This is a genomic window from Streptomyces sp. NPDC017979 (assembly GCF_044328175.1).
In the GTDB taxonomy this organism is placed as follows: Bacteria; Actinomycetota; Actinomycetes; order Streptomycetales; family Streptomycetaceae; genus Streptomyces.
Genome location: NZ_JBIRGU010000001.1, coordinates 401235 through 858241 on the forward strand (window position 1 = coordinate 401235; position 457007 = coordinate 858241).

375 protein-coding genes, 3 tRNA genes, 5 pseudogenes and 1 riboswitch (2 of these 384 cut by a window edge) are annotated in these 457007 nt (G+C 72.1%); of the genes and pseudogenes, 150 read left to right on the forward strand and 233 right to left on the reverse strand.

Annotated features, from left to right (window positions below):
* From atpA to ACH4E8_RS01810, 21 genes are all read right to left on the reverse strand, one after another.
* On the reverse strand, positions 1-30 hold the 5' end (the start) of the coding sequence (atpA, locus tag ACH4E8_RS01710; RefSeq protein ID WP_398443319.1) for a F0F1 ATP synthase subunit alpha. It extends 1569 nt beyond the left edge of the window; only the first 30 of its 1599 coding nucleotides appear in the window; it begins with the start codon at positions 28-30; its stop codon lies off the left edge, out of view.
* A 156-nt stretch (positions 31-186) separates the two neighbouring features.
* The gene (locus ACH4E8_RS01715; RefSeq protein ID WP_398443321.1) at positions 187-1002 is read right to left on the reverse strand and encodes a F0F1 ATP synthase subunit delta; all 816 of its coding nucleotides are present in this window, start codon (positions 1000-1002) and stop codon (positions 187-189) included.
* On the reverse strand, positions 999-1559 hold the full coding sequence (locus ACH4E8_RS01720; protein WP_398443323.1) for a F0F1 ATP synthase subunit B: 561 nt from the start codon (positions 1557-1559) through the stop codon (positions 999-1001). The genes ACH4E8_RS01715 and ACH4E8_RS01720 overlap by 4 nt, the downstream gene beginning before the upstream one ends.
* Positions 1560-1600: 41 nt before the next feature.
* Positions 1601-1831 (reverse strand): ATP synthase F0 subunit C, encoded by a 231-nt coding sequence (gene atpE / locus ACH4E8_RS01725; protein WP_358827635.1) that lies wholly within the window; start codon positions 1829-1831, stop codon positions 1601-1603.
* A gap of 89 nt (positions 1832-1920) precedes the next feature.
* Positions 1921-2733 carry a F0F1 ATP synthase subunit A gene (gene atpB, locus ACH4E8_RS01730; protein ID WP_361537212.1) on the reverse strand — a complete coding sequence of 271 codons (813 nt, stop codon included), beginning with the start codon at positions 2731-2733 and terminating at the stop codon, positions 1921-1923.
* Positions 2734-2958: 225 nt separating this feature from the next.
* On the reverse strand, positions 2959-3405 hold the full coding sequence (locus tag ACH4E8_RS01735) for a hypothetical protein (RefSeq protein WP_398443325.1): 447 nt from the start codon (positions 3403-3405) through the stop codon (positions 2959-2961).
* A 275-nt stretch (positions 3406-3680) separates the two neighbouring features.
* Positions 3681-5072, reverse strand: a complete 1392-nt coding sequence (locus ACH4E8_RS01740; protein WP_398443327.1) for an MraY family glycosyltransferase — start codon at positions 5070-5072, stop codon at positions 3681-3683.
* Between the two features lie 91 nt (positions 5073-5163).
* Positions 5164-6432 carry a serine hydroxymethyltransferase gene (gene glyA, locus ACH4E8_RS01745; RefSeq protein WP_398443329.1) on the reverse strand — a complete coding sequence of 423 codons (1269 nt, stop codon included), beginning with the start codon at positions 6430-6432 and terminating at the stop codon, positions 5164-5166.
* A gap of 276 nt (positions 6433-6708) precedes the next feature.
* Positions 6709-7350: a protein-tyrosine-phosphatase gene (locus ACH4E8_RS01750; RefSeq protein ID WP_398443331.1), complete on the reverse strand. Its 642-nt coding sequence runs from the start codon at positions 7348-7350 to the stop codon at positions 6709-6711.
* The gene (locus ACH4E8_RS01755) at positions 7347-7994 is read right to left on the reverse strand and encodes an L-threonylcarbamoyladenylate synthase (RefSeq protein ID WP_398443333.1); all 648 of its coding nucleotides are present in this window, start codon (positions 7992-7994) and stop codon (positions 7347-7349) included. The genes ACH4E8_RS01750 and ACH4E8_RS01755 overlap by 4 nt, the downstream gene beginning before the upstream one ends.
* Before the next feature lie 64 nt (positions 7995-8058).
* Positions 8059-8904 carry a peptide chain release factor N(5)-glutamine methyltransferase gene (gene prmC / locus ACH4E8_RS01760; RefSeq protein WP_398443335.1) on the reverse strand — a complete coding sequence of 282 codons (846 nt, stop codon included), beginning with the start codon at positions 8902-8904 and terminating at the stop codon, positions 8059-8061.
* A gap of 57 nt (positions 8905-8961) precedes the next feature.
* Complete coding sequence (gene prfA, locus ACH4E8_RS01765; protein ID WP_398443337.1) at positions 8962-10041, reverse strand: peptide chain release factor 1; 1080 nt, start codon at positions 10039-10041, stop codon at positions 8962-8964.
* Positions 10042-10183: 142 nt separating this feature from the next.
* Positions 10184-10408, reverse strand: coding sequence for a 50S ribosomal protein L31 (gene rpmE, locus ACH4E8_RS01770; protein ID WP_398443339.1), 225 nt, complete (start codon positions 10406-10408; stop codon positions 10184-10186).
* A gap of 162 nt (positions 10409-10570) precedes the next feature.
* A complete protein-coding gene (locus ACH4E8_RS01775; RefSeq protein WP_398443341.1) occupies positions 10571-11731 on the reverse strand; it encodes an LCP family protein in 1161 nt (386 codons plus the stop codon).
* A 265-nt stretch (positions 11732-11996) separates the two neighbouring features.
* Positions 11997-14012 (reverse strand): transcription termination factor Rho, encoded by a 2016-nt coding sequence (rho, locus tag ACH4E8_RS01780; RefSeq protein WP_398443343.1) that lies wholly within the window; start codon positions 14010-14012, stop codon positions 11997-11999.
* Positions 14013-14480: 468 nt separating this feature from the next.
* Entirely contained in the window at positions 14481-15491 is a 1011-nt protein-coding gene (gene thrB, locus ACH4E8_RS01785; RefSeq protein ID WP_398443345.1) for a homoserine kinase, read from the reverse strand.
* Between the two features lie 383 nt (positions 15492-15874).
* A complete protein-coding gene (gene thrC / locus ACH4E8_RS01790; RefSeq protein ID WP_361537224.1) occupies positions 15875-16933 on the reverse strand; it encodes a threonine synthase in 1059 nt (352 codons plus the stop codon).
* A gap of 6 nt (positions 16934-16939) precedes the next feature.
* Complete coding sequence (locus ACH4E8_RS01795) at positions 16940-18238, reverse strand: homoserine dehydrogenase (protein WP_398444678.1); 1299 nt, start codon at positions 18236-18238, stop codon at positions 16940-16942.
* Positions 18239-18337: 99 nt separating this feature from the next.
* Entirely contained in the window at positions 18338-19729 is a 1392-nt protein-coding gene (gene lysA / locus ACH4E8_RS01800; RefSeq protein WP_398443347.1) for a diaminopimelate decarboxylase, read from the reverse strand.
* Positions 19730-19742: 13 nt separating this feature from the next.
* A complete protein-coding gene (gene nrtL / locus ACH4E8_RS01805) occupies positions 19743-20684 on the reverse strand; it encodes an ArgS-related anticodon-binding protein NrtL (RefSeq protein ID WP_398443349.1) in 942 nt (313 codons plus the stop codon).
* Between the two features lie 55 nt (positions 20685-20739).
* On the reverse strand, positions 20740-21222 hold the full coding sequence (locus tag ACH4E8_RS01810) for a response regulator (protein ID WP_398443351.1): 483 nt from the start codon (positions 21220-21222) through the stop codon (positions 20740-20742).
* Positions 21223-21357: 135 nt separating this feature from the next.
* Between ACH4E8_RS01810 and ACH4E8_RS01815 the strand changes: the two genes are divergently transcribed.
* Positions 21358-21429: transfer RNA gene (locus ACH4E8_RS01815), tRNA-Arg, on the forward strand.
* A 126-nt stretch (positions 21430-21555) separates the two neighbouring features.
* On the opposite strand, the pseudogene ACH4E8_RS01820 reads toward ACH4E8_RS01815, so the two are convergent.
* The 7 genes and pseudogenes from ACH4E8_RS01820 to ACH4E8_RS01850 form a co-directional block, all read right to left on the reverse strand.
* A pseudogene (locus ACH4E8_RS01820) lies at positions 21556-21882 on the reverse strand (site-specific integrase); the annotation flags it as partial.
* A 57-nt stretch (positions 21883-21939) separates the two neighbouring features.
* The gene (locus tag ACH4E8_RS01825) at positions 21940-24210 is read right to left on the reverse strand and encodes a UvrD-helicase domain-containing protein (protein ID WP_398443352.1); all 2271 of its coding nucleotides are present in this window, start codon (positions 24208-24210) and stop codon (positions 21940-21942) included.
* Entirely contained in the window at positions 24207-31010 is a 6804-nt protein-coding gene (locus ACH4E8_RS01830; RefSeq protein WP_398443354.1) for a DEAD/DEAH box helicase, read from the reverse strand. The genes ACH4E8_RS01825 and ACH4E8_RS01830 overlap by 4 nt, the downstream gene beginning before the upstream one ends.
* A gap of 87 nt (positions 31011-31097) precedes the next feature.
* Positions 31098-32039, reverse strand: a complete 942-nt coding sequence (locus tag ACH4E8_RS01835; protein WP_398443356.1) for a hypothetical protein — start codon at positions 32037-32039, stop codon at positions 31098-31100.
* A gap of 55 nt (positions 32040-32094) precedes the next feature.
* Positions 32095-33282 carry a DUF3696 domain-containing protein gene (locus ACH4E8_RS01840; protein ID WP_398443358.1) on the reverse strand — a complete coding sequence of 396 codons (1188 nt, stop codon included), beginning with the start codon at positions 33280-33282 and terminating at the stop codon, positions 32095-32097.
* Positions 33279-34571, reverse strand: coding sequence for a DUF262 domain-containing protein (locus ACH4E8_RS01845; RefSeq protein WP_398443360.1), 1293 nt, complete (start codon positions 34569-34571; stop codon positions 33279-33281). Before ACH4E8_RS01845 ends, ACH4E8_RS01840 begins: the two co-directional genes overlap by 4 nt.
* 85 nt (positions 34572-34656) lie before the next feature.
* Entirely contained in the window at positions 34657-35115 is a 459-nt protein-coding gene (locus ACH4E8_RS01850) for an ATP-binding protein (RefSeq protein ID WP_398443362.1), read from the reverse strand.
* Between the two features lie 161 nt (positions 35116-35276).
* On the opposite strand from ACH4E8_RS01850, the gene ACH4E8_RS01855 reads away from it, so the two are divergent.
* The gene (locus ACH4E8_RS01855; protein ID WP_398443364.1) at positions 35277-36137 is read left to right on the forward strand and encodes a Scr1 family TA system antitoxin-like transcriptional regulator; all 861 of its coding nucleotides are present in this window, start codon (positions 35277-35279) and stop codon (positions 36135-36137) included.
* Positions 36134-36319, forward strand: a complete 186-nt coding sequence (locus ACH4E8_RS01860; protein WP_398443366.1) for a DUF397 domain-containing protein — start codon at positions 36134-36136, stop codon at positions 36317-36319. The genes ACH4E8_RS01855 and ACH4E8_RS01860 overlap by 4 nt, the downstream gene beginning before the upstream one ends.
* A gap of 52 nt (positions 36320-36371) precedes the next feature.
* Here the strand turns inward: ACH4E8_RS01860 and ACH4E8_RS01865 are convergent, their stop codons facing one another.
* The 4 genes from ACH4E8_RS01865 to ACH4E8_RS01880 all read right to left on the reverse strand — a co-directional run bounded on the left by ACH4E8_RS01865 (position 36372) and on the right by ACH4E8_RS01880 (position 46955).
* Positions 36372-41912 carry a hypothetical protein gene (locus tag ACH4E8_RS01865; RefSeq protein WP_398443368.1) on the reverse strand — a complete coding sequence of 1847 codons (5541 nt, stop codon included), beginning with the start codon at positions 41910-41912 and terminating at the stop codon, positions 36372-36374.
* Position 41913: 1 nt separating this feature from the next.
* Entirely contained in the window at positions 41914-44946 is a 3033-nt protein-coding gene (locus ACH4E8_RS01870; RefSeq protein WP_398443370.1) for an SNF2-related protein, read from the reverse strand.
* Between the two features lie 106 nt (positions 44947-45052).
* Positions 45053-46240, reverse strand: a complete 1188-nt coding sequence (locus ACH4E8_RS01875) for a serine/threonine-protein kinase (RefSeq protein WP_398443372.1) — start codon at positions 46238-46240, stop codon at positions 45053-45055.
* 241 nt (positions 46241-46481) lie between these two features.
* Positions 46482-46955: a hypothetical protein gene (locus ACH4E8_RS01880; RefSeq protein WP_398443373.1), complete on the reverse strand. Its 474-nt coding sequence runs from the start codon at positions 46953-46955 to the stop codon at positions 46482-46484.
* A 151-nt stretch (positions 46956-47106) separates the two neighbouring features.
* On the opposite strand from ACH4E8_RS01880, the gene ACH4E8_RS01885 reads away from it, so the two are divergent.
* Entirely contained in the window at positions 47107-47787 is a 681-nt protein-coding gene (locus ACH4E8_RS01885; protein WP_398443375.1) for an RNA polymerase sigma factor, read from the forward strand.
* On the opposite strand, the gene ACH4E8_RS01890 is transcribed toward ACH4E8_RS01885, so the two are convergent.
* The 4 genes from ACH4E8_RS01890 to ACH4E8_RS01905 form a co-directional block, all read right to left on the reverse strand.
* Positions 47753-48307, reverse strand: coding sequence for a hypothetical protein (locus ACH4E8_RS01890; RefSeq protein ID WP_398443378.1), 555 nt, complete (start codon positions 48305-48307; stop codon positions 47753-47755). The two genes, ACH4E8_RS01885 and ACH4E8_RS01890, sit on opposite strands and share 35 nt — an antisense overlap.
* Positions 48308-48429: 122 nt before the next feature.
* On the reverse strand, positions 48430-48654 hold the full coding sequence (locus ACH4E8_RS01895) for a hypothetical protein (protein ID WP_398443380.1): 225 nt from the start codon (positions 48652-48654) through the stop codon (positions 48430-48432).
* An 88-nt stretch (positions 48655-48742) separates the two neighbouring features.
* Positions 48743-49279: a hypothetical protein gene (locus ACH4E8_RS01900; protein WP_398443382.1), complete on the reverse strand. Its 537-nt coding sequence runs from the start codon at positions 49277-49279 to the stop codon at positions 48743-48745.
* Between the two features lie 122 nt (positions 49280-49401).
* Positions 49402-57081, reverse strand: coding sequence for a DNRLRE domain-containing protein (locus tag ACH4E8_RS01905; protein WP_398444680.1), 7680 nt, complete (start codon positions 57079-57081; stop codon positions 49402-49404).
* A gap of 1318 nt (positions 57082-58399) precedes the next feature.
* On the opposite strand from ACH4E8_RS01905, the gene ACH4E8_RS01910 reads away from it, so the two are divergent.
* The 3 genes from ACH4E8_RS01910 to ACH4E8_RS01920 all read left to right on the forward strand — a co-directional run bounded on the left by ACH4E8_RS01910 (position 58400) and on the right by ACH4E8_RS01920 (position 60930).
* A complete protein-coding gene (locus ACH4E8_RS01910; protein ID WP_398443384.1) occupies positions 58400-58984 on the forward strand; it encodes a hypothetical protein in 585 nt (194 codons plus the stop codon).
* A 36-nt stretch (positions 58985-59020) separates the two neighbouring features.
* Complete coding sequence (locus tag ACH4E8_RS01915) at positions 59021-59629, forward strand: TetR/AcrR family transcriptional regulator (RefSeq protein WP_398443386.1); 609 nt, start codon at positions 59021-59023, stop codon at positions 59627-59629.
* Between the two features lie 74 nt (positions 59630-59703).
* A complete protein-coding gene (locus ACH4E8_RS01920) occupies positions 59704-60930 on the forward strand; it encodes an MFS transporter (protein WP_398443388.1) in 1227 nt (408 codons plus the stop codon).
* A 184-nt stretch (positions 60931-61114) separates the two neighbouring features.
* Here ACH4E8_RS01920 and ACH4E8_RS01925 read toward each other — a convergent pair whose 3' ends face one another.
* The 3 genes from ACH4E8_RS01925 to ACH4E8_RS01935 form a co-directional block, all read right to left on the reverse strand.
* A complete protein-coding gene (locus ACH4E8_RS01925; RefSeq protein ID WP_398443390.1) occupies positions 61115-62782 on the reverse strand; it encodes an SWIM zinc finger domain-containing protein in 1668 nt (555 codons plus the stop codon).
* A gap of 282 nt (positions 62783-63064) precedes the next feature.
* Complete coding sequence (locus ACH4E8_RS01930) at positions 63065-64147, reverse strand: flavin-containing monooxygenase (protein WP_398443393.1); 1083 nt, start codon at positions 64145-64147, stop codon at positions 63065-63067.
* Positions 64148-64196: 49 nt separating this feature from the next.
* Positions 64197-64418, reverse strand: coding sequence for a hypothetical protein (locus ACH4E8_RS01935; protein ID WP_398443394.1), 222 nt, complete (start codon positions 64416-64418; stop codon positions 64197-64199).
* A gap of 145 nt (positions 64419-64563) precedes the next feature.
* Here ACH4E8_RS01935 and ACH4E8_RS01940 point away from each other — a divergent pair, with 145 nt between their 5' ends.
* Positions 64564-65607: a Ku protein gene (locus ACH4E8_RS01940; RefSeq protein WP_398443396.1), complete on the forward strand. Its 1044-nt coding sequence runs from the start codon at positions 64564-64566 to the stop codon at positions 65605-65607.
* A gap of 48 nt (positions 65608-65655) precedes the next feature.
* Positions 65656-66537 carry a non-homologous end-joining DNA ligase gene (ligD, locus tag ACH4E8_RS01945; RefSeq protein ID WP_398443398.1) on the forward strand — a complete coding sequence of 294 codons (882 nt, stop codon included), beginning with the start codon at positions 65656-65658 and terminating at the stop codon, positions 66535-66537.
* A 43-nt stretch (positions 66538-66580) separates the two neighbouring features.
* Here the strand turns inward: ligD and ACH4E8_RS01950 are convergent, their stop codons facing one another.
* Positions 66581-67429, reverse strand: a complete 849-nt coding sequence (locus tag ACH4E8_RS01950; RefSeq protein WP_398443400.1) for an NERD domain-containing protein — start codon at positions 67427-67429, stop codon at positions 66581-66583.
* Positions 67430-67666: 237 nt separating this feature from the next.
* Between ACH4E8_RS01950 and ACH4E8_RS01955 the strand changes: the two genes are divergently transcribed.
* The 7 genes from ACH4E8_RS01955 (at position 67667) to ACH4E8_RS01985 (ending at position 76246) form a co-directional block, all read left to right on the forward strand.
* Entirely contained in the window at positions 67667-70084 is a 2418-nt protein-coding gene (locus ACH4E8_RS01955; protein ID WP_398443401.1) for a PBS lyase, read from the forward strand.
* Entirely contained in the window at positions 70081-70446 is a 366-nt protein-coding gene (locus ACH4E8_RS01960; RefSeq protein ID WP_398443403.1) for a zinc-ribbon domain-containing protein, read from the forward strand. The genes ACH4E8_RS01955 and ACH4E8_RS01960 overlap by 4 nt, the downstream gene beginning before the upstream one ends.
* Positions 70447-70593: 147 nt before the next feature.
* Positions 70594-71304 (forward strand): hypothetical protein, encoded by a 711-nt coding sequence (locus ACH4E8_RS01965; RefSeq protein WP_398443405.1) that lies wholly within the window; start codon positions 70594-70596, stop codon positions 71302-71304.
* Positions 71305-71393: 89 nt separating this feature from the next.
* On the forward strand, positions 71394-72569 hold the full coding sequence (locus ACH4E8_RS01970; RefSeq protein WP_398444682.1) for an ATP-binding protein: 1176 nt from the start codon (positions 71394-71396) through the stop codon (positions 72567-72569).
* Between the two features lie 359 nt (positions 72570-72928).
* A complete protein-coding gene (locus tag ACH4E8_RS01975) occupies positions 72929-74254 on the forward strand; it encodes an FtsW/RodA/SpoVE family cell cycle protein (protein ID WP_398443407.1) in 1326 nt (441 codons plus the stop codon).
* Positions 74251-75726: a penicillin-binding transpeptidase domain-containing protein gene (locus ACH4E8_RS01980; RefSeq protein ID WP_398443409.1), complete on the forward strand. Its 1476-nt coding sequence runs from the start codon at positions 74251-74253 to the stop codon at positions 75724-75726. The genes ACH4E8_RS01975 and ACH4E8_RS01980 overlap by 4 nt, the downstream gene beginning before the upstream one ends.
* Positions 75727-75757: 31 nt before the next feature.
* On the forward strand, positions 75758-76246 hold the full coding sequence (locus ACH4E8_RS01985; RefSeq protein WP_398443411.1) for a DUF3291 domain-containing protein: 489 nt from the start codon (positions 75758-75760) through the stop codon (positions 76244-76246).
* A gap of 4 nt (positions 76247-76250) precedes the next feature.
* Here ACH4E8_RS01985 and ACH4E8_RS01990 read toward each other — a convergent pair whose 3' ends face one another.
* Complete coding sequence (locus tag ACH4E8_RS01990) at positions 76251-76862, reverse strand: Uma2 family endonuclease (RefSeq protein WP_398443413.1); 612 nt, start codon at positions 76860-76862, stop codon at positions 76251-76253.
* Positions 76863-77105: 243 nt separating this feature from the next.
* Between ACH4E8_RS01990 and ACH4E8_RS01995 the strand changes: the two genes are divergently transcribed.
* The 3 genes from ACH4E8_RS01995 to ACH4E8_RS02005 all read left to right on the forward strand — a co-directional run bounded on the left by ACH4E8_RS01995 (position 77106) and on the right by ACH4E8_RS02005 (position 80127).
* Entirely contained in the window at positions 77106-78089 is a 984-nt protein-coding gene (locus ACH4E8_RS01995) for a diiron oxygenase (protein WP_398443415.1), read from the forward strand.
* 46 nt (positions 78090-78135) lie between these two features.
* The gene (locus ACH4E8_RS02000) at positions 78136-78864 is read left to right on the forward strand and encodes a TetR/AcrR family transcriptional regulator (protein WP_398443416.1); all 729 of its coding nucleotides are present in this window, start codon (positions 78136-78138) and stop codon (positions 78862-78864) included.
* A 189-nt stretch (positions 78865-79053) separates the two neighbouring features.
* Positions 79054-80127 (forward strand): TolB family protein, encoded by a 1074-nt coding sequence (locus ACH4E8_RS02005; protein ID WP_398443418.1) that lies wholly within the window; start codon positions 79054-79056, stop codon positions 80125-80127.
* Between the two features lie 50 nt (positions 80128-80177).
* On the opposite strand, the gene ACH4E8_RS02010 is transcribed toward ACH4E8_RS02005, so the two are convergent.
* Genes ACH4E8_RS02010 through ACH4E8_RS02020 form a run of 3 tightly spaced genes read right to left on the reverse strand, consistent with a single transcriptional unit; the run spans position 80178 to position 81915 of the window.
* The gene (locus ACH4E8_RS02010) at positions 80178-80984 is read right to left on the reverse strand and encodes an amidohydrolase family protein (protein ID WP_398443420.1); all 807 of its coding nucleotides are present in this window, start codon (positions 80982-80984) and stop codon (positions 80178-80180) included.
* Complete coding sequence (locus tag ACH4E8_RS02015) at positions 80981-81718, reverse strand: amidohydrolase family protein (protein ID WP_398443422.1); 738 nt, start codon at positions 81716-81718, stop codon at positions 80981-80983. Before ACH4E8_RS02015 ends, ACH4E8_RS02010 begins: the two co-directional genes overlap by 4 nt.
* A complete protein-coding gene (locus tag ACH4E8_RS02020; RefSeq protein ID WP_398443424.1) occupies positions 81715-81915 on the reverse strand; it encodes a hypothetical protein in 201 nt (66 codons plus the stop codon). The genes ACH4E8_RS02015 and ACH4E8_RS02020 overlap by 4 nt, the downstream gene beginning before the upstream one ends.
* Before the next feature lie 121 nt (positions 81916-82036).
* On the opposite strand from ACH4E8_RS02020, the pseudogene ACH4E8_RS02025 reads away from it, so the two are divergent.
* A pseudogene (locus tag ACH4E8_RS02025) lies at positions 82037-82303 on the forward strand (hypothetical protein); the annotation flags it as partial.
* 238 nt (positions 82304-82541) lie between these two features.
* Positions 82542-83825: a C40 family peptidase gene (locus ACH4E8_RS02030; protein WP_398443425.1), complete on the forward strand. Its 1284-nt coding sequence runs from the start codon at positions 82542-82544 to the stop codon at positions 83823-83825.
* 15 nt (positions 83826-83840) lie between these two features.
* Here ACH4E8_RS02030 and ACH4E8_RS02035 read toward each other — a convergent pair whose 3' ends face one another.
* The 5 genes from ACH4E8_RS02035 to ACH4E8_RS02055 are packed head-to-tail and all read right to left on the reverse strand — an operon-like array spanning position 83841 to position 89762.
* Positions 83841-85103 carry a styrene monooxygenase/indole monooxygenase family protein gene (locus ACH4E8_RS02035; RefSeq protein ID WP_398443427.1) on the reverse strand — a complete coding sequence of 421 codons (1263 nt, stop codon included), beginning with the start codon at positions 85101-85103 and terminating at the stop codon, positions 83841-83843.
* Positions 85104-85125: 22 nt separating this feature from the next.
* Positions 85126-85827, reverse strand: a complete 702-nt coding sequence (locus ACH4E8_RS02040) for a GTP-binding protein (protein ID WP_398443429.1) — start codon at positions 85825-85827, stop codon at positions 85126-85128.
* Positions 85808-86242: a DUF742 domain-containing protein gene (locus tag ACH4E8_RS02045; RefSeq protein WP_361529253.1), complete on the reverse strand. Its 435-nt coding sequence runs from the start codon at positions 86240-86242 to the stop codon at positions 85808-85810. Before ACH4E8_RS02045 ends, ACH4E8_RS02040 begins: the two co-directional genes overlap by 20 nt.
* Complete coding sequence (locus ACH4E8_RS02050; RefSeq protein ID WP_398443431.1) at positions 86239-86721, reverse strand: roadblock/LC7 domain-containing protein; 483 nt, start codon at positions 86719-86721, stop codon at positions 86239-86241. Before ACH4E8_RS02050 ends, ACH4E8_RS02045 begins: the two co-directional genes overlap by 4 nt.
* Complete coding sequence (locus tag ACH4E8_RS02055; RefSeq protein WP_398443433.1) at positions 86718-89762, reverse strand: nitrate- and nitrite sensing domain-containing protein; 3045 nt, start codon at positions 89760-89762, stop codon at positions 86718-86720. Before ACH4E8_RS02055 ends, ACH4E8_RS02050 begins: the two co-directional genes overlap by 4 nt.
* A gap of 372 nt (positions 89763-90134) precedes the next feature.
* On the opposite strand from ACH4E8_RS02055, the gene ACH4E8_RS02060 reads away from it, so the two are divergent.
* The gene (locus ACH4E8_RS02060) at positions 90135-90923 is read left to right on the forward strand and encodes a hypothetical protein (RefSeq protein ID WP_398443435.1); all 789 of its coding nucleotides are present in this window, start codon (positions 90135-90137) and stop codon (positions 90921-90923) included.
* Between the two features lie 117 nt (positions 90924-91040).
* Here ACH4E8_RS02060 and ACH4E8_RS02065 read toward each other — a convergent pair whose 3' ends face one another.
* The gene (locus tag ACH4E8_RS02065; RefSeq protein WP_398443436.1) at positions 91041-91538 is read right to left on the reverse strand and encodes a MarR family winged helix-turn-helix transcriptional regulator; all 498 of its coding nucleotides are present in this window, start codon (positions 91536-91538) and stop codon (positions 91041-91043) included.
* A gap of 218 nt (positions 91539-91756) precedes the next feature.
* On the opposite strand from ACH4E8_RS02065, the gene ACH4E8_RS02070 reads away from it, so the two are divergent.
* A complete protein-coding gene (locus ACH4E8_RS02070) occupies positions 91757-92617 on the forward strand; it encodes a lysozyme (RefSeq protein WP_398443438.1) in 861 nt (286 codons plus the stop codon).
* A gap of 33 nt (positions 92618-92650) precedes the next feature.
* On the opposite strand, the gene ACH4E8_RS02075 is transcribed toward ACH4E8_RS02070, so the two are convergent.
* Positions 92651-93439 carry a pentapeptide repeat-containing protein gene (locus tag ACH4E8_RS02075; RefSeq protein ID WP_398443440.1) on the reverse strand — a complete coding sequence of 263 codons (789 nt, stop codon included), beginning with the start codon at positions 93437-93439 and terminating at the stop codon, positions 92651-92653.
* Positions 93440-93776: 337 nt separating this feature from the next.
* Positions 93777-96191, reverse strand: a complete 2415-nt coding sequence (gene lon / locus ACH4E8_RS02080; RefSeq protein ID WP_398443442.1) for an endopeptidase La — start codon at positions 96189-96191, stop codon at positions 93777-93779.
* Between the two features lie 182 nt (positions 96192-96373).
* Between lon and ACH4E8_RS02085 the strand changes: the two genes are divergently transcribed.
* The 4 genes from ACH4E8_RS02085 (at position 96374) to ACH4E8_RS02100 (ending at position 103317) form a co-directional block, all read left to right on the forward strand.
* Positions 96374-97108 carry a spermidine synthase gene (locus ACH4E8_RS02085; RefSeq protein WP_398443444.1) on the forward strand — a complete coding sequence of 245 codons (735 nt, stop codon included), beginning with the start codon at positions 96374-96376 and terminating at the stop codon, positions 97106-97108.
* A gap of 91 nt (positions 97109-97199) precedes the next feature.
* A complete protein-coding gene (locus tag ACH4E8_RS02090; RefSeq protein ID WP_361529274.1) occupies positions 97200-97940 on the forward strand; it encodes a response regulator transcription factor in 741 nt (246 codons plus the stop codon).
* The gene (locus ACH4E8_RS02095) at positions 97937-99178 is read left to right on the forward strand and encodes an ATP-binding protein (protein WP_398443446.1); all 1242 of its coding nucleotides are present in this window, start codon (positions 97937-97939) and stop codon (positions 99176-99178) included. The genes ACH4E8_RS02090 and ACH4E8_RS02095 overlap by 4 nt, the downstream gene beginning before the upstream one ends.
* A gap of 302 nt (positions 99179-99480) precedes the next feature.
* Positions 99481-103317, forward strand: coding sequence for a multifunctional oxoglutarate decarboxylase/oxoglutarate dehydrogenase thiamine pyrophosphate-binding subunit/dihydrolipoyllysine-residue succinyltransferase subunit (locus ACH4E8_RS02100; RefSeq protein WP_398443448.1), 3837 nt, complete (start codon positions 99481-99483; stop codon positions 103315-103317).
* Positions 103318-103985: 668 nt separating this feature from the next.
* Here the strand turns inward: ACH4E8_RS02100 and ACH4E8_RS02105 are convergent.
* The 4 genes from ACH4E8_RS02105 to ACH4E8_RS02120 all read right to left on the reverse strand — a co-directional run bounded on the left by ACH4E8_RS02105 (position 103986) and on the right by ACH4E8_RS02120 (position 111218).
* Complete coding sequence (locus ACH4E8_RS02105; RefSeq protein ID WP_398443450.1) at positions 103986-107495, reverse strand: SAV_2336 N-terminal domain-related protein; 3510 nt, start codon at positions 107493-107495, stop codon at positions 103986-103988.
* Positions 107496-107499: 4 nt separating this feature from the next.
* Complete coding sequence (locus ACH4E8_RS02110; RefSeq protein ID WP_398443452.1) at positions 107500-108510, reverse strand: AAA family ATPase; 1011 nt, start codon at positions 108508-108510, stop codon at positions 107500-107502.
* Between the two features lie 240 nt (positions 108511-108750).
* Complete coding sequence (locus tag ACH4E8_RS02115; RefSeq protein WP_398443454.1) at positions 108751-110757, reverse strand: trypsin-like peptidase domain-containing protein; 2007 nt, start codon at positions 110755-110757, stop codon at positions 108751-108753.
* A complete protein-coding gene (locus ACH4E8_RS02120) occupies positions 110754-111218 on the reverse strand; it encodes a CU044_2847 family protein (RefSeq protein ID WP_398443456.1) in 465 nt (154 codons plus the stop codon). The genes ACH4E8_RS02115 and ACH4E8_RS02120 overlap by 4 nt, the downstream gene beginning before the upstream one ends.
* Positions 111219-111387: 169 nt before the next feature.
* Here ACH4E8_RS02120 and ACH4E8_RS02125 point away from each other — a divergent pair, with 169 nt between their 5' ends.
* Entirely contained in the window at positions 111388-111570 is a 183-nt protein-coding gene (locus ACH4E8_RS02125; RefSeq protein WP_019075209.1) for a DUF6104 family protein, read from the forward strand.
* Between the two features lie 788 nt (positions 111571-112358).
* Here the strand turns inward: ACH4E8_RS02125 and ACH4E8_RS02130 are convergent.
* Positions 112359-113219 (reverse strand): hypothetical protein, encoded by an 861-nt coding sequence (locus ACH4E8_RS02130; RefSeq protein WP_398443458.1) that lies wholly within the window; start codon positions 113217-113219, stop codon positions 112359-112361.
* A gap of 160 nt (positions 113220-113379) precedes the next feature.
* Here ACH4E8_RS02130 and ACH4E8_RS02135 point away from each other — a divergent pair, with 160 nt between their 5' ends.
* Together ACH4E8_RS02135 and ACH4E8_RS02140 are read left to right on the forward strand one after the other, a co-directional pair.
* Positions 113380-114267 (forward strand): DUF4097 family beta strand repeat-containing protein, encoded by an 888-nt coding sequence (locus tag ACH4E8_RS02135; RefSeq protein ID WP_398443459.1) that lies wholly within the window; start codon positions 113380-113382, stop codon positions 114265-114267.
* Between the two features lies 1 nt (position 114268).
* The gene (locus ACH4E8_RS02140) at positions 114269-115210 is read left to right on the forward strand and encodes a helix-turn-helix transcriptional regulator (RefSeq protein ID WP_398443461.1); all 942 of its coding nucleotides are present in this window, start codon (positions 114269-114271) and stop codon (positions 115208-115210) included.
* 24 nt (positions 115211-115234) lie between these two features.
* On the opposite strand, the gene ACH4E8_RS02145 is transcribed toward ACH4E8_RS02140, so the two are convergent.
* On the reverse strand, positions 115235-116203 hold the full coding sequence (locus ACH4E8_RS02145) for a zinc-binding dehydrogenase (RefSeq protein ID WP_398443463.1): 969 nt from the start codon (positions 116201-116203) through the stop codon (positions 115235-115237).
* 331 nt (positions 116204-116534) lie between these two features.
* The gene (locus tag ACH4E8_RS02150; RefSeq protein WP_398443464.1) at positions 116535-117785 is read right to left on the reverse strand and encodes an NADP-dependent malic enzyme; all 1251 of its coding nucleotides are present in this window, start codon (positions 117783-117785) and stop codon (positions 116535-116537) included.
* A 643-nt stretch (positions 117786-118428) separates the two neighbouring features.
* Between ACH4E8_RS02150 and ACH4E8_RS02155 the strand changes: the two genes are divergently transcribed.
* The 3 genes from ACH4E8_RS02155 to ACH4E8_RS02165 all read left to right on the forward strand — a co-directional run bounded on the left by ACH4E8_RS02155 (position 118429) and on the right by ACH4E8_RS02165 (position 121229).
* The gene (locus tag ACH4E8_RS02155) at positions 118429-119406 is read left to right on the forward strand and encodes an ABC transporter substrate-binding protein (protein ID WP_398443466.1); all 978 of its coding nucleotides are present in this window, start codon (positions 118429-118431) and stop codon (positions 119404-119406) included.
* An 84-nt stretch (positions 119407-119490) separates the two neighbouring features.
* Entirely contained in the window at positions 119491-120471 is a 981-nt protein-coding gene (locus ACH4E8_RS02160) for an amino acid ABC transporter permease (protein ID WP_398444683.1), read from the forward strand.
* Positions 120468-121229, forward strand: coding sequence for an amino acid ABC transporter ATP-binding protein (locus ACH4E8_RS02165; protein ID WP_398443468.1), 762 nt, complete (start codon positions 120468-120470; stop codon positions 121227-121229). Before ACH4E8_RS02160 ends, ACH4E8_RS02165 begins: the two co-directional genes overlap by 4 nt.
* Positions 121230-121316: 87 nt before the next feature.
* Here the strand turns inward: ACH4E8_RS02165 and ACH4E8_RS02170 are convergent, their stop codons facing one another.
* From ACH4E8_RS02170 to ACH4E8_RS02180, 3 genes are all read right to left on the reverse strand, one after another.
* Entirely contained in the window at positions 121317-122114 is a 798-nt protein-coding gene (locus tag ACH4E8_RS02170; protein WP_398443470.1) for a hypothetical protein, read from the reverse strand.
* The gene (locus tag ACH4E8_RS02175) at positions 122115-122681 is read right to left on the reverse strand and encodes a SigE family RNA polymerase sigma factor (protein ID WP_398443472.1); all 567 of its coding nucleotides are present in this window, start codon (positions 122679-122681) and stop codon (positions 122115-122117) included.
* Positions 122682-122769: 88 nt separating this feature from the next.
* Positions 122770-123459, reverse strand: a complete 690-nt coding sequence (locus ACH4E8_RS02180) for a class I SAM-dependent methyltransferase (protein WP_398444685.1) — start codon at positions 123457-123459, stop codon at positions 122770-122772.
* A 180-nt stretch (positions 123460-123639) separates the two neighbouring features.
* On the opposite strand from ACH4E8_RS02180, the gene ACH4E8_RS02185 reads away from it, so the two are divergent.
* Entirely contained in the window at positions 123640-124269 is a 630-nt protein-coding gene (locus ACH4E8_RS02185) for a CGNR zinc finger domain-containing protein (protein ID WP_398443474.1), read from the forward strand.
* Here ACH4E8_RS02185 and sodX read toward each other — a convergent pair.
* Positions 124173-124592 carry a nickel-type superoxide dismutase maturation protease gene (gene sodX / locus ACH4E8_RS02190; RefSeq protein ID WP_398443476.1) on the reverse strand — a complete coding sequence of 140 codons (420 nt, stop codon included), beginning with the start codon at positions 124590-124592 and terminating at the stop codon, positions 124173-124175. The two genes, ACH4E8_RS02185 and sodX, sit on opposite strands and share 97 nt — an antisense overlap.
* Positions 124593-124763: 171 nt before the next feature.
* Here sodX and sodN point away from each other — a divergent pair, with 171 nt between their 5' ends.
* Complete coding sequence (sodN, locus tag ACH4E8_RS02195; RefSeq protein WP_361964149.1) at positions 124764-125159, forward strand: superoxide dismutase, Ni; 396 nt, start codon at positions 124764-124766, stop codon at positions 125157-125159.
* A gap of 121 nt (positions 125160-125280) precedes the next feature.
* On the opposite strand, the gene ACH4E8_RS02200 is transcribed toward sodN, so the two are convergent.
* On the reverse strand, positions 125281-125826 hold the full coding sequence (locus tag ACH4E8_RS02200) for a flavoprotein (RefSeq protein ID WP_398443478.1): 546 nt from the start codon (positions 125824-125826) through the stop codon (positions 125281-125283).
* Positions 125823-127043, reverse strand: coding sequence for a helix-turn-helix domain-containing protein (locus ACH4E8_RS02205; protein ID WP_398443480.1), 1221 nt, complete (start codon positions 127041-127043; stop codon positions 125823-125825). Before ACH4E8_RS02205 ends, ACH4E8_RS02200 begins: the two co-directional genes overlap by 4 nt.
* A 346-nt stretch (positions 127044-127389) precedes the next feature.
* On the opposite strand from ACH4E8_RS02205, the gene ACH4E8_RS02210 reads away from it, so the two are divergent.
* Both ACH4E8_RS02210 and ACH4E8_RS02215 read left to right on the forward strand, forming a co-directional pair.
* Positions 127390-127701, forward strand: a complete 312-nt coding sequence (locus ACH4E8_RS02210) for a hypothetical protein (RefSeq protein ID WP_398443482.1) — start codon at positions 127390-127392, stop codon at positions 127699-127701.
* A 210-nt stretch (positions 127702-127911) separates the two neighbouring features.
* A complete protein-coding gene (locus ACH4E8_RS02215; RefSeq protein WP_398443484.1) occupies positions 127912-128457 on the forward strand; it encodes an NUDIX hydrolase in 546 nt (181 codons plus the stop codon).
* Positions 128458-128656: 199 nt separating this feature from the next.
* Here the strand turns inward: ACH4E8_RS02215 and ACH4E8_RS02220 are convergent, their stop codons facing one another.
* The gene (locus ACH4E8_RS02220) at positions 128657-129616 is read right to left on the reverse strand and encodes a LysR family transcriptional regulator (protein WP_398443486.1); all 960 of its coding nucleotides are present in this window, start codon (positions 129614-129616) and stop codon (positions 128657-128659) included.
* Between the two features lie 254 nt (positions 129617-129870).
* Here ACH4E8_RS02220 and snpA point away from each other — a divergent pair, with 254 nt between their 5' ends.
* Entirely contained in the window at positions 129871-130515 is a 645-nt protein-coding gene (snpA, locus tag ACH4E8_RS02225) for a snapalysin (protein WP_398443488.1), read from the forward strand.
* A 111-nt stretch (positions 130516-130626) separates the two neighbouring features.
* On the opposite strand, the gene ACH4E8_RS02230 is transcribed toward snpA, so the two are convergent.
* The 4 genes from ACH4E8_RS02230 to ACH4E8_RS02245 form a co-directional block, all read right to left on the reverse strand.
* The gene (locus tag ACH4E8_RS02230) at positions 130627-131067 is read right to left on the reverse strand and encodes a DUF6304 family protein (RefSeq protein WP_398443490.1); all 441 of its coding nucleotides are present in this window, start codon (positions 131065-131067) and stop codon (positions 130627-130629) included.
* Positions 131068-131216: 149 nt separating this feature from the next.
* Positions 131217-131531 carry a hypothetical protein gene (locus ACH4E8_RS02235; protein ID WP_398443492.1) on the reverse strand — a complete coding sequence of 105 codons (315 nt, stop codon included), beginning with the start codon at positions 131529-131531 and terminating at the stop codon, positions 131217-131219.
* A 100-nt stretch (positions 131532-131631) separates the two neighbouring features.
* A complete protein-coding gene (locus ACH4E8_RS02240; RefSeq protein WP_398444687.1) occupies positions 131632-132702 on the reverse strand; it encodes a family 2 encapsulin nanocompartment cargo protein polyprenyl transferase in 1071 nt (356 codons plus the stop codon).
* Between the two features lie 58 nt (positions 132703-132760).
* A complete protein-coding gene (locus ACH4E8_RS02245; RefSeq protein WP_398443494.1) occupies positions 132761-134212 on the reverse strand; it encodes a family 2B encapsulin nanocompartment shell protein in 1452 nt (483 codons plus the stop codon).
* Positions 134213-134573: 361 nt separating this feature from the next.
* Here ACH4E8_RS02245 and ACH4E8_RS02250 point away from each other — a divergent pair, with 361 nt between their 5' ends.
* Positions 134574-135164, forward strand: a complete 591-nt coding sequence (locus ACH4E8_RS02250) for an N-acetylmuramoyl-L-alanine amidase (protein WP_398443496.1) — start codon at positions 134574-134576, stop codon at positions 135162-135164.
* A 74-nt stretch (positions 135165-135238) separates the two neighbouring features.
* Positions 135239-136204 carry a 1-aminocyclopropane-1-carboxylate deaminase/D-cysteine desulfhydrase gene (locus ACH4E8_RS02255; RefSeq protein WP_398443498.1) on the forward strand — a complete coding sequence of 322 codons (966 nt, stop codon included), beginning with the start codon at positions 135239-135241 and terminating at the stop codon, positions 136202-136204.
* Here the strand turns inward: ACH4E8_RS02255 and ACH4E8_RS02260 are convergent.
* Positions 136183-137781 (reverse strand): Na+/H+ antiporter, encoded by a 1599-nt coding sequence (locus tag ACH4E8_RS02260; RefSeq protein ID WP_398443500.1) that lies wholly within the window; start codon positions 137779-137781, stop codon positions 136183-136185. The two genes, ACH4E8_RS02255 and ACH4E8_RS02260, sit on opposite strands and share 22 nt — an antisense overlap.
* A 143-nt stretch (positions 137782-137924) precedes the next feature.
* On the opposite strand from ACH4E8_RS02260, the gene ACH4E8_RS02265 reads away from it, so the two are divergent.
* From ACH4E8_RS02265 to ACH4E8_RS02275, 3 genes are all read left to right on the forward strand, one after another.
* On the forward strand, positions 137925-138185 hold the full coding sequence (locus tag ACH4E8_RS02265; protein ID WP_398443502.1) for a UBP-type zinc finger domain-containing protein: 261 nt from the start codon (positions 137925-137927) through the stop codon (positions 138183-138185).
* Between the two features lie 820 nt (positions 138186-139005).
* Positions 139006-139419, forward strand: a complete 414-nt coding sequence (locus ACH4E8_RS02270; protein WP_361529373.1) for an anti-sigma regulatory factor — start codon at positions 139006-139008, stop codon at positions 139417-139419.
* The gene (locus ACH4E8_RS02275) at positions 139416-140651 is read left to right on the forward strand and encodes a SigB/SigF/SigG family RNA polymerase sigma factor (RefSeq protein ID WP_398443504.1); all 1236 of its coding nucleotides are present in this window, start codon (positions 139416-139418) and stop codon (positions 140649-140651) included. The genes ACH4E8_RS02270 and ACH4E8_RS02275 overlap by 4 nt, the downstream gene beginning before the upstream one ends.
* 27 nt (positions 140652-140678) lie before the next feature.
* On the opposite strand, the gene ACH4E8_RS02280 is transcribed toward ACH4E8_RS02275, so the two are convergent.
* Entirely contained in the window at positions 140679-141086 is a 408-nt protein-coding gene (locus ACH4E8_RS02280; RefSeq protein WP_398443506.1) for a hypothetical protein, read from the reverse strand.
* 152 nt (positions 141087-141238) lie between these two features.
* On the opposite strand from ACH4E8_RS02280, the gene ACH4E8_RS02285 reads away from it, so the two are divergent.
* Both ACH4E8_RS02285 and ACH4E8_RS02290 read left to right on the forward strand, forming a co-directional pair.
* On the forward strand, positions 141239-142207 hold the full coding sequence (locus tag ACH4E8_RS02285; protein ID WP_398443508.1) for a diacylglycerol/lipid kinase family protein: 969 nt from the start codon (positions 141239-141241) through the stop codon (positions 142205-142207).
* A gap of 319 nt (positions 142208-142526) precedes the next feature.
* Positions 142527-142784, forward strand: a complete 258-nt coding sequence (locus ACH4E8_RS02290; protein ID WP_003953983.1) for a WhiB family transcriptional regulator — start codon at positions 142527-142529, stop codon at positions 142782-142784.
* Positions 142785-142961: 177 nt separating this feature from the next.
* Here the strand turns inward: ACH4E8_RS02290 and ACH4E8_RS02295 are convergent, their stop codons facing one another.
* From ACH4E8_RS02295 to ACH4E8_RS02325, 7 genes are all read right to left on the reverse strand, one after another.
* On the reverse strand, positions 142962-144437 hold the full coding sequence (locus ACH4E8_RS02295) for a histidine kinase N-terminal domain-containing protein (protein ID WP_361964331.1): 1476 nt from the start codon (positions 144435-144437) through the stop codon (positions 142962-142964).
* Between the two features lie 333 nt (positions 144438-144770).
* The gene (locus ACH4E8_RS02300) at positions 144771-145025 is read right to left on the reverse strand and encodes a hypothetical protein (protein WP_398443510.1); all 255 of its coding nucleotides are present in this window, start codon (positions 145023-145025) and stop codon (positions 144771-144773) included.
* Positions 145026-145146: 121 nt separating this feature from the next.
* Entirely contained in the window at positions 145147-146217 is a 1071-nt protein-coding gene (locus ACH4E8_RS02305; protein ID WP_398443512.1) for an SIS domain-containing protein, read from the reverse strand.
* A 112-nt stretch (positions 146218-146329) separates the two neighbouring features.
* Positions 146330-147901, reverse strand: a complete 1572-nt coding sequence (locus tag ACH4E8_RS02310) for a glycoside hydrolase family 3 protein (RefSeq protein ID WP_398443514.1) — start codon at positions 147899-147901, stop codon at positions 146330-146332.
* Positions 147902-147907: 6 nt separating this feature from the next.
* On the reverse strand, positions 147908-148738 hold the full coding sequence (locus tag ACH4E8_RS02315) for a carbohydrate ABC transporter permease (RefSeq protein WP_398443516.1): 831 nt from the start codon (positions 148736-148738) through the stop codon (positions 147908-147910).
* A complete protein-coding gene (locus tag ACH4E8_RS02320; protein WP_398443517.1) occupies positions 148735-149712 on the reverse strand; it encodes a carbohydrate ABC transporter permease in 978 nt (325 codons plus the stop codon). Before ACH4E8_RS02320 ends, ACH4E8_RS02315 begins: the two co-directional genes overlap by 4 nt.
* Positions 149713-149799: 87 nt before the next feature.
* Positions 149800-151074 (reverse strand): extracellular solute-binding protein, encoded by a 1275-nt coding sequence (locus ACH4E8_RS02325; RefSeq protein WP_398443519.1) that lies wholly within the window; start codon positions 151072-151074, stop codon positions 149800-149802.
* 445 nt (positions 151075-151519) lie between these two features.
* Here ACH4E8_RS02325 and ACH4E8_RS02330 point away from each other — a divergent pair, with 445 nt between their 5' ends.
* The 3 genes from ACH4E8_RS02330 to ACH4E8_RS02340 all read left to right on the forward strand — a co-directional run bounded on the left by ACH4E8_RS02330 (position 151520) and on the right by ACH4E8_RS02340 (position 156396).
* A complete protein-coding gene (locus ACH4E8_RS02330; protein WP_361963973.1) occupies positions 151520-152284 on the forward strand; it encodes a GntR family transcriptional regulator in 765 nt (254 codons plus the stop codon).
* Positions 152285-152683: 399 nt separating this feature from the next.
* Positions 152684-152758: riboswitch (cobalamin riboswitch) on the forward strand.
* A 171-nt stretch (positions 152759-152929) separates the two neighbouring features.
* Complete coding sequence (locus tag ACH4E8_RS02335; protein WP_398443521.1) at positions 152930-155368, forward strand: ribonucleoside-diphosphate reductase subunit alpha; 2439 nt, start codon at positions 152930-152932, stop codon at positions 155366-155368.
* On the forward strand, positions 155359-156396 hold the full coding sequence (locus ACH4E8_RS02340; RefSeq protein WP_398443523.1) for a ribonucleotide-diphosphate reductase subunit beta: 1038 nt from the start codon (positions 155359-155361) through the stop codon (positions 156394-156396). The genes ACH4E8_RS02335 and ACH4E8_RS02340 overlap by 10 nt, the downstream gene beginning before the upstream one ends.
* 85 nt (positions 156397-156481) lie before the next feature.
* Here ACH4E8_RS02340 and def read toward each other — a convergent pair whose 3' ends face one another.
* From def to ACH4E8_RS02380, 8 genes are all read right to left on the reverse strand, one after another.
* Positions 156482-157114 (reverse strand): peptide deformylase, encoded by a 633-nt coding sequence (gene def / locus ACH4E8_RS02345; RefSeq protein ID WP_398443525.1) that lies wholly within the window; start codon positions 157112-157114, stop codon positions 156482-156484.
* Between the two features lie 120 nt (positions 157115-157234).
* Positions 157235-158254 (reverse strand): tetratricopeptide repeat protein, encoded by a 1020-nt coding sequence (locus ACH4E8_RS02350; RefSeq protein WP_398443527.1) that lies wholly within the window; start codon positions 158252-158254, stop codon positions 157235-157237.
* A 179-nt stretch (positions 158255-158433) separates the two neighbouring features.
* A complete protein-coding gene (locus tag ACH4E8_RS02355) occupies positions 158434-159747 on the reverse strand; it encodes an HD domain-containing protein (RefSeq protein WP_398443529.1) in 1314 nt (437 codons plus the stop codon).
* Positions 159744-161153, reverse strand: coding sequence for an HD-GYP domain-containing protein (locus ACH4E8_RS02360; RefSeq protein ID WP_398443531.1), 1410 nt, complete (start codon positions 161151-161153; stop codon positions 159744-159746). The genes ACH4E8_RS02355 and ACH4E8_RS02360 overlap by 4 nt, the downstream gene beginning before the upstream one ends.
* A gap of 187 nt (positions 161154-161340) precedes the next feature.
* Positions 161341-161652: a mycothiol system anti-sigma-R factor gene (gene rsrA / locus ACH4E8_RS02365; RefSeq protein WP_398443533.1), complete on the reverse strand. Its 312-nt coding sequence runs from the start codon at positions 161650-161652 to the stop codon at positions 161341-161343.
* Positions 161649-162371: a sigma-70 family RNA polymerase sigma factor gene (locus ACH4E8_RS02370; RefSeq protein ID WP_398444690.1), complete on the reverse strand. Its 723-nt coding sequence runs from the start codon at positions 162369-162371 to the stop codon at positions 161649-161651. The genes rsrA and ACH4E8_RS02370 overlap by 4 nt, the downstream gene beginning before the upstream one ends.
* Positions 162372-162684: 313 nt before the next feature.
* Positions 162685-163338, reverse strand: coding sequence for an alpha/beta family hydrolase (locus ACH4E8_RS02375; RefSeq protein ID WP_398443535.1), 654 nt, complete (start codon positions 163336-163338; stop codon positions 162685-162687).
* 125 nt (positions 163339-163463) lie between these two features.
* Positions 163464-164279, reverse strand: a complete 816-nt coding sequence (locus ACH4E8_RS02380; RefSeq protein WP_398443537.1) for an SOS response-associated peptidase — start codon at positions 164277-164279, stop codon at positions 163464-163466.
* Positions 164280-164328: 49 nt separating this feature from the next.
* Here ACH4E8_RS02380 and ACH4E8_RS02385 point away from each other — a divergent pair, with 49 nt between their 5' ends.
* The 4 genes from ACH4E8_RS02385 to ACH4E8_RS02400 all read left to right on the forward strand — a co-directional run bounded on the left by ACH4E8_RS02385 (position 164329) and on the right by ACH4E8_RS02400 (position 168217).
* The gene (locus tag ACH4E8_RS02385) at positions 164329-165105 is read left to right on the forward strand and encodes a M50 family metallopeptidase (protein ID WP_398443538.1); all 777 of its coding nucleotides are present in this window, start codon (positions 164329-164331) and stop codon (positions 165103-165105) included.
* A 257-nt stretch (positions 165106-165362) separates the two neighbouring features.
* Positions 165363-166709: a 3-phosphoshikimate 1-carboxyvinyltransferase gene (gene aroA / locus ACH4E8_RS02390; RefSeq protein ID WP_398443540.1), complete on the forward strand. Its 1347-nt coding sequence runs from the start codon at positions 165363-165365 to the stop codon at positions 166707-166709.
* A gap of 15 nt (positions 166710-166724) precedes the next feature.
* Positions 166725-167738: a ribosome small subunit-dependent GTPase A gene (gene rsgA / locus ACH4E8_RS02395; RefSeq protein WP_398443542.1), complete on the forward strand. Its 1014-nt coding sequence runs from the start codon at positions 166725-166727 to the stop codon at positions 167736-167738.
* Positions 167739-167893: 155 nt separating this feature from the next.
* Complete coding sequence (locus ACH4E8_RS02400; protein WP_398443544.1) at positions 167894-168217, forward strand: DMT family transporter; 324 nt, start codon at positions 167894-167896, stop codon at positions 168215-168217.
* A 25-nt stretch (positions 168218-168242) separates the two neighbouring features.
* Here ACH4E8_RS02400 and ACH4E8_RS02405 read toward each other — a convergent pair whose 3' ends face one another.
* Positions 168243-168956 (reverse strand): TetR/AcrR family transcriptional regulator, encoded by a 714-nt coding sequence (locus ACH4E8_RS02405; RefSeq protein WP_398443546.1) that lies wholly within the window; start codon positions 168954-168956, stop codon positions 168243-168245.
* A gap of 214 nt (positions 168957-169170) precedes the next feature.
* On the opposite strand from ACH4E8_RS02405, the gene hisN reads away from it, so the two are divergent.
* Positions 169171-169974, forward strand: coding sequence for a histidinol-phosphatase (hisN, locus tag ACH4E8_RS02410; RefSeq protein WP_398443548.1), 804 nt, complete (start codon positions 169171-169173; stop codon positions 169972-169974).
* Between the two features lie 173 nt (positions 169975-170147).
* Entirely contained in the window at positions 170148-170549 is a 402-nt protein-coding gene (locus ACH4E8_RS02415) for a cyclic nucleotide-binding/CBS domain-containing protein (RefSeq protein WP_398443550.1), read from the forward strand.
* Positions 170550-170634: 85 nt separating this feature from the next.
* On the opposite strand, the gene ACH4E8_RS02420 is transcribed toward ACH4E8_RS02415, so the two are convergent.
* Positions 170635-172107 (reverse strand): catalase, encoded by a 1473-nt coding sequence (locus tag ACH4E8_RS02420; protein WP_398443551.1) that lies wholly within the window; start codon positions 172105-172107, stop codon positions 170635-170637.
* A 127-nt stretch (positions 172108-172234) separates the two neighbouring features.
* Here ACH4E8_RS02420 and ACH4E8_RS02425 point away from each other — a divergent pair, with 127 nt between their 5' ends.
* Positions 172235-172645, forward strand: coding sequence for a Fur family transcriptional regulator (locus ACH4E8_RS02425; protein ID WP_398443553.1), 411 nt, complete (start codon positions 172235-172237; stop codon positions 172643-172645).
* Positions 172646-172772: 127 nt separating this feature from the next.
* Here ACH4E8_RS02425 and ACH4E8_RS02430 read toward each other — a convergent pair.
* The 4 genes from ACH4E8_RS02430 to ACH4E8_RS02445 form a co-directional block, all read right to left on the reverse strand.
* Positions 172773-172846 (reverse strand) — tRNA-Met (locus tag ACH4E8_RS02430).
* 159 nt (positions 172847-173005) lie between these two features.
* Entirely contained in the window at positions 173006-175078 is a 2073-nt protein-coding gene (locus ACH4E8_RS02435) for a sel1 repeat family protein (RefSeq protein ID WP_398443555.1), read from the reverse strand.
* 242 nt (positions 175079-175320) lie between these two features.
* Positions 175321-175394 (reverse strand) — tRNA-Met (locus ACH4E8_RS02440).
* Positions 175395-175454: 60 nt separating this feature from the next.
* A complete protein-coding gene (locus ACH4E8_RS02445; RefSeq protein WP_398444692.1) occupies positions 175455-178424 on the reverse strand; it encodes a UPF0182 family protein in 2970 nt (989 codons plus the stop codon).
* Between the two features lie 198 nt (positions 178425-178622).
* Here ACH4E8_RS02445 and ACH4E8_RS02450 point away from each other — a divergent pair, with 198 nt between their 5' ends.
* Positions 178623-179231, forward strand: a complete 609-nt coding sequence (locus ACH4E8_RS02450; protein WP_398443556.1) for a PPA1309 family protein — start codon at positions 178623-178625, stop codon at positions 179229-179231.
* A gap of 60 nt (positions 179232-179291) precedes the next feature.
* Here ACH4E8_RS02450 and ACH4E8_RS02455 read toward each other — a convergent pair whose 3' ends face one another.
* From ACH4E8_RS02455 to ACH4E8_RS02470, 4 genes are all read right to left on the reverse strand, one after another.
* Positions 179292-180380, reverse strand: coding sequence for a PDZ domain-containing protein (locus tag ACH4E8_RS02455; protein WP_398443559.1), 1089 nt, complete (start codon positions 180378-180380; stop codon positions 179292-179294).
* Positions 180381-180616: 236 nt separating this feature from the next.
* Complete coding sequence (locus ACH4E8_RS02460) at positions 180617-180790, reverse strand: hypothetical protein (protein WP_398443561.1); 174 nt, start codon at positions 180788-180790, stop codon at positions 180617-180619.
* A gap of 262 nt (positions 180791-181052) precedes the next feature.
* Complete coding sequence (locus tag ACH4E8_RS02465; protein ID WP_398443563.1) at positions 181053-181511, reverse strand: molybdenum cofactor biosynthesis protein MoaE; 459 nt, start codon at positions 181509-181511, stop codon at positions 181053-181055.
* Positions 181512-181643: 132 nt separating this feature from the next.
* Complete coding sequence (locus ACH4E8_RS02470) at positions 181644-182771, reverse strand: SDR family oxidoreductase (protein WP_398443565.1); 1128 nt, start codon at positions 182769-182771, stop codon at positions 181644-181646.
* 195 nt (positions 182772-182966) lie between these two features.
* On the opposite strand from ACH4E8_RS02470, the gene ACH4E8_RS02475 reads away from it, so the two are divergent.
* Both ACH4E8_RS02475 and ACH4E8_RS02480 read left to right on the forward strand, forming a co-directional pair.
* Entirely contained in the window at positions 182967-184481 is a 1515-nt protein-coding gene (locus ACH4E8_RS02475) for a zinc-dependent metalloprotease (protein ID WP_398443567.1), read from the forward strand.
* Positions 184478-185041: an NUDIX hydrolase gene (locus ACH4E8_RS02480; protein WP_398443569.1), complete on the forward strand. Its 564-nt coding sequence runs from the start codon at positions 184478-184480 to the stop codon at positions 185039-185041. The genes ACH4E8_RS02475 and ACH4E8_RS02480 overlap by 4 nt, the downstream gene beginning before the upstream one ends.
* Before the next feature lie 70 nt (positions 185042-185111).
* On the opposite strand, the gene ACH4E8_RS02485 is transcribed toward ACH4E8_RS02480, so the two are convergent.
* The 4 genes from ACH4E8_RS02485 to ACH4E8_RS02500 form a co-directional block, all read right to left on the reverse strand.
* On the reverse strand, positions 185112-185852 hold the full coding sequence (locus tag ACH4E8_RS02485) for an AIM24 family protein (protein ID WP_398443571.1): 741 nt from the start codon (positions 185850-185852) through the stop codon (positions 185112-185114).
* A gap of 19 nt (positions 185853-185871) precedes the next feature.
* Positions 185872-186552, reverse strand: coding sequence for an AIM24 family protein (locus ACH4E8_RS02490; protein WP_361963920.1), 681 nt, complete (start codon positions 186550-186552; stop codon positions 185872-185874).
* 14 nt (positions 186553-186566) lie between these two features.
* On the reverse strand, positions 186567-188201 hold the full coding sequence (locus tag ACH4E8_RS02495) for a TerD family protein (RefSeq protein WP_398443573.1): 1635 nt from the start codon (positions 188199-188201) through the stop codon (positions 186567-186569).
* Positions 188202-188358: 157 nt separating this feature from the next.
* Positions 188359-189030: a M48 family metallopeptidase gene (locus ACH4E8_RS02500; RefSeq protein WP_398444694.1), complete on the reverse strand. Its 672-nt coding sequence runs from the start codon at positions 189028-189030 to the stop codon at positions 188359-188361.
* Between the two features lie 378 nt (positions 189031-189408).
* Between ACH4E8_RS02500 and ACH4E8_RS02505 the strand changes: the two genes are divergently transcribed.
* Positions 189409-190563, forward strand: a complete 1155-nt coding sequence (locus tag ACH4E8_RS02505; protein WP_398444696.1) for a ThiF family adenylyltransferase — start codon at positions 189409-189411, stop codon at positions 190561-190563.
* 62 nt (positions 190564-190625) lie between these two features.
* Positions 190626-192110, forward strand: a complete 1485-nt coding sequence (locus ACH4E8_RS02510) for an ABC1 kinase family protein (protein WP_398443575.1) — start codon at positions 190626-190628, stop codon at positions 192108-192110.
* 136 nt (positions 192111-192246) lie between these two features.
* Here the strand turns inward: ACH4E8_RS02510 and ACH4E8_RS02515 are convergent, their stop codons facing one another.
* The 5 genes from ACH4E8_RS02515 to ACH4E8_RS02535 all read right to left on the reverse strand — a co-directional run bounded on the left by ACH4E8_RS02515 (position 192247) and on the right by ACH4E8_RS02535 (position 196133).
* Positions 192247-192444 carry a hypothetical protein gene (locus ACH4E8_RS02515; protein WP_398443577.1) on the reverse strand — a complete coding sequence of 66 codons (198 nt, stop codon included), beginning with the start codon at positions 192442-192444 and terminating at the stop codon, positions 192247-192249.
* 109 nt (positions 192445-192553) lie between these two features.
* Positions 192554-192880: a hypothetical protein gene (locus tag ACH4E8_RS02520; RefSeq protein WP_398443579.1), complete on the reverse strand. Its 327-nt coding sequence runs from the start codon at positions 192878-192880 to the stop codon at positions 192554-192556.
* Positions 192877-193254 carry a WhiB family transcriptional regulator gene (locus tag ACH4E8_RS02525; protein WP_361529502.1) on the reverse strand — a complete coding sequence of 126 codons (378 nt, stop codon included), beginning with the start codon at positions 193252-193254 and terminating at the stop codon, positions 192877-192879. The genes ACH4E8_RS02520 and ACH4E8_RS02525 overlap by 4 nt, the downstream gene beginning before the upstream one ends.
* A 188-nt stretch (positions 193255-193442) precedes the next feature.
* Positions 193443-193799 (reverse strand): hypothetical protein, encoded by a 357-nt coding sequence (locus tag ACH4E8_RS02530; protein ID WP_398443581.1) that lies wholly within the window; start codon positions 193797-193799, stop codon positions 193443-193445.
* A gap of 165 nt (positions 193800-193964) precedes the next feature.
* Positions 193965-196133, reverse strand: coding sequence for an ATP-dependent DNA helicase UvrD2 (locus ACH4E8_RS02535; RefSeq protein ID WP_398443583.1), 2169 nt, complete (start codon positions 196131-196133; stop codon positions 193965-193967).
* Between the two features lie 337 nt (positions 196134-196470).
* Here ACH4E8_RS02535 and ACH4E8_RS02540 point away from each other — a divergent pair, with 337 nt between their 5' ends.
* A complete protein-coding gene (locus tag ACH4E8_RS02540) occupies positions 196471-196728 on the forward strand; it encodes a mycoredoxin (protein WP_361963903.1) in 258 nt (85 codons plus the stop codon).
* A 63-nt stretch (positions 196729-196791) separates the two neighbouring features.
* On the opposite strand, the gene nudC is transcribed toward ACH4E8_RS02540, so the two are convergent.
* The 5 genes from nudC to ACH4E8_RS02565 all read right to left on the reverse strand — a co-directional run bounded on the left by nudC (position 196792) and on the right by ACH4E8_RS02565 (position 207289).
* The gene (gene nudC / locus ACH4E8_RS02545) at positions 196792-197742 is read right to left on the reverse strand and encodes an NAD(+) diphosphatase (RefSeq protein ID WP_398443585.1); all 951 of its coding nucleotides are present in this window, start codon (positions 197740-197742) and stop codon (positions 196792-196794) included.
* A gap of 138 nt (positions 197743-197880) precedes the next feature.
* Positions 197881-199278: a dipeptidase gene (locus ACH4E8_RS02550; RefSeq protein ID WP_398443587.1), complete on the reverse strand. Its 1398-nt coding sequence runs from the start codon at positions 199276-199278 to the stop codon at positions 197881-197883.
* A 54-nt stretch (positions 199279-199332) separates the two neighbouring features.
* On the reverse strand, positions 199333-202872 hold the full coding sequence (locus ACH4E8_RS02555; RefSeq protein ID WP_398443589.1) for an ATP-dependent DNA helicase: 3540 nt from the start codon (positions 202870-202872) through the stop codon (positions 199333-199335).
* 308 nt (positions 202873-203180) lie between these two features.
* Complete coding sequence (locus ACH4E8_RS02560) at positions 203181-206603, reverse strand: ATP-dependent helicase (protein ID WP_398443591.1); 3423 nt, start codon at positions 206601-206603, stop codon at positions 203181-203183.
* Between the two features lie 329 nt (positions 206604-206932).
* A complete protein-coding gene (locus tag ACH4E8_RS02565; protein ID WP_398443592.1) occupies positions 206933-207289 on the reverse strand; it encodes an MGMT family protein in 357 nt (118 codons plus the stop codon).
* Between the two features lie 287 nt (positions 207290-207576).
* Here ACH4E8_RS02565 and ACH4E8_RS02570 point away from each other — a divergent pair, with 287 nt between their 5' ends.
* From ACH4E8_RS02570 to ACH4E8_RS02580, 3 genes are all read left to right on the forward strand, one after another.
* Positions 207577-210546 carry a lysylphosphatidylglycerol synthase domain-containing protein gene (locus ACH4E8_RS02570; protein ID WP_398443594.1) on the forward strand — a complete coding sequence of 990 codons (2970 nt, stop codon included), beginning with the start codon at positions 207577-207579 and terminating at the stop codon, positions 210544-210546.
* Between the two features lie 86 nt (positions 210547-210632).
* On the forward strand, positions 210633-212246 hold the full coding sequence (locus ACH4E8_RS02575) for an alpha/beta hydrolase (RefSeq protein WP_398443596.1): 1614 nt from the start codon (positions 210633-210635) through the stop codon (positions 212244-212246).
* A gap of 87 nt (positions 212247-212333) precedes the next feature.
* The gene (locus tag ACH4E8_RS02580; protein ID WP_398443598.1) at positions 212334-213929 is read left to right on the forward strand and encodes an alpha/beta hydrolase; all 1596 of its coding nucleotides are present in this window, start codon (positions 212334-212336) and stop codon (positions 213927-213929) included.
* A gap of 149 nt (positions 213930-214078) precedes the next feature.
* Here the strand turns inward: ACH4E8_RS02580 and moeZ are convergent, their stop codons facing one another.
* The 7 genes from moeZ to ACH4E8_RS02615 form a co-directional block, all read right to left on the reverse strand.
* On the reverse strand, positions 214079-215257 hold the full coding sequence (moeZ, locus tag ACH4E8_RS02585) for an adenylyltransferase/sulfurtransferase MoeZ (RefSeq protein WP_398443601.1): 1179 nt from the start codon (positions 215255-215257) through the stop codon (positions 214079-214081).
* A gap of 63 nt (positions 215258-215320) precedes the next feature.
* Positions 215321-216148: a spherulation-specific family 4 protein gene (locus ACH4E8_RS02590; protein ID WP_398444698.1), complete on the reverse strand. Its 828-nt coding sequence runs from the start codon at positions 216146-216148 to the stop codon at positions 215321-215323.
* A 41-nt stretch (positions 216149-216189) separates the two neighbouring features.
* On the reverse strand, positions 216190-217263 hold the full coding sequence (locus ACH4E8_RS02595; protein WP_398443602.1) for an NAD-dependent epimerase/dehydratase family protein: 1074 nt from the start codon (positions 217261-217263) through the stop codon (positions 216190-216192).
* Between the two features lie 316 nt (positions 217264-217579).
* On the reverse strand, positions 217580-218938 hold the full coding sequence (locus ACH4E8_RS02600; protein ID WP_398443604.1) for a hypothetical protein: 1359 nt from the start codon (positions 218936-218938) through the stop codon (positions 217580-217582).
* A complete protein-coding gene (locus ACH4E8_RS02605; protein WP_398443606.1) occupies positions 218935-220725 on the reverse strand; it encodes a DUF3492 domain-containing protein in 1791 nt (596 codons plus the stop codon). Before ACH4E8_RS02605 ends, ACH4E8_RS02600 begins: the two co-directional genes overlap by 4 nt.
* A gap of 514 nt (positions 220726-221239) precedes the next feature.
* Positions 221240-222784: a DUF3152 domain-containing protein gene (locus ACH4E8_RS02610; RefSeq protein WP_398443608.1), complete on the reverse strand. Its 1545-nt coding sequence runs from the start codon at positions 222782-222784 to the stop codon at positions 221240-221242.
* A 9-nt stretch (positions 222785-222793) separates the two neighbouring features.
* On the reverse strand, positions 222794-223759 hold the full coding sequence (locus ACH4E8_RS02615) for an alpha/beta fold hydrolase (protein ID WP_398443610.1): 966 nt from the start codon (positions 223757-223759) through the stop codon (positions 222794-222796).
* A gap of 355 nt (positions 223760-224114) precedes the next feature.
* Between ACH4E8_RS02615 and ACH4E8_RS02620 the strand changes: the two genes are divergently transcribed.
* The 4 genes from ACH4E8_RS02620 (at position 224115) to ACH4E8_RS02635 (ending at position 226091) form a co-directional block, all read left to right on the forward strand.
* A complete protein-coding gene (locus ACH4E8_RS02620; RefSeq protein ID WP_398443612.1) occupies positions 224115-224315 on the forward strand; it encodes a hypothetical protein in 201 nt (66 codons plus the stop codon).
* Between the two features lie 201 nt (positions 224316-224516).
* On the forward strand, positions 224517-225170 hold the full coding sequence (locus ACH4E8_RS02625) for a TetR/AcrR family transcriptional regulator (RefSeq protein WP_398443614.1): 654 nt from the start codon (positions 224517-224519) through the stop codon (positions 225168-225170).
* A gap of 143 nt (positions 225171-225313) precedes the next feature.
* The gene (locus ACH4E8_RS02630) at positions 225314-225541 is read left to right on the forward strand and encodes a DUF3107 domain-containing protein (protein WP_398443615.1); all 228 of its coding nucleotides are present in this window, start codon (positions 225314-225316) and stop codon (positions 225539-225541) included.
* A 274-nt stretch (positions 225542-225815) separates the two neighbouring features.
* On the forward strand, positions 225816-226091 hold the full coding sequence (locus ACH4E8_RS02635) for a hypothetical protein (protein WP_398443617.1): 276 nt from the start codon (positions 225816-225818) through the stop codon (positions 226089-226091).
* A gap of 111 nt (positions 226092-226202) precedes the next feature.
* Here ACH4E8_RS02635 and ACH4E8_RS02640 read toward each other — a convergent pair whose 3' ends face one another.
* Positions 226203-226979, reverse strand: coding sequence for a ferritin-like fold-containing protein (locus ACH4E8_RS02640; RefSeq protein ID WP_398443619.1), 777 nt, complete (start codon positions 226977-226979; stop codon positions 226203-226205).
* A gap of 641 nt (positions 226980-227620) precedes the next feature.
* Between ACH4E8_RS02640 and ACH4E8_RS02645 the strand changes: the two genes are divergently transcribed.
* Together ACH4E8_RS02645 and ACH4E8_RS02650 are read left to right on the forward strand one after the other, a co-directional pair.
* On the forward strand, positions 227621-229726 hold the full coding sequence (locus ACH4E8_RS02645; RefSeq protein ID WP_398443621.1) for a DEAD/DEAH box helicase: 2106 nt from the start codon (positions 227621-227623) through the stop codon (positions 229724-229726).
* 120 nt (positions 229727-229846) lie between these two features.
* On the forward strand, positions 229847-230734 hold the full coding sequence (locus ACH4E8_RS02650) for an alpha/beta fold hydrolase (protein ID WP_398443623.1): 888 nt from the start codon (positions 229847-229849) through the stop codon (positions 230732-230734).
* Positions 230735-230873: 139 nt separating this feature from the next.
* Here the strand turns inward: ACH4E8_RS02650 and ACH4E8_RS02655 are convergent, their stop codons facing one another.
* A complete protein-coding gene (locus ACH4E8_RS02655; protein WP_398443625.1) occupies positions 230874-231767 on the reverse strand; it encodes an NYN domain-containing protein in 894 nt (297 codons plus the stop codon).
* A gap of 156 nt (positions 231768-231923) precedes the next feature.
* Here ACH4E8_RS02655 and ACH4E8_RS02660 point away from each other — a divergent pair, with 156 nt between their 5' ends.
* Entirely contained in the window at positions 231924-232076 is a 153-nt protein-coding gene (locus ACH4E8_RS02660) for a hypothetical protein (RefSeq protein ID WP_398443627.1), read from the forward strand.
* 92 nt (positions 232077-232168) lie between these two features.
* Here ACH4E8_RS02660 and ACH4E8_RS02665 read toward each other — a convergent pair whose 3' ends face one another.
* From ACH4E8_RS02665 to ACH4E8_RS02680, 4 genes are all read right to left on the reverse strand, one after another.
* Entirely contained in the window at positions 232169-232774 is a 606-nt protein-coding gene (locus ACH4E8_RS02665; RefSeq protein WP_361959179.1) for a MarC family protein, read from the reverse strand.
* A gap of 157 nt (positions 232775-232931) precedes the next feature.
* A complete protein-coding gene (locus ACH4E8_RS02670) occupies positions 232932-233804 on the reverse strand; it encodes a PHP domain-containing protein (RefSeq protein ID WP_398443629.1) in 873 nt (290 codons plus the stop codon).
* Positions 233805-234235: 431 nt separating this feature from the next.
* Complete coding sequence (locus ACH4E8_RS02675) at positions 234236-234874, reverse strand: DUF6758 family protein (RefSeq protein WP_398443631.1); 639 nt, start codon at positions 234872-234874, stop codon at positions 234236-234238.
* A 118-nt stretch (positions 234875-234992) separates the two neighbouring features.
* Positions 234993-235637: a suppressor of fused domain protein gene (locus ACH4E8_RS02680; RefSeq protein WP_398443633.1), complete on the reverse strand. Its 645-nt coding sequence runs from the start codon at positions 235635-235637 to the stop codon at positions 234993-234995.
* Between the two features lie 534 nt (positions 235638-236171).
* Between ACH4E8_RS02680 and ACH4E8_RS02685 the strand changes: the two genes are divergently transcribed.
* Positions 236172-237287 (forward strand): magnesium and cobalt transport protein CorA, encoded by a 1116-nt coding sequence (locus tag ACH4E8_RS02685; protein ID WP_398443635.1) that lies wholly within the window; start codon positions 236172-236174, stop codon positions 237285-237287.
* Between the two features lie 61 nt (positions 237288-237348).
* A complete protein-coding gene (locus tag ACH4E8_RS02690) occupies positions 237349-237906 on the forward strand; it encodes a hypothetical protein (RefSeq protein ID WP_398443636.1) in 558 nt (185 codons plus the stop codon).
* Positions 237907-238273: 367 nt separating this feature from the next.
* On the opposite strand, the gene ACH4E8_RS02695 is transcribed toward ACH4E8_RS02690, so the two are convergent.
* Positions 238274-239044 (reverse strand): hypothetical protein, encoded by a 771-nt coding sequence (locus ACH4E8_RS02695; protein ID WP_398443638.1) that lies wholly within the window; start codon positions 239042-239044, stop codon positions 238274-238276.
* Positions 239045-239231: 187 nt separating this feature from the next.
* Here ACH4E8_RS02695 and ACH4E8_RS02700 point away from each other — a divergent pair, with 187 nt between their 5' ends.
* The 3 genes from ACH4E8_RS02700 to ACH4E8_RS02710 are packed head-to-tail and all read left to right on the forward strand — an operon-like array spanning position 239232 to position 242353.
* Positions 239232-240521 (forward strand): magnesium transporter MgtE N-terminal domain-containing protein, encoded by a 1290-nt coding sequence (locus ACH4E8_RS02700; RefSeq protein ID WP_398443640.1) that lies wholly within the window; start codon positions 239232-239234, stop codon positions 240519-240521.
* A gap of 56 nt (positions 240522-240577) precedes the next feature.
* Complete coding sequence (locus ACH4E8_RS02705; protein WP_398443642.1) at positions 240578-241177, forward strand: DUF1003 domain-containing protein; 600 nt, start codon at positions 240578-240580, stop codon at positions 241175-241177.
* A gap of 42 nt (positions 241178-241219) precedes the next feature.
* Entirely contained in the window at positions 241220-242353 is a 1134-nt protein-coding gene (locus ACH4E8_RS02710) for an Mrp/NBP35 family ATP-binding protein (protein WP_361529607.1), read from the forward strand.
* Positions 242354-242439: 86 nt separating this feature from the next.
* On the opposite strand, the gene ACH4E8_RS02715 is transcribed toward ACH4E8_RS02710, so the two are convergent.
* The 5 genes from ACH4E8_RS02715 to sigE all read right to left on the reverse strand — a co-directional run bounded on the left by ACH4E8_RS02715 (position 242440) and on the right by sigE (position 247785).
* Positions 242440-243138 (reverse strand): hypothetical protein, encoded by a 699-nt coding sequence (locus ACH4E8_RS02715; protein ID WP_398443644.1) that lies wholly within the window; start codon positions 243136-243138, stop codon positions 242440-242442.
* A gap of 245 nt (positions 243139-243383) precedes the next feature.
* On the reverse strand, positions 243384-243911 hold the full coding sequence (locus ACH4E8_RS02720) for a sec-independent translocase (protein ID WP_398443646.1): 528 nt from the start codon (positions 243909-243911) through the stop codon (positions 243384-243386).
* A 207-nt stretch (positions 243912-244118) separates the two neighbouring features.
* Positions 244119-245876 (reverse strand): S1C family serine protease, encoded by a 1758-nt coding sequence (locus ACH4E8_RS02725; protein WP_398443648.1) that lies wholly within the window; start codon positions 245874-245876, stop codon positions 244119-244121.
* 101 nt (positions 245877-245977) lie between these two features.
* Positions 245978-247018, reverse strand: coding sequence for an anti-sigma factor family protein (locus ACH4E8_RS02730; protein WP_398443650.1), 1041 nt, complete (start codon positions 247016-247018; stop codon positions 245978-245980).
* On the reverse strand, positions 247015-247785 hold the full coding sequence (gene sigE / locus ACH4E8_RS02735; RefSeq protein WP_398443652.1) for an RNA polymerase sigma factor SigE: 771 nt from the start codon (positions 247783-247785) through the stop codon (positions 247015-247017). Before sigE ends, ACH4E8_RS02730 begins: the two co-directional genes overlap by 4 nt.
* 185 nt (positions 247786-247970) lie before the next feature.
* Here sigE and ACH4E8_RS02740 point away from each other — a divergent pair, with 185 nt between their 5' ends.
* A complete protein-coding gene (locus ACH4E8_RS02740) occupies positions 247971-248672 on the forward strand; it encodes an O-methyltransferase (RefSeq protein WP_361961544.1) in 702 nt (233 codons plus the stop codon).
* Positions 248673-248759: 87 nt separating this feature from the next.
* Here the strand turns inward: ACH4E8_RS02740 and ACH4E8_RS02745 are convergent, their stop codons facing one another.
* Positions 248760-248927 (reverse strand): DUF3117 domain-containing protein, encoded by a 168-nt coding sequence (locus tag ACH4E8_RS02745; RefSeq protein ID WP_003966491.1) that lies wholly within the window; start codon positions 248925-248927, stop codon positions 248760-248762.
* A 394-nt stretch (positions 248928-249321) separates the two neighbouring features.
* Here ACH4E8_RS02745 and ACH4E8_RS02750 point away from each other — a divergent pair, with 394 nt between their 5' ends.
* The gene (locus ACH4E8_RS02750) at positions 249322-250122 is read left to right on the forward strand and encodes an enoyl-CoA hydratase/isomerase family protein (protein ID WP_398443654.1); all 801 of its coding nucleotides are present in this window, start codon (positions 249322-249324) and stop codon (positions 250120-250122) included.
* A gap of 355 nt (positions 250123-250477) precedes the next feature.
* On the opposite strand, the gene ACH4E8_RS02755 is transcribed toward ACH4E8_RS02750, so the two are convergent.
* Positions 250478-251065 carry a DNA-3-methyladenine glycosylase I gene (locus ACH4E8_RS02755; RefSeq protein ID WP_398443656.1) on the reverse strand — a complete coding sequence of 196 codons (588 nt, stop codon included), beginning with the start codon at positions 251063-251065 and terminating at the stop codon, positions 250478-250480.
* Entirely contained in the window at positions 251062-251466 is a 405-nt protein-coding gene (locus tag ACH4E8_RS02760) for a hypothetical protein (protein WP_398443658.1), read from the reverse strand. Before ACH4E8_RS02760 ends, ACH4E8_RS02755 begins: the two co-directional genes overlap by 4 nt.
* Positions 251467-251605: 139 nt before the next feature.
* Here ACH4E8_RS02760 and folP point away from each other — a divergent pair, with 139 nt between their 5' ends.
* Complete coding sequence (gene folP / locus ACH4E8_RS02765) at positions 251606-252466, forward strand: dihydropteroate synthase (protein WP_398443660.1); 861 nt, start codon at positions 251606-251608, stop codon at positions 252464-252466.
* Positions 252467-252520: 54 nt separating this feature from the next.
* On the opposite strand, the gene ACH4E8_RS02770 is transcribed toward folP, so the two are convergent.
* Positions 252521-253270: a TIGR00730 family Rossman fold protein gene (locus ACH4E8_RS02770; protein ID WP_398443662.1), complete on the reverse strand. Its 750-nt coding sequence runs from the start codon at positions 253268-253270 to the stop codon at positions 252521-252523.
* 61 nt (positions 253271-253331) lie between these two features.
* Positions 253332-254411 carry a succinyl-diaminopimelate desuccinylase gene (gene dapE / locus ACH4E8_RS02775; protein WP_398443664.1) on the reverse strand — a complete coding sequence of 360 codons (1080 nt, stop codon included), beginning with the start codon at positions 254409-254411 and terminating at the stop codon, positions 253332-253334.
* A gap of 127 nt (positions 254412-254538) precedes the next feature.
* On the opposite strand from dapE, the gene ACH4E8_RS02780 reads away from it, so the two are divergent.
* Both ACH4E8_RS02780 and ACH4E8_RS02785 read left to right on the forward strand, forming a co-directional pair.
* The gene (locus ACH4E8_RS02780; protein WP_398443666.1) at positions 254539-255498 is read left to right on the forward strand and encodes a hypothetical protein; all 960 of its coding nucleotides are present in this window, start codon (positions 254539-254541) and stop codon (positions 255496-255498) included.
* Between the two features lie 291 nt (positions 255499-255789).
* A complete protein-coding gene (locus tag ACH4E8_RS02785; protein ID WP_398443668.1) occupies positions 255790-256227 on the forward strand; it encodes an ATP-binding protein in 438 nt (145 codons plus the stop codon).
* 165 nt (positions 256228-256392) lie between these two features.
* Here ACH4E8_RS02785 and dapC read toward each other — a convergent pair whose 3' ends face one another.
* The gene (gene dapC / locus ACH4E8_RS02790) at positions 256393-257529 is read right to left on the reverse strand and encodes a succinyldiaminopimelate transaminase (protein ID WP_398443670.1); all 1137 of its coding nucleotides are present in this window, start codon (positions 257527-257529) and stop codon (positions 256393-256395) included.
* Between the two features lie 141 nt (positions 257530-257670).
* Complete coding sequence (fdxA, locus tag ACH4E8_RS02795; protein ID WP_003985062.1) at positions 257671-257991, reverse strand: ferredoxin; 321 nt, start codon at positions 257989-257991, stop codon at positions 257671-257673.
* A gap of 116 nt (positions 257992-258107) precedes the next feature.
* On the opposite strand from fdxA, the gene ACH4E8_RS02800 reads away from it, so the two are divergent.
* Entirely contained in the window at positions 258108-259178 is a 1071-nt protein-coding gene (locus tag ACH4E8_RS02800) for a GNAT family N-acetyltransferase (RefSeq protein WP_398443672.1), read from the forward strand.
* The gene (locus ACH4E8_RS02805; protein WP_398443674.1) at positions 259171-260016 is read left to right on the forward strand and encodes a tetratricopeptide repeat protein; all 846 of its coding nucleotides are present in this window, start codon (positions 259171-259173) and stop codon (positions 260014-260016) included. Before ACH4E8_RS02800 ends, ACH4E8_RS02805 begins: the two co-directional genes overlap by 8 nt.
* 921 nt (positions 260017-260937) lie before the next feature.
* Here ACH4E8_RS02805 and ACH4E8_RS02810 read toward each other — a convergent pair.
* The 4 genes from ACH4E8_RS02810 to ACH4E8_RS02825 form a co-directional block, all read right to left on the reverse strand.
* Positions 260938-262893 (reverse strand): peptidoglycan binding domain-containing protein, encoded by a 1956-nt coding sequence (locus ACH4E8_RS02810; protein ID WP_398443676.1) that lies wholly within the window; start codon positions 262891-262893, stop codon positions 260938-260940.
* 236 nt (positions 262894-263129) lie between these two features.
* Positions 263130-263549, reverse strand: coding sequence for a DUF6113 family protein (locus ACH4E8_RS02815; protein WP_398443678.1), 420 nt, complete (start codon positions 263547-263549; stop codon positions 263130-263132).
* The gene (mshB, locus tag ACH4E8_RS02820) at positions 263546-264469 is read right to left on the reverse strand and encodes an N-acetyl-1-D-myo-inositol-2-amino-2-deoxy-alpha-D-glucopyranoside deacetylase (protein WP_398443680.1); all 924 of its coding nucleotides are present in this window, start codon (positions 264467-264469) and stop codon (positions 263546-263548) included. The genes ACH4E8_RS02815 and mshB overlap by 4 nt, the downstream gene beginning before the upstream one ends.
* A 155-nt stretch (positions 264470-264624) precedes the next feature.
* Entirely contained in the window at positions 264625-264819 is a 195-nt protein-coding gene (locus ACH4E8_RS02825; protein WP_361529667.1) for a hypothetical protein, read from the reverse strand.
* Positions 264820-264974: 155 nt separating this feature from the next.
* Here ACH4E8_RS02825 and ACH4E8_RS02830 point away from each other — a divergent pair, with 155 nt between their 5' ends.
* A complete protein-coding gene (locus ACH4E8_RS02830; RefSeq protein WP_398443682.1) occupies positions 264975-267137 on the forward strand; it encodes a prolyl oligopeptidase family serine peptidase in 2163 nt (720 codons plus the stop codon).
* Between the two features lie 173 nt (positions 267138-267310).
* On the opposite strand, the gene ACH4E8_RS02835 is transcribed toward ACH4E8_RS02830, so the two are convergent.
* The 13 genes from ACH4E8_RS02835 to ACH4E8_RS02895 all read right to left on the reverse strand — a co-directional run bounded on the left by ACH4E8_RS02835 (position 267311) and on the right by ACH4E8_RS02895 (position 286428).
* Positions 267311-268399: an ABC transporter ATP-binding protein gene (locus ACH4E8_RS02835; protein WP_398443684.1), complete on the reverse strand. Its 1089-nt coding sequence runs from the start codon at positions 268397-268399 to the stop codon at positions 267311-267313.
* Positions 268392-269402 (reverse strand): ABC transporter ATP-binding protein, encoded by a 1011-nt coding sequence (locus tag ACH4E8_RS02840; RefSeq protein WP_398443686.1) that lies wholly within the window; start codon positions 269400-269402, stop codon positions 268392-268394. The genes ACH4E8_RS02835 and ACH4E8_RS02840 overlap by 8 nt, the downstream gene beginning before the upstream one ends.
* An 11-nt stretch (positions 269403-269413) precedes the next feature.
* Entirely contained in the window at positions 269414-270403 is a 990-nt protein-coding gene (locus ACH4E8_RS02845) for an ABC transporter permease (RefSeq protein WP_398443688.1), read from the reverse strand.
* Positions 270396-271319: an ABC transporter permease gene (locus ACH4E8_RS02850; protein WP_398443690.1), complete on the reverse strand. Its 924-nt coding sequence runs from the start codon at positions 271317-271319 to the stop codon at positions 270396-270398. Before ACH4E8_RS02850 ends, ACH4E8_RS02845 begins: the two co-directional genes overlap by 8 nt.
* A gap of 22 nt (positions 271320-271341) precedes the next feature.
* Complete coding sequence (locus ACH4E8_RS02855; protein ID WP_398443692.1) at positions 271342-272979, reverse strand: ABC transporter substrate-binding protein; 1638 nt, start codon at positions 272977-272979, stop codon at positions 271342-271344.
* A gap of 98 nt (positions 272980-273077) precedes the next feature.
* Complete coding sequence (locus ACH4E8_RS02860; RefSeq protein ID WP_398443694.1) at positions 273078-274013, reverse strand: GNAT family N-acetyltransferase; 936 nt, start codon at positions 274011-274013, stop codon at positions 273078-273080.
* A gap of 766 nt (positions 274014-274779) precedes the next feature.
* Positions 274780-275901, reverse strand: a complete 1122-nt coding sequence (locus ACH4E8_RS02865; protein WP_398443696.1) for an ABC transporter ATP-binding protein — start codon at positions 275899-275901, stop codon at positions 274780-274782.
* A gap of 25 nt (positions 275902-275926) precedes the next feature.
* Positions 275927-276988: an ABC transporter ATP-binding protein gene (locus ACH4E8_RS02870; RefSeq protein WP_398443698.1), complete on the reverse strand. Its 1062-nt coding sequence runs from the start codon at positions 276986-276988 to the stop codon at positions 275927-275929.
* A gap of 10 nt (positions 276989-276998) precedes the next feature.
* Entirely contained in the window at positions 276999-277976 is a 978-nt protein-coding gene (locus ACH4E8_RS02875) for an ABC transporter permease (protein WP_361961455.1), read from the reverse strand.
* A 122-nt stretch (positions 277977-278098) separates the two neighbouring features.
* Complete coding sequence (locus tag ACH4E8_RS02880) at positions 278099-279904, reverse strand: ABC transporter substrate-binding protein (protein WP_398443700.1); 1806 nt, start codon at positions 279902-279904, stop codon at positions 278099-278101.
* A 97-nt stretch (positions 279905-280001) separates the two neighbouring features.
* Positions 280002-281036 carry an ABC transporter permease gene (locus ACH4E8_RS02885; RefSeq protein WP_398443702.1) on the reverse strand — a complete coding sequence of 345 codons (1035 nt, stop codon included), beginning with the start codon at positions 281034-281036 and terminating at the stop codon, positions 280002-280004.
* A 606-nt stretch (positions 281037-281642) separates the two neighbouring features.
* The gene (gene typA / locus ACH4E8_RS02890) at positions 281643-283544 is read right to left on the reverse strand and encodes a translational GTPase TypA (RefSeq protein WP_398443704.1); all 1902 of its coding nucleotides are present in this window, start codon (positions 283542-283544) and stop codon (positions 281643-281645) included.
* Between the two features lie 508 nt (positions 283545-284052).
* Positions 284053-286428 carry an ABC transporter family substrate-binding protein gene (locus ACH4E8_RS02895; protein ID WP_398443706.1) on the reverse strand — a complete coding sequence of 792 codons (2376 nt, stop codon included), beginning with the start codon at positions 286426-286428 and terminating at the stop codon, positions 284053-284055.
* Positions 286429-286735: 307 nt separating this feature from the next.
* On the opposite strand from ACH4E8_RS02895, the gene ACH4E8_RS02900 reads away from it, so the two are divergent.
* The 6 genes from ACH4E8_RS02900 to ACH4E8_RS02925 all read left to right on the forward strand — a co-directional run bounded on the left by ACH4E8_RS02900 (position 286736) and on the right by ACH4E8_RS02925 (position 294135).
* A complete protein-coding gene (locus ACH4E8_RS02900; RefSeq protein ID WP_398443707.1) occupies positions 286736-286987 on the forward strand; it encodes a hypothetical protein in 252 nt (83 codons plus the stop codon).
* Between the two features lie 10 nt (positions 286988-286997).
* A complete protein-coding gene (locus tag ACH4E8_RS02905; protein WP_398443709.1) occupies positions 286998-287855 on the forward strand; it encodes a hypothetical protein in 858 nt (285 codons plus the stop codon).
* A 1-nt stretch (position 287856) separates the two neighbouring features.
* Complete coding sequence (locus tag ACH4E8_RS02910; protein ID WP_398443712.1) at positions 287857-289806, forward strand: fumarate reductase/succinate dehydrogenase flavoprotein subunit; 1950 nt, start codon at positions 287857-287859, stop codon at positions 289804-289806.
* The gene (locus ACH4E8_RS02915) at positions 289803-290573 is read left to right on the forward strand and encodes a succinate dehydrogenase/fumarate reductase iron-sulfur subunit (protein WP_398443714.1); all 771 of its coding nucleotides are present in this window, start codon (positions 289803-289805) and stop codon (positions 290571-290573) included. The genes ACH4E8_RS02910 and ACH4E8_RS02915 overlap by 4 nt, the downstream gene beginning before the upstream one ends.
* 680 nt (positions 290574-291253) lie before the next feature.
* On the forward strand, positions 291254-293362 hold the full coding sequence (locus tag ACH4E8_RS02920) for a TPM domain-containing protein (protein ID WP_398443716.1): 2109 nt from the start codon (positions 291254-291256) through the stop codon (positions 293360-293362).
* 59 nt (positions 293363-293421) lie between these two features.
* Positions 293422-294135 carry a PspA/IM30 family protein gene (locus ACH4E8_RS02925; RefSeq protein WP_398443719.1) on the forward strand — a complete coding sequence of 238 codons (714 nt, stop codon included), beginning with the start codon at positions 293422-293424 and terminating at the stop codon, positions 294133-294135.
* A gap of 126 nt (positions 294136-294261) precedes the next feature.
* On the opposite strand, the gene ACH4E8_RS02930 is transcribed toward ACH4E8_RS02925, so the two are convergent.
* The 5 genes from ACH4E8_RS02930 to ACH4E8_RS02950 all read right to left on the reverse strand — a co-directional run bounded on the left by ACH4E8_RS02930 (position 294262) and on the right by ACH4E8_RS02950 (position 299589).
* Positions 294262-296856: a SpoIIE family protein phosphatase gene (locus tag ACH4E8_RS02930; protein ID WP_398443722.1), complete on the reverse strand. Its 2595-nt coding sequence runs from the start codon at positions 296854-296856 to the stop codon at positions 294262-294264.
* Positions 296857-297003: 147 nt separating this feature from the next.
* Positions 297004-297420, reverse strand: coding sequence for an ATP-binding protein (locus tag ACH4E8_RS02935; protein ID WP_398443725.1), 417 nt, complete (start codon positions 297418-297420; stop codon positions 297004-297006).
* Positions 297421-297679: 259 nt separating this feature from the next.
* A complete protein-coding gene (locus ACH4E8_RS02940; protein ID WP_398443727.1) occupies positions 297680-298087 on the reverse strand; it encodes a (deoxy)nucleoside triphosphate pyrophosphohydrolase in 408 nt (135 codons plus the stop codon).
* Between the two features lie 72 nt (positions 298088-298159).
* Positions 298160-298336 carry an SPOR domain-containing protein gene (locus ACH4E8_RS02945; RefSeq protein WP_398443729.1) on the reverse strand — a complete coding sequence of 59 codons (177 nt, stop codon included), beginning with the start codon at positions 298334-298336 and terminating at the stop codon, positions 298160-298162.
* A gap of 500 nt (positions 298337-298836) precedes the next feature.
* The gene (locus ACH4E8_RS02950; RefSeq protein ID WP_398443731.1) at positions 298837-299589 is read right to left on the reverse strand and encodes a GntR family transcriptional regulator; all 753 of its coding nucleotides are present in this window, start codon (positions 299587-299589) and stop codon (positions 298837-298839) included.
* Between the two features lie 287 nt (positions 299590-299876).
* Between ACH4E8_RS02950 and ACH4E8_RS02955 the strand changes: the two genes are divergently transcribed.
* The gene (locus ACH4E8_RS02955; RefSeq protein WP_398443733.1) at positions 299877-301229 is read left to right on the forward strand and encodes a glycoside hydrolase family 18 protein; all 1353 of its coding nucleotides are present in this window, start codon (positions 299877-299879) and stop codon (positions 301227-301229) included.
* Positions 301230-301644: 415 nt separating this feature from the next.
* On the opposite strand, the gene ACH4E8_RS02960 is transcribed toward ACH4E8_RS02955, so the two are convergent.
* Positions 301645-302847 carry a DUF4190 domain-containing protein gene (locus ACH4E8_RS02960; protein ID WP_398443735.1) on the reverse strand — a complete coding sequence of 401 codons (1203 nt, stop codon included), beginning with the start codon at positions 302845-302847 and terminating at the stop codon, positions 301645-301647.
* A gap of 279 nt (positions 302848-303126) precedes the next feature.
* Between ACH4E8_RS02960 and ACH4E8_RS02965 the strand changes: the two genes are divergently transcribed.
* The 3 genes from ACH4E8_RS02965 to ACH4E8_RS02975 all read left to right on the forward strand — a co-directional run bounded on the left by ACH4E8_RS02965 (position 303127) and on the right by ACH4E8_RS02975 (position 305886).
* Positions 303127-303474 carry a DUF4326 domain-containing protein gene (locus ACH4E8_RS02965; protein ID WP_398443737.1) on the forward strand — a complete coding sequence of 116 codons (348 nt, stop codon included), beginning with the start codon at positions 303127-303129 and terminating at the stop codon, positions 303472-303474.
* A gap of 96 nt (positions 303475-303570) precedes the next feature.
* Entirely contained in the window at positions 303571-304434 is an 864-nt protein-coding gene (locus ACH4E8_RS02970) for a putative RNA methyltransferase (protein WP_398443739.1), read from the forward strand.
* A gap of 285 nt (positions 304435-304719) precedes the next feature.
* A complete protein-coding gene (locus ACH4E8_RS02975) occupies positions 304720-305886 on the forward strand; it encodes a hypothetical protein (RefSeq protein ID WP_398443741.1) in 1167 nt (388 codons plus the stop codon).
* 110 nt (positions 305887-305996) lie between these two features.
* Here the strand turns inward: ACH4E8_RS02975 and ychF are convergent, their stop codons facing one another.
* Positions 305997-307085 carry a redox-regulated ATPase YchF gene (gene ychF / locus ACH4E8_RS02980; RefSeq protein ID WP_398443743.1) on the reverse strand — a complete coding sequence of 363 codons (1089 nt, stop codon included), beginning with the start codon at positions 307083-307085 and terminating at the stop codon, positions 305997-305999.
* A 256-nt stretch (positions 307086-307341) separates the two neighbouring features.
* On the opposite strand from ychF, the gene ACH4E8_RS02985 reads away from it, so the two are divergent.
* Positions 307342-307926, forward strand: coding sequence for a DUF6542 domain-containing protein (locus tag ACH4E8_RS02985; protein WP_398443745.1), 585 nt, complete (start codon positions 307342-307344; stop codon positions 307924-307926).
* A 13-nt stretch (positions 307927-307939) separates the two neighbouring features.
* Here ACH4E8_RS02985 and ppgK read toward each other — a convergent pair whose 3' ends face one another.
* Entirely contained in the window at positions 307940-308686 is a 747-nt protein-coding gene (gene ppgK / locus ACH4E8_RS02990; RefSeq protein WP_398443746.1) for a polyphosphate--glucose phosphotransferase, read from the reverse strand.
* A 54-nt stretch (positions 308687-308740) separates the two neighbouring features.
* Positions 308741-309745 carry a 4-hydroxy-3-methylbut-2-enyl diphosphate reductase gene (locus tag ACH4E8_RS02995; RefSeq protein WP_398443748.1) on the reverse strand — a complete coding sequence of 335 codons (1005 nt, stop codon included), beginning with the start codon at positions 309743-309745 and terminating at the stop codon, positions 308741-308743.
* Positions 309746-309888: 143 nt separating this feature from the next.
* Between ACH4E8_RS02995 and ACH4E8_RS03000 the strand changes: the two genes are divergently transcribed.
* The 4 genes and pseudogenes from ACH4E8_RS03000 to ACH4E8_RS03015 all read left to right on the forward strand — a co-directional run bounded on the left by ACH4E8_RS03000 (position 309889) and on the right by ACH4E8_RS03015 (position 313789).
* Positions 309889-311289 carry an APC family permease gene (locus ACH4E8_RS03000; protein ID WP_398443750.1) on the forward strand — a complete coding sequence of 467 codons (1401 nt, stop codon included), beginning with the start codon at positions 309889-309891 and terminating at the stop codon, positions 311287-311289.
* An 85-nt stretch (positions 311290-311374) separates the two neighbouring features.
* Positions 311375-312631, forward strand: a complete 1257-nt coding sequence (gene xseA / locus ACH4E8_RS03005) for an exodeoxyribonuclease VII large subunit (protein WP_398443752.1) — start codon at positions 311375-311377, stop codon at positions 312629-312631.
* 81 nt (positions 312632-312712) lie between these two features.
* On the forward strand, positions 312713-313003 hold the full coding sequence (locus tag ACH4E8_RS03010; RefSeq protein ID WP_398443754.1) for an exodeoxyribonuclease VII small subunit: 291 nt from the start codon (positions 312713-312715) through the stop codon (positions 313001-313003).
* Between the two features lie 197 nt (positions 313004-313200).
* Positions 313201-313789 (forward strand): annotated as a pseudogene (locus tag ACH4E8_RS03015) (malonic semialdehyde reductase).
* 81 nt (positions 313790-313870) lie between these two features.
* On the opposite strand, the gene ACH4E8_RS03020 reads toward ACH4E8_RS03015, so the two are convergent.
* Positions 313871-314476, reverse strand: a complete 606-nt coding sequence (locus ACH4E8_RS03020; RefSeq protein WP_398444700.1) for a DUF4245 domain-containing protein — start codon at positions 314474-314476, stop codon at positions 313871-313873.
* A gap of 133 nt (positions 314477-314609) precedes the next feature.
* Between ACH4E8_RS03020 and glpX the strand changes: the two genes are divergently transcribed.
* Positions 314610-315641: a class II fructose-bisphosphatase gene (gene glpX, locus ACH4E8_RS03025; RefSeq protein ID WP_398443756.1), complete on the forward strand. Its 1032-nt coding sequence runs from the start codon at positions 314610-314612 to the stop codon at positions 315639-315641.
* Between the two features lie 290 nt (positions 315642-315931).
* Here glpX and ACH4E8_RS03030 read toward each other — a convergent pair whose 3' ends face one another.
* The gene (locus ACH4E8_RS03030; RefSeq protein ID WP_398443758.1) at positions 315932-316276 is read right to left on the reverse strand and encodes a WhiB family transcriptional regulator; all 345 of its coding nucleotides are present in this window, start codon (positions 316274-316276) and stop codon (positions 315932-315934) included.
* A 165-nt stretch (positions 316277-316441) separates the two neighbouring features.
* Positions 316442-317128, reverse strand: coding sequence for a DUF1707 domain-containing protein (locus tag ACH4E8_RS03035; RefSeq protein WP_398443760.1), 687 nt, complete (start codon positions 317126-317128; stop codon positions 316442-316444).
* A gap of 302 nt (positions 317129-317430) precedes the next feature.
* On the opposite strand from ACH4E8_RS03035, the gene ACH4E8_RS03040 reads away from it, so the two are divergent.
* A complete protein-coding gene (locus ACH4E8_RS03040; RefSeq protein WP_398443762.1) occupies positions 317431-319095 on the forward strand; it encodes a fumarate hydratase in 1665 nt (554 codons plus the stop codon).
* A gap of 315 nt (positions 319096-319410) precedes the next feature.
* Here ACH4E8_RS03040 and ACH4E8_RS03045 read toward each other — a convergent pair whose 3' ends face one another.
* Entirely contained in the window at positions 319411-320967 is a 1557-nt protein-coding gene (locus ACH4E8_RS03045; RefSeq protein WP_398443764.1) for a ricin-type beta-trefoil lectin domain protein, read from the reverse strand.
* A 129-nt stretch (positions 320968-321096) separates the two neighbouring features.
* Between ACH4E8_RS03045 and ACH4E8_RS03050 the strand changes: the two genes are divergently transcribed.
* The 4 genes from ACH4E8_RS03050 (at position 321097) to ACH4E8_RS03065 (ending at position 327394) form a co-directional block, all read left to right on the forward strand.
* Positions 321097-322512 (forward strand): class II fumarate hydratase, encoded by a 1416-nt coding sequence (locus ACH4E8_RS03050; RefSeq protein ID WP_398443766.1) that lies wholly within the window; start codon positions 321097-321099, stop codon positions 322510-322512.
* 17 nt (positions 322513-322529) lie between these two features.
* The gene (locus ACH4E8_RS03055) at positions 322530-323327 is read left to right on the forward strand and encodes a DUF402 domain-containing protein (protein ID WP_398443768.1); all 798 of its coding nucleotides are present in this window, start codon (positions 322530-322532) and stop codon (positions 323325-323327) included.
* A gap of 501 nt (positions 323328-323828) precedes the next feature.
* Entirely contained in the window at positions 323829-325778 is a 1950-nt protein-coding gene (locus ACH4E8_RS03060) for a SpoIIE family protein phosphatase (protein ID WP_398443770.1), read from the forward strand.
* Between the two features lie 164 nt (positions 325779-325942).
* Positions 325943-327394 carry a catalase gene (locus ACH4E8_RS03065; RefSeq protein WP_398443772.1) on the forward strand — a complete coding sequence of 484 codons (1452 nt, stop codon included), beginning with the start codon at positions 325943-325945 and terminating at the stop codon, positions 327392-327394.
* 303 nt (positions 327395-327697) lie between these two features.
* Here the strand turns inward: ACH4E8_RS03065 and ACH4E8_RS03070 are convergent, their stop codons facing one another.
* Entirely contained in the window at positions 327698-329908 is a 2211-nt protein-coding gene (locus ACH4E8_RS03070) for a transglycosylase domain-containing protein (RefSeq protein WP_398443774.1), read from the reverse strand.
* Between the two features lie 292 nt (positions 329909-330200).
* On the opposite strand from ACH4E8_RS03070, the gene ACH4E8_RS03075 reads away from it, so the two are divergent.
* On the forward strand, positions 330201-330941 hold the full coding sequence (locus tag ACH4E8_RS03075) for an SDR family NAD(P)-dependent oxidoreductase (protein ID WP_398443776.1): 741 nt from the start codon (positions 330201-330203) through the stop codon (positions 330939-330941).
* 10 nt (positions 330942-330951) lie between these two features.
* Here the strand turns inward: ACH4E8_RS03075 and ACH4E8_RS03080 are convergent, their stop codons facing one another.
* Entirely contained in the window at positions 330952-332298 is a 1347-nt protein-coding gene (locus ACH4E8_RS03080; protein ID WP_398443778.1) for an alpha/beta hydrolase, read from the reverse strand.
* A gap of 139 nt (positions 332299-332437) precedes the next feature.
* Between ACH4E8_RS03080 and ACH4E8_RS03085 the strand changes: the two genes are divergently transcribed.
* Entirely contained in the window at positions 332438-333328 is an 891-nt protein-coding gene (locus ACH4E8_RS03085) for an ArsR/SmtB family transcription factor (protein ID WP_398443781.1), read from the forward strand.
* Between the two features lie 64 nt (positions 333329-333392).
* Here the strand turns inward: ACH4E8_RS03085 and ACH4E8_RS03090 are convergent, their stop codons facing one another.
* Both ACH4E8_RS03090 and ACH4E8_RS03095 read right to left on the reverse strand, forming a co-directional pair.
* Entirely contained in the window at positions 333393-333902 is a 510-nt protein-coding gene (locus ACH4E8_RS03090) for a hypothetical protein (protein ID WP_398443783.1), read from the reverse strand.
* A 115-nt stretch (positions 333903-334017) separates the two neighbouring features.
* Positions 334018-335055, reverse strand: coding sequence for an RNA polymerase subunit sigma-70 (locus ACH4E8_RS03095; protein ID WP_398443784.1), 1038 nt, complete (start codon positions 335053-335055; stop codon positions 334018-334020).
* A gap of 310 nt (positions 335056-335365) precedes the next feature.
* Here ACH4E8_RS03095 and ACH4E8_RS03100 point away from each other — a divergent pair, with 310 nt between their 5' ends.
* A complete protein-coding gene (locus ACH4E8_RS03100) occupies positions 335366-336451 on the forward strand; it encodes a LysR substrate-binding domain-containing protein (protein ID WP_398443786.1) in 1086 nt (361 codons plus the stop codon).
* On the opposite strand, the gene ACH4E8_RS03105 is transcribed toward ACH4E8_RS03100, so the two are convergent.
* Genes ACH4E8_RS03105 through ACH4E8_RS03115 form a run of 3 tightly spaced genes read right to left on the reverse strand, consistent with a single transcriptional unit; the run spans position 336396 to position 339987 of the window.
* Positions 336396-338783 (reverse strand): FtsX-like permease family protein, encoded by a 2388-nt coding sequence (locus ACH4E8_RS03105; protein WP_398443788.1) that lies wholly within the window; start codon positions 338781-338783, stop codon positions 336396-336398. The two genes, ACH4E8_RS03100 and ACH4E8_RS03105, sit on opposite strands and share 56 nt — an antisense overlap.
* The gene (locus tag ACH4E8_RS03110) at positions 338780-339466 is read right to left on the reverse strand and encodes an ABC transporter ATP-binding protein (protein ID WP_398443790.1); all 687 of its coding nucleotides are present in this window, start codon (positions 339464-339466) and stop codon (positions 338780-338782) included. The genes ACH4E8_RS03105 and ACH4E8_RS03110 overlap by 4 nt, the downstream gene beginning before the upstream one ends.
* Positions 339463-339987, reverse strand: a complete 525-nt coding sequence (locus tag ACH4E8_RS03115; protein ID WP_398443792.1) for a PadR family transcriptional regulator — start codon at positions 339985-339987, stop codon at positions 339463-339465. The genes ACH4E8_RS03110 and ACH4E8_RS03115 overlap by 4 nt, the downstream gene beginning before the upstream one ends.
* 296 nt (positions 339988-340283) lie before the next feature.
* Here ACH4E8_RS03115 and ACH4E8_RS03120 point away from each other — a divergent pair, with 296 nt between their 5' ends.
* Together ACH4E8_RS03120 and ACH4E8_RS03125 are read left to right on the forward strand one after the other, a co-directional pair.
* Complete coding sequence (locus ACH4E8_RS03120) at positions 340284-340838, forward strand: peroxiredoxin (protein ID WP_398443794.1); 555 nt, start codon at positions 340284-340286, stop codon at positions 340836-340838.
* A gap of 3 nt (positions 340839-340841) precedes the next feature.
* The gene (locus ACH4E8_RS03125) at positions 340842-341378 is read left to right on the forward strand and encodes an alkyl hydroperoxide reductase (protein WP_361529841.1); all 537 of its coding nucleotides are present in this window, start codon (positions 340842-340844) and stop codon (positions 341376-341378) included.
* Positions 341379-341453: 75 nt separating this feature from the next.
* Here the strand turns inward: ACH4E8_RS03125 and ACH4E8_RS03130 are convergent, their stop codons facing one another.
* The 5 genes from ACH4E8_RS03130 to ACH4E8_RS03150 all read right to left on the reverse strand — a co-directional run bounded on the left by ACH4E8_RS03130 (position 341454) and on the right by ACH4E8_RS03150 (position 347324).
* Positions 341454-342176, reverse strand: a complete 723-nt coding sequence (locus ACH4E8_RS03130) for a hypothetical protein (RefSeq protein WP_398443796.1) — start codon at positions 342174-342176, stop codon at positions 341454-341456.
* Positions 342173-343642 carry an AI-2E family transporter gene (locus tag ACH4E8_RS03135; RefSeq protein WP_398443798.1) on the reverse strand — a complete coding sequence of 490 codons (1470 nt, stop codon included), beginning with the start codon at positions 343640-343642 and terminating at the stop codon, positions 342173-342175. The genes ACH4E8_RS03130 and ACH4E8_RS03135 overlap by 4 nt, the downstream gene beginning before the upstream one ends.
* A gap of 111 nt (positions 343643-343753) precedes the next feature.
* Positions 343754-344488, reverse strand: a complete 735-nt coding sequence (locus ACH4E8_RS03140) for a transglycosylase SLT domain-containing protein (RefSeq protein ID WP_398443800.1) — start codon at positions 344486-344488, stop codon at positions 343754-343756.
* A 408-nt stretch (positions 344489-344896) separates the two neighbouring features.
* Complete coding sequence (locus ACH4E8_RS03145) at positions 344897-346219, reverse strand: PhoH family protein (protein WP_398444703.1); 1323 nt, start codon at positions 346217-346219, stop codon at positions 344897-344899.
* Positions 346220-346562: 343 nt separating this feature from the next.
* Positions 346563-347324, reverse strand: a complete 762-nt coding sequence (locus ACH4E8_RS03150; RefSeq protein ID WP_398443801.1) for an isoprenyl transferase — start codon at positions 347322-347324, stop codon at positions 346563-346565.
* A gap of 254 nt (positions 347325-347578) precedes the next feature.
* Between ACH4E8_RS03150 and mgrA the strand changes: the two genes are divergently transcribed.
* Positions 347579-348625, forward strand: a complete 1047-nt coding sequence (gene mgrA / locus ACH4E8_RS03155) for an L-glyceraldehyde 3-phosphate reductase (protein WP_398443803.1) — start codon at positions 347579-347581, stop codon at positions 348623-348625.
* A 388-nt stretch (positions 348626-349013) separates the two neighbouring features.
* On the opposite strand, the gene ACH4E8_RS03160 is transcribed toward mgrA, so the two are convergent.
* From ACH4E8_RS03160 to ACH4E8_RS03170, 3 genes are all read right to left on the reverse strand, one after another.
* Positions 349014-349370, reverse strand: coding sequence for a winged helix-turn-helix transcriptional regulator (locus ACH4E8_RS03160; RefSeq protein ID WP_398443805.1), 357 nt, complete (start codon positions 349368-349370; stop codon positions 349014-349016).
* A 494-nt stretch (positions 349371-349864) separates the two neighbouring features.
* The gene (locus ACH4E8_RS03165; RefSeq protein WP_398443806.1) at positions 349865-351463 is read right to left on the reverse strand and encodes a DUF2079 domain-containing protein; all 1599 of its coding nucleotides are present in this window, start codon (positions 351461-351463) and stop codon (positions 349865-349867) included.
* 82 nt (positions 351464-351545) lie between these two features.
* The gene (locus ACH4E8_RS03170; protein WP_398444705.1) at positions 351546-352289 is read right to left on the reverse strand and encodes a prepilin peptidase; all 744 of its coding nucleotides are present in this window, start codon (positions 352287-352289) and stop codon (positions 351546-351548) included.
* An 88-nt stretch (positions 352290-352377) separates the two neighbouring features.
* On the opposite strand from ACH4E8_RS03170, the gene ACH4E8_RS03175 reads away from it, so the two are divergent.
* Entirely contained in the window at positions 352378-352758 is a 381-nt protein-coding gene (locus tag ACH4E8_RS03175; protein ID WP_398443808.1) for a DUF192 domain-containing protein, read from the forward strand.
* Between the two features lie 349 nt (positions 352759-353107).
* Here ACH4E8_RS03175 and ACH4E8_RS03180 read toward each other — a convergent pair whose 3' ends face one another.
* The 13 genes and pseudogenes from ACH4E8_RS03180 to ACH4E8_RS03240 all read right to left on the reverse strand — a co-directional run bounded on the left by ACH4E8_RS03180 (position 353108) and on the right by ACH4E8_RS03240 (position 364518).
* The gene (locus tag ACH4E8_RS03180; RefSeq protein ID WP_398443810.1) at positions 353108-354466 is read right to left on the reverse strand and encodes a hypothetical protein; all 1359 of its coding nucleotides are present in this window, start codon (positions 354464-354466) and stop codon (positions 353108-353110) included.
* A gap of 142 nt (positions 354467-354608) precedes the next feature.
* Positions 354609-355250 carry an OmpA family protein gene (locus ACH4E8_RS03185; protein WP_398443812.1) on the reverse strand — a complete coding sequence of 214 codons (642 nt, stop codon included), beginning with the start codon at positions 355248-355250 and terminating at the stop codon, positions 354609-354611.
* Positions 355247-355849: a hypothetical protein gene (locus ACH4E8_RS03190; protein ID WP_398443814.1), complete on the reverse strand. Its 603-nt coding sequence runs from the start codon at positions 355847-355849 to the stop codon at positions 355247-355249. Before ACH4E8_RS03190 ends, ACH4E8_RS03185 begins: the two co-directional genes overlap by 4 nt.
* A 38-nt stretch (positions 355850-355887) precedes the next feature.
* Positions 355888-356547: pseudogene (locus ACH4E8_RS03195) on the reverse strand (pilus assembly protein TadG-related protein); the annotation flags it as partial.
* A gap of 71 nt (positions 356548-356618) precedes the next feature.
* Positions 356619-356864, reverse strand: coding sequence for a hypothetical protein (locus ACH4E8_RS03200; RefSeq protein ID WP_361530002.1), 246 nt, complete (start codon positions 356862-356864; stop codon positions 356619-356621).
* Positions 356865-357446: 582 nt separating this feature from the next.
* Entirely contained in the window at positions 357447-358334 is an 888-nt protein-coding gene (locus ACH4E8_RS03205) for a DUF5936 domain-containing protein (protein ID WP_398444707.1), read from the reverse strand.
* A gap of 16 nt (positions 358335-358350) precedes the next feature.
* Positions 358351-359292 (reverse strand): type II secretion system F family protein, encoded by a 942-nt coding sequence (locus ACH4E8_RS03210; protein WP_398443816.1) that lies wholly within the window; start codon positions 359290-359292, stop codon positions 358351-358353.
* Between the two features lie 111 nt (positions 359293-359403).
* Entirely contained in the window at positions 359404-360747 is a 1344-nt protein-coding gene (locus ACH4E8_RS03215; protein ID WP_398443818.1) for a CpaF family protein, read from the reverse strand.
* 61 nt (positions 360748-360808) lie between these two features.
* Complete coding sequence (locus ACH4E8_RS03220; RefSeq protein WP_398443820.1) at positions 360809-361174, reverse strand: TadE/TadG family type IV pilus assembly protein; 366 nt, start codon at positions 361172-361174, stop codon at positions 360809-360811.
* On the reverse strand, positions 361171-361536 hold the full coding sequence (locus ACH4E8_RS03225; protein WP_398443822.1) for a TadE/TadG family type IV pilus assembly protein: 366 nt from the start codon (positions 361534-361536) through the stop codon (positions 361171-361173). Before ACH4E8_RS03225 ends, ACH4E8_RS03220 begins: the two co-directional genes overlap by 4 nt.
* Positions 361533-362786, reverse strand: a complete 1254-nt coding sequence (locus ACH4E8_RS03230; protein ID WP_398443824.1) for a CpaE family protein — start codon at positions 362784-362786, stop codon at positions 361533-361535. The genes ACH4E8_RS03225 and ACH4E8_RS03230 overlap by 4 nt, the downstream gene beginning before the upstream one ends.
* Before the next feature lie 7 nt (positions 362787-362793).
* Positions 362794-363507, reverse strand: a complete 714-nt coding sequence (cpaB, locus tag ACH4E8_RS03235; RefSeq protein WP_398443826.1) for a Flp pilus assembly protein CpaB — start codon at positions 363505-363507, stop codon at positions 362794-362796.
* Between the two features lie 153 nt (positions 363508-363660).
* On the reverse strand, positions 363661-364518 hold the full coding sequence (locus ACH4E8_RS03240) for a hypothetical protein (RefSeq protein ID WP_398444709.1): 858 nt from the start codon (positions 364516-364518) through the stop codon (positions 363661-363663).
* A 605-nt stretch (positions 364519-365123) separates the two neighbouring features.
* On the opposite strand from ACH4E8_RS03240, the gene ACH4E8_RS03245 reads away from it, so the two are divergent.
* The 8 genes from ACH4E8_RS03245 to ACH4E8_RS03280 all read left to right on the forward strand — a co-directional run bounded on the left by ACH4E8_RS03245 (position 365124) and on the right by ACH4E8_RS03280 (position 374356).
* Complete coding sequence (locus ACH4E8_RS03245; protein WP_398443827.1) at positions 365124-366821, forward strand: chitinase; 1698 nt, start codon at positions 365124-365126, stop codon at positions 366819-366821.
* A gap of 497 nt (positions 366822-367318) precedes the next feature.
* The gene (locus tag ACH4E8_RS03250) at positions 367319-368695 is read left to right on the forward strand and encodes a M14 family metallopeptidase (protein ID WP_398443829.1); all 1377 of its coding nucleotides are present in this window, start codon (positions 367319-367321) and stop codon (positions 368693-368695) included.
* A 318-nt stretch (positions 368696-369013) separates the two neighbouring features.
* Positions 369014-370450, forward strand: a complete 1437-nt coding sequence (locus ACH4E8_RS03255) for an ATP-binding protein (RefSeq protein WP_398443831.1) — start codon at positions 369014-369016, stop codon at positions 370448-370450.
* Entirely contained in the window at positions 370447-370875 is a 429-nt protein-coding gene (locus tag ACH4E8_RS03260; RefSeq protein ID WP_398443833.1) for a roadblock/LC7 domain-containing protein, read from the forward strand. The genes ACH4E8_RS03255 and ACH4E8_RS03260 overlap by 4 nt, the downstream gene beginning before the upstream one ends.
* Positions 370876-370880: 5 nt before the next feature.
* Positions 370881-371237 carry a DUF742 domain-containing protein gene (locus ACH4E8_RS03265; RefSeq protein ID WP_398443834.1) on the forward strand — a complete coding sequence of 119 codons (357 nt, stop codon included), beginning with the start codon at positions 370881-370883 and terminating at the stop codon, positions 371235-371237.
* Positions 371218-371841: a GTP-binding protein gene (locus tag ACH4E8_RS03270; protein WP_398443836.1), complete on the forward strand. Its 624-nt coding sequence runs from the start codon at positions 371218-371220 to the stop codon at positions 371839-371841. Before ACH4E8_RS03265 ends, ACH4E8_RS03270 begins: the two co-directional genes overlap by 20 nt.
* A complete protein-coding gene (locus tag ACH4E8_RS03275; RefSeq protein ID WP_398443838.1) occupies positions 371838-373103 on the forward strand; it encodes a cytochrome P450 in 1266 nt (421 codons plus the stop codon). Before ACH4E8_RS03270 ends, ACH4E8_RS03275 begins: the two co-directional genes overlap by 4 nt.
* Entirely contained in the window at positions 373100-374356 is a 1257-nt protein-coding gene (locus ACH4E8_RS03280) for a cytochrome P450 (RefSeq protein WP_398443840.1), read from the forward strand. Before ACH4E8_RS03275 ends, ACH4E8_RS03280 begins: the two co-directional genes overlap by 4 nt.
* Positions 374357-374779: 423 nt before the next feature.
* Here ACH4E8_RS03280 and ACH4E8_RS03285 read toward each other — a convergent pair whose 3' ends face one another.
* The 4 genes from ACH4E8_RS03285 to ACH4E8_RS03300 all read right to left on the reverse strand — a co-directional run bounded on the left by ACH4E8_RS03285 (position 374780) and on the right by ACH4E8_RS03300 (position 378802).
* Positions 374780-376261, reverse strand: coding sequence for a gluconate:H+ symporter (locus ACH4E8_RS03285; RefSeq protein ID WP_361961283.1), 1482 nt, complete (start codon positions 376259-376261; stop codon positions 374780-374782).
* Positions 376262-376494: 233 nt separating this feature from the next.
* Positions 376495-376905: a RidA family protein gene (locus ACH4E8_RS03290; RefSeq protein WP_398443842.1), complete on the reverse strand. Its 411-nt coding sequence runs from the start codon at positions 376903-376905 to the stop codon at positions 376495-376497.
* A gap of 77 nt (positions 376906-376982) precedes the next feature.
* Complete coding sequence (locus ACH4E8_RS03295; protein WP_398443844.1) at positions 376983-377735, reverse strand: IclR family transcriptional regulator; 753 nt, start codon at positions 377733-377735, stop codon at positions 376983-376985.
* Positions 377732-378802, reverse strand: a complete 1071-nt coding sequence (locus ACH4E8_RS03300; protein ID WP_398444711.1) for a sugar kinase — start codon at positions 378800-378802, stop codon at positions 377732-377734. The genes ACH4E8_RS03295 and ACH4E8_RS03300 overlap by 4 nt, the downstream gene beginning before the upstream one ends.
* A gap of 140 nt (positions 378803-378942) precedes the next feature.
* Between ACH4E8_RS03300 and ACH4E8_RS03305 the strand changes: the two genes are divergently transcribed.
* Entirely contained in the window at positions 378943-380220 is a 1278-nt protein-coding gene (locus tag ACH4E8_RS03305; RefSeq protein ID WP_398443847.1) for an amino acid deaminase, read from the forward strand.
* Between the two features lie 16 nt (positions 380221-380236).
* Positions 380237-381853: an amidohydrolase family protein gene (locus ACH4E8_RS03310; RefSeq protein ID WP_398443849.1), complete on the forward strand. Its 1617-nt coding sequence runs from the start codon at positions 380237-380239 to the stop codon at positions 381851-381853.
* Positions 381854-381864: 11 nt separating this feature from the next.
* Here the strand turns inward: ACH4E8_RS03310 and ACH4E8_RS03315 are convergent, their stop codons facing one another.
* A complete protein-coding gene (locus ACH4E8_RS03315; protein ID WP_398443851.1) occupies positions 381865-382092 on the reverse strand; it encodes a hypothetical protein in 228 nt (75 codons plus the stop codon).
* A gap of 160 nt (positions 382093-382252) precedes the next feature.
* On the opposite strand from ACH4E8_RS03315, the gene ACH4E8_RS03320 reads away from it, so the two are divergent.
* The gene (locus ACH4E8_RS03320; RefSeq protein ID WP_398443853.1) at positions 382253-382510 is read left to right on the forward strand and encodes a chaplin; all 258 of its coding nucleotides are present in this window, start codon (positions 382253-382255) and stop codon (positions 382508-382510) included.
* A 78-nt stretch (positions 382511-382588) separates the two neighbouring features.
* Here ACH4E8_RS03320 and ACH4E8_RS03325 read toward each other — a convergent pair whose 3' ends face one another.
* Together ACH4E8_RS03325 and ACH4E8_RS03330 are read right to left on the reverse strand one after the other, a co-directional pair.
* The gene (locus ACH4E8_RS03325) at positions 382589-383449 is read right to left on the reverse strand and encodes a tyrosinase family protein (protein ID WP_398444713.1); all 861 of its coding nucleotides are present in this window, start codon (positions 383447-383449) and stop codon (positions 382589-382591) included.
* Between the two features lie 55 nt (positions 383450-383504).
* A complete protein-coding gene (locus ACH4E8_RS03330; RefSeq protein ID WP_398443855.1) occupies positions 383505-383942 on the reverse strand; it encodes a tyrosinase family oxidase copper chaperone in 438 nt (145 codons plus the stop codon).
* Between the two features lie 451 nt (positions 383943-384393).
* Between ACH4E8_RS03330 and ACH4E8_RS03335 the strand changes: the two genes are divergently transcribed.
* The gene (locus ACH4E8_RS03335) at positions 384394-385713 is read left to right on the forward strand and encodes a cytochrome P450 (protein ID WP_398443857.1); all 1320 of its coding nucleotides are present in this window, start codon (positions 384394-384396) and stop codon (positions 385711-385713) included.
* Between the two features lie 29 nt (positions 385714-385742).
* Here ACH4E8_RS03335 and ACH4E8_RS03340 read toward each other — a convergent pair whose 3' ends face one another.
* The 4 genes from ACH4E8_RS03340 to ACH4E8_RS03355 form a co-directional block, all read right to left on the reverse strand.
* On the reverse strand, positions 385743-386243 hold the full coding sequence (locus ACH4E8_RS03340) for a DUF5949 family protein (RefSeq protein WP_398443859.1): 501 nt from the start codon (positions 386241-386243) through the stop codon (positions 385743-385745).
* 45 nt (positions 386244-386288) lie between these two features.
* Entirely contained in the window at positions 386289-386897 is a 609-nt protein-coding gene (locus ACH4E8_RS03345; protein WP_398443861.1) for a DUF4352 domain-containing protein, read from the reverse strand.
* 614 nt (positions 386898-387511) lie between these two features.
* Complete coding sequence (locus ACH4E8_RS03350) at positions 387512-388762, reverse strand: NAD(P)-binding domain-containing protein (RefSeq protein WP_398443862.1); 1251 nt, start codon at positions 388760-388762, stop codon at positions 387512-387514.
* Positions 388763-388778: 16 nt separating this feature from the next.
* Positions 388779-390053 carry an ATP-grasp domain-containing protein gene (locus ACH4E8_RS03355; RefSeq protein ID WP_398444715.1) on the reverse strand — a complete coding sequence of 425 codons (1275 nt, stop codon included), beginning with the start codon at positions 390051-390053 and terminating at the stop codon, positions 388779-388781.
* Between the two features lie 151 nt (positions 390054-390204).
* Here ACH4E8_RS03355 and ACH4E8_RS03360 point away from each other — a divergent pair, with 151 nt between their 5' ends.
* Positions 390205-391479 (forward strand): glycoside hydrolase family 26 protein, encoded by a 1275-nt coding sequence (locus ACH4E8_RS03360; protein ID WP_398443864.1) that lies wholly within the window; start codon positions 390205-390207, stop codon positions 391477-391479.
* Positions 391480-391776: 297 nt separating this feature from the next.
* On the opposite strand, the gene ACH4E8_RS03365 is transcribed toward ACH4E8_RS03360, so the two are convergent.
* The 9 genes from ACH4E8_RS03365 to ACH4E8_RS03405 all read right to left on the reverse strand — a co-directional run bounded on the left by ACH4E8_RS03365 (position 391777) and on the right by ACH4E8_RS03405 (position 402992).
* Positions 391777-392931, reverse strand: coding sequence for a GNAT family N-acetyltransferase (locus tag ACH4E8_RS03365; protein ID WP_398443866.1), 1155 nt, complete (start codon positions 392929-392931; stop codon positions 391777-391779).
* Positions 392928-393743: a lipopolysaccharide biosynthesis protein gene (locus tag ACH4E8_RS03370; protein ID WP_398443868.1), complete on the reverse strand. Its 816-nt coding sequence runs from the start codon at positions 393741-393743 to the stop codon at positions 392928-392930. The genes ACH4E8_RS03365 and ACH4E8_RS03370 overlap by 4 nt, the downstream gene beginning before the upstream one ends.
* Positions 393740-394951 (reverse strand): glycosyltransferase, encoded by a 1212-nt coding sequence (locus ACH4E8_RS03375; RefSeq protein ID WP_398443870.1) that lies wholly within the window; start codon positions 394949-394951, stop codon positions 393740-393742. The genes ACH4E8_RS03370 and ACH4E8_RS03375 overlap by 4 nt, the downstream gene beginning before the upstream one ends.
* Positions 394948-395718, reverse strand: a complete 771-nt coding sequence (locus tag ACH4E8_RS03380) for a polysaccharide deacetylase family protein (RefSeq protein ID WP_398443871.1) — start codon at positions 395716-395718, stop codon at positions 394948-394950. The genes ACH4E8_RS03375 and ACH4E8_RS03380 overlap by 4 nt, the downstream gene beginning before the upstream one ends.
* On the reverse strand, positions 395708-397780 hold the full coding sequence (locus ACH4E8_RS03385) for a lipid II flippase MurJ (RefSeq protein WP_398443873.1): 2073 nt from the start codon (positions 397778-397780) through the stop codon (positions 395708-395710). The genes ACH4E8_RS03380 and ACH4E8_RS03385 overlap by 11 nt, the downstream gene beginning before the upstream one ends.
* Complete coding sequence (locus ACH4E8_RS03390) at positions 397777-399132, reverse strand: O-antigen ligase family protein (RefSeq protein ID WP_398443875.1); 1356 nt, start codon at positions 399130-399132, stop codon at positions 397777-397779. Before ACH4E8_RS03390 ends, ACH4E8_RS03385 begins: the two co-directional genes overlap by 4 nt.
* 2 nt (positions 399133-399134) lie before the next feature.
* Positions 399135-400595 carry an exopolysaccharide biosynthesis polyprenyl glycosylphosphotransferase gene (locus ACH4E8_RS03395; protein ID WP_398443877.1) on the reverse strand — a complete coding sequence of 487 codons (1461 nt, stop codon included), beginning with the start codon at positions 400593-400595 and terminating at the stop codon, positions 399135-399137.
* Positions 400592-401767: a glycosyltransferase gene (locus ACH4E8_RS03400; RefSeq protein WP_398443879.1), complete on the reverse strand. Its 1176-nt coding sequence runs from the start codon at positions 401765-401767 to the stop codon at positions 400592-400594. The genes ACH4E8_RS03395 and ACH4E8_RS03400 overlap by 4 nt, the downstream gene beginning before the upstream one ends.
* 61 nt (positions 401768-401828) lie before the next feature.
* On the reverse strand, positions 401829-402992 hold the full coding sequence (locus ACH4E8_RS03405) for a DUF3344 domain-containing protein (protein WP_398443881.1): 1164 nt from the start codon (positions 402990-402992) through the stop codon (positions 401829-401831).
* Between the two features lie 276 nt (positions 402993-403268).
* Here ACH4E8_RS03405 and ACH4E8_RS03410 point away from each other — a divergent pair, with 276 nt between their 5' ends.
* Positions 403269-403562 (forward strand): hypothetical protein, encoded by a 294-nt coding sequence (locus ACH4E8_RS03410; RefSeq protein ID WP_398443883.1) that lies wholly within the window; start codon positions 403269-403271, stop codon positions 403560-403562.
* A 186-nt stretch (positions 403563-403748) separates the two neighbouring features.
* Here the strand turns inward: ACH4E8_RS03410 and ACH4E8_RS03415 are convergent, their stop codons facing one another.
* On the reverse strand, positions 403749-403988 hold the full coding sequence (locus ACH4E8_RS03415; RefSeq protein WP_361546191.1) for a chaplin: 240 nt from the start codon (positions 403986-403988) through the stop codon (positions 403749-403751).
* A 258-nt stretch (positions 403989-404246) separates the two neighbouring features.
* Between ACH4E8_RS03415 and ACH4E8_RS03420 the strand changes: the two genes are divergently transcribed.
* The 5 genes from ACH4E8_RS03420 to ACH4E8_RS03440 all read left to right on the forward strand — a co-directional run bounded on the left by ACH4E8_RS03420 (position 404247) and on the right by ACH4E8_RS03440 (position 408001).
* Positions 404247-404648: a rodlin gene (locus ACH4E8_RS03420; protein WP_398443885.1), complete on the forward strand. Its 402-nt coding sequence runs from the start codon at positions 404247-404249 to the stop codon at positions 404646-404648.
* Between the two features lie 539 nt (positions 404649-405187).
* Positions 405188-405598, forward strand: coding sequence for a rodlin (locus ACH4E8_RS03425; protein WP_361546197.1), 411 nt, complete (start codon positions 405188-405190; stop codon positions 405596-405598).
* Between the two features lie 199 nt (positions 405599-405797).
* A complete protein-coding gene (locus tag ACH4E8_RS03430) occupies positions 405798-406031 on the forward strand; it encodes a chaplin (protein WP_398443887.1) in 234 nt (77 codons plus the stop codon).
* A gap of 307 nt (positions 406032-406338) precedes the next feature.
* Positions 406339-407550 (forward strand): pyridoxal phosphate-dependent aminotransferase, encoded by a 1212-nt coding sequence (locus ACH4E8_RS03435; protein WP_398443889.1) that lies wholly within the window; start codon positions 406339-406341, stop codon positions 407548-407550.
* 97 nt (positions 407551-407647) lie between these two features.
* A complete protein-coding gene (locus ACH4E8_RS03440; protein ID WP_398443891.1) occupies positions 407648-408001 on the forward strand; it encodes a hypothetical protein in 354 nt (117 codons plus the stop codon).
* Between the two features lie 136 nt (positions 408002-408137).
* On the opposite strand, the gene ACH4E8_RS03445 is transcribed toward ACH4E8_RS03440, so the two are convergent.
* Complete coding sequence (locus ACH4E8_RS03445) at positions 408138-410003, reverse strand: phosphoenolpyruvate carboxykinase (GTP) (protein ID WP_398443893.1); 1866 nt, start codon at positions 410001-410003, stop codon at positions 408138-408140.
* 247 nt (positions 410004-410250) lie between these two features.
* Between ACH4E8_RS03445 and ACH4E8_RS03450 the strand changes: the two genes are divergently transcribed.
* The 3 genes from ACH4E8_RS03450 to ACH4E8_RS03460 all read left to right on the forward strand — a co-directional run bounded on the left by ACH4E8_RS03450 (position 410251) and on the right by ACH4E8_RS03460 (position 413375).
* On the forward strand, positions 410251-410946 hold the full coding sequence (locus tag ACH4E8_RS03450) for a hemolysin III family protein (protein ID WP_398443895.1): 696 nt from the start codon (positions 410251-410253) through the stop codon (positions 410944-410946).
* A gap of 142 nt (positions 410947-411088) precedes the next feature.
* Positions 411089-412699 carry an MFS transporter gene (locus tag ACH4E8_RS03455; protein ID WP_398443897.1) on the forward strand — a complete coding sequence of 537 codons (1611 nt, stop codon included), beginning with the start codon at positions 411089-411091 and terminating at the stop codon, positions 412697-412699.
* Positions 412700-412763: 64 nt separating this feature from the next.
* Entirely contained in the window at positions 412764-413375 is a 612-nt protein-coding gene (locus tag ACH4E8_RS03460; protein WP_398444716.1) for a TetR family transcriptional regulator, read from the forward strand.
* Between the two features lie 465 nt (positions 413376-413840).
* Here ACH4E8_RS03460 and ACH4E8_RS03465 read toward each other — a convergent pair whose 3' ends face one another.
* The 4 genes from ACH4E8_RS03465 to ACH4E8_RS03480 form a co-directional block, all read right to left on the reverse strand.
* Complete coding sequence (locus tag ACH4E8_RS03465) at positions 413841-416306, reverse strand: galactose oxidase-like domain-containing protein (protein ID WP_398443899.1); 2466 nt, start codon at positions 416304-416306, stop codon at positions 413841-413843.
* Between the two features lie 63 nt (positions 416307-416369).
* Positions 416370-418181, reverse strand: coding sequence for an ArnT family glycosyltransferase (locus tag ACH4E8_RS03470; RefSeq protein ID WP_398443901.1), 1812 nt, complete (start codon positions 418179-418181; stop codon positions 416370-416372).
* Positions 418178-419515, reverse strand: coding sequence for a glycosyltransferase (locus ACH4E8_RS03475; RefSeq protein ID WP_398443903.1), 1338 nt, complete (start codon positions 419513-419515; stop codon positions 418178-418180). Before ACH4E8_RS03475 ends, ACH4E8_RS03470 begins: the two co-directional genes overlap by 4 nt.
* A gap of 263 nt (positions 419516-419778) precedes the next feature.
* Positions 419779-421836, reverse strand: a complete 2058-nt coding sequence (locus ACH4E8_RS03480; protein WP_398443905.1) for a thioredoxin domain-containing protein — start codon at positions 421834-421836, stop codon at positions 419779-419781.
* A gap of 648 nt (positions 421837-422484) precedes the next feature.
* Between ACH4E8_RS03480 and ACH4E8_RS03485 the strand changes: the two genes are divergently transcribed.
* Positions 422485-423051, forward strand: coding sequence for a Uma2 family endonuclease (locus ACH4E8_RS03485; RefSeq protein ID WP_398444718.1), 567 nt, complete (start codon positions 422485-422487; stop codon positions 423049-423051).
* Between the two features lie 26 nt (positions 423052-423077).
* Here ACH4E8_RS03485 and ACH4E8_RS03490 read toward each other — a convergent pair whose 3' ends face one another.
* Entirely contained in the window at positions 423078-423818 is a 741-nt protein-coding gene (locus tag ACH4E8_RS03490) for an SAVMC3_10250 family protein (protein WP_398443907.1), read from the reverse strand.
* Positions 423819-424224: 406 nt separating this feature from the next.
* On the opposite strand from ACH4E8_RS03490, the gene ACH4E8_RS03495 reads away from it, so the two are divergent.
* Both ACH4E8_RS03495 and ACH4E8_RS03500 read left to right on the forward strand, forming a co-directional pair.
* Positions 424225-425064 carry an alpha/beta fold hydrolase gene (locus tag ACH4E8_RS03495; RefSeq protein ID WP_398443908.1) on the forward strand — a complete coding sequence of 280 codons (840 nt, stop codon included), beginning with the start codon at positions 424225-424227 and terminating at the stop codon, positions 425062-425064.
* Positions 425065-425336: 272 nt separating this feature from the next.
* Positions 425337-428543, forward strand: coding sequence for a tetratricopeptide repeat protein (locus ACH4E8_RS03500; RefSeq protein ID WP_398443910.1), 3207 nt, complete (start codon positions 425337-425339; stop codon positions 428541-428543).
* Positions 428544-428601: 58 nt separating this feature from the next.
* On the opposite strand, the gene ACH4E8_RS03505 is transcribed toward ACH4E8_RS03500, so the two are convergent.
* Both ACH4E8_RS03505 and mca read right to left on the reverse strand, forming a co-directional pair.
* Positions 428602-428886, reverse strand: a complete 285-nt coding sequence (locus tag ACH4E8_RS03505; protein WP_398443912.1) for a hypothetical protein — start codon at positions 428884-428886, stop codon at positions 428602-428604.
* Complete coding sequence (gene mca, locus ACH4E8_RS03510; protein WP_398443915.1) at positions 428879-429760, reverse strand: mycothiol conjugate amidase Mca; 882 nt, start codon at positions 429758-429760, stop codon at positions 428879-428881. The genes ACH4E8_RS03505 and mca overlap by 8 nt, the downstream gene beginning before the upstream one ends.
* A 105-nt stretch (positions 429761-429865) precedes the next feature.
* Here mca and ACH4E8_RS03515 point away from each other — a divergent pair, with 105 nt between their 5' ends.
* Both ACH4E8_RS03515 and greA read left to right on the forward strand, forming a co-directional pair.
* Positions 429866-430270: a DUF4307 domain-containing protein gene (locus tag ACH4E8_RS03515; RefSeq protein WP_398443917.1), complete on the forward strand. Its 405-nt coding sequence runs from the start codon at positions 429866-429868 to the stop codon at positions 430268-430270.
* A 274-nt stretch (positions 430271-430544) separates the two neighbouring features.
* Complete coding sequence (gene greA, locus ACH4E8_RS03520; RefSeq protein WP_361538563.1) at positions 430545-431042, forward strand: transcription elongation factor GreA; 498 nt, start codon at positions 430545-430547, stop codon at positions 431040-431042.
* A 64-nt stretch (positions 431043-431106) separates the two neighbouring features.
* Here the strand turns inward: greA and ACH4E8_RS03525 are convergent, their stop codons facing one another.
* From ACH4E8_RS03525 to ilvA, 3 genes are all read right to left on the reverse strand, one after another.
* Positions 431107-431970, reverse strand: a complete 864-nt coding sequence (locus ACH4E8_RS03525) for an ABC transporter permease (protein ID WP_398443919.1) — start codon at positions 431968-431970, stop codon at positions 431107-431109.
* The gene (locus tag ACH4E8_RS03530; RefSeq protein WP_398443921.1) at positions 431967-432980 is read right to left on the reverse strand and encodes an ATP-binding cassette domain-containing protein; all 1014 of its coding nucleotides are present in this window, start codon (positions 432978-432980) and stop codon (positions 431967-431969) included. The genes ACH4E8_RS03525 and ACH4E8_RS03530 overlap by 4 nt, the downstream gene beginning before the upstream one ends.
* A gap of 401 nt (positions 432981-433381) precedes the next feature.
* A complete protein-coding gene (ilvA, locus tag ACH4E8_RS03535) occupies positions 433382-434617 on the reverse strand; it encodes a threonine ammonia-lyase (RefSeq protein ID WP_398443923.1) in 1236 nt (411 codons plus the stop codon).
* Between the two features lie 193 nt (positions 434618-434810).
* Here ilvA and ACH4E8_RS03540 point away from each other — a divergent pair, with 193 nt between their 5' ends.
* From ACH4E8_RS03540 to ACH4E8_RS03555, 4 genes and pseudogenes are all read left to right on the forward strand, one after another.
* Positions 434811-435311, forward strand: coding sequence for a MarR family winged helix-turn-helix transcriptional regulator (locus ACH4E8_RS03540; RefSeq protein ID WP_398443925.1), 501 nt, complete (start codon positions 434811-434813; stop codon positions 435309-435311).
* A gap of 295 nt (positions 435312-435606) precedes the next feature.
* Positions 435607-435993: pseudogene (locus tag ACH4E8_RS03545) on the forward strand (sigma factor-like helix-turn-helix DNA-binding protein); the annotation flags it as partial.
* Between the two features lie 200 nt (positions 435994-436193).
* Positions 436194-436445: a hypothetical protein gene (locus tag ACH4E8_RS03550; RefSeq protein ID WP_398443927.1), complete on the forward strand. Its 252-nt coding sequence runs from the start codon at positions 436194-436196 to the stop codon at positions 436443-436445.
* A 79-nt stretch (positions 436446-436524) separates the two neighbouring features.
* Positions 436525-436716: a DUF1059 domain-containing protein gene (locus tag ACH4E8_RS03555; protein ID WP_398443928.1), complete on the forward strand. Its 192-nt coding sequence runs from the start codon at positions 436525-436527 to the stop codon at positions 436714-436716.
* 348 nt (positions 436717-437064) lie between these two features.
* Here ACH4E8_RS03555 and ACH4E8_RS03560 read toward each other — a convergent pair whose 3' ends face one another.
* The gene (locus ACH4E8_RS03560) at positions 437065-438219 is read right to left on the reverse strand and encodes a cystathionine gamma-synthase (protein WP_398443930.1); all 1155 of its coding nucleotides are present in this window, start codon (positions 438217-438219) and stop codon (positions 437065-437067) included.
* A gap of 140 nt (positions 438220-438359) precedes the next feature.
* Here ACH4E8_RS03560 and ACH4E8_RS03565 point away from each other — a divergent pair, with 140 nt between their 5' ends.
* From ACH4E8_RS03565 to ACH4E8_RS03595, 7 genes are all read left to right on the forward strand, one after another.
* Positions 438360-439466: a hypothetical protein gene (locus ACH4E8_RS03565; protein ID WP_398443932.1), complete on the forward strand. Its 1107-nt coding sequence runs from the start codon at positions 438360-438362 to the stop codon at positions 439464-439466.
* A gap of 96 nt (positions 439467-439562) precedes the next feature.
* A complete protein-coding gene (gene msrA / locus ACH4E8_RS03570) occupies positions 439563-440276 on the forward strand; it encodes a peptide-methionine (S)-S-oxide reductase MsrA (protein WP_398443934.1) in 714 nt (237 codons plus the stop codon).
* A 260-nt stretch (positions 440277-440536) separates the two neighbouring features.
* Complete coding sequence (locus ACH4E8_RS03575) at positions 440537-441277, forward strand: hypothetical protein (RefSeq protein ID WP_398443936.1); 741 nt, start codon at positions 440537-440539, stop codon at positions 441275-441277.
* 213 nt (positions 441278-441490) lie between these two features.
* Positions 441491-444871, forward strand: a complete 3381-nt coding sequence (locus ACH4E8_RS03580) for a S8 family peptidase (RefSeq protein WP_398443938.1) — start codon at positions 441491-441493, stop codon at positions 444869-444871.
* Positions 444872-445128: 257 nt separating this feature from the next.
* On the forward strand, positions 445129-446784 hold the full coding sequence (gene abc-f / locus ACH4E8_RS03585) for a ribosomal protection-like ABC-F family protein (protein ID WP_398443939.1): 1656 nt from the start codon (positions 445129-445131) through the stop codon (positions 446782-446784).
* A gap of 335 nt (positions 446785-447119) precedes the next feature.
* A complete protein-coding gene (locus tag ACH4E8_RS03590; RefSeq protein ID WP_398443941.1) occupies positions 447120-449012 on the forward strand; it encodes a hypothetical protein in 1893 nt (630 codons plus the stop codon).
* Between the two features lie 266 nt (positions 449013-449278).
* Positions 449279-450169 carry a siderophore-interacting protein gene (locus tag ACH4E8_RS03595; protein ID WP_398443943.1) on the forward strand — a complete coding sequence of 297 codons (891 nt, stop codon included), beginning with the start codon at positions 449279-449281 and terminating at the stop codon, positions 450167-450169.
* A gap of 119 nt (positions 450170-450288) precedes the next feature.
* Here the strand turns inward: ACH4E8_RS03595 and ACH4E8_RS03600 are convergent, their stop codons facing one another.
* From ACH4E8_RS03600 to ACH4E8_RS03620, 5 genes are all read right to left on the reverse strand, one after another.
* On the reverse strand, positions 450289-451551 hold the full coding sequence (locus ACH4E8_RS03600) for an Ig-like domain-containing protein (RefSeq protein WP_398443945.1): 1263 nt from the start codon (positions 451549-451551) through the stop codon (positions 450289-450291).
* An 837-nt stretch (positions 451552-452388) separates the two neighbouring features.
* The gene (gene hutH, locus ACH4E8_RS03605) at positions 452389-453933 is read right to left on the reverse strand and encodes a histidine ammonia-lyase (protein ID WP_398444720.1); all 1545 of its coding nucleotides are present in this window, start codon (positions 453931-453933) and stop codon (positions 452389-452391) included.
* A 664-nt stretch (positions 453934-454597) separates the two neighbouring features.
* Positions 454598-455830 (reverse strand): diguanylate cyclase domain-containing protein, encoded by a 1233-nt coding sequence (locus ACH4E8_RS03610; RefSeq protein WP_398443947.1) that lies wholly within the window; start codon positions 455828-455830, stop codon positions 454598-454600.
* Between the two features lie 81 nt (positions 455831-455911).
* Positions 455912-456724, reverse strand: coding sequence for an enoyl-CoA hydratase/isomerase family protein (locus ACH4E8_RS03615; RefSeq protein WP_398443949.1), 813 nt, complete (start codon positions 456722-456724; stop codon positions 455912-455914).
* A 198-nt stretch (positions 456725-456922) separates the two neighbouring features.
* A protein-coding gene (locus tag ACH4E8_RS03620) for an adenylate/guanylate cyclase domain-containing protein (protein ID WP_398444723.1) crosses the window boundary here: on the reverse strand, positions 456923-457007 show its 3' portion. Its footprint extends 1007 nt past the window's final position; 85 of the gene's 1092 nt are visible here — the last part of the coding sequence; its start codon lies off the right edge, out of view; its stop codon occupies positions 456923-456925.

Here is a 457007-nt window from a genome sequence, read left to right on the forward strand (position 1 = left end):
CTCCTCCGGCCGGATCGTGAGCTCCGCCATCAGGTTCCCTGCTCTCCTTGTTGGGCCCGAAGTTTCTTTGGGGTCTGGGGGCGACCCCCAGGAATCTTCTGCAATCTCTGCACGACCCAACCGGGCCGCTGGTCTTGCCAATTCAGTTGTCGCACCGCGTTCGCGGCGGCCGGCGCGCTGGGCGCGTCAGCCGGCGAGGCGGCGCTTCGCCTCGTCGAGGCGGTCGGCGATGGTCCCGTCGATGACCTCGTCACCGACGCGCACCGAGAGTCCGCCGATCACGGTGGGGTCCACCTCAAGGTTGAGGTGCATCTCCCGACCGTAGAGCCGAGCCAGACCGGCACCGAGACGCTGCTTCTGCTGCTCGGTGAGCGGCACCGCAGAGGTGACGACCGCCACCACTCGGTCCCGCCGGGCCGCGGCCAGCTTGGACAGGGCGTCGATGCCCTGTTCCAGGCTACGTCCACGCGGCGCGGTCACAAGACGTGCGACCAAGCGCTCGGTGGCCGGTGCGGCCTTTCCGGTCAGGAGGCTGCGCAGCAGCTCCGCCCGGGCACCGGGGGCCGCCGACTTGTCGGTCAGCGCGGCCCGCAGCTGCGGGTTGGACTCCACGATCCGGCCGAAGCGGAACAGCTCGTCCTCGACGTCGTCGAGGACGCCGGCCCGCTGGGCCGCGGTGAGCTCGGCGACGGACGCCAGCTCTTCGAGGGCGTCGACCAGGTCGCGCGAGCGCGACCAGCGGGCCCGGACCGTGCCCGAGACCAGGTCGGCGGTCTCGCCGCCCACCTGGCCGCGCAGCAGGCGGCCGGCCAGCTCCGACTTGGCGTCGCCGGCCTGCGCCGGGTCGGTGAGGACCCGACGCAGCGAGACCTCGCGGTCGAACAGCGCGGTGACGGCAGCCAGCTCACCGGCGAGCTTCGCCGCGTCGACCGACGTGTTGTCGGTCAGCGCGTCGAGGGACTCGCGTGCGGTGGCCAGTGCCTCGCGGCTCGCTCCGTTCATCGGACGACCTCCGCCGGTGCCACGGTGCCCGTCTCCAGTTCGTCGAGGAAGCGGTCGATGGTGCGGCTCTGGCGGTCCTGGTCCTCCAGGGCCTCACCGACGAGCTTGCTGGCGAGGTCGCTGGCGAGCTTGCCGACGTCCTGACGGAGCGCCGCGGCAGCGGCCTTGCGGTCGGCGTCGACCTGGGCGTGACCGGCGGCGATGATCTCCTCACGCTGCCGCTGGCCTTCGGCCCGCATCTCCTGCACGATCACAGCGCCCTGCTCGGTCGCCTCCTGGCGGAGCCGGGCGGCCTCGTGACGGGCTTCGGCGAGCTGGGCCTTGTACTGCTCCAGAACGCTCTCGGCCTCGGTCCTGGCCGCATCGGCCTTCTCGATGCCGCCTTCGATGGCCTCGCGGCGCTCTTCCAGAACCTTCTTGATGTTCGGGAGGAGCTTCTTGGCCAGGAAGAAGAAGACGATCGCGAAGGCGATGGTGCCGATGATGAGCTCGTCGGCGTGCGGGAGCAGCGGCGGCATCGGCTCCCCCGCTGCCGCGATGGTATTCAGGGCGCTCACATCAGTGCCTTCCGTGAAATGAGATGGGCTGACGCTCTGCCTTACGACGGGTAGACGAAGCCCATGACGATGCCGATGAGGGCGAGCGCCTCACAGAAGGCGAAACCCATGATCTGGTTGGTGCGGATCAGGCCGGCAGCCTCGGGCTGACGGGCCAGGGCCTGGGTGCCGTTACCGAAGATGATGCCGACGCCGACGCCGGGGCCGATCGCGGCGAGACCGTAACCGATGGCGGCAACGTTTCCGGTGAGAGCGGCGAGGGTCTGGGACATGCCGGTTCTTCCTTCTCTTTCAAGGACCCGGTGGGGGTTGGCCACCGGACAGCTGGGTTGGGGTGGTGCGCTTCGCAGCAGGGCAGGGCTCAGTGGTGCTCGGAGAGCGCGCCCTGGATGTAGTTGGCGGCCAGGAGGACGAAGACGTACGCCTGGACGGCCTGGATGAACAGCTCGAACACGATCATCGTCATGGTGAGGATGAACGAGGTGCCGGCGTAGACGATGCCGATGCCGTTCATCAGGTACCAGGTGGCGACGGTGAACATCACGATCAGCAGGTGACCGGCGAACATGTTCGCGAAGAGCCGGACGGCGTGGGTGAACGGCCGGATGATCAGGTTCGAGAGGAACTCCAGAACCACGATCAGCGGAAGGATCGGGCCGAGTTCCTTGTTGTAGCCGGTGATGTTCTTCCAGCCACCGACGAAGCCGTGCTTCTTGAAGGTCAGTCCGACCCACAGGAAGTAGACGATGAGGGCGAGCACCACCGGGTAGGCGATGAGCGAGGTGACCGGGAACTGGGCGACCGGAATGATCGACCACAGGTTCATGATCCAGATGAAGAAGAACAGCGACACCATCAGCGGGACGTACTTCTCGCCGTCCTTCTTGCCGATGATCTCGTAGACGACGCCCCGGCGAACGAAGTCGTACCCCGCCTCGCCGATCATCTGGATCTTGCCGGGCACGAGCTTCGGCTTGTTGAAGGCCGCCCAGAAGAAGCCGACGACGATCAGCGTGCTCACGAACGCGAGCAGCATGGGCTTGTTGAACTCGAACCCGCCGACCGTGAAGAGAGGCTCGTACATGAAGGTGTGGAGCCCAGGGGCGTTGAATCCACACCCGGTGAAGAGTTGACAGTCCGCCTCGAAGGCGAGCATCTGGGGGTCAGCACTCACCGCGGACTCCTTCAGCGTGGCGCATAGGTACGGCAACCTCGTTGTGTCGGCGCGGCGCGCAGCCGCGGTTCGGCACGGGACTGGTGTAACGAATGGTGGGGCGGCGGGCGGGCCATGAGCCTCGCGGATGAGCGGGCCTCAGCTCAGATGCCCGCGCCCGCAGTGCCGCAGTTGGCACCGGACGATAGCAGGAACGCGAAAGGCCATTTATCCCGCCCCTACTCTTCACGCCGCGGGCTCCGACTTCTGGGGCCCGCGGGCACCCGAACCGGCGGTTTCCTCGGGCTCGACGTAGAGGATCTTGGCCTTCATGTACGCGCGGGCCTGCGCCGCGACCCAGACGAGGGTCACCACGACCAGGGTCACGGCGAAGACCTGGGGATCGAAGAGGGTGGTGTTCTTGAACACCATCAGGAAGACGAAGAGCAGCAGCAACTGCGTGGTGTACAGCAGCAGGCCCATCGCCTGGAAGAGGTGCGGATACTGCTTGGCAGTGCGCTGGAGCACCACCAGGCCGGCGCCCATGAAGAGCAGGACGACCAAGGTGGCGACCGCTGAGCCGAGGGCTCCCTTGCCGCCCGCGACACCGGCGCTGATCGCGGTGGCGATCGCGCCGACCGCGGCCGTGGGTACGGCGGTGTGCAAAAGCGTGCGTGCGTCGGTGGACGGCATGGCGGCATCTCCGCTTGCTGGTGGTGGCAGTGGTGTCGTCATGGACGAGCGTAAGCCGGGTCCGAGTTGGGTCCTCGGGGGCCAACAGACCGTCGCACTACGGTCTTTCGGCACTGTCGCCGGTTCTCGTGAATCGTATCACAAGCTATTTGGGAAGGTCTTTACCCGGCTGTGTGCCGACTCTCACACATGAGGGCGAACTTGCCCGTGTGTGCAGCACCCAAGCCCGTTCACGGGGCGACATGTCTGCTATTGGGCGGTGCGGGTGGGAAAAGTCACCCGTGCGTGCCGGCCTTCCTCCGCTCGGCCGCCCGCGAACGGGCGCCGAGCGCGGTCGCCCCGTTGACACCGGCCGTCACCGGCACCCGCTCCTCGTGCGCCCCGGCAACGCCGTCGGCCTCCTCTTCGCCGCCGTCGGCTCCCGCGCCGGCGTACGCGTGGGCGGGCTCCGGCTCGGCCTCCTGCTGCGCCAGCCGCGCCTTGCGGCGCCGGTAGCGCGGCGGCACGAACCGCTCCGCCCACCGCGGCGCCCGCGGGGTGAACCGCGGCAGCAGCAGGAGCACCAGCCCCACCGTGCTCAGCCCGACGATCACCATCACGATCCACAGCGACGTCGAGTGGACCGAGTAGCCGACGACGCCGAAGGCGAACAGCGCCGACCAGAAGTACATGATCAGCACCGCGCGGCTGTGCGAGTGCCCGATCTCCAGCAGCCGGTGGTGCAGGTGGCCGCGGTCGGCCGCGAACGGCGACTGCCCCTTCCAGGTGCGCCGCACGATCGCCAGCACCAGGTCGGCGAGCGGGATCGCGATGATCGTCAGCGGCAGCAGCAGCGGGATGAAGACCGGCAGCATCGCGTGGGTGGTGGAGCGGGTGCTGCCGTCGTAGACGAAGATCCGCAGGGTGTCGGGGTCCACCTGACCGGTGACCGAGATCGCGGACGCGGCCAGCACCAGGCCGATCAGCATCGACCCGGAGTCGCCCATGAAGATCCGCGCCGGGTGCATGTTGTGCGGCAGGAAGCCCAGGCACATGCCCATCAAGATGGCCGTGAACAGCGTCGCCGGGGCTGCGGCCTCGATCATGTTCCCGAACCAGAGCCGGTACGAGTACAGGAAGAACGCGGCGGCGGCGATGCAGACCATGCCGGCGGCGAGCCCGTCGAGCCCGTCGACGAAGTTCACCGCGTTGATGGTGATCACCACCAGCGCGACCGTCAGCAGCGTGCCCTGCCAGGACGTCAGCGAGACCGTGCCGACGCCGGGCACCGGGATCCACAGGATCGTCAGGCCCTGCATGACCATGACGCCCGCGGCGATCATCTGCCCGCCGAGCTTGATCAGCGCGTCGATCTCGAACTTGTCGTCGAGGACGCCGATCAGCCAGATCAGGGCGGCGCCGGAGAGCAGCGCGCGCGGCTCGTTCGACAGCTCGAAGACGCTGCCGAGGTTCTGCAGGTGGTCGGCGACCAGCAGCCCCGCGCACAGCCCGAAGAACATGGCGATGCCACCGAGCCGCGGTGTCGGTTCTCGGTGGACGTCGCGCGCACGGATCTCCGGCATCGCGCCGGTCGCAATGGCGAACTTCCGCACCGGACCGGTCAGCAGATAGGTCACCGCGGCCGTGACACAGAGCGTCAGCAGATAATCACGCACGGGCTGCCCCACAGAAATCGCTGGCCATCTCAGCCCCACACCTTAGCCGGGGTGGTCACGTGGTTGAGGACTGCCGGACGCCGTCGATGGTTGCACTCGGCCGCTACTGGCCCGGATACGGGGGAAATCTCCCCACCAACTCCGCGGCCTCTGCACGCAAGGTCCCCACCTCCTCGCCCTCCGCGTACAGCGCCGCCGCGAAGATCACCGCGATCCGCGCCATCTCCGCCTCCCCCATGCCCTGGGTGGTCACCGCGGCCGTCCCCAGCCGGACGCCGCGCGCCGTTCCGTACGGCAGGGCGCAGGTGTCCAGCACCAGCCCGGCAGCCGCCAGACGGCCGCGTGCCGTCCTCCCGTCGACGCCGAGGGCCGTGGGGTCGGCACCGATGAGATGGGTGTCCGTGCCGCCCGTGAGCACCGTGCAGCCCTCGGTTTCGAGGCCGGCGGCCAGGATCCGCGCGTTCGCCACGACCTGGTGGGCGTAGGCCGCGAACTCGGGCGTCGACGCCTCGCGGAACGCCACCGCCTTCGCCGCGATGGTGTGCATCTGGGCGCCGCCCTGGGTGAACGGGAACACCGCCCGGTCGATCCGGTCCGCGAGCTCCTCGCCGCACAGCAGCAACCCGCCGCGCGGCCCCCGCAGCACCTTGTGCGTCGTCGCGCAGACCACGTCGGCGTACGGCACCGGGCTCGGCGCCGCGCCCCCGGCGATCAGCCCCATCGGATGGGCCGCGTCCGCGATCAGGTACGCGCCCACCTCGTCCGCGATCTCCCGGAACCGCGCGTAGTCGAGGTGGCGCGGATAGCAGATCGACCCGCAGACGATCGCCTTCGGGCGCACCTCGTGGGCGAGGTGCCGCACGTCGTCGTAGTCGATCAGCCCGCTCTCCCGGTCCACGCCGTACCCGACGAAGTCGAACCAGCGGCCGGAGAAGTTCGCGGGCGAGCCGTGCGTGAGGTGCCCGCCGTACGGCAGGCCCATCGCGAGGACGGTGTCCCCCGGCCGCAGCAGCGCCGCGTAGGCCGCGAGGACCGCGGCGGAGCCGGAGTGGGGCTGCACGTTGGCGTGCTCGGCGCCGAACAGGGCCCTGGCCCGGTCGATCGCGATCCGCTCGGCCACGTCGACCAGCTCGCAGCCGGCGTGGTGGCGGGCGCCCGGATAGCCCTCGGCGTACTTGTTCGCCAGCGGCGAGCCGAGGGCGGCGAGGACCGCGGGCGAGGTGAAGTTCTCCGCGGCGATGAGCTGGAGGCTGTCGGCCTGGCGGGCCGCCTCCGCGGCGATCACGTCGGCGATTTCGGGGTCCTGGCGCGCGAGCGCGTCGAGTGGGGCTGCGGCTTCAGTGCGGTGCGCACTTGTGGTGCGGACGGCCATGGTGTGCTCCGGGCCTCGCGGGTCTGTCCGCCACCAATCTAGGCCGCGCCTGCGCTCCGCGCCCGCCGGGCGAAACCCGCCCGCCCTCGGCTGCCGCCACCTGGCTGCGCCCTCGGCCACGAGCAACCAGAGCCCGCCCCCCTGCTGCCACCTCGACCAGGGGCAACCCAGGGGCGCTGGGGGTACCACCACGCCTCTAGGTTGCCTGCGCTACAGGCGGTGCACAGCGCGCCCCTGGGTTGCCTGCGCTACAGGCGGTACGCAGCGCAGGGGGGGTCAGTGGTGGGTCGGGATGCCCGTGAGCGCGGTGACGACGGGGTCGAGCGCCTGGTTGATCTCGTCGCCGATCGAGCGGAAGAACGTGATCGGCGCCCCGTACGGATCGAAGACTTCGTCCGCGTCGGGGCTCGGCGCCAGGAGCCACCCCCGCAACGCCGCCGCCGCCCGCACCAGCGCCCGCGCCCGCTCCACCACGCCCTCGTCCCGAGGGTCAGGCAGCGTCGCCGGGTCGATCGCGCGCACCAGTCGGGTGAACTCCTTCAGCGTGAAGGTCCGCAACCCCGCCGAGTGGCCCATCGAGATGACCTGGGCGCGGTGGTCCCGCGTCGCGGTGAGCACCAGGTCAGCCCGGATGACGTGCTCGTCGAGCAGTTCCCGGCCCACGAACCCGCTCGCGTCCGCGCCGAAGTCCGCGAGGACGGTCTCCGCGTTGGCCTCCATGGGGGCGCCCTCGTGCCCCCAGGTCCCGGCGCTCTCCACGATCAGGCCGCTCGCCATCAGATCGCCCAGCCGGTCGCTGAGGGCGTGCCGGGTCAGCCGCTCGGTGATCGGCGAGCGGCAGACGTTGCCGGTGCTGACGTGGAGTATCCGGAAGCAGTCGTCCGTACCTATGCCACGCCCCACGTCAGGGGCGATCAATGCGCCACCTCGAGGTCGGGTACGACCTTGCGCAGCTCCTCCGCGTCCAACGCGCCGACGCGCAGCAGTACGGGCACCTCGCCCGTGACGTCGACGATGGAGGACGGCACGATGCCGGGGGTGGGCCCGCCGTCGAGGTAGACGGAGACGGCGTCGCCGAGCATGTTCTGTGCGGCGTCGCAGTCCTCCGGCGCGGGATACCCCGTCAGGTTCGCGGAGGAGACCGCCATCGGGCCCACCTCGGTGAGCAGTTCGATGGCGACGGGGTGCAGCGGCATGCGGACGGCGACCGTGCCGCGGGTGTCGCCGAGGTCCCACTGGAGGGACGGCTGGTGGCGGGCGACCAGCGTCAGGGCGCCCGGCCAGAAGGCGTCGACCAGTTCCCACGCCGCTTCGGAGAAGTCGGTGACCAGGCCGTGGAGGGTGTTCGGGGAGCCGATGAGGACGGGGGTGGGCATGTTGCGGCCCCGGCCCTTGGCGGTCAGCAGGTCGGCGACCGCCTCGGAGCTGAAGGCGTCCGCGCCCAGCCCGTAGACGGTGTCCGTGGGCAGGACGACCAACTCGCCGCGGCGGACGGCGGACGACGCCTCACGCAGCCCGGTCGTGCGGTCGGTCGCGTCGTTGCAGTCGTATCGCCGAGCCATCAGGGAGCCTCCTCATGGGGGTGCCCCCACGCCCGCGGGGCGTGGGAGCCGTACGGGGTCGTCGTCACGGCGTCGCCTTGCGGGCGGTGGCGAACCGCGGGCGCTTGTTCAGGTCCGGATGGTCCGCGGCGTCGGTCCACCCGGACTCCTCGGCGAAGATCCAGGGCACCTGTCCGCCCTGGGTGTCCGCGTGCTCGATGACGACGAGGCCGCCGGGGCGCAGCAGCCGGTGGGCGGTGCGCTCGATGCCGCGGATGGTGTCGAGGCCGTCCTCGCCGGAGAAGAGGGCCATCTCCGGGTCGTGGTCGCGGGCCTCGGGGGCCACGTACTCCCACTCGGTGAGCGGGATGTACGGCGGGTTGGAGATGACCAGGTCGACCTGGCCGTCCAGCTCGGGCAGGGCGCTGAGCGCGTTGCCCTGGTGGAGGTTGACGCGGGAGCCCTCGGCGTTCTTGCGGGCCCAGGTCAGCGCCGAGTCGGAGAGTTCGACGGCGTGCACGCGCGAGCGCGGCACTTCCTGGGCCATGGCCAGGGCGATCGCCCCGGAACCGGTGCACAGGTCGACGATGAGCGGTTCGACGACGTCCATGGCGCGGACGGCGTCTATGGCCCAGCCGACGACCGATTCGGTCTCGGGGCGGGGCACGAAGACGCCCGGGCCGACCTGGAGTTCCAGATAGCGGAAGAAGGCGCGGCCGGTGATGTGTTGGAGCGGTTCGCGGGCCTCGCGGCGGGCCACGGCCTCCCAGTAGCGGGCGTCGAAGTCCGCGTCCTTGACCGTGTGCAGCTCACCCCGCTTCACTCCGTGCACGAAGGCGGCCAGCTCCTCCGCGTCGAAGCGCGGCGAGGGCACGCCGGCGTCGGCCAGCCGCTGGGTGGCCTGGGCCACCTCGGCAAGCAGCAGGTTCACTGGTCGTCCTCCACCCGTTTCGTACGGACGTGTCTTACTGCCGTGACCGCAGCGCGGTCACTGCGCGGCGGCGAGCTTGGCGGCGGAGTCGGCGTCCACGCACGCCTGGATCACGGCGTCCAGGTCCCCGTCGAGGACCTGGTCGAGGTTGTACGCCTTGAATCCGACGCGGTGGTCCGAGATGCGGTTCTCCGGGAAGTTGTACGTACGGATCTTCTCGGAGCGGTCCACGGTGCGGACCTGGCTGCGGCGCTGGTCCGCGGCCTTGCTCTCGGCCTCCTCCTGGGCGGCGGCGAGCAGCCTGGACCGCAGGATGCGCAACGCCTGCTCCTTGTTCTGGAGCTGGCTCTTCTCGTTCTGGCAGGAGGCGACCACCCCGGTCGGGAGGTGGGTGATGCGCACGGCGGAGTCGGTGGTGTTGACCGACTGGCCGCCGGGGCCGGACGAGCGGTAGACGTCGATCCGAAGGTCGTTCGGGTTGATCTCGACGTCGATCTCCTCGGCCTCCGGGGTCACGAGGACACCGGCGGCGGAGGTGTGGATGCGGCCTTGGGACTCGGTCGCGGGCACGCGCTGGACGCGGTGCACCCCGCCTTCGTACTTCAGTCGGGCCCACACGCCCTGACCGGGCTCGGTGGCTCCCTGGCCGCCCTTGGTCTTCACGGCGACCTGGACGTCCTTGTAGCCGCCCAGCTCGGACTCGGTGGCGTCGATGATCTCGGTCTTCCAGCCGGCGCGCTCCGCGTAGCGCAGGTACATCCGCAGCAGGTCACCGGCGAAGAGGGCGGACTCGTCGCCGCCGGCGCCGGCCTTGACCTCCAGGATGACGTCCTTGTCGTCGCTGGGGTCGCGGGGCACCAGCAGCAGCCGCAGCTTCTCCGTGAGCTCCTCGCGCTGCTGCTCCAGTTCCTTCACCTCGGCGGCGAAGTCCGGGTCGGCGGCGGCGAATTCGCGGGCGGTCTCGATGTCCTCGCCGGTCTGCTTCCAGGAGCGGTAGGCGGCGACGATCGGGGTCAGCTCGGCGTACCGCTTGTTCAGCTTGCGTGCGTTCGCCTGGTCGGCGTGCACGGCGGGGTCGGCGAGCTGCTTTTCGAGATCGGCGTGCTCGGCGACGATTTCTTCGACCGCCTCGAACATCGTGGCTCCTGGGTTCTCTGTGGGGTGCTGCTGCGCTGCTGCGCCGCCGGCGAAGGGGGGGTGGCGTCCTCGTGCGGGACGTCAAAGCGCCGGTCCCGGCCGCCCGGCGAAGGGGCGGCCGATGACCGGCGCAATCGGCTCGCTACTTCTTGGCGGAGCCGGCGGCCTTGCCGAAGCGGGCCTCGAAGCGGGCCACGCGGCCACCGGTGTCGAGGATCTTCTGCTTGCCCGTGTAGAACGGGTGGCACGCGGAGCAGACCTCGGCGCGGATGGTGCCGGCCTGGATCGTGCTGCGGGTGGTGAACGACGCGCCACAGGTGCAGCTGACCTGCGTCTCGACGTACTCGGGGTGGATGTCGCGCTTCAAGGTGTCTCCTAGTTTCGGGAGGGCGCCGGGTCGCACGGGCGGATTGCTCGAACGTGAACCGGGGCCGACGTACCAGTCTGCCAGGACCGGCCGTATCTCCCAAAACCGGGGGCGGAACGGAACTATTCCCCCGCGCGCGCCGCGGCCTTGCGTGCGCGGGCGCTAACGCTGTGTGCCGGCGCCCGCACCGGTGTCGGCGGAGGGGGTGCTGCGGATGACGGAGCCGGCGTCGGTCTTGTCGGCCGCGGAGTCCTTGAGCGCCTCGGCCGGGATCGGCCGGTCCGTCCTGAGGGCGCTCCAGACCTGCCGGGCGGCGCTGTCGATGGGGACGACGCGGTTCGGGTTCGCCGGGTCGTAGGCGACGGGCAGGGTGACCATGTGGACGTCGTCGGGGCCGATGCCGCTGAGGGAGCGGGCGAAGCCGACGAGCTTCGGCACGGAGGCGAGCTGGGAGTCGGGGGTGATGGCCTTGGTGGCGGTGTCGGCGACGTCGAGGAGCTTCGTCGGGTTCGTCAGCAGGCCGACGTCCTTCACCTGGGCGATGAACGCCTTCATGAACGCCTGCTGGAGCTGGATGCGCCCCAGGTCGCTGCCGTCGCCGACGCTCTTGCGGGTGCGGACCAGGCCGAGCGCCTGCTCGCCGTCCAGGTTGTGGGTGCCCGGCGGGAGGTCGAGGTGGCTGTCGGCGTCCTTGATGGGCTTGGTGGTGGTGAGTTCGACGCCGCCGAGGGCGTCGACGAGCTTCTTGAAGCCGGTGAAGTCGACCTCGATGTAGTGGTCCATGCGGATGCCGGACATCCGCTCCACGGTCTTGACCGCGCAGGCCGGGCCGCCGACTTCGTAGGCCGTGTTGAACATGACGTCGCGTTCGGCGGATATGCGTTGGCCTTCGGGGCCGGTGCAACTGGGCCGGGAGACGAGGGTGTCGCGGGGTATGGAGACCACGCTGGCCTCCTTGTGGCCCGGGTAGACGTGGACGACCATCGCGGTGTCCGACCGTCCCGCGCCCTCGTCCCGGCCGTACTCGGCGTTCGCGCCGGAGCGGGTGTCGGAGCCGAGGACGAGGATGTCCATCGAGCCGGTGTCGACGTCGGCGGGGCGGTCCTTGTTGTCGAGTTGGGCGTTGATGTCGACGCCCTTGAGGTTGCCGTCGAGCTTGGCGTAGGCGATGCCGAGGCCGCCGCCGCCGATGAGCACCAGGGCGGCCGCGGACCAGGCGGCGACGGCGACGGCCGTACGACGGCGGGAGCGCTGCTTGTGACGGCCGCCGCGGCCCGCGTCCCCGCTGCCTATTCGGCCCCCGCCGGTGCTGTGCTCGGCCATGGTGTCTCCCGGCTCTTCCGTCGCGACCACGGTCCGTGTGGGCCCCGCGACTCATGCGGCTTCTGTGGCGTTCTGTCGCGCCTGTGGATTTTTGTTCCGCCTTGGCTAGGACGTCGACGTCCTCGGAAGGGTTGCACGCGGGTGTGAGAGCAGGGTGAGAAAACGGTCGCCGCCCCTTGTGGGGAGGGTCACCGGATCTTCGCCGTACGCATGCGACAGGCCCCGCCACCACGGGGGTGACGGGGCCTGGCCGAAGCTCGACGCGTCAGTCGCCGTTGCCGACGGACGGGGTCGTCTTCTGGATCTGGAGCAGGAACTCCGCGTTCGACTTCGTCTGCTTCATCTTGTCGAGCAGCAGCTCGATCGCCTGCTGCTGGTCGAGGGCGTGCAGCACCCGACGCAGCTTCCAGACGATGCCCAGCTCCTCGCTGCCGAGCAGGATCTCCTCCTTGCGGGTGCTGGACGCGTCGACGTCCACCGCGGGGAAGATGCGCTTGTCGGAGAGCTTCCGATCGAGCTTGAGCTCCATGTTGCCGGTGCCCTTGAACTCCTCGAAGATCACCTCGTCCATCCGCGAGCCGGTGTCGACCAGCGCGGTGGCCAGGATGGTCAGCGAGCCGCCGTCCTCGATGTTGCGCGCCGCACCGAAGAACCGCTTCGGCGGGTAGAGCGCGGTCGAGTCGACACCACCGGACAGGATGCGTCCGGAGGCGGGGGCCGCGAGGTTGTACGCACGGCCCAGGCGGGTGATGGAGTCCAGCAGGACGACCACGTCGTGACCCAGCTCGACGAGGCGCTTGGCGCGCTCGATGGCCAGCTCGGCGACGGTGGTGTGGTCCTCGGCCGGGCGGTCGAAGGTCGAGGAGATGACCTCGCCCTTGACCGACCGCTGCATGTCGGTGACCTCTTCCGGACGCTCGTCGACGAGGACGACCATCAGGTGGCACTCGGGGCTGTTGACCGTGATCGCGTTGGCGATCGCCTGGAGGATCATGGTCTTGCCGGTCTTCGGCGGGGCCACGATCAGACCGCGCTGGCCCTTGCCGATCGGCGACACGAGGTCGATGATCCGGGTGGTCAGCACGCCCGGGTCGGTCTCCAACCGGAGCCGGTCCTGCGGGTACAGCGGGGTGAGCTTGTTGAACTCCGGCCGCCCGCGGCCCGATTCGGGCGCCATGCCGTTGACGGAGTCCAGTCGGACCAGCGCGTTGAACTTCTCGCGGCGCTCGCCCTCCTTCGGCTGGCGGACCGCACCGGTGACGTGGTCGCCCTTGCGCAGGCCGTTCTTGCGGACCTGGGCGAGGGAGACGTACACGTCGTTCGGGCCCGGCAGGTAGCCGGAGGTGCGGATGAACGCGTAGTTGTCGAGGATGTCGAGGATGCCCGCGACGGGGATCAGGACGTCGTCGTCGGAGACCTGCGGCTCGCCGGCGAAGTCCTCGCGGCCGCGGCGTCCGCGCCGGTCGCGGTAGCGCCCGCGCCGACCACGGCGACCGCCGCCGTCCTCGTCGAAGTCGTCCTGCTGGCTGCCTTGCTGCTGACGCTGACCGCCCTGCTGCTGGCGCTGGCCGCCGCCCTGCTGGTCGTCGCCCTTGCCACGACCGCGGTCACGGTCACGGTCGCGCTGGCGCTCGCGGCGGTCACCGCGCTGACCGCGCTCGCCGCGCTCCTTGCGGCCCTCGGCCTCCTGCGGCGCGGAGGCGCCCACGGCGGCCTCGGCCTTGGCGTCCGCCTGCGGCTCCGCCTTGGCCTCCTTGGCCGCGGCGCTCTCCTTGGCGGCACCGGACTCGGCGGCCTCGCCCTCGGGGCTGCCCGCCGGAGCGGTCGCGCGGCGCCGACGGCGCTCGCCGGCCGGCTGGTCGTCGCTGGCCGGCTGGCCGGGGATGTCGATCTGCTGCTGGCCCGCGGACTTCTCGGCGGTGGACGCGCCGTCGGCGGCGGCAGCCGCCTCGCCCGTGCGCGCCTTGGAGGTGGTGCGGCGCTTCGGCTTGGCCTCGGCGCCCTTCGCCTCCGGCTCGGCGGTCTTCTTGGCCGCAGTGGCTCCGCCGCCGGCCTGCGCCTCCTTGATGACCTCGATCAGCTGGCTCTTGCGCATGCGCGCGGTGCCCCTGATTCCGAGGCCGGACGCGACCTGCTGCAGCTCCGCCAGGACCATGCCCTCAAGGCCGGTGCCGGTACGGCGGCGCCGGGAGGTGGTGCCGGAGGCAGCACCTGCGGCGGGCGTGGTGGTGTCGACGTTCGCGTCGGCAGTCACGCCCATCAGATCGGTGGTGTCGCTCACGAAGGGTCCTTCCCTGGAGCGGACGTCGGCCATCTGGCTCGGCGACCGGTTGTGCTGTCCGACTGCGGTCCACTTCCGGGACCGTGTCGGGGCGGTGGTCCCCGCCGGGTCTGAGTACGGCGGAGAGGCAGAAACATGCAATCCGGCCCGAGGTCCCCCTGCTCGGCCCACTCCTCGGCGGAGCGGGAGGTGTCGTGCCGGTTCCGGAGCGTGCTCGCTACTGCTCAGGCAGGCTGCTCAGGCAGTAGGGGAGGCTCCCGGAAGAATTGGTGGTCCCGATTCGGGACGCGAAGCTCCGAGCCACAATGGCTTCGGTTGCAGACTTGAGGTTAACACTACCGGCTCCAACAAACATTCCCCCTCTCCCTCACCGGCAATCTCGTGTTCTTGCGATTCACCGTGCGATTCGCCGTGTGCTGCGGCGGGACGTGGCGGTCCGTCCCACCCGGTGTTCCACTTCCCGCGGGCTCACCCGGGAAGGGAGTCACCCGTCCCCTCACCGGCCCCTCCCACCTGCGAAGATCCCCCGTCCCCCGACTCCGTGGCCGACGGCGCGGCGCCCGGCGACACCATCGGCAGCACGCTCGCCCCCGCGGTGTCGAAGGCGAGCCGGTTCGCGGCCCAGCCCTCGCCCGCGAGCCGTGCGACCTTGTCGGCGACGCCGTGCTCGGCCAGCGCGAGCACCGTGGGGCCCGCACCGGAGATGACTGCAGGGACGCCGTCCGCACGCAGTCGGTTGACAAGGTCCACGCTCTGCGGCATCGCCGGGGCGCGGTACTCCTGGTGGAGCCGGTCCTCCGTGGCGGGCAGCAACAGCTCGGGACGCCTGGTCAGCGCCTCGACCAGGAGGGCCGCCCGACCGGCGTTCGCAGCGGCGTCCACATGGGGGACGGTGCGCGGCAGCAGTCCCCGGGCCGTCTCCGTGAGCACCGGTTTAGCGGGCACGAAAACCACCGGAACGACGGAATCGGCCGGGTCCATCCTGATGGCCCGCGCGGCCCCGCCCTCGCTCCAGGCGAGCGTGAAGCCGCCGTACAGACAGGCCGCGACGTTGTCCGGGTGACCCTCGATCTCGGTCGCGAGCTCCAGCAGCGCGGTCTCGTCGAGGCGGGCGTCGCCCCCTATCGTCACGGCCCGGGCGGCGACGATCCCGGCGCAGATCGCCGCGGACGACGAGCCGAGGCCCCGCCCGTGCGGAATGCGGTTGGCGCAGACCACCTCAAGGCCGCGCGGCTGCCCGCCGAGCAGGTCGAAGGCCGTGCGCAGGGAGCGTACGAGCAGATGGCTCTCGTCGCGGGGCAGCGTCGACGCGCCCTCACCCGCGATGTCGATGTGCAGACCGGAGTCCGCGACCCGTACGACGACGTCGTCGTACAGCCCCAGGGACAGCCCGAAGGCGTCGAAGCCGGGGCCGAGGTTGGCGCTGGTGGCGGGCACGCGCACCCGGACGGCGGCGGCGCGGAACGCTGGACCGGCCATCGCTCGATGACACTCCTTGGTTCTCAACTGACGTGTGCTGACTGCTGCCTGCTGCTGGTGCGTGGCGGTGTGCGGCATCGGGGACCAAGCGCCCGGGGGCCGAAGACGGCGACGACACCGCAACTGCACCGCTGCACAGACATATGCGGTGGGTGGGTTCGGTACAGCCTATCGAAGGAAGGTTCAGCCGCGACATAGGGCGCACAGGAGGCGCACGATGCGTGTCGCGAGCCTCCTGTGCCCCGATGTCCGCTGATCCCCGGCTTGGGACGCATCCCGCCGGGGTATTGCCCCGGTTCGACCGCCCGCGCGGCCGTGGCCAGCGGGTACGCCGCGCCGGGGCGCGCTGGCCGGCGCCGGCGCGCGGGCGCTCCCGCAGTGCCTCAGGCCAGCCCGAGGTGCTCCGCGGCCGTCGGTGCGTCGACGGGGACGGTGACCGGCTGCGGCGCTCCCGCGACGGCCCAGTCCGGGTCCTTCAGGCCGTTGCCGGTGACGGTGCAGACGATCCGCTGCCCGGGGTCGACCTTGCCGGCTTCGGCGGCCTTGAGGAGGCCGGCGACCGACGCGGCGGACGCGGGCTCCACGAAGACGCCCTCCTGCGAGGCCAAGAGGCGGTAGGCGCGCAGGATCTCACGGTCCGTCACCTCGTCGATGAAGCCGCCGGACTCGTCGCGGGCGGCGAGCGCCTGCTGCCAGGAGGCCGGGTTGCCGATCCGGATCGCGGTGGCGATGGTCGAGGGGTCCTTGACGACCTCGCCGCGGACGATCGGCGCGGAGCCGGACGCCTGGAAGCCCCACATGCGGGGGGTGCGGGTGGCCGGCCCGTCGGCGGCGTACTCCCGGTACCCCTTCCAGTACGCGGTGATGTTGCCGGCGTTGCCGACCGGCAGCACGTGGATGTCGGGGGCGTCGCCGAGCGCGTCGACGATCTCGAAGGACGCCGTCTTCTGGCCCTCGATCCGGTACGGGTTGACGGAGTTGACCAGCGCCACCGGGTAGTTCTCGGACAGGTTCCTGGCCAGGTCCAGGCAGTCGTCGAAGTTGCCGTCGACCTGGAGGATCTTCGAGCCGTAGACGAGGGCCTGCCCCATCTTGCCCAGGGCGATCTTGCCGCGGGGCACCAGGACGGCGCAGACCATTCCGGCGCGCACGGCGTAGGCCGCGGCCGAGGCCGAGGTGTTGCCGGTGGAGGCGCAGATGACGGCCTTGGCGCCCTCCTCCTTGGCGCGGGTGATCGCCATCGTCATCCCGCGGTCCTTGAAGGAGCCGGTGGGGTTGGCGCCCTCGACCTTGAGGTGCACCTCGCAGCCCGTGCGCTCGGAGAGCACCTGCGCGGGTACGAGCGGCGTACCACCCTCCCGGAGCGTGACGACCGGGGTCGTGTCGGTCACCGGAAGCCGGTCCCGGTACTCCTCGATGATGCCGCGCCACTGGTGGGTCATTGCTGGTTACTCCCCTTCAACACGCATGATGCTGGCGACACCGCGCACGGTGTCGAGCTTGCGCAGCGCTTCGACGGTGCCCGAGAGGGCCGCGTCGGGCGCGCGGTGGGTGACGACGACGAGGGACGCCTCGCCGTCGCCGTCTGGACGGCCCTGCTGGCGGACGGTGTCGATGGACACCCCGTGCTCGGCGAAGACCGTCGCGACCTGGGCGAGGACGCCCGGCTTGTCGGCCACGTCGAGGCTGATGTGGTACCGCGTCACCACCTCGCCCATCGGGCTCACGGGCAGTTGGGTGTACGCGGACTCCCCCGGGCCGGTGGCCCCGGCGAGCTTGTTGCGGCAGACCGCGACCAGGTCGCCGAGGACGGCGGACGCGGTGGGCGCGCCGCCGGCGCCGGGGCCGTAGAACATCAACTGACCGGCGGCCTCCGACTCCACGAAGACCGCGTTGTACGCCTCGCGGACGGAGGCGAGGGGGTGGCTGAGCGGGATCATCGCGGGGTGGACGCGCGCGGTGACGGACTGCCCGTCGGCGGCGCGCTCGCAGATGGCGAGCAGCTTGACCGTGCAGCCCATGCGCTTGGCGGAGGCCATGTCGGCGGCGGTGACCTCGGTCAGCCCCTCGCGGTGCACGTCGTCGAGGCGGACCCGGGTGTGGAAGGCGATGCCGGTGAGGATGGCGGCCTTGGCGGCGGCGTCGAAGCCCTCGACGTCGGCGGTCGGGTCGGCCTCCGCGTATCCGAGGGCGGTGGCCTCGTCCAGCGCCTCCGAGTAGCCGGCGCCGGAGCGCTCCATCTTGTCGAGGATGAAGTTCGTCGTGCCGTTGACGATGCCGAGGACGCGATTGACCTTGTCACCGGCGAGCGACTCGCGCAGCGGCCTGATCAGCGGGATCGCACCGGCGACGGCGGCTTCGAAGTAGAGGTCGCGGCCGTGCTGCTCGGCGGCGGCGTACAGGGTCGCGCCGTCCTCGGCGAGCAGGGCCTTGTTCGCGGAGACGACGGACGCGCCGTGCTCGAACGCGGTGGTGATCAGGGTGCGGGCGGGCTCGATGCCGCCGATGACCTCGATGACGACGTCGATGTCGCCCCGTTTGACCAGGGCGGTGGCGTCGGTGGTGACGAGGGCCGGGTCGATGCCCTCGCGGACCTTGGAGGGCCGTCGCACGGCGACCCCCGCGAGCTCCACGGGGGCGCCGATCCTGGCCGCGAGGTCGTCGGCGTGCGTCGTCATGATGCGCGCCACCTCTGAGCCGACGACTCCACAGCCCAGCAGCGCCACCTTCAGCGGACGCGTACGCATCATCCGACCTCGTTTCTCATCACTTCTACGGTTGGACCAGTCTCACTCACCGGACAGCATTTTCTATCCTCGGTCCGGCATCCGAGACGTCTATCTCACCTAGCCGACGTCCAGACGCAGGAGATCTTCCTCCGTCTCGCGCCGGACGACCACCCGCGCCGCACCGTCGCGCACCGCCACGACCGGGGGCCGCAGGGCGTGGTTGTAGTTGCTGGCCATCGAGCGACAGTACGCGCCCGTCGCCGGCACCGCGATCAGGTCGCCGGGCGCCAGGTCGGCCGGCAGGAACGCGTCCTTCACCACGATGTCACCGCTCTCGCAGTGCTTGCCGACGACCCGGCTGAGCACCGGCGCCGCGGTGGAGGTGCGGGAGACGAGCGCGACGCTGTACTCGGCGTCGTACAGCGCGGTGCGGATGTTGTCCGACATGCCGCCGTCGACGCTGACGTACGTCCGCAGGCCCTCCAGCGGCTTGATGGTGCCCACCTCGTACAGGGTGAAGGCGGTGGGCCCGACGATGGCGCGGCCCGGCTCGACGGAGATCCGCGGGGTGCGCAGCCCGGCGGCGTCACACTCACGGGTGACGATCTCGTGGAGCGCCTTGGCGATGTGGCGCGGCTCGCGGGGGTCGTCGTCGGCGGTGTACGCGATGCCGAGCCCGCCCCCGAGGTCGATCTCGGGCAGTTCGACGCCGTGCTCGTCGCGGACCCGCTTGAGCAGTCCGACGACGCGGTGGGCGGCGACCTCGAAGCCGGAGGTGTCGAAGATCTGCGAGCCGATGTGGGAGTGGATGCCGAGCAGCTCGATGTCGTCGAGGGCGAGCGCCCGGCGCACGGCCTCCGCGGCCTGTCCGCCGGCGAGCGGGATGCCGAACTTCTGGTCCTCGTGGGCGGTGGCGATGAACTCGTGGGTGTGCGCCTCCACGCCGACGGTGACCCGGATCAGCACCCGCTGGCGCACGCCCCGGCGCTGTGCGGCATGCGCGACCTGCGCGATCTCCTGGAAGGAGTCGAGCACGATGCGTCCGACGCCGGCGTCCATCGCCTGCTCGATCTCCCGGGCGGACTTGTTGTTGCCGTGGAAGGCGATCCGCTCGCCGGGCATTCCGGCGTCGAGCGCGGTGCGCAGTTCGCCGCCGGAGCAGACGTCGAGGTTCAGCCCCTCCTCGTGCAGCCAGCGCACGACGGCCTTGCTGAGGAACGCCTTGCCCGCGTAGAAGACGTCCGCGTCCTTGCCGAACGCCTCGGCCCAGGCGCGGCAGCGGGTGCGGAAGTCCTCCTCGTCGAGGACGTACGCGGGGGTGCCGAACTCCTCGGCGAGCCGCGTCACCTCGATCCCGCCGACGGTGGCGACGCCGTCGGCGGAGCGGGTGACCGTGCGGGACCAGACCTTGGGGTCGAGGTGGTTCAGGTCGGCGGGCGGCGCGCTGTAGTGGCCTTCGGGCAGGACGTCGGCGTGACGGGGCCCGGCGGGGTGGGCGGAGCGGCTCATCGTCGTGTCTCTCTCACAGGTGGTCGGGTGCGCTGATGCCGAGCAGGGTCAGGCCACCGGCGAGCACCGTCCCGGCGGCTTCGGCGAGCGCGAGCCGGGAGCGGTGGGCGGCCGTGGGTTTCTCCCCGCCCCGGGGCAGCACGGAGTGCTGGCTGACGAGCAGCGCGTCGGCGGTGGACACGAGGTGCCGGGCGAGCCGGTCGGGCGCGCGCAGCCGGGCGGCGGACGCGACGACGCCCGGCTGGTCGACGACGAGCCGTTCCAGTTCGTCGTCGTACCCGGCTGCGTCTTCCGTACCGGGGTCGAACCCCAGGTCGGCGGCGTTGCGGAGCAGGGCCCGGGCGCGGGCGTGTGCGTACCGCACGGTGAAGAGGGGGTTGCTCTCATGCTGGCGCAGCAGGTGCTCCCCGGGGCGCGGCAGGTCGTGCGCGGCCGTGGAGAGGAAGGCCCATCGGGTGGCGTCGGTCCCGAGGGCGTCGGTGGTGTCGGGGTGGTTGCGCACCTCGACGGGCGCGGCGGGGCCGAGCCCTTGGGTACGGCGCAACAGCGCGACCGCGTCGTGCCAGACGGCCGCCCGGTCGCCGCGGTCGATCCCGGCGGCGTGCGCGTGCGCGGCGTGCGCCCGCACCTGCTCGACGGCGTCGTCGACGTCCGCGCGCCGGCGGTCCGCTCCCCCGTCGAGCGTGATGTTCAGGAATCCGGGCCCGGTGATCTCGACCCCGGCGACGCCCGGCTCCCGTGCGATGCGCTCCCGCAGCGTCCGCGCGACGGCGGCGGGCGGCTGCCCGGCCGCTCCCGCGAGCCGCAGCGCGACGTTGGTGGCGTAGTCCCCGCACCCGCCGGGCCGGGGCCGCTCCACCTGCACCGCCTGCGGCACGGGCACCCGTAGCACACCGTCCTCGACGGCGCGGCGCACGGCGTGCAGCACGGTGCGGGAGAGCTCTGCGGGGGTCACGGGACAAGCGTAGGCGAGGAGGTGGGGCCGATAGCGAACCCGTTTCGCGATGCGGTCAGCCCCGCGCGCTCCCGGCCCGCCCGGCCCCGCGCCTACCGTCCACGGCGGGCGGCCCCTCCCGCAGCATCAACTGCCGCACGAGCCGCACCAGGTCGGCCGGCTCGAAGGGCTTCGCCAGGAACGCGTCCACCCCGGCGGCGAGCCCGCTCTCCACCTCGTACTGCGTGCACGCGCTGATGATCGCCACGGGCAGATGACTGGTCCCGGGGTCCTCCCGCAGCCGCGCGGCGGTCCGGAGCCCGTCGAGCCGCGGCATCACCACGTCGAGCGTGACGACGTCCGGCCGCACCTCCCGCACGACCTCCAGGCACTCGGCACCATCGGCCGCGGTCACCACCTCGAAGCCCTCAAGCTCAAGGTTGACCCTGATCAACTGCCGAATGACTCGATTGTCATCGACAACGAGCACCCGCCCGGACGCACCTGACACAACTTGAGAGTAGGTCGGCCGGCGCGGCTGCGTCCGGGTTTTCCCCACTTCCACCCCCTCCGGGGGACCCGAAACCACTCTCCCGCCCCACGCCCGACCACGAAATACCTGTTCACGGCCACCCTTCCGGAGCTGGTAGTGTTCTACCCGTCACGCCGACGGGGACACCGCGGCGGACGGTGCGCCCCCGTAGCTCAGGGGATAGAGCAACGGCCTCCGGAGCCGTGTGCGCAGGTTCGAATCCTGCCGGGGGCACTCGCCAGTCAGCCAGCAAGAATCACGCTCTGACCAGTGCGGATGCCGACATGAGAGAGCGGGAGTCAGTCTCACTGACTCCCGCTTTTTCTCGTTGCCTCCCAGCGTTCGCGACACACCTCCCTCCTCCTCCAGCGCCTTGGCGATCTTCACGTTGGCCGCCTCCTCGTGGCCGTCGATGCACCCGTGGTACCGACGGTGGATCACCTCCGGGGAGTTGCCCACCCGCGGGGTCAACCACCGGGTGATGCACGCGTGTCGCAGGTCGTACGGGCGCCCGGCCAGTGGGGAGTCGACGCGCTCCGGCGGCAGCGCGTACGCCCGCGCTTCCTCCCACACCCGCCAGTACGTGGACGAGCCGACCACTCCCCCGCGCTCGTTGCCGAACACGCGCCCCTCCTTGGCGGTCTCGAACTCCTTCAGGTGCGCCCGGAGGATGGCGCTCCAGGACGGGCGGAAAGCGAAATCACCACGCGCCGGCAGGTGCCCCACTGGGAGGAGTGCACGCCTTCAGCGCGGTGGGAGAAGCGGCGTGAGGAAGCGACTCGGTTCGCCGTGCCAGGTGATGGCGAGCGCGTCACGGGCACGGGTCGCCGCGACGAAGAGGAGGGAACGTGCCCGTTGCAGCTCTCGCTGGTGGCGGCTCGGGTCCGTGTGCTCCCAGGCGTCCACGGAGGAGCGGGGGACGAGTCCGTCGGCCGCTCCGGCGATGACCAGGCAGCGGTACTCCAGTCCCTTGAAGCGGTACATGGTGCCGATGTGCACTCCCTGGTCGCTGCGCGGACCGTCGTTCGTGATCTCCGTCGGGGTGATGCCGCGTCGGGCGAGACGGTCGGCGAGCTGGGTCACCATGTCGTTGGTCGGGACGCAGATCGCCGTGGACTCACGGGGCACGTCGTGCCAGGTCTTCAACTGCTCCACCACCAGGTCCATCTCCTCGTCCCAGCTCCGCGCGCCGCGCAACGACGGTGTCAGGCCGTGGAGGACGGAGCGGTATCCGGCGAGGGTGTCGGCGTCGCCGTCAAGGTCGTCGTAGTCGGCGCCGCCCAGTACCTGGATGGCGCTGCGAAGGATTTCCCGGGTCGTGCGGTAGCTGAGTGTCAGCCGGGAGGACCGCCCACGGATGTGGACGCCGAGGCTGCCGAGGGTGACCTGATTGTCGTAGATCCGTTGGTGCGTGTCGCCGACGAGGAAGATGTCGTCCGGCCCGGACGGCACCATGGCGCGCAGCAGCTTCCAATGGGCCGCGCTGAGGTCCTGTGCCTCGTCAACCACGACGTGCCGGTACCGGTAGCGCAGCCAGGCGCCCGAGCCGGCCTCGACGTGGAGGTTGTCCAGGCCGCCTCGCTCCTCGCGTTCTTTGGACCGCTTGTCGATCTTGTCCTTGCGCGCCATCTCCAGCCGCGCGGCCCGTTCCGCGACCTGGCGGTGCGTCTCCAACCCCTTGGTCTCCAACCGCTGGGTGAAGCGTTCGGCGAGCTGCCAGATCCCGGCGCGGTCCGCGCGGGTGACACTCCGTCCCCTGCCCGCGCGCCGGGCGGCGAAGTAGGCGCTCCGGGAGGTGGCGGCCTGGCCGAGGATGACCTGGTTCCACTCGTCGCTGAGGAACTCGGCGCTCCAGCGGGTCTTCCCCACCTCCACCAGCATCTCCCGCCACTCGCGGAGCGCCGCCGTGTCGTCGATCCGCCGATTCGCGTTGCCCGGGTCCGCCTCGCTGACAATGCGGGTGGCGAGTTGGTCGACGTGGGCGATGTCGACGCGGGCCAGGACACCGGGGCCACCCAGCGAGAGGAGTCGCGCGCGCAAGTCGGCGGCGAGGTTCCGGTTGAACGTGGTGAGCAGGACGGGCTTGTCACGGCCGGGAGGGAGTTTTCGCACCAGGTGGCACACGCGGTGGAGCGCGACGATCGTCTTGCCCGTCCCCGGACCGCCGCTGACGCGGGCCGAACCGGAATAGTGGCGGTGGACCAGCTTTTCCTGGGTGGGGTGGAGGAAGATCTTCCACCGTCCGAAGTCGCCCTCCTCCAGAATGCTCTGGAGGGACTCGTCGTCGGTGATCACCACGGCCTGGGAGCGGTCGACGGCCGTCTGCCAGTCGTCGGAGTCGAGGTTGCGCTCCGGCTCCGGCACCGCGACGGGCGCCGTGACCTCTTCCATGACCGCTCCGTAGGAAGCACCGTCGCGCAGGCGGAGGAGTACTTCCCCGGTGTGGCGGGGTGCGTATTCGGCGAGGCCGAGCAGTTCGTCGTCCGTGGTGAGTTTCCGGACGATCGGGATGAGCGGTTCGGCGACGCCGAGGTCGGCGAGTTGTTCGTCGGTGTAGGCGGCGAAAAGAGGCACCTCCGACGGCTCCGGCCGTCCCGGCTGCTGAGCCGGGACAGGAGCAGCGGGCGCTGTGGCGCCGCGGCGCAGCACGCTCTCCTCGACGACCTGGAGGTCGACGTATTCGATGGCGCCGGTGATGTGGTTGATGCCGTAGTTGAACCGGTCCAGGTTCTTGTGGACGTGGCTGCGGTGCTTGACCGAGACGAGCAGCCAGTCGTCGCCGCCCAGGCGGATCATCAGGGCCCGCCACTCGCGGTTGACACGGGCCGACCACAGCCGGTCGTGGCCTTCCAACTGCTTGAGGTGGAGGCCACCGGCGTCGGGGTTGCGACGGAAGTCGTGCTGGAACTTGTAGAACGCCCCGAGGACCGTACGGTCCAGTTTCACGATCTCCTTGTCCGCCTTGTCCAACAGACGCAGCGTCACGCCCGCCCTCGGCGCGCCGGTGACCGTCATCGCTCGTTCCCCTCCTGGTCGTTCCTCGCCCTGGCCGCGTCATCGCGCACCAGCCCGGCGAGTTCGTCGGCGTCCCATTCCGCCGCGGTGCGGACGTGCCAGCCCGCGTCCTGGTAAGCCTGGTCCCGCTGCTCGGCGTCGACGTCCCGTTTGCTCACCGGGTCCGGGCGGTGCGCCAGGACGACGCCCACGCGCCGGGCGGGCCAGGCGAGCTCGGCCGGCCAGGCGGCCGTTCCCAGCTCGTGGCCGGCCACCGGAGCGGGTAGACCCAGGTCGGCGAGGGCCCGGGCGAGCGCGGGCAGGCCGGGATCATCGATGAGGAACTCGATGACCTCGTCCCAGGCGGGGTCCCGCACAGCCGCGGGACCCTGCGCGGCGCTCTGCCGCTCCGCCGCCGGCTGCTCCACGCCCGCGGCCTTGTCGTGCGCCTTCCGTTGGGAGGTGAGCCAGCCGGCTCCGCCGGTGACCGTCAGCTCGGTCGGGTCGAATCCGGGCAGCATCCCGGTCGTGAGCTGGACCCCGTCCCCTTCCCCCGCATCGAGGAACTGGAGATGGTTGCTCCAGTAGAGCCATGCCTGCCAGCGCCTGCGGTGGGCGGCTTCGTCGTTCGTGACTGCGTCCGTGCTGTCGTCGAGGACGGTCAGCGCCGTCCAGGACGCCCCGCTCTGCCCCCTGCGCAGGTCGAGCGCGATGGTGAGCGGGCACCCCGACGCGTCCCGGGTCGCCATGACCTGGACGGCGCCCTGGCCCTTGGCCAACCGGCGCCCGCACAGCGCCTCGCTGATCCTGCGCTCGATCTCCGCACCGTCCGCCAGGGCCCGGCTGGTCGCCGACACGGCGGCGAAGCCCGCGAGCGCGCTCTGCGTGCGCCGGCGCCAGGCGTCGGGGTCCGGGTCGGTGAGGTAGCCGATCAGCGTTTCGACCGGATTGGCCCACACCAGCCGCGGCAGGTCGCGGGTGTCTCCTGCATGCATCCGACGGTGGATGTCCATGGCCGTCTTCTGCGCGGTGTTCGGGTACGGCTTCCACACGGGGTCGGTCTGAGGACCGGTCCGTCCGGTCCATGTCTGAACGTCGTCCCAGGTGAGCTGGAAGACCTGCCATCCCTCCGCGCGCAGCCGGGTGCGCTTCACCGCGTCGGCCTCGGCCGTGAGGTGCTCGGGACTCGCGTGGTACCGGTAGCCGTCGAGGTAGACGGCCACCCGGCGGTCGTCGTCGGTGCTGCGGAAGACCACGTCCGGCCGTGTGTAGTCGAGCGGTGTCTGGGTCTCCATCTGCCAACCGCGGACAGTTCCGTCGGGCGCGGTGAAGCGCAGGGTCGTGTCCCTGGTGCCGTCGGCGGTGAGCGCGCTGCGAACGCTGACGTCGTCCACCCGGTCTGCCCACTCCAGCAGCCCGCGCCGGAACAACGCCTCCAGCTCGCTCTCCACCTGGTGCACCAGGGTGATGTCCCGCGTGGTGGCCACCGGTTCGACGTTCCAGCCGTCGGCGGTGCGGCCGAACAGGTCGCCGAGCATGTCGAGAGCGTGCTCACGGGAGACGAGTTCGTACTCGCCGTTGGTGACGTGCCGCAGCAGGCAGCGGTGGCACGCGGACCTGCCCTGGCCCACGCACACACACGTCTCGATCACCTGTCGGGCGTCGTCCAGGACGCCCTTGAGTCCGTCCTGGCCGGCGAGGCGGTGCAGGTATCCGGTGCCACCGGGAAGCGTGTCGTACAGGACGAGGAAGTGGCGGCGCAGTGGGGTCTCGCCGCGCTCCTCGGGCATGGAGTCGGTGACGACCGCGAGGTGGTCGGGGTCACCGCCGTAACTGCGGGCGATGCCGGCCAGCAACAGCGCCTTGAAGGAAGCGAGCCGTTCCCGGGTGTGTGCAGTGACGGCGGGAATGAGGATGCGCAGCGCGTCGGTGCGCAGCTCGTGTGCGAGGAGCACCCTCTCGCCCTGTCGTACGGCGTCGGCTCCGGCGCGCCGTCTGGGGCACCACGGGCGGTGGTACTTGGCGTGGGCCGACGTGTCGGCGGCGCCGTGGGCAGCGGGGCCGCCGTCCGGGTCGGCGAAGCCGCACGCGTCACAGACCCAGAAGGGGTTGAGGCGGACTTCCTGTCCGGCGAAGGCCGTGTCCGTGCCGCCGTCCACGCGGGAGGCTCCGACGTTGAGGTGGCGGATGTGCGCCTGGCGGGTGAACTCCCAACCGAAGGTGACGTGTCGGTGTTTCCACGCCTGTTCGATGTCGTGTGCGTCGATGTCCACGGCGGGGACGACGGTGTAGTGGCGCCGTTCCCGCTCGTCGCTGTCGTCGCGTACGCGGACGTCGTCGCGTTCGTCCCGGGATGTGACGCGACGCGGCACGAGGACCCTGTGCAGGCAGCCGACGTCTCCGATGGCCGCGGACCGGCAGCGGGGGCAGGGTGAGGAGTCCTGCTCCGCACGGTGGGTGCGGATGTGGCCGCAGTCGGGGCAGACGCGCCACCAAAGCCAGGCCGGGCGACCGGGACTGCCGACGTCCAATCCGGTGACGCGGTGCTTGTAGCCCTGGGCGTAGTAGTGATTGCCGGGGGCGAAGTCGGAGAGCGCGAGGCGTGCGGGACGGCTGTGGCGGAGGGTCTTGCTGTGGTTCGTGCGAGTTCCGTCGGCGGTCTTCTCGGTCCAGGTGAGGGTGGCCTCCAGCTCGGTGGCCGAGTCGATCAGGCTGTAGTTCGGCAGCAGGCCGAGGTCGACCAGGGCGCCGTGCGCGGTGGTGCGGCTGATTTCACGGGAGACGCGTGCCACGTCCCGGCGTTCGGCGCGCAGTTCGCGCCCCTGCCGCTCGTGGTCGGGGTCGCCGGCGATGAGCAGTCCGTGTGCCCGATCGATGGCCTCGATCCGGCGCTGGAGGTCGGCGCGGCGGTCCTCCCAGCGTCGGCACGCAGTTTCCAACGCGCCTTTCAGTCCCTCGTCGCCGGGGTCGGTGGCGTAGGTGACGACGGCGGCGCGGGCCTGAGGGCTGACGCCGGTGCCACGGCTCTCGTCGTACGGGGGGAACAGGTCCAGGAAGACCTGCACGAGCCGTGGTCCGGCAGCGAGCGCGGCTTCGGCGAACTCGGCCTGCCAGGCCGAGGCGCCGAACAGCTCGGTGGCGCGCCCCGGCAGTGGCCGCAGGGGCGTTCCGTCGGGGGCGGTCAGGCGTCCGGCGCCCGCGAGGTCGAGGAGGTGGGCCAGGTACTGGCGACGCAGGATCTCGGCCGCCGACAGGTAGCAGCCGGGCGGCAGGACGTCCCCGGCGATCATGAGCCGGGGTTCTTCGAGGTAGTAGCGGTCCCGCGGGCCCCGGTCGACCATGGTGAGCAGGTAGGCGTTGCCGGTGGAGCGGCCGGCACGACCGACGCGCTGGATGTAGTTGGCCGGCCCCTTCGGAAGCGAGGCGAGGACGACGGCCGACAGGTCGCCGATGTCGATGCCGAGTTCCAGTGTGGGCGTACAGGACAGCACCTGGGGGTTGGCGTAGTGGACGCGGGTGCCCTCGCGGAAGGCCTTCTCCACGGCTTCGCGCTGGGCGCGGCTGAGCGTGCCGGTGTGCTCGGCGGTGTTGATGGTGAAGACGCCGGCCTCGCGGTACATGCGCCGGTAGAAGTCGTCGGTGAAGTCCCGTTGCCGCAGCCCGCTGTCCAGGTCGCGGCCGGTGCCGAGGGTGCCCCCGCAGCGGTAGCGGGGACACGGCTGTCCGTGCCACTGATCGGCCAGGTCGGGGTGGACGGTCTGTTCCCAGAAGCAGCGCGGGCAGTGCGCGGTGGCGTCGGGCAGGGCGTCGTCGGCGAGTCTGCGGACCTGGATGTGGCCGGGCTGGAGTCCGTACACCCGAGTGGTGCCGTCGAGCGCGGTGCGCGCGGAGACGACACCGACGTCGGCGAGTGCGGGCAACAGCCGGGAAAGGAAGGCGGAGGCTGCCTCCGGGCGCAGCCCCAGGGCGCGTACGGTCCAGTCCTGGTACCAGCCGAGCCGGCCGGTGAGGACGTCGAAGTCCTCACTGCCCTGCTTGGGAGCGCCGAGCAGGAATGCGGGCGCGGATACGCCTCGGGGGAAGGCCGGCATCCCGGTTTCGCGTCCGCCCCAGATCGCCCACCGGCGCACCCCCGCCTGGTCCAGCCAGGGGTCCAGCCAGGCGTGCCGGACTGCGCCTCGGATCCGCATCCGCTCCAGCAGGCCCCTGACGAAGCCGGTGTACCGGTCGGGACCGGGCACCGATCCGTCGGGCAGGGCGATCTCTCCCGGTGTGGTGAGGAGGATCTCCCGTACGAGGTTCGCTACGGCGTCCGGGTCCGGGAGGGGCACGTCGGCGGCGACGGTGCGGGTCAGTTCGAGGGTGCGGCCCTGTCGGGACTTCAGGCCGAACTCCATGACGGTGGCGAACGCCAGGCGCTGCGCGATCAGTTCCCAGGTGGCCCGGGAGCCGCGGCTACGGCCGGAGAGCAGCGTGTCCACGCCGCGGACCAGGTGAAGGTCGGGCGGGATCACGGCGGCCTGGACCGCCTTGCTGTCGACGACGTCCGCGATGAGGTCGGCGGCGAGGTCGTTCAGGTTGATCGGCGCGTCCTCGCTGATGCTGCTGGCGAGCAGTGCGCGCAGGGAGAACGTGTACGAGCGGCTGGCGACGTATCCGGCGCGATGGGCGGCGTCCTGCACGGAGTCGTTGAAGAGGAGGGTCTTGTCCTCACCGAGCTCCTTGTCGAGCTCGCCGCCGGTGAAGAGCTGGGTGACGGCGGCGGCGGCGAGCGCGGCGAGTCCGGTGCCGAGGTAGCGGATGGAGTTGAAGGTGCGGCAGGCGGGGCACTGGTCGCGTTCCGCGGCCCGGTCACCGTCGAGGTCCGCGTGGACGAAAGAGGCGTTGTGGAGGGGGCGGGGCCGGCGCGGGCCCTCGCCGTCCACCGGGGCGGTGAAGTCCGCCTCGGGCGACAGCGGGCGCAGCCGTCCACCGCGGCCTTCGAGGACCATGACGGCGGGTCCGCCGCGACGGCGCTCCGCCCCGGCTCCGAACGCGGCCTCGTGCACTTCCTGCGGGGTCGCCGCGATCATGTTGCGCACCCGCCTCTTGTCACGGCCGACCGAGGCCCGGCGGATCTTCGTGGCGTTCAGTTCGAGGTCGGAGGGGTCGACCTCGGGTGAGTACGCGGCCCATCCGGAGCGTCCGCACTCACGACAGAAGACGGCCGGCAGGAAGACCTCGGCGGGCGGCGGTGCGCTGTCGTGGGCAGGTACAGCGGCCGGCTCGACGGCGTCGAGCGGTACGGCGGGTTCCTCCCCGTCGTACGGCGAAGTCCGGACGGCCGGGCGCCGGTCCTTGCTGGCCAGCGCCCCGCCGGAGGTGACCCGTTCGTCGTCCCAGCGGAACTCGGCCCGTGCCGCGCTGATGCCCCGCAGCACGCGGGAGACCGAACGCACCCAGTGGTGGATCTCGACGGACAGCAGCGGTCGGCCGGGGTGCTTCTGGTCGCGGGCGTACGACAGGAGGGCGATGTAGCGGGCGAGGGCCTGGGCGGCGACCCGCGGTCGCTGCTGCACGGCCATGCCCCAGTGGTAGGCGTAGCGGGGCAACACCTCGGTGATCTCGGCGAGGGTCTTCGGGGTGCCGTCGAGGATCTCCAGGACGGCGGCGGTCAGCCGGTGGCGGCGCAGGACGGCCCCGAGTTCCTCGGGGTTCGGTCCGCTCAGCCCGGTGAACGCCGCGATGAGGTCGTCCATGGCGCCCGCATCGCGGGTGGGGTCGCCGAGTCCGGCGACCTCCTCGGGTGAGGGGAACGGCAGGGTGAAGTCGCTCTCGCCGGTGAAGTCCTTGGTGGAGCGGCGGTCCTCGCCGACGACCGCTTCGGGCGGGAACGGCACGCCGAAGACCTGCTCGGCGACTTCCAGCATGCCGGGCCCGCCGCCCGGTCGTTCGGCGGCGCCCCGCCCGGTTCGGCCGGTGCCGCTGGCTCCGGTTCCGTTCTCGCCGAGGGTGGCCGACGTGGCGACGGGGCAGACCGGCCCCAGGGGGCGTCCGGGTTCGGCGAGCCGGGTGACCGAGCCGAGGCGGCGCAGCAGCATGGCGACGTCCGTGCCCTGGGCGCCGTCGTAGGTGTGGAACTCGTCGAGGACGACGTACGCGAGCGGGGCGTCCTCCCACAGCCGCTGGTCCTCGGGCCGTTGCAGGAGCAGGTCGAGCATCTTGTAGTTGGTGATCAGGATGTCCGGCCTGGTGCGCCGGATCTCGTCCCGGTCGACGGCGATCGCGGGGTTGGTCTGCTTGAACTCCTGGGACGGCTTGTCGCCGATGTAGAGCGCGGCCCGCACGCCCGCGTCGCGCAGCCGGGTGTCCCTCGGATCGTCGAGCCGCTTGCCGATGCGATGGGCCTGGTCCGTGGCGAGGGCGTTCATGGGGTAGAGCAGGATCGCCTTGACGCCCTCGCGGCCGGCCTGCCGCTGCCGATAGCAGTGGTCGAGCAACGGGATCAGGAACGACTCCGTCTTGCCCGATCCCGTACCGGTGGTGACGAGGGTGGGCCGCGCTGGACCGTGCAGGGTGGACAGCCGTTCCCAGGCGATTTCCTGGTGCCGGTACGGGGTCAGGTCGGGGTGCCAGGTCAGGTGCCGCTTCCAGCTCTCGTCCTCGGCGGTCCTGAACGGCGTGCGGATGCGGAGGTAGGGGCCGCGGAAGATGCCGTCGTCGGCGTCGCCGAGGAACCCTTCGAGGGCACGGCGGGTGCTCTCGTCGGCGAGCGCGTACGTCGTCGCGAGGTACTGGCTCAGGCTGGCCCGTACCTGATCGGCGGCGAGGGTGGGACGCACGCGTGGTCCTCCGTCTTGGTGCTGGGGCGCTGGTGGGAGCGGGGCAGGCTGAAGGTGCCCCTTCAGCGCTACGGTAACGGGCCCGGCTCACACGCCGCGTTTCCGCCCGACGTACGCGATGCGCAGGGTGCGCGCCTCGTGGAGGAGCCGGAAGTGCATTCGGCCGGGCTTCGGCAGGAAGTCGCAGTGCCAGTCGAACAGCCGGTTCTCTCCGTCGTCGTCGGGGAACCAGCAGAAGCGCCGGCGCACCTCGAACTCGGTGCGGACGTAGGAACGCCACTGGGGCGAAATGGGCTGCCGGTCCGGGTCCCAGTCGCTGACCGCGTCCTGAAGCTCTCCCAGCCGTTCGCCCACCGCCCGCACCCACACCTCGGGCAGTTCGACGAAATGCTGCTCCGACAGCCGTGTGAACTGCAGGAGCGGGAAGAGTTCGGAGCGCAGCCTCCACAGGTCGGCACCAGACCGCAGGCCCTCGACGGCCTTCTGCAGGACGGTGTCCGCGCCCCGCCGGATCCACGGCAGATGGCTGGCTACGTGCTCGGGCCTCGCGGCGTGCCCCACCTCGACCTCGGTGAGCGCGGAGCCACCGTCCTCGTCGTCGAGGAGTTCCTCCCGGACGAGGGTGAGCCGCTCGGCGTCCCAGCGCGGCTCCACCGGCAGCGAGACGCCGAGGCCACCGGTCAGGTGTGCTGCGCCGAGCCCTTCGACGGCGTCCCCGTCGTGCCGGTACTCCACGTCGGAGTGAGACTCCCCGTCGGGGAAGGCGGCTCGAAGCGGCCACTTGGACTGGAGGATCACCAACCGCTGCCACAAGTCCTTGGTGCCTGGCGTACCGATCCACTTGCCGATGGCATGGCCCTGAGCGAGCTGTAGGGCCTTGACCGGCTCCCTGGAGACGAGCAGAGTTCCCGCCCGGTCCTCTTTGGCCACCGCGAGCACGGCCTTGACCAGCTCGGTCATGGCACGGTTGACCCGATCCGGGTCGGCCGTCGTCTCGCAGGACTTCTCGTTCAGGAACAGCTGTGGCACGTCTCCCCCTCCGTGACGATGTGTGCGCTGTTTCCCGCCCTCCCCTGGGCAGGTGTCAGCCGATGAGCTGGTCCAGCGTGTTCTCCAGCTCGTCGAAGAAGCCGGTGGGCCACTGGTCGAGCATGCCGTCGGTGTCGACCCGCGGGCTGACGACCTCCACACCGGTGCCGTCGCCGCGGAAGAAGTGGAACACCGCTTGTCCTGGGGCGAGCCGCCCCCGCTTCACGGCGAGCCGCACACCGTTGATGACGTGGTCGCTGTGCGTCTCCATGATCACTTGGGCGCCCTGTGCGGCGGCTGCGGCGGCGAGCGCGGCCATCCGGGTCTGCCCTTGGGGGTGCAGGTGCGCCTCCGGGTTCTCCAGGAGGACCAGGGAGCCGGGGCGGGCGGTGAGGCAGGCCACCACGATGGGCAGGACGTAGGTGAGGCCGAAGCCGACGTTGGTGGGGCGGCGGCGCCTGGTGGGCCCGAGGGTTCCTTGGAAGCCGTACGAGAGGCGTACGGCGTCGGCGCCCTCGATGGCGTCGGCCTGGATGTCCACTCCGGGGCACAGGTCGCCCATCCAGGCGGCGGTCTGGTCGAGCAGGAGGTCCGACTCCGCCTTCGGATGGTGCAGCGGGCCTTCGGGGACCTCGTCGCGGGCGTGGTGACGCAGGAAGTTGACGGTGTGTTCGCCCCGTACGCCGAGGAAGCCGCGGCCGACGGCCGCGTGGTGGTCGCGGGGGTAGAACTCGGCCGGTGAGATCCGGTCGGCGTGCAGGTACTGGAAGGGAGCGGTGAGGAAGGACGGGGCCACGGCCTCCGGTCCGGTGGGCCGGTCCCGGCCCTCCGAGGTGTACGGCAGGTCCACGTCGAGCAGCGGCAGCAGGTTCTGCTCACCTTCGTACTCGACGGTCCAGCGGTAGTGGTACGCCCCTTCGTCGACGCCGAGGCCGATCCTGGCCTCGTCCTCCGCGAAGTCCTCGTGCAGGACGTCGTCCCCGGTGCCGAGACCCACGAGTTCGCCGTTGAGTAGGAGGCCCTGGTTGGCCACGCTGACCGCCATGCCTGCCCGACGCGCCTCGGGCAGGTACTGGGAGACCGCGAGGTCGCCGGCCTCGTACGACTGGCGGAGCAGGCCGAGGGCCTGGAGGACGCTGCTCTTGCCGGACGAGTTGAGCCCGGTCAGAAGGGTCAGCGGGCCGAGGGTGAGCTCCGTGTGTTGGAACGCCTTGAAGTTGTGCAGCGTCAGACGATCGATCAATGTTCAGCTACCCCCCGGAACAAACGTGCCACGTGCTGGAACCTTGTGCGGACCTTCGCCGGGGCTCCGGTGCCGACGGAGATCGACCGGTCGAAGTCCCAGTCCTTCAGCAGCTCCTCGTACCTGTCGAGCAGCCGTGCCCGGGACGCTACCAGCCTGTCGCGTTCCTGATCGTCGAGAAGAGCGAGATGGACCGAGACCGTCTCGAACAGGGCCTTGTTGATGGGTGCACGACCCGATCCGCCGTGCCACTTGCGGAAGGCGTGCTGCCCGAACAGGTCCTTCGCGGACCGCATGGCCATCCGGAACTCCCGCGCCAACTGCTGCTGCCGGTCCTCGGCGAGGTTGCTGACCTGGTACATCGCGTCGGTGAGGAAGCGGTCGAAGTCGTTCTCGGCGTACTGGGCCGGATTGGTCAGGCGGAAGGCGAGGAAGCGCAGCACCATCTCCCGGTCGGCCATCCGCTCGTCGGACACGCTCCACCGGGTGGCCTCGCCGAACGTCGGGTCCTCGGCCAGATCAGCGAGGAACGTCCGGGCCGACCCGCGCACCAGCGCGTGTCGCAGCTCTTGTGCCGTCAGCGGGACACCGCCCGTGTTGATCCGGGAGAAGACGTTGTGCTTGACGGAATCCGGGGTGCCCTGTTGCAGGACGTGGACGGTGAGCTGGGTTTCGCGCAGCCGGATCTTCAGCCGGCCGGTCAGGTCCTGGTAGGCGCTTCCGTGGAAGTTCTGGAGGTAGTCCAGGCCTCGGAGGGTCAGCGGACCGAGGCCGGTGATCTCGGGTGCCATGAACCGGGCGATGGCAGTGAGCCGCTGGACGCCGTCCACCACGGCCCACTTGTCCTCGTCGTCCTCGGCCATGTGGAAGTTGGAGATCGGGATGCGCAGCAGCAGCGACTCGACCAGACGGCTCTGTTTGACGTCGTCCCAGATCCCGGCGCGACGCTGGAAGTCCGGTGCGAGGTCGATCATGCCCTCTCTCAGCCGGGACAGCAGCACGTCCACGTTGGTGGTCGCCGTGTGGATTCTGATGGTGTCGGGCCGGAACGGGGCGGAGATGCCGTCGGCGTCGCTGTACGGGCCCTCCTCGCCCTCCTCGTCGGCGGGCAGCTCCAGCTCGACGCCGGTCGGCCGACCGTCGGAGCCGATTTCGAGGCGCGGCCCCAGCGGCAGGAGGAGTGCGTCCTGCCCTCCGTCGACGTCCTCCGGCGCGGCGTACCCTCGGGGTCCCGCGGGCCGGCTCCGTCCAGTGCCCCGGCTACCGTCGCCGTCGTCCGCTTCCGTCATGCTCCCCGTTGCCTTCCGCTGCCGATGCCGTGCCCGGCCAGCCTATAGACGGGGTGGTGGCCTGTCAGTGCGACGTCCGGGCCCGTCAGCGCGGTAGGTCCACCTCGGCGACGACGGTCTTGCCGACGGGGACGCGGTCGAGGATGTCCCATCGGTCGGCCAGTGCCGCGACGAGGAACATGCCCCGGCCGGTCTCCGCGAGCGGCCCGGCCTCCGGGTGGGGCTCGCCGGGAGCTGGAGGCCGGCGTTCGCCCCGGGTGTCGGAGACCTCGACGCGCAGGGTCCGCCCGAGGAGCCTGACGGTGACCTCGAAGTCCCGGTCGGGGACGCGACCGTGCGTGACGGCGTTGGCGGCCAGCTCGGCGACGAGCACGGCGGCGGTGTCGTACGCCTCGCTGCCCTGCGACACGCCCCAGGCATCAAGCCGATGCTGCGCGAGCCGACGGGCGAGGCGGGCTCCGCGCGGGGTGGAGCTGAACCGCTGGGTGAACACACGTGCGGTGACGGGTTCCTGTGGTGCAGCGGGGGTGAACGGTGATGTCATGTGCCCAAGGTGATGCCAGATCAGCCGAATTCACCAGGATCGTCCCGCGTACGCTGAGTCAGCGTACGCGCACGTTCGGTGGACAGTACGCATGACGGCGCGTGACGATGCCCGCAGTCGGAAGCGGTACGGCGAGCTGGTGGCACAGGAGGTGTCCAGTGGTGTCCTACGAGAGCGCGGACAGCGCCGCGGAGGCAGGCGGGGCGGAACCGGAAGCGTCGGACAGCCTGCGCACCTTCGGCGCGGTCGTCCAGGCGCTGCGGGAGCACGCGGGCCTGAGCCGAGAGGAGTTCGGCGCCCTGGTCCGCTTCTCCAAGCACACGGTCGCCTCGGTCGAGCAGGGCCGGCGGATACCGGATCGCGACTTCGTGGAGCGCGCGGAGGAAGCGCTCGGCAACACGGGGGCGCTACGGAATGCCGCGCCGCATCTGTCCCGCCAGGTGGGGCTGGCGAGCTGGTTCCGACAGTGGGCCCGCCTGGAGGCGAGGGCGATCAGCCTGTACACGTACGAATGCCGGGTGATGCCGGGCCTGTTGCAGACGGAGGCGTACGCGCGGGCGGTGTCGCTGAGCGTGCCGCCGATGCCGGAGCCGGAGAAGTTGGAGCAGCGGATCGCGGCGCGATTGGCACGCCAGGAGCTGCTGGCGGTCACCCGGAAGCCACCGACTGCGTTCAACTTCATCGTGGAGCAGGCGGTGCTGGAGCGGTGGACGGGCGGGCAGGAGGTGACGCGGGAACTCCTGGACCACGTGGTCGGGTTGGTCGAGCGGAACTGGAACGTGGAGTTCCAGGTGATGCCGACGAGGATGCCGACGCATGCGGGGTTGGACGGGCCCATGCGACTGGCCGAGTCGCCTGACAACCAGTGGTTCGCCTACTCGGAGGGCCAGCAGAACGGACGGCTGATCGTCCATCCGAAGGAGATCAGCCTCCTCCAGCAGCGGTATGCGAAACTGCGTTCGCAGGCACTGAACCCCGAGGATTCGCTGAGCCTGCTGAAGCGGATGCGAGGAGCGCTATGAGCACGTCCGATCTGGTCTGGTTCAAGAGCAGTTACAGCGGCTCGCAGGGTGACGACTGTGTCGAGGTCGCTCAGGGCACGCAAGTGATCCACGTCCGGGACTCCAAGGACCAGCGGAGCCCCGAACTCGCCCTCTCCCCCGCCGCCTGGAGCGACTTCATCACGTACGCCGCCCAGCACTGACCCACACGCAAGCGCCCCGCGCCGGACCTGCTCCGGCGCGGGGCACTCCCGTTCACGGAGCGGGAGGCGTCCACTCGCCCTTGTCGACGGCATCCTGAAGCCGCGCGGAGAAGTGGGCGTGCGCCGCGCGCATCTCCTCTTCGCGGTTGGCCTTGTAGAAGGGGGCGGTGTAGCCCTCGGGGGGTTCGTGCCGCTCCTTCGCCTGGTAGGCGAGGAGGTGCGCGTAGTGGTCTTTTGTCTGGCCGAAGCCGTAGGTGTAACGATCACCAGCGATCTTGCGTTCGTTGGCGTCGAACCAGGTGACCGCGTCGAAGTCCTGCATGATCGGGAACCGGGACTTGTACATGGCTGCGAGGGCGTCCGCGCTCACTCCGAGCCAGACTGCGACCAGGGCATCGATCTCCACCAGCGCGGCCCTACGCGCCCGTTCACTTCGAAGCGGGGTCGCCCGTTCCCACGCCGGACCAACCTCATGGAGGGGCTGCATAGCCGGCCATTCCACGGCCCAGGGTTCGTAGCCGGGCCACATAGGCTCGTACAGTTCGGCCCACAATTCCGTATAGGCAGACGTCAGGCAGTTGAGTCTCAGCGTGCGGAGAAGCAACGGAGATGCCAGCGGGTGATCCGCCATTGGAACGGGCAGCCGTCGCGCCTGTGCAACATCGAGGTGCCTCACACGTGTCGTACGCAACAGGTAGTCGACTGGAATGCTGGACCAGAAACCCGCGGTAAGAGCACTGGCTCGGGAGTCGCCCAACGTGGCACTTCGGATCGCGTGGATGTGGGCGGGACCGGGCGGAGCAATAACCGTGTACAAACTCCGCTCGGTGTCCGGCGCGATGAACTCGCGCCACGCCACCCGAAAGAACTCCGTATACGGCCTCCGCAGCCGTCGCAGCAGCTCCGCCTCCACCTGCTCCTCGGTAACTTCCGAAGACGCCACCTTGAAGCGCCCTGCCGCAACGTTCCGCGCCCGCGACATCTCGCGCTCGGACGCCTTGAGCTGCGCTAGTGTCCGGCCATCGCTCCACACATCCTGCGCCGCCCGGTACACCTCAGGTTTCGCGACGTACACGTACTCGGACTCCGGTACAGCGTCGTCCGCCAGCGTCATCGGGTTGAGGCCCAGGACCTCGCCGCCACCCTGGCTCGGCTGCTTGAACATGGGGTTGGCCAGGCCGATCTGCGGGCCCTTGAGGATCACCTCGGACCAGTCGAGCGGCCGTCGGACCACGCCGCCGTCGCCTGGTGTGTTGTAGTCGATGAGGTCGGCGGCCTTGGCCCCACTCTCGTGGTAGCCGCTGCTGATCTGCGGCTCGTAATCCGCGAGCCGCAGCGAGTACTCCGCCAGTGCATCGATCGCCTGCGCCTCCGCCGTACTCACCGGCGACAGCAGTCGGGCCTGGCGTACAGGCTGTGTCTCGTCACCGGTCAGCTTCTGCCAACGAGCCAGCATCGCCTCGTCCACCCGGACGATTCGCTTCTGGTGCGGGCGCTCGTCCCAACTGTCGCCGTACCGGACCCCTGGGTCAGGAGCGGTGCCGTCGTCGTCCGCCGACAGGCGCAGGGCATCCACTGAGAAGAGCCATGACAGGTGGTCGAAACCGATCTCGCCCGCCTGCCCGTAGATGTGCACGCCGAAGTGGCTGGACCTGCCCACAGGTGGAGGGAAGAAGCGGTTACCTGCGTTCACGAAGTCGCCGTGCACTCGCAGCCTCGTGTACGCGGCCTCGCGCAAGCGTCCTTCCTTGTCGCCGCTGAAGTGCGAGTCCGGGTGGACCATGCCCACTGAGCCCACGTGCGCCGTGTGCAGCCACGTCTGGCACATGAACGCCCGGTACAGGTCCGGCTGGGTCCCCGCAAGCAGGGGGTACATCGGTCCGGACCCGAGCATCTCGCTCATGCCACTGGTCGACGCCAGCTCGGCAAGGAGGTAGGCGCGGGCACCCGGCAACTTCAGTAGTTCGTCTCGCCGTCGCGTCCGTTCCGCCTTGGTCGGCTTCTCTGTGAGCATGAACCACGGTTCGTACTCGGCGAGAACCGGGTTCTCCTGCCACCTCGGCCGCACCCACGGCGGATTCCCCACCTGAAGGTCGAACCCGCCCCTCGGCCCCCGGAACACATGCGCGAAGTGCAGCTCCCAGTGGAAGAAGCCGTGGCCGTCCTCCGCCTTGATGTCCTTCTCCGTCGTGCCGGCGATGTCTTCGACCGTGTTGAGCCATGGATAGCGGAACGGCAGCCGCAGGGCCGGTTCCATGCCGAGGAAGCCCTCCAGGCGGTCTTCCACGTCGGCCAGCAGCTCCAGCGCTTCATCAGGGCTGAGGTTGTCGATGCCCGAGAGCAGCGAGTTCTCGGGCATGTCCACCTTGCCGAGGACGCTCTCCAGGAAGTCCAGCCAGTCGCCCAGGCTCTGGAGCGGGACGGTCTTCCGTTCCTGCGGTCGGGGCGCCACGGTCTTGCGGGCCGGAGCACTCCGCCTCGCGCTCGTCGTCATGTCCGCGCCCAGTTCCTGCTGTTCGCCGTCCGGGTTGTCGAACAGGCCGGCGGCGCTCCACAGTTGGGCTCCAGAAACGGAGCCAGACGGCGGCTCCACAGGCTCAGCGAGCGCATCCGCCCCGCCCAGCAGCCCCGCCACCGACGACTCGTCGACGAGCGCGCCGCCCGTCGCGTACACCGGGTCCGTGCCGTCGAGTTCGCCGACCTTGTCCAGCGGCCAGAACCAGAGGGCGCACCACGCGTCCATCACGGTCTTCAGGCGCCAGTACGGCGTGCCGTGCCGTGTCAGGTCGTCGAGGACCTTCTGTTTGTCCTCCGCCTCCGAGGACTGCTCCAGCCAGTCCGCGCCCCACACGTCGATGCGGCGGGCCACTGCCCGTTCCGAGAGTTCCAGCCGCGTCGCGACCAGCGACCACAGGAACTCGGCACGCCGGGCGACGCCCTGGAGCCGGTTCAGCTCGGTCTTCTCGGCCGCCTTGTGCCAGCGGTCGTGGCGCTTGCGTCGTGCCTCGGCGCTCTCGTCGCCGCGTTCCTGGAACGGCTTCGGCCCCTTCGGGGCCTTCTGCACGCCCTTGCGCCACCGCCCCAGCGCCTTCGCGGCGTCCTCGGCGAGCTTCTTCGCCTCCGACTCGCCGGCGACGGCACCCCAGCCGATCGCGGGCAGCAGGAACTGGTGCACCGCGCCGCTGGGCAGGGGGCCCTCGCGGAACGGCAGGTCGGTCGGTGGCAGGGTGTTCTTCTTCGCCAGCCACTGGCCGTCGGTGAGCACGTCGGCCCGGTAGACCTTCCGGCTCGCGCCGATGAGGGAGTTGCCGCGCCGCAGGTGCAGACCGAACCACGGGGCCCGCATGCCGGGGTGCATGGAGTTGAGCCACAGCGACACTTCCGCCAGTTCGACGGCGGTGGCGTTGAGGTCGACACCGTAGGCGTTGTGCAGGGCGACGTACGCCTTGGCCTTCTGGAGCTCGATCTGCCGCAGCTCGGGGTCCACCCGGCGGCCCAGTTCGTGTTCGCGGCGGCGCAGGTACTCGGCGGCGACCTGGTCGATGGCCTCGTTGAGGAAGGCGCCCGAGCCGAGGGCCGGCTCGCAGATCTTCCACTCCAGCAGTTCCCTGGCCCGGGTGACGGTGTCGTGCTGGTCGAGCCGGTGCTTGAGGGCCAGCTCGACCGTGACCTCGGTGAGGGACTTCGGCGTGTAGTACGAGGCGGAGGTCTGGCGGTCGCGGCCGGCCAGGCGATAGACAAACGAACCCCTGGGATGGATCACCCGCTCGGAGCGGCCGGTCTCGGGGTTCGCCCGCTGGACGAAGACGTCGTCCGCGTAGTCCTGGGCGCGGGAGGCGGGGACCATCCAACTGCCGCCCGAGGGGTCGCCGCCCTTGGCGACCTCGTACAGCTCCTCCTCGGCGATGAAGCCGGTGTACGACATCAGGCCCTCGTACACCGCGCCGAGTTGGTTGATGCCGAGCTGGGCGTAGGAGATGAACCCGCCGCGCTCCTTGCCCCTGCCCTTGGTGAGCATCAGGCGGCGCAACACCTTGTGCAGGGTCTCGTTGCGCAGCCGGGTGTCCAGGAGCGGACGGCGCTGCTGCCCCTCTCCGCCCTGATGGGCCGGGTTCTCGATCTGGTCGTCCGAGATGAGCCGGGTGGCTTCCTTGGTGAACAGCTCGGAGCGCAGGGCCTCGAAGCGCAGGCCCGCACCCATGCTCCGGGCGGCGGTGCGGCGGGCGCGGTCGGCCTCGCGGACGCGCTCGGTGTACTCGGCCTGGGTGATCGTGCCGGCGGCGAGGAGTCCGGTCGCCTCGCTCTCGGCCTCCGCCGCCTCGCGGGCCGCCGTCTGCGCCACCAGGTCCTCGGGCTCGGTGCCGTAGCGGCGGTGGCCCTTCTCGACCTTCTCGAAGAGCAGGTCGAGCGACTCGTACAGGTGGAAGCCGTTCCGGGAGCGCTCGCCGACGAGGTCGCGCAGCGCGAGGTCACCGAGGCGTTGGAGGCCGTAGCCCTGTTGGTACTCGGGGTAGTCGGCGGGCAGGATGCCGAGCGCCGGGCTGGCCTCGGCGTACAGGAGGAACAGGATGCGGTAGAGGTAGCGCAGCGACTCGCGGCTGAGCTCCTTGGCGAGGCGGGCCGGGTCGTCCAGGTCGGCCGGGGCGACGCCGTTCCCCGGTTCGCGCAGACGGTCCAGGACCTCGTTGGCGATCCACTCGACGCTCAGCCGAAGACCCTCGCGGAGTTCCGTGGAGACGCCGACCGCGTGCTTGCCGGACCTGTCGAGGAAGGAGGCCAGCGGTGCGGTGCCGCCCTCGGTGGGGACGCGCAGCGAGTCGGCGCCGAACAGCGCGGCCACCGTGTCGAGTTCGCCGCCGTGGCGGTCGTCGCGCCGGTTGAGGGCCGCGTCGAGGGCGACGGCCAGGTAACGGCCCTCGGGCCAGGCGAGCCGGTCGGCGAGGACCACGACGCCGCCGACGAGGAGGAGGACGTAGCGCGGGGGCGCGTCGCAGGCGAAGAGGAAGTCGGTGAGGGCCTTGGCGTCCTTGAGCGGAGTCGCCGACGCCTCCAGCGCCACGGGGTGGAGCAGTCGGCCGGCGCCGTCCGGGTCGAGTGCGGCGTCGGGCTTGGTGGTCCAGCCGCAGGAGATCGCGTACAGGCCGGGTTCGGCGTGGGCGACCTGGACCGCGTACTCGTGGTCGGCGCGGTGGACAGAGACGGTCTGCTCGTGGGCGGCGGTGTATCCCAGGGCGTGCAGGGTGTCCAGATGTAGCTCGGTGACCCGCTTCTGCCAGTCGGCGGGGACGGGTGCGCCGGGTTCGGCGAGGGCTTCCGCGTCCTGGGCGAGCGGTGCGCGGCCGGCGAAGTAGGAACCGTGCAGGGCCCGCAGCCCCTCGCGGGGGGTGCGTGCGCGCGCGGGCACCGAGTCGGCGCCGAGTCCCTGGCGCTTCGCCTCGGCGACGGCGTCGGCGTGACGGCGGCGTTCCTCCTCCTCGAAGGCCGCCCAGCGGGCGAGGAGACCGTCCTTGGCCTTGAGGTCCTTGGGCAGGACCTCGGCGAGGTAGTGGGGCGAGAGGTAGTCGCCCTGGTTGACCAGCGAGTCGTGCGTCACGTCAGTTCTCCGCCTGGGCGTCGGACGGGTGGGCGTCAGAGGCGAGGGACCTGCCCGGAAGGTCGGCGCCGTCCGGGGCCCCGGAGGCGCCCTGGGCGCCGGGCCGGTCGAGGACGGCCAGGACGCGCAGCAGTGGGCGGCCGGTGGTGTGCAACTGGTCGAGGAGCCGGGCCAGTTCGTCGGCGGTCTCCGTCACGAGACGCTCGCGGCGGCCCGTGACGCCTGGCAGCAGGGAGTCGGTACGCCACTGGGCGACGTGGGCCCGGTAGGAGGCGAGGGGTTCGCTGATCCGCTCCTCCCACTGGGCCCTTCCCTCGTCCAGGTGGTGGCGGGCGGCGGCGACGGCGGCCGGGACGAGGTCCTGGAGCCGGTCCAGGTCGCGCGGCCCGCCGGTGCGGGCGAGCCGCGGGCCGACCTTGGCGTCGCGCAGTGCGTCGGCCATGGGACGCACCTCGGGCGTCCCGGTGCCGTCCGCGCGGACGCCGGTCACGGCCATCCAGCGCACCACGGTAGGGCGGCCGAGGGCGTTGGAGTGGATGCCCTGAACGAGGAAGACCGGGCCGTCGACGTGGGGTGTGGTGATGACCGGGGCTTCCTGCCGACCGAACTCGACGAGGACCTTGTCCGTCAGCCACTCCACCACCGGGTGGATGTCGGTGAGGAAGGAGACCTCCGGCCACATGGTGGTGCTGCTGTCCCTGGCATCGGTGAGCTTCCGCTGCGCGAGGCCGCGGTCGAAGGTGACCACCATGCGCTCGGCGACGCGCTGCTCCTTGAGGTAGGAGGGCGGTAGGGCCTTGAGGCGGTGGAGCAGGTCGGGGGCCATGGTCGGGGAGAGCGAGAAGTAGGCGCGGCCCTTGGCGTCGGTGCCGGACGACAAGCCGATCAGCTGCTCGGCGCGCTCCTCGTACACCTCGTCGAGGGCGGTGGAGACGAAGTCGGCCGTGTCGCCTTCGAAGAGCGAGATCAGCTCGGCGCGTGCGGGTAGTTCCTGCTCGGTGATCGTGTCCACCTGGCCGAACAGGTCAGCGAGGGCGGTGTCGTCGGTGGGGGCGGGCTCCAGGAAGTCCTCGACCGAACCACCCCGGACGAGTTCCCTGATGAGCCGGCGCTCCTCCTCCTCGGCCCGGTAGAAACCGGACACGGCCTCGGCCGTGCCGTCCAGTTTGTGGGCCTCCTCCTCCCGGCGGAGCAGCTTCTCGGCCACCGTGCGGTCGTCCTTGGCTCCGGGGACGGCCGAGGTGAGGATCAGCGCGCGGAACTGGGGTTCGTGCTTCTGCCCGTACCGGTCGATGCGGCCGTTGCGCTGCTCGATGCGGATCAGGGACCACGGGATGTCGTAGTGGATCAGGTGATGGCACTGACGGTGCAGGTTGACGCCCTCGGAGGCGACGTCGCCGGTGAACAGCAGCCGGACCGGGGTGTCGGCGAGGCCGAACGCCTCCAGGACCTTTCCCTGCTCGTCGTCGCTCAGTCCGCCGTGCATCACGGCGGCGGCCTTCGCGGTGCCGTCGGCTCCGACCGGGAAGCCCAGTCGGGCGGGGACGACCGAGGCCAGCCAGGTGAGGGTGCGGACGCGTTCGGAGAAGACCACGGCCCGCGTGGTGGACCGGGGGCCGACGCCGATGGTCTCCAACTGTTCGACGAGCGCGTCGAGTTTGGCGGAGTCACCGGGTGCGGTGCCGTCCCCCATGCCCGCGACGATCTCCCGCAGCCGGGCGAGGGCGACCTGCTCGGGGCCGATGGCCGGGTCCGGCCGCAGCCCCTTCTCCGCGGCCTTGCGGACCCGGGCGTCGAGCGAGGAGATGCGGTTGGTGACCGTCTCGCTCAGGGCGACGTGGGAGGAGAGGAAGGTCTTGAGCAGGTTGTAGGCGAACACGGCCTCAGTGGCGACGGACGTGGGGTCCTCGTCGGCCGTGCCGAACTCCGCGCTTTTGGGTGCGGTGGGGATCCAGTGCTCTGCCAGTTCGGCGAAGACCCGTTCCTCCGCCTCGGTGGCGGTGCAGTGGAGGGAGACGGTGGGGCCGCGGTCGGGCCACTCGGTGCCCATCTCGTCCCGGACCTCGGGGCTGATCTTGGTGCGTCGGATGTAGAGGTGGCCGAGGTCGTCCGCCGGGTCGTAGTGGTCGCGGTCGGCGATCGCGGCCGGGTCGAGCAGGGAGATCAGGTCGGCGAAGGACCGTTTGTCACCGTTGTGCGGGGTGGCGCTGGCGAGCAGCAGGGCGTCCGTGCGCGGTGCGAGGACTTCGGCGAGTGCACGGCGCTGGCTGCCCGGGTTGATCAGGTTGTGGGACTCGTCGATGACGACGGCGTCCCAGCGGATGCGCTCCAGGTGGTGCCGGTACTGGCCGATGTTCTTGAGCGTGTCCACGGAGATGATCACGCGCTTGTAGTGGGTGAACGGGTTGCGGCCGGCTGGGAGCTCCCGTTGGACGCGCTGGATGCCGAGGGAGTCGAGCCGTACGAGCGGGATGGAGAAACGGGTCCACAGCTCGTGCTGGAACTGCTCCAGGATGCTCTGCGGGGTGACGACGAGGATGCGCTCGCCGCGACCGCGGCGGATGAGCTCGGCGAGGGTCAGGCCGATCTCCAGCGTCTTGCCGAGGCCCACGACGTCGGCGATCAGGACCCTCGGTCGGAGGTTGCGCATGGACAGGGCGAGTTCCGCGGGGCGCTGCTGGTAGCCGAGCGGATCCAGGAGGAAGCGGTCCGCGAGGGCGAGGCCCCGCTCCGACTGGGGCAGTGGGGTCTTGCGCAGGACGGCTTCGATGAAGAGGCGGCTGCGGCGGAAGTAGGAGGAGCCGTCGGGCACCAGGCGGGTCTTCTCCGGGTCGAGCAGTTCCACGGCGTCGATCCCGCTGAAGAAGACGGCCTCCTCGTCGCGGACGAATTCGGAGACGCCGACCGCTTCGATCCGCTCCCCGTCGTGGTCGGTCGTGGTGGTGTTGCGGACCAGCCACTCCTCGTCGCGTACGAGGATCTGTGCCCCCGGCGGGAACCGGGTCCCGTCCTGTGTCGCCCCCTGGTCGGTCACCCCGCGGTCCCTTCGTCTTCGCGTTCGCCGTGCGGCCCTGGCGACCGCAAGTCTGTCACGGCGCCGGAGTGGCCCGCCCGGGCTCCGGGGAGCGAACCCCAGCAGCTCAGAAGCGGGCCTCACGGGCGTACGCGGCCCGGATGCGCTCGGCGATCCGCAGCGGGGCCGAAGGGCGGACGCTGGTGACCCCGCCGCTTCGGGGCAGGGTTGCAGCGGGCTCGGGAACGACGTCCCGCGGAGCGGGGGGACCGGCGCTCCGGGCTTCGCCCCCGGGGACGTGCTGCCCGTCCCCGTCGGACGCCGAAGCGCCCGTCCGTCCTTCGCCCTCGCCCTCCGTCGGATCGACGACGTTGGGCGTGTAGGCCGGCGCGTCGGCTTGGGGCGCGGGCTCCGGGCTCGGTGCGGGCAACTGGGGCACGACGATCTCGGGTGTCAGGTCGGTGAGGCGGCGCTTGGCCTGGAGGGCGGTCAGGCCCTGGTCGCGAATGGTGCGCACCAGCCGCTCGATGACCTCGGGCAGAGCCGGCCGGGCAGCTGGGTCCAGCGCCAGCATGTCCTTGATCAGTGGGCTGAGCTCCGGTGGGACGTCCGTCAGATCAGGAGAGGTCTCCGGGTCCTCGATCTGCAGAGCGACGGCCTGCCAGGTCGGCCCTTCGTACGGATAGTGCCCGGTTGCGGCGAACAGCAGTACCGCACCCAGTGCGTAGACATCGGCCGACCGGTCCAGTTGCTGCTCGCCCCTGGCTTGCTCCGGCGGCATGCAGAGCACGCTGCCGACGACGAATCCCGTGGCCGTCAGGGTGGTGCGGCGCTCCGCGAGCACGGCGAGACCGAAATCGATCACTTTGGGGCCGTACAGGGAGAGCAGGATGTTCTGCGGTTTCAGATCGCGGTGGAGCAGCCCCGCGTCGTGCACCGTGCCGAGGCCCTCCGCCAGCAGCGCTCCGAGGCTGGCGGTCTCGACGAGCGGCAGAGGACCGTGCCCGGCGACGAGAGTGCGCAGATCCGGCCCCGGGACGTATTCCACCGCGAGCCAGGGCTGGTCGGCCTTCGCGTCGGCCCCCACGAAGGCCGCGACGAACGGCCCGTACACCGTGCGTAGGCTGTCCACCTCGGACAGGAAGCGCGCGCGGGTGTCCTCGTCGAGGACGGACGGCTTGATCACCTTCACGGCAGCCTGGTGGCCGGCAGCGGACTCGCCCAGGAAGACCTGTCCCATGCCGCCCGCCCCGATCCGGCACACGAGCGTGAATCCCCCGATCTCCTTCGGGTCGTCCTCTCTCAGTGGCTCCACGGCGCCACGCCTCCCCGTCCCCTGTGTGGCCTGCGGCCACAGCTCCGGAAAGCGGGCCGGCCCGAACCGGAGCCAGTGTATGCAGGCCCGCGCTACCCCGTATCCGCGTCTTCGTCGCGGGAGCCCGTACGTCGGGGAGCGGCGGGCGCCGGCTCTCTCGGCCACAGGCCGAACGAATCCGGTGAAGCCTGGCGTTCACTCACTCGCGGAGTATCCGCAACATCAGCAAGCTGACACATCGTCAATCATGTCTCCGGCCCATGGAAACATCGCGAACCGACCCGCTCCGGAGCCGGCCGCCCCGGCGCCGCCCGTGGAGCTGGAGATAGAAGAGGACCAGCGACTCCTCCGTTCCGCGTTCGAAGCGCTTCAGGACCTTCCCGATGGGATTCCAGCTCCGCCCGTCGAGCATCCGGACGCCCACCGGCTGGCCGAACAGTTCCCGTTGCTCGGCGTCGAGGTCGACCCAGAGGCCACCGGCCCGACGAACCAGCACTTCCCCGGCGTACGCGCCGAACCCGAACAGCGTCTCCATCGGCCGGGCCCCTTCGGCCCCGCCCCGTCTGAGGCCGTCCACCACCCGGTCGACGACGCGCAGGCTTCTCACCGAGTAGTCGAGGGGGAGCCCCGCCCTTTCATTGACGCGCCGTACGAACTCCGTGACGTGGTCGCGCATCTGCGCTGCCATAGGTACAGGGTCGACGATCGGCTGCATCCGTACTCACCTTCCCCATCGTGGCCGGGGCCGTCGGATGGCCCCCAGGGTTAAGCGCAAGGCGGGGTTTCACTATCACGCGGGGATAGCGTGACGCCCCGCACGGAGGGGCACCGTCCGACGGGGCCGACCGCGGCGAGAGGGGAACGGCGTGGCTTTACGGAACGGCGAGCGAGCGGACGTCGCACGCGAGGTGGAGCTGGGGAGGGCGGTCCGCCGGGCGCAGGCCGGCGACGAGACGGCGTTCAGCGTCGTGTACGCGACCGTCCAGCCGGTCCTGCTGCGGCGCCTCTCCGGGCTGGTCGGGCCGGACGCGGAGGACGTGGCCTCCGACAGTTGGCTGGACATCGTGCGGGGCCTGGGCCGGTTCCACGGTTCGGGCTCCGGCTTCACCTCCTGGGCGATGACGATCGCCCGCCATCGGGCCGTCGACCATCTGCGCCGCCGCCGGAGCAGACCGCAGACCACCCTGTTGGACCGCGACGTCCACGACCTCCCCGGCCTCCAGGACACGGCCCGGGATGCGCTGGAGACCCTCTCGACCGAGCGGACCCTTTCCCTGATCGCGATCCTCCCGGACCGCCAGGCGCGCGCGGTCCTGCTCCGTACCGTCATGGGCCTCGACACGGCAGCGACGGCCCGACTGCTGAGGGCCCGTCCGTCATCGGTACGCTCCGCCACGTACCGGGGGCTGAACGGTCTGGCACGGTATCTGACCCTGACGGGTCAGGCCCCGACGGAGGGTATTCAGTCTTCCGCGACGAAGATCGAGCCTGGGACGGTCGGCCCGCTACCGCTCACTCAGCCAGCTTCCCAGCCGGCCACGTCATAAAGAATGGCTGCGGAACCAGGTCCGCGAGGCCGAAGGACCCGAATTCGGGGTCCAGGACAGCTCGCCCCATAAATTCGGAGGCCGACATGTCAAATCGATTCCATTCCGCATCCCAATCGTCCGACCACCGGGCCAGCGTAGGCCAGCCGTCCGGGGATTCGGAATCTGCCAGCCAGAAAAACTTTTGCCCAGTCTCGCCGTAACCCCAGGGAATCAGGCCCGTACCCCCGGGCCGGTAGATCGCATATGGCGCATAATCCGAATCCCTTTCTTCCGCGCTACCCGGTTCGGGTGCATAACGGAGTTCAACCCGCCAACTCATGAGCACATCGGCGGACTTCCCGTCGCCGACGGAGTATAGCGAGTAGGCCCCGCAGAACCTACCTTTGCCAAAGGCTTCACACAAATGCTTGTAGTCTCCGGGTAGTTGGGTCTCCAGCACGCTCTCCACAGCATCCCAGGACAGTGTGAGCCGCTGGTCCGTCCAACCGGTTGCTTCCAGAAGGCGTTCCGTCCACATCTGAACCTCCTCGTGAGCATTCCACAACAAAGACGGGCGGGCAGCCTAGAAGGCCGCCCGCCCACCGTTCCGCCTTCGTTCCGGGTCACTGACCTATCGATGAACCGCGGTACCTTCCGCGGCTACCTCGGCTTTCGGGCGTTGCGCGTGTTCCAGATGGTGATGGAGCCATGCGACCCGTTGGTGACGCTCTGCCAACGCAGGTACAGCGAGTCAGGCGCCACGCGGCCCGAAGCGTACGACGCGGTCACTTCGTAGTAGAGGGAATCCCCGGCAGCGATCTGCTTTGCCAGACGATTCTCGACCTGGCTCATGGCCGGCGAAGTCGCCTGCTCATGGAGCGCCACCAGGTTCCTTCGGTCGAGACCTGTCCCAACAGTCTGGCTCGGTATCTGCTCCTGACGGGGTAGGGCGCGGTGGGAGGAGAGAGGTGGCTCAGCCCTCCGGGACGAAGAACGGCTGCGGGATGGCATGCGCGATTCCGAACGGGCCGAAGTCGGGCTCCAGCAGCAGCCGGCCCATGAATTCTGAGACCGGCATATCGAACCGCGACCACTCCCCCGGGCCGAAATCGGAGTTGCGGACGAGGATCGCCCACGCTTCCGGGGGGTTGGAACCGGCCAGCCAGAACATTTCGTCACCGGCCTCTCCCGCACCCCAGGGAATCAGTCCCGCACGTCCAGGGCGGTAGATCGCATACGGCGCATACTGTGATGTCGCCGCGCCTTCAGATCCAGGCTCGGGAACGGATTCAAGGTACACCTGCCAGCCGCTTAGGATGTCGCCGCTTTCCTCGTGGCCGACAGAGATCAGCTCGTACGCATGGCAGAACGTGCCGTGTCCGAACGCCTCGCACAACCGCTTGTAGTCATCGGGCAACGGCGTCTCCAACGCGAGCTCCACCCGTTCCCAGGGCAGGGTCAACTGCTGGTCCTCCCGCCCGGTCGCTGCCAGTAGTCTTTCCGTCCACATGTCGAAACCCTCCCGGTTCGTGCGTCAACACTGCAGTGGGGGGTGTCGCTGAGACCACCCCCCACTCCCCTCTGCCTCTCACCGACTCGCTGAACTCAGCACTCTACGGAAGGCAAGCCCACTCAGCGTCGAGGCGGCTTACCATCCTTGGTGTTGTAGATCGTAGCGGAGCCGTATGTCCCGTTCGTTTGACTGAACCACTGGAGATACAAGCTGTCCGGCGCCATCCGGCCTGACGCATAGGAAGCCGTGACCTCGTAGTACATGGTCTCGTTTCCTTCATTTATTCGCCTGGCCAGGTAGTTTTCGATGTTGCTCATCTTGGGACTGTTCGCGAATCTGTGTAGAGGTACCAGATTCCGCCGGTCGTGACCTGTTCCACCCAACTGATTCGCCAGGAGATGCCCACGGACCCAGCCCTTACCACCCAGCCCCGGAGGGGTGGTCAGAGGATCGTCGTAGTCGGGAGGCCGCGGAACCTGGGTTCCCCGAATGGATGAGTTGGGATTCCCGGCAATGCGCTTGTCCTTGCCCTGTTCCCAGCTGAAGCCTCCGCTCGTAAGGCAGGCCCTCACCCCCCGCGCCCGCTCTTTCTCGTCGAGCGGGCTGTAGTAGACGGCGCTCTGCCCCTTCTTGCAATTCGAGCGATTAACCGGGAAGTCGTGACCCCAGTAGTACTCGCTTATCCCTGATTCCTCCGCTAGGAGCCCGACCTTGTAGTTCGGGTTCTTCTGGTCATACGGAGCCTTCCTCGGCTTCTGTACGTCGTTCCAGCCGATGCCGGTGAGCACGGTGTCGACGACGGTGGATATCGGATTCCGCTTGACCACGGCCTTGGCCGCTGGCTTGGCGAAGCTCTTGGCCTCGTCGACCACCTTCTTGAAGGTGTCGCGAATCGAGAAGTGGCCGTCGAACTCAATGCTGCTGACCGGGTTTCCGCCCCCGTACGCGTACCGGTTCCCGGTATATGGATCAGCGCCCAGATCCATGTCCGCCAGCGCCCCGTTGTACATGTCGCGGCTGGTGAACCGGTTGAGGCCGGGCGTGTAGTCCCGGAACCCCATGTCGTACGTGCCCGAGTTCGCGTCCCAGCGGGTCGCGTTGTACCGGTACGGGTTGTACGCCTCCTTGCCCGGGTTCGCAGCATCGGGCTTGTCGATGCCGGTGAAGTCGGACTGTTCGTCGGTGCCGTAGGCCGAGTAGCCGTAGGTGTTGGTGGTCTGGCCGCCGGAGCCCGTGACCGTTTCGACGTCGTTGTGGCTGTTGTAGCCGTAGAAGCCGCTCTCGGTCGTGCCGTCGGCCTTGTGCTTGACCTGGGAGAGCCGTTCACCCCACGGGCCGTACTGGTACGAGGCCGTGACCGCGCCTGCGATCGATTCGCCGAGCACGTCCTGGGAGAGCCCGAGGTAGGTGTACTCGGTGGTCTTCCCGTTGGCCCGGGCTTCCGCGGTGCGGTCCAGCGGGTCGAACGTGTAGGTCGTCGACTTCAGGACGCCGTTGCTGTCGGCCTGCTGCGACTCGACCACGTGGTCGAAGCCGTCGTAGACCTTGCGTTCGACGATGTTGGCACCCGTGGTGACGGTGTCCTGACGGCCGAACGGGTCGTAGTTGTACCGGGAGGTGACGCCGCCTGAGGCACTGGTCAGCAGGCGGTTGCGGTCGTAGTTGTAGGTCGTGGTGGCGCCCCGAACCGTCTGCCGGATGACGTTGGCGTTGTTGTCGTGGACGTAGGTCTCGGTGCCCGCGCCGTGGCCGGTGCGCACGGACTCGTTGAGGCGGTCGTTGGGGTCGTAGGAGTAGTCGGTGGTGGATTCGAGGTACGCCGTGGTGTTGTCGGCGTTCATCTTCTTCGCGACGTCCCGCGTCTTGTTGCCGTTGGCGTCGTAGCCGTAGACGTGCGAGGCGACCAGGGTGCCGTTGGCCTGCTTCTCCGTGGTCGACCTGATCGTGCCGTTCAGGTGGTAGGCGTAGTCGACCGTGTTGGCGTTGGCCTTGGTCTCACGGAGCCGCTGCCCCTTGTCGGTGTAGGTGTACGCGGTCACCTTCGGCGAGGTGTCGGCCGCCGAGCTGCCCACGGAGACCGTTTTGACCAGGTCCCGCAGGTCGTAGCTGTACCGGGCGAACTGGTCAGGATGGCTGACGGTCTCGGGCTGACCGTTGACGTCGTAGGTGTAGGAGGTGGACTTGCGCTCCTGGCCGGCGAGCGCCTCCGTGACCTTCTGCAGCTGGTTGAGGCCGGTGTAGGTCATGGTGTACGCGTCGATCCTGGCCCCGTTCGACGTGTCGTCGATGGAGGTCAGGTTTCCGTTGACGTCGTACGCGTAGGCGAAGTTGCGCCGTTCGGTGTCGGCCGGGTCGCCGGTGGTGTCGCGAACCAGTCGGACCGCGTCGGCGGCGACGGTGCCGGCGGCGCTCTGGCCCACCGTGATCCGTCCGGTGTTGCCCTGGTTGAAGGTGTACGTACCGAGGGCGACCCAGGTGTCGGCGGCCGTGGTCTGGTCCTTGCTGACGGTCGTGGTTCCCGAGGCGTGGGTGACGGTGTACTGAGCCGCCGTGGTGGCCCCGCTGACCTGCGGGTACTTCACGTAGGCGGTGTAGGTGCCGTTCTTCGGGACGTTCAGGGTCCAGGTGAAGGCGTCCGTACCGGCGCCCGGGGCGTGGGTGCGGTGGTCGTGGCCCTGCTGGCCCGCCGCGTCCCCCTTGGTCCAGGTGCCGGTCGACGAGGTGTTCTGGATGTCGGAGTTGTCGACCACGACGACGGACCGGCCGGCCGGATGGCCCTCGTCCGCCTTGGTCTTGAGGCTGCCGTCCGGGAAGTAGGACCAGTTCATGGTCCGGTCGGCGGCGTCACCGGCAGAGGAGATGGTGCGCCGGGTCTGCTGTCCGGTGTTGTCGTACTCATGGCTGGTGACGATGGACCACGGATCGGTGGAGGTCTTCGCCCAGCCGTTGTCGTAGTAGGTGTGGGCGGTGTCGTTGCGGATCGTCTCGCCCTCGGACGGGGGCAGCGACACCTTGGAGACCCGGCCGACGGCGTCGTAGTCGGTGCGGGTGTGGACGTTGGGGTCGTTGTAACGGGTGTCGGCGGGGTCGTACGGCTGGTACTGCCGCACCGGTCGGTTGAGCGCGTCGTACTCGGTGCGCGCGGTGAAGTCGTCCGGGGCGGCCGTCGCGACGCCCCGCGGCGTGATGACCTTGGTGGTGTTGCCGACCTGGTCGTATTCGAACCGGGTGGTCCGGTCGGTGCCCGCGACGTAGGGGACCCGGACCTCCTTCTGGTCGCCCCGCTCGTCGTAGTCGATGTGCGTGGTGTTGTTGTCGGCGTCCGTGGACCGGACGACGAGGTCGTCCTTGTCGTAGACGGAGGAGGACACCTTGCCCGTCGGGTCGGTGACCGAGGTGACCCGGTGGTTGAGGTCGTAGGCGGTCTTCGTGGTGAAGTCGTCGGGGTCCGCCGTGGCGTTCTTCTTGGGGTCGACGACGGTGGTGAGGTTGCCGACGGAGTCGTACGCGTAGGAGATGGTTTCGCCCGCCGCGTTCGCGACGGTGGAGAGCTGGTGCAGTTCGTCGTAGGTGTAAGTGGTGGTGTACGAGCCGGGGGTCGCGCCGGGCAGGTTGCCCTTGGGCTCGGTGACCGTCCGCAGACCGCCCTCGGCGTCGTAGGTGTACGTCGTCCGCCGGTCGGCAGATGCGTGGTTGTTGCCGGGCGCGGTGGCGGTGACGACCTGGTCCGCATTGTCGTAGCCGGCGGTGGAGACGGCGCCGTTGGGCGCGGTGGACACGGTGACGTTGTCGTTCGCGTCGTACTCCGGTGCCGGGACGGTGATGAGCTGTCCGGCGTTCTGGTCCTTGGGCACGGTGGCGACCAGCGGCCGTCCGAAGACGTCGTAGGTCCGGGTGGTCTTCTTGCCGAGGGCGTCGGTGACCTCTCGGACGAGGCCGCGGGCGTCGTAGCCGGTGGTGGTGGTCCGACCGAGGGCGTCGGTGCTGGTCGCCGGATACCCGTGCGGGCCGAAGCCTCCGTTGGTGCTCGGGTTCCCGTTGGCGTCGGTCGCCTTGGTCAGCAGTCCGTGCGCGTCGTACTCGTACCTGGTGACGTAGTCGTCCGGTACGGAGGGGGTTGCCACGCCCTTGGGGTCGGTGACCGCGGTGAGATTTCCGAAGGTGTCGTAGCCGAACAACCAGGCGCGGCCCTCCGGCGACGTCTTGCGGAAGAGGTCGGCCGAGAATCCGTCGGCCCGGGTCTGGTACTCGTACCGCATGGCGTTGGCCGGGGCGGTGCCGGGGGCGCAGTCCGTGGCGGGCGGGACGCCGTTGCGGTTCTGCTCCGCGTCCCGGACCCAGAGCGGGAAGCCGGTCTTCTGGTCGTAGCAGTACGCCGTCTTGGCGCCGTTGTGCTCCTCCAACTGCACCACGTTGTTGTCGGCGTCCCAGATGGACCTGGTGGTCTGGGCCTTGGCGTTGGTGTGCCGGACGCCCCGGCCGATGGCGTCCGTGACGTAGACGGAGGCGCGGTTGGCGGCGTCGGTGACGGTGGTGGCGGTGTGGGTGGAGTCGGTGGTGTCGACCGCGTAGGAGAACCGGGTCTGCCCGGCGGTCCGGTCGGTGATCGCTCTGGCGCGCCAGTTGTCCTTGGTGTCCGTCCCGGCACCGGGCACGTGATGGGTGAGGGCGGTGCTCTTGCCGCGCGGGTCGGTGGCCCGGGTCAGTTTGACGTTGCGGTCGCCCTGGGCCGTGTCGTAGCCGAAGGTGAAGACCTTGGGCTGGGTGCTGCCGTCACCGTCGGTGAGCCGACCGAGGATGCCCTTGGTGGTGTAGTGGAAGGACACCTTCCGACCGGAGACGTCCGTGATGGACTTGACGTGGTCGTAGATCCGCGGGTTGGTGAGATTGCTGCCCGTGACCTTGGCGCCCGCGTCGTCGATGTATTCGTAGCTCGCGTCGCCCTTCTCCCAGTAGTCGACGGTGAGCGACTGCCGGTTGGCGGGGTCGGTGACGTAGGTGAGGAACTTGATGGTCCGGTTGTTGGAGACCCGTTCTTCGTAGGTGAACTCCTGGCTGTTGCCGTTCTTGTCGACGGTCTCGGTGAGATAGCCGTCGCAGCCGAACCGGAAGCGGGTGCCGTCCGGCCGGGTGAGGGTCCAGGCGTCGGAGACGGAGTCCTGGGACGGGGTGCAGTTCAGACCGGTCTTCATGGTGAGCCGGTAGTTGAGTCCGGCGGGCGCCTGCCAGCTGCCGTCGGCCTGTTTCCGGAAGAGGTGGGTGGTGCCGTCGCCGTCGGTGAGCCGGATCTCGGTGGGGTTGGTGCGCGGATGGAAGTCGAGCGGCGTCCCGAGTCGGACGGGACCGGCGAGCTGGGCGGTCCAGCCGTGGCCGAGCACGGTGTCCGAGGTGTCCTGCGAGTTGTAGGCGAACCGGGCGAAGGTGCTCAAGCCGCGGCCGGGGTTGCTGAAGGCGTTGTACGACCAGACGGCGTTGCCCGCACCGAGGTTGGCCATCAGCGTCGATCCGGCGCCGGTGTTCTTCCCGGCGTACGAGTGGTACTTCTCCATGCCCAGGTGGTGGGCCTTGAGGTCCTCGACCGCGACGTCCTGCCGCAGCGGCGGGATGCCGCCGGCGCCCGCCGAGAGCCAGGTTCCGTCGGAGACCTTGCGGATGTCCCAGCCGATGTAGTGCTCGGCGCGTTCGTTGCCGGTGGTGGTGATGTCCGGGGACCGGATGGCCGCCGTGACAGTGGCCGACTTGCCGGGTAGCAGGGCCGGGATCGGGGTCCTCTTCTGGTTGGCCGCCGTGGTGACGTCGGTGCCGTCGGGCAGCTTCCAGGTGTAGGACAGCTCCCGCTCGCCGGCCGCCCACGCGGTGGAGGTGGTGTTCGTGACCGTGACGGCGCCCGTGTAGTCGGTGTTGGTCGTCATCCGGTGCGGGGTGTGGGGCGCGTAGTAGGTGTTCTCCGCGGTGGCGTCCACGTAGATCACCCGTAGCAGGGGGCGGAGTTGGGGATCGCTCGCTCCGGCGGAGAGGAAGAGGGACCGTTCCTGCGGTCCGGTGGCCGACTCGTCGTTCAGCTTGACCAGGACGCCCTTGTTGTTGGCGGGGGTGCGCACCCAGCTCTGGGTGAGGCCGGTGGCGTCCCACCAGTGACGGCCCAGATCGGTGTTGAAGGAGGGGACGTAGTCGGCGACGGCAGCCGAGTGGTCACCGCCGGGCGAAGTCCACGCGGTGGTGGCGTTGGCGTTGTTCCAGGTGGCGGCGGTTTCGGTGAATTCCCTGGTCAAACCGTGCAGGTTGTAGCGCGCCTTGGCGGTGCCGGTGCGTTCGGTCTGGTTGCGCCAGAGGAACATCCGGCTTTCGAGGATGGTGGCCGAGTTCGGGATGGCGGTGGTCGGGAAGTCGATCACCGCGCGGGTCTTGCCGTAGGTGGCGGAGTTGTTGCCGACGGTCAGCCAGTGCTGTCCGACCGCGCCTTGTTCGATGGTGTTGAGATTGGTGGTCGGCTTGGCCGACGACAGGGTGGTGTCGCTCTGCCCGGCCTGGATCAGCCGCATGGTGCGGCCCGCCTTGGGGATGGCGACCAGCCGGGTCGGTGAGCCGAGGAGTTGTCCGTCCTTGGTTCTGACGGCGATCTGGTAGTAGTACACCTTCCCGATCTCCTCGGGATGGCTGTCCGGAGTGGGGACCGCGGTGGTGTCGGTGTAGCGGGTGACCGTCCTGGCGACGGGTGCGATCCGCGTGGCGGACGAGGGGGTGAAGACCTGCTGGGTGGAGCGGTGCAGCTGGTACTCGACCAGATCGAGGCCCGGGTCGTCCGTGCCGTTGGTGTAGGCCGGCCAGGAGAGCTCGGGTCCGGTGGAGTGGATGACGGTCGGCGAGCGCAGCGATGTTCCGACCTTGTCGAAGGTGACCGTCAGCCGGGGGATCGTGGAGGTCTCGCCGCCGTAGTCGAAGTCCCCTGCCTCGTAGGCGGGCCCACCGAGCGGCGCGGTCGACGACTCGTTCACGGCCTTGATCACGAAGCCGTGGTTGGGGGCGCTGCCGTTGACCCACTTCTGCACGGTGTCGGCGACGGCGAAGTTGTGCCAGGAGTTGTACTCGCCGACGTCCTTGCGGATCTGGGCCGCGTTCACCAGCCGTACGGCGTCGGCCATGGTCCGCCGGGAGGCGTCGCCGGTGTCCCCGAGCACAATGGTGCCGGTGTTGCCCTTGGTGAAGTCAATCTGAGTGGTGCCGAGTTGCCGCCAGCCCGCGGTACCGGTGGACTGGTTGACCGTGTGGTTCTGAACGGGCTCGGCGGAGTTGATCCGGTAGGGGGCGGCGGTGGCACCGTCGGACAGCGGGGTGGTGTGCACCTCGACGCGGTAGTCGGCCGTCTCGGGCACCCTCGGCTGGTAGGTGTACGACTCGCCGGTCGCCGCGTTCTTGTTGTACGTGTAGTCGCCGCCGACACCGGTGCCGGTGGCTCTGGGCCATTCGCCGACCGCGGCCGTCCCCGGCTCGCCGTCGTCCAGTTGGACGGTGGTGGAGGACTGCTCCCCCGCCAGGCCGCTGGTGTTGTTCCAGGTGGCCGTGGCCTCGTCCCAGGCGCCGGTGGCCCGGCGGATCTCGACGTCCACATTGGTCATGGCGGTCGTGTGGGTCTGGTCGTAGTAGAGACCGAGCCGCGCCGCGTCGATCTTGGCGCCCACCGGGATCTCGTTCAGCGGAAACTTGATCAGGGAGCGGGCGATCCCGGTGGCGCTGGTCTTGCCCGCCGCCATCTCCCAGGTGCCGTTGAAGTTGGTGGTCGGCTGGTCCGAGCGGACCATCACGTCCTGGGAGACCGACGCGGACGGGGCGATGGTGATCGTCGGGTCGATGACCACGGGATATGCCCGCTCGGGCGCGGCGAGCCAGGCCGCGTCCGGGGTGAGGGTGATCCGCCAGCCCTTGCCGTGCCGGGTGAGCTTCTGAGCCACCTTGGGGCTGAATGACTTCCCGTACGGGGAGGTGTGGTCCTTCCGACTGTCCGTCATGAAAGCAGGTGGGATCACCAGGACCGGAGTTCCGGGGTCCTCCCCGAAGAGGGCGATCGAGCCGTCCCGCCGCTCGGTGGGCCGGAGAGTCCCGGCGTCGAGGGTGAAGACGTACGACACCGGTTTCGCGGGCCGCCGAGGGAGGGAGATGTTCTCCTTAACCCGACCCGCGCCGACTTGGTACGAGACGTCCGCGCCCGCGGCCAGGCCCTTGTAGGTGACGGTGTCGCCTTTGACACCGGGCCGTACGCCGCGGGCCGCGTCCAGCAGTCCGAGAGTGACGGCCTCGCCCGTGGGCGCTTCGAAGCGCAGCAGCCGCCCCGGGTCGGTGCCGAACCAACTACGACTCACGTTCGCCTTGTTGGCGAAGGCGAACCCCTTGTCCTTTGTCACCTTGACCGTGGTGTCGACGGACTTCCAGGAGGCGCCCGATCTATAGGAGGAAGGAGCGGCCGATAACTCAGCCTCGACCCGACCATCGGAAAGCTGCCAGAATCTGGCCTGCGGGGTTCTCCTTTCCGCCAACTCCGCGATCCGCTTGGCTGGAGGCGCCTTCTTGCCTCGGGTTAGCTTTTCCCGGCTGGGTATCTCGATCTTCCCGCCGGCCGGAGGTTCGGCACGTTTAGGCTTCTTTTCCCCATCGTCCGAAAACCAGCCCTTGACGGTACTGAGCACACCCTTTCCGTCCCCCTTGCCTGAGGGTGACGTCGCAGCGGCGTGGGCCGCCTGGGGTAACAGAGTGCTTGCGATCGCTGCCGCGACCAGGCAGGACACATATCTCCCGTAGGGATTTCTCACTTCGCGCGTCCTTCCGTTCCGACGCCCCGTCTCGTCACCGGAAGGCGAAAACGGGCACGCCGAATGTGCTGGAGCGGCGATATCCGCCCAGCCGGAACCCTTTCTTCACTACGCTCGGGGAGCAGATCTCGTTCTGCTTCCGAGAGCGGCGGCAAAAGTATCTGCCGCACGCCGGACGCCCTGTCAACCCTCTGGACATCTCGGACAGGAGGGGGCGGTGGTGTCAAATTTCCCGTTTATCCCCTGACTTTCGCCACGGTCTCGCCATGGTGTATATCCACGGGGTCGACTTTCCGGAGACCTAGGAAGGCGGGTGGCAGTCATTTCAGCCAGCAAAGTCGAAGACGGGGAAGCGATGGAGCCGAAGGGCGAGGGCGACCCGGCAGCGGACGGCGACCGAAGGAGGCAGACATGGCCCCGGCGGCGCACCGGGGTGGCCGCCGGGGCGCTGGCCCTGGTCTGCATCGCCGCCGCCTACGGCGCCTTCGGCCCGCCCGGAGACGGGGGCTCCGAGGACGACACGCCCGTGCGGGCCGCACCGACGGCCGAGGTGACGTACGAGGTCACCGGGGACGGCGCGGCGGAGATCACCTTCCGCCCGACTGACGGAACGGGCGCAGCAACGGTGGTCCGGGACGCCGCCCTGCCGTGGCGGAAGTCGGTCCGCCTGCCGGTGGGCACTCCCCCGACGGTGGTCGTCGTCCTCGGCGCCGGCGGCGGTACGGCGGCCTGTACGGTCACGATCCGCGGCGAGCACGTCCAACGCGCCCTTGCGACGGGCAGGTACGGCCGGGCGACCTGCGGCGGGGAGCGCGGCACGGCACGAAATCGTCTTGAGCCAGGCGACCTCGGGAGCACCACCCACCCGGCCGCGCCGGGCGGTCAGACTTCGCCGTAATGGACTGGTCGATCCAAAAGCTGGTACGGTCACGGGATGGCGCGACCGAGGACTTTCGATGAGGGGCGGGCCCTGGACGCGGCGATGCGCACGTTTTGGGAGAAGGGGTACGAGGCCGCTTCCACCCAGGACTTGTGTGACGCCACCGGGCTGGGCCGGAGCAGCATCTACAACACGTTCAAGAGCAAGCACGACCTCTTCGAGCGGGCGCTGACGCGCTACGTCGACATGACAACCAGGGCGCAGCAGGCGGTGCTGGAGGAGCCGGGGCAGTCGGGGGCCGAGCGGGTGCGGGCGTTGTTCGCGGTGATCGTGGAGAGCGAGACGGAGCACCGGCTCGGGGGGCGCAGCCTGGGGTGTTTGACCGTGAACACGCTCGTGGGGATGGCCGGGCGGGATCCGCGGACGGCGGCGATCCTGGAGCGGGACACGGCGCGGCGGCTGGCCGTGATGCGGGCGGTGCTGGAGGACGGGCGGCGGGACGGGAGCATCACCGCGCCGCAGGACGCGGGGGCGCTCGCGCGGTTCGTGAACGCGGCGATCGCGGGGATCCGGGTGTCCAGTCAGGGCGGCGCGGACCGGGCCGCATTGGAGGCCATCGCCGAGGTCGCGGTCGCGGCGCTCACTTCCGTACGACCTGCGTAGGCGCACCTGCGGGGGGCACCCTTTCGTCTGCGCTTGTTTTGGACTGGGCAATACATAACTGAGGGAGTCTCTTCGTGGCCCGTTCCGTGTACGTGTTGGCCCTCGGCATCTTCGCGATGGTGACCAGTGAGTTCGTGGTGGCCGGGTTGATGACGCAGATGGCGGAGGGGTTGGGCGCCACGGTTTCGCAGATCGGGTATCTGATCACCGTGTTCGCGGTGGCGATGACCGTCGGCGGGCCGTTCCTGGCCGTGGCGCTCGCCCGACTGCCGCCCCGTACGGCCCTGTTGTGGCTGTTCGCGGTCTTCCTCGTCGGCAACGTGCTGGCCGCGCTCGCCACCGGTTACCTCGTCATGGTCGTCGCGAGGGTGATCACCGGGGTGGCGGCGCAGGCGTTCTTCGGCGTCGCCGTCTCGCTCGGCGTCCAGTTGGCGCGGCCCGAGATGCGCGGGCGGGCGATCGCGGTCGTCATGAACGGGCTGATGCTCGGCACCCTGTTGGGGCTGCCGCTGTCGACGCTGGTGGGCGAGCGGTTCGGCTGGCGGGCCGCGTTCTGGGCGATCTCGGGGCTGGCGCTGGTCGCGGCGCTCGCCACCGTGCTCGGTGTGCCGCGGCTGGAACGGGTCGCGCCCGCGGGCGGACTGCGGCGGGAGATGGGGGTGTTCCGGCGTCCCCGGCTGTGGCTGGCGATGACCACCAGCACCTTCGTCATCGGCGCCACCTTCTCCGCCTTCAGCTACCTCCATCCGATCCTGACCGAGGTCACCGGCTTCGCCACCGGCACCGTGCCGCTGCTGCTGATCGCGTACGGCGCGGCGACCGTGGTCGGCAACACGGTCGTCGGGCGGCTGGCGGACCGGTACGCGCTGCCCGTGCTCGCGCTGGGGCTCGCCCTCAACCTGCTCTTCCTCAGCGGGTTCGCGCTCCTCGCCGACGTGCCCGCGCCGGCCGTGGCCTTCCTGCTCGGCATCGGGCTGGTCGGCGTGACGATGAACCCGGCGATGGTCACCCGCGTCCAGCGCGCCGGCAACACCAGCCCCTTGGTCAACACCGTGCACTCGTCCTTCATCACCTCCGGCGTGATCATCGGGTCCGCCCTGGGCGGCGTCGCCATCGAACGATTCGGTCTGCGCGCACCGCTCTGGCTGGGCGCGGGGTTGGCGGTCGCCGGGCTGGCCACGGTGCTGCCGGAGCTTGTACGACGCCGGACCCGCGCCGCTACGGAACCCGCGCCACCGCCTTCGCCGCGAGCGACAGGACCCCAGCACGGGGCGGTGCCTGCGGGCTGCCCGGGCGGCTGACGACCGCCAGCGTGGAAGGCGCCCCACCGACGGTCGACCTGTCTGCTGTGTGAGCCACGGCGGGCCGGGAACTGACGCGCGGGGGCACTGACCTGCCTCCGGGCGGATCGCCGGGGCGCCCCCGCCGGCGGCCCGGCCCAGCCCGTCGGCAGGCCCCGCCTCGGAGCTCGCCCCGGCCTGGGGGCTACAACCCGTGTTCGTCCATCAGGCGCATCAGATTGCGCTTGCGCTTTAGGGCGGACCGCAGCTCGGTGACGTACGCGGCGAACTCGTCGGGCGATTCGAGGTGGCGATGGCAGTCGCGGATGCTCAGCAGCAGGCTGACGAGCTGCTCGTAGACGTCGTTGCCGACCTGCCGGGTGAGCGGGGCCGCCAGACGTTGGTAGACGGCGAGTGCGTCGGAGGGGCGGGTGGCGCGCGACTGATCGGCCAGGGCGAGCCATTGGTGGTCGTACGCGCCGAAATCCCCGGCGGCCCGCCACGCGGCGGCCCCGTCCCCGTCGTCCAGCAGCACGTCCACCAGGACGGGGGCGCCGTGCGCCGTGCGCTGCTCGGCGTCCGCGCGCAAGAGGTCCAGTGCCGCCGCACGCTCGGTCTGCCAGCGGTCGACGGCCCGGGCGGCAGCGCGGAGCCTGCGGTAGGCAAGCAGGGTGCGGCGGGCGGCGAAGTGGTCGCGGCGCAGGGCGGCGGCTGCGGGCAGCCGGTCCTCCCGGGCGTGCCGGTCCGCGAGGTAGTCCACGAGGGCCGTGTCGACGGTGGTGAGGTCGTCGACGTCCCTGATACCGCGCTCGGCCCACTCCAGTGCCTCGTCGGAGCGGCTGGCGGCGTCCAGTTCCCTCGCGATGAGCAGGTGGGTGTGGCCGCTCGGCGCGAGGTCGGCAGCGTGCACGGCGATCACCGTGTCGACGTCCCGGCCCGACTTCGCCAGGCGTTGCACCAGGTCCTTCTCGGCCCAACCGGTGCGGTGGGCCTGCCACGCGTCGACCGCGTACCGGCGCAGGGCGGCCATTCCGCCCTCCCCCAGCAGGTCCTCGTAGTCGAGCGGGTCGATGTCGGTCAGGTCGGCCGCGTCATCGAGGGCGTGAGTGACCAGCCAGTGGGCGAGTTCCTCCGGGTCCGGGCGGGCGGCGCGGCAGGCGTCGTGGTGGGCGTCGGCCAGGTCGGCGCCGACCTGGCCGAGCCATCCGTCGGAGTCGTCGACGCTGTCGAACTGCCCGGCCAGCAACCCGATCGCCTCCCGCGCCAGCGTCATCGCGTCGGCCGCCCGGCCCGAGGCCGACAGCGACCGGACCGCCGACACCACCTGCCCGGCCTGGTCCGCGTAGGCGCGGGCGTCGGCGTATTCGACGTGGCCGTACTGCGCGTACGGGCCGATGTCGAGCAGTTCGCGGATGCGGGACCGGATCCCGGCCAGATCACCCTGTGCGCTCGCAGCCCGCAACTCCAAGCGGCGCCGCAGCTGACGGTCCTCGGCAATCTCCTCCCGTACGGCGCTGAGCAGTTCGTCCCTCGACAGGCCGGACAGCCAGGCGTCGAGGCCCCGCGCCCGGTTCCGGGCCGACTCCCGCTGGCGGGGGAGGTCGGCCTCCTGAGCGAGCACGGTCAGGCCCAACGCCACCAGGTGCTTGCAGAAGTTGCCTTCCTGGCCGTACGGGCAGTCGCACCGCCCCGTCGGCCCCCTGCGCCCGCCCAGGGTCAGCTCCGCCTCGTACCGTTCCGTGCCGTGGACCGACGCCCTGATCCAGTCGTCCCCGATCTCGATCCCGGACACCGCGTCGACATAACCGAGCCCGCGCTCGAAGGAACGGGCCCCGGCCAGCGACCGGAGTTCCGCCTCAGTCAGATCCTCCACGACTCCCCGCCACTCCAATCCCGCCTCTCGGCACCCCTGGCCCAGGGGCCTCCGGCCGAACGATCCCGAGGGCCAGCATGGCATCTCCTAGCACCACACCCGGGCCGGATGCGCAACCCGCGCCGCCGCCCGTGCCGCGAGCGACAGGGGCTGGGAGCGGGGCGGTGGCCGCGGGCTGCCCGGGCGGCTGAGGACGATGAGGGAGTCACGTAGGACGACCAGCAGGACCCCGGCGTCCCGCCGCTCGGGCTCGTCCGGGCGGCGGGGGGCGGCGGGGGGCGGCTATGCCGCGGGGCGGCGGCGCCAGGCCGGTTCCGTCGTGGCGATCCAGCGTCGCAGCCGCCGTGCGATGTGCGTGGCGTCCGGGCCGACGCCGTGCAGTCCGGCCGACAGGGGGGTGCGCAGCCCCCGCAACCCCATGAAGGCGAGGCCGGGGTGGACGGTCGACAGGCCGCGCCGCTGGCGCGGGACCCCGCGCCGGTCCAGCGCGCCGAGCGGCCGCAGGTAGTCCAGGGCGGGGCGGTAGCCGGTGGCGAGGAGGACCGCGTCGACGTGTTCCCGCCTGCCGTCGGGCCAGCGCAGTTCGGTGCCGTCCGCCGCGGTGAACATCTCCCGGCGGTCCGGCTTCCCGCCGTCGAAGGCCGCTCGGTAGGCGCCGTCTTCGTCGATCACCGCCGTGTAGGCGGAGTCGGGCAGCAGCAGTTCCCCGACCGGGAGCCGGAAGGCGGCTTCGACCAGCTTCAGATAGGGCTCCCCGCCTTTGAAGGGGGTGCGGCTGAACTTGATCGGCTTGCGGCTGGCGAGGGTGACGTCGGCGTGGCCGGAGAGTTCGTGCGCGATCTGGACGGCGGAGCTGGCCGCGCCGACGACGACCACGCGTCGGCCCGCGAAGGGCTCCGGCGAGCGGTACTCCGCGGAGTGCACGACCCGGCCCGAGTATCCGGCGAGGCCGGGGATCTCGGGCCGGTGGGGGTTGTCGAAGTTTCCGGTGGCGGCCACCACGACGGGTGCGTGCAACCGTTCGCCGGACCCGGTGGTGACGACGTACCCCTCACGGTCGGCGACGACCGAGGTCACGCGGGTGCCGGTGCGGATCTCGCAGTCGAGCCGGGACGCGTAGTCCCGTAAGTAGGCCACGACTTCGTCGCGGGTCGGCAGGCGGGACGGCTCGCCCGGGAAGGGCATGCCGGGGAGTGCGGACAGCCGGGCGGGGGTGAAGAGGACCAGGCTGTCGTAGTAGCGGGGCCAGGAGCCGACGGTTTCGGCGCCGGCCTCCAGGACGACCGGTCTGAAGCCGTGGTTGCGCAGGGTGAAGGCGGTGCCGAGCCCGCACTGTCCGCCGCCGATCACTATTGCGGTGTCCATGTCTGGCGTTTCCTTCCCTGGGTACGTGCGAATGCCCCCGAGGGGCGGTTCAGGGCGCCGCGGGCCGCCCGGTGGCGAGCAGGCCCAGGCGTACGAACAGGGCGGGGTGCTCCGCCATCACCGTGAGCCGGGCGAGCCACTCGCCCCGGTCGGCGGCCACGAGGGCCGTCTCCTCGCCCCGGGCGTGGACGACCGCGCGCAGCGGGGAGAGTTCGGCGGGGGCGCGTCGATGCGGGCGGTGGTGGGGTGGTGGGGCGGGGGCGGCCGTCACGGGCCCGACGCTAGGTCGATGCGTGCAGCCCCGGCAATTTCTTATTGCGTGCGTGCACTCTTTGCGCCGGAGGCGGCCGTGAGTGCGTCCAGGGGCGCGCGGAACGTGCGCGGCATAGCCTGGGAAGCCCGGCGAAGGAGGCGGTATGCGGGCGACCTGGAAGGGAGCCATCTCGTTCGGGCTCGTCACGATCCCCGTGCAGCTCTTCACCGCCACCGAGGAGCACGACCTGCCCCTGCGGCAGGTGCACGTGCAGGACGGCTCGCGGGTGCGGATGCGGCGGTTCTGCGAGGCCGAGGACAAGGAGATCCCGTACGCCGAGGTCGCCCGCGGGTACGAGGCCCCGGACGGCAGCATGATCACGCTGACGGACGAGGACCTGGCGGACCTGCCGCTGCCGAGCAAGAAGGTGATCGACGTGCTGGCCTTCGTCGACGCGGAGGCCATCGATCCGCTGATGCTGTCGAAGGCGTACTACGTCGGGTCGTCCGACCGGTCCGCCGCGAAGCCGTACGCCCTGCTGCGGGACGCCCTCGCGGAGGCCGGCCAGATCGCGGTCACCAAGATCGCGCTGCGCTCCCGGGAGGCGCTGGCGGTGTTGCGCGTGCGGGACGACACGCTGGTGCTCCAGACCTGTCTGTGGCCCGACGAGGTGCGGCCGGCGGCCGGGATCGCGCCCGAGGGGGAGGCCACCATCCGCCCGCAGGAGCTGAAGATGGCCCGCTCCCTGATGGACACCCTCTCCGAGGACTTCGACCTCGACTCGCTGCACGACGAGTACCAGGAGGCGCTGCGGCAGGTCGTCGAGGCCAAGCTCCAGGGGGTGGAGCCGCCGCACGAGGCGGAGGCGGCGCCCGGCGGCGGGAAGGTGCTCGACCTGATGGCCGCGCTGGAGAGCAGCGTGCGGGCGGCCAAGGAATCCCGTGGCGAGGAAGGCGGCGAGGAAGGCGGCGCGGAGCGCGGCGCGGACGCCGAGGTCAGGAAGCTGCCCACCCGCAAGCCCGCGAAGAAGGCCGCGGCCAAGAAGACGGCTGCGAAGTCGGCCACGAAGAAGGCGGCGGCGAAGACCGCATCGAAGTCCGCGGAGAAGAAGGCGGCGCCCCGCAAGAGCACCCGAAAGGCCGCACAGCCCGCACAGAAGGCGCAGAAGACGGCGTCCGGGAAGCCCGGGAAGCGGGCTTCCGCCTGATCCCCCGCCGCATCGCGAGCGCCCCGCCGCCCGTGTGATCCTCGACCCATGACGCCGATCACCGAGGTGGCCGGGCGACGGCTGGCGCTCAGCAACCTGGAGAAGGTCATCCACCCCGCCACGGGGACCACCAAGGGCGAGCTCCTGCACTACTACGCGGTCACCGCCGACGCGCTGCTGCCGCACCTGCGCGACCGGCCCGTCTCCTTCCTGCGCTACCCCGACGGGCCGGACGGCCAGCTCTTCTTCACCAAGAACCCGCCGCCCGGGACGCCGTCCTGGGTGCGCACCGTCCCCGTGCCGCACTCCGACGACCCCGGCGCCCGCCAGGTCGTCGTGGACGACCTGGCCACGCTGGTGTGGGCGGCGAACCTGGTCGTGGAGTTCCACACGCCGCAGTGGACCGCGGCCGCGCCCGGCGTCGCCGACCGCATGGTCTTCGACCTCGACCCGGGCGCGCCCGCGACCGTCGCGGAGTGCTGCGCCGTCGCGCTGTGGCTGCGCGAACGACTGGCCGCGGACGGCCTGGAGGCGTACGCGAAGACGTCCGGCGCGAAGGGGCTGCACGTGCTCGTACCGCTGACGCCGACCCCTTCGCGCACGGTGTCCGCGTACGCGCGGAAACTGGCGCAGGAGGGGGAGGCGGCGCTTCCGGATCTGGTGCTGCACCGGATGGCGCGCGCCCTGCGGCCCGGGAAGGTCTTCGTCGACCACAGCCAGAACGCCGCGGCGAAGACCACCGCGGCGCCCTACACGCTGCGCGCCCGTGCCGAGCCGACCGCGTCGACCCCGGTGACGTGGGACGAGGTGGCGGCGGGCCGGGAGCTGTCGTTCCGCTTCGAGGACGTGGGCCCGCGGCTGGAGCGGTACGGGGACCTGATGGCGCCGCTCCTCGCCCCGGACCGGGCCCGTCCGCTCCCGTCGTCCTGACCTCGCGCCCCGTCCCGACCCCGCCGCCCGGCGGCAGCGGGCCTCAGGCCCGTAGCCACGTCCGGCGGTCGCGGGCGGCGGCGTACAGCGCTTCGACGTCGACGGGCTTGAGGACCCCGCCCAGCGAGGCCAGCGCGGGGACCTCCCCGTCCCGCACGACCCGCACGTCCACCGGTGTCGGCGGCAGCACCTCCAGCCGGGCGGCGCCGACGATCACCAGCACCGGGCGCACCGCCGTCGCCAGGGCCAAGGCGGCGCGTTCCGCGCGGTGCCGGGCGACGTCCAGCAGCGGTGCGGGGTGCGCGCGGCCGGCGCGCACGCCCTCCCCCTCGACGAGGATCCGCAGGCCGCGGGCCGGCAGGGCGTGCAGGGCCAGCACCCCGCCGGGGCCGACGGCCACGTGGTGCAGGTGGTCGGCCCCGGGCAGCGGTACGGAGTGCACCACGCGCCAACCCGCGCTTTCCAGCCCGTCCAAGGCGTCGCCCACCGACTGCTGGGCGGCCAGCCGGGCCCGGGCGCCGCGGTGCGGATCGCGGGTGAGGCGGCGGGGCGGCGGCAGCGGGGCGAGCCGGGCGTGCAGCGCCTCGCCGGGGCGGTTGGGGGCCAGGTCGTCGTCCGGATGCAGGGCGAGCCTGGCCAGGTCGGCCGAGGTGGGCACGGGCGGCGGGCCGACGGTGACGTCCCCGGTGACGTACGGCGCGAGCACGGCGAGCACTTCGTCGCGAAGCCGCTCGTGAACCAGAAAGATCCGGCCACCCTCACCGCCCCCCGTACGGCCCTCGCCGCCCTGGTCGCCGGTGCCGTCCGGGTCGTACCAGGCGACCGCACGGCCGTTCGGCAGCAGTACGCACAGCCGACCGCCTGCCGGTGTTACGCGTAGTAACGCACTCATTGCAGTACCTCAAGCCCCCCTGACACCGTCCCTGGCGCTCGCGCCCCATGGGACCAGTCCCCGCCCCTCCTGAGCAATAACCGCGCCATGTACCGGTCGATGCCGACTCGATGTCGGCCGTGTGGTGCAGACTCTCACCGAGCGCCGATTCGAACGGGGGTTGTGGAAACGCCCCGGTCGGGCGTATGCCTGTGACGCCTGTGACGTCAGAGTTCTGGGTTTGGGGAGGAGGCAGGCGTGTTCGGGGGGATCGACGAGGTCGACTGGGCCTCATTGGAGCATGCCTACGGGCCGGCGGGGGACGTCCCGGAGCTGCTGCGCGGCCTGGCGTCGCCCGACCCCGCCGTGCGCGAGGCCGCGCTCGACTGCATGTACGCGACCGTGCACCACCAGGGCGAGGTCTTCGACTCGACGCTCGCCTGCATCCCCTTCCTCCTCGAACTGGCCGGGGACCCCGCGGTCCAGGACCGCGGCGGCGTCATCGAGTTGCTGACCAGCATCGGCGGCATCGACCTCGACGGGGACGACGCCCTGGAGCTGGTGGAGGGCGAGGAGTTCGAGTCCGCGGCGAACTACGCGATGGCGGCGTCGGCGGTGACCGCCGGCGCGGACGTCTTCCTCGCCCAGGTCGGCGCGGAGGACCGCGGGGTGCGCCTGGCCGTGCCGCTCGCGCTCGCCACGCTGCACGCCGAGCCCGCCCTGGTGCTGGCGCTGCTGCGGGAGCGGCTGAAGGTGGAGCAGGACCCCGAGGTGCGGCTGGCGTGCGTGGAGGCCGGGGGCCGAATAGCCCTGCGGCACGACGGGTTGAACCCCGAGGTGGTCGAGTGGCTGACCGGGCTGACCCGGGTGCCGCACGACGCCGACCCTTCGGTGTACGACCCCGACGCGTACGCCGCCTCGCCGCCGTACGAGCACGGGGCGTGCGACCGGGGCGCGGGTGACCGGGGGGCGTACGGGAACGGCGCCCGCGAGACGGGCGGGGTGCGTGGGACGGGCGGGGCCAGCGGGTACGACCCCGGGCTGCGGCTCTCCGCGATCGCCCAACTCGCCCGGTGCGCACCGCACCGGCTGCCGGACGACGTGGTGCCGGGGGTGACGGGCCTGCTGCGGGAGTTGCGCGGCGGCTCCCCCGAGGCGCCGGTCCCGCAAGCGCACCAGCACGCACCGGCGCCGTCCGCCGCGACGGTCCTCGGCCAGAACCGTCAGAGCGGAAACGGTCAGGGCGGACCCGGCGGCCAGAACGGGCCGGGCGATCAGGGCGGCCAGGGCGGCGGACAGCTCGGTCCGCTCGGGGCGCGCCCGGGGGCGACCACGACGGAGCGGGCCGCGCCCTGGACCGGCGCCCTGCTGCGCACCCTGCACTCCGGCCTCGGCGACCGCGTCGACGACCGCGTCGCGCTCCTCGCTGACCAACTGTGCAGCCCGGACCAGGGCCAGCGGATCGACGCCGTGCGGATGAGCAGCGGCCTGTTGCGCACCTGCCGAGGCGAGTACGGCGAGTTGGTGGCGCTCCTCGGCGAGCAGCTTCCGGAGGACCGCGGAGGGCCGCGCCTCGCCGACGCCGCCATCGCGGTGCTGGGCGAGTTGTTCGCGCTGGCCGAGCCCGCCACCGACGCACTCGCGGAGTACGTGGCCGCCAATCCGGACCGTTGGGTGCAGGAGTGGGTCGGCGGGCCGCTGATGCTGGGCGGCGCGGTCACGGCGCTGGCGCGCACGGGCGACGCCCGGGCCGTGCCGGTGCTGATGCGGATGTTGGAGCTGCCCGAGGCTCCGCAGGACCTCGGCTACGTACTGGACCACCTGGGCGGGGCCGCGGCGCCGCTGGCGCCGGTGCTGCGCGGGCGGCTGGGCGCGGTGGCGCTCGACGACCGGCTGTACGACCTGGCCGGCCCGCTGCTGTACGGGCTCACCGCGCTGCGCGCTTCGGAGGCGATGCCCGAGGTGCTGCGGGTGCTGCGGGGCGTGCCGGAGTACCGCCGGGAGTGGGTGGTGGACCTGGTGCTGCGGGCCCTCACCGCGTTCGGGCCCGCGGCCGCCGAGGCCGTACCGGACCTGCGGGAGCTGCTGCGGCCGGCGCGGCACCGTCGGGGGGACGCCTGGTCGCGCTCGGCGCCGGAGGCCGGTGCGCTCTCCCCCGCCTTCCAGGCGAAGGCGGCGGCGGCCCTGTGGGCGGTGGAGGGCGCCGGCAGCGCGGACGTGGTGCTGCCGGTGCTGCTCGGCGCGCTGACGGCCGCGGACACCGGCGGCCGGCGCTCGGCGGCGACCGCGCTCGGCACGATGGGCCCGGCCGCGGCGGTGGCGGAACCCGCGCTGACGGAGCTGTTGGCGGCGGTCGACCCGTGGACGCGGGTGGACGCGGCCGTCGCCCTGTGGCGCGTCACGGGCCGTCCGCAGCGGGCGTGGCCGGTGCTGCGGGCGGCGTGGCACACCCTGCCGTTCACCCGCGTCCCGACCGCGGAGCGGTTGGCCGCGGGCGGCGGAATCCCGGCGGTCATGGCCGTCGAGGGCGCGGACGCCCTGCTGCGCAGCGAGCTGGCCGGGGTCCGGCGGCACAACGCGACCGACGGCGGCTACGGCAGTCATGACATCGTGAGGGACGAGAAGCTGCTGGCCCTCTGCCGGCGGGCACTGATCAGGGAGAGGCGCTCACTGTGATCATCTTCGGCACCAAGGGGTATCTCCACCAGCTCGCGATACTGACGCTGGTGTGCGGGCAGTGCGGCAACCCCGCCGCGCACACGCTGCGCAAGCGGGTCACCAAGTTCACGCTGTTCTTCGTGCCGCTGTTCGCGATCTCGTCGAAGTACGGGACGCAGTGCACCTTCTGCGGCGCGGAGTCGCAGATCACCCACGAGCAGGCCGAGCAGTTGCAGGCGCAGGCCGCGGCGGGCGGCCAGGGCGCGCCCGGCGGTCAGGCCGGCCAGGGCGGTCAGGGGTACGGGCAGCCGCAGTCCGCTCCGTACCAGCAGGGCAATCCCTTCCAGCAGGGCACCCAGGGGAACCCCTACCAGCGCTAGGCAGTGTCGTCGGGTCTCGGCCGGCGGACGCCCGCACCGGCTGGTTTTCGCCATCTCATAAGGTTTATGGGACGAAGAACGCCCCGCTCGGCTAGGAGATCCTTGCGCCGCCGCCCCTGCTCCCGTCCCCGACGCCCGTTGTCCGCGGTGCTGCTCAGCGCGGCCACGGGCTCCGTGCTGCTGTCGGGGTGCGGTGACGCGGGCGGGTTGCGCAGCGCGGGACCGACGCCCACGGCGACCGGGCCGGTACGGCTCTGGCCGGATCTGCCGCCCGTGACGGCTCCGCCGTACGACTACGGCGAGACGGACACGGTCCCCGTCCCCGGTGTGAAGGTGCCCGCCGGCGGGGTGCGGGCGCTCGACCCGGTGAGCGTGGTCCGTGCGGAGGCAGGTGCGTACCCGGAGGCGTACGCGCTGCCGGACGACGCGTCCGACGCGTTCGACAAGAAGCTCGCGGGGTGCCTCAAGCGCGGCTCGAAGGAAGCGCGGCCGCCGAAGCCGGGCGCCTGTCCGGTGCTCAAGCCGTACTACCGCGATCTGACGGGTGACGGCCGGGAGGAGCTGATCGTCGCGGTGCGGGTGGGGCGACAGCTCACCGAGGTGCGCTGCTACATGCCCGCGCGGGACTCGGACCCGGCCGAGCTGACGCGCATCATGTCCACCGCGGACCAGTTGGTCGGGGTGGACCTGGCCGGCCGGGACGTCATCGTGCGGTCGGTGTCGGCCGGCATGCCCGGCAGCGAGTACCGGACCACCTGGTCCTGGGACGAGCACCACCGGGCGATGCTGCCGAGGCGCGACGAGATCGTCCCGGTGCAGCAGGCCGGAGCGTCCCCCGACGCGGCGGGCGCACGGTGACCGGGCGCGTCTTCCGGCCCGCCCGACGCCCCCGGCTGCCCCGGTGGACCGCGACCCTCACCTGGAAGGCCGCGGTCTTCATCACCGTCATGTGCTGCACGCTGGCCGCGCTGCTGGGGGTGCTGGTGCACGTGGGGGTGACCCGGCAGACGGTGGACGCCTCCCGGGAGAAGGCGCTGAACCGGCTGGCGGACGCCACCGCGGCGTACGAGGCCGGTCAGCCGCTGCCGAAGTTCGGCGCGGTGGACCCGCCGGGCCTGCCGTCGTCCCTGCGCGACCTGGCGTTGCGCGGCGAGCGCGGCACGATGGTGAGCCTCTTCGACGGGCGCCCGACCATGTGGGCGGCGGGCCCGGCGGACGGCCGGGCGATCGCCGCGCGCTCCGACCACTCGCAGAGCGCGAAGACGATCAGCGCGCTGGACCGGGCGATCCTCGGCTCCGCGGGGTTGGCGATCGGCGCGACGCTGCTCGCGGGGGCGTTCGCGGTCACCCGGGTGACCCGGCGGCTCCACCTCACCGCGCAGGTGGCGCGGCGCATCAGCGCCGGCGACCTGGACGCGCGGGTCGACGACCCGCGCACCAAGGACCCCTCGCGTCGGCAGGACGAGGTGGCGACGGTGTCCGGGGCGCTGGACACGATGGCGTCCTCGCTCCAGAGCAAGCTGCTGAGCGAGCAGCGCTTCACGGCGGACGTCGCCCACGAACTGCGCACTCCGCTCACCGGGCTGACCGCGGCGGCGGAGCTCCTGCCGGAGGGGCGGCCGACGGAGCTGGTGCGCGACCGGGTCCGCGCGATGCGTTCGCTCACCGAGGACCTGCTGGAGATATCCCGCCTCGACGCGGGCAGCGAGACGGTCGACCTGGCGCTGCTGGAGCTCTCCCACCTGGCGGAGCGGGTGGCCCGGTCGTCCGGCACGGACACGCAGGTGCGGGTGGTGCGGGACGCGACGGTGGAGACGGACCGGCGCCGGCTGGAGCGGGTGCTCGGCAACCTGGTGGCGAACGCGCACCGCCACGGGGCGGCGCCGGTGGTCCTGACCGTGGACGGCCCGGTCGTCACGGTCCACGACCACGGCCCCGGCTACCCCGACTTCCTGCTGGCGCAGGGCCCGACGAGGTTCCGCACGGAGGGCGAGACGAAGGGCCACGGCCTGGGGCTGACGATCGCGGCGGGCCAGGCGGACGTCCTGGGCGCGACCCTGACGTTCCACAACCCCCGCGAGGGCGGCGCGCTGGCCCGCGTCACCCTCCCGGCGGCGCCCTGACGACCGCGCTGCGGCCGTTCGCCCGCGCAGTCTGACCTCCCCGCCGTCTTCCCTGCGGGTGCGTTGATCGGTGCGGCCCGCTGCTACCTCGCGTCCCTGGACACCTTCGCCGTTTCCCCGCGGGTGCGCTGGTCGGCGCGGCCCGGTGCTCCCTCGCGCTCCTGGACACCTCCGCCATTTCCCTACGGGAGCGCTGGTCCCTACCGGCCGGTGGTGGGCTGGCCGCAGGGACCAACGCACCCGCGGGGAAGCGGCGAACGGGTCCAGGGACGCGGCGGGCCGGGCAACGGGGGGCCGGGCAACGGGCAAGGATGGAGCATTGCGGGCATATGGGGCGCACGCTTGCTACGTTGCGTCGCATGACCGCAAGCACGTGCACCCCCGCCCCCGCATCCGCGGAATCCGCGCGGGGGGTGGAGTTGGGGCTGCTCGTGGGGGCCGTGCTGGTGCCCACGTACGGGTACGCCGCCGTCGGGCTCGCGCGCGACGGCGCCGTGCCCCCGGACGTCCTCGGCTACGGCGCCGGCCTCGGCGCCCTCGCCCTCTTCGCGCACCTCGCGGTCCGGCTCCGCGCCCCCCGCGCCGACCCGCTGTTCCTCCCCATCGCCGTGCTCCTCAACGGCCTCGGGCTGGTGCTGATCTACCGGCTGGACCTGGAGACCCCGGACAGCGTCGCCGCCCCCGCGCAGCTCGTGTGGTCGACCCTCGGCGTCGGGCTGTTCGTCGTCGCGGTGACGCTGCTGCCGCACCACCGGGTCCTCCAGCGGTACGCGTACCTCTCCGTCACCGCCGCGCTCGCGCTCATGGTGGTGCCGGTCTTCTTCCCGGCCGTGAACGGCGCCCGCATCTGGATCCGGCTGGGCGAGCTGTCGTTCCAGCCGGGCGAGTTCGCGAAGATCCTGCTCGCGGTCTTCTTCGCCGCCTACCTCGCCGCCAACCGCCACGCCCTCGCGCGCACCGACCGCCGCCGGCTGCCCCCGGGCCGGGTGCTCGCTCCGGTCGTCACCGTGTGGCTGGTCAGCGTCGGGGTGCTGGTGCTGGAACGGGACCTGGGCACCTCGTTGCTGTTCTTCGGGCTCTTTGTCGTGATGCTGTACGTCGCGACCGGCCGCACCGGCTGGATCGCGGTCGGGCTGGCGCTCGCCGCCGCCGGCGCGTTCGCGGTCGGGGCGCTGGAGCCACACGTGCACGGCCGGGTGGACGACTGGCTGCACCCCTTCGCGTCCATCGAGGCCGGGCAGGGCCCGAACCAGGTGGCGCAGTCGCTGTTCGCGTTCGGCGCGGGCGGAATGCTCGGCACCGGGCTGGGCCTCGGGCACTCCGCGCTCATCGGGTTCGCCGTCAAGTCGGACTTCATCCTGGCCACCGCCGGCGAGGAGTTGGGGCTCGTCGGGCTGACCGGGATCCTGCTGCTGTACGCGCTGCTGGTGGCGCGCGGCCTGCGCGCCGGGCTCAGCCTGCCCGACCCCTTCGGGCAGTTGCTCGCCGTCGGGCTGGCCGCGATCGTCGCGCTCCAGGTCTTCGTCATCACGGGCGGGGTGACCGGGCTGATCCCGCTGACCGGCATGGCGATGCCGTTCCTCGCCCAGGGCGGCTCGTCCGTGGTGACCAACTGGATCATCGTGGCGCTGCTGATCCGGCTCAGCGACCTCGCCCGCACCCCCGGACCGGAGGCCCTTCGGTGATCCGCACCATCCGCCGGGCGTCCGGGCTCTGCCTGGTGCTCCTCGGCGCGCTGCTCGTCAACGCGGCCCGGGTGCAGGTCGTCGAGTCCGGCCGGTTGGACGACGACCCGGCGAACCGGCGCGGTGCGATCGCCCGCTACGCGGAGCCCCGCGGGAACATCCTGGTGGAGGGCGCGCCGGTGACGGGCGCCCGGGACACCCGCCAGCAGTTGCGCTTCGAGCGCACCTACGTCGACGGCCCCGTGTACGCGCCGGTGACCGGGTTCGCCTCGCAGACGTACGGCACCTCGCTCGTCGAGCACGCCGAAGACGCCGCGCTGTCCGGCGCCGATCCGCTGCTGGCCACCTTCCCGCTGTGGAACGACCTCAGCCGCGACCGCCTCGCGGGCGGCGACGTGGTGACCACCGTCAAGCGGTCGGTGCAGGAGGCGGCGTTCCGGGGGCTGGCCGGGCGGCGCGGCGCGGTCGCCGCGGTCGAGCCCGCGTCGGGCCGGATCCTGGCGCTGGTCAGCAGCCCGTCGTACGACCCGGGCGTGCTGTCAGGGACGGGCGGGCAGGTGAAGCGGGCGTGGGCGGAGCTGAACGCGGCGCCGACGCAGCCGATGTTGAACCGGGCGATCCGGCAGACGTACCCGCCGGGCTCCGCGTTCAAGATCGTGACCGCGGCGGCGGCGCTGGACGCGGGCGTGGTGCGGGACGTGGACGCGCCGACGGACACCCCGGAGCCGTACGTCCTGCAGGGCACGCGCACCCGGCTCCCGGACGCGGCCGAGGGCTGCGGCGGCGCGTCACTGGCGTACGCGATCCAGTGGTCCTGCAACTCGGTGCTGGCGAACGTCGGGGCGAAGGTCGGGCTGCCGGGCATGGTGAAGGCGGTGGCCGCCTTCGGGTTCAACGACCGGGGGCTCGCGATCCCGTCGCCGGTGGCGCCGTCCAACTTCGACGTGCGGATGTCGGTGGACCAGGTGGCGCTGTCGTCGATCGGGCAGTTCAACACGACGGCCACGCCGTTGCAGATGGCCATGGTCGCCGCGGCGGTCGCCAACGGCGGCACGCTCAAGGAGCCGTACGTGGTCGACCGGGTGGTGACCCGCAGCGGGCGCACCCTCTCCCAGCACCACCAGCGCCCCTACCGGCAGGCGATGTACCCCTCGACGGCGCGCCAGCTCCAGCGGCTGATGGTGCGGGTGGTGGAGGACGGCACGGGGGCGAACGCCGCGATCCGGGGCGCCCGGGTGGGCGGCAAGACCGGCACGGCCCAGCACGGCCTGGGCAACTCGGGCACCCCGTACGCCTGGTTCATCTCCTGGGCGCAGGCGGACGACGCGGTCCAGCCGGCGGTCGCGGTCGCCGTGGTCGTCGAGGGCGCGGAGGGGGCCGAGGCCGGGGAGACGGTCCGCCGCGAGGTCAGCGGCAACGGCGACGCGGCACCCATCGCGCGGGCCGTGATGGAGGCGGCCATCACCGGATGAGCCGGTCCGGCGCGGGGTTATCGTACGGATCATGACGTCCTACGAACTCGCACAGGTGAACATAGCCCGACTCAAATTTCCCCTGGACTCCCCCGAGTTGAAGTACTTCGTGGACAACCTCGACCCGGTGAACGCGGTCGCCGAGGCGTCCGACGGCTTCGTCTGGCGCCTGAAGGACGAAACGGGCGACGCGACGGACATCCGGATCTTCGACGACGAGTGGATCGTGGTCAACATGTCCGTCTGGCGCGACATGGACGCGCTGAAGACCTTCATGTACCACGGCACGCACCGCGAACTGCTGGCCCGCCGCCACGAGTGGTTCGAGCGGGTGCGGGAGGCGATGGCGACCCTGTGGTGGGTCCCCGCGGGCCACCGTCCCACGGTCGCGGAGGCGGAGGACCGTCTGCGGCTGCTGCGGGCGGAGGGGCCGACGAGCGGGGCGTTTACGTTGACCAGGGCGTTCCCCGCACCGGAGGCCGCGTCGCAGGTCGCCCTGGACGCCGACGGCCAGCGCTGACGACTCAGAAGACGTCCGTGAGGTCGATGTCGACGGCGAACGGGCGGTCCAGCTTGAGCTGCTTGTGGTGGATGCCGGTGACGGCGTAAGTGCGTGTGGCGGGGTCGAGTTCGTAGACGTAGACCACCGGGGCGTCGTTCACGTTCTCCACCCGCCAGAAGTGCGGAATGCCGGCGCGGGCGTACTTGAGGGGTTTGACCTCGCGGTCGCGCGCTTCGGAGTCCGGGGAAACGATCTCCACGATCAGGAGGAGCCCCTCCGGTTCGTACCAGGTCTGCCGCGCACCCTTCCGTGCGGCCCGCGGCACCACCATGAGATCGGGCTCCGGACGATTGCGCTTGTCCAGCCTGATCGACATTCCCCGGACGACGTAGAGCTCCTTTGAAGCACAGCTGATTAAGCCGTGCTCCAGCAGTCGCAGGGTGGCCATGTGGAAATCGGCCTGCGGACTCATGAAGACGAGGCTCCCGTCGATCAGCTCCGTGTGCGGAGGAAGGTCCGGAAGCCGGTCGAGGTCGTCCGCCGTCCAGCCGTCGGTCGGCGGACGGGGCCACTCGTACCTGTCGCCCTGCTCGTCCTGCCCGTCGTCGCGTACGGCGCTCATCGCTGCTCCCATGCCGCCGAGTCTGACCGTCCCCGTCAGCCACCCAGCCCGGTTCACCCGTCATCGCCCGAACGAGTGAGCGATGACTCGCCCTTTGACGGCACGCCGACCGCCACCCCCTCGCTTGCTAGACAATTAGTCAACAAGTCGCGCACGGAGCCTTGACGCTCTTACTGACGGGCAGTCTCATAAGGGGTGTCCCCCCGGGTGTCCCCGGGGACTTCCCGTCGAGCGAGCCCCGAGGTGTGCGACGCCATGACGACGACGACCGGCACGAGCGACATCAGCGGCACGAACGGCACGGGCGAACGGGCCGGCGCCGGCAGCTCGCGGGGGCTGCGGGACGCGCTCGGGCCGCTGCGGGACCGGGAGCAGGTGGCGTTGCGGCTGCTCGAATCGTCCGCGAAGCACTCCTTCGACCCCGACCGGGAGCTCGACTGGGACGCCCCCTGGGAGGACGGCAAGTGGTACTGGCCGCCGGAGCTGGTCTCCCTCTACGACACCCCGCTGTGGCGGCGGATGTCGCAGGAGCAGCGCCACGAGCTGGCCCGGCACGAGTTGGCCTCGCTCTGCTCGCTCGGGATCTGGTTCGAGGTCATCCTGATGCAGTTGCTCGTACGGCACGTGTACGACAAGCCCGTGACGAGCCGGCACGTCCGCTACGCGCTGACCGAGATCGCCGACGAGTGCCGGCACTCGATGATGTTCGCCCGGCTGATCGAGCAGACCGGGGCGCCCGCGTACCCGGTGCCGCGGCTGTACCACAATCTCGCGCGCGTGCTGAAGACGGTGTCGACGACCCCCGGTTCCTTCGCCGCCGCGCTCCTCGGCGAAGAGATCCTGGACTGGATGCAGCGGCTGACCTTCCCCGACGAGCGGATGCAGCCGCTGGTGCGCGGGGTCACCCGGATCCACGTGATCGAGGAGGCGCGGCACGTCCGGTACGCGCGCGAGGAGTTGCGGCGACAGATGGTGACCGCGCCCCGCTGGGAGCGCGAGTTGACCCGGGTGAGCAGCGGGGAGGCGGCGTGCGTCTTCTCCGTCTGCTTCGTCAGCCCGATGGTGTACGAGAACGTGGGGCTCGACCGGCGCGAGGCGGTCGCGCAGGCGCGGGCCAGCGGGCACCGGCGCGAGGTGATGCGGACCGGGGCGCGGCGGCTGACCGACTTCCTGGACGACGTGGGCGTGCTGCGGGGCCCCGGGCGTCGACTCTGGCGGGCCTCGGGGCTGTTGGCGTGAGGATTCCCACCCGTACCGAGGGGCGTGCGCCGGCTACCCTGCGGGCATGACCAGTCCCTCGCCGGCAGCCCGCGCCTACCGGAGGCTCAGCGTCGAGGAACGCCGTGCGCAGTTGCTGACCGCGGCGCTCGCGCTCTTCGCCCACCTGCCGCCGGAGGACGTCTCCCTCGACGACGTCGCCGAGTCGGCCGGGGTCTCCCGGCCGCTGGTGTACCGCTACTTCCCGGGCGGCAAGCAGCAGTTGTACGAAGCCGCGCTGCGCTCCGCCGCGGACGAGTTGGAGCAGTGCTTCGCCGAGCCGGTGCAGGGGCCGCCGACGCTGCGCCTGGGGCGGGTCCTCGACCGCTACCTCTCCTTCGTCGACTCGCACGACGCCGGGTTCAGCGCGCTGCTGCGGGGCGGCAGCGTCGCGGAGACCTCCCGCACCACCGCGATCGTGGACGGGGTGCGGCGCGCAGCGGCCGAGCAGATCCTCGTCCACCTGGGGGCGGCGCGGCCGGGTCCGCGGCTGCGGATGATGGTGCGCACCTGGATCGCTGCCGTGGAGGCCGCGTCGCTGATCTGGCTGGACGAGGGGAAGCAGCCGGGCGCCGGGGAGTTGCGGGACTGGCTCGTCGACCATCTGATCGCGCTGCTGGCGGCGACCGCGGCGACGGACCCGGAGACCGCGGACGCGGTCCGGGCGCTGATGCCGCTGGAGTCGCCCACCGGCCCGGTCGCCGAACTGGCCCGACGCGTGGGGCCCGTGGTGGGGGCCGCCGCCGAACTGGCCTGAGGGCCTGGGCTGCGTCCACGAGGTCCCGCGCGCACGGGCAAGGCTCTCCGGGCACGGCCTGGGGGCGAGTGACGGGATGTCGTGCATGCGTCGGGGGCCGCATTGACGCGGCGGCGTCACCGCGGTTGCATTCCTGATGGTCCTTCAGTGGAGATCTGAAGGAGATCTCATGTCCTTCCTGGGGGGAAGATGAGGGGAATCACCAACCGGAGCACCACCAGACGCACCCGGGCCGTCCTGGGCACGGCCGTCTTAGTCTGCGCCGTCACGGCCCTGACGCCCACGGCCGCCACGGCCGCCACCGCTGCGGCGGACGGTTCGAGCGTCGGCGTGGAGAGGATCAGCGTCGCGACCGACGACGGCCACGGCGCCGCCTCGATCACGCCCGACGGCCGCAGCATCGTCTTCAAGTCGCTGAAGAACGGCCCGGGGCAAGGCGGCAACGAGGTGTACGTCCACGACCGGACGGCGGGGCAGACCAGGACGGAGCCGTTGTCCGAGGGTTGGACCCCGGCGATCAGCGGCGACGGGAAGCAGGTCGCCGCCAATGCGCCGTTCCAGGGGAGGACCCCGGAGCGCATCCAACAGCACTCGCTGGACCTAGGCTTGCTTCCGGTCGTCTGCTACCGCTGCAACCAACCGTCGCTGAGTACGGACGGGCGCTACCTCGCCCACGGCGCCCTGCGCTACCCGGGACTGCTCCGGAACGTCGTCGTCGTGGACCGCAACGGCGGTTTCGAGACCGTCGCCGCCCTCAACAGCTCCGCTCCGGCCCGGCCGTCCATCAGCGGCGACGGTCGCTACGTCGCCTACCAAGACCTCGCGCACCAGACCGAGGGCGTCTACCTGCGGGACCGGACCGCCGGCACCACGTCGGCCCCGCTGGAGGGCCCGGCCAAGAGCGCGTCGCTCGTCCAGCTCAGCGACGACGGCAGCAAGGTCGTCTATCTCTCGGGGTCCGACACCTACGTCCACGACGTCGGGTCGGGCACCGCCCAACTGGTGCCGAACGTGACGGGCGTGGCCATCGACCCCACCGGTCGCCATCTGCTGTACGCCCCGAACGGCACGGGCGGGCCGTCGCTGGTCCTGCGCGACCTCCAGACGGGGGCCGACCAGACCGTCTCCGACCAGCCCGCCACGGCCGAGGTCGACTCGGTCAGCGCCGGCGGGCGCGACGTGGTCTTCCAGTCAGCGGTCGACGGCATCGTCCCCGGCGACGCCAACGGCAAATCCGACGTCTTCGTCCGCCGCTTCTCCTGACCGTGCGGAAGGCCCGGCGGACGGAGCAGGCTCCGGACCTTCGCCGGGCGTCATGAAGGTGCCTCCGCGGAACCGTCCCGGGCGACCGCGCCCGGGACGTGATCGGGAGTACGGGCGAGCAGCCGGTCGATCGTGCCGTGCAGCACCCAGCGACGCTGCTCGTCCGTCAACTCCGCGAGCAGCACGCGCCCGAGCCCGACCCGCAGGTCCAGGAAGACCGCGTCGGAGCCGAACGCCACCCGGTCCGCACCCACCTCGGCCACCAGCCGCACCAGATGACGCGCCGTCATCCGGGAGCCACAGGTCTCCAGCACGATGTCGGCGCACTTGGCCGCGGCCTTCACCGCGGCCGCGTGGCCGGCGCCCGGCCACAGCCCGGAGTGGCCCATCAGCAGCGGAAGGCCCGGCCAACGGGGTGCGACGAGACCGAAGCGGGCCGGGTCGGAACAGGCGGAGCCGTACTCGCTGTGGGCGAGGACGATCCCGCCGGCCTCCGCGGCGAGCTCGAACGCGGGGGCGTAACCGGGGTCGTCCAGCGGGAGCCGGTGCACCTCGGGGTGGAGCTTGACGCCGATGACGCCGGGGACCTGGAGCAGGTCGCGCACCCGGGCCGGCGCTTCGGGGTCGTGCGGGTGGTAGACGGCGTAGCCGAGGAGGCGGCCGGGGTGGGCGGCCAGGGCTTCGAGGAGCGCCGCGTTCCCGGCGCGGGCGTCGGGGCCGACGCCGAGCAGGTGCGACACGCAGGCGACGGCGACCCCGCACCGGTCCATGACGCGTACGAGCGATGCGGCGGACCCGTCGGCGATGGCGAAGGCCGACCAGCGGCCGAGGTGCCCGTGGGCGTCGACGATCCTCATCCGGCGCCCTCCAGCAGCCGTAGCGCGCTGCCGCCGGCGATCAGCGCCCGGTCGGGCTCCGGCAGCTCCAGGGTGTCGAGTTGGTGGCGGGGGCCGGTGTCGTCGGTGACGGGGGCGCCGGTGCCGAAGAGGAGGCGGTGCGCCCCGAAGCGTTCGGCGAACCATTCGACCTGGAGGTGTCCGAGCAGGGTCGAGGTGTCGACGTACACCTCGTCCTGGACGTCCAGCAGATCGGCGAGGGCCCGGCCGCTGCGGTAGCCGGTGCCGGTGAGGACGAGGCGCAGCGCGGGCTCCGCCGCGGCCAGCTTGCACACGTCCGCCCCGACGGCGCCCTCCCAGCCGAGCAGGGTCACGGTGCCGGCGGCGGCCAGTTCGGCGGCGAGGGCGAGGGAGTGCCGGCCGGCCAGCGGCCAGCCGTGCTCGGCGGGGCAGAGCCGTACCACGGCGGCGGCGCGGTCGCGGCCGGTGCCGAGGGGGCCGGGGACCAGGATCGGCACCGGCCGCAGCCGGCCGTCCGGCGCCGGCAGCGCGGCGTTGCCGTCGCGCGGGTCCCCGTAGACCGCGTGCGTGTGCACCACGTACGCCGTGTCGATGCGCAGCCGGTCGAGTTCGCGCAGCAGACCGGGCGGGTCCGCGCTGGGGACGGTGTCGAAGGGCAGGGGCCCGAGCATGCGGTTGACGTCGACGACGGGCGTGGTGGCGGCAGCGGCGGCGGTGTCAGCAGTGGCGGTCATGACTTCAGTCCGGTGGTGGCGATGGAGCCGGTCAGATGGCGCTGGTGCGGTCCGAAGGCGAGCGGGCAGGGGATGCCGACGGTGCCGCGCACCGGTCGCTCCGACGCGCCGTCGATCTTCGCGGCCTCGAAGGGTTCGTCCGGCACTCCGCGGGTGAACTGCCGCATCAGGAAGACCGCCCGGGGGTTCGCCGGCATGGGCACGATCATCCTCCAGAAGGTGTCCACCCCGCCCGGGTCCGAAACCACGATCGAGTACGGGACGGGGATGGCCTGTGACGGGGGTGATGCACCGGGACGGATGGGACAGACTGGAGGGGTGAGAAGCGAGCGAACCCTCTTCGTCGACGGCCCCCTGGCCGGGCAGGTGCTGTCGGTGCTGGTCGGCCCCACCGGACATCCGCCGAAGTGGTACGAGGTCCCGGTGCCGAACGACGACGGAACCCCGCCCACCGTGCACGCCTACCGCCGCGAGCCCGCGGGCCACACCAAGCGGCTGGCCCTCCAGCGGGGCTGGAAGTACGTGTACGCACCCGAGGGCCGGGAGCGACGCGAGCTGAAGTGGCCCTGGTCGAAACCGCAGCAGAAACCCCAGCCGAAACAGCAGCAGGGATCGCCGTCGGGATCGCAGCCGCAGTCGGGTTCCCCGTCGCAGCCGGGATCGGACGCGCCGGGGCAAGCCGACACCCCGTAGCCGCCGCGGACGCCCCCGCAAGGAGTGAAGCCGTACCGCCGTTGCGGCCACCCGGGATGCGGACCGCCGGAGGCGCACTCACCATCCGGGCAGTGGGCGGAACGCACCGCCCCCGGCCGGAGGTGATGACGTGTCAGGAAAGCTGCTCCGCGCGGTGTGCACGGCCGCGCTCGCCGCGACGACGACGCTGGTCGCCGTCCCCACGGCGTCACCCGCGGCAGCAGGAAGCCCGTCCGCCGCCCGACCGGCCGCCCCGATGGACCCGCTTGAGGACCCCGCGGACGCCAGCGCCGAAGACCCTGCCGACGCCGCCGCCGTCGCCCGGGAAGCGGACGCCGAGTCGTCGGCCGCCGGCACCCCGGCGTCCGTCCCCGATCTGCTCGCCCGGCTCCAGGTCCTCTACCGCGACTCCGAGACCGCCGCCCGGGCGCACGCCGACGCGGAAGCCCAGCTCACCACCCAGCGGGCCGAGACCGCCCGGCTCGGCCGCGAGCTGACCGCCGCCCGGGCCGCCCTCGCGGCCGGCGTCGGCGACGCCGGCCGGCTCGCCCGCGAGCAGTACCAGGGCCACTCGGAGCTGTCCGCGTACGTACGCCTGCTGCTCGCCCCGAATCCGCAGACCGCCCTGGACGAGGGGCACCTGATGCGCAGGGCCGCGGCGAACCGACGGGCGACCGTCGACCAACTCACCGCCCGTACGCAGCACGCCGAAGAGTTGGCCGTCGCCTCCCGCAGGGCGCTCGACCGGGAACGGGCCCTCGTGGCGCGCCAGAAGCAGGCCCGGGACGCGGCCGACCAGCGCCTCACCGCCATCGAACGCACCCTGGCCGCGCTCACCCCCGAACAGATCGCCGGCATCACCTCGCCCGATGCGCAGAGCAGCCTGGGCGCGTCCGGCGCCCTCGGCGAACCCGCGACCGACGGCGGTGACGGCGGCGGGGCCGCGGATCAGCAGCACAACCCCACCGCGGCGGGCGAACGCGCCGTGCGCTTCGCGGTGGAGCAGATCGGCAAGCCGTACGTCTGGGGCGCCCAGGGGCCCGCCTCGTACGACTGCTCCGGGCTGACCTCCCAGGCGTGGGCCGCGGCCGGCCGTCCCGTCCCCCGCACCAGTCAGGACCAGTGGAGCACCCTGCCGCGGATCCCCGTCGGGGAGCTGCGCCCGGGCGATCTGGTGCTGTACTTCGCGGACGCCACGCACGTCGGCCTCTACCTCGGCGACGGCAAGGTGGTGCACGCCCCGCGCCCCGGAGCCACCGTCAAGGTGTCCCCGCTGACGGCCAATCCGCTGCTGGGCGCGGTGCGGCCGGACCCGGAGGGCCGGCCGCTGGCCGCGTACGCCCCGCCGCGGCTGCCCGAGTCGGCCACGGCGGGGTCCGACGCCGGTTACGACGGCGCCGGTGAAGACGGCTGAACGGCCCGCCGCCGGTTAACCGGCGGGCGACACCGACGCCAGGTAGGCCCCGGCCTTGTCCGGCTCGAAGAAGAAGTTCTCGAAGTCGGCGGGGTCGTTGAAGCCGTTGGCGATCCGGTCGGCGACCGGCTGGAGCTGACCGGCGGCGCCGATCAGGTTCAGCACGTGCTCCGGCGGCGGCGCGAGCATCGCGTTCGTCCACTTGGTGACGTGCTGGGCGGTGTTCCAGTACCGCTCGAAGGTGCCCCGCATCCACGCCTCGTCGAACTGCCGGTCACCGTGCTCGACGATCGAGGCGAGGTAGCTGGCGGCGCACTTGGACGCCGAGTTCGAGCCCTGGCCCGTGATGGGGTCGTTGGCCACCACGACGTCCGCGACGCCGAGGACGAGCCCGCCGCCGGGCAGCCGGCCCACCGGGTTCCGTACGGTGGGGGCGTAACGGCCGGCGAGGGTGCCGCCGCCGTCGGTCAGCTCCACCTTGGTGGCGCGGGCGTACTCCCACGGGGTGAACCGTTCCATCAGCTCCAGCGTGAGCGACAGGTGCTCGGAAGGGTCCTTGACGCCCTGGAAGACGTCGAGCGGCCCGCCCGGGACGCCCTCCCAGAAGAGGATGTCCGCGCGGCCGGAGAGGGTGAGCGTCGGCATGACGAACAGCTCGCCGACCCCGGGCACCAGGTTGCAGCGCACCGCGTCGTAGTCCGGGTGCTCGGGACGCACGCCCAGACCGTGGACGTAGGCGACGGCCAGGGCGCGCTGCGGGGAGTCGTACGGCGAGCGGGAGGCGTCCCGGCCGAACATCGACACCAGTTCGCCCTTGCCCGCCGACACCAGCACCAGGTCGTACGTGCGGGCGAAGAAGTCCAGGTCGGAGACGGCTGCGCCGTGGATGACGAGCTGTCCGCCGCGCTGGGCGAAGGTCTCCATCCAGCCGGCCATCTTCACCCGCTGGTCGACGGACTGGGCGAAGCCGTCCAGCTTGCCGACCCAGTCGATCAGCCGGCCGCGGGGGCCGCCGGGTTCGTCCTCCGGCTCCGGACCCGCGACGGAGACGCCGAGCCCCTGGATCCTGGGCGCCTGCGACTCCCAGAAGTTGACGTCCAGGTCGCGCTCGTGCTGGAGCGCGGTGTGGAACATGCACTGGGTGGACATGACCCGGCCGGACCGGATCTCGTCCGCCGTGCGGTTGGACATCAGGGTGACCTCGTAGCCCTGCGACTGGAGGCCGAGGGCGAGCTGGAGGCCGGACTGACCTGCCCCGACTATGAGTATCTTCCGCATCCGGAAAGTCTCTTTTCTCGGTTCATTCGGGAGTTTCTTCGAGTGCGTGCGCAACCAGGGACAACAGTGATTCGATCACCGTGAACCGCTTGCGCGCATCCATGATCACAATCGGTACGTGCGGCGGTATGGTCAAGGCTTCCCGCACGTCCTCGATCTCGAAGAGCTCCGATCCCTCGAAGTGGTTGACGGACACGATGTAGGGCAGCCCGCTGCTCTCGAAGTAGTCGAGCGCCGGGAAGCAGTCCGAGAGCCGTCGGGTGTCGGCGAGCACTATCGCGCCCACCGCGCCGCGCACCAGGTCGTCCCACATGAACCAGAACCGCTGCTGGCCGGGCGTGCCGAAGACGTACATCACCAGGTCGGCGTCGAGCGTGATCCGGCCGAAGTCCATGGCGACGGTGGTCGTCAGCTTCTCGGGGGTCGCGGAGAGGTCGTCGGTCGCCTCGCTCGCCTCGGTCATCAGCGCTTCGGTCTGGAGCGGGGTGATCTCCGAGACGGAGCGGACGAAGGTGGTCTTGCCCACGCCGAAGCCGCCCGCGACGACGACCTTGGCGACGGTGGGGGCCCGGCTGTGGTCCAACTGCCAGGACTGGAGCCCCTCTTCGGCCGCCGTCACGGGGTCGAAGGGGGTGCCGGGCTCGGGCAGGACGATCCGCCCGGTTTGGTGGTCCGCGTCCGTGTGGCGGGGGCCGAACAGCGTGTCAGAGGCGGCGGAGTCCACTCAGCACCCTTTCGAGCAGTGCGCGTTCCGGGCGTCCCGGGCCGTGCCCGGTGCCGTATACACGGATCTTTCCCTGGTCGGCCAGGTCGCTGAGCAGCACCCTGACGACGCCCAGCGGCATCTTGAGGATCGCCGAGATCTCGGCGACCGTGCGCATGCGTCGGCACAGCTCGACGATGGCCTGGAGCTCGGGCATCACCTTGGACGACAGGTCTCCCTGCGGGAGTTGTCTGCGGTCGGCGGGCGGTTCGAGCGCGGCGACGAACGTCTCGACGAGCAGGACGTGGCCGAAGCGGGTGCGTCCGCCGGTGAGGGAGTACGGGCGCACCCGGGCGGGGCGTCGGTTCTCGCCGCGCACCGGCAGCCCGGTGGGCGTGGCGGCCGACGGGCCGGCGGAGGAGGCCGCGGCGGTCATCGGCCGACCTCCAGGGACTGCCGCAGCTCGCTGCGGAGTTCGGGGGTGAGCACGTGTCCGGCCCGGCCCACGAACAGGCCCATGTGGTACGCGACCACGGACATGTCGCAGTCGGCCTCGGCCTGCACCCCGAGGAGCGAGCCGTCGCTGATCGCCATGATGAACACGCAGGCGCCCTCCATCGCCACCATCGTCTGTTTGACCCCGCCGCCGTCCATCAGCTTGGCGGCGCCGACGGTGAGGCTGCCGATGCCGGACACGATGGTGGCGAGGTCGGCGCTGGATCCGCGCGGCCCCTCGCCGCGGGCCGGGTCACCGGATGTGGCGTGCTGCGCGGGGTCGGAGGAGAGCAGCAGCAGTCCGTCGGACGAGACGACGGCGACGGAGCGCAGTCCGGGCACCTCCTCCACCAGATTGCTCAGCAGCCAGTGCAGATTGCGGGCCTCGCTGCTCAGGCCGAACGTCCCGGTCGCAGTCAACTGCGTGCCTCCTCGACTGTGTCCCCCGCCTCTTCTGGTGCCGTTGTACGGGCGATCTCGGCCTGCGCCTCGCGTCGGCCGTCCTCGGCGGCCCGTTGGAAGCCCCCGAGTTTACGGCGCAGGGCGTCGGCGTCCAGGCCGCCGCCGCCCTTGCGCCCCGCGGTCGGTTCCGCGGGCTTGACGACCCGGGGCGTGCGCTTGGGCAGCCCCTTGTCGGTGACGCGCCCCACGGGTGCGGCGGATCGGCTCGAACCGGTCGGGGCGTCCTGGCCGGCTCGGGCCGGAGGCTCCGTCGGCCGTGCGGTGTCCCCACTCCGCACGGTCCCGGTCTCGTCGACCGCCGTGAACTCCTCGTTGCGTACGTGCTGGTCGTGCTGTACGTGCTGGCGGTGCTCCCGCTCGGGGGGCACCGAAGTCCGGTGGTCGTCGGAAGCGGCCGCGGGCAGGCTCGGGAGCCGCATCTCGAAGGTGGGCTCGTCGATGCCGTGGATGCCGTCGGTCTGCGGGTCGCCGTCGGCGACCCGGCCGTGCACCTCCGGCTCGGCCGCGCGGACGGCGGCTTCGGCGGCCTCCACCAGCGGGTCGGCGCCGGGTCGCGACGGGGCCGCCGGCACGGCCGCGCGGGCGGTGGTCGGCAGCGCGTTGGAGTTGGCTTCGGCGACCGAGCCCGGGAGTTGGACGGCGGGCATGGTGCCCGAGTCGGTGAGCGCGTTGCGGCCTTCGGCCGGCGGCTCCTTGGGCAGCAGCGGCTGCGGCAGGACCACGACCGCGGTCAGCCCGCCGTGCTTGCCGTCGCGCAGTTGGACCCGTACGCCGTGGCGGGCGGCGAGCAGCGCGGTGACGCGCAGCCCGAGGCCCTCGGCGTCGGTGGACGACTTCCCCGACCGGGTGCGCGCGGACTGGCCCGAGGCGGCCTTCCCCGGCTGCGGGCCGCGGCCCTTGGCCTTGCCCTTCCCCTTGCCGCGCGCCTTGTGCCAGGTCTCGAAGCCGGCCGGGTCCTCCAGCTTGCCGTTGAGTTCGGCGAGCCGGGCGGCGGGCATCCCGATGCCGCTGTCCTGGACCGAGAGCATGACCTCGCCGTTCTCCAGGAGCCAGCCGGAGAGCTCGACTTGGGCGTCCGGCGGGGAGAACGAAGTGGCGTTCTCCAGCAGTTCGGCGATCAGGTGGCTGAGGTCGTCCGCGGCGAAGCCGGCGACCTGCGCGTGCGGCGGCAGGGACTGGATGACGACCCGTTCGTACCGCTCGATCTCGCTGACGGCGGCGCGCAGCACGTCGACGAGCGGGACCCCGCCGGGGTGGCCCTGGCTGTGCTCGACGCCGGCGAGCACCAGCAGGTTCTCGCTGTGCCGGCGCATCACGGTGGCCATGTGGTCGAGCTTGAAGAGGGTGGCCAGCCGCTCCGGGTCCTGCTCGCGCTCCTCCAGCTTCTCGATCACGGAGAGCTGGCGCTCGACGAGTCCGAGGGTGCGCAGGGAGAGGTTGACGAAGGTGTGGTCGACGGTGTGCCGCAGCCGCTCGACCTCGGTGGTCAGCTCGTCGAGCGCGCGGGACGACGCGGCGCGCTCGGCGGCGAGTTCCGCGGCGAGGCGGGCGGCGTCGGCCGCCGCCTTGGAGTTCTCGGCGGGGGCGGTGGCCGGCGCGGCGGGGGCGCCGGGGGCGCGGTCCTGGGCGGGTGCGCGGTCCTGGGCGGGTGCGCGGCGGTCGGCGTCCGGCCCCTCGGCCCGGGCGGCGAGCTCCCGCACCTTGCCGTGCAGGGTGTTGAGGGACCGTACGACCTGGGCGAACTCGTCGTTGCGGCCGGTGAAGGTGACGGGCTCCTCGGCCTGGGGCGAGCCGGCGACGCGGGCCGCGCCGAGTCGCAGCACGGCCAGCGGGCGGGTGATCGTGCGCAGCAGGGCGGCGAGCACGGCGATGGAGAGCAGCAGCAGGGCGCCGAGGATCGCGACGCGCACCTCCAGCGCGGTGACGTCGTCGTCGCGGAGCTGTTCGAGGCTGCTGATGCGCTGGGTGGCGAGGGCGGACTCCACGCCGCGCATCTGCTCGATGCGGGCGGTGAGGGCGGCGGCGAGTTCCGCGTGGTCCGTCTCCAACTCGCTGTCGGAGAGCTCGGGCCGGTCGGTGAGGCGGGCCAGGAACTCCTCCGCCGCCTTGACCTCGGCGCCGGTGACGGTCGCCGCGAGGGAGTCCCGGGCGGCCTTGTTCGCGGCCTGGTCGAAGTCGGCGAGGGCGGCCACCTCGCGCACCTGCGCCTGCTGGGCGGCGGCGCTGAGGGCGTCCCGGGCGCCGGCGGCGCTCTTCTGGGCGTCGCTCTCCCGCGTCACGGTGCGGCCCGTGTAGGGGTCGTACTCCTTCTCGGGCTTCCCGCCGGGCACGGCGAGGGCGGCGAGCAGCAGTCCGCGGGTGGCGGACGCCTGCTCGACGGCCTGGCCGAGGGCGGCGGGGGCGCGGGTGCCCTCGGCGGCGCGCGGCGGGGTCTTCTCGGCGAGTTCGTCGGCCAGGGCGTTCAGGCTGCCGATGATGTCGGTGTACGCCTGGTGGGCCTCCATCGCGGAGCCCTTGCCGGTGAGCGCGGTGCGGCGCAGGGACGGCACGGTCGACAGCTCGCGGCGCAGCGCGGCGCGCTCGGCGGGGATGGATCCGCGGATCTCCTCTATCTGCCGGTCGACGCGGGCGCTGCGGGTGGCGGTGACCTTGCGCTGGTCGGCCTCGTCGCCCTGCTGTTCGTCGCGGCCGGCGGAGACGTACGCGGTGATCTCGTCGCGCTCGTCGGCGAGCGAGTGGGCGAGGGTGACGGCCTGTCGGTTGAGCTCGGCGAGCGTCACCAGGCGCTGGGACTCGTGGAGGTCGGCGGAGCCGTCGAGCACGCCGGGGGCGCCCGCGCCGCCGACGATGAGGGCGACCACGCCGACCCCGATGACCAGCCTGCTGCGCAGCCGCTTGGCACGGCCGTTTCCGACGGGTACCGGGGGGTGGTGAACGGGGAACGTCTCAGGGGCCGGTGGGGCGGCCGTAGGGGCCCCTGAAGGCCGCTTCTTCTGCACCGGTGCTCGCAATCCTGCTTGACTCGTCCAGCCGTGAACCATGAAGCAGAGATGACGGCCGGTCACACGCGGGACCCCACCCCTGGCACGCGTTCAGACGATTCCAGTGCTTTTGGGTAGGAGGCGCGCATCGGCCGCTCCGCCACCTGAACGAGTGAACATCACCGGGGAGTTGGCGAACAACTTCACTGCGTTGCCGGAATGAATGGTTCCGCAAGGCTGACTGGATCTTCCGGCCCGGCTTTGGAAGGATGCGCGCCCGCATATGCCACCGGGGGTGTCATCACACCGACAGACCCACGCTGACCTGGCCGTACGGAGGATTCCGCCGGGTGTGGGGGTTACGTGAACGTGTCATGCAGACTGTGCGTCATGCGCATTGAACTCGCCACGTCGCCCGGATCCGCCGAACGGCCCAACGAAGACTGGGCGTCAGCAGCCCTGCCCGCTTCGGGCCAGGGCGGATCGCTCGTGGTGCTCGACGGAGTGACCCCCCCGACGGGCGACGACGGCTGCGCGCACGGGGTCCCCTGGTTCACCGCGCACCTCGGCGGTGCGCTGCTCGAACTCTCCACGACGCGACCTGACCTGTCCCTGACCGAAATCCTCTCCACGGCAATCCGCCGCACCGCGGATTCCCACCGGCAAACCTGTGACCTTTCTCACGTTCGCACGCCGCAGGCGACGGTGGTCCTCGCGCGTTGGGGCGGACCGCTGGACGACGTCGAGCACTTGGTGCTCTCGGACTCCGCCCTGCTCGTGGAAGCGCCCGGCGGCGAGGTGCGGGCGGTCCTGGACGACCGGCTCGACCGACTGCCCCGCGAGGCGCTGCGCACCCACGCTTCGGCGGACGCGCTGCGCAACGCCGAGGGCGGCTTCTTCACCGCGGCGGCGGACCCGTCCGTGGCGGCGCGGGCGGTGACCGGCCGCACCCCGCGCGCCGAGGTCCGCTCGCTCACCGCGCTCACCGACGGGGCGTCGCGCTGGGTCGACATGTTCAAGGAGGGCGACTGGGCGCAGTGCGTCGCCCTGGTGCGCCGGGAGGGCCCACAGGGGCTGATCGACCGGGTGCGCGCCGTCGAGACGGCGACGGAGGAGCGCACCGAGGTGATCCGCTGGAAGCTGCACGACGACGCCGCGGTGGTCTTCGCCGAGTTGTAGGGGGCGGGCCACGGAGGCCCGGGGCCGGAGCGGGCCGCGAGGACGTCGGCGCGGGGCCGGCGCGGCGCGACCCCGGTCCCGCGGGTCCCCGTCGTCAGGAGCGGGCCGTCGGCAGCGTCAGTCCCCCGCCCGGTCGTTGAGCTGACGCAGCAGCCTCGCCAGCTCCGCGATCTCGCCGCGGTCCCAGCCGACGAGCTTGCGGACGTACCGTTCGCGGCGCGCGTCCCTCACTCGGCGGAACCGCTCCAGACCTTCTTCGGTGAGCCGTACGAGTGACGCACGCCCGTCCGCCGGATCTGGCTCGCGGACGACCACGCCCACGTCCTCCAGCGCCCTCAGTTGGCGGCTCATTGTCGCCTTGCCGACACCGAAGTACGCCGCGAGGTCGGTGGCCCGCTGGGCGCCGGCGTCCTCCAGTCGCACGAGCAACCCGTAGGCGGACGACTCCAGTCCGGGGTGCACCTCGCGCGCCATCTCCCCCGACTGCGACCGTGCACGGCGTAGGAATACGGCCAACTCCCGCTCCAGGGCCAGGAATACCTGGTCCACACCACTCACACCGTTGGGGTTGGCTTCACTCCCCGTACCGCTTTCGTGCACGTCAGCACCCCTCATAGGCTTTCCGGTTCCTGAAAGTTTTCGTCAATGACCACCGTCTTTGCAGTTCGGTCAGTATTTCGCAGGCGTAGACCAACGGCACCATCCCCGGCCCCTTCCGGACACCCTTCTACGTGCGTAGCGTCAGGTATGGCATGTCCACACCATGTTGGTCCATCGCGGTCATGCCGACGCTCCGTCCGATCCCCCCACCGAGCGCCGTCGGAGGCACGCTTATGTCCGTGCAGAGATCCGGAACGACCGTCCCCCACCACACGTCGATGAGACCCCGCCGCACCCTCGCGACCGCGGTCGGCACGCTCCTCGCCGTCCTGTCCCCCCTCGCCACCGCCGCGACCGCCGCACCGGCCCCCCAGGACGGGGACCGCCCACCGCGCGGCTCCGCCCACATGGGCATGGGCGTCGTCGAACACGACGGCCAGGGCGCGCTGCCCGTCCCGACCCGCGCCGTCCAGACCGAGGGCGTCGACGTCTCCAGCCACCAGGGCAACGTCAACTGGTCCGCCTTGTGGAGCAGCGGCGTGAAGTGGGCCTTCGTGAAGGCCACCGAGGGCACGTACTACAAGAACCCGTACTTCGCGCAGCAGTACAACGGCTCGTACGACATCGGGATGGTCCGGGGCGCGTACCACTTCGCCACCCCGGACACCGCGTCGGGCACCGCGCAGGCGGACTACTTCGTCAACAACGGCGGAGGCTGGTCGCGCGACGGCAAGACGCTGCCGGGCGCGCTCGACATCGAGTGGAACCCGTACGGCGCGGCCTGTTACGGAAAGACGCAGGCCCAGATGGTGACCTGGATCCGGGACTTCCTGAACCGGTACCGGGCCCGCACCGGGCGGGACGCGGTGATCTACACCGCGACGAGCTGGTGGACCCAGTGCACCGGCAACTACAGCGGCTTCGGTGCGAGCAACCCGCTGTGGATCGCCCGGTACAACACCACGCCCGGCACCCTGCCGGCGGGCTGGGGCTTCTACACGATGTGGCAGTACACCTCGTCCGGGCCGATCGTCGGCGACCACAACAAGTTCAACGGCGCCTACGACCGGGTCGTGGCGCTGGCCAACGGCTGAGCCGGCCGTAGGGCGTGCGCGACCCACTGCCCGTCACGACCAGTGCGCCGGTCGGTCCAGGGCGGCGGGCAGTGCGGTCGCGGCGTCGCCCCGGGCCGCGTTCACCTGCATCTGGGTGAGGAAGAGGCTGCCGCGCAGATCGGCGCCGGCGAGGTCGGCGTCGCGCAGGTCGGCGCCGATCAGATCGCACTGGCGCAGGTCCGCGCCGGCGAGGTCGGCGCCGATCAGGTACGCACCGCGCAGGCTGACGCCGCGCAGGTCCGCGCCGCGCAGTCGGGCGCCCATCAGGTCGGCGCCCCTGCGGTCCTTCTTGCGCCCTCGCACCGGGGCGCGCACCAACTCGCTGACCCGCACCAGCAGCGCGTTCACCTGCTGCCGCTGCGCGTCCACGTCCACCGCGCGCAGTTGGTGCGGCGTGCGCCGCGCCAGCTCGTCCGTCTCCGCGTACAGCTCCCGCAGCCGGCCGCGGAGGGGGCGGGCGGCGTGGTGCGTGAGGGCGTCGGTCAGGTACCAGAGCAGCTCGTGCAGATTCCGTACGACGGGGAACGCCTCGACCACGGCGGCGCTGGCCGCGGTCTGCGCGTCGAAGTGCCGGGACACGCGCTGCCCGGCGCCGAAGCAGTCGTACGTCGTGCAGCCGGCGTAGCCGCTGGAGCGGAGCCGGGTGTGGATCGCACAGCGGAACTCCGCGGTGAGGTTGTGGCAGGGGGTGCCGGCGGTCTTGTCGACGGCGAAGTCGCCGGAGGCGCGGAAGGGGAGCACGGTGCAGCACAGCCCGAGGCACGCGGAGCACTCGCCCCGCAAGGCGGTGGGATCGTCCATGTGCCACATTGTCGCGCCCACGCGCTTCTTGCGGCCCGGCTGGCCCCCACCCCTGCGGCTTGCGCTGCGCGGCGCCACGGAGACACCCCCGCCGTTTCCCCTGGAGGCATGTTGGTCTCTGCGGGCCGTCTGCGGTTGCTCGCGCAGTTCCCCGCGCCCCTAAAAACCTCCACCTCCAGCCCGCAGACATATGACGGGGGTAGCGAAACAGGGGCGCGGGGAACTGCGCGAACAACCCACCACCGGGTCGCAGAGACCATCGCCCCCGCAGGGGCAACGGCGCTCGCGTCCCGGCGCACCGGGGGCCCGGGCCTCGGATGAGGCTCGGGCCCCGGGGTCAGGCCGCCACCGGGACGGTGCGGGTCGCGGGGGTGAGCGCGATCGAGAGGACCTCGCGGACGTCCGTCACCGCATGGACCTCCAGCCCCGCCAAGATCTCCGCGGGGACGTCGTCGAGGTCCGGCTCGTTCCGCTTGGGGATGACCACCGTCGTGATCCCCGCCCGATGCGCCGCCAGCAGCTTCTGCTTCACGCCGCCGATCGGCAGCACCCGGCCCGTCAGCGACACCTCGCCCGTCATCGCCACGTCCGTCCGGACCGGCCGCCCGGACAGCAGCGACGCGAGCGCCGTCGTCATCGTGATGCCCGCGCTCGGGCCGTCCTTGGGGACCGCGCCCGCGGGGAAGTGGATGTGCACCCCGCGGTCCTTGAGGTCCGCCACCGGCAGCTCCGCCTCCGCGCCCCGGGACCGCAGGAAGGAGAGCGCGATCTGCGCGGACTCCTTCATCACGTCACCGAGCTGCCCGGTCAGCGTCAGCCCGGACGCACCCGTCTCCGGGTCGGCCAAGGACGCCTCCACGTACAGCACGTCCCCGCCCGCGCCGGTGACGGCGAGGCCGGTGGCGACGCCGGGCACCGCGGTCCGGCGCTCGGCCGGGTCCTGCGCGGACTCGGGCACGTGGTGCGGCCGTCCGATCAGCCCGCGCAACTGCTCCGCGCCGATGGTGAACGGCAGCTCCCGGTCGCCCAACTCGTGCTCCGCGGCCACCTTCCGCAGCAGCCGGGCGACGGACCGCTCCAGGTTCCGCACGCCCGCTTCGCGGGTGTACTCGCCGGCGAGCTTGCGCAGCGCGGACTCGTCGATGACCACCTCGTCCGCCGCCAGGCCCGCCCGCTCCAACTGGCGCGGCAGCAGGTGGTCCCGGGCGATGACGACCTTCTCGTCCTCGGTGTAGCCGTCCAGCCGGACGAGTTCCATCCGGTCGAGCAGCGCCTCCGGGATGGCCTCCAGCACGTTCGCGGTGGCCAGGAAGACCACGTCGCTCAGGTCGAGTTCCACCTCCAGGTAGTGGTCGCGGAAGGTGTGGTTCTGCGCCGGGTCGAGGACTTCGAGCAGCGCCGCGGCGGGGTCGCCGCGGAAGTCGGAGCCGACCTTGTCGATCTCGTCGAGCAGCACGACCGGGTTCATCGAGCCGGCTTCCTTGATCGCCCGGACGATGCGGCCGGGGAGCGCGCCGACGTACGTGCGCCGGTGGCCCCGGATCTCCGCCTCGTCGCGCACGCCGCCGAGGGCGACGCGGACGAACGTGCGGCCCATGGCGTGGGCGACGGACTCGGCGATCGACGTCTTGCCGACGCCGGGCGGGCCGACCAGCGCCAGCACCGCGCCGCCGCGCCGTCCGCCGACGACGCCGAGGCCGCGGTCGGAGCGCCGCTTGCGCACCGCCAGGTACTCGGTGATCCGCTCCTTCACGTCCTTCAGGCCCGCGTGCTCGGCGTCGAGCACGGCCCGGGCGCCCTGGATGTCGTACGCGTCCTCGGTGCGCTCGTTCCACGGCAGTTCGAGGACGGTGTCGAGCCAGGTGCGGATCCAGGAGCCCTCGGGGCTCTGGTCGCTGGCCCGCTCCAGCTTGTCGACCTCCTTGAGGGCGGCCTCGCGGACCTTCTCGGGCAGGTCGGCGGCCTCGACGCGGGAGCGGTAGTCGTCGGACTCCTCGCCCTCGGCGTCGCCGTTCAGCTCGCGCAGCTCCTTGCGGACCGCGTCGAGCTGGCGGCGCAGCAGGAACTCGCGCTGCTGCTTGTCGACGCCCTCCTGGACGTCCTTGGCGATGGACTCGGCGACGTCCTGCTCGGCGAGGTGTTCGCGGAGCTGGTCGGTGGCGAGCCGCAGCCGGGCGACCGGGTCGACGGTGTCGAGCAGTTCGATCTTCTGGGCGGTGGTGAGGAAGGGCGAGTACCCGGCGTTGTCTGCGAGTTGGGACACTCCGTCGATCTGCTGGATGCGGTCGACGACCTGCCACGCACCGCGCTTCTTCAGCCAGTCGGTGGCGAGGGCCTTGTACTCCTTGACCAACTCCAGGACCTGGCCGGGCAGCGGGTCGGGCAGGGTCTCGTCGACCGCGGTGCCCTCGACCCAGAGGGCCGCGCCGGGACCGGTCGTCCCGGCGCCGATCTGCACCCGGGACCGGCCGCGGATGAGCGCGCCGGGGTCGCCGTCGGAGAGCCGGCCGACCTGCTCGACGGTCCCGAGCACACCGGTCGCGGCGTACGTGCCGTCGACGCGGGGAACAAGGAGCACCCGCGGCTTGCTGGCACCGGACGGGCGCGCGGCGGCCTGCGCGGCCTCGACCGCGGCCCGCACCTCCGTGTCGGTCAGGTCAAGCGGCACCACCATGCCCGGCAGGACGACCTCGTCGTCCAGCGGCAGCACGGGCAGGGTGAGCGGTGTGAAGGCGTCGGACTCAGCAGCCATGATCTCCCCTTTGGCAGTGAACTTGAGCTGTACCGACTCAATGCACTGGCTCCCCCAGATGTTCCCCGCCCCTTGTTCGCTCTGAGCGATCACCCTGCTGAAGTGCGGGATACGGCCGGGCCGGGACGCCCCGGCCGCACTTTGGCCTTATCCGTTCGCACACCGCCGCCGACCCGGCCACCATGGCCCCACCGCGCCGCCCGCAGTGCACCGGAGGTTCTGTGCCCCAGCCCGTCACCCTCGACCGCCGAGACGGCCCCCACGGGGAAATCGTCCTGCGGCGCCGGGGAGATCACCACGAGATCATCGCCAACGGATGCTTCTTGATGGACACCTCGGACGGCCGCTCCGAGCGGCGGTTGGTGGACGCGGCGTTCGAAGCCCTGACCGCCGCCGCGGACGCCACGACCCCGAAGTCGGCCGAAAAGCGACCCGCGCTGCTCATCGGCGGACTGGGCGTCGGCTTCTCCCTGGCGCACGCCGCGGGGAACCCCCACTGGGGCCGGATCGCGGTGGTCGAACGCGAGGAGGCGATCGTCGAGTGGCACCGTTCGGGCCCGCTCGCGACCGTCTCGGGACCGGCGCTCGCGGACCCCCGGAGCGTGATCCTCCGCACGGACCTGCTGACCCATCTCCGCGAGGCGGACGACCTGTACGACGCGCTATGTCTGGATATCGACAACGGCCCCGACTGGACCGTGACCGAGGACAACGACGCGTTGTACGCACCGGCCGGACTCGCCCTGTGTCACGGCCGGTTGCGACCGGGAGGGGTGCTCGCCGTCTGGTCCGCCCGACCTTCCGCCACCTTTGAACGGGCTCTACGGAATGCCGGATTCAGCGGGGTAAGAACCGAAGAGATCCGGGTTGCCCGAGGCGTACCGGACGTGGTCCACCTCGGCGTTCGGCCTGCGTAGCAGGCTGGTGCGCAGTGCGCTTAGTCTGCTGAACTACACACCGGATCTACAACGAGCGTGAATCTCCCGAGAGCGCTTACAGGGGCGGGCGATGGAACAGACACAGACCACCACCCAAACGAGCGTGGCGGCCACGCCCGGCGCGCAACGACGGGTGCTGGTCGTCGAGGACGACTCGACGATCGTGGACGCCATCGCCGCACGTCTGAGGGCCGAGGGCTTCCTGGTGCAGACCGCGGCGGACGGCCCGGCCGCCGTCGACGCGGCCGACGCCTGGCAGCCCGACCTGATGGTGCTGGACGTGATGCTGCCCGGCTTCGACGGCCTGGAGGTCTGCCGCCGGGTGCAGGCGCAGCGCCCGGTGCCGGTGCTGATGCTGACCGCCCGGGACGACGAGACCGACATGTTGGTGGGCCTCGGCGTCGGCGCCGACGACTACATGACGAAGCCGTTCTCCATGCGGGAGTTGGCGGCGCGGGTGCACGTGCTGCTGCGCCGGGTGGAGCGCGCCGCGCTCGCCGCGGTCACTCCGCGTAGCGGAATCCTGCGGCTCGGCGAGCTGGAGATCGACCACGCCCAGCGCCGGGTGCGGGTGCGCGGCGACGACGTGCACCTCACCCCGACCGAGTTCGACCTGCTGGTCTGTCTCGCCAACACGCCCCGCGCGGTGCTCTCCCGGGAGCAGTTGCTCGCCGAGGTCTGGGACTGGGCGGACGCCTCCGGCACCCGGACGGTCGACAGCCACATCAAGGCGCTGCGCCGGAAGATCGGTGCGGAGCGGATCCGTACGGTCCACGGCGTCGGGTACGCACTGGAGACGCCAGCGCCATGAGACGGCGCACCCGGGCCGCTCCCGCGCCCTCGGCGCCGCCCTCGTACGCGGAGCCGACCGCCCGGGAGGGCCGGCCGCGGCGCGCCCCGCGCCCGACCCCCGCCGCGGGCGGCCGGGGCGAGCGCACGGGGCCGGCGCGGCGCGGCGCCCGGGCCGAGCCGTGCGAAGTGCGCCGGCGCGGCGCCGTGCCGATCACGATCAAGACCAAGCTCGGCACGCTCGTCGTGGTCTCCGTCTTCATCACCACCGGGCTGCTGCTGGTCGCCCTGCGCACCTCCACCGAGCTGCGCTTCATCACGGTCTTCTCGGTGATCGCCACCCTGCTGATCACCCAGTTCTTCGCGCACGGCCTGACCGCGCCGCTGGACGAGATGAACACGGTCGCCAAGGGCATTTCGCACGGTGACTACACCCAGCGGGTGCGCGGCGCGGACCGTCGGGACGAGCTGGGCGACCTGGCCTCGACGATCAACCGCATGGCGGACGACCTGGAGGCCGTGGACCGGCACCGCAAGGAGCTGGTGGCGAACGTCTCGCACGAGCTGCGCACCCCGATCGCCGCACTGCGCGCCGTGCTGGAGAACGTGGTGGACGGCGTCTCGGCGGCCGACCCCGAGACCATGCGCACGGCGCTGACGCAGACCGAGCGGCTGGGCCGGCTGGTGGAGACCCTGTTGGACCTGTCGCGCCTCGACAACGGTGTCGTACCGCTGCGGGCGCGCCGCTTCGAGGTGTGGCCGTACCTGTCGGGGGTGCTCAAGGAGGCGAACCTGGCGGGGGCTCAGCGCCGGCTCGCGTCCGGCTCCGGCCACCACACCCGTACCGACGTCCACCTCCACCTGGACGTGTCGCCGCCGGAGCTGACCGCGCACGCGGACCCCGAACGGCTGCACCAGGTGGTGGCGAACCTGATCGACAACGCGGTGAAGCACTCGCCGCCGCACGGCCGGGTCACGGTGCGGGCGCGCCGCGGGCGACAGCCGGAGTCGTTGGACCTGGAGGTCGTGGACGAGGGGCCGGGCATTCCGGAGCAGGAGCGCCACCGGGTCTTCGAGCGGTTCAACCGGGGCTCGGTCGTCGCCCCGCACGGCAAGGGCAGCGACGGCGGTACGGGACTGGGGCTCGCCATCGCGCGCTGGGCCGTGGACCTGCACGGCGGGCGGATCGGCGTGGCCGAATCGGCGCGCGGCTGCCGCATCCTCGTCACCCTTCCGGGAATCCCCGCACAGCGAAGTTGACGTAGGGTTCGAACGACCGCGGGGCAGGCTGTGTGTACTCACCACGGGAAGGGCCACCGACCGCGGCGGGCCAGTGGGTTCAAAGGTGTTCTTCCTGGTCAGTGGTGCGAACCGGAACGGTCCGCCACATCGTCGGCATGGGCGAACCGTGGTTGTTTCCCGCCATTCCTCACCATGAAACCCGGGTTTCGGTGTGACATACGCGACGATGGCCCGTCCGGCCTGCATCTACCGGCCCTGGGGGCGTAGCCTTTATTTCCGCTGTCCACCACCTTGTGAAGCGGAAGAGGGCGGTTGCCGCCGTGTCGTCTCAGGTCCCCAGTAACGCCAGCTCCCCCAGCCTCCGGCCGGGAGGTGCCCCCACGGTTGACCAAGGCGCGCAGGGCCAGGGCCCTGCAGCCGCCTTCGGCGCCAATGAGTGGCTCGTCGACGAGATCTACCAGCAGTACCTCCAGGATCGCGATTCGGTAGACCGCGCCTGGTGGGACTTCTTCGCCGACTACAAGCCGGGCGCCAAGAACGCCGCCGACGCGCCCGCCGAGGGCGCGTCCGCCGCCGCCGTGGCGCCACCGGCGCAGGCCACCACCCCCGTCGCGCCGCAGCAGCCCGCCCAGGCTCCCGCTGCGCCCGCGGCGCCGGCCGCTCCTGCGCAGGCTGCCGCCCCGGCCGCCCCCGCTGCTGCGGCTCCGGCCGCGAAGCCGGCGCCCGCCGCCGCCAAGCCGGCCGCGGCCCCCAAGGCCGCCGCTCCGGCCGCCGGCGACTCGGCCGCGGCCGGCCCCGAGCTGGTCACCCTGCGCGGCCCCTCCGCCGCCGTCGTGAAGAACATGAACGCCTCGCTGGAGGTGCCCACGGCCACGTCCGTGCGCGCCGTCCCGGTGAAGCTCCTGTTCGACAACCGCATCGTCATCAACAACCACCTGAAGCGCGCCCGGGGCGGGAAGGTCTCCTTCACCCACCTCATCGGCTTCGCGATGGTGCAGGCCCTCCGGGCCATGCCGTCGATGAACTGGTCGTACGCGGAGAAGGACGGCAAGCCGACCCTCGTCAAGCCCGAGCACGTCAACTTCGGCCTCGCCATCGACCTGGTGAAGCCGAACGGCGACCGCCAGCTCGTCGTCGCGGCCATCAAGAAGGCCGAGACGCTCAACTTCTTCGAGTTCTGGCAGGCGTACGAGGACATCGTCCGCCGCGCCCGCAGCAACAAGCTGACGATGGACGACTTCACCGGCGTCACCGTCTCGCTGACCAACCCGGGCGGCCTCGGCACGGTCCACTCCGTGCCGCGGCTGATGCCGAACCAGTCGGTCATCATGGGCGTCGGCTCCATGGACTACCCCGCCGAGTTCCAGGGCACCTCCCAGGACACCCTGAACAAGCTGGGCATCTCCAAGGTCATGACGCTGACGTCGACCTACGATCACCGGGTGATCCAGGGCGCCGCCTCCGGCGAGTTCCTGCGCATCGTGGCCAACCTGCTGCTGGGCGAGGACGGCTTCTACGACCAGATCTTCGAGGCGCTGCGCATCCCCTACGAGCCGGTCCGCTGGCTCAAGGACATCGACGCCTCGCACGACGACGACGTCACCAAGGCGGCGCGCGTCTTCGAGCTGATCCACTCCTACCGGGTCCGCGGCCACGTCATGGCCGACACCGACCCGCTGGAGTACCGCCAGCGCAAGCACCCCGACCTGGACATCACCGAGCACGGGCTGACCCTCTGGGACCTGGAGCGGGAGTTCGCGGTCGGCGGTTTCGCCGGCAAGACGCTGATGAAGCTGCGGGACGTCCTCGGCGTGCTGCGCGACTCGTACTGCCGCACCACCGGCATCGAGTTCATGCACATCCAGGACCCCAAGCAGCGCAAGTGGATCCAGGACCGGGTGGAGCGCCCGCACGCCAAGCCGGAGCGCGAGGAGCAGCTCCGGATCCTGCGCCGGCTGAACGCCGCCGAGGCGTTCGAGACCTTCCTGCAGACGAAGTACGTCGGCCAGAAGCGCTTCTCGCTGGAGGGCGGCGAGTCCGTCATCCCGCTGCTGGACGCGGTGATCGACTCCGCCGCCGAGGCGCGGCTGGACGAGGTCGTCATCGGCATGGCCCACCGCGGCCGGCTGAACGTGCTGGCGAACATCGTCGGCAAGTCGTACGCGCAGATCTTCCGCGAGTTCGAGGGCAACCTCGACCCGAAGTCGATGCACGGCTCCGGCGACGTGAAGTACCACCTGGGCGCCGAGGGCACCTTCACCGGTCTCGACGGCGAGCAGATCAAGGTCTCCCTGGTCGCCAACCCCTCCCACCTGGAGGCGGTCGACCCGGTCGTCGAGGGCGTCGCCCGCGCCAAGCAGGACGTGATCAACAAGGGCGGCACGGACTTCACCGTGCTGCCGGTCGCCCTCCACGGCGACGCGGCCTTCGCCGGCCAGGGCGTCGTCGCGGAGACCCTGAACATGTCGCAGCTGCGCGGCTACCGCACCGGCGGCACGGTCCACGTGGTGATCAACAACCAGGTCGGCTTCACCGCCGCCCCGGAGTCCTCGCGCTCCTCGATGTACGCCACCGACGTGGCCCGCATGATCGAGGCGCCGATCTTCCACGTGAACGGCGACGACCCGGAGGCGTGCGTGCGCGTCGCCCGGCTCGCCTTCGAGTTCCGCCAGACGTTCAACAAGGACGTCGTGATCGACCTCATCTGCTACCGCCGCCGCGGTCACAACGAGGGCGACAACCCGCAGTTCACCAACCCGCAGATGGTCGCGCTGATCGACAAGAAGCGCTCGGTGCGCAAGCTGTACACCGAGTCCCTGATCGGCCGCGGCGACATCACGCTGGAAGAGGCGGAGCAGGCGCTCCAGGACTTCCAGGGCCAGCTGGAGAAGGTCTTCGCGGAGGTCCGCGAGGCCACCAGCCACCCGGCGCCGACGCACGTGCCCGACCCGCAGGCGGAGTTCCCGGTGGCCGTGACCACCGCGATCTCCCAGGAGGTCGTCAAGCGGATCGCCGAGTCCCAGGTCAACATCCCGGAGAACATCACGGTCCACCCGCGGCTGCTGCCGCAGCTCCAGCGCCGGGCCGCCTCCGTCGAGGACGGCACAATCGACTGGGGCATGGGCGAGACCCTGGCCATCGGCTCGCTGCTGATGGAGGGCACCCCGGTGCGGCTGTCCGGCCAGGACACCCGCCGCGGCACCTTCGGCCAGCGCCACGCGGTCCTGGTCGACCAGCAGACCAACCAGGACTACACGCCGCTGCTGTACCTCACCGACGAGCAGGCCCGGTACAACGTCTACGACTCGCTGCTCAGCGAGTACGCGGCGATGGGCTTCGAGTACGGCTACTCGCTGGCCCGCCCCGAGTCGCTGGTGATGTGGGAGGCGCAGTTCGGCGACTTCGTCAACGGCGCGCAGACCGTGGTGGACGAGTTCATCTCCTCCGCCGAGCAGAAGTGGGGCCAGACGTCCGGCGTCACGCTGCTGCTGCCGCACGGCTACGAGGGCCAGGGCCCGGACCACAGCTCCGCCCGCCCGGAGCGCTTCCTCCAGATGTGCGCGCAGAACAACATGACGGTCGCCATGCCGACGCTGCCGTCGAACTACTTCCACCTGCTGCGGTGGCAGGTGCACAACCCGCACCACAAGCCGCTGATCGTCTTCACGCCGAAGCTGCTGCTGCGGCTGAAGGCCGCGCAGTCGAAGACGGAGGAGTTCCTGACGGGCGGCTTCCGCCCGGTCATCGGGGACGAGTCGGTCGACCCGGCGGCGGTGCGCAAGGTCGTCTTCACCTCCGGCAAGGTCTACTACGACCTCGACGCGGAGCGGAAGAAGCGCGGCGTGACGGACACGGCGATCATCCGGCTGGAGCGGCTGTACCCGCTGCCGGGCGCCGAGCTCCAGGCGGAGATCGCGAAGTTCCCGAACGCGGAGAAGTACCTGTGGGCCCAGGAGGAGCCCGCGAACCAGGGTGCTTGGCCGTTCATCGCGCTGAACCTGATCGACCACCTCGACCTGGCGGTCGGCGCGGACGTGCCGCACGGCGAGCGGCTGCGGCGGATCTCGCGTCCGCACAGCTCGTCGCCGGCGGTGGGCTCCGCGAAGCGGCACCAGGCGGAGCAGGCGCAACTCGTCGCCGAGGTCTTCGACGCGTAGTCCCCTGCGGTCGGCTCGACGGAACCGGGGCCCGGGTCCCGCGCACTTTTGCGCGGCCCGGGCCCCGGCCCCTTTCCCGGGCACCGCGGCCCGGTGGTGGGCTCGTCGCGCAGTTCCGCCCCCCGTGCCCTGCGGGCACGGGGCACCCCCACCTACGCCCAGAGGGCGTGGGGAACCCCCAGCGTCCCTGACACACCCGCCGTAGCCCCGCGGGAGCGGTTGGTCTCTGCGCCCCGGTGGTGGGTTGTTCGCGCAGTTCCGCCCCCTACGCCCAGAGGGCGTGGTGGTACCCCCAGCGCCCCTGTCTCGCTGCCGCCGTCACTCATCTGCGGGTGCAGGCGTAGGGGTTCAGGGGCTCTGGGGTCCCCCCATGCCCTTTGGGCATAGGTGGGGGGTGCCCCCGTGCCCGCAGGGCACAGGGGGAGGAACTACGCAAGCAACCCACCACAGCCCGAGGGCAAACGCGGGGTTCAGGGGCGCGGGGAACTGCGCGAACAACCCACCACCGGCCCGCGGACAAACACGGGGTTAGGGGCGCTGGGGGTACCACCACGCCCTCTGGGCGTAGGCGGGAGTGCCCCCGTGCCCGCAGGGCACAGGGGGAGGAACTGCGCGAGCAACCCATCACCGGGCCGCAGGGAAGCGGCGGGATCGTCCGGGGCGCGCCTTTACCGGAGGTTGGACTCCGTCAGGAGCGTGGTGACGGTCTCCTGTTCCTCCAGGGCCCGCGCCGGGCCCGCCGAGCGGGACAGGCGGGAGACGCGGCTGCGCTGCGCATCGAGGAGCGCGTCCAGGAGCCCCGGCGGGCCGGACGCCGCCGCGCGGCAGTGGGAGGCGGCGTCCAGGAGGCGCTCGTGCGAGGACGTGCGGCGGGCCAGCAGCGCCGTCGCGAGGGCGCGGTGCCAGAGCGCGGTGGCCGCGAGCGACGGGTCCGTCGTGGTGCGGGCCGCCTCGCCGAGCGTCCAGTCCGCCTCGTGGAGGTCCGCCAACGCCTCGTCCGCCCGGAAGAGTTCGAGGTGGGCGTGGCCGAGGAGCGCGCGGCGCTCCGGGAGCGCCGGGTCGCCGGCCGCGGTCTGGTCGACCGCGCTGCGCAGGTGCCGTACCGCGGTGCGGACGTCACCCGGCGCGTCCTTGTCGACGCCGCGTTCGATCAGCCGGCGGCCCAGGGAGAGCAGGACGCCGGCCCGTCCGGGGTCGTGCCACGGCAGCAGCGGCAGGGCCTCCGTCCAGGCGGCTATGACGGAGTCGCGGTGGGACCAGCTCCCGCTGGCGGCGTGCCGCTGCTCCAGGTGCCGGGCCATCCGGAGCAGGATGCCCGCCTCCGCGGCCTCGTCCCGGTCGACGTGGCGGCGGGCCTGGTCGAGGGCTTGGAGGATGCGCAGCCTGGCGTCGTCGTCGAGGTGCTCGCACGCGAACTCGATGGCGTCGGCGTACGCCAGCCAGGCACGCAGCAGTTCCGCGGCGGTGCCGGGCCCGCCCGCCCCCGGGTCGATGCCGTCGATCGCGGCGAGCAGGTCGTCGCCGGCGCGCTCCGCGTAACCGCGGGAGGCGGCGGGGTCGACGGCGTCCGCGGCCACCGGGCCCTCGCCGCGGTGGTGCCGGGCGAGGTCGAGGAGGAGGCCGCCGCGCAGCAGCAACGACGTCTCGTGGTGCTCGGCGCGCTCGGCCTCCGGGTAGGGCCCGGGGTGGCTCTCGTCGATGAGGGACTGGACGACGTCGACGGCGGTGCCGAGGGTCGTGGTGGTCCACTGGCCGGGGGTGGCGGCGCCGCGCAGCGCGTGCGGGGCGCCGGTGACCGCGAGCCGCCGCAGCACCCGCACCCGCAGCGGCGTCGCGGCCTCGCGCAGCGCGGTGTCCCAGCGCCCGGGCCCTTCGGTGAGTTCGGCGAGGCTGCCGTCGGCGGCGGTCAGCAGGACCGCGGCCAGCGGGGCGGGGTCGGCGCCGTCCGTGCCGGCCCGCACCGCCACCCAGTCGGGCAGCAGCTTGGTGCTCAGCCGGCCCGATGCGACCTCCTCCGCCATGATCTCCAGCAGCCGGGCCAGGGTGAGGTGTGCCTCGGACGAGCCGGCGATCGCGTTCTGCGCGGCGTCGAGCGCTTCGGGCAGGTCCTCGGGGACGGGCCGCAGGAACCACCGCCGCAGCAGCGCGTCGGCGAGCTCCCCGTAGAGCGCGGCGCGCGCGGCGGCACGGCGCTCCACCCGGGTGGCGGAGCCGAGCAGCCGGATCGCGGTGTCCAGGTCGCGCACGGTGCCGTGGGCGCCGAAGTGGTCGAGGCAGGCCCGGGCTTGGGCGGCGAGGCCGGTCGGACCCTCCTCGGGGGTGCCGAGCGGGGCGGCGGTCGGCGGGGGGCCGCCGAGTCGGCGCAGCACCTGGGTGGAGACCTGGGCGAAGGCCCACAGGCGGCGGGAGTGCGGCCCGGGGGCGTCGACGGCCGGCTCGGCGAAGCGGTCGGCGGGGCTGACGGAGCCGTCGAGGAAGGCGGCGGCCAGGGCGGGGAAGTTGCGCACCGTGCGCCCGTAGCGGGACTCGACGTACTCGGAGCACTGCTTGAGCACCAGGGACGCGCTGCTCGCGCCGAGTTGCCCGAGGAGTTCTTCGCGTACGCCGTCGAGGAAGGCGTACGCGGGCCCGTCCTCATCGCGTTCGGCGGCGTCTTCGGCGGTGCGGCGGTCGTCGCGCCGCAGCAGCCCGCTGAGCAGCACTTCGGCGAGGACGTCGGGGCCGCTGCGCCCCAGCGTGGCGCGTTGGACGAGCTGCATCACGGGCAGCAGCAGCGGCACGGCGGACAGGTAGACGGCGAGCTGCGCGGCGGCCGGCGACGCGGTGCGGCGGAAGGCGCGGACGCGTTCGGCGGGGTCGATGCGCCGGTCCGTGCGGGCGCGGGCGGCGGCCGGTCGGTGCCGGGCCTTCACGACGGCCGCGGCGGCGTGCACCGACCGTCCGGTGGCGCCGGCGACGAGCCGGGTCCACGCCTCGAAGGAGGACCGCCGCAGCGCGAGCACGGGCACCGGGAGGCCGTCGTCGACGGGCGCGCCGGTGCGCGGCACGAACTCCAGCCGCCCGGCGGGTCCTTCGCGCCGGCGCAGCAGCCCGGGCCGGGCGGGCAGGTGGGTGCGCCCCCACATGCGCTGCGGCAGAGGCTGTACGACGGAGACGGGTGCGGTGGCCGCCCAGGAGTGCAGCAGGCGCTGCATCAGTCCGCTGCGCCACAGCGGGCCCGCGCAGTCGCTGAGGACGACGGTGAGCTGGCGTCCCGTGGGGTCGCCGATGTCGGTGGGCGGGGCGTCGTCCTCGGCGATGCGGTGCACGGCGACTTCGCGGAACGCGCCGGCGCGTTCGCAGATCTGCCGCAGTTCCTCCAGGGCGCGGGACCAGACCACGTTGGAGCTGGACTCGTCCATGACGAGGGCGAGCCGGGCTTCGCGGCGCCGTACGGGGGAGAGCACGGGGACGACGATGCCGGTGTCGGCGGCCCGGTCGGCGGTCGCGACCTCGTCCAGCTCGCGGCGGACGTGTCGACGCGGCGGCCGGTAGCGCTGGAGGGGGCGCAGGGACCGCTCCAGCGCGAGCGCGTCGGGCAGGGCGACGGGCGCCGGTACGGGGACGCGGCGCATGCTGCCGTCGACGAGGGCGCCGTAGCTCGCGTCGGCCTGGGCGGGCCCGTACAGCCCCACCAGGCTCGACGGCGGCTGCGGAGGCGGGGGCGGCTGCGGGGCGGCCGGTGGGGCGGGGTCGTCGGGGTGGCGTGGGGGCGGGCCGGCCGGGCTCGGCACCGGCGGGCCGGCCGCGTCGGCGCCCGGGGTCCGCGGTCCGGGGGCGGGCAGGAACCGCGCCAGCCACAGCGCGTCGGCGACCTCTTCGGCTGCGGGTTTCAGCTCGGCTTCCCGCAGCCGGGTGACGAGGGCGGTGAGCGGGGCGGTCGGGCGGGGTGCGGGCGGCGGTGGAGCCTGCGCGCCGCGGTCCGGTGCGGGGGCGGGCGGCGCGTCCGGTGGTGCTTCCCGGGGCGGCGGCTGCGTCGGCTGGTCTTCGGATTCGGCGCGCTCCCGGTCCGTCCACGGGCCGATCGTGCTCGGCCGGTGGGAACCCGCGGCGGAGACGCTCGGCGGCGGGGATGCGTCGGGAGCCAGCCCGTACCCCGGGCCCCGGCCCCGCCCGTCCTGCTCGCGCTCCTCGGGCATGTCGTCACCGCTGCCGGGTCTCTAGGGGCCGGATCAGCAGCTCGGCGATCTCCTCGCGGCGCCCGGGCTCCGCCCTGGCCGCGTGGTGGGTGAGGTAGATCGCGTTCAGCAACTGGTCGGTGGGGCGGAGTTCGCCGTCGCCGTCCTCCCGGGTGAAGCGGCCGATCAGGTCGAGGTTCCGCTCGTCGGCGCCGGCGCCGAAGTGCGCCTGCACCATGGCGGCGAGGCGTTCGTCCCGCGGCGGGTCGAGGTGGAGGTGGATGCAGCGGCGCAGCAGGGGCGCCGGGAAGTCCCGTTCCCCGTTGCTGGTCATGACGACGAAGGGGAAGGCGTGGCAGCGGACCCGGCCGCCGCGCACCGGCACCCGGCGGCCGTCGTCGGTGAGGACGGCGACCTCTTCGTGACCGGGCCGGTCGGCGGTGCGCTCCAGCTCGGGGAGGGTGAACTCGCCTTCCTCCACGACGTTCAGCAGGTCGTTCGGCAGGTCGATGTCGCTCTTGTCCAACTCGTCGATGAGCAGCACCCGGGGCAGCTCGGACGGGAGCAGCGCGGTGCCGAGCGGGCCGAGTTTGACGTAGCTGCCGATCGACTCGGGGGCGCGGGCCTCGCGTTCGGCGAGCTGGGCGTCCTGGAGGCGGCCGATCGCGTCGTACGTGTAGAGGCCGTCGCGCAGTTCGGTGCGGCTGACGATGGGCCACTGGAGGACGCGGCCGAGCCCCAGTTCGTACGCGATGGAGTGGGCGAGGGTCGACTTGCCGGAGCCGGGTTCGCCGGTGACCAGGAGGGGGCGGCGCAAGTAGAGCGCGGCATTGATCAGCTGCAGGGCCTGGGCGTCCTGGGCGGGCGGGGCTCCGACGCGGGCGCCGAGGCGGCGGGTGGAGGCGCTGTCGACGGGCGGGGCGGCGTCCGGCAGCGGCACTCCGGAGAACGCGCGCCACGGCGGTGGCGGCGGCAGGAGCCGCATGCGGTCGGGGGCCGGGGCACCGACCCCTCGGTAGATCAGCCAGTCGTCCATCGCTCGCTCCTCATTCCTCGGCATTCCTCGGCTGCGGATTCGGCCGCGGGACCGCTGGCGGGCAACGGGGGGTATATGCCCGGCCCGAGGCCCTCCCATGACTCGGTGGGCTGAACTGTCTGAGGTCTCCTCATGAGGAGCACCCCCCTCCGCAAGTTGGACCAAACGCGACGAACATTGACGAATCGAACATCGGTGCAGGTGGATTGCGGCCTACTGAAGTACCGAAGTCCGGGAGGGTCACGGGGAGTCCACCGGTCCGTCGGCGTCGAACGGCAGCGGACGGCAGGGGTCGTCGTAGAGCAGGGCGACCCCTTCGGCCCAGTGCCCGCCGCTGCGCGAGCCGCTGATGTCGTCCCGGATGCGGCGCAGCCGGTCGGGGAGTTCATCGGGCCCCGCGGTGCGGGCGAGCAGCGCGGCGGCGCCCTCGTGGACCTCCTCGCAGAAGTCGGCGCAGCCCTGGTCGGGGTGGGCGTCGGTCTGCCACAGCGCCAGCCCGTGGCCGGCGTCCAGGGCCATGCCGATGGCCCGCCGCCCCACCCCGCTGCCGGCCGGCCGGCACAGCACGGGCACGCCGGCCGCGGGCATCTCCGTCAGGTGGCGGGGGCGCGGGACCTGCCGGGCGGGCGGGGTGCGGCAGGCGGTGAGCGCGGCCGCGTCCGCCGTGCGCCGCCAACGGTCGAGCCAGTCGGCGTGGGGTTCGCCCCGTCGGCTGATGTCGCGCAGGACCACCATGCGTCGCACCCCGACGTACGCCGGATGGTGGAGCCGGGCCATCTCGGTGAGCTGCCAGCGGTGCACGGCGGTGTCGAAGTGGTCCGCGGGCAGCGCGACTTCGAGCGGGGCGGGGGCGCCGGGTGCGTCGACGGAGGCGAAGACCTCGGCCAGCGGCGCCCGCAGCTCCCGTACGAGCCCTTCGGGCGGGGTGCCGTCGCCGGTCTGCGCCTCGTGCAGGGGCTCGTTGACGTCGTGGCCGTCGTCGACCCTGATGCGCCAGTAGAAGCGGGGCGGCGCGGCGTCGACGACGGGCTCCAGCTCCACGATGACGACGGCCCGCCCGTCGCCGGGCCTCGGGTAGCGGATCACCAGCCGCCGGTCGGACGCGCCGTCCGACCCGGGGTCCTGGCGGAGCCCGGGCGGGAGCGTGGCTTGGGTGACGACGGTGTGCACGATCCGGGGGACGTCCTGGAGCCGGCGCAGCACCCAGTCGGCGAGCGGGGCCGGGTCGCCGCCGCGGGCCCGGTCGTACTCGACCACCAGTTGCAGGTAGTGCAGCGCGGCGATGGCGGCCGCTGGCCGACCCGCCTCGTACAGCAGCCCGTGGCCGTCGCGCCAGGCGTGCGGGAGCAGTTGGCCGGGCGGCGCGGCGGTGCCGCCGCGGGCCTTCTTGGCGAGTTCGGCGAGGGGGCGGATGCCGTCGGGCGGGTGGACGGCCGCGAGGTGGGCCAGCGCTTCGCGGCGGTCCCGGGGGCTCCAGTGGTCGCCGCCGGTCTGCACGCCGGTGCCGGGGAGCTGGTGTTGGCGCTCGATCCAGTTGTGGCCGGTGACCTTCGGGGAGTGGCCGTGCCAGCGGTCGTGCGCGGCGGTGAGCTCCTGGTACGCCGGGCCGAACCGGCGCAGGGCGGTGACCGCGATGGCGAGGCCGCCGTCGCGCCCGGTGCGCCGGGACTTCAGCACCCCGACGACGGCGCCGGTGTGCGCGTCGAGCACCGGGGAGCCGGAGCCGCCCTTGGGGAACTCGGCCTCGGGGCGGATGCGTAAGCCGTACTCGTCGTCGAAGCCGTTCACCCGGGCCGTGGCCTTCCAGGGCACGGCCCGGTGCGGCTGCGCCTCGCCGCCGGGACGGTAGCCGAGGACGACGCCGCGGCCGCCCGCGTAGTCCGTGCGGTCGGTGAGCCACACGCACTCGTGCTCCGCGTCGGGGTCGAGCAGCCGCACCAGCGCCAGGTCCTGTTCCACCGGCACCTTGTGCTCGGGCAGGGGGCCGCCGTCGAGCAGCCAGCGGTCGAGGCGGGCGTCGAGGGGTTCGCCGCCGTTCAGCTCGGGTCCGCCGACTTTGAAGATCCGGCCCGGGTCCCCCCTCAGATGCGGCGCCAGGACGTGTGCGCAGGTCAGGAGGGTGCCGGGGGCGACGAAGAAGCCGGTGCCCCACGGGGGCGCGCCGTCCCGGGCGCCGAGGTGGACGGTGGCCGCGCGCAGCAGGGCGTCGATGACCGGGTCGGATTCGCCGGGCGCGGCGGAGGTCATGACGGCGCCGCCGGGGACGCACCGCCCTGGCCGTCCGGGGCGGGTGGCGGCGGCGCGGGGGCGTGCGCGGGCTGCGGCGGATGGGCCGGCGGCGGGGGTACGGGCGCCGGGGCGCCTGGGGCCGCGGCTCCCGGCTGGTCCTTGAGCTGCCAGACCAGGGTGACCTGGACGGACGCCTTGGTCTCGCCGGAGGCGAGCACGGCGAGGGCGGCGCCCGACTTCGCGGTCAGCTCCACGCCGAAGGTGACGCTCGCCTGGTCGGGGCCGGCCGCGGCGGCGGCCCGCAGCACCGAGGCGCCGACGTCCGTGATGAGCTGCTGGAGCTGCTGCACCTTGGCGGTGGCGTTGTCGACGAAGCCGACGTCCTCGTCGTCGTCGCCGTACCCGCCCCCGGGCGCGGAGAGCCGGGCGTGCACCACGGCACCCCCGGGCAGTTCTATCCGCTGGACGCGTCCGTTCACCGTATCCCCCGTTCCTTCGGCGTTCTCCGCCATTGTCGACGGCAACCGGCCCGCACCGCACGCGACTTGACGTTTGTGGCCACGGCGATGTCGGCGGCCGGCCGTCCGGTTGCACGCCGGTCGCCGTAATCTGGGCGGTGTAGTCCCCCATCCGTCCCAGGAGCATGTCTTGTACTTCACCGATCGCGGCATCGAGGAACTGGAGAAGCGGCGCGGCGAGGAGGAGGTCACCTTCGAGTGGCTGGCCGAGCAGTTGCGCACCTTCGTCGACCTCAACCCCGACTTCGAGGTCCCGGTGGAGCGCCTGGCAACGTGGCTGGCCCGCCTGGACGACGAGGACGACGACGAGTAGCCCCCGCGGTCTCGCCGTGCGGCGGGCTCTGTTGTCGCACCTGCGGCCCGGAGGTGGGTTGCGCCCTCGGGCGTGCGCGCCGTTGTTTTGGCGGGTGCGTCGGTCTCTACGGCCCGGTGGTGGGCTTGTCGCGCAGTTCCGCCCCCTACGCCCAGAGGGCGTGGCACCCCCAGCGCCCCTGACGTGCTCGCGGTTGCTTTGGCGGGTGCGTTGGTCTCTGCGGCCCGGTGGTGGGCTTGTCGCGCAGTTCCCCGCGCCCCTGTTTCGCTGCCCCAGCCGTCCTTCTGCGGGTCGTGGTGGGTTGGTCGCGCAGTTTCGCCCCCTACGCCCGGGGGGCGTGGTGGTACCCCCAGCGCCCCTGTTTCGCTGCCCCAGTCATTTGCCTCCGGGCTGGAGGCGAAGGTTCTAGGGGCGCTGGGGTCCCCCGCCCCCAGGCACAGGTGGGAGTGCCCCCGTGCCCGCAGGGCACACGGGGAGGAATCACCTCAACCCGCAGAGGGACGGCTAGGGCAGCGAAACAGGGGCGCGGGGAACTGCGCGACCAGCCCACCACCGAGTCGCAGAGACCAACAGCCCCGCAGGGCTACGGCGAGCACGTCAGGGGCGCTGGGGGTACCACCACGCCCCCCGGGCGTAGGGGGCGGAACAGCGCGACAAGCCACAGACTGCCCGCAGAGACCAACGCACCCGCCAGGGCAACGGCGAGCACGTCAGGGGCGCAACCCACCTCCGGGCCGCAGACGCGACAACACAGCCCGCCGCACGGCGAGACCGCACCCGGCCGCCCCCTACCGCAGGCCCCGCGCCCGTCGGCGTTCGTACGCCAGCAGCAGCGCGCCCTGCGCGATCAGGACGGCGCCGGCCGCGGCCCACCCCGCTCCCCCTCGTCCGCCCGCGCCTTCGCCCTCGCCCGCCCGCAGGGCCCGCCGCAGCCCCCACAGCGCGAGCGGCACGCCCGCCGTCACCTGGGCGACGCCCAGCGCCTTGGGCGCGATGCGCTCCTTGGGCTCCCGCAGCCAGTGGTCCAGGCTCTCCTCCACCGCGTGCAGCTCCGTGCGCACCGCGTCGCGCCACCCGGCCCACTCGACGGTCTGGGCGCCGAGCGCGAGCGCGGCGGCGTGCAGCCGTTCGGCGGGGTCGCCCGGGGCGAGGCCCCGGGGCGCTTCGAGCCCGGCGCGGGCCAGTACGGCGATCAGCCCGCGCAGCCGGTCCGCCCCCACGGAGTCGAGGTCGTCCCTGGTCAGCGGGGCCAGCGCCTGGACGTCGAGGACGGGGTCGAGCCCGAGCCTGGCGGCGAAGCTCGTCATCGCCTCGTCCTCCCCCACCGGTGTGCCGTCGGCCAGCCAGACGTAGCCGACGGGCCGGCGGAAGCCGGTGGCCAGGGTGAAGCCGGCGCGTTCGGCGTCCCACCACAGGGCGAGTACGGGCCGGCCGAGCCCGACCGCGACGGCGAGGGCGACGGCCCAGCCCCCGACGACCCGGTCCACGGGCTCGCCGTCCTCCCACGCGGCGCCCTCGGGGACGAGGACGCTCCACTCGCCGCCTGCCGGGGCGAGGAGCTGCGGCTCGCGCAGGAGCTGCGCCGGCGACCGTACGACGGACGGCTCGGCACGGCAGAACAGCAGGGCACCCGCGGCTGTCGCGTTCATACCCCTCACGCTAGGACAAGGCGTCCCGTTTGACCGGTTATAGCCGGCCAGCAGACGGTCAAGCGTTCCTTGACAACCCCAATACGCGACATATCGTCTTCAGTGGGAGACGCGATATGTTGCGTCTTCGCCGGGCGGAGTGAGCTGGGAGGTCAGCGCAATGACACAGTCGTCGTGGGAGGTCGCCGACGAGCGCAGGCTCGTCTTCGACGCCCCCGTGACCGCGGTGGACGTACGGATCGTCAACGGCACGGTCAACGTCGTCGGCACCGACGGCGGCTCCGCCCGACTGGAGGTCAGCTCCGTCGAGGGCCCGCCACTGATCGTCACCCAGGAGGGGACCCGGGTCACCGTCGCTTACCGCGACCTGCCCTGGCAGGGCTGGTCGAAGTGGCTCGACCGCAAGGGCTGGCACCGCAGCGCGGTGGTGTCCCTCGTCGTGCCGGCGCGGGCGGACGTGGCGGTCGGCGTGGTGGACGCGGCCGCGGTCGTCTCCGGCGTCGAGGGCGACACGTCCGTGCACGGCGTCAGCGGCGACACCACGCTGGTGCGGCTCTCCGGCCGGGTCCGGGCGGAGAGCGTCTCGGGCGGTCTGGAGGCCCAGTCCGTCACGGGCGAGCTGTCGTACGACTCCGTCTCCGGCGACCTCACCGTCATCGACGGCGCCGGCCCGTCCGTACGGGCCGGGACCGTCAGCGGGAACATGCTCGTCGACCTGGCCCCTTCGGGCGGCGCGCCCGTCGGCCTGACGCTGACGTCGGTCTCCGGGGACGTCGCGGTCCGGCTGCCCGACCTGGCCGACGCGCAGGTCGACGCGGAGACGGCGGGCGGCGCCGTCACCAACGCCTTCGACGGTCTGACGGTCACCGGCGAGTGGGGCGCCAAGCGGGTCACGGGCACGCTGGGCGCCGGCGCCGGGTCGCTGCGGGCCAGCACGGTGTCCGGCTCGATCGCGCTGCTGCGCAAGCCGCCGGTGGACGAGGAGGGCGCAGCGTCGGCGTCCGCTGCGGGCTCCGCACCGGGCCCCACCTCGGGAAAGGTGGTCTGAGATGGCTCCCGTCTTCGCCCACGGCAGGCTCCGGCTCTACCTGTTGAAGCTGCTCGACGAGTCGCCGCGCCACGGTTACGAAGTGATTCGCCTGCTGGAGGAGCGCTTCCACGGGCTGTACGCGCCCTCCGCCGGCACGGTCTACCCGCGGCTGGCCAAGTTGGAGGCCGAGGGCCTGGTCACGCACGCCACCGAGGGCGGCCGCAAGGTGTACTCGCTCACCGACGCGGGCCGCGCGGAGCTGGCCGGGCGCGGCGGGGAGCTCGCCGACCTGGAGCGGGAGATCCGCGAGTCGGTGTCCGAACTCGCCGCGGAGATCCGCGACGACGTGCGGGGCGCGGCGGGGAAGCTGCGCAGCGAGGTGCGGGCGGCGGCCCAGGCCAGGAGCGCGGGCACGTCGGGCGCCGCGAGTGCCTCCAAGGAGGAGTGGCGCAAGGTCACGCACGAGTGGCAGGAGCAGGCCAGGCTCGCCCGCGAGGAGGCACAGCAGGCCAAGCGGCAGGCCAAGGAGGCGCAGGAGGAGGCGCGTGCGGAGATGGCCCGCATCGCCCGGCAGGTCCAGGAACAGGTCCAGGGCCACTTCCCGCCCGGCGACTGGCCCACCGGGCTGCAAGACGGTCTGACGGAGCTGTCGACGCAGCTCAGCGGGTTGGCGCGGACGTTCTGGCCGGCACCGGGCGAACCGGAGCAGGACGCCGGGCCGGGGCCCGCCGAGGCGGCGGAGCCCGCTGGTTCGGCCGTCCCGGACTGGGCCGAGGACGCGCCCGCCACGGGCGATCCCGCCCGCGACCTCGACCGGCTCCTCGACCGCTTCCGGGACGAGGTGCGCGACGCGGCGCGGGACCACGGCGTGACGGAGCCGCAGTTCGACGAGGCCCGTCGGCACCTCGCGCAGGCCGCGGTACGGATCTCCGCGCTGCTGCGGGCGCCGGAGCAGCGGTGACGGGGGCCGACGTACCCGTCCGGCTCAGACCGTCGGGTTGAGCACGATCTTCCCGAACAGGTCGCCGCGCTCCATCTGTTCGAACCCCTCCCGCGCCCGGTCCAGCGGCAGCACCCGGTCGATCACCGGGCGCACCCCGGTGGCCGCGCAGAAGGACAGCAGGTCCTCCAACTCGTCCTTCGACCCCATGGTGGAGCCGACCACCTTCAGTTCGAGGAAGAAGATCCGGGTCAGCTCGGCGTGCGAGGGGCGGTCCCCGCTGGTCGCCCCGGAGATCACCAGGGTGCCGCCGGGCCTGAGGCACTTGACGGAGTGCGACCAGGTCGCGGCGCCGACGGTCTCGACGACCGCGTCCACGCGCCGCGGCAGCCGCGCCCCCGGCTCGTACGCCTCCTCCGCGCCGAGCTCCACCGCGCGGGCCCGCTTCGCCTCGTCGCGGCTGGTGGCGTACATCCGCAGCCCGGCGGCGCGCCCGAGCACGATCGCGGCGGTGGCGACGCCGCCGCCGGCGCCCTGCACGAGCACGGAGTCACCGGGCCGGACCCCGGCGTTGGTGAACAGCATCCGGTACGCGGTGAGCCAGGCGGTGGGCAGGCACGCGGCCTCCTCGAAGCTCAGCTCCGGGGGCTTGCGCAGCACGTTCCAGGTGGGCACGGAGACCTGCTCGGCGAAGGTGCCCTGGTAACGCTCGGTCAGCAGGGAACGCGGCTCGTCCGGGCCGACGCCGTGTCCGGTCTGCCCGATCACCGAGTGCAGGACGACCTCGTTGCCGTCCTCGTCGACCCCCGCGGCGTCACACCCGAGGATCATCGGCAACCGCTCCTCGGGGAGCCCCACGCCCCGTAGCGACCACAGGTCGTGGTGGTTGAGCGACGCGGCCTTCACCGTGACGGTGCTCCATCCGTCACGGCCCCGGGGTGCGGGCCGGTCACCGAGGACGAGCCCGTCCAGGGGGCGTTCACGGTCGATACGCGCGGCGTAAGCAGCAAACATCCCCCGACCCTAGGCGCGCACCCCTCCCCGGAGAACCACCCCGGAGTGTGACCCACCCCCCACGACGGGACGAGGGTTTTAGGGGCGCGGGGAACTGCGCGAACAACCCGAGACGGCCTGTGGAGACCAACGCACCCTCCAGGGTTACGGCGGGTGGAGTCTTGAGGGGCGCTGGGGGTCCCCCCGTGCCCGCAGGGCACAGGGGGCGGAACTGCGCGACCAGCCCATCACCGGGCCGCGCGGATCAACGCTCCCGCAGGGAAACGGCGAGGATCTCCAGGGCCCGGGGGCGCGCCGCCCCCGGGACAGACACCGCGCCCGGGGAGGGGCGCTACGCCCGGGCCACGCCCTCCGCGCGGGCCGCCGCCGCCACCGCCGCGGTGACCGCCGGCGCCACCCGCTCGTCGAACGGCGACGGAATCACGCAGTCCGCCGCCAGCGCGTCCCCCACCACGTCCGCCAACGCATTCGCCGCCGCGATCTTCATGCCCTCGGTGATCCGGGACGCCCGCACCTGGAGCGCTCCCGCGAAGATCCCGGGGAACGCCAGCACGTTGTTGATCTGGTTCGGGAAGTCGCTGCGGCCGGTGGCCACCACCGCCGCGTACTTGTGCGCGACGTCGGGGTGGACCTCCGGGTTCGGGTTGGCCATGGCGAAGACGAACGCGCCGGGCGCCATGGCGGCGACCGCCTCCTCCGGCACCGTCCCGCCGGAGACGCCGATGAAGACGTCCGCGCCGGCGAGCGCGCTCTCCAGGGACCCGGTCAGCCCCGCCTTGTTCGTCAGCTCGGCCAGCTCGCGCTTGACCGGGGTGAGGTCCGTACGGTCCTTGCTGACGACGCCCTTGCGGTCGGTGACCGCGACGTCCCCGAGCCCGGCCTCCAGCAGGAACTTCGCGATGGCGACCCCCGCCGCACCCGCACCGGAGATCACGGCGCGCAGCTCGCCGAGCTCCCGCCCGGTGAGCTTCGCCGCGTTCCGCAGCGCCGCGAGGGTGACGATCGCGGTGCCGTGCTGGTCGTCGTGGAAGACGGGGATGTCCAGGCGCTCCTGGAGCTTGCGCTCGACCTCGAAGCAGCGCGGCGCGGAGATGTCCTCCAGGTTGACCCCGCCGAAGGAGGGCGCCATCCGGACGACGGTCTCCACGATCTCGTCGACGTCCTTGGTGGCGAGCGCCACCGGCACCGCGTCCACCCCGCCGAACTGCTTGAAGAGGATCGCCTTGCCCTCCATCACGGGCAGCGACGCCTCCGGGCCGATGTCACCGAGGCCGAGGACGGCGGTGCCGTCCGTGACCACCGCGACGACCTGGGACTTCCAGGTGTAGTCGTGGACCAGCTCCGGGTTCTCGGCGATCGCGGTGCACACCTTGGCCACACCGGGGGTGTAGGCGAGGGACAGGTCGTCCTTGTCCCGCACCGGCACCGTCGCCCGGATCGCCATCTTGCCGCCGCGGTGGAGCGCGAAGGCCGGATCGAAAGGCTCCTCGGGAGCCTCGGCGGCCTCCGCACCGGCCGCCTCGGTCACGCCCGCGAGGGCGTTCTCACTGTCGCTGCGAGGATTGACGATCTCCGCTGCCATGGGTTGACCCCTTTTGGTTCTTCATCGATTGAGGGTTGCCACTCCTGGTGAGGAGGGGTGGGCGGGCACCGCGTACGCGCTCCGTGTCGACGGTCTGACCGTCGTGGCTCTCTTGCCCTCCCGATCGAAGGGTCGTGCGCACGCGCGGGCGCGCCGCACACGCGCCCTGAGCCCCTGATGAGGGGTGTAAGAGTCCTTCTTACCGGAACGTGACCGCTGACGACGAGTCCATATCGCGTCACTGCCCCGACACGACACGACTCATTGCCACTCACCACGAATTATCAGGACAAGCCTGATTCGCGCAGTGAATACAGCCTACGACCCGGCTCGGGCCGCAGTTCTTCCGGTCGGAAGCACGGATTCCCGTGAATGGTCCGGTCGTGATGTACCGGCCAACGGGGGGCGGGGGTGTCCCGTTACCCGATTTTGACATGCTCCAGCCCCTGAATGGGCTAGTCCGAATGGCAAGATGCCGAAACACACAAGGTCGCGACCTCCGAAGATGCGCTCGACGGCCCGGTGAGGGGACATGGCGAGGAACGTGCGCTCGCCGGTCCGTCTCGACCGGGGATCGACCGGGGCGCGACCAGGACGACGCGACCAGGAATGGCAGCTCATCGACACGCCGGAGGACCACGACATGACCGCAGGCACCACGCACAGCTCGACCGCCGCCCGGTCCCGGAAGCTCCGCTCCCCCCGGTTCGCCGCGGTCGGTGCCCTCGCGGTCGCCGGTTCCCTGCTGCTGACCGCCTGCGGTGACCAGACCGACGGCGCGAAGAAGGGTGACGGCGACCGCTCGTCGAACAGCGCCCCGCTCTTCGACAAGCTCCCGGAGAAGTACCAGAAGTCGGGCGTCATCAAGGTCGGCACGAACGCCGAGTACGCCCCGATGGAGTCCGTCGAGAACGGCAAGATCGTCGGCGTGGACCCGGACATCGCGGCCGAGCTGGGCAAGAAGCTCGGCGTCGAGTTCACCTTCACGTCCGGTTCCTTCGACGGCCTGATCACCGCCCTGAACACCGGCCGCCACGACATCGCCATGTCGTCCATCACGGACAACAAGCAGCGCCAGGAGGGCCTGGACGAGAACGGCAAGAAGCTCGGCAAGGGCGTCGACTTCGTCGACTACTTCCTCGCCGGCACCGCCGTCTACACCAAGAAGGGCAACCCGCAGGGCATCAAGTCCATCGCCGACCTGTGCGGCAAGGCGGCGGCGGTGCAGCGCGGCACGACGTACGAGAAGGCGCTGCAGACCCAGTCCAAGGCGTGTCAGGACGCGGGCAAGCCCGCCGTCAAGATCGAGTCCTTCGAGAACGACACCGAGGCCCAGACCCGGGTGAAGTCCGGCGGCGCGGTCGCCGGCGTCAACGACTACCCCGTCGCCCTGGACCTGGCCCGCAAGGCGGACGGCGGCAAGGCGTTCGAGGTCGTCGGCGACCAGATCGACGCCGGCCCCTTCGGCATCGCCGTGGCGAAGGACAACACCGAGCTGCGGGACGCGCTGAAGGAGGCCGTCGACGCGATCATCGCGGACGGCTCGTACCAGAAGGTGCTGGAGAAGTGGGGGGCCAGCAGCGGGGCGATCGACAAGGCCGCGATCAACGGCGGCAAGTGATCCCCGCCCCTTACGCCAGCTTCCCCGAAGGTTCCCCGAAGGGCAGTCACCGTGACTGACAACACCGACAGTTCGCGTCCCGACCTGTTCGACAAGAAGGACGCCGTCCCCGCGGCGTCCGTCACCAAGGAGTCCGCCGCCCCGGACGGCGCGGACACCCCGCCCGAGTTCATCAAGGCCGTCCCCGTGCCGCACGTGGGGCGCTGGATCAGCGGCGTCCTGGTCGTCGCCCTGCTGGCGAGCCTGGTGTACGCCTTCGCCGGGGCCGACATCCAGTGGAGCTCGGTCGGCGACAAGCTGTTCGACGAGTCCGTACTCAAGGGCGCCGGCCGCACCCTGTACATCAGCGTCTTGGCGATGGTGCTGGGCGTGGCGCTCGGTGTGCTGCTCGCCGTGATGCGCCTCTCCGACAACCCGGTGACCAGCTACGTCGCCTGGCTGTACATCTGGTTCTTCCGGGGCACCCCGGTCTACGTGCAGCTCCTGCTCTGGTTCAACCTGGCGCTGATCTTCCCGGTCCTGAACATCCCGGGCATCTACAAGGACGAGATGACGGACGTCATGACTCCGTTCATGTGCGCCCTGCTCGGCCTGGGCCTCAACGAGGCCGCGTACATGGCGGAGATCTGCCGCGCCGGCATCCTCTCGGTCGACCAGGGCCAGTCCGAGGCGTCCCAGGCCCTGGGCATGTCCAAGGCGAAGACGATGCGCCGGGTGGTCCTCCCGCAGGCGCTGCGGGTGATCATCCCGCCGACCGGCAACGAGTTCATCAACATGCTGAAGACGTCGGCGCTGGTCTACGCGGTGACGTACAACGAACTGCTCCGCTCCACCTCGCAGATCGGCTCCACGTCGTACGCGGTGATGGAGATGCTGTTCGTCGCCTCGATCTGGTACATCGTGATGACCAGCGTGTTCAGCGTGGGCCAGTACTACCTGGAGCGGCGTTACGCCCGCGGTTCGCAGCGCGACCTGCCGCCGACCCCCTGGCAGCGCATCAAGGCCAACCTGCTCGGCTCCGGCCGCCGCAACACCCCCGTGGCCCCCCTGGGAGGCAGCCGATGAACGCCATGGTGAAGGCGGAGGGCGTCCACAAGTCCTTCGGCCACTCCCACATCCTCAAGGGCATCGACCTGGAGGTCGCCCCGCGCGAGGTCTTCTGTCTGATCGGCCCCTCCGGCTCCGGCAAGTCGACCTTCCTGCGCTGCATCAACCACCTGGAGAAGATCAGCGCGGGCCGGCTGCACGTCGACGGCGACCTGGTGGGCTACCGCCAGAAGGGCGACAAGCTGTACGAGTTGAAGGACAGCGAGGTCGCGCTCCAGCGCCGGGACATCGGCATGGTCTTCCAGCGCTTCAACCTCTTCCCGCACATGACGGCGATCGAGAACGTCATGGAGGCGCCGGTCCAGGTCAAGGGCGAGACGAAGGCCGTCGCCCGCGCCCGCGCCGAGCGACTGCTGGACCGGGTGGGCCTGGCGGACCGGGCGCGCCACTACCCCTCGCAGCTCTCCGGCGGCCAGCAGCAGCGGGTGGCCATCGCCCGCGCCCTGGCGATGGAACCCAAGCTGATGCTCTTCGACGAGCCGACCTCCGCGCTCGACCCCGAGTTGGTCGGCGACGTGTTGGACGTGATGCGCGGGCTGGCCGAGGACGGCATGACGATGATCGTGGTCACGCACGAGATGGGCTTCGCACGGGAGGTGGGCGACGCGCTGGTCTTCATGGACGACGGCAAGGTCGTGGAGTCCGGCCACCCCCGCGAGGTCCTGTCGAACCCGCAGCACGACCGGACGAAGTCCTTCCTGTCGAAGGTGCTGTAGCTCCTCGCGCCGGCGTGCGGAAGGGGCGGTACGGAGGATTCCGTACCGCCCCTTCCGCGTTCCCGCCCCGGCGGGGGGCTGGCAGGGCTACTTCGGCGCCTGCTCGACCAGTCGATCGTCGCGCAGCAGCGAGCGCATGTCGTCGACGGAGAGCGCCGGTTCGTCCAGACCGGTCGGCCCGAGCGGGCCCGGTGCGCTCGACACGAGGGTCCAGTACTTCCCGTCGGCCTCCCTGTCGAAGCTGCGCACGCCGTCGACGGAGTCATAGAGCATTCCGCCCTGGGTCCTGCCGCCCTCCATCCGCCAGGTGGCGATCTCGTCTCCGTTCGGCAGCTCCACCGGTTTGCAGTCCTGGCGTAGTTGGACGATGCAGAACTCACTCGCCTGCTTCATCTCAACGGGCATGTGGTTGACGTGGATGACGCCGATCTCGCCCCCCACTCGGACCACAAAGGTACCTTTTACAGCCATCTCGTCGTACAGCATCGGCGCACCAGCCCGCAGGGGGTAGGAGGCTCCACGGGTAGGGACCGTGGGGAGTTCGGAGAACCTCAGGATCTTCCGCACCTCATCGAACCGCCCGGGCGGCAGCATCTGTGCCAACCTGGCCGCCTCCTTCTCACCGGCCTTGCTGGTGTCGAACTTCATCGACGCCCCCGCCATCGACGCCAGGTTCCGATGGTCCTCCTCGCCCTGCCCGTCCATCAGCCGCGGGACGCCGACGACTCCGGTGGCGGCCACCACCGCGGCCACCGCCGTCGCCGTGATCCGTCGCCTCCGTCGCCGTTTCGACGCCGCCGCGAACACGCCGTCCGCGGTGACCCCGCTGCGTACGGAACCTTCCACCGCCCGCTCCAGCAGGCCCTTCACCGTCACGTCGTCCATCTAGCTGCCCTCCCGCAGTTCGACGCGCAGGGCCGCGAGCCCCCGCAGCGCATGGCTCTTCACGGTGTTCTCGCGCATTCCCAGGAGCCCGGCCGTCTCGGCGACGCTCAGGTCCTCCCAGTAGCGCAGCACGACCACGGCCCGCTGTCTGGGCGTGAGTCGGCGCAGGGCCGCGCGGACCATCAGGCCGGTGTCCGTGTCCGGGGCCGGTGCCGGCTGTCGGTCCGGCAGTTCACCGAAGGCGCGTTCGCGCCGCCAGAACCTGCGGCGACTGGCGATGAAGGTGTTCACCAGCGTCTTGCGGGCGTACGCCTCGATGTTGTCCAGGCGCGCCTTGCGGCGCCCGCCGAGCACGACCTTGACCAGCGTCGCCTGCACGAGGTCGTCGGCCTCGTCGCGGTCGCCGCACAGCAGATAGGCGCTGCGGAACAGGGCGTGCCGTCTGCCGTCGACGAACTCGCGGAGCGCGGCGTCGGCGGTGACGGTGGCCTCTAAGGTCACGTCTCCGGCTCCGACCCCGGCTCCGATGGTGGTGTCGGCGGCGGCACCGGTGTGTGCGAGCGTCATCCCGCCCCTCCCCGGTCCGCGGGCGCGGACCGTCTCACCCTGTCCAGTGCGGTGGGACGCACGGGAGGTTGCACCCCACCGCGGCGGATCACTTCAGGGCGAGCACCATGGCGTCGCCGGGAGAGGACCAGACGCCCCGGGCCTCGCCGAAGCCGGCCGTGAGCAGGGTCTGCGCGTGCCACTGGAGGGAGGGGGTGTCGCCGTCGGCGTGCTCGCCGTAGATCTCGAAGCGACGGGCGGTGGGCTCGGCCAGCGCGGGGTCCTTGGCGGCGAGGGCCCACCACGAGGCCCAGTCGACGGCGCCGTTCTCCTTCGCACGGTCCATCGCGGCGTGGCGGTGGGCGCGTTCGGCGGCGTTGATGCGGGGAGTGGTGCCGTCGATCATGTGGTCCGCGTTCATCAGGACGCCGCCGTCCCGGACGAGCCCGGCGAGTTGCCCGTACAGCGTGGCGAGCGGTCCGGCGTGCAGCCAGTGCAGGGCGGTCGCGGTCAGCACGGCGTCGTAACCGTCGTACGGCAGGCGGGCGGTCCAGTCCGGGTCCTTCAGGTCCGCGGTGACGAAGGTGACGCGGTCGTCGCCCGCGAAGGTGCCGCGGGCGATGGTCAGCAGGGCGGGGTCGAGGTCGACCCCGGTGCTGACGGCCTTCGGGAACCGTCGCAGCAGCCGGTCCGTAATACTTCCCGTACCGCACGCGAGGTCCAGGACCCGCGGCTCCGGGCCGACGGTGGCCTCGACCATGTCGAGCATCACCCGGAACCGCTCCTCGCGGTCGGGCATGTACCACTCCTGCTGACGGTCCCAGCTCTCCTGCCAGGCCGCCCAGTCGGTGCCCCTATCCGTTTCGTTCGCCGACACGGACGCTCCCTCCGCACTACTCTAGTAATACCCGCAGGCATAAATGCCCATTACCTGCACCTAACAAGCGTCGACCCTAGACCCATGCGGTAAGGACTACAAGTGGAACTGGTCTATTACTCGGATTACGCCGTACGCCTGGTCAACACCGAGGAGCCAGCTCGCAACAAGGACTCCCTCACCTCGGTGGAGACCATCCGCGACCTCTTCGGACCGGGCTCGCAGGCGGCGCGCAGGGCGAGCGACGCGGACCTGCCCCGGTTCCGGGCCGTGCGCGGCCGGCTGCGTGCGGTGTTCACCGCGGCCGACGAGGGCGACGAGACCGGGGCCGTCGACCTGCTGAACTCGCTGCTGCTGGAGTTCCCGATCAGCCCGCAGATCTCCGGCCACGACTTCCGCGACGAGGACGGCCGACCCAAGTGGCACATGCACCTGGCCGAGCACCCGTCGAACGCCACCGCCGGCTACGCCGCCATCGCCTCGATGGGCCTGGCCTTCCACCTCACGGAGTACGGCGTGGACCGCCTCGGCCTGTGCCAGGCGTCGCCCTGCCGCAACGCCTACCTGGACACCTCGACCAACCGTTCCCGCCGCTACTGCTCCGACCGCTGCGCCACCCGCGCGAACGTCGCCGCCTACCGGGCCCGCAAGCGCCTGGAGGGCGAACGGTCGCCGAGCACCGGCCGCACCGCGGACAGGGCCCAGGAGGCCAGCGCCCACAGCGAGCGCTGACCGCCCTCCCGCGGTCGGTACCGTCCCAGGACCCGGCCGAGCAGCAGTTCGCTGGGCACCGTGCCGAAGAGCCGGCTGTCCCCCTCGGCGCCGGGGTTGTCCCCGAGCACCCACCAGCCGCCGTCCCGTCGCTCCACCAGCCGCTTCACGATCAACAGGTCCTGCTGGAGCGGATGGCGCAGCACGGCCACGTCCCCCGGCTTCACTCCGGCGCCGTAGCGCACCAGCAGTTGGTCCCCGTGCCGGAGGGTCGGGTACATGGACGGCCCCGTCACTTCGGCCACCCCGAACGGCGCTTTCGGCTCCCGCTCCGGCTCAGTCATCCGCCACCTCCGAGCCCCGGGTCACTCCCCCGGGTACGTCCACGGTACGTTCCGCCACCGGTCCCATGGCGCCCCGGACTTTTGTCCTAAGCCCCGGGGGCAGCCGCGAAAACGGGTCCCTCACGGAGTAATGTCCCACCTGAGAAGACGATCACGAGGAAGGACTGCTCCATGCTCTCCCGCCTGTTCGCCCCCAAGGTGAAGGTCAGCGCGCACTGCGACCTGCCGTGCGGCGTGTACGACCCGGCCCAGGCCCGGATCGAGGCCGAGTCCGTCAAGGCCGTCCAGGAGAAGTTCCAGGCCAACGAGGACCCGCACTTCCGCGCCCGCGCCACCGTCATCAAGGAGCAGCGCGCCGAGCTCGCCAAGCACCACATCTCCGTGCTCTGGAGCGACTACTTCAAGCCGCCGCACTTCGAGAAGTACCCCGAGCTGCACCAGCTCGTGAACGACGCCCTGAAGGCGCTCTCGGCGGCGAAGGCGTCCACGGACCCGGCGACGGGCCAGAAGGCGCTGGACTACATCGCCCAGATCGACAAGATCTTCTGGGAGACCAAGCAGGGCTGACCCGCCCCGCGCTCCTGGACACCAGGTCAGAGCGAGCACACCAGTGGCCCGACCGCGGGGAGCAGTCTCCGCAGTCGGGCCACTGGGCTGCTGAGGATCGTCTACCCGCGCATGCGCGCTCCTACGACGTGCCCCCTGCGCCCTCGACGGCGGTCAGCGCGGCTCTCCAGGGGAACTCCGCCGGGTCGCCCTGCTTGGGCGGATGCGACCGGTAGCCGTCCGGCCCGTCGAGGTACGTCACTCCCTGGGCGCGTAGGTCCGCGATGTTCCGTGCGACCGCGGGTTGGGCCGCCTGAGCCTGGTTGAAGTACGGCACCGCCACCACGCGTACGCCGAGGTGCACTCCCTCCGAGACCAGGCCGATGGCCAGCGTGTCAGCGATTCCGGCGCCCCACTTGTTCAGACTGGTGCAGCTCAAGGGTGCGACGAGCATCGCGTCTGCTTTCGGAAGCGCGTCCTTCTGGCCGGGCAGTTTGTACTGGGAGCGCACCGGGTGCCCCGTCAGCTCTTCCAGGTCGCTCAGGCGGTCGTGCCACCACCGGGCCGCGGTCGGCGTCAGGATGAGGCAGACGTCCCAACCCGCGTCCTGGGCTTCTCTGACTCCGGTGTCGATGTACTGGGCGGGGCCGGCTGCGCAGGCGATGAGGTAGAGGACGCGGGGTGTCATGCCCGGAGTCCACACCGCGCCGCGAGCGCACGCAACTGACTGTTCGGCTGAGGGGTGGCCCGTAGGACGTCCTCCACCAGGTTCACGGTGTCGGGACGCCCTTCCAGTTCCTCGGGCGCCAACGCGGCGGCAGCCAACAACTCGGTGGCCGCCTGTTCTCGGCGTCGGGTCAGGAGCGCGGCACGCGCCTTGGAGACGTGCAGGCCGGCTGTTCGCTCGCGCGACAGGCCGCCGATGGCCTCGGGAGGGAGTCCCGCCGCTGCTTCAAGTGCCGACCAGCCGTCCTCGAACCGGATCAGGGTGTCCACTCGGTGCAACACGACATTCGTCGGCCCGAACATCGTCCAGTCCTCATCGAGGTCCCCGCCCTGCCGCTGGGCCACCTCCCCCGCCTCACCGATGAACCCGGAGGCGGCCCGCATCCGATCGGGCGTGCGCTCCTGCGACGACGCCGCCAGCGCCGCCGACAGGTAGAGCATTCCCAGCGTCGACAGGCCAAGCGGGCCCCGCGAGGAGAGGTCGGCGGACAGCCGGCGCGCGGCTCCGGTCGCGAAGTCGACCGCTGCTTCAGGGCGATGTTGGTAGACGAGGCTCTTGGCGATCCGGCGTGACGCCGCACCGATCTGCACCGGATCCCCGGACCGCTCCGCCGCGCTCAACGCCCGGTCCGCGGCCAGTGCCGCCGAAACCGCGGTCGACTGCCCGTACTTGTGCAAGTAGGACGTGCCGAGCTGGTACACGCGGGACACCAGCGCCCACGCTTCGCAGGTCCGGTCCGCAGGCGCTGCGTGGGCCGCTCTTTCGGCGCCGAGGATGAGACTGGGGAGATCCCGAGCGATCGCCTCGTAGTGGCACGCCTGGAAGGCTTCGCAGCAGTAGACGAGCCTGCCTCGTAGACGCCCCAAGGGGAGGGGATCGACATCGTCCTGCGATGCCCTCCTGTACAGCGCATCCGCCAGGCGGAGCGCGCCCGCGGGAGGCTGTGAGCCTGCTGCGGGCTCGGGCGGGGCGTCGGACAAGAGCTGCTCCAGGGGAATGCGCAGGACTTCACCCGCGCGCACCAGCACGGACAGCCGGGGGTCTTGCTGTCGCTTGCCGCCTTCGAGGTCCTGCACCCACCGCTTCGTCTGGCCCATGAGGCGGCCGAAGTCCGGTTGCGTGAGGCCGCGGCGGTCCCGCCAGTAGGCGATCCGTCGGCCGATGCGACCAGCATCCACAGCGTGCTCCCTGCGAAGGGCACGCACAGTGCGTGCCTACTCGTCTTGTACCGCGCCTTACCGTCCGTCGTAAGCCGATCACACAGACGGGATGGGCAATGGCCAATCATGAGCAATACCCACGGGCGGGCGAGCAACCGGACGCGGCGCCCGTGCCCGTGCCGGCGATGACCTTGCGGGTGTATCGCGTGGGTGCGGACGGCACGCGGTGGCCGGTGGAGCGGGAGGTCAGCGTCGTCGCGGCGCAGGACGTACCGGCCGAGCCGATGAAGTTCCCGCCGTGCTCATGCCCCCGGTGTGTGCGGGGTGTTCGGTGAGCCGGGCTGCTGGTGTGGGGGTGAGCTTGGTGGACGTGATCCGTGACGTGCGCCTGGCGGGTGCGGTGGTCCTGAGCCAACCTGCGAGCGACGTGGTCGAAGCGTTACGGGACCGGTTGCGGGCCCACATCACGATGCTGGCCGAGCCCGCCGAGGCGTACGGCCGCAGCCTCAGCGGCGAGTGGTACGGACAGCACGTCCTGACGTGCGTCGCGAGCGCACGCAAAGCCGCGGCCGGGGTCGAGCCCGGCATCCGCATCGATGAGGAACTGCTGCTCTTGGCCGAGTACGTCAAGACGCTCCTCATGTACACCTCGCGCAAACCGCGCCACAGCGCTTGATCTCCGTGTGCCGGCGCCCCGGGCAAGGGACGAACGCGCCGGCACACGGGTCCAACCGGCCCCGGCCCTGATTTCCGATCCCCCGCGACAGGGCCGGGGCCCCGCTTCGCCACCTCCGGGTGAAGCCTCGGGCGAAGGCGCAGGTGGGCCGGCTCGTGGGTGGGATGGTGGTGGCGCACTTCGCCCCCCTCACCAGCAAGGAGCAGACGCATGCGGTGGACCGTTCACGGCGAACGGCAGATCTACGCCAACCCCTGGGTCAACCTCTGGCTCGCGGACGTCCAGCAGCCGGACGGCCTCCGGTTCGAGCACCACGTCGTACGGATGCGGCACCTCGCGGTCGCCGCCGTGGTGGACGACCGGAAGCGGGTGCTGATGATGTGGCGCCACCGGTTCGTGACGGACACCTGGGGCTGGGAGTTGCCCATGGGGCTGATCGAGGAGGGCGAGTCGCCGGAGCAGACCGCGGCGCGGGAGGTGGAGGAGGAGACCGGCTGGCGGGTGGCGGCGCTGAAGCCGCTGCTGTACGCGCAGCCCGCGAACGGCATCACGGACTCCGAGCACCACTTCTTCCGCGCCGACGGCGCCACGTACGCCGGCCCGCCCGTCGAGGTCAACGAGGCCGACCGCATCGAGTGGGTTCCGCTCGCGGAGGTCCGCGGGATGATCGACCGCCGCGAAGTCGTCAGCGGCGCCAGCCTGAACGCGCTGCTGTACGTCCTCCTCGACGAGGCGACGGCCGGGCCGGGGCTCTAGGGCCCGCGCAAGGCCCCGCGCGGCCGTGCGACAGTGCCGTTGCCGGGGGGGATCCCAGCGCTCCCGCGAAAGAGGGGCGCGGGGAACTGCGCGACGAGCCCACCACCAGCGGGTGGAGACCAACGCTCCCGCAGAAGGACGGCGGCTCCGTCCAGAGGCACAGCAGACGGGGCTTTGCGGACAAGACCCAGGCGCCCGTTCACGCGGCCGGCACCGCGAGCAGCGGGCTGCCGTGGTGGCGTAGCCACTGGCGGTACGCCGCGGCGCCAGCGGCGACTTCCCGGTACGCCTCCGCCAGGTCCAGGTACGCCCCCTCGGCCACCTCCTGGGCGCCGGCGCGCGAGCACAGCAGGAGCCGTACGGCCAGGGGGTCGCCGCGCAGGGGACGGATCGCCATGTCGCCGCGCGGGTCGGAGGTGGGCTGGCAGGGGGCGACGGCCTCGCCGACGGCGATCAGCGCGGCGGCGGTGTGGTAGTCGCCGTGCAGCAGCGGCGGGTCGATGCCCGCGGCGAACAGCACCCGGCGCACGCCCTCCCACTCGCCGTCCACCGTGGGGTCGACGATCCAGCGGTCAGCCGCCAGGTCGGCGAGTTCCACGACGGGCGCGGCGGCGGCCGGGTGGTGGCGCGCCATGGAGACGAACTGCGGCTCGCGCTCCACCAGGACGCGTACGGACAGCCCTTCGGGCAGCAGGAGCGGGCAGCCCTCCACCTCGTGCACGAAGGCGACGTCGAGCTGTCCCGCCGCGACCATCTTGAGCAGGGAGTTCGGCGAGACGTCCACGTGCAGGGAGATGTCGGTGCCGGGCAGTCGGCGGCGCAGCCTGCCGAGCCAGCCGGGCAGGGCGCGGCTCGCGGTGGAGCCGATCCGCAGCCGGGGTCCGCCCGCCCGCGCGGCGGCCGACTTGGCCTCGGCCACCAGGGCGCTCATCTCGGCCAGCAGGGGGCGCGCCCGGCTCAGCACGGCGCGCCCCACCGGGGTGGGCCGGCAGCCGGAGCGCTCCCGCGTGAAGAGTTCGGCGCCCAGGGAGTTCTCGATGCGACGGAGTTGGGTCGTCAGCGACGGTTGGCTGACGCCCAGTTGCCGGGCCGCCTTGTGCAGGCTGCCCGCGTCCGCGATGGCGCACAGGGCGCGGAGGTGTCTCACCTCTAGCTCCATGGTTGGAGAGTAGGACCGCGCCAACTGCCGCACCAGACGCATAGTCCGGGCACAGCGGGACGGATGAGGACGACACCGCCCGAGAAAACGGAACCCCCAAAACCGGATCGATGACATGGGCATGAAGTAACCGGACAACCGGGGCGCCCCGGGTGATGCGTCGGCGTTATCGAGGGTTGGCATCATCCCAACCAGGGGTGGTTCCCCGAAACTCGGCCGTACCGAACCGCTCAACGGACGAGTAGGAGCCCCCCATGCGTCACCCCCGATCCGTCCTCGCTGCCGCACTCGGCATCGGACTGGCCGCTGCGCTCGCCACCCCGGCGGCCGCCGCCACCGCCCCCGTCGCGTCCCCCGCGTCCGCGGCCGGCACCGCCGCTGCCGCCGCCGGCTGGGCCGCGTACGAGAAGTCCGGCGAGGACGCCCGCGCGACCGAGGCGTTCATCAAGGCCGTGCAGAAGGCCGTCGCCGAGCAGCGCGCCGCCAACCCGGACGCCCGCGTCGTGACGGTCAACTACAGCGCGGCCGGCGCGCCGTCCTTCCGCAACCAGATAGCCCGCAGCACCCAGGTGTGGAACAGCACCGTCAGCAACGTGAAGCTGCGCGAGGGCGGCAGCCCCAGCTTCACCTACCGCGAGGGCAACGACCCGCGCGGCTCGTACGCCAGCACCGACGGCCACGGCCGCGGCTACATCTTCCTCGACTACCGCCAGAACCAGACCTACAACTCCAACCGCGTCACCTCGCACGAGACCGGACACGTGCTCGGCCTGCGCGACAACTACAGCGGGCCGTGCAGCGAGCTGATGTCGGGCGGCGGCCCCGGCCCGTCCTGCCAGAACGACATCCCGAACAGCGCCGAGCGCGCCCGGGTCAACCAGCTCTGGGCCAACGGCTGACGGATCGACAGCCGATGGGCTGAAGGCAAAGGAGGGGCGCCCCGCCGGAACCGCCGGCGGGGCGCCCCTCTCCTTTCGACTCCTCCCCACGCGCGCCCGGCGCGCCCTGCGTCAGGCGTCCGCCGGCGCGCGCACCCCCAGCTCCGTGCCGTGCGGCAACAGCCGCTGGAGCCGGTCGAGCGCGTCGTCGAAGTCGCCCCCGGCCACCCCGGCCTCGAACGCGGCCCCGCCGTAATGCAGCGTCAGATTCAGATCGGCCCGGTCCAACGAGCCGTCGGGACGCGGCTCGCCGAGCGTCAACAGACAGCTCAGCGTGGCCCGCTGGACCGCTCCGTCGGCATGGACGGGGAGCGGCATGTCCCACTCCAGTACGCAGGACGAGAGCAACCCCTCTGCCCCTATGGCCTCCAGGGCGGCAAATGTCGCACCCTCGTACTCAACACCCCTGATGCGCGTGCACAGTTGACGTCCGCGCGCCGCGATCGTGACGGCTTCCGCGCCCCGCCGATCGCGGTACCAGCCCGCCCAGACTTCAGTCGACTCCGATGACATGGCGCGGACTGTAGCGCTACGGCGGACGGGGGCGTACATCAGGGATGCCTGAACGGCGCATTCGTTCCGCGGCGTGTTCCAAAACCGTTCGGTACGGGGCCGTGCCCGGCCGGTTCCACCCGGGCCGCGCAGGCCAGGAGCGGACGCGGTCAGTTCGTGCCGACGGAGGTGCCGGGGCTCTCGCCCGGCGGCTGCGGGGCGCCCCCGGAACCCTGAGCGCCGGCGGCGCCCCCGGCGCTCGCGGCGTCCTGAGCGCCGTCGACCTCCTCGGGCGGCACGTACCGCTCGCACGCACGGTGGTGGCAGGGGCCGGGCCCCCAGAAGGGGACGAACGCTCCGAGGGTCTTGCGTCGCTTGATGACGGTACCGACAGGCCGGCCGCACGACGGGCACCGGAACTTCGCCTGCGGGCTCCGGAGCTCGGCCTGCGGGCTGCGGACGGTCCGACGTCCTTCGCTGCCCATGACTCCAGGATAGAGCGGGGTGCGGACGGCGGGCAGCCCGGCGGTGCGCCCCGTTCGCCCACTCGGGTCGCACCCCGGGCCGCCGGGCCGTCCGCGTCGCTCAGCGGCTGCGGCGGGTGACGAACTCCGCCAGCGCCAGCAGGTCGCCCGCCGCCGCGAGGTCCGGCACGGCCCGCGACAGCTCGTGGACCGCCCGGGCCATCCGGTCCGACGCCTGCTCCTGCGCCCAGTCCCGGCCGCCGGCCCGGTCGACGGCGTCCGCAGCGCGCGCCACCGCGGCCCCGGTCAGGGGCCCCCGGTACAGCTCGGCCAGCTCCGCGCCCGCCGGCGTGCCGGACGTGAGCGCGGCCACCACCGGCAGGGACTTCTTGTGCGCGGCGAGGTCGGCCCCGGCCGGCTTGCCGGTGCGCCCGGGGTCGCCCCAGATCCCGATCAGGTCGTCGATGAGCTGGAAGGCGAGCCCGGCCTCGCGCCCGAAGGAGTCCATGGCCGCGGCCTCCTCCGGCCCCGCGCCGGCGTACAGCGCCCCGATCGCGCAGGCGCACCCCAGCAGCGCGCCGGTCTTCGCGGTCGCCATGGTCAGGCACTCGTCGAGCAGGACCTCCTCCGGGGCGCGCTCCTCGAAGGCGCAGTCCGCCTGCTGGCCAGCGCACAGCTCGATCACGCAGGCCGCCAGCCGGTCCGCGGCCTCGACCGCGGCCGGGTGGGCGTCCGCGGCCAGCAGCCGGTGTGCGAGGGCGAGCATCGCGTCGCCGGTGACGATGGCGTCCGCGGTGCCGAAGACGGCCCAGGCGGTGGCGCGGTGCCGACGGGTCGCGTCCTCGTCGATCACGTCGTCGTGGAGCAGGGTGAAGTTGTGGACCAGCTCCACGGCCGCCGCGGCTCCCACCGCGGGCTCCGCCGCCCCGCCGAAGGCGTCCGCCGCGGCCAGCACCAGGGCCGGCCTGATCGCCTTGCCCGCGAACCCGGCGCCGGGCACCGCGGGTGCACCACCGGCCCCGGGCTCCCGGCCCTCCCAACCGAAGTGGTACGACGCGACCCGGCGCAGCGAGCGGGGCAGCGTCCCCACGGCCGCGCGCAGCCGCGGGTCGACCAGCTCACGGGTGCGTTCCAACAGGGCCGCGGCCTCCCGGGCCGCACCGGCCCCTGCCGCGGGCGCGGCCTCCGACATGGTCAACGAGCGGTCCTTCCACCAGGTGAATCGACGACGACCTGCTTGCCCGGGACGCTCAGTTCCAGCGCCCCACCTCCACGTTCTCCAGCACCCCCAGCGCGTCCGGCACCAAGATCGCCGCGGAGTAGTACGTCGTGACCAGGTAGGAGACGATCGCCTGCGCGTCGATGCCCATGAAGCGCACGGAGAGCGCGGGCTCGATCTCGTCCGGGATGCCGATCTGGTGCAGCCCGACCACGCCCTGCTCGGACTCGCCCGTGCGCATGCACAGGACGGACGTGGTCCCGGAGTCGGTGATCGGGATCTTGTTGCACGGGAAGATCGGCACTCCGCGCCAGGACGGCACGTGGTGCCCGTCGACCTCCACGGTCTGCGGCACCAGCCCGCGGCTGTTGCACTCGCGCCCGAACGCGGCGATGGCCCTCGGGTGGGCGAGGAACAGCCGCGACCCGCGCCGCCGGGAGAGCAGTTCGTCCAGGTCGTCGGGGGTCGGCGCGCCCGCGTGCGGCTGGATCCGCTGCCCGTAGTCGCAGTTGGCCAGGAGGCCGAACTCCCGGTTGTTGATCAGCTCGTCCTCCTGCCGCTCCCGCAGCGCCTCCACCGTCAGCCGCAACTGCTGCTCGGTCTGGTCCATGGGCCGGCCGTAGAGGTCGGCGACCCGGCTGTGGACCTTCAGCACGGTCTGGGCGACGCTCAGTTCGTACTCGCGGGGCGACGCCTCGTAGTCCACGAAGGCGTGCGGCACGACCGCCTCGCCGACGTGGCCGGCGGACAGGTCGATCGCGGCTTCGCCGTGCTCGTTCGTCCGCTGCTGCGGCACGGCGACGAAGGCGGCCAGCTGGGCGGCGAGCGACGCCACCCGGTCGGCGAGGCCGAGCACGTCGGCCCGGCTCAGCTCCAGCACGGTGCAGGCGGTGGCCGCCCGGACGGAGTGGTCCCAGGTGGCGTCGGCGGCGACGAGCGCGCCCTCGCCGAAGTACGCGCCGTCGGCGAGCGCGCCGAGCACCGCCTCGTCCCCGTACGGCCCGGAGCCCACCCGCTCGACCCGGCCGTGCGCCAGCAGGAAGACCCGGTTCGTCGGCGCCCCGGCCGCGGCGATGACCTGCCCGGCCGCGTACTCCCGCTGCACGCAGCGGTTCGCCAGCTCCGTGAGCGCATCCTCGTCCCCGTACCCCCGCAGGGCCGGCAGCTCGCCCAGCTCGGCGGGGACGACGGCGACCCGGTTGCCGGTCTGCACGAAGGTCACCCGGCCGTCGCCCACCGCGTACGTCAAGCGGCGGTTGACCCGGTAGGTACCGCCCTGGACCTGCACCCACGGCAGCGTCCGCAGCAGCCAGCGGGAGGTGATCTCCTGCATCTGCGGCACGGACTTCGTGGTGGTCGCCAGGTTCCGCGCGGCGGCCGTACCGAGGCTCTGCTGCTCCGGCGCCCGCTGCTCGCGGACCCCGTCGCCCGCAGCGCCGACCGAACCGCCCGTACCAACCGGACCAACCGGACCAACGGACATGGCACTTCCTCTCGATCATGCGTGACTGCCGCAGGGGCGCTCGCCCCGGGATCCGACGTCTCCCGCAACGCACCGCCTGACCTGCGTGGAGAAAGCGTTTCAGCGCATGAAGTGCCGGCGCCATTACCCGAATTGATGGGACTAGATCAGCTCCGGCGGGGCACATCCCGCGGAATTCCGCAATCCGCCAGGTGGGGCGATCAGAGCTGACCGAATCGGATCGCACACGTTCCGAACAGCCGGCGGAGCCGGCCGACCGGGGTAGGTAGGCCGATACGGAATTCGCCGTACCGCCCCCCACCCCCAACCCCCCGCACCAACCCTCACGTCCAACCCCTCCTCGTACCTCCAGGGAGTCGCCATGTCCTCACCCATGTCCGCCAGCCGGTTCCTCGAAGCGCTGCAGGACGAAGGGCTCAGGGTCGTCCAGGTCGGTGAGTGGCGCACGCACAACCGCAACCACAAAGGCCCCTGGGGGCCGGTGCACGGCGTGATGATCCACCACACGGTCACGAAGGGCACGGCCCTGACGGTGGCCCTGTGCCGGGACGGCCGCCCCGACCTGCCGGGCCCCCTCTGCCACGGCGTCATCGCCAAGGACGGCACCGTCCACCTCGTCGGGTACGGCAGGGCCAACCACGCCGGGCTCGGCGACGACGACGTGCTGCGCGCGGTCATCGCCGAGAAGGCGCTCCCCGCGGACAACGAGGCCAACACCGACGGGAACCAGTACTTCTACGGCTTCGAGTGCGAGAACCTGGGCGACGGCAAGGACCCCTGGCCAGAGGCCCAGTTGGCGGCCATCGAGAAGGCGGCCGCCGCGATCTGCCGGGTGCACGGCTGGAACTCCCGCTCGGTGATCGGGCACCTGGAGTGGCAGCCGGGGAAGGTCGACCCCCGCGGCTTCACCATGGACGCGATGCGCTCCCGCATCCACGACCGTCTGAAGTAGCCCGGTCCCGGGCGCTGCCGGGGCGGTGCGGTGCCCGGGGGCCGTTGTCGGACCCCCGGGCCACAATGGGGTCCATGACGCCACAGGTGTTCGATCCCGCCGCCGCCCTGCGGCCCCGGCTGCCGTCGCCGCTGCAGCCGGTCGAGGACGAGCGCTTCGCGCGCCACGGCGTCCGGCTGCTGCTCAAGCGGGACGACCTGATCCACCCCGACCTGCCGGGCAACAAATGGCGGAAGCTGGCGCCGAACCTGGCCGCGGCCGCCGGCCGCCCGCTGCTGACCTTCGGCGGCGCGTACTCGAACCACCTGCGGGCGACCGCCGCAGCGGGCCGGCTCCTCGGCGTGCCGACCATAGGCGTGGTCCGCGGCCACGAGCTCGCGGACCGTCCGTTGAACGACTCGCTGGCCCGCTGCGCGGCGGACGGCATGCGCCTGGTCTTCGTGGACCGCACGACCTTCCGGGCGAAGGCCGACCCGGCGGTGGTGGCGCGCGTGATCGCCGCCGCCGGCGGGATACCGGACTCGGTGTACGTGGTCCCGGAGGGCGGCAGCAACGCCCTGGCCGCCCGCGGCTGCGCCGACCTGGGCCGGGAGCTGCGGGGCGCGGCTGACGTCGTCGCGGTGGCCTGCGGCACCGGGGGCACCGTCGCGGGGCTGGCCGCGGGGCTCGCCCCGGGGCAGCGGGCCGTCGGCTTCCCGGTGCTCAAGGGCGGTTTCCTCACCGCCGACGTGGAGCGCCTCCAGCGGGACGCCTTCGGGGGCCGCCGCGGCGACTGGTCCTTGGACGACCGCTTCCACGGCGGCGGATACGCCCGCATACCGCCCGAGGTCCATCGATTCGCTGACGAGTTCGAAACCCGCCATGGGCTGCCCCTGGAGCGACTGTATGTGGCCAAAATGCTGCACGGTTTGACCGCGCTGGTGGCCGAAGGCGCCTTCCGGCCGGGGACGAGCCTCGCCGCCGTCGTCACGGGCACCGCCGGCCCGGCGTCCGAGGGGCCGCGGTCGCGGGACGCGGATCAGTCGTCGCCCTCGCGGTAGGCCGCCGCCTCCTCCAGGTCCAGCCGGAACAGCAGCGTGCGCATCATCTCGTCGTCGATCCGCCGCTCGTCCCGCAGCCGTACGAAAACCTTCCGCTCGGTGCCGATCATCTCCCGGGTCAGCCTGCGGTAGGTGTCGTCGGCGGACTCCCCGGTCTCCGCGTTCACCGCCCCCAGCCGCTCCCAGACCGAGTTCCGCCGCCGCTCCATCACGGTCCTCAGCCGGTCCGCCAAGGGCTCCGGCAGGGCGTTGTGCGGATCCGCCAGCAGTTCGTCCAGGCGCCGGTCGGCCGCCGCGGACGCCTCGCTCTGCGCCTGCGCCTCGGCCAGCGTGTCCGCGTACGCGTCGCGCTTGGGCAGCCGCAGCGCCCTGATCAGCGCCGGCAGCGTCAGCCCCTGCACCACCAGCGTCCCGATCACCGTGGTGAAGGTCAGGAAGAGCACCAGGTTCCGGGACGGGAAGGGGTCCCCGCTCGCCGTGGTCAGCGGTACGGAGAACGCGATCGCCAGCGAGACCACCCCGCGCATCCCGGCCCAGCCCACGACCGTCGGCGCCTTCCAGTCCACCCCGGGCTCCCGGTCCCTGATCCGGGGCGACAGCCGCCGCGGCAGGAACGTCGCCGGGAAGACCCACACGAACCGCACCACGACCACGAACACGAAGACCCCGACCGCGTACCCGAGGGCCTGGCCGACGGCGTAGTGCCCGAGCCCCTTGAGGACGTACGGCAGTTGCAGTCCGATCAGCGCGAAGACCACGGACTCCAGGACGAACGCGACCATCCGCCACACCGCGGCCTCCTGGAGCCGGGTGGCGAAGTCGACCTGCCAGGCCCGGTGCCCCAGGTAGAGCCCGACCACGACCACCGCCAGCACCCCGGACGCATGGACCTGCTCGGCCGCCGCGTACGCGACGAAGGGGATCAGCAGCGACAGGGTGTTCTGGAGCAGCGGCTCCTTCAGATGGGTGCGCAGCCAGTGGATGGGGACCATCAGCAGCAGTCCGACGCCGACGCCGCCGAGCGCGGCGATGGCGAACTCGGCGATGCCCTCGACCCAGGTCGCGCCCTCGCCGACGGCCGCCGCGACCGCGACCCGGTACGCGGTGATCGCGGTGGCGTCGTTCACCAGGGACTCGCCCTGGAGGATCGTGGTGATCCGGTTCGGCAGCCCCAGCTTGCGGGCGATGGCGGTGGCGGCGACCGCGTCCGGCGGCGCGACGATCGCGCCCAGCACCAGCGCGGCGGTCAGCGGGAGCTGCGGGATCAGCAGGTGGGTCAACCAGCCGACGGCGAGCGTGGCGAACAGGACGTAGCCGAAGGACAGCAGGGCGACCGGGCGCACGTTGGCCCGCAGGTCCAGGTACGAGCTGTCCAGCGCGGCCGTGTGCAGCAGGGGCGGCAGCACCAGCGGGAGCACGACGTGCGGGTCGAGGGTGTAGTCGGGGACGCCGGGCAGGTAGCCGGCGAGCAGTCCGACGGCGACGAGCAGCAGCGGGGCGGGGACGGGGGTCCGCCGGGCCGCCCCGGCGACCGCCGCGCTGGCCGCGATCAGTGCCACCAGTGGCAGTGCTTCCATGCGCGCTCCTCCTGCCGCCCGCGACGCCGCCCGCGACACCGTCCGTGCCCGGCCGACCTGGGCCGGTCCGGTTGGGTCCCGCCCGGTGCCGGCCGCCGGCGCTCGGCGCGAAGGTGCGGCGCATCCGCCGTAACCTGGCCATCATGAGCGAGTGCCCGCACGCTGCGGCTCTGCCCCGCCCGGAGCCGGCCGCGCAGTCCGAAACCTGCCCCGAGTGCGTGATCGCCGGGACGCAGCCCGTGCACCTGCGGCTGTGCCTGGTCTGCGGCCACGTGGGCTGCTGCGACTCGTCCCCGCTGCGGCACGCCAGCGCGCACTTCAGGGAGACCGGCCACCCCGTGATGCGCAGCTTCGAGCCCGGCGAGGACTGGCGCTGGTGCTTCGTGGACGCGGCGCTGGTGTAGGGCAGGGCCGGAGAGTCGGGGTGCGCCCTGACGCGTTGTTGCAGGTCGCATTCCCTGCGCCGCTGGACATGGCCGCAGTTTCTCTGCGGGAGCGTTGGTCTCCACCGGCCGGTGGGTGGCTTGTCGCGCAGTTCCGCCCCCTACGCCCAGAGGGCGTGGTGGTACCCCCAGCGCCCCTAAACCCCCCTTCGTCTGCGGCCCGGCGAGGGGTACAGATTTCCCCGCCCCCTCAAAACCCACGCCCTGCGGCCGTGACGGGGACGCCAGCGCTCCCAAGCCCCTACCCCGGCTCGCAGGTGAAGGACGGGAGAAGCGAAACAGGGGCGCGGGGAACTGCGCGACAAGCCACCCACCGGGCCGCAGAGACCTACGCTCCCGCAGGGTAACGGCGCGTACATCCAGGGGCGCTGGGGCCCCACGCCCTGTGGGGGCCGAAGTGGGGGCGCCCTCGTACCCGCAGGGCACAGGGGGCGGAACTGCGCGACAAGCCGCAGACGGGCCGCAGGCACAACCGCACAGCTCGCCGCACGGCGAAACCGCGGGTTGGTGGGGGCGTCACATGGGTACGTCAACCCTTCACCGGTTGCCTGGAATTGCGTGCCGCAGACCTCTAGCCACTGTGTGTACTCATATGCCTACCATGAGTGACAGTGACCATGGGGGGCCCTGCGACAGGGCACCATGGATCGCGATAGCGTCGCCGGGCCGGTACCGGCTGCGCGCGGGAGCCGACCGGTCTTCGTACCGGACCGCGTAACCGACGGCCCCGGGACCTTCCTCCCGCGGCCCCGAAAGAGCTTGTGTCACCTTGGAGGTGAGGGTGTCCCAGATCGCAGGTGAGCCCGGGACCCAGGACTTCGTGGAAGTCCGGCTGCCCGCTGCGGGTGCCTATCTGTCCGTGCTGCGTACGGCCACCGCCGGTCTCGCAGCGCGCTTGGACTTCACCCTCGACGAGATCGAGGATCTGCGGATCGCAGTCGACGAGGCGTGCGCGATCCTGCTCCAGCAGGCCGTCCCCGGCTCGGTCCTGAGCTGCGTCTTCCGGCTCATCGACGACTCCTTGGAGGTCACGGTCTCCGCGCCGACGACCGACGGCCGGGCCCCCGAGCGCGACACCTTCGCCTGGACGGTGCTCTCCGCGCTCGCCGGCAAGGTGAACTCGTCGGTGGCCGATGACCGCACGGTCTCCATCAGCCTGTACAAACAGCGCGGCGCGGGACCCGGGCCGGCGTGAAGAACGGGGACGGTCCGGTGTGGGACGAGGACGGTCCCGTACGGGACACCAGACGGGACGACGGACGGCCGGACGGGGCACGGCAGGGGCGGCGGGACGGGCAGCCCGCGGTCCCCGGCATCCCCGAGCAGCAGGTCCGACCGCTCCCGGTCGAAGGGCCCGGCGTCGAGGGACCGGGTGCCGAGGGCCTCAACGGCGAGGCGCCCGACGGTGTGGAACCGAGCGGCCGAGGGGCCGCGGCGGAGCAGGAGGCGGGGACTGCCATTGCGGCGGAGCCCGGGGCGAGGGCGGACCACATGAGCGAGCAGCAAGAGCAGACGCACGACAGCCGACCGGACCACAACCACAACCACAACCACGAGCACAACCGCAGCGCGGACGGCCAAAGCCCGGACGGCAACGACGCCGACGGCCCCAACGCCGACGGCCACGGCGCTGACGAGCGGCACGAGAGCCCGACCGAGCACCGGAACGAGAGGCAGGACCGCGGCGGCGCCCGCGCCCTCTTCGTCGAGCTGCGCAAGCTGCCCGACGGCTCCCCTGAGCGCGCCGAGCTGCGCAATCGACTGGTGCGCATGCACCTCCCGCTGGTCGAGCACCTGGCCCGCCGGTTCCGCAACCGCGGCGAACCCCTGGACGACCTGACCCAGGTCGCGACGATCGGCCTGATCAAGTCGGTGGACCGGTTCGACCCGGAGCGCGGCGTCGAGTTCTCCACGTACGCCACCCCCACGGTCGTCGGCGAGATCAAGCGGCACTTCCGCGACAAGGGCTGGGCGGTGCGGGTGCCCCGCCGCCTCCAGGAGCTGCGGCTCGCCCTGACGACGGCGACCGCGGAGCTGTCCCAGCAGCACGGCCGCTCCCCCACGGTGCACGAGCTGGCCGAGCGGCTGAGCATTTCGGAGGAGGAGGTCCTGGAGGGCCTGGAGTCGGCGAACGCCTACTCCACGCTCTCCCTGGACGTCCCCGACACGGACGACGAGTCCCCGGCGGTCGCCGACACCCTCGGCGCCGAGGACGAGGCCCTGGAGGGCGTCGAGTACCGGGAGTCGCTGAAGCCGCTGCTGGAGGACCTGCCGCCGCGGGAGAAGCGGATCCTGCTGCTGCGCTTCTTCGGCAACATGACCCAGTCGCAGATCGCGCAGGAGGTCGGCATCTCCCAGATGCACGTCTCGCGCCTGCTGGCGCGGACCTTGGCCCAGCTGCGGGAGAAGCTGCTCGTGGAGGAGTGACGGTCGGCCCGCGCGGGCCGGAGCGCGTCAGCGCTGCGGGCCGCGGATGCCGAGCGCCTGCGTCGTCGCCGGGTTCACCAACAGCACCAGACCGGAGACCGCGACCACCGCGAGCACCATCCCGACCGGGATCAGCGCACCGGTCGACCTCAGCAGCGTCCAGGCGGGGATCAGCGCCATCAGATGCGTGATCAGCGCGGGCCCGCGGCTCCAACTGCGCTGGAGCAGCAGCCCGCGCGCCGCGACCAGCGGCAGTGCACCCAGGGCGATCATGGTGAGCCCGCCCATCTCGGCCTGGGACGGGCTCTCCGGCCGGCCCAGCAGCCCCATCACGAGCATGTAGACGCCGTACGCGACCAGTGCCAGACCTTCCAGGCCGGACGTCGCGGCGGCGGCCGTCAGGCGGGCGGGGCGGGGGCTCGGCGCATCACTCACCCCGCCAGGGTAGCCGCCGCCGCGGGCCGCCCGATCCGCCGGCCCCGCCCGACGACCGGGCCGCGCGGGGACCGGCGTGCGCATCCGCGTGCGGACCGGTGCGAGGGGTCCGGGGGTGGGACCGGCACTCGCCGCTAGGTACGCTGCACCCCATGCGTGCACTCCTCGTGGTCAACCCGGCAGCAACCACCACCAGTGCCCGTACGCGCGACGTATTGATCCACGCGCTCGCCAGCGAGATGAAGCTGGACGCGGTGACGACGGAGTACCGCGGCCACGGCCGGGACCTGGCGCGGCAGGCGGCGGAGTCGGGCGAGGTGGACCTCGTCGTCGCGCTCGGCGGCGACGGCACCGTCAACGAAGTCGTCAACGGACTGCTGCACGACGGCCCCGAGCCGGACCGGCTGCCACGGCTCGCGGTCGTGCCCGGCGGTTCCACGAACGTCTTCGCCCGCGCGCTCGGCCTGCCGAACGACGCCGTCGAGGCGACCGGCGCCATTTTGGACGCGCTGAACCGCAAGAGCGAACGAACGGTCGGACTGGGGCTCGCTTCCGGCACCAAGGGCACCGCGGACGAGGGCGTGCCGGAACGCTGGTTCACCTTCTGCGCGGGATTCGGTTTCGACGCGAGCGTGATCGGCCGGGTCGAACAACAGCGGGAGTTGGGAAAGCGCTCCACGCATCCGCTTTACGTCCGACAGGTGGTGCGCCAGTTCCTGCGCTACCCGCACCGCCGGCAGGGCACGATCGAGCTGCGGCGGCCCGGCGCGGACCCGGTGACCGACCTCGTGGTGTCCATAGTCGCGAACACCTCTCCCTGGACCTACCTGGGCAATCGCCCGATCTACGTCTCCCCGCGGGCCTCCTTCGACACCGGTCTGGACGTGCTCGGACTCTCCCGGCTGTCCACCGCGGCGGTCACCCGCTACGCCTCCCAACTGCTGATGTCGACGCCCGAACGGGGCCCGCACGGCAAGTACGCGACGACGGTCCACGACATGGATGACTTCACCTTGAATTCAAAGGTTCCGCTCCCCTTTCAGATGGACGGAGACCACCTCGGACTGCGGACGAGCGTGACGTTCACAGGCGTACGCCGTGCACTGCGTGTGATTGTGTGAGTAGAAGGGCCGTACGGCCTTTATCTCGAACGTACGGACTGCGATCCACCCCATGGAAGTACGGCTGTGACCTAGTCGACACCGAGGAATCAAAAAAAACTTTCCGGAAGGGGTTGTATCCGCCGCCGAGGTTTGCGAATCTCTTCATGGCGATCGGGACGGCCCGCAAGACCTCGGCCCGCAGATCACCAGAACCCCTCCCCTGAAGCCTGGACCTTCGTCGATGTGATGTTGACGATCGCCCTTCCCTCGCGGGGGGATTCGTGAAAGCGTTCACATTCACAAGCACCCGCATTCATACCTAGGAGAGGTAGCAGCCATGGACTGGCGTCACAACGCCGTTTGCCGCGAGGAAGACCCCGAGCTCTTCTTCCCCATCGGCAACACCGGTCCTGCGCTGCTGCAGATCGAGGAAGCCAAGGCCGTCTGCCGTCGCTGCCCCGTCATGGAGCAGTGCCTGCAGTGGGCGCTTGAGTCCGGCCAGGACTCCGGCGTCTGGGGTGGCCTCAGCGAGGACGAGCGCCGCGCGATGAAGCGCCGCGCCGCCCGCAACCGGGCGCGCAACGCCAGCGCCTGACCGCCACCGCGACGAGCCTGAGGCAACCGGGCGGCGCGTACAGCGCGTACGCACTCACCGCCCCCGAACCGCAGCGCGCAGTAGCAACGACCCACAGCATTCGAGCCCCGGAACGCATCTCGAAGCGTTCCGGGGCTCGCTGCTGTGTTCACCGTCACTTCCGCCGCGGCGGTGCCGTCACTTCTTCTGCGCCCGCACCGGGACGTCGAGGACGACGCGCGTGCCGCGGCCGGGCTCCGGCACCGGGAGCATGTCGAAGGTGCCGCCCAACTCCCCCTCCACCAGGGTGCGGACGATCTGTAGGCCGAGGTTGCCGGCGCGGTGGGCGTCGAAGCCCTCGGGCAGGCCGCGGCCGTCGTCCTGCACGGTGATCAGCAGCCGGCTGTCGGCGCGGGTCTCGCCGCGCACCGCGGAGACCTCCACGGCGCCCCGCTCCCCCGCCGGGAAGGCGTGCTCCAGGGCGTTCTGGAGGACTTCGGTGAGCACCATGGACAGCGGGGTCGCGACCTCGGCGTCGAGGATGCCGAACCGGCCGGTGCGCCGGCAGTCGACCTTGCCGGGTGAGATCTCCGCCACCATCGCGATGACCCGGTCCGCGATCTCGTCGAACTCGACGCGCTCGTCCAGGTTCTGGGACAGCGTCTCATGGACGATGGCGATGGAGCCGACCCGGCGCACGGCCTCGTTCAGCGCCTCCCGGCCGCGCACGGAGTCCATCCGGCGCGCCTGGAGCCGCAGCAGGGCCGCGACCGTCTGGAGGTTGTTCTTCACCCGGTGGTGGATCTCCCGGATGGTGGCGTCCTTGGTGATCAACTCGCGTTCGCGCCGGCGCAGTTCGGTGACGTCGCGCAGCAGTACGAGCGAGCCGATGCGGACGCCCTTGGGGCGCAGCGGGATGGTGCGCAGTTGGATCACCCCGCCGTTGCCCTCGACCTCGGTCTCCCGGGGCGCGTAGCCGCTGGCGAGCTTGACCATGGCCTCGTCCACCGGGCCGCGGGAGGGGGCGAGTTCGGCGGTGACCTGGCCGAGGTGGTGTCCGACGAGGTCGGAGGCGAGGCCGAGGCGGTGGTAGGCGGAGAGGGCGTTGGGGCTGGCGTACTGGACGACGCCCTCCGCGTCCAGCCTGATCAGTCCGTCGCCGACGCGGGGGGACGCGTCCATGTCGACTTGTTGCCCCTGGAAGGGGAAGGCACCGGCGGCGATCATCTGCGCCAGGTCGGAGGCGGACTGGAGGTAGGTGAGCTCCAGCCGGGAGGGCGTGCGCACGGTCAGCAGGTTGGTGTTGCGGGCGATCACGCCGAGCACCCGGCCCTCGCGCCGCACGGGGATGGACTCCACGCGCACGGGCACCTCCTCGCGCCACTCGGGGTCGCCCTCGCGCACGATGCGGCCCTCGTCCAGGGCGGCGTCCAGCAGCGGGCGGCGGCCCCGGGGCACCAGGTGTCCGACCATGTCGTCCTGGTAGGACGTCGGGCCGGTATTGGGCCGCATCTGGGCGACGGAGACGTACCGGGCGCCGTCCCGGGTGGGCACCCACAGGACGAGGTCGGCGAAGGAGAGGTCGGAGAGCAGCTGCCACTCCGAGACCAGCAGGTGGAGCCATTCGAGGTCCGAGTCGCTGAGAGCGGTGTGCTGGCGTACGAGGTCGTTCATGGAGGGCACGTCTGCGAGCGTACCTGTGGCCGCCGCCTGGGATGAGAGGCCGGTGAGCCAGGGATGAGAGGTCGGATGAGACTTCAAACTGGTGCGGGCCTACGCATGGACATCCGCGAATGGTCTAGTCCACAATGAATACATCAAGAGCTTCCGCCCTCCCCGCACAGGTGGGCGGAGTGAGGTCCGGCGTTCTCTGCCCTGACTGCGCCGCGTCCTCCCCAACGGCCGCGCGAGCCCGCACACTCGCCCGGTCGAAGCACTCCGGGCTGCGGTGCCGGGCGGGTTGAGGGTCCCGCCAGGCGCCGCGGCCCGCGGGTTTTTCCGGCCCCCTCAGGGCCCCTCAGGGCGCCTCCGACAGCTCCCGCCGGCCAGGCCGCGCAGTGCGGTCTCCACCACGGCCTCCGGCTCGACGCGGCCCGCACCGTCCCGCGCCTGGAGCGACATCCCCCGGAGCACGGCCCCGACGAAGCGCGCGAGCGCGGTCGCGTCGGTGTCCGCCGGCAGCACCCCGGCCGCGACGTCGGTGCGCACGCGCCGCTCGAAGAGCGCGGTGTTGGCATTGCGCCGGTCCCCCAGGGACGCCAAGATCCGGTGTCCGCGCAGGTGAGCGCGGCGCTGGTGACCAGACAGCCGGGCGGGCGCGCGGGGTCGGCCGGCGGCCGGCCGGACGTGACGGGCGGCTCGGTGCTGTAGGGCGCCCTCGGCCTCAGCGGGTCTCGGTGACCTTCGCCAGGGCGCGGGGGGCGTCCGGGTCCTGGCCGCGGGCGATGGTGACCTCGTACGCCAGCAGTTGGAGCGGGAGGATCTCCACGATCGGCTGGAGCTCCTCCGGGAGGCCGTCCGTGGGCAGGACGAAGCCGGCGGACGCCTTCGCGACCTGGGCCGCGGGGCCGATCACCACCAGGTCGGCGCCCCGGCCGCGGAGCCGGTCCAGGACGGGCTGGAGGGCGGTGCCGCCCTTGCCGTCGGTGACGACGGCGATGACGGGCGAGATGTTGTCGACCATCGCGAGGGGGCCGTGCAGCAGGTCCGCGCCGGAGTACGACAGCGCCGGGATGTAGCTCGTCTCCATGAGCTTGAGCGCGGCTTCCTTCGCCGTGGGGTAGCCGTAGCCGCGCGAGGTGATCACCATGCGCTCGGCGAACCGGTAGCGGGCGGCGAGTTGGCGCACCTCGTCCTGGCGGTCCAGGACCTGCGCCGCGAGGTCGGGCAGCGCCTTCGCCGCCGAGGTGTCGCCGCCGCGCAGCCCCTCGACGAAGAGGTACAGCGCCAGCAGGGACGCGGTGTACGTCTTGGTGGCCGGCAGCGCCTTCTCGGGGCCGGCCAGGACGTCGATGTGGAACTCGGAGACCGCGGCCAGCGGCGAGTCCGGGTTGTTGGTGACCGCGAGCGTCACCGCGCCCGCGTCCCGGGCCGCGCGGGTGGACGCGACCAGGTCGGGCGAGCCGCCGGACTGGCTCACCGTGATGACCAGGACGTCCCGCAGTTCGGGCTTGGCCCCGTACGCCGTCGTCGTGGACATGGACGTCAACCCGCACGGCAGGCCGAGCTGGATCTCCAGCAGGTACTTGGCGTACAGCGCCGCGTTGTCCGACGTGCCGCGCGCGGTCAGCAGGACGAACCGGGGTGCGCGGGCCGCGATCGCCGCCGCCGTCTCACGGATGCGCGGCGCGCCCTGTTCCAGGATGCGTCGCAGCACTGCGGGCTGCTCCGCCATCTCGCCGGACATGATCCGCCCGGGGCGCTCGCTGGCCGACTGCTGCGAAGGGGCAGGCATCTGGGGGCCTCCAACAGGCGTTCCGTGCACCGGGGCCCCGGGGCCCTCGGGTGGGGTCCACACCCCTCCCGAAGCCCCCGGGGCCCTCGGCACAACGCTCGGTCCGCGTCGGTCAGGCACCCGCTCCCAGGCCGGTGATGACCTCGGCGGCGGCGCGTCCGCAGACGCGGGCGGCGCCATGGGTCGCGACGTGCAGCGCGCCCCTCGGCCGGTCCCTGTTGACGCCCATCTCGACGACGACCGTCTCCGGCCGGGCCGCGACCAGCGCGTCCAGGGTCTGCGCCATCCAGGGGTGGCGGTGGACGTCGCGTACTACTGCGACGATCCTACGGTCTGCCGCAGCCGCCAGCACTTCCCCGACCAGCTTCTCGGTGCCGCCGTCGGCGTGCTCGGGGGTGTAGGCGTCGCCCCGGGTGTCCGGCACCAGCGCGGTCAGTTCGCCCACCACGCCCCACGGCGTCTCGTCGCCGACGGCGATGTTCGCCTCGGCGGCGAAGGACGCCACGTACGGAGCGTCGGTGACGGGCTCGTACGGCCGCTCCCCCGCCGTGACGGCGACGGCGCGGCGCGCGGCGACCAGCCCCACATCGGCTCCGCCGGAGCGGATGCCGGGCGCGGTCCCCTCCTGCGTTTCCGCGCCCGGCTCCGCGACGGCCTCCCGTGCCCGGCGCGTCCAGTCGGCGAGGGCGCGGACCCGCGCCGCCGCGTCGGCCAGCCGTTCCTCGGGCAGGTCGCCGTCCCGCACCGCGGTGACCAGCGCATTGCGCAGGGCCACCACGGTCGCCTCGTCCGCGAGGCCGCCGCCGACGCAGATCGCGTCGGCGCCCGCGGCGATCGCCAGGGCCGCCCCGCGCTCCAGGCCGTACGTCCCGGTGATCGCCTGCATCTCCAGGCCGTCGGTGACGATCAGCCCGTCGAAGCCCAGCTCCTCGCGGAGCAGCCCGGTGAGGATGCGCGGGCTCAGGGTGGCGGGCCGGTCGGCGTCGAGCGCCGGCACCAGGATGTGGGCGCTCATCACGGCCTTGGTGCCGGCCGCGATCGCCTCGCGGAACGGCAGCAGGTCGCGGGCGTGCAGGGTGTCGAGGCCCACGTCGATGCGGGGCATCGCGAGGTGGGAGTCGACGTTGGTGTCGCCGTGTCCGGGGAAGTGCTTGACGCACGCGGCGACGCCGGAGTCCTGGAGTCCCTGGACGTACGCCACGGTGTGCCGGGCGGCGAGCGCGGCCTCGGCGCCGAAGGAACGGACGCCGATGACCGGGTTGTCCGGGTTGGCGTTGACGTCCGCGGACGGCGCCCAGTTGAAGTCGACGCCGCAGGCGGCGAGCCGGCGGCCCAGCTCGCGGGCGACGTCGCGCGTCAGCCCGGTGTCGTCGACCGTCCCGAGGGCGTAGTTCCCGGGGAAGGACGAGCCGCCGCGCACCTCCAGCCGGGTGACGTCCCCGCTCTCCTCGTCGATGGCGACGAGGAGGTCGTCGCGCTCGGCCCGCAGTTGGGCGTTGAGCGCGGTGAGCTGCTCGGGGGTGGTGATGTTGCGGCCGAAGAGTCCGACGCCGCCCAGTCCGTCGGCGATCTGTCGCAGCAGCCAGTCGGGGGCCGTGGTGCCCTCGAAACCGGGCTGGAGGACGGCGAGCGCGTCCCGGCTGAGCTGGTCGGTGGCCTTGAGGTCGTTCGTCGTGGTGGTCACCGCGCGTTATCCCTTCACTGCGCCGTCGGTGAGCCCCGAGACCGCCTTCCGCTGGAGGAAGACGAAGAGGATCAGGATCGGGATGGCGAAGAGCGAGGACGCGGCCATGGTGGCGCCCCAGTTGCTGCCGAAGACGGACTGGAAGCTGGACAGCCACAGCGGCAGGGTCTGGAACTCCACGTCCTTGTTGAGCACCAGGACGATGGCGTACTCGTTCCAGGCGGTGATGAAGCCGAACATCGAGGTGGACATCAGGCCGGGGGCCAGCAGCGGCAGGATGACCTTGAAGAACGCCTGTCCGCGGGTGCAGCCGTCGACCATCGCGGACTCCTCCAGCTCCTTGGGCACGGCGGCGACGAAGCCGCGCAGCGTCAGGAGGGTGAAGGGGAGGATGGAGACGGTGTAGAAGATGGTCAGCGGCACCAGGCTGTTGAGCATGTCGGCGTCGCGGGTGATGAAGTAGAGCGAGATCACCATGACTTCCCAGGGCGCCATCTGGGCGATCATGAAGCCGATGATGAATCCGCGGCGGCCCTTGAACTTCATCCGGGCCAGGGCGAAGGACGCGGCCAGCGCGATCGCCAGGGAGAACAGCACCGCGAGGATGGTGACCGTGAAGGAGTTGCGGACCAGGGTCCAGAAGTGGTCGGCCTCGATCGCGGCCTTGAAGTGCTGGATCGTCGGGTCGAGCGGGATCCACACCGGGGTGTCCGCCACGATGTCCGTCGTCTTCTTGAACGCGGTGGCGAACATCCAGTACACGGGGAACACGAAGCCGACGCAGAGCAGGACGGCAGTCACGTTGGGCCACATGCGGCCCAGCAGGGAACGCTTCATCGCTCGTCCTTCTCTTGCTTGAGAACGATCCGCAGGTGGAACGTCGTGATGAACAGCAGGATCACGATCGTGAGGATCGCAATGGCGGCGCCCATGCCGTAGTGCTGGTTGCCGATGCCCTCGACGTACGCGTACACGGGCAGGATCTCGGTGAGTCGGTCCGGACCGCCCTGGTTGATGGCGAGGACCTGGGGCAGGGCCTTGAAGACCCAGATGATCTCCAGGAACGTCGTCGCCAGGAGGAAGGGCTTCAGGAACGGCAGGGTGACGGAGGTGAAGCTGCGCCACATGCCGGCGCCGTCCAGCGACGCGGCCTCGTACAGCTCCTTCGGGATCGTGGTGGTGGCGGAGTAGACGTAGATCGCCACGAAGGGGATCGACTGCCACACGATCAGCAGGGTGATCACGAAGAAGGTGGAGAGCTGGCTGCTGAACCAGTTGTAGTCCGCCATGCCCTCGAAGCCGATCTGGGCGAGGACCCAGTTGACGACGCCGAAGCGCTGGGCGAAGAGCCACTGGTAGACGGTGGTGGCGGCGATGACGGGCATGGCCCAGGCGAAGACGAGCGCGATCATCAGGGCGAAGCGCATCCGCTTGCCGAGCCGGGCGAGCAGCAGACCGACGAGGAGGCCCAGCACCATGATCAGCAGGACGTTGACGCCCGTGAAGACGAGCGATCTGCCGGTGACCCGCCAGAAGTCGGAACCGGTCAGGATCTCCTTGTAGTTGTCGATCCCGTTCCACTCGGTGAGACGCTGGATCAGCTGTCTCATGTTGAGGTTCTGGAACGACAGCAGGAGGTTGTTGAACAGCGGCCACCCGAGGACGACGATCGTCACGCCGATCGCGGGAAGCATCAACAGATAGGGCAGGAGTGCGCCGCCTCGGGACGCTGAGGGCTTGCCCTTGCCCTCGACGGAGACCTTCGATACCTCCGTCGGGCCTGATGGCGGCCTTTCGGTCTGCACGGTCATGCTCGTCATCTCTTCACTAGGCGCCGGGGGGAACGCAGTGGGCGGCCGGGGGGGGGGCACGTCGGCCCCCGCCCCGGCCGCGAAGACTTACTGCTTCTGAGCCAGGCGCTTGTTGAAGTCGCCCTCGACCTGCTTGGCGGCGTCCGCCGGCGACTTGCCGTTCAGAACGGCGGTCAGGTAGGTCTTGATCGGGTTCGGCGCGTTCTCGACCGCGGCCCACTCCGGGATCAGCGGGGTGGTGCCACCGACCTTGGCGGACGGCGCGGCGGCCTCGGCGACCGCGTTGCCCGTCAGGTTGGAGTTCAGCGACTCCTTGTTCGGGATGACGCCGCTGGCCTTGGACAGGCCGCCCATGTACTTGTCGGACAGCAGCAGCTTCAGGAACTCCTTGGCGAGCGCCTTGTTCTTGCTGCCCTCGGCGACGGCGAGGTTGGAACCGCCGAGGAAGACGCCCTCGGGCTTGTCGGCCGTCTCACCCGGGATGGTGAAGTAGCCGATGTCCTTCTCGATCTTCGGCTCGGCCTTGACGGCCGTACCGGCCTCCCAGCCCATGCCGATGAAGGCGCCGGTGTTGCCCTTGGCGAAGATCTCGGCCTGCTGCGGCGTGGCCTCGTCCTTGTCCTTCGGCGCCTGGGAGTACGACTGGAGCTTCTTGTACTCCTCGGCCGCGGCGACGACCTTCGGGTCGCTCAGGTTGGAGACGTACTTGTCGCCGTCCTTCTTCACCAGCTCGCCGCCCTGACCGATGACGAGGCCGACGAAGTGGTACCAGTTCTGGCCGGGCAGGTAGATCGGCTCCTTGCCCTTGGCCTTGATCTTGTCCAGCGCGGCGTAGAACTCGGCGCGGGTCTTCGGCGGCGCGGCGATGCCGGCCTCGGCGAAGATCTTCTTGTTGTAGAGGACGACGCGGTTGGCGAACCACCACGGCGCGGCGTACTGCTTGCCCTCGAACTGCGCGCCCTCGTTGAAGTTGGCGGCCCAGTCCTTGCCGATCTCGTTCTTCAGGTCGCCGAGGTCGGCGAGGCCGCCGCTCTTGGCGTACGCGGAAGTCTGGGTGTTGCCGATCTCGAAGACGTCCGGCGGGTTGTCCTCGGAGAGCGCGGTGGTGAGCTTCGGCTGGATGCCGGTCCACTGCTGCTCTTCGAACTTCAGCTTGGCGCCGGTCTTCTGCTCGAACTCAGTCGTGAGATCCTTGAGCCACTGGTCGGGCGTCGACCCGTCCATGGCCCAGAAAGTCAGGGTCTTGCCCTTGAAGTCCGCCGGGTCGCCGGAGCCTTCGTCCTTCTTGTCGTCCGAACCGCACGCAGCAATGCTGACCAACATGCCCGCGACGCCGATCGCCGCGATGAGCTTGCGCTTCACGCCACCCTCCTAAGGGATGCCTGCCACCCCCGCCCACCACGAAGCCACACGTACGTCATACGCGAAGTACTACTGCCTGGGGCTGGGACCTGGTCTTTAATGGTTTAGACCAGTACCGGGAGCTTGGCCTAGACCTTTAGGGCTGTCAAGGCTCGATAAACCTGCCTATCCAGTCCGTTACCGGAACGACATCTGGGCATGATCCGGGCAGTGTTCGGCCGCTCACCCGCCCCGGGTTCCACCCGGCGACATGGACTAGACCAACCCTAGTCCCCACGGTGTATAAGAAGCAGTGGTGTCGCCTGGAACGGTGCCAGGAACACGACCTGGCAGGAAGCCCGGGACGACGAGGGTCACTCCCCGGGACCGGCCCGTGCCACGATGTGAGCCGCGACAGACGGAGGAGCCGGTGACGGCAGCAGCGCAGGAGTCGGGAAGGCGGGCCATGACGACGGACGGGGTGGGCACGGAGACCGAGGGCGGGACGCAGACCCGCACGGCACGCGTGCCCAAGTACTACCGCCTGAAGCGACACCTCCTCGACATGACGGAGACCCTGCCGCCGGGCACCCCGGTGCCCCCGGAACGCACGCTCGCGGCCGAGTTCGACACCTCGCGCACCACGGTGCGCCAGGCCCTCCAGGAACTGGTCGTCGAGGGCCGGCTGGAGCGCATCCAGGGCAAGGGCACGTTCGTCGCCAAGCCCAAGGTCTCCCAGGCGCTGCAACTGACGTCGTACACCGAGGACATGAAGGCCCAGGGACTGGAACCGACGTCCCAACTGCTGGACATCGGCTACGTCACGGCGGACGACACCCTCGCCGGGCTGCTCGACATCACCACCGGCGGTCGGGTGCTGCGGATCGAGCGGCTCCGGCTGGCGAGCGGCGAGCCGATGGCGATCGAGACGACGCACCTGTCGGCGAAGCGCTTCCCGGCGCTGCGGCGGAGCCTGGTGAAGTACACCTCGCTGTACACCGCGTTGGCGGAGGTGTACGACGTGCACCTCGCGGAGGCGGAGGAGACGATCGAGACGTCCCTCGCGACGCCGCGGGAGGCGGGGCTGCTCGGCACCGACGTGGGGCTGCCGATGCTGATGCTCTCCCGGCACTCGCTGGACGAGCGGGGCGAGCCGGTGGAGTGGGTGCGGTCCGTGTACCGCGGCGACCGCTACAAGTTCGTGGCGAGACTCCGCCGCCCCCAGGACTAGCCGCGCCCTTCTCACGAGCCCCCCGGGCACCCCCCGGGGGGCTTCGCGCTGCGCGCGCCCTGACGTATCCGCGGTTTCCCCTGCGGGCCGATTGGTCTCCGCGGCCCGGTGGTCGGTTGCTCGCGCAGTTCCGCCCCCTACGCCCAGGGGGCGTGGGGGGACCCCAGCGCCCCTGATTCGCCGGCCCCGGTCGCCAACCCGCGGCCCGTCTACAGCTTGTGGCACGACTCTGCCTGCGACCCGCAGGGAAGCGGCGGGTGCGTCAGGGGCCCAAGAGGTCGCGCCGCAAGCCACAGACGGGCTGCAGGCGGGTCGCGGACGCGGGCGCGCGACACAAGATGTGGGGGCTACCTCCAAGCGTCGCCCCCACATGTATGCTCATCTCGCTGTCACCGCAGAGGAATCCGGTGCGAATCCGGAACTGTCCCGCAACGGTGTGCTTCGGCATGCTTCGTCATGCCCGGCGAGTCCGACCGTCTGTCGACAGCGCGCCCGGCTCGTCCGACCGGGTGCCCAGACGTCCGGGCCTCGCGGTTGGGCCGGTGGACGCCGTACGTGCTGGCGGCCTGCGCAACGCAGCGGCAGTGCGCCCCGGCACGCCCACTCCCCCGCACCGCCCGTGAGCCGAGCGAGGGAGAGCACCACGTGACCATCGCGCCAGCCGATCCGGCTTCAGGCACCGCCGAGCAGCTTCCCGGGCAGCCGACCCCGGCCGACCGGCCGACCGGGCCCACGCCCCCCGGAGCAGCCGCCGCGGTGCCCGAGGACGGCCCGGGGACCGCGCTCCTGCGGACCCTGACCGACCTCACGGCCGATCTGCCGGACACCGACCCCGGCAGGGTGGCCGCCGCCGCCCTGCGCGGTCGGCACGCCGGATCGGACGCGGCCGAACTCCACGGGCTCGCCACCGACGCCGCCGCGGGCCTCATCTCCGAGGACCCCGCCTACTCGCGCCTCGCCGCCCGCCTGCTCGCCCGCACCATCGTCGCCGAGGCCGCCGGCCAGGGCTCCGTCTCGTTCTCCGACTCGGTCAAGGTCGGCCACGACGAGGGCCTGATCGCCGACCGCACCGCCGCGTTCGTCGCGCTGCACGCGGAGCGCCTGGACGCCGCGGTCGACCCGGTCGCCGACGACCGCTTCGGCTACTTCGGCCTGCGCACCCTCTACAGCCGCTACCTGCTGCGCCACCCCATCACCCGTCAGGTGATCGAGACCCCGCAGCACTTCATGCTCCGGGTGGCCTGCGGTCTGGCGGAGGACGACGGCGTACGCGCCCTGGACGAGGTCGTCTCCCTGTACGGGCTGATGAGCCGGCTGGACTACCTCCCCTCCTCCCCCACGCTCTTCAACTCCGGCACCCGTCACCCGCAGATGTCGTCCTGCTACCTGCTGGACTCCCCGCTGGACGAGCTGGACTCCATCTACGGCCGGTACCACCAGGTCGCCCGGCTCTCCAAGCACGCCGGCGGCATCGGGCTCTCGTACTCCCGCATCCGCGCCCGCGGCTCCCTCATCCGCGGCACCAACGGCCACTCCAACGGCATCGTGCCGTTCCTGAAGACCCTGGACGCCTCGGTCGCCGCGGTGAACCAGGGCGGTCGCCGCAAGGGCGCCGCCGCGGTGTACCTGGAGACCTGGCACGCGGACATCGAAGAGTTCCTGGAGCTGCGCGACAACACCGGCGAGGACGCCCGGCGCACCCACAACCTCAACCTCGCGCACTGGATCCCGGACGAGTTCATGCGCCGGGTCGACCAGGACGCCCAGTGGTCGCTGTTCTCCCCCGCCGACGCCCCCGAGCTGGTGGACCTGTGGGGCGAGGAGTTCGACGCCGCCTACCGCGCCGCCGAGGCGAAGGGCCTGGCCCGCAAGACCATGCCGGCCCGCGAGCTGTACGGCCGGATGATGCGCACCCTCGCGCAGACCGGCAACGGCTGGATGACCTTCAAGGACGCCGCCAACCGCACCGCCAACCAGACCGCCGAGAAGGGCCACACGGTCCACTCGTCGAACCTGTGCACCGAGATCCTCGAAGTCACCGACGACGGCGAGACCGCGGTCTGCAACCTGGGCTCGGTCAACCTCGGCGCGTTCGTCGCGGACGGCGACGTCGACTGGGAGCGGCTGGACGCCACCGTGCGCACCGCGGTCACCTTCCTCGACCGGGTCGTCGACATCAACTTCTACCCGACCGAGCAGGCCGGCCGCTCCAACGCCAAGTGGCGCCCGGTGGGCCTGGGCGCCATGGGCCTCCAGGACGTCTTCTTCCAGCTCCGGCTGCCCTTCGACTCCGCCGAGGCGCGCGCCCTGTCGACCCGCATCGCCGAGCGGATCATGCTCGCCGCGTACGAGGCGTCCGCCGAACTGGCCGAGCGCCACGGCACCTTCCCCGCCTGGGAGAAGACCCGGGCCGCCCGCGGCGTGCTGCACCCCGACCACTACGACGCCGAGCTCAACTGGCCCGACCGCTGGGCCGCGCTGCGCGAGCGCGTCGCCCGCTCCGGGATGCGCAACTCGCTGCTGCTCGCGATCGCCCCGACCGCGACGATCGCCTCCATCGCCGGCGTGTACGAGTGCATCGAGCCGCAGGTGTCGAACCTCTTCAAGCGCGAGACCCTGTCGGGCGAGTTCCTCCAGGTGAACTCGTACCTGGTGGCGGACCTGAAGAAGCTGGGCGTGTGGGACGCGCAGACCCGGGAGGCGCTGCGCGAGTCCAACGGCTCGGTCCAGGGCTTCTCCTGGGTCCCGGCCGAGGTCCGCGAGCTGTACCGCACGGCGTGGGAGATCCCGCAGCGCGGCCTGATCGACATGGCGGCGGCCCGCACCCCGTTCCTGGACCAGTCGCAGTCGCTGAACCTGTTCCTGGAGACGCCGACCATCGGCAAGCTCAGCTCGATGTACGCGTACGCCTGGAAGCAGGGCCTGAAGACGACGTACTACCTGCGCTCCCGCCCGGCGACCCGGATCGCCCGCGCCGCGAGCGGCACCGCGGCGGCCGCCGCCCCCGTACCCGCGCAGACCACCGCCGAAGAGGCGGTCGCCTGCTCCCTCGAAAACCCCGAGTCCTGCGAGGCATGCCAGTAATGTCCGACACGTCCGCCCCCAAGCGCGCCCAGAACCTGCTCGACCCGGGCTTCGAACTGACCCTGCGGCCGATGCGCTACCCCGACTTCTACGAGCGCTACCGGGACGCGATCAAGAACACCTGGACCGTGGAGGAGGTCGACCTCCACTCCGACGTCGCCGACCTCGCCAAGCTCACGCCGAAGGAGCAGCACCTCATCGGGCGGCTGGTGGCGTTCTTCGCCACCGGTGACTCGATCGTCGCCAACAACCTGGTGCTCACGCTGTACAAGCACATCAACTCCCCCGAGGCGCGGTTGTACCTGAGCCGTCAGCTCTTCGAGGAGGCCGTGCACGTCCAGTTCTATCTGACGCTGCTGGACACCTACCTGCCCGACCCGGAGGACCGCACCGCGGCCTTCGCGGCCGTCGAGAACATCCCCTCGATCCGCGAGAAGGCGCAGTTCTGCTTCAAGTGGATCGACCAGGTCGAGAAGATCGACCGGCTGGAGACGAAGGCCGACCGCCGTCGCTTCCTGCTGAACCTGATCTGCTTCGCGGCCTGCATCGAGGGCCTGTTCTTCTACGGCGCCTTCGCGTACGTCTACTGGTTCCGCTCCCGCGGCCTGCTGCACGGCCTGGCGACCGGCACCAACTGGGTGTTCCGCGACGAGACCATGCACATGAACTTCGCGTTCGAGGTCGTCGACACCGTCCGCAAGGAGGAGCCGGAGCTCTTCGACGACGAACTCCAGCAGCAGGTCACCGACATGCTGAAGGAGGCGGTGGACGCGGAGCTCCAGTTCGGCCGCGACCTGTGCGGCGACGGGCTGCCGGGCATGAACACCGAGTCCATGCGCGAGTACCTCCAGTGCGTCGCCGACCAGCGGCTGACCCGACTGGGCTTCGCCCCGGTGTACGGCTCGGAGAACCCGTTCTCCTTCATGGAGCTCCAGGGCGTCCAGGAGCTGACGAACTTCTTCGAGCGCCGCCCGTCGGCGTACCAGGTCGCGGTGGAGGGCTCGGTCTCCTTCGACGACGAGTTCTGATCCCGTACGCAGACGCACGTGCGAACGCCCGACCGGGCAGTCCCGGTCGGGCGTTCGCGTGCGTGCTCGGGTACGCGGCGGCGTCCTAGTCGTTCGGGACGGTCTCGTACCGCGGCGTGCCCTCCGCCATCTGCTTCAGCGCGTCCTTGCGGTCCCGCTTCGACAGCCGGTCGATGTACAGCCGCCCGTACAGGTGGTCCGTCTCGTGCTGGAGGCAGCGGGCGAAGTACCCCGTGCCCTCGACCCGGATCGGGTTGCCGTCGAGGTCCTGGCCGCGGACGACCGCGTAGTCCGGGCGGGCCAGCGCCGCGTACGCCGTCGGCACGGACAGGCAGCCCTCGTTGGACTCGTCCAGCACCCGGCGCTCCGCCGGCAGTTCCTCGACGACCGGGTTGCAGACCGCGCCGACGTGCCGCACGCCCTCGTCGTCGGGGCAGTCGTACACGAAGACCTTCAGGTCCACGCCGATCTGGTTCGCCGCGAGGCCGACGCCCTCCGCGGTGCGCTGGCTGGCGAACATGTCGTCGACGAGCGCGGCCAGCTCGTCGCCGAACTCGGTGACGTCCCGGCACTCCCGGTGGAGGACCGGGTTGCCCACGACCGTGATGGGACGGGAGGTGCCGCGCTCGCGATGCGCGCGCTCGCGCTCCTCGCAGTCCTCCGTGTCGATGATGAAGTCGTCGACGACCGACTGCTCCGTGTCCTGCTGCGACGCCATGGTTCCTCGATACCCCGGTGATCTTCCTCGGTGGCCGGCCCGCTAGGTCGACCTCGTCCGTACAGGGTACGGAAGCGGCGCCGGCCGCGCGTGCACGGTGCGGCGATCGGCCGGGGTCCGTCAGCAGACCTCTTCGAGGTCCCGCCAGGCCCGGGAGTCCGGGCTGTCGGCGACCCAGCCGTCCAGCAGTCCGCGCACCAGCCCGGCGGGGGCCGCGATGCCGCACTCCCGTTCGGGGTGCCACAGGTCGCCCGCGGTGCGGTGGCCGAGCGGACCCGGGTGGCCCGGCTCGCTGTGGTCGTGCGGATCGAGGTGCTCGCCCTCGCCCTCCGCGCTCGGCATCCGGCTCTCGGAGCAGGAACGGCACAGCAGCCGTACGGACGAGGACCAGTCCTCGGCGGCGAAGCCCGCGTCGGAGGCCAGCCGCTCCAGGGCGTCGCGGTCGTCCTCGCTGCCGGCCTCCAGCAGGACGACCCAGGTGGGGACGGGCGAGGGCGCCCACAGCTCGATCTCGTCGAAGACCGGGTACGAGGGGCCGGCGGTGGTGGTGCGCTCGCCGTTCGGCACCCCGTCGTGGAGCACGACCTCGCCCCAGCGGCGGCCGGACGACGGCAGCGGAATGGACAGCACCTCTATCCGCGCCGGGTCGAGCCGACGGCCCCACACCACCTCGGCCTCGCCCTCCGGCGAGAGCCGCACCGCCGCGCTGCCCAGATCCATGACGACGGGCTCGCCGACCGGCCCGAAGCCCGTGGCGGAGCCGGCGGCGGAGCGGGAGCGGGAGGTGGGGCCGGGCACCTTCAGGCCGTACGCCTGCCAGGCGCGGCGCGCCAGCGGCCAGTCCTGGAGGGCGGTGGCGGCGATGCCGACGTTCCACCAGTCGGGGGCGCCGGTCTCCTTGTCGAGCAGGGCCACGGCGCGCAGCCCCGCGGCGCGCGCCTGCTCCCAGTCGTGCCGGAACTTGTGCAGCAGGGCGAGGTTGAACCAGGACTCGGAGAGCCAGGGCTCCAGGTCGGCGGCGCGCGTCAGCAGTGCGCCCGCGTCCTCGTACCGCCCGTCGCCGATCAGCGTGAACGCGCGGTCGGTGGCCTGCCGCCACGAGGCGGAGGGCCGATGCCGTACCTTCCCGAAGATCCTCACGATTCCCGCCTGCCGGTCGCTCGGGTCAGTTCCCCCGGACGTGTTCGCCGCGTCTGAGCGCCATCTGCTCGTCTCTCCTCATTCCTCATTCGCATCCAACCATGCCGTGCTCGGAGCTGGCTCCTTACCCATGGGTTACCCAGGGCGGCGCGGGTCCGACCGCCCGGGGCCGGGGCGCGTCAGAGCGGCCCGCGCCCCTTGGCCCCGTTCCGCGCGAGCACCCTGGCCAGGGACTCCACGACCTCCGGTTGGTGGTCGTGGCCGGTGGCCAGGCGCAGTCGTTCCAGGGCTTCCAGGGCCCTGGCCGCCTGCCCGGTCCCGCTGTGGGTTCCCGTTCCCCCGGTCAGATCGTCGTATGCGTTGACGGTGCGGACGATTCGCGCCGTGAGCGGCTGCTCGCGGTACGGGTCGGCCTGTCGCTCCACCACGACGGCGACGGCGGCGGGCACCCCGGTCTGGCGGACGACCGCACCGCCGAGCAGGGCGATCCGGCGCTGCTCGGCGGCGGGCAGCAGGGCGGTGGCGCCCTCGGGGACCGGGTCGACGAGGGAGAGCTGGCCGATGTCGTGCATCAGGGCCGCGTACTCCAGCACCGTCAGGTCGGGTCCGCTCAGCCCCAGGTCACGACCGACTTCGGTGCTCAGGTCGGCGACCCGGCGGGCGTGGCCGTGCGGGGTGTAGCCGGCGACCTCGGTGGCGCGGGCGAGGGAGGCGATGGTCTGCCGGTAGGTCGCCTTCACGGCCGCGTACCGCCGCAGGGAGAGCTGGGTGAGCAGCAGGGGGAGGCAGAAGACGGGCAGGGCCCACAGGCCGGCGACGGTGACGGCGAGCGCCATGACCGCGCCGGTGGCGCAGACCGCGGAGCCGATGCCGGGCAGGGCGCGCAGCTCCTCCCGGAGCAGGGCGCCGTAGGGATAGCCGGTGCGCGAGCCCTGGATCGCGGCGGCGAGCACCGAGTCCGCGAGGGCGGTGAGGGCCAGCAGGGCGAGCAGGAAGAGGGCGTACAGGGCGCCTTCGGACCAGTTGACGGGGGCGACGCCGTGGTACACGGGCTGGAAGCAGATGGCCACGAAGGCGGCGACCAGGACGCGGCCGGCCAGGTGGTCGATGACGGGCCCGGGCCCGCAGGAGGCGTGCGGCAGCGAGCCGATCAGGGTCGCGACGAGCACGACGGCGACGACCTGGAAGACGCTGTGGGTGGTCATGCGCCCGCCGCAGTCGCCGAGCAGGGCGTACGCGAGGGATCCGGCGGCGCCGAGCGGCGCGGGCTCCCGCTCGCCGGGGGTGAACGCGCGGCGGGCGACCTCGCCGATGGTGATGAGGACGCCGAAGGCGAGGGCGATGGCGGGCTCGTGGAGGCCGCCCCAGAAGGTGGCGCCCACGCCGGCGCAGCCGAGGAGCGCAGCGGCGGCGTGGATGCCGTTGACCTCGGTGACGCGGGCGAGGCGGACGGCACCGATGCGCCCGCCCGTACCGACGCTCTCGTCACTCATCGACGGCCGCCCCCGCTCGGCCGGTCACCGCCGCGCCCGGCGCGCCCGCGCGCGAGCGGGGCCGGGGCGGCGCGGGGCGCGGGCGGCAGCGGTATGGCGGGCGGCGGCGCGGGCGGCGCCGGGGGCGTCTCGTCGTCCGAGGTCACCGCGGTCGACCAGCCGTGCCGGGACAGCGCCCGCACCAGCGCCTGCACCATGCGCGGGTCGAATTGGCTGCCTGCGCACCGCTCCAACTCCTTGAGGGCGACCGAAACGGGCCGTGCGCGGCTGTAGGAGCGGGTGGAGGTCATCGCGTCGAAGGCGTCGGCGACGGCGACGACCCGGGCGAACTCGGGGATCTGCGCCCCGGCGAGCCCGGCGGGGTAGCCGGTGCCGTCGAGGCGCTCGTGGTGGTGGAGGATGGCGGCCCGCGCCTCGTCGAGGAAGCAGATGCCGCGGGTGATCTCGTGCCCGTACTCGGGGTGGAGTTCGATCACCCGGCGCTCCTCGGGCGTCAGCGGCCCCTCCTTGCGCAGGATGCGGGTGGGGACGCCGAGCTTGCCGACGTCGTGCAGGATCCCGGCGAACCGGATCGCCTCCAGCCGTTCCTCGTCCATCCGCAGCTCGCGGGCGATCAGCACCGAGGCGCGGCCGACCCGCTCGCTGTGGCCGCGGGTGTAGCGGTCCTTGAGGTCGACGGCCTGCACCAGGGCCCGGATGGTGGCCTGGTGGGCGGTGGACTCTCGGTGGTACTGGGCGAAGAGCCAGCAGGAGATGTACATCGGCAGCAGTACGAAGAAGGCGGACACCGGCCCGTACGGGCTGCGCCACAGCACCGCCATCATCAGCCCGGCCAGCCCGTGCACCAGGTGCGGCACGGCGGAGCCGGGAACCAGGCCGTGCCAGGCGCGGCGCAGCGGCAGCCGTTCGGCGGTGGCGAGGACGCCGCCCTCCAGGACGCCGAGGACCAGGCAGAACGCGAGTGCGCCGGCGGCCGCGGGCAGCAGCACGTACGGGAAGTCGGGCGGGCCGGGGGCGTCGTCCACGCCGAGGAGGTCGTACGTGCGCGCCGCGGCCCAGGTGGCGAGCGCCAGTTGGGCGGCGCGCCACACCCGGCGCACGCCGGCGGGGCGCCGCTCGACCCGACCGAGCAGTGCGCCGGGCACGGCGACCAGGGCGGCGGCTTCGGCGGGCAGCAGGAAGGCGGCGGCGAGCAGCACCGGGAAGAAGGAGCCGGGGCTGACGGGGACCGAGTAGCCCGTGAGCGGGCAGCGGCTGGGCAGCTCGCACACCGCGTACAAGCCGGCGAGCAGTCCCACGGTGAGCCAGGACGTGGTGTCGCTCAGGACGGCGGGCACGGCGCACGCGACGGTGCCGATGACGGCGCAGAGGACGTAGGCGTACGCCCCTGTAGGTACGGAGCTCATCGCCGCGCCACCCCCTCATCTCATCCGAGCGTCACGCTAACGAGCGCTGAAAAGGGGAGTGACGGCTTATCCGATAGTTCCCGCATTCGGGTGAATGCGGGAACGGCACGGGACGTGGAAAGGGCGCGCCGCTTTGATCGCGGCGCGCCGGTGGCGCAAGGGGGGCGAGCGGGGTGGGCCGGCCGGGTCAGTCCTTGGCGGGCTCGGCGCCGGAAACGGTGACGTCCTCGTCGGGCACCGGGTGTCCGGCGCGGATCAGATCGATCCGGCCGAGCACCTTGGAGCGCAGGTCGGCCGGGACGTCGTCCGAGCCGCAGCAGCGCTTGACCAGCTTCTTGACGGCCTTCTCCAGCCCGTACATCTCCAGGCAGGGAGAGCACTCCTCGAAGTGCACTTCGAACTTGGTGCAGTCACCGTCGGGCATCTCGCCGTCGAGGAGCTCGTAGAGGTGGTCCAGGACCTCCGAGCAGTCCGTCTCGTGCGGCTCTCCGCAGCTCATGAGCCCGAACCTTTCACTTCGTTCGACTCCCCCGCACCGGCCGGGACGAGCCCGCGCTCGCGCGCGTAGTCCTCCAGCATGCCGCGCAGTTGGCGCCGGCCCCGGTGCAGGCGGGACATCACCGTCCCGATGGGTGTACCCATGATGTCCGCGATCTCCTTGTACGCAAAGCCCTCGACGTCCGCGAGATAGACCGCGATGCGGAACTCCTCGGGGATGGCCTGGAGCGCGGCCTTCACGTCCGAGTCGGGCAGGTGGTCGAGCGCCTGCGACTCGGCGGAGCGCAGCCCGGTCGACATGTGCGACTCGGCGCGCGCCAGCTGCCAGTCCTCGATCTCCTCGGCGGCGCTGCGCTGGGGTTCGCGCTGCTTCTTCCGGTAGGAGTTGATGAACGTGTTGGTGAGGATCCGGTAGAGCCACGCCTTGAGGTTGGTGCCCTCGCGGAACTGGTGGAACGACCCGTACGCCTTGGCGTACGTCTCCTGCACCAGGTCCTCCGCGTCGGCCGGGTTGCGCGTCATGCGCAGCGCCGCGGAGTACATCTGGTCGAGGAAGGCGAGGGCGTCCCGCTCGAAGCGGGCGTTGCGCTCGGCGGTGGTCTCCGCGCTGCGCTCCTCCGCCCGTGCGGCGTCGGCGCCCGCGGACGCTCCCGTCTCCGTACGCGCCTGCTCCGCCTGGCCGCCGTCGGTCCCTGCGTCGGTCCCAGTGACCGGACCCACCTCCTCCAACCCGGTGGCGAGTCCGAGTGCGGACCCGCTCGAATCGGAGAATAGTCGACCTGCGGCGGCGGGCTCTCGGTGATCGACCGCGCCCTTCGCCCGCTCGGGGGCGGCGGCGGCCGCCGAGAGCACGGTCCACTCCAGGTCAGCGGCGTGCGGACGGCGGGGGCAGATGGTCGAACCCATGCGAAGGACTCCTACTCCATGCTCTGCTTGGTGGCCGGCTGGCTGCTTGCGCGGTGGTGCTGTCGTGATGCTCGGGTATTCGGCTCAACAGAGCCGGGCACCCGGGCATTCCCGGGCCGCGCCGGGGTCACGGCAGTTCCCGCAGCCAACGGCGCACCGCGTCGGTGATGGTGGTCACGGTCTCGGCTTCGGTGCGGCCGGAGCGCTTGGGCACCTTGAAGGAGTGGTCCGCGTCCGGGACGGCGACGAGGGCGTGGTCGCCGGCGGGGAATTCGTCCGGGTTGCCGAAGGGGTCGTTCGCGCCCTGGACGACGAGGGTGGGCAGGCCGGTCCCCGACAGTTCGTCGGCCCGGGACTTCTCTGGACGGCCCGGCGGGTGCAGCGGGAAGCTGAGGGCGAGTACGGCGCGGGCGCCGAGCGCGCTGCCCGTACGGCAGGCGACGCGGGCGCCGGCGCTGCGTCCGCCGGCGACGACGGGCGGTCCCGCGGCAGCCAGGGCGGGCCACAGGCCGCGCCAGCCCTCGTCGAGCGTCTTGGGGGCGGGGGCGACCTTCTTGCCGGCCACCCGCCAGGGCTGTTCGACCAGGGCGACGGTGACGCCGTCGGCGGGCAGGGCCCGGGCGAGGGCCTGGAGGTCGTGGGCGGCGATGCCGCCGCCGGCGCCGTGGCCGAGGGCGAGCACCAGCCGCGGGGCGGTGGCGCGGTGCCAGGTGATGCGGGCGGTGCCGGCCGGGGTGGAGACCTCTTCTTCGACGGCGGCTGCGTTCTCGTTCGTACTCACGCGGCCATCCTGCCGAACGGCCGGGGGTGCGGGGGCGGTGGCGCGGGGGTGGCGGTGCGCGGGCGCGTCAGCAAGGCGAGCGCGCGAGGAGCGTCAGAAGTCCGGCGGGTTGGCAGCCCGGCGCGTCAGAAGAGCGTGCCCTCTTCCGGCGCCTCCAGTTCGGCCAGCAGCTCGGGGCCGTTGTTGCGGACGTTGCTGACGGCGGTGGTCACCGGGTACGCCCGCATCAGCCCCTCCGGCGGCGGCGCCAGCAGCGCGGTGAGGTCTTCGACGTCCGTACGGGACGGGTCAAGCCAGGCGTCCCAGCGGTCGGGGGTGAGCATCAGCGGCATCCGCGGGTGGATCTCGGCGAGCGAGCCGGGTCCTTCGGCCGGCGCGACGCCGAGCGGGCCCTTCTCGGCCTCCGTGGTGATGACGGTGCAGGTGGCCCACCACGCCTGGGGGTGGTCGTCGGGCAGGGTCCGGTCGCGCCAGAACTCGTACAGGCCGGCCATCGCGAAGACGGACCCGTCGGCGGGCGTGACGAAGTACGGCTGCTTGCGGGGCCGCTTCTTCCGGCCCTGCTCCTCCAGCTTGCGCTCCTCGGCGGCGGTGACCCACTCGAAGTAGCCGTCGGCGGGGAGAATGCAGCGGCGGGCGGCGAAAGGGCGCCGGAAGGACGGCTTCTCGTGGACCGTCTCCGCGCGCGCGTTGATCATCCGGGCCGCGCCCTCCGGCGACTTGGCCCAGGACGGGACCAGGCCCCACTTCAGGGCGCGCAGCTGACGAACCGGACGGGGGTCGTCCGCGTCTTTCAGTGGGCGTTCGAGTATCGCGTGGACCTGCTTGGTGGGGGCCACGTTGTAGTCCGGGGCGAGGGTCTCCTCCGGCTCCCACTTCTGGACGTCGAAGATGGTGACCAGGTCCTCGGGCTGTCGGCTCGCCGCATAACGTCCACACATGAGTGCCACACTGCCACTCCCGCCCGCCGAGCAAGGAGCCGCCCCGCAAATGGATAGGACCCATTCCGCTTCCGCCGTCGGACTCCCCGCCGAGCAGGGGACCGGCCTCACGCTCGGCAGCACCTCCTTCGGCGACCTCTGGGACCGGCTGGTCGGCACCCAGCCGGCGCCCGAGCAGTGGGGGGTGGTGGTCGCCGGGGCGCTCGCGCTGATCGCCGTCGTCCCCAACCCCATATGGCGGCTGTCGCGGAACGCCGTCACCATCGCCCACGAGGGTGGCCACGGCCTGGTGGCCCTGCTCACCGGCCGCACCCTGGAGGGCATCCGGCTGCACTCCGACACCAGCGGCCTGACCGTCAGCCGCGGCCGGCCGACCGGGCTCGGCATGGTCCTGACCGCCGCGGCCGGGTACACCGCGCCGCCCCTGCTGGGCCTGGGCGGCGCCTGGCTGCTGACCGCCGGCCACATCACCCTGCTGCTGTGGCTGGCCACCGCCCTGCTGCTGGGGATGCTGGTGATGATCCGGAACGCGTACGGGGCGCTCACCGTGATCCTCACCGGCGCGCTCTTCTTCCTGGTCTCCTGGCTGGCCGATGCGGAGGTGCAGGCCGGGTTCGCGTACGCGGCGGTGTGGTTCCTGCTGCTGGGCGGGGTGCGCCCGGCCTTCGAGCTCCAGGCCAAGCGGCGCCACGGCGAGGCGCCCGACTCGGACGCCGACCAGCTCTCCCGGCTGACGAACGTCCCCGCGGGGCTGTGGCTGCTGCTCTTCCACGCGGTGTCGATCTGCTCGCTGATCGGCGGCGGTCGCTGGATGCTCGACCTCTGATCGCTTCCCGACCGCCTCCCGATCGGCCCTTGGTCGCCTCTTGGTCGCCTCTTGGTCGATCTGCGGTCGACCCGCGGTCGACCCCTGTGGTCGAGCCCTGCTGCGTGCCGCCCGTCTCCCGCTTCGACGACGCCCGGAGCGCCGATCACGCATCGTGAGGGCCGTTCAGGCACTTCGTTATCACATGCCGGTTACGCCCCTGTTTCCACGCATTTGATCAAGATCGAGGCCCGGCCCGAGCCACTAAAGTATTGGCCATGACCGAAGCCTCCGTGCACCACGCCCCCGCCCTCTGGCCCGCTCCGTACGCGACCGGCGCCGTCGACGCGACCGTCACCGTGCCCGGATCCAAGTCGGTCACCAACCGCGCCCTGGTGCTGGCCGCGCTGGCCGCCGAGCCCGGCTGGCTGCGCCGCCCGCTGCGCTCCCGCGACAGCCTGCTGATGGCCGAGGGGCTGCGGGCCCTCGGCGTCGGCATCGAAGAGGGCGTCGGCCCCGACGGCGAGGGCGAGAGCTGGCGCGTCATCCCCGCCGGGCTGCACGGCCCCGCCACGGTCGACGTCGGCAACGCCGGCACCGTGATGCGCTTCCTGCCGCCCGTCGCCACCCTCGCCGACGGCCCCGTCCGCTTCGACGGCGACCCCCGGTCGTACGAACGCCCGCTGCACGGCGTGATCGACGCGCTGCGCGCCCTCGGCGCCCGGATCGACGACGACGGCCGGGGCGCGCTCCCCCTCACCGTGCACGGCGGCGGCGCCCTGGACGGCGGGCCCGTGGAGATCGACGCCTCCTCCTCGTCCCAGTTCGTCTCCGCCCTGCTGCTCTCCGCCCCCCGCTTCAACCAGGGCGTCGAGGTCCGGCACGTGGGCGCCCGGCTGCCCTCCATGCCGCACATCCGCATGACGGTCGACATGCTGCGCGCGGTCGGCGCCCAGGTCGACGAGCCCGAGACCGGCGGCGAGCCCAACGTCTGGCGGGTCTCCCCCTCCGCGCTGCTCGGCCGCGACCTGACCATCGAGCCCGACCTGTCGAACGCCCAGCCCTTCCTGGCCGCGGCCCTGATCACCGGCGGCCGGGTCACCGTCCCCGACTGGCCCGAGCGCACCACCCAGCCCGGTGACGCCCTGCGCCGGATCTTCACCGAGATGGGTGGCGCCTGCGAACTCACCGACCTGGGCCTGACGTTCACCGGCAGCGGCCGGGTGCACGGCATCGACGTGGACCTGAGCGAGGTCGGCGAGCTGACCCCCGGCATCGCGGCGGTCGCCGCCCTCGCCGACTCGCCGTCCACCCTGCGCGGCGTGGCCCACCTGCGGCTGCACGAGACGGACCGGCTGGCCGCGCTCACCAAGGAGATCAACGGGCTCGGCGGCGACGTGACGGAGACCGAGGACGGCCTCCACATCCGCCCGCGCCCGCTGCACGGCGGCGTCTTCCACACGTACGACGACCACCGGATGGCCACCGCCGGCTCGATCATCGGGCTCGCCGTCGAGGGCGTGGAGATCGAGAACGTCGCCACCACCGCGAAGACGCTGCCCGACTTCCCGGCGATGTGGTCCGCCATGCTCGGCGCGGACCGGACGGCGGGGGCCGAGAGCTGAACGGGAACTGAGGTCATGCGGCGCTACGGCAAGAACCCCGACGAGGACGACATCCGGGTACGTCCCAACCGCAAGGGCAACCGCCCGCGGACGAACATCCGACCCAAGCACGAGGACGCCTCCGAGGGGATGGTCCTCACCGTCGACCGCGGCCGGCTGACCTGCCTGGTCGACGACCGGGTCGTGGTCGCCATGAAGGCCCGCGAGCTGGGCCGCAAGGCGGCCGTGGTCGGGGACCGGGTCGCCCTCGTCGGGGACCTGTCCGGCGCCAAGGACACCCTCGCCCGCATCGTCCGGATCGAGCCCCGCACCTCGGTGCTGCGCCGCACCGCGGACGACGACGACCCGTACGAGCGGGTGGTCGTCGCCAACGCCGACCAACTGGCCGTCGTCACCGCGCTCGCCGACCCCGAGCCGCGCCCCCGGCTGATCGACCGCTGCCTCGTCGCCGCGTTCGACGGCGGGCTCGATCCGCTGCTGGTGCTGACGAAGTCGGACCTGGCGCCCCCGGACGAGCTGCTGGCGATGTACGGCGCGCTCGGCGTCCCTTACATCGTCACCACCCGCGAGGAGTTCGAGGACGGCGTGGCGGCCGACCTGGTGCTCCAGCACCTGAGGGGCCGCACCACCGCCTTCGTCGGCCACTCCGGCGTCGGCAAGACGACGCTGGTCAACGCGCTGGTGCCGAAGGACCGCCGGCGCAGTACCGGCCACGTCAACGCCGTCACCGGGCGCGGCCGGCACACCACCACCTCCGCGCTGGCGCTCCCGCTCACCGGCGACGACGGCGGCTGGGTGATCGACACCCCGGGCGTGCGGTCCTTCGGGCTGCACCACGTCGACCCGGCGCGCGTCATCCACGCCTTCCCCGACCTGGAGCCCGGCACGGAGAACTGTCCGCGCGCGTGCAGTCACGACGAGCCCGACTGCGCGCTCGACGCCTGGGTGGCCGAAGGCCACGCCGACCCGGCGCGCCTGGTGTCGCTGCGGCGACTTCTCGCCACCCGCGAGCGGCGCGAGGGCGACTGACGTCGCTGGTCACACCCGGTTCAGCGGGGCGGGTGGGGCGGCTGCGACGCGCAGTGCAGCGCTCCGGGAAGGTTTGCGGGCTACTGATGTTGGTAAGTGCATAATCGCATCAAAGTCCGACGAAGCAGTCACCGACTGTTGGGGAGGCACTTTCCATGGCGTGGCTGCTCGTGGTGGTCGCCGGGATTCTCGAAACCGGCTTCGCGGTCTGTCTGAAGCTCTCCCACGGATTCACCCGACTGTGGCCCACCGTCGCCTTCGCGGCCTTCGCCCTCGGCAGCTTCGGCCTGTTGACCCTGGCGCTGAAGCGGCTGGACGTGGGCCCGGCGTACGCGGTGTGGACGGGCATCGGCGCGGCCGGCACGGCGATCTACGGCATGGTCTTCCTCGGCGACCTGGTCTCGACGCTGAAGATCGTCTCCATCACGCTGGTGATCGTGGGCGTCATCGGCCTCCAACTCTCCGGCTCCACGCACTGAGTCCCCGCCGCGGGGGCCGCGGCGCTCAGAACGGGCGCCCGACCGCGGTCCGTACGATCGAGCCGACCCCGGCACCGTCCGGGGCCACCACGTACGACAGCGCGAGCCGGACCGCGACCTCGCAGCGGTACGCGAGCACGGCGACCTCCTCCGGCGTGCGACCGCTCCCACCGGTGCCCCGGCCGCCGCCCCGGCCACTGGCCGGCTCCGACTGCGAAGCCAGCGACGACAGCGCCGCCAGGGAGCGGTCCCGTATCGCCGCGGCCAGGTCGGCGGGGTCGGGCGGGCCCGCGTCCGCGCGGCGCTGCGCCGGCGCCCCGCCCTGCGGCGCCCCGGGCCCGACGGGGCCCGGGGCCGGCAACTGCTCGCCCCAGCAGCCCGTGAGCAGCGCGCGCAGCAGGGGCCTCGCCCGCGCCTGGGCGACCGTCCACTCCGCGACGGCGACCAGCCGGTCGACCACCCCGGCGCCGTTGCCGCCGGTGCCGTTGAGGACGGCGCTGCCCGGGGGTGCGTATCCGGGCCGGTCGTACAGCAGGCGGTCCATCCCGTGGAAGTACGCGTCGGCCTCCCGCCGCACCAGCGCACGCGCCAGGCCGTCCTTGCCGCCGAACTCGTTGTACAGCGTCTGCCGGGAGACGCCGGCGGCGGCCGCCACGTCCACCATCCGCACCGCTGACCAGGGACGTCGATCGAGCGCCAGCAGTGCGGCACTCAGCAGGGACTCTCGTGCTGTGGGCACCGGCACCTCCCGACCGCAGGGCACTGCGCCCAGAGTTGACGGGCCGTCCGTGGGTGTCAAGGGCCGCGTCGGGGGCGGAGTGGAGCCTTCGGGAGCGACCCCCGGGGGCCTTCGTGCGACCCCTTCGCGGCTCTGCGCGGGGCCCGATCCGGGGCCGGTCCGGGGCGGATCCGGGGCCGACGCGCGTCCGCACCGGGTCGATAGAGTGAGGATCATGGCCGATTACCACGATGACCTGCGCCTCGCCCACGTACTCGCGGATGCGGCCGACGCCGCCACCATGGACCGCTTCAAAGCGATCGACCTCAAGGTCGAGACCAAGCCGGACATGACGCCGGTGAGCGAGGCCGACCGCGCGGCCGAGGAGTTGATCCGCGGCCACCTCCAGCGGGCCCGGCCGCGGGACGCGGTCGTCGGCGAGGAGTTCGGCACGGCGGGCACCGGCCCGCGCCGCTGGGTCGTCGACCCGATCGACGGCACGAAGAACTACGTCCGCGGCGTGCCCGTGTGGGCGACGCTGATCTCCCTGATGGTGGCGGGCGACGACGGGTTCGAGCCGGTCGTCGGGGTCGTCTCCGCGCCCGCGCTGGGGCGGCGCTGGTGGGCCGCGCGGGGCGCCGGCGCGTACACCGGCCGCTCCCTCACCTCTGCCTCCCGCATCCACGTGTCCCGGGTGGGACGGATCGAGGACGCCTCGTTCGCGTACTCCTCGCTGACCGGCTGGGAGGAGCGGGGACGGTTGGACGGCTTCCTGGACCTGACCCGCGCCTGCTGGCGCACCCGCGGCTACGGCGACTTCTGGCCGTACATGATGGTCGCCGAGGGTTCGGTGGACATCTGCGCCGAGCCGGAGCTTTCGCTGTGGGACATGGCGGCGAACGTGATCGTCGTGCAGGAGGCGGGGGGGACGTTCACCGGGCTCGACGGGCGCCCCGGCCCGCACGGCGGCAATGCCGCGGCGTCGAACGGGCTGCTCCACGACGAGCTGCTGGGGTACGTGGGCAGCCGCGGCGCCTGAGGACCCGCCGGGGGCGCCCCCCTCGCGCGGCGCACGTCACGGGCCCGGTCCGGAAGGCCGGGCCCACCCCCTTGCTGCCTCCTCCTCGACCTGCAACTCTGAAAGTCACCCCACTTGTGAACTTGTGAATCGGTTCTCTAAAGAACCGGTCCCCCTAGGAGGTGGCTCCCTTCATGCTCGTCCGTGACGCCATGAGCACGGTGGTCCTCACCATCGGGCCAGCTCACACCCTTCGTCAGGCCGCCCGCCTGATGGCCGCGCACCGGGTCGGCGCGGCCGTGGTCCTCGACACCGACGCCGAGTGCATGGGCATCATCACCGAGCGCGACATCCTCACGTCGGTGGGCACCGGGGAGAACCCGGACCTGGAGACCGCGGGCGCCCACACCACCACCGACGTCGTCTTCGCCGTGCCGTCGTGGTCGCTGGAGGACGCGGCCGAGGCCATGGCCCACGGCGGCTTCCGACACCTGATCGTGCTGGACGACGAAGGCCCCGTCGGCGTCGTCTCCGTACGCGACATCGTCCGCTGCTGGGCCCCGGACCGTCGCCGCCACACCACCCTGGTGGGCTGAGCACGACCGACGACCGGCACATGCGGGAGGGCCGGCCCCGTCGCGAGTGCGACGGGCCCGGCCCTCCTCCTACGACAAGCGCCCGTCAGCCGCGCAGGGCCTGGACCGCGGCCTCCAGCCGCTTGCCGAAGTCACCGTCCGCCTGGCGGAAGTTGTTGATCGCGCGCTCGGCGATGTCGTCGCGCGACACCCCGGCGATCCCGCCGGCCAGGTTCTCGATCAGTCGGGACTTCTCGTCCTCCGACATCAGCCGGTAGAGGTTGCCCGCCTGCACGAAGTCGTCGTCCTCGGCGTGGCCGGGCGCCTCGTGGGTGCCCGTCGCCCCGGTGACCTGGGTGGCCGCCCACAGCGGACGGTCGGTCTGGAAGGGGCCGCCGAAGCTGTTCGGCTCGTAGTTCTTCGCGCCCTTGTGTCGGCCGTCGTAGAGGAAGCCGTCCCGGCTGTTGGTGCGTGCCTCGGTGGCGTGCGGGCGGTTCACCGGCAGGTGGTCGGCGTTGATGCCGACGCGGTAGCGGTGGGCGTCGCCGTACGCGAAGAGCCGGCCCTGGAGCATCTTGTCCGGGGAGGGGCCGATGCCCGGCACGAAGTGCGCGGGGCTGAAGATGGACTGCTCGACCTCGGCGAAGATGTTCTCCGGGTTCCGGTTGAGCTCCAGCTTGCCGATCTCGATCGGCGGGTAGTCCTCGTGCGGCCAGACCTTGGTCAGGTCGAACGGGTTGAAGCGGTAGTTCGCCGCCTCGGCCGCCGGCATGATCTGCACCTGCACGGTCCAGGAGGGGAACTCCCCGCGCTCGATCGACTCGCGCAGGTCGCGCTGGTGGCTGTCCGGGTCCTCACCCGCGAGCTTGTTGGCCTCGGCCGCGGTCAGCGTCTTGATGCCCTGGTCGGTCTTGAAGTGGTACTTGACCCAGAAGACCTCGCCGGCCTCGTTCGTCCACTGGTAGGTGTGCGAGCCGTAGCCGTTCATGTGGCGGTACGAGGCGGGGATGCCGCGGTCGCCGTGCAGCCAGGTCACCTGGTGCGTCGACTCGGGCGAAAGGCCCCAGAAGTCCCAGACGTTGTCCGCCTCCTGCGAGCCGGTGTACGGGTCGCGCTTCTGGGTGTGGATGAAGTCCGGGAACTTGATGGCGTCCTTGATGAAGAAGATCGGGGTGTTGTTCCCGACCAGGTCGTAGTTGCCCTCTTCGGTGTAGAACTTCAACGCGAAGCCGCGCGGGTCGCGCACCGCGTCCGCCGCACCGAGGTTGCCCGCGACCGTCGAGAAGCGGAGGAACGTCTCCGTCTCCTTGCCGACCTCGGAGAGGAAGGCGGCGCGCGTCCACTGCGAGACGTCCCTCGTGACGGTGAAGGTGCCGTAGGCACCGGCGCCGCGCGCGTGGACCACGCGCTCCGGGATGCGCTCCCGGTTGAAGTGCGCGAGCTTCTCCAGCAGCAGCTGGTCCTGGACGAGAACAGGCCCGCCGACGCCCGCGGTCTCGCTGTTCTGATTGTCGGCAACCGGCGCCCCGGCCTCCGTGGTGAGCGGTCCCTGCGTCGTCACGTGCGCCTCCTGCGTCATCCGCGTGTGTCTCTGTCCCTTGGCGTTCGCCGGTCTCGATCCTACGATGGACTTTGTCTAAGTCAAGTGAGCTTCCAAAGTCACACCCGTTCGGGACTTGGTTCCCCTCACTGTTAGGCTGGTCCTTATGAGTGACCTGTTGGAACGACTCCGCGGACGCGGCTGGCGCATGACCGCGCAGCGGCGCGTCGTCGCGGAGGTCCTCGACGGCGACCACGTCCACCTGACGGCCGACGAGGTGCACGCACGGGCGACGGAGAAGCTGCCGGAGATCTCCCGCGCGACGGTCTACAACACTCTCGGTGAGCTGGTCTCGCTCGGCGAAGTCCTGGAAGTGGCGACCGACCGCCGCGCCAAGCGGTACGACCCGAACGCCCACCGCCCGCACCACCACCTGGTCTGCGCCCGCTGCGGCGCCATCCGTGACGTGCGCCCGGCCGGCAACCCCCTGGCGGACCTGCCCGAGTCGGAGCGCTTCGGCTTCACGGTCTCGGACGTCGAGGTCACGTACCGCGGCGTCTGTCCGAGCTGCGCGTAACGACGCAGCGCAGCACCCGCACCCCTCCCGCAACACGCGCCGCGCACGAGCGCGGCGCGCCATTGGCGCACGCACACACATGCGACGGCGGCCCGGTACTCGATGAGTACCGGACCGCCGTCTTCAGTAGCGGGGACAGGATTTGAACCTGCGACCTCTGGGTTATGAGCCCAGCGAGCTACCGAGCTGCTCCACCCCGCGTCGGTGAACACCACACTACGTTGCTCCGACCGGCCAGTGCAAATCGCTTCCGACCACCCGCCGAGCCGGGGCGCCGCGGACACCGGGGACGCAGGAGCTCTCCCCCGCACCCGAAGGGATACGGGGGAGAGAGCGTCACACGGGACCCCGTGGACGCCCTCACGCGGTCAGCTCCTGGTGCAGCGCCTCCTGGAGGCGGGCCGCCCGCTCCGCGACCTCCGCCGGGCCCAGCTCCACTGCCAGGGCGCACCAGCGCTTGCCCTCGGCCAGCTCGCCGCGCCGGGCGGCCAGCAGCGCCAGGCGCAGGGCGGCCCGCCCGTGGCCCGCGCGCGCCGCCCGGGTCCACCAGAGGGCGGCCTCCCGCTCGTTCCCCTCGCGGGCGAGCAACAGTCCGAGGTTGAACGCGCCGTTGCGGCTGCCCGCCTCGGCGGCCTCTCGGTACCACCGCGCGGCCTCGCCCAGGTCGCCCCGCGCGGCGGCGAGCATCCCGACCCGGACCTGCGCCCGGCGGTGCCCCTGCTCTGCGGCGCGCTCGTACCACTCCTCGCACTCGGTCTTCTCGCCCACCGCCGCCTCGCCCAGCACGGGCCGGCTCTGCGGCGGTTGACGCGCGTCGAGGAGCGTGGCCAGGCGGAAGGCCGCCTCCGCGCTCCCGCCGCCGGCGGCGCACCGCAGGTGCCGCTCGGCGGTCCGCTCGTCGCCCTCGCGCAGCCGCGCTATGCCGACCTGGAGCGCCGCCTCGGTGTGCCCGGCGGCCGCGGCGCGCTCGTACCAGACCAGCGCGGTGCGGTCGTCGTCCCGGCCGACGTAGAGGATGCCGAGGTTGAACGCGGCGTCGACGCTGCCGGCCTCCGCGGCCTTGGAGAACCACGGCTCGGCGCCGAGCGCGTCGCCCGCCTGGAGGAGCAGTACGGCGAGCGCGTTCGCGGCCTCGCGGTGGCCGGCGTAGGCGGCCTGGCGGTACCACTGCTCCGCCTGGGCTATCCGGCCCTGGGCCGCGCAGAGCAGGCCGAGGTTGTACGCGCCGTTGACGTCGCCCGCGGTCATCGCGGCGCGGTACCAGCGCTCGGCGGTCTGCGGCTCGCCGCGGGCGGCGTGCAGCGCGCCCAGCGCGTTGGCGGCGTTCCCGTCGCCCTCCTGCGCGGCGCGCAGCCACCAGATCGCGGCGCTCTCCTCGTCCCCGGCGTCGCGCAACAGGAAGCCGAGGGCGCACGCCGCCCGGGCCTCGCCGTCCTTCGCGGAGGTGAGGTACCAGCGGCCGGCCTCCTTCAGTTCGCCGCGCTTCTCCAAGATGGCGCCGAGGTGCAGCGCGGCGCGCCGGTGGCCGCGCGCCGCGGCCTGCCGGTACCACTGGGCGGCCTCGTCGAGCGGGGACAGCGGCCCCTTGGGGCGGTTGCGGGTCGACGTGTCCGTACGGCCCCGCTCCCCGTCCCCGTCCACCTCGCCCGTGCGGGAGACGGGGATGTCGGTACGGGACCCGGGCTCGCCGCGGAAGCCGGTCTCGGGCCGGAAGCCGAACTCCGTACGGATCCCGGACTCGGTGTGGACGCCCAGCGCGGCGCGGGCCGCGGGCTCGCCGCGGTCCAGCGCACCGGGCGCCCGGGTCTCCTCGGCCGCGCGCAGGTCCAGGATCCGGGCGAGGCGGTACGACGCCTCCCGGTGCCCCCGCTCGGCGGCGGCCCGCAGCCACCGCTCGGTCCCCACGTCGCCGCGGTGCTCCAGCAGGTCGGCGAGCGCGTACGCACCGAGGGCGTGTCCCTGCTCGGCGGACTGGCGCAGCCAGTACTCCGCGGCGGGCTCGTCGCCGCGCTCGCGGAAGTGCCGCCCGAGCGCGTGCGCCGCGGCGGCGGACCCGGCGACGGCGGCGACGCGCCACCAGCCGGCCGCCTCCTCCGGATAGCCCCGCTGGTGCAGCAGCACGCCGAGGTTGTTCGCGGCGGCCCGGTCCCCCGCGGCCGTCGCGGACCGCAGATACGGCTCGGCGTCGTCGAGGTCGCCGCGGCGCAGCAACAGCGCACCGAGCACGCTCATGGAAGCGGTGTCGCCGCCGTCTGCCGCCCGGCGGTGCCGCGCTTCCGTACCGGCGGTCTCCACAGCGTCAACACTGGCACCGCCAGCATCAGGAGCACCAGTGTTCGTCGTCACATGCGGTGCATCTGCTGCGGTTCCAGCATGACGCTGCACAAACCGCCCTGTCTCCAACAGAGTTGCCCTGTCCCCCATAAATTCCATCGTCGCACCACCCGCAACCCGCGTACATCTGGTATATCGCAGCCAGTGAGGTCACTTCAGCGTTTTGTCGACATGCCCACAGAGAGATAAGTCAAACACTCTCGGGCCCAACTTGCCCGTCGGCGCGCGCAGTTCTCGGCGTCGAGTTCTCCGCGTTCCGGCCCCCGCACCCTTCCGCCGGGTGCACATGCGCACGAAGAGGGCCCGGATCCTCAAAAGGATCCGGGCCCTCTTCGATTCAGTAGCGGGGACAGGATTTGAACCTGCGACCTCTGGGTTATGAGCCCAGCGAGCTACCGAGCTGCTCCACCCCGCGTCGGTGTGTTCTGACACTATCACGACGCGGGATGGAACCTGCTCACAGCATCGGCGCCGGCTATGACGCCTGGGTCGCCGGTGGCGACTTGGTGCCCGCCGGTGGCGCGGCCGGTGGGGCGGCAGCGCCCCGCTGTGCCGCGGCCAGCCGTTCGAGCGCCGCGTCGAGCTGGTCCTCCGCCCGGCCGACGGCCTCGCGGTCCGTCGGGTCCTTCTTCAGGACGGAGTTCACCTCGTCGTACGCCTTCAGCACGTCCTCGATGGCCTTCTTCGTCGCCGGGTCGTTCGCCCCCGGCGGGGTGGTCGGCGGCGTCGTCGGCGGCTTGGTCGTGTCCTCGCCCGGTGGTGGCTCCTCGGCCGTCTGCTGCCCGAAGGCCGCGTCCAACGACTCCGTCAGACTGTCCTTGAAGACCGGTTTGCCACCGCCGTAGGCGACGGCCACCTTCTTCAACAGCGGATAGTTCGCGCTGCCACCGCGCGCATAGACCGGCTCGACGTACAGGAAGCCGCCGTCCAAGGGGATCGTCAGCAGGTTTCCGTACTCGATGTCGGAGTCGGTGCCTCTGAGGTCACGGACGAACGTGGCGACTTCGGGCACGCCGTTCAACTCGCTCTGCACCTGCGACGGGCCCTGGACGGTCCCGGTGACTCTCAGGAGTCTGATGGAGCCGTAGTCCGGACTGTTGGCGTCCGCGTCCACTGCCATGTACGCGCTGAGGTTCGGCCGGCCGGACGGCGTGAACGTCGTCGTCAGCGAGAACTTCTGCTCCTCGTCGCCCGGCATCTTCAGGCTGAGGTAGTACGGCGGGACCGCGCTGGTGTCCTTCTTGTTCGTCGGGTCGTCCGGCACCTGCCAGGCGTCCGAGCCGCTGTAGAACTGGTCGGGCTCGGTGACGTGGTACCGGGTCAGCAGCTCGCGCTGGACCTTGAACATGTCCTGCGGGTAGCGCAGGTGGGACTTCAGCTCCGGGCTGATGTCGCCCTTGGGCTTCACCGTGCCGGGGAACGCCTTCATCCAGGTCTTCAGCACCGGGTCCTTGGTGTCCCACTGGTACAGCTTGACCGAGCCGTCGTAGGCGTCGACGGTGGCCTTGACCGAGTTCCGGATGTAGTTGACCTGGTTCTGCTGGGCGACGACCGCGCGTTGGCTGGTGGTCAGCGAGTCGGCGGTGGTGTCGCCGAGCGTCGTCCGGGAGGCGTAGGGATAGCCGTTCGTCGTGGTGTACGCGTCGACGATCCACTGGATCCGGCCCTCGACGACCGCCGGATAGGCGTCGCCGTCGATCGTCAGCCAGGGCGCGACCGCCTCGACCCGCTCCTTGGGCGTGCGGTTGTAGAGGATCTTCGAGCCCTCGCCGATGGCGCCCGAGTACAGGATCCGGGGCTCGCTGAAGGACACCGCGTACGCCGCTCGGTTCAGGGTGTTGGAGAGGCTGACGCCGCTCTTGCCCTTGTAGCTGGTGTACTGCGTGTCACCGCCGGTCGGCTCGTAGTCCAGCTCCCGCTGGGGGCCGCCGACGATCGAGTACTGCGCGGTCTTCTCGCCGTAGTAGATCCGCTGCTCGTGCTTGGGCAACTGGCCCGTGGTCGGCAGCCCGGACTCGGTGAAGTCCGGCGATCCGACCGTGCCCTTGTTCGGATCGGTGACCACGCTGGTGCCCTTGGCCGCGATCGCTCCGTAGCCGTGGGTGTAGTTGAAGTGGTCGTTGATCCAGTTCCGCTTTTCCTTCGGAATCGCGTTGAGGTCGAGCTCGCGCAGACCGATGACGGTGTCCTGCGGCTTGCCGTCCGGACCCGGGTAGCGGTCGACGTCCAGCGTCGTCGGGAACTGGTAGTACTCGCGCTGCTGCTGGAGCTGCTGGAAGGCGGGCGAGACCACGTTGGAGTCCACGACGCGGTAGCTGGCGGCCGAATTCGCGGCGGCCCGCTGCTGCGCCTTGCGGTTCGGGTCGACCTTGCCGCTGTAGTCCTGTTGCTTCGCCTGGTCGATCCCGTACGCCTCGCGCGTGGCGTCGATGTTCTTCTGGATGTACGGGCTCTCCTTGGCCAGCTCGTTCGGCTGGACCTGGAACTTCTGCACGATGGCCGGGTACAGCCCGCCGATCAGGATCGCGGAGAGGACCATCAGGCCGAAGCCGATGACCGGCAGCTGCCAGGTGCGCCGCCACAGCGTCGCGAAGAAGAGCACGGCGCAGATGACCGCGATGCAGAAGAGGATCGTCTTCGCCGGGAGGTAGGCGTTGGCGTCGACGTAGCGCAGGCCCGTCCAGTTGTCCGTGGACTTGATGTCACTGGACTTCACGGCCAGGCCGTACCGGTCGAGCCAGTACGCCACGGCCTTCAGCGAGACGAAGAGGCCGAGCAGCACCGACAGGTGGCCGGTGGCCGCGGCGGTGGCCCGCGCGCCGGGGCTGGTGATCCGCAGCCCGCCGTAGAGGTAGTGCGTCAGCGCGGCCGCGATCAGGGAGAGCACGACGGCCGCGAAGCCGAAGCCGAGCAGGAAGCGGTACCAGGGCAGGTCGAACGCGTAGAAGGACACGTCCATCTTGAACTGGGGGTCCTTCTGCCCGAACGACACTCCGTTGACCCACTGGAGCCAGGTCTTCCACTGGCCGGTGGCGGAGGCGCCGGCGATCAGCCCGACGAGGGCGGTGATCGCGAGCAGCACCCACTTCTTGTACGGGGCGATGCCCATGCGGTAGCGGTCGAGGCTCTGCTGCTCCAGCGACATCGCGCTCAGCGGCGGGCGCAGCCGGTGCGCGAGCCAGATGTTCAGGCCGACCGCGACCGCCATCAGCAGGCCGAAGACGGCGAACAGGCCGACCTTGGTCCACAGGGTGGTGGTGAACACCGACGAGTAATTGACGGAGCGGTACCACAACCAGTCCGTCCAGAACCCGGCGAACATGACGAACGCCATGGCCAGCACCGCCAGCACGCCGAGTGTCATGAGCAGGGTGCGGACGCGCCGGGACGGCCGGCCCACTCTGATCCGTGGCCCGGTCGGGGGGCCTCCGCCGCGGTCCGGCATCTGGAAAGCCAACGTGCGCACCTCGAAGTTCGCGGTCGTATGAACGTCCGGCGCGCTGCCGGACGGTCGGGTCAAGCGGGCCCCGCGATCGTAGAGCCCATTACTGCAACTTACTGAGGCTTTACCTAGTTCCCGTCCCGGGGGTCCACTTCGCCCGAAGCGTGGCCGATTCTCGCCACCGGGACGAAAGGAGGCAGGATGAGGCCCATGCCGAACGAATCCCCCACGCACGCCTCCGCCTCCTCCGCCGCTGCCAAGCCCGCCGGCGCGGGCGGTCCGATCGCCGCGTCTCCGCTGACCAGGGCCGTACTGGAGATCGACGACTACGCGGCCAAGCTCGGCTGGGACCAGCCCGCCCGGCTCTTCGCCCTCGTCGACACCGCGCGGCTGCGCACCCAGGAGCCCTCCCTCGCGGCCCAGCTCGGTCTGGACGGCGACGAGGAGGCGGCGCCGCTGACGCCGATCGAGCAGGACGAGATCCCGGCGGGCGCCCCGCTCGACGAGTTCCTCGCCACGATCGCCTGGCCCGACGCGGTGGCGGGGTGCGCGCTCACCGTGGAGCGCCAGATGCTGCCGCCGTCGGCGGAGGCGTCGGTGCCGCAGGACCTGGACGAGGCGGGACTGGCCCGCTGGGTGGCCAAGCACCCCGACCGGCAGGAGGTGCGGATGACGGTGGCCGTGCTGCGCGACGGTGCGCGCGAGTCCGCGCTGCGGCTGCGCGAGAAGGACGCGGCGACGGACGTCCTGACCGGTTCGGACCTGGTGCCCGGGCTCGCGGACGCGCTGGCGGCGACCTTCGAGGCGTGACGCCCCCGCCTGCCGCGGGGCGCGGCCGCCCCGGGTCGGGGCTCGGGGCGTGCGCCGGGGTCAGCCCTTGGTGCAGCTGGGCAGGTCCGCGGTGTCGCCCGCCTTGATCTTCGCCAGGGAGTCGGTGGCGTCGGCGATGGTGTCGACCTTCACCAGCTTCAGTCCGCCGGGGACGTCGGAGGCCGCGGTGGCGCAGTTGCCGGCGGGCGTCAGGAAGTACTGGGCGCCCGCGTTCCGCGCCCCCACCAGCTTCATCGCGATGCCGCCGATCGGGCCGACCTTGCCCTCGTCGTCGATCGTGCCGGTCCCCGCCACGAACTTGCCGCCCGTCATGTCGCCGGGGGTGAGCTTGTCGACGATGCCCAGCGCGAACATCAGGCCGGCGCTGGGACCGCCCACGTCGGCGAGGTTGATGTCGATGGTGAAGGGGAAGGTGTGGTCCGTCCCGGCCTGAATGCCGACGACGGCCCGGTCCCCGGAGTCGGACTTGGCGGTGGTGATGGTGACCTGCTCGGTGGCGTCCGGCTCCCGGCCGGCCTTCTCGGCCGCCGCCGCTTCCTTCGCCGGGACGATGGTGAACACGACGTCCTGACCGGGCTTGTGCTTGGTGACGAGCTTCGCGACGTCGCCCGGCTCCTTGACGGCGGTGCCGTCGACGGCCTTGATGACGTCACCGGCGTGCAGCGCCTCCTGCGCCGGGGAGTCCTTGACGACCGCCGCCACGACGACCCGGGACTGCACGGGGATCTTCAGCTCCTTCAGGGCGGCGACCTTCGCGCTCTCCTGGGACTGGCTGAACTCCTCGGCGTTCTCCTGCGTGGACTGCTCCTCGGTCTGCCCGTCCGGGTAGAGCGTGTCGTGCGGCACCACGACGTTGTCGTGGGCCAGCCAGCCGTAGAGCGCCTCGGCGAGGTTCATCCGGTAGTCGGCTCCGGTGACCCGGACCGTCGTCATGTTGAGGTTGCCCGAGGTGGGGTAGGTCTTGCGGCCGGTGATCCGCAGAACCGGTTCGCCGCCGGCGTCGCCGAGGGTGTTCACCGTGGGTCCGGGCGACATCTCCGAGTACTTCACGGGGATGAGGATCCCCGCGAACAGCAGCGCGACGAAGACCAGCGTGGCGGTGAGCATCGTCGTAGTGCGGCGTGGCATGGAACGACAGTACGGGACGAGGCTGTCAGTGCACCGTCGGGGCCGGTCCGTCCGGGGACGGCCGGGCCGGAACCGGGTGCGACCGGATGGAAAGCCGGCGCGATCCGATCGGTCGTCACGCGGCCGCGGGTGGACCCGGGGGCGTGCCCGCGGGCGGTCCGGCCGGGTGGCGACCGCCCCTGCCGGCCCGTGCAGGGGGCCCGTCGCGGGCCCCCGCCCCCTCGTGGCCGAGCGGCCTACTGACCGGAGCCGCTGCCGGCGCCGGCCTTCTCCATGGCGTCCCGGAACCGTGCATAGCCGGCGAGTTCCGCCACGTCCCCGGCGGTCCGGCTGCGCGAGGCCCAGCCTCCCCATATCGCGGCTCCGACGACGGCGAACAATGGAATCAGCAACCAGGCGAGCGCTGCCATCGCGACCTCCCTACCCCAGAAAAGAAACGCAACCGGACCGAGCCCGGCTGAGTGATCAACAGATTAATCATCCACTGCTCCAACGCTCGGCGCAGGGACCTGGTTACGCAAATCGGGCGCCTTGGGCTGTTCGAGGGCGGCTCAAGGCTCGTACGGCCGGCGCTCGGGCGCTGCATCACGGCGGGATCGGCACGCCGTCGGTGCGTCGCCGGCGTGTCGCCGGTCCGGCCGACCGGGGTCGGCGCGTCAGCGGGCCGGCTCCTCAGGCCCCCACCCACTCCTCGGTGCCGTCCGAGAACGTCTGGTGCTTCCAGATGGGGACCTCGCGCTTGAGGTCGTCGATCAGCCTGCGGCAGGCGTCGAACGCCTCCGCCCGGTGCGGACACGAAACCGCCACGATCACGGCCACGTCGCCCACGGCCAGTTCGCCCACCCGGTGGACCGCGGCCATGGCCCGTACGGGAAAGTCCGCCGCGACCTTCTCCGCGACGCGGCGCAACTCCTCTTCGGCGGTGGGGTGCGCCGAGTAGCCCAGGGCGGCGACGTCCGCTCCGCCGTCGTGGTTGCGCACGGTGCCGACGAAGAGGGCGGTGCCGCCCGCCGCGTCGTCCCCGACCGCGCGGAAGACCTCGTCCACCGAGATCGGCGCGTCGCGGACGGCCAGGAGGCGAAGGGGATCGCCGGCCGCCCGCTCCCCCGGATGGTCGTGGGTGCTGGTCATGGTCCCCATCGTGCCGCACGGCACTGACAACGGGAAACACCGGTCGTAACGGGCCCCGCGGGCGGCCGCTCGGAGCTCGCTCCGACGCCGCCGCGCCCCGCCTGTGCCGCTGCCGTCCCCCGGGTCCGTCGCCTACAGCCGTCGGCGCGCCTTGCGGGCGCGGCGCACCAGGGCCGCGGTGCCCAGGAGGGCGACGGTCGCCCCCGCCGCACCCGCGGCGGCGGCGTCCTTGCGGCCCAGCCTGCGGCCCGCCACCGTGTGACGGCCCTCCACCTCCTCCAGGAGGGCGGCCAGCACCTCCTCGTTGGTCCACTGCGGACGCCAGCCCGCGTCGTGCAGCCGGCTGACGCTGACCACCCAGGGGTGCATGGTGTACGCGAGGTCCCCGGCGGGCGAGGGGGTGACGCCGATCCGGTGCAGGCGCGCGGCGGCGCCCAGGGCGACGGCGGACGGCAGCTCCATGCGGCGGATGCCGCTCAGCTCCTCGACCTCCTCCTGCTCCAGCCACCCGTCGCAACCGACGGCCAACTCGCCCTCCACCTTCTCCAGCGCCGCGTACTCCAGCGCGCTGACCAGGTCTTCGACGTGGCAGAACTGCCAGGTCGGCCGGGACCCGGCGACCACCAGGAGGCGCGGCGACTCGAAGTAGCGGGTGAGCGCGGTGTCGGTGCCGCCGACCAGCACGGTGGGGCGCACCACGGTCACGTTCAGGCCGGGGTGCGCCCGCGGTGCGCGGCGGCCCAGGCGCTCGATCTCCAGCAGGTCACCGAGGGCGGTGGCCTCGGCCGTGGCCTTTAGCTCGGCGTCTTCGGAGAGCGGGATGTCGTTGTCCGGCAGGGCGCCGTACACCATGGCGGAGGTGCACAGCACCACCCGGCGCACCCCTGCGGCGGCGGCGGCCGTCAGCACGGTCTGGGTGCCGCGTACGTTGTACGCGGTCCGGGCGGCGTCGTCGGTCTCCAGGTCGAGGTCGAGGGCGAGGTGCACGACCACGTCGACGCCGCGCAGCTTCTCGGCGATGGCCGGGTCGCGGACGTCGAGGATCTGCCACTGCGCCTCGGGGACCTCGCCCAGGCGTTCGTCGATGGCGACCACCCGCTTGACCTCGTCGGACGCGACGAGTCGCCGGGTCAACAGCTCGCCGGTACCGGTGGCGGCACCGGTGACCGCGACGACGGGTCCGCGTCCTGCGGGCCCGTCGCCGGGGGTCGGGGTTGAGCGGTTTCGCGCTCCGCGAACCTGCGGATCTGGGGAACTCACCAGGCGTCTCCAGCGGTTGTCTTCAGTACGTACTCGAACGACGCGTACGGACCAGGTGGCGTCCATCCTGCCGCAGGCCACGAGCCGACGGAGCACCGAGCCCATATGCGGGCCGGGATGTCTACGCTGGGTGGTGTTGTGGAGGGCATTTCGCCGTCGGCCAGGAGCCGGCGGCCCTAGGAGCCGAGGAAACCCGTGAGTGACACCCCATTCGGATTCGGCCTTCCGCCGGAGGAGCCGGAGCCCGGCGACGAGGGCAAGAAGAAGGATCCCGCTTCCGGTGGCGGCGGCGCCGGCGGTTCCTCGCCCCAGAATCCCTTCGGATTCGGCATGGGGCCCGGCGGCGGGGACAATCCGTTCGCGGCCATGTTCGGTTCGCTGAACCCCAATGACCTGGGCGCCGCCTTCCAGCAGCTCGGCCAGATGCTGAGCTACGAGGGCGGCCCGGTGAACTGGGACATGGCGAAGCAGATCGCCCGCCAGACGGTCTCCCAGGGCACGTCCGACGGCGTCAAGGACGAGTCCGTGAGCGCCACCGACCGCACGGCGGTCGAGGAGGCCCTGCGCCTGGCCGACCTGTGGCTGGACGGCGTGACGTCCCTGCCCTCCGGTGCGAACACCGCCGTGGCGTGGAGCCGCGCCGAGTGGGTCGAGGCGACGCTGCCGGCGTGGAAGCAGCTCGTCGACCCGGTCGCGGAGCGCGTGGGCACCGCCATGGGCGGTGTGCTCCCGGAGGAGATGCAGGCCATGGCGGGCCCGCTGATCGGCATGATGCGCTCCATGGGCGGCGCCATGTTTGGCCAGCAGATCGGGCAGGCCATGGGCGTGCTCGCCGGTGAGGTCGTCGGCTCGACGGACATCGGGCTGCCGCTGGGCCCCGCGGGCAAGGCCGCGCTCCTCCCGCTGAACGTGGCGGCGCTGGGCAAGGACCTCGGCGTCCCCAAGGAGGAGGTGCGGCTGTACCTCGCCCTGCGGGAGGCGGCCCACCAGCGCCTCTTCGCCCACGTCCCGTGGCTCCGCTCGCACCTCTTCGGTGCCGTCGAGGGGTACGCCCGCGGCATCAAGGTCGACACCACCAAGCTGGAGGACGTCGTCGGGCAGTTCGACCCGTCGAATCCGGAGCAGCTCCAGGAAGCGCTCCAGCAGGGCATGTTCCAGCCGGAGGACACCCCGCAGCAGAAGGCCGCCCTGGCCCGCCTGGAGACGGCTCTCGCGCTCGTGGAGGGCTGGGTGGACGCAGTGGTGCACGAGGCCGCTGCGAGCCGTCTGACGTCCGCTGGGGCGCTGCGGGAGACGCTGCGCCGTCGGCGTGCGTCCGGCGGGCCCGCCGAGCAGACGTTCGCGACGTTGATCGGCCTCCAGCTCCGTCCGCGGCGGCTGCGGGACGCCTCGCGGCTGTGGGCCTCGCTCACGGACGCCCGCGGGGTGGACGGCCGCGATGCCCTGTGGGAGCACCCGGACATGCTGCCGACCGCCTCGGACCTGGACGATCCGGACGGTTTCGTCCACCGCGAGCAGTTGGACTTCTCCGAGCTGGACAAGATGCTCGGCGAGGCCGCGTCCGGTGACGCCGGCGCGAAGGGCGGCCGGGCCCCCGAGGGCGACGGGAGCCGCGCAGCCGACGACAAGCCCGAAGGCGGCCCCGAGGGCAAGAGGGACGACGAAGGCGGCCAGGACGGCCAGTCCGGTCAGGACGGCGCCGGTCGATGAGCCTGCACGATGACGCCGTCCTCGTACTGAAGGGTTACGAGGACGGGGGCGACGCTGCTCAGGCCGGGCTGCGCCAGCAGTACCTGGACCATCTGGCGGCCCACCCGGACGGCATGTGGAAGGCGTGCGGCGTCGGCCACGTCACGGCCAGCGCCCTGGTCGTGGACCCGGAGCGCCAGCAGGTGCTGCTGACGCTCCACAAAAAGCTCGGCATGTGGCTCCAGATGGGTGGCCACTGCGAGCCGGGGGACGAGAGCCTGGCCGCGGCCGCGCTGCGCGAGGCCACGGAGGAGTCGGGCATCGAAGGGCTGACGCTGCTGGGCCCCGGCCCGGACGGCGCCGCCCCGATCGTCCTGGACCGGCACGCGATCCCCGCTCCGTGCCACTGGCACCTGGACGTGCAGTACGCGGCGCTCGCGCCGGCCGACGCGGTCGCCGCGATCAGTGACGAATCGTTGGACCTGCGCTGGTTCGGTTACGACGAGGTGCCGGACGTCGCGGACGCCTCCGTCGTACGGCTCGTGGCGCGGACCCGCGCAGCGCTGCTGCGCCAGGGCTGACGTCCACCGCGGTCGTACGCGTAAGGGGCGCCCTCCATGGGAGGGCGCCCCTTACGCATGGTCGTGTGGCTCAGTTCCAGGCGTTGTTCCGGTTCTGGCCGTCCGCGCCGAACTGGCCGCGCAGTCCGCCGCCGATCGACGCGTTCTGCGGCGGCATGACTTCGCTGGGCTGCACCAGGACGAAGCCCTGGCCGAGGAAGCTCAGCTCCCAGCCCTCACCGGTGCTGCCGCGTCGGGTGCGGACGCTGGTGGAGGTGGTGGGCGCCTGCATCTGCACCCGCAGCCCGGTCGACCAGGCCACGATGGCGTCCGAGTCCACGTTGACGTACGACTCCGGCGTGACCGGGAGCATCAGCGGCTGGCCCGAGGTCATCAGGGCGACCTTGCCCTGACCGCTGATGTTGAGCTGGTACTTCCCGGACCCCGAGATGCCGTACTCGCTGTCGACGGCCAGCACCTCGGTGTTCAGCTGCGAGTCCAGCGCCAGGACGTAGGAGCTGTCGACGGTCATGCCCCCGCGGTCGACGTCCACCAGGTGGACGTGCTGCGCGAGGTTGGCCAGGTACACGGTGCCCTGGCCCGAGCAGCGCATCAGGTCGAGGCCCTCGCCGGTCCGGGCGCGCGAGCGCCGCTGGCTCGGCGATTGGTACTCGCCGTCGAAGTCGATCATCCCCTGGTAGGCGACCATCGCGCCCTTGCGGGCCAGGACGTCGTCACTGCCGTTGAGGGCGACCCGCAGCAACTGCGGGTTCTGCACGGCGAAGCGCTCTTGGGTCTGCTGCTCGCCGTAGGTGAAAAGTGGGCTCTGCATGGCTGTTCTTCGCTCCCCCTCAGCCCCGGATCCGCAGCCGGTCGGTGTTGTCCTCGCTCGGCTGGACGACGACGATGCCCTCCCCGGAGAAGGCCATCTGGTACGCCTCGCCGGTGCCGCGCCCGATGAGGGCGCCCGCCTTGAGGCTGCGCTTGGCCTTCACCTTCAGATTGGGCGACCAGGCCACCAGGGCGTCCGGGTCGACGTAGGTCTCGTCCTGGCCCCGGCCGGAGTCCACGACGATCGGAGTGCCGCGGGAGGTCAGGGCCACCCAACCGGTGCCCGCGATCTCCACGTTCCACAGGCCGGTGCCGGCGAGCTTGGCCATGCCCTTGACCTTCTCCACGCTCCACTGGAGGTGGGCGTCGAAGGCGAGCACGTTGCTGCCGTTGACCGAGAGCGAGTCGTTGTTCAGATAGATGACGACGACGTCCGCGCCGTAGTCGGCGAGGTAGAGCACGCCGTCGCCGTGGCAGCGCATGATGGGCGCGCCCTCGCCGGTGGCCCACTGCGCCACGGCCTGCCGGGCAGCCGGCGGATTGGCCTCGTACTGGACGAAGCCCTCGTAGGCGACCATCGAGCCGGTGCGGGCGAACAGGTCCTGGCCGGTGGCCATGGCGACCTTGAGCATGGTGCGGCCGTGGTTCTCCATCCGGGCCGCGAGGGGGGTCGGGGCGAAGCCCGCGAGTTGCTGGTTCATGTCTTCGGGCTCCCTCAGACCTCGTAGGGCTGGACGACGATGAAGTTGCCGGGCGCGCCCCGGAACTGGAGGTTGACCGTCTCCCCGCTGTGCCCCGGGTACGCGTTGCGACGCAGCCGCACCTGGCTGGCGAGGACCACCTGGGACGCCGCCGACCAGGCCACGATGGCGTTGGCGTCGGCGAAGGTGGTCGGGGTGACGGGCAGGACGACGGGGGTGCCGTGCGTCTTGACGACGACGGTCCCGGTCCCCTGGAACTGCAACGTGAACAGGACGCCGCCGGGGATGCCGTGGCCCTCGATCCTGCGCACTTCGTACTGGAGGGACTCATCGAACGCGAGGACGTTCTCCGCCGAGACGCAGATCGCGTCGCCCTGGAGCTCGATGGGGTGCAGGTTGGCGTTGTTCTCGGCGAGGAAGACCTGACCGCGGCCCGTGCAGCGCATCAACTGCATCTCCTGCCCGGTCGCGTTGCCCACGATCCGGCTGGCGAAGCCGCCGCTCTTGTGGCTGAAGTCCACCTTGCCCTGGTACATCACCATGCTGCCGGAGCGGGCGAGGACCGCGGTGCCGCCCATGGAGACGTCGGCCCGGATCAGGTACGGGTTCTGCGGGGTCCAGCGCTGGCCGGCGGGGGTCTCCCGGTACGCCTGGAGCGCGGCGTTCAGCCCGGGGCCGGCGGCCGGCATCCCCTGGGGGACGCCGCCCGGCACACCGCCCTGCACGCCGGTCTGGCCGTACGCGAAGGGCGCCTGCTGGACGAAGGCGCCGGGGGCGGGGGCGCCCGGCGGCGGGGCCATGCCCGGCATCTGACCGGGGAATTGGCCGGGGGCCTGGCCCGGCATCTGGCCCGGGACCTGGCCCGGGACCTGGCCGAACTGCGGCTGTACGGGCTGGGGCGGCTGTCCGTACGGCGCCGGCGCAGGCGGTGCGGGCGGGGCCGGCGGAACTGCGCCCTGCGGCATCGGAGCGGGTGCCGGCGCAGGCGCGGGCGGCACGACCGGGCCGCCGAAGGCGGGGGCCGGCTGCGGCGGCTGCGGCGCCGGCGGGGCGGCTACGGGGGCCGGCGCGCCGAAGGCCGGCGGCGCGGCCTGGGGCGTGGGCGCCGCGACCGGCTGCTCCTCGGCGACCTCACCGCCGAAGTTCTTCAGCAGCGCTTCCAAGCCGCCGTCGAAGCCCTGCCCGACGGCGGCGAACCGCCACACGTCCTTCAGGTAGAAGTCACCGAGCATCACGGCGCGCTCGGTGGTGAACTCCGAGCCGTTGAAGGGGTAGCGGGCGACTTCTTCGCCGCCGGCCACGATGCGGATGTAACCGGGGCCGACCTGGGACATCTGCCCGGCGCCGTCGATCGTGGCGGTGAAGGAGAGCTTGGTGATGTTCGCCGGGATGCGGTCGAGCGTCACCCGGAACGACTCGGTGTCGCCGGATTGGGCGCCCAGCAGCTGAAGGGACTCCTCCGGTGACTTCGGCTGGTTGAAGAAGATGAAGTACCGGTCGTCCGAGAGCCGTTCGTCGGCGTCGAGTCCGAAGCAGCTGATGTCGAAGGTGAGGCCGGGCGCGGCGATCTGCACGCCCACGTACAGATCCGTACCCGCAGTCAGATCACTGATCTTGGCCTTGTGGCCCCGTTGGAATTCCCTGGCCATGCGTAACGACCGTCCCCCATCCCGATAAAAAGATTGCGTCGCGCCAGGCTAACTGCTGGGTCCGGCATTCAGCCAAGGGGTCATCGCGCGCCGGGACGAATTCGATACGTGGAGATCGACGGTCGGTCGCCGGTCCCTCACTCCTGGTCGGTGCGGGTCACTCCTGGTCGGTGCCGGGCCGGTGAGGCAGGCGTTCGGCGGCGACGACCCCTTCGAGGTAGCCCCTGGCCCGCTCGGTGCGCGGATACGCCTCCAACAGCTGCCAGAAGCGGGGCCCGTGGCCCGGGACCAGGAGGTGCGCCAGCTCGTGGACGAGGACGTAGTCCACCACGTACTCGGGCATGCCCTGGAGTCGGTGGGAGAGGCGGATGCTGCCCTCGGCGGGGGTGCAGGAGCCCCAGCGGGTGTTCTGGTTGGTCACCCACCGCACGGACGCGGGACGGGCGCGCCCCTCGAAGTACTGGGCGGACAGACGCTCGGCCCGGTTGGCGAGTTCGCTGTCGCCGAGGGTCCGCTTGCTCTCCTGGGCGGCCAGCTTGTCCAGCATCACGCCGACCCAGCGGCGCTCTTCCGCCTCCGACATCCGGGCGGGGATCAGGACGATGGTGCGGTCGCCTTCCCGGTACGCGGAGACGGTCCTGCGCCGGCGGGGACTCCTGCGGACCTCGACGGCGCTGGTGCCCGAACTTCTGGCGGCTCGCGGCTTCCGGGGCGCGGGCGGCGGGCTCTCCCGGGCCGGGTCAGCGGAGACGGCAACATCAGCCGGATCAGCCGGATCAACGGGTTCGACGAGATCGGCCGGGGCAGTCGGATCGGCCGGGTCGGGCAGGGCGGGCAGGTCGGGCGGACGGATCAGGTCGGGGGCGCCGGTCGTCTGAGGGTGCCCCGCCGAGTCGGTCGGACCCGTTGCGCCGTCGTGCGGGCCTTCTACACCGCGCTGCGGGGACTCCCCAGCGACGCGCGGGGAAGGATCGACGGACACCCCACGACCGTACCCGCTGAAGGGCCGGGAATCACCGCCTCCGCAACGGTTCTCCGCTGAACCACTCCATGGCTGCAGCATTTGAACGACTAATGCGCCCCCCTGTGGATAACTTTCCTCCCGCCTCGGCAGGACTGGGCATTCTGTCGTCAGAAGCGCTCGACGGGGCGCATTTCGCAGGGATATTAGGGACGTTTCGATTGGACGGGGGTTGGGGCCGTGGAGATGCACCCGATGGTGAAGCCTGCCTTGCGAAGGGCTTGGCGCGAGCGGCAGACCGTCCAGTTCGGCGTGGCACCGGTTCATGCGGTGTCGTTGGGCCCGGTGGACACCGCCACCGGCTCCTTCCTCCAACTGCTCGACGGCACTCGCGGCATGCCGCTGCTGCGGGCGGAGGCACGGTCGATGGGCCTGACCGAAGACCGGGTCGACGCTCTGGTCGACCGGCTGGCGAAGGCGGGGCTGCTGGACGACCCGACGGCCGGCGGCCAGCCGGTCAAGGCGCTGACGCGACGGCCGGGCGCCGTCGATCGGCTGAGGGCGGACGCCGCGTCCCTCTCCCTGGTGCACCCCGAGCCGGGCGACGGGCTGCGTCGATTGGCGGCCCGCAGGGCGATGCGCGTCCAGGTCAGAGGTGCGGGACGGGTCGGCGCGACGGTCGCGGCGCTGCTCTCCGGCGCCGGTGTGGGCAGCGTCGAGGTGGTGGACGGCGGCAGCGTGGCGCCCTGGGACGTAACGCCCGGCGGGCTGCCGAAGGAGTCGGTGGGCGAGCGGCGGGACGTGGCGGCCCGCGGACTGGTGCGGCGCTCGGCACCACTGCGCCCGCCCCGTTCGACGGCCCGGGGCGGTCCGGGTGTCCCGGCCGGTGGTGAGCCGGCCCGGTCACTGGTCCTGGTCTGCCCGCGAGACGGCTTGGCGGCGTACGCCCCGGATCCGGCGACGGCCGTCGACTGGATCAGCGCCGAGGTCCCGCATCTGTACGCGGGGGTGATCGAGACCACAGGGGTGGTGGGCCCGCTGGTGTTGCCCGGGCGCAGCGCCTGCGCCGGCTGTCTGCAATGGGAGCGGACCGAGCGCGATCCGGGGTGGCCGCGGCTGTTGGCGCAGTGGCGCTCTGGCGGGCGGCGGGCCCCGGTGCCCGCCTGTGACCTCGCGCTGGGGACGGCGGTCGCGGGGCTGGCGGCGGCCCATGCGCTGGCCTACCTCGACGACCGGTCCCCGCTGCATGCGAACGCGCGGTGGGAGACCTCCCTGCCCCTGCTCGACTGGCGGCGGCAGCAGTTCGTGCCGCACGTCGACTGCGCGTGCGGAGCCTGGGGGAAAAGTGGGGGCCGGGACGCCTCCGGCTTCGCCCCGGCTCACGAGACAATGGCCGGGTAACCGCTTCGGCACCACGCCGATGGGCTCACGCGGCACGGCTTGTCTGGGATTTGGAGGGGCTCATGTCTGATCTTCCCCGGAAGGCGGTCACCCGGACCGCCAAGTTGGCCGCCCTGCCATTGGGGTTCGCCGGCCGGGCCACCTGGGGGCTGGGCAAGCGGATCGGAGGCAGGTCCGCGGAGATCGTCACCCGGGAGCTGCAACAACGCACGGCCGAGCAACTGTTTAAGGTGCTCGGTGAGCTGAAGGGCGGTGCGATGAAGTTCGGGCAGGCACTGTCCGTCTTCGAGTCCGCCCTCCCCGAGGACGTCGCCGGCCCCTATCGCGCCGCCCTCACCAAGCTGCAGGACGCCGCTCCCCCGATGCCGACCCGCACGGTCCACGCGGTGCTGGCGGAGCGACTGGGCGAGGAGTGGCGGGAGCTCTTCCAGGAGTTCGAGGACAAGCCGTCGGCCGCCGCCTCGATCGGCCAGGTGCACCGTGCGGTGTGGCACGACGGCCGCGAGGTCGCCGTGAAGGTGCAGTATCCGGGGGCGGGGGACGCGCTGCTCTCGGACCTGACGCAGCTGAGCCGGTTCGCCCGGCTGTTGGGTCCGCTCATCCCGGGTATGGACATCAAGCCGCTGATCACGGAGCTGCGCGACCGGATCTCGGAGGAGTTGGACTACGGCCTGGAGGCCCAGGCCCAGCGTGAGCACGCGGCGGAGTTCGCCGAGGACCCGGACGTGCTGGTGCCTGACGTGGTGCACCAGTCGGACCAGGTGCTGGTGACGGAGTGGATCGACGGGATACCGCTCGCCGAGGTGATCTCTGGCGGCTCGCCGGAGCAGCGGGACCGCGCGGGGCAGTTGCTCGCCCGGTTCCTGTTCTCAGGTCCGGCACGCACCGGCCTGCTGCACGCTGACCCCCACCCGGGGAACTTCCGGCTGTTGCCCGACCCCGACGGCGAGAGCTGGCGGCTGGGGGTCCTGGACTTCGGGACGGTCGACCGGCTGCCGGGCGGGCTGCCGTCGACGATCGGCGACTGCCTGCGGATGACGTTGGAGGGCGAAGCCGAGGCGGTGTACGCGATGCTCTGCGAGGAGGGCTTCGTCAAGGAGGAGATCGACCTCGACCCGGATGCGGTACTGGAGTATCTGCTGCCGATCATCGAGCCCGCCGAGGTGGACGAGTTCACCTTCACCCGGAGCTGGATGCGCACGCAGGCCGCGCGGATCGCTGACATCCGCTCCCCCGCGCACCAACTCGGCAAGCAGTTGAACCTTCCGCCGTCGTATCTGCTGATACACCGGGTGACGCTCAGCACGATAGGCGTGTTGTGTCAGCTGAATGCGACCGTGCGGCTGCGGGACGAGCTGGAGGGGTGGCTCCCTGGTTTCCTCCCCGAGTACGACGACGCCGACGAGCACGACGACCACGACATCAACGGTGATGGCGGTGATGGAGGGAGCGGCGCTGAAGCGGGTGTGGCTGACGTCGATGCCGGCCGGGGAGAGTCTGGAGAGGCCGGCGGCGAGGAGGCCGTGAAGGCAACGGCGACGCCGTAGGGGCGGGGGCCGGGGCGGAGCGAATGGCTAGGAGACCCAGGGTCCCGGCAGTTCAAGGGGCTCCGGGAAGCCCGGAAGTCCCAGGAGGCCAGGGAGGCCAGGGAGGCCAGGGAGGCCAGGGAGTCTTCGGGTGGCGCTACCACCAGGCGGAGTCGAGGCGGCCTTCGATCGCTCTGATGTTGGCGCGGGCGCATTCGTCGCAGAAGTAGCGGCGGGTGCGGTTCTCCACCGAACAGGTCCAGGTGGGCTGGGCTCCCTTGGCCTTCTTGCCGCACCGGGCGCACACGACGGTGGCGCCCTTCCCGTCCGGGAGGGGGTTCTGCTGCTGTTCCACGTCGTGACGATAACCCCACCGAGGAGCGGGGCGGGGGCAACGCACCGCGGGGGCCGATCCGTTAGGAACGGCCCCCGTGTGGTGGGTGTTGGCGTCAGCCGGTGGCGCGTCAGTTCATGACGGCCATGGCGAGCGCGCGACGGGCACGCATCGAAACGCGCTCGGCGCGGCGCTGCATGCGGCGGGCGGTGATCAGGTGCACCGCTCGACGTTCCGTCTCGGCTTCACGTAGGCGCTCGTGCATATGCGCACGGGCGAGGGCTTCTGGGATGAGTTGCATGGCGCGGGTCCTGTTCTGACGCGAGGCGGTCGCGCCGGTGATGGTCACTGCTGGAGTCGCGGAGCCCGAAGGCTCGTTCGTGGAAGGGGGCATGGGGTCCTGCTTCTGAAGGGGATCGTGCGCGTAGGGACGGTCGATGGTTCCGTTGGCGTTCATGCCGAGACCGGGTTCTTGCGCGGACGACCACGGGGCCGCTTGCGGGCGACGACGACGCCCTGGACGAAGAGCTCTCCGCCCCAGACGCCCCAGGGCTCACGCCGGTCCTTGGCGCCGGCGAGGCACGCCTCCATCAGCGGGCAGGTGCGGCAGAGGGACTTGGCGTACTCGACGTCGGCCGGCGACTCGGCGAAGAAGACCTCCGGGTCGTAGGAGCGGCACGGGACGGGCACGTCGAGGTTCTCGATGGCGTCGTCGAGTGCGGTCAGGGCGGTGGGCGCGGTCGGCGCGGTCAAAGCGGGGTCCTCCGTGTGGGCGGGCGGGGAGAGCGTCTGGGCAGGCGGTACGGACGGGGCGTGCGCTTCGAGTTGCACGGTGGTGTCTTTCCTCGTCTTGTCGGTCCGGCCGGTGGCCGGTTGGTGGTCCCCCGACGGATCCGGGGGGCTGGTACCGGGTGTTGCTGTCCCGAGGCCCCTGGGGCTGCTTTCCCGACCGGGGAAAGCAGAAGGGCCGCGGATCCCGAGTGGGATTCCGCGGCCCTGAAGGCGCCGGCCTGATCGTGTCAGGCTGGATCGCTCCAGGGTTCGAGCCCACGGAAGGCCCACTTGGTGTGGTGCTGCGTCTGCTTCGGGGTGACGGCACTGGCTGCCGCAAAGGCATAGACCCGGGCCTGTGCCAGTCCTGCTTCCAGTGCCTTCGTCGGTCGTTCGGCGCGCTCCTCGCGCAGAACGGGGAGACGTCCGGCCATGGAGATGGCGGGAGCGCCGGCCAGGCCGCCGGACATACCGGTGCCCTTGCCGAAGCGGGTGCCATTGGCAGCGAGCAGCGACGTCGAGAAGCCGAGCGAGCAGACGGAGACGACGGCCGAGCGATCGGCCATGGACTGGAAGTTGATGAAGCTGGTGTTGTTGGTGATCACTGGACTCGCCTCCTCTCGGCGTCTCGGGGACCGGCCGGGGCCGGTCACGCGTATTCGGATAAGTACATCACGAGGACAGGGCTTCAGAGAAGCGCCTGTTCTCGTGGTTAAGAACCTATGGGGACGGTCGGGGCATGCGCAAACTATTTTTCCGACGAGTTTTTCTCAGGACTCCTCCGACTCGGTCTCCACGTCCTGGCCTGCGCAGATGGCGAGGACGTCGGCTCCGAAGCGGTCCAGTTTGCGGGCGCCGACGCCAGCGATCATGGACAGCTCGCCCTCGTCGTCCGGGACGGCTTCGGCGATGGCCATGAGCGTCTTGTCGGTGAAGACGCAGTAGGCGGGCTGGCCGAGCTGCTTCGCCTGGTCGGAGCGCCACTCGCGCAGCCGCTCGTACAGCCCCTCGTCCATGTCGGAGGGGCAGTCCTCGCAGCGCATCAGCTTCATCTCGCCGGCGTCCGTGAGCGTCTTGCCGCAGACCCGGCACAGCACGGGGCCGCGGCGCTTGCGACGGCTGCCGCGCTCGACGCCGCCCGCCCCGCCGGCGCCCCGGGAGCCCGGGGCGGCGGAGCCGGGCCGCAGCCCGTTCAGGAAGCGGGTGGGGCGGCGGGAGGCGCGGCCGCCGGGGGCCCGGGACAGCGCCCAGGACAGCGACAGATGGAGCCGGGCGCGGGTGACGCCGACGTAGAGGAGCCGGCGCTCCTCCTCGACCTGTTCGTCGGTCTTGGCGTGGGTGATCGGCATCATGCCTTCGGTGAGCCCGACGAGGAACACCGCGTCCCACTCCAGACCCTTGGCCGCGTGGAGCGAGGCCAGGGTGACGCCCTGGACCGTGGGGGCGTGCTGGGCCGCGGCGCGCTCGTCCAGCTCGGCGACCAGGTCGGCGAGGGTGGCGTCCTCCTTGGCCCGGGCGAAGTCCTCGGCGAGGCGCACCAGGGCGGCCAGCGACTCCCAGCGGTCGCGGACGGCGCCCGAGCCCGCCGGAGGTTCGCTGGTCCAGCCCTTGGTGGAGAGAACGGCGCGGACTTGAGACGGCAGGTCCTCGGCGTCGTCCAGCAGGGCGTCGTTGCCGCCGGCGCGGGCGGCGCCGCGCAGGGCGATGCCGGCCTCCCGGACCTCCTGGCGCTCGAAGAAGCGCTCGGCGCCGCGGAGCTGGTAGGGCACGCCGGCGTCCGCGAGGGCCTGCTCGTAGACCTCCGACTGGGCGTTGATCCGGTAGAGGACGGCGATCTCGCCGGCGGGGACGCCGGCGGCGATCAGGTCGCGGATGCGGTGGGCGGTGCCCTCCGCTTCGGCGGGCTCGTCCGCGTACTCCGTGTAGCCCGGCTCGGGGCCGGGGTCCCGCTGGGAGATCAGCTCCAGGCGGTGCTCGGCGGCCCGGCCGCGGGCCTGGCTGAGCAGGCCGTTGGCCAGGTGGACGACCTGGGGGGTGGAGCGGTAGTCCCGGACGAGCTTGACGACCGTCGCCGTGGGGTGGCGGGTGCGGAAGTTCAGCAGGTGGTCGGGGGTGGCGCCGGTGAAGGAGTAGATCGTCTGGCTGGCGTCGCCGACGACGCACAGGCTCTCCCGGTCGCCCAGCCACAGGTCCAGCAGGCGCTGCTGGAGGGGGCTGACGTCCTGGTACTCGTCGACGACGAAGTGCTGGTACTGGCGGCGGATCTGGTCGGCGATGTCGTGGCGGTCCTGGAGGATGCCGACGGTCAGCAGCAGCACGTCCTCGAAATCAATCACCGCGCGATCACGCTTGAGCTGCTCGTACAGCCCGTAGATCTGGCTGATTTCCGATGGGTCGCGAGGGATGTCGCGCAGCGCCTTGGCGGCGGCGGCCGCGTAGTCGGCGGGGACGGTCTGGGTGACCTTCGCCCACTCAATTTCGCTGGTCACATCACGTAGCTCATTGCGGTCGAGCCGGATTCGACAGCGGGCCGCGGCCTCCGCGACGAGCTGGATCTTGCGCTCCAACAGCCGGGGCAGCTCGCCACCGATCGCTTTCGGCCAAAAATACTGGAGCTGGCGCAGCGCGGCGGAGTGGAACGTGCGCGCTTGGACGCCGCCGGCGCCGAGCTGGCGGAGCCGTCCGCGCATCTCGCCCGCGGCACGGTTGGTGAAGGTGACGGCCAGCACGCTGGCGGGCGGGAGTATGCCCGCGCGCACCCCGTAGGCGATGCGGTGGGTGATCGCACGCGTCTTGCCCGTGCCGGCGCCGGCGAGGACACACACCGGACCGTGCAGGGCGGTCGCCACTTCGCGCTGCTCGGGGTCGAGCCCTTCGAGCACCGCGTCGGCGGACGCGGGGACCTGGGGGAAGAGGGAGGAGTGCGTTGCTGCTGTCACCCCGCCATGCTGCCAGGTCTCGGGGGGCGGATGCGGCCGTTGTCCACAGCCGTCGCCGGATTGTCGTACCGGGACGGAAGGGACGCCGGCCCGTCCGCCCGGCGGGATCCGGGAGGCCCCGCACCGGACACGGACGCAGATCCCGCACCGGATGCGGACGCAGACCCGCACCGGCAGAGACGCAGACCGGTACCGGGTACGGGCGGGGACCCGGTACCGGGTACGGGAATCGTCAGCAGGTCACGTACGTTCTACGCGGTGCGAGCCGCACCGCGAGGGTGCGAGGGCGCCCCAGCCAGACCGAGCGTGACCCAGCGAGCCAGAGGAGCCAGCGACGATGTCGGGGACCGTGACGATGTACAGCACCACGTGGTGCGGCTACTGCCGTCGACTGAAGAGCCAGATGGACCGTGAGGGCATCGCGTACAGCGAGATCAACATCGAGAACGACCCGGACTCCGCCGCCTTCGTGGAGAAGGTGAACGGCGGCAACCAGACGGTGCCCACCGTCCAGGTCGTGCCCGTCGGCGGCGGCGCCGAGGTCGTCATGACGAACCCGAGCCTCGCGCAGGTCAAGCAGGCGCTCGGCGCCTGACGCGGGGCCGAAGGCCCCGCGCCCCGAAGGCCCGCCCTCCCGTCGGAGGGCGGGCCTCGTGCGTCAGGCCGCGGCGGCGCCCTGTCGGGGCAGCGGCCGGCCGTACCACGTCTCGATCAGCCGGGCCGCGATGGAGATCCCGTACGGCGGCAGCACTTCGCCCGACGCGAAGGCGGACGCCAGCTCCGTGCGGGAGAACCAGCGCGCCTCGTGCAGTTCCTCGCCGTCCACGGTGATCTCCGCCGAGGTGGCGCGGGCCGTGAAGCCGAGCATCAGGCTCGACGGGAAGGGCCACGGCTGGCTCGCCACGTAGTCGACCGCGCCGACGGTCACCCCCGCCTCCTCGTTCGCCTCCCGCCGCACCGCCTGCTCGATCGACTCGCCCGGCTCGACGAAGCCGGCGAGGGTCGAGAACCGCCCCTCCGGCCAGTGCACCTGCCGGCCGAGCAGGGCGCGGTCATCGGCGTCGGTGATGAGCATGATCACCGCCGGGTCGGTGCGCGGGTAGTGCTCCGCCCCGCACGCCGGGCAGCGGCGGATGTGCCCCGCCGCCGCGATGACCGTGCGCTCCCCGCAGCGCGAGCAGAAGCGGTGGTTGCGCTGCCAGTTCTCCAGGGCGACGGCGTGCACCAGCAGCCCGGCGTCGCGCGGCGACAGCAGCAGCCCCGCCTCCCGCAGCCCCGCGGGCCGCGCCGACTGGTCCATGCGGCCCGGCAGCGAGTCCTTCTGGAGCGCGAAGTAGCGCACCCCGTCCTCGTCGGTGCCGAGGAAGTAGCGGTGGGTCTCGGTGACGGGCGCCTCGAAGGTCGGGGTCATGACCAGTTCGGTGCGGCCGTCGGGGGTGTCGTCGATCAGCGCCCGGCCGCCGGAGACCACGAACACCCGCGTCGTCGGGTGGCTCCACGCAGCCGCGAGCCACGCCTCGTCGAGGCGGTGGTGCGCCTCGCGGTCGATCCCCGAGGGGGCGGTCAGGCTGATGGGCCGATCTGCGGTGACTTGGCTGTCGGTGCTCACGTGCTTCCAACTCCCCCGGACGGGTTCCAGTTCAGCGGTTCAGCGGTCGAGCAGCTCGGCGATCGGTCCTACTGCTCGACGATCGACTCGATGCGCTCGGCTCGGCTCGGTGCGCTCGGCTCGATGCGGATCAGGGGTTCAGCGCAGCGCCTGTCCCAGGTCCCCCCACAGGTGGGCGGCCGTCTCCACCCCCTTGAGGAGCAGTTCCACCTCCACCTTCTCGTTCGGCGCGTGCCAGCCGTCGGACGGTACGGAGATCCCGAGGAAGAGCACCGGCGCGCCCAGCACGTCCTGGAGGTCGGCCGCGGGGCCGGAGCCGCCCGTGCGCGTGAAACGGATCTTCTGGCCGTCGAAGGCCCGGCCCATGGCCCGTACGACGGACTGGAGCGCCGGGTGGTCCAGCGGGGTCAGGCAGGGGCGGGTGGCGGCCGCGAAGGTGAGGTCGTAGCGGATGCCGTCGGGCACGCGCTCCGCCACCCAGCGGCTGACCGCGACCTCGATCGCGTCCGTCTGCTGCCCCTCGACCAGCCGGAACGTCAGCTTCAGCAGCGCCGAAGCGGGGATGATCGTCTTGCCGCCGGCGCCCTGGTAGCCCCCGCCGATGCCGTTGACCTCGGCGGTCGGCCGGGCCCAGATGCGCTCCAGGGTCGAGTAGCCGGCCTCGCCGAGCGTGCCGGAGGAATGCGCCGTCTTCAGCCACTCCGCCTCGTCGAAGGGCAACTCGGCGAAGAGCTCGCGCTCGGCGTCGCTCAGCGGGGTGATGCCGTCGTAGAAGCCGGGGATCGCGACGCGCTCGTCGGCGTCGTGCAGCGCGCCCGCGAGCCGGGCGGCGACGGTCGCCGGGTTGGGCACCGCGCCGCCGAAGGCGCCGGAGTGGATGTCCTGTTCCGGCCCGTAGAGCTGGATCTCGCAGTCCACCAGGCCGCGCATCCCGGTGCAGACCGTGGGCGTGGTCTCGGACCACATGCCGGTGTCGGAAACCATCACGACGTCCGCTGCGAGCTGCGGCAGGCGCTGCTCGATCAGGGCGCGGAAGTGCGGCGAACCGACCTCCTCCTCGCCCTCGACCAGCAGCTTCAGATGGACGGCGGGCGCGGTCCGGCCCGTCGCGGCCAGATGGGCCCGCAGGCCCAGGGTGTGGAAGAAGACCTGCCCCTTGTCGTCGGCGGCGCCCCGGGCGTAGAGCCGGCCGTCGGCGAACCGCGGCTCGAACGGGTCCGAGTGCCAGCCGTCCGCCAGCTCCGCCGGCTGGACGTCGTGGTGCCCGTAGACGAGCACGGTCGGCGCCTGCGGATCGTCCGACGGCCACTCCGCGAACACCGCGGGAGCCCCGGCCGTCGGCCACACCTCGACGACGGGGAACCCGGTCTCCGTCAGCTTGGCGGCGAGCCATTCGGCGCTGCGCCGCACGTCCCCCTCGTGCTCGGGCTGGGCCGACACGGAAGGAATGCGCAGCCACTCCGCGAGGTCGCCGAGGAAGGCGTCGCGGTGCTGCTGGACGTACGTACGGACGGCGCTGTCCGGGGTCTCGCTCATGCGTATGAGCCTAACGGGCGTCGCCGACCCCCTCCGCAGCCGTCCGCACCTCGGTCACCGCCCCGCGGCCGGATCCGGCTCCGGCTCCGGCCGACCGGGCGCCGGCTGCGGCGGGCCGCCCAGCAGGATGCGTTCCAGCTCGGCACGGCCGGGCAGCGACGCCGGCCGGACGACCTCTCCGCTGCGCACGAAGACGAACGCCGCGCCGACGTCCTCGGGCGCGAGCCCGTGCTGCTCCGCCCAGGCGAGCCGGTAGATAGCGAGTTGGAGCGGGTCGGCAGCCGTGGTCCGCCCCGTCTTCCAGTCGACGATCTCGTACCCGCCGGCCGGGGCGTCGGCACCGGACCGGGTGCGGTACACGGCGTCGATGCGGCCCCGGACGACCCGGCCGCCCAGGGATATCTGGAACGGCGACTCGACCCGGTACGGGGTGCGCCGGGCGTACGGGGTCCGCTCGAACGCCTCCTTCAGCTCGGCCAGATCCCGTTCGTCGTCGATCTCCACGGCGTCCGGGCCGCGGTCGTCGCCGGGCAACTCGTCCGGGTCGAGCAGGGGCAGCGGCAGCGCCTCGAAGCGGGACTCCACCCAGGCGTGGAAACGGGTGCCGCGGCGGGCCGCCGGCTGCGGCGGGCGCGGCATGGGGCGGGCCAGCTCCTGGGCGAAGCCGTCGGCGTCCTCGGCGAGGCGCACCAGTTGGGACGCGGTGAGGGCGGCCGGGAGGGGCACTTCGCGCACGGCGGCGCGGGTGCGGCGCAGCTCACCGGCGAGCGCGTCGAGGTCGCGGTCCCAGGAGGCGATGGCGCGCGCCTCCTCCGGGGTGAGCTCTCCGGGGTCTCCGGGGTCTCCGGGGTCCCTGGGGTCCGCGTCGTGTTCGCGCGGGGGCGGGTCCGCCTGGTGCGGTACGGATACGGGTACGGTCCCGGGGTCGTCGGGTGGGTCGTACGGGTCGTACGCAGGCTCCTCCAGGTCGTCCGGCGCCTCCAGGTCGTCCAGGCCCTCCGGGAACAGCTCGCCCCCCTCAGCAGGGGCGCCGCGCTCCTGCGCCTGCTCCTCTGCCGGTTCCCGTAGGTACGCCAGTACGGTCCGCGCCGCCTCCCTGCGGCGGGCGAGGGAGACCGGGTCCAGCGGCAGCGGCCAGGCCCGGTCCGGCCCGGTCTCCTGGAGTGCGGGGTTCTCCGCGTCCTTCTCGGGCTCGTCCGCCCACGCCTCGATCTCCCCGTGCCCAGCGGCGCAGTGCTCGTACAGCGCGTCGAGGAACGCGGACGGCCCCCGCCTGCGCTTCTGCGTCGGGCCCCACCAGTGGGCCGAGCCGAGCAGGAGGGAGCGGGGGCGGGTGAAGGTCACGTACCCGAGACGCAGTTCCTCCGTGCGCTGGTGGTCCTTCATGGCCTCCTTGAAGGACTTCAGCCCCTTGGCGTCCCAAGCCGTGACGTCCGGGAGGGTGGCCGCGTCGCCGCGCAGTGCGTGCGGCAGCACCTGGGGGTGGGACGTCCACGCCTCCCGTCCGCGGTCGCTCGGGAACTGCCCGGCGACCAGCCCGGGGACGGCGACCACGTCCCACTCCAGCCCCTTGGACTTGTGGGCGGTGAGGATCTTCACCGTGTTCTCGCCGCCCGGCAGGGCGTTGTCCAGGCCCTTCTCGTACTGGGCGGCGGTGCGCAGGAAGCCGAGGAAGGCGAGCAGTGTGGCCTCGCCGTCCAGCGCGGCGAAGCCGGCGGCGACGTCGAGGAAGTTCGCCAGCGTCTCCCGGCGGCGGGCGGCCAGCGCGTGCGGGGACGCGGACAGCTCGACGTCGAGGCCGGTGGTGCCGAGGACCCGGTGCAGGACGTCCATCAGCGGGTCGGCGAGGGAGCGGCGCAGCTCCCGCAGCTCCGCGGCCAGGTGGGCGAAGCGCACCCGGGCGTCCGCGGAGAACGGCAATCCGTCGTCCCCGCGCGGAGCCGTGCCGGAGCCGGCCTCTGCGTACGGGTCGAGGAAGGTGTCCAACGCGTCGGCGAGGGAGATCACCTCGGCCGGGTCGGTGCCCTCGACGGCGGCGGCGAGCCGTTCGTCGACCGCGGCGGGGTCGCCGGCCCCCGCCCGGTGCACCAGCAGCCGGGCCCGTCGGCCGAGCAGCGCGAGGTCCCGTGCGCCGATCCGCCAGCGCGGGCCGGTGAGTAGCCGGACGAGCGAGGCGTTGGCCCCCGGGTCCTGGAGGACCTCGCAGACGGCGACCAGGTCGGCCACCTCCGGCAGGTGCAGCAGCCCGGACAGCCCCACGACCTCGACCGGCACCTCGCGCGCCACCAGTGCGCCCTGGATCTCGGGGAAGTCGCCCGCGGTGCGGCACAGCACGGCGATCTCGCCCGGTGGCGTGCCGGTGCGCACCAGGTGGGCGATCGAGTCGGCGAGCCAGGCGATCTCCTCCGAGTGCGTCGGCAGCAGGGCGATGCGGACGGAGCCGTCGGCTTCGGCTCCGGGGGCTGGGCGCAGCGCGGCCACGCCCTCGTGCCGGGCGCGCAGCGGAGCGGCGAGGTCGTTCGCGAGCTGGAGCAGCCGGCCTCCGCTGCGGCGGTTCTCGCTGAGCGCGTACCGGGTGGCGGGGGTGCCGTCGCGGTGCGGGAAGTGCTCGGGGAAGTCGTCGAGGTTGGCCACGGACGCACCGCGCCAGCCGTAGATCGCCTGGCAGGGGTCGCCGACCGCGGTCACGGCGTGCCCGGCGCCCCGGCCCCGTCCGAAGAGTCCGGAGAGCAGTAGGCGCTGGGCGACGGACGTGTCCTGGTACTCGTCGAGCAGGACGACGCGGAACTCGTCCCGCAGGATCCGGCCCGTCTCCGGCCGGCCCAGCGCGAGCTGCGCGGACAGCGCGATCTGGTCGCCGAAGTCCAGCAGCTCGCGGGAGCGCTTGGCCCGGCGGTAGCGGACGGTCAGGTCCAGCAGCTCGCGGCGGGCGGCGACGGCGTCGGGGATCTTGCGCAGCTCGGCGTTGCTGAGCCGGACGCCGTCGGCGCTGCCGCTCAGCGTTTCGGCGAGTTCCGCGTCGTACGCGGCGAGGCGCTCGGGGTCCACCAGGTGCTCCGACAGCTCGGCGTCGAGCGCGAGCAGATCGCTGACGAGGGTGGGGAACGAGCGGGTCAGCGCGGGGTACGGCCCCGGTGCCTCGCGCAGCACTCGGGCGGCGAGCTGGTAGCGGGTGGCGTCGGCGAGGAGCCGCGCGGTGGGTTCGAGCCCGATGCGCAGGCCGTGGTCGGTGAGGAGCTGTCCGGCGAACGCGTGGTACGTGGAGATGCGGGGCTCGCCGGGCGGATCGTCCGGGTCGATCACGTCGGGATCGGTGACGCCGGCGCGGACGAGGGCGGTCCGGACGCGCTCGGCGAGCTCGCCGGCGGCCTTGTTGGTGAACGTCAGCCCGAGGACCTGCTCGGGCGCGACCTGTCCCGTCCCGACGAGCCAGACCACCCGCGCGGCCATGACCGTCGTCTTCCCCGACCCGGCCCCGGCGACGATGACCTGCGGCGCGAGGGGCGCGGTGATGCAGGCGATCTGCTCGGGCGTGAAGGGAATGCCGAGGAGCTCCTTGAGCTGCTCGGGGTCACGGAGACGGGGCGCGGTCACGGGAAAAGGCTAAGCGGCGGGTGTGACAGGGGGAGGTGGACGGCCTCGCCGTTGCGGCGCGGATGCATTGGTCTCTGCGGGCCGTCTGTGGTTGGCCGCGCAGTCCTGCCCCTGCCCACTAAAGGCAATGCCGTTGCCTCAGCAGGCGCGGTGGCGCCGTGATGAGTGTGCAGTGACGGCGTCTGCCGCCCGTCTGTGGCTGGTCGCAGTCGCCGGGACAGCAGTACAGGTACGGCCAGAACGCGGGCCGGGACCGGGCAGCCCGTGGGGGTCTCGGGAGCGCCGCAGCCCGGAGGGGTGCCAGGAGGTCACTCCACCACGTGGCGGCCCTCGGGTTGGGCCGTGCACGAGTTGCGGAAGGTGCAGGTCGTGCAGTGGGGGCCGGTCGTGGGGGTGAAGCGTTCGTCGAGGACGCGGCCCGCCGCGGTGGCGAGGAGGTCGCCGACCCATTCGCCCGTGAGGGGCTCCTGCGCCTGGACCTTGGGGGACGCGTCGCCGCCCTCCTTCTGGGGGGCCGCTTGGCGGAGGTGGACCAGTTCGGCGCCGCCGGGCTCGGGGCGGCGGCCGTCGAAGACCTCGTCGACCGCGCCCTCGCGCACCGCGAGCTGGTAGACCGCGAGCTGCGGATGGCGTGCGACCTCGTCGCCCGTCGGCGCCTGCTTGCCGGTCTTGAAGTCGACGACGTACGCCCTGCCCTGCGCGTCCCGTTCGACGCGGTCCATGGAGCCGCGGATCCGCACCTCGTACTCACCCGCCTCCAGCGTCACGTCGAACTCGCGCTCCGTCGCCGCGGGGACGCGCCCGCCGCGGTCCATCACGTGCCAGCGCAGGAAGCGCTCGATCGCCGCGCGCGCGTGCCGCTTCTCCTGCTCGGACTTCCAGGGCGCGTCGAAGGCGAGCGAGTCCCAGACCGATTCGAGGCGTTCCATCAGGACGGCGAGGTCGGCCGGGGTGCGGCCGGAGGCGACCTCGTCGGCGAGGACGTGGATCACGTTGCCGAAGCCCTGTGCGACGGTGGCGGGCTCGTCCGCCCGTACCTCGCGCCCCAGGAACCACTGGAGCGCGCAGGTGTTGGCGAGCTGGTCCAGGGCGCTGCCGGACAGGGCGACGGGCCGTTCGCGGTCGCGCAACGGGGCGCTGCTCTCGGTGGGCTCGTGCAGGCCCCACCAGCGCTGCGGGTGCGCCGCGGGGACGAGCGGCAGTCCCTCGTCGTCCTGGAGCGCGGCGAGCTTGGCCAGCCGTCGGGCGGCGGCGTCCCGCAGTGCGGGCGACGCTTCGGGGTCGACGGTCGTGGCGCGCAGCTCGGCGACGAGCGCGGCGACGGCGAGGGGGCGACGGGGGCGACCGGCCACGGCGACCGGGGTGACGCCGAGCTCGGCCAGGAAGCGGGACGGCTGGTCGCCGTCGTCCGCGGGCGCCTGGACCGCGGTGACGACGAGACGCTCGCGCGCGCGGGTGGCGGCGACGTAGAAGAGCCGTCGCTCTTCGGCCAGCAGCGCGCCGGGGGTGAGCGGTTCGGCGAGGCCGTCGCGGCCGATGCGGTCGGCCTCCAGGAGCGAGCCGCGGCGGCGCAGGTCGGGCCAGAGCCCCTCCTGCACCCCGGCGACCACCACCACGCGCCACTCCAGCCCCTTGGAGCGGTGCGCGGTCATCAGGCGCACCGCGTCGGGGCGCTCCTGGCGGCCGGAGAGGGTGTCCGCGGCGATGTCCTGGGCCTCGATCTCCTCGATGAAGTTGAGCGCGCCGCGCCCGCCGGTGCGCTCCTCGGCCCGCGCCGCGGTGTCGAACAGCGCGCACACGGCGTCCAGGTCGCGGTCCGCGTTGCGCCCGGCCGCGCCGCCGCGCAGGGCGGCGTTCTCCAGCCGCTGCGGCCAGTACGTGCCGTTCCACAGCGTCCACAGGGTCTCCTCCGCCGTGCCGCCGCCGTCGAGGACGGCGCGGGCCTTGGCGAGCAGCCGCCCCAGCTCCTGTGCACGGCGGGCGTACGAAGGGTCGTGCGCGACCAGCCGTTCCGGTTCGGCGACGGCGCGGGCGATCAGCAGGTCGGACGGCGGCGGCAGGCGGTTGCCCGCGGCCCGCTCCTCGTCACGCAGGGCGCGGCCGAGCTTGCGCAGGTCGGCGGCGTCCATCCCGCCGAGGGGGGAGCTGAGCAGGGTCAGGGCGGTCTCGACGTCGAGCCAGCCGCCCGATGCCCCGCCCTCGTCGCCCTCGTCGCCTACTTCGCTCTCGTCGCCTACTTCGCTGCCCTCGCCGTCCGTGCCATCCACGTCGTCCACGTCGCCGTCGGCACCGTCAGTGGGCTGCGTCGCCACCGCGCGCAGCGCCGTCAGCAGCGGTGCGACCGCGGGTTCGTGGCGCAGCGGCACGTCCGCTCCGTCGACCTCCAGCGGCACCCCGGCCGACGTCAGGGCGCGGCGGATCGCAGGGATGGTGCGGTTGCCCGCGCGGACGAGGACCGCCATGTCGTGCCACGGAACGCCGTCTTCCAGATGGGCCCGGCGGAGGATGTCGGCGACGTTGTCCAACTCGGCGGAGGCCGTGGGGTAGGTGTACGCCTCCACCCGCCCGCCGCCGCGCGTCGCGGCGAGGTCCCGGTGGGCGCGGACCTTGTCGCCGGGCAGCCGGGTCAGCGGCATCCGCCGGGTGAGCAGCCGGGTCGCTTCGAGCAGCGTTTCGCCGCTGCGCCGGGACGCGGTGAGGACGGCGACGCCCGCCGGGGCGCCGTCCGCGCGCGGGAAGGCGGCCGGGAAGTCGAGGATGCCGTTCACGTCGGCGCCGCGGAAGGCGTAGATCGACTGGTCGGGGTCGCCGAAGGCGACCAGGGTCCGGCCGCCGCCGACGAGCGCCCGCAACAGCCGGACCTGCGACGGGTCGGTGTCCTGGTACTCGTCCACGAACACCGCGTCGTAGGGGAAGTCGTACGGGAAGGAGCGCGCGGGCGCCGTGCGCTCGGCGAGGAGCACCGCCCGGTGCACCAGTTCGGCGTAGTCCAGGACGCCCTGCATGTCGAGGACGTCCAGGTACTCCGCGAGGAAGGACGCCGCGGCCCGCCAGTCGCGCCGCCCGGTGCGGGCGGCGAACCGCGTCAGGGACTCGGGGTCCAGGCCCAGCTCCCGGCTGCGGGCGAGCACCGCGCGCACCTCGTCGGCGAAGCCGCGGGTGGTCAGACAGGCCCGCAGCTCGTCGGGCCAGCGGTTGCGGGCCAGCCCCTCGCGCTCCAGGTCGAGCTGGCCGGTGAGCAGCTCGCGCACGGCGACGTCCTGTTCGGGGCCCGACAGCAGCCGCAGCGGCTCGGCGAACAGCTCGGCGTCCTGGTGGGCGCGGACCAGGGCGTAGCAGAAGGAGTGGAACGTGGTGGCCTGCGGGCCGCGCGCGCCGCCGAGGCGCAGCGCCATCCGGTCCCGCAGTTCCACGGCCGCCTTGCGGCTGAAGGTGAGGACCAGGATCCGTTCGGGATCGGCGCCCTTGGCCAGCCGGGCCGCGACCGCCTCGACGAGGGTGGTCGTCTTGCCGGTGCCGGGACCGGCGAGGACGAGCAGGGGGCCGTGGCCGTGGTCAACCACGGCGCGCTGCGCGGCGTCCAGACGGAGGGGGTCTGCGGCCCCGAGCGGAGTGCGGACCAGCCGGTACGCACTCGTGCCACGTCCTCGGTGCCCCTGCGGGCGCGGGAAGCCCCCCTGCCGCCCCTGTCGCGGGTGCGGCGTGCGCCCTGTGGTGGAGGAGGAGGTCACGTGGATCGCTGGTCCTGGTGGGTGTGGTGGTGCTGATGGAGCAGGGAGTGAAGGAGAAGCAGCAGAGGAAGCGGAAACGGACGGGGTCACAGTGGGTGGAGGGACGGGCGGAGTCGCGTCGGCCCTTCCCCGCGCGGCCGGGGCCGCGCCCCGACGACGCTACCTCGCCGCCGCCGTGCGCCCGGCTGCACCCGGCGCCGGGGTCACCACGCGCTCGGACCGCCGTTCCCCGCCGCCGTGCTCCGTGGCGCGGTCCGTTCCGTACTCCGTACGGCACCGGCCCCGCCCGTTCCCCCGTCGCGTGCCGGAGGCCGTCGTACCGGAAGCTGTCATATGTGAGCGTCGTCCACCGCACCACCGCCACCGCCGCCGTCCCACCGGGCCCGCTTCATGTCCAGGCGCGGTACGTGCCCCTCGGCGCCGGGCGGGGCCTCGCGCAGCGGGGTGCCCTCCGCGCGGTAGTTCCCGAGGGCGTCCAGCTCGTGGCCGGGCAGCAGCGTGCCGTCCGAGCGGACCACGCGCCACCAGGGCACGGCGCCGCCGTACAGCGCCATGACGCGACCGACCTGGCGCGGCCCGCCCTCGCCGAGCCACTCGGCGATGTCGCCGTACGTCATCACGCGGCCGGGCGGGATCTGCTCCGTGACGTCGAGGACCCGCTCCGCGTACTCCGGAAGCTCTTCCATCCGACCCATCCTGCCCCACCCCACCGACAGAGCTGCCAGAGCTGCCAGAGCTGCCAGAGCTGCCGACGCCGCCAAGGCCCGGGCACTTGCGGATGGTACGGACCACCACGAGCGGCAAAGCAGACAAAAGCCGAAGTATCATCCGGGCGACGTCCACGCGATGCCCCCTGATGCCTTCGCCCGGCGTCCGGTCGTGCCAGGATCGTGCGGACGGTGACCGGTGAGGCGCGCTCAGGACGAGCAGCAGGAAGAGCAGGAAGAGACCGAGACGGCGAAAGGGGGAGGGCGTGCAGCCCGGGACGACGGCTGACCCCTCCGGGACCGGGCCGGACCGGACCGACAGCGGGGACCACCGGGAGCACACGGGTCCCGGCAACCCCGCCGCACCCGCCGACGGCGCCCCGTCCAGGAAGGCGCCCCCCACCAAGGACGTAGGACCGATCGAGGACAAGAAGCACGCAGACGACGCCGGCGCCGACAGCGGCGACAACGGCCGGCACGGGGGTGCGGCCGGCCGCACCCCCGACGTCGACGGTGCCCGAGACGCCTCCGCCACCCCCGAGGACGACAAGCACAACAGGGGCGAGAAGGGCGGCAAGGAGGGCAAGCGCGGCAAGGACGCCGCCTGCACGGACGGCGTCGACAGCGTGTCCGGCGACGAGCCCCTGCTCGCCGCCCGCGTCCACCGCCCCTCCGACCTGATGCGCTTCCTGGTCGGCATCCTCGCGATCGCCGTCGTCCTCGCCATCGCCGCGTTCGCCCAGGGCACCACCACGGGCCTGGAGAACGACATCAACAAGGGCACCGGCCAGGCCCCCGACCTCCTGGTCAAGCTGGCCGGCCTGGTGTCCTCCATCGCCGTCCTGCTCGTCCCCATCGCCTTCGCGATCGAACGCCTGATCAAACGGGACGGGCTGCGCATCGCCGACGGCGTCCTCGCGGCCGTGCTCGCCCACGGCGTCACCCTCGCCACCGACCTCTGGGTCGCCCGGGTGGCGCCCGCCAGCATCCAGGACGCGCTCACCCAGTCCCAGAGCGGCGGGCTCACCGACCCCGTCCACGGCTACCTGGCCCCCGTCATCGCGTACATGACGGCCGTCGGGATGGCCCGCAGACCCCGCTGGCGGGTCGTGCTGTGGGTGGTGCTGCTGCTGGACGCCTTCGCGATGCTCGTCGCCGGGTACACCACGCCGTTCTCGATCATCCTGACCGTGCTGCTGGGCTGGACCGTGGCGTACGGCACGCTCTACGCGGTGGGCTCGCCGAACGTGCGCCCCACCGGGCAGACCCTGCTGGCGGGCCTGCGCCACGTCGGCTTCCGCCCCGTCACCGCGATGCGCGCCGAGGACGTGCCGGAGTCCTCCCCGCTGCGCTCCGCCGGCAGCGGCGGCGCCGAGCAGGGCGACCGCGGCCGCCGCTACCTCGTCACCCTGGAGACCGGGCCGCCGCTCGACGTCACGGTCGTCGACCGCGAGCAGCAGGCGCACGGCTTCTTCTACCGGCTGTGGCGCCGGCTGACGCTGCGCAGCATCACCACCCGCCGCTCCTCGCTCCAGTCCCTGCGCCAGGCCCTGGAGCAGGAGGCGCTGCTCGCGTACGCGGCGATCGCGGCCGGCGCGAACGCGCCCAAACTGATCGCCACCTCCGAGTTGGGCCCGGACGCCGTGATGCTCGTGTACGAGCACCTGGGCGGGCGCAGCCTGGACGACATGGCGGACGAGGAGATCACCGACGACGTGGTCCGGGGGGCCTGGCGCCAGGTCAAGGCGTTGCAGTCGCGTCGGATCGCGCACCGCAGGCTGACCGGCGACGCCATCCTGGTGGATCGTTCCGGCAAGGTCATCCTCACGGACCTCAGGGGCGGTGAGATCGCCGCGGGGGACCTGGTGCTGCGGATGGACGTCGCCCAGCTCTTGGTCACCATCGGGCTGCGGGTCGGCGCCGAGCGCGCGGTCTCCGGCGCCCTGGAGGTGCTGGGCCCCGATGCCGTCGCGGACTGTCTGCCGCTGCTCCAGCCGATCGCGCTCAGCCGCTCCACCCGGGCGACCCTGCGCAAGCTGGCCCGGGAGCGGGCCGAGCGGGAGCGGGAGGCCGTCCTGGAGGCGTCCGCCGCGGATCGCCGCGCCCGCGCCGAAGCGGCCGGCGAGCGCACGGCCGCGGCCGCCAAGAAGGCCGTGCGGAAGTCCGAGCGGGCGGAGAAGCAGGCCAACAAACGGGCCATAGACGAAGCGCTCGACGAGGCCCGCGAGGAGGACCTGCTCACCCAGATCCGGCATCAGGTGCTGCTGATCCGCCCCCAGGCACCGGTGGAGCCGGTCCGGCTCGAACGCATCCGGCCACGGACGTTGGTGAGCCTGATCGCGGGCGCGATCGCGGCGTACTTCCTGCTCTCCCAGATCGCGGGCAACAACCTCGCCGCCGACTTCGGCAGCACCCAGTGGGTGTGGGTGGCGGTCGCGGCCGCGTTCTCGGTGCTCAGCTACGTGGCGGCGGCGATGAGCCTGCTGGGCTTCGTGCCCGAGCGCGTGCCGTTCCCCAAGACGGTCCTCGCCCAGGTCGCCGGCTCCTTCGTCAAGATCGTCGCGCCGGCGGCGGTCGGCGGCGTCGCGCTGAACACCCGGTTCCTCCAGCGTTCGGGCGTACGGCCCGGGCTCGCGGTCGCCAGCGTCGGTGCGGCGCAGCTCTTCGGCCTCGGCGCGCACATCCTGCTCCTGCTGACCTTCGGCTACCTCACCGGCACCGAGAAGACGCCGTCCCTGAGCCCGTCCAGGACGGTGATCGCCGGGCTGCTGACGGTCGCGGTCCTCGTGCTGGTGGTGACCGCGATCCCGTTCCTGCGCAAGTTCGTCTCGACGCGGCTGCGGTCGCTGTTCGCCGGCGTCGTGCCGCGGATGCTGGACGTGCTCCAGCGGCCGGGCAAGCTGCTGACGGGCATCGGCGGGCAGCTCCTGCTGACCTTCGCCTTCGTGATGTGCCTGGACGCCTCGATCCGGGCGTTCAACGACGGCGAACAGCCGCTGAGTTACGCGAGCCTCGCGGTGGTCTTCCTGGCCGGCAACGCGCTGGGGTCGGCCGCGCCGACGCCCGGCGGCGTGGGCACGGTCGAGGGCGCACTGATCCTCGGCCTGATCGCCGCGGGGGTGCCGCGGGACGTGGCGACCGCGGCGGTGCTGCTGTACCGGATCCTGACGCTGTGGCTGCCCGTACTGCCCGGCTGGTTCGCCTTCAACCACCTCACGCGCCGGGGTTCCCTCTAGCAGGCCCTCTGGTGGAGCCCGGTCGGAAACCACCCGCATGGACCGCCGCGGGGGCGCCCGGCGGCGGCACCGCGCACGATGGCGGCATGCCGACCACCGCCAGCGCCGTCCGCGCCGCCGCCCTCGTCGCCTCCCTCTCCGTGCTGCTGGCGGCGGGCTGTGCCGAGAGCGGCGAGACGGGCAAGCGGAAGGATCCGGCGGGCGGGAAGGCGAGCACGGTCTCCCCCGAGACCGGCGCCTCGCCGCTGGGCAAGAAGCTCACCGAGCAGAAACTGACGTGGAAGCCGTGTCCGGCACCGTCCGAGGCCGAGGGCGGCGGCCCGGCGCCGGCCCCCCTGCCCGGCGGCTCGGAGTGGGAGTGCTCCTTCATGGACGCGCCCCTCGACTACGCCGACCCGGGCGGCAAGACGATCGAGCTGGCACTCATCCGGGCGAAGGCCACCCGCGAGGCGGACCGCATCGGCTCGCTGGTCTTCAACTTCGGCGGCCCCGGCGGCTCCGGCGTCGCCACCCTGCCCGCCGCCGCGACCGACTACGTCGCCCTGAACACCCGCTACGACCTGGTGAGCTTCGACCCGCGCGGGGTCGGCCGCAGCGCCGGCGTGGTGTGCGAGGACGACAAGCAGCTCGACGCCTTCTACGCCCTGGACGCCACCCCCGACGACGACGCCGAGATCACGGCGTACCAGAAGGGCCTGAAGTCCTACGCGACGGCCTGCAAGAAGAACTCCGGCGATGCCCTCCCGCACGTCGGCACCCTCAACGCGGCCCGGGACATGGACCTGATGCGCCAGGTGCTGGGGGACGACAAGCTGCACTACTTCGGGGTCTCGTACGGCACCGAACTCGGCGGCGTCTACGCCCACCTCTTCCCCAAGAACGTGGGCCGGGCCGTCTTCGACGCCGTCGTCGACCCCACCAAGGACTCCGAGCAGAGCTCCCTGGGCCAGGCGAAGGGCTTCCAACTCGCCCTCGACAACTTCGCCCGGGACTGCGTGGACCGCGGCGACGAGTGCCTGCTGCCCGGCACCACCGTCGAGGAGGTGGAGGCCGGCATCATCGGCCTGCTGGACCGGCTCGACCGACAGCCCATCCCCACCGGCAGCGGCCGGGAGCTGACCCAGACGCAGGCGCTGAACGGCATCGCGCAGTCCCTGTACTCGCAGGAGTTCTGGGAGTACCTGGAGGCTGGCGTCAGCGAGGCGGACGGCGGCGACGGCTCCCTGCTGCTCGCCCTCTCCGACGCGATGACCGGCCGCAACGCGAACGGCCAGTACAGCAACTCGGGCGCCGCGTTCAACGCCATCAGCTGCGTGGACTCCAAGGACCGCTACTCGGTGGCTCAGACGAAGGCCGAACTGCCCGCGTTCCACGAGGCGTCACCGGTCTTCGGCGACTACCTGGGCTGGGGCATGATCAGCTGCACGGACTGGCCCGTCCCCGGCACGTGGAGCCACCCCGACGTCTCGGCACCGGGCGCCCCGCCGATCGTCGTCATCGGCAACACCGGTGACCCCGCCACCCCGTACGAGGGCGCCAAGGCGATGGTCGACGCGCTCGGGCCGGGCGTCGGCGTCGAGGTGACCTACCGGGGCCAGGGGCACGGGGCGTACAACGCGACCAGCACGTGCGTGAAGGGCGCCGTCGACGCGTACTTGCTGGAAGGACGCGTGCCCGCGGCCGGGACGGTGTGCCAGTAGGACGCGTACGGCCGCGGCGCTGTCAGTGGGGCCACCTACGATGGAACGCGCTCGGCACCGGTCGGGCACGGACCACGGGGGGTTCGCATGGGGCACATTCGCACGGGGCACCGGCGATTTCGGGCGGGGGCGCTGGTCGCGGCGGCCGTGCTGCTCGCCGGGGCGGCCGTCAGCTGCACCGACGACGGGGGCGGTGCGTCGGGGAAGGAACCGGACGCGACGCCGTCGAGCGCCCCGCCCGGCAGCCCGGCGACCAGCCCGTCCGGCGGCGCCCTACCGGCGTCCGTCACCGGTCAGTTGCCCGTGTGGCGCGCGTGCAAGGCCCCCGCGGACGACCCCGGCGCCGAGGTCCCGAGCGGGCGGTGGCAGTGCGCCTCGATCCGCGTGCCGCTCGACTACGCCAAGCCCGGAGGCGAGACGACGCCCGTCGCCCTCGTCCGCGCCCGGGCGACGGACGAGAAGCGCCGCATCGGCTCCCTCGTCTTCAACTTCGGCGGGCCCGGCGCCTCCGGCGTCGCCGTCCTGCCGGGCTTCGCCGATGACGTCCCCCGGCTGAACGAGCGGTACGACCTGGTGAGCTTCGACCCGCGCGGAGTGGCGGGCAGCTCCGGCGTGGTGTGCCGCAACGACCGGGAGACCGAGGCGTCCCACCGCATCGACAACACCCCCGACACGGCTGCCGAGGAGAAGGCGTTCCTGGCCGATTCCGCGGCCTTCGGCGCCGGCTGCGCCCAGCGCTCCGGAAAGGTCCTCCCCCACGTCAGCACCGCGAACGCCGCCCGCGACATGGACGTGATCCGACACGTGCTCGGCGACCGCAAGCTGCACTACTTCGGCTTCTCGTACGGCACCGAACTCGGCGGCGTCTACGCCCACCTCTTCCCGAAGAACGTGGGCCGGCTGGTCATGGACGCGGTCGTCGACCCCACCGCGGACTTCGCCGGCGGCGCCCGCAACCAGGCCCTCGGCTTCCAACGCGCCCTGGACAACTACTTCACCAGCCGCGGCACCGCCCCCAAAAAGGGCACGGCCGAGGTCGCGGCGCTGCTGAAGCGGCTGGACGCGAAGCCGCTGCCGGCGGCGCAGGGCCGGGAGCTGACCGAGTCCCTGGCGCTGACCGGGGTCGTCTTCTCCCTGTACAGCAAGGAACGCTGGTCGCTGCTGACGGACGGACTGGCGGCCGCCGAGCGGGGCGACGGCACGAAGCTGCTGGAGCTCGCCGACAGCTACAACTCCCGTGATGCCGAAGGCCGCTACTCCACGAAGAGCCACTCGCAGCGGGCGATATCGTGCGCGGACGCCCGGGCCAGGCCCACCGCGGACGACGTGAAGTCCCGGCACCTGGCGGACTTCACCGGGGTGTCCCCGGTCTTCGGCCCGTACTTGGCGTGGGACGTGGCGGGCTGGTGCGCGCAGTGGCCGGTGCCGGGCACCTGGGAGTCGCCGCAGGTCTCGGCGAAGGGGGCGCCGCCCGTCCTCGTCGTCGGCACCACCGGCGACCCCTCCACGCCCTACGAGGGCGCGCGACGGATGGCGGACGGCCTGGGCGCCGGGGTCGGGGTGCTGATCAGCAGCAAGGGGCAGAACCACGGTTCGTACGGCTTCTCCCCCTGCGTCACCGGCCACGTGGACGCCTACCTGCTGCGCGGCAAGGTCCCGAAGAGCGGCACGACCTGCGGATAGTTCCACCCGAGCAGGCGGATGCGGTCGCCGGGCAGGCGGATGTCGCACGCGTGGGCGGGCGGGCTGGAGACGGCGCGGCCCCGGCCGCGCGCCGCGTCGGGAGGACGTCGGCGGGCGACCGGGGCCGAGAGCACCCGGAGCGGGTGGGATCAGTACACGGGCTTGCTGGGCTCGATCTGGTTCACCCAGCCGATGACGCCGCCGCCCAGGTGGACCGCGTCGGCGAAGCCCGCCGACTTCAGGACCGCGAGGACTTCCGCACTGCGGACACCCGTCTTGCAGTGCAAGACGATCTTCTTGTCCTGCGGCATGCTCTCCAGGGCCGTGCCCATCAGGAACTCGTTCTTCGGGATCAGCTTGGCGCCGGGGATCGAGACGATCTCGTACTCGTTGACCTCGCGGACGTCGATGATCTCGATGTTCTCGCCCTCGTCGATCCACTCCTTGAGCTGCTTGGGAGTGATCGTCGCGCCGGCCGCGGCCTCCTGCGCCTCCTCGGAGACGACGCCGCAGAACGCCTCGTAGTCGATCAGTTCGGTGACGGTGGGGTTCTCGCCGCAGACCGCGCAGTTCGGGTCCTTGCGCACCTTCACCTGGCGGTACTGCATCTCCAGGGCGTCGTAGATCATCAGCCGGCCCACCAGGGGCTCGCCGACGCCGGCGAGGAGCTTGATCGCCTCGGTGACCTGGATGGAGCCGACGGAGGCGCAGAGCACTCCGAGCACGCCGCCCTCGGCGCAGCTCGGGACCATGCCCGGCGGCGGGGGCTCGGGGTACAGGCAGCGGTAGCAGGGGCCGTGCTCGGACCAGAAGACCGACGCCTGGCCGTCGAAGCGGTAGATGGAGCCCCAGACGTACGGCTTGTTCAGCAGTACGCACGCGTCGTTGACGAGGTAGCGCGTGGCGAAGTTGTCCGTGCCGTCGACGATGAGGTCGTACTGGCTGAAGATGTCCATCACGTTGTCGGCTTCGAGCCGCTCTTCGTGCAGGACGACGTTCACGTACGGGTTGATGCCCAGGACCGAGTCCTTCGCGGACTCGGCCTTGGAGCGGCCGATGTCGGACTGGCTGTGGATGATCTGGCGCTGCAGGTTGGACTCGTCGACCTCGTCGAACTCGACGATGCCGAGGGTGCCGACTCCGGCCGCAGCGAGGTACATCAGCGCGGGGGACCCCAGGCCGCCCGCGCCGACACAGAGCACCTTGGCGTTCTTCAGCCGCTTCTGCCCCGCCATCCCGACGTCCGGGATGATCAGGTGGCGGGAGTACCTGCGGACCTCGTCGACGGTGAGCTCGGCAGCGGGCTCGACCAGGGGTGGCAGCGACACGGGGACTCCGTTGCGTCGATAAGTCAGTACGGTTGTTCCCTGGTAACACTGCCACGCGCCTACTCATTCCGAGACACCCGGTCCGATCCGCGAGACGATTTCGTCCCAGTAGCCGGGCAGCGCCTCAAATGCCACCTTTCGCCCCCGGTCCGGCTCCACCCGATCCGCCCGGTCCGCGAAGTCCGCGGGATTCCGGAGGTCTCCGGGGTCCGCGGCGGGCCGGTCCGGGCGGTCGGTGAAGAAGATCGTCCCGGCGCCCTGCCAGCGGGCGATCCGCACGGCCTCGTCCAGGTGCGTGCGCGGCACCCCGTGGACGAAGTGCACGAACCGTTCCGGCGGGTACCCGGCCGTCCACTCCGCCACCTGCGACCAGCGGTACTCCGTCCAGGCGCCGGAGAAGGTCACCAACTGGTCCGCGGCCTCCGCGTATCCGGGGTACGGATGGCCGGCGTGCCCCAGCACGAGGTGCCCGTCGGACCCGCCCGGCCCCCGGCCCGCCAAGAGCGAGCTCAGCGTCGCCGTCATCCGGCGCACGCCCGCCAGCTCCGGACGCTCGGCCGGGCAGCGGTCCAGCAGGAAGCCGCCGACCCGGTACCACTCCAGGTAGTGGTGGGCGTCGGCGACCAGCTCCGCGAAGGGCCGGGCGCCGTGGGCCAGGTCCAGGTGGCCTATGACGCGCACGCCCGCGTTCGTCAACTGCCCCGCGGCGGCCAGGCAGTGCGGGTCGGGACGGGCGCCGGGCCCGTTCGCCACGTTCAGCACCACCCAGTCCAGCGGGGTGCCGGGCCGGGTCAGCTCGGCCCACTCCGTGGGCGCGACCAGCGGATGGGCGTAGCCGGGGACGCCGATGCGCAACCGGCCCCAGTCGACGTCGCCGAGCGCCTGCGGCAGTCCGGACGCGGCGGGGTGGGGTCGCCGCGGGGCCCGGGTGGTCAGATGCGACACGCCGCCTCCATCCAGATGTCGGCCAGCGACTCCTCCAGGTTGATCCGGGGACGCCAGCCGAGGCGGTCGCGGGCGGTGCGGATGTCCGCCTGCTGCCAACTGCCGCAGCCGTCGGGGTACGGGACCGGGGTCGAGGAGAGCTGCTCCAGCACGGACTCGGTGCGCTGCGGGCCGATGCCGTGGCCGAGGTGACCGGGGCCGTGACCCGGGTGGCCCGGGTGGCCGGGATGACTTGGGTGTCCGGGGTGCGCCGGGTGCCCCTGGTGACCGAGGGACCCGCCGCCGAGCGCCCCCGGCCGTCCTTGCGGCACGTCCAGCTCGTGCAGCGCACCGGCGTACCCGGCGACCCGGGCGAGGACCGCCGCCGCGTCTCTGAGCCGTACGGCCCGGCCCGTACCGATGTTGACGATGCCCTGCGCGGCGGAGAGCGAGGCGGCGTGCACGGCGCGGGCCACGTCCCGCACGTCCACGAAGTCGCGCTGGACGCCGAGGCCGCTCAGCTTCAACTCGCCGTCACCGGACTGCATCGCGCGGCGCATCGCCTCCGCGAGCCGCCCCAGCGGTGAGCCGGCCGGGGTGCCGGGCCCGACGGGTGAGAAGACCCGCAGCACCACCGCGTCCAGCCCGGAGCCGAGGACCAGCTCGGTCGCGGCGAGCTTGCTCACGCCGTACGGGCCGCCGGGCCGCGGCACGGCGTCCTCCGCCGTCGACGAGCCCTGCTGGGACGGCCCGTACTCCGACGAGCAGCCCACCTGGACCAGCCGCGCCCCGCAGCCGCTGCGGCGCAGCGCCTCGCAGACGGTGGCGACGGCGACGGTGTTGTGCCGGGTCAGCTCGCGGGCGCCGCCGCGGGTGGCCCCGGCGCAGTTGATCACGACGCCGGGGTGGACGGCGGTCAGGAAGCGGGTGAGGGCGCCGGGGCTGCCGCCGGCGAGGTCGAAGCGCACGTCGGCGTCGTCCCCGCGGCCGAGGGCGGTGAGGTGGACGGCGGGGTCGGCGAGCAGCCGGTCCGCGACGAAGCGGCCGAGGAATCCATTGGCACCGAGCAGCAACACCCTCATCGCGCGACCCCTTCGTACCGACGGTTCATGGCTAGGGACTGGCGGTTCATGTCCGGTCTCTCCTTAAGGCGTCGCCAGGGCTCGGCGACGGCTGGTTCAGCGGATGACGACAGTTGCGACAGATACGAACTGGTACGGCTAGTGCGCGAGGTGCAGGTGGTGCTGCCAGGGCCGCCGGCACGGCCGGTGCCCCTGAGGCTGCGGCGGTGTCGTCTGCGGTTGCTGGTCGTCGTGTGCGCCGCCGATGCGGCTGGCGCTTGTGTTTCGGCTCAGAGGTCCGGCGCCGGTCGGCCGGAGGGCCGGGGCGCGGCGCAGGTCATGAGGCGTGGGCGGAGGCCCGGGACAGTGCGCCCGCGGCCCGCACCAGCAGCCCGGCGGCGGCCAGCCCGCACACCAGGGCGGACGCGGCACCCGCGCCCCACGCCGTCAGCGCCGCCTCGACCGGGTGCGCCAGGGAAGCGCAGCCCGGCAGCCGACCGACCGCCAGCAGCGCCGGCCCCAGGGCGTGGCCCGCGCAGGCGACGCCCAGTCCGACGGCCGCGTCCCGCGCGAAGCCGTGCACGCTCAGCAGTCGGGCCAGGAAGAGCAGCAGCCCGAGGGCGCAGGTGGCTGCGAAGGCGCCCCCGTCGACCCGCCCTTCGCCGACGGCGGCGGTGCTCACCGCGACGGCCGCGGTCAGGGCCGTCGCGTACAGCGCGACGACGCCGAGCAGCAGCGGACGCACCCCGGCCGCGAAGGCGCCGAGCGCCCTGCTCACCCCCAGCCGCCGCCGGGCCCGTACGGCGAACAGCCGGACGCACCAGGCCGCGGGCGCGACGGCGAGCGCCAGCCCCACCAGCGGCGCGGGCGTGAAGGGGGGCGCGACGAAGGGCCCGTCGGCGGCGAAGGCGTCCAGCAGCCCCGGGCCGTACCCGACGGAGCCGAGCAGACACGGCGCCCACACGACGGTGGTGCGCGCCGTGCGCCCCCGCGCCCGCAGGGGCCCGTGCCGCAGGCAGAGCACCACGGCGACGGAGACGGCGACCGCGCCGAACAGGGCGGCGACCGTACGGGGCGGGCCGTCCAGGAGCAGCCAGCCCGCGCCGGTCAGCGCCGCGAGCCCGGCCGGCAGCAGCGCCCAGATCGCGCCCGGCGGGGGTGCGGGCGCCGGCCCCGGGGGGCGGGGCGGTTCGTCGCCCCGCGGGACCCGCGCGTACAGCTCCTCAGCCAGCGCGAACACGTCGCGGTGGCGGAAGCGCGCGACCGTCCGGTCGGTCACGCCGTGCGCTTCGAGCCCGGCGGCGATCTCCAGGGGGTCGACGGCGCGCTCGCACAGCCCGCGGTGGCGGTGCAGCAGGGTCTTCACCGGGTCGGCGGGGCCGCGGCGCGGCGCGCTCCGGCCGGCCGCGGGGCCCGGACCGGCGGGCTTCTTCGACGGCACGGGGGACCGGCCCCAACTCGCGGCGCCCGACCTCGCGCCGGCGCGTGCGGCGCGGTGCGGCGTGCGCCCCGAGCCGGTGCCGGCGCCGTCGGTCGTTCCGGCGCCGTCGGTCGTTCCGGCACCCGCGGCCGCCCCGGTCCCGCCGACCGCAGCCGTGTCGAGCAGCGCGTCCGAGCGCTCGTCCCAACCCCCGGGGCTCTGCGGCGGACCGGGTTCGTCCGCGTGCGGCGGGTCGGCGATCTGTGACGTGGTCATGTGCGGGCCTCCTTGGCCGTCACCGGTGCGAACGGGCCGGGCCCGCAGTTCCCGGCGGTCGACTCGGTACGGACCGCGGCTTCCGGCCCCCGCCACTCCACCGGGACCCACGCCTCCGCGGGGTGCCCGAAGGGCCGGGGTTCCCCGGCCGCGTCGACGGCGTCCCGGTCGACCGGGGCGCGGGAGATGACTTCGAGGTAGAGGGAGCGGAAGGCGGCGATGTTCTGGTCGGCGGTGAAGAGTTCGAGTGCGCGGGCGCGCGCGGCGGCGCCGAGGCGGGTGGCGCGCGCCGGGTCGCGGATCAGGTCGAGACAGGCGTCGGCGAGCGCCCGGGGGTTGCGCGGCGGGACGACGAGGCCGGTGCCGCCGATCACCTCGACGACGGCGCCGGTGTCCGTGGAGACGGTGGCCCGGCCGCAGAGCATGGCCTCGACGAGCGTGTGCGGGAAGCCCTCCACGACGCTGGAGAGCACCACGACCCCGCCGGCGGCGTAGGCGTCCGCGGGTTCGGGCGCCTCCGGGCCGCCGAGCTCCTCGAAGGAGACCGGGTTGTCCCCCACGGTGTGCGCGTCGGCGGCCTCGTCCGGGAAGAGCTGTGCGGCCAGCGCCTTGCAGTGGGCGAGGTACGCGGCGGCCGCCGGCCCGTCGGCGGGCGGGGCGAACAGCCGCAGCCGGGCCAGGGGTTCGCCCTTGCGCACCTCGGCGAAGGCGTGCAGCAGCGCGATCAGGTCCTTGCCCGGGTCGATCCGCCCGACCCAGACGAGGGTGTACGGGTCGCCGCCGTGCTCGGCCTCGCCGACGGCCGCGAACGGGTCGGCCGCGAGCCCGGGGTGGACCGTGCGCAGCTTCGCCCGGTCAGCGCCGCACTTCTCCTGCCAGCGGCGGGCGTGGTTGTTGCCGGGCGTGATGATCGTCGCCTGGGTGTAGACCTCGGTGGCGAGCCGGCGCTGGTACGCGGCGAGCACGGCGCGCACGGGCGTGCTCAGAGGGGCGCGCCGTACGGTTGGCTGCCCCCCGGCGTACGCGCCCCGGGTCGAGCTCTGGCGCGAGCCGGCGCGCGCTGCACTCGGAGCGCCGCCCCGACCGGACCGGGCGGGCCGTGCGGCGTGGTCGACCTGGTGGAGATAGTGCGCGCGCAGTTGTACGCCGTACTCCGTGACCAGCAGCGGAACCCCGCAGAAGCGTTTGGCCAACAGCCCGGGCACGGCCGCGGCTCCACCGGACACCGCGTGGCAGAGGTCGACGGACCCGAGGGCGCCATCGCCGTACCAGTCCAGGGAGAGCGGGCGCAGCCGGCGCTCCAGCGCATCGGCCACGGCGAGGTGGTCGAGGACCGTGGCGCCGTGCAGCGCGCGGTGCGCGCCGGGCGCACGACAGGCGGACTCCAGGATGCGTACGGCGTGTTCGGAGCGCAGGTCCGCCCCCAGCGGGCCGTGCTCGCTGGCGACTTCGGCGAGGCCGTACAGCCCGTCAGCGAAGGCGCCCGCCCCGTCCGGGCCGGGGATGCAGATCGCGCTGGCGACCTGCGCGAAGTGGTCGACGAAGCGGCGGCGCGCACGGCGCGGCAACGCGCGTCCGCCGTCCCCGAGCGTCAGCGACGGCGCGGTGCGGACCTGGCGCACCTGCGGCGGCAGGTGGACGGCGCGAACGCCCCACGGGGCGGCGCCGGCCAGCGCGTACACGTGGAACTCGTGCTGCACGAGCCCGCGCACGAGCCGGTCGCACCACACCGACGACTCACCTGACGCATACGGATAACCACCCTCCGTGAGCAGTCCGACCCGCACGTGCGCACCCCCGATCTCGCTTGTGAGCGGCCACCGTTGACCCGGCGACACGCGGCGGAACGACCGTAAGCCGCCGGGGCGGTGGCACGACGGACGGTTGTCCGCCGCGCCACCGGAAGGGGTGAATACACGTAACTTTCACAGCGCGATCGCGTTCCGTCGCGCTACAGATGCACTCCGTCACCGACGGTCAAGTAGGGGCCATTCCCTCACGCCCCGGTTTCCCTGCGGGTGCGTTGCCCTCTACTGCCCGGTGGTGGGCTGGTCGCGCAGCTCCTCCCCCTGCGCCCTGCGGGCACGGGGGCACCCAGCGCCCCCAAACCCGTTCCTCCGCAGGCCGTGGACAGCGCCGGAGGTACCACAAGAATGCGGTCCGCAGACGAGCGACGGGGTGAGCGAATCAGGGGCGCTGGAGGTCCGCCCCATGCCCTCTGGGCACGGGGGGGGGAGGAACTGCGCGAAACAGCCCAGCACCAGGCCGCAGCCTTCCGGGCGCCCCGGGGCCGGGGCGACGTCAGCCCTTCGGGTACACCCAGGGGTTGGGCTTGCAGCTGATTCCGTCGATCTTCAGGGACTTCGTCTGCTGCTGCATCACCGGGGCGAGCGACCCCTCCGTACGGCAGCTCACGTGCCCGTGGCCCAGCCGGTGGCCGACCTCGTGGTTGATGAGCATCTGCCGGTAGGCGACCATCGCGTCCTCCCCGTACGTCTCGGAGCCCTGCCCCCAGCGGAACGCGTTGATCATCACCCGGCTCGTGGACGCCGAGTCGCAGCTCACCTTGTCGATGGAGGTGTTCAGCCCGGACTTGGCGCACCACACGTCCGTGGTGCCGGGGCTGGCCAGCGTGATGACGAAGTCGGGGTCCCCGGACGAGATCCGTTCGAAGCTCATGGCGCCCTTGCGGGCCCAGCTCCGCTCGTCGTTCAGGGTGCGCTGCACGGCGGCGGCGAAGAACGCGCCGTCCATGTCCAGCCCCTTCTCGACGTCGACCCGGTAGCGGACCTTCTTGCCCGGGCCGGGTGCCTTGTCGAAGCCGGGCACGGTCTCGAAGGTGCCCTCGGCGGTCGAGTCCGGGTCGATCGGGAAGCGGGCGGCTAGCTGCTGCTCGTACGTGGGGGCCTGCGGCTTGCTGTCCCGCGCGTGCGGCTGCGGCCCGCCCTGCCGGTCGTCGGAGCGGGACGCCGACTCGGCCGCGTCGCCGCGCTCGTCGCCCGTCGCCGGCACCTCTTCCCGGCGTTCGTTCTCGGCCGAGACCTGCCCGGCGACGACGACCGCGAGCACGGTGGTCACGGCCGCCGCGGCGATCCCGGTGAGGGTGCGGCCCTTGCCGCCGCGCCGGGGGCGCGGGACCGGGGCCTGGCCGCCGACGCGTTCCCCGGCGCCGTCCCGCTCGGGAACGGTCGGTGCGGCAGCACCGCTCGACGGCTGCGCGGCGGGGTCGAACGCGTCGACGAACTCCCGGCGCGGGCCCGGTATCCGGGAGCCCGTGGGGCCCGCCTCGGGTTCGGGACCGGCCGGCGCCGCGTGCTCCGGGTGGACGTACTGCGCGGGCCCGGCGTGGTGCTGCGGCGCGCCCTGCTGACCGTGCTGCCCGTGGTCGTACGCGGATGCGCCGGCGCCCCAGCCACCGCCCGCCTCGTGCTGCTCGGGATGGCCGCCGCGGGCCGTCGGGACGCCGTATCCGGAGGGCGCGTGCTCGGCCCCGTAGCCGTACGCCGCGCCCTGGTGGTGCTGTGCGCCCTGGTCGTACCCGCCGGGGGCGGCGTGACCGGGGTGGTACGCACCCGGACCGGCCGCCTGCTGCGGACCCTGCTGATAGGGGTCGGCCACCGGGTGGCCACCGGCGTCGTACGCCGGGACGACGCCCGGCCCGCCCGCGCCGCCGTACGCGTCGACGCCCACGCCGACACCGGAACCGGCGACGTCGCCCGCGGCCTGCACCCGGGCGGCGCCGGGAACGCCGACCGCGCCCGCCGGGTCGGCACCGTTTGCCGCGCCGCTCCCGCCGTCGGTGTTCGAGCCCTTGGGCCCGGGGCCCTTACGGCTGTGTCGTCCCACGGGCCCCGATCAGCTCCTGCCGCATTCGTCCATCAATTCCCGGAACGCCTGGGCGACCGTCTCCGGGTACTCCATCATGGCCACGTGACCGGCGTCCGGCAGCGTCAGCAGCCGGGAGTCCCGGAAGGCCACCGCGGCCTTGCGGGCCATCCGGTACGACACGAGCCGGTCGCGTCCGCCGTACACCAGCAGCGTCGGTGCGAGCACCCGCTCCGCCTGCCGCCACAGCCCGTGCTGTCCGCCCAGGGTGTACGCATCGACGATACCGCGCGCCGAGCGGACCATCGCGTCCCAGAAGTACGGCAGTTGCAGCCGCCGTTCCATCTCGGCCACGGCGTACCCGAACGCCTCCTCGGAAACGCGACCGGGGTCCCCGTAACAGAGCGCCGTGACCGCGCGGGTGCGCCGCTCGGCGCTCCACCCCCCGGTCAGCCGGCTGAAGGCGCCGCCCACCCCGGGCAGCGCGAGCAGGGCGGTGGGCACGGCGGTGCGCTGGACGCGCAGCTCGGGCAGGGCCGGCGAGACGAGCGCGAGGGTGCGCACCAGGTCGGGCCGGACGGCCGCGACGCGGGTGGCGACGGCGCCGCCGAGCGAGTTGCCGATGAGGTGGACGGGGCCGCGGCCGGAGGCGTCCAGGTGCCGGATGACGGCCCTGGCGTGACCGGTGACGGAGTAGTTGCCGTCGTCCGGCGGCGGCGAGTCCCCGAAGCCGGGCAGGTCGACCGCCTCGCCGTCGACCACGTCCGCGAGCAGCGGCATGAGCGACGACCAGTTCTGCGACGAGCCGCCGAGCCCGTGCACGTACAGCGCCGGCGGCAGCCCGGCACGCGCCGGCGGCCTGGACCGGACGGTGAGGGTGAGCCCCGGCAGGGTGACGGAGCGCAGCTCCTCGCCTTCGGCGACCCGCACGGCGGCGACCTCGGGAACCGCGGCGACGAAGGCGGCAAGGGCGCCGGGCAGCTCGGTCGAAGACATGCGGCAATGTTACGAGAGGATCACACTGCGAATCGTGTGTTCGGCATCACAAGGGGTACGCGGACGCGTAGCGCCACGGTGCGCAAGCTCCTACGCTCAAAGGGGAAGGTTCCGTTCCAGGGCTCCGCTCCAGGGCCCCGGGCCGTCCATCGCGCGGGCGGGACTGGACGGAACGGAAACGGCGGAAACCCTCCCCGGGAGAACCCCGCAGCGAAGAGCCCCGTGGCTCCGCAATCCGTAAGAGAAGGAACCCCACTCAAGGGAACCCCTGAGAAGAAGAGGTGGCAGACGGACCGGCCGGGTCCGGCCCGGCCGGGAGAGACCGGAAGACGGCGGACAGAAGAAAAGGTGCCGCATGGCTGTCGACCCCACCGATCCGGAGACCAACGGTTCGGGAACCAACGAGGTCCCGGAGGCGGACGCCGCCGAGCAGGAAGCGGACCTGCGCCCCGAGGACGACGGACCGCCGCCCCGCATCGACCACGACGCGGCGAACGAGGCCGACGCCGTCGAGCAGGCGCGCGTGGTGGCGCTGGACGAGGACGACTACCGGTGACGTGTCGTCGACACCCGGTGACGCCGGCCTTCCGCTTCCGCCCCACCCTCCCCGACCTGCCCCCCTTTGCCCACGAATAGGGAGCTACCGCGACTGTCCGGTCCGTGAAATTCTGCGTCCGCGACGCGCACGGCCGGGTTACCCAAAAGTACGATGGCGGGCGCGGCGGAGACCGCGCACGGAACGATTTTGGGAGGCGGCGTGACAGCCATCGAGCAGACAGAGGCAGCGCGCCCGCGGGGCACGCGCCTGCCACGCCGAGCCCGCAGGAACCAGCTCCTGGGCGCCGCCCAGGAGGTCTTCGTGGCCCAGGGCTACCACGCGGCCGCGATGGACGACATCGCCGAGCGGGCGGGCGTCAGCAAGCCGGTGCTCTACCAGCACTTCCCCGGCAAGCTGGAGCTCTACCTCGCCCTGCTGGACCAGCACTGCGAGGCGCTGCTGCTGGCGGTGCGCTCGGCCCTGGCGTCGACGTCCGACAACAAGCAGCGGGTCGCCGCCACGATGGACGCCTACTTCGCGTACGTGGAGGACGAGGGCGGCGCCTTCCGGCTGGTCTTCGAGTCCGACCTGACGAACGAACCCGCGGTGCGCGAGCGCGTGGAGCGGGTGTCGCTGCAGTGCGCGGAGGCGATCTCCGACGTGATCGCCGAGGACACCGACCTGTCGAAGGACGAGTCGATGCTGCTGGCCGTGGGGCTCGGCGGCGTCGCCCAGGTCGTCGCGCGCTACTGGCTCTCCAGCCGGTCCGGGATCCCGCGGGACCGCGCCGTGCAGCTGTTGACGTCGCTGGCCTGGCGGGGCATCGCGGGCTTCCCGCTGCACGGCACCGACCCCCAGCCGGACGGGCACTGACCGCTGCCGCGGCGCGTGCGGCGTGCCGGTGTTCGCTGATGGCGTTCCCCGAGCGCGGCTGTGCGGGCACCCCTCCGGGCTAATGTGTGCTGGTACGGCGCGGTGACCGCGCAAACGCACTGACCGTTCGGAGGGACATAGCCGTGGAGGTCAAGATCGGCGTGCAGCACTCGCCCCGGGAGATCGTCCTGGAGAGCGCGCAGTCAGCCGAGGAAGTCGAAGACGCCGTGAGCCAGGCGCTGGCCGGCAAGTCTCAGTTGTTGAGCCTCTCGGACGAGAAGGGTCGCAAGATCCTGGTGCCGGCCGACCGGATCGCGTACGTCGAGATCGGCGAGTCGTCGACCCGGCGCGTGGGTTTCGGCGCGCTGTAAGGCGGGCGGCCCGTTCGAACGCGGGCACGAAAGGGGTCCCGGTGGACGATCCACCGGGACCCCTTCGCATGCGCGCCCACGGCCGCGGTCGGCCGGCGCTTCGTCGCAGGTCGACGGCGGCTCGACGGCAGATCCACGGAAGATCAGCGGCGGGCCGTCCGGAGATCAATTCTTTCCGGCGGTAGACCCGGGGTGGAGGGTTGCTTTCCCTGACCGGGGGGTAGTACCGGCTGTAACCGCTCCACCCCCTTCCGCGTCCGCGAGGTGATCAGCAGTGCTGCTGGTAGCGATCGGCTCGGTCCTGCTCGGTCTCGCCCTGTCCTGGGCGGCCGTCCGTCAGCTCGCCGACCGGTTGCCCGCGCGCCGTCCGGTGCTGCTCACCGGCCCGCTGGGCGCGCTCTTCGGGGCGTACGTGACGCATGCGGCGCTGGGCCCCGGGCATCTGCTGGGGACGCTGGTGGGCGCGGTGCTGATCGCCGGCGTCTCGCTGTCGCTGCTGCTGCTCCCAGCGGGCCGGCGCCGGCTCGCCGGTCGACCGCTCCCCTTCTGACCGCGCCCGCGCACGGCGTCAGCAGCACGCGGAGCCGGTCATCGGATGACGTACGAGGGGGAGGGTCGACAGGACGCCGTTCCGGCGGACCGGACGGGGCGCGTCGATCGCTCAGGCGGCGAGGCCGAGGGCGGCCATCCGCTTGGTGTGCGCCTTGGTGATCCTGGTGAACATCGCGCCGACCGCCGCCAGGTCGAAGCCGTCGGCCACTCCGCCGACGAGCATCGTGGAGAGCGCGTCCCGCTCGGCGACGACCCGCTGCGCCTGGGACAGCGCCTCCCCCATCAGCCGTCGCGCCCACAGCGCGAGCCGGCCGCCGACGCGGGGGTCGGCCTCGATCGCGGCGCGCACCTTCTCGACGGCGAAGTTGCCGTGCCCGGTGTCGTCGAGGACGGCGAGCACCAGGGCCCGGGTGTCCGAGTCCAGGTGGACGGCGACCTCGCGGTAGAAGTCGCTGGCGATCGAGTCGCCGACGTACGCCTTGACCAGGCCCTCCAGCCAGTCAGACGGCGCCGTCTGGTGGTGGAAGTCGTCCAGCGCCTTCGCGAACGGCTCCATCGCCGCCGTCGAGTCCTCCTCGATCGCCGTGAGCCGGTCCCGCAGCCGCTCGAAGTGGTGGAACTCGGCGGACGCCATCTTCGCCAGCTCGGCCTTGTCCCCGAGGGACGGGGCCAGCTTGGCGTCCTCGGCGAGCCGCTCGAAGGCGGCCAGCTCGCCGTAGGCGAGCGCCCCGAGCAGGTCCACCACTGCGGCGCGGTACTGGGGGTCGGCGGACGCCGTGGCCCAGTCCTGGGCGGCGATGCCGGTGTGCTCGGGGGCGGCTTCCGCCGCGGTCGTCTCGGCTGCGTCGTCGGCGGAGTGGTCAGGGGCTCGGTCAGGCGTCTCCATGAACCGCACAATAGCCGTCCCCACCGGTGCCATAAGGGGCCGGCGAGCCGGGCCCGCGGCTCGCTCGGGCCCGGGCCCGAGCCCTGAGGCACCCGGATTCCCGCGATTCCCACAAGATCGGCAGAACACCGGCCGACACAGATGCACGAATCCGGGGTACAGTGGTATTGCGCCTGCTGGGCGTTATGACAGTCGTGTGTCTGACTTCATGACGCGTTCGGCGGGCGATCGCAGTGTTTTGACTGAGGGATGAAGGATTTCGTTTCCTTAAGTGATCCTCGTGATCCTTCTGACCCCATGAGGATGCCCGGTCGGTGGCACGATCGGCTCCGAACCGACCGCCCTCAGCGCGGACCGTGCGCCTTCTCGCGCATGTCCACAGATGAGGGGCCCCCTCAGCGGCACGAGCGCTTCGAGCGACGGCAGTGGTCCCGCGCCATCGGCCAACCCGCGGCCGGCCAGCACCCCGGTGCGACATCCAGGTGCGGTACGACCCCCGTCGCTCGCCTCGCGCCGCGTCTCACAGAAGAGGCAACATCCTGACTACGCAGCACACGACTTTCCGGGATCTCGGAATCCTGGCGGAAACCGCCGAGGCGCTCGAAGCCGTCGGCATCGTGAACCCCTTCCCCATTCAGGAAATGACGCTCCCGGTGGCCCTCTCCGGCACCGACGTCATCGGCCAGGCCAAGACCGGCACGGGCAAGACGCTCGGTTTCGGCCTGCCGCTGCTGGAGCGCGTCACCGTCCCCGCGGACGTCGAGGCCGGCCGGGCGCAGCCCGACCAGCTCACCGACGCTCCGCAGGCGCTCGTCGTCGTCCCCACCCGCGAGCTGTGCACGCAGGTCACCAACGACCTGCTGACCGCCGGCAAGGTGCGGAACGTCCGAGTGCTCGCCATCTACGGCGGCCGGGCCTACGAGCCGCAGGTCGAGGCGCTGAAGCGGGGCGTCGACGTGATCGTCGGCACCCCCGGGCGCCTGCTCGACCTGGCCGGGCAGAAGAAGCTCGACCTGTCCCGGGTGCGTGCGCTCGTGCTCGACGAGGCCGACGAGATGCTCGACCTGGGCTTCCTGCCCGACGTCGAGAAGATCATCCAGTTGCTGCCGGTCCGCCGGCAGACGATGCTCTTCTCCGCGACGATGCCGGGCGCCGTCATCGGGCTCGCCCGGCGGTACATGTCGCAGCCCACGCACATCCGCGCCACCGCGCCGGACGACGAGGGCGCGACCGTCGCGAACATCACCCAGCGCGTGTACCGCGCGCACTCAATGGACAAGCCCGAGATGGTCTCGCGCATCCTCCAGGCCAACGGCCGCGGGCTGGCGATGATCTTCTGCCGTACCAAGCGGACGGCGGCGGACATCGCCGAGCAGCTCGCGCGCCGGGGCTTCGCCTCCGGCGCCGTCCACGGCGACCTGGGCCAGGGCGCGCGAGAGCAGGCCCTGCGCGCCTTCCGCAACGGCAAGGTGGACGTCCTCGTCTGCACCGACGTCGCCGCGCGCGGCATCGACGTCGAGGGCGTCACCCACGTCATCAACTACCAGTCGCCCGAGGACGAGAAGACGTACCTGCACCGGATCGGCCGCACCGGCCGCGCCGGGGCTTCGGGTACCGCGGTCACGCTGGTCGACTGGGACGACATCCCGCGCTGGCAGCTGATCAACAAGGCGCTGGACCTGAAGTTCCACGACCCCGTGGAGACGTACTCCACCTCGCCGCACCTCTTCGAGGAGCTGGACATCCCGGCGGGCACCAAGGGCGTCCTGCCGCGGGCCGAGCGCACCCGCGCCGGCCTGGCGGCGGAGGAGCTGGAGGACCTGGGCGAGACCGGTGGTCGCGGGCGCAGGTCGGCCGCTGCCGCTCCCGCCGCGGCGCCCGAGCGACCGGCCAAGACGCGGACTCCGCGCCGTCGCCGGCGCACCCGGGCCGGCCAGCCCGCGGACGCCGCCGTGGCGCAGGGCGCGCCGGAGGCCGTGGCCGAGGCGGACGCCCCGGCGGAGTCGGCCGCGGTGCGCACGCCGAGGCGTCGTCGCCGTACGCGCTCCGGCGCGGCCGGTGCCGTGACGCCGGCCGTGGCGGAGGCCGTCGTCGAGACCACGGTCGAGCCGGCGGTCGAGACGGCAGTCCCGAGCGCGGTCGAGCCGGTCGACGCTCCGGCGGAGAGCCAGCCGCGCCGTCGTCGTACGCGCGCGGTCAAGGCCGAGGTCCCCGCGCCGGCCGCGGCGCCGGAGGCGGAGGTCGCCGTCGCTGAGGCCGTCGCCGTCACTGCGGTGGTGGAGAAGCCGAAGCGCACCCGCAAGAAGGTCACTGCACCCGCCGCCGAGGCCCCGGCCGAGGTCGCGGACGTGGTGGAGAAGCCGAAGCGCACCCGCAAGAAGGCCGTCGCTCCGGTCGCCGCCGAGGCCCCGGCCGAGGTCGCTCCGGAGGCCGAGGCCAAGCCGAAGCGGACCCGCGCCCGCAAGACGGTGGCAGCCGCCGAGGCCCCGGCCGAGGTCGTTGCCGACGTCGCTTCGGACGTCGCGGCCGAGCCCGCGGAGAAGCCGAAGCGGAAGCGGGCCGTGAAGGCGGTGAAGTCCGCCGTCTCGGTGGAGACCGCCGAGGTCGCGGAGAAGCCGAAGCGGACCCGTACGCGCGCCGTGAAGTCGACGGCGACGGCGACCGCCGCGGCGGAGGCCCCGGAGGCGGAGGCCAAGCCGAAGCGGACCCGTACCCGCAAGGCGGCCGTCGCCCAGCCCGAGGGCTGACCCGGCGACACCACCGGCGCACCAGCGCACCACCGACCGGCCCGGTCCCGCCCAGGGACCGGGCCGTCGGCGTTCCGCCCCGGTCGGGCACCCCCCTGCGAGCGCCGTTAACCTCAACGCATGAGCCGCCCATCGACTTTCGAGCCGCCCGCCTGCTCGCGCTCCCGGACCCTGCGCACCGGCCGCGGTGACTTCGCGGTGCTCGACGCCGCCCCCGAGGCGCCCGCCGGCGGCCACCGGGGCGCCGCCCTCCTCGTGCCCGGCTTCACCGGCAGCAAGGAGGACTTCATCGCCCTGCTCCAGCCGTTGACGGACGCCGGGTACCGGATCGCCGCCGTCGACGGACGCGGTCAGTACGAGACCGCGGGGCCGGCGGATCCGCAGGCGTACGCACAGGAGGAGTTGGCCCGCGACCTGCTCGCGCAGGCCGTGGCGCTCGCCGAGGAGACCGGCGGCGGCCCGGTCCATCTGCTGGGCCACTCCCTGGGCGGCCAGATCTCCCGCGCCGCGGTCCTCATCGACGCGGCGCCGTTCCGGACGCTGACCCTGATGTCGTCCGGCCCCGCACTGATCAGCGAGGGCCAGCGGGCACAGGTGCGGATGCTGAGCGAAGCGCTCGCGTCGACGGGGATGGCGGAGGTGTGGGAGGCCATGCAGGCGCAGGAGACGCCGCAGGACGTGGACGTGGCGGACCCGACGGACACCGCCTCGGACCGCGAGGACCTGCGGCAGCGCTGGCTGCGCCACAACCCCGTACAGCTGATCACGACGGGCCGCCAACTGTCCGTGGAACCGGACCGGGTCGACGAGCTGGCCGCCGTGGCGTCGCTGCCCAAGCACGTGCTGAGCGGTGAGCGGGACGAGGTGTGGCCGGTGGCGCTGATGGACGAGATGGCGGTACGGCTCGGAGCGCGGCGCACGGTCGTCACCGGCGCCGAGCACTCACCCAACACCGACCGCCCCACCGAGACGGCCCGCGCCATCGCCGACTTCTGGGACCGCCACTAGGTCGTCGGGGCGGGCGCGGGCTCAGGTCGCGCTCCCTTGTGCCCTTGGACGGAGCCGCCGTTGCCCTGCGGAAGCGTTGGCCGCCGCGGTCCGGTGGCGTGGGGCGGACCGTAGGGGCGACGGCGAGGCCCGGCACGGGCTAGTACTGGGCCTGGAGGTGTTGCCAGAAGCCGTCCCGCAGGGCGCGCCGCAGCGGGGCCTGGCCGCGTAGGGACGTCTGGAGCCGCTGTTCGGCCTGGACCAGGAGGTCCTGGTCGACCGGTCCGGGCAGGTACGGGTGGCCGGGCAGCAGCTCCGCCAGGGCTTCCCGGCCCCGCTCCCCCAGCCAGGTCGCCGCGATCTGCGCACCCACGAAGCGGACCTCCTCGCGGGAGGGCGGCGGCGAGCCGTCGTGCTCGTACGTGGTGACGGCGCGGCGGTTGATGTAGGGGCGGCAGAAGTCGAGGTCGAAGGTGCGCTGGCTGTCGACCTCCCACAGCAGGGGCTCGGCCTGGTTGCTGCCGTCCGCGGACTCGATGCCCCACAGGTGGACGCGGGCGCCGTAGCCCTGCGCCGCCTCCACCGCGGACACCAGGTCCTCGTCCCCGCCGACGAGGGCGGCGTCGCTGATGGCGCGGTGGCGGGCGAGCGATTCCAGGTCGCCGCGGATCAGGGAGTCGACGCCCTTCTGCTGGTTGTTGGCGTTGAGGTTGCCGAGCCGCACCTTGACGTCGGGGAGTTCGGCGATGGACTGCTGCTCGGTGGTGTGGATGCGGCGGCGGGCGCCGTCGTACCAGTACACCCGCAGCAGTCGGCTGTCGGCGAAGATGCCGCGCGCCTTGTCGATGAACGCCTCGATGATCCCTTCGGCGTCCAGGTCGAAGCAGCGCCGGTCCTCGGTGCCGGCCACCAGCAACCCGGCCGCCGCGTACACGTACCCCGCGTCCACGAAGATCGCATGGGTCGAGGGGGTCCGCGAGACCTCGACGAGGACGCGCTGGAGGAGTTCGTTGGTGCGGTCCAGCCGGGCCGCGATCTCACCGGTCTCGTTCACACCGCACCCCTTCGTCCCTGATCCGCACGAACCCACCAGTAGTTAGACACGTAAAAAGTTTCCTTAGCGTAGGGAATAATTGATGCGGCAACCCATGTTGATGATGACTGACCGCATCAGTTCTCCAGCAGGAGGATCAGGACGAAGGGAGAAGCCGTGCGCTTCGAGATCATGCGACTGGACGACGTCAACGGCACCGCCGTGGACAGTACGGTCGTGGATGCCGCCTCCGTCAACCGGATCGTGCAGCAGGCCGCAGCAACGGGCCAGCGCATCTACATCCGCCCAGCCGAAACGCCGGCTTCATAGCTCGTTCGGAGCAACAGACGTGACCGTGCCCCCGCGGGTCTCCGCGGGGGCACGGTCGTGTCCCGGGCCGTTTGGGGGCGGGGGCCGCGGGCTCAGGCGCCCTGGACGACCTGGGTGACGCCGTTGATGATCTGCTGGACCGCGATCGCGGAGAGCATCATGCCCGCGAGCCGGGTCACCAGCACCACGCCGCCGTCCTTGATCACCCGGATGATCAGCAGCGAGTAGCGCATGCTCAGCCAGAGCACCGCGTGCATGACCAAGATCGCCGACCACACCGCGATCTGCTGGCCCGCCGTGTCCGCGTTCTGCACGGCCAGGATCACCGAGACGATCGCGCCGGGCCCGGCCAGCAGCGGCATGCCGAGCGGCACCAGCGCGACGTTCACGTCCTTCGTCTGCTTGGGCTCGTCCGTCTTTCCGGTGAGCAGGTCGAGTGCGATGAGCAGCAGGAGCAGTCCGCCCGCGATCATCAGGGCCGGCACGGACACGTGCAGGTAGTCGAGGATCTGCTGCCCGACGAGGCCGAAGACGGTGATCACGCCGAAGGCGACGGCGACGGCCTGCCAGGCCATCCGCCGCTGCATCTTGGCGGGGCGCCCGGAGGTCAGCGCGAGGAAGATCGGAGTGATCCCCGGGGGGTCCATGATGACGAACAGGGTCAGGAAGAGGGAGCCGAATACGGCGGCGTCGAACACGGTGGTGCCTAAGGGGTCGCGAAGGAACGTGTGAGCAGGGTGGGGAGGGGCACGCCCGCGCGGCGCCGAGGGCCGCGGCACGGAGGTGCCGACGCTCGGTTCAGCCTGCGCACGGGCCGTGCGGAGGGAGGTGGGGGACGGCGCGCGGGGCGCGGTCCTACGCGGGGCGCCCACCCGCGCCCGGGACCGGGAACGCGCCCGTGGCGCGGCGCGTGATCTCGCCGTAGATCTCCGGGTCGGTGGTGTACTGCCCGAGGGCGACGTCCTTGCGGCTGCCGTGGTAGTCGCTGGAGCCCGTGGTCAGCAGCCCCAGGTCCGCGGCGAGTGCGCGCAGCCGGGCGCGGGTGGGCCCGTCGTGGTCCATGTGGTCGACCTCGATGCCGTCGAGGCCGGCGGCGGCCAGCTCGGCAATGGCCTCTTCGGGGACCGTACGACCGCGCTTGACGGCCGCCGGGTGGGCGAAGACCGCGACCCCGCCGGCCGCCTTGACCAGGCGGACCGCGGTGAACGGGTCGAGTTCGTGCTTGACGACGTGGGCCCGGCCGCCGTCGGCGATCCACTCCTCGGTGAACGCGTCGGAGACCGTCGGCACGGCGCCGACCTCCACCATCGCCGCGGCGACGTGCGGACGGCCCACGGTGCCGTCGCCGGCGATCCGGGCGACCTGCGCCCACTCGACGGGCACGCCGAGCTCCTGGAGCTTGGCCACCATCGCCTGCGCCCGCGGCACCCGGTCATCGCGCAGCAACTCGCGCTCGCGCAGCAACTCCGGCTCCGCGGGATCGAAGAGGTACGCCAGCAGATGCAGGCTCACGCCGTCCAGCGCGCAGGAGATCTCGGCACCGGTGACCAGCGTCAGCGGGCGCTCCAGGCCGGACAGCGCGGCGGTCGCCTCGGCGTGCCCGCGGGTGGTGTCGTGGTCGGTGAGGGCCACCACGTCCAGCCCCGCAGCGGCGGCGTTGCGCACCAGCTCGGCGGGGGTGTCCGTACCGTCCGACGCCGTGGAGTGGGTGTGCAGGTCGATGCGCACGCGGGACTCCAAGGGTGAGGTGGGACGAACGGGGCGGTCGGAACGGTCGTGACGAGGGCCGATTCAGTGTATCCGGCCCGCTCACCCGTACGACCGCGCGCACGCAGCGGCCCGCACGTGCCTCGTCCGGACCTGCTGCGCCTCCGGACGAAGCCGCCGTTTCCCTGCGGAAGGGTTGACCTCTGCGGCCCGGTGGTGGGCTGGTCGCGCAGTTCCCCCGCGCCCCTGTTTCGCTGCTCCCGTCACTTTGCTGCGAGCTGAGGTCAGGGGGCTTAGGGGCACTGGGGGTCCCCCCACGCCCGCAGGGCACAGGGGGCGGAACTGCGCGAATAACCCACCACCGGCCGGTGGAGACCAGCGCTCCCGCAGAGCTACGGCGGCTACGTCCATACGCACAGGGACATACGCGCAGGGACATACGCGCAGACGGCCTAGGACAGCAGCCGTGGCGACAACGCACCGCAGGGGACCAGTTCGACTTCGTCGCCCGCGTCCCGCAGGTCGGTGAGGACGAGTTCGTCGTACATCAGCAGTCCGGAGCGCTCGGGCCAGACGATCGCCCACAGCCACAGCCCGCGCGCCTCGCCCGCGAAGACCGCGCGGTCGTCGGGGGCGGCGCGGACGTGCCACAGGGGAGTGGGGCGGCCCGCGGCCAGTATCTTCGCCTGGGGCGCCCGGTCGAAGTGGATGTGCGGGCCGGGGTCGGGGCCGTCGATGCCGGCGTAGCGCGCGCCGAGGCCGACCCCCAACTCCTCGGCGACCAGCAGCAGTTCGCCGATGCCGCCGAGCGGGCCCGGGCCGGTGCAGGCGACGGCGGTGGCCCGGCCGCCGCTGCGGTCGTCGCCCGCGTACGCGACGCCGGTGAAGAGCCAGCCGACCGGCAGCGGCCAGGGCATCCAGACGGGCACCCGGGCGCGGTGCACCACGACGCCGAGGGCTTCGACACTGGGCGGGATCACCGGCTGGAGCGGATGCACGGCGCCGTGGACATCGCACTGCCAGGCGTCGGCGAAGAGTCCGGGCGCCCTGACCCGCCCACCGCACTTCGGGCAACTGGGTTCGCCCCTCATAGGGCCCAACGGTCCTACCCGCCCGCCCCCACGTCAAGGACGATCACCCTTTCCGGCGGGTGCGCTTGCGATCGCACGGCACCGGGTGTAAGCGCAGCCCGCGGAGGTACCCGGAACGTCAGTCCAGCCGAACGGGCGCGCGCAGCGGGTCGCGCAGGTCGGTGCCGTGGGTCAGCCAGCGTTCTTGCAGCGCCTGGGCGCCGTGGACGCGCTTCCAGGCGGCCTCGTTCGGCGTCATCGGCAGCAACGGCAGGAAGCGCACGGCCTCCAGCGGGGCGTCCAACTCCAGGTCGTCCACGAGTCCGCCGGGCTCGCCCACCAGCACCGAGGTGAAGGGGGCGCCCGGCCACAGCGCCTCGCCGACGTCGAGGGAGGCGCCGGGGGCCACGACGACGCCCTCGACCTGGGGGGACGCAGCGAGTACGGCGAGCGGGCGCAGCACCCGGTCGGTGTCCGCGAGCCCCGAACGCACGGACAGGACCAACTCGGCGCGGGGTCCCTTGACCGGGTCCGCGACCACCGCGGTCGGGTCGGACATGGGGTGGGCCGACATCCCGAGCGTCGCGTACCGCACGATTCCGCCGCCCCCCTCACCACCACCGGCGCCGTCACTGCCGCCGTCACTGCCGCCGCGCGCGTCGTCGGCACGGAAGCGGAGCACCTCGATGCGGTCCGTCCCGAGGAACGTCACCGCGGCGCGCGCGTCCGGCGCACCGAGCGCCGTCTGCAACCGCGCCTCGACCAGAGCGAGAACTTCTGCCATCCGGCGAGCATAAATCGCGTAGGGAACGGGCAAGGACACCAGTTGGCCGTCAGTCGGCTGATAGTGTTGGAGGCTGGTCGGGACATCGACGCGAAGGCGTCCACCCGAAGGCGGACGCCAGCTCCGCCCTCCGGTCCCGGGCAGCTCGTCTATCCCCCACGGGGGACCGGCCGGAGGAGGTGGGATCCACGGTGGATCGAAGTCGACCGTGTAGTACCAACCGCTCTTCCGCGCAGCGCCATCACTTCTCCCGATGAGCTGACCCCCGCACCGCACCGCGATCCACGGCCCGTCCCGCGCCCGTACTCGTACGTCCGCACCCGACGCTCCGTGACGCACCGGCGATCCGCACGGCGGAAGAGCACAGCGCCCCCGTCTTCTTGCTGCTTTCCCTGCTGTCTTTGCCTGTCTGTAGCGAACGCCGTCACCGCGCACCCCGCGGTGCCGCCCGCTTTGCGGACGTGAGGACCACGTCCCCATTCCGGGCTGTGCCACGCCACGCGCCCCGACGGCCCCTCCGTGAAGGAGCCAGCCGTGTCGATGATCCGTGACCTGCGCGCCGCCGTCCGCCCCGCCCTGCGCAAGAGCAGCGCGCCGTACAGCTCGTACGACCCCGCCCACGACCCGTCCGCCTCCAGCGCGGTGGTCGACTGCGCCGTCTACCGCGACGGGCAGCGGGTGACGAGCGAGACGTGCCTGACGCCGCGTGAGGCGATGCTGCGGGTCCGGGAGGGCGGCGGCTTCGCGTGGATCGGGCTGCACGAGCCGACGGAGGAGGAGTTCGCCGGCATCGCCGCGGAGTTCGGGCTCCACCCGCTGGCCGTGGAGGACGCCGTCCACGCGCACCAGCGGCCGAAGCTGGAGCGGTACGACGACACCCTCTTCACCGTCTTCAAGACCGTGCACTACGTCGAGCACGCCGAGCTCACCGCGACCAGCGAGGTCATCGAGACGGGCGAGGTCATGTGCTTCACCGGCCGGGACTTCGTGATCACGGTCCGGCACGGCGGCAAGGGCTCCCTGCGGGCGCTGCGGCACGGGCTCCAGAAGGACGCGGAGCTGCTGGCCAAGGGCCCGTCGGCGGTGCTGCACGCCCTCGCGGACCACGTCGTCGACGGTTACATCGCGGTCGCCGAGGCGATGCAGGACGACATCGACGAGGTCGAGATCGACGTCTTCTCCGCACCCTCCAAGGGCAGCCCGCGCGGCACGGACGCGGGCCGCATCTACCAACTCAAGCGGGAGGTGCTGGAGTTCAAGCGGGCGGTGACGCCGCTGCTGCGGCCGATGCAGCTGCTCAGCGAGCGGCCGATGCGGCTGATCGACCCGGACATCCAGAAGTACTTCCGGGACGTCGCGGACCACCTCGCCCGCGTCCAGGAGGAGGTGCTGGGCTTCGACGAGCTGCTGAACTCGATCCTCCAGGCGAACCTGGCTCAGGCGACGGTCGCGCAGAACGAGGACATGCGCAAGATCACGTCGTGGGCCGCGATCATCGCCGTGCCGACGGCGGTGTGCGGGATCTACGGCATGAACTTCGACTACATGCCGGAGTTGGGCTGGAAGTACGGCTACCCGATGGTGCTGACGGCGATCGGCGTCATCTGCTTCGCCATCCACCGCACGCTGAAGCGGAACGGTTGGCTGTGAGGGGCGGCGGCGCGGGTCGGCTGCGGGGGGTGGCTGTAACGCCTGGCGGTAGGCTGCGGCCATGACACCGACGCAGCGGGCGGACCTGTCCGAGCCGTCCGACTTGGACGTGGCCCTTGTCGAAGAGGCCACCAAGAAGTCCGGGCTGGTGTGGGTGCGCGGCGAGGTCGCGGGCGCGGAGGAGCGGGCGCTGTGGCACGTCTGGCACGACGGCGCTGCGCACGTCGTCGGCGACGGCCCGCAGGAACAGCCGCTGCCCGGCCTGGTGGCCGGCGGGCGCGCGACCGTCACGGTGCGCAGCAAGGACAAGGGCGGCCGGCTGGTGTCCTGGACCGCGTCCGTGCGCGAACTCGAACCGCGCTCCGAGGAGTGGGAGTCGGCGGTCGCCGAGCTGAAGACGAAGCGGCTGAACGCGACGGACACGGAGGGGTTGCGGGAGGAGTGGGCACGGGGGTGCCGAGTGCTGCGGCTGGAGTTGGCGGCGGTGGGTGCGTCCCTGCCGGACGGCTCCCTGGCGACGGCCCCGCGGCCCACCTCTGCGACGACCCGGGCCCCGATTCCGGCGGCCCTCCCGAAGCTCCTCCGCGGACGCGGCCGCGGCCGCGCCCGCCGCGCCTGACGCCTCGGACGACCTCGCCGCCCCCTGCGGACCGGTGGTGGGCTGGTCGCGCAGTTCCGCCCCCTGACACCCCCGCCGTTCTCCCACGGGAGCATTGGTCTCTGCGACCCGTGCGTGGTTCTCGCGCAGTTCCCCGCGCCCCTAAAACCTCCGGCTCCGCAGGTCACGACGAGGTGAGCGAAACAGGGGCGCGAGGAACTGCGCGACAAGCCACAGTGCACCCGCAGAGACCAACGGCGCCCGCAGGGCACAGGGGGAGGAACTGCGCGAGCAACCCACCACCGGGCCGCAGGGGACAACGCGCCCGCAGGGCAACGGCGAGGTCGTCAGGGCGCTGGGCGCACCCGCACCCGCACCCGCGAGGGGGTCAGTCGATCGTCTTGGGGAGCGACTTGCCGTAGTCGACCGTCGCGGACGTCGGGGGCGCTGCCAGCGGGAAGTCCTCACCCCACCGGCCCAACGTCAGCACGCCCCCGCCCCCCGCCCGCGCGAACTGCAGTGGATACGGCGCGCCCTCCAGCGAGACGTCCAGCACCCCGCCCGCGCCCTCCCCCGCGGAGACCTGGATGGTGCGGACGCCGCCGATCTTCGTGCGGTCGCCCTTGCTCAGTTCGCCCGTCATGCCGAGGAAGCCGTCGAGCAGCGCGTCCTTGTCGGTGAAGCCGCGGAACTGGTCGTACGCCGGGTCACCTTCCGGGACCTTCACGTACTTCCCCTCCAGCTTCTCCACCGCCTCCGCGTCCGCGTCCGACTTCGCGGACGGCGCCCAGAAGCCGGCGTCCGCCTTCAGGTAGAGGTCGTCGGCGACCCGCAGGAGCTCGAAGGTGTTGTCGCCGGCCGTCACCGACCCCGTGCCGCCGTCGTCCTTCAGCCGCATGTTCAGCTTGTACGTGCCGCCCTTGCTGACCAGCGTGCCGGACAGGCTCACCGACTTCGCCTCGGCCGCCGCCGCCCGCGCCTGGTTCTCGATCTCGGCGGCGGGGAGCTTGCCCAGGCCGTTCGTCCCCTTGTCCGGGTCCTCGGCCTCGCTGCACGACACGAGCCCTGCGGTGAGCCCCGCACTCAGCACCGCGGCCACGACGGCCCGGCGCGCACGGGGGACGGACGGGAGAAGGGCCACCTGCGCACTGCCTCTCATCTGCTTCGCATCGCTGTTGGGGTACTGCTGGGAGCACTGCTGGTAAAGGGGGGTGCAGAGCGCAGCGTACCCGTGCCGCGCGAGCGCTTCGGCGGCAGCCGTGCGCAGCCATCCGGACGCCGAACGCCGGCGGAACGAAACGGCACGGGCTAGCCTGAAGCCCCCGAAAACAGGGAAAGGGGGCAGCATGGCGGCGAGCACCCCCCGCATCTTCGTCTCCCACCTCGCCGGCGTGCCCGTCTTCGATCCGAACGGCGACCAGGTCGGCCGGGTCCGCGACCTCGTCGTCATGCTCAGGGTCGGCCGGCGGCCGCCCCGGCTCCTCGGCATGGTGGTGGAGGTGCTGACCCGGCGCCGGATCTTCCTGCCCATGACCCGGGTGACCGGCATCGAGTCCGGCCAGGTCATCACCACGGGCGTGGTGAACGTCCGCCGCTTCGAACAGCGCCCCACCGAGCGCCTGGTCCTCGGCGAACTGCTGGACCGTCGGGTGCACCTGGTGGAGACCGACGAGGAGGTGACCGTCCTCGACGTCTCGGTGCAGCGGCTGCCGGCGCGCCGGGAGTGGGAGGTCGACCGGGTCTTCGTGCGCCGCGGCCGGGGCGGCGCGCTGCGCCGCAAGGGCGAGACGCTGACGGTGGAGTGGTCCGCGGTGAGCGGGTTCCGGCTGGAGGAGGAGGCGCAGGGCGCGGAGAGCCTGGTCGCCACCTTCGAACGGATGCGCCCCGCCGACCTCGCCAACGTGCTGCACCACCTCTCCCCCAAGCGCCGCGGCGAGGTCGCGGCCGCCCTCGACGACGACCGGCTGGCGGACGTGCTGGAGGAGTTGCCGGAGGACGACCAGATCGAGATCCTCGGCAAGCTCCACCAGGAGCGCGCGGCCGACGTCCTGGAGGCGATGGACCCGGACGACGCGGCCGACCTGCTCTCCGAACTGCCGGAGGACGACAAGGAGCGGCTGCTGCGGCTGATGCAGCCGGACGACGCGGCGGACGTGCGCCGACTGCTGTCGTACGAGGAGCGCACGGCGGGCGGTCTGATGACGACGGAGCCGATCGTGCTGCGCCCGGACGCCACGGTCGCGGACGCGCTCGCCCGGGTGCGCCAGGAGGACCTGTCGCCGGCGCTGGCGGCGCAGGTGTACGTGTGCCGCCCGCCGGACGAGACGCCGACGGGCAAGTACCTGGGGACGGCGCACTTCCAGCGACTGCTGCGGGACCCCCCGTACACCCTGGTCAGTTCGGTCGTCGACTCGGACCTGCCGCCGCTCGCGCCGGACACCCCGCTGCCCGCGGTGACCAGCTACCTGGCCGCGTACAACATGGTGGCCGCGCCGGTCGTCGACGAGAGCGGTTCGCTGCTGGGCGCGGTGACGGTGGACGACGTGCTCGACCACCTGCTGCCGGAGGACTGGCGGGAGACGGAGTTCGAGGAGTCCGCCCTCCACGACGACGCCGACCGGGCGGCCGGGTCATGAGCGGCAGGGACGGGTCATGAGCAGCGGGTACGGGTCGTGAAGGGCGGGGACGGGTCATGAGCGGCGACCTCGGGCAGCCCGCCGACCGCGACCGCGCGGAGCAGAAGGAGCGGCCGTCGGTGCGCGCCCGCGCCCGCCTCGACCTGCCCCAGGTGCCGCGGCGCACCGTGCTGCCGGAGTACGACCCGGAGGCGTTCGGCCGGCTGTCGGAGCGGATCGCGCGGTTCCTGGGCACCGGGCGGTTCATCGTCTGGATGACCGCGGTCATCATCATGTGGGTGGTGTGGAACATCGCCGCCCCCGCGTCGCTGCGCTTCGACCCGTACCCGTTCATCTTCCTGACCCTGATGCTGTCGCTCCAGGCGTCGTACGCCGCGCCGCTGATCCTGCTCGCGCAGAACCGCCAGGACCAGCGCGACCGGGTCACCCACGAGCAGGACCGCGAGCAGAACGAGCGCTCCATCGCGGACACCGAGTACCTGACGCGGGAGATCGCGTCCCTGCGGATGGGCCTCGGCGAGGTCGCCACCCGCGACTGGATCCGCTCCGAGCTCCAGGACCTGGTGCGCGACCTCGGGGAGTTGCGCGAGTTGGACGAGCGGGCGGCCGTATTCCCGGGGGATGCCGCACCGGAGCGTGACGAAGGCGACCGCTGACGGCCTTTCCGGCGGCGGGAGCCCGCGCCGTACCATCTCCGTATGGCTACGGAAGACGCGGTGCTCGAAGCACTGGCGACGGTGAACGACCCCGAGATCAACCGACCGATCACCGAACTCGGCATGGTGAAATCGGTCGAGGTCGGGGCGGACGGCGCGGTCGCCGTCACGGTGTACCTCACGGTCTCCGGCTGCCCCATGCGCGAGACGATCACCAAGAACGTCACGGACGCGGTCGCCCGCGTCGACGGCGTCAGCCGGGTCGACGTCACGCTGGACGTGATGAGCGACGAACAGCGGCGGGAGCTGGCGACCGCCCTGCGCGGCAACACCGCCGAGCGGGAGGTCCCCTTCGCCAAGCCCGGGTCGCTGACCCGGGTGTACGCGGTCGCCTCCGGCAAGGGCGGGGTCGGCAAGTCCTCGGTGACCGTGAACCTGGCCGCGGCGATGGCCGCGGACGGGCTGAAGGTCGGCGTGGTGGACGCCGACATCTACGGTCACTCGGTGCCGCGGATGCTGGGCGCCGACGGCCTTCCCACCCAGGTCGAGAACATGATCATGCCGCCGTCGGCGCACGGCGTGAAGGTGATCTCCATCGGCATGTTCACCCCGGGGAACACCCCCGTGGTGTGGCGCGGCCCGATGCTGCACCGCGCGCTCCAGCAGTTCCTCTCCGACGTCTACTGGGGCGACCTGGACGTCCTGCTGCTCGACCTGCCGCCGGGCACCGGCGACATCGCGATCTCCGTCGCCCAGCTGGTGCCGAACGCGGAGATCCTGGTCGTCACCACCCCGCAGCAGGCCGCGGCGGAGGTCGCGGAGCGCGCCGGCTCCATCGCGGTGCAGACGCACCAGAAGATCGTCGGCGTGGTGGAGAACATGTCCGGGCTGCCCTGTCCGCACTGCGACGAGATGGTCGACGTGTTCGGCACCGGCGGCGGCCAGAAGGTCGCGGAGGGGCTGACGAAGACGACCGGCGCGAACGTTCCGGTGCTGGGCGCCATCCCGATCGACGTACGGCTGCGGGAGGGCGGCGACGAGGGCCGGCCCGTCGTGCTCAGCGACCCGGAGTCGCCGGCGGGCGCGGCGCTGCGCTCGATCGCGGGGAAGCTCGGCGGCCGACAGCGCGGGCTGGCCGGCCTGAGCCTCGGCATCACACCCCGGAACAAGTTCTAAGAGTTCTTCAGTTCCGTACGCACGAAAGGACCGGGGGCGCCCGCATCGGGCGCCCCCGGTCCTTTCGTGCGTAGGCGGGCGGGGCCTCAGGCCAAGGCGTCCTGTTCGTACGGCGCGAGGTCGTGCACCACCGAGAAGCCGAGGCCGTACGCGCTCATGCCGCGCCCGTACGCCCCCAGGTGCACTCCCGGGCCCCCGGTGCCGTCGGAGCCGGCGGTGGAGCTGGTGGAGCCCGCCAGCACCCATCCGTAGTCCGTCTCGCGGTAGTGGAAGGGCGTGGGCTCGCCGTTCACCGGCAGCGACAGCTGCGACCACTCCGGCCCGTCGAGGTCGTCGGCGAGGACGAAGGCCGTCTCGGTCTGCTGGTCCAGCCAGTCGTCCCGCAGCGCGTGGTCCAGTTGCGGCGGCCAGGTGTGCGCCAGCAGCCCGGAGCCGGCCAGCCAGGCCGCGGAGGAGACCGTGGTGGCTTCCAGGACGCCCGTGCCGTCGCCGCTGCGGCGCACGGGGCTGGCGGCGACCGTGACGACCACCGCGAAGCGCTCCCGCATGGAGGCCGCGGCGTCCGACCGTATCGACGGCGCGTCGCCGTGGCCCAGGGAGCCGTGCTGCACGACGCCGTCGGCCGCCGCGGCGACCTGCATCAGCCGGCGCTGCCCGGTGAACGCCTCGTCGAGCCCGTACCAGGGGAAGGACGCACGGGCGTAGTCGTCGAGGGTGCCCCGGCCGTGGAAGGCCGGCGTCGGCCCGTCCGCGGTCTGGTCCGCCTCCCGACTCGTCGTCTCCATCTACCCGGCCGCCTTCCTCCGTGTCCCAGGTCCGGAGCGGACCCGCCCCCCTCGGGCGTCCTCGCGTCCTGACAGATGGAGAGAATAACCACCCCGCTGCGACTCCCAGGGATTGACCGGGGTCCAGCGGGCGGATACGACCCGACTGCGGACGCGGGCGGGCCGGGGACCGCCCGGGCGGGGTACGGCCCGTGGCATCCGGCGGAACGCCCCCGCACGTCGGGGCGCAGCGGCGCGGGAGGGGCTCAGGTGGCGTCGGCGTCGAAGGGCGGACGCGTGGTCTGCTCGGCCGGCTCGCGCTTCTTCAGCAGGTCAGGAGTGCCGGCAGCGGGCTTCTTGAGCAGGTCGGGGGTGCCGGTGGACTTCTTCAACAGGTCCGGGGTGCCGTCGGACGGGCCGGGGACCGCGGCGGGCACGGGCCGGTCGGCGTCGGAGTCCGCCGACTCGGTGCCGTTGACCGCGTCCGCGACCTCGTTCATCTCCTTGCGCAGGTCGAAGGAGCTGCCCAGCTCCTTCAGCTCGCGCAGCTCCTCGTTCTCGTTGAGGTGCTTGCGGATGAACGTCTTCGGATTCAGGTCCTCGAATTCGAAGTCCTTGAACTCCGGGCCGAGTTCCTCGCGGATGTCGTGCTTGGCGCTGTCGGAGAACTGACGGATCTTCCGGAGCGTGCGGGTGACGTCCTGGATCACCTTGGGGAGCTTGTCGGGGCCGAAGATCAGCACGGCGAGCACGACGAGAGCCACCAGCTCCAGTACGCCTATGTCATTGAACACCCTGCTGCTCCTCGTGTTCTCCGTGTGCCGTGGGTCGAATCGGGTCCGGACCCGAACCACGGTACCCGGCGGAACTTCCGTGCGTCACGTGCCGGGACGCCCTGATCGCCGGCGCGGCGCGGCGTACATCCGCTGTTCACGGGCCGTACGCCGACCGGTGCGCCGACACCGGTGTCAGCGCCGGTGCCGGCGTACGGCAGCGGGCGGTCAGCCGGCTTCGGAGGAGCCGAGCGTCAGCTTCTTCGTCAGCTCCTTGCCGGCGCGCTCGATGGTGAGCTCCAGTTCGTCGCCCGGGCGGTGGGCCCGGATCTTGACGATCAGCTCCTCGCCGCCGCTCACCTTCTGCCCGTCGACCTCGGTGATCACGTCGCCGGGCCGAATGCCCGCCTTGGCACTGGGGCCGTCGGGGACGACGGTGGGACTGTCGTCCTTGTTCTTCTCGGCCACCCGGGCGCCGGGGCCGTTGTACTTCAGGTCCAGATTGACGCCGATCACGGGATGGGTGGCCTTGCCGTTGTTGATCAGCTCTTCGGCGACGCGCTTGCCCTGGTTGATGGGGATGGCGAAGCCGAGGCCGATGGAGCCGGCCTGGCCGCCCTCGGGGCCGTCGCCGGTGTCCGCGGCGCGGATGGCGCTGTTGATGCCGACGACCCGCGCTTTGGCGTCGACGAGCGGTCCGCCGGAGTTGCCGGGGTTTATCGGGGCGTCGGTCTGGAGGGCGTTGACGTAGCTGACGTCGCTGCCGTCGCCGCGTTCGCCGCCGGCGGTGATCGGGCGCTCCTTGGCGCTGATGATGCCGGAGGTGACGGTGTTCTGGAGGTCGAAGGGGGCGCCGATGGCGACGACGGGGTCGCCGACGCGGACGTTGTCCGAGTTCCCCAGGGGGAGCGGGGTGAGGCCGGCGACGCCCTTCACCTTGACGACGGCGAGGTCGTAGCCGGCGTCCTTGCCGACGAGGGTGGCGCGGGCGCTCTCGCCGCTGCTGAAGGTGATCGTGATCTCGCCGGAGCTGCCGGCGGGGTCGACGACGTGGTTGTTGGTGAGGATGTGGCCCTGCTTGTCCAGGACGAAGCCGGTGCCGGTGCCCTGCTCGCCGGCGCCGCTGACGTGCAGGGTGACGACGCTGGGCAGGGCGCTGGCGGCGATGCCGGCGACGCTTTCGGGGGCCCGGCCGCCGTTGTCCTTCGGGGCCTGGTCCAGCTCGATCAGATCGCTGCCGAACCCGCCGTTGCGCTCGGTGTACGAGCCGATGCCGCCGCCGATGACGCCGGAGACCAGGGCCAGCAGCACCGCGCCGGCCACCAGCGGGCCGCGGCCGCCCTTGCGGCGGCCGGGGCCGCCGGGGTGGGTGAGCGGCGCCGCGGGCGCGCCGGAGGCCCCGGGGGCGCCCCACGGGTCGTACTGGAGCCACTGCGAGGCCGGCTGCGGCGCGGCCTGCGTCGGCACGACCGGCTGTTGGACCGGCGGCTGTTGGGCCGGGAACTGCTGGGTCGTGTGCGGCGGCGGGGCGAATCCGGCGCCGTCCGTCGCCGGCTGCGCGGCGGGGTGCGCCGGGGCCGATGCGGGCGGCGGGGGCCCGGCGTCGGCACCGGTGGGCGCAGCCGCCGGCGGCGGAGGTACGGCAGTGCCGTGCGCGGGAGTCGGTACGGGGCGCTGTACGGGCGGGGCGGGCGCCCACGGCCCGGGGCCACCGTACGGCGGGGTGCCGTACGGGTCGGGTTCGTGCAGCGGCCGGGGCGGCTGCACCGGTGTGCCGCTCGCGGCGGGCTCGGTCACCGGGCCCGGTTCGGCGGGGACCGCGTCGGCGGGCTGCTGCCCCGGCGCCGGCGCCCCGGGGTGGGGTGCCGGCGGCTCCGCGGGCTCGGGTGCCACCGGCGGCTCCGCGGGCTCGGGGGGAGTCCCCTGACCCGCGCCGGGCCGACTCCACCACTTCGCCTTGGGTCCGGTGGGCTTCCCGTCGTCCATGCTCTCCCCGCAAATGCCGATTACGCGGCGCCCACGCGCACGCCTTCAGAGATTCAACCAGGTTTGCGAATCCCCTTGCAGGGCTCCACCGAGGACGGACGTCAGCGGGCGTGCTGCGGTCCGGGCCCCGGGGAGGGGGCGACCAGGTGCGTCGGCGAGGGCGTCGCCTGCGCGACGGCGTCCGGGACGCTGGAGAGCTGTAGCGCGCTGCCCGTGGGACGTATCAGCGGGGGCACCTTGAAGGCGGGGAACGCCGAGTACAGCACGGAGCGGGAGGGGTGGGAGGCCAGGCCGAGGGGCGCCGGGGCGGCCAGCGGGACCAGACCCGAGGTGGTGCGCTCCTCCGACCGCGTGGACCCCGTGCCGCTGCTCCTGCGCCGCTCGTACTCCGCGGCGCGGGCCGCTGCGGCGGTGGTCGGGGCGTTGGCACCGACGCCCAGACCGCTGCCGGGGGTGGCGCCGGTGCCCTGGGTGCCGTTGGGTGCCGGGGCCCGCAGCGGGGTGGTGCTGCCGCCCTGGCCGCCGGCGCGCGAGCCGGAGGAGGACGACTCCAGCGGCAGCGAGGCGCCGAGGGCGATCGCCGCGAAGGACACCGCGCTGGCCGCCGCGAAGGCGAACCTCCGGCCGCGCCAGAGCGAGCGGTCGGCGTCCTGGCGGCCGACCTCATGGATCCGGAATCCGGTGGCCGGGGCCGGACGGCCCGGGAGGCCGGGAAGTCCCGGCCCGTGGGCGCTCGGATGCGGCCCGGGAACGTATCCGAAGGATCCCGGGCGGCGGACGCCCGGTCTTCCCGCGGACGGGCTCAGCGCTCCGAAGAGGGCCTCGGCGTCCCCCATGCGCCCGCCGAACGGGCCGCCGGTCTCGTCTTCGTCCCGGGAGCCGCCGAGCACGCCGGGGCCTCCGGGCAGCCCTTGGAGCCGCGCGAGCAGCCCTTCGGAGGGCGGCGGGGGCGCGGCGTGCGCGAAGACGTCTTTGAGCCGGCGCTGGGCGTCGGCTTCGGCCTTGCAGCGGGAGCAGGTGGCGAGATGGGCGAGGACCCGGTCCCGCGCGTCGTGTTTCAGCTCTCCGTCGACCAGGGCTGCGAGCCGATCCCCGAGGTGCTGCTCGGCGGGGGTCGGGGAAATGGGGCTGGATCCGCTCACGCCGGGCCGCCCTCCCCTGCGAGCCCGACCGCCCCCACCAGGGCGCGCTGCTGCTCGGCGCGCGCCTCGGGCGAGCGGTGCTTCAGGGCCTTGCGCAGATGCGAACGACCGCGGTGGATCCGGCTGCGGACGGTGCCGAGCTTGACCCCGAGCGTCGCGGCGATCTCCTCGTACGACAGGCCCTCGATGTCACAGAGGACCACGGCGGCGCGGAACTCCGGCGCGAGGGTGTCCAGGGCCTGCTGCACGTCGGCGTCGAAGTGGGTGTCGTTGAAAGCCTGCTGCGGGGACGGCTCGCGGCTGGGCAGCCGCTCCGCCGCGTCGTCGCCGAGCGAATCGAAGCGGATGCGCTGCTTGCGGCGGACCATGTCCAGGAAGAGATTGGTGGTGATGCGGTGCAGCCAGCCCTCGAACGTGCCGGGGGTGTACGTCGACAGGGAGCGGAAGACGCGGACGAAGACCTCTTGGGTCAGGTCTTCGGCGTCGTGCTGGTTCCCGGTGAGGCGGTAGGCGAGGCGGTAGACGCGACCGCTGTGCGTGCTGACGATCTCCTCCCAGGTGGGGGGCGTCCACGCCTGCGATTCCGCATCCGATGCGAAGGTCGCGGTGGCTGCGGTGGTGGCGGTGGAACGGTCAGCATTGTGGGTCACAAATTTCGGCTCACCCGGTGACCTGATGAGGAAGCGGCGGAGCGCTCCCTTCCGATCCGCAGGTGCAGCCGCACCTCCCCTGTCGGCTCTGGTGGTGTCCAGCGGAGCCCCTACCATAGCCACTCCGTCCGTTAGCTCCGGATAAGAATCTTTACGCGAATTTGGATCCCGCTTACCTGCCCGATCCATCCGTCCCCCCGGTTTTCTTCCTCCGCGCGCTTCCCGCCGGCCCCCGCCCGCCCGTTCCCGCACATCGCCCCGTCGCGCCTTGTCGTGCCCTTTCTTCCAACGCGCGGTCCCATCTGCGGGTTCCCACCCGCAGCGGATACAGTCAACGTCGCGTTCAACTACGGGGACAGGAGAGGCCCATTACCGCAAACCGGCAGACAAGCTGGGCGTTCGCCGACGCCTTTGTCGCCGAGGACGACGCGCTGCGCTGGGCCCGCGACCGGGCCCGGGAGGCGGGCGTCCCCTCGGTGTCGCCAGGCACCGGCGCCGCGCTGCGTCTGCTGGCGGCCACGGCGGACGCGAAAGCGGTAGCGGAAATCGGCACGGGAACGGGCGTCTCCGGCGTCTATCTGCTCCAGGGCATGCGCCCCGACGGCGTGCTGACCACGGTCGACCTGGAACCGGAACGCCAGCAGTTCGCCAAGCAGGCTTTCCAAGTGGCGGGATTCGCCAGCAACCGCGCCCGCTTCATTCCCGGGCGCGCCCTGGACGTATTGCCCCGGCTCGCGGACGGCGGGTACGACCTCGTCTTCTGCGACGGCGACCGGCTGGAGTGCCTGGATTACCTCGCCGAATCGTTGCGCCTGCTGCGCCCCGGCGGAATCGTCTGCTTCGAGGGCGTCTTCGCCCGGGGCCGTACGGTCGACTCGGCCGCCCAGCCCGCGGAGGTGCTGCGGCTGCGGGAGCTGCTGCGCGCGGTCCGCGAGAGCCAGGAGCTGGTGCCCTCGCTGCTGCCGGTGGGCGACGGCCTGCTGTGCGCGGTGCGCCGGGGCTGAGCCGCGGCGCAGCGGCTCCCGGACACGCCACCGCCCCGACACCTCGCGATGTCGGGGCGGCGATCCGGTCCTGGGGTGGCTCGCGCCTTAGCCGACGACCTTCTTCAGGGCGTCGCCGAGCGCGTCGGCCTCGTCCGGGGTCAGCTCGACGACGAGCCGACCGCCGCCTTCGAGCGGAACGCGCATGACGATGCCCCGCCCCTCCTTGGTCACCTCGAGCGGGCCGTCGCCCGTCCGCGGCTTCATGGCCGCCATGCTCGTTCCCCTTCCTGAAACCAGCTCATCGTCTACCGACCTGCGCCCTGGGCAGGCGCTCGTCACGGCATCGAACACATTGCTTCCAGGTCATTATCCCGCATGGCGGGACCCGATGACCAACATCGGTCGGCATCGCTTAGGCAACGTACTTTCCCAAAACCACCCAATTCGGCGATCCACCTGCAATACTCCGCCGGCGCCCGGGGCCGGTCCGGGTCCGTGCGCGCCCCGTACCCCGCCGAAGATTCCGTTTGAGCCAGGTCACAGCGCGTACCTCTGTCCAGTGGATCTCCGCCGTGCTGAGCTGGGGCCCCCGCACGACGGGGAAGAAGCCACCAGTGCCGCGGGCGACCCGGCAGACGACGCAAGAGAGCCGCAAAGGGGACCCGAGATGGCCGACTCCGTGCTGTACGACGTGACCGACGGACTCGCGACGATCACGCTCAACCGGCCCGACGCCATGAACGCGCTGAACGTCGAGGCCAAGGTGGCGCTGCGGGACGCCGTGGGGGCGGCCGCCGCCGACTCCGCCGTACGGGCCGTGCTGCTCACTGCGACCGGCCGGGCCTTCAGTGTCGGCCAGGACCTCAAGGAGCACGTCACGCTGCTGGCGGCGGACCGCGAGGCCGGCACCCAGCAGACCATGACGACGGTGCGCGAGCACTACAACCCGGTGGTGCGGACCCTGGCCACCATGCCGAAGCCGGTCGTCGCCGGGGTCAACGGCGTCGCGGCGGGCGCGGGCCTCGGCTTCGCGCTGGCCGCGGACTACCGGGTCGTGGCGGACACCGCGAAGTTCACCACCGCCTTCGCCGGGGTCGCGCTCACCGCCGACTCCGGGGTGTCCTGGACCCTCCCCCGGCTCGTCGGCCAGGGCCGCGCGGCCGACCTGCTGCTCTTCCCGCGCACCCTGTCCGCGCAGGAGGCGTACGACCTCGGGATCGCCAACAAGGTCGTCCCGGCCGACGACCTCCCGGCCGAGGCGCTCGCCGTCGCCCGGACCCTGGCACAGGGGCCGACGGTGGCGTACGCGGCGATCAAGGAGTCCCTCGCGCACGCCGCCGCGCACTCGCTGGACGAGACGCTGGCCAAGGAGGACGAGCTCCAGACGCGGGCCGGCGCGTCCGAGGACCACGGCATCGCGGTGCGCGCCTTCGTCGCGAAGGAGGCGCCCCGCTACGTGGGCCGCTGATCCTCGCGCCCCTGGGACCTCGCCGTTTCCCTCCGGGAGTGTTGCCTTCTGCGGGTCCCGCGCGCTTCCGTGTGCGTGTGGACGTAGCCGCCGTCTTCCCTCCGGGAGCGTCGGTCTCTGCGGCCCGGTGGTGGTGTCGCGCAGTTCCCCGCGCCCCTGTTTCGCTTCTCCCGTCACTCTTCTGCGGGCTGAGGGCAAGGTGTTTAGGAGCGCTGGGGGACCCCCCACGCCTCTGGGCGTAGGTGGGGGTGCCCCCGTGCCCGCAGGGCACAGGGGGAGGAACTGCGCGACAAGCCCATCACCGGGCCGCAGAGACCAACGTTCCCGCAGAGCTACGGCGGCTACGTCCAAAGAGTCAGACGCGCCCGCGGGCCACGCAGCCCTCAAGGTGGTCGTCGACCAGGCCGCACGCCTGCATCAGCGCGTAGGCCGTCGTCGGGCCGACGAAGCGCAGGCCCTTCTGCTTGAGGGCCTTCGCCAGCGCGGTGGACTCGTCCGTGACCGCGGGGACGTCCGCGAGCGTCGCCGGGGCCGGGCGGGTCGCCCCGTCGGGCGCGTGCGACCAGATCAGGGCGTCCAGTTCGCCGGGCGCCCAGTCGACCAGCACCCGGGCGTTGGCGAGGGTCGCGTCCACCTTGGCGCGGTTGCGGATGATGCCCTCGTCGGCGAGCAGCCGCTCGCGGTCGGCCTCGGTGAACGTCGCCACCTCGGCGATCTTGAAGTCGGCGAAGGCGCGGCGGAAGCCGTCCCGGCGGCGCAGGATGGTGATCCACGAGAGCCCGGACTGGAACGCCTCCAGACACAGCCGCTCGAACAGGGCGTCGTCGCCGTGGACGGCGCGCCCCCACTCGTCGTCGTGGTACGCGCGGTAGTCGTCGGTGGACAGTCCCCAGGGGCAGCGGAGCCTGCCGTCGGGTCCGGCCTGCGGGCCGCCCGCGGTCATCGGTCGCCCGCCTCGTCCGCGTCGCCGCGCGCCGGGGCGTCGGCCTCCGGCACGGCGTCCTCGACGCCCGGCTCGGCGAACATCTCGGGGCCGCCGACGGCGGTCGCCTTCGCGCCGGCGAGCGCGGCCTCCAACTCGGCGATCCGGGAGTCCCGCTCGGCGAGTTCGGCGCCGAGCCGGCCGAGGACGTCGTCGACGTCGGCCATCCGGTAGCCGCGCGGGGAGACCGGCAGCCGCAGCGCCTCCACGTCGGCCCGCCCGACGGGCCGGGCGGCCGGCAGCGGGTCCACCAACTGCTCGGGGGCGACGTCCGGCAGGGCGGCGGTGTCACCACCGCCGACCACGGCCAGTGTGACCGCGCCGACGACCACGGCCATCGCGATGGCCAGGAACAAGAACACGAGCGACCCTCCCTGAGCGGAAACCGTCCCGTGCTGATCGTGCCACGTCGCGATGGCTTAGGGTCCACACGGCGGATCCTGAGGTCACAGCCGGACCCTTGACACGTCGCCGCCGGACCACGACGAGGGGAAAGAGCCGATGCTGCGGTTGGGAGAGCGTGCCTTTGACCGGCACGAGCCGGTGATCATGGCGATCGTGAACCGCACCCCGGACTCCTTCTACGACCGGGGCGCCACCTTCCGCGACGAGCCCGCGCTCGCCCGCGTCGAGCAGGCGGTGGCGGAGGGCGCGGCGATCATCGACATCGGCGGGGTCAAGGCCGGCCCCGGCGACGAGGTCACGGCCGAGGAGGAGATCCGGCGCACCGTGGGCTTCGTCGCCGAGGTGCGCCGGCGCTTCCCGTCCGTCGTCATCAGCGTCGACACCTGGCGGCACGACGTCGCCGACGCGGTCTGCGAGGCCGGCGCCGACGTGCTCAACGACGCGTGGGGCGGGGTCGACCCGAAGCTCGCCGAGGTCGCCGCCCGCCACGGCGCGGGGCTGGTGTGCACGCACGCCGGCGGGGTGGAGCCGCGGACCCGACCGCACCGGATCGCGTACGACGACGTCATGGCCGACATCCTGGAAGTCACGCTGGGGCTCGCCGAGCGGGCGGTCGCCCTCGGGGTGCGGCGCGACGGCATCATGATCGACCCGGGGCACGACTTCGGGAAGAACACCCGTCACTCGCTGGAGGCCACCCGCCGGCTGGACGAGATGGTCGACACCGGCTGGCCGGTGCTGGTCTCGCTCTCCAACAAGGACTTCGTGGGCGAGACCCTGGACCGCCCGGTGAAGGAGCGGCTGATCGGCACCCTGGCGACGACGGCGGTCTCGGCGTGGCTGGGGGCGCAGGTGTACCGGGTGCACGAGGTCGCGGAGACCCGGCAGGTGCTGGAGATGGTGCGGGCGATCAGCGGCCACCGGGAGCCGCGGGTGGCGCGCCGGGGCCTGGCGTGACGCGGGGCGGCCGGGTGCGCGCACCCGGCCGTCCCGTCGTGCGTCGTCCTCCCGTCAGCGCCCGGTCTCCTTGGTGACCAGGTTCACCGCTTCCTCGACGTCGTCCGTCACGTGGAAGAGCAGGGTGTCCCGCTCGGACGCCTTCCCCTGGGCCACGACGGTGTTCTTCAGCCAGTCGACCAGCCCGCTCCAGTACTCGGAGCCGAACAGCACGATCGGGAAACGGGTGACCTTCCCGGTCTGGACGAGCGTCAGCGCCTCGAAGAGTTCGTCGAGGGTGCCCAGACCGCCGGGAAGCACCACGAACCCGGACGCGTACTTCACAAACATCGTTTTTCTGACGAAGAAGTAGCGGAAGTTCACCCCGATGTCGACGTGCGGGTTGAGGCCCTGCTCGAAGGGCAGCTCGATGCCGAGGCCCACGGAGATGCCGCCGGCCTCCCGCGCGCCCTTGTTGGCGGCCTCCATGGCGCCCGGCCCGCCGCCGGTGATCACCGCGAAGCCCGCGTTGACCAGCGCCTTGCCGATCTGGATGCCGGCTTCGTACTCGGGGGTGTCGGGGCGGGTGCGGGCGGAGCCGAAGACGCTGATCGCACTGGGCAGTTCGGCGAGCGCGCCGAAGCCCTCGACGAACTCGGACTGGATCCGCATCACCCGCCAGGGGTCGGTGTGCACCCACTGCGAGTCGCCCTCGGTGTCCAGCAGGCGCTGGTCCGTGGTGCCGGCCTGGACCTGCTCGCGGCGCCGCAGCACCGGTCCGAGGCGCTGCTCCTCCCAGTCGCGAGAACCTCCGGGGTTGCTCATGCCTGCTCCCTCCGCCGAACGTCGAACATGGAACGTCGTTGCTCGCCCCAGCGTAATTCGGTCAGCCGGTCAACCACTGGCGCAACCGCTGTTCGCACTGCGCGATGCGGTCGACGACGACGTGCTCGTCGCGCTTGTGGGCGTAGAGCGGGTCGCCGGGCCCGTAGTTCACCGCGGGCACGCCGAGCGCGCTGAAGCGGGAGACGTCGGTCCAGCCGAACTTGGGCCGGGCCGTGCCGCCGACGGCCGCCATGAAGGCGACGGCGGCGGGGTGCGAGAGCCCGGGCAGCGCCCCGCCGGAGTGGTCGTCGACGACGAACTCCGCGACGCCGCAGTCCGCGAAGACCTCGTGGACGTGGGCGACGGCCTCGGCCTCGCTGCGGTCGGGGGCGTAGCGGTAGTTCACGGCGACGGTGCACTCGTCGGGGATGACGTTGCCGGCCACCCCGCCTTCGATGCGCACGGCGTTGAGCCCCTCGCGGTATTCGAGGCCGTCGATGACGGGGCGGCGCGGCTGGTACGCGGCGAGGCGGGCGAGGATCGGCGCGACGGCGTGGATGGCGTTGGTGCCCATCCAACTGCGCGCGGAGTGGGCCCGCTCCCCCGTCGTCTTCAGCAGGACGCGCAGGGTGCCCTGGCAGCCGCCCTCGACCTCGGCGTCGGAGGGTTCGAGCAGGACGGCGAAGTCGCCCGCCAGCCAGTCGGGGTGGGCGTCGGCGATCCGCCCGAGGCCGTTGAGGTGGGCGGCGACCTCCTCGTTGTCGTAGAAGACGAAGGTGAGGTCGCGGTTGGGCTCGGGGACGGTGGCGGCGATGCGGAGTTGGACGGCGACGCCGGCCTTCATGTCGCTGGTGCCGCAGCCCCACAGGACGCCGTCGGAGTCGAGCCGGGAGGGGACGTTGTCGGCGATCGGGACGGTGTCGATGTGCCCGGCGAGCACGACCCGCTCGGGGCGCCCGAGGTGGGTGCGGGCCACCACGTTGTTGCCGTACCGGTCGACCGTGAGGTGCGGCAGGGCGCGCAGCGCCGTCTCGATGGCGTCCGCGAGGGGCTGCTCCTCCCCGCTGACGGAGGGGAAGTCGACGAGGGCGGCGGTGAGGGCGGGGCCGGCGAGCGAGAGGTCGAGTGCGGTGGGCGACATGGGGACGACCTTAGCGGGGGCCGGTGAAGCGGTGCGGCCGGCCGTCCTACGGGCGGCTCCGACATCGGTTTTCGGCCGTCAACCCACCCGGGACCTGCGGAGACGGTTCTCCTAGTACGGTGTGCCTGTGTCCGAAACCGCCTCCTCCGGCCGGCGCGGCAGTCGCGCCGTGCGGGTCGCCGCCGGCTCCGCCGTCCTCCTGGCGCTGATCGGTTACGTCGTGGTGCAGCAGTCGACGGGGAGTTCGGTTCCCGGCTGCACGGTGCGCGCGGCGGGCGGGGGCGGCCCGACGTACGAGTTGAGTACGGAGCAGGCGTCGAACGCGGCGACGATCTCGGCGATCGGCACCACCCGCGGGCTGCCCGAGCGGGCGGTGACCATCGCGCTGGCGACGGCGCTCCAGGAGTCGACGCTGTACAACATCGACCACGGCGACCGGGATTCGCTGGGGCTGTTCCAGCAGCGCCCGTCGAAGGGGTGGGGCAGCCCCGAGCAGGTCATGGACCCGGTGTACGCCGCGGGGAAGTTCTACGAGGGCCTGGAGAAGGTGCCGGGGTACTCGCGGCTGCCGCTGACGGTGGCCGCGCAGAAGGTGCAGCGCAGCGGCTTCCCGCAGGCGTACGCGAAGCACGAGCCGAACGCGGCGCTGCTGGCCGCGGCCCTGACGGGGCGCGCGGGCGCGTCGCTGACGTGCACGCCGCGCAGCGGCGTCGAGGCGGCGGGCGATCCGGCGCGGGTGCGCAAGGAGTTGACGCGCGCGTTCGGCCTCAAGACGGCCGACGGGCCGGTGGGCGGCGCCTCCTCCACGCTGCTGTCGGTGCCGGTGCGGCCGGCGGCCCTCGGCTCGGGCGAGCAGCGCGGCTGGGAGCTCGCGCACTGGGCCGTGGCGCGGGCCGAGGAGCTGGGCATCGAGGAAGTGGCGTTCGGGGGCCGCGTCTGGCGCGCGGAGGACGCCGCCGAGGGCTGGCGCAAGGACGGCCCGGGCGGCTCCGCGCCGTCCGGTGCGGACCGGGTGACGGCGGCCGGCGCGGAGGTCCCCGGCGCCCGCACGGCGCAGGAATCGGTACGGATCAGACTCGCACGCTGATGCGAGCCGTCCCTCGTGGGGCGTAGTTCCAGTGGGTCACTCCAATGGCCCCGGGTGGCGCACGGACGCCGTAGGGCGCTCCCGGGCGATTCCCTAGGGAACAGCGGGAAGTGACGGTTCAGCACGAGGTCGAGCCCTGCGCCGTTTGCCCGTTTTCAGCCAGGGACGATTATGCGACGCATTACCAACTCTTTACCTTTGCGCACCGCAACTTCCCCGCCCCCCTGAGCGGTTGTCTGGGCAGCACGACCCCGTGCCACTCCCGTCCCAACCTTCGTCTCAAGGAGCATCATGTCCCTCCCCCTGACCCGCCGGATCGCCCGTGCCGCGCTGCTCGTCGCGGCGGGCGCCGCCCCCGTCCTCGGTGCGGCCGGCTCCGCCGGCGCCGTGGACCTCGGGCAGGCCGCGCCGCTCGGCGGGCTGACGGCGTTGGACGCGAACGGCGTCAGCGGCGCGGTCGACGGCGCGACGCAGCAGACGACCCAGCTGGCCGGTGCGACGGGCGGCAAGGCCGTCGAGCAGACCGTCCCCGCCGCGGGCAAGGCGATCGGCGGAGCCGGCAAGAAGGCGGCCCCGGCCGCGCAGGAGACCGCGGGCGACGCCGCGGGCAGCGCCGGCGGCCTGCTCGGCGAGACCACGGGCGCCGCGACCGACTCGCTCGGCAACAGCGGCCTCGCCCCCGGCTCCCTGGGCGGCGGCCTGCCGACCCAGGGGCTGCCGCTCGGCTGACGGCGACCAGGCGGCAGCAGCCGGAAGGGCCCGGGAGCACTCGCTCCCGGGCCCTTCTCCCGTGTGCACGCCTTCGCCCGTGTGCACGCCTTCTGCCGTACGCGCGGCGCGCCTTCGCCGGTCGGCGCCTTCTTCGCCCGCACCGTGCCGTGCCGCGCCGGTCGGCTACGCGGTCAGCCGCTCGACCGCCGCCGCCACGCGCTCGTCCGTCGCCGTGATCGCCACCCGGACGAAGCGGTCCCCCGCCGGCCCGTAGAAGTCTCCCGGGGCCACCAGGACGCCCAGCTCGGCGAGGTGCGCCACGGTGTCCCAGCACGGCTCGTCGCGGGTCGCCCACAGGTAGAGGCCCGCCTCGCTGTGCTCGATCCGGAAGCCGTGGCCCTCCAGCGCCGCCCGCAGCGCGGTGCGGCGGGCCGCGTACCGCAGCCGCTGCTCGGCCACGTGGGCGTCGTCGCCGAGCGCCGCGATCGTGGCGGCCTGGACCGGGGCGGGGACCATCATCCCGCCGTGCTTGCGGATCTGGAGCAGCTCGCCGAGCACGTCGGCGTCACCGGCGACGAACGCGGCCCGGTAGCCGGCCAGGTTGGAGCGCTTGGAGAGCGAGTGGACCGCGACGAGGCCCTCGTACGTGCCCCCGCTGACGTCCGGGTGCAGCACCGAGACGGGCTCGGCCTCCCACCCCAGCTCCAAGTAGCACTCGTCGCTGAGGACGAGGACGCCGTGCTCCCGCGCCCAGGCGACGATCCGGACCAGTTCGTCCTTGGCCAGGACGCGACCGGTGGGGTTGGAGGGGGAGTTGAGCCACAGCAGCTTCAGCGTGGCGGGGTCCAGCTCGGTCGGGTCGTCGTACGCGACGGGGGTCGCGCCGCACAGCCGCGCGCCGACCTCGTACGTCGGGTAGGCGAACCGCGGGTAGGCCACCACGTCGCCCGCCCCGAGACCGAGTTGCGTGGGCAGCCAGGCCACCAGCTCCTTGGAACCGACGACGGGCAGCACGTTCGCGTGCGTCACGCCGACCGCGCCGAGCCGTCGCTCCGCCCACCCGGTGAGCGCGTCCCGCAGGGCGGGCGTGCCCCACACCGTCGGATAGCCCGGGGAGTCCGCGGCGTCGGTCAGGGCCTGCCGGATGACCTCGGGGACGGGGTCCACGGGGGTGCCGACGGACAGGTCCACGATGCCGTCGGCGTGGGCCGCGGCCGTCGCCTTGTACGGCTCCAGCTTGTCCCAGGGGAAGACGGGCAGGCGCGCCGAGACGCGCGGGGAGCCCGAAGGGGCTGACGGTGCTGACGGAGCTGCGGACACGGGCTTTCTCTTTCTCGTACGTGCGGATCGACGACCCGGGCCGGGGCGCGGCCAGGGCGGGCTGAGGCGGGAGAAACGCAACGGTCCCGTACGGACGTCGACCGTACGGGACCGGCAGGGATCGGCTCGCTCGCCGGCGGATCAGCCGTTCTGCGGCGGCAGCGCGGCGATGAAGGGGTGGTCCCGCTCGATCAGCCCGAGCTTGGAGGCGCCGCCGGGAGAGCCCAGCTCGTCGAAGAACTCGACGTTCGCCTTGTAGTAGTCCTTCCACTCCTCCGGGGTGTCGTCCTCGTAGAAGATCGCCTCGACGGGGCAGACGGGCTCACAGGCCCCGCAGTCGACGCATTCGTCCGGATGGATGTACAAGGACCGGGAGCCCTCGTAGATGCAGTCGACGGGGCACTCCTCGATGCATGCCTTGTCCTTGACGTCGACACAAGGCTGCGCGATGACGTAGGTCACGCTGTCGTTCCTCCTTGGTAGGGCTCTTGGCTTGCGCGGGAGCGCGGCGTCGTCGATGCCCGCCCCTAGTATCTCCGTTCCTGGAGACGATCCGAACACGAGGGGCTCACAGAGCAGTGGAAATTGCCGGCGCCGGTCGCCTCAAAGTCCGTATTACACCTCTTGACGTGGGTAAACGAGTATCCATTAGGCGCTTTGTCGACCCCGCTGGCGGCGGTGGGGCGTTCACCGACACGGTCGGCGTTCTCACATCGTGGAACGAAGGTGTGCTGGTGATCACTCGCCGCGACGGGCGGTCCGTGCGCGTGCCCGAAGGCGAGCTGGCGGCGGGCAAGGTGGTGCCGGCCGCGCCCGCGCGGCGCCGCGGGCTGCCGGCCGCGGACTTCGTCGAGCTGACCCGGGCCGGCGCGCGGGCGTGGCCGCCGGTGGAGAGCGAGGCGCTCGGCGAGTGGCGGCTGCGGGCCGCGTACCAGGAGGCGCCGGGCGGGCCCCGCTCCGGCCCCTCCGTCGGCTTCACCCGACGGGCGAACTCGGCGCTGGCGCTCGGCGACCCCGGCGTCCCGCTCGACCGGGCGCTGGCGCGGGTGTGCGAGTGGTACGGGGAACGCGGCCTGCCCGCGTACGTCCAGGCCGCGACCGGCGCCGCGGGCACGCAGGAGGTGCTCTGCGCGGAGCTGGCGGAGCGCGGCTGGCGGCGCGAGGTGTCCGCGGACGTGCGGATCTCCGGCCTCGCAGCGGTCGGGGACCTGGACGCGGACGTGGCGCGGGTGACGCTGGCGCGCTCGGTCGACGAGCTGGGGCCGGGCTGGCTGCGGCGCTACCAGCGGTCCGGCGAGCCCGGCCCGCACGTGCTGAAGGTGCTGGCCGGGGGCCCCTCGGTGTGGTTCGCGGCGGTGCCGGGCACGGGCGGACCGGACGTGCCGGCGGCGATCGGGCGGTGCGTGGTGGACGGCCGGTGGGCCGGCTTCATGGCGGTCGAGGTGGACCCGGCGCACCGCCGCCAGGGGCTGGCCACGGCCGTGATGACCGCGCTGGCCCGGCGCGCCCTGGAGGAGGGGGCGTCGGCGGCCTGGCTCCAGGTGGAGGCGGACAACGCGGGCGCGGGCGCGCTCTACGAGGGCATGGGCTTCACCACGCACCACAGCTACCACCACTACCGCGCACCCCAGGGCCACTCCGATGCGTGACGAGCCGGACGGCCCGCGGGCGGACGACCCCAGGGAGGCGTTCGCCGCCGAGGCCCGCGCCGAACGGCCCGACCTCGCGCTGCTGTGCCTGCTGTTGGGGCGGGTCGCCGATCCATCGCTGGACGACGCCGGGGTGGACGCGGCGCAGATCGAACTGGACCGGCTGGCCGGGCAACTCCCGTACGGCCTGCACACGCCGCGCGCGTGGGCGACGGCGCTGGAGCGGCTGCTGGGCGACGAGCACGGCTTCCACGGCACCCCCGGCGACTACCGCCGGCTGGAGTCCTCGCTGCTGCACGAGGTGTTGGAGCGGCGGCGCGGGCTGCCGATCCTGCTGTCCGTCGTCTGGGTGGAGGTCGCGCGGCGCGCGGGGGCGCCGGTGTACGGGGTGGCGCTGCCCGGGCACTTCGTCGTCGGCTTCGGCCCGCCGGAGGACCAGGTGCTCGCGGACCCGTTCGCGGGCGGACGCGTCCTGACCGGCCCGGAGGCCGCGCTGATGGTGGCGGGTGCGACGGGGGTGCCGCCCGCCGCCTCGATGCTGCAGCCGGCGCCGGTGCTGGAGGTGGTGGGCCGGGTGCTGAACAACATCCGCGCGTGGGCTTCCGCCCGCCCGGAGCAGTCGGCGGTCGCCCTGTGGGCGGTGGAACTCTCCTTGGCGCTCCCCTCCCACCCGGCGCGCCTGCGCTACGAACGGGCGGAACTCCTGGTGCAGCGGGGCGAGTTCCTGCGGGGTGCGGTGGAGCTGGAGTCCTACGCGGAGGTGGTGGCGGAGGTGGACCCCACCACCGCGGAGACGCTGCGCTCGCGAGCCCGCGCGGCCCGAGCGAGGCTCAACTGACGAGAGCCTCGCCCCCTGCGGGTGCGCTGGTGTGCGGGTCGTGTGGTTGCCCGCGCAGCCTCTCGTGCGGCTGGACGTCTCCGCCGTTCCCCCGCCGGAGCGTTGGTCTCTGCGGGCCGGTGGTGGGCTTGTCGCGCCGTTCCGCCCCCTATGTCCAGAGGGCATGGGGGAACTCCCAACGCCCCTGGAAATCCCCGCCGTTCCCCTGTGGAAGCGTTGGTGTGTGCGGCCCGTGGGGGGTTGCCCGCGCAGTTCCTCGCGCCCCTAGACATCCCCGCCGTTCCCCTGCGGGAGCGTTGGTGTGTGCGGCCCGTGGGGGGTTGCCCGCGCAGTTCCTCGCGCCCCTAGACATCCCCGCCGTTCCCCTGCGGGAGCATCGGTTTCCGCGGACCGTGAGGATTGCCCGCGCAGTTCCTCGCACCCCTAGACATCCCCGCCATTCCCCTGCGGGAGCATCGGTTTCCGCGGACCGCGGGGGGGTTGCCCGCGCAGTTCCTCGCGCCCCTAGACATCCCCGCCGTTCCCCTGTGGAAGCGTTGGTGTGTGCGGACCGTGGGGGGGGGTGCCCGCGCAGTTCCTCGCGCCCCTGTGTTGCGCTCCCCGATGCCTACCTGCAGCCCGTCCTTGGTTGCGGGCACAGTTCATCCCCTCTGAGGGGCCTCGCTCGTCTGCGGGGAATCGGGGTGATCAATCCCCGCAAGCCGGCAGGGGGCAACCAGGGGCGCGGGGAACTGCGCGACAAGCCCACCACCGGTCCGCACACACCAACGCTCCCGGAGGGGAACCGCGGAGACGTCCAGCCGCACGAGAAGCCGCGCGGGCAGTCAGAACGCGTCCGCACACACCGACGCACCCGCAGGGGACCCGCGGGTGCGTTCGGGTGGTGCGGCGCGCAGCCCGCAGGGGGCTGCGCGGGGCGCGTCAGTCGAGCTGGATGTCGACCGTGCGGTCCTCCCGGGTCTTGCCCCGCAGCGCCGGACCCATCGCCTGGGCGATGTCGTCCGGGCCCAACTGGTGCTGCTTGCCGTCGCCCTTCGTGATCATCACGCCCTGGAACGTACCGCCCACCAGCTCGGCGATCGCCTCCTTGTCGTAGACCTCCACCAACTTCCCGTCGATCGCCTTCATCGACAGGATCTGCGGCAGCGACCTGTTCGGGCCGAAGTCGATCTTCTTGCCGCCCGCCCTGACCGTGACCAGCCCGGACATCGCGGGGTCGGCGAACTCCTTCTTCGCCCGCTCCAGCTCCGCCTGCGTTATCGACGGTTCGCGTTCGGCGACGGGCAGTTCGACGACGTTCGGCCGCCCCTTCTCGACCTGCGCCCGGTACGCGTCCTTGACCAACAGCAGCGAGCGGTCCGCGTCCAGCGACTTGCCCGCCTTGCCGGGGACGAGGACGACCTCGCCCGGTTCGAACTTGATCGTGCCCTCGACCGCGGAACCGGCCGTGCCGGCCAGGTCGGTGAGGGCGGCGCGGAGCTTCTCCTCGTCCACGACGATCACGGGCTCGGCGACGCGTTCGCCGCCGAACAGCGAGCCGATGACCGACACGGGGTTGTAGTCGCTGCCGGCCGCGTTGCGCACGGTGGTCTGGCTGTCGAGGGACAGGCCCGCCTTGTCCGGAGCGAGCTCGACCTCCTTGCCGCCGACGGAGAGCTTGAGCGGGGCCGCGGCGCGCTTGCCGAGGGCGCCTTCGAGCTTGCCGACGGCCTGCTCGCGGGTGCCGCCGCCGATGTCGACGCCGAGGACGGTGGTGCTCTTCGGCACGTCGGAGTGGTTCAGCAGGAGGCCGGCGCCGTAGGCGACGCCGACCGCGCCGACGGCCGCCACGCCGACGAGCACCAGCTTGGAGCGGCCCTTCTTCTTGGCGGGCGGCGGCGCGGGGCGCGACGAGGGCGAAGAGGGCGCGGCCGAGGCGCCCCCCGGCTTCGACGGCGGTGCGGCCGCGTCGGAGGGAGCTGCCGCGGCGCCGTGCGGACCGGCGGGGAAGCCCGAGGGCTCCGGCTTGACGACCGGCACGCCGCTGGTGAGCGTTTCGCCGGAGACGTTGCCCCCGGGGCCGGTACCAGCGGCGCCACCCGGCGCGGGCGCGGGCTTCTGCGGCGTCAGTACGGCCGTGTCGTCGGACATCCGGGGCGCGCCGGGAACACCGGGTACACCGGAGCCGGCGCCCGGGGCGACCGGCATGGTGCCCTGCGCGGGACCGGTCGTGGGCCCGGCCGGGCCCGACGGCCCCGTCGCTCCGGGCGCTGACGGCGTGCGTACGCCCAGCGCGGGCGTCTGCGGACCGGACGCGGGCGCACCGGCGCCAGCCGCTGCCGCCGACCCCGTACCGCCCGCGAGGTCGCTCAGCGAACTCCGCGGCGGCGCGCCGGCCGTGCCGTTCGCCCCGCCCGTCGTGGTGCCCGCGGTCGGGGTCCCGGGCGGGCCCGTGGGCACCCGCAGCCCGGCGCCGTTGGTGCCGGACTTGCGCGGCGCGAACCAGTCGCTGGTGGGCTCGGGGCCGCCGGCGTCGGGCCGCGGCTCGGTGCCGGCACCGGGCGCGGGCGGTGGCGCCGTGGCGTCGAACACCGGCATGGCCGCGGTGCGCTCCGTCTCGCCCTCCCCACCGGGTCCCGGCGCCGGCGTCGCGGACTCGGATTCGTTCACGGGCTTGCGCATCACCACGGGCGGAATGGGCCGCGACCCGGGGATGTTGATGCGGATGCGGGTGGTGATCGTCGTCTCGGTCTTGGGCTCGGACTTGGCCGCGTCCGGCTTCGGCTCGCCGTCGGCGCCGGCGTAGCGGCGCGAACCGTACGGCGGCGTCCCCGAGGGGTACGCGGCTCCGCCGCGCCCCTGCGGCCCGGAGGACGAACTGTCAGTTTCACGACTCAAAGCAGGATCTCCCGGTTGGCTTCGCCGCCCGCTTCTTACTGTGTTCCACGTGCTGAGGGCGGCTCGGCGGCGCGCACCACCATACTGGCCGTCGCTGACGCTCACCCCACGACTGTGGAAAGCCTCATTCCGACGGGGCCGCAGGCGGGCGCCGTGCGGCCCACCGCACCGGGGGCCGGGCACTCGGTCGGGCTCTTCGCGGTCCCACTCGATCGGGTCGCGCTCCTACCGCACCGCTACCCCTCAAGTCGACCGGAACGGCCGCCCGGTTGCAAGGGTCGGCCCAGGGTGGCACACATCACAGCGACGCCCATGCCGCCCAGGATGAACAGCAGCGGGCCGACGCCGGCGCCGAACAGGGCGTCGCCCTCGGGGCGTCCGATGCTGAGCAGCACGATCGCCACCAGCCAACCGACCGCCGCGGACAGCACGCCGAGTTGGTTGCCGGTGGCCTCGCGCGCACCGTAGAAGAGCCCCGCCGAGCCGAGCAGCGCGAGCAGCAACCCGAGCGGGAGCCAGGCCGCTTGCACCAGCGAACCCGCAATGCCGACGAACGCACCGAGGACGGCGAGGCCGAGGTACGCGGCGACGCGTCCCGGCCGGGGCCGGTGGGTCGTCCAGTCGCGGGCCAGGCCGGCGCCGGGGCCCCCGCTCACGCCGACACCGCCGAGCCGGCCGGGCCCCCGGCCGCTCCGGCGAGCCCCGCGAACAGGTCGTGCTCCCGCTGTCCCGCGGGCGCGCCCGAGCGGCCCTCGGCCAGCTCGAAGTACTCGGTGGTGAAGATCGGCTGCCCCAGGTCGTTGGAGAGTGCGAAGAAGGGCCCGTCCACGGCGATCTGGGTGGCGTGCGCGCGCATCGCCGCCGCCTTCTGCCCGACGTACTCGCGGCCGTCGATCTCCGCGGTGACGACGGAGTCGTCCACCACGCCCGGAACGTCGTCCAGCGCGGCCACCCCGGGGAACTCCACGCCCTGCGCCCGGAGCCGGGCGAAGCCCTCCTCGGCGACCGAGCGCGGCACCCGGGTCCAGTACACCTTGGCGACGGTCCAGGGCTCCCCGAGGTCCCGCCGGAAGGCCCGCTCCCCCGCCAGCTCGGCGGCGCGCATGGCGACCCGGTGGGCCTGGATGTGGTCGGGGTGCCCGTAGCCGCCGTCGGGGTCGTACGTCACCAGGACCTGCGGGCGCACGGAGCGGATGACCTCGACGAGGTCCGGGGCCGCGTCGTCGACCGGGGTGTTCCAGAACGCGCCCTCGCGACGGTTCTGGGCGAGGCCCATCATCCCGGAGTCCCGGTAGCGCCCCTGCCCGCCCAGGAAGCGGTGGTCGGTGACGCCCAGCTCCTTCATCGCGGCGGCCAGCTCGCCCACGCGGTGGGCGCCGAGCGCGTCGTCGCGGTCGGCGGTGAGATGGGCGAGGTCGGGCGGAATGACCTCGCCCTCCTCGCCGAGCGTGCAGGTGACCAGGGTGACCTGCACGCCTTCGGCGGCGTAGCGGGCCATCGTGGCGCCGTTGGTGATCGACTCGTCGTCCGGGTGCGCGTGCACGAGGAGCAGACGACGGGTGGGAAGGTCCGTCATGCACACAGCCTACGAGGGAAGGCCGGACCGCCGCCGCGGAACGTGATCCTCCGGCCATCGGGTCCGCCGCTCGACGGCCCCGCGCCGGGGTGAAGGGTGGGGTCCGGGTCGAGCCGCCGGGACGACGGCTCGTTCGGACGCCGGTGGTCGGACCGTCAGAACTTGAGGTCGCCGACCATGTCGGCCACGCTCGTCGTCAGGTCGGTGATCGTGGGCTCGAAGGACGAGCTCGCGAGAAAGAAACCGAACAACACGCAGACAACCGCATGCCCGCCCTTGAGCCCGGACTTCCGGATCAGCAGGAAGACGACGATCGCCAGCAGCACCACCGCCGAAATCGAGAGTGCCACGGCGGTTCACCTCCACAGAGACTCGGTCGGGACGGGCAGGTCGCATGTGCCAGATGGTTCCTACCCACCTCGCGCTACGGATCATAACTATCCACGCCCACGCATCGGTTGGTGCACGGCAGCACGCGGGGCGCACGCCCGCTAGGTTCGGTCACATGACCACGCGGAACAAGCTTTCTTTTCCCCGCCAGTTCGCTCGTACACAACGCTTTGCGCTCGGTGCGCCCCGTGCGTTCACCGTCGTGCCGGACGGATCACGGGTGGTGTTCCTGCGTTCGGCGTCCGGCACGGACCCCGCCGGCGGGCTGTGGGCGCTTGACCTGGTGGGTTCCCGGGACGCCGGGGGTACGGAGAAGGGCGCGACGCAGCCGGCGGAGCGGCTGGTGGCGGACCCGCGGGAGTTGCTCGGCGGTGGGCCGGAGCGGCTGTCGGCGGCGGAGCGGGCCCGACGCGAACGCAGCCGGGAGGGTGCTGCGGGCATCGTCGGCTATGCACTGGACTCGGCCGGCGAGTTGGCGGCTTTCGCACTGTCCGGACGTCTGTTCACGGCGGAACTGTCGACCGGGACGACCCGGGAACTCCCCGTACGGGGTCCGGTGATCGACCCCCGGCCGTCGCCGGACGGGCGGCGGGTGGCTTACGTGGCGGGCGGCGCGCTGCGCGTCGCCGAGGTGGCCGGCGAGGGCGACCGGGTGCTCGCCGGGCCCGAGGAGGACCGGGTCTCCTACGGCCTCGCGGAGTTCGTCGCGGCCGAGGAGATGGGGCGCCCGCGGGGCTTTTGGTGGTCGCCCGACTCGGACCGGCTGCTGGTGGCGCGGGTCGACGAGCGGGAGGTGCGGCGCGTGTGGCTGTCGGACCCGGCGCACCCCGAGCGGGAGCCGCAGTCCGTCGCGTACCCCTTCGCCGGCACGCCCAACGCGGACGTACGACTCTTCCTGATCGGCCTGGACGGCGAGCGCACCGAGGTCGTCTGGGACCGGGCGCGCCACCCGTACCTCGCTCGGGTGCAGTGGTCGAGCGGCGGTGCGCCGCTGCTGCTCGTCCAGGCGCGCGACCAGCGCACCCAGCGGTGCCTGACCGTGGACACCGCGTCCGGGGCGACCCGGACCGTCCACGTCGACGAAGATCCAGATTGGCTGGAACTCTTCCCCGGGGTGCCGGCCCGGGCGGCCGACGGACGGCTCGTCCGCATCGCCGACGAGGGCGGAGCGCGCGTGCTGACCGTCGGGGACCGGGTGTTGACCACGGCGGCGCTGCACGTGCGGGCGGTCCTCGACATCGGCGACGACGACGTGCTGGTGACGGCGTCGGCGGGCGAGGAGGCGGCGGAGCCGGAGATCGGCGAGGTCCACGTGTACCGGGTCAACGAACTCGGCGTGGAGCGGGTCTCCGAGAGGCCCGGGGTGCACACGGCGGTCCGGTCGGGCGCGGTGACCGTGCTCACGTCAGCGCGGCCCGACGTGCCGGGCTCGACGTTCCGGGTGCTGCGGGACGGCGAGCGGGTGGCGACGGTCGCCTCGCTCGCCGAGCAGCCGGTGATCACCGCCCGGCCCCGGCTGTGCGAGGCGGGGCCGCAGCGCATCCCGTGCGCGGTGCTGCTGCCGACGGGCTACCGGGAGGGGGACGGCCCGCTGCCGGTGCTGATGGACCCGTACGGCGGCCCGCACGGGCAGCGGGTGTACGCGGCGCACCATCCGTACCTGACCTCGCAGTGGTTCGCCGACCAGGGCTTCGCGGTGGTCGTCGCGGACGGGCGGGGCACGCCGGGCCGCTCCCCCGCGTGGGAGAAGTCGGTCAAGGACCACTTGTTCCTGCACTCCGTCGACGACCAGGTGGCGGCGCTGCACGCGCTCGCCCGCACGTTCCCGCTGGACCTGGACCGGGTCGCCATCCGCGGCTGGTCCTACGGCGGCTCGCTGGCGGCGCTCGCGGTGCTGCGGCGGCCCGACGTCTTCCACGCGGGGATCGCGGGCGCGCCGGGGACCGACCAGCGGATGTACGACACGCACTACACGGAGCGGTACCTCGGGCTGCCGCAGGAGCGGCCGGAGGTGTACGCGGCGAACTCGGTGGTGACGGACGAGGGGCTGAGCGGGGCGCAGGAGCCGGTGCGGCCGCTGATGCTGATCCACGGCCTCGCGGACGACAACGTCCTGGTGGCCCACACCCTCCGCCTCTCCTCCGCGCTCTTGGCCGCGGGCCGCGAGCACGAGGTGCTTCCGTTGAGCGGCGTGACCCACATGACCCCTCAGGAGGAGGTCGCGGAGAACCTGCTCCGCGTCCAGGTGGCGTTCCTCAGGAGGGCGTTGGGGGTGTAGCCCTGCGGGTGGGCTCCGCCCCGGTCCTTCAGGGGTGTGGGGGCGGGACGACCGGCCGGGGCGCGTCAGAGGGGCGTCCCGGCCGGGGACGGCACCCGCACGGCCGTGGGGTGAGCTTGGCGCGCGCGTATATCGGACGCGCGTCGGGGACGTTGCCCGCAGGTAAAACGACGTCACCCCACTGATGACTCCGGCGGCTCCGGCGCCTCGGGTGCTTCGGGCGGCTCGGGCGGCTCGGGCGGGACCACCCGGCGCTCCTCCGCGAAGTGGCACGCCGACGGGTGCCGCGCCGGGCCCTCCGCCGTCAGCCGGAACTCCGCGGGGACCGCCAGCAGCGGCACTTCCAGCGCGCACCGCTCCTGCGCCTTCCAGCAGCGGGTGCGGAAGCGGCAGCCGGAGGGGATGTGCGCGGGCGACGGCACGTCCCCGTGCAGGATGATCCGGTCCCGGTGCTCGCGCGCCTCGGGGTCCGGCACCGGCACCGCGGACAGCAGCGCCTGGGTGTACGGGTGCGTGGGGTGGTCGTAGATCTCCTCGTCCCGGCCGAGTTCGACGACCCGCCCCAGGTACATCACCCCCACCCGGTCCGAGATGTGCCGGACCACCGACAGGTCGTGGGCGATGAAGACGTACGAAAGGCCGAACTCGTCCTGGAGCCGGTCCAGCAGGTTCACCACCTGTGCCTGGACCGAGACGTCCAGCGCGGACACCGGCTCGTCGGCGACGATCACCTCCGGCCGCAGCGCGAGCCCCCGCGCGATGCCGATGCGCTGCCGTTGGCCGCCGCTGAACTGGTGCGGGTAGCGGTTGAGGTACTCGGGGTTGAGGCCCACCACGTCCAGCAGTTCCTGCACCCGGCGGCGCCGGTCGCCCTTGGGCGCCACCTCGGGGTGGATGTCGTACGGCTCGCCGATGATGTCGCCGACCGTCATCCGGGGGTTGAGCGAGGTGTACGGGTCCTGGAACACCATCTGGATGTTGCGGCGCACCGCCTTGAGCGCGCGGCCGGACAGCTTGGTGATGTCCTCGCCCTTGTAGCGGATCACGCCTGCGGTGGGCCGCTCCAGGTGGACCAGCATCTTGGCGAGGGTGGACTTGCCGCAGCCGGACTCGCCGACGATGCCGAGCGTCTCGCCCCGGTACAGGTCGAGGTCCACGCCGTCGACCGCGCGCACCGCGCCGACCTGCTTCTTGAAGAGGATGCCCCGGGTGAGGGGGTAGTGCTTGACCAGGTCGCGCACCTCGATGATCGTCTCAGGCACCGGGGGCCTCCTCGCCCTTCCAGTCGCGACGGCCGGCCAGGGTGTCCCGCCAGAAGTGGCACGCGCTGTGCCGGCCCTCGCCCGCCTCGTACAGCGGCGGCTCGTCGGTGCGGCACACGTCGCGGACCAGGGGGCAGCGCGGGTGGAAGGCGCAGCCGGGCGGCACGGCCATCAGGTTCGGCGGCAGGCCGCTGATCGCGGAAAGCTGTTGGCCCTTGCGGTCCAGGCGCGGGATGGAGTCGAGCAGTCCGCGGGTGTAGGGGTGGGCCGGGGCCTTGTAGATGTCGTGGACGGGGGCGCTCTCCACGATCCGGCCGGCGTACATCACGGCGATGCGGTCGGCGACGTCCGCGACGACACCCAGGTCGTGGGTGATCAGGATCAGGCCCATCGCGTACTCGTCGCGCAGTTCCGCGAGCAGGTCCATGACCTGGGCCTGGACGGTGACGTCGAGCGCGGTGGTGGGTTCGTCGGCGATGATCAGGGCGGGTTGGAGGGCCAGCGCCATGGCGATCATGATGCGTTGGCGCATGCCGCCGGAGAACTGGTGCGGGTAGTCGCCGACGCGTTCGGCCGCGGCGGGGATGCCGACGCGCTCCATCAGCTCCACCGCCTTCGCCCGGGCCTCCTTCTTCTTCAGGCCGCGGTGGACGGTGAACATCTCGGCCAGCTGGGCGCCGACGCTGAGCACCGGGTTCAGCGCGGAGAGCGCGTCCTGGAAGATCATCGCGATCTCGGCGCCGCGGACCTTGCGGCGTTCGGCCTCGTCGAGCGCGAGCAGGTCCCGGCCGCGGAAGAGGACCCGGCCGGCGGTGATCCTGCCGGGCGGGGTGTCGAGGATGCCGAGGACCGCCTGGGCGGTGACCGACTTGCCGGAGCCGGACTCGCCGAGCACGGCGAGCGTCTCGCCCTCGTCGACGTGGTAGCTCACCCCGTTCACGGCCCGGGCGACGCCGTCCCGGGTGCGGAACTCCACGTGCAGGTCGCGTACTTCGAGCAGCATGCCGGCACTCCTCAGCGCAGCTTGGGGTCGAGGGCGTCGCGCACCGCGTCGCCGAGCATGATGAACGCCAGCACGGTGATCGCCAGCGCGCCGGCGGGCCACAGCAGCATGTGCGGGGCGTTGCGGATGTAGGGGGAGGCGGCCGAGATGTCGATGCCCCAGGAGACGGTGGGCGGTTTGAGGCCGACGCCCAGGTAGGACAGGGTCGCCTCCAGGGAGATGTACGTGCCCAGGGCGATGGTGGCGACGACGATGACGGGCGCGACGGCGTTGGGCGCGATGTGGCGCAGCAGGATGCGGGAGTTGGCGGCGCCGAGGGCGCGGGCGGCCTGCACGTAGTCGTTCTGCTTGGCGGTGATGACCGAACCGCGGGCGATCCGGGAGATCTGCGGCCAGCCGAGCAGCACCATGAAGCCGATCACCGGCCAGACGGTGGTGCTGGTGACGACGGAGAGCAGGACGAGGCCGCCGAGGATCACCGGGATGCCGAAGAAGATGTCGGTGAGCCGGGACAGCAGGGCGTCGCCGGCGCCGCCGAAGTAGCCGGCGAGGCCGCCGAGGACGGAGCCGAGGAGGGCGACGCCGAGGGTGGCGCAGACGCCGACGGTGACCGACGCCCGGGCGCCGTACACGGTGCGGGTGTAGACGTCGCAGCCCTGGCCGTCGAAGCCGAAGGGGTGGCCGGGCTGGGAGCCCTCCTGGGACTTGGCGAGGTCGCAGTCGAGGGGGCTTTCGGAGGTGATGGCCTGCGGCCAGATCGCGATCACGACGAGGAAGAGGATGATCAGCGCGGAGACGATGAAGACGGGGTTGCGGCGCAGGTCGCGCCAGGCGTCGGACCACAGGCTGCGGGGCTTGCCGGCGGGTCCGGTGCCCAGCGGCCCTCCTGGAGTCTTCTCCAGGGTGGCGCCTTCGGCCGTGGCGAGGTCCATGGTGCCGCCCGCGCCGGTCGGCGCGATGGCCCCGCCTTCGTCGAACCGCTCGGGGGGCTGCTCAGGCATAGCGGATCCTCGGGTCGAGTACGGCGTACAGCAGGTCGACGAGCAGGTTGGCGAGCAGGAAGACCAGCACCAGCACGGTCACGAAGCCGACCACGGTCTGGGTGTTCTGGCGCACGATGCCCTGGTAGAGCTGGTAGCCGACGCCGTGGATGTTGAAGATGCGCTCGGTGACGATGGCACCGCCCATCAGGGCGCCGATGTCGGTGCCGATGAAGGTGACGACCGGGATGAGGGAGTTGCGCAGCAGGTGGTGGGTGACGACCCGGTGCCGCGGCAGCCCCTTGGCCTTGGCGGTGCGCACGTAGTCGGAGCGGGCGTTCTCGGCGATCGAGGTGCGGGTGAGCCGGGTGACGTACGCGAGGGAGACGGAGGCGAGCACCAGGCCGGGCACGATGAGTTCGTCGAGCGGCGCCCCGGGTGAGACGGCGGGCTTGATGACGCCCCACTCGACGCCCAGCAGGAGTTGCAGCAGCAGCCCGGTGACGAAGGTCGGCACGGAGATCACCACGAGGGTGAGCAGCAGCACCCCGGTGTCGACGGGCCGGCCGCGGCGCAGTCCGGTGAGCACGCCGAGGGTGATGCCGATGACGATCTCGAAGGCGATGGCGACCAGGGTGAGCCGGATGGTGACGGGGAAGGCGTTCCTCATCAGTTCGGTGACGGGCTGCCCGTTGAAGGCGGTCCCGAAGTCCCCGGTGAAGACGTGGCCCATGTAGTTCAGGTATTGCTGCCACAGGGGCTTGTCGAGGCCGTACTGGGCCCGGAGTTGGGCGGTGGTCGCCGGGTCGCACTGGATCTGGCCGCAGAGTCCGGCGATGGGGTCGCCCATCACGTTGACCATGAGGAAGATCAGCAGGGTGGTGCCGAAGAAGACCGGGATCATCTGGAGCAGACGCCGGATCACGTAACGTCCCATGGGGGCTCCCGAGGCGGCGCCGTCAGGCGACCTTGATCTGGTTGTAGACCGGGACACTGAAGGGGTTGAGCGCGACGTTCGAGACGCGCGGGGAGTAGCCGGCGCTGCCGTTCTGGTACCAGAGCGGGATGGCGGCCATCTGGTCCCGGACCACCTCCTCGGCCCGTTGGAAGGTCTGGACGGCCCTGGCGGTGTCGGACTCGGCGTTGGCCTCGTCCACCAGCCGGTCGAAGTCCTCGTTGCTCCACTTGCCGTCGTTGGAGGAGGCGCCGGTGTAGTAGAGCGGCTGGAGGAAGTTCTGGATGAGGGGGTAGTCCATCTGCCAGCCGGCCCGGAAGGGGCCGCTCATCTTGGACTGGGTGATCTGGTTGCGGAAGTCGGCGAAGGTGCCGATGGGGTTGCCGACGCAGGCGCGGTCGTTGCCGAGCGCGTTGTTGATGCTGTTGCAGACGGCGTCGACCCACTCCTTGTGGGAGCCGGTGTCGGAGTTGTACGAGATCTTCATCGTGCCGCCGGGGATGCCGCCGCCCTCGGCGACCAGCTTCTTGGCCCGGGCGGGGTCGTAGGTGCAGGCGTCGCCGCAGAGCGTCTCGCTGAAGCCGCCCTCGACGCCGAGGACGGGGGACGTCCAGTCCTTGGCGGGGGTGCGGGTGCCGCGGAAGATCCGGGAGGTGATCTCGGCGCGGTTGATGGCCATGGACAGGCCGGTGCGCATCTTGTTGCCCTGCGGGGTGTTCCACCGCGCGTCGTAGAAGGGGAAGGCCAGCGTCTGGATGATGCCGGCCGGGGTGTTGATGTAGCGGTCCCCCAGGTCCTTCTTGACGTTGCGCAGTTGGGCGGCGGGGACGTCGTCGACGAGGTCGAGGTTGCCGGCGACGAGGTCGGTGTAGGCGGTGTTGTTGTCGGTGTAGACCCGTAGGTCGACGCCGCCGTTGACGGCCTTGTCGGGGCCGGGGTAGCCGTCCCAGCGGCGCAGGGACATCTGGGATCCGCGGACGTACGACTTCACGGCGTACGGGCCGTTGCCGACGGGTTTGGCGAGCCAGCCGGCGTGGTCGTCGTAGAAGGACCTGGGCAGCGGGGCGAAGGCGTTGTAGCCGAGGGTGTCGGGCCAGGTGGAGAACTTCTGGCTGAGCTTGACGGTGAAGGTGCGCTCACCGGTGACGGTCAGCCCGGACAGGGTGGTGGCGGTGGGTTCGCCGCTGGCCGGGTGGACCTGGTCGTACCCCTCGATGTAGCCGAAGAAGTACGCGTTCTTCTGGTTGTTCTTGAGGTACGCGCCGTAGTTCCAGGCGTCCACGAAGGAGCGGGCGGTGACCTTCTCGCCGTTGCTGAAGGTCCAGCCGTCCTTCACGGTGACGAAGAAGGTGGTCGAGTCGGTGGTCTCGATCTTCTCCGCGAGCATGTCGTCGGCGCGGCCGGTCTTCGGGTCGTACCGCTTGAGACCGCGGAAGAGCAGGTCGAGGGCCTTGCCGCCCTGCACCTCATTGGTGTTGGCGGGCTCCAGGGGGTTCTGCGGGTCGCCCCAGGAGGAGCGGACGACGCCGTCCGGTCCGCTGCCGAGGTCCTCCGCGCCGCCGCCGCAGGCCGTCAGGGTCGTCGCCGCGAGGGTGACGACCGCCGCGGCGACGATCCTGCTGGCGTGCGCGGCTCCCCGCATCCGGTGCCTCCTCGGTCCTGGACTCCGCCTCGTCTAGGACCGAATATCACCGCATAACGGGGTGGACCGCATGTCAGCTCACCCGAACGGTGGAGGTGTCACGTCCCCCGCACGGGCAGGGTGACCTCCCAGGTGTCCACCGCGAAGTACTGACCCATGCCGTGCGCCTCGTACAGCCGCAGCGCGCCGCTCTCGTTGTCGGTGTCCACGCCGAGACCGATCTGGTCGCGGCCGAGTGCGGCGTACGTCGCGAAGGCGTGCCGCAACAGGAAGCCCCCGACGCCCTTGCCGCGCACCTGTCGGCGCACGCCCAGGGCGTTGATCCAGGCGTGGGCCTTGCGGTGGTTGGACGTGACGAGGGCGGCGACGTCCTCGCCGTCCAGCGCGGCGATCCACAGCATCGACCAGTCGACCAGCTCGCCGAGGTCGTCGAGCCACTGCTCGTACGAGCGGTCCTGGTGGTCGTAGTGGTCGGCGAAGGTCTCCTGGAGCAGCGCGTGCGCGGTGCGGCGGTCGGCCTCGTCCCGACAGTCCCGCAGGGTCAGCCCGGGCGGCGGGGTGGGCTGCGGGTCCGCGTCCGGGGCGAGCCGGCGGGTCATCACGTAGTAGCGGCGGACCGGCTTCCAGCCGCGGCGGCCGAGCATGGCGAGGTCCAGCGTCGGGTTCACGTTCACGCTGAGGTGCACCACGGCCCGCTCCGCGCCGTTCTCCCCGGCCTTCTCGACGGCCCGCGCCTCCATGAGCGCCATGACCTCTTCGGCGAGGTCCTGGTGCTCCGGCAGCCCGTACTGGTCCATGTCGATGCGCTCGGCGTCGGAGTCGTCCCACAGCAGCCCGTACACCACCAGCTCGTCGCCGACGAACCCCAGCCAGGAATTGCGCGGCAGGTCGGCGTCCGGGTGCGACAGGTCGGCCCGCACGGAGACGAGGTCGGTCTCGGGCCGCCCGACTTCGAGCACGTCGACGGCGTTGAGGAGGTCGGTGACGAGCGCGGCGTCGTCGAGCGTTGCGGGCCGTACGGAATGCGCGTCCATGCCCCCACTGTGAGCGCGGGCGCGATCCGCCAGCAACCAGTTTTCCCCCTGCGGGACGCCCACGACACCGTCGCCGATTCCCCGCGGGTGCGTTGGGCTCTGCGGGCCGGTGGGTGGCTGGTGGCGCAGTTCCCCACGCCCCCTGTGCCCTCCGGGTGCAGGGCCCCGGCCCCTCTGACGTACCCGCCGCTTCTCTGCGGGTGCGTTGGTCTCCGCGGGCCGGCGGGTGACTGGTCGCGCAGTTCCCCGCGCCCCTGGACCTTCCCACCGTTTCCCCACGGGGCACGATGGTCTCTGCGGGCCGGTGGGTGGCTGGTCGCGCAGTTCCCCGCGCCCCTGACTACCTCGCCGTGGTCGTGCCGGTGCGCTGGTCTCCGCGGGCCGGTGGTGGCTTGTGCGCAGTTCCGCCCCCTACGCCCGGAGGGCATGGGGGGGGACCCCAGCGCCTCTGCTGCCCTTGTCGACCACCTGCGGGTCGGGCACGTGTTGCCCTACGCCCGCAGGGCGTGGGCAATCAGGGGCGCGGGGAACTGCGCGACAAACCACCCACCGGGCCGCAGAGACCAGCGTGCCGCCCCGCAGGGAAACGGCGAGTACGTCCAGGGGCGTCGGGGCCGAGGGCACGGGAAGCCACACGCGCAAGGGGGCAGCGACGCCGTCACGCGACCCGCAGTGAACTCGCCGACCCGCCCGGAGGGCACAGCGCGGCCCCGGGCGCGCCGGCAAGGGCGCCCGGGGCCGGGCCGAAACAAACCGCGTCGGCGAGCTACTTCTGCTCGTCCTCCAGCGCCGCAAGCGCCGGGTCCAGCACGATGTCCTCCGCGCGCGCCTCCGTCGACGGGTCCTCCGGGAAGTGGCACGCGGTCAGGTGCCCGTCCCTGTTCCCGTCCAACTGCACCAGCGGCGGCGCCTCCGTCGCGCACTTGTCCTGCGCCTTCCAGCACCGGGTGCGGAACCGGCAGCCGGACGGCGGTGCGATCGGCGACGGCACGTCGCCGGCGAGGCGGATGCGCTCCTTCTTGTCACCGTCGACGTCCACCTCCGGCACCGCCGACAGCAGCGCGTGGGTGTACGGGTGACGCGGCCGGTTGTAGAGGGAGTCGCGGTCGGCGACCTCCACCACCTTGCCCAGGTACATCACCGCGACGCGCTGCGAGAAGTGCCGCACCACGGCCAGGTCGTGCGCGATGAACACGAACGCGATGCCCAGGTCCCGCTGGAGGTCCTGGAGCAGGTTCACCACCTGCGCCTGGATGGAGACGTCCAGCGCCGAGACGGGCTCGTCCGCCACGATCAGCTTCGGCTCCAGGGCGAGCGCCCGGGCCACGCCGATGCGCTGGCGCTGACCGCCGGAGAACTCGTGCGGGAAGCGGTTGAAGTGCTCCGGGTTGAGCCCGACGAACTCCATGAGCTCGCGGACCCGCTTCTCCCGGCCGCCGGTCGGGTTGATCCCGTTGATCTCCATCGGGCTGGAGATGATCGTGCCGACCGTCTGCCGCGGGTTCAGCGAGGCGTACGGGTCCTGGAAGATCATCTGGATCTCGGACCGGATCGGCGCGAGCTGCTTGCGGCTCGCGTGCGTGATGTCCCGGCCCTGGTAGCTGATCTTGCCGCCGGTGGGCTCCAGCAGACGGGTCAGCAGTCGACCGGTGGTCGACTTGCCGCAGCCCGACTCGCCCACCAGGCCGAGGCTCTCGGCCGGGTAGATGTCCAGGCTGACGTCGTCGACGGCCTGGACCGCGCCCACGACCCGTTTGATCGGGAAGCCGCCCTTGATGGGGAAGTGCTTGGTCAGCCCCTGCACCTGCATCAGCGGCTCGGACGAGGTCCGGTTGCGCTGCTGCGGGGACGCGTCGGTCGCCGCCGTGGTCTTGGTGTTCTCGCTCATGGTCATACCCCAGTCGCCGGGTCAGTCAGCCCAGGCGGGGCTGAATCCTCTCGATGAAAACCTGCTGCCGCGCGTCCGCCGGGATGTGGCACGCGGCGGCGCGCCCGTCCGGCAGCGGCGGACGCTCGCTCGTGCACCGACCGCCGGCCACCAGGTCGACGTGGGCGCACCGCGGGTTGAACGGGCAGCCGGTCGGCGGGTTGAGCAGGCTGGGCGGCGAGCCCGGGATGGGCTGGAGCGGCTCGTCCACGCCCGCCGAAAGGCGCGGCATCGACCCGAGCAGACCCCAGGTGTAGGGGTGCTGCGGCTCCTTGAGCACTTCGCGCACGGAGCCCCGCTCCACGGCCCGCCCTGCGTACATCACCAGCAGGTCGTCGGCGGTGTTCGCGACCACGCCCAGGTCGTGGGTGATCAGGATGATCGCGGAGCCGAACTCCTGCTGGAGGTCCTTGAGCAGGTCGAGGATCTGCGCCTGGACCGTCACGTCGAGCGCGGTGGTCGGCTCGTCGGCGATCAGCAGCTGCGGGTTGCACACCAGGGACATGGCGATCATCGCGCGCTGGCGCATGCCGCCGGAGAACTGGTGCGGGTAGTCGTCCACCCGGGCCTTGGGGTCGGGGATGCCGACCTTGCCGAGCATCTCGATGGCCCGGTCCCGGGCCTCCTTCTTGCTCGCGCCGGTGTGCTTGCGGAACGGCTCCGAGATCTGCCGGCCGATCGTGTAGTACGGCGACAGGGCGGTCAGCGCGTCCTGGAAGATCATCGCCATCTTGTTGCCGCGCAGCGTTTCGAGCTGCTTCTCCGACGCGTTCGTCAGGTCCTGGCCTTCGAGCTCGATGGAGCCGCCGATGGTGGTGTTCTTCGGGTTGTGCAGGCCCAGGATCGTCAGGTTGGTCACCGACTTGCCGGAACCGGACTCGCCGACGATGCCGAGCGTCTTGCCGCGCTGGAGGTCGAACGAGAGCCCGTCCACCGCCTTGACGACGCCGTCCTCGGTGGAGAACTGGACACTCAGGTCGCGCACCGAGAGGAACGGCTTCGAGTCGTTCGGAGCCGGAGCACCTTCGGTCTTGGTGAGAGTGGTCACGGTCGTTCTCCTAGGACAGGCGCACGCGCGGGTCGATGAGGGCGTACAAGGCGTCCACGATGATGTTGAAGAAGAGGATCAGGGCGGCGCTGAAGATCATCACGCCCATGGTGAGCGGCAGGTCCTTGTCGATGACCGAGTCGCGCGCCAGCCGACCGAGGCCGGCGAGGCCGAAGGTGAGCTCGGTGACCATGGCGCCGCCGAAGAGCGCGCCGAGGTCGATGCCGAGGATGGTGACGATCGGGGTGAGCGAACCGCGCCAGGCGTAGCGGAAGAAGACGTACTTGCTCGACATGCCCTTGGCCCGGGCGGCGCGCACGTGCTCCTCCTGGAGCTGCTCGATCATCGTCGAGCGGGACATACGCGTGTAGTTGGCGGTGAAGATGACCGACATCACGCACCAGGGGATCAGCAGGCCCATGAACCAGCCGCCGATGTCCTCGGAGAACGGCACGTACGCGGGCTTGTCCAGCAGACCGCTGCTGTAGACGAAGATGCCCATCACGACGGGGCCGAGGAAGTAGATCTGCAGGGAGGACAGGACGAGCGAGCTGCCGCTGAAGAACTTGTCGACCGCGGTGCCGCGGCGCGCGGCGGCGATCATGCCGGCGCCCAGGCCGACGGTCAGGAAGACCAGGAGGCCACCGGCCGAGAGCGAGATGGTCAGCGGGAGGCGGTCGAGGATCGTGTCCCAGACCATCTGCTGGTTGTCGAAGGAGACGCCGAAGCAGGGGGCCGAGCAGTGACCGACGGCGAAGTCACGACCGGCGAAGATCCCGACCACGTAGTTCCAGAACTGCACGGGCACCGGGTCGTCGAGGCCAAGGTTCTTGTGGATGACCTCAAGAGCGTCGGGGGTGCAGTTCTTTCCGCACGCCAGCAGAGCTGGATCCTGTGGGATGGCGAAGAACATGAAGAACGTGAACGCGCTGATCAGAAAGAGGATCAGGCCAGCGCCAAGCGTCCGACGAATGATGAATTGAAGCATGGCTGGTCGCTGCTCTCAGGACGGCGGCTTTGGGGGGTACGAACGGGAGGGCCCGCGCTCCGGGGGGTGCCGCACTGTTGTGTGCACCCCCCGGAGCCGGCCCGCGCGCTGAGCGGTGGTGGTTACTTCTTGAGGTAGAGGCGCGTCACGTCGATCGCGCTCAGCTCGTTGGAGTAACGCGCTCCGCCGACGTTCGAGCCCTGGATCTGCAGCGACCGGGTGAAGTAGAGCGGCGCCGCCGGGTTGATGCGCTCCACGATGTCGTGGTGCAGCGCGGTCCACGCCTTCTGGGCCTCGGCCGGGTCCGTGATCTTCTTGATCCGGGCGATCTCATCGTTGACCTTGGGGTCATTGATGTGGGAGTAGACCGAGGAGCCGTCCTGCAGCTGCTTGCCGTCGTACAGCGGCGGGATCACGGTGGACGCCGCCGGCCAGTCCTGGCCCCAGCCGGTCATGTAGAGGTCGAGACCGTTGTTGACCTTGCCGACCTGCTCGTACCAGGTGGCGCCGTCGATCTCCTTCTTCTGGACGTTGAGACCGATCTTCTTCAGAGCGTTCTCGATGACGACCGACTGCTGCTGACGCTTGGGGGTGTTGGCGTACGCGTAGGTGACCTTCAGGCCCTCGGCGTTCGCCTCCTTGATCAGCTTCTTGGCGGCCTCGATGTCACCGTTCGGCTTCTTGGCCTTGCCGAACGGGTCGTAGTCCTTCTCGAAGCCCGGCAGCGTCGGGGCGAGCAGACCGGTGGCGACCTCGCCGCCGTAGGCACCGCCGTCCGGCTGGAAGATGTTCTGGTTCGGCATCGCCAGGGTGATGGCGTCGCGGACCTTCTTGTCCTTCATCCGGTCGAGGTTGAAGTTCAGCTGCCAGACGTAGGGCTGGTAGCCCTGGATCGTGCGGGCCTTGGCCTTGGCGTCCGACATGACGTTGCGGACCTGGGTCGTGGCGACCGTGCCGGTCAGTTGGATGGCGTTGGCCGCCTCGCCGCGGTCCGAGTGGATCGCCTTGGTCTGGGCCTCGTCGTCCTGGTTGAAGGAGACGTTGAAGCCGTCCACGTACTGGTGGCGGACCGAGTCGGTCTTCGGGTCCCAGTTCGGGTTCTTGACCAGCTTCGCGGACTTGCCCGGCTTGAAGTTGGCGACGTCGAAGGTGTACGGGCCGAGGGAGACCGGCGCGGTGTCGTACTTCTCCTTGGTGTCCGCCTTCTTGGGGACGATGGAGTAGCCGGTCATCGCCAGCGCCTGCGGCAGGTCCGGCTGCGCCGTCTTGAACTTGAAGATGACGGTCTTGGCGTCCGGGGTCTCCAGGACGTCGTCCGGCAGCTTGGCGCCCTTGTACGGGCCGTCCGGGAGCGCCTTGCGGTAGGTGGTGCCCTCGCCGGAGAGCCACTGCTGGATGTAGAGCGGGCCGTCGGTGATGAACGGCGCGTACATGCGCTCGATGGTGTGGCGGACGTCCTCGGACGTGATGACGTTGCCCGCCGAGTCCTTGACGCCGTCCTTCAGCGTGAACTTCCAGGTCTTGCCGCCGTCGCTGCTGGAGCCGGAGTCGGTGGCGATGTCACCGACGACCGTCAGCTTGCCGGTCTCGTCCTCCTGGTACTGGGTCAGACCGCGGTGCATCAGACGGCCCAGCAGACGCGCGTCGCTGACGTAGCTCTGCGCCGGGTCCAGGTGGGAGAAGTCGTCCGCCTGGTAGATGGCGATGGTGCCGCCGGGCTTGGCACCCGGAATCGGGGTCGCGGGGCCGGTGGACGCCTTGGCGTCACCGAAGCTGACGGCCGCGGACTGCTTGGCCGCGTCCTCCTTGCTCTTGCCCTTGTCCTTGGAGTCGCCGCCGTCGTTGCTGCCGCAGCCGGTGAGGGCCAGCGAGCCCGCCGCCAGGGCGACGACGACAGCGCGCGCCTTGCGCGTGCCAAAGATGCTCATGGTGATGAGACCTATCTGTCCGTAGTGATCCAACAGCGCCGACCGTTCGACCGGTCGGCACCGGAGCCTGAGCGGCAAACTGTCCGCAGTGGGAGGGTCAGCGTCCCGACTTGGGGTCGAAGGCGTCCCGTACCGAGTCGCCCAGCAGGTTGAAGGACACGACGAAGACGACCATCGCGATACCCGGGAAGAACATGTACGCCGGGTCCTGCTCGTAGACGTCCGCACCATTGGCGAACATCCGGCCCCAGTCAGGAGTGGGCTCGACGAACCCGACACCCACGTAGGAGAGGAAGGCCACCGAGAGAATCGTGGCGGGCAGCATCAGGGTGGCCTGCACGAGAATCGGTGTGACCAGGTTGGGCAGCAGTTCCTTGCGGATGATCCGCCAGGGCGAAGCCCCCGCGACCTTGGCAGCCTCCACGAACTCCCGCTCGCGCAGGGAGAGGGACGCGGCCCGGATCAGACGGGACAGGCCCATCCAGCCGAGGAACGAGAGCACCACGATGATCGCGGTGGCACGCAACCAGGTGGGAGTGGCGTCCTCGGGGCTGACGAACGCAGCCGTGATGACGGGCATGGAGGCGATGAAGAACAGCTGGCTGGGGAAGCCCAGCAGGAAGTCGGTGAACCGGCCGAGCCAGTAGTCGATCTTCCCGCCGAAGTATCCGCCGACCAGGCCGATCAGCACGCCGACCGTCACCATCACGATCGTCGCCGCGAGCGCGGTGTAGATCGAGGTGCGCATGCCGTACAGCAACTGGGTGAACACGTCGCGGCCCAGGATGGGCTCGATGCCGAACCAGTGGTCGCCGGTGACCCCGCCGAAGGTTCCGGTCGGGATGCTGAACTCGTCGAGCAGCTCGGGATTGTCCTGCCCGTAGAGCTCGTACGGGTTCTTGCCGTACACCTTGGCGATCACGGGCGCGAGGGCGGCGATCACGAAGAAGAAGATCACGATGCACGCGGAGGTGACCCCGACGCGGTCGCGCTTGAACCGTCGCCACATGAGCTGGCCGGGCGAGAGCCCGACGGGGTCCTTCGTCTGCGGCGCCGGGCTCTTGGGCTCGATCTCCGCGTCGTCCAGGACCACGGACGTCTGTGCGTCCTTGGTGTGCGCTGAGCTCGTCACGATCGCTCAGCCCCCATGGGGATCACTATCGCACGCACGACCCATTCGGCGCTTATGGCACCACGCATGGGGTCCTCCTCATGAGTTCACTTGTCACTGCATAAGGGACACGTCGAGTTACGCGGTACGCCGACACCCCTGACGGCGATCGCACTCAAGTGCCCCGAGTGTGCTCGTGAGTCGGCGCTCCCCACAGCGCATGACCCGTTGACCCGAGCTCAGTGAAGCCAACTATTGGGTAAGTTCACGCCGTAAACCACACTTAAAGCATCTCGTTTTGGCAACATCAGTCAGCCCTTGAGGCCCAAAATTCGGACAAAGGGATCGCAGACAGACACCCCCGAAACGGACTGTTAATACAGGTTTCCGGTGAGCTACGCCCGATAGTCGGACGGCCGGGGTACGAAAACCTGTTGACGCCGATCCTCTGATCGGGCTTCAGTCACCGAGTCTTCCACCCCCCGGACATCAGCAAACGGCCCGGACGCCCCCAACTTGCGGGGCCGTCCGGGCCGTTTACTTTGTTGCTATATGTCCGTTACGCCGCTTACAGCCGAGTTGCCGGGCCTGGTACGGCCCGGCGGGGTCGGCCGGCGGGGGAGAAAATCAGCCGTGCTTGGCGCGGGAGGCCGCGCGGGCGCGCTCCCGGGCGTCCAGGTTCACCTTGCGGATGCGCACGGCCTCCGGGGTCACCTCGACGCACTCGTCGTCCCGGCAGAACTCCAGCGACTGCTCCAGCGAGAGCTTGCGCGGCGGCACGATCGCCTCGAAGGAGTCGGCGGAGGAGGAGCGCATGTTGGTGAGCTTCTTCTCCTTGGTGATGTTCACGTCCATGTCGTCGGAGCGCGAGTTCTCACCGACGATCATGCCCTCGTACACCTCGGTGCCCGGCTCCGTGAACAGGACGCCGCGCTCCTGGAGGTTGGTCATCGCGAAGGCCGTCACGGCACCCGAGCGGTCGGCGACCAGCGAACCGTTGTTGCGGGTCGTGAGGGTGCCGAACCAGGGCTCGTGGCCCTCGTGGATGGAGTGGGCGATGCCGGTGCCGCGGGTGTTCGTGAGGAACTCCGTGCGGAACCCGATCAGACCCCGGGAGGGCACGACGAACTCCATGCGCACCCAGCCGGAACCGTGGTTGGACATGTTGTCCATCCGGCCCTTGCGGACGCCCATGAGCTGGGTGACCGCGCCCATGTGCTCCTCGGGCACGTCGATCGTCATCCGCTCGACGGGCTCGTGGACCTTGCCGTCGACCTCCTTGGTGACGACCTGCGGCTTGCCGATGGTGAGCTCGAAGCCCTCCCGGCGCATCTGCTCGACCAGGATCGCCAGCGCCAGCTCACCGCGGCCCTGCACCTCCCAGGCGTCCGGGCGCTCGGTCTCCAGGACGCGGAGGGAGACGTTGCCGACCAGTTCGCGGTCGAGACGGTCCTTGACCTGGCGCGCGGTGACCTTGCGGTCCTTGACCGCGGCCTTGTTGTCGGCGCCCTTGCCGGTGCCTCCGCGGCCGACGAGCGGCGAGGTGTTCGTACCGACGGTCATGGAGATCGCCGGCTCGTCGACCGTGATCAGCGGCAGCGCGATCGGGTTCTCCGGGTCGGCCAGGGTCTCGCCGATCATGATGTCCGGGATGCCGGCGACCGCGCAGATGTCACCGGGGCCGGCGACCTCGGCGGGCTTGCGGGTGAGCGCCTCGGTCATCATCAGCTCGCTGATGCGGACGTTGGAGATGGAGCCGTCGCGCTTGATCCAGGCCACGTTCTGGCCCTTGCGCAGCTCGCCCTGCTCGACCCGCAGCAGGGCGATGCGGCCGAGGAAGTTGTCCGCGTCCAGGTTGGTGACGTGCGCCTGGAGCGGGGCGGACTCGTCGAAGTCGGGAGCCGGGACGTACTCCAGCAGGGTGGAGAAGAAGGGCTCCAGGCTGTCGCTGTCGGCCGGGACCGTGCCGTCGGCGGGCTTGGTGAGCGAGGCGACGCCGTCACGGGCGCACGCGTAGACGATCGGGAACTCGATCTGGTCCTCGTCGGCGTCCAGGTCGAGGAAGAGGTCGTAGGTCTCGTTGACGACCTCGTCGATGCGGGAGTCCGGGCGGTCGGTCTTGTTGATGCAGAGGATGACCGGCATCCGGGCCTGGAGCGCCTTGCGCAGGACGAACCGGGTCTGCGGGAGGGGGCCCTCGGAGGCGTCCACCAGCAGCACGACGGCGTCGACCATGGACAGGCCGCGCTCGACCTCGCCGCCGAAGTCGGCGTGGCCGGGGGTGTCGATGATGTTGATCGTGACGGGGGCGCCGCCGTCCTTCGGGTGGTACTTCACCGCCGTGTTCTTGGCGAGGATCGTGATGCCCTTCTCACGCTCCAGGTCGTTCGAGTCCATGACCCGGTCGTCGACCTGCTGGTGCGCGGCGAAGGCGCCGGCCTGCTTCAGCATGGCGTCGACGAGCGTGGTCTTGCCGTGGTCGACGTGGGCGACGATGGCGACGTTGCGGATATCGGAGCGGGTGGGCATGCTGGCTGGCGCTTCTCTCGATCGTGGGATGCGGCGTTCGTGAAGGGCTGCGCTTCCTCTGACGCCCGCCGGGGCGAACGCCCACGGCTCGTCCCATGGTACGGGCCCGCGCGATCCGGGGCCTCCCGGTCCACCCCCGGCCCCGATCCTCCCGCCCGCCGCGCCCCCGAGCAAGCGCCTTGAGCGACATCTGAGCTTCCCGCCCACCCAGGCGGATTACCCCAGGTAACCCGCCCGGAGGGGCGTCCTCGTCCCCTCCTCCGGGAAACACCGTCCCCCGGGCGGCCTTGCGCCCCCGCCCTTGGACGTTCCCGCCGTTTCCCCGCGGAGACCAGCGCACCAGCACGACCACGGCGAGGTAGTCAGGGGCGCGGGGAACTGCGCGACAAGCCACCCACCGGCCCGCAGAGACCGTCGCGCCCCGCAGGGAAACGGAGGGAAGGTCCAGGGGCGCGGGGAACTGCGCGACCAGCCCACCACCAGCCCGCAGGGCTACGGCGCGGCGGGGCTACTCGTCTTCCGAGGACCCGTCCTCGGATTCCGCGCCCGCCTCGCCCGTCGGAGACGGCTTCGGCAGCACCGGCGGCGGACCCGCCTTCTTCGCCGCCGCCGGCGTGAACCCGATGTCCTGGAACCGCGGCGTCGCGAAGCCGAACGCCCCCGCGTTCAGCACCGCCGGCCGCGTCGCCACCAGCTCCGGCCGCTGGTACAGCGGGATCGAGCCCGCCGCCGCCCAGATCCGCGCGTCCGTCCGGCGCACCAGGTCGCGCGCCTCGTCCTCGTCCAGCTCCCCCGCCGCCTGGTCGAAGAGCTGGTCGATGTAGTCCGTACCGACGCGGGTGTAGTTCTGCTCCACCAGCAGGGAGCCGTCGCTCGCGGGTTCCGGCTTGGCGTAGATCGGGCGGGCGTCCGTCGCGGGGTACGCGGTGGCCGGCCAGGAGTACAGCGCGAGGTCGTACTGGCCCGAGGCGATGTGGTCCCGGAAGTAGCTCTCGTCGGAGACCTTGGTGATCTGCGTCTGGACGCCGATCCGCTTCAGCATCTGGGCGACCCGCTCGCCCACCGCCCGCAACGAGTCGGACCCGGGCCCCGACGGCAGGACGAAACGCAGCGTGAGCGCCTTGCCGTCCTTGCCGACGCGTCCGCCCGCGGCGACGGGCGCTGCGGTGCCGGCCGGGGCGTACGCTCCGGCGGCGCCCTTGCCCGGCGCCTTCTTCCCGTCGGCGCCGTCGGCGCCCTGGGCGCCATCGGCGTCCGCCGCCATCACCCGCTGCTGTACGGACAGGTCCTCGTACGACACCGGCGCGGGCGCCAGGACGCGCGTGCCGTCGGCCCCCTCGTCGCCCACGATGTACAGCCCCTCCTGGGAGGGCCCCTCCTGCCGCTTCTTCGCGGCGCCGGCTGCCGTCTCCCGTCCGGGGGCCTTCCCGTCCGACGACTCCTCCGCGCCTTCGGAGGGGGACGCCGACGCGGACCCGCTCGGGCCCGCCTTCGCCGGTGCGGGCTTCTTGACCGCGCCGCCGGGCGTCCAGCCCGCGTCCGCGAGCAGCGCCTGCGCCTCCTGGGTGTTCTGCTCGCCGAGCGCGCCGCTGTTGTCGGTGTAGTCGCGCTGGCCCTCCAGCGCCAGGTGGCTGCCGGGCGGATTCGCCGGCAGCCCCAGCGGGCGCAGGACGATCTCGGCCAATTCCTTGCGGTTCAGCGCCCGTGCCACGGCCCGTCGCACCCGGTCGTCGGCGAGCGGCCCGGACTCGCCGTTGAGGGCGAGTTGGGTGTACGCGGGCTCCAGGGTCTTGCGGACCGCGAAGCCGCGAAGCCCGGCCTGCTCGACCGCGTACCGTTCGATCGCCTCGGCGGTCTGCTCCCGCGCGGCCTGCGCGATCTCCGCGGCCTCCTCGTCGGAGCCGTTGGCGAGCGCCCAGGACTTGAGCGCCTTGGCGGGGGTCTGGGCCGCGGCGGGGCCGTGGCCGGGCTGCTGGCCGCCGGTGGACTTGTTCCGCACGGCCAGCGCGATGCGGTCCGCGGTCGCCCGGTCGACCTCGGCGACGTCGACCTTTCCGCTGGCCAGCGCGCCGGCCCGCTTGTTGCGGGGCACGGCGCTGAGCACCAGCGCGTCCAGCTTGGGCTGGTCGCCCCACCAGCGGGGGTTGCGGACCAGGGTGACGTCCTTCTTCTTGCGGTCCACCGCGCCCAGGATGAAGGGGCCGGCGGTGGCCTTGATGGTGTTGCGCGCGCCGTCGTTGAAGGCGTTCGGGGCGCCGGTGACGTCCTTGGGGTACAGCGGGGTGAAGAGGGAGCGCCAGTCGGCGTACGGCTTCTTGAAGGTGACCCTGACCTCCAGGTCGTTGGCGCCCTTCTGGATCTCCTCGATCCGGTCGTACCCCGCGTTGCGCGCGGTCCAGAAGGCGGTGTTCTGGCCGCTGAGCGCCCGCCACTGGGAGACGAAGTCGGGTGCGCCGATCTCCCGGCCGTCGCTCCACACCGCCTTCTGGTTGAGCTTGTAGAGCACCACCTGCTTGGGCTCGCGCTCGATGACCTCGGCGGACTCCAGGAAGTCGGGGTTGCGCTGCGGGCGGCCCTTGGGGTCCAGGGTGAACAGCGCCGGCAGCACGGCCTGCGCGACCCGGGCGGTGGCGGCGTCGGCGTCGGCCTGGAAGGCGTTCAGCGTGGTCGGCATGGAGTCGACGGCCCAGCGCAGGGTGCCGCCTTCGCCCACCTTCTGGCGCACGGTCTGCGCGATGTCCTGGGCCGCGGGCCGCCCGGTCAGCTCCTCCTCGTCGGCGCCGCACCCGGCGAGCGCGGGCACGGCGAGGACCGAGCTGGTCAGCAGGGCCACGGAGCGCAGCGTCCGGGACCGGAAGGTCTGGAAGGTCCGGGCCTGGGCCATGGGTCCACCTTTCACGATCATCACACCGATCACACCGATTCCGGTCCACTGAAGTGGACGAAGCGCACACGGTGGCGTCGACACGGCGCTACCGGCGCACAAGGTCACCCAGCCGGCCCACCGACATACGTAACAAAACGCTCACGAAGCGACAAAATGGAGGGAGTGAGATCCAGACAACCAGGGGCGCGCACGTAGCCCGTGCGCCAGCAATCCCTGCGCGTCCCTTCACAAGCGGGGATGTGACGCGCAACACTCGCTGGCGCATGAGCGACGCCACCGCACCCTGCGGAAGTGAGGACACGTCATGTCCGAGCAGGAAGAACTGACCGCGATCACGCGCCGTCTCGACGATCTGGTCCAGCGCGTCGGAGAGCTGGAACGCACCGTCGACCGACTGGGCGGCGTGGGTGCGCGGCCCCGCGGCACCGGCCTGAACACGGACCGGGCCGGGGACCGCCAGGAGCTGGTGACCATCCCGGACGCGCCGTACGACTCCGCGCTGTGGACGGACTCCGACGACGAGGGGTTGGGCGTCCGAGACCGCCGCGCTCCCTAGGAGACCTTCGTTGGCCACTGGTACCGAACCGTCACAAGTCCATAAGGACGGGCCTTCGGGCCCGCAGAGGGGCGCGCGTGCGGGTGTGCACGGCCCGACGCGCGCCGCCATCGCCCCGCGCCACCTGCGGACCGACCGCTGGTGGCTCTCCCCCGCGGCGACCGCGGCGGGACTTCTCGCCTTCGTCGTCTACTCGTCGTGGCGGGCCTTCTCCGGCGCCGACTACTACTCCGCGCCGTACGTGTCGCCCTTCTACTCCCCCTGCCTCTCCGTGGACTGCGTCCCCATGAAGGCGGGCACGGACTGGGGGATCATCGGCAGCTGGTGGGGCCTGTCGCCCGCGCTGCTGATCCTGATCTTCCCGCTGGGCTTCCGGCTGACCTGCTACTACTACCGCAAGGCGTACTACCGGGGCTTCTGGGCCTCGCCGCCCGCCTGCGCGGTCGCCGAGCCGCACCGCTCGTACTCCGGCGAGACCCGCTTCCCGCTGATCCTCCAGAACCTCCACCGCTACTTCTTCTACGCGGCGGTGCTGGTCGCCGGGGTGCTCACCTACGACACCGTGCTGACCTTCCGCGACGAGGACTACGACTGGGGCCACATGGGCCTCGGCACCCTGATCTTCCTCGTCAACATCGTGCTGATCTGGGCGTACACCCTGTCCTGCCACTCCTGTCGGCACATCGTCGGCGGACGGCTCAAGCACTTCTCCAAGCATCCGGTCCGCTACCGCATGTGGGGCTGGGTCAGCCGGCTGAACGGCCGGCACATGATGCTGGCGTGGGCCTCGCTGATCAGCGTCGCCGTCGCCGACTTCTACGTGTACCTGCTCGCGTCCGGCGCCATCGACGATCCGAGGTTCTTCTGACATGCCGCAACTCGAACGCCAGCAGTGGGACGTCGTGGTGGTCGGTGCGGGGGGCGCCGGCCTGCGCGCCGCCATCGAGGCGCGTCAGCAGGGCGCCCGTACCGCCGTGATCTGCAAGTCCCTCTTCGGCAAGGCCCACACCGTGATGGCGGAGGGCGGCATCGCCGCCTCCATGGGCAACGTGAACTCCGGCGACAACTGGCAGGTCCACTTCCGCGACACCATGCGCGGCGGGAAGTTCCTCAACCAGTGGCGGATGGCCGAGCTCCACGCGCAGGAGGCCCCCGACCGGGTGTGGGAGCTGGAGACCTGGGGTGCGCTCTTCGACCGCACCGCCGACGGCAAGATCTCCCAGCGCAACTTCGGCGGCCACGAGTACCCCCGGCTCGCACACGTCGGCGACCGCACCGGCCTCGAACTGATCCGCACCCTCCAACAGAAGGTCGTCTCCCTCCAGCAGGAGGACGCGGCCGAGACGGGCGACTACGAGTCCCGGCTGAAGGTCTTCCAGGAGTGCACCGTCACCCGCGTCCTCAAGGACGGCGACCGGGTCACCGGCGTCTTCTGCTACGAGCGCGAGTCCGGGCGCTTCTTCGTCCTGGAGGCGCCCGCGGTCGTCCTCGCCACCGGCGGCATCGGCAAGTCCTTCAAGGTCACCTCGAACTCCTGGGAGTACACCGGCGACGGCCACGCACTCGCCCTGCTCGCCGGCGCACCGCTGCTGAACATGGAGTTCGTGCAGTTCCACCCCACCGGGATGGTCTGGCCGCCGTCGGTGAAGGGCATCCTCGTCACCGAGTCGGTGCGCGGCGACGGCGGGGTGCTGCGCAACTCCGAGGGCAAGCGGTTCATGTTCGACTACGTCCCCGACGTCTTCAAGGAGAAGTACGCGCAGTCCGAGGAGGAGGGCGACCGCTGGTACGAGGACCCGGACCACAACCGGCGTCCACCGGAACTGCTCCCCCGCGACGAGGTGGCCCGCGCCATCAACTCCGAGGTGAAGGCGGGGCGCGGCTCGCCGGCGGGCGGCGTCTTCCTCGACGTCTCCACCCGGATGCCGGCGGAGGTGATCCGACGCCGACTGCCGTCGATGTACCACCAGTTCAAGGAACTGGCGGACGTGGACATCACCGCGGAGGCCATGGAGGTCGGCCCGACCTGTCACTACGTGATGGGCGGCGTGGCCGTCGACTCCGACACGGCCTCGGCGGTCGGCGTGCCCGGGCTGTACGCGGCGGGCGAGGTCGCCGGCGGGATGCACGGCTCCAACCGGCTCGGCGGCAACTCCCTCTCCGACCTGCTCGTCTTCGGACGGCGGGCGGGGCTGCACGCGGCGCAGTACGCGCTGGAGTCGGGCGAGCGCGCCGTGGTGGACGACGCCCAGATCGACGCGGCGGCCGCGGAGGCGCTGCGCCCCTTCGGCACGGCCACGGCCGCGGGCGCCGACGCCGCTGACGAAGGGGACGGCGGGCTGGAGAACCCGTACGCCGTCCACCAGGACCTCCAGCAGACGATGAACGACCTCGTCGGCATCATCCGTCGCGACGGCGAGATGCGCCGGGCCCTGGAGCGGCTGGCCGAGCTGCGGGTGCGCGCCCGGCGGGCCGTGGTCGAGGGCCACCGCCAGTTCAACCCCGGCTGGCACCTCGCCCTCGACCTGCGGAACATGCTGCTGGTCAGCGAGTGCGTGGCCCGCGCGGCCCTGGAACGCACCGAGAGCCGGGGCGGCCACACCCGCGAGGACCACCCCGCGATGGACCGCTCCTGGCGGCGGGCGAACCTGCTGTGTCGACTGGTCGACCCGACCGGCGCGCGTACGGCCACCGACCCCGGCGCCCCGCAGATCACCCTGGAACGGAAGACCACCGACCCCATCCGACCCGACCTGCTCGCCCTCTTCGAGAAGGAGGAGCTGGTCAAGTACCTCGCCGAAGAGGAGCTCTACGAGTGAGTGCGTACCAGGCCAGCTTCAGGGTGTGGCGGGGCGACCAGGACGGCGGCGAGCTGCGGGACTTCGCCGTCGAGGTCCACGACGGCGAGGTCGTCCTGGACATCATCCACCGCCTCCAGGCGACCCAGGCGCCCGACCTCGCGGTGCGCTGGAACTGCAAGGCGGGCAAGTGCGGTTCGTGCAGCGCCGAGGTCAACGGGCGGCCGCGGCTGATGTGCATGACGCGGATGTCCGTCTTCTCCCGCGAGGAAACGATCACGGTGACGCCGCTGCGGGCGTTCCCCGTCACCCGCGACCTGGTCACCGACGTGGGTTTCAACTACACCAAGGCCCGTGAGGTGCCCTCGTTCGTCCCCCCGCAAGGGGTGGCGGCGGGCGAGTACCGGATGCAGCAGGTCGACGTCGACCGGGCACAGGAGTTCCGCAAGTGCATCGAGTGCTTCCTGTGCCAGGACACCTGCCACGTGGTGCGCGACCACGAGGAGAACAAGCCCGCGTTCGCCGGCCCGCGCTTCCTGATGCGCGTCGCCGAGTTGGACATGCACCCGCTCGACGCGGCGGCGGAGACCGGCCTCGACCGCAAGCGGACGGCGCAGGAGGAACACGGCCTCGGCTACTGCAACATCACGAAGTGCTGCACCGAGGTCTGCCCCGAGGGCATCAAGATCACGGACAACGCGCTGATCCCGCTGAAGGAGCGGGCGGCGGACAAGAAGTACGACCCGCTGGTGTGGCTCGGCAACAAGATCCGCCGCCGCGCTGACTGACCGCCGGCACGTGGCCCGGGCGCGGTCGGGGAACCCGCCGCGGCCGGGCCACGTGCCGCCTCCACGGTGGTACGGGTCCGCTCCTGTCCGCGGGAGCGGAACCCGGGGGTCGCCGTCACCCGCCGCCTGCGCCGCCTGCGCTGCTGGGCTGACTGACGGGCACTCGCCGCGGACCCACCCGTTGTCCGCCGCCTGCGGCCCGGTGGGGCTTGTTCGCGCAGTTCCGCCCCCTACGCCCAGAGGGCGTGGGGGGACCCCCAGCGCCCCTAAAGACCCTCGTCCCGCAGGTATCCGATGGGGGCAGCGAACCAGGGGCGCGGGGAACTGCGCGACCAGCCACACACAGCCCGCAGACGAAAGGGGGCTTCAGGGGCGCTGGGGCCCCCACGCCCTCTGGGCGTGGGGGGCGGAACTGCGCGACAAGCCACAGACTGCCGGCACAAGGCCACCGCACCCGCAGAGAAACGGCGCTGCTTGGGGGCGCTGGGGTCCCCCCGTGCCCGCAGGGCACAGGGGTAGAAACTGTGCGACCAGCCCACCACCGGGTCGCAGAGACCAACGCAACCCGCAGGGCTGCGGCGAGCGCGTCCACATGAGCCACCCGCGGCCCGCAGGGCTACCGCGGTCGAGGGAGGCGTCGTCGAGTCGCGACGGGAAAGGCACGGACATAGCCTCCCCATGTGACGCGAATCGCCCACCGGCTGCTCGCCACCGCGCTGGTGGCGGCATGGGCGCTGGGCGGCCCCGCGGCACCCGCACCCCCACCCGCCACCGCCACCGCCCTCGCGCCGCTCGACGACCCCGTCGCCCTCTCCCGCGACGGCCAGATCACCGACCGCGTCGGCGCCCTCGGCACCCGTACGGCCGACGTCACGCGCGCGCTCGACCGGCTGTACGACGGCCAGCGGCTCCAGCTCTTCGTCGTGTACGTGCGGGACTTCTCCGACCACACCGCCCAGGGCTGGGCCGACGCCACCGCCCGCCGCAACGGGCTCGGCACGGACGACGTGCTGCTGGCCGTCGCCACGCACGAGCGGCAGTACGCGTACTGGGTGGCCGCCGCGTCCCGGCTCACGGACGCCCAGCTCGCCGACGTCGCGCGCACCGCGATCGTGCCGCCGTTGCGGCAGCACGACTGGGCCGGCGCCGCGATCGGCGCCGCCGACGGATACGACGCGGCGCTCGGCGGGCAACCCGTGCCGACGCCCGCCGTCACGCCCGGCGACCCGGACCCGGGCGCCGCGCCCGTCGGGACCGGCGCCGGGGACCTGGTGCTGCCGGTCGGGGTCGCGATCGCGGTCGCCGGCGTCGCCGGGTACGCCGCGCTGCGCCGGCGCAAGCGCAGCGCCACCCGCACCACCCCGCAGGGCGGCCAGGCCGGCTGGGGCGGCGGCGCCGACACCGGTCCGCCCCTCCAGGAACTGGACGCAGCCGCCCGGCAGGCGCTCGTCGACACCGACGACGCCCTGCGCACCAGCCAGGAGGAGCTGGGCTTCGCGACGGCGCAGTTCGGCGAAGCCGCGGCGAAACCCTTCGTCGAGGCCGTCGCCCACGCCCGCGCGCAGTTGACCGCCGCGTTCCGGCTGCGCCAGCAACTCGACGACGCGTTCCCGGAGGACGACGCCACGCGCCGCCGCATGCTGACCGAGATCGTGGAACGGTGCTCGGACGCCGACCGCCGCCTCGACGCGGAGGCGGCGGACTTCGACCGGCTGCGGGACCTGGAGCGCACCGCGCCCGACGCGTGGGAGGCGGTGCGCGCCGCGTGGGCCGAGCTGGACGGGCGCGCCATCAGCACGGAGGCCGCGCTCACGGTGATGCAGCAGCGGTACGCGCCCTCCGCGTCCGCACCGGTCGCGGGCGACCCCGCGCAGGCCCGGGACCGGCTCGTCTTCGCCAAGACCGCCGTCGATCGGGCCCGTACGGCGCTCGACGGCGCCGACCGGGCGACCGCCGCCGTCCAGATCCGCGCGGCCGAGGGCGCGCTGGCCCAGGCGACCCGGCTGGTGGAGGCGGTGGACCGGCGGGCGCAGGAGATCGCCGAAGCGGTGGGCGCGCTGCCCGGTGCGCTCACCGAGACGGACAGCGACCTCGCCGAGGCCCGCGGCGTACTGAAGGGCACCGCGCCCGAGGAGTCCACTGCCTCGCTCCAGGGCCGGATCGCCCGGGCGGAGGCCGTGGCCGCGGAGGTGCGTCGGGAGATGGCGGCCGAACGGTACGACCCCATCGACGCGCTGCGCCGCCTGGACGAAGCGGACGCCGCGCTGGACGAGGCGCTCGCGGGCGCGCGGGCCGCCGACGAAGAGGTGCGACGGGCGCGGGGGCTGCTCGGCCAGGCCGAGCTGGGGGCGCGCGCCGCGGTGGGTGCCGCCGCGGACTACGTCACCACGCACCGCGGTGCCGTCGGCAGCGAGGCGCGCACCCGGCTGGCCGAGGCGCAGCGACACCTGGAGCTGGCGGCCCGGCCGACCACCGGAGGAGCCGGCGACGCACGGACCGCGCTCGCCGAGGCCCAGCGGGCCGACGCGCTGGCCCGGGAGGCGCTGCGGATCGCGGAGCAGGACGTACGCGCGTACGGCAATCGCTTCGGCCCGGGCGGCGGCGGCAGCGCGGGCGGCGGTCTGGGCGGTGCGGTCCTCGGCGGGATCATCCTGGGCGGGCTGTTCGGCGGGGGTGGAGGAGGGCGAGGGGGCGGCGGCTTCGAGGGCGGAAGCGGGGGGTACGGCGGCCGGCCCGGCAGCTTCGGCGGCAGCGGCACCCGCGGCCGGATGGGCGGGGGGCGTTTCTGAAGGGCACGGCGCACCCGCACGGCGCGGACCGTCACGGCGTCTCAAGGAGGAGCAGCACGATGACCAAGCAGACCATCCTGGGCCGGGTCGCCCAACTGGCGAAGGCCAACATCAACGCCCTGCTGGACCAGGCCGAGGACCCCCAGAAGATGATCGACCAGCTCATCCGCGACTACGCGAACAACATCGGCGAGGCGGAACGCGCCGTCGCGGACACCATCGGCAACCTGCGGCTGATGGAGCAGGACCACGCGGAGGACGTGGCGGCGGCCGGCGAGTGGGGCGGGAAGGCGCTCGCTGCCAGCAAGAAGGCGGACGAGCTACGGGCGGCGGGCCAGGCCGCGGAGGCGGACCGCTTCGACGGGCTGGCCAAGGTCGCGCTCCAGCGCCAACTCCAGTCGGAGAAGGAGGCGAAGGCGGCGGAGCCGGTGATCGCCGCCCAGACGGAGGTGGTCGCGCAACTGCGCACCGGGCTCGACCGGATGAAGGGCAAGCTCTCCGAACTCCAGGCCAAGCGGAACGAACTGGTGGCCCGCTCCCGCACCGCGGAGGCGCAGAACCGCATGGTCGACGCGGTCAAGAGCGTCGACGTGCTCGACCCGACGAGCGAACTCGGCCGCTTCGAGGACAAGGTCCGCCGCGAGGAGGCGAGGGCGGTGGGCCGCCGAGAACTCGCGGCGTCCTCCCTGGACGCGCAGTTCGAGGAACTGGAGGCGACGGGCGACACGGCGGAGGTCGAGTCCCGCTTCGCCGCGCTGAAGTCAGCGGGCTGATCGGGGTGCCCCGCGCGGGCGGCCGCGCCGACCTCTGCGGCCTGGTGATGGGCGGCCGCGGACGGCAGAGAGCGTACGGCCCCGCGGCCCGTGGCCGCTCCAGGCACAGGCTGCCGCCGCCCCCGTTCAGAACATGCTCAGCAACTGCTCCACCGTCGGTTCCGACGCACCCCCGCCCGGGAGGGCGAGCTCGAACCAGACCGACTTGCCGCGCGGAGTGCGGCGCGAGCCCCACGCCGCGCTCAGGAGGCCGACGAGTTGCAGGCCGCGGCCGCCCTCGTCCGTGTCGCGGGCGCGCCGGCGGCGGGGTTGGACCAGGCCCGAGTCCCAGACCTCGCACACCAGCGTGCGGTCCCGCAGCAGCCGCAGCCGGATCTCGCCCTCCCCGTACCGCAGCGCGTTCGTGACCAGCTCGCTGACCAGGAGTTCCACCGTGTCGACCAGGGGCTCAAGGTCCCAGGAGACCAGGAGGGCGCGGGACAGCTCGCGGGCCCGGCCCACCGAGCGGGGCTCGCGCGGCAGGGTCCAGTCGCCCACCGCGTCCGACCGCAGGCCCCGCACCTGGGCCATCAGCAGGGCGATGTCGTCCTCGCCGTGCCGGGTGTCGAGGGTGGTGAGGACGTGGTCGCAGACGTCCTCCAGGGACAGCGGGGGCGCCTCCTCGTCCCGTCGCGCGAGCGACTTCGCAGGCTCCGCGATCGCCGCGCGGAACGCCCGTAGCCCCTCGTCCAGCGGATGGTCGCGGGACTCCACGAGCCCGTCGGTGTACAGCGCGAGGAGCGCGCCCTCCGGCAGTTCGACCTCGACGTCCTCGAACGGCTCCCCGCCCACGCCCAGCGGCATTCCCGGGGGCACGTCCAGCAGCAGCGGCTCCTCGCCCGGTTCGACCAGGACGGGCGGCAGGTGTCCGGCGTTGGCGAAGGTGCAGCGGCGGGTGACGGGGTCGTACACGGCGTAGACGCAGGTCGCGAGGTACACCTCGGAGAGGTCGGCCTCGCGGGACTTGTGGGCGGCGCGGGCGCCCGGCTGGGCTCCGCTGGGGCCGCCGAGACCGCGGGCTATCTCGTCCAGCGCGGACAGCACCTCCGCCGGCTCCAGGTCGAGCAGCGCGAGGGTCCGCACCGCGGTGCGCAATTCGCCCATGGCCACCGCGGACCGCAGCCCCCGGCCCATGACGTCGCCGACGACCAGCGCCGTGCGGTGCCCGGGCAGTTCGATGACGTCGAACCAGTCGCCGCCGACCTCGGTGGTGGTGTTGCCCGGCAGGTAGCGACAGGCGATGTCGAGGCCCGCGGCCTCCGGATCGCCCGGCGGGAGCAGGCTGCGCTGGAGGATGAGGGCGCGCTCGTGCTCCCTGCGGTAGAGGCGGGCGTTGTCGATGCAGACCGCGGCGCGCGCGGCGAGTTCGACCGCGAGCGCCCGGTCCCGTTCGCCGAAGGGTTCGCTGCCCTTCGTACGGGAGAACTGCACCAGCCCGACCACCACCTCGTGCGCCACCAGCGGAACGGCGAGGGTGGACTGTACGAGCCCGCCGTCCTCGGCGGGGATGGTGTGCACCCGGGCGGTGCGCAGCGCCCGTGCGCAGGGCGAGTCGGCGCCGTAGCGGTGGACCTCGCCGACGGCGGTCGGGGTGCGGCCGCGGGAGCCGCACCCCGGGGTGGTGATCAGCGGGGCGTCGGACACGGCGCTGGCGAAGGCGACCCGGCGCAGGGCGGCGCTGCCCCGGCCTCCGCCGCCGGTGGCGGGCGCGGCCTGGCGCTCGGGCGGTGCCGCGTCGCCCGCCAGCAGTGCCTGGTACAGGTCGACGGAGGCGAGGTCGCAGAAGCCGGGGACGGCGACGTCGAGGAGTTCGCGGGCGGTGGTCTCCAGGTCGAGGGAGTTGCCGATGCGGGCGCTCGCCTCGTTCAGCAGGGCGAGGTTGCGCCGGGCGCTGGCGGCCTCCCGCGCGGCCACGTGGCGGCGCGTCACATCGGTGCCGATGCCGGCCACTCCGATGGTCCGGCCGGTGCCGCTGTGGACGCGGTAGAGGTTGATGGACCAGTGCCTGCGCTCGGTGGAGTCGGGGCACGAGCCGACCAGTTGCAGGTCGATCACGGACTCGCCGGTCTCCAGGACGCGGCGCAGCGCGGCCGCCATCCGGTCGCCCTCCCCGCGGGGGAGGTAGTCGTGGACGGTGCGTCCGCGGTGGTCGTCAGCGCTGCCGCCGAAGACGGTGGCGAAGCGCTCGTTGGCCCGCTTCACCTTCAGATCGGTGCCGAACAGCACGAACCCGAAGGGCGATTGGCCGAAAATGGCTTGCGAGGCGGCGAGGTCGGTCTCGATCTGCCGCAGGGCCCGTACGTCCACGACGATGCAGAGCGCGGCCCGCTCGCCGCTCTCCGTCTCGGTCGGCATCACGTACACCTCGGCGAGGCCGTGGCTGCGGGGCGAGTGGGGGAGCCGGAAGGGCACGAGGCCCGTCCACTCCTTGCCGTCGAGGATCTCCTTGACCCGGTGCCGGCCGCGCGGCCGCAACTCCTCGGGGAGCAGCACCTCGATCGGGTCCCGGCCCCTGACCTCGGACGCCGTGATGCCGAAGAGGTCGACGGCGCGCCCGCTCCACTGGTCGACCAGCCCGTCGGGGCCTATCGAGAAGGAGGCGACCTTGATGTAGTCGTAGATCGAGCCAGGCGGACTGCTCTGCCACACGGCACCGCCCGCCGTCCCAGGTATCTCGCTCACGCGACCGTCCCCTCCAGCTCACCGCACCGGACCGGCCATGACCGCAGTATTCAGCACTACGGCCGTGCCGGACACGGCGTTCACGATCACAGCACGGTCTCGTTCATTTTGCGCCGTGTCAGCAGTGATCGTTGTCCCTTCACACTTTTAACCGGCGAGAGCCAGCTCGAACCACACGGTCTTGCCAGTACTTCCACGTCGGGTACCCCAGCGACGGGCCGATCCGGCGACGAGTTGCAGTCCGCGGCCGTGTTCGTCGTCCGGGGCCGCGGTCCGCTCGACGGGCGGGTCGGGCAGCGGATCGGACACCTCCACAAGGAGGGAGGGGGCGACGTCGACCTGCTCGCGGCGGACCAGTCGGACGCCGATGGGGCCGGATGCGTACCGCAGGGAGTTGGTGACCAACTCGCTGACCAGCAGCACTGTGACATCGCCCACACCGTGGTCCAGTCCCCAGTCGCGAAGGGTGTCCCGGACGGCGTGACGGGCGGAGCGCACGGCGCCGGGCTCGGCGGGGAAGGTCCATTCGGCGCTCGTGCTGTCGGTGTCGATCACACCGCTCACTTCACTTCCCGGACCAGCAGCAGATGTCCGCCCCATATCGGGTGGCTAATCATCACATACCCGAAATGCCCGTTGAGATATCCCCCCATCCGGGGCGCACTGTCCGCACCACGGCGACCGCCCGGCGAGCCGCCCCGCTCCGAGCCGATCGCCCATGAGATCACCGCGCGACGGGCGGGCGTACGGGCGGACGGACGGACGGACGGACCGCGTGACGGGCGAGCGGACCGCCGCGCCGGCGAGCCACTTCGACCGGGTCTCAGCCGGTGCCCTCGCGCAGCATCCGGGCGGCCTCGGCGACGGCCGGCCGGTCCTGGTCGAGCCAGTCGACGGCGTCGGTCTCGTCCGGGGCGAGCCAGCGCAGCGCGTCGTGGTCCTCCAGCGGTCGGGGCTCGCCGGAGAGCAGCCGCACCGTCCACACCTGCAGTACGTAACCCGGCTTCAGCGGCCACTCGCCGGGGATCCGGGCGACGGGCTCCGCCTCCACGCCCAACTCTTCGCGCAACTCGCGGACCAGCGCCTCTTCCGGCCGCTCGCCCGGCTCCTGCTTGCCGCCGGGCAGCTCCCAGCGGCCCGCGACCTCCGCGGGGGCGCTGCGGCGCGCGGCCAGCAACCGGCCGCGGTGGTAAACGGCTCCGGCCACCACCAAGCGATCGTGATCTGTCATGCGCCGGAGCGTACCCGCGCCCCGCCGCCGGCCCCGGCCGTCGTCAGCGCACGTCCACATGGCCCGTGGGCCTCAGGGGCGGGACTGCCCCATGCGCTCCACGTGATAGAGCTGCTTGTGCCCCTTGACATCGAGGGAGTCCGCGATGCGTTGGGCCTCGTCCTCGGTGGCGTACTGGCCGACGCGATAGCGGTTGCCGTTGTCGTCCTGGCGTATGACGAGCCAGGTCAGGACCGTGCTGTCGCTCATCGCTCCCCTCCCTCGGTGGGTCCGAGCAGGTATGAAGATCGCCGGGAAACCGCACTACGCATATGCCGGAGCCTACGCCTGACCTTCACTCAGCGGATACGGGTTTTCACAAAGAGATAGGAAACTGGGGGCGCGCACCACTGAATGCGCCCCCTGCGCCCCGCATGCCTCTCCTGTTGCACCGCGACCGGAGCAGGTCGGTACGTGGCCGTCCGTACGCGGCCGCCGGAGCGAGTCCGTCGACCTTGAGCACCTTCACGGCGTCGTACGAACCTCACCATAAGGGCCTGCACCGACAGTGCGGGCCCGCACCCGGCAGTCCGGGCGCACACACCGACGGTCCGGCCCCGACGACCCAGGCCCGACGGCTTCAGAACGGACGGTCGCGGACCGGAAGGCCCGAGGCTCGACGGTCGGGGACCAGCCGGCCACAGGTCCGACAGGCACAAGGCCCGACGGCGCCGGCCCGTCCCCAGGCGGCTCCGCCGACTACGCCCCGCTCACTTCACCGGCAGGCGGTACGCGATCCGGAAACGATCCGCCAGAGCCACGATGTCCGCCGTCTCGACCGCGCGGTCGGACGCGTAGTACGTCCGGGAGACCACCATCACCAGGTGCCCCGGCACCCCGCCGAGCGCCAGCAGCTCCTCCGCGAGCCCCGGCCGGGCGCCGACCTCCTCGGAGACGTTGTCCACGACGACGTCGATCGCCGCCATCCGCTCGACCACGCCGCAGCCGCCGAGCGGCCCCTCCTCCGGCAGCATGACCGGGGTCCGCCCGGTGAGCTCCAGCGGCTCCCAGGAGGTGGAGAGCATGATCGGTTCGCCGTTCTCCCGGAAGACGTAGCGGGTGCGCATCACCCGGTCGCCGACCCGGACGCCCAGCCGCTCCGCGATCTCCTCGTCCGCCTCGTCCTGGTCGCTGCGCGACTCCCAGGTGCCGCGCAGCCCGTCGGTCGCCTGCTCCTGCCGGAAGGGGTTCGCGCCCGACGGGGGGCGGAAGCCGGAGCGGGCGATGTGCCGCGGCACGGGCCGTTCGCGCACGTACGTGCCGGACCCGGACCGCCCCTCGACCAGGCCCTCCGCCATCAGGACCTTGCGGGCCTCCAGGGCGACGGTGTCCGAGACCCCGTACTCCTCGCGGATCCGGGCCTGGGAGGGCAGCCGGGTGTGCGGCGGCAGCGAGCCACTGACGATCTTCTGGCGGAGGTCGCTCGCCACGCGCAGATACGCCGGCTGCTCACCGATGCCCACTGGCCACTCCCATCACATTGACAGACAGCAACAGCCTCGCAACGGTGGGTTGTTGCCTGCAACCATCGGCCAAAGCATCGCGCACGGTGAGGAGTTCCGCTCCGACAGGGCATTACCGCAAGTACGAACGATCGTTCCGCATCAAACCATTGACCTTAATGGTCCAGACCAATAGCGTCCTGTGCTGCACGACGCCCGTTCACGGAAGAGCCCGGCGCACGTGTGCGCGGCCGTGCCCCGGCCCGTGCCCACCGCCCCGCCGGGACCACGCACAGGAATGAGCCCCCATGCGTCGAAGAAACCTCGTCCGGACCGCTGTTGCCGCCACCTCCCTGTCCCTCCTCGCCGCCCTGGCACCGACCGCCGTGGCGCACGGCGGGGACCGCCACGACGGCGACGACGACCGCCGCTCGTACAAGCGCATCGGCTACTTCACCCAGTGGGGCGTGTACGGGCGCGACTTCCAGGTCAAGGACCTGGACACCAGCGGCCAGGCCGCCAAGCTCACCCACATCAACTACGCCTTCGGGAACGTCAGCCCGGACGGCAAGTGCATGATGCAGGGCCCGGCCGGCGAGGCGGACCCCTGGGCCGACTACCAGCGGCCCGTGCCCGCCGCCGACTCCGTGGACGGCGTCACCGACTCCCCCGACCAGCGGCTCGCGGGCAACTTCAACGAACTCGTCGAGCTCAAGGCGAAGCACCCCGGCCTCAAGGTGATGATCTCCCTCGGCGGTTGGAGCTGGTCCACGCACTTCTCCGACGCGGTGCTCACCGAGGAGAAGCGGAAGGCGTTCGTCTCCTCCTGCATCGACCTCTACATCAAGGGCAACCTGCCGGTCGACGGCGCGCGCGGCGGACAGGGCGCGGCGGCCGGCGTCTTCGACGGCATCGACCTGGACTGGGAGTGGCCGGGCTCGTCGGGCGAGGACGACACGGTCTACCGGCCCGAGGACAAGCAGAACTTCACCGCGGTGGTGCGGGAGTTCCGCAAACAGCTCGACGCGTACGCGAAGGGCCAGCCGAAGCAGCAGGACGGCAAGCGCAAGCGCTACGAGCTGTCCGCCTTCGTGCCGACGGCGCCCGCGAAGATCGACGCGGGCTTCGAGGTCCGCAAGATCATGAAGGACTTCGACTTCGTCAACCTCCAGGGCTACGACTTCCACGTCTCCGGCGAGAAGACCACGGCCCAGCAGTCGGCGCTGTACGCGAAGAACGACTTCAGCGTGGACCAGACCGTGAACGACTGGCTGCGCCGGGGCGCACCGGCGCACAAGCTGGTGATGGGCATGCCCGCGTACGGCCAGGGCTGGACGGGCGTCAAGGGCGGCGGCGACGGCATGGGGCAGCCGGCCGAGAAGCCCGCTCCCGCGAAGTTCCAGCCGGGCTTCGAGGACTACAAGGAGCTGAAGAAGCTGGCCGCGTCGGGCCAGTACGAGGTGTACCGGAAGCACGGGCAGGCATGGCTCTTCGACGGCAACACCCTGTGGACGTACGACGACCCGAAGGTGCTGCGCGCCAAGACGGAGTACATCCGCGACCGGGGGCTCGGTGGCGCGATGTTCTGGTCCCTCGACGGGGACACGGCGGACGGCGAGCTGATGCGCACCGTGGACCGGGGGTTGTCGCACGACGACTGACGGTCGGATGCGAAGCTGGGACCGGAAGCTTGCGGGCTGAAGGTCGGGAGCCACCGGCCGAAGGCTGAGGCGCGCGCTGACGTGCGCGCCGTCGGACGGGACGCGGCCCGGGCAGGGGCCGGGGCGCGTCCTTGGGAAGAGGTCGGTGTCGCAGGGCTGTCGGTGGCCCGGGCACCGGCCTCTTCCGCCATTCCGCGGCGGCGTCGGCATCGGCATCGGCATCGGACCGACGCGCCCGGCCGGCTCGACGTCGGTCAGCCGGCCGCCCTGCCGGAGGCGGTACGGGACGGCGCCATCGATCCGGTCCGGTGCGCGCTCGCCGCCCGTGGCCTTGCCCGTGCTCCTGCGTGCGGCCGTTCCTGCGTACGGCTTCGGCGTACGGCCGGGGCGGCGGGCCAGCCCCGGCCGGCCGTCCTCAGACGCGTTCCTCCCGGGCCGGTGCCGCGGTCTCCAGCCCCTTCAGCGCCTTGCGGATGGCGACTTCGGTGTCGACCTTCAGCGCCTCGTCGGCCGAGTAGACGTGGTCCCAGAAGACCTCTTCGCTGGTGGCCTTCGCCGCCTTGTCCCAGTGCGCGCGGGACGCGTCGAACTGGTCGGCGCGCTGTAGCACCGTCTTGCGCACGTCGCCCTGCCACGAGTGGCCGCGCAGGGCCTTCGCGGAGTCGGCGAGGGCGCTGGAGGTGTCCTTCGCCCAGGCTCGGTGCAGATGGGCGGCGGCCGTGAACTCGTCCTCGGGCAACCGGAAGCCCGAGCGCAGGAAGCCGTTCTCCGCCTTCAGATAGGCGACCTGGTCGGCGGTGAGGGTGCCGGCGTCCCGGCGCAGGGAGCCGGTCGTCTTCTCGTTCTTGGTGGTGGAGTAGCCGCAGCTGACCCGGCGGTCGCCCTGCTTCCAGCTCTCGCCGGTGGGGAAGTAGTAGTACGGCTCCATCGACGCGGGGATCGCCCACACGTCCATGGCGTACGCGAAGTCGATCTCCTCGCAGCGCAGTTCGGCCACCGGCGCGAGGGCCTCCTCGCCCGGGTAGTCGTCGTATCCGGTGATCGCGTAGCCGCCGGTGATCTCGGCCTCGTGCGGGCTGCCGCAGTCGATGACCTTGACGTCGGAGACCTCCTTGCCGTCCTTGTCGCCGGCGCCGGGGAGGTCGTAGCAGTCGCCCTTGCGCAGGTCATCGACGGTCCGGTGGCTCGCGACCTCGTCGACCCCTTCCTTGAACCCCTTCCAGAACTCGCCGGCGCCGCCGGTGGCGAAGAAGAGGGTGATCAGCAGCGTGGAGACGGTGGAGAGCACGATGCCGCTGATCGCGAGGCCCCGGCCGCGCTGGCCGCGGCGCTTGATCTGCCGCAACCCGACCAGCCCGAAGACCAGGCCGAGCGGCGGCAGGCAGCAGACGATGCCGGAGATGAGGGAGGCGATGGAGAGCCCGTTGACGGTCGGGGCGACGGGGGCCGCGGGGTACGCCGGGTACTGCTGGTGCGGGTAGTACGCCGGGTGCTGCCCGGGCCCGGGCGGTACGGGCTGCTGCCCCGGGTACGGTCCGGGCTGCGGTGCCTGCGGCTGTTGGCCGGGCTGGGGCTGTTGGCCGGGCTGGTCGGGCCCTGGCGGCTTGAAGGGGTCCACGGGTGTCCTACTCCTCATCGGGGATGCGCCCGGTTGCCGAGTCGCGCCGGGGAGGGGGCCGGGGCCGTCGGGGTGCGGGAAAGCACGGGAATCAGTTCAGAATCGTATAAACATTGCGCCGTTCGGGGTACGGCGGGGCGCGATGCAGGAGCCCGGCCCGCGTTGCGGCCCAACCGTGCCCCGGGCCGCCCGACGCGCCCGGAGCCGTACCCGTGCCGTACCCGCCAACAGGCCCCGTCGCGGTGGCGCGCCGCCCGCCCCTCGCCGAGGATCCGTTCCATGGCACGAGCACGCCCGAAGACCACGGTGGTCAACCTGAAGGGCCACCGCGACGACCCCGCGTACGACGACGTCCTCTACGTGGGCCGCGCGATGCACCGCGGCGGCTGGCACCTCGACGGCTCCCCGCTGTCCTGCCCGTGGCACCCCGGCCGCGACGGCACCCGGTCGGAGGTCATGGCCCGCTACCGGGACTACCTGCTCTCCCGCCCCGACCTGCTGGCGCAGCTCCCCGCACTGCGGGGCCACCGGCTCGGCTGCTGGTGCGTCCCCGAGAAGTGCCACGCGGAGGTCATCGCGGAGTTGGCCGACGCGGGCTACGGGGCGGCCGGGAAGCAGTCAAAATGATGATCGCTCCGGCAGTACCCTTGGGCAACGGCCCGTACGACCTGCGGCGAGCGCCGGCGGCAAGGGTCGACCCACCCCGCCGAGGAGCGACCCCAGATGCCAGCAGCACCGTCCGCCGCCCTTGAACGGATGCTGTCCGTCCTGCTGTGCCCCGTGTGCTCGGCCCCCTTCGAAGCGGTCGAACGCACCCTGCGGTGCCCGGCCCGCCACACCTTCGACATCGCCCGCCAGGGCTACGTCGGCCTCCTCACCGGCCACCGCGGACCGGCGACCGCCGACGCCCCCGCGATGGTCCGGGCCCGCACCGCCTTCCTGAACGCCGGCCACTACGCCCCGCTCGCCACCGCACTCGCCGCCCGCGCCGCCGCACTCGCCCCCACCCCCGACGCCACCCTCCTGGACGCCGGCGTCGGCACCGGCCACTACCTCGCCGCCGCCCTCGACGCCCTCCCCGCGGCAACCGGCCTGGGCCTCGACACCTCCCCCCACGCCCTCCGCTCCGCCGCCCGCATCCACCCCCGCGCAGCCGCCGCCAGTTGGGACGTCTGGCGCCCCCTCCCCCTGCGCACCGACTCCGTCCACCTCCTCCTCAACGTCTTCGCCCCCCGCAACGCCCCCGAGTTCCACCGCGTCCTCCACCCCACCGGCACCCTCCTCGTCGTCACCCCCGCCCCCACCCACCTCCACGAACTCCGCACCGCCCTCGACCTCCTGAACGTCGACCCGACGAAGGAGGACCGGCTCCACCAAACGCTCTCCACCACCTTCCGCCGCGAGGACGTCCAAACCCTGGAGTACGTCATCCACCTCCCGGCACCGGACGTGCTCAACCTGGTGACGATGACCCCCTCGGCCCACCACATCCCCCCCGACACCCTCAACACCCGGGTCGCCGCCCTCCCGAACCCCCAGCCGGTGACGGTCTCCTTCACGGTGTCGACGTTCCGCCCGCTCAACTAGGGCACGTCCGGTAAGCCCAATTCCAGAAGCGCTTCTCCCAGCACCGGCTGCGGATGCTTGAACTCCTGGATCCACAGGGACCGGTGGCCTGCCTGCCGTCGCGGCAAGACTTCGTGGAGGGCCTCGACAAGGCCCTTGAGGACCTCGACAGGTAGCCTGCGAAGCTCGCTCGGGCCTACGGCACAGCAGACATCAGCCCTCCCGCCCACACACAACTCGGCAAAGCGGACCGAGTTGGAAATGCAGCAACGCCCAACTGTCTGCGGCGGATGCTTCCATAACGCCATGAGGACCGTGCACGAGACCGTCGCCCTTCTCCCCGAACCGCAGCAACTCCGTGCGCATCTCCGCGCACTGGCCGTCCTGGACACCGCGATCGGCGACGATCCGCAGTTCTGCCAGTACACCTTCGACACCACTTGGGGACCTGGTACCGAGGCAGCCCTGATGGCGAACGGCTCGGGTGACGACTTCTCCGTCCTCTTCACCTCGGCCGGCGTGCTCATACGGGGCTTCGCCCACGAGTCGGAGATGAGCCCGTACAGAACGGACAACAAGCGGGTCTGGCCCGGTGTCGTCGACGAAGTGCCCTCCACGCTGCGCCCGTTCCTGGACGAACCCGCCTTCCGCGACGAGGACATCGACACGCCCCGGGTCACCGCCTGCCTGTGGCGGGAGACCGGCTCCCCCGCCTGGCGCACCGGCTCGAACATCGGCTTCCCCAAGGGCAGCGGGACCCCAGACGGTTCCGACTCCCTCTTCCGCCTCCTCACCCATCGCTCCCCCGAGGCCGCCCAGGCCCACTTTGAGGACTACTACGAGCGCTCCGTCCCCCTCGACGCCGTCCGCCACGTCCTCGCCGGACACCCCCTCACCCCCACGATCGCCAGGGCCCTCAATCCGGCCGCCCTCTCGGACGACGCACTACTCCGCAGGATCGCCACGCATCCCGAGGCGGCCGCCTACCTGTCCCACGACGGCGAGTTCGACCTCGCCCGCACGGACCCGATCGAGTCGATCGCCCTGCCCAACGGCCTCGCAGTGGAGCCCGTCGCCGGCTGCAACGCGGGCGGCACCCACTACCTCTGCGGCCCGGTCTCCGACGGCCCCCGCCCCGTTCTCTACACGGACTCCGAAGGCAGGGCCTCCCTCATCGCGGAGTCCCTCGCCGAAGCGTTGGCCCTCGCCATCGCCCTGCCGTCTTGGCACGACGCCCTGGCCGGCCTCCGCCCGCCGGCCCTCAACGCCGACTACCTCGACGACCACCCGGACCACCCCACGGTCCGCAACCGTCTCCTCGCCGCGCTCCGCCTTCCCCCGGCCACCGACCGAGAAACCCTGGACCGCCTGCTGACCACCGCCGCCCGCACCGTCCCCGACGGGTTCCTCCCGCACGTCCCCGGCGAGGAGGATTCCGAGTTTGAGCCCCTGCTCGAACGATCCACCGAGTAGGGACCAACGCCCATCCAGCACCGTGAACGACGAAGGGGTCGGCTCCTTGAGGGCCGACCCCTTCTCTGCTGCACGCTTGCGAGATCACTTCACACTCGGCATGGAACCGCTCAAACGTTGAACCGGAACTCCACCACGTCCCCGTCCTGCATCACGTATTCCTTCCCCTCCATCCGCGCCTTCCCCTTCGCGCGCGCCTCCGCCACCGAGCCGGTGGCGATCAGGTCGGCGAAGGAGATGACCTCCGCCTTGATGAAGCCCTTCTGGAAGTCGGTGTGGATCACGCCCGCCGCCTCGGGGGCCGTTGCGCCCTGCTTGATGGTCCAGGCGCGGGATTCCTTGGGGCCGGCCGTGAGGTAGGTCTGGAGGCCGAGGGTGGCGAAGCCGACGCGGCCGAGGGTGGCGAGGCCGGGCTCTTCCTGGCCCATGGACTGGAGGAGCTCCAGGGCCTCGTCGTCGTCGAGTTCGATGAGTTCGGACTCGATCTTGGCGTTGAGGAAGATCGCCTCGGCGGGGGCGACCAGGGCGCGCTGCTCGTCCTTGAAGTCTTCGTCGACGAGTTCGTCCTCGTCGACGTTGAAGACGTAGAGGAAGGGCTTCGTGGTCAGCAGGTGGAGCTCGTGGAGCAGGTCGCCCTGTTCGGTGCCCTTGGTGATGCCGGCGGAGAAGAGGGTCTGGCCGGACTCCAGGATCTTCTGGGCGGACTCGACCGCGGCGAGGACGGCGACCTTGTCCTTCTGGAGGCGGGCCTCCTTCGTCAGGCGGGGGACCGCCTTCTCGACGGACTGGAGGTCGGCGAGGATCAGCTCGGTGTTGATCGTCTCGATGTCGTCCTTCGGGGAGACCTTGCCGTCCACGTGGACGACGTTCTCGTCCTTGAAGGCCCGGATGACCTGGCAGATCGCATCGGACTCACGGATGTTCGCCAGGAACTTGTTGCCCAGGCCCTCGCCCTCGCTGGCGCCGCGGACGATGCCCGCGATGTCCACGAAGTCGACCGTCGCCGGGAGGATGCGCTCGGAGCCGAAGATCTCGGCGAGCTTGGCGAGGCGCGCGTCGGGGACGCCGACCACGCCGACGTTGGGCTCGATGGTGGCGAACGGGTAGTTGGCCGCCAGCACGTCGTTCTTGGTCAGGGCGTTGAACAGGGTCGACTTGCCGACGTTCGGCAGGCCGACGATTCCGATCGTGAGCGACACGGTGGCGACTTCCTGGGCTGGGAGGGGACTGCGTGGACGAGAGGGTGCTTCGGCCGCACCGGGCCGATCCCCCAGTTTACGGCCCGCGCGGGGGTTCCACGGTCGGGGCTCGGGACGCCGCGGTGCCCGGCCCGGAGCCCCCGTCCGCACGCGCAGCCGTCCGAAGGAGGCTGGTGGAGTCGAACTCTTCGCCAAGGTCGTCCAAAGGGCGTGTCCTGAGCCGGATTCCGCCCCCGTCGCAACCTACGTTGTTCGGGTGGAGCAGCCAAGGACGAGTAACCCCCAGCGCCGCCAGCGGCCCCAGACGCCTTCCGCGCAGGGTCCGCTCTCCCCGCAGAGCGCCCTCGCGGACCGTCCCGTCGTGTACGGGGTGCGGCCCGCGCGGTCCCGGCGTCCGGTGCCGCCGCTGGTGCTCGTCCTGCGCAAGCTGCCGAGCCCGCGGCTCACCGGGCTGGGCGCCGGGCTGTTCGCGCTGGTGGCCATGGTGCTGCTGGGCTGTCTGGACTGGCTGCTCTTCGACGGCTCCGCGGTGCTGTACGGCGTGCTGTTCCTCGTCGTCAGCGCCCTGACCGCGCTGTGGGTGCGCGAGGCCGACCTGGTCACCGCGCCGATCAGCGTGCCGATCGCGTTCGCCGCCGGGGTGGTGCCGATCTCCGGCGGCGAGGGCGGCATCGGCGGTCAGGTGATGGCCGTGGTGACGGCGCTGGCGGTGCACGCGGGCTGGCTGTACGGCGGCACGCTCGTCGCGGGGCTGATCACCTGCGTGCGGAAGGTGCGCCAGATGGGTCGGCGCAAGCGCCGAGGACGGCCCGCGGCGCCCCCGGTGGGCCGGGGGCGCTGAGCCACCGGGCCGGTCAGTGCTCGGCGGCCGAGCAGGCCATCGCCGCGCCCACGATCCCCGCGTTGTTCTGGAGCTGCGCCGGCACGATCTCCGCCCGTACGCCCTCGATCAGCGGGAGGAACTTCTCGGCCTTGCGGCTCACGCCGCCGCCGATGATGAACAGCTCCGGCGAGAACAGCATCTCCACGTGCGCCAGGTACTTCTGGACCCGGCGCGCCCAGTGCGCCCAGGACAGGTCGCCGTCCTCCTTGGCCTTGGTGGAGGCGTGGGTCTCGGCGTCGCGGCCGTGCAGCTCCAGATGGCCCAGTTCGGTGTTGGGCACCAGGCGGCCGTCGACGAACAGGGCGCTGCCGATGCCCGTGCCGAAGGTGAGCAGCATCACGGTGCCGCCGCGCCCGCGGCCCGCGCCGAAGGTCATCTCGGCGACGCCCGCCGCGTCCGCGTCGTTCAGCACGGTGACCGCGCTGCCGTCGAGGCGGGAGCTGAGCAGCTGGGCCGCGTCGACGTCGATCCAGCCCTTGTCGACGTTCGCGGCGGTACGGGTGACGCCGCCGGTGACCACGCCGGGGAAGGTGATCCCGACGGGGCCGGTCCAGCCGAAGTGCCGCACCACCTCGGCGACGCCGTCCGCGACCGCGTCGGGCGTCGCCGGCTGCGGGGTCAGGACCTTGTAGCGCTCCTGTGCCAGGTCTCCGGCGTCAAGGTCGACGGGCGCGCCCTTGATGCCGGATCCACCGATGTCCACTCCGAAGACGTTCATGGACACCACGTTACGGGCCGGTCGGCACGCGCACCCCGGGAGCGCCGGCGGGGGTCACCCCGCGCTCGGCCCACCGGCCTTGGCCACCAGCTCCGCCGCCTCGGCGCGCAGGTCGCGGCGCAGCTCCTTCGGCAGCGAGAAGGTGATCGACTCCTCGGCGGACTTCACCAGCTCGACGTCCTCGAAACCGCGCTGCGTCAGCCACTCCAGGACGCCTTCGACCAGTACGTCGGGGACGGAGGCGCCGGAGGTGACGCCGACGGTCGACACGCCCTCCAGCCACGCCTCGTCGATCTCGTCGGCGAAGTCGACGAGGTGGGCGTCGCCCGCGCCGGCGCCGAGGGCGACCTCGACCAGCCGGACCGAGTTCGAGGAGTTCTTCGAGCCGACGACGATGACCAGGTCGGCTTCGGCGCCCATCTGCTTGACCGCGATCTGGCGGTTCTGCGTGGCGTAGCAGATGTCATCGCTGGGCGGCGAGATGAGCTGCGGGAACTTCTCCTTGAGCTTGTCGACGGTCTCCATGGTCTCGTCGACGGAGAGGGTGGTCTGGGAGAGCCAGACGACCTTGGACTCGTCGCGCACCTCGACCTTCGCCACGTCGTCCGGGCCGTCGACCAGGGTGATGTGGTCGGGGGCCTCGCCGGAGGTGCCGATGACCTCTTCGTGGCCCTCGTGGCCGATGAGGAGGATGTCGTAGTCCTCCTTGGCGAAGCGGACGGCCTCCTTGTGGACCTTGGTCACCAGCGGGCAGGTCGCGTCGATCGTCGCGAGCTTGCGCTCGGCGGCCTCGTCGTGGACGACGGGGGCGACGCCGTGCGCGGAGAACATCACGATGGAGCCTTCGGGGACCTCCGCCGTGGCGTCGACGAAGATCGCACCCTTCTTCTCCAGGGTCTGCACGACGTACTTGTTGTGGACGATCTCGTGGCGGACGTAGATCGGCGCCCCGTACTGCTCAAGGGCCTTCTCGACGGCGATCACGGCACGGTCCACGCCCGCGCAGTAGCCACGGGGAGCGGCGAGCAGGACGCGACGGGCTGGAGGCGTTGCAGTCATGCACCCCATCGTAAGGCCGAGCAGAAGAGGCGGGAGTTCACCGCTTGGAGAAAGACTGTCTGGGTGTGCGCGGGGTGCCGTGGGGCGTCCGCGGGCACGGTGACGGACGGCGATGACCGGGCGACGGGCGGACGGAGGGCCGGATGACCGCGGGTGTTCCCGAGTCGAGCGACGACAGCGGCGGCAGCGGCAGTACGGACAGCGGTACGGGCGCGGCGGCGGGCAACGGCGAACTGCGACGGACCCTGGGCTTTCGCGACCTGGTGGTCTACGGTCTGCTCTTCATCGCCCCCATGGCGCCCGTCGGGGTCTACGGGACCCTGGACGCGAAGTCGCACGGCGCGGTCGCCCTCGTGTACGTGGTCGCCACGGTCGCGATGGCCTTCACGGCGGTGAGCTACGCCCAGATGGTGCGGGTCGCGCCGCGCGCCGGCTCCGTGTTCACGTACGCGTCGAAGGGCCTCGGTCAGGGGCCCGGCTTCATCGCCGGCTGGATGGCGATGCTCGACTACCTGCTGATCCCGGCCGTGGCGTACCTCTTCTCCGGAATCGCCATGGAGGCGCTGGTGCCGGCGGTCGACCGGTGGATCTGGACGATGCTCGCCGTGGTCGTGACCACCGCGCTGAACCTGTGGGGGGTGCGGCCGGCGGCCCGGGTCGGCTTCGCGGTGCTGGTGATGGAGATCGTGGTGCTGCTGGTGTTCGTGGTGTCGGCGGTCGTCGTGCTGGCGCAGCACGGTGCGCAGCGCGGCTGGCTGTCGCCGCTCACGGGCGATCTGTCCTTCTCCCTGACGGCGGTGTTCGCCGCGGTGTCGGTGGCGGTGCTGTCGTACCTCGGCTTCGACGCGATCGCGTCGTTCGCGGAGGAGGTGACCGGGGGGTCGCAGCAGGTGGCGCGGGCGGTGCTGCTCTGTCTGGTGCTGGCGGGGCTGTTGTTCTTCGCGCAGACGTATCTGGTGGCGCTGTTGGAGCCGGCTTCGTCGGCGGAGTTGGCCGCGGCGCCGGAGAAGCAGGGGACGGCGTTCTACGACGCGGTGGACTCGTCCGTGGGGACCTGGCTGCACGATCTGATCGCGGTCAGCAAGGCGATCGGCGCTGCGTTCGCGGCGCTGGCGGCGCAGGCGGCGGCGGGGCGGTTGCTCTTCGCGATGGCCCGGGACCGGCGGTTGCCGCGGGGGCTGGCCCGTACGAACGCGGGCGTGCCGCGGGTGGCGCTGCTGGCGGCGGCGGTGGTGACGCTGGTCGCCGCGGTGTGGGCGGCGCGCCGGCCCGAGGGGCTGGACCACCTGGTCTCGGTGGTGGACATCGGTGCGCTGACGGCGTTCGTGCTGCTGCACGCCAGCGTGGTGGGGTGGTTCGTGGTGCGCCGGATGGCGGGGCCGCCGGACTGGCTGCGGCACGTGGTGGTGCCGGTGGTGGGCGCGGCGATCTTGATCGCGGTGATGGCGGAGGCGGCGACGTCGGCGCAGGTGGTGGGCGTGGTGTGGCTGGGTGTGGGGCTGGTGGTGCTGGCGGTGCGCTGGGAGCGACCGGGGGCGCTCTGAGCGCGGCCCCGGCTTTCGGGGCGGGGCGCCGCGCGTCCCGTCACGACGCGTCGCGTTGTCACACCCGGCCGTTACGCTCCCCCGTATGGCTCTCAACACGTCCGCGGAAGCCCCGGTGCCCGTCGGGGAGGTCTCGCGGCTCATCGGGGGGTGGATCGACCGGCTCGGCGCGGTCTGGGTGGAGGGGCAGATCACCCAGATGTCGCGGCGGCCCGGTCAGGGCGTCGTGTTCATGACCCTGCGGGATCCTTCGTACGACATCTCCGTGAGCGTCACCTGCTTCCGGCAGGTCTTCGACGCGGTCGCGGACGTCGTGTCCGAAGGCGCGCACGTCGTGGTGCACGCCAAGCCGGAGTGGTACGCGCCGCGGGGGCAGCTCTCGCTGCGCGCCGCGGAGATACGGCCCGTGGGAGTGGGCCAGCTGCTGGTGCGGCTGGAGCAGCTGAAGCGGTCGCTGGCGGCCGAGGGCCTGTTCGCGCCGGGGCGCAAGAAGCCGCTGCCGTTCCTGCCGCACCGGGTGGGGCTGGTCTGCGGTCGGGCGTCGGCGGCCGAGCGGGACGTGCTGGAGGTCGCGCGCCGGCGCTGGCCCGCCGTCCGCTTCGAGGTGCGCAACGTCGCCGTGCAGGGGGTGCACGCGGTGCCGCAGGTCGTCCGGGCGGTGCAGGAGTTGGACGCGCTGGACGAGGTGGACGTGATCGTCGTGGCGCGCGGCGGCGGCAGCGTGGAGGACCTGCTGCCGTTCTCGGACGAGCAATTGGTGCGTACGGTCGCCGAGTGCCGTACGCCCGTGGTGTCGGCGATCGGCCACGAGCCGGACTCGCCGCTGCTGGACCTGGTCGCCGACCTGCGGGCGTCCACCCCGACGGACGCGGCGAAGAAGGTCGTACCGGACGTGGGCGAGGAGTTGGAGCGGGTGCGCCAGCTCCGGGACCGCGCGCTGCGCACGGTCCGGGGGCTGCTGGAGCGCGAGGAGCGCGGATTGGCGCACGCCCTGGCGCGCCCCGTGATGGAGCATCCGCAGCGGATGGTGGACGAGCGGGCGGCGGAGCTGACGGCTCTTGCGGCGCGCGGCCGGCGCGTCCTGGGCCATCTGCTGGACCGCGCCGATTCGGAGCTGTCGCACACCTGGGCCCGGGTGGTGTCGCTGTCGCCAGCGGCCACGCTGGAGCGGGGGTACGCGGTGCTCCAGCGCGCCGACGGGGGCGTGGTGCGCTCGCCGGCGGACGTGGCGGACGGGGACGCGCTGCGTGCCCGGGTCTCGGAGGGCGAGTTCGCCGTACGGGTGGAGTCCGCGCCGCAGGGCCCGCAGGACGGGGTCGCGCGGGCCGTCGAGGGCGCGTAGCGAGCGGCCGGGGCGCCGGCGGCCCGCGATCACGGAGCGCGGGGAACGAGCACGGGGAACAAGGACCAGGAAGAGGATCACATGGCTGCGAAGACGGACGAGACCGACGGGACGACGCCGGGCGACGCCGCGCGGGGCGGGGCCGCCGCTGACGAGTCGGAGCGCGCCGCGCTCGGCTACGAACAGGCGCGGGACGAACTGATCGACGTCGTGCGCCGGTTGGAGGCCGGCGGCACCACGCTGGAGGAGTCGTTGGCGCTCTGGGAGCGCGGCGAGGAGCTGGCGAAGGTCTGCCGGCACTGGCTGGAGGGGGCGCGGGCCCGGCTGGACGCGACGCTCGCGGCGGACGCCGGGGGCGGCGGGGGCGAGTAGCCGCGACGGCGCCCTACGGGCCGACGCGGGTGCGGACCCGCCTCCGACCTGCGCTTCTGCCGGCGCTGAGGTCGCGTACCCCCACCTCGGGCGGTTATGAGGTGCCTCACACTCCCCGAATAGTTGAAATTTAACCTATGAGGCTACGGTTGGACCCTCCGATTCCGCATCGACGAACCATCGGAAGGTTCCCCAGCATGTCCCTCGCTCTCGACACCGCCGCCCAGGACCTCCTCTTCCGCGAGGCGCGCACCGCGAACACGTTCACCGACGAACCGGTGACCGACGAGCAGTTCCAGGGCGATCTACGACCTGGTGAAGTTCGGGCCGACCGCCTTCAACCAGACGCCGCTGCGCGTCGTCCTGGTCCGCTCCGACGAGGCCCGCGCACGGCTGCTCCCGCACATGGCCGAGGGCAACCGGGCCAAGACGGCAACCGCCCCGCTGGTCGCCGTCCTCGCCGCGGACAACGAGTTCCACGAGGAGCTGCCGCAGCTCCTCCCGCACTTCCCGCAGGCCAAGGACCTCTTCTCGGAGCGCCCGGTCCGCGAGCGGAACGCGAGCGTGAACGCCTCGCTCCAGGCCGCGTACTTCATCGTCGGCATCCGCGCCGCCGGCCTGGCGGCCGGCCCCATGACGGGCTTCGACTTCGCCGGGGTCCAGCGGGAGTTCCTGGACGGGGACCACACCCCGCTGATGATCATCAACATCGGTCGGCCGGGGCCGGACGCGTCCTTCCCGCGCTCGCCGCGACTGGCGTACGACGACGTCGTCACCTCGGTCTGACGGGTCGGCGCGACGGGTCGCCGCAGCCGAACGAACGCCACGGGGCCGCCGCATCCGGGAGTCGGATGCGGCGGCCCCGTGTCACGTCACGCCGCCTGCGCGGTGCAGGAGGTCAGGAGCCCGTGCCGGTGCGGACGGGGCGGGGGCCGCGGGCGCGGACGGCGCGGCCGACGGCAGGGTGGCCCCGGCCTTCAGCGACTCGGCCATCTCCGTCAGCCGGGCGAGCGGAGCCGTACCCGTGACGACCGTCGTCACGCCGTCGTGCTGGCGCACCAGGCCGTCGTACTTCGGGCCCGTCCAGTGCTCCCACGGCTCGCCGTTCACCATCTGCGTCTTGCCGGTGTTGGCCGCCTTCTCGGTGACCTTCGGGACGTACTTGCGGTACGGCTGGGACGACTGCTCGATCGCCACGTACTCCCGCTCCGGGTCGAGGAAGCCCAGGTGCCAAGCTTGCCCCGCCTGCCCGTCGTACCGGACCGAAGTCGGCTTCCAGCCCTTCGACAGCCCCTCCGGCGCCAGCACCGGATAGGACGCCGCGCGCTGCGCCGTCACCAGCTCGACCCGGTAGTCCACCGGCTTCATCTGATCGCTGTCGTCGTTCGGGAGGAAGAAGTAGATCACCGTGACGACGGCTCCGATGACCGCCATCGACAGGACCATGTCCCGCACCGTCTGTTTGCCTCGCATACCTGCCACGCCCCCCATCGTCGCATCCGCCCCCCGCGCTCAAACGTGGGCCCCGCTGCTCATTCTGTCGTTCTGACGATAGAGTCGGATCACCCTCATTTACGGTCGTCGTCGTACAGAAAGGTGCGCTCCGATGTCCGAGCACAACCTGCCGTCCCAGTTGGAGGTCTCGCCCGAGGCCCCCGACCGCAACCTCGCCCTCGAACTGGTCAGGGTCACCGAAGCCGCCGCGATGGCCGCGGGGCGGTGGGTCGGGCGCGGTGACAAGAACGGCGCGGACGGTGCTGCCGTCAAGGCCATGCGGACGCTCGTCCACACCGTCTCGATGAACGGCGTCGTCGTCATCGGCGAGGGCGAGAAGGACGAAGCGCCCATGCTCTTCAACGGAGAGCGCATCGGCGACGGGACCGGCGCTGAGTGCGACATCGCCGTCGACCCGATCGACGGGACGACGCTGACCGCCAAGGGCATGCCGAACGCGATCGCGGTGCTGGCGGCGGCCGACCGGGGCACGATGTTCGACCCCTCCGCGGTCTTCTACATGGACAAGCTGGTCACCGGCCCCGAGGCGGCGGACTTCGTCGACATCAACGCGCCCGTCTCGGTCAACATCCGCCGGGTCGCGAAGGCGAAGAGCTCCTCCCCCGAGGACGTCACGGTCGTCGTGCTCGACCGGCCCCGGCACGACGGCATCGTCAAGGAGATCCGCGAGACCGGCGCCCGCATCAAGTTCATCTCGGACGGCGACGTCGCCGGCGCGATCATGGCGGTGCGGGAGGGCACGGGCGTCGACATGCTGATGGGCGTCGGCGGTACGCCCGAGGGCATCATCACCGCGTGCGCCATCAAGTGCCTGGGCGGCACGATCCAGGGCAAGCTGTGGCCGAAGGACGAAGCCGAGCGCCAGCGCGCGCTGGACGCGGGCCACGACCTGGACCGGGTGCTGCTCACGGACGACCTGGTCAGCGGGGACAACGTCTTCTTCGTGGCGACGGGGATCACGGACGGGGAGCTGTTGCGGGGGGTGCGGTACCGGGCGGAGACGGCGACGACGCAGTCGCTGGTGATGCGGTCGAAGTCGGGGACGATTCGGCAGATCGACTCGACGCACCGACTGTCGAAGCTCCGCGCGTACAGCGCGATCGACTTCGACCGCGCCCAGTAGCCCGGGGCGCCCCGGACCGCCCGCGCGTGCACGGCTCGCGCCTCCCCTGCGGGGGGCTCTGCGGGTGACCTACCCGCCGTGACTCCGCGGGAGCGTTGGTCTCCGCGCCCCGGCGGTGGGCTGTTCGCGCAGTTCCGCCCCCCTACGCCCAGAGGGCATGGGGGGACCCCAGCGCCCCTAGAACCCCTCGCCGTACACCTGCGGGAGCGTGTTTCCCTGCGGCCCGGTGGGGCCGACGCTCCCGTACGGCTACGGCGAGGGGGCCTGGCGCAAGCACCCCCGCACGGGGGCTACGCCGCGTTCTTCTTCGTCGTGGCGCGGCGGCGACGGCGGGCCAGGAGGACGCGTCGCTCCGCTGCCGTCAGACCGCCCCACACTCCGTACGGCTCCGGCTGGAGGAGCGCGTGGTCGCGGCACTCGACCATGACCGGGCAGCGGGCGCACACGCGCTTCGCCGCGTCCTCTCGGGAGAGCCGGGCCGCCGTCGGCTCCTTGGAGGGGGCGAAGAAGAGTCCGGCCTCGTCCCGACGGCACACTGCCTCTGCGTGCCAGGGTCCGTCCTGGTCTTCCCTCACTGGGGCCCGCTGAGTGGGAACGGCGGTCACCGGCAAGGACTGGTACGGCAGTTGCAGCACGGGTCTACTCCTGACGACGGCTTCGCGAGCGAGAGGCGATGCAGCTCTCCCTACCCGCTGTACGCACGCCTATGCACTGAGTGGCCCTCCCTTCCGGGGGCACTGCCAGCGCACGGAGGCTCGTGGCGGGAAGCCGACGCCGGCGGCCCGGCGCGGGCGTTGCGGTCAGCTCAGGTATTTCCGCAGGCGGTTGTGGAGGTCGGCGACCCGTCGGCCGCGCTTCGGCTTGGCCTCGACGTGGCCGAAGACCGAGTATCCGCTGACGACGACGACCGGGGCGTCGGGGTTGGCCGCCTCCAGGGCGCGGATCTCGAAGTTCCCGAAGAGGCCGCTGCCGGTGCCGCGCAGGGTGATGTTCTCCGGGACGCGCACCTCGACGCTGCCGAAGATCGAAGTGGCGTTGATCACCGTGACGCGCTGCTGGAACAGCGCCTCGGTCAGGTCGATCTCGATGCTGCCGAAGATCGAATACGCGTTGGTGCGCTGGCCGATGCTCCAGCGGCCCTTGCGGACCGTGCTGGAGAAGACCGCGACCAGGTTCTCCCCCGGGCCCGCGCCGACCTCGGGGCCGTACCCGTACGGAGCGGCCTCCCGCGCCTTGGCGGCAGCGGCTGCGGCCGGCAGGTCCTGCACTATGGGCTGCAGTTCGCCCAGGGTCTTGGCGCGGTACACCGCCTCGATGCGCTCGGAGTGCTCCTCGGCGTCCAGTCGCCCCTCGGCCAGCGCGTCCCGCAGGATGTCGGCGATCCGGTCCCGGTCGGCGTCGGACGCCCGCATGGAGTCCGACGGCCGGGCGGCCGGGCCGTTCTCCGCGGGGGCGACGGGCTTCTGCGGGTGCTTTTCGAGGTCCACGTCCCAAGGGTAGCGAAACGCGATAGATCGCAACTAGAGGCAACACCCTGAGGAGGATCGGGGATGCCCCCGATCCTCCCCTTACTGGACAGGGCAGTTCGCCCCGCTTGCCCCGATCGTCACCCGCCTCGCCCGCCCCCGGGCAGGACCGCCCGCGACCACCCGCAGCCGCACCGTCACCGCCCGACGGTTACTGAGCCTTACCTCACCCGCTCGCCCGCCCGCGCGCGTTCTACGCTGGGGGGCGCGCCGTCGCCCGTCGGTGTCGTATGCCAATGCCCGCCGTGTGAGGAATGGCCGTCATGCCGGAATTCCAGTACTCCGACCTGCTCCCCCTGGGAGAGGACACCACCCCCTACCGCCTGGTGACCTCCGAGGGCGTCTCCACCTTCGAGGCCGACGGGCGGACCTTCCTCAAGGTCGAGCCGGAGGCGCTGCGCAAGCTCGCCGCCGAGGCGATGCACGACATCTCGCACTACCTGCGCCCCGCGCACCTCGCGCAGCTGCGCCGCATCGTCGACGACCCCGAGGCGTCGTCGAACGACAAGTTCGTCGCCCTCGACCTGCTGAAGAACGCGAACATCGCCGCCGCGGGCGTCCTGCCCATGTGCCAGGACACCGGCACCGCGATCGTGATGGGCAAGCGCGGACAGAACGTGCTGACCGCGGGCGGCGACGAGGAGGCACTGTCGCGCGGCATCTACGACGCGTACACCAAGCTGAACCTCCGCTACTCCCAGATGGCGCCGCTGACCATGTGGGAGGAGAAGAACACCGGATCCAACCTGCCGGCGCAGATCGAGCTGTACGCGACCGACGGCGGTGCGTACAAGTTCCTCTTCATGGCCAAGGGCGGCGGCTCGGCGAACAAGTCCTTCCTCTACCAGGAGACGAAGGCCGTCCTCAACGAGGCCGCGATGATGAAGTTCCTGGAGGCGAAGATCCGTTCGCTGGGCACGGCGGCCTGTCCGCCGTACCACCTCGCGATCGTGGTCGGCGGCACGTCCGCGGAGTACGCCCTGAAGACGGCGAAGTACGCGTCGGCGCACTACCTCGACGAGCTGCCCACCGAGGGCTCCGCCACGGGGCACGGCTTCCGCGACGAGGAGCTGGAGCAGAAGGTCTTCGAGCTGACCCAGCGCATCGGCATCGGCGCGCAGTTCGGCGGCAAGTACTTCTGCCACGACGTGCGGGTGGTGCGGCTGCCGCGGCACGGCGCTTCCCTGCCGGTGGCGATCGCGGTCTCCTGCTCCGCCGACCGCCAGGCCGTCGCCAAGATCACCGCGGAGGGCGTCTTCCTGGAGCAGTTGGAGAAGGACCCGGCGCGCTTCCTGCCGGAGACCACGGACGAGCACCTCGACGAGGGCGAGGTGGTCCGGATCGACCTCAACCGCCCCATGGACGAGGTGCTGGCCGAGCTCACCAAGTACCCGGTCAAGACGCGTCTCTCGCTGACCGGTCCGCTCGTGGTCGCGCGGGACATCGCGCACGCGAAGATCAAGGAGCGGCTGGACGCGGGCGAGGAGATGCCGGAGTACCTGAAGAACCACCCCGTCTACTACGCCGGCCCGGCGAAGACCCCCGAGGGTTACGCCTCCGGGTCCTTCGGGCCCACCACGGCCGGGCGCATGGACTCGTACGTCGAGCAGTTCCAGGCGGCGGGCGGCTCCAAGGTGATGCTCGCCAAGGGCAACCGCAGCAAGCAGGTCACGGACGCGTGCGCCGCGCACGGCGGCTTCTACCTGGGCTCGATCGGCGGCCCTGCGGCGCGGCTCGCGCAGGACTGCATCAAGAAGGTCGAGGTCGTCGAGTACGAGGAGCTGGGGATGGAGGCGGTGTGGCGGATCGAGGTGGAGGACTTCCCGGCGTTCGTCGTCGTGGACGACAAGGGCAACGACTTCTTCACCGAGCCGGCCCCCGCGCCCACCTTCACCTCCATCCCGGTCCGCGGCCCGGGCCTGGGCTGAGCGGATCCGGCTGCGCCGGCGCCGCGGTCTTCCTTGCCCCGAGGGGGCTCGCGCTCTGACTCGCGACAGGCGGCGCAAGTTCAGCCTCGCCGGCGCCGCGGTCCGCCTTGAGCCGAAGAAGCTCGCGCTCCAGCAGGCGACGGCAGCGCAAAATCAGCCTCGCCGGCGATGCTGTATTACCCTCCGCCGCTGTCGCGGTCGACGCCCCGAATCGAGATGTCGAGCGCGACAGCCCTTCGGCGAGGCTGATTTTGCCGGCCCGGCTGGCTTTGTCCCCGCCGGCGAGGCTGATTTTGCCGGCAGGTACTCGCGTCCCTACGCGAACCGCTGGTTCGCCGCGCCCGTACACGCCCGCAGGCGGATCGGGGAGTTCGCCGATTCCTGTGTGGCGCACAAGTTCTGCGCGGCGCTCGGCCGCAGGGTGCCGTCCTGCTGGACGAAGCGCTGGTTGGGTGCGCCGGAGCAGTCCCAGACGATCAGTTCGGCGCCGGAGCGGTACTGCGCGCCGGGGACGTCCAGGCAGCGGTCCTGGGAGAGTTCGGTGTGCAGGGTGGCGGCCTTCGCGTCGTACCACCAGCCCTGGTTGCGGCCGTCGTGGCAGTCCCAGCCGACGACGGCGGTGCCGTTGCGCGTGACGGAGCCGGAGACGTCGAGGCAGCCGCCGGTGGCCTGGTTGCGCAAGGGGGCGTAGGCGTCGTCCCAGGCGAAGGGGCGCAGTACGGGCTTGGCGTCGGAGCTGGTCTCGGCGCAGCTCGCCTCGCGCAGGGCGGAGCCGTAGAGCTGGGTGAGGCAGGCGGCGAACGCCTGGTGGCCCCGGGCGTTGGGGTGGAAGGACTGGCGGGCGGTGTGTTCGCTGGGCGGGACCGGGTTGGACAGGTCCAGGTAGAGGCCGCGGACCCAGGTGTTCTGGGTGCAGACCTCGTGGCCGTGGAAGAGCCGCGAGTTGTCGAGGTAGGTCGCGCCGGTGGAGGCGGCGGCCTGGCGCATGCCGCGCTGGAACGCGGGCACGGCGGTGTCTCGGCCCCAGGTGGTGTCGGAGTCGTAGCCCATGCCGCCGCAGATCAGCTTGCCCGGGAAGTCCGGGTTGTCGCGGAAGTCGGGGCCGATGGGGCTGGGGTAGCCCATGACGACGAGCTTGTAGTCGCCGTCGGCGTACCCGGCGTCGCGCATCACGGTGCGCAGGTCGCGCACGGTGGACTCGACCTTGGGGACGAGGCCGTCGACGCGGGCCTGCCAGCCGGCGGCGTACTTGGCGGCGCAGGGACCCTGGAGGGTGACGTAGCGCACCACGCAGTCGGTCATGACCGGGCCGAACTGGAGGTCGTCGTTGGCCCCGGCGACCAGCAGCACCATCTTGATGCGGGTGTTGCGCGCCTTGACGGCGAGGTTGTCGCTCTGGACCAGTTCGTCGGCGTACTGCTTGGACCCGCCGATGCGGATGTTGCCGGTGTACGCGCCGGAGCAGGAGACGTTGTACGTCACGTCCGCGGCGATGCCGGTGCGGTGGATGGCCGCGTCGGGCGAGCGGTGGCACCAGTTGGTGGGGCCGTCGGTGCCGGGCTCGTAGGTGCCGACGCCCTCGCCGGAGATCTCGCTGTCGCCGAGGGAGATCAGCCCGGTCTTGCGCTGGGCGGGCGGGCGCACCTCGGGGCTGCCGTACAGCTTCACGGCCTCCGCGGCGCGGATCGCCTCCAGCTCCGGCGGCAGCGGCGCCACGGCGCGGGTCGGTGCGGCGGCGGGTGCGCCGGGGTCCGCGGTGGCCGCCGGGGCCGCCAGGCCGACGGCGGCGGCCGCCAGCGCGGCCACGGCGGCGACGGTGCGGCGGAGTCCGCGCCGGGCGGTCCGCTTCGGCGGGTGTTTCACGTGCGTCATGTGCGCCTCCCCTGCTCTTGGGTTACCCCGGGTTCTACTGGCAGGTAGCGCACAGGGGAATAGGCAGAACAAGACAAGTGCTCACCTTTTCAGGAGCCTTGCAGGAGTCCTTCAGGAGGTACACAGCCCATGTCCACCACCGGCGACCAGGCGCACGACCACGGCGCGTACCGCATCGAGCACGACTCCATGGGCGAGGTACGCGTCCCGGTCGAGGCGAAGTGGCGGGCCCAGACGCAGCGGGCGATCGAGAACTTCCCGGTGTCGGGGCAGCGCCTGGAGCGCTCCCACATCGCGGCGCTGGCCCGGATCAAGGGCGCCGCCGCGCTGGTGAACGCCCGGCTGGGGGTGCTGGACGGGGACGTGGCGGAGGCGATCGCGGGCGCCGCGGCCGAGGTCGCCGACGGGCGCTGGGACGACCAGTTCCCGGTGGACGTCTTCCAGACCGGCTCCGGCACGTCGTCGAACATGAACATGAACGAGGTGCTGGCCACGCTCGCGGCGGAGCGGCTGGGCCGCCCGGTCCACCCCAACGACCAGGTGAACGCCTCCCAGTCGTCGAACGACGTCTTCCCCTCCTCGATCCACATCGCGGCCACCGCCGCCGTCACCGGCGACCTGATCCCGGCGCTGGAGCACCTGGCGGGCGCCCTGGAGCGCAAGGCGACCGAGTTCGCGGACGTCGTCAAGTCGGGGCGCACGCATCTGATGGACGCCACCCCCGTGACGCTGGGCCAGGAGTTCGGCGGGTACGCGGCCCAGGTGCGGTACGGGGTGGAGCGGCTGGGGGCCGTGCTGCCGCGGCTGGCGGAGCTGCCGCTCGGCGGCACCGCGGTCGGCACCGGCATCAACACCCCGCCCGGCTTCTCCGCCGACGTGATCGCCGAGGTGTCCCGCGCCACCGGGCTGGCGCTGACCGAGGCGCGCGACCACTTCGAGGCGCAGGGCGCGCGCGACGGGCTGGTGGAGACCTCCGGGCAGTTGCGGACGATCGCCGTCTCGCTGACGAAGGTCGCCAACGACCTGCGGTGGATGGCGAGCGGTCCGCGCACCGGGCTCGCGGAGATCAACCTCCCCGACCTCCAGCCCGGTTCGTCGATCATGCCGGGCAAGGTCAACCCGGTCGTTCCGGAGGCGGTCCTGATGGTCGCGGCCCAGGTGACGGGGAACGACACCACGGTCGCGGTGGCCGGCGCCGCCGGCAACTTCGAACTGAACGTGATGTTGCCGGTGATGGCGAAGAACCTGCTGGAGTCGGTCCGGCTGCTGGCCGCCGCCGCCCGGCTGCTCGCGGACCGCACGGTCGACGGGATCACCGCCAACGTCGAGCGGGCCCGGGAGTACGCGGAGTCGTCGCCGTCCGTCGTCACACCACTGAACCGCTACATCGGGTACGAGGAGGCCGCGAAGGTGGCGAAGCGGGCGCTGGCGGAGCGCAAGACGATCCGCGAGGTGGTGCTGGAGTCGGGGTACGTGGAGCGCGGCGACCTGACGCTGGAGCAGCTCGACGAGGCCCTCGACGTCCTGCGGATGACGCGTCCCTGACCTCCTAAGATCTGCTCATGACAGGCACGGAAGGCGTGGAACGCCGTTGGCGCCCCGGCGAGCACATCCTGTGGCGCTACCGCGACCACGGCGCGTACGACGAACCGAGCGGGCAGGACCAGCGCGACGAACGGAACGGGCGCGGCGAGCACGACCAGCGCGACCAACGCGACGGACGGAACGGGCGCGGCGAGGCAGCCGGGCACGGCGAGCGGGCGGAGCAGGCCGGCTTTCTGATCTGCCGGCCGGCGACGGTCGTTCAGGACAGCGCGGACCTGCTCGCCGTGTGGATCGCCCCCGGCACCCCGTGCATCAAGCCGGTCATCGCGGACGGCACCCCGCTGCACGAACAACCGCTGGCCACCCGCTACACCGCCCCGCGCACGGTGGTGCGCGACCACTGGCGGGGCACGGGCGTGCTGAAGCTGGTGCGGCCGGGCGAGCCGTGGTCGGTGTGGCTCTTCTGGGACGAGGGCTGGACGTTCCGTAGTTGGTACGTCAACCTGGAAGAGCCGCATACTCGATGGTGTGGAGGAATCGACTCCGAAGACCACTTTCTAGACATCTCGGTCCTCCCCGACCGCAGTTGGCTGTGGCTGGACGAGGACGAGTTCGCCGAGGCGCAGCGCGCCGGGCTGATGGGTGCGGAGCAGGCCGCGCGGGTCCGTCGTGCGGGCGCCGCCGCGGTGGAGGTCATCAAGGGCTGGGGGCCGCCGTTTTCGGACGGCTGGGAGCACTGGCGACCCGACCCGGCCTGGCACGTGCCGGAGCTTCCCGGCGACTGGGGGCGCACACCCGCGCGAACTGCGCCCTGAGCGCGCTGCCCCGCCAAGCGGTCGCGCCCCCAAACCTCGGAGCACCCGGAGCAGCACACCGACCCGGGGTCAACTCGGCGCGCTGGCGCCGGGACCGGCCGAAAGAGGGGCGAACACCCCGTCGACGACGCAGATGTGCGGGTGACGGCCCAGATGTGAGGGTGTTCGCCGTCACAAGTTGTCCGACTCCGGTCCAAGAACGCACTCCGGCGTGAAGGACGTCGTGAGACTCTTGATGCGCCCCCGGGGGGCAAACGTAGGATCGTCGTCCGCAAGGCTCACCGTTCTGCACTCGTTCGCCATTCCTTCGGTCATCGTTGAGCGCAGCGCAGGGCCTGACCGTAAGTCACCAAAGAGTCGTCGCGAGTCACTAGAGTCACCACGAGGGGGTGGAGCCGTGCGGGGCCTCCGCCACCCTGTCGACGTCGCCCACGGAGCGGGTATACCGGTCCTTGAGGCGTACGCATCGCACACCCGGCCCAGATGGACGGAAGCCCACGCGTGACGGAGCAGCCCACCTCCCATGAAGGCCGGCAGCCCTTGGCTGCCCGGTCGCAGGAACGCACCCGGCCGCGGGCGGAGTCGGCCGGCGCCACCGCGATGTCCGCCACCGTCTCCCCGGTGCCGGCACCCGGCGGCCCGGGCGCCGGCGGTCCTCCGCCGACCAGCCCCACCACGGCCACCGGCGGTGTCGGCGGCACCGGCGGACCAGGCGGGGCCGCCCTCGACGCGGCCGGCGCGGCCCGCCGCGAGGGCGACCGACTGCGCTTCGTGGGCGCCGCGACCCGACGGATCGCCCGCGGGATAGACCTCGACGAGATCGTGCTCGGCCTGTGCCGGGCCACGGTGCCGACGTTCTCGGACGCGATCCTGGTCTATCTGCGCGACCCGCTGCCGGTGGGCGACGAGCGCCCCGTCTCGCCGTTCCTGCTGCGGCTGCGCCGCACGGACCGGCTGCGTTTAGCTGAAGACGGGTCCGACTTCGGCGGTACGGGCCTCCTTCCCGTCATCGACCAGCACAACGAGCTGGCGCCCGCGGCCGAGCAGTGCGAGGTCCGCTCCGGCGGCGCGCTCTCCGAGGTGCTGCGCGGGGTGCGGCCGGTCTTCGGCGACTCCGCCGCGGCCCGAGCCGCGCTGCCGGAGCTGCTCGGCGCCGGCCGGACCGTGCCGAACGGACACCGCGCGATCCTGGCACCGCTGCGCGGGCGGCGCCGGGTGATCGGTGCTGCCGTCTTCCTGCGCCGCCCCGACCGGCCGGCCTTCGAGCCGAACGACCTGCTCGTGGCGGCCCAACTCGCCACGCACACCGCGCTCGGCATCGACAAGGCGGTGCTGTACGGACGCGAGGCGTACATCGCGGACGAGCTCCAGCGCACGATGCTGCCCGACTCCCTGCCGCAGCCGACCGGGGTCAAGCTGGCCTCGCGCTATCTGCCGGCTGCGGAGACCGCGCGGGTCGGCGGCGACTGGTACGACGCGATCCCGCTGCCCGGCAGCCGCGTCGCCCTCGTCGTCGGCGACGTCATGGGCCACTCCATGACCTCCGCCGCGATCATGGGCCAGCTCCGCACCACGGCCCAGACCCTCGCCGGGCTCGACCTGCCGCCGCAGGAGGTCCTGCACCACCTGGACGAGCAGGCCCAGCGGCTGGGCACGGACCGGATGGCCACCTGCATGTACGCGGTGTACGACCCGGTCTCGCACCGGATCACCATCGCCAACGCCGGCCACCCGCCGCCCATCCTGCTCCACCTCGGCGGCCGGGCCGAAGTCCTGCGCGTACCGCCCGGCGCCCCCATCGGCGTCGGCGGCGTGGACTTCGAAGCCGTCGAACTCGACGCACCCGCCGGCGCCACCCTGCTGCTCTACACCGACGGGCTCGTCGAATCCCGACTGCGGGACGTGTGGACCGGCATCGAGCAGCTACGGGAGCGGCTGCACGCCACCGCCCAGCTCACCGGACCGGACCACGCGCCGCCGCTGGAAGCGCTCTGCGACGACGTGCTCGACATGCTCGGCCCCGGCGACCGGGACGACGACATCGCGCTGCTCGCGGCCCGCTTCGACGGGATCGCGCCCAGTGACGTCGCGTACTGGTTCCTGGACCCGGAGGACGCGGCTCCCGGCCGGGCCCGCCGGCTGGCGCGCAGGGCGCTCGCCAGGTGGGGCCTGGAGGAGCTGTCCGACGCGGTGGAGCTGCTGGTGAGCGAGGTGGTCACCAACGCGGTGCGCTACGCGGAGCGCCCGGTGACGCTGCGGTTGCTCCGTACGGAGGTGCTGCGCTGCGAGGTCGGCGACGACTCTCCGCAGTTGCCGCGCCAGCGCAAGGCACGGGACACGGACGAGGGCGGGCGCGGGCTGTTCCTGGTGAACCGCCTGGCCAGGCGGTGGGGAGCGACCCGGCTCTCCAGCGGCAAGGTCGTCTGGTTCGAGCTGCCGACCCGCCCGTAGGTCCTGTCCGGGTCACACGCTGCGATCGGCGCCGTGCCGTCGTCCGGGTACGCCCGGGCGGCGGCACGGCGCCGGCCACGTGTTGCCGACGACGTGTCGGCGGAGTTCACTGGGGTACACGGCGCCCGTAGCGACCCATCCATGTCTCACGACGGGAGGCGCTCGTGAGCGAGACCCCCTACACCACGAACAACGTCGGCATTCCGGTGGAGAGCGACGAACACTCGCTCACCGTCGGCTCCGACGGACCGATCCTGCTCCAGGACCACTACCTGATCGAGAAGATGGCCCAGTTCAACCGCGAACGGGTCCCCGAGCGGGTGGTGCACGCCAAGGGAGCGGGCGCGTACGGCTTCTTCGAGGTCACGAACGACGTCAGCCAGTTCACCAAGGCCGACGTCTTCCAGCCGGGCAGGCGCACCGACATGCTGGCGCGCTTCTCGACGGTCGCCGGCGAGCAGGGCTCCCCCGACACCTGGCGCGACCCGCGCGGCTTCGCGCTGAAGTTCTACACCGAGCACGGCAACTACGACATGGTCGGCAACAACACGCCGGTCTTCTTCGTGCGCGACCCGCAGAAGTTCCAGGACTTCATCCGCTCGCAGAAGCGCCGCCCGGACTCCGGGCTGCGGGACAACGAGATGCAGTGGGACTTCTGGACCCTGTCCCCCGAGTCCGCGCACATGGTCACCTGGCTGATGGGCGACCGGGGCATCCCCCGGACCTACCGCCACATGAACGGCTACAGCTCGCACACCTACATGTGGGTGAACGGCGGCGGCGAGCGGTTCTGGGTGAAGTACCACTTCAAGACGGACCAGGGGATCGAGTACCTCACCCAGGCCGAGGCGGACGAGTTGGCCGGGGTGGACGCGGACAAGCACCGGCGCGATCTGCACGACGCGATCGCGGCCGGGGACGCGCCGAGTTGGACGCTGTACATGCAGGTCATGCCGTTCGACGACGCGCCGGACTACCGCTTCAACCCCTTCGACCTGACCAAGGTGTGGCCGCACGGCGACTACCCCCTGATCGAGGTCGGCCGGATGACGCTGAACCAGAACCCGGAGGACTACTTCGTCCACATCGAGCAGGCCGCGTTCGAGCCGTCGAACCTGGTGCCGGGCATCGGGCCGTCGCCGGACAAGATGCTGCTGGGGCGGTTGTTCTCGTACCCGGACACGCACCGGTACCGGATCGGCCCGAACTACGCGCAACTGCCGCCGAACCGGGCGCGTTCGCAGGTGAACTCGTACGCCAAGGACGGCCCGATGCGGTACTTCCCCGCGAACACGGCGATGCCGTACGCGCCGAACTCCTTCGGCGGGCCGGCGGCGGACACCACCCGCTTCGGCGAGGTCGCGGGGTGGGCGACGGCCGGGGAGATGGTGCGCGAGGCGTACAAGCTGCACCGCGAGGACGACGACTGGGGTCAGGCGGGCACGCAGGTGCGCGAGGTCCTGGACGACGAGGCGCGGGACCGGCTGGTGTCGAACGTCTCGGGCCACCTGCTGCAAGGGGTGTCCCGTCCGACGCTGGACCGGGCGTTCCAGTACTGGCGCAACGTCGACAAGACGCTCGGCGACCGCATCGCGTCCAAGGTCAACGGCGGCTGACGTCTTTGGGAGCACCCCCCGCGCCCCTGGGGTGCTCCCCTCAAGGCGCTCGTGGGGACAGGGTGCCCCCCTCGCACCCCGGGTCGCCTGCCCCCGCCCCGCGGACCTAGTGCTGTGACCGGAAAGGTTCACCGGCTCGCGGCGCCCGGCACGGCACTCCCCCTGTGCCCTGCGGGCACGGTGGTGCCCCCACGCTGCGTTGTCGCATCACCCGAGTACGTCCAGTACGCGGGAGATCCTCCGCCCTGCGATGCACCGCACCGGACACCGCGAGCCACCCGGCAAACCTTTCCGGTCACAGCACTAGCGGGGGACGCTCGCGCCCGAGGGGGACGTCGGGGGACCGGAGGAGGACGTGGACGGGGAGGGGTCGACCTCGCTGCGGGAGGGGGACGGGTCGTTCGTCGGGGGGCGGCTCGACGACGTGGAGGGCGTCACCGGCGGCTCCTCCTCCTCGCGGCGCTCCTCGCTGCGCGACGGCGACGGGTCGATCTCGCTCTGCGAGGGCGACGGGTCGGGCTGGGCCCGCGCCGGCTCCTTGACCTCCAGGTCGAACTTCGCCCGCGCGTCCGCGGAGTTCAGCGCCGCGGAGGTGTACGCCTTCCAGATCCGCGCCGGGACGCCACCGCCGTTGGCCCGGCCGGGGTTGATGGTGTCGGTCAGCGTGACCTGGCCCGTGCCGTCGGACTGCTCGCCGAACAGGGCGACCGCGGTGACCAGCTTCGGCGTGTAGCCGACGAACCAGGCGGAGCGGTTGTTCTCGGAGGTGCCGGTCTTGCCCGCGGCGTCGTAGCCGCCGCCGGCCTGGCGGCCGGAGCCCTCCTTGACGACGCCCTCCATCGCGGCGGTGACGGTGTCCGCGGTGCCGCGGGAGACGACCTGCTCGCCGACCGGGTCCTTGCGGTCCGCCTTGCGGGCCCGGTGCTCCGCGGACTTCACGATCGTCGGGGTGACCTTCTTGCCGTGGTTGTCCAAGGTGGCGTACACCCCGGCCATGTCCACGGTGGAGGCGCCCATGGTGCCCAGGGACATGGCGGGCCGCTCCGGCCAGCCGTCGCCGTCCTTCATGCCCAGGTCCAGCGCGGTGTCCTTGGTGTCGCCGGGGCCGACGTCCACGATCATCTGGGCGTACACCGAGTTCACCGAGCTGTTGGTGGCCTTCTGGACGGTGATCTCCTCGCCGTAGTCGCGGTCGTCCTCGTTCTCCGGGGCGAAGGGGGTGTCGCTGCCGACGACGGGCCGCTTGCTCGTGCCGTCGTAGATGGTGTTCAGGTTGATCGGCTGGCCGTCCTGCGTCTGGGACTCGTTCTCCAGCGCGGACGCGAGCACGATCGGCTTGAAGGTGGAGGCGGGCTGGTAGTCGCGGCGGGTGGCGTTGGAGAGCCAGTGCTCGGTGGCGCCGACGCCGCCGTACATGGCGACGATCCGCCCGGTGGCCGCCTCGACGGAGGTCGCGCCGGCCTGGACCGTCGCGTCCTTCTTGTCCTTCTTCCGGTCGAGCTTGGCCTCCAGCTCCTTGTTGACCGCGTTCTCCAGCGCCTTCTGCCGCTTGGGGTCGATGTTGAGCGTGATCGTCCAGCCGCCGGCCTTGATGTCCTGCTCGCTGATGCCGGCGCGGGCGAGTTCGGCGTTGGCGGCCTCGACGAGGTAGCCGGCCTGACCGCCCATGCCGGGGGCGGCCTTGGGCGGGTTGGGCTGCGGGAAGGTGAGGCCGGCGCGCTTGGCCGAGTCGAGCTTCCCCATCTCGACCATGTTGTCCAGGACGTAGTTCCAGCGGTCGGTCACCAGCTTCTTGCCGGTCTCCGACGCGAGCGCCCAGTCGTACTGGTTCGGGGCCTGGAGCAGGGCCGCGAGGTACGCCGCCTGCTGGACCGAGAGCTTCTCCGCGTCGACGCCGTAGTACGCCTGCGCCGCGGCCTGGACGCCGTACGCGCCGCGGCCGTAGTAGCTGGTGTTGATGTACCCGGCGAGGATGTCGTCCTTGCTCTTCTCCTGGTCCACCTTGAGCGCGATCACCAGCTCCTTGAGCTTGCGGGTCGCCGTCTGGTCCTGGTTCAGGTAGTAGTTCTTGACGTATTGCTGCGTGATCGTCGAGCCGCCCTGCTTGCCCTTGCCGGACAGGGTGTTCAGCAGACCCCGGGTGGTGCCCTTGAAGTCGATGCCGTTGTCCTTGTAGAAGCTCTTGTTCTCCGCGGCGACGAAGGTGTACCTGACCTCTTCGCTGAGCTTCTCCAGGCCGATGATCTCGCGGTTGTACTCGCCGGTGCGGGCCAGGATGGTGCCGTCGCTGTACTTGTAGACGTTGCTCTCCATCTCGGCGTGCGCATTGGCCGCCGGGACCGGCACCATCAGGTAGAGCACGAAGAACGCGCCCATGCCGAGCAGACAGACGCCGAGGAAGGTGCCCAGCATCTTCTTCCAGGTGAAGAAGCGGCGTATGCCCGTGGGCTTGGTCCCCTTCTTCGCCCGGCGCGCATCGCGCTGCCGGGCTCGTCGCTCCTCGGCTCGGCCCATGACCCGTCCCGCTCCGCTCTCGCTCAGCTCTTCGTCCCAGGTCGCAGCCCGACCGGAAGCAGCTAAGAAAGCTAACACCGCTCCCTGTGACAAAGCCCGACCGATCCCCTCTTTCCGGACGTGAGAATCAGCACTCGCCTTCCCCGCGATTCTCCGCGCCCCATGAGAACCGACTCACGAAAGGCACTCAGGGTTGCCCCTGCGGCGCGGTTCGACCGGCCTTCGCCGGGGCCGCAAGTGGACGTCCGGATACCGCCGGACCGCGGCGGCCCGTCCGACCAGGATCGATGCCATGAACCGTATGGATGGAAGTGCAGCACTCGTCACCGGCGGCAGCCGGGGCATCGGAGCGGCGGTGGCCCTGCGCCTCGCCGAGCAGGGCGCGGACGTCGCCCTCACGTACCAGCAGGGGGCCGACCGGGCCGCCGAGGTCGTCGAGCGGATCGAAGCCATCGGCCGTCGGGCGGTCGCGGTGCGCGCGGACGCCGCGGACCCCGAGGCGGTGCGGGACGCCGTGGCGCAGACCGTGGCGGCCTTCGGCCGGATCGACGTCCTGGTCAACAACGCGGCGGCGTTCGTCGTCGGCCCGTTGGAGGAGCTCTCGCTCGCGGACGTGGACCGCACCCTGGCGGTCAACGTCCGCGGCCCGCTGCTCGCGGCGCAGGCCGCCGCCCGCCACATGACGGACGGCGGGCGGATCATCAGCATCGGCAGCAACGTCGCCGCGTACGTCCCCTTCCCCGGCTTCTCGCTCTACGCGATGAGCAAGAGCGCCCTGGTCGGCATGACGAAGGCGCTCGCCCGCGAGTTGGGCGGGCGGGGCATCACGGTGAACCTGGTCGCCCCGGGGCCGACGAACACCGAGATGAACCCGGCGGACGGCCCGATGGCGGAGACGATCCGCGGCTACACGGCGACGGGCCGGTTCGCCGAGCCGGTCGACGTGGCGTCCGTCGTCGCCCATCTCGCCGGCCCGGACGCCGGTTACGTCACCGGCGCCCGGATCGCCGTCGACGGCGGCTTCACCGCCTGACGCGCCGCTGCTACCCGGCTGCTTCGGTCGCCGCCCGGGACTCCCGCGCGGCGACCGGTGCGTGCTTCGCGAAGAAGGACGTCAGCCGGGATCTGAGCAGGGGCAGGGAGACGTCCACGGCGACCGGGCCGACCATGCCGTCCCGACCGCCCTTGGTCATCAGCCCGGCCCGCACCAACTGGGGCGCCACCGTCAGGTAGTCGCTGAATATCCAGTGGTTCGAGCCGGCGATCCGCAGCCGGCCGACCCGGTCCCCCGACCGGGCGAGCAGCGGCGCCCAGGAGCGCTCCAGCTCCGTGCGGCCGGCGTAGCCGTCGGTGGCGAGCAGGTCCAGCGGCCGGTCGGTGCCGTGCCGGGCGACCGGGAGGGGGCGCCCCGGTCGGCCCGGGCCGTCCGGGACGTCCAAGTACCCCTCCATGTTCACCGCCGCCCGGATGCGGCGGTCCTCGTACAGCGCCTGGGAGACGGCCGTACCGCCGGCGCAGTGACCGTACGCGGCCACCCGGCGCAGGTCGAAGACGGCGGGCAGGCCCTTCGGCAGCGGCGGCCCGACGCCGTCCACGTCCTTGCCGTCGGCGAGCCGTTGCAGACAGTCCAGGACGAAGCGGACGTCGGCCACCCGGGCGGAGATCAGCGCGCGGTAGAGGTCGGGGTCCTGACGCGGTTCGCCGCGGAGCTCCGTGGTGACCAGCGTGGTGTGCCGGTACTGCGTCGCGCCGGGGAAGTCGACTTCGGACGCGTCGCCGGGGTGGTCGACGCTGACCACCACCCAGCCCCTGCTGGCGAGGTCCTGGGCCAGGTGCGTGCCGAGGGTGCGCGGCTCGCGCACGCCGGGGCTGTACAGGAGCACCGGGCGCCGGCGCCCCCACGGCTCGGCGCCCGGGTGCGCGTGCGTGGTGACGGCCGCCCAGTCGACGCCCGCGCCGGGCAGTTCGGGGTGGACCACCGGCGCCAGTTCGGCGAAGGACCGGGCCGCCGCCGGCGTCATCTGGGGGGCGGCGGGCGCGTCGTCGGGGACCCGGCGGGCGGGGTAGTGCACCGAGACCATCAGCTCGCGCTCGGGAACGGCGAACCGCAGCGGGTCGCGCCGCGAGCGGTCGACGAGGTGGAGGTCGACGACGCCGACGGTGTGGGGACCGAGCGGCTTCGGCAGGGTCGGCACGACGGGCGGGGCGGCGGACGGAGCGGGCCGATCGGGCGGCAACGCCTTGGCCCGCGGTACGGCACCGCCGGTCAACAGCACCGTGCCCGCCAGGCCGGCGGAGGCGCTGATGACGGCACGGCGACCGGGTAACGCAGCCGCCGCCCGACTGCGAAATCCGCCACCGTGTCCGTGGAATGGGCTGGAAGTCGTCATATCTGCATGCTGGCCCCCTCGGTGGGCCGCGGGGAATACTTGAGGGCCAGACCGAAAGGATGGCCAGGTCTGGCGACTGCGCCCCGCGAACGCTCCGCCACGAGGGGCGGGGTGCGGGGCGACGGGGGAAGGACGAGCTTTGATCCGGATCCACTTCAGCGCTGTCGATTTCGCCCAGGTCCGCTTCGCCCGCAGACCGGACCCCTCGCAGGAGCTGAACGCGGCCCTCGCGACGATGGTGCTGACCCACGACGACGATCCGCTGCTCGGCCGCTGGCGGCAGCGGCTGCTGCGGTCCCTGCCGGACGCCGCCCGGCCGTTGGCGGACCTGGTGCCGGCGGGCCGGGCACCCGACGGCGGACGCCTCCACGGCGCGGCGGCCCGCCCGTCGGCCCCGTTCTGGGCGGGCGGCGGGGGCGCCGGGGACCCGCGCGCCTGGGAGGCGCTGCGGCGCGCCCAGTTCGCCGCCTTCGAGGCGGTCGTACGGCCCGTGTGGTCCCGCGTCGAGGACCTGCACCGCGCGGAGTTCACCCGGTACGCGCTGACCGTCGCCGAGCAGGGGGTGGGCGCAGCGGTCGGCGCGTTGGTGCCCGGGGCCCGGCTGCGCGACGGCACGGTGTGGGAGTGCGACGCGCCGGGGGCGGACCGGGACCTGGAGCTGACGGGGCGCGGGCTGCTGCTCCAGCCCACCTTCCACTGGACCGCGGGGCCGCTGGTCGCCGAGCCGTCGTCGGGCGCTCCCGTGCTGACCTATCCGGCCGGGCCCGGGCTGCCACTGGAGCCGGCCGACGACGCGCCGTGCGCGCTGGTCGGGGTGTTGGGGCGGACGCGCTGCTCGGTGCTGCTGCTGCTCGCCGACGAGCACACCACCGGTTCGCTGGCGCGCCGGTTGGGGCTGAGCGACGCCACGGTCTCCGGCCACACGGCGGCGCTACGGGGCGCCGGGCTGATCACGACGGTACGGGCGGGGCGGACGGTGCTGCACCGGCGCACCCCGCTGGGCAGTCTGCTGATCCGGCGCACCCTGTGACCGGGGGCGGGGGCCGTGGCCGGGGCCGCCCGCCGCGCCGGGCCCTCGGCTCAACGGGGCCGGGTCACGCCCGGGTCATGACGGACTCGTAGCCGCCCCCGCCCGGGTACACCCAGGCGCCGGAGAGGGTGTCGCCGTCCGCGCTGAAGGTGGCCCGGTAGTACGCCGGGGAGCCCTTCTCGCCGCCCCAGATGGTCAGGGTGTCGCCCTCGATCTCGTAGACGTAGTCGAAGGTGTTGCCCTGGCTGTCGTAGTAGCGGGACTTGATGTCCTCGCCGGGCTCCTCGGCACCGAAGGGCTTCTCGCGGCCGATGACCTCGATGCCGGTGACCGGCTGGCCGTACTGCTTCAGGTCGACGTCCTGGAACAGGAAGAAGCCGCCGGGCAGCCAGGAGTAGGAGACGGTGCCCTCGGCGCCGCCGCTGACGCGCCAGGTGCCGATCAGGCGTTCCAGCTTGCGGATCTCGGCGTCGGGTTGGGCGACGGCCGCGATGACCGCGTCGTCGGCGGGCGCGGCGGCGTCTGCGGTGTTCGTGCTGTCCGCGGTGTTCGTGTTGTTCGTGTTGCTCGTCATGAGGGTTTCCTCCCGGTTCGCTGCGGTTCGTTGGTTCATGACCGCGTTGGTGCGTTGGTGCTCGTATGACGAGCGGCCCGGGAGAAAGGAATCGACGAAGGGGATGTGACCCCGGTCACACCTCCAGGGTGGGGGCGATCCCCGGCAGCAGCTGGGGGTCGAAGGTGGTGATCTCGGCGACGAGACCGTCCTCGATCCGCAGCACGTCGACGTTGACCGCGGTGAAGTCGGCCTCGCCGGGGCGGCGGACGTAGTTGACCGCGGCGGGCTGGCGGTTGACCGCGAACGGCACGGAGCGCCAATCGCCCCACGCCCCGCTCCCCTCCAGCACCGGGCGCCACAGGTCGAGGATGGCCGCGCGCCCCTCGAAGACCAGGTGGTGCGGCGGCATGGTCTGTCGGGCGTCCTCGCGCAACAGCGCGGCCAGCGCCGACAGGTCGGCCCCGCGGGACGCGGCCAGGTAGCGCTGGAGGAGGGCGCGTTCGTCCGCGCTGGGGCTGGTGGCCGCGCCCCAGTCGGCGCGCCGCTCGGGCAGGTTCTCGCGCAGGGTGGCGCGGGCCCGCTGGAGCGCGCTCTTCACCGACGCGACGCTCAGGTCCAGGGCTTCCGCCGTCTCCTGCGCAGGCCAGCCGGCGATGTCCCGCAGCACCAGCACCGCCCGCTGGCGCGGCGGCAGGTGCTGGATGACGGCCAGGAACGCCAGCTCGACGGTCTCCCGGGCGATGGCCACCGCGTGCGGCTCCCCGCTGTCGGGGGCGGCGAGGTCGAGCAGTTCGTCGGGGTACGGCTGGAGCCAGGTCACCTCGGCGAGCGCGGACGAGGCGGGCGCGCCGGCGCCGTCCACCGCCGTGACGACCTCCCGGGAGCGGGCGGGCCCCGCCAGGAAGTCGAGCGCGGCGTTCGTCGCGATCCGGTAGAGCCAGGCGCGGAAGGTCGAACGGCCCTCGAAGCTCTCACGCTTGCGCCAGGCCCGCAGCAGGGTCTCCTGCACCAGGTCCTCGGCGTCGGTGAACGATCCGAGCATGCGGTAGACGTGCACGCGCAGTTCGTGGCGGTGGCGCTGGGCGAGCGCGGCGAAGACCGCCTCGTCGCCCGCGCGGATCGCCTCCGGCGACGGTTCGTCGGCGGCCTGCGTACGGTCGTGGCTGCGCATGCCCCCTTCGTATCACCCCGCACTGACGGCGGCTCCCGCCGCGTCGGGTGCCCGGTGTTGGCGCCCGCGGCCCGCCCGTGGCTTGTCACGCAGTTCCCCGCACCCCTAACCCTCTGCCCTGCAGGTGGACGACATGGGGAGCGAATCAGGGGCGCGGGGAACTGTGCGAGCAACCCACCACGGCCCGCAGGCGCCGTCATCGCTCGGCCGCCCACGGCGGGGTCGCGCAACCCCGCTGCGGGGTGAAGGACCAAGCGCGATTACCATCGAGGCGATCAAAGTCAAGGATCTCGATAGGGGAAACGCATCAATGGCCGGGGCGAACCGGGACGCACACTCACACAAGGGCACGCCGGCCAGCAGGGGCGGGCGGGGCCGGCAGCCCACGCTGGCGCAGCTCCGCGCCTTCGCGGCGGTCGCCGAGCACCTGCACTTCCGCGACGCCGCCGCGGCCATCGGCACCAGCCAGCCCGCGCTCTCCGGTGCGGTGTCCGCGCTGGAGGAGGCGCTGGGGGTGCAACTCGTGGAGCGCACCACCCGCAAGGTGCTGCTCTCCCCCGCCGGCGAACGGCTCGCGGCCCGCGCCAAGGCGGTGCTGGACGCGGTCGGCGAACTGCTGGAGGAGGCGGAGGCGGTACGCGCGCCGTTCACCGGCGTGCTGCGCCTCGGGGTGATCCCCACGGTCGCGCCCTACCTGCTGCCGAGCGTCCTCAAGCTGGTCCACGACACGTATCCGGACCTCGACCTCCAGGTGCACGAGGAGCAGACGTCCTCGCTGCTCGACGGGCTGGCCGCGGGCCGGCTCGACCTGCTGCTGCTCGCGGTGCCGCTCGGCGTGCCCACCGTCACCGAACTGCCCCTGTTCGACGAGGACTTCGTCCTGGTCACACCGGACGCGCACTGGCTCGGCGGGCGTACCGACATCCCGCGGGAGGCGCTGCGCGAACTGCCCCTGCTACTGCTCAACGAGGGCCACTGCCTGCGTGACCAGGCCCTGGACGTGTGCCGGGAGGCGGGGCGCGGGCCGGACACCCCGGTGACCACGACCGCCGCCGGGCTGGCCACCCTGGTGCAGCTCGTCGCGGGCGGCCTGGGGGTGACGCTGCTGCCGCGGACCGCCGTGGAGGTGGAGACCGGGCGCGGCGCGCTGGGCACGGGCTACTTCGCGGACCCCGCGCCCTCGCGCCGGATCGCCCTGGCGATGCGGACCGGGGCCGCTCGCCAGGGCGAGTTCGAGGAGTTCGCGCGGGCGCTGCGGGCGGCGCTGGCCGCGTTGCCCGTACGGCTGCACGCTCCGCCGGCCGCGCGCCCGTCGGCGGACGAAGACGTCCGCGCCGCGGTCACTCGGTGCGCAGCCCCTCGGGGCGCATCATCCGGTACAGCGGGGGCGTGCTGAGCGCGGTCACCAACAGCACCACCCCGACCCCGGCCCCCGCCACCGGCAAGAACACCCACCACTGGGTGACCTCGTGCCCCACCAGCCGCAGCATGGTCGCGCCGAGGACGAGTCCGCCCGCGATCGCCAGCGCGGTGCCGAGGGCGACGGGCACGGCGGCCTGCCACAGCACGGACCAGGCGATGGTGGACCGTCGGGTGCCGAAGGCGACCAGCACCGACAGCAGCCGGCGCCGCTCGCGGAGCTGCTCGATCTGGGCGACCAGCATGGAGGCGGCGATCAGCAGCATCGTCACGACCGACCCGACCAGCAGCCCGGTGCGCACGTCGGCGTACTTGGAGTCGGTCTCCACCGCCTGGATCGTCGTCACGCCGATGGCGGGGTCGATCCGGGCGACGGAGGCCCGGACGTTCTCCCGGGCGTCCGTCACCGAGTCGTCGACCTGCACCAGCACCCGGGCGCCGGCGCGGCCCAGCGCGTCCACGTCGATGGCGCCGGGGGTGGCGAAGATGCCGACGTTCTCGTTGCCCACCGGGTCGCGGCGGGTGGCGACGGTCTGGGTGTCCGCGGGTAGCGTCCAGCGCTGCACCGGCCCTTCGCCGCGACCGCCGGCAAGGGGGGCGTCGGGGTCGGCGAGGAGCACCTGACCGCCCTTGGCGACGACGCCCTCGATGGTTCCCGCGCCGCCCGCCTTGGGCTGGGCCCTGCGCACGTCGAAGGTGTCGCCGTCCGTGCAGGACGTGATGACGGCCAGCTCGCGCAGGTCGGCGCAGCTGCCCACGATCAGCGGCACGAGGTCGCGGGTGGCTTCGGCCGCTCCCTCGGTGGCGTAGACGTAGCCTTCGACGACGCCGTTGACGGCGCTGACGCCCTCGGTGGCGCGCAGGTCGGCGACCGTCCGCGCGGCGAGCGCTTCGGTGGTGCGCTCGGCCCTGACGGCGAGTTGAGCGCGCAACGGGTCCGCGCCGGTCGACTTCTTGAAGTTGTCCTCGACGCCGGCGAAGAGCATCTGCAACGCGATCGCGCCGGCGACGGCGACCATGATCCCGCTGACCGCGCGGGCGGCCGTGCCACCGCTGAGCTGGAGCCTGCGGACCGCGAGCTGCCAGGGCACCGGCCCGCCCGTGAACCGCTTGACCAGCGCCTCCACCAACCAGGGCAGCAGGGTCGTCAGCCCGACGAGCACCAGCACGGCGCCGCCCGCGATCGCGTACAGCTCCGCATCGGTCTCGGCCGGACCGCTGGAGTCGTTGCTCACCAGCAGCAGCACCAGACCGGCCACCGGCAGCAGCAGTCGCCACCACAGCCGCCGCGGCTTCTCGCCGGTGTTCCGCACGACGCCCAACGGTTCGATGGTGACGGTGCGCAGCGCGAAGAGGGTGACTCCGACGGCAGCGGCGGGCACCGCGACGACGACCAGCGCGCCCAGCGCGGGCAGCGGCACGACGTCGGAGGGGAAGGCCCCCATCCCGAACAGGTTGAAGGAGCCGGCGAAGGCCCGGACCACCGCGAACAGCCCGATGCCGACGGCCAGTCCGAGCAGGGCGCCGAACAGCGCCTCGCCGGCGGCGATCCGCCGGGTCATCCGCACGTCCGCGCCGACCAGCCGCAGCGCGGCCAGCCTGCGGTCGCGGCGCTCGCCGCCGAAGCGGACGGCGGTGGCCACGAAGATGGCGACCGGCACCAGCAGCACCACGCAGATGAAGACCATCAGGACCACCAGCACCGGATCGAGCCCGGAGATCGCGGCGTACATCCCGTACCCCTGGACCCGCTCCCCGCCGTTGTCGACGGTGAGCGTGGAGCTGCCGAGGTAGTAGCGCAGTTCGTCGGGGTAGACCAGCCCCCGGTCGGCGATGGTGCCGACGATCCGGTGGTCGAGCCGGTCGGCCAGCACCTTGCCGTCGGCGGAGCGCAGCAGTTCGGCGAGGGCCGGCGAGACGATCATCTCGTCCGGTCCCGGCATCCGGTCGACGCCCGGCGGCAGGACCGGGTCGGCGCCGTCCGCGCGCATGACCTCGCCGCCGACCGCCTCGCCGCGGTACTCGGTGTTCGCCATCGCGAGCACGACGGTGCTGTCGGTGGGCTTCGCCGGCGCCTCGCCCTGCTCGCCGGCCGAGATCCAGTAGCGGGACTCCTCCCGGTCGTCGCGGTGCTCCACCATGCGGGGCACGGAGGCGGCGAACAGCAGCGTCGCGACCCCGACGCCCACGCCGAGCGCGGTCAGCACGGTGCGGGTCCAGCCCTCCCGGCCGCCGGTCGCCCCGAAGCGCAGGCCGAGGGCGAGGTCGCGCGCCCAGTCCCGTACGGCCGTGCGGCCTCGCGCGGTCATACGGCGTGCTCCAGGTCGCGGGACTTGCCGTCGCGCACCACGATCTCGCGGTCCGAGTAGGCGGCGACGCGCGGCTCGTGGGTGACGAGGACGACGGCGGTGTTGGCGGCGCGGGCCGCTTCGGTGAACAGCTCCATGACGCGTTCGCCGTTGAGGGAGTCGAGCGCGCCGGTCGGCTCGTCGGCGAAGAGCACCCGCGGGGAGGTGACCAGGGAGCGGGCGACGGCGACGCGCTGCCCCTGTCCGCCGGAGACCTCGCCGGGACGCTTGCCGCCGACGTCCGCGACCTCCAGGCGCTCCAGCCACTCCCGGGCCACGGCCTCCGCCGGCTTGCGCTTGGTGCCGGCCAGCCGCAGCGGCAGGGCGACGTTCTCCGTGCACGTCAGCTCCGGCACCAACTGCCCGAACTGGAACACGAAGCCGAACTCGGTGCGCCGCAACAGGCTGAGCTCGCGGTCGGACAGGGACGTCAGCTCGCGGCCCTGGTAGCGGATCGAGCCGGCGTCGGGGCGGACGATCCCGGCGAGGCAGTGCAGCAGCGTCGACTTGCCGGAGCCGGAGGGCCCCATGACGGCGACGACCTCACCGGCGTGGATGGAGAAGTGCGCGCCGTCGAGCGCGGGCGTGGGCCCGTACGCCTTGTGCAGCGAATCCGCGACGAGCAGGGAACCTTCGGGGGTCACGCGCCGACCTCCTTGGCGAGCTTTTCGAGACGGGCGGCGGCCAGTTCCAGCCAGCGCAGATCGGCTTCCAGGTGGAACAGGGCGTGGTCGCAGATGAGCTGGTCGGCGAGGTCGCCGCGGCGCTTGCGGTCGGTGAGGACGCGCATCGTGCGGATGTGCTCGGCCCGCTGGGTGTCGAGCAGGTCCGCGGCGCTGCGCCCGGTGAGCAGCGCGAGGACGACCTTGGTGTAGAGGACGGACTGGAGGTACGGCTCGGGGGCCTCGGGGCGCGACAGCCACCCGGCGACGTCGGTGACCCCGGCGTCGGTGATGGCGTACCGCTTCCGCTCGGGCCCGTCCCCGGCCTCTATCCCGTCGACCTCGACGAGGCCGTTCTTCAGGAGCCGGGACATGGTCGAGTAGACCTGGCCGTAGTGCAGGGGCTTGTCGTGACCGAACTTCTCGTCGAAGGTGCGCTTCAGGTCGTAGCCGTGGCGGGGGCCCGATTCCAGAAGCCCTAGGAGGGTGTGACCGATGGACATGCCGATGACTATACACACCCCGTATACACCGCGTGTATACACCGCAGGGATAGCCCCTGACCTGCGACGCGATGATCAACTCACCCCGGACCGCACCCGTCGCGCCACAACGGCCGGCGTCGGCGTCCCGCGCGCGCTTCGGGCGCCGCCTTGAGCCGCGGCCGCCGATCGGGCGCCACGGACGGCGCAATTGATAGGGGACCCCGATCGGGTTGACTGGATTGATCAATTTCACCCGCGATCCCGGGTGTGACAGGGTGCCTTTTGTCCAACCCCTCAGCACCATGGAGTGACCCGTGCTCACTGTCGGCGACCAGTTCCCCACCTTCGAATTGACTGCCTGCGTCTCCCTGGAGAGCGGCAAGGAGTTCGAGGTCATCAACCACAAGTCCTACGAGGGCAAGTGGAAGGTCGTCTTCGCCTGGCCGAAGGACTTCACCTTCGTCTGCCCGACCGAGATCGCCGCCTTCGGCAAGCTGAACGACGAGTTCGCCGACCGCGACGCGCAGGTGCTCGGCTTCTCCGGCGACTCGGAGTTCGTCCACCACGCCTGGCGCAAGGACCACGCCGACCTGCGTGACCTGCCCTTCCCGATGCTGGCCGACTCGAAGCACGAGCTGATGCGGGACCTCGGCATCGAGGGTGCGGACGGCTTCGCCCAGCGCGCCGTGTTCATCGTCGACCCGAACAACGAGATCCAGTTCACCATGGTGACCGCCGGGTCCGTGGGCCGTAACCCCAAGGAGGTCCTGCGGGTCCTCGACGCCCTGCAGACCGACGAGCTGTGCCCCTGCAACTGGAGCAAGGGCGAGAACACCCTCGACCCCGTCGCGCTGCTGGCCGGTGAGTGACGCATGTCGCTGGACGCCCTGAAGTCCGCCATACCGGACTACGCCAAGGACCTGAAGCTCAACCTCGGCTCCGTCATCGGCAACAACGACAAGCTCTCGCAGCAGCAGCTGTGGGGCACCGTCCTCGCCACGGCGATCGCCTCCCGCAGCCCGATCGCGCTGCGCGAGCTGGAGCCCGAGGCGAAGGCGAACCTCTCCCCCGAGGCGTATGACGCCGCCAAGGCCGCCGCGGCGATCATGGCGATGAACAACGTCTTCTACCGCACCCGCCACCTGCTGTCCGACCCGGAGTACGGGACGCTCCGCGCCGGGCTGCGGATGAACGTCATCGGCAACCCGGGCGTGGAGAAGGTCGACTTCGAGCTGTGGTCGCTCGCCGTCTCCGCCGTCAACGGCTGCGGCCAGTGCCTGGACTCCCACGAGCAGGTGCTGCGCAAGGCCGGCGTGGACCGCGAGACGGTCCAGGAGGCGGTCAAGATCGCTTCCGTCGTCCAGGCCGTGGGCACCACCCTCGAAGCCGAGGCCGTGCTCGCCGGCTGAGCCGGCACCGCGCGCACGACGGCGAAGGGCCCGTACGACTCCGGTCGTACGGGCCCTTCCTGTTGCCGCGGTGCGTCACCCGTCGCCGTTGCGGAGTTCGGCCAACAGCGCCCGGGCGTCCGCGACCAACAGGTCCTTGCTGTCCGCGACGTCGGGCAGGGGCTCGGCGTCCGTCGAGCCCTCGGGGTCGGCCTGGTACACGTCGAGCGACAACCGCACCACGGCCTGACCGTCCAGGACCTGGAGCGCCAGGTGCCCGTCCCCCTTGGCCAGATAGGCGCGTTCGCCGAGGTCCGCGACCTCCTCCGAGGTGCTGTTCATCATCTCGGACTCGGTCGCGACGACCCCGTCGAACTCCGGCCCGGGGTCGGTCTTCTTGTGCAGGACGTACACGGCGGACGCGCTGACGCTGAGCTCCGCCCCCTCCCCCGGGGCCTCGCTGTCCGACGGGGCCTGGAAGAAGGCGTAGCAGGACGCCCGGTCCAGCGCCTCGTGGGTGCGGGTGTCCGGCTCCCGCGTCTGGACCTCCCCGTAGATCGCGGTCAGCGACTTCAGTTCGGTCTTGCCGCACAGGTCGTCGACGGTGCCGTACGGACCGGTGCCCGGGCCGCCGTCGGCGGTTGCGTGGTACGCGTAGAGCCCGCCGGCCCACAGCGCGGAGGCGACCACCGCGCCGCCGAGCCCCCACAGCCAGGAGCGCGGCGACGGGCGGCGGCGCGGCGCGGGCTCCTGCGGCAACGGGAGTTCGGGGACGGGGTCGCCGTCGGCGCCGCCGACGAGTTCCGGTTCGGAGATCACGTCCCGTTCTCCGTGACGGGCTTGGCCTGCACCGCGGGCGCCGCCGAGGCAGCGGCGGCGGGCGCGTTCGCCGTCGGCGCGTCGACGGGCGCGTCGGGCGAGGCCCCGACCGCCGTCGAGCCGTGCGGCGGCGGGGCGTTCCGCAACGACTGCTCCTTGCCGTACGCCCGTAGGTAGCCGACGACGGTGTTGGTGACGGCCACCAGCGGCACGGCCACCACCGCGCCCCCGATGCCGGCCGTGATCCCGCCCACCGCGACCGCGAGGACGACGGCGAGCGGATGGACCCGCACCGCCCTGCCCAGGATGAAGGGTTGCAGCACGTGCCCCTCGATCTGCTGCACCGCGAGCACCACCGCGAGCACCAGCAGCGCGGTGAACACCCCCTGGGTGACCAGGGCGACGACGACCGCGAGCGCGCCCGACATCACCGCGCCGACCAGCGGGATGAAGGCGAACAGGAAGATGAAGACGGCCAGCGGCACCGCCATCGGGACGTCGAGGAAGTAGATGCCGAGCCCGATGAAGATCGCGTCGATCAGGGCCACCAGCACCGTGCCGCGGACGTACGCGGTGAGGGTGCGCCAGGCCCGCGGCCCGGCGCCGGCGACGCCCTCGCGGGCCTGCGCGGGCACCAGCTTGAGGAACCAGTTCCAGATCCGCTTGCCGTCGTACAGCAGGAAGAGCGTGGAGAACATCGCCAGCACCAAGCCGGTCAGGATCTCCACCATCACGGTCACGCCCTGGAGGCCCGCGGAGGTGATCTCCTGGGTGTTGGAGCTGATCGTCCCGCTGAGGTTCTCCGCGATGTCGTTGATCTGGCTCTCGGTCACGTGGAAGGGGCTGTCGAGGAGCCACTGCTTGAGCTCCTCGATGCCGTCCCTGACCCGCTCGGAGAGCGTGTCCAGGTTCTCCATGACCTGCCACACCACGAACCAGCCGACCAGGCCCATCACCACGAACCCGGCGATCGCCGTCACCGCGGTGGCCGGGCCGCGCGGCATGCCCCACCGCTTGAGCCGGGCCACGGTGGGCTGGAGCAGCGCCGTGATCAGCAGCGCCGAGGTGAACGCCAGGACGACCAGCCGGACTTCGCTGATGACCCGCATCAACACCCACAGGGTGCCGGCGATGACCAGCAGCCGCCAGCCGGCCTCGGCGGCGACCCGCATGCCCCACGGCACGGCGGAGACGGGGTCGGGGCGCGGGGGCACGGCAGGCGCGTACGCGGGCGGCGCGGGCACGGTCGCCACCGCGGCGGCCGTGGCGGGCGCGGCACCGGCCGTCTCGGCACCGACCGTCTCGGCGGCGGTCGTTGCGGCAGGTGCGTCGGCTCCGGGGTCGCCCGCCGTCGTCTTCGCATCGCCCTGCTCGGTCAGCGCCTCGTCCCGTCTGGCGTCCAGCCGTTCGGACACCCTGGTGAGGCCGGCCCCCACCCCGGCGAGCCACCGTGGCAGTCGTGACATGTGCTTCCCCCCATGCTTCCCGGAGCCCCGGAACCGAGAACGCTACAACACGCGCGGAGCCCCTCACCGAAGGACGGTGAGGGGCTCCGTGGAGTTGAGAGCGCGCCGGTCTCAGTACCAGCGGTTGGCCTGCCAGAACTGCCAGGCGCCGCAGGGGCTGTCGTACCGGTTGTTCATGTAGTTCAGGCCCCACTTGATCTGGGTGGCCGGGTTGGTCCGCCAGTCGGCGCCCGCGGAGGCCATCTTGGTGCCGGGCAGCGCCTGGACGAGCCCGTACGCACCGGAGGAGGGGTTCTGGGCGGTGTAGCGCCAGCCCGACTCCTTCTCCACGATGTTGCTGAAGCACTGGAACTGGTCCGCCGGGATCATCTGCCGGGCCATTTCCTTGACCTCGGAGATGCTGTAGGAGGACTTGGCGGCGAAGCTGGAGGCGTCGCGCTGCTTGTCGCGGGTGGCCCGCTCCTTCGCCTCGCGCTCCTTCTTCTCCTTCGCCTCCTGCTCCTTCTTCGCCTGGGCGTCCGCCGCGGCCCTCTTCTCCTTGGCGGTCTCCGCCGCCTGGAGGCGCGCGGACTCCTCGACCGCCTTCTTGGCCGTCGACTCGGCTGCTGCGGCCTGTGCGTCGGCCTGGTCGGCCAACGACAGGGACTGCACCTGGGCCTGCTGGCCCATGGGCACCTCTGCGAGGAGGGTCGTCGCGTCGGACGCGGCCGTCTCCATGTTGTCCGAGGTGGACGAGGCGCTGCCCGAGGCAACGCCGACGACGGCTCCGACGGTGGTGACCGCGGTGGCAGAGGCCACTGCGAATCCCCGGACCGAGATCCGGCTCACACGGTTTCCTTCCAGCATCGCCCGCACAGGTGACCCCGCGGGCGAATCGTGCCCCTGTCGCGGGCCTCCGTTGGCGTGGGTCACAGGAGGCGCTGGCCCGTGGCCGGTTCCCGGTTTTTCACGGGAGCGGCCGGTGGTTCTCGCGGGCGGCACACGGCGGCAGGTGTGGAGTTGTGGGTGATGCGGTGCACCACGAGTGGTACGGGTGTGCCGTGTGCGGGGCCTGACGGAAGCAAGACTTTGCCGGAACTCAACGCCGCAAGGCAATTCTCCGTTGCGTGTGAAAGCTCACACGTGCCGTGCGGCAAGTTTTTCCGCCGTTCGGCGGTACGGAACGACGCCGCCCCGCTAGGCTCTTGCGCCTTCGGCGGGACGGCGTCGCGAATGCCCGCAGACCTGTCAGACCGCACAGATCCGCCAGACCCGTCAGATCTGGTTGTCCTCCAGCATTTCGGTCACCAGTGCGGCGATCTGGGAGCGCTCCGAGCGGGTGAGCGTGACGTGGGCGAAGAGCGGATGGCCCTTCAACTTCTCCACCACGGCGACGACCCCGTCGTACCGTCCGACCCGGAGGTTGTCCCGCTGTGCGACGTCGTGGGTGAGCACGACGCGGGAGTTGGCCCCGATCCGGGAGAGCACCGTCAGCAGCACGTTCCTTTCCAGGGACTGGGCCTCGTCGACGATGACGAAGGCGTCGTGCAGCGAACGGCCCCGGATGTGGGTGAGCGGCAGGACCTCCAACATCCCGCGGCCCAGCACCTCTTCGATGACCTCGCGGCCGGCGACGGCCGAGAGCGTGTCGAAGACGGCCTGCGCCCAGGGGCTCATCTTCTCGGCCTCGGTGCCCGGCAGATAGCCCAGCTCCTGGCCGCCGACCGCGTACAGCGGGCGGAAGACCATCACCTTCTCGTGCTGCCGGCGCTCCAGGACGGCCTCCAGGCCGGCGCAGAGCGCCAGCGCCGACTTGCCGGTGCCGGCCCGGCCGCCGAGCGAGACGATCCCGACCTCCTGGTCCTGCAGCAGGTCCAGCGCGATGCGCTGTTCCGCGCTGCGGCCGTGGATGCCGAAGACGTCCCGGTCGCCGCGGACCAGCCGGACGTTCCCGTCCGGAGTGACCCGGCCGAGCGCCTTGCCGCGCTCGGACTGCAGGACGAGGCCGGTGTGCACGGGCAACTCGGCCGCCTCGGGCACGTACAGGCTCTCCTCGCCGTACAACAGGTCGACCTGGTCGGCGCTGAGCGTCAGCTCGGACATCCCGGTCCAGCCGGACTCGGTGATGGCCAACTCGGCGCGGTACTCCTCGGCGAGGAGCCCGACGGAGGACGCCTTGATGCGCAGCGGCAGGTCCTTGGAGACGACGGTGACGTCGTACCCCTCGGCCTGGAGGTTGCGGGCGACGGCGAGGATCCGCGAGTCGTTGTCGCCGAGGCGGAAGCCGGCGGGGAGCACCCCTGGGTCGGAGTGGTTCAGTTCGACCCTCAGACAGCCGCCGAGGTCGCCCAGGGGTACGGGGGCGTCCAGGCGTCCGTTCCGGATGCGGTGCTCGTCGAGCAGACGCAGGGCCTGGCGTGCGAAGTACCCCAGCTCCGGATGGTGCCTCTTGGCCTCCAGTTCGGCGATGACCACGATCGGGAGCACGACTTCGTGCTCGTCGAAGCGGGTCAGCGCGTTCGGGTCGGCCAGCAGGACGCTGGTGTCGAGAACGTACGTGCGCCGGTCGGGCGTGCGGCGCTTGGTGCTGCTGTTCACCACGGAAGGACGTACCCCCTCGGAAGAGGTCGACGGTGCGAGCCGTCGCGGGCCAGGGTCCACCTGTCTCGGGTGTCAGGGGACCGCCCCCGCCCTCGGGCGGGGATGGGAGCCGGGTTTCGGGCCGCAGTGCGCGGGCCGAGCGCCGGCCCTCTCCTGGGGTCCGCACGGCTGGTGCGTTCCGTCGAGTGCAAAGGGCCTCCCGGGCGGGCGGGTGGGCCGCCCACTGAGATACGACGTTCGTGGACCGGACGTCGACCTGGAAGGAATATGCCCTCGATCAAGCGCCGCCATGCCGGATCTTCGAGCGACGCGTGGGTGAACAGGGGGTGCCGGGGCGGGGTCAGCCGCCGTAGCGGCGGTGCCGGGCCGCGTAGTCGCGCAGTGCGCGCAGGAAGTCGACCTTGCGGAACGCGGGCCAGAAGACCTCGCAGAAGTAGTACTCGGAGTGGGCGCTCTGCCAGAGCATGAAGCCGGACAGGCGCTGCTCGCCGCTGGTGCGGATCACCAGGTCGGGGTCGGGCTGGCCGCGGGTGTAGAGGTGCTCGGAGATCAGGTCGATGCTGACGGTCTCGGCCAGCTCGTCGAAGCTGGTGCCCCGGTCCGCGGCGTCGAGCAGCAGGGAGCGGACCGCGTCGGCGATCTCCTGCCGGCCCCCGTAGCCGACGGCGACGTTCACGAGTATGCCGGTGTGGTCGACGGTCGCCTGCTCGGCTTCCTTGATCACGGTCTGGGTGCGGGCGGGCATCAGATCGAGGGTGCCGACGTGGTGGACGCGCCAGCGGCCGTCGGCGGCGAGGTCCCGCACGGCCTGCTCGATGATGCCGAGCAGGGGGGTCAGCTCCTCCTCGGGCCGGTCGAAGTTGTCGGTGGAGAGCATCCACAGGGTGACGACTTCGACGTCGGTCTCGGCGCACCAGCCGAGGAGTTCCTGGATCTTGTTGGCGCCGGCCTTGTGTCCCTGTTCGGTGGTGCCGCCCGACGCCTTCGCCCAGCGCCGGTTGCCGTCGAGGATGACTCCGATGTGCTTGGGCACCTGGGAGTGGTCGAGTCGGCCTTCCACCCGGCGTGCGTAGAGCCTGTACACCAGGTCCCGCAAGTTCACAGAGTCCACCTCTCGGTCTTGATCGGGCTCACCGACCCGGTCCGGGGCTCGTCGGACCTGAATGTCGGGGACCGCGGGGTCTCCCCGGGTCCGTGGGTGGGCGACGCGCACCGGTCCCTGCCCGCGCCCGCGCGGGGGTGCCGCGGGGTGCGGCGTTCGGGCCGTGCGGCGATCCCCTGAAGGCGCCACAGTACTGCGCACGGGCCACCCCGGCCCAACCCGGTCTGTCACAAGTCCGTGATAAGGAGAGATACGTGACTGAATCCTCCGCACATCTGCCCTATCTCGCCGACGCCGACCGGTACGGGAGCATGGAGTACCGGCGCAGCGGCCGCTCCGGGCTGAAGCTCCCCGCGGTCTCCCTCGGCCTCTGGCACAACTTCGGCGACGACCGCACGCTGGACTCCCAGCGGGCGATCCTGCGCCGCGCCTTCGACCTGGGGGTCACCCACTTCGACCTGGCGAACAACTACGGACCGCCGCCCGGCTCCGCCGAGCTGAACTTCGGCAAGATCTTCGCCCAGGACTTCACCCGATACCGTGACGAGCTGATCATTTCCACCAAGGCCGGGTATCTGATGCACCCCGGCCCGTACGGCGAGTGGGGCTCCCGCAAGTACCTGCTGTCGTCGCTCGACGCGTCCTTGCAGCGGATGGGCCTGGATTACGTCGACGTCTTCTACTCGCACCGCTTCGACCCGGACACCCCGCTGGAAGAGACCATGGGCGCGCTCGCCTCGGCCGTCCAGCAGGGCAAGGCGCTGTACGTCGGCGTTTCGTCGTACAACGCGGCGCAGACGGCGGAGGCGGCCCGGCTGCTGAAGGAGATGGGCGTCCCGGCCCTGATCCACCAGCCGTCGTACTCGATGATCAACCGCTGGATCGAGGACGACGGGCTGTTGGACGCGTTGGAGGCGGCAGGCATGGGCTGCATCGCCTTCGTGCCGCTGGCGCAGGGCCTGCTCACCGGGAAGTACCTGAAGGGCATCCCGGAGGGCTCGCGGGCCACCCAGGGCAAGTCCCTGGACCCGGGCCTGCTGTCGGCCGAGGTCGTGCGGCGGTTGAACGGGCTGAACGACATCGCGGCCGGCCGCGGCCAGTCGCTGGCGCAGCTCGCGCTGAGCTGGGTGCTGCGGGATCCGCGGATGACGTCCGCGCTGATCGGCGCGTCCAGCGTGGGCCAGCTTGAGGAGAACGTGGCGGCGCTGTCCGGAGCGCCGCTGACGAAGGAGGAGTTGGCGGCGATCGACGAGTTCGCCGTGGAGACCGAGGGCGCGAACATCTGGGCCCGCCGGGGCTGACGGCACCGTCCGGGGCGCCTGCGGTTCCGGACGCTTGCGTTCTGGACGCTCGCGTCCTGGGCGCCTGCGTTCCGGCGCTCGCGTGCGCCGTGGTGCGCGGGAAAAGAAACCGGGCCGGTCCGTGGGGGGGGGGATACGGACCGGCCCGAGGGGGGGTTTCCACCATAACGCGTCGGGGGCGGTCTCCGGCGCACCGCCACGGGGCGCCCCGCCTGCGGTGTCGTGCCGCTTGCTGCGAACGGCGGAGCGTACGCGGGCGCGGGCCCCGTGATTGCCGGCGAATGGCCCCAGGACTGGGCGGGTGCGGGCCGGTGAGCCGCCCGAACGGGGGATCCCCCGAAGGGGTAAGGCGCAAAAGGCGGCGGGTTGACGCGTGTCCCGGCGGGGCTCACGCCACCTTGGGCTCTTCCTTGTTGGCCACGATCTGGTCCTTGTAGACCTCGCCCCAGAGCCCCAGGGGTACCAGGGCGGCGTTCAGGGACTCCCCCATGCCGGTGAGCGAGTACTCCACCCGCGGCGGCACCTCCCGGTACACCTCGCGGTGCACCACGCCGTCCGCCTCCAGCTCCCTCAGCTGCTGGATCAGCACCTTCTCGCTGATCCCGGTGAGCCCGCGGCGCAGCGCTCCGAAGCGCATGGGCGCGTGTGCGTGCAACGCCCACAGGATGAGCGGCTTCCACTTGCCGCCGACGACGTCGACCGCGGCGTCGAGTCCGCACTGGTACTCCGGCTTGCGACTGCCCACGGCGACTCCTCGTCCGACCTCAATGCTTCCCGTCCGGCCAGTACACCACTTCCGCCGCACCCGAAGAAACGCACCTCCGCCCGCGCCCAGCGCGGCTCCCTCTCCCTGCCGTCACGCCCGCGCCTCTCACCTCCCTGTGCCGTCCGGGCGCGGGCCCCACGCCCCTTGACGTTCCCTCCGTTTCCCCGCGGGGCGCGACGGTCTCTGCGGGCCGGTGGGTGGCCTGGGGCAGCAAAACAGGGGCGCTGGGGGTCCCCCCATGCCCTCTGGGCATAGGGGGCGGAACTGCGCGACAAGCCACCCACCGGCCCGCAGAGACCAGCGCAGCTCACGGGCCACGGCGGGTACGTCAGAGGGGCCTGGGCCCTACGCCCGGACGGCACAGGGGGCGGAACTGCGCGACCAGCCAGCCACCGGGCCGCAGAGACCAACGCACCCCGCGGGGAAACGGCGGAAACGTCCAGGGGCGTGAGGAGGGGGGCGGGGCGCTGGGGTCAGTGGCGCAAGGGGGCGTGGGCCGGTGGGGGGCCCAGCTTCAGGAGGGTCACGCCGTCGCGTTCCGCGACCTTGCGGTAGCCGTAGCGGCGTTGGGCCACCTCCAGCTCCGCCGCCTGCTGCTCCGGCGGGTAGGGCCAGTGGCCCGCCTGGTAGGGCCACGCCGGCGCCGGCTGGCTGTCGTGGATGATCCACTCGGCCGTGGGGCGCGGCAGTTGCGACCGGTCGTAGCGGTACAGCCGCGAGTGCACGGGGAAGGTCGGGAAGAGGACGACGTCGCAGCGCGAAGTGAGCTGCGGCACCAGCCGGTTGGTCGCGGCGACGCTCGCCCCGTCCGGGATCTTCGCCAGCAGTGAGCGCGCCGCCTCGACGTGCGGGCCGGTCCGCCACGTGGCCCGCTGCGCCAGTTGTGCGAGGGGGAAGCTCGGCAGCAGTACGGCGGTGACGGCGAGGGCGGTCACCAGGGACGCCCGTACGTGGCGGGCCGCCAGCGGGTGCTCCGCGGTGCGCCAGCGCCGCAGCGCGTCGATCAGCCCGGCGGCCACGATCGGCATCAGGACGGCGCTGTAGTGGAAGGACAGGCCCCAGTGGAAGGCGTTCTGCGACAGCATGCGCCACGTCAGGGTCGGCACGGCGATCAGCGCCAGCGGGGAGCGCAGGGCGAGCAGCGCGGAGGGCGCGAAGACCAGGACGAGGGTGGTGGCCTTGACGTCCGGGCGCAGCGCGTCGAGCGGGGCGAAGGCGATGGTGGCGAGCAACGAGGCGTGGGCGCCCTCGCCGAGGTTCTCGCCGTGTGCGTACCCGCCCGCCGGATTGAACGCCGGGAGGAGCAGCTTGATCTCGACGACGAACGCGACGAGCCCGGCGAGCGCGGTGAGCAACCCGAGCCGCCGCGGCCCCTTCCAGGCGACGTAGGCGCCGAGCGCGGCCAGGGTGAGCCCGAGGTCCTCCTTGATCAGGACGAGGGGCGCGGCCCAGGCGACGGCGGCGCGGTACCGGCCCTGGCCGAGTGCGACGACGGCGTACGCGATGAGCGGTACGGCGAGCGCGACCTCGTGGAAGTCGAAGGCGACGGCGGACGCGACGCCCCAGCTCAGTCCGTACGCGAGGGCGACGGCGTGGGCGGGTCGGCGGCCGAGGACGCGCTGCGCCCAGCCGGCGAGCGGGACGACGGCGACGGCGAGCAGCGCGGCCTGGGCGAGCAGCAGCGTGATCGGGGAGGGCCAGATCCGGTAGAGCGGCGCGAGGACGGCGAGGGCGGGGTGGAAGTGGTCGCCGAGGAGGTTGAAGTCCTCGCCGCGCAAGGGGACGAGCGGCGGCTGGAGTTGGGCGTAGGCGCGTACGGCCTGCTCGAAGATGCCGAGGTCGAAGCCGGTGGTGCGGATCAGCAGGTGTCGGCGGACGGACACGGTCGCGTAGAGCGCGAAGAGCGCCGCCGCCCAGGCCCAGGGCAGCAGCGCGGTGGGGAAGCGGGCAGCGGGGCGGGAGCCGGGCTCCGGCGAGGGCGCGGGGATGCCGGGGACCGCGGGGGTGCGCGGGCGTGTGCGCGTACGCAGCGCACCGCGCCACCCCACCCATCTGTCAGAAAATGTCCGCATACACCCGGATGCTAAGGGCTGCCTCGCGCTCCCCGGCGGATCAGCACGCGGCGTCGGTTGCGACGCGCTGCGGGGCGGTGCGTCACGCGGGCGCGGCCAGTGCGCCCAGCAGGACCCCCACCAGCGCGCCCACGATCATGAACGGTCCGAACGGGATCGCCGTCCCGCGCCGGGCGCGCCCGGCGACCAGGAGGCCGAGCCCGTACACCGAGCCGAAGAGGAACCCGGCGAACGCGCCGGCGAACAGCACCGACCAGCCGTACCAGCCGAGGACGACGCCGAGCGAGAGCGCGAGTTTGACGTCGCCGAAGCCGAGGCCGTCGGGGTGGAGCAGGAACAGCAGGAAGTAGCCGCCGCCGAGGGCGAGCCCGCCGAGCAGCGCCGTGGGCCAGGAGCCGGCCGCGCCCGGCAGCGGCGACACCGCGCCGAGCAGTGCGGCGGCGGCCCCGGCGAGCGGCAACGTCACTTGGTCCGGCAGCCGGTGCACCCGCAGGTCCACCAGGGCGAGCAGCACGGCGAAGGGCGTCAGCAGCAGCCAGACGGCGAGTTCGGGCCGCGGGCCGGTCGCGGCGGCAAGTACGGCGCAGACGAGGACGGTCACGCCGGGGGCGCCCACCACGACGGCCCGGAGCTGCGCCCCGCACGGCCCGCACGACGGCCCGCCGAGCCAGCCGGCCGCGGGCCCGGTGAAGCGGTGCCCGACCGGGCAGGCGTCCCGCCACGCCTGCTCGGGTTCCACGGCGAGCCGGAACGCGGCACGGGGCACCAACAGCCCCGTGCCCGCGCCCCACAGGGCGGCGGCAGCGATCAGGGAGGCGTACGACAACACGGCAGAGAGGGTATGCCGGCGCGTGCGCGGGGGTCGTGCGCCCCGGTCGCTTCCGGTCCGTCCCGCTGGCGCTACCGTCCCTGCCATGGGGCGGAATCGGCAATGGCAGTGCGGCACGGGCAGGTTGGGCGTGCCGACGGGTGAACCGGGCGGGGTCGCGGTGGAGATCGCCGCGTCGTACGGCACCCGGCGGCGCGGGCTGCTGGGGCGGGACGGCATCGCCGGTGCGCTGCTGCTGACCCGGTGCAACTGCGTCCACACCGTGGGGATGCGCTTCGCGATCGACGTGGCCTATCTCGACCGGGAGCTGCGCGTCGTCGATCTGCACACGCTCGTCCCCGGCCGGCTGGCGCTCCCCCGGCTGCGGGCACGGCACGTCCTGGAGGCGCGGGCGGGGGCGTTCGCCGGCTGGGGCGTCGAGGTCGGTGCGGTCCTGACGGTGTCCACGGCGGGCGACGACGCGTAGGGGTGGGCGCTTGGACAGGGCCGCCGTTTCCCCGCGGGTGCGTTGGTCTCCACCGGCCGGTGGTGGGTTGATCGCGCAGTATCTCCGCGCCCCTCAATGCCCGCGCCGCTTCCCCACGGGAGCATTGACCTCCACCGGCCGGTGGTGGGTTGATCGCGCAGTTCCCCGCGCCCCTGATTCGCTGCCCCCGTCGTTTACCTGCGGGACGAGGGTTTAGGGGCGCTGGGGTCCCCCAGGCCCTCTGGGGCCGAGGGGGCGGAACTACGCGGTCAACCCACCGACGGGCCGCAGACGCAACAACACAGCCCGCCGCACGGCGAAACCGTGGGGCTCGGTGGGTGAGGGGACGTCAGCGGTTCCAGGGGGTGGACGACGCCTGGGCGCGGGAGCGGCGTGCCACCGCCGTCCAGGCGACGAGGCCCAGCACCAGGGCCGAGCCGAGGCCGATGCCCGAGTAGCCGACGATCCGCATCGCGGTGCTGTCGCCGGAGTCGCCGCCCGAGTCGCTGCCGGTGCCCGCGGCGGCGCCCAGCCGTTCGCCGGTGGTGACGCCGAAGCCCGCGGCCCGGGGGTCGCCGTCGTACGGAGGCGCCTCGGCGGGCTCGCCCCCGATGCCGACGCCGAGGGTCAGCGGGGTCGGGGCGGCGACGGAGCGGGCGAGCGAGACCCGGACGTAGTACCAGCCGGAGAAGCGCATCGCCCCGACCTCGTTGCGGCTGACGACGCGGTTGGCGAAGGCGGCGGGGGCGGTGTCGAGGGTGACGGAGCGGTCCGGGTGGTCCGCGTCCACGCTCTCGACGAAGCCGCGCGCGGTGTTGTAGAGCGCGAGTTGCACCCCGTCCGGCACCTTCCGCCCGTCGCGGGGGCTGTCGCTGCCGTCGCCGTCCTGGCCGCCGTAGCCGAACGTCGCGTCGAGGAAGAGGCGTTGCCCCCAGTCGAGCGGGACCTTGTAGTAGTGGCTGTCACCGGGGTTCAGCACGTCGCGCCAGCGGCCCTGCCCGATGGCGCGGGCGTCGTTGAAGCCGGTGCCGCCCTCGGCGCCCTTCGGCGCGCCCTGCGGTGGCTGCGGGGAGCGCCCCCGGTCCGAGGGGCCGGTGGAGGGCGCCGAACTGCCCGCCTTCAGGCCGGGCTCCAGCATGAACCTGATCTCGACGGGCCACTTCCGCGCGCCGGAGCCGTCACCGTCACCGTCACCGTCACCGAAGCCCGCCCCGATCGCCTCGACCGTGAAGACGTACTCCCCCTCGGCCTGGCACCCGCGGCCGGGGGCGATCCGGCGCGTGGCGTAGTCGGCGACGGGCCGGGGCGTGTCGGCGCCGAACGTGACGTCCGTGATGTCGCTGCACTTCGTACCGCCCGCGTCCGCCAGCCCGATCCGCATCCCGGCGGTCGCCGCGACCGTGCCCCCGGGCGGCGGCGCGAGCACCGCGGAGACGTACGCGTTGGAACGGTCGTCCAACGGCACCCGGTAGTGCTTGCGCTCCCCCGCGGAGAGCACGTCGGTGTACGTCCCCGGGCTCAGCGCCGGCGCGCGGTCGCCCGATGCGGCGCCCTGCACGGCGCGTGCGCCGTCGGCGGTCCCGTACGGCCGCGCCGGCCAGTCCGGCCCGTCCGCGGCGGCGGCCGGTGGCGCGGACTGCGCCAGGACCTGCGCGGTGGCGAGGACGAGGCAGACCCCTGCCCCTAGCGCCCGCACGACCTGCCCCATCCGTCCGCTCCCCCTCGGCCCTCGGGGGCCGCACCCGGTCGACCCGCGCGGTCGACGACCGGCCGCAGCGTACTGCGGCCGGTCCGTCGGGCGGACGACGGGTGGGGCGTTCGGCGTGCGGGCGCGGGGGACTGACACGGCCTCAGGCGGGGTCGCTGCCGGCGCCCGTGGGGAAGGTGACCTCGACGCGGCGGTTCTTGCGGCGGCCCTCTTCGGTCGCGTTGTCGGCGATCGGGTAGTCCTCGCTGTAGCCGCGCACGTCGTAACGGATGCCCGGGTCGTTCAGCTCCCCGCTGAGCAGGGAGTGCACGGCGTCGGCGCGCTGCTTGGAGAGCACCTTGCCGTGGTCGTACGTCCCGAGGTCGTCGGTGAAGCCGAACACCCGCACCGCCGGCGGCCCGTGCTTCTTGACCTCGGCGGCGATCGCGGCGACCCGGCTGCTGGCCTGCGGGGTGAGCTTCGCGCTGTTCTTGCCGAACAGCACCTCGGCCTGGAGCGCGAACGTCAGCGAGGTCGTGGTCTCCTCGCGGCGCTCCTCGCCGCCCTCGGTCTCCACGATGGAGACGATGTCGAGCACGCGCGCGTCCGCGAGGGTGGCGCCCTCGCGCATCTTCAGCCCGGGGTCCTTCGGGTCGACCGGCGGGGGCGTGGCGCTGGGTTCGGTGCCGGGCGGGACGCTGGGGCCGTCGGCGGACGCGGCCGGCACGGCGGTCAGTTGCACCCCGGTGACCAGCACCAGCACGGCGACGGAGGCCGCGAGGGGGTGGCGGTGGCCGCGCGTCATGACAGCCCGATCGTCACGGTCGGCATCAGCGGGATCTGCACGTCGACGGACTTGGTGCCCTCCGGCGGGGCGGGGAACTGGGCGAAGAAGTCGATGCTCTGGCCGGACTGCATGGTCGTCAGGCCGGTGGTGGTGAGCGGGTACCCGTCGGTGTCGCGCAGCACGTAGTAGCGCTTCTTGCCGGTCTTGTCGACGAGCGTCATCCCGGCGAACGAGGGGCCGGTCTGGCTGACCTTGGTCTCCTGGCCGTTCCACTGGAGCGGCGGGAACTGGCTCTTGCCGCTGGTGTTCTTCAGGACGCCCTCGACGGTCAGGAAGCCGCCGCTGTCCCGCTCCGCGGTGCGGATGGTGATCTGGAAGCCGTTGGAGCCGTTGATCGTCGCCAGGGGTTCGGAGCTCTGGGGCTCGGCGCTGCCGCCGTCCTTGGGTCCGTCGCCCGACCCGTCCGCGGGCGTCGACGCCTTCGGGGCGTCCTTGGCGTTCTTCCCGTCGTCGCCGTCGCCCCCGCCCCCGCACGCGGCCAGGGAGAACGTCAGGGCCACCGCCACCAGGGCGGCCGGGACCCCTCTGCGGGTCTTCGCTCCGTGCCGGGTACTCATCAGTGCTGTTCCTTTGCGTCTGCGTCGGTCGCGGAAGGTCAGTCCTCGGCCAGCCGTACGGCGAGGAGGTCGGAGATCTCGGGCAGGCCGTCGGGCTCGTCCGGGTCGAGCTCGAAGGACCCGCCGTCGCACCGGAGTTCGCCGAGGGAGGGCGTGTCGTCGCCGTCGCCCGGGGGCGCGCTCGCCGAGGGGTCGGGGTCCTCGGGCGCCTCGGGGTCGTCGCCGGGAGCGCCGGGGCTCTCGGGCGCCTCGGGCGTCGGCGCGGGGTCGAAGTCGCACTGCGGCTCCACGACGGCCGTGGCGGTGGCCTCCGCGTGGTCGTTCTCGGTGCCCGGCAGGACGGTGTCCCCCACCGGATTCACCGCCCGGACGTGCACGGTGAAGCCCCAGCGCCCGTCGGCGGGCGGGCCGCAGTCCAGCACCGTGGCCTCGTTCTCGCCGGCCAGCCGGGCCGCCACGGCGCACGCCGTGCCGCTCTCGCCCGACGCGTCGCCGGACAGCAGCCGACGCAGGAACTCGACGTCGACGGGGGGCGCCCACAGGTCCTCCCCCAGCAGGTCGCGGGAGTCCTGGGCGGCGGCGAGCGCGGCGGCGTCGGCGGCCGACTGGGCGCCGTTGCGGGCGGCGCCGGCCTGGCCGACGGCGAAGAACGCGAGGGCCGCGAAGAGGACCAGCGCGACCATGGCGATGTAGAGGGGGGCCGCCTGACCCGCCTCCCGACCGTGACCGAAACCGCGACGGCGACCGTCGCTGGCACCGGGCCGGCGCGCTACTTCCCGCCGCCCGTGTTCAGGACGTCCGCCACCTTGTTCTTGAGGCCCGTGGCGATGTCGTTGGCCACGCCCGAGCCGACGATCGCGGCGATGATCAGCGCCACCAGCACGATCACCCCCACGTACTCCACCGCGCCCTGCCCCCGGTCGCCGCGCTCCCGCATCGCGCGCGCCGTCGCCGCCGTCCACGTCCCGATGTACACCCGGGCCCTGACCACGGCCTTCAGCGTCACGTTCGACATCGTCTTCCCCTTCGGCGCCGACGGCCCGATGCCCGCCGGGGTCGTACCGGTCTCTGGCGCCACCCGCCGTGACGACTCCCTCGCGGTACGTACGGATGGCAGCGTCTGAACTGTATGCCGAGGCGCGGCGGAAGCGAATAGGTCCCGGGGCCCAACGTCGAGCAGGACGGGCGAGTTGATCCGCAATGGGGCGGTTTCGCTCGTCGACTTCGTGGTCCTCGACGGATGGCGCGCCGGACGGGCGTTCGGGGCGCGCGGGCCGGTGTTCGGTCGGACCGGCCGCGGTCAGCTCCACCACCTCCACCTCCCGTCGGCTCGGCGCGGTGACCACCCCGTGCGACGGGTCGAACACCGCGGGCCCGGGCTCCGTGCTCGAATGTCCCACATTCGATTGCGAAAGCGAAGGCCGTCCGGCGAACTCGGCCCCGCCGCAACTTCCTTCGGCGGAGTGGGGATGTTGGTGCAGCGACACGGCGGCTGTCTCCTCTCGGGCACGGCGTTCGCGTACGGACCGCGGGGCGCGGGCGGTTGGTCGGCTTGGCGGCTTGTTGTCTTGGCGTCTTGTCGTCAGGGGAGGGCGGCTCAGCCTCCGAGCACGTCCCCGAGGTCCACCCCCGACCCGTAGTAGAAGCTCATGACGATCAGGATCATCGTGGCGGGCAGCATGACGAGGGTGACCACGAGCGTGGACTTCGGGACGGCCTTGGCCGCTTCCCGGCGCGCCTGCTGGGCGTCGGTGCGGCGCATGTCGGTGGCGATCTGGATCAGGGTGTCCACGATCGGCGCGCCCAACTCCTCGCCCTGCTGGAGCGCGGTGACGAACATCGAGACCTGCTCGGAGTCGTTGCGCCGGCGCAGTTGGTCGAAGGCGTCGCGGCGGCTGACGCCCATGTCCATCTGGCGCAGCGTGATGCGGACCTCGTCGCACCAGGGGCCCTCGTACTTCTCCGCCACCCGCTCCAGGGCCTGGCGGAAGCCGAGTCCGGCCGACACCACGACGGCGAGGACGTCGAGGAAGTCCGGGAGGGTGCGCTCGATGTCGGCGCGGCGGCGGCGGATCGCGGCCCGGATGATGACGTCGGTCCACACCAGTCCGAAGGCCAGGGCCGCGATCGCCACCAGGAACTGGCCGCGCAGCAGCATGGAGAACGCGGCGAGGACGCCGAGGACCCCGTACACGGCGCGGCGGGCGGCGTAGCGGTCCACGGTCATGCCGCCGGGGTTGCCCGCCATGTCGAGCCGGCGGCGCAGCGCGTCCACCCGCTTCGGGCCCATGGCGCCGAGCACGGCGGGGGCGTAGCGCATGCCGAGCCGGTCGAGGCCGGAGCCGACGGCGCTGGTGCGGCTGGCGCCGACCTCCAGGGCGAGGGCGAGGTCCCCGGGGAGCTTGGCGTCGGCGCGGTACATCCGGACGCCGTGGAAGATCCCGTAGACGGAGAGTCCGAGGGCGAGGGCGAGGAGGAGCGGGATCATCTGGTGGCCCTCCTCAGACCTGGATCCTGGACATCCGGCGGATCAGGAGACCGCCGACGGCGTAGAGGCCGATGGCGATCAGGGTGGCGATCTGGCCGGTGAAGCTGCCGGTCATCTCGTCCAGGGCGCCCGGCGTCATCGTGTTGATCATCAGCAGGAAGCCGAAGCCGAGCAGCGGCACGGCGAGGGCGGTGACCTTGATCTGGGAGAGCATGGTGGTGACCTCGCGCCGGGTCTCCTTGCGCTCCTCCAGGGTCTGGGTCAGGTTCCGCAGGGAGCTGACGACCTGTCCGCCGGCGCGGTTGGCGAGGATCAGGGTGGTGACGAGGACGATCAGCTCGCGGGACGGGAGCCGTTCGCCCAGCTCGCCGAGGGCGTCGTCGAGGCTCTGGCCGACGGCGAGCTGGTCGGCGACGATGCCGAGTTCCTGGCCCGCGGGGTCGTCGAGCTCCTCGGCGGCCATGGCGAGTGCGGTGCGCAGGGCGAGGCCGGCCTGGGTGGCGTTGGCGAGGACCCGGGTCAGCTCGGGGAGCTGGTTGATGAACGCCTCGGTGCGCTTCTGCTGCTGCCAGTTGAGGAAGGCGCTCGCGCCCCAGGCGGCCGCGAGCGCGGCGAGCACCCCGAAGTAGGGGGTGAGGACGGCGGCGACGACGAGATAGACGACGAGCAGCACGAGGACGGCGTAGACGACGTACTCGCCGGGGGTGACGTCGAGGCCGGTCGCCTTGATGCGGCGCTCCAGGCGCCTGCCGTACCGGGTCCGCCGCACCCTGCGGTCGACGGCGGCGAAGCGGCGGCGCCGGCCGGGGAGGGCCGCGGGCAGTCCGGTCTGCGCCATGCGCTCGACGAGCGCCTGCCGCTGGGCCCGGCCCCGGGACCAGTGGTGCACGCCGATGACGCCGAGCACCCCGGCGACGAGGGTGGCTCCGATCGTCAGGAGCGGAAGGAGGTTCATGTCGGGCGGGGACCTTCTCCAGTAGGGGGCGGCGGGTGGGGTGCTGGGGGCTCGTCCGGTGTTCGTTCCGCGGACCGGGGTCTGTCCCGTGCTCGTTCCGCGGACCGCGGCCTATCCGGTGCTCGTGCCGCGGACGACGAGTTCCCCGTCCGACCCGGCGACCCCGAACACCAGCGGCAGGACTTCGTTCTTCAGATGGAGCCGCTGGGCGATCCGGCGCGGCACCGGGTGGTACGCAAACCTGCCGTGCACCCGCCCGTCGGCGGACATCGGCTGGGCCTCGAAGCGGCAGACGGAGACGATCCGGTACTCCTCGCGGCCCGCGGAGTCGACCACGGCGATCTCGGTGACCCGGCGGGAGCCGTCGGCGTGCCGGGTGAGCTGGACGATGACGTCGACGGCGCTGTTGATCTGGTCCTTGATGGCGGCGAAGGGGATCTCCACCTCGGACATGGAGGCCAGGGTCTGCAGCCGCATCAGCGCGTCCTCGGCGCTGTTGGCGTGCACGGTGGCCAGCGAGCCGTCGTGGCCGGTGGACATCGCCTGGAGCATGTCCAGGGTCTCCCCGCCGCGGACCTCGCCGACGACGATGCGGTCCGGGCGCATGCGCAGGGAGTTGCGGACCAGGTCCCGGATGGTGACCCGGCCCTTGCCCTCGACGTTCGGCGGGCGGCTCTCCAGGGTGATGACGTGCGACTGCTGGAGTTGGAGTTCGGCGGAGTCCTCGATGGTGACGATCCGCTCCCCCTCCGGGATCAGCCCGGACAGGGTGTTGAGCAGGGTGGTCTTCCCGGTGCCGGTGGCGCCGGAGACGATCACGTTGAACTTGGCCCGCACCAGGCTCGCGAGCAGCAGCGTCATCTGCTCGTCCAGCGAGCCGATGGCGATCATCTCCTGGAGGGTGAAGGCGCGGGGGAAGCGGCGGATGGTCAGGACGGGGCCGCTGAGGGAGAGCGGGGGGATGATGACGTTGACGCGCTCGCCGGACGGCAGCCGGGCGTCGACCATCGGATTGGCCTCGTCCACCCGGCGGTTGACGGTGGAGACGATGCGTTCGATGGTCTGCATCAGCTGCTCGGTGGAGGAGAAGCGCATCGGCAGCAGTTCCAGCCGGCCGGCCCGCTCCACGTACACCTGCTCGGGCCCGTTGACCATGATCTCGCTGATGGAGGCGTCCTCCAGCAGCGGTTCCAGGATGCCGAGGCCGAGCGCTTCGTCGACGACGCGCCGGATGAGTTGGGCGCGCTCGGCGGTGGAGAGCACCGGGCCCTCGCGGCTGATGATGTGGCCGAGGACCCGCTCCAGCCGGACGCGCCGGTCGGCGGCGGCGAGCGCGGACATCTCCGCGAGGTCGATCTCCTCCAGCAGCTTGGCCCGGTAGACGGCGACGAGACGGTTGACCTCGCCCCGGCCGCCGACCGGTTCGGGGCTGCTGATGCGCGCCCGCAGGCTCATGTCCTCATCTCCCAGGTGTCGCAGGGGTCTTGCCGGCAGTGGTGCGGGTGGGTGGCGGGGGTCAGTCGCAGGGCATCGTCACGGTCCTCACGGCGGGGTCGAAGTCGAGCAGCGGCAGCAGCGCGGGGATCCGTACGGACGCGGTCGCGGAGATCTCGCCGTCGCCGTCGCCGCACCGCCCCGCGTCGATGTCGGTGCCGTCCGCCAGCCAGCCGCTGATCGCGGCCCGGCCCGCGGGGACGGCCCGGCCGCCGCCGTCCGGTGCGGCTTCCGCGCGGGCGGCGGCGCGGGCCGCGGTGCCGGCCTGCTGGGCGGCGTACGCGACGACGCCGAGTTGGATCGCGGCGAGGGCGAGGAAGATCAGCAGGGCGACGATCCCGGCGTACTCGACCGCGGCCTGTCCCCGGTCGTCCCGTCGCGCCCTCACCTGTTCCGCTCCTCGTTCGGTGCGGCGGCCTCGCCGGGGACGGTGATGGGCAGGTCGACGCCGCCGGGGAAGAGGGCGGGCACCCGCAGCTCCACCGTGGCCCGGTACATCTCCCCGTCCACGCGGCAGTCGGTGGCGACGCCCTGCCAGGCGCCGGAGAGGGTGCGGCGGGCGGCCGCGGCGCAGGCGTCGGCGCCGCCCACGGCGCCGGCCCGGGCTGCTTCGTCGGCGGCGTTCCCCGCGAGGGCGAAGGTGTACCCGGTGAGGGCCGCCTGCCACAGCAGGCCCACGGTGATGAGGATGATCGGGAGCGTGCCGACGAACTCGACGGTGGCCTGCCCCCGGTCGTCGCGCGCGTTCACTTCGACCGCGCCCGACGCAGTCCGATGGAGCCCCGGTCGCCGCGGAACCGGCTCTGCTTCGGCGACGGCTCCAGGGCCTGGGCGCTCACCAGCCCCAACTCCCCCGCCAGGCTCCACAGCGCCTGCTTCACCGTCGACTTGGCCTCCAGGTCCTGCATCCGGCCCGCGTCCACCACCGGCTGGAGCTCCTTGAAGCCCGCCGGCACCGCCGACTTGGCGACCCGGGTGCCGGTGATCTTCTCGATCAGCGGTGGCTGGATCTCGGTGCCGCGGGTGTGCCGGTTGACGACGACGACCGTCTCCTCCGCCTTGCGGATCTGGAGCCGCTCCCACATCCGCACCATGCGCTTGGCGGCGCGCACCGCGACCACGTCGGGCGTGGTCACCAGCAGCGTGGTGTCGGCGCTCTCGATCGCCGCCGCGCTCCCGGCCGTGACCTGGGTGCCGCAGTCCACCACGACGACCTCGTACCGGCTGCGCAGCGCGCTGACGACCTGGCGTACGGCCCGGTCGCCGACCTCCTCGCCGCGCTCGCCCTCCGCGGGCGCCAGCAGCAGCCCGATGCCGGTCTGGTGGGCGAAGACGGCGTCCTGGAGCACTCGGGGCGAGATGTCCTGGATGCCCGCGAGGTCGGCGATGGAGCGGCGGAACTGCACGTCGAGGTAGGACGCCACGTCACCGGCCTGGAGGTCCAGGTCGACCAGGGCGACCGTGCGGCCGGACGCGCGGGCCGCCAGGGCCAGTTGGACGGCGGTGACCGTGGCGCCGGCGCCGCCCTTCGCCCCGCTGACGGTGACGACCGTGCCCCCGGCCCCGGGCCCCGGCTCGGCACCGTGGCCGAGGTGCCGGCGCACGCCGGTGGACCAGCCGGCCGCGGCCTGCACGCGCTGCGCCAGGTCCTCGTACGACAGCGGCATCCCGAGCAGCCCGCGCGCACCGGAGTCCATCGCGGCCGAGTACAGGCCGGGGCCGGCGTCGACGGTGATCAGGACCACGCCGACCGCGGGGAAGCGCAGCGCCACCTCGCGGATCAGCTCCAGCGCCGGCACCGGGCCGATCCGCTCGTGGACCAGCACGACCTCGGGCAGTTCGTCGAGCGATTCGGCCGCCAGCCGGGCCAGCAGGTCGAGCAGCGAGGTCGAGTCGCCCACCGCGGGCGCCGGCTCCACGTCGGGGAGCTGGCCGAGCAGGGTGGTGATCGACCGGGCCGCGTCCGGGTCGCCGACGGCCGGCAGGATGCGTGTGGTCATGCAGCACTCACCTGTTCTTGTCTTCGTCGAGGGTGTAGGTGCTGTCGCCGGGGCGCAACGCGGCTGCGGTCCCCTTGGCGAGAAGGGCGAGCCGGACGTTCTCGGCGAAGGACTCGGCGTACGCGACGCGTTGGGCGTCCGCGGTGGCGAGGGCGAAGGTGATCGGCACCGCCTCGCGGGCGGCGTCGCGGCGCTCGCTGCGGCCGGCGCCGATGGGGGTGAGTTCGCCGACGTCGATGACGCGGGCGCCGGAGACGATGATCCGGGACTCGTCGGGGTCGCTGTCCCGCTTGCCGGCGAAGGTGGCGAAGATGTTCACCAGGTCACCGGGGCTGATCTTGCCGGCGACCCCGGTCGCGGCGTCGACCATGATGGCGATCTCCTGCTCCCCGGCGGCCAGGGCGGGCCGCTTGACGATCATGTCGTCCTGGAGCAGCGAGCCCTTCTTGAGCCGGGTGACGGCTATCTTCCCGTTGACCTGGGCGACGTCCCGCACGGCGCTGTCGGAGAGCCAGCGCTCGGGAATGGCGACCTCTTCGAACTGCTGGGGGGTGAGGGCGGTGTACGGGGCCACGTCGGACTTCAGCCGGTACGCGGACACCTCGGGGCCGACCTTCGAATTCACGTCGCCGATCACGACGACCACCCCGGCGACGGCGGCGAGGGCGCAGAGGACCGATACGGCGATCAGGATGACGCCTCGGCGTTGACGTGAATTCATGAGCTGGGGAACCTCGTTCGCTAACGGTCGCTAACGGTCACGGACGGGATGTCGGGGAGTTCGGTTCGGGGAGTTCGGGGAGTGCTGCGTCTTCTGTGTTTTCTGCGTCTTCTGCGTAGCGGAGCGTTCGGGGACGTGCGGGTGTTGGCGGGTTCAGCGTGCGGACGGGCCGCGGCCCGGAACCCCGGAATGGCGGAACTGCCCCTGATCGGGGTGGCGGCCGTTGCCGACCGCGGCGAGCGGGGCCGAACAGAAGGCGCAGACGTCACCGATGAGTTCGATTCCGCACCAGGTGCACACCTCTCTGCGGACGGACGAGACCAGTTGGTAGAGAATCGAGACGTCGGGCAGGAAGGCGGCGAATTCCACGAGTTTCCCGGTGCCCCACCAGGTCGCCGAAGCGGCCGGCAGCGGGACCTCCTCCACGCCCTGGACCTGCCACTGGGGTGCGAGGGTGCCGGTGACCCAGTCGGGCTGCGCCTGGCCCTTCGCGTACACCAGGCGGGTGGCGAAGTCGGGCCCGGTGAGCTGCTGCGCCGGCGATTCCGCGGCGCCGATCTTGACGAGCTCGGGGGCGGGGTGGGCGAGCACCCCGAACTGGGCGCCGGGCACCCACGACTTCGCGTGCGACTTCAACGTCACCGGGACCCGGTCGAGCCGGGCCACGGAATGCAGTACGGCGCCGGCGTGCACGTAGTGCGAGAGCAGTCGGGCGGCGGACGCGACTATCCCGGCGCCGAAGTCGCAGATCGACAACTGTCTGAGCTGGCGCACCAGTACGGCGACGGCGAGCGGCGGCAGGTCGAGCTTCAGCAGGGCGATGCGATTGCTCTCCAACACCGACCGCACGGTGTGCAGGCGCCGTTCGTGCGCCACCGGAATCGTCGCCGGATAGAGGGCGACGACGTGTCCGTACTGCTCCAGCAGAACGGAGACGTCGGCGAGCGCGGCGTCGAGCGGGGCGTCCTCGGGCGGCGGGAGCAGCGCGGCCGTGGGCGTGTGCGGATCCATCGGCGGTAGCACCAGGTCTGCGCTGGTGACAGCTATTGCGGTCGGCACGCTGGTTCCCCGTTCGGACAACGGTCTCCGGGGGTTCCGTGACCGCGGATACGTACTGCTCGCTGCTCCTGCGCAGCACTTTATCCACGACGTCAGAGCCAGAGAACACCCTGCTGGAACTCACAGCCTCGCCGTGAGCACGCTCCGCTCATGCCAAAGCGGACCAAACCCGGATGTTCCCCTATGCGGAGGTCGGCGTCCACCCCGGTGCGGGACGCTCGGCGGGAAACGCCCCTTCCTCGCCAGGGATTTGGCCGAAAATCATCATAAGCTCCGCGCTCCGGCGCCCGATTGCCCCCGAAGTGCCGACTGCGTGCCCGTCGCATGTCGGCCAGCGCGCGGCCGGTCGCCGCCCCGGTGCCGGACGCCGGGGAAGGGCCCCCGGCCGGGAACCAATCGTTGACGGAAGTCTTGACAACCTTATTGGTCTGGACCAGTTTTACGCCCAGCGGGGGTCGCCGTCTCCGGTCCACCTCCTCCTCGCGTCCCCCGCTCCCACCCCCCACGCACCACTTCAGTACCTCCACCCCCACCCCCCACACTTCTGGAGGCAGTACGTGGCACCCACCAGACGTCCGCACAGATGGCTCGGCGGAGCACTGGCGCTCGCCGTAGGCGCCGGCCTCACGGTCCTCGGCACCGCAGGTCCGGCCATGGCCGCCGACGTCAACAACGCGAAGAACGCCGGATTCGAGTCGGGCCTCACCAACTGGTCCTGTTCCGGCGGCAACGGCGCGAACACGTCCACCCCGGTCCGCACCGGCGCTTCGGCCCTCAAGGCCACCCCCGCCGGGCAGGACAAGGCCCAGTGCAGCCAGACCGTGGCCGTGAAGCCCAACTCGACGTACACGCTGAGCGCCCACGTCCAGGGCAGCTACGTCTACCTGGGCGCCACCGGCACCGGCACCACCGACGTCTCCACCTGGTCGCCCGGCAGCACCGGCTGGAGCCAGCTCTCCACCTCCTTCCGCACCGGCGCCAGCACCACGTCCGTGACGATCTACACCCACGGCTGGTTCGGCCAGAGCGCGTACTACGTGGACGACGTCAGCGTCTTCGGCCCCGACGGGGGCGGCGGCCAGGACCCCGACCCGGTCGTGCCCAACCCGCCCACCGGGCTCGCCGCGGGCGCCACCACCACCTCCACGGTCCCGCTGAGCTGGACCGCGGCCTCCGGCGCGACCGGCTACAACGTCTACCGGGACGGCGCGAAGGTCTCCTCGGTGACCGGCACGTCGACGACCGTGACGGGGCTGGCGGCGAACACCTCGTACAGCTTCGAGGTCACGGCGACCAACTCCAAGGGCGAGTCCGCCAAGTCCGCCGCGGTCACCGCCCGCACCAAGGACGGCGGCTCCAACCCGAACCCGGTCGTGCCCAAGCACGCGGTGACGGGCTACTGGCAGAACTTCAACAACGGCGCGACCGTGCAGAAGCTGCGCGACGTCAGCCCGCAGTACGACATCATCGCCGTCGCCTTCGCGGACGCCACCACCACTCCGGGCGAGCTGACGTTCAACCTGAGCCCGGCGCTCGGCTACGCCAACGTCGACGAGTTCAAGTCGGACGTGGCCGCGAAGAAGGCGGCGGGCAAGTCGGTCATCATCTCCGTCGGCGGTGAGATCGGCAACGTCACCGTCAACAGCGACGCCTCCGCGACGGCCTTCGCCAACAGCGCGTACGCCCTGATGCAGGAGTACGGCTTCACCGGCGTCGACATCGACCTGGAGCACGGCATCAACTCCACGTACCTCACCAAGGCGATCCGACAGCTGTCGGCCAAGGCGGGGACGAACATGGTGCTGACGATGGCGCCGCAGACCCTCGACATGCAGTCGACCGGCACCGAGTACTTCAAGCTGGCGACGGCGGTCAAGGACATCCTCACCGTCGTGAACACCCAGTACTACAACAGCGGTGCGATGCTCGGCTGCGACGGCAAGGTGTACTCGCAGGGCTCGGTGGACTTCCTCACCGCGCTCTCCTGCATCCAGCTGGAGGGCGGCCTCGACCCGTCCCAGGTGGGCATCGGGGTGCCGGCCTCCAGCCGCGGCGCCGGCGGCGGCTACGTCTCCCCGTCGGTCGTCACCGCGGCGCTCGACTGCCTCACCAAGGGCACGAGCTGCGGCAACTTCAAGCCGACGAAGACCTACCCGGGCCTGCGCGGCGCGATGACCTGGTCCATCAACTGGGACGCGGCATCGGGCAACGCCTGGTCCAACGTCGTCGGACCGCACGTCCACAACCTGCCGTAGGCCCTCCGGGCCGGGGTTCGGGGAGACGTAGCCGCGGATTCCCTGCGGGTGCGTCGGTCTCCACCGGCCGGTGGTGGGCTTGTCGCGCAGTTCCGCCCCCTGTGCCCTGCGGGCACGGGGGGACCCCCAGCGCCCGTGATTCGCTCAGCCCGGCTGTCATCTGCGGGATGTGCACTGGGGTATGCCCGGGCTTTTAGGGGCGCTGGGGGTCCCCCCACGCCCTCCGGGCAGGCAGTTGAACTGCGCGACAAGCCACAGGCGGGCCGCAGACGCCGCACCGCAGCCCGCCGCACGGCGAAACCGCACCACCGCGAACCCGTCGTACGCACTGCCCCACCCAACCCCACGCCCGGGGCCGTACGACACCCAGCAGCGCCACCGATCTGTCCCCGGTGGCGCTGTTGCGCGTTCACCGCCGGACGCCGTATTGACCGGAGCATGACAGGGCCCCACCATGTGCGGTGCTGGCACCCCCACCCTCACCTCCAGGAGACAGCATGGGACTTCGCACCCGCGGCAAGGGCCGGGGCGCTCGGACGGCGGCGCTCACCGCGCTGCTGGCCCTCGCGCTCACCGCGCCCTTCACCGCCAACGCGGCGCCACCGGACCCGTCGGACGCGTCGACCGGCTCCGCGGCCCGTACGACAGCGGCGGTCGAGGCCGCCGAACGCATCACCCAGTACCAGGTCAAGGACGTCGCCGGGGTCGCCGAGCGCACCCGGCTCGCCGCCACCGGGGTCGCCATCGACGAGGTCGACGCCCGCGCGGTCGTCGTCAGCGCGAACCCCGCCCAGGCGAAGCGGCTGCGGGCGCTGGGGTACGAACTGGCCGCGCTGCCCGGGCCCCCGGCGCGCGGCGCCGGCACCGACGCCGACGTCCGCCCGCTGGACTTCCCGCCCGCCGACTCCCGCTACCACAACTACGCGGAGATGATGACGGCGATAGACCAGCGCATCGCCGCGCACCCCACGATCATGAACAAGCGGGTCATCGGCAAGACCCACCAGGGCCGGGACATCGTGGCCATCAAGGTCAGCGACAACGTCGGCGTCGACGAGAACGAGCCCGAGGTGCTCTTCACCGCGCAGCAGCACGCGCGCGAGCACCTGACCGTCGAGATGGCCCTGTACCTGCTGCGCGAACTCGGCGACGACTACGGCACGGACTCCAGGGTCACCAACGCCGTCAACGGCCGCGAGATCTGGATCGTGCCCTCCCTCAACCCGGACGGCAGCGAGTACGACATCGCCACCGGCTCGTACCGGAGCTGGCGCAAGAACCGGCAGCCGAACACCGGCTCGACCGCCGTCGGCACCGACCTGAACCGCAACTGGAACTTCCGCTGGGGCTGCTGCGGCGGCTCGTCCACCAACCCCGGCTCCGAGACCTACCGCGGCCGGGCCGCCGAGTCCGCGCCCGAGGTGAAGGTGGTCGCCGACTTCGTCCGCAGCCGGGTGGTGGGCGGCAAGCAGCAGATCACCGCCGGCATCGACTTCCACACCTACAGCGAGCTGGTGCTGTGGCCGTACGGCTACACCACCGCGGACACCGCGCCCGGGATGACGCAGGACGACCGGGACGCCTTCGCCGCGATCGGCCGCAAGATGGCCGCCAGCAACGGCTTCACCCCCCAGCAGTCCAGCGACCTCTACGTCACCGACGGGTCCATCGACGACTGGCTGTGGGGCAACCAGAAGATCTTCGGCTACACCTTCGAGCTGTATCCGACCGGTTTCGGGGGCGGCGGCTTCTACCCGCCCGACGAGGTGATCGAGCGCGAGACCAGCCGCAACCGGGACGCGGTGCTGCAACTGCTGGAGAACGCCGACTGCATGTACCGCTCCATCGGCAAGGAGACGCAGTACTGCTCCTGAGGCAGCGGTGAAGCACCGGTGCGAACCGACGTGAGATGACACACGTCCGGCGCGCGGTCCGACGACGGGCCGCGCGCCGCCGCACGGGAGACACGGTGCGTTAGTGGTGGTATCGCCGCTGTGATGAAGCCACCGGCGGCCGAAACGCCGACGAAACGCCGGCGCTGAGCCCGTCACCCGCGTCCCCGCCCCCGCCGCTTCGGCCTCCGGGTGACCGAGGTTGTCCGTTGATGTCGCTGGTGGAGCCGTCATCTGTTCTATAAGGTCCCGGGAGTTGAGCAATTCCGCACGCGTCTCCCCGTGCCCGAGGAGCAGTTGATGGCCGTCACCGGCGTCGCCTCAGTCGCCGCCCTCTTAATCTGCGCCGCTTTGGTGGCGATGCTGGTCCACCGGGCGCGCGCCCGGCGCGCCGGCGCGCACGCCGCCCAACTGGCCGCCGAGGCCGAGCGGTTCGCTGAGCAGTCCGTGCCCGCGCTGCTCGCCGCCGTACGGCAGGGGGCGCCCGCGCTCGCAGCGCTGTCCTCGGTGCCCGCCCCGGCGAACCCGGCGTACCAGCGCGCGCTGCGCGCGGTCGCGGAGGAGGCCGAGCACATCGAGCGCCGGCGGGCCGCCGCGGCCCGCGAGGCGACGCTCGGCGAGAAGCGGCGCGCCGCGGCGATGGCCGCGTGTGCGAACGCCGCCGGCCGCATGCAGGCCATGACCACCGGCATGCTCGCGGACCTGCGGGAGATGGAGCACCGGCACGACGACGAGGACGTCCTCGCCGACCTGCTGCACCTGGACCACCGCACCGCTCAGGCGGGCCGGCTGGCCGACAGCATCGCCGTCCTCAGCGGCGCCCGCTCGGGACGCCGCTGGGCCAAGCCGATCCCGATGGAGTCGATCCTGCGCGGCGCCATGGGCCGGGTCGCGGGCTACCAGCGCATCCGGCTGCGCTCCGTGGCGGACATCGCCGTCGCGGGCCACGCGGCGGAGGGCGTGATGCACGTGCTGGCCGAACTCCTCGACAACGCCTGCAACTTCTCCCCGCCGACCACCGACGTCCACGGCTACGTGGCGGAGGTGCCGGCCGGCGCGGTGATCACCGTGGAGGACAGCGGGCTCGTGATGAGCGAGACCGCGCTGCGCCGCGCGGAGCGCGCGGTGTCCGGCGAGGCCGGCGACCTGTCCACGCTCGCCGGCACCCGCCTCGGGCTCGCCGTGGTGGGCCGGTTGGCGAAGAAGCACGGGCTCACCGTCTCCTTCCGCCCGTCCGCGATCGGCGGCACCGGCGTGGTGGTGATGATCCCGCAGGAGCTGATCACCCGCACCAGGCCCGAGGAGCCGCAGCCGGCGGCGCTGCGGCGCCCGCTGGTGGCCGCGGGCGGCCCCGCCCCGGCGGACCGCGACACCGGCCGCGGACGCGACCGCGGCGCCGAGTACGACCCCGGCCACGAGCGCGGCGCCGGGCACGACCGGGCGGACCGCGCCCGCCCCGCCCCGGCCGGAGCGCTGCCCAAGCGTCGCCGCGGCCGCACGCTGGCGGCGACCCACCCCGAAGGACTGCCCACCTCCGCCGTGCCGCGCCAGCCCGACCCGACGTCCGGGGCGGCCCGTCCGCACTCCTCGGGCGCCGGCGCCCGGTTCGGCGCCTTCCGCCGCGCCGTCACCGGCCAGGACGAGGCCGGCGCAGCCACCGCCGCCGACGCCGACCGGGGCACCGCGGCCCCACCCCCCGTACGCACTGCATCTCCCCTCTCGGAGGACGACCGATGACCGCATCCGCCACCGGTGCTACTGGCCTCGGCTGGCTGCTGGAAGGACTCCTTGAGCGCACGCCCGGCGCCCGGCACGCGCTGGTGCTGTCCCGGGACGGCCTCAAGCTCTGCCACACCTCCGGGTTGAGCGAGGACCGGGCCGACCAGCTCTCCGCGATATCCGCCGGCATCCAGAGCCTTTCGCACGGCGCCTCCGTGGAGTTCGGGGACGGCTCCGGCGGGGTGCGCCAGTCGATGACCGAGTTCTACGGCGGCATCCTGTTCATCGCGGAGGCCGGCGCCGGCAGCCATGTGGCCGTGGTGGCCGCCGAGGACGCCGACGCGGGCCTGGTCGGCCACAACATGCTGGAACTGGTCGAGCAGTTGGGCGAGCACCTGAGCACGCCGCCCCGCTCCGGCGCCGGTTCCAGCGCTGCGCAATGAGCGGCATGGGCCGCTCCTTCCGGGACGAGGGCCCGGACCGCCTGTACACGCTGACCGGGGGCCGCAGCCGGCCCAGCCGGGACGACTTCGACCTCGTCACGCTGGTCGTCGGCGAGTGCGAGCCGGCCCGCGGGATGCAGTCCGAGCACGCCGCGATCCTGCGGCTGTGCCGGCTGCCCGTCGCCGTCGTGGAGATCGCGGCGGAGCTGCGGTTACCGGTGAGCATCGCCAAGATCCTGCTGTCCGATCTGCTGGATGCGGGCCGGATCACCGTCCGCCATCCGCGGACCGCCGCGTCCTCCTCGCGGCTCCCCGACCACGCGACCTTGGAGAAGGTGCTCGTTGGACTCCGGCAACTCTGACCGCGCCGAGCAGCGCCAGGCATCCCGCACCCCCCTGAGCCGCACGGCGGACAACGGGCTGAAGATCGTCATCGTCGGCGGCTTCGGGGTGGGCAAGACCACGCTGGTGCACTCGGTCAGCGACATCAGGCCGCTGACCACCGAGGAGACGATGACCCAGGCCAGCCAGTACGTGGACGACCTGCGGGCGGTGCCGGACAAGTCCGCCACCACGGTCGCCTTCGACTTCGGCCGGATCAGCCTGGACGAGCGGACGGTGCTGTACCTGTTCGGCGCGCCCGGCCAGGAACGCTTCTGGTTCCTGTGGGACCGGCTGTTCAGCGGAACCCTGGGCGCGGTCGTCCTGGTGGACGACCGTCGGCTCGCGGACTCCTGGTACGCCATCGACCGGCTGGAGCACCACGGGACGCCGTTCATCGTGGCCCGCAACGACTTCGGCGGCCCGCCGCACTCCGCCGAGCGGATCAGGGAAGCCCTGGACCTCGATCCGCACGTCCCGCTGGTCGACTGCGACGCCCGCTCGCGCGACTCCAGCAAGAGCGTGCTGATCTCCCTGGTCCAGCACCTGCAAGCACTCGTAGGCACTTCGGAGACGGCCTTATGACCACCCCAGAACCCGCTCGGGACGGCGGCTGCCCGGTGCACGCCGGCGACGGCGCCGTACCGCTCAGCGGCCCCCGCTTCCACACCGACCCGCACCAGCTCTACCGCGAGATGCGCCGGGAGCACGGCCCGGTCGTCCCGGTCGAGCTGCCCGGCGGCTTCCCCGCCTGGCTGGTGATCGGCTACAGCGAGATGCACCAGGTCACCAGCGACCCGGAGCTGTTCCCGCGGGACGTGAGCCTGTGGAACCAGTGGGACCGGGTGCCGGCGGACTGGCCGCTGCGGCCGATGATCGGGCAGCCCATGCCGTCGATCTACTTCACCGCCGGCGAGGCGCACCGCCGCCACGCCACCTTGGTGGGCGCGGCGCTGGAGGAGGTCGACCCGGTCGAACTGCGCGGGGTCTGCGAGGAGTTGGCGGACCGGCTGATCGACTCCTTCTGCGGGCGCGGCGAAGCCGAACTGCTGGCCGAGTTCGCCAAGCCGCTGCCGGTGCTGGCGCTGGCCCGGATCGTCGGCTTCTCGGACGAGGAGGGCGCCGTACTGGCCCGGGTGCTGGGCGAGTTGGCGGACGGCGGCGAGGGCGCGCAGCGGGCGTACCTGGCGTACATGGAGCAGATGCAGCGGCTGGTGAAGGCGAAGCGGGCCGATCCCGGTGACGACGTGGTGTCGTGGATGCTGGCCAACGGCGAGGGCTTCACGGACGAAGAGGTCATGCTCAACGTCAAGGACGTGACGGCCGCCGGGTTCCTGCCGACGGCCGACTGGATCGGCAACACGATCCGGTTGATGCTCACCGACGACCGGTTCGCCGCGGCGCTCGGCGGCGGTCGGCACAGCATCGGGCAGGCGATGAACGAGGTGCTGTGGGAGGACACCCCCACCCAGGTCCTGGCGGGGCGGTGGGCGGCCCGGGACACCTTCCTGAGCGGCCGGCAGATCCGCTCCGGCGACATGCTGCTGCTGGGGCTGGCCGCGGCGAACGCGGATCCGCTGATCCAGCAGCAGTTCGCGCCGTCGCAGGGCGGCAACAGCGCGCACTTCTCGTTCAGTCACGGGGAGTACCGCTGCCCCTTCCCGGCGCAGGAAATCGCTGAAATCATCGCCCGGACGGGCATCGAGGTGATGCTGGACCGACTGCCCGACCTCGATCTCGCCGTACCCGCACGGACCTTGGTGCGGCGTCCGTCGTCCTTCCTTCGGGGGATGACGGCCGTGCCCGTCAGCTTCACGCCGATTCCCCCGACAGGAGACCGCCCGTGAGCCCAGCCCGCGCCGCCGTTGCGCCCGCCGTCGTCCTCGACCCCCTGGTGCGCGACCTGGCCGGGGAGACCGCGCGGCTGTGCGCGGACGGTCCCTTCGTACGGATCGACCTGCTGGGCGCGCCCGCCTGGACGGTCACCCGGCACGCCGTCGCCCGGCGACTGCTGACGGACCCGCGGCTGGTGAAGGACATCGGGGCGTGGGGGTTGTGGCAGTCGGGGGCGGTGACCCGGGAGTGGCCGCTGATCGCGATGGTGGACCCGGGGCGGTCGATGTTCACCGAGGACGGCGAGGAGCACCGGCGGCTGCGGGCCAAGACGGCGCAGGCGATCACCCCGCGGCGGCTGGACGCGCTGCGGCCGGTGGTGGAGCGGCTCACCGAGCGCCTGCTGGACGACGTCGCAGCCGTCGCGCGCGCCGCCGACGAGCGCGGCGACGGCGCCCGGGCGGACCTCAAGACCTCGTTCGCGCAGCCGCTGCCGATGGGCGTGGTCTGCACGTTGATGGGGGTCCCGGAGGACACCATCCCGCACCAGATGGAGCTGTGGAAACGATTCTTCTCGCTGGCGACCTCGCAGGAGGAACGGCTCGCGGCGCACCGCGAGTTGTGGGACCTGTTCCGGGCGCTGGTGCGGGAGAAGACCGAGCGCCCCACGGACGACCTCACCAGCGCGCTGATCTTGGCGGAGGACGGCGGGGCGCGGCTGACGGAGGACGAGGTGGTGGGCAACCTCACCGCGATGATCGGGGCGGGCCACGAGACCACGGTGGGCCTGATCCTCAACGCGGTGCGCGCGCTGCTCACCCACCCCGACCAGTTGGCGCTGGTGCTGGGCGGCGAGGTGTCGTGGGAGACGGTGGTCGAGGAGACCCTGCGGTGGGATCCGCCGGTCACCCACCTGCTGATGCGCTTCGCGACGGAGGACGTCGAGGTCGACGGCTTCGTCATCGACAAGGGCGAGGCGCTCGTCATCTCGTACCGGGCGATCGGCCGGGACGCCGAGCGGCACGGCGGCGACGCGGACGCGTTCGACGTCACCCGGGACGCCCCGAACCGCCACATGACCTTCGGCCACGGCCCCCACATCTGCCCGGGCGCGGCGCTGTCCCGCCTGGAGGCGACGGTCGCCCTCCCGGCGATCTTCGCCCGCTTCCCGGACTTGCGCCTCGCGGTCCCCGCGGACGAGCTGCGCAACCTCCCGGTGCTCACCCAGAACGACCTGGAATCCTTCCCGGTCCTCCTCCACGCCTGAGCCAGCGGGCCGGTTGCTCCGCGCCCCGGTGGGGGCTCGTCGCGCTGTTCCGCCCCCGGGACCCAGCGCCCCAAACCCTCGCCGTTTCCCTGCGGGACCGTTGTTCCCTGCGGGTTCGCTGTGGTTTGTCGCGGGGGTGCCCCCCCCACCCCCCCGGGGGGGGGGGGGGGGGGGGGCGCCGCCCACCCCCCCCCCCCCCCCCCGGCGCCGGGGCCCCCCGGGGGGACCGGCGGGGCCGGGGGGGGGGGGGTGTGGGGCCGCGCGGCCCCCCCCCCCCCCCCCGGGGGGGGGGGGGGGCCCCCCCCCCCGACAAACCCCCACCGGGCCGCAGAGGACGATGCGCCCACGGTGCTACGGCGAACAGGCCGAGTCCCCCTGCGCCCGGGGGCACAGGGGGACTCGGCGAGGCTCCAAGAGCCTCGGCTACAAGAAGAGGCTGATGATCGCGGCGACCGCGAAGCCGACGACCGACAGCACGCACTCCAGGACCGTCCACGACTTCAGCGTGTCCCGCTCCGAGATGCCGAAGTACTTCGCGACGATCCAGAAACCACCGTCGTTGACGTGCGACGCGAAGATGGAGCCCGCGGAGATCGCCATGATCACCAGCGCCAGGAACGGCTGCGAGTGGTCGCCGCTCTCCACCAGCGGCAGCACGATGCCCGCGGTGGTCACGATCGCGACCGTCGCCGAACCCTGCGCCACCCGCAGCACCAGCGAGATCAGGTACGCGAGGACGATCAGGGGCAGGCCGACGTCCTCGAAGGTGTCGGAGAGCGCCTGGGCGACCCCGCTCGCCTTGAGGACCGCACCGAAGACCCCGCCCGCACCGACGACGAGCAGGATGTTGCCGACCGGCTTCAGCGAGGAGGTGGAGACCTGCTCCAGGGACTTGCGGGACCAACCGCGCCGGATGCCCAGCAGGTAGTACGCCATGAACAGGGCGATGGTCAGCGCCACGAACGGGTTGCCGAAGAACTCGACCACCGAGCGGAAGGTGGACTCGTCCAGGGCGATCGAGGAGAACGTGGCGGCGAGGATGAGCACCAGCGGCGTACCGATGATCAGCAGCACGGTGGCGAGCGAGACCGGCTTCTCCGGACCGGCCTTGCCGTCCGCCGCGCGCTCCGCGGCGACGGTGGCCTTGGCCTCCTCCGCCGCCTCCAGCATGTCCTGCGGCACCTCGACGTAGATGCGCTTGCCGATCCAGTCGGAGAAGACCCAGGCCGCGGCGACCGCGGGCAGGCCGACGACGACGCCCATCAGGATGACCCAGCCGAGCGAGACGTCCAGCAGGCCGGCCGCGGCGACCGGGCCGGGGTGCGGCGGCAGGAAGGCGTGGGTCATCGACAGACCGGCCAGCAGCGGCATCGCGTAGAGGAGGATCGACTTCCCGGAGCGCTTGGCCGCGGCGTACACGATCGGCGCGAGGACGAAGATGCCGACGTCGAAGAAGACCGGGATGCCGAAGATCAGACCGGTCAGACCCATCGCGAGCGGTGCGCGCTTCTCCCCGAAGAGGCCGAGGAGCCGCTTGCTGAGCACCTCGGCGCCGCCGGAGACCTCCAGGATGGCGCCGAGCATGGTGCCGAGGCCGATGATGATCGCGACGTGGCCGAGGATGCCGCCCATGCCGGTCTCGATGACCGAGGTGGCGGCGGACCGCTGGATGGTGCCGAAGAGTTCGGTGACGGAGAGCCCGGCGGCGAGGCCGACGGCTATGGAGACGGCGAGCAGCGCGACGAACGGCTGGAGCCGGATCTTGATGATCAGTACGAGCAGCAGCACGATGCCGAGCGCGGCTACGGTCAGCAGGCCCGCGGTGCCGTCGATGAGGAGGAGCAGTCCTCCGGTGTGCGGTGGCGCCTCGGGTGCAGGCGCCGATGCGGCGAGAGAGGTGAACACGACAAACCCTTACGTCGGTGGAGGGGTTTTCGGGTGTGGCGGGGCGCGGCACGGCGCCCAGCAGCGGCGCGCCGTGTCGTGCGGGGTGGTGCTGTGGGGGTGGGGCAATGCCTTTTTCGGTGTTCGCAGAGCGGGTTCAGCGGGGAGGTGCGGGTTCAGCCAGGGGGGACGGGGGTGGTCCGCGGGCCGTTCAGGGGTCGACCCGCGGACCGGATCGTGGGTCGCCGTGCGGGTCAGCCCAGGACGGCGAGCGCGTCGATCTCGATGAGCAGGCCCGGCGGCAGTCCGACGTACACGGTGGTGCGGGCCGCGGCGGGGGCCTTGAGGCCCTGCTCCTCGAAGTACGCGTTGTAGATCTCGTTCATCTCCGCGAAGTGGTTCACGTCGGTCAGGTAGACGCGCATCATCATCACGTCGTCCCAGCTCGCGCCGCCCTCCTCCAGGACCGCCTTGACGTTGGCGAAGGTCTGGAGGGTCTGCTCGCGCAGGGTGGGGCCGGCGGGCGTCGGCGCCTGGCCCTCGACGGCCGGCAGGAAGCCGACCTGGCCGGCGACCTGGAGGATGTTGCCCTTCTTGACGCCGTGCGAGAACTTCGCGGGCGGGGCGGTGTGCGTGGCGGGGACGATCGCGGTCTTCTCGGTCATCTTCTTCTTCGGTTCCTATCTGAGGGTGGGTGGCGGGTGGTTCGGATGCGGGTACGGATGCGAGTGCGACGCGGGCGTCAGTGCGGGGTGACCGCGCCCGAGTACTCCCGGCTGATCGCATCGGCCGTGCGCCGCACGAGCGGGAGCAGCGTGAGGAGTTCGTCGGCGGTGACGACCACGTTCGGCGCGGAGACCGACATCGCGGCCACCACCTTGCCGTCGGCGCCGCGGATGGGCGCGCCGATGCAGTTGATGGACTCCTCGTGGCCGCCGAGGTCGGTGGCCCAGCCCTGTTCGCGCACGATCGCCAACTCCTTGAGGAAGGCGGCGGCGTTCGGCGTCGAACGGGGGGTGTAGAGGGGGTAGTCGAGCTTCTCGGCGATGATCCGCCGCTCGGTCTCGCTCAGGTCGGCGAGGAGCAGCTTCGCCACCGCGGCGACGGTGATCGCGACCGGCTTGCCGATCCGGGAGTACATCCGGACCGGGTAGCGGCTCTCCACCTTGTCGATGTAGAGCACCTCGCTCTCCTCGTACACGGCGAGGTGGACGGTGTGTCCGATCTGCTCGTTGAGGGTGACGAGGTGGGAGTGGGCGACCTCCCGCACGTCCAGGTTCTCGATCGCCTCCTGGGCGAGCGCGAAGAGCCGGGCGCCCAGCCGGTAGCGCTGGTCCTGCTGTCGGAAGACCAGTCCGTGGTCGTGGAGCGTACGCAGCAGCCGCAGCGCGGTGGACTTGTGGACGTCGAGGCGCTGCGCGACCTGTCCGAGGTCGGCGGGGCCTTGCGCGAGCAGCGGAAGGATGCTGAGCGCGCGGTCGACGGTCTGGCTCATGGCGTACGTACCTCCTCATCCTCGGCTGAGGTCCAGCCGGGGCCGAGACGCAGTCTCCCCCAGGCCGCGTCGTCCAGTGCGGCCAGGCGGTCGGCCCGCTCGGTCGCGGGCGGTCTGCCCAGGTCCTCCGGCACCGTGAGTACGGCGGCGGCGGTCAGGTGGCCGTGTCGGAGCCGGTCGCGCAGCGGCAGTCCGCGCAGGGTCGCGGCGAGGTAGCCGGCGGCGAAGGCGTCGCCCGCGCCGACGGCGGCGACGACCTCCACGCTCGGCGCGGGCACGAAGGCCACCACGTCTCCGGCGCCGTCCCCGGCGCCTTCCCGGGCGAAGGCCGTCGCGCCGGCCGCACCCTGCTTGACCACCAGCACCGCCGGCTCCGGCAGCGCGGCGCGGATCGCGGCGGGCCCGCTGATGCCCCAGGCGGCTTCGGCCTCGTCCTCGCCGACGAAGACGAGGTCGGCGCCGCGGGCGAGGTCGAGCAGGACCTCCGGCCCTTCGGCGCCGGACCACAGCCGCGGCCGGTGGTTGACGTCGAAGGAGATCAGCGGTCGGTCCGCGCGGGGCCGCAGCAGACGGCGCAGCAGCGCGAGGCAGTCGGCGGACAGGGCGGCGGTGATGCCGGTGAGGTGGAGCACCCGGCCGCCGTCGACGAGGTCGTCGGCGACGGTGGCGGGCGACATCGCGGAGGCGGCGGAGCCGGCGCGGTAGTAGACCACCTCGTGGCCGTCGGCGGCGCGGTCGGCCGCGGTGCGGAAGTAGACGCCGGTGGGGCGGGTGCGGTCGCGGGCCACGGCGGAGGTGTCGACGCCGTAGCCGGAGATCGTCGCCACCAGGTGGTCGCCGAAGCCGTCCGTGCCGACCCGGCTGACCCAGCGGGTGCGGAGTCCGGCCGCGGCGAGCGCGCAGGCCACGTTGGACTCGGCGCCGCCGATGGCGCGGGTGAAGGACGGGACGTCGGCGAGGCGCCCGGGGCGGGAGGGCAGGAACGTGACCATGGACTCGCCGAGGCAGATCACGTCCGTGACCGCCTGGGTGACGTCCGCTGCGGGCGGTACGTCCGGTCCGTTCACGCTGCTCACCCTGGGGCTCCTCGCGGTGTCTGGGGCCGCCGGATCCATTGACCCGACGCTCGGCCGGATGTTAGACAGCACCGAGCGATATACGCAATGGTCGTTGCAGACAATGCAACGCAGGAACCGAGGAGGCGTCCATGCCCGCCGATCAGCTGGGCCAACTCCGCCACGAACGGGTCGACCACCGCTTCAAGGCGCTGCCGCCCGACGCGGACGGACTGACCGTTGCCGAGCTGGCGGCCGAGCGGCGCTCCCTCTTCACCGGCGGCTTCACCACCCCCGTCCTCGCGCTCTCCGCCGAGTCCGTCGAGCACAACCTCGACCTCCTCCAGACCTACTCCGAGCGCCACGGCCTCGCCTTCGCCCCGCACGGCAAGACCTCCATGTCGCCCCAGCTCTTCACCCGCCAGTTGGAGCGCGGCGCCTGGGGCATCACCGCCGCCGTACCGCACCAGGTCCGCGTCTACCGGGCCCACGGCATCCAGCGGATCTTCCTCGCCAACGAGATCGTGGACGCCGCCGCCCTGCGCTGGCTCGCCGGCGAACTCAACCGCGACCCCGACTTCCGCTTCATCGCCTACGTGGACTCCGTGCGCGGCGTCGAACTGATGGACCAGGCCCTCACCGCCGCCGGCGCCACCCGCCCGGTCGACGTCGTCGTGGAGCTGGGCGCCGGCGAAGGCGCCCGTACCGGAGCCCGTACGGAGGCCGAGTGCGCCGCCGTCGCCGACGCGGTCGCCGCCGTCACCACGCTGCGGCTGGTCGGCGTCGTCGGCTACGAGGGCGAAGTGCCGAACGCCGACGGCGACAACGTCCGCGCCTGGCTGCGCCGACTGGTCGCACTGACGGCCGACTTCGACGCCGCCGGCCGCTTCGCCGACAGCGACGACGTGGTGATCAGCGCCGGCGGCAGCGCCTGGTTCGACGCCGTCGCGGACGTCTTCGCCGAGGTCCCGGCGCTGTCCCGGCCGGTCCTGAAGCTGCTGCGCTCGGGCGCGTACGTCTCGCACGACGACGGCCACTACCGCCATCTGACCCCCTTCAACCGGGTCCCCGAGGAGGGCGCCCTCCAGCCCGCGCTGCGGCTGTGGGCCCAGGTCGTCTCCCGACCGAGCCCCACCCAGGCGTTCCTCAACGCGGGCAAGCGGGACGCCGCGTACGACCTGGACCTGCCCGAGGCGCAGGTGGTGCGGGACGCCCGCACCGGCGAGCTGCGCCCCGCCACCGACATCGAGGTCAGCGGCCTGTCCGACCAGCACGGCTGGGTGCGCACCGAGCCTGACGTCGACCTGGAAGTGGGCGACTGGATCGGCATGGGCCTGTCGCACCCCTGCACGGCCTTCGACAAGTGGCAGCTCATCCCGCTCGTCGAGGCGGACGGCACGGTCATCGACTACATCCGCACCTTCTTCTGAGACAGGCGGCACCGACATGGACCTCCTCATCCAGGACACGCGCGTCATCGACGGCAGCGGCGCCGCCTCCTACCGGGCCGACGTGCACGTGCGGGAGGGCCGGATCGTCGCGATCCGGCGCGAAGGCGACCCGGCCCCCGCCCTCGCCCCCAACACCCGCACCATCGACGCGGCCGGGCTGGCCCTCGCGCCCGGCTTCATCGACATGCACGCCCACAGCGACCTGGCCCTGCTGCGCGACCCCGGACACGAGGCGAAGGTGGCCCAGGGCGTCACCCTCGAAGTCCTCGGCCAGGACGGCCTGTCGTACGCCCCGGTCGACGACCGCACCCTGGAGGGCGTGCGCCGCAGCATCGCCGGCTGGAACGGCGGCGCCCCGGGCGACGAATCCGTCGACTTCGACTGGCGCACCGTCGGCGAGTACCTGGACCGCCTCGACCGCGGCATCGCGGTGAACGCCGCCTACCTCGTCCCCCAGGGCACGGTGCGGATGTTCGCGGTGGGCTGGGACGACCGCCCCGCCACCGACGCCGAGCTGACCCGGATGAAGCAGCTCGTCGCCGAGGGCCTGGAGCAGGGCGCCGTCGGCATGTCGTCCGGGCTGACCTACACCCCCGGGATGTACGCGCCGGCCGCCGAACTGACCGAGCTCTGCCGGGTGGTGGCCCGCTACGACGGCTACTACTGCCCGCACCACCGCTCCTACGGCGCCGGTGCGCTCCAGGCGTACGAGGAGATGGTCCAGCTCACCCGGGAGGCCGGCTGCGCCCTCCACCTCGCCCACGCCACCATGAACTTCGGCGTGAACAAGGGCAGGGCCGGCGACCTGCTGGAGCTGCTGGACGCGGCCCTCGCGGAGGGCGCCGACATCTCGCTGGACACGTATCCGTACACCCCGGGCTCCACCACCCTGGTGGCGACGCTGCCGAGTTGGGCGAGCGAGGGCGGCCCCGACGCACTGCTGGCGCGGTTGGCGGACGACGAGACGGCCGAGAAGATCCGCCACCACCTGGAGGAGATCGGCTCCGACGGCTGCCACGGCGTGCCGATGGAGTGGGAGACCATCGAGATCTCCGGGGTGAGCCGGCCGGAACTGACCTCGTACGTCGGCCGGACCATCGAGCAGTCCGCGAAGGACCGCGGCGAGACGCCGTGGGTCACCGCCCGCCGGCTGCTGCTCGACGACCGGCTCGGCTCCACGATCCTCCAGCACGTCGGCCACGAGGAGAACGTCCGGGCGATCATGCGCCACCGGGTCCACACCGGCGGTAGCGACGGCATCCTCCAGGGCGCCAAGCCGCACCCGCGCGCGTACGGCACCTTCCCGCACTACCTGGGCCGTTACGCCCGCGAGTTGGGCATCCTCTCGCTGGAGGAGACCGTCGCCCACCTGACCTCGCGGCCGGCCGCCCGGCTGCGGCTCGCGGACCGGGGCCTGGTGCGCGAGGGCTACCGCGCGGACCTGGTGCTCTTCGACCCGGCGACGGTCGCCGCCGGCTCCACCTTCGACGCGCCGCGCACCCTGCCGACGGGCATTCCGTACGTCCTGGTCGACGGGCGGTTCGCGATGTACGACGGGGTGCGCACGGACGTCCTGGCCGGCCGGTCCGTCCGGCGCACCCCGAGCGCCTGAGGGCCCGCCGGTCAGCCCGGCAGCAGTCCGCCGGCGAGGTCCGTGACGGGCGCGAGCACGCCACCGGGCGGCGGCTTGAGCATGTTGCGGTCGACCTCGCCGGCGCTGTGGCCGCCGGCGGTGGCCGTCGGTGCGCCCGGGGCGGCGTGCGCGCCCGCGCCCGCGCCGCCCAGCGCCGCGAGTGCGAGGGCGCACACGACGGCCGCCCTCCTACGGTTCTGCTGCTTCTGGTTCTCCATGCCCGGGCAACGGCCGGGCCCCGCACGGGGTCACGGCCCCTCGGCCACTCGCACAGACGATCAGTTCGCCGATGATCCGTTACCACCTACGGGGTATCGCGTTGTCAACGTGAAGGTCGCAAACTATGCGGCCGATGTCCTGTATGTGCAAGGAGAACTGATGTCGCGTATCGCGAAGGCCGCTGCCGTCGTCGCCGGGTCCGGCGCCGTCCTGGTCGGCGGCGCCGGCCTGGCCGTTGCGGACGCCGGAGCGCACGGTGCCGCCGCCAACTCCCCGGGCGTCCTGTCGGGCAACGTCGTCCAGGTGCCCGTCAACATCCCGGTGAACGTCTGCGGCAACACCATCGACGTGGTCGGGCTGCTGAACCCCGCGTTCGGCAACACCTGCGTGAACGGTGGCGGCCACGGCGCCTACTGAGCCGAACCGCACCGAGGGCCTGTCCTTCCGATCCACCCGGGTCGGAAGGACAGGCCCTCGGCCTGTGTCCGGGGTCGGCTACCCGTAGCGGTACCAGCGGGTGTGGTCCAGCAGCGCCACCGGCGCGTCGCCCCACGGCGGCAGCGCCTCCGTCAGCGCGTACACCCGGCCGTGCTGCGGTTCGCCCGACGGCAGCGGGGTGCGCGGCAGGTAGCCGGCGCGCGGCTGGGCCTGCTGCCAGCGCGCCCACAGCAGGTCGACGTAGGCGTGGTGCAGCCAGAACACCGGGTCGTTCGGCGAACTCGCGCCCAGCATCAGCCCGCCGACCCAGCGGTGCACGCGGTTGTGCATCCGCCAGCGCTCGGGGGTGCCGGCGGCCCACCCCTCCATGGCATTGCGGAACCCGCCCCGCGCGGTGGAGTCCCAGGGCTGCTCGTCGTACTGCGACTGACTCAGCGCCCGGGCGACGTCGTCCCGGGTCGGCAGGGTCAGCGGGTCGGCCGGGCGCCCCAGATCGCGGGTGAGGAAACGGCCGTCCAAGGCACCGGAGTTGATCCGCCAACCGCCGTTGCGGTGTGCGAAGGGGCCGGTCATCACCTGGCGGTCGCCGCTGCGGCCGGTGCCGCCGAGGAAGTCGTCCGCCCACAGCGACGAGGTGGGCGAGGAGTCGACCGTCCAGTCCCAGTACGGGACGGTCACCCGCTCGTCGACCTCCTGGAGCGCCCGCTCGAACTCCAGCAGGTAGCGGCGGTGCCAGGGGAAGAACGACGGCGTCATGTGGGCGGCCCGCGGGCGGCGCTCGCCGTCGGTCACGTAGAACTCGCCGTGCAGGTCGACGAAGTCGTCGTACCGGCCGGACTTCTTCAACTCCAGCAGCGCGTCCACCAGGCGCCGCTTCTCGACCGGGGTCAGGTCCCGCTGGTTCTTGCGGACGGGCACCCGCTCGGCGGCGTCGGTTCTCGTTGCGCTTCTCATGGTCGTGGCTCCTTTCGCCTCACAGGGCGTGCGCCGGGGTCTCGGCGAGGCGGGCGGTGCCCAGGTCGTCGACGGCCGCGCGCGCCGCAGCGCGCAGCGTCGGGAACGACTCGTAGTGGTTCACCGCGCTCAGATAGCTGCCGTCGGCCCGGCGCATGACGTGCAGCGGGCGGCCGTCGATCCGCACCTCGACGGTGTGCTCGACGGCGCTCGCCCGTGCGGTGCCGGTGGCGCGGCGCGCGGGGACCAGCACGGTCGCCGAGCCCTCGATGCGCCGGCCCCGGTACGTCTCCGCGAAACGCTCGGTCGCGTCGGGTGCCGCGGTCCGCTCGCCTTCGTGGCGCACGAGCGGCGCGAGGGCGCCCGCCGTGCCCCCGACCACGCCGATGGTGAAGAGCGTGCGCAGCGCGAAGCGCCGGGTGCGACGGATCGCGCCGGGTTGATCTGAGGTGCGCATGGATTCGCCCTTTCGTCTGGTTCGCGAATGACGGGGTGATGCGCCCCCCTGTCAACGAGGCGACCGCGAAAGGGTTCCTCATACGAGTGGTACGGACGGTGCGACCGGTACGACAGTCGCCCCGGACTCCGACGGCGCCGGACGACTCGGCCGAGCGGGACGTCGACGGCGGGCGCGCCCTGCGGCGTCGGCGCACGCAGCGCCACCTCGGGGGCAACACCGGCTCCGACCGTCCGAACAGTTCGGGCCGCGGCGTGAGCCGGCGCCACCGGCGCGCCCGGCACGGGCACGGGGACGCCGGTGCTCAAACGCGGGCGCCTCGAAACGGGCGGGCCGACCGGACCAGCACACCATTCCCTCGAATGCAGCAATACCCGGCAAACACAATGAAGTTCAGGAAACGCCCGTACGACCCCAAGGGGTTCATAAAACACCCCAGTTGTGGTCCACCATGGCGGCCCCGACCCGAGGAGGTTCGACCGCCGTGGCCACTCCGACCCCCACCGCCCCCGCCCCTGTACCGACGCCTCCGCTCCGGCTCGCGGACGTCGACCTCGCCGACGCCTCGTTCTGGGCGCTGCCGCGCGCCCGCCGGCTGGAGACCTTCGCGCTGCTGCGCACCCTGGACGCCCCGGTGCGCTTCGGCGCGGCGAACGGGCGCAGGGGCAAGGGCGCGGGCGGCTTCCACGCCCTCGTGCGCCATGCCGACGTCCAGGAGGCCAGCCGCGACCCGCGCCGCTTCGCCAGCGCGCCCGGCGTCACCACCCCCGAGCCCGCGGCCTGGGTCAAGGCCGTCTTCGGCGACTCCATGGTGAACCTGGACGACCCGAAGCACGCGGCGCTGCGCAAGGTCGTGGCCCGCGCCTTCACTCCGCGGCTGCTGGCCGCGGCCGAGGACAACGTGCGGGCGGTGGCCGACCGCATCGTGGACGAGGTGCTGCGGGACCGGCCGACGGACTTCGTGGCGGCCGTCGCCTCCCGGATGCCGTTCCAGATCATCTGCGACCTGATGGGGATCCCGGCCGACCACCGCGTCGAGATCGCCCATCGGATCGACGAGGCATCGGCCCAGGCGGGCGTCGCGCGGCGCCGGCTGCGGGTGCCCGGCCGCGGGCTGCGCGCCCTGGCCCACCTCCACGTGGTGATGGCGAAGCTGGCGCGCGAGCGCCGACGGGCCCCCGCGGACGACCTGATCTCAGCGCTGGTCACCGCCGACGTCGACGGCCAGGCGCTCTCCGCGCGCCAACTCGGCGCGTTCTTCTCGCTGCTGCTGGTCGCCGGGGTGGAGACGACCCGCAACGCGATCGCCCACGGCCTCGTCCTGCTGACCGACCACCCCGGTCAGTGCGCCCTGCTCGAAACGGACTTCGAGCGGTACGCGGACGGCGCGGTGGACGAGATCGTGCGCCACTCCACGCCGATCATCCAGTTCCGGCGCACGGTGGTCGCCGAGTGCGAACTCGGCGGACGGGCCTTCCGCCCGGGCGAGAAGGTGGTGCTCTTCTACGCCTCGGCCAATCGCGACGAGGCGGTCTTCGACTCCCCCGACGCCTTCGACATCACCCGCTCCCCCAACCCGCACCTGGGGTACGGGGGCGGCGGCCCGCACTACTGCCTGGGCGCCCACCTGGCGCGCCAGGAGATGAAGGCGCTCTTCGGCGCCCTGCTGTCCCGTACGGAGGGGCTGCGGGCGACCGGCCCGGCCGAGCTGGTCGACTCCAGCTTCGACAACCGGGTGCGGTCGCTGCCGTTCGCGTTCACGGCGCGCTGAGGGCCGTACGGGGGCCTACGCGTGGCCGCTCAGGTGCGCAGTTCGCTGACGCGCAGCAGCACGTGGGCGGAGGACAGCAGCGCTTCCTCGGTGCCCAGGAACGCCTGGAGCGTCTCCTCGGTGACCGGCTGCCCGGGGGTCGCCTCCGGCCAGGGGCGGCTCGCGACGATGAGGTGCGCGTGCCCCCGCCCGTCCGCCGCGGCCAGCCACTCCTCGGGCGCGGGGCACTGGGCGCTGAGGTAGGGCATGTTGAGGACCGCCTGACCGCCTTCGACGAGCAGCCGGATCGGGGAGTTCACGGAAGACGGCGTCGCATCCGTCATGTCGCCGACCTTGAGACCGCATTCGTCGATCATTCCGAGCACGGCCGCGGTGCGCTCCTCGTCATTTCCGTCGCCGTCGCCGAGGGAATAGACGAGGAGATAGGGCATGTCGTGTCCGGCATCGGGGTCACCGGTCCAGGCGAGTACGGAAAGGGTGCCCAAGTGGCTGCGCCGGACGGTGTTTTTGGTGCTGTTCGCAGTGCTCATGGCTCGGCACCCTAGTGCCCTGACGGGCTTGTCAGCCTCCTGCGTTCACCTGGATGGCGGATGTTGGAGCAGCCACGTGACGGTCGTCTTGCCGAGTGTGCTGTGGAATCGAGTGACCCGCGCTTCTTCGGGCACGTCGAACACCAGCCAGCCTTCCAATTGTTCACCCACCGCAAGGGTGTTCCATTTCAGCGGAGTTCCGGTGGTGAATTCCTTGACGGCCGTGGAAATGGCGGTGTGGCGCTTTCCTTCGTCATCGGTGACCCAGGCGGTGGTGCGGCGGGCGTCGTAGCGGCTGCCGCCCACGTTCAGCAGAGCGACGTCGACGCCGATCCAGCGGCGGCCGTCGGACGGCTTCTCCTTGGGCACGGGGACGGCCGGGTCGACGTAGCCGCCCACCGTCATCCGCAGGTGCTCGCCGGACGCCCGGCCGCCCAGGTCGACCGCGTCGCCGAGCCAGGCGGCGCGAGGGGGGCCGCCCGGGCCCTTTCCGTCGGGGCCCCTTCCGTCGGGCCGGTCCAGGGCGGCGTCGGCCACCGCGGCGGGCCCCGGCGGCGCCGAAGTCGCGCCCGTACGGTCGTCGGACGCGCCCTGGCAGCCCGACGCGCCGAGCGCGAGCGCCGACAGCAGCAGCGCGGAGGCCATACGTCGCATGATCGGTCCCCTCATGAAGCCGGTTTTCCGTATGATCACGCCCTTTTCCGCCGCGGACCGCTCCCTGGGCTCGTCCACCCGGGGCGTGTCGCGCGATGTGCACCCCTACGGGCCGCCCCGCACGGCGCACGCGCCGTCACCGCGATCCCCTGCGCGCGCGGGCCGTGCTGCCCCGTGCGCGTAAACACTCCCCAGATGCCTCGAAAAACCGTTCCTGCGCTACTCCGTGCCCCCGCGTGCTCAGTGACTTGGGCGCGGGGGGCGGCGTTGGCCGCCATATGGCAAGGACTCCCGGGAATCCCCGTTGGCAGCGCGTCCAGCCCCTTCCGCGGGCGGCGCCGCCCGCGGGCACCACGCCGATCTACGAACAACTCATGCGCGAATGGACCGCGGCGGGCCGCACCCTCCCCGCCGGCCCGCACCCCACCCACCGCGGCCCCGCGGGAACTCCACCGACTGCGGCCGGGCTCATTCCACGCAGTTCCGCCCCCTATGCCCAAAGGGCATAGGGGGCGGAACTGCGCGAGCAACCCACAACCGACCCGCAGTCGAGAACGCTCCGGTGAGGAAACGGCGATGGTCTTCTTTGCGGGGCCGCGCGGGGAACCCGTGCGTTACACCGACGCCCGCGGGCGGGGCCGCTGGCGCGGCGGAAGAGGGGCGGCGGCGCGGAGGCGGGTGCGGAGGCCCGTCACCAACCGCGGCGCCGTGAACTCCGCCCCGTACACGAACCGCATCGACGGCCCGAACGACGGCGCCGCCAGCAACCCCGCGAAGAACAGCCCCGCGCACGACGACTCGAAGGCCCCGCTCAGCTCCGGCGCCCGCCCCGCGCCCACCGTCGCCAGCCCGGCCCGCAGCGGTGGGTCGAGGAGGGCGAGCCGGTCGAGGTCGGGCGTGAAGCCGGTCGCGGCGACCACGTGGTCGGTGTCCACGGCCACCGGACCGCCGCGCCCGGCCAGCGTCAGCCGGACCCGCCCGTCCACCACCCGCGCCCCGCCCAGCGCGTGCCCGAGCAGTTGCGGGACCGTGCCCTCGTAGCGCTCCCTGAGCCACCACGCGCCGGCCGGCCCGAGCGCGGTGCGGGCGATGTGTTCGCGCTTGGCCGCGGACAGGTGGCGTACGGCCCAGGGGAGTTCGGAGTACGCCCAGCTCCGCCAGCCGGAGCCGAGCCCGCTGAGCGGGGTCCGCAGCTTGCGGTGCGGGGCGCGCGCCCGGGGCACGGGCAGGGTGTTCCAGTTCAGCGCGTGGGCCCGGGCCACCAGCCGGGGCCGGGCGCCGGTCTCCGCCAGCAGCGTCGCCGTCTCCAGGGCGGCCTGGCCGGCGCCGACGACGGTGACGTCCCGGTCGCGGAAGCCGCTCAGGTCGCGCAGGCCGGTGCTGTGGCAGACGTGCTCCCGCCCGAGCCCGGCGAGTTCGCTCGGCACGCGGGCGAACGGCAGCAGTCCGACGGCGACGACCGCCGTGCGCGCCGTGACCACGTCCCCGTCGGCGGTGTGCACGGCGAAGCCGCCGCCCGGGCCGTCGAGCCGGGCGACGCGGGTCACCGTCCGCTCGTCGACCTCGGGGACCGCGTGCTCGGCGAACCAGCGGCCGTACGCCGTGAACGCGCCGATCGGCAGCGGCCGGCCGTGCTCCGTCGCGAAGCCGGCACGTGCGCCGTAGCGGGCGAGGGTGTGGTCCGCGGCCGGGTCGCTCAGGTTCGACGCCCAGGGCTCGGACTTGAGGAACATGCCCGCCGGCATGTGGTCCCGCCAGGTGGCCATCGGCCGCCCGAAGACCTTCAGGCGCATTCCGGCGACGGCCGCGTGCGCGGCGACGGACAGCCCGTAGGGGCCGGCGCCGATGACTGCCACGTCGTACATGTGAGGTTCCTTCACGTCAGTGCTGCGTCGGCTGGGCTTCAGGGGTGACGGCGATGCGCGGCGGCGGGACGCGGGGGCCGCGGAGGGCCGACGCCGTCCGGCCCGCCCCCTTCGCGAACCCACGCCCCAACCAGGCGCCCGCCATCGCGAGGAAGGGCCGCGGGTCGTCGGCGGCGTACCAGGCGGTCTCCACGCCGGCGCCCCGGGGCGCACGCGCGGACCGCCACCGGCCGCCCGCGGCCGTCGCCAGCAGCGCGTAGTTCTCCGCGACGAAGACCCGCCCGGGCCGCTCCGCCCGCGCCGGCACCGGCTGCCCGGTCAGGTCCAGGTACAGGGCGCGTACGACGTCGGTGCCGTCGGGCCCGGTGAAGAGGCGGAACTGCGCGCCGGGCCGGGGATTGGCATCGAGCAGCGAGTACGCGCCGGTCCCCGCGTCGCGCCGGAAGTCGAGGTCGATGACGCCCCGGTAGCCGACGTGCGCGACCAGCCGCAGCGCCGCCGCCACCACCTCCGCGTTCGGCTGCCAGCGCCCCTTGGCGGTCAGTCCCGTGCGCAGCGGCCACGACAACTCCTTGCGCCCGCTGCCGCCGGCGAGGCACGCGGCGTGCGCGTCGACGTAGCCGTGGAAGAACCAGTCGCCGTCCGGTGCGTCGGGCAGGTAGCGCTGGAGCAGCAGCCCGGCGCCCGTGCCGGCGCCGCGTTCGTACAGCGCCCGGGCTTCGGCCGGCGAGCGGACCAGACAGGTGCTGCGCAGCCCGGCCGCGGGCGGCAGCAGCCACGGCCGGCTCCACTTGGCGACCAGCGGCAGCCCGAGCCGCGCCACGGCGTCGGCCGTCTCCGCGGCGCCGTGCGGGACCACGGTCTGCGGGTGTGCGACGCCGGCGGCCCGGCACACGGCGGCGAGTTCGCCCTTGTCTGCGAGGAGCCCGGGCAGGGCGGGCGGCAGCGCGGGGAACAGGTAGCGCTCGGCGAGCCGGGGCGCGCTGGCGGCGGTGAGTACGGCGCCGAGGTCGTCCATCGGGATCAGCACCGCGCGCCGGCCGATCCGTTCGGAGACGGCGAGCAGCAGGTCCACGAAGGCGTCGGGGTCCGGGGCGGCCCACCGCGGCGCGGGGTGGACCCGGCTCAGATGGCGGGAGCGGGCGACCGGGCTGCGGACCGACTCCACCACCGCGTGCACCTCGACGCCGGCGCGCCCCAGCGATCTGACGGCACCGAGGGTGCCGTGGTGAAAGGGGTTCCGGTCGAGGCGCAGGACGAGCGCGGGGACCTCGGCGTCGAACGGTGGCATGGACGTCACAACTTTCACCTGGATGGCCCCTCGGGGCGCGGACGTGTTCGCGGATGGCCTAGCAACGCTCCCCCAGAACGCCCATTAATAGGACTTTCTGCCTACGGTCTTCGAACAAGCCGTCAGTTCGCATTCCAGTCAGGGAGAACCCATGAAGCGAGGGCACCGCCGTACCGCCACCGGCGCCTGTGTCAGCACGGTCACCGCCTCCCTCCTCGTCTCCGCGGGCGTCTTCGCCGGCGTGGGAGCGGGCGGGACGGGTACGGCCAGCGCCGAGGAGCGGGACCACGGCGAAGTCGCCCTGGGCGCGTACGTCGACTACGGCGCGGCCGGCCCGCGGCGCATGGCGGAGCTCTCGCGCTGGCTCGGCGGCACGAAACTGAAGGTCGGTCACACCTACCTGCCCGGCGACGTCTGGGGCGGCATCGAGGGCAACGTCGACTTCCTCGACGACTGGGCGCGCTGGCGCAAGGGCGCGAAGGACCGGATGTTCGTCCTCAACGTGCCCATGCTGGAGCGGAACGAGGCCCGGGTGCCGGACCACGAGGTGCGCCGGCTGCTGCGGGCGGGCGCGGACGGGCAGTTCGACCGGCACTTCCGCACCCTGGCCCAGCGCCTGGTCGACCTGGGGGTGCCGGACACCGTGGTCGTGCTCGGCTGGGAGATGAACGGCGTCACGTACACCCACCGGTGCGGGCCGGATCCGGCGGCGTGGAAGGCGTACTGGCAGCGCATCGTGGCGGCGATGCGCTCGGTGCCGGGGCAGTCGTTCCGCTTCGACTTCGCACCGAACCGCGGGAAGGACGCGATCCCGTGGACCGAGTGCTACCCCGGTGACGACGTCGTCGACATCATCGGCATGGACTCCTACGACCAGGCCCCCGGCCGCACCTTCGAGGAGCAGGCGTCGGCGCCCTACGGGCTGCGCGACCAGGTCGCGTTCGCGCGCGAGCACGGCAAGGAGATCTCGTACCCGGAGTGGGGGCTGTTCCGGAACGGGGACAACCCGGAGTACATGCGGGGCATGCTCGACTGGATCGAGAAGCACGAGCCGCTCTATCAGACCATCACGGACTACTGTCCGCACGGCGTCTGGCAGTGTGATGACAACCCCAAATCGTCAGGTGTGTTCCGCAGCAAGCTGTCCGGCAAACCGACGGTGCCGCCCGTGCCTTCGGTGCCGCCGGTCCCGATGCCGAAGCCGGCGGAACCGACCGCGACGCCGAGCCCGGACCCGACGCCCAGGCCCACGCCGAAGCCGAGCGAGCCGGTCGTACCGCCGCCGGTGCCCAAGCCCACGCCCAAGCCGGACGAACCGTCCCCCCGCCCGACCGAATGGTGCGTCCCGCTCCCGCCGACGAAGTGGCCCGTCCCGTGGCCGTCGCCCGACAAGTTCTGCGTGCAGCTCCCCCGCGGCCTCGACTGACGGGGGTGCCGTACCGGTGATGCGGCACACCCGCGTTCCCTTGAAGCACAGCTGTGCACGCCGGGCAAGGGGGCTCCCGCAGCGCCTGGCGCACCCGGGCGGCGCCCCGCCGGAGAGGAGGGCCTAGGGAGTGTCTTCAAAAGAGCGTCGTTCGCCCTTTGGGCGGGTCTGGCGGGGTCTGGTGCGTGCGATTGCAAGGCGGAGGAGGAAGCCAATGCGGAGTATTGGCGACCGACGACAACGCAGCAAGCGTGCGTACCAGGGCACGACGGGCAGACGGGACTTCGAAGACACGGCCTAGGCACGGGCGCGCCAAGCGCGGGCCCTCGCGCGCCAGGCGCGGGCGTGGGGGACGCGGCGCGCCACCGTTTTGGAGGCGCGGGCGCGCCAGTCCGCGCGGGTCGCGTGGAGGTGAAGCACGGGGGCGAGCGCGCGCGGGGCCAGCATCAGCCGCTGGTTGGCCACCGCCTCCGGGCGCCAGTGGTTCTTGTACGGCTCCGCCCCCCGCAGCAGGCTCACCACCCGCCGCCCCGTCCGCGCCGCGAAGTCCGCCTCGTGGCGCAGCAGCATCGTCGCCACGTCGACCTTGTGCTCCCGCAGCCGCGGGTGCGCGCCGTACAGGTACCCGCCGGTGAGCTCGTCGGACAGCAGGGTGATGCTCGCGGCGACGACCTCGCCGTCCATCCGGTACTCCGTGAGCGCCGCTTCGCCGTCGCGGACCATGCGCCGAGTCGCCCGCACCAGGTGTTCGGCGAACCGGGGGCGCAGGTGTTCGGCGGTGACGCCCCGCCCCCGCCACTGGAGTTCGTGCAGCCGCAGCAGATGGCCCACGGCCTCCGGCACCCGCTGCTCGCCCACGCTGACGCCCTCGATGGCCTGCGCGTCGATCCTGCGCAGCTTGGCCCGGACGCGTTGGGCGCGCGCCGTCGGCAGCCGCTTGACCAGTTCGTCCATGGGCATCGCCGGGAGTTCCAGGCACACCGAGTCCGCCCGACGGTGCCGGGCACCGGTCCACCGGGCGTACAGCCGCTGCGCGGCGGCGCCGGGGCGCACCTCGCGCAGGTCGATCACGGCGTGCCGGGCGGCCCGCCGGAGCCCGCGCGCCAGTGCGTCGACCGCCTCGCCGGCGGAGAGTTCATCGGTGTCGTCGAGGAGGACGTCCGCGTAGTCGGAGATGCCGCCGCCGATGGCGACCAGCAGCGGCATCGGCCGGTGGACCAGCATCAACGGTGCAGCGGCGACCAGTTGTCCGGCCCGCCGCACCAGCACGATCCGCAGCCGGCCCCGCGTCCCGTACGACTGCCACCAGGATTCCAGCCACGCGTGGCGCTGGAAGGGGGTCGCGGTCGAGCAGCGCCGTTGCAGGTCGTCCCACTCGGGGCGCAGCCGGGCGAAGGCGCGTTCGTCCCGGCAGAGGGTGACCGCGAGGTCCGCCCCGCCCGCGGCCGTCACACCCGTTCCAACTCGGCCGCGGGCGCCGGCACGGACACGGTCACCGCGCCCTCCTCCACCGGACCGCCCTCGGTGCGCCGCACGCCGCGGGGCCGCACCAACAGCACCAGCCCGCCGATCAGCCCGCCCGCCGCCGCCCCGACCCCGGCGCCGATCGGCGCGGACGGCGAGACCGGCTCGGCGGGCGGGATGGCGCGGGAGAAGCTGAGCAGTTGGACGCCGGTGTTCTTGGCGACCTGGTTGCTGCTGACGAAGACCGCGTCCGCGACGGCGTTCGCGATGTCCGCGGCCTCGCCGCGCCGGTCGGACGTGCCGGTGATCGCGATCATCGGCGAGTCGGGCGAGGTTTCCGTGCGCACCCGGCTGCGCAGTTCGTCGGCGGGCATGCCGGCGGCCACCCGGGCGTACGCGATCGTGGAGTCGCTGGTGGCGATGCGGCCGTACGCCTGGGCGAAGCCGAGCGCGGCGCCGGGCTGGGCGTCCTTGCCGGTCACGGCGACGACGTAGCTCGTGGCGGCGTACTCGGGCGTGGCGAGCAGTCCGTACCCGGCACCGCACAGCCCGCCCGCCGCCACGAGCGCCGGCAGCGGCCACCACGGCGGCAGCCGCCGGCCCCGCGCGCGGGCGCGGGCGGCCCACTTGCCCGGCCGGCCGCGCCCCGTGCGTCGCGGCTCCTTCGCTGCGGGCGGCTCCGCAGCGGGCTCCTCGACGGCGGGCTCGGCTTCGGCCGGTTCCTCGACGGCGGGCTCCGTCACGCCGGCCGGCTGTTCCTTGGACTGCTTCGTCGACTTCATCGGCTTCATGGGCTTCATCGGCTGGTTCTCTCGATCGGATTCGGATGGTGGTGTTCAGGGGGCCGACCCTGGGGCGGCAGCACCGGGCGCCCGACCGCGAGGGCGCGCCGGTAGACGTCCATCACCTGCTCCGCGGTGCGCGCCACCGCGTACCGCCGCACCACCGGCGGCACCGCCGACCTGCGCGCCCCGGCCGCCGTCGTCTGCTCGCGCAGCGCCCGGACGAGGGCGTCGTCGCCGCCGGTGACGCGCCGGGCGCCGGGCGCCTCGTGCGGCGGCAGGTCCTCGACGGCGGGGCAGGTCCGGTACAGCACGGGCAGCCCCGCGGCGAGCGCCTCGACGACGGCGAGCCCGAAGGCTTCCTCGGCGGAGGTGGAGACGAAGAGGTCGAGCGCGCCCAGGAGTTCCGGGACCGACGGCGCGCCGCCCCCGCCCTCCTGGCCGCACTCGCCGAGCAGCCGTACGCGCTCCGCCACCCCGAGCCGCGCCGCCAGCCGCTGCAACGCACCCCGCTCGGGCCCGTCGCCGGCGATCAGCAGCACCACCTCACGCCCCTCGGCGGCGACCGCGGCCACCGCCCGCACCAGGGCGTCGAAGCGCTTGCCCGGCACCAGCCGCCCCACCCCGCCGACGGCGTGCGCCCCCGGCGGCACCCCGAGCGCCGCGCGCACCGCAGCGCGCACACCCGGGTCGAAGCGGAAGCGTTCGGCATCGACGCCGTTCGGCACGGTGTGGATCCGGTCGCCGGGCACGCCCCACGCGGCGAGGCGTTCGGCCACGGTCGCGGAGACGGCGACGGTCGCCGTCCCCAGCCGTTCGGTGGCCCGGTACAGCGCGCGGGTGCCCGCGGTCAGCGGGCGCCCCTCGATCTCGGCGGCGCCCAGGGAGTGCTCGGTGGCCACGACCGCACGGACCCCGGCGAGGCGCGCCGCGATCCGCCCGTACACGCACGCCCGGTACAGGTGCGTGTGGACGAGGTCGTAGCCGCCGGACCTGATCAGCCGGGTCAGCCGCGGCAGCGCCGCCAGGTCGCGGTTGCCGCGCATCGCCAGGTCGGTGACGCGCACCCCGTCCGCGCGCAGCCCGTCCGCGACGGCACCGGGGTTGGTGAGCGTCACCACGTCGCAGCGGGCCGGGAGGTGACGCAGCAGCAGCCGGAGCTGGTGCTCGGCCCCGCCGACGCCCAGCCCGGTGATGACGTGCAGCACCCGTGGCGCGTCGGTCACCACGGCCCCGCCCGGTGCCGCAGCCGCTTCGCCCACAGCCGTCCCCCGCGGTCGGCCTGGCTGACGTGCGTACGGGCGAGGGCGTACGGGCCGCCGAGCCCGGCGGGCGGGCGGATCGCGCAGCCGTAGGCGTATCCCGCCTCGCGCACGGCGGACGCCACCCGCTCGTCGACCGCGCCGTACGGGTAGCAGAAGCCCTGCGGGGCGCGGCCGGTCAGTTCGGCCAGCCAGGTGCGGCTGCGCGCGGTCTCCTCGCGCAGCGCTTCGGCGTCGAGCCGGGTGAGGTCCACGTGGTACAGGCCGTGCGAGGCGATCTCCGTGCCGGCGGCGGCTGCGGCGCGCAGGTCGGCCTCGTCGACCAGGGGTCTTCGTGGGCCTTCGGGGTCCCAGGCGTTGTCGCCGCCGAGCCGGCCGGGCAGCACGAAGAGGGTGGCGCTGCACTCGTGCCGCCGCAGTACGGGCAGCGCGGCGGCGGCGAAGTCGGCGTAGCCGTCGTCGAAGGTGAGGCCGACGAGCCCGCGGTCCCGCCCCTCGGCGCGGGCGCGCAGCAGCGCGGAGACGCTGACGCCGGTCAGTCCGCGCCGGTGCAGCCAGCGCAGGTGGCGGTCGAGCCGGTCGGGGGCGACGGTGATGCGGTACGGGTCGTGGGTGGGGTCGGCCACCGAGTGGTACATCAAGATCCACGGCGGTCGGGTGGTCACGTCGGTCAGCGCGGCGGTGGGGACGAACGGGAGTTGGGCGCGTGCGAGGGCCGTGTCAGCGGACATGTCGGGCGATCCTCCGTCGGGTGAGTGCCAGCAGGTGGACGACTTCGGGGGCTCGGACCGCGAGCCCGGTGACGGTGAAGACGGCGGGGACGAGCAGGGCGCCGAGAAGGAGGGAGGGCAGTGCGCCGTCGACGGCGCCGGCGGCCAGCAGCCCGGCGAGCGCCGCGGCCGCGGCGGCGACCGCGAGCCTGCCCAGGGCCCGGCTGATGGCCCGCACTTCGATGGAGACCACCCGGGAGCCGAGCCCGCGCAGCAGGAGCAGGGCGGTGGTGGTGATGCCGGCTGCGTTGGCGGCGGCGATCCCGTACACGCCCCACGGTCCGACGGCCCACGCCCCGGCGACGACGGTGACGACGAGCCCGCCGGCCATCGCGGCGGGCGGGTACCAGGTGGGCCGCCCGGTCGAGAAGAACGGCCGCCCCAGCGCGCCGACGAGGGTGTGCCCGAGGAGCCCGACGGCGTACACCCGCATCACGGTCGCGGTGGACTCGGTGTCCTCGGCGTCGAACGCACCGCGTTGGAAGAGGACTTCGACGATCTGCGGCGCGTACCCGACGATGAGCGCGGTCCCGAGGAGCACGACCAGCCCCGCGAGCGCGAGGTCGTTCTCCACCCGCCGCCGCGCGCCCTCTCGGTCGCCCTCGGCCATGGCCTTGGCCACGACGGGAAAGGTGACGGTGCAGAACATCAGCGACAGCACCATCGGCATCTGCGCGACCTTCTGCGCGTAGTTGAGGTGCGAGATGGCGCCGCTGGGCAGGGACGACGCGAGGAAGCGCTCGACGAGCACCTGCGACTGACGGCTGACGGCGAAGAACACGATCGGCGCGAGCAGAGCCAGCCCGACGCCGTACCCTCCGCGCCCGCCCTCCCCGCCGAGCGCCTTGCCGGCCCCCGCACCCGGTGCGCCGACACCCGCACTGCGGGTGCGCGCGCCGCCGTCGGCCGCACTTGCGCACGCACCCGCGCGCCGCAGGGCCCGGCCGGGCCGGCCGGCGGTGGCCCCCTCGTCAGCGCCGCCGTCGGCCACGGACTCCGCACCCGGCCCCCCGACACCCGCGCACGCCTCCGGACCCGGACGGCTCACGGTCTCGCCGTCACCAGCGGCCCGGCCCGCGCCCTCCGCTTCCGTACGGGCCCCCGCACCGCCGGCCGTGTCGCCACCGAACGCACCGCGGGTGCCGGCTCCTTCGGGTCCGTCCGCGCGGCGGGACTGCGGTCCGCCGTCGTGGGAGGCCGCGGGGCACGCCCCGCCGTCCGCCGCCGGCTCCGCGTCCGCGTCCGCGCGCGTGCCCGTCTCACCGTCCGCGCCGGCGGGCCCCGCGGACCTGGGGCGCGGCACCCCGCCCCCGCGCCGGGCGCGCCGGGGCGCGCCCAGCACGTGGTGGGCGAAGGTCGGTAGTTGGACGAGGACCATCAGCGCGCCGCCCACCGCGACGCCGGCCGCTGCCGCCCGGACGCCCCACAGGGCGTGCAGCGCGATCGTGGTCGCGATGATGCCGGTGTTGTACGCGACGTAGACGCCCGCGGGCGGCACGAAGCGGCCGTGGGCGCGCAGGGCCGCGCTGAAGTAGCCCGCGAGGCCGAAGGTGAGGACCGTCAGCGCGGTCAGCCGGGTGCAGTCGACGGCGAGTTCGGGGGCGGCGAAGCCGGGCGCGAGGGCCGCCACGAACTGCGGCGTGAAGACCATCAGCAGCCCGGTCGCCGCGGCCAGCACGGCGAACAGCTTCGGGAAGGTCGACCCGACGAGCGCCCGCACCGGATCGGGCCGGTGCGCCGCCCGTTCGGCCAGCGCGTGGCTGAACGCGGGCACCAGCAGCAGCGCCATCGCGTCCTCGATCAGCAGGGTCGCCGCCATCTCCGGGACGGTCCAGGCGATCAGGAACGCGTCGCTGTCGACGCTCGCGCCGTAGATCTGCGCGATGGCCTGGTCCCGTACGAGCCCGAGGAGCGCGCCCGCGACCGTCAGCCCGGCGGTGACCGCCGCGGCCCGGGCCAGCACGTTGCCGAGCCGGAAGGACTCGCCGCGGGAGGTCTCCGGGGAGCGCTGCGCCTGCGTCATGCGGTGTCCGCCTCCGGCAGCGGCGCCAGCGCCCAGCACGCCGCGAGCCCGAGCACGATCCCGGTCAGCACCGTCGACGGGCCGCCGATGTCCGCGTACAGGAAGTCCACCGTCTGCCACAGCAGCAGCGCGACGGCCGCGAGCCCCACGTCCCGCGCACCGGGCCCGCGCCCGCGCCCCTTCAGGAGCCGGCGCACCCCGCCCACCAGCAGCGCCGCCCAACTCCCCACGAACGCGGTGGCGCCGACGAGCCCCTGTTCGCTGAGGATCAGCAAGTACATGTTGTGCGGGGAGAGCAGCGGCTGCCGCTGGAACTCCTGCCCGGCGCCGGCAGTGTCGCTCCCGGACGAGAGTCCGACGGAGGCGTGCGCGTCGCGGTGGTCGGGGAAGCCCTTGAGCCCGACGCCGGTCACGGGCGCCCCGCGCCACATGTCCTGCGCCGCCGCCCACATGGCGTACCGGTCGGTGACCGAGCGGTCCGGGGCGTCCGCGACCTCGGTGATGCTGCCGAGCCGCTCCCCCATCGCCGCCGAGCCGACGCCGAAGCCGCCGACGAGGACGACCCCGGCGGCCGCCGCGACCGCGAGCACCGCGAGCGCCCGGCGCACGCCGGACAGCAGCAGCACCGCCAGCACGGCGAGCGCGGTGGCGATCCACGCGCCGCGGCTGAAGGACAGCGCGAGCGGCACGACGAGCAGGACCGCGGCGCCCGCGGCCACCGGCCCCAGCCAGCGGGGCGCGTCCGCACGGCGCGCGCCCAGCGCGAGCGCCGCGGCGCCCAACAGCCCGTACGCCACCACGGTGGCCATGCCCATGACGTCCGAGGCGCCGAAGGTGCCGACGGCCCTGATGTCCGCGCCCGCGTAGGAGGCGCCGGTCCCGGTGGCGTACTGGTGCACCCCGATCGCGCCCTGCACGAGCGCGAGCGCCGCGAACGCGCCGATGACGAGCCGGAAGTCGCGGGCGTCGCGCACCACGAGCAGGACCGCGGCCGGCACGAGGACGAACACCTGGAGGTAGCGGACGAACCCGGGCACGGCCGCCGCCGGGTCCGCCGCCGTGACCGTGGCCAGCGCGATCGCCACCGCGGGCGCACCGATGACGACCGCAGCCGCGCCGCTCAGCGGCCGGGCCCGGTCCCGTACCGCCCGCGCCACGCCGACGAGCACCAGCCCGCCCGACGCCACGTCCGCGGGACCGAGCCCGCCGCGCCCACCCGCCTGCACCTGCGCCAGCGGGAACGCCAGCAGCACCACCGTCGCCAGTAGCGGCAGCAACGGCAGCAACGTCGCCGTCACGTTCCGGGGCGCGGCGGTCGTACGCAGCAGCGGCGCGGCCCACGACGCGGCCATCGTCAGCTTCCTCCGAGCCGGAACAGCGTCGCCGCGGTGCGCGCCAGGATGCACACGTCCTGCCAGGGCGACCACGTGTCGATGTAGTGGTTGTCGAAGCGGGCCCGCTCCTCGATGGAGGTGTCCCCGCGCAAGCCGTTGACCTGCGCGAGCCCGGTGAGGCCGACCGGCATCCGGTGGCGGGCCCGGTAGCCGGGGTAGGCGTGGCTGAACTTTCCGACGTAGTACGGGCGTTCCGGCCGCGGCCCGACCAGGCTCATGTCGCCGCGGACCACGTTCCACAACTGCGGCAGCTCGTCCAGCGAGGTGCGCCGCAGCATTTTTCCGGTGACGCTCACCCGACGGTCGAGTGCGATGTTCCACAGGGTCGCGGACTCGTGTTCGTCGGCGGGCGCCATGGTGCGGAACTTCAGCAGCGTGAAGGGCCGGCCGTCGATCCCGATGCGCTCCTGGCGGAAGATGACGCCGGGCCCGTCGGACAGGCGCACGGCGAGGGCGCACACCGCCAGCACGGGCCCGGCCACGATCAGCGCGGCGCCGGCGAGCACGACGTCGATGGTCCGCTTGACGGCCCGGGCCACGGGCCGGTGCAACCCGGCGTTCAGCGGCTGCACGGAGAAGCCCCACAGGTGGTCGCGGCCCACGGCGCACCGCCACAGGTTCCCGGTCGCGGCCCCGCCGTCGACCAGCCACAGCCGGCAGCCGTGCTCGGCGAACAGCCCGATCAGGGCGGTCGACTCGTGGTCGCCGCCGGGCTGCCGGGTGAAGACCGCGTGCCGGACGTCGTTTTGGATGACGGCCCGGCTGACGTCCTCGACGGTGGTGAGCTGCGGCAGGGTGCCGGTGCCTGCGGCGCCGACCTGGCCGACGGGCCGCATCCCGTACCGGGGGCGCTCCAGCAGCGCGACGGTCACCTGGTGGGCGATCGGCCCGGCGCCCACGACCAGCACGGACTGCGGCCGGCGCGCCGCGCGGCGCCGGCGCACCGCGTACCGCAGCGCGCGGGCCCCGCAGCACAGCAGGGTCTGGAGGAGCACGGCGAGCAGCACCGAGCGCCAGGCGACGGCGAGCCGCGGGTCGTACGCCGCCAGGACCTCGCTCAGCAGCAGCCACTGCACCAGGGCGAGCCCGGCGAGCGCGGGCACGTCGGCGAGCGCCGACGGCGACAGGCTCGGCCGGTACAGGCCGTGGCAGGCGTGCACCACGGGTTGGAGCGCCGCGGCGAGGACGAGCGCGACGATGGGCCACGGCTGCGGCGGGATCAGGATCACCGTGCCGGCGAGCGCGAGGACGTCCGCCGCGCACAGCCAGGCCGTGGAGCCGACCCGGCGGGCGGCCCGCAGCCCCGGTCGGATGTGTGGCGCCCGACGGCTGCGGTGGGGCCCGCGCAGGGGCGTGGCCGGCGCCGGCACGGCGACGGGAGGGAGGGTGTGGTGGGGCGCCGGTGCGCTCTCCGTCGTCATCGCCAGGTGTGCTTCCTCGTCGTGGGGTGGGGCGCGTCGAGCAGGTCCTGATAGAGGTCGTGGACGGCGGCGGCCGTCCGTCGTACGTCACGGGTGGCCCGCGTGTGGTCCTGTGCCTGCCGCCCGATGCGGGTGCGCAGTTCCGCGTCGGCCAGCAGCGCGGTGAGCGCGGTGGCGAGCGCGCGGGGGTCGTCGGGCGGTACGAGGCAGTGGGCGTCGTGGCCGGGCGGCAGGCTCTCCCGGGCGCCGCTGACGTCGGTCAGCACCACGGGCCGACCCGACGCCATGGCCTCCAGCGGCGCCAACGCCATCCCCTCCCAGCGGGACGGCAGCACGACCAGGTCGGCGGCGCCCAGCCAGGGCCGTACGTCGGCCGCCGCGCCGGTGAACAGGACGCCGGGCGGGGCGAGTCGTACGAGCTGCGGCCGGTCGGGTCCGTCGCCGACGAGTACGAGTCGGGCTTCGGGCACGGCCGTGAGCACCGCGGGCCAGGCCCGCAGCAGCACGTCCTGCCCCTTCTGCCGGCACAGCCGCCCCACGCACACCACGACGGGCGCACCCGCCGGTGCGTCCGCGAGCTGCGGCAACGCCGCCCGGACCGGGCGCTGTTCGCCGACGGGTCCGAAGTGGTCGAGGTCGACGCCGTTGTGGATCACGGCCCAGCGGGCGGCGATCCCGGCCGCTTCGCCGGCCCGTCGCTCGGTCTCGCTGACGCACAGGGTGCGGGCGGCCCAGCGGCTGCCGTAACGCTCCCAGGTCAGGGCGAGTTGCGCGGCGCGCCCTTCGACGGCGTCGAAGGACCAGGCGTGCGGCTGGAAGACGGTGGGCACCCGGCCGCGGACCGCGAGCCGGGCGGCCAGTCCCGCCTTGGCGCTGTGCGCGTGCACCAGGCCGCAGCCGCTGCGGCGGACCAGCCGGGACGCGGTCCACACCTCCCGCGCGAGCGCGGGCCCCGGCTGGCGCACCGCGGGCCAGTGGTGCACGGGTGCCCCGGCGCGGGCCACCCGGTCGGCGAGCTCCCCGCCGGTCGGGCAGGCGACCTCGACGCGGAGCCCCGCGGCGAGTTGTGCGCGCACGAGGTCGGCGACCACGCGCGCGACTCCCCCCTCCACCGGCTGCGCCAGGTGGAGGATCGTCGGTCGGCCGGACTCGGCCCGGAAACGGTGCAGCACGGGCAGCTCTCTTGGTACGGGGAGGGAAACAGGCTCGGGGCGAGCAGCGCCGGGGTGAACGTCAACGGCGGGTGTCTGCCTGCACGAAGAGAACGCCGAGGAAGTAACCGGGGTTATCGTCAGATTCGGTCGTGAAGCGGAAACTCAAACTGGTGCCCCCGGACACCAGTGCGGAACTGATGTCCACGACGTCGGATTCGTATCCGAGGGTGTTCAGATGGGCCGGTTGCCTCTGTACGGCAGGGCCGGGATTGCTGATGGTGGAGTTCATGACGTCCGCAGCCGGATTCGTCGCGTCGTGCACGGAGTGGTCCTTCCCGGAATTCGTCCGCACGTTCAGCGCGTCGCCGGTGACGCCGCGGTCGCCGTCGTACGCGACGAATCCGGCGGTGCCCTTGGCGCGGGCGGGGATCCTGAGCCCGCCCAGCTTCACGTCCTGCCGGGCGCGGGTCGCGTCCAGCGCCTCGAAGCCGTCCCAGAGGGCGAGTTGACGCAGCGGTTCGGCGCTGTTCTCGTACGCGACGACCAGCGTCCAGCCGCCCCAGGCGCCCACCTTCGAGTGCCCCATGGCGACGTTGACCTGCGCCACGGTCCACAGTCCGGCGCGGCTGTCGCGGACCAGCGGGGTGATGTCGGCGGACGCCTGGAAGGCGTCGGCGCCGGCGGCGTCCCGGTGGGCGGTGCGGGTGTCCGCGAGCACTTCCTTGTACCGCCCGCCCGGTTCGGCGATCAGCACCCGCCCGTTGTCCTTCGGCGGCTTCTGCTCGCCGACCCGCAGGTTGCCGCCCCAGTACAGACGGGCGTACGTGACGCGCGAGTTGGCGGGCAGCGCGAGATGGGCCCGGCTGGAGTTGTACGTGTTGGGGTCGTCGTCCTCGTCGACGTAGAACATCTCGTAGTCGCTGTTCACCCCGCGCCCGCCCTGCTTGACCGCCGCGCAGTCGGCGGCCTTGGCGGTGTGCCGGGTGCGGCAGGTGATCGCCGAGTTCGCGGCCCGCGCGATGCCGCCGTGCTGGACGGCGTGGTAGCGCTGGGCGAAGGGGATGCGCGGCGACTCTTCGACGTCCGCCACCGCCGCGCCGACGGCCGGCGCGGCCGACAGCAGGAGCAGGAACGACAGGACGGAGAGGAACGGCAGAGCGGGAAGGGGGGCGAGGAAGGGCCGGCGGTACGTGTGCACGTCCCCCGGTGCGTCCTTCGTGGTGAAACCCGGCGAGTTCGACATGCGCTGCCTCTCCCACTCGTTCAACATGACAAAAACAGGAGTGCACTTTGACATGGAGACCGGGCGGTCATCATGTTGGACGCGCCCGTGCCGCCATCTGAAGAACGCGTAAGAGTTGCAGCTATAAACCTTCGGATGATCCGGCACATCCTTTTCCCGGCACGCTCGTTATGCGATTTTCCGCTGCTGTTGCGGAGTGCGATAACCCCTGGGCGTGAGCGTCGTTGTCCAGGGCGACGACGGCGAGAACCGCCGCCGGAGGAAGGGATCAGAAGAATGAAGTACTCCAGGGTCGCCGCGGTCATCGCCGGTTCGGTGGCGGCGGTCGGTGCGGCGTCGCCCGCGATGGCCGCGACGCCGTCGGCCATGCCTCCCATGAGCCTCAACGGCGGCCTGGCGCACGTCGTCAACGAGACCCCGCTGCTGAACGGCGGCAGCGGCAACGTGGTCAAGGACGCGGCCGACACGGCGTTCGAGCTCAACAGCATCAAGGGGCAGGCTCCCGAGCGCGTCCTGAAGACCGCCGGTCAGCTCACCCCGATGCTCGGCGGCATCTCGGTCGGCGGCTGACCGGAGAGGGCTCGACGCACCCGGCCCGGCCGGGGTGGACGGAGGGGCGCGGCGCTTCGGCGGGCCGCGCCCCTCCGCCGCGTCCAGCCTGCGCGCCCGCCGGCGCCGGGGCAACACGAAGGGTGGCGCCCCGGTTGGACCGGGGCGCCACCCTCACTGCGACGTGCAATGTGACGTGTGGGAACGTCAGCCGTTCACGCAGGTGTTACCGAACGCCGGGTTCAGCAGCCCGATGACGTTGATGGAGTTGCCGCACACGTTCACCGGCACGTGCACCGGGACCTGCACAACGTTGCCGGACAGGACGCCCGGGGAGTTGGCGGCGGCACCGTTCGCATCGCTGCTGGCGAACGCGGAACCGGAAGCGGCACCAGCGGCGATACCGGCGGTGGCGAGCACCACAGCGACCTTCTTGGCAGTCTTCATGAGAAATAGCACCTTCTGTTCGATGTTCTGCCCTGCGTGAGGGCTCACACATGTCGAAACGGAAGACAGGTGACGGGGACACGGGTGAGGTGACGGGTGCCCCCCGTTCGGCCCAACGCCCCCACCCGCCACCCCGCCCCCACGGGCCGCGGGCCGGGCGTGCGCCGCCATTGGAGTGAACCGGGAGAACCAAACTTCCGGGGGCCCTGTTGTCAGGGCGCTCCGCTAGTGGGCATCCACGACACCGAAGGACTGAACATGCTCAAGAAGGTTATGGCGACTGCGGCGGTCTCGCTCACCGTGGTCGGCGCGGGCGCGGCGCAGGCTATGGCCATCGGCGACCACCAGGGCACGACGTCCGTCAGCGGCAACAACTCGTCGCAGACGTACGGCAACTCCGAGACCTACGGCGACATGAGCCCGCAGCTCGGCCTCGTCCAGGGCTCGCTGAACAAGCCCTGTGTCGCGCTGCCGATCAAGGGCAACGTCGGCTCCCTCGTCGGCCTGGTGCCGATCGCCGTCCAGGACGTCCCGATCCTGTCGGCCCCGCAGAACCAGCAGTGCACCGAGAACTCGACCCAGGCCAAGGGCGACGAGCCGCTGTCGCACATCCTCAGCAACATCCCGGTCCTCTCGGGCAACGGCGTCGCCAACCGCTGACCGCACGCCCGCGGCAGCAACGGCACGTACGAACCCCGGCACCCGCCTGGTGCCGGGGTTCGCCGTTCCCGCCCGATCGACCCCCGGTTTCCCCCTTGCCACAGGCCGTCGAAGCCCGCCACCGCAGAATCGATTCCTCGAAAACGGTTGACCTAAATGCTTCATCATTTCGATTGGTTTCGCTCGTCAGGAATTCACCCGGCAGATGGGTGAACAGCGCGCTTGATTGAGCCGGACGAGGTGCTTGAATGGCGCCGCGGACCGCGCTTCGGAGTCCTCCGGGCGCACGCCTCCAGCCGGCGGCGCATTGCGTCGTGGGGCAGTCGTGCTTCCAGCTTGGCATGGCGCGCCCGGGTGCGAGTCGCGGTCCGCTGCTCGGAGCGGAGGCCCGCACATCGGCGTTCTCCCTCCGATAATCCTTCCGTCGACCATGTGGCCGCGTTTGCGGCTTTCGGGTGAACGGGCGGAACCAATCAGATCGGGGGCAGTTGATCAGTCTGCTCCACGATCGATCGTTCATAGCGAAAAGGAAGCATCACGTGATCAAGAAGATTCTGGCTACCGCTGCGGTCACCGCTTCGATGGTGGGCGCCGGCGCCACGATGGCCGCCCCGGCCATGGCCATCGGCAACGACACGGGCACCACGTCCTTCAGCGGCAACGGCGCCTCGCAGACCTACGGCAACTCCGCCACGCACGGCGACATGAGCCCGCAGATGGCGCTCATCCAGGGTTCGCTGAACAAGCCCTGCATCGGCCTGCCCGCCAAGGTCAACGCCGGTTCGCTGATCGGCGTCGTGCCGATCGCCGTCCAGGACGTCCCGATCCTGTCGGCCCCGCAGAACCAGCAGTGCACCGAGAACTCGACCCAGGCCAAGGGCGACGAGCCGCTGTCGCACATCCTCAGCAACATCCCGGTCCTCTCGGGCAACGGCGCCGGCAACAACTGAGCCGCAACCCCGTGACCCGTGCCCCCGAGCGCACTGCGCTCGGGGGCACCCCCTTTTTCACGGCAGCTCGCGCAGCGCGCGCGACACGCCGCAGCATTCGCAAATACGAGTGACTTTCTTCGGTGTCGCGCTATGCGGGTTTCCCGACGGGAACCTCAGACGTTGCTAGGTCTGCACCTCCGCCGAAAGGATCGATTGAATGAAGCACAAGAAGGCTGCCGCCGCCCTCGCCGGTGTCCTGCTGGCGCTGGGGTCCGCCGCTCCCGCCCTGGCCGACTCGACCGCGAACGGGGCTGCCGTCAATTCGCCCGGCGTACTCTCCGGCAATGTGGTCCAGGTCCCGATCCACGTGCCCATCAACGTCTGCGGTAACACCGTGAACATCCTCGCGCTGCTGAACCCGACCGCGGGCAACGTCTGCGCGAACGGCTGACGTCAATTCAGCGCGAGAGCTTGAGGACTGCCGACGTCTAGTCGGCGGGCAAACAGGTCCCGAGGTGCCGTAATGGAGCACCTCGGGACCTGTTCTTCGCCCGTTCCTCCCGACCGGCGCGGCAGCCCGCCGATGCCGCTGCCGCGCCCCCGGGGTTCACCTGCGCGACCGCCAGACCGACCGCCGGGGCTTCACCGGCCTGGCGGGCGGCGCGGGCGGCGCCGTGGCGGCCCGGTTGCGCCGGCTGCCGCGCACCGTGGTCAAAAACACGCCGCGATCAGGCATGGGCGGCCGTAAGCTCACGCTCATGCAGGTGATCCAGTCGACGAAGCTCGCCAATGTCTGTTACGAGATCCGCGGTCCGGTGCTGGAGGAGGCGATGCGGCTGGAGGCAGCAGGCCACCGCATCCTCAAGCTGAACACCGGCAACCCGGCCGCCTTCGGCTTCGAGTGCCCGCCGGAGATCTTGGAGGACATCCTCCGCAACCTCGGCGACGCACACGGCTACGGCGACGCGAAGGGCCTGCTGTCGGCGCGCCGCGCGGTGATGCAGCACTACCAGACCAAGGGCGTCCATCTGGACGTCGAGGACGTCTACCTCGGCAACGGCGTCTCCGAGCTGATCCAGATGTCGATGCAGGCGCTGCTCGACGACGGCGACGAGGTACTGGTGCCCGCACCCGACTACCCGCTGTGGACCGCGTCGGTGTCGCTGGCCGGGGGCACCGCGGTGCACTACCGCTGTGACGAGCAGTCCGACTGGATGCCCGACCTCGCCGACATCGAGCGGAAGATCACCGACCGCACCAAGGCGATCGTGATCATCAACCCGAACAACCCCACGGGTGCGGTGTACGACGACGAGATGCTGCGCGGGCTCACCGAGATCGCCCGCCGCCACCGGCTGGTCGTCTGCTCCGACGAGATCTACGACAAGATCCTCTACGACGGCGCCACCCACACCCCCACCGCCGCGATCGCCCCCGACCTGCTCGTCCTCACCTTCAACGGGCTGTCGAAGAACTACCGGGTGGCGGGGTACCGCTCCGGGTGGCTGGCGGTCTGCGGCCCCAAGGCGCACGCGTCGTCCTACATCGAGGGGCTGACGATCCTCGCCAACATGCGACTGTGCGCCAACATGCCGTCGCAGCACGCGGTGGCCACCGCGCTGGGCGGGCGGCAGTCCATCGAGGACCTGCTGCTACCCGGCGGACGGATCCTGGAGCAGCGGGACGTGGCGTACGACCTGCTGACGCAGATCCCCGGGGTCACCTGCGTGAAGCCCAAGGGGGCGCTGTACCTCTTCCCGCGGCTGGACCCCACGGTCTACAAGATCAAGGACGACCGGCAGATGGTGCTCGACCTGCTGCGGGCCGAGAAGATCATGGTGGTGCACGGCACCGGGTTCAACTGGCCCGAGCCCGACCACTTCCGACTGGTCACGCTGCCGGCGGTGCAGGACCTGACGGACGCGGTGACGCGGATCGGGAACTTCCTGGACGGGTACGGGCAGCACTGACGGGCCTCCCCGACCGGTGCGAATTTCCGACCGACACAAACTTTAGACTGAATCCAAGGTAAGATGGTCTCCTGACTGTGGGCAGGAGGCCATCACCATGTACGAGCCGATCCGTACCAAGTCGGTCCACACGATGGCCGACGCCGCGGGGTATCCGCACCGCTCCCGCGAGGAGGAGTTGGACATCCAGCTCGCCGGGCACCTTTCGGCACTGCTGGCCGTCACGGACGAGCTGGGGCTCGCGGAGGCGGGCGACCGCATCGCGCGCGAGGTCGCGCGGCTGCGCGGGTCCGCGCCGGTGCGGCACGCCGCACTGAGCGGTGCGGGTGCGGACGCGCTGCACCGCAGGGCGCACGCGCTCGCCGGCCGTGCCCTGGTCGTCGCGGCGTCACGAGCGGACACGGGCGTGGCGATCCTGGCGGCGGAACGGGTGGACGCCCACGCGGCGTGAGACCGTGCGGGCCGTCCGCCACCCGCCCCGACCGACGTTCCCGCAGGGGGACGGCGGCTGCGTCCAGGTGCACGGGACACGCGCGGCCCCCGCGGCCGTGAGGGCGGCTGCGGGGGCCGGGTCATGAGGGAGCGGGTCAGCCGAGTCGGGCCACCAGGGCGCGGTACTCGTCCCACAGCTCCTTGGGGGTGTGGTCGCCGAAGGTGTTCAGGTGCTCGGGGACCAGGGCGGCCTCCTCGCGCCAGACCTCGGGGTCGACCGAGAGCAGGAAGTCCAGGTCCGCCGCCGAGAGCTCAAGGCCGTCGGTGTCCAGGGACTCCGCCGTCGGCAGCACGCCGATCGGCGTCTTGACGCCCTCGGCCCGGCCGTCGAGGCGCTGGACGATCCACTTCAGGACGCGGCTGTTCTCGCCGAAGCCGGGCCAGACGAACTTGCCCTGGTCGTTCTTGCGGAACCAGTTCACGTAGTAGATCTTCGGCAGCTTCGCCGGGTCGGCACCCGCGCCGACCTTGATCCAGTGGGCCATGTAGTCGCCCATGTTGTAGCCGCAGAACGGCAGCATCGCGAACGGGTCGCGGCGCAGCTCGCCCACCTTGCCCTCGGCGGCCGCGGTCTTCTCGGAGGCGACGTTCGCGCCCAGGAAGACGCCGTGCTGCCAGCTGAAGGACTCGGTGACCAGCGGGACCGCGGAGGCGCGCCGGCCGCCGAAGAGGATCGCCGAGATCGGCACGCCCTTGGGGTCCTCCCACTCCGGGGCGACGGTCGGGCACTGGGCCGCGGGGACGGTGAAGCGGGCGTTCGGGTGGGCGGCCGGGGTGGCGCTCTGCGGCGTCCAGTCGTCGCCCCGCCAGTCCGTCAGGTGCGCCGGGGTCTCCTCCGTCATGCCCTCCCACCAGACGTCCTGGTCGTCGGTGAGCGCGACGTTGGTGAAGACGGCGTTGCCCCACAGGGTCTTCATGGCGTTGGCGTTGGTGTGCTCGCCGGTGCCGGGCGCGACGCCGAAGAAACCGGCCTCCGGGTTGATCGCGTAGAGCTGGCCGTCCTCGCCGAACCGCATCCAGGCGATGTCGTCGCCGATGGTCTCCACGGTCCAGCCGGGGATGGTGGGCTCCAGCATCGCGAGGTTGGTCTTGCCGCAGGCGGACGGGAAGGCCGCGGCGATGTACTTCGGGGAGTCGGCCTCGCCGTGCGGCGGGGTGAGCTTGAGGATCAGCATGTGCTCGGCGAGCCAGCCCTCGTCCCGGGCCATGACGGAGGCGATGCGCAGGGCGTAGCACTTCTTGCCGAGCAGGGCGTTGCCGCCGTAGCCGGAGCCGTACGACCAGATCTCGCGGGTCTCCGGGAAGTGCGAGATGTACTTCGTGGAGTTGCACGGCCAGGGGACGTCGGCCTCGCCCTCGGCGAGCGGGGCGCCGAGGGTGTGGACGGCCTTGACGAAGAAGCCGTCGGAGCCGAGCTCGTCGAGGACGGGCCGGCCCATGCGGGTCATGGTGCGCATGGAGACCGCGACGTAGGCGGAGTCGGTGATCTCGACGCCGATGGCGGAGAGCGGGGAGCCGAGCGGGCCCATGCAGAAGGGGACGACGTACATCGTCCGGCCGCGCATCGAGCCGCGGAAGATGCCCTGCTCGCCGGCGAAGACCTCCTTCATCTCGGCGGGCGCCTTCCAGTGGTTCGTCGGGCCGGCGTCCTCCTCCTTCTCGGAGCAGATGAAGGTGCGGTCCTCGACGCGGGCGACGTCGGTCGGGTCGGAGGCGGCGTAGTACGAGTTCGGCCGCTTGACCGGGTCCAGCTTGGTGAAGGTGCCCTTGGCGACGAGCTCTTCGCACAGCCGCTCGTACTCCGCCTCGGACCCGTCGCACCACACGACGCGGTCGGGCTGGGTGATCGCGGCGATCTCGTCGACCCAGGAGATCAGCTCCCGGTGGGTGGTGGGCAGGGTGCTGGGGGCGTCCCCGGGGCTGAGGGTAGAGCCGCCAGAGAGCACAGCGTCGCGAGCCACGATCGCTCCTAAATGAGGGTCTTGTTCCACTGACTGCCCCGTGGGGGCTGCGACCCGGATACCGCGCACGCGCTCATCCGGTGCCGACCGCACTCATCTGATCATCCGCGGATGGTGCGCATATGTCCAGGGGGCCACTCACGTGAGCATCACCACTTGAGGTGCGGCAGTGACACGTGCGCCGGGGGCGCATCCCAGCCACCGCCCGACGGTGCCCCGTGGTCGCCGGCGTGGCTACCATCCAGGCATGACGTCGCCCGCCGCGCCCGCAGAAACCGCCGCGAATCCCGCCACCGCCGTCCCCTCTCCCCCGGTCAAGCCGCGGCTGCGCGGCTGGCTGCACGCCGGAATGTTCCCCGCGGTGCTGGTCGCCGGGCTCGTCCTGACGGCGCTCGCCGGCTCGACCGAGGCGCGGGTGGCCTGCGCGATCTACGTACTGACCGCCTGCCTGCTCTTCGGGGTGAGCGCGCTCTACCACCGCGGCAACTGGGGCCCGCGCGGCGAGGCCGTGCTGAGGCGGCTGGACCACGCCAACATCTTCCTGATCATCGCGGGCACCTATACCCCGCTGACCATGCTCCTGCTCCCGGATTCCACCGCCCGGCCGCTGCTGTGGGCGGTGTGGGCGGCCGCCGCGGCCGGCATCGCCTTCCGGGTCTTCTGGGTCGGGGCGCCGCGCTGGCTCTACACCCCGTGCTACATCGCGATGGGCTGGGCCGCGGTCTTCTTCCTCCCCGACTTCATGCACGCGGGCGGCATCGCGGTGCTGGTGCTGGTGATCGTCGGCGGGGTCCTCTACAGCATGGGCGGGGTGGTGTACGGCTTCAAGCGGCCGAACCCCTCGCCGCGCTGGTTCGGCTTCCACGAGGTCTTCCACTCCTTCACGCTGGCGGCGTTCGTCGTCCACTACGTCGGGATCTCCCTGGTCGCGTACCAGAACTGACACCCCCTCCCTCCCCTCAAGGCCGTGGCGCCCGGCGCGCCACGGCCTTCGTGCGTCCGGAGTCGACCGGGACAAAGCCCCGCGCCCGATTGACAGATGCTTTCTTTTGGGAGTTACTCTCACTTCACGCTGTCTACTGCTTATGGGGGTGAGTGCCGTGGCGCGTCGTTGGTGGGCCCTGGGTGCTCTGGTCGTCTGCATGCTGGTCATCGGGTTCGACCTGACGATCCTCAACGTCGCCCTGCCGACCATGGCCGCCGAGTTGGACGCGTCCACCGGCGAGCAGCAGTGGACGGCGGACGCGTACATCGTGGTCTTCGCCGCGCTGATGCTGCCGGCCGGACTGGTCGGCGACCGCTTCGGCCGCCGTCGGATGCTCCTCGCCGGCCTCGGCGTCTTCGCCGTCGGCTCGCTGCTCGGGGCCGTCGCCGACGACGTGCCCACCGTCATCGCGGCGCGGGCGGTGATGGGCGTCGGCGGTGCGCTGGTCATGCCGCTCGCCCTGTCCGTGCTCCCCTCGCTCTTCCCCGAGCGGGAGGAGCGCACCAAGGCCGTGGGCGCCGTCTCCGCCGCCGCGGCGGCCGGCATGCCGCTCGGCCCGATCATCGGCGGCTGGCTGCTGGAGCACTTCTGGTGGGGCTCGATCTTCCTGCTGAACGTGCCGATGGTGGCCATCGGGATGGCCGCCTGCCTGCTGCTGCCGGAGTCCCGCGACCCGAGCGCGCCCCGGGTGGACGCGGTCACCGCCGCGCTCACCGTCGGCGGGCTCGGGACGCTGATCTTCGGCGTCATCGAGGCGCCGGTGCGCGGCTGGGCCGACCCGCTGGTCGTCGGGGCGTTCGTGCTGGGCGTCGTCCTGCTGACCGCGCTGGTGCTCCGCGAGCGGCGGGCCGTCCGCCCGCTGCTGGACCTGGCGCTGCTGGCGGACCGCGGCTTCCTGCTGCCCGCCCTCACGGCCACGCTGGTGACGCTGATCATCGCCGGGATGCTCTTCGTGCTGCCGCAGCACCTCCAGGCCGTGCTCGGCTACGACACGCTGGGCACCGGCGTGCGGCTGCTGCCGATGATGGCCGGGCTGGTGCTCGCGGCCAAGGTCACCGGTCCGCTGGTGCGGCGGTTCGGGCCGCACGCGGTGATGTCCTGCGGGCTCGTGGTGCTCTCCTCCGCCGCCTTCCTCGGCAGCACGACCGGCGCGGACGACGGCTACGGCGCGACCGCGCTCTGGCTCTCCGTCCTCTCGGTCGGCTTCGGCTTCGCGATCGTCCCCGCGATGGACGCGGCCGTCGGCGCGCTCGACGCGGAGCGCGCCGGCGCGGGCTCCGGGCTGCTGATGACGCTCCGCCAGGTCGGCGGCGCGGTGGGCGTCGCGGTGCTCGGCTCGCTGCTGGCGTCGGTGTACGCGAACCGGCTCGACACCTCCGCGCTGCCGGCCCCGGCCGCGGACCGGGCCGAGGAGTCCGTGGTGGCGGCGCACCGGGTCGCGGCGGACCTGGGCGATGGGTCCCTGACCGCGGCGGCGAACGACGCCTTCGCGCAGGGGATGTCGGCGACCTTGGTCGCCTGTGCCGTGCTCGCGCTGATCGCCGGGCTGGCGGTCGGGGGGCTGGGGCCCCGCCGCCCTCGCGGAGTCGGGCACGGGACTGCGGACGGAGGTGCGGGCGGGAGTGCGGAAGGGACGGTCGACGAGGCCGCGGACGTGGTCAAGAGCAGGGGCACGGACGTGGAACGCAAGGCCGGCGATGCTCGACAATGAGGGCATGGCAGCCACCGCACGTCCCCCCGCCGACGCCCCGACCGGCCTGGTCACCCTGGCCGGAATGGACGAGCGGCTGGCCCGGACGCTGCCGCAGCTCGGTCTGCGGGAACGGAAGAAGATCAAGACTCGGATCGCGATCCGGGCGGCGATGTACCGGCTGATGGCCGAGCAGGGGTACGAGGCGACGACGGTGGAGCAGATCGCGGAGGCGGCGGAGGTCTCCCCCTCCACCGTCTTCCGCTACTTCCCCACCAAGGAGGACATCGTCCTCACCGACGAGTTCGACCCCTTCCTGGAGGAGCAGCTGCGCAACCGCCCGACCGGCGAGGACCCCCTCGTCTCGCTGGTGCAGGTGGTGCGGGACGGGATGCGGCACGCGCACGAGCACGGCCAGGGCGAGATCGTCCTGCGCACCAAGCTGGTCCTGGAGGTGCCCGCGCTGCGGGCGCGGATGACCGAGACCATGGCCGAGACGTCGCAGGTGCTGATCCGCGCCATCGCCGACCGCACCGGCCGCGCGCGCGACGACCTCGAACTGCGGGTCTTCGCCGCGGCGGTGCTGGGCGCCCTGCGCGAGGCCCTGGTGGTCTGGGCGGAGCGGGGCCACGAGGGCGATCTGATGGAGCTGGTGGACGAGGCGCTGGGCGTGCTCCGACACGGCCTCCGCGACTGACGCGACCCGCCGCCCGACGCGGGCTCGCGCTTTGCCGTGGGCCCGCGCTCCCTTGCGGCCTCGGGACGTAGCCGCCGTCTCCCTGCGGGTCCGTTGGTCTCCACCGGCCGGTGGTGGGCTCGTCGCGCAGTTCCGCCCCCTCGGCCCCAGAGGGCCTGGGGGGACCCCCAGCGACCCGAACCCCCCGCCGCTTCCCCGCGGGAATCACGACCACTGCGGCCCGGTGGTGGGCTCGTCGCGCAGTTCCCCGCGCCCCTGTATCGCTGCCCCATCACTTGTCTGCGGGCCGGAGGTGGAGGTTTTAGGGGCGCTGAGGGTCGCCCCAGGCCCTCTGGGGCAGAGGGGGCGGAACTACGCGACGAGCCCACCACCGAGCCGCAGAGATCGACGCCCCCGCAGGGAGACGGCGGGTACGTCCACACGCACGGGGACGTGCGTGGGACTTCCGGGCACGGCCCAGGAACTTCAGGCGCGGTCCTCCTTGGTGCAGGCGACTCCGTCCCCGTTGCGGTCCAGGGCGAAGGGATCCGCCCGGCCGTTGCGCAGCAGCCGTGGGTACTCGCGCTCGGCCAGCCAGTCGCAGCGCGCTTCGGGCGTCGGCGGCACCGTCTTCGGGAAGGTGGCCGGCACGCACACCCCGGCCGGTCCGTACGCCCGTTGGCAGCCGTCGACCGTCGGGCTGACCGGCGCCGACGCGCGCTTCTTCAGCGGCTTCTTCGCGGGCTGCGCCAGGGCGTCGGCGAAGTCGTGGACGTGGGCGGAGGCGGCCGGAGGGGACGGGGCGTGGCGCTCGCCCGCCGCGGCGGCGGAAGCCGGCCCCGTCGCCGGCCCGAGGTGGACCCACTTCGCCACCGACGGCACTCCGTTCGCGTCGACCGCGAAGAGCATGTACCAACCGGGCGGCGCCAGGTTCGGGTTGCTGGTGACGTTGAGGTCGACGGCGTTGCCGCCGTGCACGGTCAGCGGCAGGTCGACGAAGCGCTGGTTGGGGTCGGAGGAGTGGGTGACCGCCGCCGGGCGGATCAGCTCGGCCTTGGCGATCGGCCGGTCCACCGTGATCCGCTGGGTGTCGCCGTAGTTCCAGCGGTCGTCCGGCACCGCGGTGATCTGCGGCCGCGGCCCCTTGAAGAGGTACGGCGGGCTGTAGACGGACACGTCGTGGTTCCAGGAGTTGTTCCCCGGGTTGTCGCCCGTGGACATCACCCGTCCGTCCGGGAGCAGGAACGACGACGAGTGGTAGCCGCGAGGCACCGGGTCCTTCGCCATGTCCGGCCGGTACGTGTCGGTCGTCGGGTCGAACATGGACGCCTCGAACACCGGGTCGGCCCGGTCGTGCAGCCCGCCCCCGGTCTCGAAGACCTGCCCGTCCGGCAGCAGTACGGCGGAGACGTACATCTTCCCCTCGCCGCCCCGCTGCGGACGGCGGCCCTGCCCCTGGTCCACCTCGCCCTGCGGCAGCAGCGGCCCCGGCCGGTAGCGGGGGCTGGGCTCCTTGAGGTCGATGATGTCGGTGAGGCGGTTGGCGACCGGGTTGCGCTCGTTGTTGCCGCCGCCGACGGTCAGCACCCGCTGGTCCTGCGCGGGCGGCAGCAGCACGCTCGCCGACTGGTCGCGCTCGTCCTTGTTCTGGAGGCCGGGGACGTCGGTGATGGTGTTGCGGTCGTAGTCGTAGATCGACGCGCCGGTGCCCGGGGTGCCGTTGCCGAAGACGTGGCTGCCGGAGTAGAAGAGCCGGCCGTCCTGCATCAGGATCATCGACGGGTACAGGCCCCAGTACGACCAGGTCTGGTTGACCTGGTTGATGGGCAGCCAGCGGTTCTGCGCGGCGGAGAACCGCTCGGCGGTGACGTTGCCGGTGGAGTCCTCCTTCAGCCCGCCGAAGGAGAGCACGTCGCCGTTGCCGAGGACGGTCGCCGACGGGTACCAGTGCCCGTCGTGCATGTCGTTGGTGCGCACGTACGCCTCGGTGTCCGGGTCGAAGGCGTAACTGTCCTTCAGCCCCTGGTAGCCGAGGCGGCCGTCGGCCGTCGGATAGCCCTTGTTGCCGCTCATGATCAGGACCTTGCCGTCCTGGAGTTGCACGTGGCCGGCGCAGAACAGGTCGGCCGGCGTCGGGACCTGCTTCCACGTGCCGTGCGCCGGGTCGTACACGGCGGAGGTGAACGTGCCGGCCGCGAAGGCCGCGGGGTCGTTGCCGGAGCCGGCGATGACCAGCACCTTGCCGTTCTTCAACACCACCGAGTGCATGGAACGCACCGGGTTGCGGGTCGGCAGCACGTCCCAGCGACCCTTGGCGCACTCCTCCGCGGTGCCGGTGCAGCCCGGCTGCGGCACCGGGACGGTGACCTCCTCCATCGCGTAGTCGTCACTGGTGACCGAGCCGACCCCGTACACCGAGACGCCCCAGGCGATCCGGTCCGTGCCCGGCGGGACGGCGGGGGTGCGCACCTCGGCCCGTGCGTAGGCCGGGCTGACGGGCAGGGTCCTCAGGTCCGTCCAGTACTGCCAGCCCGCGGTGGCGTCGTGCCGGAAGAGGGTCACGGCGGCGTCGGGGGTGGTGCTCTTGTACCAGAGGGACAGGTCGTACTGGCGGTTCGGCGTCACGAGCGGCGCGCAGAGCGTGTTCTCGGCGACGAGGGCCTTGCGGTCGCCGTCCACGCGGCGGGTGAGCGCGACCTTCATGGCGGCGGAGCCGGTGCGGGCGTCGGCGACGGTGTCGAAGGAGACGTCGTTGTCGCCCCAGCCGGCCTTCTTCCAGCACTCGGGCATGCCGTCGTTGCCGGGGCCGCCGGGGGTCTCGAAGCCGGGGTTGCGCATCAGGTTCGGCCCGGCCGTGGCGGGGGTGGGCGCGGAGACGAGCAGGGCGGCGCTCACGGCCGCGACGGCCAGCAGCGCGAGCGGTTTTCGGCGGCGGGATGCGGCTCTCGGCATGGCGGGGTCCTCCGTGTCTTCTGTGGCCTGCCGTACTTCCTGTGGTTCTTGTGGTTCCTCGGCTCAGCGGGCGCGGGGCGGGTCGTCGGCGGCGGCGCCGGTGATGTGGCGGATCTCGATCCGGTCGTCGCCGGTGCCGAAGACGGCGACCGGGGTGGAGTTCTCCAGCGCGGCCTGCACGTTGGGCAGCGTCGGGGCGTCCCGGCGGACCGTCAGCGTGGAGACGACGTAGTCGAGATCGCGCCAGCCGCGCGGCATCGTCTTGGTCACCTTGGGGTCGAGGTCGGCCTTGTAGAACCAGATCGCGCCGGTGCTGGGCTCGTAGCCGGCGTGGACGAGGTCGAGCCAGAGGGCGTCGTCGACCAGGACCCGGGTGGACGCCGGGTCGCCGACCCGTTCTTCGAACCAGGCGGCCGCGGCCCGGTAGTGCTTGTTGGCGTCCTGGGTGAGGGCGTCGTGGTTGCCCTCGACCCAACGGGGCGTCAGCAGGGCGGCGGCGGTGAGGGCGAGCGCGGCGACCGCGGCCTTGCGCGGTGCGACCCTGCGCGTACGGGCGGGGCGTACGGCTCCGTCGGCGGGACGTACGGCTTTGCCGTCGGGGCTCGCGGCGACGGCTTTGCCATCGGGGCTCGCGGCGCGGCGGTGCAGGATCGCGTGCACCGCGCTCGCCGCCGCGCCCGCGAGGACCAGGGCGAGGAACGGCAGCGCCTGGATGACGTACATCGCGGGCAGGTATCCGTCGGGCCGGAACGCCATCAGCGTCAGCAGCGCCACCGCGAGCGCGGGCCCGGCCAGTGCGCGCGCGGTCACCGACCAGCGCAGGGCCAGCAGCAGGAGCAGGGCCGCCGCCGCGCCCGCGAGCGGCAGCACCGGGTCGTAGTACAGCCACGCCTCCAACGTCTTGTGCGAGCCGGTGCCCGGGTCGAGGACGAAGCCGGAGCCGGGGCGGCTGAGTTGGTAGCGGATGCCGTCGACCAGCGACACGCGGTGCGGGCTGGCGAAGAACTCGCTGTTGAGCAGCGCGTACAGCGGATACGTCAGACCGATCAGCGCGCAGGAGGCCACGGCGCCGGTGACCGCGAACTTGCGGGTGTCGCGGTGGCTGTGCCGCCACAGGGTGAGCAGCAGCGCCGGCAGGACCAGCAGCATCGTCTCCTTGGAGAGCACGGAGACGGCGCCCGCGACGCCGGCCGCGAACTGGTGCCACAGGTGCCGCCTGGGGGACGCGGCCAGGCAGAAGGCCAGCAGCATCCACAGGACGGCGATGTTGTCGAGGAAGATCTCCCGCTGGAAGTGGACGGAGAGCGGGGAGAGTCCGAAGAGCGCCGTCGCGAGCGCGGCGGCCCAGCGGGGCAGGAAGAGCCGGCGGGCCAGGACGAAGAGGAGGACCGCGCTCACCGCGCTGATCAGCAGCATCGCGAAGCGCATGGTGGCCACCGTCATCGCTTCGGGCACGAGGAGGGCGGGGAGGTAGGTGAGCCCGGCGAGTTGGAGCCAGCCGAGGGGCGGGTGGTCGTACCAGTACGTGTAGTGGGCCAGGCCCTCGCCCTGTTGGACGGCCCACGCCTGGGAGAGGTACGTGCCCTCGTCGTCGCTGAGCGCGGGGAAGCCGGTGATGTTCCAACCCTGGACGAGCACGATCACGGTCAGGAGGGCGAGGCAGGTGAGCAGGTCGGGGCGGGAGGAGCGGAAGCGTATGACGGGGCGGGGCGCGGTGCGTATGGAGGTGCGGGTGCGGGCGCGTAAGGACCCGGGTGCGTCCGCGGTGCGCTGCGTCGGCACGGTCTTCGCGTCGGTGGTGCCGCGAGTGCCGGCAGCCGGTTGGGGGGCGTCGTCCGGGGTGGTGTCCTCGGGCGTCGGCAGGGTCGTCGTCACCGGTGGGCGTCCTCTCCGAGCGCGGGCGCGGCGGCGCGCGGTGCGGCTCCGGCCGTGGCGGGGGCGTCGGGGCGCGGTCCGGCCGTGGCGGGGGTGTCGGTCAGATGGGCGCCGACGTGGCTCGTCAGCTCCCACTCGTTGCGTCCGCGCTGCTCGCGCCAGACCGCGCGCAGGGCCGCGCCCGCCAGGAGGACCTGGTAGAAGGGGCCGCCGACGATCAGCTTGAAGTAGTGCACGAAGCGGACGCGCAACCCGTACTGCTTGCCGAAGTCGTGCAGTCCGACGACTTCGAAGACGAAGGTGACCGCGGCGGCGATCGCCGGCAGGAAGGTCACCATCGCGGCGCCCACGGACACGTCGAAGAAGAGCGCGACGGCGACGTTGAGCGGGATGACCACTCCGGAGAACGCCTGGAGGAAGGGGGTCATCAGGGTGTAGCGGGCGAGCATCCGCTGTCCCCGGGTGGGCAGTTGCCGCCAGTCCCTCTTCCGGTACACCTGGAGGAAGCCCTGGTTCCAGCGGGTGCGCTGCTTGAGCAGGCTGAGCAGGGTGTCGGGGGTCTCCTCGCGGGTGACCATGTCGCTGTCGTACGCGACGACGACCTTCTTGCCGACGGAGGAGAGCCGTACGCCCAGGTCGCAGTCCTCGGCGAGGCAGTCGGGGTCCCAGCCGCCCGCGTCCCGCAGCACCCGGGTGCGGACGAAGACGGTGTTGCCGCCGAGCGGGATGAAGCCCTTCTGGGCGTGCAGGTGGAGCCGGCTGCGGAACCAGAAGAAGTACTCCAGGCAGTTGCGCAGGCTGTACCAGGAGGAGTGGAAGTTGATCAGCTGTACGCCGCCCTGGACGACGTCGGCGCCGGTGGCGGTGAAGGCGTGGTCGACGTGGGCGAGGAGTTCGGGGTGGACCTGGTCCTCGGCGTCGAAGACCCCGACGACGTCGCCGCGGCAGTACGGCAGTGCGGTGTTGAGCGCCTTGGGCTTGTTCTTCTTCGCGTGGGTGTCGGTGATGACGCGGACCCGCAGCGGGTCTTGTCGGGCGGCCCGTTCGGCGACGGCGGCGGTATCCGGGTCGTCGTGGCCGACGATCACGATGATCTCGTAGTTGGTGTGGCCGGACTCCAGCAGCCGCTCGATGGTGTGCGCCAGCACCGCCTGTTCGTGGCGGGCGGGGAGCAGTAGCGAGAAGGAGAGTCCGGCGTCGCCCTCGGGCCGGTCGAAGCGGGTGGCGGCCAGGGTCTCCGGCGTGCGCCAGGCGTGCATCTGCCACCAGAGGGTGAAGACGGCCATGAAGAACAGGGCCAGGGAAATGGCCACGACGAACACCGATAACAGCACGAAGTCCCCCTTGAACCCCCGCGCGCGGCGTCAGGACCCCCCTGCCGGCGTACGCGCCCGGCGCGGCCGGACGGTCGGCGCACTCCCCTGTGTGCGCTCCCGGCTACGCCATGTCGATGATGGGGGGACTTTATCGTCGATGTGTGAAGATCTGATGCTCATCCGACAATCGTTGACGCGATGTCGAACATTGGCTCATTCGCGGCCATCTGCCGATCATCAGCGATCGAACGTGTTCGGTGGCGGGGGCGCCACCCCCTGGGTCACTGCGCGGCGCCGGTCCCCAACTGTTCGGCCAGCTCGGCGGGTTCGCCGGTGGGCGTACGACAGGTGAAGGCCCGACAGACGTACGCCGCGGCCCGTCCGTCCACCAGGGGCCGCCCCCGCAGCAGCGGGAATTCCTCCCCGTCCGGCTCGCCCGCGGCCACGACCGCGCCCGGCGCGGTGCCCAGCAGCGCGGTGCGGTGCAACTCCGCTGCGGCCGGGTCGCCTTCCAGCCCGACGACGGCGACCTCCCGCGGCCCGTCCAACAGCGCCTCCGCCACCGCGAGCCCCCATCCGATGAACCGCGGTGCCCGCGGGCCGAGCGCCTTCACCACCCCGAGCGCCTGCTCGGCGGCGGTGCGATGGGCCTCGGAACCGGTGTGCGCGGCGTACGACAACAGGGCGCCGGCGGCGGCGCTCCAGCCGGAGGGGGTCGCGTTGTCCGTCGGGTCCTGGGGCCGTCGGATCAGTTGCTCGGCGTCGTGCGCGGTGTCGAAGAGGGTGCCGTTCTCCCCGGTGAACCGGTCGATCACCAGGTCCAGCAGGACACCGGCGAAGTCCAGCCACACGCCTTCGCCCGTGACGCCGGCGAGGGTGACGAAGCCCTCCGCCACGTCCGCGTAGTCCTCCAGCACCCCGGCGCTCGCGCCGGCGACGCCGTCCTTGGAGGTGCGGACGAGCCGGGCGCTGCGGTCCATGTGCAACCGCACCAGCAGATCGGCGGCCTCGGTGGCCCGCTCGACCAGGTCGGGCCGGTCGAAGTACGCGCCGGTCTCGGCGAGCGCGGCGATCGCGAGGCCGTTCCACGCGGCGACGACCTTGTCGTCCCGCTCGGGCCGCGCCCGCCGCTCCCGCGCCGCGAACAGCCGGGCCCTGATGTCCTCGATCGCGTCTGTGTCTGTGTCTGTGTCTGCGGGGTGCTCGGCGTCGTCCCGGCGCGGCAGTTGCAGCACGGACGCGCCCTCCTCGAAGGTGCCCGTCTCCGTCACTCCGTAGACCTGCGCAGCAAGGCGTCCGTCCTGCTCGCCGAGCACCTCGCGCAACTGTTCGGGCGTCCACACGTAGAACGCGCCCTCGGTCGCGTTCCCCTCGGCGTCGTGGCTGTCCGCGTCCAATGCGGAGGCGAAGCCCCCCTCGGCGGTGCGCAGTTCGCGCACCATGAAGTCCGCGGTGTCCAGGGCGACCCGCCGCGCCAGCTCGGAGCCGGTGGCACGCCACAGGTGGGCGTACACCCGGCACAGCAGTGCGTTGTCGTACAGCATCTTCTCGAAGTGCGGCACCACCCACTCCCGGTCCACGGCGTAGCGGGCGAACCCCCCGCCGAGCTGGTCGTGGATGCCGCCGCGGGCCATCGCCTCGCAGGTGTCGACGGCCATCTGCAATGCGCCCTCGGCGCCGGTGCGGGCGTGGTGCCGCAGCAGGAACTCCACCACCATCGCCGTGGGGAACTTCGGCGCCCCGCCGAACCCCCCGTTCCGCTCGTCGTACTCCCTGGCGAGCCCGAGCAGCGCCTGCGCCAACTCGTCCTCCCCCGGCACGCCCTGCCCCCCGTGCGCCAGCGACCGCCCGGCCAGATCCCGGGTGATCCTCCCGGCGACCTCCGCGACCTCCTCGCGCCGATCGGCCCACGCCGCCGCGACCCCTTCCAGCACCTGCCGGAACGAGGGCATCCCGTGCCGCGGCTCCGGCGGGAAGTACGTCCCGAAGTAGAAGGGCTCGCCGTCCCCCGTCAGGAAGACGGTCATGGGCCAACCGCCCTGCCCGGTGGCCGCCTGCACCGCCTCCATGTACACCGCATCGACGTCCGGCCGCTCTTCGCGGTCGACCTTCACCGACACGAAGTGCTCGTTCAGGTAAGCGGCGGTCGCGTCGTCCTCGAAGGACTCGTGCGCCATGACGTGACACCAGTGGCACGCGGAGTACCCGACTGACAGCAGCACGGGTACGTCGCGGCGCCGCGCCTCCTCGAACGCCTCCGGCGTCCAGGGCCACCAGTCGACCGGGTTGTCGGCGTGCTGAAGCAGATACGGCGAGGTCACACCAGCCAACCGGTTCATGCGATCCAGCCTCTCACAGGGCCTGGCCCTGCCGGCGGCTGCGGCACAGCGCTCGCTGACCCCGATCGGGCAAAGCGCCTGGACGGAACCGCCTCCCCGCAGGCAGGCGTGCAGCGCCGAAAGCCCGCCCAAGGTAATAGACACTGTCTTACCCTGTGCGCATGAAGGCGACCCGAGCCGGGACCGCCGAGAACATCTCCGTGTCCATGCCCACCGAGCTGGTCAGCGAGCTCCGCTCTCGAACCGGCCGCCGCGGCCTGTCCAGCTACATCACCGAGGCTGTGAGGCATCAGCTCGCCATGGACGGGCTCGCCGAGATCGTCGCCGCGCTCGCGCTCCGGGTCCCGGCCCCTGTGATCGTCCTGACCTCCAGACCGCGACGACTGGTCGAAGCTCTGTGGGAGCCGCACGATCATCAGAGAGGTGTAAAACCGCCCACTACTGGGTCTGTGCATGCACTGGCACCAATGGCACGCGGAGTAACCCACCGACAGCAGCACGGGCACATCACACGGACTCCGTCCGCCCCACCAAGCAGCCGCGGGACCGTGACCGCTTCTCCCCGAAGGCAGACTCCTCGGAACCGCAGGACAGTGGGCTGAGCCCGGCAGCGTGGGAAGTGTGGACACTCCTCGAAGGAGGCACACCATCACCGCCGAGATGGTGATGCCCGCGTGGATGCATACGCAGATCAGCGCGGAGCAGTACGAGTCCTGGTCCGAGGAGCAGTGCGCCGGCATCGAGATCGTGGACGGCATGGTCGTCGTCAGCCCGAGCGCCTCCAAACGGCACAACCGACTGGCTCGGCTCCTGGCCAATGCCCTGGACGCCGCCGCGGGCCCGGACTGGAACGCTGACACGGACTTCGACGTCCGCCTACAAGACGTTCCGCTCACCAACCGGCGCCCCGACGTCATCGTCTACCGGGCGGAGACCATCGACCTCACGCCCACCCGGCCCGAGCACGTGCTCCTAGTCGTCGAGGTCGTGTCGCCCGGGTCGGAAACCACGGACCGGATCGTGAAGGTGGACCAGTACGCGAAGGCCGGCATCCCCTTCTACTGGCGGGTGGAACAGGCCGCCACTGGTGTTCCCATCGTCCACACCTACGTGCTCGACCCCGCGACCAAGGGCTACAGAGACGGCGAGATGTTCACCAGCGCGATCAAGACCGCCGTGCCCTTCTCCGTCACCGTCGACCTGGGAGCCGTCTGAGATTCCGGGATCGCCCGGAGGGCGGGCTACGGCTGCCGCTTCACGTACTCCACGATCAGTGGGCTCGCCACCAGACAGCCCGCGTCGTCGGCGGTCTCAGGCAGTACGGCGCTGACCCTGGCGAGACCGGAGACGACGGTGGAGGTGCTGACCTCGGGGCTCTCGGCGTCCAGTGCTGCCAGGAGGTGCCGGATGCCGAGGCGGGGAAGGGGGGCGGGCGGTTCGGGAGGGTTCTCCTCGTCCGCCGGGGTCTCCGGGGTGTGGGCGTCTTGGCTGTGGGCCAGTGCGTTGACGACATGGCCGGCGTTGGTGACGAAGACGGTGCCGGCGCTGTGGCCGCCGTCCGCGAGGCCGGTCAGCTCCGGACCCTCCACCGGCGTCGGGGGCCTGCCGAGCAGGTGGCGGGCCGATCCGTGCAGCAGCAGCCGGCGGGCAGTGGCGGCGTCGGGAGAGCGCTCCGAGTCCACGAACAGCACCAGGTTCCGGTAGCGGCCCCGGAGCGTCACCCAGGTCATCCGCGCCTCGAACTTCACCCAGCGGCCCGGTTCGAGGTCGGGGTCCGTGTGCAGGGGTGCGTGGCGGGCCGTCTGCTTCTCCACCTGCTTCAGGTGGCGACGCAGGTCCTGGAGGTTGTTGGGCGCGGGCGCTTCCACGTCCAGGCCGGCGAAGGGCATGCCCGCGCGCAGTTTGACGACGGGGCGGGCCCGGCGAGGCGCCGGCAGGAACTCGTTGAGCTTGCCCTCGGACAAGTAGATGACCTCACGCACTGGTGCCCCCCGGCCCTGTCGTTCCTCGGCGCCGCATTCGCCCGTCCCATCCTGCCATCCGCCACTGACGGCCCCGCCGTTCCGCACGTTGCCGCAATCACCACAGCCACGCGTGTGGAGGCGGCCGGCCTCGATGCGGGCGTTAACACGGCGCAGCAGGCCACGGGCGGCTCCGTAGCGGGTCCGGACGATCGACTGCTGGGTCCCGAGATGTTTTTGAAAGGCAGTCAATCACTGCACGATGCGTTCAATAGCGGGCCCTTGGACCGAGCGGAGCTACCCTCGGCGCATGGCGAAGTCGTCCAAGGAGCCCGGAAACCCGCGGGTGGCGCGCACCCCGCGCGATGTGATCAGGGCGAGCGCCACTTCGCTGCACTGAACCTGCCGAACGAGGGGAAGTCGTGAGATGCCCGAAGTGGAACTCTCCGCCGGAGTCGTCGAGTACGAGGACAGCGGCGGCGACGGCCCGGTGCTCGTGCTCCTGCACGGCGTCGCCATGGACGGCTCGCTGTGGCGGAAGGTCGTCGCCGAACTGTGCCCGGACTACCGGTGCGTGGTCCCCACGCTTCCCCTGGGCGGGCACCGGCGACCCATGAAGCCCGACGCCGACCTGTCCGTCCTCGGGGTGGCCCGGCTGGTGGCCGAGTTCCTCGAACGTCTCGACCTGCACGACGTGGCCCTGGCGATGAACGACTGGGGCGGGGCGCAGGCGCTCGTCGCCGACGGGCGTACGGAGCGCATCGGGCGGCTGGTCATCACCTCGTGCGAGGCGTTCGACAACTTCCCGCCCGGGCTGCCCGGCAGCAACCTCGTCGCATCGGCGAAGGTGCCCGGCGGACTCACCGCCGCGTTCACGCTGTTGAAGCTCCGGTCCATGCGGCGGCTGCCGATGACGTGGGGCTGGATGAGCAAGCGCCCGGTGGACCACGACGTCATGGACGGCTGGTTCCGGCCGGTGTGGGAGTCCGCCGAGATCCGGCGCGACCTGCGCAAGTACGTCCTGAGCGCGCCGCCCAAGAGCGAACTGCTGCGGTGGGCCGAGAAGCTCCGCGAGTTCGAGGGGCCCGCGCTCGTCGCCTGGGCGGCGGAGGACAAGGTCATGCCGCCCGAGCACGGCCGGCGGCTGGCCGAACTCCTCCCCGGCGCACGGCACGTGGAGATCCCCGACAGCTACACCCTCATCCCCGAGGACCGGCCGGCCGAGTTGGCCGCGCACATGGCGGAGTTCCTGGCGCGGACGGCTTGACGCACCCGGTCAGGCCCTGCCCCACGGAACACGCACCAGGCGTGAGCATGACGTAAACGGGTAGGCGGGTACGGGGGCCCGATCTCTCGTCGGACCGACGGGCCCCCAGGTTCGGGCCCCGTGGTCTCCCGGTCCCCTCCCGTCGCGCGGCGTGGCGCGCAGGACAGTGCTGTCCTGCGCGCCCGTTCAGCGTTCGACGTGCGGGTCTTCAACACACCGGTCACCGCACCGCCCGGGCCGTCACACGTAACGGATCACGGGAGGGGGCTGCCGTGCGGGACACCCATCGGGCGGAAGCTGAGCGGCTGTTGGCACGCGCTGTGGAGGAAGAGGCGCGACGGAGCGGAGGGCAGGCGGACACCGGCACCCTGCTCGCCCGCGGCCGGTCCGCCCTCGACGCCATGGCCGAGGTCGCCGGCGAGGAGTACGCGGCGTACGAGCAGGCTTCGGCGCAGGCGGAGGCCGCGCGGACACCGCTCGCCGCCCGGTTCGCCTGGCGCAACCTGTCGACGCCCGCGCTGGTGACCGGAATCTCCGCGCTCGCCGCCGTCGGCGCCGACCTCGCCCTCGACACCTCCACCGGCACGGCGCTCGGCGCGGGCGCGGTCGTCGCGGTCGCCGGCGCGGCCGCCACGGTCCTCAAGGTCACCGCCGCCCACTGGCCCGCGGCGCACCGCACGGCGGGCGCGCTCGGGCAGCCGGGCGGCCCCGAACAGCTACGGCTCCAGTGGCTGACCGCCCTGGAAGTACGGGGCATCCGGCCCTTCTTGGACCAGCAGCGGATGCTCGCCGCAGCGAGCGCCCGCGGACGTACCAACTCGGCCGCGAAGGCCGTCGACCGGCCGCGGGTCACCGACCGCAGCGCCGCGGCCCGCCGCCGCTCCGTGCTGGAGCAGTCCTTCGGGCACCTGCCGGAGCCGAAGGGACCGTTCGCAGGGCGGCGGGAGGCGATGAACCAGATCGCGCAGTGGGTGCACGCGGCCCGCGTGTCGACGGAGACGAAGCCGACGGTCGTCGTGCTGTACGGCCGGCAGGGCTCGGGCCGCAGCACGCTGGCGGTCCGTGCCGCGCACCATCTGAAGGACCAGTTCCGGGGCGCCTGCGTGGTCGACCTGCGGGGCAACAGCGGACACCCGCTGACCACCCGCGACGCCCTGCTGCACCTGCTGAACCGCCTCGGCGCGCCCCGCGAGCAACTGCTCTTCCGCGAGCGGCCGTCCGCGGAGCAGCAGGTGCGCCGGCTCGCCGAGCTGTACCACCAGCACCTGACGGGGTTGCCGGTGACCGTCGTGCTCGACGACGCCAACGACCCCGCCCAGGTGCGCACTCTGGTGCCGGAGCGCTCCGACAGCCTGGTCCTGGTCACCGCGCGGGAGAGGCTGGAGCTGCCGGACGACATCCCCGCGTGGGTGCACCAACTGCCGGTGGACGCGCTCGACGACGCGGGCGCCGAGGAACTGCTGCGGGCGGTCTCCGCAGCCCCCGCGGACGGCCCGTACGACGCCCAAAGCACCGAGCGCGTACGGGAGCTGTGCGGCGGGCTGCCGCTGGCGCTGCGCGTCGCCGGCACCTCGCTGGGCACCCGCACCTCGACCCGGCTCGCGGCCGACCTCGCGGCGTACGAGCAGCTCGACCCGGTCGAGCGGGCGCTGTCGCTGCGCTACGCGGACCTGCCGGAGCAGGGCCGGCGGCTGCTGCGCCGGCTCGCGCTGGCCGGCCGCGCCTCGCTGGGGGCCGCGGCCGCCGCGGCCCTGCTCGCCACCGACGAGACGGAGTCGCTGCGGCTGCTGCGGGAGTTGGCGGACGCCGGGCTGATCGACCGGGTGCGCTCCTCCCGCTACCGCCTCCACGAGTCCGTGCGCACCTTCGCCCGCGCCCGGCTCTTCGCCGAGGAGGAGGCCGCCGAACGCACCGCGGCGCAGGAGCGGCTGATCCAGAACTACGCGGACCTGGCCGGCGCGGTGATCCGGATGGTCGACGGCAAGCTGTCCACCCGGGCCGGGAAGTTCGACGCGCACGGCTTCCCGTCGCTGGAGTCCGCGCTGCGCTGGCTCGACGACGAGTCCAGCTTCATCACCTCCGCGCTGCGGTACGCGGAGGGCGTCGACCAGCAGACGGTGCTCAACCTGCTGGGCGCGCTGGCCGACTACTGCCTGCTGCGGGGCGACCTGTACCGGCTCGGCGAGATCAGCGAGCTGTCCCAGGCCGTCGACAAGGGGCTGCTGGAGCGGGCGGTGCAGCTGCGCACCGGCATCGCCGCGCGCCAGCTCGGCGAGCTGGACAAGGCGCGCACCACGCTGTCGTCGGTCGTCGGGCTGTACCGCGACGCCCACAACGAGGCCGGCACCGCCCTCGCGCTCTGTTCCCTCGGCATCACCCTGCACCACCAGGGCAACCTCACCGAGGCGGCGGTGAAGCTGACCGAGGCGATCGCGCTCCAGTCCTCCGACGAGCAGTCCGAGGACCGGGCGTGGTCGCTGCACGCGCTGGCCGCGGTCCGCCGCGACCAGGCGAACCTCGCGGAGGCGCTCACCCTGCTGGCGACGGCGCTGGAGCTGCACCGCGAGGGCGAGTCGCTGCACGGCGAGGCGTGGACCCACTTCCAACTCGGCCAGGTGTGCCTGCGGATGGGCGACGTGCCGCGCGCCGAGACGGAGCTGGCGACCGCGCTGGAGCAGTACGGGCGGACCCGCGACGGGCGCGGCGAGGCGTGGGCGCTCACCCAGCTCGCGCGGGCGCGGCTGGTCGACGGGGACGCGGGGCCCGCGGTGGACCGGCTGCGCGAGGCCCTGGCCCGCCACCGCGACAACGAGGACGCGCGCGGCGAGGCGTGGACGCTGTACTACCTGGGGCAGGCGCTGGAGGAGCGCGGCGACCTCGACCAGGCGGTGCGGGAGCTGGAGCGGGCGCGCACGATGTTCTCCCGGATGCGGGACGTGTACGGGCTGGCGTGCGCCCGGCACCACTCGGGCCGCGTCACCCGCGACCTGCGCGCCGCCCAGACCGGCAATCTACGCAACTCGGGCTTCGCCCGTCAGCTCCTGGTGGACGCCCGCGCCGACTTCCGCCGCATCGGGGTGGCGCACGGCGAGGCGTGGACGTGTCTGGAGCTGGCGCTGGTCGACGCGGGGAACGGCCGGCTGACGCAGGCGCTGGCGCTGTGCGACGAGGCGGTCGAGCTGTTCGCCTCGTACCGGGACGACCGCGGCGCGGACTGGGCCCGCTTCCTGCGCTGCACCCTGCTGCCGTACGCCTCCCCCGGTGGTACGGAGATCGGCGCGGTCGTCGCGCAGGAGGAGCTGTCCCGCCTGGTGGGCAAGGTGCACCCGAGCCGCGACGGCAAGCTGGTGGAGTGCGCCGAGGCGCTGGTGGTGATGTTGGACCGGGGCGTACGGCTGGAGGACGGCTGGCAGGCGTGGCACCTGGGCCTGGTCCCCAACCGCCACGCCCGCGAGGTCATGGGCGTCCCCACGCCGTGAGCAGTGCCTTCAGGGGCGCTGGACGCCCCTGAAGGCACGACCGGTGCGCGACGGCGGGCTAAGCCGACTTCGTCGCGCCCCGGTCCGCGGACGCACCGCCGCCCGCGGCACCGCCCGCGGCCGTGCCGCCGCGCGCCGGCGAGGTCACCGTCGACGACTCGTCGAACGAGATCCGGTTCATGTGTCGGTTCATGGACTTCATCAGGAACCACACACCGACCGCCAGACCCGCAAAGATCAGGAACCCCAGGACACCCGGGGTCACCTTGTTCTTGTCCAGCTCCTGCGCGAGCTCGGTCGCGTGCATCATTGCCAGGTTTGCGCTAGCGCTCATGTCAAGCATTGTCGCGGATGCCCGCGAAGAGGTCGCCCTCGGGGAGGGATGTACCGACCAGCGCCTTCGCGAGCTCGTACTCCTCGGTGGGCCAGACCTCCTTCTGGAGCTCCAGCGGAACGCGGAACCAGCCGCCGTCGGGGTCGATCTGCGTGGCGTGCGCGATCAGCGCCTTGTCGCGGATCTCGAAGAACTCGGCGCAGGGCACGTGCGTGGTCAGCGTGCGCTCCACCCGCTCGAACTCCTTCCAGCGCTCCAGCCACTCCCCGTACGGCGACTCCAGGCCGCGCGCGAGCAGCGCCTCGTGCAGCGCGACGGTGCGCGGGCGGTTGAAGCCCTGGTTGTAGTAGAGCTTCAGCGGCTGGTGCACCGGGCCGAACTCGGACTCGGGGAAGCTCTCGGCGTCCGCCGCGCCCTCGAAGGCCACCATCGTGATCTTGTGGGTCATGATGTGGTCGGGGTGCGGGTACCCGCCGTTCTCGTCGTACGTGGTGATCACCTGCGGACGGAACGAGCGGATCGAGCGCACCAGTCGGCCGGCCGCCTTCTCCACGTCCTCCAGGGCGAAGCACCCGTCGGGCAGCGGCGGCAGCGGGTCGCCCTCGGGCAGGCCGGAGTCGACGAACCCGAGCCATTCCTGCCGTACGCCGAGGATCTGGCGGGCCTCGTCCATCTCCTTGCGGCGCACCTCGTGGATGTTCGCCTCGATGTACGCGTCGCCCTGGAGCTTGGGGTTGAGGATGGAGCCGCGCTCGCCGCCCGTGCAGGTCACGACCAGCACGTCCACCCCCTCGGAAACATACTTGGCCATCGTCGCCGCGCCCTTGCTCGACTCGTCGTCGGGGTGGGCGTGCACGGCCATCAGTCGCAGCTGCTCAGTCAAAGCGGGATCCTCATTGATTGGTCGGTCGGCACGGCTTCTATAGTGACCGAATCGGGCGGCGGAAAATTCCGGCCGTCCGTCCCGTCCGCGCGGAGAGGAATGACCATGAGCGGCGTGCGCGAGCAGCTTCCCGAGTCCCGTTACGGGCGCTCGGCGGACCAGCGCGCCGATCGTCGGCTCAAGATCCTGGGCGCGGTCCTCGGCGCGGGCTTCCTCGCGATGGTCGGCTGGTTCGGCTACGACTACATCGCCGGGCAGAAGATCAGCGCCGAGATGATCAAGTTCGACGTGACCTCCGACACCGAGGTGCAGGCACACCTGGAGATCCGCAAGGACGCGGACGCCACGGGCAGCTGCACCGTGCGCTCGCGCTCCGCGGACGGCGCGGAGGTCGGCCGCCTGGACGTCCGGGTGGACCAGCGGGGCGAGACCCGGATCGACCAGGTGGTCAAGATCCGGACGATGTCGCGGGGCACGACGGCCGAGCTGGTGCAGTGCACCAACGACTGAGCCGTTCGACCCGGCCGACCGGCTGACCGGGCTTCCCGCCGGCCGCCCGGCCGACCCCGCGGATGACGGCCCCGGGCCGTCAGTGGTTCATCGGAAAAAAGCACCGCCAGGTCGCTCGTGGATCAATGCCTGACCTGCGTTGATGCGATTCTGATGGCTTTTGTTCTCCCCCTTTCGGCACGAAATTGTTAGGGTCGTGGTTTCGCCCTCCTGTGGCAGCACATGCTTCTGGGTAGGGCGAAGCTTTGTATCCCAGTACCTACGAGGAGCACCTGTGACCCAGACCAGCGAGAACGTCACCTGGCTCACCCAGGAGGCGTACAACCAGCTCAAGGCCGAGCTGGAGTACCTGTCTGGTCCCGCGCGCACCGAGATCGCCAAGAAGATCGAGGCGGCTCGCGAGGAGGGCGACCTGCGGGAGAACGGCGGGTACCACGCGGCCAAGGAGGAGCAGGGCAAGCAGGAGCTCCGCGTCCGCCAGCTGACCCAGCTCCTGGAGAACGCGAAGGTCGGCGACACCCCGCCGGACGACGGCGTCGTGGAGCCCGGGATGGTCGTCACGATCGCCTTCGACGGCGACGAGGACGACACCCTGACGTTCCTCATGGCCTCCCGCGAGTACGCCAGCAGCGACATCGAGACCTACTCCCCGCAGTCCCCGCTGGGCACCGGGGTCAACGGCAAGAAGGTCGGCGACACCGCGGACTACGAGCTGCCGAACGGCAAGCTGGCGTCGGTCAAGATCCTCGCCGCGAAGCCCTACACGGGCTGAGCCCTACGCACACGTGAAGGCGCCCCCGGAGCCCGGCTCCGGGGGCGCTGTCGTTCGAACGGGGTCAGATCGCCGTGGAGCGGTACTTGCGGACCGCCAGGGTGCGGAAGACGACGATGATCAGGACGGACCAGATCAGCGACGCCCACACCGGGTGCTGCATGGGCCAGGCGTCCGGGACCGGGTAGCCCGGCGGGAGGTTGCCGAAGAGCTCGCGGCACGCCTGGACGGTGGCGCTGAAGGGGTTCCAGTTGGCGATGGTCTGGAGGAACGTCGGCATGTTCTCCGACGGCACGAAGGCGTTCGAGATGAACGTCAGCGGGAAGAGCCAGATCAGCCCGCCGGAGGTGGCCGCCTCGGGGGTGCGCACGGACAGGCCGATCAGCGCGCCGATCCAGGTGAAGGCGTAGCCCAGCAGGAGCAGCAGCCCGAAGGCGGCGAGCGCCTTGGGGACGCCCTCGTGGATGCGCCAGCCGACGAGGAGGGCGACGCAGGCCAGGACGACGAGGGTCAGCGCGGTCTGGACGAGGTCCGCGAGGGTGCGGCCGGTGAGGACCGCGCCCTGGGCCATCGGGAGCGAGCGGAACCGGTCGATCAGGCCGCGGTGCATGTCGTCCGCGATGCCGGCGCCGGCGCCGGCCGTGGCGAAGGTGACCGTCTGCGCGAAGATGCCCGCCATCAGGAACTCCCGGTAACCGGAGGAGCTGAGGCCGGCACCGGGGACGTTGATCGAACCGCCGAAGACGTAGCTGAACAGCACGACGAACATCACCGGCTGGATCAGGCCGAAGAGCACGATCTCCGGGATCCGGGTCATCCGGATCAGGTTCCGGCGGGCGATGACGAGCGAGTCGGAGACCGACTGGGCGATGCCGCCGCGCGGCTTGGGCGGCGCGACGTCGGCGACCTTGGTGGCGGTGGTGGTCACTGCGCGCCCTCCTTGGCAGCGGTACGGCCGGCCGGCGGGGCGTCCTCGCCCTCTTCCCCGCCGCTCTCCGCCACGGCGGCGTGTCCGGTCAGCGATATGAAGACGTCGTCGAGGGTGGGGCGGCGCAGCCCGATGTCGTCGATCTCGACGCCCCGGGCGTCCAGCTCGCGGATGATCTCGGCGAGCAGCTTGGCGCCGCCGGTGACCGGGACGGTGAGCTTGCGGGTGTGGTCGACCACGGCGACCTCGCCCTTGCCGAGGGCGTGCAGCACCTCGCGGGCGTCGGCGATGTGCCCGTGCTCGTGGACGACGACCTCGACGCGCTCGCCGCCCGTCTGGGCCTTGAGCTCGTCGGCCGTGCCGCGCGCGATGACCCGGCCGTGGTCGACGACGGCGATGGTGTCGGCGAGGTGGTCTGCCTCTTCCAGGTACTGGGTGGTCAGCAGCAGGGTCGTACCCCCCTTGACCAGCTCTTCGATGACGGTCCACAGCTGCTGGCGGTTGCGCGGGTCGAGTCCGGTGGTGGGCTCGTCCATGAACATCACGGGCGGCGACACGACCAGCGCGGCGGCGAGGTCGAGGCGGCGGCGCATGCCGCCGGAGTACGTCTTGGCGGGCCGGTCGGCGGCTTCCGCGAGGTTGAAGCGCTCCAGCAGTTCGCCGGCGCGGGCCTTCGCCGCACGCGAACCCATTTGGTAGAGCTGGCCGACCATGTGCAGGTTCTCGCGACCGGTGAGGTACTCGTCGACGGCGGCGAACTGGCCGGAGAGTCCGATGGAGCGCCGGACTTCGTTGGGGTGCTTGAGGACGTCGATTCCGGCGACGACGGCCTTGCCGGCGTCGGGCTGGAGCAGGGTGGTCAACACCCGCACGGTGGTGGTCTTCCCGGCGCCGTTCGGGCCGAGGAGTCCGAGGACCGTGCCTTCGGGGACGTCGATGTCGACGCCGTCCAGAGCCTTGACCGCGCCGAAGGACTTCACCAGACCTTCGGCGTAAATGGCGCCTGGCATTGGGGTCTCCCAGGATGGCGGTTGGGTGATTCACGCTCACGCAAGATGTCCAGGTTTGCAACACTTGGACGACTTTTCCACCGCAGGTGGAGGTTCAGCGGGGTCGCCAAGACCTGCGCCAAGAACTGGCGGAGCGCAGCGAGGGGCTCACCGTAACGCGATGTATCGCGTCCCCTCAACCTATTTGGACGCGATACATCGCGCCGGCGTGCGGAGCTGCGGGAACCTTCCTGGAAGCCGCCGATCGCGCCGGGATGCGCGTCGATCGCCGGGAGGTGCGCCGGACGATCCGGAACCCGTCGGTCGCCGGGAGACGCGTCGGTCGCCCCGGGATGCGCCGGTCGCTCCGGGACCCGTCGATCGCTCCAAGACGCCTGCCGGTCTGCCCCGGGGCGCATCGATCACCCCTGGGAGACCACCTCGTACCCCGCCGCCCACAGCGCCGCCGTGACCTCGGTGCAGTGCTCGGGCCCCTTCGTCTCCAACTGCAACTCCACCTCGACCTCGGAGAGCCCGAGCCGGGGGTCGGTGCGCACGTGGCTGACGTCCAGGACATTGGCGTCCACCGCCGACAGCGCGGACAGCAACCCAGCCAGCGCGCCCGGCCGGTCCGTGAGCCGCAGCCGCAGCGACAGGTAGCGGCCCGCGGCGGCCATCCCGTGCCGCAGGACGCGTTGGAGCAGCAACGGGTCCACGTTGCCGCCCGAAAGCACCGCGACCACCGGCCCCTCGAAGGAGTGCGGATCGCTCAAAAGCGCCGCCACCGGACTCGCGCCCGCCGGCTCCACCACCATCTTCGCCCGCTCCAGGCAGAGCAGCAGCGCGCTGGACAATGCGTCCTCGCTCACCGTGCGCACCTCGTCGACGAGGTCGCGGACGAGGGCGAACGGCACGTCCCCCGGGCGGCCCACCTTGATGCCGTCCGCCATGGTCACCGGCGCCGCGACCGCGACCGGCCGCCCGACCGAGAGCGAGGGCGGATACGCCGCCGAGCCCTCCGCCTGCACCCCGACGATCCGCACGTCGGGCCGGACCGCCTTCACCGCCACCGCGATGCCGGCGATCAGCCCGCCGCCGCCGACGCCCACCACGATCGTGCGCACTTCCGGGCACTGTTCCAGGATCTCCAGGCCCACCGTGCCCTGCCCCGCGATCACGTCGGGGTGGTCGAAGGGGTGAATGAAGACCGCGCCGGTCGTACGCGCGTACTCCTGCGCCGCCTCCAGCGTCTCCTCGATCACCTGGCCGTGCAGCCGCACCTCCGCGCCGTACTCGCGGGTCGCCGCGACCTTCGGCAGCGGGGCGCCCTGCGGCATGAACACGGTCGAGTGGACTCCGAGCAGCGCGGAGGCGAGGGCCACGCCCTGCGCGTGGTTGCCCGCCGAGGCGGCGACGACGCCCGCCGCGCGCTCCTCGGGGCGCAGCCCGGAGATCCGCACGTACGCCCCGCGCAGCTTGAACGAACCGGTGCGCTGGAGGTTCTCGCACTTCAGGTGCACCGGCGAGGCGACCAGCCGGGACAGGTAGCGGCTGCCTTCCAGCGCGGTGACCCGGGCGACGCCGGTCAGCATCTTCTGCGCCCCCCGGACGTCGTCGATGATCACGGGGGGAAAGGTGCCACGCGTCGTGAAGCTCATGACCTCCAGTCTCGCAGCTTCGGGACGGGCGCGTTCGACGGCGTACGACGGTGCGCGGCAAGCCCGTTCGGCGACGTTGAGCCCTTCCCCGCTGCTTCCTCGCCGGTTTTCCCAGGGCCCGTACGGACCGCCTGCCAGCCGCGTACTCTGTCCCCCACCAATCGACCGCTCCCGTACAAGAGAGCCCATTGCCATGCCCACTACTCAGGACATGACGACCCGTCTCGATCCCGGCCCCCTGGACGCCCTACAACACCAAGTCGCTTTGTTCGCACGGCGCGCGGAGCAAACCCGCCTCGCCGGCATCGGCCAGGTCCGCAACTCCATGGACCGCGCCGCGTACCTCCTGCTCAACCGGCTCGACCGCGAAGGACCGATGGGGGTGAAAGCACTCGCGGCGGGGATGGGCATCGACTCGTCGACCGTCACCCGCCAGGTCGCGCCGCTCGTCGACACCGGACTGGTCAAGCGGACCTCGCACCCGGAGGACGGCCGAGCCGTCGTGCTCCAACTCTCCCCGCGCGGACAGGCCCGACTGGAGGAGGTGCGCAATTCGCGCAGAGCCTTGATGGAACAGGTCACGGACGGGTGGTCGGACTCCGAACGCGAGTCCTTCACCTCCCTGCTCACCCGCTTCAACCAGGCGCTCTCCGCCCGACAGAACGGGGCGGACGCGCCACCCGCAGTGACCTGACCGACCGCTCCCCCTTCTCCCACATTCCCCTTGCTGTTCCCTCCGGTCCGTCCGGCCCTGCTCCTCCTTCGTGACCGACCCTGGTACGCCGACCACCTGGGTCCACGTCCGCCGGGCCTTCGACCGGGGCCGCGCGCCCCCTTCCCCCTCGAACGGCGCCGGCGCACGCCCGTACGCACGGGCAATGTCCGCCGACGTCTTGACCCGGGGCGCGCGCCTGTTCCTAGATGAGGACGTGAGCGAGCGGCAGCGGTCCGTGGTGAAGCACCACCGTGCCCGACAGTTCGAAGCGTTCATGGCGGGGGCGGGGGGCCGGCTGCTGCATGCCGCCACCCTGCTGACCTCCGAGACCACGGAGGACAATCCGCACGCCCGCCGGCTGCTGACGGCCGCACTCGCGCACACGTACGCCGAGTGGGGCCGGCTGCGCGGCGAGGACCCGTACGAGCGCACCCGCCGACAGCTCGCGATCCGCTTCGCCCGCTGCTCGTGGCGCTTCCGCCGGGCGCGGGGCGGGGTGCTGCAACGCCTCACCCCGCGCGAACGGCTCGTCCTGGTGCTCCGGCTCTACGAGGGCGTCCCGGAAGAGCAGGCCGCGGCGCTGCTCGGGCTGCCGGTGGAGCGGATCCACACGGTGTGCGAACGGGCCGTCGCCGCGGCCGAAGCCAGCGCCGCCGGCCCTGATTGCCCTGCCGGCCGTACTGGCCGTACTGGCCTCGCCGGCCCTGCTGGCTCCGCCGGCTTCGACAGGGCAGAGGCTGCTGAGCGGGACGGGCCCGGTGAGCCGAGCAGGTCGGGTGAGCCGGATGGGTTGGCGGAGCCCGAACGGCCGGCGCTGCCGGAGCCGCCGGCACCCGAGCCGGCCCCGCGGACGGCACGCGGATGAGCGCGGAGACCCGCCGCCAGCAGAACGTGCGCCGGATGCTGGCCGGCCACCATCCGTCGCTGCCCCACGACATCGCCGCACGCGCCGTCGAACGGGGTCACCGGATGCAGCGCCGCCGCCGCGCGGCCCGGGCCGCGGCCTGGGTGCTGGTGCTGGCCCTGATCGCGGTGCTCACGGTCTGGGCGGCGACGGCGTCCCCCTGGGAGGCCGGCCCAAGAGCGACGACACCACCGGTCGAGGGCGTCTGACCTGTGGTTTCACAACCCGTGACCGATGCCGTCGAGCTGCCTATGCTGGAAGGAGCGGTGTACGTCCGAGGAGGTCGTCATGACCAGGAAAGTCGCTGACTGCCGCAAGTTCCCCAGTGAAGTGAACTGCACGCTCACCATCTCCGGCGAGGAGGACGAAGTCCTGCGCGCCGCGACGGCGCACGCCGTCGCCGTCCACGGCCACACCGACTCTCCCGAGTTCCGCGAACAGCTCCGCGGACTGCTGGAGGACGAGAAGGTCCCGGCGTAGCCAGGCGTTGCGTGGCCCCTGAATCGAACAGACGGACAGCGCCTCCCCGAATCGGGTGCAGAGTACACATGTGCCTGCGGAGCAGCCTGTGACCCAACGATTCTGGTGGTGCGCAGGAAGAACGGGCTGCAGACCGGCGTCCTGTGCATGTCCCTCACGTGCTGCCCAAGCACGTGGCGTGCGTAGTCCCACGCACGTGAACGCAAGACACAGGAGAAGCAACAATGAACGTTCTGACCGACCTGCTCGCCGGCGTCCTCCACTTCGTGGGCTGGCTCGTCTGAGTCTGATCTGAATTTCGCGGGTGCCGCCTCTGCGCTGTCGGAGGCGGCACCTTTGCGTCCGGCCTCAGCCCAGCGCCTGCTGGAGGTCGGCGAGGAGGTCGTCGACCGCCTCGATGCCCACCGAGAGCCGCACCAGGTCGGCCGGCACCTCCAGCGCGGAGCCCGCGACGGACGCGTGCGTCATCCGACCCGGGTGCTCGATCAACGACTCCACGCCGCCCAGGGACTCACCGAGGGTGAACAGCCGGGCACGATTGCACACCTCGACCGCCGCCGCCTCGCCGCCCTCGACGCGGAACGACACCATCCCGCCGAAGGACTTCATCTGCTTCGCGGCGATCTCGTGGCCCGGGTGGTCCGGCAGGCCCGGATACAGCACCTGAGTGACCTTGGGGTGGTTGGTCAACATCTCGGCGACCCGGCCGGCGTTCGCACTGTGCCGGTCCATGCGCACCGGCAGCGTCTTGATGCCGCGGAGCACCAACCAGGAGTCGAAGGGGCCGGCGACCGCGCCCATCGCGTTCTGGTGGAAGGCCAGGTCGTCGCCGACCGCCGCGTCCGCGGCGACCAGCGCGCCGCCGACCACGTCCGAGTGGCCGCCCATGTACTTGGTGAGGGAGTGCACGACGACGTCGGCACCCAGCGCGATGGGCTGCTGGAGGTAGGGGCTGGCGAAGGTGTTGTCCACCACGAGCCGGGCGTCGGCGGAGTGCGCGACCTCGGCGAGCGCCGCGATGTCCGTGATGCCGAGCAGCGGATTGGACGGGGTCTCGACCCAGATGACCTTGGTCTTCGGGGTGATCGCCGCGCGCACGGCCGCCGGGTCGGAGGTGTCGGCGACCGACCACTCCACGCCCCAGCGGGCGACGACCTTCGCGAAGAGGCGGAAGGTGCCGCCGTACGCGTCGTTGGGGATCACGACGTGGTCGCCGGGGACCAGGAGGGTGCGCAGCAGGCAGTCCTCCGCGGCCAGGCCGGACGCGAAGGCCAGGCCGCGGCGCCCGCCCTCCAGCGCGGCGAGGTTCTCCTCCAGGGCGGTGCGGGTCGGATTGGCGCTGCGGCTGTACTCGTAGCCGCCGCGCAGCCCGCCCACTCCGTCCTGCTTGTAGGTGGACACCTGATAGATCGGCGGCACGACGGCGCCGGTGAGCGGATCGGCGGTGTTGCCCGCGTGGATGGCGAGGGTTTCGAGGTGGTCGAAGCTGTGCTGGTGGCTCATGAGGCCCGAGACTAGTCCTGCCCCGGCGGCGCTGTGTTGGCCTGTGGACAACGCGCCACTTGTGGACAACTCCGTGCCCCGATGCGGGGAACGGGGACCGGGCGTGGCCCGTTTCCGAGCGGGTCCGGGACAATGGGGCCATGGAGATTCTCTGGTTCCTGATCGCGGTGGGCCTGCTGATCTGCGTCGTCACGCCGTTCATGCGCCGACGCCGCTCGGGCGGCCTTCAGGTGGTCGACCCCGCTTCCCCCGACGCTGCGAACCCGGACGACTACGGGTTCCTGCGCCAGGAGGAGCTGGACCTCCGCCTCCCCGGTCCGGACCGGGACCTCCTCGACGTCCTGGAGGTCGTCCAGCACACGCAGAACTGGCGCGCCGCGTCCCAGCTCCTCGCCGGCACCCCGGCGCGCGGCGAGGTGCGCTGGCAGCGCGTCCAGGCGTTCGCCGGCGCGGCCTCCCTGGAGCTGCACCAGAAGCCCGGCGCGGGCGGCGCCTGGCTGCGCACCTGGCGCGCCGAGGCCCCGCAGGACGCGGGCGCCGCGCAGGTGCACGCCCAGTTCCTGGTCCAGCAGGCGTGGCGGTCCTCCTCCGTCGGCCAGGACGACTTCCGGATGATCCTGGAGGAGGCGCGCACGGTCTGCGCCGAGGCCGCGCGGCTCGCTCCGGACGACCCCGTTCCGTACGTCATCGAGCTGGCCGTCGCCCGCGGCCTGGGCTACAGCCACGAGCAGTTCGACCAGCTCTGGGCGAAGGTCATCGACCGTGCGCCGGAGCACATGGGCGCGCACCTGGTCGCCCTGCTCTACCTCGGCGAGAAGTGGCACGGCTCCCGCGAAGAGGCCGACCACTTCGCCACGACGGCCGCGGCCCGCGCTCCCAAGGGCTCGCTGCTGGCGGCGCTCCCCCTGTTCGCGGTGCACGAGCACGTCCCCGAGGTCGTGCTGATGCAGGACTTCTACCGCAGCGCGGTGGTCTCCAAGGCGGTCGAGGGCGCGCTCTACGCGGTCCACTCGGCCCGCCCGGACGACCCGATGCTCGCCCACGTCCGCCACCTGCTGGTGCTCTTCCTCGTCCGCTCCGAGCGCTGGGCGGAGGCGATGAGCCAGCTCGTCCACATCGACGGTCACGTGGGGGCCCTGCCGTGGACTCTCAGCGAGGACCCGGCCGCGGAGTACACCGTCTACCGGAACCTCGCGGTCGCCGGCTTCGAGGCGAACGGGGGCACCCCCGCGATGCTCCGCGGCTGAGCGCCCGGGCCCCTGCGGGCCCTGCCCGTACCGCTTCCGGAATGTCCGCCGCGTCCCGTGCGTTGTGGAGGTACCGACCTCCGAGGAGGAATCCGCATGTTCCTGTCCCGCCGCGCGCCCGTCCTCCCCACCCCCGAGGAGGCCCTCCCGGGCCGCCCCGCCCCCGCGTTCTCCGTCCCCGAACGCCACACCGTCCTGGACACCCCTCTCGCCGGCCCCTACCCCGACGGCCTGGAGGTCGCGGACTTCGGCCTGGGCTGTTTCTGGGGCGCCGAGCGCAAGTTCTGGCAGGTCCCCGGCGTCTGGACCACCCTCGTCGGCTACCAGGGCGGCCACACCCCGAACCCGACGTACGAAGAGGCGTGCTCCGGCCTCACCGGCCACACCGAAGCGGTCCGCGTCGTCTACGACCCGTCCGTCGTCTCGTACGAGCAGCTCCTGAAGGTCTTCTGGGAGTCCCACGACCCCACCCAGGGCTTCCGCCAGGGCAATGACGTCGGCACCCAGTACCGCTCCGCGATCTACACCCACACCCCTGCCCAGGCCGTGACCGCGGCGACCTCCCGCGACGCCTACCAGCAGGTCCTCGCCTCCTCGGGCTACGGCACGATCACCACCGAGCTCCTCCCTGCCGAGGGCCGCCCGTTCTACCCGGCGGAGGGCTACCACCAGCAGTACTTGGACAAGAACCCCGCGGGTTACTGCGGCATCGGCGGCACGGGCGTCAAGCTAGGTGACCCGTTCGAAACGAACTGGGGCGCGTCGTGCCCCACCGGCATCTCACCCGCGTCGGAACCTACGGAGAAGTAGCCGCACGGCGCCACGTCGTACAGCAGTCGCGCCGCCTCACCTCACCCATCACCTGGGAGAGTGAGACGGCACGACGCCGACAGACGGGCTCACTACCCGTGCTGTTTTACATGTTGCGAGACGGGCAGCGGCAACAGGTTCCCAATCCCTCGTGGCGTTCTACAACGCCACAAACCGAGGTGGGGCGTCTGCGGGCCGTCTCCCCGTCACGCCGGTTACTCATTCGGTCGCTTGTCAGAGCAGGCATGCAAGATGCGTCCATGAATCGCGACTACCGGACCGGTGACGTGCTGTTGTTGGAGTGCCCGTTCACTGAGACCGCCGTGTCCGGGATCACCCGGGACTACGTGTCCGTGAAGTGGCCGTGGCTGGAGGTGGATCCCCAGGCCGAGGACTTCAGGTGGAATGGACAGAGGGCGCTTCCGATGCCAGCGGCCCGCGAGTGGGAGCTCTTTCGGACAGAACCTGCGGAAACCGTGCTGAAGTCGGGCGACACCTGCCTGGTGGGAGTCCCCGCGACCGTGGTGCATGTCCAAGCGGTCCACAGCTTCGATCCGCCCCTGGTCACCGGCATGCTGCCCCGGCCCGCATCCTACGTTGAGGTCCTGCGACAGGGTGAGACCTACGATCCTGACCTTGAGGAGCAGGGCTACACGATCGATCCGGCCGGCGGTGAACCGATACGCATCGAGCTGGTCTTCCGTCCATACGCCTTCCTCGAACCGGGTGATGAGGTTGCCGACCAGAACGGACGCGCCTGGCGGTTCGATGCGGCCTGGAACTGGCGCCCTTTCGACGGTGAGCAGTCAGGCAATCCGGCCTGGCCGCTGGCTCTGCTCTCCCGCCATGGTGAGTCGATGCCGGAAGAAGCCGTAGCCGTCGCCCGGGCAACGGCGGTCGGCAGCCACGCGGACGAACTGGAGCGGTGGAGCGGACTCACCCTCGCGCGACCAGCCCCCATCAGCATTGGGCTCGCGGGGCCGAACAAAATCACGTGGTAAGCGCTGCCAGCAGCAGGACCGGGCGCCGGGGTCAGAAGGGAAGCTCCGGCTTGGCGGCGCCTCGATTGATGGTCATGATCTGTTCGTGGAAGTCGCGCGACGCCGCCTCGCGTGGGTACCGATCACGCCGTTGGGCGGGCCGGGCGCGCGGACATACTTCCCCAGACGGGGCGGACGTGTTCGTGAGGTCGGGTCTCGGCTCCAGGAGGAGACGTGCGTAGACGGGTGTTGAGGGTCGGGCGGACCACCGTGGCCGTCGGCGTCGGGGTGGTGTTGAGCGTCGGCATGGTCGGTCCGGGGGCGGATCGGGCGCCTGGCGGGGGTGCGCGGGCCAGCGGGCCGGGGGCGCAGGCGGTGACGTTGGTGACCGGGGACCGGGTGGTGCTCGGGGAGCGGGGGCAGGTCGTCGAGGTGCGGCGGGCGGAGGGGCGCGAGGGGATGCCGGTCCTCTCGCACACCGCCGGCGGGCGCACCTACGTCGTGCCGTACGACGCGCAGCAGTTGCTGGCGGCCGGCGCCCTCGACGAGCGGCTGTTCGACGTCACCGAGTTGAGCCGGCCGGAGAGCCGGGCGGCTTACGCCGACGGGCTCAAGGTCATCGTCAGTTACCGCAGCACGAAGGCGAAGGAGGCCCGCGAGGGGGTGCGGGGCGCGGACGGGGTCGCCGTTCACCGGACGTTGGAGTCGGCGAACGCGGACGCCGTCACCGCGGCGCCCGACAGCGGGGCCGCCCTGTGGCGGGCGCTCACCCGGACCGGGCGGGACGGCGCCGTCGCGCCCTCCGCGGGGATCTCCCGCATCTGGCTGGACGGCATCAAGAAGGCCAGCCTGGACACGACCGTGGCGCAGATCGGGGCGCCGGCGGTCTGGCAGCGGAAGTACGACGGCAGCGGCGTCACCGTCGCCGTCCTCGACACCGGTGTCGACGCCGCGCACCCCGATCTGCGGGGCAAGGTCGTCGGCGCGGCGAACTTCTCCACGTCGCCGGGCACCGAGGACCGCCACGGGCACGGCACGCACGTCGCGTCCACCGCGGCCGGCACCGGCGCGAAGTCGGGCGGCGTCTACAAGGGCGTCGCGCCGGGCGCGCAGGTGCTGAACGCCAAGGTGCTCAGCGACTTCGGCTCGGGCAGCGACTCCGGCATCATGGCCGGCATCGACTGGGCCGTGGCGCACGGCGCCGACGTCGTCAACCTCAGTCTCGGCGGCCCGGACAGCGTCGGGGTGGATCCGGTCGAGGCCCAGGTCAACGCGTTGACCGAGCAGAAGGGCGTCCTGTTCGCGATCGCCGCGGGCAACTCCGGCCCCGACGCCCGTACGCTCGGTTCCCCCGGCGCCGCGGACGCCGCCCTCACCGTCGGCGCGGTCGACGGTGACGAGCGGCTCGCGGAGTTCTCCAGCCGCGGCCCGCGCCGCGGGGACTCCGCCGCCAAGCCCGACGTGACCGCCCCGGGCGTCGACGTCACCGCGGCGTCCGCCGCGGGCAGCGCGATCGAGAAGGCGGTGGGCCAGCGGCCGGAGGGGTACGTCACCATCTCGGGGACGTCCATGGCGACTCCGCACGTCGCGGGCGCCGCGGCGCTGTTGAAGCAGCAGCACCCCGACTGGACGGCGGCCGAGTTGAAGTCGGCCCTGGTCGGCTCGGCCGTGCCGGGCTCGTACCCGGTGCCCGAGCAGGGCACGGGCCGCATCGCCGTGGACCGGGCCGTCGCCCAGTCCGTGACCGCGGCGCCCGCCGTGCTCGATCTGGGCCCGCAACTGTGGCCCCGTGAGGACGACGCCCCCATCACCCGGAAGCTGACGTACCGCAATTCCGGCACCGCGGCGGTCGCGCTGGAGCTGGCGCTGGCCGGGGCGAGCGGCCCCGGCGGTGCGGCTGCCCCGGCCGGGTTGTTCGCGCTCGGCCAGCGGCGGGTGACAGTGCCGGCCGGCGGCAGCGTCGCCGTGGACGTCACCGCGGACACCGATGCGGTGGGCGCGCAGGACGCCGGCTACCACGCCACCGTCGTGGCCACCGGCGGCGGCCAGTCGGTCCGCACCGCCGTCAGCGTCGACCGCGAGGGGGAGTCGTACGACGTCACGCTCAACGCCGTCGGGCGGGACGGCAGGCCCGACACGAACGCCGTCGCACTGCTGTACGCGATGACCGGCGAGGGCGCGGACGCCGTCCACCGGCCGAACCTGTCGTCCGGTTCGGCGTCGTTCCGGCTGCCGAAGGGCCGCTACTTCTTGGACGCGTCGTCGTACCGCGCGGGCGGGGACGGCGGTTCGGACGGCGCCACGTTCGACAAGGTCCTCCAGCCCGAGTTGAACGTCACGGGGAAGACGACAGTCACGGTGGACGCCCGTAGCGCCGAGCCGGTCCTCGTCTCCGTGCCCGACGCGCGGGCGCAAGAGGAGATGTCGGTGATCACGTACGGCCTGGACCGTGGCCGGGACGCGCTGGGCTACAGCAGCTTCACCGGCCTGGAGTCGGGGACCGACCTGCGAACCGCGCACCTCGGTCCCGATTCCGCCGACGGCCGGACGGCGTTCTCCTGGCACGGGTCCTGGTCGGGTCCGGACCGGCGGTACGACGTCGCGGTTGACGCGCTGCGCGACGGCCGGCGCGGGCGGTTCCCCACCGGCCTGGCCAAGAAGCACACGCGCGGCGAGTTCGCGCGCATCAAGGTCGGTCTGGGCTCTTCCGTTCCCGGTAAGCGTGGCGAGTTGTTGCCAATCGGCGAGATGCCCAACGGCGCGGGCTTCGGCTACTCCACCCACCACGAGGCGGGCGGCCACCGCGACGTGTGGCTGTCCACGGGCGACGGCGTCGCTTGGGACCTGCGGTACGGGCAGTGGTCGGCCGAGGGACCGTCCGGGGACGAGTTGGAGACCTTGCACGGCTTCTCCGCCCTGCGCGCCTTCCGGCCGGGGACCTCGCACCGGATCGACTTCAACACCGCCGTCCACGGCCCGCTGCTCGACCTGGACAGCCGGCTCGCCCGGCAGGGCGACGCGGTGTACGGGCAGGTGCCGCTGGTCGCGGACGGCCGGGGCCACCCGGGCGATTCGACGTACACCAGCGCGACCACCACCTTGCACCGCGGTTCGGAGCTGGTCACCCGGATCGACGACGACCTCCTGACGGACAAGGTGCTGGTGGAGGATCCGCTGTTCACGCTGCCTGCCGGGCGTCACACGTACACGCTCGCCTCGTCGGTGCGCCGGTCGGCGGACGTCTCGCGGGTGGCGGGCCGGGTGGACGCCTCGTGGACGTTCACCTCGGACACGGCGGCGGCGGAGACCGTGCTACCGCTGTCCACGGTGCGCTTCGTCCCGTCCGTCGGGCTGGACTCCACCGCGCCGGCGGGGCGCCGACAGACGTTCCCGGTGACGGTGCAGGGCGCGGCGGCCGGGCGGAACCTCGCGGCGCTGCGGGTGCACGCCTCGTACGACGGCGGTGCGACGTGGCGTGAGGTGCCGGTGCGGCGCGGGCGGATCACGCTGGTGAACCCGCGGGCGGGCGAGGGCGTCGCGCTCCGTGCCCACGTCGTCGACCGGCAGGGGAACAGCAGCTCGGTGACGATCCACGACGCGTACCTGGGGAGGTAGCCACTGCGCTGAGGGGGGCCGGTCGGAGCGTGGGGCGACTCCGGCCGGCCCTCTTCGGCTACCACTGCGCTGGGGAAAACGGTTCGGCGTCGTGCCCGCGCCTCCGTTACGGTGGACGCATGGGTGCCTTCAAGCTCTTCTTCTTCGTCTGATCGGGACCGCGGCCGCCGCGGCGTCGAGCGTCTGACCGCTCCGCCGGTGGTCGCTTTTCGCTGTCCTGATCCGATGTGAGCCAGACCACCCCCAGGGGAAGAACCATGCGCGAACGCGCCCAATTGACCTTCAAGGACGTCTCCGCGGCGTACGGCACCCGTTCCGTACTCGACCACGTGACCTTCACCGTGCGCCCCGGCGAGCGCGCCGCGGTGATCGGCGAGAACGGCTCCGGGAAGTCGACTCTGCTGCGGCTGATCGCGGGCGCCGCTCCGCCCGACAGCGGCACCGTCACGGTCAGTGCCCCGGGCGGCACCGGGCACCTGGCCCAGACGTTGGCCCTGACGTTCGGGCTCGGGCCGGACCACACCGTGCAGGACGCGGTGGACGCGGCCCTCGCCGAGTTGCGGGAGCTGGAGCGGCGGATCCGGGAGGCCGAGCAGGGCCTCGGCGCCGATCCGGACGAGGAGGGCCTCGCGGCCTACGGGGAGCTGCTGACCGCGTTCGAGGAGCGCGGCGGGTACGAGGCGGACGCGCGGGTGGACGCCGCGCTCAACGGCCTCGGGCTGCACGGCGTCGAGCGGTCCCGGACGCTCGGCACGCTCTCCGGCGGCGAGCAGGCACGGCTGGCGCTGGCCTGCGTGTTGGCTTCGGCGGCCGAGCTTCTATTGCTCGACGAGCCGACGAACCACCTCGATCTGGCGGCGGTCACCTGGCTGGAGGCGCACTTGCGGGCGCACCGCGGCACGGTCGTCGCCGTCACCCACGACCGGGCGTTCTTGGAGCGCGTGGCCACCACCGTCCTGGAGGTGGACCGGGACACCCGTGCGGTCCACCGGTACGGCGACGGCTGGGAGGGCTATCGCGCCGCGAAGGCCGCGGCCCGGCGGCGCCGGGAGCAGGAGCACCAGGAGTACGTGGCGGAGTTGGCGGCCACGGAGGAGTTGGTCGCGGCGGCCGGGGCACGGCTCGCGGCCACCGGGAAGGACCCCGGGCAGGGCTTCGGCAAGCACCGCAGGTCCTCCGAGGCGAAGCTGTCGGGGCAGGTCAGGGCGGCGCGGCAGCGGTTGGAGCGGCTGCGGCGGGAGCCGGTGGCGGCGCCGCCCGAGCCGCTGCGGTTCACCGGTCGACCGGTGGCCACGGCCGACGGGGACGAGAGCGGGGCCTCGTGTGGGAGGGGGCCGGTGGCCGAGCTGACGGACGTCGCCGTCGCGGATCGGCTGCGGCTGGACGCGCTGTGCGTGGCGCCCGGGCAGCGGCTGCTGGTGACGGGCCCGAACGGCGCGGGCAAGACGACCCTGCTGCGGGTGCTCGCGGGTGACCTGCGTCCCGACCGGGGCACGGTGGCACGCGCCGAGGGCGTCGCGGTCGGCTATCTGCCGCAGGAGTTGCCGGCCGTGCCGTCGCAGAAGCCGCTGCTGGCCGCGTACGCGGCGGGGCGCCCCGGCCACGCCGACGAGTACGCGGACGAGCTCCTCGACCTCGGTCTGTTCCGGGCGGACGACCTGTCCGTGCCCGTCGCGGCCCTCTCCGTCGGGCAGCGGCGGCGGTTGGAGCTGGCGCGGCTGCTGGTGGCCCCGGCCGACCTGCTCGTCCTCGACGAGCCGACGAACCACGTGGCGCTGAGCCTGGTGGAGGAGTTGGAGGAGGCGTTGGGGTCGTACGCGGGGGCGGTCGTCGCGGTCTCCCACGACCGCAGGTTCCGCAGCGGCTTCGGCGGCGACCGGCTGGAGCTGCGCTCGGGGCGTCAGGCGGCGTGATCCCTCGCGTCGCGCTGTGGTCACTCGCGTCACGTTGTGATCCCTCGCATCACGTTGTGGTTCCTCGCGTCATGGTGTGGTCCCCTGCGTCGCGCAGTGGCCCGTCGCGTCCAGGCCGGACCGGTATGACTGGTGCCGGTCCGGCCGGGTCCGGTGTGACCTGGTGCGATCCATGGTCGGTGGTTGTTGTCCACAGGCGGCGGTCGGGTGTTGTCCACAGGCTCGGGGCGAGTTTCGCCGTCGCGGTTAGGGTTTTGTGCGTGGGGATCAGCGAAGCGGCACAGACGTCACCCGTCTCGGGGAGCACCGGGCACGCGCCGGAAGGGGCGCGTGCGATGGATGGTGCCCGGGACGGACGGGTCGGCAGGACCGACGGAAGCACGACCGGCACCGGAACCGGCAGCAGCGGCAGCGATGGCGGCGGCGGGCAGCAGGGGCAGCGGGGTGCGTCGTCCTCGTGGTGGCGCATACCGCTGCTGGCCACCGCCTTCGTCGTGCCGCTGTACGTGCTGTGGGCCGGCCGGCTGGCCACCGGCGGCGGTGACCTCGCGGCCCAGTTGGCGTGGATGGGCTTCACCGAGCAGCACCCCGGCGCCGCTTACAACCTGTCGTGGTACGGCGGCACGCACACCGCGAATTACAGCCTGCTCGCCCCTCCGCTGATGGCGCTGTTGGGCGTGAAGGCGGTCTCGGTCGCCGCCGGGCTCGGCGGCACCTGGGCGCTCGCCCTGCTGTGCGTGCGCAGCGGGCTGCGCCGCCCGGCGTGGCCCGCGCTCGCCGGGGCGCTCGCCCTGTGGGCCAATGTCGCGTCCGGCCGTACGACCTTCGCGCTCGGCACGGCGATAGGGCTGTTCGCCCTGGTGGCGCTGGCGGGGGTGGAGCGCCGGTCGACGCGGACGGTGACGCTCGCCGCGCTGTGCGCGGCGCTGTCGACCGCGGCGAGTCCGGTGGCGGGCCTGTTCCTGGTGGTCGTGGGCGCGGCGTGGCTGCTGGATCGCCAGTGGTGGAAGGCGGCGGCGCTGTTGGTGCCGCCCGCGGCGGTGGTGGGCATGACGACGCTGCTGTTCCCCTTCAACGGCGAGATGCCGATGCAGTCGGGGAAGCTGTGGATGCCGCTCTTCGTCTGCGCGGTGGTGGTACTGGCCGCGCCGTCCGTCCGCGAGTGGCGGTTGGTGCGGTACGCGGCCGCGGTGTACGCACTGGGCGTGGTGCTCACGTACTTCACGCCCTCCCCCATCGGGCGGAACGTGGAGCGGCTGGTCGGTCTCGCCGGCCCGCCCGTGCTGCTGGCCGCGGTGCTCACCAGCGGCGCCCTGGTGTGGGGCGCGCTGCGGGCGAAGTCCTCGCGGAGCACGGACGCGGAGGTCGGGCCGGTTGCGTCGACCGGACCGACCGCAGGGCCGGAGCCGGGGTCCGCCGCGCCGGCGGTCACGGGAGCCAGGCCCGGAGCCACGGCCGGAGCAGGAGTCGCGGCCGGAGCAGGAGTCGCGGCCGGAGCAGGAGTCGCGGCCAGGGTCGGGGCGGGCCTGTTGGTGGTCGTGCTGGCCGTGGCCTTCGTGGTGAACGCGTCCTGGTTGGTCGACAAGACGGAGGACGACCTCGTCGTGTCGAACACCCCGCCCGCCTGGGCGCAGCACACCGACGGGGTCATTGCGGAGTTGCAGCGCCTGGGCGCGGACCGCACGCGCGTGGAGGCGGTCCCCGCCCGGAACCACCGGGAGGCGACTTTGCTGGCCCCGCACGTGAATCTGGCCCGTGGGTGGAACCGGCAGTTGGACGTGGAGCGCGGCCGGCTGTTCTATGACGGTTCGCTGAGCCCGCAGACGTACCGGGCGTGGCTGGACCGGTGGGCGGTGGGCTTCGTGGTGCTGCACCACGGCCGTCCGGACGGCCCGGCGGAGGAGGAGGCTGCGTTGGTGCGCAGCGGCCCCGACTATTTGAAGCGGGTCTGGCACGACGAGCACTGGACGATCTACCGGGTGAGGGACGCGGTGCCGTTGGTGGAGGCCCCGGCGCAGGTCGTGAGCCTGGACCCGGCCGAGTTGGTCGTACGGATGCCGCAGCCCGGGTCGGTGACGATACGGGTGGCGCACTCGCCGTGGCTGCGGGCCGAGGGCGCGTGTTTGGAGCCGGCGGGTGAGTTCACCCGGCTGACGGTGAAGGAGGCCGGGGAGTACCGGTTGGACTCTGCGTACCGACTTTCGCGAAGCGGAGGCTCGGGCTGCTGAGCCGCCCGCGCGCGCGGGGCGTGTGGGTGGTGAAACGGGGCCGTTGTAGGTGTGGGCAACGGCCCCTGGCGGCCGGTGGGTCGAGGCATCTGACGGGGCCGCTTGGGGCATCCCGACCCGAGGTGAAGTTAGGCTAACCTAACTTCATGTCGATTGCTGCTGCGCCAGGGCGCCCATGGGGCGGGGCATTCGCCACGCCCGTGCTCCGGGGGTCCGACCCCGCGGCCGGGGGCGCCGAGGCGACGCCGAGCAAGGAGCCCTGAGCCATGACCATTTACCGTGCCACCGTCTCCCGCGTGCGGCCGCTGAGCGACACCATGGTCCGCATCACGTTCGCCGGCGACGACGTTCCCGCCTTCGTCTCGACCGGGGTGGGCGACGAGTACGTGCGCCTCTTCTTCCCGCACGGGACCGACCGCCGGGAACTGTCGCTGCCGGTGTCCAGCGGCAGCGGCTGGGAGACCCCCGAGGGCCGCCCCACCGCCCCCGTGCGCACCTTCACCGTCCGTGCCGCGCGGCCCGAAGCCGCCGAGATAGACATCGACTTCGTGCTGCACGACGACGGGATCGCGGGCCCCTGGGCCGCGGCGGCGCGCCCCGGCGACCCGCTCGGCCTGAACGCCCCGACCGGCCTGTACGACCCGCCGGCCGACCTCGCCCGGCAGTTCCTCGTCTGCGACCTGACGGGGCTGCCGGCGCTCGCCCGCATCCTGGAGAACACCCCGCAGGACGTCGTCACCCGCGCGGTCGTCGAGGTGCCCGACGAGCGCTCCGTACAGCCGTTGCCCACGCACCCGCGGGCCAAGGTCACCTGGACGTACGGCGGCAACGGCCACGGGCCGAGCCGGCTCGCCGAACTCGTCACCGCCGCGGTGCCCCCGCGCGCCGAGCTCGCCGGCACCTACATCTGGGTGGCGGGCGAGACGACCGCGCTGCGCTCCGTGCGCAAGCACCTGCGCAAGACGCTCGCCCTGCCCACCGAGCGCTTCAAGGTCGTCGGCTACTGGGCGCCGGGCGGCGAGAGTTGGTCCGCGCGGTACGAGGCGCTGCCGGCGGACGTGAAGGCGGAGTTGGCCGCGCTCTGGGACGACCCGCAGGGCGACCTGGAGGACGTGACGATCACGTACGAGGAGCAGCTGACCCGGCTCGGGCTGTGAGCCCTGCGCGCACGGCGCGAAAAGACGGTGGCGGCACCCCCTTGCGGGGGTGCCGCCACCGTTCAGCGACTCAGTGGTGCAGGGACGCGGCGATTCGAAGCCTCGGCGCCCCGGGCCGGTCAGGCCGCGGATCCGGCCTTCCAGGACGCCCAGTCCATGTTCCAGCCGTTCAAGCCGTTGTCGGGCTTGATGGTCTTGTCCTTGGAGTTCTGCACGATGACGACGTCGCCGATCATCGAGTTGTTGAAGAACCAGGCGCCCTGCTGGTTCGGGTCGTTGGCGCCCTTGGCGTCGTTCAGGCCCACGCAGCCGTGGCTGGTGTTGGACTTGCCGAAGATGGAGTCGGCACCCCAGTAGTTGCCGTGGATGAAGGTGCCGGAGGTGGACAGCCGCATCGCGTGCGGAACGTCCTTGATGTCGTACTCGCCCTTGCCGTCGGAGTCGGTGAAGCCGACGGTGGCGCCGTTCATCCGGGTCTCCTTGAACTTCTCGGAGATCACCATCTGACCGTTGTACGTCGGGGTGCCCGGGGCGCCGGCGGAGATCGGGATCTCCCTGACGACCTTGCCGTTGCGCTTGACCGTCATCATCTTGGTCGCGGCGTCGACGGTGGAGACCTGGTTGCGGCCGACCTTGAAGGTGACCGTCTTCTGCTGGACGCCGAAGACGCCCTGCGAGCCCTCGACGCCGTCCAGGGCCAGCTTCAGCGTGACGGTGGAGCCTTCCTTCCAGTACTGGTCGGGACGGAAGTCCAGGCGCTGGGAGCTGAACCAGTGGCCGACGATCTCCTGGCCGCCGGTGGAGCTGACCGAGATCGCGGACTGGACGGCCTTCTTGTTGCTGATCGGCTTGTTGAAGGTGATGGACACCGGCATCCCGACGCCGACGGTGGAGCCGTCCTCGGGGGTGAAGTTGCCGATGAAGCTGTTACTCGGCGAGACGGTGGTGAAGGAGGAGTTCTCGAAGGCGACGAGGCCCTTCTCGTCCTTCGCGCTGGCGGACACCTTGTAGGTGGTGGAGCGCTTCAGGCTGGCGTCGGGCTTCCAGCTCTTGCCGTCGGCGGCGAGGGTGCCCTTGACCTCCGCGCCCTCGGAGCTGGTCATCGTGACCTTGGTCAGGGTGCCGTCGGTGACGGTGACCTTGGCGTTGTTGATGCTCGCGTTGCTCGTGGAGTTCTTGGGCTCGATGGCTATTCGAGCCTTCGACACCGCCTTGGCGGCGGCCTCGTCGACCTGGGCCTGCGACTTCTTGGCGGCGTCGCCGCTGCCCTTGTCCCCGTCCCCGCCACAAGCCGACAACACCAGTACGCCGCCGAGCACAGCGGAGGCGGCTGCGAGGGCCCGACGCCGCCGCTTGCTGTCCGTCATCACACGCTTCTCCATCGTCGCCGAGTCCCCTCACCGAGCACGGGGGACACCACCTATTTCGAGTATTCCGAGGTGCCCGGTTCCACATCCGTCCGGGAATGTGACGGACGCCACTGCGGGGGCCGTCCCGGCCGCCGCGGACGCCTCGTTCTCCACCGTCGCCCCGACTTTTCCGCCAGCTGCCCCGCCAGCCACGGTACGCCGTTCGGCGCACCGCCCGACACGGCCTTCCCCGGCCCCGGTACCGGCACGGGCCGGCAAGGGCCCGCCGCGGGACACCCCTTCACCGTACATACCGTTTCACCGTACACACGGTGACCGCTCGGCGCTTTCCGTGGTCCCGCGCCGACCGGGACGAGGTCGGCACACCTCTGTTACGCAGCTGTGAACATCCAGCTTTCGCGGCGACCGCCGCGTTCACTAGCATCAGCCCACCGCCCAAGTCCACGATTCCACAAGGGGGATCACCTCTGTGCCCGTCGCTCGCCGACCACTGCTGACCGCCGCTGCCGCGGGGGCCCTGCTGTGCGCGCTGTGGTTCGTACCCTCGGCGAACGCGACCGACGGCCGGCCGTCGGCGGATTCCGTCACGACCGGGGTCGGGGCGGTCGGACGGGACGAGCTGCGGCTCACCGACCCGGGCAGCGTGGACCTCACCCCGCCGGTGCTCGGCGGCACGGCCTTCCTCGCGGTCGGGGTGGCCTCGGTGACCTTCGCCCTCCGCCGCGGAGGAGCGCCTTCCGGTTCCGCTTCTCCGTCTGCGTCGTCCGGCCCTGCCGGTCCGGCCGGCCCTGCCGGTTGCACCGGCCGGGGTACGGGCCCGACTCACGACCGCTGAGCCGGGCCCCGGCACTATCCCAGCGGACCGGTGACCTCTTCCACCGCCGCAACGAGCCGACCGTCCCGTACGAACGCCTCCGCCGCCGCCAGGTCCGGCGCGAGGAAGCGGTCCGGACCCGGCCCCGCCACGCCCGCCGCCCGCAGCGCGTCGACGGCGGCCCGGGTGGCGGGCGCGGGCGTGAGGCCGTGCCGCAGCTCGACGGCCCGGGTCGCCGCGTACAGCTCGACCGCGACGATCCGGCCGAGCGCGGCCACGGCGGTGCGCAGCTTGCGGGCCGCGGACCAGCCCATCGAGACGTGGTCCTCCTGCATCGCCGACGACGGGATCGAGTCGGCGGACGCCGGCACCGCGAGCCGCTTCATCTCGCTGACCAGCGCGGCCTGGGTGTACTGGGCGATCATCAGCCCGGAGTCGACGCCCGGGTCCTCGGCGAGGAACGGCGGCAGGCCGTGGCTCCGGTTCTTGTCGAGGAGGCGGTCCGTGCGGCGCTCGGCGATCGAGCCGAGGTCGGCGGCGGCGATGGCGAGGAAGTCGAGGACGTACGCGACGGGGGCGCCGTGGAAGTTCCCGTTGGACTCCACCCTGCCCTGCGCCGGCAGGACCACCGGGTTGTCCACGGCCGCGGCCAGCTCGCGCTCGGCGACCAGCAGGGCGTGCGCGAGGGTGTCCCGGCCCGCGCCGGAGACCTGGGGCGCACAACGTACGGAGTACGCGTCCTGGACCCGCGGCGCCTCGTCCTGCTGGTAGTGCCCGGTGAGCCCGGACCCCTTGAGCACGGCGGCCATGTTGGCGGCGGCCACGGCCTGCCCGGGGTGCGGCCGGATGGCGTGCAGCTCGGGCGCGAGGACCCGCTCGGTGCCGAGGAGCGCTTCGAGCGAGAGCGCGGCGGTGATGTCGGCGCTGGTGTGCAGCCGCTGGAGGTCGTCGATCGCCATGATCAGCATGCCGAGCATGCCGTCGGTGCCGTTGAGGAGGGCGAGCCCCTCCTTCTCGCGCAGCTCGACGGGGGCGATGCCGTGCTCCGCGAGCAGTTCGCCGGCGGGCCGCAGCCGCCCGTCGGGCCCCTCCGCTTCGCCCTCGCCCAACAAGGTCAGGGCGCAGTGGGAGAGCGGCGCGAGGTCGCCGGAGCAGCCGAGGGAGCCGTACTCGTGGACGGCGGGGGTGATGCCGGCGTTCAGCACGTCCGCCATGGTGCGGGCGACTTCGGGCCGTACGCCGGTGTGCCCCGAACACAACGTCTTCAGCCGCAGGAACATCAGCGCCCGCACCACCTCGCGCTCCACGCGGTCCCCCATGCCGGCCGCGTGCGAGCGCACGATGTTCCGCTGGAGCTGCGCGCGCAGGTCTTGTCCGATGTGCCGGGTGGCGAGCGCGCCGAAGCCGGTGGACACGCCGTACACGGGCTCGGGCTTGGCGGCGAGGGCGTCGACGACGGCGCGGGACGCGGCGAGCGCGTCCAGGGCGTCCTGGGAGATCCGGACCTGGGCGCCGTGGCGGGCCACGGCGATGACGTCGGCGCGGGTGGCCCCGGAGGTGCGCACCACCACGGTTTGCATATCCATATTCAGCAGCGTACGTACTGAATTCCCCCATGTCACGGGCCCGTTGCGCATTCGCCACCGGCGGGGCGGCGTGAGGTTCCCCGGGGGCGCGTTGCGGTTGCCCGCGCGGTTCCGCCGTGCGTCAACCAGGCACCCCTGGACACCACCGCCGTGGCGCCGCGAGTGCGTTGGCCGCCACGGATCCGCTGAGGGGGACCCCAGCGCCCCTGAGGACACCACCGCCGTTACCCAGCGGGCGGGATCAGTCCCTGCGGGTCCGCTGTGGCTTGTTCGCGCAGTTCCGCTCCCTACGCCCAGAGGGCATGGGGGACCCCAGCGCCCCTGGACACCCCGCCGTTTCCCTACGGGCTGTTTGGCCTCTGCGGGCCGTGGGTGGCTTGTCGCGCAGTTCCCCGCGCCCCTGAGTTGTCTGGGGGCATCGTTGCCCCTGAGCACCCGCAGCTACTCGACGGCAGAAGGCACACAGGGGCGCTGGGAACTGCGCGACAAGCCACCCACTAGGCCGCAGAGGCCAAACAGCCCGTAGGGCAACGGCGGGGTCGCCCCACCCAGCCCGGGCGCAGCACGTACGGCGGCGGTGGCGAAGGCACCCGTGTCAGCACGCCCGCAGGGCGCGCGGCAACGGCGAGGTCGCCCCGTCAGCCATGAGGGCGCCCCGTCAGTCCGCCGCGTCGCGGAAGCGGCGGCGGTCGCGGACCCGGCCGCGGGCCGGCTCGTCCGCCAGCCTCAGCACCGCACCGTCCCGGCCCGCCACCACCGGCCCCACCGCCCCCTCCGCCTTCGCCCGGTACTGCGCCGCGTCCGCCAGGCGGAACAGCCGGCGCGCGCTTCTGACCTGCCCGATGGGGTCGCCCGTGGACGCGACCCCGCACGCCACCCCCTCCCCCAACTCCAACTCCGCCGCCCGCCCGCACAGCTCGGCCGCCGCGCGCACCACCTCGTCCGCCGTGGGCCCCACGCACACCAGGCAGAACTCGTCGCCGCCCAGCCGCGCCGCCAGCGCGTCCGTCAGCATCGCCCCGCACAGCGACAGCACCGAGCCGAACCGTTCCAGCAGACGGTCCCCGACGGCGTGGCCGAGGGTGTCGTTGACCCGCTTCAACCCGTTGAGGTCGCAGACGACCAGGCTGACCACGGTGCCGTCGGCGCGGTGCAGTTCCAGCGCCTCGTCGAGCCGGGCGTCCACCGCGCGTCGGTTCGCCAGCCCGGTCAGCGGGTCGGTGAAGGCCAGCCGGCGCACTTCTTCCAGCCGTTCGTTCTGCGCGATGCCCGCGGCGACGACGGACGCCAGCACCGTCGCGAAGTGGGCCTCGTCCCGCCCGAACACCGGCGCCCCGAGCGGACGGGCCACGTACAGCTCGCCCCAAGCCCGCCCGTGCAGCACGATCGGCGCGACCACGCAGCACCCGCGGCGGCGGCGCCGCAGGGCGGACGCCCGGCCGCCCGCGCCGCCGTACGTCGCCGACGGGTGCCGGTACCCGCGCGCCGGGAGGGGGCCGTACTCCGGGACGGTCGAGTCCCGGCCCGGGTCGGACCAGGACGCCGCCCCCTCCGCGGGGACCGCCCCCGACTCCGCCGTCTCCACCCACGCCTCCGGCTCCCCGCCGCCCGCCCAGCGCTCGTGCAGGAACTCCGTGATCTCGGGGAAGCGATTGACGGGATACGTCTCCGACTCCGGGAACTCCTCCTCGCCCGGAGCCCGCTCCCCCGCGTTCACCAGGACCTTCAGCCGCCCCAGCTCCCGCTCCCACACCGACAGCGCGGCGAAGGAGCCGTTCAGGGCGGAGCAGGCGCCCAGCGCCGCCGCGCGCCAGAACTCGCGCGGGGTCTGCGCCGCAGCCATCGCCTGGGCCAGTGAGACTACGGCCCGCAACCGCCGATCCTCTGCCATCACCCCAGCTTAGGGAGGTTCAATGGTTTTGATCGGTTTGACGGCCCTCCCGCGGTGACGCAGGGTGATCATGGCGGGTGCTCACTCCCCGGGCCACTGCGGCTTCCGCTTCTCGTTGAACGCGGCGACCCCCTCCGCCCGGTCCCCGGAGAAGGCCACCGTGCGCCACGCCGCGTCCTCCACCTCCAGACCGGCCCGCAGGTCAAGCCCCTGCCCGAGCCGCAGGGCGCGCTTCGCGGCGCGCAGGCCCACCGGGGAGTTCGCGGCGATCCGCCCGGCGAGGGCGAGCGCGGCGGTGCGGGCGTCGTCCGCGAGTTCGTCCACCAACCCCAGCTCCCGCGCCTCCTGCGCCGCCACCCGGCGGGCGCTGAACACCAACTCGGCGGCGCGCGCCGCACCGACCCGGCGGGGCAGCAGTTGGGTGCCCCCGCCACCGGGGATCACGCCCACCGCCACCTCGGGCAGGGCGACGACCGCGGTCGCGTCGCCCACGATCACGTCGCAGGCGAGCGCCAGCTCGAAGCCCCCGCCCAGCGCGTAGCCGTGCACCGCGGCGACCGCCGGCATCGGCAGCTCCAGCACTCCGGTGTAGGCGGCGCGCGAGGTCGGCCGCTGCCGCAGCAGGTCCGCGTCGCTGAAGGAGTTCCGCTCCTTGAGGTCCGCGCCGACGCAGAACGCCCGGTCGCTGGAGGAGGTCAGCACGGTGACCCTGACGTCCCGGTCCGCGGCGAGCGCCGCGCACGCGTCGGCAATGGCGAGCGCCATGCCGGTGGACACGGCGTTCATGGCCTCGGGCCGGTCGAGGACGAGTTCGGCGACGTGCCCGTGCCTGCGGACGAGCACGAAGTCCCCGTAGCGCTGCGACTGCTCCAAGGACGAAGACGGCACGGACATCTGGCACCCTCCCGGTGAACCGGTGAACCGGTAGAACGGCGAAATGGCGAAACGGCGGAATGGCGAAACGCTGAAACGGCGAACAGGTTAACGATGGTTCACCGGATCATAGGCGGCCCCGACCCACCGGGCGAGAGGCCCTTGCCGACCGATGGCCGATGGCAGGTGGCAGGTGGCCGATGACCGGCGACGTACGCCCTACGACCTGCGGGAAAGCAGCCAGGGCTCCACGATGCCGAGCCCGCGCACCGGCCGCTGCCACATCGGTTGGAGCGCGTAGCGG

What these genes read in the sequence shown, in the direction of transcription:
- ACH4E8_RS02900 (WP_398443707.1), top strand. Translation starts at nt 286,736, where the DNA reads ATGTCCGAGCAGGAAGAACTGACCGCGATCACGCGCCGTCTCGACGAT.
- def (WP_398443525.1), bottom strand. Translation starts at nt 157,114, where the DNA reads ATGGCGTCGCAGCAGGACACGGAGCAGTCGGTCGTCGACGACTTCATC.
- ACH4E8_RS02235 (WP_398443492.1), bottom strand. Translation starts at nt 131,531, where the DNA reads ATGGGCAGCGAAGGACGTCGGACCGTCCGCAGCCCGCAGGCCGAGCTC.
- ACH4E8_RS02140 (WP_398443461.1), top strand. Translation starts at nt 114,269, where the DNA reads ATGGCTCCCGTCTTCGCCCACGGCAGGCTCCGGCTCTACCTGTTGAAG.
- ACH4E8_RS01950 (WP_398443400.1), bottom strand. Translation starts at nt 67,429, where the DNA reads ATGAGTGCGTTACTACGCGTAACACCGGCAGGCGGTCGGCTGTGCGTA.
- ACH4E8_RS03320 (WP_398443853.1), top strand. Translation starts at nt 382,253, where the DNA reads ATGTCGCGTATCGCGAAGGCCGCTGCCGTCGTCGCCGGGTCCGGCGCC.
- ACH4E8_RS03390 (WP_398443875.1), bottom strand. Translation starts at nt 399,132, where the DNA reads ATGGCCGCGTCGTGGGCCGCGCCGCTGCTGCGTACGACCGCCGCGCCC.
- ACH4E8_RS03355 (WP_398444715.1), bottom strand. Translation starts at nt 390,053, where the DNA reads ATGCCACCGTTCGACGCCGAGGTCCCCGCGCTCGTCCTGCGCCTCGAC.
- ACH4E8_RS02065 (WP_398443436.1), bottom strand. Translation starts at nt 91,538, where the DNA reads ATGAGGGGTGCTGACGTGCACGAAAGCGGTACGGGGAGTGAAGCCAAC.
- ACH4E8_RS02355 (WP_398443529.1), bottom strand. Translation starts at nt 159,747, where the DNA reads ATGAGTGACGAGAGCGTCGGTACGGGCGGGCGCATCGGTGCCGTCCGC.
- ACH4E8_RS02970 (WP_398443739.1), top strand. Translation starts at nt 303,571, where the DNA reads ATGCCAGCAGCACCGTCCGCCGCCCTTGAACGGATGCTGTCCGTCCTG.
- ACH4E8_RS02460 (WP_398443561.1), bottom strand. Translation starts at nt 180,790, where the DNA reads ATGGCAGCGCTCGCCTGGTTGCTGATTCCATTGTTCGCCGTCGTCGGA.
- ACH4E8_RS02840 (WP_398443686.1), bottom strand. Translation starts at nt 269,402, where the DNA reads ATGCTGCTCGAAGTACGCGACCTGCACGTGGAGTTCCGCACCCGGGAC.
- ACH4E8_RS03250 (WP_398443829.1), top strand. Translation starts at nt 367,319, where the DNA reads ATGGGACTTCGCACCCGCGGCAAGGGCCGGGGCGCTCGGACGGCGGCG.
- sodN (WP_361964149.1), top strand. Translation starts at nt 124,764, where the DNA reads ATGCTCTCCCGCCTGTTCGCCCCCAAGGTGAAGGTCAGCGCGCACTGC.
- ACH4E8_RS03340 (WP_398443859.1), bottom strand. Translation starts at nt 386,243, where the DNA reads ATGAGCACTGCGAACAGCACCAAAAACACCGTCCGGCGCAGCCACTTG.
- ACH4E8_RS01915 (WP_398443386.1), top strand. Translation starts at nt 59,021, where the DNA reads ATGGCGCGACCGAGGACTTTCGATGAGGGGCGGGCCCTGGACGCGGCG.
- ACH4E8_RS02465 (WP_398443563.1), bottom strand. Translation starts at nt 181,511, where the DNA reads ATGACCAGCACCCACGACCATCCGGGGGAGCGGGCGGCCGGCGATCCC.
- ACH4E8_RS01985 (WP_398443411.1), top strand. Translation starts at nt 75,758, where the DNA reads ATGACGTCCTACGAACTCGCACAGGTGAACATAGCCCGACTCAAATTT.
- ACH4E8_RS02715 (WP_398443644.1), bottom strand. Translation starts at nt 243,138, where the DNA reads ATGGAGACGACGAGTCGGGAGGCGGACCAGACCGCGGACGGGCCGACG.
- ACH4E8_RS03530 (WP_398443921.1), bottom strand. Translation starts at nt 432,980, where the DNA reads ATGCCAGGCGCCATTTACGCCGAAGGTCTGGTGAAGTCCTTCGGCGCG.
- rsgA (WP_398443542.1), top strand. Translation starts at nt 166,725, where the DNA reads ATGCGGCGCTACGGCAAGAACCCCGACGAGGACGACATCCGGGTACGT.
- ACH4E8_RS03080 (WP_398443778.1), bottom strand. Translation starts at nt 332,298, where the DNA reads ATGACGACTTCCAGCCCATTCCACGGACACGGTGGCGGATTTCGCAGT.
- ACH4E8_RS01825 (WP_398443352.1), bottom strand. Translation starts at nt 24,210, where the DNA reads ATGACGGTCACCGGCGCGCCGAGGGCGGGCGTGACGCTGCGTCTGTTG.
- ACH4E8_RS02215 (WP_398443484.1), top strand. Translation starts at nt 127,912, where the DNA reads ATGCGGTGGACCGTTCACGGCGAACGGCAGATCTACGCCAACCCCTGG.
- ACH4E8_RS02265 (WP_398443502.1), top strand. Translation starts at nt 137,925, where the DNA reads ATGAGCGAGTGCCCGCACGCTGCGGCTCTGCCCCGCCCGGAGCCGGCC.
- folP (WP_398443660.1), top strand. Translation starts at nt 251,606, where the DNA reads ATGCTGCGGTTGGGAGAGCGTGCCTTTGACCGGCACGAGCCGGTGATC.
- abc-f (WP_398443939.1), top strand. Translation starts at nt 445,129, where the DNA reads ATGCGCGAACGCGCCCAATTGACCTTCAAGGACGTCTCCGCGGCGTAC.
- ACH4E8_RS02330 (WP_361963973.1), top strand. Translation starts at nt 151,520, where the DNA reads ATGACGACGGACGGGGTGGGCACGGAGACCGAGGGCGGGACGCAGACC.
- ACH4E8_RS03295 (WP_398443844.1), bottom strand. Translation starts at nt 377,735, where the DNA reads ATGAGCCAGACCGTCGACCGCGCGCTCAGCATCCTTCCGCTGCTCGCG.
- ACH4E8_RS02805 (WP_398443674.1), top strand. Translation starts at nt 259,171, where the DNA reads ATGCGTGACGAGCCGGACGGCCCGCGGGCGGACGACCCCAGGGAGGCG.
- ACH4E8_RS02565 (WP_398443592.1), bottom strand. Translation starts at nt 207,289, where the DNA reads ATGGAAGAGCTTCCGGAGTACGCGGAGCGGGTCCTCGACGTCACGGAG.
- ACH4E8_RS03040 (WP_398443762.1), top strand. Translation starts at nt 317,431, where the DNA reads ATGCCGGAATTCCAGTACTCCGACCTGCTCCCCCTGGGAGAGGACACC.
- ACH4E8_RS02785 (WP_398443668.1), top strand. Translation starts at nt 255,790, where the DNA reads ATGTCCCTCCCCCTGACCCGCCGGATCGCCCGTGCCGCGCTGCTCGTC.
- cpaB (WP_398443826.1), bottom strand. Translation starts at nt 363,507, where the DNA reads ATGAATTCACGTCAACGCCGAGGCGTCATCCTGATCGCCGTATCGGTC.
- ACH4E8_RS03395 (WP_398443877.1), bottom strand. Translation starts at nt 400,595, where the DNA reads ATGACGACGGAGAGCGCACCGGCGCCCCACCACACCCTCCCTCCCGTC.
- ACH4E8_RS01990 (WP_398443413.1), bottom strand. Translation starts at nt 76,862, where the DNA reads ATGGGAGCAGCGATGAGCGCCGTACGCGACGACGGGCAGGACGAGCAG.
- ACH4E8_RS03230 (WP_398443824.1), bottom strand. Translation starts at nt 362,786, where the DNA reads ATGACCACACGCATCCTGCCGGCCGTCGGCGACCCGGACGCGGCCCGG.
- ACH4E8_RS02200 (WP_398443478.1), bottom strand. Translation starts at nt 125,826, where the DNA reads ATGACACCCCGCGTCCTCTACCTCATCGCCTGCGCAGCCGGCCCCGCC.
- ACH4E8_RS03135 (WP_398443798.1), bottom strand. Translation starts at nt 343,642, where the DNA reads ATGTCACGACTGCCACGGTGGCTCGCCGGGGTGGGGGCCGGCCTCACC.
- snpA (WP_398443488.1), top strand. Translation starts at nt 129,871, where the DNA reads ATGCGTCACCCCCGATCCGTCCTCGCTGCCGCACTCGGCATCGGACTG.
- ACH4E8_RS02175 (WP_398443472.1), bottom strand. Translation starts at nt 122,681, where the DNA reads ATGACGCTCGCACACACCGGTGCCGCCGCCGACACCACCATCGGAGCC.
- ACH4E8_RS03600 (WP_398443945.1), bottom strand. Translation starts at nt 451,551, where the DNA reads ATGGAGAAGCGTGTGATGACGGACAGCAAGCGGCGGCGTCGGGCCCTC.
- dapE (WP_398443664.1), bottom strand. Translation starts at nt 254,411, where the DNA reads ATGTCGCCCACCGCACTCGACCTCTCGCTCGCCGGCCCCGCCCTCACC.
- lysA (WP_398443347.1), bottom strand. Translation starts at nt 19,729, where the DNA reads ATGAGCCGCTCCGCCCACCCCGCCGGGCCCCGTCACGCCGACGTCCTG.
- ACH4E8_RS03405 (WP_398443881.1), bottom strand. Translation starts at nt 402,992, where the DNA reads ATGTCGAACTCGCCGGGTTTCACCACGAAGGACGCACCGGGGGACGTG.
- prfA (WP_398443337.1), bottom strand. Translation starts at nt 10,041, where the DNA reads ATGTTCGAGGCGGTCGAAGAAATCGTCGCCGAGCACGCCGATCTCGAA.
- ACH4E8_RS03310 (WP_398443849.1), top strand. Translation starts at nt 380,237, where the DNA reads ATGGACCTCCTCATCCAGGACACGCGCGTCATCGACGGCAGCGGCGCC.
- ACH4E8_RS02075 (WP_398443440.1), bottom strand. Translation starts at nt 93,439, where the DNA reads ATGGACGATCCCACCGCCTTGCGGGGCGAGTGCTCCGCGTGCCTCGGG.
- ACH4E8_RS03055 (WP_398443768.1), top strand. Translation starts at nt 322,530, where the DNA reads ATGACAGGCACGGAAGGCGTGGAACGCCGTTGGCGCCCCGGCGAGCAC.
- ACH4E8_RS02845 (WP_398443688.1), bottom strand. Translation starts at nt 270,403, where the DNA reads ATGCCTGAGCAGCCCCCCGAGCGGTTCGACGAAGGCGGGGCCATCGCG.
- ACH4E8_RS02865 (WP_398443696.1), bottom strand. Translation starts at nt 275,901, where the DNA reads ATGAGCGAGAACACCAAGACCACGGCGGCGACCGACGCGTCCCCGCAG.
- ACH4E8_RS03330 (WP_398443855.1), bottom strand. Translation starts at nt 383,942, where the DNA reads ATGCGCACCTCAGATCAACCCGGCGCGATCCGTCGCACCCGGCGCTTC.
- ACH4E8_RS02145 (WP_398443463.1), bottom strand. Translation starts at nt 116,203, where the DNA reads ATGTTTGCTGCTTACGCCGCGCGTATCGACCGTGAACGCCCCCTGGAC.
- ACH4E8_RS02595 (WP_398443602.1), bottom strand. Translation starts at nt 217,263, where the DNA reads ATGAGGGTGTTGCTGCTCGGTGCCAATGGATTCCTCGGCCGCTTCGTC.
- ACH4E8_RS02705 (WP_398443642.1), top strand. Translation starts at nt 240,578, where the DNA reads ATGAGCGGCGACCTCGGGCAGCCCGCCGACCGCGACCGCGCGGAGCAG.
- ACH4E8_RS03115 (WP_398443792.1), bottom strand. Translation starts at nt 339,987, where the DNA reads ATGTCCATCGGTCACACCCTCCTAGGGCTTCTGGAATCGGGCCCCCGC.
- ACH4E8_RS03515 (WP_398443917.1), top strand. Translation starts at nt 429,866, where the DNA reads ATGAGCGGCGTGCGCGAGCAGCTTCCCGAGTCCCGTTACGGGCGCTCG.
- ACH4E8_RS02550 (WP_398443587.1), bottom strand. Translation starts at nt 199,278, where the DNA reads ATGAGCGAGACCCCGGACAGCGCCGTCCGTACGTACGTCCAGCAGCAC.
- ACH4E8_RS01850 (WP_398443362.1), bottom strand. Translation starts at nt 35,115, where the DNA reads ATGACATCACCGTTCACCCCCGCTGCACCACAGGAACCCGTCACCGCA.
- ACH4E8_RS02745 (WP_003966491.1), bottom strand. Translation starts at nt 248,927, where the DNA reads ATGGCGGCCATGAAGCCGCGGACGGGCGACGGCCCGCTCGAGGTGACC.
- ACH4E8_RS03410 (WP_398443883.1), top strand. Translation starts at nt 403,269, where the DNA reads ATGAAGTACTCCAGGGTCGCCGCGGTCATCGCCGGTTCGGTGGCGGCG.
- ACH4E8_RS02380 (WP_398443537.1), bottom strand. Translation starts at nt 164,279, where the DNA reads ATGTGTGGACGTTATGCGGCGAGCCGACAGCCCGAGGACCTGGTCACC.
- ACH4E8_RS02675 (WP_398443631.1), bottom strand. Translation starts at nt 234,874, where the DNA reads ATGAGGGGCGAACCCAGTTGCCCGAAGTGCGGTGGGCGGGTCAGGGCG.
- ACH4E8_RS03210 (WP_398443816.1), bottom strand. Translation starts at nt 359,292, where the DNA reads ATGAACCTCCTTCCGCTCCTGACGATCGGAGCCACCCTCGTCGCCGGG.
- ACH4E8_RS03180 (WP_398443810.1), bottom strand. Translation starts at nt 354,466, where the DNA reads ATGGGGCAGGTCGTGCGGGCGCTAGGGGCAGGGGTCTGCCTCGTCCTC.
- ACH4E8_RS03190 (WP_398443814.1), bottom strand. Translation starts at nt 355,849, where the DNA reads ATGAGTACCCGGCACGGAGCGAAGACCCGCAGAGGGGTCCCGGCCGCC.
- ACH4E8_RS02415 (WP_398443550.1), top strand. Translation starts at nt 170,148, where the DNA reads ATGCTCGTCCGTGACGCCATGAGCACGGTGGTCCTCACCATCGGGCCA.
- ACH4E8_RS03265 (WP_398443834.1), top strand. Translation starts at nt 370,881, where the DNA reads ATGGGCCGCTCCTTCCGGGACGAGGGCCCGGACCGCCTGTACACGCTG.
- ACH4E8_RS02455 (WP_398443559.1), bottom strand. Translation starts at nt 180,380, where the DNA reads ATGCCACGCCGCACTACGACGATGCTCACCGCCACGCTGGTCTTCGTC.
- ACH4E8_RS02755 (WP_398443656.1), bottom strand. Translation starts at nt 251,065, where the DNA reads ATGACCGCGGGCGGCCCGCAGGCCGGACCCGACGGCAGGCTCCGCTGC.
- ACH4E8_RS03275 (WP_398443838.1), top strand. Translation starts at nt 371,838, where the DNA reads ATGACCACCCCAGAACCCGCTCGGGACGGCGGCTGCCCGGTGCACGCC.
- ACH4E8_RS02305 (WP_398443512.1), bottom strand. Translation starts at nt 146,217, where the DNA reads ATGCCTGCCCCTTCGCAGCAGTCGGCCAGCGAGCGCCCCGGGCGGATC.
- ACH4E8_RS03380 (WP_398443871.1), bottom strand. Translation starts at nt 395,718, where the DNA reads ATGTCCGCTGACACGGCCCTCGCACGCGCCCAACTCCCGTTCGTCCCC.
- ACH4E8_RS03560 (WP_398443930.1), bottom strand. Translation starts at nt 438,219, where the DNA reads ATGAGCCACCAGCACAGCTTCGACCACCTCGAAACCCTCGCCATCCAC.
- msrA (WP_398443934.1), top strand. Translation starts at nt 439,563, where the DNA reads ATGTTCCTGTCCCGCCGCGCGCCCGTCCTCCCCACCCCCGAGGAGGCC.
- ACH4E8_RS03435 (WP_398443889.1), top strand. Translation starts at nt 406,339, where the DNA reads ATGCAGGTGATCCAGTCGACGAAGCTCGCCAATGTCTGTTACGAGATC.
- ACH4E8_RS03050 (WP_398443766.1), top strand. Translation starts at nt 321,097, where the DNA reads ATGTCCACCACCGGCGACCAGGCGCACGACCACGGCGCGTACCGCATC.
- hutH (WP_398444720.1), bottom strand. Translation starts at nt 453,933, where the DNA reads ATGCAAACCGTGGTGGTGCGCACCTCCGGGGCCACCCGCGCCGACGTC.
- ACH4E8_RS02490 (WP_361963920.1), bottom strand. Translation starts at nt 186,552, where the DNA reads ATGAACCAGCAACTCGCGGGCTTCGCCCCGACCCCCCTCGCGGCCCGG.
- ACH4E8_RS03540 (WP_398443925.1), top strand. Translation starts at nt 434,811, where the DNA reads ATGCCCACTACTCAGGACATGACGACCCGTCTCGATCCCGGCCCCCTG.
- ACH4E8_RS02895 (WP_398443706.1), bottom strand. Translation starts at nt 286,428, where the DNA reads ATGGCCCAGGCCCGGACCTTCCAGACCTTCCGGTCCCGGACGCTGCGC.
- ACH4E8_RS02485 (WP_398443571.1), bottom strand. Translation starts at nt 185,852, where the DNA reads ATGCAGAGCCCACTTTTCACCTACGGCGAGCAGCAGACCCAAGAGCGC.
- ACH4E8_RS02445 (WP_398444692.1), bottom strand. Translation starts at nt 178,424, where the DNA reads ATGCCGGACCGCGGCGGAGGCCCCCCGACCGGGCCACGGATCAGAGTG.
- ACH4E8_RS02875 (WP_361961455.1), bottom strand. Translation starts at nt 277,976, where the DNA reads ATGCTTCAATTCATCATTCGTCGGACGCTTGGCGCTGGCCTGATCCTC.
- ACH4E8_RS02005 (WP_398443418.1), top strand. Translation starts at nt 79,054, where the DNA reads ATGAGGGGAATCACCAACCGGAGCACCACCAGACGCACCCGGGCCGTC.
- ACH4E8_RS01880 (WP_398443373.1), bottom strand. Translation starts at nt 46,955, where the DNA reads ATGCAGCCGATCGTCGACCCTGTACCTATGGCAGCGCAGATGCGCGAC.
- xseA (WP_398443752.1), top strand. Translation starts at nt 311,375, where the DNA reads ATGGCTCTCAACACGTCCGCGGAAGCCCCGGTGCCCGTCGGGGAGGTC.
- ACH4E8_RS03290 (WP_398443842.1), bottom strand. Translation starts at nt 376,905, where the DNA reads ATGACCGAGAAGACCGCGATCGTCCCCGCCACGCACACCGCCCCGCCC.
- ACH4E8_RS01905 (WP_398444680.1), bottom strand. Translation starts at nt 57,081, where the DNA reads ATGGTCCGCTCGGACCAGCCGACCACCAACTTCAACGGCACCTGGGAG.
- ACH4E8_RS03465 (WP_398443899.1), bottom strand. Translation starts at nt 416,306, where the DNA reads ATGCCGAGAGCCGCATCCCGCCGCCGAAAACCGCTCGCGCTGCTGGCC.
- ACH4E8_RS02020 (WP_398443424.1), bottom strand. Translation starts at nt 81,915, where the DNA reads ATGCCGGCGAACCCCCGGGCGGTCTTCCTGATGCGGCAGTTCACCCGC.
- ACH4E8_RS02085 (WP_398443444.1), top strand. Translation starts at nt 96,374, where the DNA reads ATGGCCCCACCGCGCCGCCCGCAGTGCACCGGAGGTTCTGTGCCCCAG.
- ACH4E8_RS02095 (WP_398443446.1), top strand. Translation starts at nt 97,937, where the DNA reads ATGAGACGGCGCACCCGGGCCGCTCCCGCGCCCTCGGCGCCGCCCTCG.
- ACH4E8_RS03420 (WP_398443885.1), top strand. Translation starts at nt 404,247, where the DNA reads ATGCTCAAGAAGGTTATGGCGACTGCGGCGGTCTCGCTCACCGTGGTC.
- ACH4E8_RS02420 (WP_398443551.1), bottom strand. Translation starts at nt 172,107, where the DNA reads ATGACGCAGGAGGCGCACGTGACGACGCAGGGACCGCTCACCACGGAG.
- ACH4E8_RS02045 (WP_361529253.1), bottom strand. Translation starts at nt 86,242, where the DNA reads ATGACCGCCGCGGCCTCCTCCGCCGGCCCGTCGGCCGCCACGCCCACC.
- ACH4E8_RS01860 (WP_398443366.1), top strand. Translation starts at nt 36,134, where the DNA reads ATGAGCACGTCCGATCTGGTCTGGTTCAAGAGCAGTTACAGCGGCTCG.
- ACH4E8_RS02155 (WP_398443466.1), top strand. Translation starts at nt 118,429, where the DNA reads ATGACCGCAGGCACCACGCACAGCTCGACCGCCGCCCGGTCCCGGAAG.
- ACH4E8_RS01775 (WP_398443341.1), bottom strand. Translation starts at nt 11,731, where the DNA reads ATGGCCGAGCACAGCACCGGCGGGGGCCGAATAGGCAGCGGGGACGCG.
- ACH4E8_RS02965 (WP_398443737.1), top strand. Translation starts at nt 303,127, where the DNA reads ATGGCACGAGCACGCCCGAAGACCACGGTGGTCAACCTGAAGGGCCAC.
- ACH4E8_RS02180 (WP_398444685.1), bottom strand. Translation starts at nt 123,459, where the DNA reads ATGCCCGACCGCGAGGAGCGGTTCCGGGTGATGCTCGACATGGTCGAG.
- ACH4E8_RS02955 (WP_398443733.1), top strand. Translation starts at nt 299,877, where the DNA reads ATGCGTCGAAGAAACCTCGTCCGGACCGCTGTTGCCGCCACCTCCCTG.
- ACH4E8_RS03140 (WP_398443800.1), bottom strand. Translation starts at nt 344,488, where the DNA reads ATGCTGGAAGGAAACCGTGTGAGCCGGATCTCGGTCCGGGGATTCGCA.
- ACH4E8_RS02725 (WP_398443648.1), bottom strand. Translation starts at nt 245,876, where the DNA reads ATGGACGACGGGAAGCCCACCGGACCCAAGGCGAAGTGGTGGAGTCGG.
- ACH4E8_RS02645 (WP_398443621.1), top strand. Translation starts at nt 227,621, where the DNA reads ATGACGCTCCCGGTGGCCCTCTCCGGCACCGACGTCATCGGCCAGGCC.
- ACH4E8_RS03185 (WP_398443812.1), bottom strand. Translation starts at nt 355,250, where the DNA reads ATGACGCGCGGCCACCGCCACCCCCTCGCGGCCTCCGTCGCCGTGCTG.
- ACH4E8_RS02695 (WP_398443638.1), bottom strand. Translation starts at nt 239,044, where the DNA reads ATGAGAGGCAGTGCGCAGGTGGCCCTTCTCCCGTCCGTCCCCCGTGCG.
- ACH4E8_RS03090 (WP_398443783.1), bottom strand. Translation starts at nt 333,902, where the DNA reads ATGACGAGCAACACGAACAACACGAACACCGCGGACAGCACGAACACC.
- hisN (WP_398443548.1), top strand. Translation starts at nt 169,171, where the DNA reads ATGGCCGATTACCACGATGACCTGCGCCTCGCCCACGTACTCGCGGAT.
- ACH4E8_RS02245 (WP_398443494.1), bottom strand. Translation starts at nt 134,212, where the DNA reads ATGTCCGTTGGTCCGGTTGGTCCGGTTGGTACGGGCGGTTCGGTCGGC.
- ACH4E8_RS03045 (WP_398443764.1), bottom strand. Translation starts at nt 320,967, where the DNA reads ATGACGCACGTGAAACACCCGCCGAAGCGGACCGCCCGGCGCGGACTC.
- ACH4E8_RS02130 (WP_398443458.1), bottom strand. Translation starts at nt 113,219, where the DNA reads ATGAACGCGACAGCCGCGGGTGCCCTGCTGTTCTGCCGTGCCGAGCCG.
- ACH4E8_RS02035 (WP_398443427.1), bottom strand. Translation starts at nt 85,103, where the DNA reads ATGCGGAAGATACTCATAGTCGGGGCAGGTCAGTCCGGCCTCCAGCTC.
- ACH4E8_RS02110 (WP_398443452.1), bottom strand. Translation starts at nt 108,510, where the DNA reads ATGGACGACTGGCTGATCTACCGAGGGGTCGGTGCCCCGGCCCCCGAC.
- ACH4E8_RS01930 (WP_398443393.1), bottom strand. Translation starts at nt 64,147, where the DNA reads ATGGACACCGCAATAGTGATCGGCGGCGGACAGTGCGGGCTCGGCACC.
- ACH4E8_RS02230 (WP_398443490.1), bottom strand. Translation starts at nt 131,067, where the DNA reads ATGTCATCGGAGTCGACTGAAGTCTGGGCGGGCTGGTACCGCGATCGG.
- ACH4E8_RS02505 (WP_398444696.1), top strand. Translation starts at nt 189,409, where the DNA reads ATGCACCCGATGGTGAAGCCTGCCTTGCGAAGGGCTTGGCGCGAGCGG.
- ACH4E8_RS02750 (WP_398443654.1), top strand. Translation starts at nt 249,322, where the DNA reads ATGGCCGACTCCGTGCTGTACGACGTGACCGACGGACTCGCGACGATC.
- ACH4E8_RS02650 (WP_398443623.1), top strand. Translation starts at nt 229,847, where the DNA reads ATGAGCCGCCCATCGACTTTCGAGCCGCCCGCCTGCTCGCGCTCCCGG.
- ACH4E8_RS02060 (WP_398443435.1), top strand. Translation starts at nt 90,135, where the DNA reads ATGCGCATTGAACTCGCCACGTCGCCCGGATCCGCCGAACGGCCCAAC.
- ACH4E8_RS02000 (WP_398443416.1), top strand. Translation starts at nt 78,136, where the DNA reads ATGACCAGTCCCTCGCCGGCAGCCCGCGCCTACCGGAGGCTCAGCGTC.
- ACH4E8_RS01900 (WP_398443382.1), bottom strand. Translation starts at nt 49,279, where the DNA reads ATGTGGACGGAAAGACTACTGGCAGCGACCGGGCGGGAGGACCAGCAG.
- ACH4E8_RS03460 (WP_398444716.1), top strand. Translation starts at nt 412,764, where the DNA reads ATGGACGAGCGGCTGGCCCGGACGCTGCCGCAGCTCGGTCTGCGGGAA.
- ACH4E8_RS02070 (WP_398443438.1), top strand. Translation starts at nt 91,757, where the DNA reads ATGTCCGTGCAGAGATCCGGAACGACCGTCCCCCACCACACGTCGATG.
- ppgK (WP_398443746.1), bottom strand. Translation starts at nt 308,686, where the DNA reads ATGAACGTCTTCGGAGTGGACATCGGTGGATCCGGCATCAAGGGCGCG.
- ACH4E8_RS02400 (WP_398443544.1), top strand. Translation starts at nt 167,894, where the DNA reads ATGGCGTGGCTGCTCGTGGTGGTCGCCGGGATTCTCGAAACCGGCTTC.
- ACH4E8_RS03175 (WP_398443808.1), top strand. Translation starts at nt 352,378, where the DNA reads ATGGGGCGGAATCGGCAATGGCAGTGCGGCACGGGCAGGTTGGGCGTG.
- ACH4E8_RS02940 (WP_398443727.1), bottom strand. Translation starts at nt 298,087, where the DNA reads ATGACAGATCACGATCGCTTGGTGGTGGCCGGAGCCGTTTACCACCGC.
- ACH4E8_RS02285 (WP_398443508.1), top strand. Translation starts at nt 141,239, where the DNA reads ATGCGTGCACTCCTCGTGGTCAACCCGGCAGCAACCACCACCAGTGCC.
- ACH4E8_RS03000 (WP_398443750.1), top strand. Translation starts at nt 309,889, where the DNA reads ATGACCGCGGGTGTTCCCGAGTCGAGCGACGACAGCGGCGGCAGCGGC.
- ACH4E8_RS02010 (WP_398443420.1), bottom strand. Translation starts at nt 80,984, where the DNA reads ATGAGGATCGTCGACGCCCACGGGCACCTCGGCCGCTGGTCGGCCTTC.
- ACH4E8_RS03370 (WP_398443868.1), bottom strand. Translation starts at nt 393,743, where the DNA reads ATGAAGCCCATGAAGCCGATGAAGTCGACGAAGCAGTCCAAGGAACAG.
- glpX (WP_398443756.1), top strand. Translation starts at nt 314,610, where the DNA reads ATGTCCGAGCACAACCTGCCGTCCCAGTTGGAGGTCTCGCCCGAGGCC.
- ACH4E8_RS02830 (WP_398443682.1), top strand. Translation starts at nt 264,975, where the DNA reads ATGACCACGCGGAACAAGCTTTCTTTTCCCCGCCAGTTCGCTCGTACA.
- ACH4E8_RS02315 (WP_398443516.1), bottom strand. Translation starts at nt 148,738, where the DNA reads ATGAAGCGTTCCCTGCTGGGCCGCATGTGGCCCAACGTGACTGCCGTC.
- lon (WP_398443442.1), bottom strand. Translation starts at nt 96,191, where the DNA reads ATGGCTGCTGAGTCCGACGCCTTCACACCGCTCACCCTGCCCGTGCTG.
- ACH4E8_RS03335 (WP_398443857.1), top strand. Translation starts at nt 384,394, where the DNA reads ATGGCGGCCCCGACCCGAGGAGGTTCGACCGCCGTGGCCACTCCGACC.
- ACH4E8_RS03495 (WP_398443908.1), top strand. Translation starts at nt 424,225, where the DNA reads ATGCCCGAAGTGGAACTCTCCGCCGGAGTCGTCGAGTACGAGGACAGC.
- ACH4E8_RS02450 (WP_398443556.1), top strand. Translation starts at nt 178,623, where the DNA reads ATGAGGCCCATGCCGAACGAATCCCCCACGCACGCCTCCGCCTCCTCC.
- ACH4E8_RS03315 (WP_398443851.1), bottom strand. Translation starts at nt 382,092, where the DNA reads ATGGAGAACCAGAAGCAGCAGAACCGTAGGAGGGCGGCCGTCGTGTGC.
- ACH4E8_RS01845 (WP_398443360.1), bottom strand. Translation starts at nt 34,571, where the DNA reads ATGACGGAAGCGGACGACGGCGACGGTAGCCGGGGCACTGGACGGAGC.
- ACH4E8_RS01975 (WP_398443407.1), top strand. Translation starts at nt 72,929, where the DNA reads ATGACCGCAAGCACGTGCACCCCCGCCCCCGCATCCGCGGAATCCGCG.
- ACH4E8_RS02600 (WP_398443604.1), bottom strand. Translation starts at nt 218,938, where the DNA reads ATGACCACGTCACAGATCGCCGACCCGCCGCACGCGGACGAACCCGGT.
- ACH4E8_RS02150 (WP_398443464.1), bottom strand. Translation starts at nt 117,785, where the DNA reads ATGGCAGCGGAGATCGTCAATCCTCGCAGCGACAGTGAGAACGCCCTC.
- ACH4E8_RS03415 (WP_361546191.1), bottom strand. Translation starts at nt 403,988, where the DNA reads ATGAAGACTGCCAAGAAGGTCGCTGTGGTGCTCGCCACCGCCGGTATC.
- ACH4E8_RS03125 (WP_361529841.1), top strand. Translation starts at nt 340,842, where the DNA reads ATGTCGCTGGACGCCCTGAAGTCCGCCATACCGGACTACGCCAAGGAC.
- ACH4E8_RS03105 (WP_398443788.1), bottom strand. Translation starts at nt 338,783, where the DNA reads ATGACCGCGCGAGGCCGCACGGCCGTACGGGACTGGGCGCGCGACCTC.
- ACH4E8_RS02295 (WP_361964331.1), bottom strand. Translation starts at nt 144,437, where the DNA reads ATGAACGACCTCGTACGCCAGCACACCGCTCTCAGCGACTCGGACCTC.
- ACH4E8_RS03565 (WP_398443932.1), top strand. Translation starts at nt 438,360, where the DNA reads ATGGAGATTCTCTGGTTCCTGATCGCGGTGGGCCTGCTGATCTGCGTC.
- aroA (WP_398443540.1), top strand. Translation starts at nt 165,363, where the DNA reads ATGACCGAAGCCTCCGTGCACCACGCCCCCGCCCTCTGGCCCGCTCCG.
- ACH4E8_RS02385 (WP_398443538.1), top strand. Translation starts at nt 164,329, where the DNA reads ATGGATAGGACCCATTCCGCTTCCGCCGTCGGACTCCCCGCCGAGCAG.
- ACH4E8_RS02510 (WP_398443575.1), top strand. Translation starts at nt 190,626, where the DNA reads ATGTCTGATCTTCCCCGGAAGGCGGTCACCCGGACCGCCAAGTTGGCC.
- ACH4E8_RS03215 (WP_398443818.1), bottom strand. Translation starts at nt 360,747, where the DNA reads ATGAGCCTGCGGGCGCGCATCAGCAGCCCCGAACCGGTCGGCGGCCGG.
- thrC (WP_361537224.1), bottom strand. Translation starts at nt 16,933, where the DNA reads ATGACCCACCAGTGGCGCGGCATCATCGAGGAGTACCGGGACCGGCTT.
- ACH4E8_RS02770 (WP_398443662.1), bottom strand. Translation starts at nt 253,270, where the DNA reads ATGAGCAACCCCGGAGGTTCTCGCGACTGGGAGGAGCAGCGCCTCGGA.
- ACH4E8_RS01970 (WP_398444682.1), top strand. Translation starts at nt 71,394, where the DNA reads ATGTGCTGCACGCTGGCCGCGCTGCTGGGGGTGCTGGTGCACGTGGGG.
- ACH4E8_RS01995 (WP_398443415.1), top strand. Translation starts at nt 77,106, where the DNA reads ATGACGACGACGACCGGCACGAGCGACATCAGCGGCACGAACGGCACG.
- ACH4E8_RS03440 (WP_398443891.1), top strand. Translation starts at nt 407,648, where the DNA reads ATGTACGAGCCGATCCGTACCAAGTCGGTCCACACGATGGCCGACGCC.
- ACH4E8_RS03480 (WP_398443905.1), bottom strand. Translation starts at nt 421,836, where the DNA reads ATGAACCGGTTGGCTGGTGTGACCTCGCCGTATCTGCTTCAGCACGCC.
- ACH4E8_RS03075 (WP_398443776.1), top strand. Translation starts at nt 330,201, where the DNA reads ATGAACCGTATGGATGGAAGTGCAGCACTCGTCACCGGCGGCAGCCGG.
- ACH4E8_RS03550 (WP_398443927.1), top strand. Translation starts at nt 436,194, where the DNA reads ATGAGCGCGGAGACCCGCCGCCAGCAGAACGTGCGCCGGATGCTGGCC.
- ACH4E8_RS02220 (WP_398443486.1), bottom strand. Translation starts at nt 129,616, where the DNA reads ATGGAGCTAGAGGTGAGACACCTCCGCGCCCTGTGCGCCATCGCGGAC.
- ACH4E8_RS03260 (WP_398443833.1), top strand. Translation starts at nt 370,447, where the DNA reads ATGACCGCATCCGCCACCGGTGCTACTGGCCTCGGCTGGCTGCTGGAA.
- ACH4E8_RS03505 (WP_398443912.1), bottom strand. Translation starts at nt 428,886, where the DNA reads ATGCTTGACATGAGCGCTAGCGCAAACCTGGCAATGATGCACGCGACC.
- ACH4E8_RS02435 (WP_398443555.1), bottom strand. Translation starts at nt 175,078, where the DNA reads ATGGAATTTATGGGGGACAGGGCAACTCTGTTGGAGACAGGGCGGTTT.
- ACH4E8_RS02640 (WP_398443619.1), bottom strand. Translation starts at nt 226,979, where the DNA reads ATGGAGACGCCTGACCGAGCCCCTGACCACTCCGCCGACGACGCAGCC.
- ACH4E8_RS03455 (WP_398443897.1), top strand. Translation starts at nt 411,089, where the DNA reads ATGGGGGTGAGTGCCGTGGCGCGTCGTTGGTGGGCCCTGGGTGCTCTG.
- ACH4E8_RS02925 (WP_398443719.1), top strand. Translation starts at nt 293,422, where the DNA reads ATGACCAAGCAGACCATCCTGGGCCGGGTCGCCCAACTGGCGAAGGCC.
- ACH4E8_RS02115 (WP_398443454.1), bottom strand. Translation starts at nt 110,757, where the DNA reads ATGACCTCCGCCGCGCCCGGCGAATCCGACCCGGTCATCGACGCCCTG.
- ACH4E8_RS01715 (WP_398443321.1), bottom strand. Translation starts at nt 1,002, where the DNA reads ATGAACGGAGCGAGCCGCGAGGCACTGGCCACCGCACGCGAGTCCCTC.
- ACH4E8_RS03095 (WP_398443784.1), bottom strand. Translation starts at nt 335,055, where the DNA reads ATGCGCAGCCACGACCGTACGCAGGCCGCCGACGAACCGTCGCCGGAG.
- ACH4E8_RS03360 (WP_398443864.1), top strand. Translation starts at nt 390,205, where the DNA reads ATGAAGCGAGGGCACCGCCGTACCGCCACCGGCGCCTGTGTCAGCACG.
- ACH4E8_RS01735 (WP_398443325.1), bottom strand. Translation starts at nt 3,405, where the DNA reads ATGCCGTCCACCGACGCACGCACGCTTTTGCACACCGCCGTACCCACG.
- ACH4E8_RS01795 (WP_398444678.1), bottom strand. Translation starts at nt 18,238, where the DNA reads ATGCGTACGCGTCCGCTGAAGGTGGCGCTGCTGGGCTGTGGAGTCGTC.
- ACH4E8_RS02165 (WP_398443468.1), top strand. Translation starts at nt 120,468, where the DNA reads ATGAACGCCATGGTGAAGGCGGAGGGCGTCCACAAGTCCTTCGGCCAC.
- ACH4E8_RS02700 (WP_398443640.1), top strand. Translation starts at nt 239,232, where the DNA reads ATGGCGGCGAGCACCCCCCGCATCTTCGTCTCCCACCTCGCCGGCGTG.
- ACH4E8_RS02240 (WP_398444687.1), bottom strand. Translation starts at nt 132,702, where the DNA reads ATGTCGGAGGCCGCGCCCGCGGCAGGGGCCGGTGCGGCCCGGGAGGCC.
- ACH4E8_RS03615 (WP_398443949.1), bottom strand. Translation starts at nt 456,724, where the DNA reads ATGTCCGTGCCGTCTTCGTCCTTGGAGCAGTCGCAGCGCTACGGGGAC.
- ACH4E8_RS02580 (WP_398443598.1), top strand. Translation starts at nt 212,334, where the DNA reads ATGGGGCACATTCGCACGGGGCACCGGCGATTTCGGGCGGGGGCGCTG.
- ACH4E8_RS02680 (WP_398443633.1), bottom strand. Translation starts at nt 235,637, where the DNA reads ATGGCAGAAGTTCTCGCTCTGGTCGAGGCGCGGTTGCAGACGGCGCTC.
- mshB (WP_398443680.1), bottom strand. Translation starts at nt 264,469, where the DNA reads ATGACGGACCTTCCCACCCGTCGTCTGCTCCTCGTGCACGCGCACCCG.
- ACH4E8_RS02135 (WP_398443459.1), top strand. Translation starts at nt 113,380, where the DNA reads ATGACACAGTCGTCGTGGGAGGTCGCCGACGAGCGCAGGCTCGTCTTC.
- ACH4E8_RS02540 (WP_361963903.1), top strand. Translation starts at nt 196,471, where the DNA reads ATGTCGGGGACCGTGACGATGTACAGCACCACGTGGTGCGGCTACTGC.
- sodX (WP_398443476.1), bottom strand. Translation starts at nt 124,592, where the DNA reads ATGACTGAGCCGGAGCGGGAGCCGAAAGCGCCGTTCGGGGTGGCCGAA.
- ACH4E8_RS02880 (WP_398443700.1), bottom strand. Translation starts at nt 279,904, where the DNA reads ATGAGCATCTTTGGCACGCGCAAGGCGCGCGCTGTCGTCGTCGCCCTG.
- ligD (WP_398443398.1), top strand. Translation starts at nt 65,656, where the DNA reads ATGACGCCGATCACCGAGGTGGCCGGGCGACGGCTGGCGCTCAGCAAC.
- ACH4E8_RS03100 (WP_398443786.1), top strand. Translation starts at nt 335,366, where the DNA reads ATGGCCGGGGCGAACCGGGACGCACACTCACACAAGGGCACGCCGGCC.
- ACH4E8_RS03240 (WP_398444709.1), bottom strand. Translation starts at nt 364,518, where the DNA reads ATGGATCCGCACACGCCCACGGCCGCGCTGCTCCCGCCGCCCGAGGAC.
- ACH4E8_RS03430 (WP_398443887.1), top strand. Translation starts at nt 405,798, where the DNA reads ATGAAGCACAAGAAGGCTGCCGCCGCCCTCGCCGGTGTCCTGCTGGCG.
- sigE (WP_398443652.1), bottom strand. Translation starts at nt 247,785, where the DNA reads ATGGTAGGGGCTCCGCTGGACACCACCAGAGCCGACAGGGGAGGTGCG.
- ACH4E8_RS03350 (WP_398443862.1), bottom strand. Translation starts at nt 388,762, where the DNA reads ATGTACGACGTGGCAGTCATCGGCGCCGGCCCCTACGGGCTGTCCGTC.
- ACH4E8_RS03610 (WP_398443947.1), bottom strand. Translation starts at nt 455,830, where the DNA reads ATGGCAGAGGATCGGCGGTTGCGGGCCGTAGTCTCACTGGCCCAGGCG.
- glyA (WP_398443329.1), bottom strand. Translation starts at nt 6,432, where the DNA reads ATGGCCGTCCGCACCACAAGTGCGCACCGCACTGAAGCCGCAGCCCCA.
- ACH4E8_RS02855 (WP_398443692.1), bottom strand. Translation starts at nt 272,979, where the DNA reads ATGCGGGGAGCCGCGCACGCCAGCAGGATCGTCGCCGCGGCGGTCGTC.
- ACH4E8_RS02255 (WP_398443498.1), top strand. Translation starts at nt 135,239, where the DNA reads ATGACGCCACAGGTGTTCGATCCCGCCGCCGCCCTGCGGCCCCGGCTG.
- ACH4E8_RS02015 (WP_398443422.1), bottom strand. Translation starts at nt 81,718, where the DNA reads ATGACCGCCACTGCTGACACCGCCGCCGCTGCCGCCACCACGCCCGTC.
- ACH4E8_RS02620 (WP_398443612.1), top strand. Translation starts at nt 224,115, where the DNA reads ATGGCTGTCGACCCCACCGATCCGGAGACCAACGGTTCGGGAACCAAC.
- ACH4E8_RS03590 (WP_398443941.1), top strand. Translation starts at nt 447,120, where the DNA reads ATGGATGGTGCCCGGGACGGACGGGTCGGCAGGACCGACGGAAGCACG.
- ACH4E8_RS02520 (WP_398443579.1), bottom strand. Translation starts at nt 192,880, where the DNA reads ATGAACGCCAACGGAACCATCGACCGTCCCTACGCGCACGATCCCCTT.
- ACH4E8_RS02425 (WP_398443553.1), top strand. Translation starts at nt 172,235, where the DNA reads ATGAGTGACCTGTTGGAACGACTCCGCGGACGCGGCTGGCGCATGACC.
- ACH4E8_RS02615 (WP_398443610.1), bottom strand. Translation starts at nt 223,759, where the DNA reads ATGTCTTCGACCGAGCTGCCCGGCGCCCTTGCCGCCTTCGTCGCCGCG.
- ACH4E8_RS02910 (WP_398443712.1), top strand. Translation starts at nt 287,857, where the DNA reads ATGCCGCAACTCGAACGCCAGCAGTGGGACGTCGTGGTGGTCGGTGCG.
- ACH4E8_RS03020 (WP_398444700.1), bottom strand. Translation starts at nt 314,476, where the DNA reads ATGCGAGGCAAACAGACGGTGCGGGACATGGTCCTGTCGATGGCGGTC.
- ACH4E8_RS02575 (WP_398443596.1), top strand. Translation starts at nt 210,633, where the DNA reads ATGCCGACCACCGCCAGCGCCGTCCGCGCCGCCGCCCTCGTCGCCTCC.
- ACH4E8_RS02850 (WP_398443690.1), bottom strand. Translation starts at nt 271,319, where the DNA reads ATGGGACGTTACGTGATCCGGCGTCTGCTCCAGATGATCCCGGTCTTC.
- ACH4E8_RS02320 (WP_398443517.1), bottom strand. Translation starts at nt 149,712, where the DNA reads ATGACCGTGCAGACCGAAAGGCCGCCATCAGGCCCGACGGAGGTATCG.
- ACH4E8_RS02290 (WP_003953983.1), top strand. Translation starts at nt 142,527, where the DNA reads ATGGACTGGCGTCACAACGCCGTTTGCCGCGAGGAAGACCCCGAGCTC.
- ACH4E8_RS02170 (WP_398443470.1), bottom strand. Translation starts at nt 122,114, where the DNA reads ATGGACGACGTGACGGTGAAGGGCCTGCTGGAGCGGGCGGTGGAAGGT.
- ACH4E8_RS01890 (WP_398443378.1), bottom strand. Translation starts at nt 48,307, where the DNA reads ATGTGGACGGAACGCCTTCTGGAAGCAACCGGTTGGACGGACCAGCGG.
- ACH4E8_RS03385 (WP_398443873.1), bottom strand. Translation starts at nt 397,780, where the DNA reads ATGACGCAGGCGCAGCGCTCCCCGGAGACCTCCCGCGGCGAGTCCTTC.
- ACH4E8_RS03555 (WP_398443928.1), top strand. Translation starts at nt 436,525, where the DNA reads ATGACCAGGAAAGTCGCTGACTGCCGCAAGTTCCCCAGTGAAGTGAAC.
- ACH4E8_RS02250 (WP_398443496.1), top strand. Translation starts at nt 134,574, where the DNA reads ATGTCCTCACCCATGTCCGCCAGCCGGTTCCTCGAAGCGCTGCAGGAC.
- ACH4E8_RS02495 (WP_398443573.1), bottom strand. Translation starts at nt 188,201, where the DNA reads ATGGCCAGGGAATTCCAACGGGGCCACAAGGCCAAGATCAGTGATCTG.
- ACH4E8_RS02710 (WP_361529607.1), top strand. Translation starts at nt 241,220, where the DNA reads ATGGCTACGGAAGACGCGGTGCTCGAAGCACTGGCGACGGTGAACGAC.
- ACH4E8_RS02090 (WP_361529274.1), top strand. Translation starts at nt 97,200, where the DNA reads ATGGAACAGACACAGACCACCACCCAAACGAGCGTGGCGGCCACGCCC.
- typA (WP_398443704.1), bottom strand. Translation starts at nt 283,544, where the DNA reads ATGCCCACCCGCTCCGATATCCGCAACGTCGCCATCGTCGCCCACGTC.
- ACH4E8_RS02340 (WP_398443523.1), top strand. Translation starts at nt 155,359, where the DNA reads ATGCCAGTAATGTCCGACACGTCCGCCCCCAAGCGCGCCCAGAACCTG.
- ACH4E8_RS02105 (WP_398443450.1), bottom strand. Translation starts at nt 107,495, where the DNA reads ATGCCCGAGGAGCGCGAGCAGGACGGGCGGGGCCGGGGCCCGGGGTAC.
- ilvA (WP_398443923.1), bottom strand. Translation starts at nt 434,617, where the DNA reads ATGAGCTTCACGACGCGTGGCACCTTTCCCCCCGTGATCATCGACGAC.
- ACH4E8_RS03345 (WP_398443861.1), bottom strand. Translation starts at nt 386,897, where the DNA reads ATGCGACGTATGGCCTCCGCGCTGCTGCTGTCGGCGCTCGCGCTCGGC.
- ACH4E8_RS03070 (WP_398443774.1), bottom strand. Translation starts at nt 329,908, where the DNA reads ATGGGCCGAGCCGAGGAGCGACGAGCCCGGCAGCGCGATGCGCGCCGG.
- ACH4E8_RS02360 (WP_398443531.1), bottom strand. Translation starts at nt 161,153, where the DNA reads ATGAGCTCCGTACCTACAGGGGCGTACGCCTACGTCCTCTGCGCCGTC.
- ACH4E8_RS02945 (WP_398443729.1), bottom strand. Translation starts at nt 298,336, where the DNA reads ATGAGCGACAGCACGGTCCTGACCTGGCTCGTCATACGCCAGGACGAC.
- ACH4E8_RS03010 (WP_398443754.1), top strand. Translation starts at nt 312,713, where the DNA reads ATGGCTGCGAAGACGGACGAGACCGACGGGACGACGCCGGGCGACGCC.
- ACH4E8_RS03595 (WP_398443943.1), top strand. Translation starts at nt 449,279, where the DNA reads ATGACCATTTACCGTGCCACCGTCTCCCGCGTGCGGCCGCTGAGCGAC.
- ACH4E8_RS02260 (WP_398443500.1), bottom strand. Translation starts at nt 137,781, where the DNA reads ATGGAAGCACTGCCACTGGTGGCACTGATCGCGGCCAGCGCGGCGGTC.
- ACH4E8_RS02690 (WP_398443636.1), top strand. Translation starts at nt 237,349, where the DNA reads ATGACACCGACGCAGCGGGCGGACCTGTCCGAGCCGTCCGACTTGGAC.
- ACH4E8_RS02975 (WP_398443741.1), top strand. Translation starts at nt 304,720, where the DNA reads ATGAGGACCGTGCACGAGACCGTCGCCCTTCTCCCCGAACCGCAGCAA.
- thrB (WP_398443345.1), bottom strand. Translation starts at nt 15,491, where the DNA reads ATGGCCGGTCCAGCGTTCCGCGCCGCCGCCGTCCGGGTGCGCGTGCCC.
- ACH4E8_RS03165 (WP_398443806.1), bottom strand. Translation starts at nt 351,463, where the DNA reads ATGCGGACATTTTCTGACAGATGGGTGGGGTGGCGCGGTGCGCTGCGT.
- ACH4E8_RS02860 (WP_398443694.1), bottom strand. Translation starts at nt 274,013, where the DNA reads ATGGACGCGCATTCCGTACGGCCCGCAACGCTCGACGACGCCGCGCTC.
- ACH4E8_RS02480 (WP_398443569.1), top strand. Translation starts at nt 184,478, where the DNA reads ATGAGCCTGCACGATGACGCCGTCCTCGTACTGAAGGGTTACGAGGAC.
- ACH4E8_RS02995 (WP_398443748.1), bottom strand. Translation starts at nt 309,745, where the DNA reads ATGACTGCAACGCCTCCAGCCCGTCGCGTCCTGCTCGCCGCTCCCCGT.
- ACH4E8_RS01755 (WP_398443333.1), bottom strand. Translation starts at nt 7,994, where the DNA reads ATGGCTCGGCGATACGACTGCAACGACGCGACCGACCGCACGACCGGG.
- rsrA (WP_398443533.1), bottom strand. Translation starts at nt 161,652, where the DNA reads ATGAGCTGCGGAGAGCCGCACGAGACGGACTGCTCGGAGGTCCTGGAC.
- ACH4E8_RS03450 (WP_398443895.1), top strand. Translation starts at nt 410,251, where the DNA reads ATGACGTCGCCCGCCGCGCCCGCAGAAACCGCCGCGAATCCCGCCACC.
- ACH4E8_RS01940 (WP_398443396.1), top strand. Translation starts at nt 64,564, where the DNA reads ATGCGGGCGACCTGGAAGGGAGCCATCTCGTTCGGGCTCGTCACGATC.
- ACH4E8_RS03575 (WP_398443936.1), top strand. Translation starts at nt 440,537, where the DNA reads ATGAATCGCGACTACCGGACCGGTGACGTGCTGTTGTTGGAGTGCCCG.
- ACH4E8_RS03305 (WP_398443847.1), top strand. Translation starts at nt 378,943, where the DNA reads ATGCCCGCCGATCAGCTGGGCCAACTCCGCCACGAACGGGTCGACCAC.
- atpE (WP_358827635.1), bottom strand. Translation starts at nt 1,831, where the DNA reads ATGTCCCAGACCCTCGCCGCTCTCACCGGAAACGTTGCCGCCATCGGT.
- ACH4E8_RS03200 (WP_361530002.1), bottom strand. Translation starts at nt 356,864, where the DNA reads ATGTCGAACGTGACGCTGAAGGCCGTGGTCAGGGCCCGGGTGTACATC.
- ACH4E8_RS03255 (WP_398443831.1), top strand. Translation starts at nt 369,014, where the DNA reads ATGGCCGTCACCGGCGTCGCCTCAGTCGCCGCCCTCTTAATCTGCGCC.